The sequence below is a fragment of the Oceanobacillus sp. FSL K6-0251 genome, assembly GCF_038004725.1.
In the GTDB taxonomy this organism is placed as follows: domain Bacteria; phylum Bacillota; class Bacilli; order Bacillales; family Amphibacillaceae; genus Oceanobacillus; species Oceanobacillus oncorhynchi.
In genome coordinates this window covers 3309057-3770429 of record NZ_JBBORS010000001.1, presented here as the reverse complement: position 1 = coordinate 3770429, position 461373 = coordinate 3309057, and the positions used below count along the sequence as shown (strand labels likewise).

Below are 461373 nucleotides of genomic sequence, written 5' to 3'. Positions count from 1 at the left end.
GCCTACGTTAATTATTGCAGCCATTTTTGGTGGTATGTCAGGAATATTTACACTTCAATTATTTGATGCAGGGTTGAGAGCTGCTGCCTCACCAGGAAGTATTTTCGCTGTTATATTCATGACACCTGCTAACAGTTATGTCGGAGTTATTTTAAGTGTTATTATAGCAACTGCCGTTTCCTTTGGTATTGCTTCCCTTATCCTGAAGACTTCAAAAGGCGGGGAAGAGGATCTTACCGCTTCTACTGAAAAGATGGAAGCAATGAAAGGAAAGAAAAGCAGTGTCAGCAGTTCTCTGACAGGAGAAAAGGAAGAAGCGGATATCGAAACACCTGTGAAGGACCCAACAGAAGTGAATAAAATTATTTTTGCATGTGATGCCGGAATGGGCTCCAGTGCAATGGGAGCTTCCTTATTAAAGAATAAATTCAAGAAAAACGATATTGCCATCGATGTAACCAATAAAGCAATAAATGAAATCCCGGATGATGCGGATATTATCATTACGCAAAAAACACTGACAGACAGGGCGAAAGCAAAACGTCCGGATGCAGAGCATATTTCTGTCGATAATTTCTTAAACAGCCCGCGCTACGATGAATTGGTCGAACGATTAAAGGATTGATGTGTTCTGTGCAGTTATAATAAAGTAATAGCCTTCTCTATTAAGGGAAGGCTATCTGCGGAAGGGAGGTGAATGGCAATGTATCTTACTAGTCGTGAACGAAATATCCTGTCTTTTTTACTATCGGATGAAGAAGACAAAACAGTAAAACAAGTAGCGGATAAACTGAACGTCAGTACCAGAACCATTCACCGTGAACTAAAGAAATTAGAGGATGTATTAGCGGCTTATCAACTGACTTTTTATAAAAAGGCAGGTTCTGGAATTAGGATTAACGGAAAGTTGCAGCAGAAGCAGCAATTAAAAGAACAGGTTGCACTGCTTGACGGGGTCGAATTATCGGAAGAAGAAAGACAATCTATTTTATTGAATACATTGATTCAGGTTCATGAGCCGATTAAATTATTTACCCTTTCCAGTGAATTGAATGTGACGATCGCTACAATTTCTCAGGATTTGGATGACATTGAGAAGCGTATCCAGACTTTTGATTTAGAGCTTGTCCGGAAAAAAGGATATGGCGTAGAAATTCAAGGGGATGAAGTGAAAAAACGGGCTGTATTAAGTAATTTAATCTCCCGTCATATTGATTTATTTGAATTTGTGGAGAAAATCAAAGCAAAAAATAAGGAAGAAAAAGCAAAGGGTGAAACAATTTCTGACCGGTTATTAGGTCTCGTTGACCCGCTGAAATTAGAGAAAATAGAAGAGCAGGTGCAGGCAATCGGCAGGGAGCTTCCTTATTATTTGGCAGACAGTGCGTATGTCGGGCTGGTTGTTCATTTGGCGCTTGCGATTGAAAGACTGCAAAAAGGAGATACCATCCATTTTGATGAGGGGTATAAACAGGAGATTCAGGGGAAGCAGGAATACCACATTGCAGCTAAATTAATTGAAAAACTGGAGACTGCTTTTTCCATCGAGATTCCGGAGGACGAGATTGGCTATATTACGATGCATTTAATGGGAGCAAAGCTTAGAGAAAATCAATCCTATTTGCTGGAAGAGGCCAGTATGGATCTGGCACATCGGGTGAAGGAGCTCATTCGCAAAGCAGGAGAAGAGCTGCAGATTGATTTATCGGCAAATAACCGCTTTTTAAACGATTTAACCACGCATTTAAAGCCAGCTATCTATCGAATGAAACAGCAGATGAATATTCATAATCCGATGCTGGCAGAAATCAAACGGGATTATATGGAGCTTTTCGAAATAATTGAAGCATGTACTGCATCTGTCTTTCCGGAGTTGCAGATTCCGGAAGAAGAAATTGCTTATATTGTCCTGCATTTTGCAGCGACACTTCTGCAGACCGAGGAGCGTCAAGATGTACGTGTTCTGGTTATTTGTTCCACAGGGATTGGGACATCAAAAATGCTGGCCACCAAATTAGAACGTAAATTTCCAGAAATAGAGCTGGCCAGGCACCAATCCATTTTTGATTTAAAGCAAGAGGAGCTTTTAGAATATGATGTCATTGTTTCGACCGTTCTTTTAGAAAATTTGAATCAAAGCTATGTGCACATTTCACCGATGCTGACAGAGGACGAGGCTGCCAAAGTGAAGACAGCCATCCGAAAAGCAGCATTAACACGGCCTTCATCATCAGTGAAAACAAATAAGATGATGGAAGGAGATTTTCTAGTAAACCTTCAAGAAATGCATCGTTATTCAGACACCATTTTACAGGTGTTAAACCGGTTTAAATTATTTCATCTGAAAGAAGGGAAGCGGCGTTTCTTGGCATCTATTTGTCTTCAATTACAGCAGCACGGCCTGATTGAAAATCAAAAAATTCTGTTTGAAAAATTGACCAAGAGAGAAGCTCAGGGCGGTTTAGGGATTCCTGATTCAAAGCTTGCTTTATTTCATACCAGATCAGATACGATTAACGGGCCGGGATTCTATGTTTTTCAATTACCTAAGAAGGAAGAAGTAGAGGCAATGGACGGAACAAAGATGGATGTATCACGTATTTTGATCATGCTTGCTCCGGAAGCCGTGCATCCGGAAGCATTAGATATTTTAAGCTTTATCAGCGGTTTGATTATTCAGGATGATACGTATCTGCAGCTGCTTCAGGAAGCAGAAGAAAAAGAAATTAAGCAAGCTTTGACAAAGCAGTTTCAATTATTTATTCAGGAAAAGTTTTACCAAGAGGAAAACCGTTAATTAAGATAAGTAGTTACTTTATCCAAGTTTTAAAAAAGGAGTGCATATCCATGACAAAAGAAATTTTAAGCGCAGAGAATATTGAATTAGGTGTACAGCTCGCATCTAAGGAGGAAGCGGTTCGTTACGTTGGCGGCATTTTATTAAATAATGGTTATGTGAAAGAAAGCTATATTGATAAGATGCTGGAGCGTGAAGCGATTGCAACGACATTTATGGGAAATGCATTAGCTATTCCGCACGGGACAGAAGATGCGAAAAAAGAAGTTTTAGCAACCGGACTGTCAGTTGTCACGGTTCCAGACGGCGTTGATTTTGGCGATGGAAATATCGTAAAACTGTTGATTGGTATTGCGGGAAAAGGGGATGAGCATTTAGAAATATTATCGCAGATTGCTATTATCTGCTCAGAAGAAGAGAATGTGGAGAAATTGACACAGGCAGCTACTAAGGAGGAAATTATAGCAACCCTTAATGAGGTGAATGACTGATGAAGGCGGTTCACTTCGGTGCAGGAAATATCGGCAGGGGCTTTATTGGACTTTTACTGGATCAGTCAGGGTACGAGGTTACCTTTGTAGATGTTAACGATGAAATTATCTCAAGCATTAATCAACACAAATCATACCAGGTTCATTTTGCAGATGAAACAAGTGATGCGGTCACTGTAGAACATATTTCTGGTATTAACAGTATAGAAGACCCGAAGGCTGTGACGAATGCTATCATCGATGCGGATATCGTTACAACCGCTGTCGGGCCGAATATTTTGCCTGTCATCGCAAAAGCGATTGCCAAAGGACTTGTGGAAAGAATCGATATTCACCGCGAGCCGCTTGCCATCATTGCCTGCGAAAATATGATTGGCGGCAGTACGTTATTAAAGGAATATGTTTACCAGGAAATCAGTGAAACAGATCAGGAAGGCTTTGACGATTTATTTGGTTTTCCAGATGCGGCAGTAGATAGAATAGTACCGAATCAAACAAATGCGAATTTGCTGGATGTTCGTGTGGAGCCTTATTATGAATGGGTCGTGGAGAAGACATTTATTCAAGGCGAGCTACCTGATATTAAAGGAATCACCTATGTTGAAGAACTTGGGCCATATATTGAGCGCAAGCTGTTCACTGTCAATACCGGGCATGCAGCGACAGCTTATTTGGGAAGCTGCCATGGATATGAAACCATTGATGAAGCACTACAGGGTGAAGCGGTGATGGATACCTTAAACGGCGTATTACAGGAGACTGGCCAGGCTTTAATAGAAGCCTATGGATTTGACGCCAAAGCGCATGCAGACTATATCCAAAAAATCATCGGCCGATTCCAAAACCCGCATATTTCCGATGAAGTTACCCGTGTGGGCAGAGGACCGGTTCGCAAGCTGGGGCCGAAAGACAGATTTGTACGACCGGCAAGTATGTATTTGGAATTTACATCTGCTGCGCCGACATATTTAGCCAAAGCGATGGCAGCTACTTTACGGTTTCAAAATAAAAGCGATGAAGAAGCAGTGAAGCTTCAAAGAATGATTCAAAAAAAAGGGCCGGCGGCAGCTTTTGCAGAGGTAAGCGGATTAGAACAGAATCATCCGATTACGGAAGCGGTCATGCTGGAGTATGAGAAGCTGCGCTAAATGATATATTAGCTAGATAGAAAAAGCATGGAAATACTGCCTTTCCATGCTTTTTCGTTAACCTATTTCACCAGACCAAGCTTTTTCAATCCGTTAAAAATACCTGAATCTGTCACTGATGTTGTTTGAAAGTCCGCATATTCCACTAATCTGGAATCGGCATTTCCCATGGCAATGCCTGTGCCGACAAACTGGAGCATTTCTTTATCATTCATTCCGTCTCCAAAAGCAATTACCTCAGAAGGAGAGATATTCAGATGCTCCAGCATGTGTTTAATAGCAATCCCTTTATTGACAGAAGTCCGAAGCACATCATAGGATTCACTCGCATGAGGCACGTTGACCTTGGAGAGGTGGTAATCCTCGGTGATTTCAAAGTCCTTTACCTGCTCTTCTGTCACATTAATTGCGGAAGCTGAAACAATTTTATCTGCGACATCCGGTCTGAAGATTTTATTTTGATGCAGCTGGAATACGTTATTGAAATCCTTCACATACGGATTCGTTAGAGAAGTGAAGTAATTATTTTCGGTTGTGTAGAGCACCAGCTCACTTTCACTTTGACCGGCAATGGATACCATTTTCTCTACATCCTCTTGTTTCATCGGTGCGTTAAAAATAACATCTCCTTGATGAAGCGCGTAGGCGCCATTATAGGTAACCGTGGAGGTGATCTCAAAATTAGAGGCTAAATTTTGGATATCCACAAACGGTCTGCCTGTGCATAAAAACACATCTAACCCAGCAGATTTTACTTGCCGGATTGCTTCTTGCGTGGACGGCGTGTAGGTGTGGTCCGGCTGCAGGATGGTTCCGTCAATATCTAAAAATAATGCGCGATAAGTCATTGTAATCTCCTTTTCTCCTTAAAACTACTCCTATTTTATCATAATGTCAGGGCAAAACCCAGCAGACAAAAAAAGAGAGAAGCCTTCTTTATCAGCTTCTCACCTAAATGTGTTATAGCGCCTGATCGTCAACCTGATCAAGCCAATCTTCAATAAAATCAACCGCCGCTTCGACCGTTCCTTCTTCAAAAGGAGACGCTAAACCGGCAGATTGAACAAGCTCTAAAAATGGCTTGGAGCCGCCGAGTTTGCACAGGTCCAGATAGTCCTGCCATGCTTTTTCCCGATTTTCCTGTGATTTCTTTAAAAATTGAAAGGCACAGATTTGTGCGAGCGTATAATCGATATAATAAAACGGATCCTCATAGATATGCCCCTGCTTCTGCCAGAAAGCACCTGATTCTAAGCTTTCTATTCCATTGTAATCGCGATGCGGCAGGTATTTCTTCTCCAGATTGCGCCAAGCCTGATTACGCTCCTCTGATGTCCAGTCTGGATTTTTATAAACAAGGTGCTGGAATTCATCTACTGCAACGCCATATGGCAGAAATTGAATCGCGTCAGAGAGATGTGCATACTTATATTTGTCCACATCCTCTTGAAAGAAATTTTCCATCCACGGATAGGTGAAAAATTCCATGCTCATGGAGTGAATTTCAGCAGATTCGCTTGTCGGAAAATAATATTCCGGCACAGAAAAATGACGGCTGGAATAAGCTTGAAAAGCATGTCCTGCTTCATGCGTCAAGACATCGATATCTCCAGAGGTTCCATTAAAATTAGAGAAAATAAACGGAGACTGATAATCTTCTATATACGTACAATATCCGCCGCTCTCCTTGCCTTTTTTTGCCTCTAAATCCAGCAGCTCGCGGTCCAGCATAAACTGAAAGAATGCACTGGTTTCCTCTGATAATTCATCATACATTTGCTTGCCATTTTTAATAATCCAATCTGGATTGCCCTTCGGAGCGGCATTTCCAGAAGCGAAAACAAAGGCTTCATCATAGAATTTCAAGGAATCTACACCAATTCGTTTAGCCTGTTTTTCATAAAGCTTTGTGGCAATCGGTACAATGACTTCCTCCACTTGTTTGCGGTAACGCTGGACCATTTCTGCGTTATAATCAACACGCTGCATGCGAAGATAGCCAACATCAACAAAGTTTTTGAAACCTAGCTTTTCCGCAATTTGTTGACGTGTTTTCACTAAATCGTCATAGAGGCGATCCAGCTTTTCTTTATTGTCTGCAAAAAAGCTTTGTCTGGCCTCCAATGCTTCTTTTCGGGTTTGGCGGTCCGGGTCCTCTGCAAATGGGCCGAGCTGTGCCAGCGTATATGATTCACCCCGGAATTCAATGTCGGCAGATGCAATTAATTTGGAGTAAGCAGAGGTCAGCTTATTTTCTGTCTGCAGCAGTGGAATGATTTCTTTCGAGAAAGCTTTGATTTCGCATTCCGCCAAATCAAATAATTGGGAACCATACTTATCTCGAAGCTGGGCTTCGTAAGGAGATTTCAGGAGTTCTTTATAAAATGCGGTAGATAATTCCTGAATTTCCGGAAGATGCGCATCAAAAAAATCCCGTTCTTCGTGATAAAATGCATCGCGGGTATCGATGGAAGCACGGATGAATACAAGGTTATACATGGTTGAAAGGTGATTCCGAATCGCGTTAATGGTATCAATAGCAGTGATTGCCTGCTCCATGGAAGCAGCGTTTTGGAATTGCTCCAGCTTTTGATAAAAATCCTCTTTCACTTTCGGGAGATCCGGTCGTTCATAGGCGTAATTTGCGAACGTTTGCATATTTCCTCCTCCTTATATTCATATCATAGAAATATATACCAATTATAAGTATACCTCCATTTATGGGAATTGTATTCTATTTTTGCACTTTAAGTATAAAGAATTAAAGGAATAAAGTATAAGTGCAGTGCTTTTGATGGGACGAGTAATCGCAGTCCGAGTCCTAGCTAAAGCATTTGTGAATGTCATGTTTTCTTTAGAAGAAAAAGTGCTATCTTGGGTCCCCTGCATGTTACCCGTCTATTTATTCGAATAATTTCAAAATACATATTGCATATTTAATCATTTTAGTGCATATTTATTATATATTATTTTTCATCAGAAAGTTTCTTACGACAACTATAGATTAGTATATTTTAAGATATTAACTCAATTTTCGCACCTAAGAATAAGCAAATATATATTGCTATTCCAAGATGAACATGTTCTTCATTACCATGCTTGCATTTTGGTGAAATATCCGGCCTTTTTGGACTTGATGATGGTGCATAGCTCCGCTCCGGCCAACCACTCCGCTTTCCGACGTACAAATGTTTTCGATGGGACGAGTAATCGCAGTCCCAGGACGTACTAGTGCAGACGTTGCAACAACTCTTTTCGATGGGGTGAGTAATCGCAACCCCAGGACGTTGCGCTTTTAGTCTGCCATGGGGACGGCTTCAGCTAACTTGAAAAGAAAACCGCTTTTCAAGTGGATCTTCAGCTCGCCCTGTTCTCATAGGAGTCTGCGTGGTTGGCCTGCGCTCTGACAGGATTCTACAGCGAATGAAAGAAATAAGATTTTAATAAGCTGAAGGAAATAGCAGCTTTCGCCTGAATAACCAATCATGACAGCATGGATATGAAATACAGGGAATCGCTTCGATGCACAGAAAGGAATCTTGGCGGATCATGTTACCATGCAGCATGAAAAATAGGTTCTATCTGATTAAACTTCTGTTTGGTGAGTTGTTTTTCACGCATAGAATATCCTGCTAGCGGAGGCGGACCGTTTTGACTCCTGAGGGATCAGCACCATCTGAAGATCCACTTTTGCTAAGTGCTCTTCTTGGAAAAAGTTAGCTGAAGAGCGTGCCCCTAGGGAAGCTAAATGGTCGCCGCAGCGGTGCTTTACACTTCACCTTCTATAATCTTTATCAAGGGTGTTAGCGAAGGAACAATCAACTCCTGTTTCTATGGAAATGAAGTTACTTTTTAATGTGCGAAAGTTGAGATTTTAAATAAAAGGGGCAGTACATAAAAATGAAAAATTTACTGAAAGATAAGGAATATATTTTAGAAAATATGCCTGAAGGTTTTTATACATGTTCGAAAAGCCTGGGAATCAAAGATGAAACGCTGGATTTCACGGTTATCTTATCAACAGAGCTGGCAAATGCGGCTGCCATGTTTACACAAAGCAGATTTTGCGGAGCGCCTATTCCTATTGGAAAGCAAAATGTTGCGAATGGAAAATTACAATGCTTTGCGATCAATAGTAAAAATGCAAACGTAGCGACAGGAGAAGAAGGCATAAAAAATGTGATCGAGTTAAACGAATTAATTGCTGCGGAATTAGACATCGCTCCAGAGGATATTTTACCTTCATCGACAGGAGTGATAGGGTACCAGCTGCCAATGGATAAGATGCGGGCAGGCATAAAAAATCTTAAAAATAATCTGGTGGAAGGCGGATTAGATAAATCGGCGGAAGCAATAATGACAACAGACACCTATCCCAAACTAAAAATGTGCAAAATCGGTGATGCTACCCTGGTTGGAATGGCGAAGGGCTCTGGAATGATAGAGCCGAATATGGCTACGATGCTTTCTTATTTTGTTACAGATGCAGCTATTTCTGCAGATGAGCTGGAGAAATTATTGAAGGAAGCGGTCAATCAATCATTTAATATGGTCAGTATTGATACGGATACGAGTACAAGTGATACGGTAGCAATTATGGCAAACGGGGTTGCTGGAAAGGTAGATTTACAAGCATTCAAAGAAGCTCTGACGGCAATGAGTATCGATCTGGCTAAAGAAATTGCCCGTGATGGAGAAGGAGCAACCAAGCTGGTGGAGGTAACTGTAAATGAAGCTTCCAGTTTTCTGCAAGCGAAGAAGATAGGGAAAAGCATTGTTAATTCGCCACTTGTGAAAACGGCTATTTTTGGAGAAGACGCCAATTGGGGGCGTATCGCCATGGCAATCGGAAAATGTGAAGATGAAATAGAAGTGGATCTGGAAAAGATAGCAATTTATTTTGGAGATACCTTAATTTATCAAGGAAAACCGATTGGCGATAAGGAGAACCTGGACCAAATTCAATCCTATCTGGAGAATCCGGAAATAAAGATAACGGTGTCTTTAGCGCTGGGGACAGATCAGGCTACTGTCTGGGGATGCGATCTGTCTTATGATTATGTGCGGATTAATGGCGAATATACAACCTGATACCTTTTCAATATTCCTCCTTGTGCAGATGAGATGAATATTGACTTTCTTATTCTTCAATTGTAGACTAAAAGTAGTGTAATTAATTAATGGCGGGGTGAGGAAATGGTAGAAGCGGTTATCACATTTGGAGCTATTTTAACAGCGATTACAGCACTTATCAGTATTTTTCTCGTTAGAATGACTTCCAAAGAATCCCATGCTGGTTATTATCCAAATCTATTCTTGGCACTTGTGGGAATTTTATTGATTCTTGTAGCATCAATCGCACCAAAAGTTGATTTTGCAGGAGCTGGATTTGGCGGAATCGGAATTGCCTGTATGTTTGCGGGAGCAATTGGGTTCATTATATCAGCAGTTTTAGATTCTTACAAAAATACAGCAGCATAAAAATAAAAGCAATGTCTGTACGAAAAAGCAGACATTGCTTTTATTTTTATGACTGGATTATTCCACTTTAATGATTTGTTCATTTTCCTGTTTGATTTGTCCCCGCTTTAATAATGTTCCTACTGCACGTTTAAAAGCAGATTTACTGATTTGAAACGTGGCCCGGATTTCTTCGGGGTCGCTTTTATCATGAAAAGGGATGGCGCCGTTATTCGCTTCCAGATGCTTTAAAATAGCATCTGCATCATCGGATAAACTATCCTGCTTCAGCGGGCGGAGAGAGACATTAATGGAGCCGTCTTCTTTCACGGCAATCACTCTACCTTCAATCACCTGTCCGACGCGAGGTTCCATTTTTCGCTCTGTTCGATGGATAAAACCGCGATAGCCTTCACTGGTGATAATCGCTGCCCCTTCTTTATTCGTATAATAAACTGTGCCAATAACCGTTTGCTGGTTCAGTTGTTCCGGTGCGGCAAAAACATTATTCGCAATAATGTTTTCAGAAGCAGGCACACCTAACAGGCGTCCTTTTTTATCAAGCTGCAGCGTGATATATAAACGGTCTCCGGAGCGCGGCCAGCTTTCCTGAAATAAAGGCAGGGAGTCTTTGGAGACAAGAATATCCTTCGAGGTGCCGATGTTGACGAAAACACCTAAACGGGGAAGAACACCCACAACCTCCGCCCAGTCATATAATCCAAGTGTGACAGAGGGCAAATATGTAGTGGCATTTACCTGTCCTTTTTTATTTACATAGAGGAAGACATCCACAGATTGATCCAGCTCTAAGGCGGATTGTGCTTCGTTATGATGAAGCAGCACTTCTTCTCCATAAGCAGATAAAACATATCCGGTATCTATTTTTCGTAAAACGGTCATGGCTATAATGGAACCGATTGGCAAGTCTGTCGGCATATTAGATGCTCCTTTCAAAAATATGTGAAATTTGGAAAAGGGATACTCTCTTTAAAGAGTACCCCTTTATGATTAAAGTAACACGTGATATCAAAATTAATTTTAAGTTGGAACATAAAATTCAGGAGAAATTAAATCCATTCCTAAATCATATGATTCGTTTATTTGTCCTGACTCAGTTAGATTTGCTGAGCCATATATCCGTATAACGCTTACGGAATGTCCGCGGTAAATATTCTAAAATCATCTTTTCTAACTTAAGCAATGCAGCCCCAAACCTTCTGCTGCATCCTTGCGGCCCCTTAGCCGCGCCAGTGTGAATAAGCATTTACAAAAAGCTTCACAGAATGCCAAATCACAACTGTTACTTCTTAACTTTACTAGTATGTACTTTTTCTTTCGATTTGTCAACTTTTTTTAGTTTGTGAGGATTTTCTTAAGGAATGGTAACCAAATAGATGCTTTATTTTGAAGGGTATTTACAGCTGATGACAGTTTGGCATAAAAATAGAGTTGACGCCATATGATACACTTGAATTAATTGAAAAAAAGCGTGGAGATGTACATATGTTATTATTTATTGAAGTTATTTTACCGATTATGGCTGTTTTTGCAACTGGGTTTATCCTGCAGCGTATCCGTGTGCTGGATGTGCGGTCGGTGTCTGCTGTCTGTTTATATATCCTTTCACCGGCGCTGGTATTTGTAACATTGTATGATGCAGAATTTGATTCTGGATTTTTAGTGATTCTCATTTATATGTTTGCCTTATTTTATATCATGGTATTTATTAATAAAATGCTGGCAAAAATCTTTGGCTGGGATGGAAATAAAGAGAGTGCTGCCATTCTTTCAACCGGCTTTATGAATTCGGGGAATTATGGTCTGCCGGTAGTTTTATATAGTATCGGCAATGCAGCAGTACCTTATGCCATTTTTATCATGGTAGTTCAATCCCTGCAGAATAATTTCTTCGGCATTTACTATGCGTCCAGAAGTACGAGTGGGATGCGGAGAGCATTTATGAATATCTTAAAAATGCCGACAACCTATGCGGCGATATTAGCCTTTTTCTTTTCGCTGCAATCTATTACAATACCAGATTATATCCATTCTACAATTGAAATGGTCGGAGACGCCGCTATTCCGGTGATGATGATTATGCTCGGTATGCAGCTGGGATCATTAACGGCATTAAAGATAGATTGGCAGGTTGTGCTTTCTTCCGTTACCTTAAAAATGATTGCTGCACCGATTCTGGCAGCCATCTTTGTCTGGCTTGTGCCGATGGACCCGTTGATTGGGACGGTGTTGATTATTATTTCTGCCATGCCGACAGCTGCAACAACCACGATGTATGCCATTGAATTTGATACGGAGCCGGAGCTTGTATCGACGATTACGTTTATCTCGACGGTGGTCAGTATTGTTACGATTACTGTGTTGTTGAATATTATTACTTAAAGTGTGTGTTAAAAAGCCGCTTAAATATTAAAGTTCATCGCTTGTTATTTAAGGGTTTTTTAACACATTCGTATACAATTTAAGTTTGGTATATTTATTTTGCACTAGGGCAATCTTTTTAGTGAGATTATTTTTGAGAATCAGTTTAGCAGGTAATAATTAGTCAAAGTTGATAATAAGTAAATTACATCTAAAAACGTTCTAAAGTTTCTAAAAATTAAGTAAAATAACAGACTTTTTGTTTAAATGTTTGATATAATATAAGGGAGAATTGGATGTGACTGTAAATGCTAAAAATTAGGGGGTTGAAAAAACAATGTATTTGCAAGACATTTTACCAAAGATGTCCAAACTTTACCTGGGAAGAATAGTTGATAGTTTTCTAAAAGATGTGCATATGGATACAGAAGAAGAGATGAGGGAGGTTATACTAAAAAATATTGATGAATTTCAAAACAAAGAACGTGTGAAACGCTATTTAGATTTTAGCAATGAATCACGGGATGTAGCGTTGCTTAATGAAATGATTCTAATGGCATTGATGGAGAAAGAAGGGTATCTTTTAAGTGAATCTGAGCTTTATAAAGAAGTGGAAGGTATGGAAAAAGAGATTTTGAAACAAGGACTGGATGATAATTATATTAACCGGTTCATTCAAAAAGATGCAAAGAGAATCTACAGTTCGGTATTGAAAGAAGCGTGGATGAAAGACGAATCTCTGAACGCCCATGAAATAAATATTTTAAATGTGTTAAGAAATGAATTAGATCTTTCAAAGAGAGAACATTATTTACTGGAAAGCCGTATTGGCAGATTTCCGCGAAAAGGTAATGTTTTGCATAATCACCAACAGATTGGCCGATCTTTAATAAACTTGCAAACTAGAGGCCTTATTCTTCGTTTTAGAGAAGATACGTCTTATTATATTATACCTAAAGATATAGCACGAATCTTACGTTATGAAATGGGCGCTGAACTTAGAAATGAAGTTTATGCAACACTGTTAACAGATCTTAATGTCACACAGCTAAGAAAAATATTAAACCATTTAGACTTTAGTGTCAGTGGTGTAAAAGAAGTGTTGGTTAATCGAATTATAGAATATAATATTTTGCCTTCCACAGCTCTTAAGGTATTTGGTTCTAAAGATTTATCAGATATTTTAAGGAATCTTGAAGGTACGAAAATCAGTGGTACCAAAAAAGAAAAAATCCAAAACATCATTGATTATTATGAAACACTTTCAACTCCTATGTCCTCTGACCCGACTGATGAAAGAGCAAGATTATATGATTTTTATGAGTCCTTATCCGCAAGAGATTATAAAACGCTTCGTATCAATAAAATTATTGAAAAAGATGTACAAGTGGATAATTATTTTGAAGAAGCAACCCGATATTTATTTAATTTAAAATTGGGTCTAAATTTAATGGAAATGGAAGGCGCAAGGCACGCTGATGGAAAGGTTCAATTTAGTTCTACAGAAGTCATATTATGGGACAATAAGAGCACAGAAGAACCGTATACTTTTCCAGATAAAGACTTTAAGCAGTTTTTAAGATATATCCGTTCAGATAAAATGAGAGTTACACTTTTTTTAATTGTAGTACATGATTATACAAAAGGTGCTGTAGCACAAGCTCAAAAATTGAAGGCATTTTCAGAAGAGGATACAGATGTAGCTCTGATTAAAGCGGCTGATTTAGCATATGTAGCTGAAGAATGGAGAAATTTTTCTGACCAAAAGGAACCACAATTTAATTTACAAGTATTTAATATGACGGGCGAATTAACCCGCAGTATGCTATTGAATAGAATGGAATGGGCTCTTAAGAGCAATCAGGTAATGCAATGATAAAAATCCACCGTATAAAGAAATTGTTTATACGGTGGATTTGTTGTTTCTTCTTCCAAAAGGTTGCCCTAACGCAACATTTAATGTTTTAAGAACCGCTGAAGATATTCCAGCACCCCAGCGTAATCAGAAATACAGATGGTAAAAAAGATAAACGCTGTAAGGCAGGTATTCTCCATAAATAACTTCCGAACATGATTCCGCTAAATAAAAACAATCCACTCATGCCGGCTGTTAATAACGCGGTAATCAGCGGGGAGTATCCAAGCATCGCAGCGCCGATTCCGGCACCAAATGCATCGAGAGCTAAAGCGAAACCTAATAGAATGGATTCGTTAATAGAGATAATACCTGACTTATCTAAATCGGCTTCTTTTGGACGAGTGAGCACAGTTTTCATATTTTCAAATTTAACATTGGAAGAAGCGTGATCTCCATTTTTGGCTGCTTCCGTTTCTCGTGAGCGAAACATGGAAATAAGGGAGAAGAAGCCTAAAAAGATAAGAATCCCTCCGCCAAGCATGCTGGCTCCCTGAGGAGAAATAAAGGAACGTAAGAAATCGCCTACCTCCATCGATAGAAAGACAATCAATCCGGAGCAGAACATAATAACAAATAAAGAGAGAAGAGGCACTTTGATTTGCCGCATCCCATAGGTTATTCCTACACTAAATCCATCCAGACTTACCGCAATAACGAGTAAAAGCATACCTGTATATATCATACGTAACATCCTCTTTCTAATAGTGCATGCTCAAAAAAGTCAATTAAAGCGTTCATTGCTTATTATTCGGGGATTTTTTGAACATCCTCTAATAAGTAGAAGTAAAAGCTTCAAAAAAGAGTATGAAGCCATGTCATTCCTGTAATTTTTGTGTATGATATTCTATGTTTTTGGGTGCAATGTGTGCCTTGGGTGAACGTATTAGAAGGAAATATGTTAAAGTAGTATCAGACTAGAAATCGATAAAATGAGGGATAGATATGAGTAAGACAGTGGTATTAGCAGAAAAGCCGTCTGTAGGCAAAGATATAGCAAGAGTCCTCGGATGTAACAAAAAAGGAAATGGTTATCAAGAGGGAAAACAGTATATTGTGACATGGGCATTGGGACATTTAGTTACATTAGCAGATCCCGAAACGTACGACCCTAAGTATAAAACATGGAATATGGAAGATTTGCCGATGCTTCCGGACCATTTGAAATTAGTGGTCATGAAGAAGACGGGCAAGCAATTTCAAGCGGTGAAGCAGCAAATGTCACGTCAGGATGTAGGGGACATTGTAATTGCCACTGATGCCGGGCGAGAAGGAGAGCTCGTTGCCAGATGGATTATTGAAAAAGCGCGTGTTAAGAAGCCGGTGCAGCGTCTGTGGATCAGCTCGGTTACGGATAAAGCAATTAAGGACGGCTTTCGGAATTTAAAGCCTGGAAATCAGTATTGGAATCTGTATCAATCTGCGGTAGCGCGTTCGGAAGCGGATTGGTATGTAGGATTAAATGCAACAAGAGCCCTGACCACCAAGCATAATGCGTCCTTATCCAGCGGCCGCGTCCAGACGCCGACACTGGAAATGATTGCGATGCGCGAACAGGAAATCAATCAATTCAAGCCAAAAACCTATTATCAGCTGCAGGGAAAAACAAAAGGCGGGTTTGCCGTTACGTGGAAGGATAAAAAGAATCAGTCCCGTATTTTCTCGAAAGAAGCAGCAGATAAATTAAAGGCAAAGGTATCGAAGGAAAAAGCATTTATTCAGCATGTGGATAAAAAGCATAAGAAAAAGCATGCACCAACCTTATATGACTTAACGGATTTACAGCGGGATGCCAACCGGATTTATCAATTCTCCGGAAAACAAACCTTAACTGTACTGCAGAAATTATATGAGCAGCATAAGCTTGTCACCTATCCGCGAACCGATTCAAGGCATCTGTCAACGGATATGGTCTCTACATTAAAAGAACGTGTAAGGGCATGTGGTGTGGATGAATATGCGAAAGCAGCGAATAAAATTTTAAAAGATGATTTACGCACTGGAAAAGCCATTGTGGATAACAGCAAGGTAACCGATCACCATGCGATTATTCCAACAGAAGAAACAGTGGATTATAGCGCGCTGTCTAACCAGGAGCGGAAAATTTATCAGCTGATTGTCCAACGTTTCTTAGGAGCACTTTCCAAGCCGTATGAATATGAACAGACAAGTATTACGGTAGAAGCTGCCGGAGAAATCTTTGAAGCAAAAGGAAACAGAGTTGTTGCTTTAGGCTGGAAGGAAATTTACCAGCATCAAGCAGACGATGAGGAAGAGATTCGTTCCAATGTCCCTCAAGTAACAAAAGGAGAGGAAATGGCGCTCAGCTTTACTATCAAAGAAGGGCAGACGACACCGCCGGAACGATTTACAGAGGGAAGCCTCCTGCAGGCAATGGAAAACCCGACGAAATATATGGAAACGAAAAAACAAGAGCTTGTGAAAACAATGAAGCAGACTGGCGGTATTGGAACAGTTGCTACACGTGCGGATATTATTGAAAAGCTGTTCAATAATCAATATATGGAGCTGAAAGGAAAGTATATTTATCTGACCTCAACCGGCAGACAATTACTAGAATTAGCACCAGAAAAGCTCCGTTCTCCTATTTTAACGGCAGAATGGGAACAAAAATTAGCACAGATTGCAGAAGGCAAGCTGAAAAAGGATGTCTTTTTAAAGGAAATTAAGACATATACCAAACAGGCAGTCCAAGAAATAAAAGCAAGTGAGGAAAAGTTCAAGCATGATAATATGACAGGGACAAAATGCCCGAAATGCGGCAAGCTGATGCTGGAAGTAAAAAACAAGCACGGGAAACGACTCGTCTGTCAGGACCGCAGCTGCGGCGGGAAAAAGAATATCGCAAAGTATACGAATGCCCGCTGTCCTAATTGCCATAAGCGTCTAGAGCTCCGTGGTGAGGGAGAAGGCCAGATGTTTACGTGCTCCTGCGGTCACCGTGAAAAACTTTCCACCTTCCAAGCGAGAAAAGAGAAGGAAAAGAATCAGAAGGTGTCTAAAAAAGATGTTAATAAGTATATGAAAAAGCAGGATGATTTTAAAAATAACGCACTTGCGGATGCGCTTGCGAAATTAAAAGATAAATAAGGCAGTGAAGTCCCCGTATGAAAAACGGGGGCTTTTCTGCTGGAAAAGTAAAACGCAGCGAGAAGGGAAGCAGGAAGTCTGACGAAGCAGCAGTAACATCTGCCTGAGTAAAAAGACCGTATTTCCTGAAAAATCCATAATTTGCAGTTTGATTTAAGTGTTATATAATAGGAAGAAGAGACGGCTAAAATGTAGAAGGGATGATTGATATGGATGCCTTTTCTGTAATCAAATCACTCAATAACAATGTTCTTATTGCCGAAGATATGAATCAAAATGAAGTTATCCTTATCGGGAAGGGCATCGGATTTGCTAAAAAGAAGCGAGATCTCATTGAATCCAAAACTGTGGAGAAGCTGTTTGTTCTTCGGGATAGAGAGGAACAGGAAAATTATAAAAAAATAATTGACAATATCGATGAAAAAACACTGCAGAGTATTGTGGATTCGATAGAAATAATCAAAAAACGCATCAATACATTCACGGATGAGCATACGCTGGTTGCGTTGACCGATCATATTATTTTCGCGATTGCCCGTCTGCAGCAGGGGTTAGAAATTCGTAATCCATTTTTAGCAGAGACGAAGGTGCTTTATCCATTTGAATATGAAATTGCTTCCGAAATTGTAGAATATATGAATCAATTTTTACCAGTTCATTTGCCGGAGGGAGAAATTGGTTTTGTTGCATTACACGTTCATAGTGCAATGGAGGGAACAGCACTAAATGAAATCAACCGGTATTCACAGCTTGTATCTAATTTAATCAAGATAATCGAGGATCAGCTCTATATAACACTAGATAGAGACAGTATGGATTATGTCCGTTTTGTCAGACATCTCCGGTACACAATAGAACGGGTTTTAAATGGGGACAAGGTAGAGGAGCCGCGAAAAATGGCAGACCTGCTAAAAGAAGAATATCCCGTGTTTTATAATTTGTCCTGGAAGCTGATTAAAATTATGCAGCAGACGTTAAAAAAACCTGTTTATGATGCGGAATCTGTCTATTTGACAATTCATTTGCAGCGGCTGCACGAAAACATCCAGCTAAAATCAAAAACGAATTAATTTATTTCGCACTTATACGTGTGACTGATTCGATCAGGCATGAGTAGGAATACTTAGATAACGGCGGGTACAGTATTTCTGTATCCATAAGCGCTATCCTTGTGTTTTTACTGATGTCTTTTTTATTGTCGGAAAGAAACGAAAGAGGTGATTGAGATGTTCAAAAAAACGTTTGGAGGTCTTCAAAAAGTCGGCAGAGCGCTTATGCTGCCGGTAGCACTCTTGCCGGCGGCAGGTCTTTTGCTTGGATTTGGCAATGCTGCCCAGCAGCATACCATGCTTGGCTATCTTCCTTTTTTGGAAGCGGATTGGATTCAGCTGACTGCAACGGTAATGGAAGACGCCGGCGGTATTATATTTGATAATTTGCCGCTGCTTTTTGCGATTGGTGTGGCGATAGGGCTGGCAAGTGACGGTACGGCCGGTCTTGCTGCGCTGGTAGGTTATTTGGTGATGAATCAGGTAATGGGTTCGTTTATGCAGGTAACCCCAGAATTGATAGCGGAGGATCCCGGATTTGCAAGCGTGCTTGGAATAGGAACCTTACAGACCGGTGTATTTGGTGGAATTATTGCCGGGGTGATAGCTGCCTATTGTTTTAACCGGTTTCATCATATGGAGATGCCATCCTACTTAGGATTCTTTGCAGGAAAACGGTTTGTCCCCATCGTGACTGCAGCTGTTTCCTTCCTTGCCGGCATTTTATTAATGTTTATCTGGCCGACAATCCAATATATCATGAACAGCGCTTCCTATTGGCTGATTGAAGAAGGTACATATATTGCTGTATTTATGTTTGGGTTTATTAAACGTCTATTGATTCCTTTTGGACTGCATCATATTTTTCACTCTCCTTTTTGGTATGAATTTGGCACATATACCAACCTTGCCGGTGAAATCATTCGCGGAGATATGACGATATTCTTTGCGCAATTAAGAGATAATGCAGAGATTACGGCAGGGAATTTTATGGCCGGGGAATTTCCGATTATGATGTTCGGGTTGCCTGCTGCAGCACTTGCGATGTATCATACGGCACGACCGGAGAATAAAAAACTGGTTGCGGGACTGCTGGCTTCAGGAGCTTTAACGTCCTTCCTAACAGGAATTACCGAACCGCTTGAGTTTTCATTCTTATTTGTATCGCCATTCCTGTTCTTTATTCACGCTGTGTTAGATGGATTATCCTTTGTATTGATGACATGGTTCAGTGTCAATGTCGGTTATACCTTCTCTGGAGGAGCTATAGACTTTGTGCTGTTCGGTGTTTTGCCGAATCAGGAATCATGGTGGATAGCGATCATAGTCGGGCTTCTGTTTGCTATCCTTTATTACTTCTTATTCCGCTTTTTTATTAAGAAATTTAATCTGATGACACCGGGAAGAGAAAAAGCGGTGGAATCAAATGAGAGCGGAGAGCAAAGAAAGCCTGCTGATTTAGCTTATCATGTACTGGAGGCAATGGGCGGACGAGAAAATATTACGCATTTGGATGCTTGTATCACGCGATTACGGGCATCAGTAAATTCGATTCAACATGTTGATAAGCATCAGCTAAAACAGCTTGGAGCTACAGGTATACAAGAGGTAGGGGATAATATCCAAGCTATTTTCGGACCGCGTTCGGAAATTATTAAAGGACAAATGCAAGATATCATATCTGGGAGAACGCCTAGACCAGCATTAGACAGTTCGAGTTTATATACTGTGGATGAAATAAATCTTCAAAGACAGCATCCTGATAGTGTGGAAGGGATTGCTTCTCCTCTAAGCGGAAAACTCATTCCGCTTTCAAATGTTCCTGATCAACTATTTTCCAGCAGGATGATGGGAGACGGCTTTGCAGTTGAGCCGTCAGATGGAATCGTTGTTTCTCCGGTAAATGGAAGAGTCAGTAACATCTTTCCTACCAAGCATGCAATTAGTCTGGAATCGGAAACAGGTAAAGAAATCATGATTCATATCGGAATCGATACCGTGCATCTCAAAGGAGAAGGATTTGACATATTTGTAAAAGAAGGCGAAGAAGTGGGAACAGGCCAGCCTTTATTAAATGCAGACTTAGAATATATCGATAAAAATGCCAAGTCAACGATTACACCAATTATCTTTACCAATCTGGAAGATGGCCGGCAAATCGAATTACTGAAAAGGGAAGGATATGCTGGAGAAAAAGGGATTATTGAAATCAAATAATGTGAAAGCTTTATTTTTTCACAGAAAATACACATAAATAAAGGTGAAACAGTTTACTTCATTCTTTAAAAGAATTATCATTTAAGGTGAACCATGTTTATTCATGTAAGGAGGGTTTTCTTTCCATGGCTTTTGTTATTCTTGATCCATGCAGAGGAGAAAAAGCAGGAGAATGCGTCAGTGTTTGCCCTGTTGATTGTATAGAAGAAGGACTCAAGCAATTTTATATTGATCCGGATATTTGCATTGATTGCGGCGCATGCAAAGCAGTTTGCCCCGTATCTGCAATCGAAGAGGAGTATGATTTGACTCCAGATCAAGAGAAGTATTTAGAAGAAGCAGAAGAATTTTTTGCGAATCGGTAGGTACTTTTGATTGGAGCGCGTTATAAAAATAGCCCGTCTGTTTTAAAAGCAGACGGGCTATTTTGGTATGTTCTGACCGAACTAATAGAATGTTCAAAGGGTTGTTCGAAATATAAAATATAGAGTAATGAAAAATACTAATGATACTCTTGAAAATCAACCCAGGAAAGCCTAATTTTTATCGATGCACCTGTTATTCATCTTCAGAGATTTCTTGTACTTCCTCAGCCAATTTACTGGCAATCCAGCGTTTTGCCGTTTCTTCGTCGATTTCATATTCTTTGCCGGCACGTAGTAAATCTCCGTGGTAGGCAGTTTGTACGTTCATTTTTACTTTCATGGGGATGCTCCTTCTGATGGGTTGTTTTCTTCTATGATATCATAGAAGGAAGTTAATGTGTTTAGGTGCATAGTTATGTGCTTCAAATTTTTACAAACGTGGAATGGGTACGATATTACTTGATATGTTAAAAATACTTTTGTACGTAACTTTTGGGTTTTTAAATACCGATATTTGGTAATTCGATTAAGAATCTCTACCGACAGAGTTCTTTCTGTTCTTTGGAGGAAAAGATTCCCTTTACGTTAATTTTCATGCAAACTGAAAGGATGAAATAGAGTTTATTTAGAAAGAAAGTGCAAATAGCTCGATACTAAAATAAAGGAGAATACTTATGTCTCATAGACTAAACGGAAAAGTGGCATTGGTTACAGGAGCTTCAAGAGGACTTGGGAAACATATAAGTAAAACGTTAGCAGATGCAGGAGCTACAGTCATCGTGAACTATGCGAATAATTACAAAAATGCGCAAGATACGGTTGATTTTATTGCATCCGATGGAGGAAGAGCGATAGCCATTCAAGGTGATGTACGGGATGAAGAATCAGTAGAAAAGCTGATAAAACAGGCAGAAGAAAAAACACAAGGAAGTATTGATATATTGGTTAATAACGCTACTGGTCCCCAGCCTGTATTATCAATTGAAGAACTTACATGGCAAGATTATTTAGCGCAACTCGAATTCTTTGTAAAAGCGCCGTTATTATTAACAAAGGCTGTCCTGCCAGGGATGAAAGAAAAAAAGAATGGTCGAATTATAAATATCGGAAGTGAAGTAGTTCAATTAGGTATTCCTAATCATTCAAACTATGTCATGGCCAAGGCTGCCCAGCTAGGGTTGACACGCTCCTGGGCAAATGAACTTGGTTCTTTTAGTATTACTGTTAATATGATTAACCCTGGGTTTATACCGGTTGAACGACATGAAGCAGAAGATACGAGTGAATATCGGAGTGGAGTTCCACTTGGCAGAATGGGAGTCCCTCAAGATATAGGAAATGCTGTTTTATTTCTTGCCTCAGACGCAGGAAATTTCATCACTGGTCAATCGTTATCTGTAAATGGAGGGAATACGTTAGGGATATAAGGGAGAAGCAAGCGGTTGCACAATCAATTATCTGATTGTGCAACCGCTTTTTGAATCTAAAAGAAATAATCAAAATTTGCATGATAAAGCTTTCTGTTTCATTGGAAAATATTAGGTGATACTCTCAAAAATTATTGCTGAGATGTAAATTCAAAAATCGACTCATCCTCATATAAAACAGTTTTCTATTGCTTTTATCGAATTATGTATTATGATAAAAATACAATGTAAAGGATTACATTTAGTTCAATTACTTTTTTAGAGAGGTGATATGGTTTATAAAAAAGATATATTTATATGTTGAAAAGAGGGGATTATATTGCCGACAATTCAGGATGTTGCCAAACATGCAGGGGTGTCCGTTGCTACTGTATCGCGAGTATTAAACAATCCTTCATCGGTTGCAGAATTAACACGCAAGAAAGTCGAACAATCCATCCGGGAATTGGATTACTCACCAAATATCTTAGGCCGGAATTTACGGAACGCGGAAAGTAAGATGTTATTAGTGTTATTACCTAAGATATCTAACCAATTTTATTTGAAAATTGTAGAAGGGATAGAAGAAAAAGCACTTGAGTATGGTTATAATATTCTGCTTTGTCAAACGCATTCTAAATTGGAAAGGGAAAAAGTATATTTTGATTTATTAAAAAATCAACTGGCTGTGGGCGCGATTACGATGGATCCAACAATTGACCGTCAAGTATTGGTTAATATGGCAAAAAGGTATCCATTTGTACAATGCAGTGAATATGTAAGTTCGAAAAATTTGCCTTATGTAACAATAGATAGTGAATTAGCAGCTTATCAAGTAACAAAATATTTATTAAAACAGGGGCATCAGCGAATAGGACTCATAAATGTCAGCGAGTCATTTCTATACGCGAGGGATAGAAAAAAAGGATATCTTCGAGCGTTAAAAGAATTTCATATTGAACCGGAAGAAGACTGGTTCTATTCTGCCAACGATGTGTCACTTGAATCGGGACAGCAGGTGATGCGTTCTATATTGAATAAGAACAAGGATCTTACAGCAGTGTTTGCTGTTTCAGATATGTTAGCTATTGGAGCATTGAAAGAATTAAATACCAGAGGGATTGATGTCCCAAATGAGATGGCAGTAGTGGGATTTGATAAGATTGAATTTACCAGCATGACATATCCTTCTTTAACTACCGTTGCACAGCCGATGTATAAAATGGGAGAGATATCGGTGGACATGCTGATAAAAAAAATACAGGGCGAAGAGGTAGAAGATATAATCTTAGAGCATGAACTTATTATAAGAGAGTCAACCTGATTAGAGATGTACCTATTGTTACAACAGAGAGGGGTTTTATTTTATCTGACTCTACCTATTACTAGCTAAGCACATGAACTAATAGCTGATTTAATTCAAAGTAAAGACTGAAAATTTAAAAAGAAACAATTGACCGGGAAGAACATTCTGCTATAATGAATGTAATCGATTTCATAGAGGGTCGACTAATAAAAAGAGGAGGATTTCTAATGCCGCAGATAAAGAAAATATTGCTGTTTGGAGTATTATATTTATTAGTTATTTTTATGGTTGCATGTAGTGGAGATAATGGTTCCGAGACAGACAGTAATGAAGGAAATGAAAGCGCTTTCGGTGAACGGGTAACGATTGTCTATGCGACAGGTGTAGATACAACAGGTGCCACGGAAAGTCAAATTGAAGCATTTGAACAAGAATACCCGCATATTAACGTGGAGTATCGTGAAATGCCGGCCGATACAGGCCAGCAGCATGATCAATATGTAACGATGTTTGGTTCTCAGAGTTCGGAAGTGGATGTATATAATGGAGATATTATTTGGGCAGCGGAGTTTGCTCAAGCCAACTATGCCTTGGAGTTAGATCGTTTTATAGAAGCAGACAGCTTTAATTTAGATAATCACTTTGATGGTCCCATTCAAGCAGGTAATTACAATGGCAGACAGTGGGCATTGCCGATATATATGAATGCTTCCTTTCTTTATTACCGTACAGATATAACAGATACACCGCCTGCGACTTGGGATGAATTGATTGAGCAAGCGGAAGAAATGCAAGGAGAAGAAGGAACAGAATTTGGTTATTTAATGCAAGGCTCTCAGTATGAAGGGATGGTAACCAATTTTATTGAAATTATCGCTTCTTATGGGGGAAGCGTTATCGATGAAAATAATAATGTAGTCATTAATAGTCCTGAAACAATTAAAGGCTTAGAAAAATTTGCAGAAATTGCACAATCTGATTTTGTACCAGGGAATATCTTGAATTTTCAAGAGATTGAAACAGAAAATGCATGGATTGCAGGGGATGCTGTATTTGCCCGTAATTGGACATATATGCAGTCTTCATCCAATGACGAAGCACGTTCAGAAGTCGCAGGAAATGTAGACATTGCACCTATTCCTGCAGGTGATGAGGGAAGCACTTCAGCATTAGGCGGATGGATGGCAATGATTAATCGATATTCTGAACATCCAGAAGAATCCTGGGAATTAGTAAAGTTCCTGGCAAGTGAAGAAGGTCAAAAAATTGGAGCAGTAGAAGGCGCACGTGCCCCAACTGTAGAATCCCTGTATAATGATCCAGAGGTACAGGAAGCTGGACCATTATTTTCAAATCCAAGTTTCGTAGAAGGCTTAAGTGTGGCTGTGCCGCGTCCGGTATCCCCGATTTATTCAGAGATATCTGAAATTATTCAAATTGAGGTTTCTCGAGTATTAACAGGAGAACAGACGGCTGAAGAAGCAGTAGAAAATATGGAAGCACAATTGGAAGCAGCTTTAGAAGAGTAATGATAGGCAAGGTGGATAAGTAGTGAAAGGTTGTTCATCTTGCTTTTTATTTACGTATATTTTTTATGAAAAAAGCGTCTGTTACATCTACTGATATCATTTAATTGAACTTTTTTATTTGAAAAATATAGTAGAAACAAGTAATAACTGAAAATTTTTAAAGAAACGATTGACTGGAAGGAACATTCTGCTATAATAAATGTAATCGATTTCAAAGAGTGGTCGATTAACAAAAAGAGGAGGGTCTGTAATGCCACAGGTAAAGAAATTGTTATTGTTTGGAGTATTATTTTTATTAGTTGCTTTTATGGCTGCGTGTGGTGGAGATGGCGGTTCAGGGACAGATGATTCGGAAGCAGAAAGTAATGGAGAAAATGAAAGCGCTTCCGAAGACGGTGAGCAAGTAACGATTGTTTATGCTACAGGTGTGGATACGACTGGTAAAGTAGAAGCACAAATTGAAGAATTTGAGGAATTAAATCCAAATATTAAAGTTGATTATCGTGAAATGCCTTCAGATACAGGACAACAGCATGATCAATATGTAACCATGTTTAGTTCGCAAAGCTCTGAGATCGACGTGTTTAACGGTGACAGCATTTGGCCGGCTGAATTTGCTCAGGCAAACTATGCATTAGAATTAGACCGTTTCATTGAAGCAGACGGCATTGATTTAGAAGAGCACTTTGAAGGACCGATTCAAGCAGGTAATTTTAATGGCAGGCAATGGGCACTTCCATTATTTATTGACGCATCCTTCCTCTATTATCGTACAGATGTAACGGAAGAACCGCCAGCTACTTGGGATGAATTAATCGAACAAGCTGGTGAACTGCAAGGTGAAGGAGATACAGAGTTTGGTTATCTATTACAAGCATCTCAATATGAAGGCTTGGTGACAAACTTTGTTGAAATCATTGCTTCTTATGGCGGTGAAGTTATTAATGAAGATAATGAAGTAGTGGTAAATAGTCCTGAAACAATTAAAGGTTTAGAGAAATTAGCAGAAATAGTACAATCTGATTTTGTACCAGGTAATATCTTGAATTTCCAAGAGATCGAAACAGAAAATGCTTGGATTGCAGGAGATGCTGTATTTGCCCGTAACTGGCCATATATGCAATCTTCTTCCAATGATGAAGAGCGTTCTGAAGTTGTCGATAACGTACAAATCGCTCCATTACCTGCCGGTGATGAAGGAAGTGCTTCGGCATTAGGAGGCTGGACAGCAATGATTAATCGTTATACAGAGCATCCAGAAGAGTCTTGGGAATTAGTAAAATATTTAGCTGGTGAACAAGGTCAAAAAACAGGAGCAATTGTAGGAAATCACGCTCCAACTATCGAAGCGCTTTATGATGATCCAGAAGTACAAGAAGCTGCCCCTTTATTCCAAAATCCAGAATTTGTTGAGGGACTTAGTGCAGCTGTTCCACGACCAGTATCACCGATTTACCCTGAAATTTCCGATATCATTCAAATTCAGGTTTCACAAGTGCTGACTGGTGATCAAACAGCTGAACAAGCTGCAGAGAACATGCAGACACAAATCGAAAATGCTATGGAAGAATAAAGCTTTCTAAAGAGGTGAGCAAGATGAGCGCTTTGAATTTCATCTTGCTCTTTCTATTAAGTACATCAAAATGTGTGCTTAACGGAAAGGGAGGGGAAAAATGTGAAGAAATTTCATTTGAATGAAAAGCGGCTGGGTTATTTGATGATACTTCCATCTATCATACTTGTCGTATTAATTACATTGTGGCCAGTTGCCCAGTCCTTTTATAATAGTTTATTTGATTATCGCTTAAATGATCCGACAAGATCGGAGCGGATGTTAAGTGCCAATATGGATTTGGAACGCTATGTGGATAATTACTTTTATATCGACAGTCAGCTTAGCAATTTAGAAGGCAGTGCTGATGGTGATGATATAGCGACTATTCAGCAAGCTAGAGAAACAATTGAAGGTTTCCATAGTGAATTGGCATCAGATAGTGAAATCAGTGCAAAAATGGAACAAATTGATGAGATGCTGATGAATTTCGAGCCGATTTCCGACAGCGATTTGAAATATGCGAAACTGGACAATGATTTTGCAGAAGATTATCGAACTGCTTTGACTTCTATTTCAGAAGAATTGCAGGTGATGGCTGGAGAAGCAGACAATGAGGATTTAGCACAGAATTATGAACAGACAAGCTCCTTAATTGAGGCTACCAGCACAAATATTTTGGAATCTAATTTTATTGGCTTCTCTAATTATGCTAAATATCTTCAGGATGGCCGAATGTGGAAATCATTAAGTAATACGATGATATTTACGATTGCTTCTGTTGCTTTTGAACTTGTATTAGGTTTGGCTGTTGCCTTATTAATTAACCGTACCTTCAGCGGCCGTGGTATTGTACGTGCCTCCGTGCTGATTCCTTGGGCAATCCCGACTGCAGTAGGTGCGATGATGTGGGGCTTCTTATTAGATGGTCAAACGGGTGTTATAGCGCATTATTTTAATGAATGGAACCTGATACCCAATTCATCTTGGCTGCTGTCTACCTCGTCTGGCGGGATGTTCTCAATAATTTTTGCCGATGTGTGGAAAACGACACCTTACATGGCATTATTGCTCTTAGCTGGACTGCAGACCATACCGAATTCCTTATATGAAGCAAGTGATGTAGATGGAGCCAACAAATTTCAACAGTTCTTCAAGATAACACTGCCGTTGTTGAAATCTTCTATTTTAGTTGCTTTATTATTTAGAACACTTGATGCCTTCCGGGTATTCGATCTTATCTATGTACTAACTGGCGGGGGACCAGCGAATGCTACCGAATCTATTTCGATATACGCATACATAACCTTGTTCTCGCAACAGAATTTTGGAGAAGGTTCCGTATTATCGGTTATTGTATTTTTAGCTGTAGCATTGATTAGCTTTATTTATGTACGCTTAATTGGTTCAGATCTATTCGCAGGACGTACGAAATAGGAAGGAGAAATAATATGAATAAACGTGCAGGTATAGGTTTCTATATATTTCTAATCATATTTGTATTTTTAGTGATGTTTCCGTTTATTTGGGTGTTCTTAACGTCGATAAAGCCTGTAGGAGAAATATTTACATCATTTAAATGGTTTACAACAAATCCTACGACCGAATCCTATGAAGCTGCGGTAACGAATCGCCCGCTTTTGCGATATATGTTAAATAGTTTTGTCGTTTCAACGGTAACAACAATTTTGGCGGTAGGTTGTGCTGCCTTCGCATCTTACGCAGTAACTAGATTACCGATAAAAGGGAAAGGTTTATTCCTGGGAGTTATTTTAGCTGCTTCCATGTTTCCACAAGTAGCAGTTATTTCGCCAATCTTCAATATCGTAACAGAGTTAGGCTTACGTAATAGTTATACGGGATTGGTTATTCCTTACATGACAATCAGTTTACCATTATCAATTTGGATTCTGTCTACCTTTTTTCAAAAGATTCCATTTGAATTGGAGGAATCTGCTAAACTTGATGGAGCCAGTCCATTTCAAACATTCCGTAAAATTATTTTACCGCTGGCGACACCAGGTATTTTTACGACTGCTATTCTGGTATTCATTGCGGCGTGGAATGAGTATTTATTTGCTCTAACAATTAATAGTGATGATGTATGGAGAACGGTACCAGTTGGAATTTCCATGTACCAAAGTGAATATTCTGTTCCTTGGGGAGATATCAGTGCAGCAACGGTTATTGTAACCATTCCAATTGTTATTTTAGTATTGATTTTCCAAAGACGAATTGTTTCAGGTTTAACATCAGGATCTGTAAAAGAATAGAGAAAACATAGTTAGAGCGGATAACTTAAGGGTTATCCGCTCTAACTATATGATAGAAATTCATCTCAGTAATTATGGTTATGAGTCATGAAGGATTTATCCAGCATCCTTCTTTGTTTGATTTCATTGCTATTTCGTTAACTAAGGTTAGATTAATAACATCAGACTTATTTATTGACGGGGCAGTTCCATTTATAATTGCGGATGCCCATTGTTCCATAGGCATAGGCAATGCTTCTGGCGGGTTATCCGGTGTGGACCACTCCCCATTTCCAAATGTCTGGCGGATTTTGTTGTCTTCGATTAGTATCGTGCCTTCTGTTCCGTAGAGCTCTAATTGAAACGGACTGCCTTTGGATAGGAAACCAGTCTCGAGAATCCCCATCGCACCAGATTCATATTCTACTAAGACGACAGCGTTGTCATCTGCTCCAAGGTTGTTTGTATGATTCATATGGGAAACCAGTTTTTTTACATTACCAGCCAGCCGGTTAGTCAAATAGATGGGGTGGGCACCTAAATCAATTAATGCGCCGCCTCCAGATTGCTCTTTTTCAAAAAAACGCTTCGGTAACCAGCCCTCGCTTTCTCCCGGCCCTACAACCGCCCCATCATGAGCAGTACGGCATCGAATAGTAGTAAGTCTTCCAATCCAGTTATTATCTATTACCTTTTGCGCATATAAATAATAATCTTCTGTTAATCTTGGAAGTGAAACCATTAATTTAACGCCATATTGGTCTATCGTATTATAAATTTCCTCACAATCTTTCACTGTAAAAGCTAAAATTTTTTCAGTGAAAATATGTTTTTTATTTTTTGCAGCTGAGATAATTACTTCTTTATGCAAATTTGTTGGGGTAGTGACAACTACTCCTTCAATTGATGGATTTGTTAAAACCTTTTGAAGATCCGATTCAAAAGGGATTCCTAATTCCTCTGCCCACTTTTCTCCTCTGTCCGCATTTTCATCCCACACGAGTTTAATAGATAAATTATCATTAGCTTGAATTTCTCGGGCGTAGTCATCCGCATGTACATGCCACCTGCTTAACAATGCAATATTAACCAATTCAATTTCCCCCTAAATATATATTCTACAAAACTCATTTTTTTAACTTTACTATTGATTAAAATAAACGGCTTTCCCCGTTCGTGCCGATTCGTATATTGCTTCCAATATTTGCGTGACAACAAGTGCTTCACTTGGCTTCACGACTGGTTCGGTATCATTGATAATACTTTCAATCCAATTTCTTGCTTCTAAATCAGGATCACTTTCAGAGTTACCGTCGTAAAATGCCACTCCTCCTGATTCCAATTCAATTTCCTGAGTATATAATTTACCAAAGTCTTCACCATTAATTCGTAATCCATTTTTCATATCTGCACCACTTTTCGTGCCGCTGAGAGAGCATTTTGCTTCATCCACGTCTAAGGAATTCAATGCCCAGCTAGATTCCAGAACAATTGTTGCGCCATTTTCCATCGTTATAAAACCAAATGCAGAATCTTCTACTGTAAAGGCCTCTGGATCCCAAGGTCCCCAGGCATTTGCTGCATTTTCATTTTTCCCTAATTTATGATAGACCGTTCCCATAACCGATTTGGGTTTATAGTTATTCATCATCCATAATGTTAAGTCAAGCGCATGTGTACCAATATCAATTAATGGTCCGCCTCCTTGCTTTTCTTCGTCGAGAAACACTCCCCATGTAGGTACTGCCCTTCTTCTTATAGCGTGTGCTTTTGCATAATATATTTCTCCCAAATCTCCTCGCTCACAAAGCTTATGCAGATGCTGGCTGTCGGGTCTAAATCGGTTATTATACCCAATCGTTAATTTTTTGCCTGTGCGTTCAGCTGCTTCTACCATCTTTTTAGCTTCTTCTGTTGTCTTGGCCATTGGTTTCTCACACATGACATGTTTTCCAGATTCCAACGCAGCCACTGTGATTTCCATATGCGCATTGTTTGGGGTACAGACATGAACAACATCAATGGATGTGTCTTGTAATAATTCTTTAAAGTCCATATATGTCTTCGCATCTTTCGTTCCATATTCCTTTGCAGCTTTTTCTGCCCTTTCAAGTACAATATCGCAAAACGCTGTCATTTCTACTTGCTCCAATTTGCTAAGGCTTGGGAAATGTTTTCCATTTGCAATTCCCCCGCAGCCAATAATTGCTATTTTAAGCTTTTCCCCCATAGTATCTCCTCCTTTGAAAACGATTACATTTATATAAGTTTAAATTTAATTTAAAGGATTGTCAATCTTGAATCATTTATCAAATCATGTCTCATTCCAAATTTTAAAGAAATCAGGCAGAATGGCATCAAGTCATTGTTTTTAACAAAATAAAGATTTCAAAAAGCGAATGCTTTTTACTTATTTCCTTATACTTTATGCTAAAATAGAATAATAGAAAACGTTTTCAAAATTAAGTGAAGTTATAAAAATTCAAGTCACTTATAAGCTGTATTTTAGAAAGGAGAAAATCATGAGCGAATTAACGAGGAAACAGTATCCATTAAAAGGAAGAAAAATCTTGATTACAGGAGTCAGCAGACGAGCCGGAATAGGATATGCTATAGCCAGAAAAGCAGCTGCCCTTGGAGCTTCTATTATTATTCACCATTATCAAGCACACGATCGAGAGCAAGATTGGGGAGCTGATGACTTAGATGCTGTGATAGAGGGAGTGAAAGCAGAGCTTGTAGAAGACGCAACATTTCATGAGTTCAAAGGCAACTTTATGGATGCTTCTGCTCCTGAAGAGTTGTTCAAAAAAATAAAAAAACATTGTGGACATGTAGACGGTTTAGTTTGTAATCATGCCTTGAGTGGTTCCGATGGACCTTTAGAAGAACTAACGGCAGAGATGATTGACAAACACTATATTATAAATACACGCTCTTCGCTGCTGCTTGCCCAATTATTTATGAAACAGCATTCATCCGAAAAAAATATTGGGAAGATTATTTTTATGACTTCCGGACAGCAGCAAGGCCCGATGCCCGGAGAAGTGGCTTATGCTACTGCAAAAGGCGGATTAGCAGAAATCGTCCTTACGTTAGCTGATGAATTAGCTGATAAAAATATTACAATTAATACAGTGAATCCTGGTCCAGTAGACACAGGTTATTTAACAGAAAGTAAATGGAAAGAGGTAAGAAGTAAATTCCCATTTAATCGTTTTGGGGAACCTAGTGATACGGCTAATCTCATAAGCTGGCTGTTAACTGACGAAGCGTCCTGGATTACAGGGCAGGTGATAAATTCAGAAGGCGGATTTGCACGATGGAGGACTTAAAGAGGGGGGAGTGTTGTTTGATTTATTTAATTGGTTTTAGATTTGATAATGAATATCTACTTAATTCCTATATTTAATGTATCTTTAAGCGTACAGTATAATTAGATTTAATTTATTAAAAATACCAAGTCACTCTATAAATGTGATTTGGTATTTTGGGTGTCATTTTGAAAATGACAGAAATGAAAATTAGTCCATATCAAAGTTAAAATAAACTTTAATGGTAAGCTAAAAACACTTAAATGAGCAATTTCTTATATTATTGCTTATTGCTTTATTTATTTGCAACGACTATACGGTGGTAGGTAAGAATTTGTAAGGCTGCAATATTCCAGGAATAATTCAGGTGTTAATTATACAATGAGTGAAAATGGCAGGATAATAAGATATAATATCTAATAAGAATAGAAGATGACCAGAGCTGAAAGGATAGAAATTATGGCCACAATTCGAGATATTTCTGAAAAAGCAGGAGTTGCAAAGAGCACCGTGTCCAGATATTTAAATGATGGATATGTCAGTGAAGCAACAAGAAAAAAGATTGAACAGACAATTAAGGATAGTTCTTCTCGATTGTTAAATAATTTTAATTTAGTTTGAAACAAAGTGTGATTTAAAAAATAAAGCAGCCATTATAAGAACTCTTTTCCGGTAGTTAATTGTGATACTATTAACTTTATCGGAAACGGGTTCTTTTTCATTTATTTTATGCATTATTTATCCTATTTAAGTTATACATCAGTCAAATGATAGTAAATTATGAAGTTTTCTCAAAAGATAATTTAGAATAAACATAGTTCATATCTTTAAATGAATGTTATATTTTAATAAAGGAGGTCGGATGATGTATCGTATTCTAATTGTAGATGATGAAAAAGATGAAAGAAACGTCATTCGTTTTTTATTAAAAAAATTTGATTTCGAGTTAGAAATCGTAGAAGCGGCTAATGGGAAAGAAGCTTTTGAAGAATTAGTGAGAAGCCCTGCTGATATTTTACTTACTGATGTGCAAATGCCTTTTGTAAACGGTATAGAATTAGCAACGAAAGTAAGGGAGCGCTATGATGATATAGAAATTATATTTTTTAGCGGTCATGATGATTTTAATTTTGTTAAGAAAGCCCTAACGCTAAGAGCTGATAATTATATATTAAAGCCTGTTAAACCAGAAGAATTTAATCAAACAATGACAGAAGTAATGAGGAATATTAAAAAACGTAAAGAGGAGCAAGAAAAAAGAGAAGTAAATCAATTATTTATAAAACAGCATATTCTATATCGTTTATTAAATCAAACACCGATAGATATATTGAAAAATGAATACCCTTTCTTAAATTTTGATTTTTTAAATGACTATAATCGAATGATTCTTGTCCATTCTGATACTGCTTTTTTGGATAGTTTGTTTGAGGAAGAAAATGAATATTTTTATGAAGTGATTAAGAGAGCCACATTAGATAGTAAATATGACGTAATTAATCTAAATCCTTTTCAAATCGTCTTACTATTTAAAGATAATTTAAGGAGACCATTTACATATAAGGAAGCTGCTAAGCAAATACAACAAAAAATCCAAGAAACATATGGCATCAATTGTGTTCTCTCTGTAAGTAATCATATGAAGAATCCAGTCCAAATAGCTCAAACGTATAATGAGTTAGAAGGTTACTTAAAAGATCGCTTTTTTTATTCAGATGTCTTTATCTATCCAATTGATACACCATTAACAGATAGTAAAGAGTACAAAGAAGATGAATATTTATTAGAAGAAATCGAAAGAGCACTTCAACAGGGGGATACAGTAGAATTAGAGCAAAAGATAAGTCTAATTATTCAAAAGTACGATAAAAGAACGAATACTGCACAAGGTTATCTTCGCTTCTTGTTCGCCCGGCTGCTGCAGTTATTTTTTCAGACAATGCCGGAATACAGTAAAGACAGCATGAATAGATACATTGAATTAATCTACTCTTATAAACATTTCTCTGACATCAAGCAGACTTTACTGGAAGTACAAAGGAAAGTAATAAAAGGATTAGAAGAAGAAAAGAATTCACCGAAGCATGTCATTGAAATAGTGAAACAATATATTATAGAGAATATAGAAAAAGACCTGGGTTTAGACATGTTAGCGGAAAAAGTATATTTAACGCCTGGTTATTTAAGTGATAAGTTCAAACAGGATACTGGGGTAGGAATTAATAAATATATTAAACAGGTAAGGATGAATAAAGCAGAAGAATTGCTTAGTAATACCAATATGAAAGTGAATACTATAAGTAAAGTGATTGGTTATAAAAACGATTCCTATTTTATTAGAATTTTTAGAGAGCATTTAGGTGTCAGTCCCCAAAAATACCGGGAGATGAAAAGAAGGTAGAGGTGAAGTGAATGAGATGAATCTTTTTAAACAAGGCTTTATTAATTTAAAATTCCGCAAGAAAATATTACTGATTTGTATTGTTGCCAGCTGCTTACCTATTATGACGTTAGGAAGTATGTGGTATTACCAAATACAAGATTCATTAGTTACCCGTGAAAATGAAAATCTTTCTGAAGCATTAAACCAGTCCATTCTAAATATAGATTATAAAATCGATAATTATTTGAACATAGTTAATCAAATTGTATGGAATGAAGAAATAAAAAATGGATTAACTGCAGAGTATGATAGCAACTATGAAATGTATAAGTTTTATAATGATACATTGGCTCCTACATTGGCTACCCCGCCAACTTTACAGACGGATATTGATTCTATTACTGTTTATACCGATAATCAAATGAACCCTTATGATCAATTACTGAGACCGCTGGCAGACATTAATCAAAATAGCTGGTTTAACAGTACTAAGGATTCGAATCGGCCAACTCTGGTAGCTTCATCGGAGGATGAAATATTTAAGCTGATTTATCCAATATTTGATGAACGCAGAATGTATAATAATATTCTTCAAATGGAAATAAATTATCAACAATTTTTTGACTCAATGTCCAGTTTATTTGAAGAGGATTATGGTGTCGCAATTTTGGACAGTGACGGAAATCCTGTTTATTCATATGAAACATTTTCTGATAGAAGTCTGGAAGGTAAATTTTCATTATTAGAGTCAGCAGAAGGTGTTGATAACATTGAATCTGATTTTGTCATTCAACAAGCTGAATTACCTTCTTATAGTTGGACTGTTTATTTATATCGGCCGACTGATATTATTTCAGCTGCTACGCTTCCGATGAGAGTAACGGTTGTATTGGTTATCTTATTAAGTATTTTAATTATGGTATTATCTATTTATTTATTGGCAAAAGTAGTGGTTAGACCACTAGAAAAACTATCGGAAAATATGCGAAAGATAGAAGAAGGAGATTTGACAGTCTCCGTTTTTAACAGCGGTACGGATGAAATTGGAAGCTTAATCAAACAATTTGGAGATATGGTCAATAAATTAAATAATATGATCAATCAGGTATATAAAAGTAAAATTGCCCAGCAAGAATATGAAATGAAAGCTTTACAGGCGCAAATCAATCCGCATTTTTTCTACAATAGCCTTTCATTGATTAATAGTAAAGCTATTATGGCAGAACAAGAAGAAATCAGCCAGATGACTCAACACCTGTCCAGCTTTTATCGAACTACTTTAAATAAAGGGAGAAGTATTATAGAAGTAGAGAAAGAACTTGAAAATGTGATTTCTTATATAAATATTCAACAATTAATGCATTCCAATTCATTTGATGTACATTATGAACTGGATAAATCAACTTATCACTATACCATGTTAAATTTACTTTTACAGCCATTAGTGGAGAATGCTATTAATCATGGAATCGACCATAAAGAAAGTTCTGAGCGTGGGAAATTGATGATCAAATTAAAAAGAATAGAAAATACATTAGAATTTTCTGTGACTGATAATGGAGCAGGAATAGAACCAACGAAGCTACAGTCCATCTTAACTACCAAGACGGAAGGATATGGTGTTAGAAATGTCCATAATAGAGTGCAATTATTTTATGGTTCTTCTTACGGTTTAAAGTATGAAAGTGAAATGGATTACTATACGAAAGTAACTTTGGTTATCCCAATTGTTCATGGAGAGACACAATTGTCTCACCATGTAGATGAATAGGAGAAAAACTCCACAAAATAGTTGTGGGGTTTTTTTAATTCAAGCATGAAAATAATAAAATATTCCGGAAAATAGTATATGAAAACGGATTATTTGATATTTCCCATGCATCAAACATCAATTAAAATAAATTTATACGAAATCGATGGCCATGATTTTGCTAGAAAGACAGAATATGAAGGGAGATTACAAGAAAATGAAAACGGATTCATTGAAAAATATTAAATTACTAATAATCTTATTAATGCTAACCAGTACATTAGCTGCATGTGTACAGAAATCTTCCAATGATGGGGAAACAACAACAGAAGATGGCAAGCCTATTATCAATATCGGCCGTTCGACAGGCTCCAATCCTAAACTGCCTGAAGGGGATACTTTTGAAGATAATGCGTATACTCGTGTAGCTGAAGAAGTATTAGATATAGAGATTCGAAATGCATTCGAAGCAGAGGGAGAAGACTATAACAGGCAAGTAGCTTTGGCTATTTCTTCTGGAGATTTACCAGATATGATGATCGTTTCCAGAGAGGAGCTGAAAGATTTAGTCGATAATGATTTAATTGAAGATTTAAGCGATGTATATGAAGAAAATGCGAGTGATTATATTAAAGAAACCTATGCCACCTATGATAATCAGCCTTTAGAAGATGCGACCTTTGAGGACAGCCTTATGGCACTTCCGGGAACGGAGTCTCTGGCAGCACCGCAAATGGTTTGGATACGTGAGGATTGGTTAGAAGAATTAGATTTATCAATAGATGAAGATGGAGACAGCCTGATTACTTTGGACGAATTGGAAGAAGTTGCAAAATCTTTCATTGAAAATGATCCAGGTGATTCTGGCAATCCGGTTGGGGTACCTTTTGAAAATTATTTAAATGCAGGAGATTATGGATCATTTACGATGAATTCTATTGCTGCGGTTTATGAAGGACAGCCTAAAAAATATTTAATAGAAGAAGATGGCAGTATTTCTTATGGATCAACATCAGAAGGTACAAAACAAGCACTTGAATTAATGAATGACTGGTTTGAGGAAGGTATCATTGACCCGCAATTTGGAACGAGGTCATTTGATGACATTATGGCCTTGCTTACAAATGGGCAAACAGGTATCGCAACAGGCCCTTGGCACATACCGGACTGGGGGTTATCGAATATTAGAGAGATGGATAATGATGCAAGATTTACAGCTTATGCATTAGCGGATGATGAGGGCAAAGTAAATGTACCCGAACAAAAAACAACAGGCAGTAATTTTATCGTTGTCAGGAAAGGATATGAGCATCCAGAGAAAGCAGTCGAAATGTTGAACTTATTTTATGACGACATTGAAAATACAACAGAAGAGGATATGGAAAATACGTTCCCTGAGGTCGCAGAATATTTGGAACAAGGTGTCGATGATTCAACGAAACCATTTAACATCGTAGTTCTTCCAATGCAGACATATTTGGATGATTATCAAGATGTTCAAGCTGTTTTGAATGAAGAGATGGCTGTTGAAGAAATTACTAATCCTCAAGTTAGACAAAGTATAAATGGAATTGAAAATTATACGGAAAATCCTGAGGACGCACCAACTTCTAACTGGTCTAGCTATCATTCCCGTATTGTAGGGTGGGGGTTAATGAACAAGCTGACGGAAGAAGAACGATTTAATTGGGTAGAAGCAGCTTATGTGGTGAACACACCAACAATGGAACAAAAAGGAGCTAATCTAACAAAGTTAGAAGAAGAAGACTTTATTAAGATTATAACAGGAGCAGAGCCGGTTGATTATTTTGATACGTTTGTTGACAACTGGCATAATCAAGGCGGTAACGAAATCCTGGATGAAATAGAAGAAGAGCTGACTCAACAAGAATAGATAGTGAAGAGGGGTTGAGCAACAGCCCCTCTGTTACACATTAGGAAAGCATAAAATTTTAGCGCAGAAGTGATTCGACGTAGTAAAAATTTTTAGATACCAAGTATAAGCGCAACTAAGGCATTCGCCGAAAGGCTTGCACTCCAGAGCATAAGGGATTCTAAGAAAGCAAAATACGCTTTCAAGACTCCCTTTAACGAATACCAAGTTTTCTTTAAAGGAGGGAAAGAAGTTGGCAATAAATAATCAGGTTGCACCTGCACGTGATCGTAAGAAAGATGTGAAAAAGGCGAAATTAACCTACCACGCTATGCTAGCGCCAGGAATGATTTTTTTGCTTATATTTAGCTTTGCGCCAATGTTTGGAATCATCATGGCTTTTCAGGATTTTGTACCGGCAAAAGGTTTCTTTGGCTCAGAGTTTGTAGGACTGGAACATTTCAGTTATATGTTCAACCTTCCTGATATTGGAAAAGTGTTTCGGAATACAATTGTAATTGCATTAGGGAAAATTATTTTTGGTTCGCTGCTTGCAATTGCATTTGCGATTTTATTAAATGAAATTCGTGTGAAATTGCTTAAAAAATCTGTACAGACTATTGTTTATTTACCTCACTTTTTATCATGGGTAGTTTTGGCAACGGTTGTGGTCAATTTATTTAGTTTGGACGGAACGGTTAATCAAATTTTAGATTCGTTCGGTCTGGATAGAATTAATTTTCTTGGAAGTAATACCTGGTTTCAGCCCTTATTAATTGGTTCGGATGTCTGGAAAGAGTTTGGCTTTAACTCCGTGATTTATTTAGCTGCTATTGCTTCTATCGATCCAGGCTTGCATGAAGCTGCCAGTATGGATGGAGCAAATTGGTGGAAACGTGTTTGGCATATTACCTTACCGGGGATGCTGCCGATTATCCTGCTCTTAGCCATTTTAAGTCTCCCAAGTGTACTAGAAGGCGGCTTTGATCAAGTATATAACCTCTATTCTCCAATGGTTTATGAAACTGGGGATACGATTGATACTTATGTATATAGAGAAGGTTTGGTCGGACGTGATTACAGTTTTGGAGCAGCTGTAGGTTTGTTTAGATCTGTAATTGGTTTGATTCTAATACTGTCAGCTAATAATATAGCCAAAAAATTCACAGAAAGAAAATTATTCTAAGGGGGAGTATAAATGATACAAGGAAATAGTCTCTCCACGAAAATGGGAAAATTTATCATTTATCTTATCGTTATATTTTTGGGGTTAATATGTCTATTACCCTTGTGGAATATCGTTGCTATATCCTTCAGCAGCGGGGCAGCAGTGGCGGCTAACATAGTTGGACTTACGCCGGTCAATTTTTCAACAGGTGCTTACGAAATGATTATGGAGGATGCACAGTTCTGGAGATCATTCTTTATATCTGTACAGCGCGTGGTGCTTGCTTTAGTAATTAACTTGACATTAATTGTGTTAATGGCTTACCCATTATCCAAAACGAAACGTGAATTCAAGAGTAGAAATATCTATATGAACATCATTATTTTTGCCATGTTATTTAGCGGCGGATTAATTCCGACCTATATTATCATCAGGAACCTGAATTTATTAGATACCATTTGGGTTTTAGTCTTACCGGGGGCAGTACCAATTTTTAGCGTGATTTTAATTATGAATTTCTTTGTCGGTGTCCCAAAATCTTTGGAAGAAGCAGCTATTATTGATGGTGCCAGTCCACTGCAAATATTAACTAAAGTCTATATTCCGGTTTCTTTGCCGGCTCTAGCAACAGTGGCATTGTTTAGTATTGTAGGTAACTGGAATGATTTTATGACAGGACTTATTTATATGAGTCAAGTAAGTAACTATCCGATTATGACCTATATTCAGTCTCTTACCATTGATATTTCTGAGTTGGTGAGGTCTGGTACAAGTAGTGATGCGCTGCAGAATATTGCTGAAGTACAGAATCGGAATCTCAATGCAGCAAAAATAGTAGTTTCTACGATTCCTTTATTATTAATTTATCCTTTTCTTCAAAAATACTTTGTAACGGGTATTGTTGTGGGATCTGTTAAAGAATAGTGTCAACTGGGGAGGAATAAAACATGGGGAGTATCTTAGGGATAGACGGTCCTGTATATCATTTTTTATCTAGAGTAGTAGAATTGATTTTACTAAATATAGTGTTTATCCTTTTCAGTTTGCCGATTGTAACAATTGGTGCTTCTGTTACTGCTATGTTTTCAATTACGTTGAAAATGGTTAGGGGTGAAGAGGGTGGGCTAATCAACGGGTTTTGGCAGGCATTCAAAAATAATTTCAAACAAAGTACGCTTATTTGGGGGCTTTTAGCTTTATTCGGAATAATTCTAGCATTAAACTATTTCTTTTTACAATTTTATACTGGAAAATTTTCAACAATAATTTTAATGAGTTTAGTAATGTTCTCGGCCATTTTCTGTATATATCTTGTACTGATTTTTCCATATATTGCACGTTATAAGTGTACAATAAAAGAAGCTTGTATAAATGTAATAAAAATAAGTATAGCTAATATGTATTTTATTTTATTAATTATTGTCTTTATACTGGGACCCGGAGTGTTAATGCTCTTCTCACCATTATGGCTGGTAATAAAATTATATATGGATATTTTTATTGGTTTTTCTTTTATTGCTTATGTTAGCTCTTTTATGATTAGAAGAATATTTGAAAAGTATGAAACTTAACAGTAGATTTTTGGAGAATAGTATTGATAAAAGATAAATAAAATTCTAGCATATTAAACGAATCCTTTGATAAACTGTCAGACTTTAGCAGGAGAGTTCGCTGAATTTCTTAATAAGTTGACTTAGGCAACTTATTAAGAAATTCTATTCAAACATTGTATAGTGTCACTCCAAAGAGTGAGACATTTACTATTGCAATCAATATTAAGTGAATTAATAAATCTTTCTTTTGTGTCTAAAAATTAACTATTTATTTAAAGGATAAGCACTGTAACCAGCGGAGAAAAATCCTAGAGACTACCATGGGAAAAGAAGTGTTTTTCTGTAGCGGTTGCCGAAAGGTAAAATATTAAGTTCAACTTATATAAGTGAATAAAAAATCTCGATATTTATTGACAATTGAAAGCGATATCTTTATTATGTAATTAAATATTAAACGTTTAACTTTTTTATTTAGGAGAGGGTGTCTTTTGAACGTAACTTTGAAAGATGTAAGTAAACATTGCGGTTTATCAACAGCTACAGTATCGCATGTATTACATGGTACAAAATCTGTAAAGAAAGAAACGAAAGAGAAAGTGTTAAAATCTGTTGAAACATTAGGTTATATACCACATGCATCCGCTCGCCAGCTTAAATCTGGTTCTAGCCAATTAATTGGTGTTTTAACCATTGGTTATAATCCATTTTTTACAGATGTACTTAATGGAATACAGGTTCAAGCAGAAGCCTTAGGTTGGAAAATTATTGTAGGAAGTACAGGGGAAGACATAGAAGCACAACAGTCATTTCTTGATTCTCTGATGCAACAAAGAGCAGAAGGAATTATTATGGCACCAACAAAAGGATGGACAAAGGAAAAATTAAAACGCTATCTAAATAACACATCTATGGTTTTTTTGGATCGTAAAGTGCCTGGTCTGGAAGAATATACGTTAGCTACAAATAATGAACAAATTTCAGTTGAAGCAGTCAATCATCTAATCAACGAACATTCCTATAAAGAAATAGGTATTATTTATGCAAATACGGAAGTTTCCTCTATGGAAGATCGAAAACAGGGATATATGAAGGCAATGAAATCTGCTGGTTTCTCTGTAAAAGACAACTTTATAGCTTGTGGTGACGGAAGTATTGAAACTGGTCAGAAAGCAATGAAAAATTTATTGGACCAAAATCCTCGTATAGAAGCAGTTTACATTACGAATAACCAATTACTTTTAGGAGCATATAGAGAGCTGAAAAAAAGAGATAAAAAAATTCCTGATGACATTGCAGTTATAGGATTTGATATAGAACCATGGATGGAATTTTTACATCCGCAAATCACTATTATTGAGCAACCTGTTCAAAGAATAGGGGAGCAAGCAATACAAAAGTTATTAGATATAAAAAACGGAGAAAATAAAAAGACAGAGGAGTTAAAGAATAAATTGATTATTGGAGAGACATGCGGGTGTATTCAAAGTAAAATTTAAATAATAAGTTTGATAAACTTATTAATTTTTAACTCGAAAGTTAAACGTTTAACTTTTCGTGGAGGATGAAGAAAATGAAAAAAATCATTTGTTTTTCTAATATTATTCTACTTTTATTAATAGTAGGTTGTAGTAATAATGAGAATGCTTCTTCTGAAGAGGATATGCAGGAACCTGTAGACTATTCTGAGCCAGAAGGAACAATTGTATGGTCAAGCGGAGGCCTTTCCGGATTAGGGTTAAGACAAGAATTAATAGAAGGGTTTGAAGAACAATACCCAAACGTTAATGTTGAGTTGGAGGAAGCACCGTCTACTACAAATCAATCACAAACTTATTATACGACCACAATTGGAGGGCAAAACGAAACACCGGATATTTACAGCGGGGATTCCAATTGGCCAGCACAATTTGGGAATGCAAACATTGCAATGGATTTGTCAAATGTAATGCCAGAGGAATTTTGGAATCGTTTTCCAGAAACATTGATTGATTCTGTTACTTATGAAGGCGGAATCTATGGTGCTCCATTCTATGATAATATCGGCGTTCTTTATTATCGCGAGGATATTTTAGAAGAAGCGGGGTTGCCTGTTCCGAGCACATGGGAAGAATTGCAAGAAACCTCCATACAATTACAAGAAGAGGGATATGTGGACTACGGGTTCGTTTGGCAGGGAGCTTCTTATGAAGGGTTAACGACAAATTTCTTAGAATATTTACGTGCAGCAGGCGGGGATGTCTTAGATGAAGATGAGAATGTCGTGATTAACTCACCGGAAACAGAAAAAGCTTTATCCTTTGTAAAAGAGTTGTTTACGAGCGGTGCAACACCAAATGCAGTAGCTACTTTTCATGAAGATGAAGCAACGAATACGTTTAGTTCAGGATCAGCAGCTTTCTTACGTAATTGGATGAGTTACTATGGTCAATTACAGGATCCGGATACCTCTGCAATAAGTGAAAATGTAGGAATAGTACCGCTTCCTGCCTTTGAAGGCGGAGAAAGTAACACAACACAATCCGGATGGAATGTGTTTATCAACCCAAATACAGAGAACCTAGAAGCATCTTTAGCTTTTATGGATTATTTAACAGGTGAAGAAGCTCAAAGGCTGATGGTAGAAAAACATGATATGATTCCGACCAATATCAGTATTACGGAAGATCCTGAAATGATTCAGGAATATCCTATATTAGAAATTTATCAAGAAGCAGTTCCGACACCAAGGCCGAAATCTCCAAACTATAATGCTATTTCTGAAGGTATATATATGAATGTGAATGATATGTTTGTCAGAGATCGAGATGTTAAGGAAATACTGGAAGTTATGGAAGAACAAATAAAATCAGCAAATGAATCTGGATTATAACACAAGAAAAGAGGTTTAGGCATGTCAAATAGAACTAAAAATGTGAATCAACAACCCTTGCATCATAGACCATGGAAAAAAAACGTGCCCGGATATTTAATGGTACTTCCTGCTTTTCTGGTGCTTGCAGCGATTATGTTCTATCCAATTTTTTACACCATTCGTATGAGCTTAAGCAATGTAGATATCTCAAGCAGCGGGTATATATTCGATTTTATTGGGCTGCAGCATTACATTGATATCTTCACCAACCCGGTTTATTGGGATAGCATATGGTTTACATTCTATTTTGCTTTTGTCACGGTTGCTGTTGAAATTGTGCTAGGACTGTTAATTGCGCTAGCGATTAATAAAGTGAAGCGTTTATTAAATGTATCTCTGGTTGTTATGTTAATCCCATGGGCGTTAATCACTGTCGTATCCGGTCAGATGTGGTCATACATCTACAATGCTGTCTATGGCGTATTAAACTATGTTTTGGAAACACTACATCTGATTGACAGCCCAATTGCTTGGCTGGCGACTCCCGATACAGCTGTTATCAGCATGATGATTGCAGAAATATGGAAGACCACCCCATTTGTTGTCATTATATTATTAGCAGGATTACAAATGGTTCCAAAGGATCAATATGAAGCTGCCTCCATGGATGGAGCAAATGTTTGGCAACAATTTTGGAAGATTACGTTGCCAGCTATTAAAGGTAGTATTGCAGTTTCTATTATTTTTCGCTTATTACAAGCTTTTGGGGTATTTGATTTACCGTTTGTATTAACAGGTGGCGGACCGGGTAACGCTACCCAACCAGTTGCAATGTTAGCACAAAAATCATTGTTTCAGAATTTGAATTTTGGTCTAGGTTCAGCGATTTCTGTAAGCGTTGTATTTTTCATTATTATGTTGTCAATTACATTTTATCCGCTGATTCGCTCTGTTGTGAAAGGAGAGTCTTAACCTATGCGACGATTATCCACTGCTGGCCGTTATGCCGTTTTGATTAGTTTTTTGGCTATTATTATAGCCCCATTCTATTGGATAGTTATTACGTCTTTAAAACCGGCATCTGAATTGGGGGATTATCCGCCCAGTTTAATTCCGGAAACATGGACACTAGATCATTATCGGGAAGCATTAGTTGATTTTGGTTTTTTAGAAAATTTATTCAACAGTATGATTGTATCTGTATCTGCAACAATTATTGTACTAATATTTTCAAGTATGGCAGCCTTTGCTATAGCAAAACTGCCATTACCGAATAAATATCCAATGATGGTTGGACTGTTGATTTTATCGATGTTTCCTCCAGTTACCGTTGCGCCGGCCGTCTATATTATGCTGAATAATTTAGGTTTGTTGAACACATATACTGGACTGGTAATCCCTTATATAGCTTTTAATTTGCCATTCGCAGTTTGGTTGTTACGAAATTATTTTGTACAGATTCCGACTTCGTTGCTAGAAAGCGCAAGAGTTGATGGAGCAAATGTATTTACTATTTTTTACAAAATATACCTTCCCTTAATTAAGCCTGGGTTATTTACAGCAGCGATTTTCACTTATATTGCAACATGGATTGAATTCTTCCTGGCATTAATTATAAATTCAGATCCGTCAATGCGGACGGTTTCGGTTGGTATTGCACTATTCAGTGGTCCATATTCCATTCCATACGGCACCATATTTGCCGGTTCAATCATTGCAATGCTACCAATTGTTATATTAACAGTTATATTCAGAAAAGGAATTATTTCCGGTCTAACCGGAGGAGCAATAAAAGGATAAATTATAATATAGAAAGGGAGTTTTGAAATGTTTACACTAGAAGGAATTGAAAAGTTAAAAAAGAATAAAAGCAGGTCTATTAATCCAGAGAATCCTACTGGAGCAGCCGGAGAAGGTGGTAAAGAAGGAAGTGAGTTAGGACCAAGCAGAAAAGGGAGCCCGATGATCCAAATAAAGAGTGGGGAAACCTTGACATTGGCAGAAATAGAGGGGCCGGGAACTATTCGTCATATTTGGATGACAGTGACAGATGCAACCATACACGGAAGCTTTGTACTAAGAGATCTTGTATTGCGGATGTATTGGGATAATGAAGAAACACCATCTGTTGAAACTCCATTGGGAGACTTCTTCTGTAATGGCTTTGGAACACGATGTGATATTAATTCTATGCCTATCGTAGTTAATCCATCCGGAGCAATGAATTGTTATTTTCCAATGCCATTTAGGAAAAAAGCACGTATCGAAATAACAAATGAACACGAGGGAGATATTGATGCTTTCTTCTACACTATTAATTATACCGTAGAAGACGAAATAGACGATGATACAGCATATTTTCATGCACAATGGCGTCGAGAAAAATATACGAAGGAAGCAAAAGATTATACGGTAGTCAGGAATATTGAAGGAAAGGGGCATTATGTTGGAACCTATCTTGCTTTAACTGCACTGGAGCGTTATTGGTGGGGCGAAGGAGAATTTAAATTCTATATTGATGATGATGAAAAATATCCGACTATTTGCGGCACAGGTACCGAAGATTATTTTGGCGGAGCTTGGGCTTTTCATAAAAAACATAAAGATGGAGTTATTCGATCATCCACTTATAATACACCGTTTTTAGGTTATGCTTTTCAATCTACGGAGGATCATACAAGGGATAATTTTCCAACTAAAGATAGTATTCCGACGCATGGATTCGGAAGAGATGCGTTGCCAATGCATGGACTGTATCGTTGGCATTTACCGGATCCAATACGTTTTGATGAAAAATTGACAGTGACGCTTCAACAAATAGGTAATGATGATATTAAATTGTTTGAACGTGCAGATGATATTTCATCAGTTGCATATTGGTATCAAACAATGCCGCATCAGCCGTTTCCTAAATTCCCAGAAACAAAAGAGAGACGACCAAGATAAGATACAGGGATAAAAAGAGAAACTTCTTAGCACAAAACAAGGAAGTTTCTCTTTATTGAGAGTTTTCTAATCTAATCTCTCACGGCATAACTGAAATTATTTTGATAAGAGATTTGATAATTGCCATTAAAATAGAACTTCAGCATAGTTCATTAAATAACTTTTTTTAAAAGTAACTATTAATTTTTGACTTCCTGGGCTGCAATACTTAAAGGTACTATTGCTATAAGCCAACAAAGGGGTATAGAGTTATAAGTAATTCAGATATAGCTGTTTAAAGGTATAAATTCTATTTAGCTTTGGATGGTTCACTGGAATTTTTAATTTACTGACTTGCTTATTCAACCATTAAGATTCAAACATTTTCTCACGATATTCCCTTGGAGAAACAAGATGAAATTTCTTGAAAACACGGTGAAAATACGAATAAGAGCCAAAGCCGCAGTTTTGGGCAATATTTTCTAATGTCATTGTTGTATATTTCATCTGATTGATTGCGGTAGAAATCCGAATCGATTGTGCATATTCCACCATTGTTTGTCCAATATATTCCTTGAAAAGGTGAACACATCTTGACACACTCATATTACAATAATTTGCAATATCATTTATTTTGAAGTCTTGTTTGGTTGCATTTTCTTCAATATAGCGCATCATCTTTGTAACAATATAAGGTCTGTTAATGTCTGTTGATTTTTTATCCAATGAGCGTTCTAGAGAAACACAAAGTGCACTTAGCAAGTAGTGAGTTAATTTACTATTCTTTTCTTTTTCCGGTCTTCTTTCTTCAATAAAGAGGGATTGCCATAAATTTAAGACGGTGTGATCCATCGTAATTTTGGAAAGTACTGGCCTGTGGCGAAAAAGCTGGTCAACTTCTTCGCCTTCACAATATAAGCAATAGTCACCGCTTTGTTGGCCTTCTGCTACATGCAGTTCATAGGTTTCCCCGGGTTTGACAATTAATAAATCGCCTTTTTCAATATGATGTGTTTCATTGTTTACTTTAATTTTCGCTTTACCTTCGATCTGTAATCGAAACAGATATGAGGCATAACGAGATTTATGCATCGTGTGAAATAATTGGTTATGATAGGAATAACCGCAAAAGCTGACTCTCATATTTTTCTCCTTTTATAATTAAATAGTTCATGTTTTCATTATATCATTTATGTTAAATTGATAGAATATCCTTTATGATAATAATTAGATTATCTGTAAATGAAAGCGATTATATCCTTGTGATCTGTTTTTCTCTCTATTGGATTTATTAATCGTTACTTTACGCAAATAAGACAACTAGGAGGTACAGGAATGAATATAACTGTATGGAATGAAAATCGTCACGAAAAAACAAATGAAACCGTTGCATCCATTTACCCAAAAGGTATCCATGGCGCAATCGCCGGCTTTTTAACAGAAGCAGGGCATGACGTAACAACAGCGACATTAGACGAACCGGAGCATGGATTAACAGAAGAAGTGCTGAATAACACAGAAGTCCTGGTTTGGTGGGGGCATATGGCGCATGGGGAAGTACAGGATGACATTGTGGAACGCGTAAAACAGCGTGTATTAGAAGGAATGGGATTAATTGTTCTTCACTCCGGCCATTTCTCTAAAATCTTTAAATCACTGATGGGGACAGGCTGTGATTTAAAATGGCGTGAATCGGATGATACAGAGCGTGTATGGAATGTAGATCCATCTCATCCCATTGCCAAAGGAATTGGCGAATATTTTGAAATTGAAAAAGAAGAAATGTATGGAGAGCATTTTGATATTCCTGCTCCAGATGAATTGGTTTTTGTCAGTTGGTTTACCGGCGGAGAGGTCTTCCGCAGCGGAGCAACATTTAAACGCGGTAGAGGGAAGATATTCTATTTCCGTCCTGGCCATGAAACCTATCCGACGTATCATCAGGCTGAGGTCCAGCAAGTAATCAAAAATGCAGTAGAATGGGCTAAGAATCAAGATACTCCAAAGCATACGTATGGCAATTATCAGCCGATTGAAAAATAAATCAAGATAGAGAGAGGAAGCGGTAAAATGAGTTTGAAAATAGCGGTTATCGGATGCGGAAGTATAGCAAAGCATCGCCATCTGCCGGAATATGCAGTAAATAAACATGTGGAAATCACGGCAGTGTGCGATATCGTCGGGGAACGGGCAGAAGAAGCAGCGGTTAAATATGAAGCAAAGGCATATACAGATTATAAGGAACTGTTGAAACAAGATGACATTGATGCTGTCAGCGTTTGTCTGCCAAATTACTTACATGCACCTGTCAGTGTGGATGCACTGAATGCCGGAAAGCATGTGCTTTGTGAAAAGCCGATGGCAACCTCTGCAGAAGAGGCAGATCAGATGATTGAAGCGGCACAGCAAAGTGGAAAGAAATTAATGATCGGACATAATCAGCGTTTTGTCAACTCGCATCAAAAAGCCAGAGAACTGATTGCATCTGGAGCGGTTGGCAAGGTTTACAGCTTCCGTACCACATTTGGACATGGCGGACCAGAAGGATGGAGTGCAGATGGCAAAGATAGCTGGTTCTTTAAAAAAGACGAAGCATTTATTGGGGCAATGGGAGATTTAGGCGTGCATAAAGCTGATTTAGTCCGTTATTTATTACAGGATGAATTTGTAGAAGTTGGTGCGTTCGTGGAAACCAGTGCGAAAGAAAATGCAGATGTAGATGATAACGCGACGCTGATACTTAAATCAGAAAAAGGCACGATTGGGACATTAGCTGCCAGCTGGGCTTATACAGCGAAAGAAGATAATTCCACCATTATTTACGGAGAGAAAGCTACATTACGTTTAGAAGATGACCCGACGTACTCTTTAGTTGTTCAATATACGAATGGCGAAACAGTAAAATACGAGCTGGGCGCCATTCAGTCCAATGATGAAGGCGGCCAGACAACGACACATGTCATTGATCATTTTATTGATTCCATTCAAAATGATACAACACCTTTGATCGACGGTGAAGAAGGAAAGAAATCGCTCGCTATTATTTTAGCAGCATTAGAATCCGTTGAAACAAAAAGAATCTATTCCTTGGAGAAGTGACAAATCATGAAGCGTTTGAAAATGGGACTGATTGGAGCAGGGGGAATAGCGGAAAACCGCCATATCCCTGTTTATCAGTCATTAAGTGATAAAGTAGAAATAACAGGTGTACAGGATGTTAACTTGGTCCGCGCGAAGGAAGTAGCGGAAAAATATGCGATTCCTCATGTATATGAAAATTATTTGGACATGTTCAAGCACGTAGATGCGGTGACCATCTGCACACCAAATAAATTTCATGAATCAATAGCAGTTGCTGCCTTAAATCAAGGGGTTCATGTTTTATGTGAGAAACCAATGGCAATGAATGCAGATGAAGGAAAGCGCATGCTGGAAGCGGCAGAAGCAAATAATAAACTATTAATGGTTGGATATCATTATCGTTTTGTAGATTCTGTGATGCTGGCAAAAGAGTCGATGCCGGAAGTGGGAGCACCTATTGTTACGCGCGTGCAAGCCATGCGGCAAAGAAAGGTCCCAGGCTGGGGTGTATTTATAAACAAACAGCTTCAAGGCGGAGGAAGCTTGATTGACTGGGGATGCCATTTACTTGATACAGCCCTTTGGCTTGTTTCCCCTTCGAAACCAATAGAGGTCAATGCTCAAACCTATCAGTGTTTAAGTAAGCAGCCAGATCAGGTTAACGACTGGGGAAGCTATGATCATGAAGCGATTGACGTCGATGACCATGTGAGTGCCTACATCCGTTTTGATGATGGAAGCACCCTGCTATTTGAATGCTCCTGGGCCGCAAATATCAAAGCGGATAAAACACATATCTCGATATCCGGCGAAAATGGAGGGGTAAATGTCTTTCCTTATGAATTCTATCAGCCGAAGTATCATAGAATGGTGGAGACACATGCCGATACGAAGGAAGATCAACAGGAAGCGGCCCTTTTACAGGCACAGAATTTTGTCGATGCCTGCTTGGGGAAAGATACATTGAAAAGCAGTCCAGAGGATGCGCTGCAGGTAACGAAGGTCATTGATGCCATTTATGAAAGCAGTGAACAGGGAAAAAGTATCTCGATTAATTAAAGGGAGGCTGAGAAAAATGAAATTAGGTGTATTTACGGTTTTATTTGCAGATAAAAAGCTGGAAGACATGCTTGATTATGTGAAAGGTGCTGGACTGGATACGGTAGAAATAGGGACAGGCGGTAATCCCGGTACAGCGCATTGTCAAATCGATGAATTATTGGAAAGCAGTGAGAAGCGAAAAGAATTTAAAGATAAGATTGAATCACGCGGATTAACCATCAGCGCATTCAGCTGTCATGATAATCCTGTTTCTCCAAATAAAGCTCAGGCAAAAGCCAGCCATGATACATTCATCAAAACGGTGCGTTTGGCAGAGATGCTGGATGTTCCGGTTGTTAATACATTTTCAGGTACACCGGGCTCCCATGAAGATTCGAAATATCCTAATTGGCCGGTAACCCCTTGGCCGACGGAATACGCCGATATCTTAAAATGGCAATGGGAAGAAAAATTGATTCCGTATTGGAAAGAGCAGGGACAATTTGCAGAAGACCATGGTGTCAAAGTAGGATTGGAGCTGCATGCCGGTTTTCTCGTCCATACACCGCATACGATGCTAAAACTGCGGGAAGCAACAAATAATGCCATTGGGGCGAACCTGGATCCGAGTCATTTATGGTGGCAGGGAATTGATCCGGTAGCAGCAATCAAGATTCTTGGAAAAGCTGGTGCCATTCATCATTTCCATGCTAAGGATACGTATATTGACCAGGATAATGTGAATATATACGGGCTGACTGATATGCAGCCTTATGGAGAAGTGCAGACACGTGCCTGGACTTTTCGTTCCGTAGGGTATGGCCATAGTATTCAGGAATGGTCGAATATTGTGAGTGCGCTTCGGACATATGGCTATGATTATGTGATTAGTATAGAGCATGAAGATCCGATTATGTCGGTTGAAGAAGGTTTTCAAGCTGCAGTGAAGAACTTAAAACAGGTGAATATCGTGGAGCCTCCAGCTTCTATGTGGTGGGCTTAAGACAAAAACACTGAGAATATAACTAGCTAAAAATAGAAAAAAAGGAATTTCGCATGTTATGTGAAATTCCTTTTTTATATCTTATAAAAATAATATGCCTTCTGCGGTCTATTGTCATTAATGCAAATCCTAATACATTTCCATTTTCATTACAGATATCTTTCAGTTACTTTTACTCTATATAATTTCGTAATGAAAAAAATTTAAGCCCTTATTTTTACTATTTATTTTAAATAACACCCGGTGAAAGAAATTAAAAAATATATTCTATCATTAGATAATACTAATTTTGTAATTTTAAAATAAGGAAATCATTAGCTGGCACTTCTATGCGTAAACTATTATTTTCAATTGGCATTTTCTTTTGATTCCATAGATTAAAAACGTGATTAGTAGAAGTACAGTCAAGTGATACCTCAGTCGGTTGATTCGCAGGGTTTATAAAAAAGTGAATAGAGCTGTCTTCAACCGTTCGGATAAAATGAAAATAATAGTCATCTTTTTTTGGCTGAATAATAGATAGCTTCCCTTGTGTAAATGCTTTTTCAGTAAAGCGCAGTTGAATAAATTGTTTAATAAAGTTTTTTAGAGAGGTATTTTGATTCTCCTCATCCCATACCATGCATTTTCTGCATTCGGGATCTTCTCCTCCAGTCATACCAATTTCATCGCCATAATACACACAAGGTGTGCCAGGGAAAGAGAATAACAGAGCATACAATAGACGAACCTTTTTAACATCCTCGCCGCATTCTGTCAAAACTCTAGGAGTATCATGACTGTCGAGCAAGTTAAAGGCCACTTCATTACTGTTTTCCATATAAGAAGCATAAGATTTGGATAATCGGTCAGCAAATTGTTTAGTGTCAATCTTTTCTTTGGCAATATAATCTAAACCTGCCAAGGTAAACGGATAGTTCATGACTGCATCAAACTGGTCTCCTTCCAACCATGGGAGTGCATCATGCCATATTTCTCCAAGAATATATAAGTCAGGTTTAATTGATTTAACTTTCTTGCGGAATGCTTTCCAGAAGGAATGATCTACTTCATTTGCTACATCCAGACGCCAGCCGTCAATATCAAATTCTTCAATCCAGTATGCGGCAACATCTAAAAAGTAAGAACGGACTTCCGGGTTCTCTGTGTTTAGTTTTGGCATCGTTTCAACATATCCGAATGTATCATAGTTAGGTGGATAGACATCCTTTACCGGGAATTCATGCAGATGAAACCAATCTTTGTATTTCGATTTCTCCTGATTTTCCAGCACATCCTGAAAAGGACCAAAGTACAGACCGCTATGATTAAAAACAGCATCCAGCATCACACGTATTCCTCTTTGATGACATTCATCCACAAGCTTTTTAAACGTTTCTTTGTCTCCGAATTGCGGATCAATTTCCATATAGTCAATGGTATCGTATTTGTGGTTGGAATATGCTTTAAAAATAGGAGTCAGATAGATCCCGTTTATTCCCAAATCAGTTAAGTAATCCAAATTGTTAATGATACCTTCAAAATCCCCGCCAAAAAAGTTGTCTAAGGCAGGTGCTTCACTAGCCCAGGGCAAAACCTTCTCCGGATCATTTTTCTTATTTCCATTTGCAAACCGGTCCGGGAAAATTTGATACCACACTGTCTCTTTCACCCAATCAGGTGTTTTAAAAATATCAATTGGATTGATGAATGGAAAACAAAAATAGTAGGATATATCGTCAGTTTCTATATTTGGATAAAACCCTTTTTCTGTATAAATTAATGTATTCTTCCCATCGCTTATTTCAAAACCATATCTTAAGCGTCTCGTAGGCACATCAAGTTCAATGAACCAGTAATCAAATAAGTCATCTGAAGCGGAAATAGACATCGGCTTTTTCTTATAAGTCCATTTTTTCTTCTTCCAATCATAGGGATCACCGTAAATCAAGCTTACTTTGTTTGCATCTTTTTTCTTCGTCTTCAGCCGAATATGCAATATTTTCTCTTTGTAAGCGTAAGCAAAATTCCCTTTCGGTCTATGATATATGGCTTCTTTTAACATGGAACTCCTCCTTAAAAATAAACAACCCCTGCTTTCTGGTTAAGAAAACAGGGGTTGTTGTTATGACAAAGCATTGCCCTTAAATTTTTAGTGAAACATGAAGTAGTTAAATCTATTATTGGCAAAAAGTCTGTCATAAGTCAAGAGGAAAATATAATAGAAATTTTTCTTTTGGAAAAAATGACTATTTTTCTAACACTTCTCCATTCAACAAAAAAATATTTTTTGAAACCCCTTGCAAAAAAATAAATAATAGATTAGTATTAACTCTAGAATATTTGTGCAAACGTTTGCGCAAATGTGGAATAAAAAAAGGAGTTGGGAATATGAGAGGGAAAGTTCGTTTCTTTGCATTAGTTTCTTTTTTGTTTGTTCTAATTTTAGGAGCATGTGCACCTGACAGAGAAGAACCTGGAGAAGAAAGTGCTGGCGGAGAAGAAGAAAAACCAGAAGAACTAGTGATTTGGATGAATGATCAAGATGAGCAAATGGAAGCCATTAATGAGATTGTAGAGAGGTACGAAGAGCAGGAAGGCATATCAGTTAGGGTAGAAGGACAACCAATGGTTGAGCAATTACAGCAGTTATCATTAGCTGGACCTGAAGGGAATGGGCCAGATTTGTTCTATCAACCGCATGACCAAATTGGAAATATTGTTGCGCAAGGACTAGCAGAACCTCTTGATGTTACCGATGATGAATTAAATAGATATGTAGATGCAGCAGTAGACGCTGTAACTTATACTTATGATGATGAAACAGATATATATGGATTACCTGCAGTTATTGAAACATATGGTATTTTTTATAATACAAGTATAGTGGGTGAAGCTCCAGAAACAATGGAAGATGTGTTAGACATTCTTGAAGAACATACGGATGCTTCTAATGACGAATACGGATTTTTGATGAGACCAAATGATTTCTATTTTGCTTATCCATTCTTAGTAAACTATGGCGGTTATATCTTTGGGGGAGAAGCTGGTGACTATGATGTGACAGATGTAGGTTTAGCAAATGATGGTGCAATTGAAGGCGGAGAATTTTATCAAGAATTTTTTGGATCTGGGAAAATCCCCGCAGGTACAAATGCAGATGTAATTGACGGATTGTTTACGGAAGGGAAAATAGGTGCAGTTATAAATGGACCATGGAGTATTCCAGTTTATGAAAACGCTTTAGGTGATGATTTAGGATTTGCTCCTTTTCCACAAATAAATAATGAGCCAAGCGCCACATTTGTAGGTGTTAAATCTTGGATGGTTTCATATTATTCAGATAATAAGGATTGGGCTCAAGATTTAGCAATGTTTATTACAAATGAAGAGAACCAACAAACTTATTATGATATTGCAGGAGAGTTACCTCCGAATGAAGAGGCTTTAAATAATATCGAAGATCCGATGTATGCAGACTTTGCTGAACAAATCGAGTTTGGCGTCCCAATGCCGAGTTCCCCAGAAATGGCTCAAGTGTGGGAACCGATGCAAAATGCATTACAATTCCTGGCTGAAGGGCAAGATGCCCAAGAAGTGTTAGAAGAAGCTGTAGATCAGATTAATAATAATATACAATCTGCAGGCGGAGGAGAATAATTAAAAGAGGAGATAAGCTCCTCTTTTTAATTTAAACAAACTGCATGTAAAAGAGGTTTTATTATGTACATTAACTTAAAGTTGAAGGAGGGGGAAGGTTGACTACTCCAGAAAAAAAGCCAAAAAAGAATTTTCAAAAACATAACCCTGCTATTGCTACTATACTTTCCATATTATTTGCAGGGTTAGGTCAGTTATATAACCGCAGATACATTAAAGGAGCTATCTTTATTGTTATCGAAGGAGCATTTCTATTTGCATTTTTAGAGGCGATAAATTACGGCCTTTGGGGTTTACGTACATTAGGTACTATCCCAGGGGTTGACCATTCCATTCGATTACTGGTATTAGGAGTATTGTCTTTAATTGTTACAGTGATAGCAATTACACTTTATGTGTTTAATGTGCTCGATGCCAGAAAACAAGCCCAAAAAATAAAAAGGGGATGGGTACCATTAAGTTTTAAACAAGTTATTAAAGAAGTTTATGACTATTCGTTCCCTTATATTATTACTTTTCCAGGTTTATTCTTAATGATTTTTGTTGTTATTTTTCCTTTATTGTTTTCTCTGTTATTAGCATTCACAAATTATGATTTATACCATTCCCCGCCACGGAACTTAGTAGACTGGGTCGGTTTGGATAACTTCAAAAACTTATTTACTGTTCCAATTTGGCAAGAAACCTTTTTCAGTGTATTTGTCTGGACCATTGTCTGGACGGTAGTTGCTACAACGTTACAGATTGCTTTAGGTTTCTTTCTAGCAGTATTGGTAAATGATGAAAGACTAAAATTTAAAAAATTAATTAGGACAATTTTAATTTTGCCATGGGCTGTTCCAGCGTTTGTGACCATTCTTGTATTTGCTGCGATGTTTAATGATGATTTTGGAGCGATTAACCGAGATATTATTATTCCTTTATTTGGCGGGGATGGGGTGGCTTGGCTGAGTGACCCGCTCTATAGTCGGGTAGCTATTATTATGGTACAAACATGGCTCGGGTTTCCATTTATTTTTGCACTATTTACAGGGATACTACAAAGTATTTCAAAAGATTGGTACGAAGCAGCAGATATTGATGGGGCTTCACGGATTCAAAAATTCAAAAATATTACGTTTCCTCATGTTATGTTTGCAACTGCGCCATTATTGATCATGCAATATGCTCAAAACTTTAATAATTTTAACGTCATTTATTTATTTAATGAAGGCGGTCCTGCTGTACGAGGACAGAATGCTGGTGGAACGGATATTCTGATATCTTGGGTATATAAATTAACTTTTGATACAAATAATTACTCAATGGCAGCTGTTATTTCAATTATTATGGGATTGATTGTATCGGGATTTGCTTTTTACCAATTCCGTAGAACAAGATCCTTTAAAGAAGAAGGTGACATTTAATGAATTCAAAATTAAAATCGAAGCTAGAATTAACTGCTATTTATCTCATATTGGCAGTTGTTGCCGTTGTTATTTTTTATCCGCTTCTTTGGACAATTGGTATGTCACTGAATCAGGGTACAAGTCTGTATTCTTCTAGTATTATTCCAGATAATTTTTCATTGGAACATTATCAATGGCTATTCAGTCCGGAAAGTGATTATCTATTATGGTATAAAAATTCGTTAATTGTTGCTTTTGCCAACGCTATTGGAAGTGTTGTTTTGACAGCATTTGTTGCTTATGCTTTTTCAAGGTTTAAATTTGTAGGACGTAAAAATGGGCTATACATCTTTTTGCTTTTACAAATGTTCCCTGTAATGATGGCGATGGTAGCACTATACATTTTCTTAAATATGATTGGATTATTAGATTCTTTAACAGGGTTAATTTTAATTTATTTAGGAGGACAAATACCATTTAATGCCTGGCTTGTAAAAGGGTATTTTGATACGATTCCAAAGGAATTGGATGAAGCCGCTAAAATCGATGGAGCAGGACCTATTAGGATTTTTTGGAGTATTCTTTTACCACTAGCAAAACCAATTCTAGCAGTGGTTGCTTTATTTAATTTTATGGCTCCATTATTTGATTTCTTACTTCCTTCTATTGTGTTATCCAGTGAAGAGAATTATACATTAGCTGTAGGGTTGTATAATTTTATTAATGATCAGTTTGCTAATAATTTTACTAGATTTGCAGCAGGTTCTGTATTAATTGCTGTACCAATTGCAACAATTTATTTGTTCTTGCAACGATTCTTAATTTCTGGTTTGGCTTCAGGCGGTACAAAAGGCTAGGGTATAGGTTAAAATATAAGAAAGGATATTATATATAATGTTTTAATCTAAATTTGTATAAACCAGCTAATTAGAGGGTGATAAAAATTGTTACTATTAAGGATATAGCAAAGGCTACCGGATGTTCTCCATCCACCGTATCAAGAGTGATTGCAAATAATTCGAGGATTAGCGAGAAGACAAAGCAAAAAGTTAGAAAAGCAATGCAAGATTTAGGTTATCATCCTAACCTAACCGCAAGAAATTTAGTTGTACAGTCTACAAAGACAATTGGTGTCATTATGCCTTCCTCCGCAGATAAATCTCTGCAAAATCCATTTTTTGCAGAGGTTTTAAGAGGAATAGGTTCTTACTTTCATCAAGAACAATTTTCAATACTTTTATCAACTGGCCAAACAGAGCAAGAAAAGTTTAAAGAAGTTGAAAGAATGGTTTTAGGGAAGTATGTGGACGGAATAATTTTACTTTATTCCCGTTTAAATGATCCAATTATAGATTTCTTAAAAGAGAAAGATTTTCCGTTTGTTATAGTAGGAAAACCTTTAGAGTATAAAAATGAAATTGTTCATGTAGATAACGACAACATAAAAGCAGGAAAAGATATTACCGCGTATTTAATAGAAAATGGGCACAGACGTATTTCCTTTATTGGAGGAGCAGCTGATCTTGTTGTAACTATTGATCGGCAAAAGGGTTATGAAATGGCTTTGAAGGAAGCTGCGATTCCTGTACTAAAAGAATATGCGCTTCATACAGAATTTTTAAAGTCTGGCGGCAGAGAAGCTGTGGAACAAATTTTAAAACTTGAAGTTAAGCCGGATGCAATAGTTGTAAGTGATGACTTAATTAGTGTTGGTGTTATTAGCATGTTAGAGGAATATGGACTTAAAGTTCCTGAAGATATATCGTTGGCTAGTTTCAATAATATTTATTTTTCAGAGATTATAAAACCAGCGTTGACAACTGTTGATATTCAAATTTATCAGCTAGGTGTAGAGTCAGCAAAAGCAATTATTAAGATGTGCATGAATCAGAAGCTAACTAGAAAAAGGATTATAATTCCACACGATATTGTTTACCGTGAATCTGTTCGTTTAAAAAAGTGAAAAAATATAAATTTTAATTTTAATAGAACTTTTCATTTCTTTGTAAATATGCTTTATATTGTTATTATAACGATTTGAACAGATGAAAAGTGTTTATTTTGAGTGTGAAAACCAGTTTAAAAAATAAATGAAATTATCTTTTAATATATCTGATTAAATTTATGGACAAAATATCAAATAAAATAGTATCAAATAGAACCTATACTATTTTATTCATGTCTTAATTGAATATTAATTAGTATTGCCAATTAAATAGGTGTCGCTATATATAGTATTTGGCTGTTTTTCCGATTAATAACGATTATGATAAGTGTAATCGTTATTTTTTTGATGAGTTTGATTTTTCTGTTTTATAGAGTCTTTTTATATGTTTATTAATGTTATTATAACACTATAGACTTATTTTAGTTTAAGCGAATAACCTACACAGCGATCGAAGAAAGGAAGTCGAAAAATGAATAAAAAATGGTGGAAAGAAGCAACAGCGTATCAAATTTACCCAAGAAGCTTTATGGATTCTAATGGAGATGGAATCGGCGATATTCAAGGCATTATCTCTAAATTAGATTATTTAAAGGACTTAGGGATCGATGTTATCTGGGTAAGCCCTGTCTATCAATCTCCTAATGATGATAATGGCTATGATATCAGCAATTATCAAGCGATTGCCAAAGAGTTTGGGACAATGGCGGACTTTGACGAGCTTCTTGAAAAAACACATCAAAAAGGCATGCGTCTGATTATGGATTTAGTGATTAATCATACCTCTGACGAACATCCTTGGTTTATCGAGTCGAGGTCATCGAAGAATAATCCATACCGCGATTATTATATTTGGCATCCAGAAAAAAAGAATGGAGAAGAACCAAATAACTGGGAATCTATTTTTGGAGGCTCAGCCTGGAAATATGATGAGCAGACAAAAGAATACTTTATGCATATCTTTTCTAAAAAACAGCCCGATTTAAATTGGGAAAATGAAGCAGTCCGGAATGATTTATACAAAATGGTCAACTGGTGGCTGGATAAAGGAATTGACGGCTTTCGTGTGGATGCAATCTCGCATATTAAAAAGAAACCCAGCTTTCCAGATATGCCGAACCCGAAAAAGAAAAAATACGTTCCTTCCTTTAAAGGACATATGAATCAGGAGGGCATCCATGAATTCCTTCAGGAGTTTAAAAAAGCAACGCTGGATCACTATGACATTATGACTGTTGGGGAAGCTAACGGCGTGAAACTTTCACAGGCAGATGACTGGGTTGGTGAAAAGCATGGGGTATTTGATATGATTTTCCAATTTGACCATCTCAATCTTTGGGGACGTGAAACAGGGGAAGGGCTTGATTTAGAAGAACTGAAGGATGTGTTTACCACATGGCAGAAGGGTCTGGAGAAAGTCGGTTGGAATGCATTATTTTTAGAAAATCATGATCAGCCGCGTTCTGTTTCCAGCTGGGGAGACCCGGAAAAGTATCATGCAGCTTCGGCAAAAGCTTTCGCTGTACTATATTTTATGATGCAGGGAACGCCATTTATTTATCAGGGACAGGAAATTGGAATGACGAATGCGCCATTTGAATCAATCGAGGAATATGATGCCGTTGATTCAAAGAATTTTTATAAGGAGCAGCTGGAAAAAGGCGTTCCGAAAGAGCAAATATTGGCTGCATTAGCTAAGACAAGCCGAGACCATTCCCGTACACCAATGCAGTGGAACAATGAAGCAAATGGCGGTTTTACAACAGGAGCACCGTGGATGAAAGTAAACCCAAATTATACAGCTATCAATGTAGAGGAACAGCAAGACCATGCCGATTCAATTTTGAATTTTTATAAACGGCTGATTGCATTACGGAAACAAGAGCAGGGACTCATCTATGGAAATTATAATCTAATGATAGCGGAACATCCGGATATATATGCATATACGCGAACATATCAAGAAGATAAGTGGATTATTTTGGTGAATGTCTTTGGGAAAGCAACGGAATATGAATTACCGGAGAAATTAAAGGATAAAAACTTAAAATTGCTAATCAACAATTACGAAGAGGCAGCGCTGGGAAAACTCAAACCTTATCAAGCTGTCATCTATCAAGTAGACTAAAGAAAAACAGGTTTGTGCTGATTTGCACAGCCTGTTTTTCTTTAGATTAATCAATCATTTGTAAAATACTTGTCGATTCATGCGAAATTTACCTTCCAAGGGACTTCATAATTTATGAATTTTACCGATATTAAAAGTAGGTACAATGGAAAACGGGAGGATACATATGGATAAATCATCAGTCATAGGATTAATATTAGGACTAATTGCTATCGGCGTAGGGATGGTATTAAAAGGAGCAGACTTAGCTGCATTGCTTGAGCCGGCAGCATTTCTTATCATCCTGTTAGGGACAGTTGCAGCAGTTACGATTGCCTTCCCGGGAAGTGCGCTGAAGAAAGTCCCGGCATTATTTAAGAAATTATTTTTTGAAGAGAAACAAACTGATTCAAAAGAGCTTATTGTCTTATTCATGGATTGGGCAGATCAAACGCGTAAAGAAGGGCTTCTTTCTTTAGAGAACCAAGTAAATGAAGTAGATGACCCCTTTCTTTCGTCTGGTTTGCAATTAGCCATTGATGGACAATCACCGGATTTTATCAAAGATGTCATGATTGAAAAGATAGAAGCGATGGAGCAGCGGCATGAAGAAGGTGCTGCTATATTTTCACAAGCTGGTACATATGCTCCGACACTGGGAGTACTTGGTGCAGTAATCGGATTGATTGCAGCACTCGCTGATATGTCTGACATTGACGCATTGGGACATGCCATTTCAGCAGCCTTTGTGGCGACCTTGCTGGGGATTTTCACAGGTTATGTTTTATGGCACCCATTCGCTAATAAATTGCGTGAAAAATCGAAGCGGGAAGTACTGCAAAAAGAATTAATTGTGGAAGGCGTCTTGTCTATTACAACAGGCGATTCCCGTTTAATTGTGCAGGAAAAATTAGGATCTTTACTTTCTTCCAAAGAGCTGGCAGAACTGCAGAAGAGGGATAGCGATGGCTAGAAGAAAAAGAAAGAAAAAACAATCACATGTAGATGAATCTTGGCTGCTTCCTTATTCTGATTTATTAACCTTATTAGTAGCCTTATTTATAGTTTTATTTGCTTCCAGTGATGTCAATGTGGAAAGATATTTCCAGCTTGCTAATGTCTTTCGTGATGAATTATCATCCGGATCAGGGACAGGACTGTTAGATTACGAGTCGGAACCAATTCCGCCCAGTATGAAAGAAGGTCGGGACGAAGGAGATTATATGGAAGAGGGCACAGATGATGAAGAAGGAAGCGAAGAGGAGACAGCTGACGAAGCTGATATAGAAGGAGAACAGGAGCTTCTCAGGCTTAGACAGGTCGAGGAAGAAATTAATATATATATTGAAGAAGCAGGTCTTACTGAAGAATTTGGAACAACTTTAACAGGAGAAGGGCTGCTGGTGACCATGCGCAATGATATTCTGTTTGATTCTGGAAGTGCAGTGGTCAAACAAGAAGGAATACAGGTTGCAGAAGATGTTTCTCAAATCCTGCATACAGAGCCTCCGCATCAGGTCGTTATCAGCGGCCATGCCGATGATGTTCCAATTCATAACGCAGATTTTGAATCAAATTGGGAATTGAGCGTGACACGGGCAATGAATTTTATGCAGATTTTGATGCAAAATGATGATCTTGATCCGACACTGTTTAGCGTGAAGGGGTATGGAGAATTTGAACCGGCTTTTCCTAATGATACAGAAGAAGACAGAGCAAGGAACAGACGTGTAGAAGTTCTGGTTTTACCTAATTATGAGATCAATGTTCCGGATGAAACAAATGAAGATTAGAATAGAGGGGAAATCTTATGGATACGCAACAATATTTGGATATTTTCTTAGATGAAAGCCAGGAGCATTTACAGTCAATCAATGATTTTATATTGAAATTAGAAGAAGATCCTTCTAACTTGGAATATGTACATGAGATATTCCGCTCTGCCCATACGCTAAAAGGGATGGCAGCAACAATGGGGTATGAAGATATTGCCTCTCTGACGCATAAAATGGAGAACGTTCTGGACCTGATTCGTAATGAAGAATTAATGACAAACACGGAAATCATCGATACGTTATTTATGTCTATTGATGATTTGGAAGATATGGTTGATTCTGTGCGAAACGGAGGAGACGGTAAAAAAGATGTCAGTGAACATGTGAAAAAACTGGAAGCAATTGAAAAAGGAGAAGGTATTTCTGAATCAGCAGCTGCAGCAGCAGTGGAAGAAAAGGAAGATACAGGAAATTATTTCAAAGCATCCGATTTAGATGAATTTCAGTTCACGGTTGTTCAGCAGGCCAAAGAACAAGGGATGACCCCCTATGATTTAAAAGTAACGTTTGAAGCGAGCTGTATTTTAAAAGGCGCCCGGGCATTTATGGTGTTTGAAGTATTAGAGAACTTGGGAGAAATTATCCGTACTTCCCCGACTGTAGAAGAGATTGAGGAAGGGACATTTGATTCAGGATTTACACTTTTATTTTTGACAGACCAAGAGCCGGACGCCTTGGTGGAAGCAGTGAAAAATGTATCAGAAGTGGAAACGGTTGAAGCACATGTGATCGAAACGGATGAAACGGCTTCGGATACGGAGGAACAGACAGAGGAAAAAACAGCAGAGAAAGAAATCGTGCAAGCAAATAAAAAAACGGTCAGTGAAAAGGTGACAGAGGTACCAGCGAAGAAGTCTGAAACAAAGGCAGAAGTGTCGAAAAATAAAGAGGCTGCACAAAATAACGGAAAGAAAACTGCTTCTAAGAATATCCGGGTAAATCTCGATAAGATTGATAATCTTTTAAACTTATTTGAAGAGGTTGTGATTGATAGAAGCCGACTTGAGGTGCTTGTTTCCTCAATAGACAATAGTGATTTAAGAGAGACTGTAGAGCATTTAAGCAGAGTAAGTTCGGATATGCAATCGCTGATTCTGGCGATGCGAATGGTTCCAATCGAGCAGGTTTTCAACCGTTTTCCAAGAATGATCCGTCAATTATCCAAAGATTTAAATAAAAAAATTGCCCTGGAAATAAAAGGTGCAGAAACAGAAGTAGATCGCACGGTCATTGACGAAATTGGGGATCCGCTGGTCCATCTGATTCGTAATTCTTGTGATCATGGAATTGAAAGGCCGGAGAAGCGGATTGCGAACAATAAGCCGGAGGAAGGCAAGCTCGTATTACGTGCTTACCACAGCGGAAATCATGTTTTTGTCGAAATAGAAGATGATGGTGCGGGAATCAACCGCGAAAAAGTATCGGAAAAAGCGATTGAAAACAATATTATTACACCACAGGAAGCCGAAGAGTTAACCGATGATCAAGTTGCAGCGTTAATTATGAGTTCAGGATTCAGTACAGCTGATACGATTTCCGATGTATCGGGACGCGGTGTTGGCTTAGATGTTGTAAAAAATAAAATCGAAGCATTAGGCGGTAAAATTTCCGTAACAACTATGACAGGGAAAGGAAGCACCTTTTCCATCCAGCTGCCTTTGACCTTATCGATTATTACTACCATGCTTGTCCATGTTAAGAAGGAAACATTAGCGATTCCATTAACTTCTATTTTAGAGACGATTATGCTTCCTAAAGAAAAGATTATGTGTGCGCAAGGAGCAGATGTTATCGATTATCGTGGCAAAATTATACCTGTCTTGTCTTTAGGTAAGGTACTAAAGGTTCCTGATTATGATACGGAAGCAGATCGTTATTCTACTGTAATCATCAAAAAGGGAGAAAAACTGCTGGGATTAATTGTCGATGAACTGATTGGTCAGCAGGAAGTTGTATTAAAATCGCTAGGGAATTATCTTGGAGAAGTATTTGCCGTATCAGGAGCAACCATATTAGGTGATGGTGAGGTCGCTTTGATTATTGATCCTAATGCGCTGATTGATTAAAGTGCATTTAAAGAAAGGGGGAAAGTAAATGGATACAGAGAAACATATTATATTCAGATTAAAAGAACAGACCTTTGCTGTTCATGTGCAGCAAATCGTTTCCATAGAGCGGGCATTATCTCTAACAGAAATACCTCGTACTCCTGGTTTTATGAAAGGTGTTACGGAAATGCGGGGAGTAATGACCCCTATTATTGATTTACGGGAAAGATTGAATCTAGGCGGTGTTGATATCACAGACCAGACCAGAACGCTCGTTGTACAAGTTGATGAGATGCAAATTGGGATGGTTGTGGATCAGGCGACAGAGGTAAAGGATATACCAGCTTCCTTCATTAAGTCTGCCCCTAAGCTTGTCGGTGAGATAAAAGATACCTTTTTATTAGGTGTAGCAACGATTGACGATGAACTTATTTTACTGTTAGATTTGGAGCAGATTATTCAATTCACCGAAAAAAATCAGCTTCAGGAAATCATCAATGATATAGATGAATCTGGGAAAACTATCGAAAGCTAGCTGTTTAGAAAGCACTTAATTAGAAATATCTGATTAGGTGTTTTCTTTTTGAAAACGAGAAACAGAGTATTTCCTGGGAAATATAATAGGATAATTTGTAGAAACAGCAGTTTTTTATAAAAAAACGAGAGAAAACTCCCTCTTCAAGCGCGTAGAGGTAAGGGGGAGACGAATCTCCCATGCACAAAAGATTGCTTTTGAGTGTCTAAACTGTCCAATATGGAATCGAACAAACGTTCCAAAAAACATCCTTTTTCTGATATAATAGACAGGAGAGGTAAGAAGCTATGAAAGTAAAAAAGCATTTTGTTTTCGTATCTATCCGAACAAAAAACAAATCACCTTCATCCATAAGACAATCGGCTGCTCCCGCTTTGTCTACAACTATTTTACAGGAAAACAAAAAGACCACTATTGGCATACGGTGAATGAAATGATACAACACGGACAGCTTCTTCAAAATAATTGGAAGAGCGAATTTTTCAATGAAAATAAGGCAATCAAAGCAGTTCGGGAATTAAAGAAAACCTATCCCTTCTTCAAAGAAGTCGATAGTATTGCCCTTCAAAAAGCGGTGGAAAACGTGAATGATTCCTATACGCGCTATTATAAGAAACAGAATAAGGCACCTCGTTTTAAATCAAAAAAGAATTCTGTTCAATCCTATACCACGAAACATGTCAATGCCATCACCAAAGAGATAGGAACGCAAGCAGGAATCTTCGTAAAGAAGCATTGCGATTAACCGCAGGGACTGCGGGGATAGCCTAATCCATAACTGACCGGTAGGTTGGTGTTCTTAGGAATCTCCCACTTCAAGCAACTTATAAGGTGGATAAGCGGGGGTAGTTCAAAATCTAATGGATGCGCCAAGCTGCGTTTTAGTAGTAAAAGCATCCGGGTTTCCAGTATACTTAAACAAGATAACAGAGAAATGAGGTATGAATAAAATGACAAAATCGGTGAAGTTAATTGCCTTGGATATGGATGGAACATTGTTAAATCCGGCACTTGAGGTATCAAAGCGTAATAAGGAAGCCATCCAGGAGGCATTGCGTCAAGGTATCCAAGTGGTACTAAGTACTGGACGGGGAATTGATACATGCTATCCTTATGCAGAAGAGTTAAAATTACAGACATTTATGATTACAGCTAACGGCGGCCAGGTGTGGACAATGGAAAAAGAATTGCTCCAGCAGAAACTGTTGGCTAATGAAACAGTAGAAAAACTGCAGCAATATACCGAAGAAGCAGGGGTACACAGATGGATGATTTCTACGGAAGGAGTATTTCAAGGCGATGAAACAGTAAATATACAAGATTATCAATGGCTTAAATTCGGATGTGCTTCAGAGGATCTGGATAGACTGCAGGAAGTTAAAGATAGGTTAAAGGAGCTGGAGGGTTTAGAAATAACAAACTCTTTGCCGACAAATATTGAAATTAACCCTGAAGGTGTAAGCAAAGCAAATGCATTATCCTTTCTTTGCGATCGTACCGGGATTTCCATGGAAGAAATTATGGCAGTCGGTGACAGTCTGAACGATTTGAAAATGATTCAGCAAGTAGGTGTAGGTGTTGCGATGGGCAATGCGCAAGAAAAAATAAAAGAAGCAGCTAATGCTGTAACAGACAGTAATCTGGAAGACGGTGTCGGTAAAGCAATTGAAAAATTTGCATTGAAATAATTGATGATATCCATATGTTTCATGTATGGGAATACAAAAGGAATTGGGCAGTATACAAAAAGCTGTCTAATTCTTTTTTGTATATATGAATCTTTTTATCATATATAGCTATTCAGCGCATATAATAAAAAAAGAGCATTTCGCTTTTAAACAGTATATCAAAATGGAAAGTAGTACAAGCTATAAGAAGAAGCTGACACATGAATTTATGGAAATAAAGGTACAATATTTGAAAAAAGTATGAAAAGTTGTTATGCTCAAAAGTTTCACTCTTTCAAGTTTTAGCGTATACTGTATATAAGGAAGGGAGATGCTATAATGTCTTTTTCGCGTGGACCTAAGGAACCAGTGCCAGAGGTGGAAACAAACGTCTGGTCATGCACTCAAGAAGATTGTCAAGGATGGATGAGAGAATCGTTTAGTTTTGAAGCTGAGCCGAGCTGCCCTTTATGCCAATCTGAAATGGCAAAAGAAGTTCGAGTAATTCCTGAATTGAAGTAAATAGTATCTCTATAATTTACTGAGGATAGAACGAAGCGAAGATGCAGCGGGTTGATTTTGATCCGCTGCATCTTCGCGTTCGTTAAACAGGAAATAGAAAGCATATTTTCAATATGGTGGTATAGTCAAGTTCAAATACCTATAGCTGAGCAGTTTGCAAACGAAATATAAAGGATTTTCATACATAAAAAATTTAATAGTTGAAATTATTGTAAATGTAAGATAATATTTGCTATACTGTAATAACAAATTAATATATTATTCACATCAAAATGTAATCGCTTACAATAAGGAGGAGTTTAAATGAGGTATGCTAATCCGAACACAGAAGGTGCTATTGTAAACTATGAAAAGCGTTATGATAATTACATTGGGGGAAAGTATCAGCCGCCGCTAAAGGGAAACTACTTTGAGAATACAACTCCGATTACAGGTGAAGTGTTTTGTGAAATCGCCCGTTCCACAAAGGAAGACGTGGATGCGGCGATTGATGCAGCATATGAGGCGAAAGATGCGTGGGGTCAAACATCTGTCGCAGAACGGGCACTGATTTTAAATCGTATTGCTGACCGGATGGAAGAGAATTTAGAAAAGCTGGCCGTAGCAGAAAGCTGGGAGAACGGGAAAGCAGTCCGGGAGACCTTGGCAGCAGATATTCCATTGGCAATCGATCATTTCCGTTATTTTGCAGGGACGATTCGCGCGCAAGAGGGGACGCTGAGCCAAATTGATAATGATACGGTTGCTTACCATTTTCATGAGCCGTTAGGAGTCGTCGGTCAAATTATTCCATGGAACTTTCCAATATTAATGGCAACCTGGAAGCTTGCCCCAGCATTGGCTGCCGGAAACTGCGTTGTATTGAAGCCTGCTGAACAGACACCGGCTTCGATTCATGTGCTGTTGGATTTAATCAAGGACTTGTTGCCAGACGGTGTGGTGAATATTGTCAACGGTTTTGGAGTAGAAGCAGGGAAGCCGCTTGCCACAAACAGCCGTATCGCGAAAATTGCATTTACAGGCGAAACCACGACTGGCCGTCTCATTATGCAATATGCGTCTGAAAATATAATTCCAGTAACCTTGGAGCTGGGAGGCAAATCACCGAATATATTTTTTGAAGACATATTAGATAAGGATGACAGCTTTGTAGATAAAGCAATTGAAGGAATGGTCATGTTTGCCCTGAACCAGGGGGAAGTTTGTACATGTCCGTCCCGCGCCCTTGTGCATGAATCAATCTACGACCGGTTTATGGAAAAAGCAATTGAACGTGTCAATCAAATTAAAATTGGTCACCCGCTTGATACAGAGACGATGATGGGAGCCCAAGCCTCGGAAGAACAATTTGAAAAAATTAAGTCTTATCTCGATATTGGCAAGCAGGAAGGTGCAGAAGTTCTTGTCGGTGGAGATGTTAATAAGCTTGACGGAGAACTGGCTTCCGGGTATTATGTGCAGCCGACAATTTTTAAAGGGAATAATAAGATGCGTATTTTCCAGGAGGAGATTTTCGGTCCGGTATTATCCGTAACTACATTCAAGGATAAGGAAGAGGCGCTGGAAATCGCAAATGATACACTATATGGTCTAGGTTCTGGTATCTGGACACGTGATATGAACACAGCGTATCGTTTTGGACGCGGCATTCAAGCCGGGCGCGTATGGACCAATTGTTATCATCAGTACCCTGCGCATGCCGCATTTGGAGGATATAAAAAATCAGGAATCGGCAGAGAAAATCATTTAATGATGCTGGATCATTATCAACAGACAAAGAACTTACTGGTCAGCTACAGCGAAGGCCCGGCTGGTTTATTTTAAAATAAAAAAAGGTTATAGGAACAGCAAAATGGCAGGCATAGGTTAGATACGTATGCCTGCCGAAACATACGGATTCTCTTGTCTGCAGTTACTTAAATAAGGAGGTATTTTCCATGGTAGACAGAGTGGTTGCAACGCAGGATGCGCAGAACTTGATGGAGAAGCTGAAAGACATTCATGGCCCGCTTATGTTTCATCAGTCAGGAGGCTGCTGTGACGGAAGCTCGCCCATGTGTTATCCGCTTGGAGAGCTAAAAACCGGCGAGTCGGATGTCTTATTAGGAAAACTGCCAGGCGATATCCCATTTTATATATCTAGAGATCAATTTGAGTATTGGAAGCATACGCAGCTTATTATTGATGTTGTTAATGGAAGGGGCGGGATGTTCTCGTTAGAAGGACCTGAAGGAAAAAGATTTTTAACTCGTTCGAGAGTTTTTTCAGAGGAAGAAGCAGAAGCGTTAAATGGAAGCCCATGATCATTTCAATTTTTAATAAAAACCAAGTTTTCTAAACAATTAAAAATCTCTGCTTGATTTTTTCAGCTATATCCGGTAGAATAAATTAACAGAAAATTTAGAGTGTGTCCTAAATAGGGGGGATAAGATGGTTACTGTTAAAATGTTAAAGCCTTATTATGTAAAGACAGAAGAGAAATATATCCGGATTATTTTAGCATATCAATACTTCTCCATTATCATGAATAAGAAGGTATATCAATTTATCCCTGTAAAATCTACGGAAGTTCGTATTAATCGCAAGACGAAAAAAATTGAGAATGTCGATGATGTCTTTGCTTTTCAAAAAGGGAAAGAAGTACTCACTATCTCCATGTCACAATTGATTTCGATTCCCGGCTTTTTGGAAATGCTTCACCGTATTGCAGAATCCTATTATTTACCTGAAGATTCGCAGGAGGTTTCCGAACAGCAAAAGGCTTTAGACCAGCTGATAGCAGAAATGGAGTATGAAAATGTCAGAAGGCTGATTGATAAAGCGATTGATAACGATGACAAAGAAACATTCTTAGAATTAACAAGTGCCTTAAACAATCAATAAAATGACTATATTTCTATTTCAGCTGTTTGACAGATGCTATTCTGTTAAATGGCTTTCTTTTGCTTATAAAAAAAGGGTTTGAGCAACAATACCAGTGCTCAAACCCTTTTTGCTATAGAAGCTCTACTCTTTAATATCCATTAATATTTCTGTAGCTTTCTCCACTCCGGAGCTGCGGTCATTGTTTTTGGTTCCTTCCACCATGATGGCGATCATGAGATCCTGGTCATCTGTCGGGTAGCCGACAAACCAGCTATTTTCATCTCCGCTGTCTTCTCCGGTTAATTTTAATTCGGCGGTACCTGTTTTACCTGAGATAGGAAAATCGGCTTCTTCAGCAGGTTTACCAGTTCCTTCTGTGACCACATTACGAAGGGACTCTTGGATTTGATTCGCTTGTTCTTCCGTAACTAAGCCTTCTTTCCAAAACTGCCCGGTTTCTTCATCTGTTAATAATGTCGGCTGTATCATATCTCCATTATTCAAGAAGGCGGAATAAGTAGTTGCCAGATGCAGCGCGCTCATTTCAATTTCACCTTGTCCATAGCTTGTGTGTGCCAGTAAATAATTGTCGTCTAACTCACCTGAATTAGAAATGGTAGAATCTGAAACCGGATAGGTGTATGGGAATTCTTCTCCAACTCCAAATTCATGCAGCCCTTCAACAAAAGCATCTCCGCCCATTTCAACGGCTTTCATTGCAAAGTAAATATTATCTGAACGAACCAGGGCATCATCTAAATCCACAGGTCCGTCGGAGGTCGATACACGTGTTACATTGTAATCCTCCCATTGCAATCCATCAATTTCAATGCCTTTATCGTATTCAATCGTACCGTTTTTCAGCCCGATTGCGCCAGTGACCGGTTTAATAACAGAACCAGGCGCAAACGTGGAGGAAGAACGATTCAGCATAGGCTGTAACTCATCCTCTTCCATATCTGCCCAATAATTTGGGGCAGTGCCATAAAGAATATCGTTTGGATCAAAAGACGGGCTGCTGACTAAGGCTAATGTTTCCCCCGTTTTTGGATCGATGACAGCTGCATTGCCAGGCTCCTCATCAAATCCTTGAAAAACATCATCCTGAATATTGATATCAATTGTTACTGTAATATTCTCTCCGTCTACTGCTTCTGTTTCAGCTAAAGTCACATCTTCTCCGTCATCTTTTGTTACTTGAATCGTCGCTCCTTTTTTACCGCGAAGCTCTTCTTCAAATAAACTTTCTAATCCCCGTGCTCCGATTCTGTCAGAAGAAGTGTATTCTGTCGGGTCTAGCTCTTCCAAATCCTCTGCATTTACGGAGCGGAGATAACCTACTAAGTGAGCGGTTATTTCGCCTTCTGGATAAACCCTGCCGTTTATTTCACGATAGGAAACGCCATCGATTGCATTTAACTCCTGTACGGTATCTGAATCATCTGGGAGGATGGTTTTCAGCGGAACAAATAAATCATCTTCCACCCATTCTGCTTCGATACTGGAATTAATAGAGTCGACAGACATTCCGAGTAAACGGGCTATTTCTTCGCGCTTTGCTTCATTTTCTCCCAATTCACTCGGGATAACTCCAAATTCGTATACGGTATCATTGATTGCCAGTGGCATCTGATTTTTGTCAAGGATTTCTCCTCTTTCCGGCTCGTTGGTAGAAATGCGGATTTCTCCGCCATCTGCAAGATCAGGGAAGATAAAGCCGGAATCCCAATTGATCAGCCAGCTGTCTTCTTCATCTTCCTTTTCGATTAAAGTCAGTTCTGCCTGGTAATCAAATGAAATTTCACCGGCGATTGTGTTCATGCTAACAGTGAAGGGAATCGTTGCTATGCCGTCGTCATATGCGTTAGCGACTTCTCTTTCCTCTAATTGCTGTATATTTATTTCAATATCCGTAGCAGCAATATCATCATATAATTTTCCTAAGCGCAGAGCGGACTCTTCTTCGCTATATGTATCTTTTGTTTCCTGAGAAAAAAGATGATACAGAGATTCATAGTCTCCTTCTTCTACTGCTTCTGCATATTGATTTAACGTATTTGTCGGGTCGGTTTGTTCTTCAGAGCACCCGGCTAACAGGGCGATAAAAAGAATCATCCATAAACTTTTTTTCCACATTTTCTAACCCCCATTAAAAAATATCTCTTTACGTAAAAGTATACCACGTTCTACATTTTTTTTAGAAAAATAGATAGAATGACATGAAATTTTTAAAAGTATATTGATCCAATCAGAAAAAGGAAGAGACTGTGTGAAAAAACGTCACGCTGTATATTTACCAGGTGACGTTTTGTTTTCCAATTGGAATCAGCTGTCTGCAGTTCTGAAATCTATGAAAAAAGTTTCAGTAATGACACATTTCTTTATTTTTGTTCCATATGGTCGGTAATCGTTGAGCGGATACGGTTAAATTCATCATCAGGTACCACATAATACCAAACTCCGCCGATGGTTTGACCGTCTCCTTCTATTTCCATTGTTTCGACATTATTTCTTGTTCCGCTATAGTCTGTAAATAATGTTTGCAACCGTTTCATATCTAAATCCGTTTGGACATTATTTCCTAAGATGTCCAGGATGTTGCCTGCTTTGGTAATGCTTGAAAAGCTGGCTGCTTCATCCATTGCAGCAACGATAACATTACGTTGGCGTTCATTTCTTCCCATATCACCGCGGCTGTCTTCTTTTCTCATGCGGATATAAGAAAGAGCTTCCTCGCCATTTAAAGTGAGATTTCCTTCGCTGAAATCATGCCCGTCTTGAGAAAAAGCTGTGCTGTTTTGAACAGTAACGCCGCCTAATGCATCAATACCTTGCTGGAAACCTTCCATATTCACACGTACATAGGAGTGGATAGGCAAACCAAAGGCTTCTTCTACTGTTTCCACAGATAATTCAGTACCGCCTCCTGTTTGAGCAGCTTCACCAAATGCATACGCATGGTTGATTTTATCCATTCCCCGATCCGGGATATTTACATAGGTATCACGAGGAATACTTAACATAAGCATGGAGTCGGTTCTTGGATTTAAGGAAAGCAGTATCATCGTATCCGAACGTCCGACATCTCCATCCCGTTCATCTACTCCCAGAAGCAGAATGTTAACTGCATCTGAATCGCTATAGAGCCGGTTGATTTCATCCTGCCGTTCAGGGTCATTATCTCTTTCTAATGGACTATGCATCGATTCAACAACCTTGCCAACCTGATTCCACACAAAAAAGGCCCCGCCGCCGACGACTAAAATGAAAAACAGTATGATTCCACCAACAATAAATGGCCATTTTTTTCTTTTACGACTTCTATCATTTAATCTGGACACCAATATATTCTCCTCTATTCTTTCCTTAATTTAAACAAATTTTTACTAATTGTCAGGAAAAATAAATCTGTAATAGATTATATCGAAAATTAGATAAATCGTCTATGTTTAAAACAAATTTTGTGCGTACTATTTCTCCTGAGGGTAGGACTTTTGATTCGCTGTGAGATTTGAATTAGCTGTAAAGAGGAGTTTTGACGGGGGGGTTACGCCTTTGAATAGATGAAATCGCTGTCATTTATGAATCTATCAAAAGAGTTAAAAAATTTATCGAAATTAGTAGACAACGCTTCTATTTTTATATAGAATTACGTTTAGTAAGAAAATTCATCTTAGAGTGCAATATTACATATTTGCATGTAGAGTATAGGTTAACGACTTTTAGAAAAAATATTTAAAGGCGGTAGATGAATGGGCAGAGAGCAAGAACAGTATCAGAAGATATTGAAACGGGTTATTCATGATACGGAAAATCAAAAAGTAAATTCAATGGATGAAATCATTCAATTACTTATTAAGGAATTATCATTAAATACGACCACAAACATAAAAAGAAGTTATTAAATAAAAACTCTGTCGGATTATCGAGCAATCTGACAGAGTTTTTTTATTATGAAGGCGTATCCTCTACATCGATGTCGACATATTTCTGGCCGAGCAGTTCGAATGCTGCTTGCGCATTTGTCATTTCCGTTATCCAATCTTGGAAAGTATCGGTTTCTTCCGTTTTGACATAAATAATAAATGCGACATTCTCAAGATAATGAATGTCCTCCAAAAGATATTTGGACTGCTGATGAATTTCGTTTTCCAGCTTGCCGAGCAGTGTATATTCGACAGTGACGGAAACACCTTGCATCAGTTCTCTGCGGACGATTCCGGTCGTTTGGATGCCTTGTGTGGTTGCTGAGCCATAAGCACGGATAAGCCCGCCGGCTCCCAGTTTGATTCCTCCAAAATATCTTGTCACGACCACAGCAGTATCCTTTAATCCTTTTTTCTTCAATACTTCTAACATTGGGACACCAGCTGTTCCGCTTGGTTCACCGTCATCATTCGCTTTTTGGATATAATCGGTTTCCCCGATAATATATGCGGAGCAATTATGTGTCGCATCCCGGTGTTCCTTTTTAATAGATTGAATAAATTCCTGTGCTTCCTCTTCTGATTCCACCCTTTTAACATTTGCGATAAAACGTGACTTTTGAATGGTTATTTCGTCTGTCCCCTGTTTATTTACGGTATAATAAGTTGATAGCATTTTATTTTCACCTCATTATTTTAAGTATTACATAACATCCCTAAGGCATTGTAACCAGCTGTGTCTTTTGGGAATGCCGTTTAAGTCCGCTTGAGCAGCTGTTATCTTCGCTTCATATTTAATTTAACAGATATATACCGGATTTTGGTGAAATTAATTTTTAAATAACCTTATAAAACCAAGGAAAGCTACGAATAATTATAACATAGGTTGGTGAGTTTTTTATGACAATAAGATTAAGCAGTCAAGCGATAGATAACATTGTAGAGAATGTAATGCAGATGGTAAACCAGAGTAAGGATGAAGTATTTGAAATGACCGAGGAAGGCAGAAAAGAGTATGAATACCTTTCTGGGGAATTAGAATCAACGAAAAAGAAAGTAAAGGAATATATCAAAAACGGTGATCAGTTAGAGAACGAAGTCAAAAATCACCGTAAGAAGCTTGCTGCAGTCAGCAGAGACTTTATGAAATACTCTGAGGAAGAAGTGCGGAAGGTTTATGAAAAAACACATGATCTGCAAACAAAATTAGTCATTATGCGCGAAGAGGAAAAACTGTTAAGGAAGCGGCGTGATGAGATAGAGCTCAGATTGACAAATCTTACACATATATTGCAACGCGGAGAAGAGCTTACCGCTAAAATGACGGTTATTTTTAATTTTATGATGGATGACATGAAACAGGTCAATGAGATGATTGAAGATGCCAGAGAAAAACAGGAATTTGGTTTGAAAATCATTGAAGCACAAGAAGAGGAAAGGAAGAAGCTTTCCCGGGAAATCCACGATGGACCGGCTCAAATGCTGGCTAATGTCTTGTTACGGTCCGATATTTTGGACTATGTCATAAAAAAAGGGTCGCCAGAAGAAGTGAGCAAAGAAATTAAATCGCTGCGAAAAAATGTTCGTGCTTCTTTACAGGAGGTGCGGAGAATTATCTATGACCTGCGTCCAATGGCCTTGGATGATTTGGGACTTATCCCGACAATCCGGAAATATGTTGACAGATTGACCGAATATCATAATATTCATGTAGATTTTATTGTATTTGGGAAAGAAAAAAGATTAGATTCCAAATATGAGGTTGCTTTGTTCCGGCTAATGCAGGAGGCTGCGCAGAATGTGATAAAGCATAGTGAAGCAACAACAATCAAAGTGAAATTAGAAATTTTAAAAGATAGATTGATTCTGATTGTAGCCGATAACGGGAAAGGGTTTAATCCGGAAGAAAAAAGTGATAATTCCTTTGGATTAATCGGGATGAAAGAACGCGTGGAGATGCTTGACGGCAAGCTGGAAATCGTGACAGGGGAAGGAAAAGGAACAACGGTTACAATTAATGTTCCATATTCGTTAACTTAAGTATATAATGAAAAAGAGATATTGTAGAAAAAAAGAGCTTTTTGCAGAAAAGTAGAAAGTATCTGGATTTTTTCATAGGGGTGTCATCATTCATAAATAAATAAGCTGTTAAAAATAGTTTGAGCTGAAATGAGACAATAATGATGAAATATACTACAATAGACTTATTTAATCTAGAGAAAACTATCTATCTATTAATGATGAAGACAACATGACAGTTCAATTAGTATCATTTAGTAGAAAAGGAGATATATATATGGACGCACAAAAAGAAGTAAATATCGTATTAATTGATGACCACAAATTATTTCGCGAAGGTGTCAAACGAATTTTAGAATTCGAACCGGCATTTAAGGTAGTTGCAGAAGCGGATGACGGAACGGATGCAGCTAATCTTGTAAGAGATAATAATCCGGATGTTGTGTTAATGGATATCAATATGCCTAAAATTAACGGGGTACAGGCAACTGCTGACTTACTGAGACAATTTCCGCATACAAAAATAATCATTCTGTCTATCCATGATGATGAAAATTATGTGACACATGCTTTGAAAACGGGGGCGCAAGGCTATCTGCTAAAAGAGATGGATGCAGAAGCACTTGTTGAAGCAATTAAAGTAGTTAGCGAGGGCGGTTCTTATTTACATCCGCGCATTACACATAATTTAGTAAAAGAGTATCGACGTCTGGCACGGGAAAATACTTCCAGTCTGGCAAACAGACATGTAGAGCACCGCAAGCCGCTTCATTTATTGACAAGACGTGAATGTCAGGTGCTGCAGCTGCTGGCAGAGGGGAAAAGCAACCGTGCTGTAGCAGAGTCGCTTTATATCAGTGAAAAAACAGTAAAAAACCATGTAAGTAATATTCTTCAAAAAATGAATGTGAATGATCGTACGCAGGCTGTTGTGTGTGCTATACGAAAAGGCTGGGTAGAGGTTATTTAATTATAATAAACAAAAAAGCGTCCTGATTGAGTCTGTCAGGGCGCTTTTTTCCCTCTGGGCAAGCAGAATCTCTCATTTCTTCATAATGGTGAGGAGAGACGTTCATCTTGCCGGAAAGCATTCGATTTTTACAGCCGTTTCGTGTAGAATAATGTCAAGTAAGCCGTTTTCTATGAGGATATACAGAAACAAGACAGTATAGTAACAGAAAAGAAAAGGGGTAATTGCCTATGAAAGTTGCTGTTATGACAGATAGTACAGCATATATTACGCCGGAAGAACGGGAGAAATATAATATTCATATGGTTCCGTTAAGTGTCAATTTCCCGGATGGATCCTATCGTGAAGAATTAGATATTACCACGGAGGAGTTTTACCGGAAGCTTGCTGACGCCAAAGAATTGCCAAGTACCTCACAGCCGTCTGTCGGCGAGATGACGAAAAAATTAGAAGCATTAGCAGAAGACTATGATGCTGTTATTTCGGTTCATTTATCGAGCGGAATAAGCGGAACCTATCAGACCATGGTAAGTACAGGTGACATGGTGGAAGGAATCGATGTGTATGCCTACGATTCGGAAATCAGCTGTATGCTGCAGGGCTTTTATGTGCTTGAAGCTGCGGCAATGGCTCAAAATGGAGCATCCGCAGAGGCTATTTTAGCGAGATTGGATGAAATAAAAAAATCAGCCCGCGCTTATTTTATGGTGGATGATTTAACGAACCTCCAAAAAGGCGGAAGATTATCGAATGCCCAAGCGATATTAGGAAGTCTGTTACAAATCAAGCCGATTCTTCATTTTGAGGATAAGCTGATTGTTCCTTTTGAAAAAATCCGCACGAAGAAAAAAGCGATATCCCGCATCCTTGCCATGCTGGAAGAAGAGGTTGACGGAGGCAAGGAACTGCGCGTAGTGTTTATTCATGGAAATGACCGTTCTTATGCCGAGAAGCTCGAAGCGGATTTTAAAGAAAAACATTCGGAAATCGAAACATCTATCAGTTATTTTGGACCTGTTATTGGTACGCATCTCGGACAAGGCGCTGTTGGCGTCGCTTGGTATAAAAAATAGAATAAAACTTCATTCAGCAGCAGAAAAGCGCACTGAATGAAGTTTTCTGCTAAATAGATGCTTTTCCCCACAATTTACGGAGGTGTTATATTACGTATGGACAAACAGATTCCCCTAACCCCTGCACTCCTCGCTCAGGCTTTATCCGGAAAACGATTATTAGAAGATGAAGTCCCCATACCTCAAGCCTGTTTTCAAGTACTCCGATCTACGAAGCAGCTCATTCCAATTCCTGCAATTGAAAATAATAAAGGAGCAGCAAAATGTACTCGCTGCGGCAATACAGCCATGCATTATTTTTCCGAATACTCTTGTGGAATTTGCCAGAAAACCCATTTATATTGCCGGAACTGTATCCAAATGGGAAGGATCAGCGAATGCAAGCCGTTGTATAGTTGGAATGGCGCAGAGGCACGGTGGCCGGTGCATGCCAATCCGTTAACCTGGGAAGGACAGTTAACGCCAGCTCAAAGCAGGGCTGCGGCGCACCTGGAGCAAGCCGTTAACGAAATAATTCCATCCTATCTATGCTGGGCTGTCTGCGGTGCCGGCAAAACAGAAATGCTGTTCCCGGCAATTACTGCGGCATTGAAGCGCGGGGATCGTGTTGCTCTGGCTTCTCCACGCGTCGATGTTATCCGGGAATTACTCCCCAGAATGAGACAGGCTTTTCAAAACATCACCATAGAAGCTCTTTATGGCGGCAGTGAGCAACGTACTGGCAGGTCCCAATTGATTTTAGCCACTACGCATCAACTGCTGCGCTATTATCAGGCATTTGATGTATTAATCATTGATGAGGTAGATGCTTTTCCCTATTATTTAGATAGAAGCCTGATGTATGCTGCCAAGCAAGCTGTTAAGAAGCAGGCTACGACATTATACCTCACAGCCACCCCTCGTAAAAACTTCAGGCTGCAAATGAAGCTTGGAAAACTCCCGCATGTTTTTGTGCCTTTGCGTTACCATGGACATCTTTTACCTGTCCCCAAATTTAAATTTTCCTTTTACCTTACCAGTCAGCTGACAAATAAAAAGCTTCCCCATGTCTTATTAAAATGGCTTACGCAGAGAAAAAATCCGAAGCGGCAGCTGCTGTTATTCGTGCCGGAAATCGTCATGGCAAAGGAATTAAAGGAAGTCATTTCCACTTCCCTGCTTGAAACCAATACGATAGCAGCCGCAGAAGAATTAGAAATCGTTTTTGCGGCGGATCAGAATCGAGAAGAAAAAATCAACCAGTTCCGGGAAAAGAAATTACACGCCTTGATTACAACAACAATCCTGGAAAGGGGAGTGACCTTTCCCTCTGTGGATGTAGTTGTGCTGGGTGCCGGCCATGAAGTATTTAATGAAGCTGCACTGGTGCAAATTGCTGGACGTGCCGGAAGAAGTGCGGATGACCCATCGGGAGAGGTTATCTTTTTCCATGATGGGAAAACATATGCCATGGAAAAAGCCAGGCAGATGATTTTAGATATGAATGCAAGGGGGAGAAAGCGTTGAATATTTGTTTATACTGCTATGCCCTCTTAGAAAAGCCCCTGACATGGTCGAATTGGCTGACGATAGAAGCGAATTCGGTTCTTTGTGAAACATGTGCCGCAAAACTCAAAATAATTTCTGGAAAGCGGTGTGAGGTATGCAGCCGGGCGTGGAACGGCGCCATTTGTTCTGATTGTCAGCAGTGGAGGCAATTAGGAGAAAATATAGAAGGGAATTATTCTATTTACTATTATAATGAAACGATGCGTGACCTGATTACCCAATGGAAATTCCGGGGAGATTATGTATTAAGAGAGGTTTTTCGGAAGGACCTGCAGCGTGCTTTTGAAAAACAATTTGCTTCGATTACGCCATCCATAGCGGCCGTGCCTATTCCATTAAGTAAAAATCGAATGCAGGAGCGGGGGTTTAATCAATCATTAGCTCTGGCAGAAATGCTTGATATTCCAGTAAAGCATGCGTTGGGAAGAAACAGCGGGGAAAAGCAGGCAAAGAAAAATCGGAAGTCGCGTTTAAAAAGAGGGAATCCTTTTTTTATCACAGAGGCCCTCCAGCAGCCAGCTTTGATTGTGGATGATATTTATACAACTGGTACAACTGTCCGGCAGGCAGCACAGCAGCTGAAGCTTCACGGCTGCCCGGCAGTGTATTCCTTAACAGTAGCACGAAGTTAGAAGGGCAGGCCTGCACAGGATGAATAATAGAACTGCTCCCAAAACTGCGAAACGATTTGTTATAATAAATGTAACGAACGTAAAATAAATCGAATTTACTATTAACAATAGCGGCAATAGTGACGATGATATAAGTAGGCAAAAGTATTTCGTGAAAATAAAATATGAAATGATAAATTCCTTCCTGGCAATATGCAGAGCAGAGAGGAGAAACGGCAATGGGAGAACTGGCAAACTGCGAACGATGTAATCGTGTGTTTGTGAAGCAATTTAGAGAAATATGCAACGAATGCTATAAAAAAGAAGAAGAAGATTTTAGAATGGTATATAACTTTTTAAGAAAACGGGAAAACCGGATGGCTACAATTGGGCAGATTGTAGAGGCGATAGATGTAGATGAAAGTATTCTTCATAAATTTATCCGGGAAAAAAGGCTCCAGCCTTCTCACTTCCCTAATTTGTCCTATCCTTGTGAAAGGTGCCAACGGCCTATTACAGAAGGGACTTTATGTGATGCTTGCCAGACAGAGCTGAAGGAAGAACTGGAGCGGCATGATGCAGTGGAATCCATTCAGGAAAAAGCGCTGAAAGAAGAAAGTGAAACAACGTATTATGCAAAAGGAGAATGGAAGAAAGATTAATATACCAGAATCGAACAAAGAAAGAGTAATGCAGTATCCAAAGAAATCACGCATTACTGGAAGGGGTGCAGAAATTGAAAATACATGGACCAAATCCAACCAACTTTAATCCATATAAACAGGCATTTAAGGATAAACAGGCAGTCGAGTCTGAAGCATATAAGAAGGACAGTATTGAGATATCGCCGGAAGCGAAAAAGCTGCAGAAGCAGGAGCAGCCCAATGAAACGCGGGCAGCATATGTCAATGAGATAAAACAAAAAATCGAGAGCAATCAATATGAAATAAATTATGAGAAGGTTGCTCAGAAAATGCATGATTTTTGGACTGGTAAGTAAGGGAATACCGTCAAAGGAGGAAACGGTGTGGGCATACAGCTGATTCACGCAATGAATGATTTAACCGCAACACACAAAGATTTACTGGGATTATCCAAGCGAAAGACAGAAGCTTTGACGAATAATAAGCTGGATGAATTTCAGGCATTGCTTTTAGAAGAGCAGAAGCTTATCCGTCAACTGGAGAAACAGGAACAACAAAGACAGGAAGCCGCAGAAGCATGGAATCAAGAACAGCCTGATGCCGCAGCATCACTGACCATTACAGAAATCTTGGACAGGCTGGATGGAGAAGAGCAGAAAATGGCAGCAGATGCAGCGGCTGCACTAACGGATACAATGACAGAGCTAAAAAGACAAGAGCAATTAAATAAAGCATTACTGGAAGAATCGATGAAGTTTGTTCAGCTTTCGATGGAATTAGTTAATCCTTCCATCAACTCAATGAATTACGGAACTGCATCCTCTGATAAGATGTCCAACCGTTCTTTATTTGATTCGAAAGCGTAGAAAAGGAGAGAAGAAGGCATGAGCACGTTCCGAGGATTAGAAATGGCACGTCAGGCACTGAGTACACAGCAAAGTGCTTTATATACAACCGGGCATAATATTTCCAATGCCAATACACCTGGATACTCCAGACAGCGCGTTAATATGCAGGCGATGAATCCTTACCCGACGCCGGGGATGAACAGTCCGCATCTGCCTGGCCAGATGGGGACCGGAGTAGAAGCCGGGTCTGTACAGCGTATCCGCAATCAATTTTTAGATACACAATTTCGATCGGAGAATGCTTCTGTAGGCTATTGGTCTCAACGGACAGAGGCACTTTCAAGAATGGAAAATTTATTGAATGAACCGAGCGATTCAGGCATCGAAGCAGCAATGAGTGATTTCTGGAGTGCGTTGCAGACTGCATCTACCACCCCGGGCGAAAATGGGGGACGTGCAGTCATCCTGAGCAGAGGGGAAGCGCTGGCTGATACGTTCAATCATCTGTCGTCTTCGATGAATACGATTCGTACGGATTTACAAACGGAGACAGAGAATACAATTGATCAGGCAAATAGTATGATTGAAAACCTGAAAGATATCAATTCCCAAATTAAAAAGCTCGAAACGCATGGGTATACTGCCAATGATTTATATGATCGACGCGATAATATTTTGGATGAGCTTTCAGAAATTGTGAATATTGATGTGACATACAATAAAGACCATATTCCGGGCGGGAAGCAGGGGGATGGTGTCGCCATTGTGAATATCATTGTTGCAGACGGTGAGCCGGTGAATATCGTAAATGGGGTGACAGGAGAAACCCGGCAGATCGATGACCCGGTTTATACAGAAATTAATGGAATGAAAGTTTTTGAAAGCATTAATGTAGGCGATGTGGATATTACATCCTCCAGAGGCACTATCCAAAGCTATGTACATGCTTCCGGATATGCGGAGGGCGAAGGGGATAACGCGGTAGCAAAAGGCGATTTCCCGGAAATGCTTGAAAAGCTGGATAATCTGGCATATGCAATTGTGACCAGCATCAATGAACTGCATCAAGAAGGGGATTCCGGGCTGCCATTTTTTGAAGAATTAACTGATGCACGGGGGGCTGCCGGGAAAATGGCAGTTGCTTTAAAAGACCGTTCCGAAGTTAATGTGTCAAGAGAAGGAAATTCAGGAGACCTGGCAAGAGATTTGTCGAATGTTTTTACAAGTGCTAATGAGGATTTAGATGGTGTCTCTGTGAACGGTTATCTGGAATCCATTATCGGTGAAGTCGGCGTGGATGCTAACCATGCCATCACCATGCTGGATAATACAGCGACATTGCAGCACCAGGTCAATAACCAGCGTCAATCGATCAGTGCAGTTTCTCTGGATGAAGAAATGACGAACATGATTAAATTCCAGCATGCATACAATGCAGCTGCCCGCGGAATGACAGCGATGGATGAATTAATAGATACAATTATCAACCGAATGGGATTAGTAGGAAGGTAGGTTAGAAAAATGCGTGTCACTCAAAGTATGCTTTCCAATAACTTATTACGTAATTTATCACATAACAGTACGCAAATGAATAAATATATGGATCAGCTGTACACGGGGAAAAAGATATCCAAGCCTTCTGATGATCCGATGATTGCGATGAAGGGCGTTTCTTACCGTTCCAAATTAGCACGAATCGAACAGTTTGAACGGAATACCTCTGAAGTGAACAGCTGGCTGGATAATACAGATGCTGCCATTGACCAGACCAATCATGCGATGCAGCGGTTAAAAGAGCTGGCAGTAAAGGCAAGCAATGGGACAAACAGCAGTGATGAATACCAGAGTATTGTAGAAGAAGCAAAGCAATTAAAAGAGCATTTAGTAGATATAGCGAATACGAGTGTGAATGGAAAATATATTTTTAACGGTACAAATTCGGATGTACAACCAGTAACAATAGGCGAAGATGGAGAACTGACGGTTGATTTTGCAGATGATGATGTGGTTATCGAAGTTTCAAGCGGGATTACCGTAAAAGCAAATACAGATGGATCTACCGTTTTTGGCGAGAATGGAGATTTATTTGCAACGGTAGATAGCTTTATTTCACGCCTTGTAGACGGAGAAGGTATCGAAGAAAGCATTGGCGAATTAGAAGCTTCGATTGGCGGCGTTCTTGATTCACGTGCAGAAATCGGTGCCCGTATGAATCGGGTAGAGCTTGTCGAAAACCGCTTAGCCGATCAAAAAATCGTCACGACAAAAACGTTATCTGATAATGAAGACGTCGATTTTGCAGAGGCAATTACGAACCTGATTACACAAGAGAGTCTACATCGGGCAGCACTTTCAGCAGGTTCTCGTATTATCCAGCCTTCTCTGGTTGACTTTTTACGATAAGGACAAGTTCACGTGAAAGTTTGTTACGTATAAAACACCCTGCCCACTACGTTGTTTGGAGCAGGGTGTTTTTAGCAAATAGGACAGTTTTTTTATAAGACGGATGTGAGCATGTTATTCACTCAAAGGCTTAGCCAAGCCAATGTTTTCTAAATCATGCGATGGAGAGGGAAAAGAGATGGAGATTCCACAAATTAGAATGCATTCACAGCCGGCAAAAATACAAATTCAAACAGAGCCGGCACAATTACATATGTCACAAACGTCTGGTGATTTAACCATCAGACAGCCCAAAGCAGAAATCTCCATGCGTACGAAACAAGGAAAGCTAAACATCGATCAGAGCCAGGCATGGGAGGACATGAATTTATTAAGTGCGAAAAAAAGCATCGCCAAAAATGCGCAGGCCGGGGAACAGGCGGCTGCTCAAGGGACTGCCAGAAGAGCACGGCAGGGCAATGCATTAATGCGCATTGAAAATAGTGCAGATACCATCAAGGCACAGGCGATGGAAAACGCATTTTCAGAGCAAAAAAGATTGGGGATTACATTTATACCTTCTACCTTTGCTGTAAAAACTTCCTATGAACCGGCAGATTTAGATATTCAGGTGCAAACACATCAGCCGGTGATTGAAGGAAGAGCAAATAAACCAATCATGCAATATACACCTGGAAGCATAGAAACCTCCCTCGCCCAGCGTCCGGAGTTAACAATTGAAGTAATCAATACAAAAATATAAGGAGTGTGCACCATGAAGATGACATCAGCGTACTTAGGTGAAATCGAAGTCGATGAGTCAAAAATAATTACATTTCCATCCGGAATACCCGGATTTTCAGAGTCCAAACAATTTGTATTACTGGAATTTCCAGATAACCAGATGTTTCATATTTTACAATCGGCAGATAATGCGCAATTAGCTTTTATCATTACCGACCCCTATTATCTGTATCAGGATTATGTGTTTGAACTGGAACCCTCTACTATTGACCTTTTAAAAATAAAAGATCGCAATGATGTAGCTATCTATACGATTGTCACTGTAAATAAACCTTTTACGGACAGCACCATTAACCTGAAAGCGCCAATTGTGATTCACATTAAAGAAAACTTGGCAAAACAGGTCGTCCTTCAAACGGATGCGTATTCATCCAGAACGCCAATCAACCGGCCTTCCCATGAAAAGGAGGAAAAATAATGCTTGTACTTTCCAGAAAAAGAAATGAAGCTATCCAAATCGGTGACGATATTGAAGTAGAAGTAATTGCGATTGAAGGGGATCAGGTCAAACTGGGTATTCGTGCGCCAAAGTCAGTAGATATCTACCGGCAGGAGATTTATGTAGATATCAAAAACCAAAATAATCAAGCGGCACAGATTGATCAAACCCTCTTTGATTTCTTAAAAGGAGAAAAACTATAACTTTTACGTCCTTCTTTTATTATCGTACAGATAAACCTGACAATCATGCTAGAAAACTTGTATTTAACCCTTTACATTTCATAAAAGAAGCCGATATAAAAGATAAACAGTAAGGAGTTGTGACCTGATGGTTGTAAATAAAACTGGAGTGCAGGACCCTTCATTTATTCCTCATCCCATTAAGGCTGTTACATCCCCCGCTGCTTTACCATCTGAAGCAAAAGAAATAGAAGCAACCAAGACAGAAGCGAGCAGAGCAGTGAGCAAAGAACAAGTAGAGCAGGTTATTGAAAAAATGAATGGCTTTTTAGAGCCGGTCAGAAGAAATGTAAAGTTTGAAATGCACGATAAATTGGAAAAGTATTATGTTACTGTTGTAGACGCAGATAAAGACGAGGTTATACGAGAAATTCCTCCAAAAAAGTTATTAGATATGTATGCAGAAATGGCCGACTTCATGGGCCTGTTAATCAATAAAAAGATATAGAGGTGAGTGAATATGCGAATTGGCGGATTGGCAAGTGGAATTGATACAGAATCCATGATTAAAGATTTAATGAACGCAGAAAGAATCCCGCTTGATAAAATGCATCAGGACCGGACAAAGCTGGAATGGAAACGTGATGCTTTCCGGGACGTTAATAAATTATTAGGCAACTTTGATCAGAATATGATTTTGAATATGAAATTGAGTGAAACTTTTAATAAAAAAATTATTTCCTCGACACAGGAGGATGCGGTTCGTGCTACGGGGAATGCTGGTGCGAATAGTGGTACGTATCGGATTAATGTGGAGCAGTTAGCGACCTCTGCGATTAATGTTGGAGCTAAAGAAGTTCAATTTGATACTGAAAAGACTTTAAGTGAGCAAGGAATTACTGGTTCTATCACATTTAAAACATATGGAAAAGATAGTTCTTACGGAGATAACGGGGTTAAAGAACATAAATATGAGATTCGGGATGGAGACAAACTTTCCGATGTTGTCAAGAGAATTAATGATGATGTAGATAGTCCAGTTCGGATGACTTATGATGAGAATTCAAATAAAGTTATTATAGAAGCTACAAGAACCGGGGTTTATAATCCGAATGGAAAAGAAATAGAATTTGATGATAGTGAAGGAAGTTTTTTCTCACAATTAGGACTAAGTCAAGATCCGGTAGAAGTGGAAGATGGAGTAATGAGAGGTGGAGAACAAGGCGCCCAAAACGCAAAATTCACATACAACGGTGCCTATGAAGTAGAAACTCAGGATAACCACTACCAGCTAAATGGCGTCACCTTCCAATTCTTAAATAAAACAGAAGGCGAAGCAACATTAAACGTAACCAATGATATTGACCATACCGTTGAAAAAATCACCGAGTTTGTGGAAGCTTATAATGAAATTGTTGAGAAAATTAATGAATCGCAGCGGGAACAAGTTTTCCGTGATTTTCCTCCGTTAACAGATGAGCAAAAATCAGATATGTCCGAGCGTGAAATTGAACTTTGGGAAGAAAAAGCAAAAAGCGGAATGCTGCGGGGAGAATCATTCTTATCTAGTGGATTAACTAATATGCGCCAAAGCTGGTATGGAACAGTTAAAAATGACGGAGCATTCACTTCATTAACAGAGATTGGAATTGAAACGTCATCTGATTATATGGATGGCGGGAAGCTTGTTATTAATGAAGCTGATTTGCGGGATGCACTTGCTGCCGATCCGGAAAGTGTACAAAGGCTCTTCTCGAACAGTTCAGAAGGAGAAGGCAGAGGATTAATCAATCGTCTGGAAGATGCTGTGGAAGATACAATCGGTCAAATTAATCAGCGTGCTGGCACGGCAACAAGTGTATCCTTAGATGGGTATGCACTAGGGAAGCGCATGGAAGAAATCAACAGCCGAATTGAGAATTTCGAGCGTCGTTTGGAAAAAGTTGAATCGCGTTATTGGAGACAATTTTCAGAGATGGAGCGTGCTATTTCCATGATGAATCAGCAATCCGATATGCTGATGTCGAATTTTGCTCCTGGACTGGCACAATAAGAAAGAAGGGTGATGCAATTTGAGTAGTAATAAAGCATATCAAACCTATCAAAATAACGCCGTTAATACAGCATCAGGCGGAGAGCTGACGCTGATGCTCTATAATGGCTGTATTAAATTTATTAAACAAGCAAGGAAAGAGATGGATAATGACCATTTTGCTGCTAAAAATACCAACATCCAAAAAGCGCAAAAAATCATTAATGAACTCATGGTGACATTGGATATGAATATGGAAATCTCTCATCAGATGATGCCGTTATATGACTATATGCATAATCTATTAACAGAAGCGAATATAAAAAATGATACCGAAAAGTTAGAAGAGGCGCTCAGCTATGCAAAGGAATTTCGCGATGTTTGGAAACAGGTCATTCTAAAGGATCGTCAGCAGAAATACAGTCAGGGTGCTTCCATCTGATGAACCGGATCATACCTATTTACCAATTAACAGAGAGCATGCAGCAGCTATTATCCCAGGATATTGATTCACATAATCGGGAAGAGGTTATCAATACCTTTCAAAAAATGATGGAAGAGAGAGGAGAGCTGCTTGATGCAATAGCTCCTCCATACACAAAGGATGAAGACAAGCTGGGAAAAGCAATCGTCCACATGAACCAAGATATTGAGCAAAAGATAAAATTTATATTCTTTGCTTTAAAAAATGAAATGAAGCAGGTACAGCAGCAAAAGAAATCAACATCAAGCTATTCCAATCCATATAAAAATATGCAAAGCATGGACGGCATGTTTTTAGATCAGAAAAAATAAAGGTTTGTTACCTTTCAAAAAGAGATAATCAGCAATGGCCAAGCTGGTTATCTTTTTTTAGAAGAGAGGATGCTTTACTTTCTGTCTTAGATGTGGAGAAGAAAAAGAATAGAAGGATATGATTCTAGTAAATCGAATTCAAACATAACTTCGAATTTTGTCAAAAAATTTTAATCTTTCTAACCCTTGCATGTACAGGGGTTGGGCCGGATGAATAGAAAACGTTTACGAAAATTAAGGGTTTAGACAAGAGAAGTTTGTGAAATAGTGCTATAATATATTTATAAAAGTAAAGAAGGAGGACACTTATATGAAATTTAATATTAGAGGCGAAAATATTGAGGTTACAAACGCTATTCGAGAGTATGTTGAGAAGAAAATCAGCAAACTGGAAAGATATTTTGATTCCGCTCCGACTAGCGATGTGCATGTAAATCTAAGTGTCTATAATGATGAACAGCGCATTGAGGTTACCATCCCAATGACAAATCTCTTACTGCGTGCAGAGGTACAGCATATTGACTTATATGCTGCTGTAGACTTAGCCGTAGATAAATTAGAAAGACAAATTCGCAAACATAAAACTAAAATCAATCGTAAATTCAGACAAAACGGCGCTCCTAAGCATGCTTTTGCTGAATTAGAAAAAGAAGCAAAACTGGCATCTGAAGAAAATGAAAATCAAATTGAATTAGTACGTACCAAACGTTTTAACTTAAAACCAATGGATTCTGAAGAAGCAATCCTGCAAATGGATATGCTTGGACACAGCTTCTTTGTATTTACTAATGATCAATCTGGAGAAACCAATGTGGTTTATAAACGCCGTGATGGAAAATACGGATTGATTGAACCGCATGTTTAAATCAAAATAAAATAGTATATTAATAGAAAAAGCAGGATATTGCTTCCGATGGAGGGAGCAATATCCTGCTTTTTTACGAGATGGCTAAAAAGTTTTTTTATCAAGAAAAAAATATATAGCGATGATAGAAATAGCTCACAAAGTGCGTATGTACAGGCTTTGTTGTGGTAAAGGAAGAATAAATAAGCCAAAAAATTTATCAATTTTATCCAATCGATGAAATTTTGTCGAAAAAAACATCAAACTGGCGTTTTTTTTCAGTTTATACGGGTAAACGCGTCATTTTTACAGCCAAAAGCACAGTTTGTCTAGACAAACTGTGTTTTTGGCTGTTGAAAAATGGAGTTTGCGGATTCGCTGGAAAAGAAGGCGTGTGGTATAAATAAATTAGAAAGTAAAGGGGGGGCAGTCAAATGCAGTATACGACACAGCGAGTGCTGGATGAATTGGAACAGCGGGTAAGTCAGCACGAGCATACGATTCAGCAGCTATTACGTATTGTAGGCAACCTCAATAAGCATCTTGCACAGATATCCTCTGAACAAAAAGAAAAAGTTTAAAAGTAGTGTATCTATAATCGGTACTACTCTTCGCAAAACACCCTCGGAAGATCACTTCATTCAGGACTGAAATCAACATTTCAGTTCTTTTTTTTATACATGCAGGAGGTCTGTCAGTATATAGATAATTAGCTTGTGTCAGAAAGAGACCCTGCTGGGAACGAAACGGACAATGTAAGTTGTCATAACGGTTTAGGAAGTGTTATGATTACTTATATTGACTATTGCCTATCAGACATGGTAAATTTATCAGCTACGATATCATTACCTTTAAATAGTGGTATATGACATATAATTTTGAATCAAGTGTAATTCTATAAGCAATAAAAGTTTCAATTAACTGAGGAGCGTTCATAATGGCAGGAATTTTAACGAAGATTTTTGGTGACGGAAATCAAAAACAAGTGAAGCGTATCGAAAAACAGGTGGACAAGATCGAAGCATTAGAGCCTGAGGTGCAGAAGCTTTCAGATAATGATTTACAGAAGAAAACAGAGGAATTTAAGGAACGGGTCGCAAATGGAGAAGAATTGGACAACCTTCTTGTAGAAGCATATGCGGTTGTTCGTGAAGCCTCTAAGCGTGTGCTCGGAATGCGCCCTTTCCGTACACAGTTAGTCGGTGCGGTAGCGCTGCATAATGGAAATATATCTGAAATGAAAACAGGGGAAGGGAAAACGTTGGCTTCAACGATGCCAGCGTATCTTAATGCGCTTTCGGGTGAAGGCGTGCATATTATTACAGTCAATGATTATTTAGCAGATCGTGATGCGAAAGAAAATGGAGAGCTGTTTGCTTTTTTAGGATTAACGGTCGGTTTAAACCACAATGGTCTTCCCAAGGAAGATAAGCGTAAAGCGTATCAAGCAGATATCACTTATGGAACAAATAATGAATTTGGTTTTGATTACTTAAGAGATAACATGGTGTTATATAAAGAACAGATGGTGCAGCGGCCATTGAATTATGCCATTATCGATGAGGTTGACTCGATTTTAATTGATGAAGCCCGTACGCCATTGATTATTTCTGGATCAGCAAAAAAATCTGCATCGCTCTACCAGCAGGCAGATCGATTTGTGCGTACACTGCAAAAGGAAACAGATTATACCTTCGAGGAAAAAACAAAAGCAGTACAATTAACGGAACAAGGAATTGATAAAGCAGAGAAATTCTTCAGTATTGAAAATTTATTTGAATTATCACATGTTTCCTTAACGCATCATATTAATCAGGCATTGAAAGCGCACGTATCCATGCATAAAGATACGGATTATATGGTAGAAGAAGGCGAAGTCATTATTATCGACCAGTTTACTGGACGTAAAATGAAAGGCCGCCGCTATAGTGATGGTCTGCATCAGGCAATTGAAGCGAAGGAAAACTTACAAATACAAAATGAGAGTATGACGCTTGCTTCGATTACTTTCCAGAACTATTTCCGTATGTACAAAAAATTGTCTGGTATGACAGGTACAGCAAAAACAGAGGAAGAAGAGTTCAGAAGCATCTATAATATGGATGTTATTGCTATCCCAACTAATCAGCCAGTCCAAAGAGATGACCGTGCAGATCAAATTTATAAAACGATGGAAGGCAAGTTTAAATCCGTTGTTAATAACATCAAAGAACGCCATGAAACGGGCCAGCCGGTTCTGGTCGGTACGGTAGCGGTAGAAACCTCCGAGCTGATTTCACAGCTGCTGAAGCGTGCGGGAGTAAAGCATGAAGTACTAAATGCGAAAAACCACTTCCGTGAGGCGGAAATTATTGAAAATGCCGGTCAGCGAGGTGCAGTAACCATCGCAACCAACATGGCAGGCCGCGGTACAGATATTAAATTAGGAGACGGTGTGAAAGACCTCGGCGGACTGGCTGTCATCGGCACGGAACGACACGAATCACGCCGTATTGATAATCAGCTCCGCGGACGTTCCGGACGTCAGGGTGATCCGGGAATATCCCAATTTTTCTTATCTATGGAAGATGAGCTGATGCGCCGTTTCGGTTCAGATAATTTGAAAGCGATGATGGAAAGGCTTGGCATGGATGATGACCAGCCAATCGAAAGTAAAATGGTTTCCCGTGCAGTAGAATCTGCTCAAAAGCGTGTGGAAGGGAATAACTACGATGCACGTAAAACGGTTCTGTCTTATGATGATGTGCTTCGTGAACAGCGTGAAATTATTTATAAACAGCGTTTTGACGTCATTGATTCTGAAACCAACCTGCGTGAAATCATTATAAATATGATTCAATCTACTGTAGAGCGAATTGTTGCAACACATACACAGGATAATGATGAAGATAAATGGAACCTGGATGCTATTGTGGAATATATAGAAGGTAACCTATTAGAGCAAGGTGATATGACAACGGCAGAGCTTCAGGATAAGGAAGCAGAAGAAATAACCGGCATTATTATGGAAAAAGTGAATCGCCGTTATGATGCAAAAGAAGCAGAGCTTACGCCGGAACAGTTTGTTGAGTTTGAAAAAGTTATTCTGCTGCGCACAGTAGATACAAAATGGATGGACCATATTGACCAGATGGATCAGCTTCGCCAAGGTATTCATTTACGTGCCTACGGTCAGAACGATCCGCTGCGTGAATATCAAATGGAAGGCTTCACAATGTTTGAAGAAATGATTGCAAGCATTGAAGAGGAAGTATCCAAATATGTGATGAAAGCACAGATTCAGGATAATCTGCAGCGTCAGGAAGTCGTTAAAAATACGCAAGCTGTTTCTGGAGGCGGTGACGGTCAGAAGAAAAAATCCAGAAAACCAGTTGTGAAAAATAATACCGTAGGGCGAAATGACCCTTGTCCATGCGGCAGCGGTAAAAAGTATAAAAACTGTCATGGTAAGCAATAAGCTAATCGGCATTCATTTGAAATAACCCCCTGTTCAATAGTGGATACAACGGCTATTGGCGGGGAAACCCGGCTGGGGGAAACAGAGAGCTTTCCTGCACAGAGCACCTGTTATACCATGGCAAGGAAAAGCAATATTAGGAGGAATCAGTATATGGAATTAAGCGAAATTAAACAAGAACTGGAAAAAATAACTTCACGTGTTGAAGATTTCAGGGGGTCTCTTTGACCTCGAACAAAAGAAAGCACGGATTGCTGAATTAGAAGCATTGATGGCCGATCCTGCTTTTTGGGATGATCAGAATCAAGCGCAAACAGTTATTCAAGAATCGAATGGATTAAAAAGCTACGTCGATTCTTTTGAAGAGATTGAAGAAACATTAGACAATCTGGAAGTATCTTATGAGCTGGTTAAAGAGGAAAATGACCAAGAGTTATTTGAAGATCTGCAGTCAGAGCTGAAGGATTTTAAAGAGAAAGTAAATAAATTTGAATTACAGCTCTTATTGAGCGAGCCTTACGATGCGAATAATGCGATTTTAGAGCTGCACCCAGGAGCAGGCGGTACAGAATCGCAGGATTGGGCAAGTATGCTGCTGCGTATGTATCAGCGCTGGGCGGAAAGCCATTCGTTTTCTGTGGAGACCATTGATTACCTCCCCGGAGATGAAGCTGGTGTGAAAAGCGTTACGTTATTAATCAAAGGTCATAACGTCTATGGCTATTTAAAAGCGGAAAAAGGGGTTCATCGTCTTGTCCGAATTTCTCCTTTTGACTCCTCAGGAAGACGGCATACATCTTTTGTATCCTGTGATGTGACACCAGAGATGAGCGACGACGTAGATATTGATGTAAAAACAGAGGATTTAAAAATAGACACGTATCGTGCAAGCGGCGCTGGCGGGCAGCATGTCAATACGACGGATTCGGCTGTACGGATTACGCATCTTCCGACTAATATCATTGTTACCTGTCAAAATGAACGTTCCCAGATCAAAAACCGGGAACAAGCGATGAAAATGTTAAAATCAAAGCTTTATCAGCTGGAGATTGAAAAACAGCGGCAAGAACTAGCAGAAATTCGCGGAGAACAAATGGAAATTGGCTGGGGAAGCCAGATTCGTTCGTATGTTTTCCACCCGTATTCAATGGTCAAGGATCATAGAACAGATGTGGAGACAGGGAATACGCAGGCAGTAATGGACGGTAATCTGGATATATTTATTGACGGATATCTCCGTTCCCAAATGAAATAAACACCAATTGTCCTTTTTTGTTCATAATGATTTATGTAGAATGAAACCGAAGCAGATATACTAATAGTAGCAACTGGCAAGGAGGATTGAGGCGATGAAAAAAGGATTAGCTGCCTTGTTCCTGGGAATGGTTATTATTCTGGGAGCTTGCGGTAATGCAGACGATACCAACAGCGATTCAGCTGAAAATTTAGAAGCTGGCGAGGAAGTGTATCGCAATAACTGTGCTAACTGTCATGGTGCTGACCTTTCTGGAAATGGCGGTCCTGAACTGCTTGATATTGGGTCAAAATATTCTCAGGAACAAATTGAGGATATCGTCCAAGAAGGTATTGGCAGCATGCCGCCGCAGTCGCAAGTAGAAGGACAAGACTTAGAAGAGTTGGCATCCTGGTTAATTGAACAATAGGGACGGACAGACGTTTGCTTTACGGCAAGCGTCTGTGTCTCTTCTTCTCATTTTATTTAAAAAAAGTATTTTAAAAGCATTGATATTTCGTCGTTATCAGGTTTACATTCATAGTTCTTCGTTTATTAGGTATAGCGGGTTAATGCTGCTTTTTACTTGAATGTTCAAATAGAAATAATGATAAAAATCAATCTTCTTCATGAAATACAGTGTACCCTCCAGCCTTTCAAAAATTCCAAAATCCGTCGTTTTAGCACAAACCGCTCAATTACCCGTTATCCTTTAAAACAAAACCTTTTCAACTAGTAAACATAAAAAATTGTCGATTATAAGAAGCTGTGTTAAACCGCTCTATGCCGAGCTTAATTAGTGTTCTTTTTTGATTGTTACAAGAGTTGTCGAATTGAAATAAAAATGTAATACGATTTTTTCATCATAAAATACACAGAGATGTTATAATTATTTTTGGTCGTTTAAATCTATTTAAATGAATTCTAATGATATAAAAAAGATAGAGATAAAATAGCAGAAATAAAAATATAACAGAAATATATAAATAGATAGAGCTTGCAAAATATGTATTTTTTTGGCAGTTAATCAGACAGATATCAGTAACGGTTAAAGTCATAAGCGGAAATAATATATTAAATTAGGTGGTCATGAAATGATAACAATGGAGAATGTATCCAAAACATATAGTAATGGTGTGACAGCACTGAACGATATAAATATACATATCGATCGTGGTGAATTTGTTTATCTTGTCGGGCCGAGCGGGGCTGGTAAATCATCCTTTATTCGTTTGATTTATCGTGAAGCAAAGCCGACAAAAGGTAAGATAATCATTAATGGACGAGAATTAAGTAAAATAAAAGAAAGGCATATCCCATACTTGCGTCGTGATATAGGGGTTGTCTTTCAGGATTTCAAACTTCTGCAAAAACTGACAGTCTATGAAAATGTGGCGTTTGCTTTAGAAGTAATCGAAACGTCGCCAAAAAGTATTAAACGCAGAGTGTCAGAAGTCTTGCAGCTTGTAGGATTAGAGGATAAAGCAAAAATGATTCCAAGTGAATTATCTGGCGGGGAACAGCAGCGTGTGGCAATTGCACGGGCGATTGTAAATAACCCTAAGGTTGTAATAGCCGATGAACCGACAGGAAACCTGGACCCGGATACTTCATGGGGAATTATGGAAGTTTTAGAAGACATTAATTCAAAAGGTACAACCATAATCATGGCAACTCACAGTAAACATATTGTTAATACAATTAAACGTCGTGTCATTGCAATTGAAGATGGGAATATTGTACGAGATCAACAGCGGGGTGACTACGGCTATGAAGTTTAGAACATTGTTAAGACATATACGTGAAGGTATGAAAAACATATTCCGGAATGGCTGGATGACCTTTGCCTCCATTGCGGCCGTAACCACAACCTTAATTCTTGTAGCTGTATTTTTGGCTTTAGTTCTGAACCTTGACCAAATGGCAAGGAATATCGAGCAGGATGTACAAATCAGTACGCTAATTGAATTAACGGCAGATGAAGATCAAATTGTCGAACTCGGTGAAGAAATTGAACAGATAGATGGTGTGGCAGAGGTTCAATTTTCTTCCAATGATAATGAATTAAAAAGCTTAATTGACAGTATGGGAGATGACGGCCAGGCGTGGGTCATGCTGGAGCAGGACAACCCGTTGAACCATGTATATATCGTGGAAGCTGGCATTCCTGAGGAAACAGAGGCTATTGCCAATCAAATCAGCGAGTTAGACAGCGTAGAAGATGTATTATATGGCCAAGAAGTAGTTGATCGGCTTTTCCAATTTAATAATTATGCAAGAGCAATTGGAATGGCATTGATTATAGCGCTGGTATTTACAGCTATTTTCTTAATTTCAAATACAATCAAGATAACAATTATTGCAAGAAGTACCGAAATTGGCATTCAGAAATTAGTAGGAGCAACGAATTCCTTTATTCGCTGGCCGTTCTTTGTGGAAGGGGCACTGTTAGGGATACTTGGTTCCATAACCCCAATGGCCGTTATCGTGGGAGGTTATTATTATATTTATCATAACTTACCAGGTATAACGAATACCTTCCGATTTATAGACCTTCTGCCATTCAATCCATTTGCTTGGCAGCTGTCCGGGATGGTACTGCTGATAGGAGCAGTAATCGGCGTTTGGGGAAGCGTGATGAGTGTACGTAAATTCTTAAAAGTCTAGCATACAAAAGAAATAAAGATTATGTTCCATATAGGGAAAATAAGAAAAACTCGCATTTGCTGCAAACGCAGTGAATACGAGTTTTTCTAAAATAGAATAGTCAGCTGAGCAGAAAGACATAGGGGGCAGTTTTCAGCTGATAAAAAAATCACAATTTACTATAAAGCAGAAACAAAATGGAGAGGGGAACAACATATGAGAAGCTTGAGAGCACTTGCGGCATTCAGCCTGGTTACATTGCTCACAGTCACGACACCAATACATTCTGTTTCAGCAGAGTCTGTAAAAGATGTAGAAGATGAAATTAACGAACTGGAGAAAGAGAAGTCTGATTTGGAATCGGAAAAAGAGGAAGCAAAGAAAAAGAAAGATGATTCGGAGGAAAAGCTTGAATCAAACAAAAAAGAACAAAGTGACGTGGAAAGTGAAATCTCATCCATAGATGAAGAATTGAGCCGGACACAATCAGATATCGCTGATAAAGAAGGCGAGATTGAAGCAACCAATCAGGAGATTGAAAGTTTAACAGATGAAATAGAGGAATTGTCTAATCGTATAGAGGAATTAGAAGAAGACATAGTAGATTTAGAAGAGCGAATCGAACAGCGAGATGCGCTCATTAAAGACCGTCTCCGCAGTATTCAGCAGAATGGTGGAGAAATTCAATACTTAGAGGTTATTTTTGGTGCACAAAATTTCAGTGAATTCGTCTCTCGCAGTACCGCGGTGAATAAAGTAATGGATTCTGACAGATCTATTATGGAAGAACAGGCTAATGATAAGGCGCAGCTGGAAGACGATAAAGGGGAACTGGAAGCAAGTAAAGTGACGGTTGAGGAAAATAAGGTTGCTGTAGAAGAAAATAAAGCAGCGCTTGAAGATCAGCATGATGACCTGCTTGCATTGCAAGACCAATTAGATGAACAAATATCTGATAAAGAAACGTTATTAGCTGACTTAGAAATTGAGTACGATGAAATGGAAGAAGTGAAGTTATCAGCTGAGGAGGAGCAGCAGCTGATTGACGCTCAGGCAGCAGCGAAGCAATCTGCATTAGAGTCTGCTCAAAGTAAAAAGGATGATCTGGAACAGAAGGAAGCAGAAGAGAAAGCACGTGCTGAGGCAGAAGCCGAAGCAGAGCGCAAGGCAGAAGAAGAACGTCAGGCGGAAGAAGCGCGTCGAGCTGCGGCAGAAAGTGAACAAGAATCAGAGCAGCAGGAAGAAGAAAGTGAAGAGCAGGAACAAGAGAGCCAGCCGGCAGAGGAAGAATCAGAGAGTGAAGATACTTCCAGTGAAGAAGAAACAGAACAGCAGGAAGAAGAAAGTGATGTGGACGTGCAAGTAGCCAGCGGAGCTTCTGGTGAGGTGAAATCAGAAGATGCTGCGCCAAGCAATCGTTCTGGTTTTATTCGACCAACCTCCGGGCCGACCACTTCTCCTTTTGATCCGAATCGTGTACATCCGATACATGGAGATGTCAGACCGCATAACGGAATGGATTTTGGGCAAGCCGGAGAAGCGGATAAAGTAATTCGTGCAGCTGCTGATGGTGTGGTGGCTTATACTGGTTCAATGAGTGGTTATGGCAATACGGTGATGGTTACGCATAATATAAACGGCCAGGAGTATACGACCTTATATGCACATTTGGATAGCTTTACGGTATCTAATGGCGAGACGGTGAGCCAAGGCGATCAAATCGCTGTAATGGGCAATACGGGAGGTTCCACTGGTGTCCATCTCCATTTTGAAATTCACCCTGGAGGCTATAAGAACCCGGTTGACCCGGCAGGCTACTTGAATTAATTCAAAGCTAAATAAATAGAAATTTATCAAATAATAAATCCGAACTAGTACTTCATTTGCTTTTAGGCAGAATGTGAATTAGTTCGGATTTCTTGTTATTAAATAAAGCTGCCAGAAGAATGTTCTGAATAGTCTATTCAAAAGAAAGGTTCTAGATAATGTTTGTGTGTAAAATCATAGTCATTCACTGGATAACATGATATGATTTCTTTATTAGAAAATAAATATGCTTTGTTTTACTTGAGAAGTGTCTTTATTTTTATATAGGAACATACGCTTTTTAAATGATTTTTACGAATATCAGTTTTTCTAAATGATTTGCTGCTTGTGATAGATATATTAATTCAACTTCGGAGCTGGATGGAAGCTTTTGAAGCAACAAAGAGGTGTAGAAATGAAGCTTAATCAAACTAAAATCATACTGATATTAATTGGTGCTCTGCTTATCGGTGTGTTAGGGGGCTACGGCGGAGTTAAATTAGCTCAAAATTCAGAGGGGAACGCTCCTTTGGAAATAACGAATTCAGAAAATGAAACTGATAATGCCGAGGAAGAATCATCTGCTGAATTACCGGCAGATTTAGACAAGATTTCTCAAACCTTTGATTTAATCAAATCAAACTATATAGAAGATGTTGATGATAATGAACTGGTGGAAGGCGCTATAGAAGGGATGCTTTCGACGCTGGAAGACCCGCATACTTCTTACTTAGATAGTGAAATGATGGAGCAGTTCAACGAGCAGATTGAGTCTTCGTTTGAAGGAATTGGTGCGGAGGTCAGTGAGATAGACGGCTATATAACCATTATGTCGCCAATGAAAGAATCACCTGCGGAAAAAGCAGGGCTGCGTCCAAATGACCAGGTCTTAAGTGTGGACGGAGAGAGTTTAGAAGGATTGAATGTAAACGAGGCAGTTGCTAAAATCCGCGGAGAAAAAGGAACCGATGTTGTTTTAGAAATACAGCGTTCAGGTACTTCGGATCCATTTGAAGTAACGATTCAAAGAGATACGATTCCGGTGGAAACCGTATATAGTGAAGTGGAATCAGAAGATGGCAAGGATACAGGAGTTATTCAAATCACAAACTTCTCTGAACATACAGGAGAAGAATTTGAAGAACAGCTGGCAGATCTGGAAGAGCAGGATATTGACGGTCTAGTCATTGATGTTCGCGGGAACCCGGGCGGACTGTTAGATGTTGCGGAAGAAATCTTACAGCAATTTGTTCCAAGTGATATGCCTTATCTGCAAATCGAGGATGCGAATGGAAATGCAGAAGAGTATGTGTCTAATCTGGATGAGGCGAAAGATTATCCAATCAGCGTGTTAATTGATGAAGGCAGTGCCTCTGCTTCTGAAATTGTCGCTGTTGCTATGAAAGAGCTTGATTATGATGTTGTGGGAGAAACAAGCTTTGGAAAAGGTACCGTACAGCAGGCTATTCCGCTTGGGGATGACAGTTCTATTAAAATGACAACTCTTAAATGGCTGTCTCCTGGCGGCGAGTGGATTGATGGAAAAGGAGTGGAACCGACCGTCGAACAAAGGCAGGATGATTACTACTACTCTACTCCGATTCAAGTGACAGATGACGAGCCGCTCACGTTTGACCATACAAGCGAAGCAGTGGCAAATATGCAAGTGATGTTATCTGGACTGGGATATGATACTGGAAGAACAGACGGTTATTTCAGTGAAGAAACAGAGCAAGCTGTAGAAGAATTTCAGGAAGATAATGACTTGGAAACAACTGGAGAAGTAGACGAAGAAACAGGCGGTTTAATTGAAACACAGGTTATTGAAAGGATTCGGGACGGAGAGGACGACCGACAGCTGGAACGCTCTTTAGAAGAACTTTATCAATAAAACGAAACTTCATTCAGCGGGAGTTGTTGCTTTTCTCTCGCTGAATTAGCCTAAATGATTCAGGGAGTTAGCGCCCGTTAACTCCCCTCTGACTAATTATATTTCCACTTTCTATTTTGAGACGGAAGATTTACGGGCGATTCTCCGTGATAAAATAAGAGATTTGTTCATCCACCACTATGTGATGGATGAACAAATTGTATTTGCAAAGCAGGTGAAGAGTATTGGCGGAAGCATGGCTTATTGAATTGGCAAAAGGTATAGGCAAATTTTTTCTGAATCCGGCATTATACTGGTTTTTATTTATATTGACGATGGCAAGTTATTTTCGAATCAAACGGGAGCGGTACGATTTTGGGATAAAAATATATCCGAAGTTTATGGAGTGGCATCGGACCTGGCTTGTCTCCTTAATCAGCGGAATACTGATTTCTGCCGTCATTATTGGCACAGGCATGGTATTCTCTTATGAAACACTTCTCGTTTTAGCGTTAAGCTTTGTTGTATTAAGCATCAGTACGCATTTTACATTATTGTCTCCCAGCTATACACTTGGGCTGACTTTTCTTATTTTGTTTTTTGCACCGTATCTTATTGACATGCAAGATGTCATTGATTATTCCTTGCTTTACGAAAGCAGTCTTCCGGCGTTAGCTGTATTAGCGGGATTGCTTCTTTTTGTAGAATCCCTGTTCATTAAACGTATTGAAAAGCAAGATACGTTTCCAAGAATTACGCTGAGTGACCGCGGTGTCTGGGTAGGCGAACAGCAAATCAAACGATTAACGGTTGTTCCTCTGCTGATGCTTGTGCCTGAAGGATTAATTACTTCCTTTGCTCCCTGGTGGCCGTATTTATCCATTGGAGAATCCAGCTTAGGCTTAGCACTGATTCCATTTTTGATTGGGTTTAACTATAAAGCAAAAGGACATTTTCATCAGGATGCGATTTACAAGCTGGCAAAAGCAAATACCTTTTTAGCAATCGGTATTTTACTTATTGCTGTCGGCGGAGTATTTATCCCGTACCTTTCCCTGGCTGCGATAATTTTGGCGATTATCGGAAAAGAGTATTTGAATTATCGCTATCGCGAAGGAGACCGTTTGCGCCGTCCGTACTATCAGCCGCATGCCAAAGGCCTGAGAGTGGTTGGCGTGCTGCCTGGCAGTCCGGCAGACAGGCTGGAAATAGAGACTGGCGAGGTCATTTACAGAGTCGGCGGGAAAAACGTACGGACAAGCCAAGCTTTTTATGAAGCACTGCAGGGAAGCGGAGCTTATATTAAAATGGAAGTTTTGAACCATGAGGAAGAGGTTCGTTTTGTACAAGGATCTCTGTATGAAGGAGAGCACCATTCCTTAGGCTTTCAATTTGCTGAAGAGCCTTTTAAAGCTAGAAGAGAAAAGAATACAAACGCCTCTTAACATAAGAATGCTTGGAACAGTGGTTTACTGCTGCATCCAAGCATTCTTATTTGATTATAACAATAAAACGAGGATTGAAAGATTGACAGAAAGGCTATAATGAAAATAGAGGTTATTTCAATAATAATATAAAAAAATATATAATTTCTTAAAAACAAGAACGAATACTTGTTCGTTTTTTGAGAAAAGGATATAATAGAAAATAGCTATGGTATGGAACGGAGGAAATAGGATGAATGAGCAATTTGAGTTAGTTTCTGCTTATGAGCCTGCGGGTGATCAGCCGGCAGCTATTCAGGAAATTGTAGATAAGGTACTTGCCGGCCAGCATCATCAGACGTTACTCGGTGCTACTGGAACGGGGAAAACATTTACGATGTCCAATGTGGTGAAAGAAATCAACCGGCCGACGCTTGTTATTGCACATAATAAAACACTGGCAGGACAGCTTTACAGTGAGTTTAAAGAGTTCTTTCCAAACAATGCGGTAGAGTATTTTGTGAGCTATTATGATTACTATCAGCCGGAAGCGTATGTGCCTTCTACCGATACGTTTATTGAAAAAGACGCCAGCATCAATGATGAAATAGATAAATTGCGCCACTCTGCGACATCGGCGCTTTTTGAACGAAGCGATGTATTGATCGTAGCGAGTGTGTCGTGTATTTACGGTTTAGGTAACCCGGAAGAATACAGAAGCCAGGTGCTGTCCCTTAGACTTGGCATGGAAAAAGAAAGAGATCAGCTTCTGCGGGAATTAGTAGATATTCAATATGCAAGAAATGATATTAATTTTCAGCGCGGGACGTTTCGTGTGCGCGGGGATTCCGTGGAAATTATCCCGGCATCTCATGAGGAGCATTGTATCCGGGTAGAATTTTTCGGAGATGAGATCGACCGGATCCGTGAAGTCGATGCGCTGACGGGAGAAATCATCGGCGACAGAGAGCATGTAGCTATTTTCCCGGCTTCTCACTTTGTGACCCGTGAAGAGAAAATGAAAATTGCGATTAAAAATATTGAAAAAGAATTAGAAGACCGGTTGAAGGAATTAAACGATGCCGGGAAGCTGCTGGAAGCGCAGCGTCTCGAGCAGCGGACCAATTATGATTTAGAAATGATGCGGGAAATGGGCTTTTGTTCCGGGATTGAAAACTATTCACGTCCGCTGACACTGCGTGAAGCGGGAGCAACGCCCTATACACTTCTGGATTTCTTTCCAGAGGACTTTTTAGTAATTATTGATGAGTCCCATGTGACGCTGCCGCAGATTCGCGGTATGTATAACGGGGACCAGGCCCGGAAACAGGTATTAGTGGATCATGGCTTCCGCTTGCCTTCTGCGATGGATAACCGCCCGCTGCGGTTTGAAGAATTTGAAGAAAAGACCAATCAGTTGGTTTATGTTTCGGCGACACCGGGACCGTATGAATTAGAGCATTCACCAGAAATGACAGAGCAAATCATCCGTCCGACCGGCTTACTGGACCCAGAGGTGGAGGTCCGTCCGATTGAAGGGCAGATCGATGATTTAATAGGTGAAATCAATAAGCGGACGGAACGCAATGAACGCGTGTTGATTACGACGTTAACGAAGAAAATGTCAGAGGACTTAACAGATTACCTGAAAGAAATCGGGATAAAAGTAGCTTATCTGCATTCGGAAATCAAAACATTAGAGCGGATTGAAGTAATCCGTGATTTGCGTGTCGGGAAATATGATGTGCTTGTCGGAATCAACCTGCTCCGGGAAGGGCTGGATATTCCGGAAGTATCCTTAGTTTCCATTTTGGATGCGGATAAAGAAGGCTTCCTTCGTTCCGAGCGTTCGCTGATTCAGACGATGGGTCGTGCCGCACGAAATGAACAGGGTAAAGTTATTATGTATGCTGATAAGATGACCGATTCGATGCAAAAAGCAATTGATGAAACAGAACGCCGCCGTATGGTTCAGCAGGAATATAACGAAAAACACGGCATTACCCCGCAAACGATTCGCAAGGAAGTACGCGACGTTATCCAGGCAACAATTGCTGCGGAAGCACCGGAAACGTATGAATCGGAAGCGAAGCAAATGAAGAAGATGACGAAGAAAGAGAAGCAGAAAGTCATCGAAAATATGGAAAAAGAAATGAAGCAGGCAGCCAAAAATCTAGACTTCGAGAAAGCAGCAGAATTAAGAGATGTTCTCTTGGAGCTTAAAGCGGAAGGATGAATTTTTTATGCCAAGTAAATCTATAAAAATCCAAGGTGCCAGAGCGCATAACTTAAAAAATATCGATGTGGATATTCCTAAAAATAAATTAGTGGTTCTTACAGGGCTTTCTGGTTCCGGGAAATCCTCCCTTGCCTTTGATACCGTTTATGCAGAAGGACAGCGCAGATACGTAGAATCGCTGTCTGCCTATGCAAGACAATTTCTGGGACAGATGGACAAGCCGGATGTGGACGTGATTGAGGGCTTGTCTCCGGCAATTTCGATTGACCAAAAAACAACCAGCAAAAATCCGAGATCGACAGTCGGAACAGTGACCGAGATTTATGATTATTTGCGTTTGCTTTTTGCACGCGTAGGGAAGCCGACCTGTCCGAAGCACGGTATCGAGATCAGCTCGCAGACTGTACAGCAGATGGTTGACCGGGTTCTGGAATATCCGGAGAGAACGAAAATGCAGATTTTGGCTCCGGTCGTATCCGGCAGAAAAGGGGAACATGTTAAAGTATTAGAGGACTTGAAAAAGCAAGGTTATGTGCGTGTTCGAATTGATGGCGATATGATGGAGGTTGCGGATGATATTAATCTGGAGAAAAATAAAAAGCACTCTATCGAGGTGGTTATCGACCGTATTGTTATTAAAAGCGGCATCGAAAGCCGGCTGAGTGATTCCCTGGAAGCAGCACTGAAGCTGGGAGAAGGCAATGCAATCGTGGACGTTATTGATGATGAAGAATTGTTATTCAGTGAAAACCATGCCTGTCCGATTTGCGGTTTCTCTATCGGGAAATTAGAGCCGCGTTTATTCTCCTTTAACAGCCCCTTTGGCGCGTGTCCAAGCTGTGATGGGCTGGGCACCAAGCTGGAGGTCGATGTGGAATTGGTTATTCCGGATTGGGATAAGACGTTAAATGAGCATGCTATCGCACCATGGGAGCCAATCAGCTCGCAGTATTACCCGCAGCTATTGAAAAGCGTCTGCGACCATTATGGCATTTCGATGGATGTTCCAGTGAAGGATATCCCTGAGGAACAAATGGATAAAATTTTATATGGAAGCGGGAAAGAAAAAATCCACTTTCATTATGAAAATGATTTTGGCAGCTCCCGTACGAAGGATGTTGCATTTGAAGGTGTGTTAAAGAACGTAGAACGCAGATATAAAGAAACTTCTTCGGATTTTATCCGTGAGACATTAGAAAAATATATGGCGCAGAAAAATTGTCCAACCTGTAAAGGGAACCGTCTCAATAAAGAGGCGCTTGCTGTATTAATTGACGGGAAGCATATCAGTCAGGTAACAGATTTTTCTATCCTGGAATCAATGGATTTCTTTAAGCAGCTTGAATTGAGTGCAAAGGACCGTCAGATTGCACGATTGATTTTAAGAGAAATAGATAACCGGCTGTCATTCTTAAATAATGTCGGCTTGGATTATTTAACGCTGTCCCGTTCAGCAGGAACACTTTCCGGAGGGGAAGCACAGCGGATCCGTCTGGCGACACAAATCGGTTCTGCGTTGACAGGAGTGCTTTATGTGCTGGATGAGCCTTCTATCGGACTGCATCAGCGGGATAATGACCGTCTGATTGAAACACTCAAACAGATGCGTGATTTAGATAATACGCTGATTGTGGTGGAGCATGATGAAGATACGATGCTTGCGGCGGACTGGCTGATTGATATCGGACCTGGCGCCGGTGAGCATGGCGGGGAGATTGTTGCCAGTGATACGCCGGAGAATGTGAAGGCAAATGAGAATTCATTAACGGGCCGTTATTTATCTGGAAAAGAATTTATTCCTGTGCCGTCAAAACGTAAAAAAGCGGATAAACGCAAAATAAAAGTTACCGGCGCTTCGGAAAATAATTTAAAAAACGTATCAGCTGAAATTCCGATTGGTCTGATGACCGTTGTCACAGGGGTTTCCGGTTCAGGGAAAAGTACGCTGGTTAATGAGATCATTTATAAATCCTTAGCAAAAGAATTATATAAAGGAAAAGTAAAACCAGGGAAATATCGAAGCATAAAAGGCATCGAGCATATTGAAAAAGTCATTGATATCGACCAGTCTCCAATCGGGAGAACACCGCGTTCCAATCCGGCGACGTACACCGGGGTATTTGATGATATTCGTGATGTGTTCGCCCAGACAAATGAGGCGAAGATACGCGGCTATAAAAAAGGCCGTTTCAGCTTCAACGTTAAAGGCGGACGCTGTGAAGCCTGCCGCGGCGATGGAATCATCAAGATTGAAATGCATTTCCTTCCCGATGTGTATGTCCCTTGTGAGGTTTGTGACGGAGCACGTTATAACCGGGAAACATTGGAAGTGAAGTATAAAGGTAAAAGCATATCTGATGTTTTGGAAATGCGTATTGAAGAAGCACTGGAGTTTTTCTCTGCGATTCCAAAAATTAAACGGAAGCTGCAAACGATCTATGATGTCGGCTTAGGATATATTAAGTTAGGTCAGCCGGCAACGACATTATCCGGCGGGGAAGCACAGCGTGTGAAATTGGCGAGTGAATTGCATAAACGCTCTAACGGAAAGACATTTTATATTCTGGACGAGCCGACAACAGGACTTCACTCTGCCGATATCCGCCGTCTGCTGGAGGTTCTGCAGAGACTTGTAGATAATGGGGATTCTGTCTTAATTATCGAACACAACCTGGATGTCATCAAAAGTGCGGATCATATTATTGATTTAGGTCCGGAAGGCGGAGACCGCGGCGGTCAGATTATCGCGAAGGGAACGCCGGAAAAAATCGCAGAACAGGCAGATGTTTCTTATACAGGAAAGTATCTTGGCCCTGTGTTAGAGCGCGATAAGGAACGTATGAAGGACATGCTGAAAGAGAAAGTCAGCAGTAAATAGAGGATAGCCGGTCCATCTTTAGAGTGCAATTTTGCTCTTTAGATGGACTTTGTTTTATCACAGAATCACAGACTGTAAAAACATTTGCAGATAGATACAATGTTTTTAAGGCAAATCACAATGCTGTTGGAGAAAAAATAGTTTATTTCATCATACATTTGCAATCCAATCAGAATACTATGGTATAATAAAACGTAAATATCTTACGAATAGGGTGCAAATGTAATTTTTAAATCAGCTTAAAGCGTTGTTTTCGTATGAATAAGCTATCTAATTGACGATTTGTCCGCATTTCGATAGAGTAAAAGAATAAGAAGTGGAGGTTGAAACATGAAGCCGATAGAAATTGAAAAAGTTCAGCAGGCGCTGGACAGTTACTTAAATAAAGAAGTGTATGTTCATTTGGAAACAACAAATGGAGCTTATGCGAATCATTTAGACGCCAATGCCTATACCGTTGGTGCATATATACGTAATGCAAAAGTAACCTATAAACAGGCAAAGATTATAGGAGAAGGGAACTCCTATCGTGTTGGTTTGAAAATGGAGCTTGGCTGGATTTATGCAGAAGGACTGACCGACTGGACGATTTATCAGGAAGACCAATTGCTGCTGGCCGGTCATGACAGAGAAGGCCGGTTAATGGTGGCATTAGAAATTAGTGAGACGCCTTTTCATCAATAAAAAACGAAGGATATAGCTTGATTCTAGAAAGATAGGTGAACGTAATGGAGAAACATGTAGTAGTTATTTATCCGCATCCAGACGATGAAGCATTCGGCGCTTCTGGTTCCATCGCACAGTTTCGAAGAGATGGAGTGCCAGTAACATATTTATGTGGAACGTTAGGACAAATGGGGAGGAATATGGGGAATCCGACATTTGCAAATCGGGAATCCTTGCCTGAAATTCGTAAAAAAGAGTTGAAGCAGGCATGTGAAACGTTAGATATGGAACTGAAAATGCTCGGATACCGTGATAAAACGATTGAATTTGAAGATAAACAAGAGGTGGCCGATCATTTAAGAAGCTATTTAGAAGAAATTAAACCTTCTCTTGTGATTACACACTATCCCGGCTATGCTGTGCACCCGGATCATAATTCCTTGGGAGCAGCTGCGATTCAGGCTGTAGAAGATATGACTCCTGAGAAAAGACCAAAAGTATGGGCACAAGCCTTTTCCAATGGTCATGAAGAGGATTTAGGAAGCCCTGATATCGTGAATGATGTCCATGATACGTTTGATAAAAAGCTGCAAACGGTTCTGTCTCATGATTCTCAGGTAGCAGGCATGTTTGGCTGGTTTAAACAGATGGATGAAATCGATGAAGAAGTGAAAAATGAACTGATTGAGCATCAGGCGATGGAACGTTTTTATACTTGGGATTTTGAAAAGAACAGCTCCAACTAATTGTTTTGTTTAAAAAGAATAGGGAGAGGGAAAATAGAAATGAAACTTTTTCATTTCTATTTTCGTATATACCAGTAGAAGCACACATATCCATGAATAAATAGATGGCAAAACAATTACCTGAGGAGGTACTTTCATGAAAAAATTATATCGTTCCGAAACCAATAAAATATTAGCTGGTGTCCTTGGCGGAATAGGAGAGTATTTAAATGTGGATCCGACCCTGCTCCGGATTATTTTCTTGATTCTGCTTATCCCGAGCTTTTCTACATTGGCAATTGTTTATCTGATTGCTGCATTTATTATGCCTAGAGGAGACGTGTATTAATGTTACTTCGGGGGGTTATTTCATTAGTATTAAATGCTGTCGCGCTGATAGCAGTTGCACAGATTTTTGATTCATTTCAGCTGGATGGATTTGGCACAGCGCTGTTAGCAAGTGTTATTTTAGCCATCCTGAATATGTTTGTGAAGCCGATTTTGGTTATTTTAACATTGCCCATTACGGTGATTACATTTGGATTGTTTTTAATTGTGGTCAATGCGATTATATTGATGATTACGCAGGCGCTTATCGGACCTTCCTTTGTCATTGACGGGTTTGGAACGGCGTTTATCGCATCGATTGTGATTTCATTGATTTCGATGATTTTAAACAGTGTTGTCCGGGATATACGACGATAGAAGGGAAGGTCAGGTTATTGCCTGGCTTTTTCTTTGTGTACTAAAACGGATATTGTCAAGATACCGCTGCTCTGAGGGCGAGGGGGATAAAAAAGGAAGGAGAAGAAAAAATGCTAAAATCGATAAACCTAATCAAATCATTGCTTTCTGGCACAGATGATGACATCACAAATATAGTGAATGAGCCGCAAAATATGGAATATGAAGGGACTACTTTTACGATTCATGAAACGATGTATAGGAGCCGCTTAGCTAAACGAACACCAAAGAAAAAAGGCTACTTTGTTGTTTTCTGGGAAAAAGATGTAAATCAGCGTAATCAGGCTTATGCGTATAGTGAAAGTCCTGATAAAATAATGATTTCAATTATAGATAAAGACCTGAAAGGTCAGTTTATTTTTCCAAAGTCCTTGCTTTTAGAAAAAAGAATATTAAGAACGATTGATAACAAAGGGAAAATGGCAATAAGAGTATATCCTTCTTGGGAAAAGTCGTTAAATAACGCTGCAAAAAAAACACAAGCATGGCAAGCGCCATACTTTATCAATGTTTCAAATGAAATAGATTGGGGAAGGCTTACAGAATTATATTTTTCTTGAAAAGTACATATAAAAATATCGAATGAAAAAGTCCGAAGTGATTCAGTGTAGATAGTGAGCTCTTTCGGACTTTTTCAGTCCATTATTTCCCTTCACTTTCTTTATACTTCTGTTCCATCGCTTTAGCGATTTCCTCCATATAAGCTTCTTCCTCTTTCGACCAAAAAGTCGGAGCTACAAAATCATCAGCTTCAGCAGATTCCAATTGCTCCTCCCATTTATCGATATTTTCTGTAATAACATCTTCAGGGACAATCCTCATAAATAAATCATTGATATTTAAAAATACCTGCTGCGCTTCTGGGGCATGCGGAGGAACATTTTCCCGCATCAGTCTTTTCACCTCGGCCAGAATGGAAAGCCATTCTCTATCTAATTTTTCACGTTTTTTCTTTGGGATATCTGTGAAAAGTGATGCAAAATCATCTGGAAAATGCTCCTTCATCCATGCCTTTTGCTCTTCTTCAAATTCCATCCCGTGAAGCAGCGAGGTGAGGACCGTCCAATCTAATGGGAAATCATCATCTAAAAGTGCTTGCACATGATCAATAGCTGCAATGGCGCGGTTTAATTCTTCGCGCTTATGCACCAAAACCTTTCTTTGAACAGGGACGGAGTCTACAAAATTTTCTAAGGTAATTTCTTCTTTATCGAGCAATTCTTTGATTTCCTGAAGCGAATAGCCAATAAACTTTAACGATTGAATACGCTGTAAGGCAGCGAGTTCTTCCAAGCCATATAATCGATGACCGCTCTCATTTCTTTTGCTTGGGTAAAGAATTCCAAGCTCTTCATAAAAACGCAGCGTCCGTGTTGAAAATCCGGTTTTTGCTCCAAATTCTCCAATGGTATACATTTGAATCAGCTCCTTTACAGATAAGTATAACGGTTTCCGTAACGTGAAGTGCAAGAGGAAAAAATATAAGTGTTCGTCTGAATCGGAAGCAGGGAAATTTTTAATAGCAGCATGAAAAGACTGGATAAAAATAATGTGAAAAAGTTAGAGAAATTAATGAAGAGATGACTTTTTTGATCATACTATCACTATTATTTATTGGGGGCTGTAACAGTGAAGCTGGGGCGAAAGGCGCCGCAGCACGTAGAATAAGTTTTCAAACGAAGAAGCTGTCAACGAATGCATCCGGTACATTTGTTAACAGCTTCGTTCTATGGGAAGCGCATTTTCAAAATAACACTTACTTTCCTCTGTTAAAGCTTATCCTATTCAACAAAAATAATTTAATCACACCAAAACTTCTCCCCTACGTTTTTTAAATGGATTATGCTAAAATGTATATCAGTTAGCTTTGTTGAAGAGAGGAGCTTCAAAATGGTATCAACCGTCTGTACAAAAGATTTATTGGACAGGTTTCATTTGCAATTGGTAGCAGGAGAAGAAGGGGTTCACCGTGAGATTATCACAAGTGATATTTCACGTCCGGGATTAGAAATGACTGGCTTTTTTGATTATTATCCCAGAGAACGCCTGCAATTGATCGGAAAGACAGAATTAGCTTATTTTCTGGGTTTGAATGCAGCGGAGAGAAAGCAGCGTGCTGAAAATCTATGTACGGATGTAACCCCGGGGATCATCATTTCCCGCGGGATGGATGTACCGGAAGAATTTTTTGAAGCATCGAAGCACTCTGGCGTTCCTATCATACAATCACCACGGACAACCACGCGTGTATTGAGCCGTTTAACCAATTACTTAGAATCAAAATTTGCGCCTTTTACTGCGGTACATGGTGTGTTAATCGATATTTATGGTGTCGGCGTCTTGATAATCGGCCAAAGCGGTGTCGGTAAAAGTGAGACAGCGCTTGAATTAGTAAAGCGGGGGCATCGTCTTGTAGCAGATGATAATGTGGAAATCCGGCAGGAGGATTATGAGAGTCTGATTGGCAATGCGCCGGCTCTGATTGAGCATTTACTGGAGATTCGGGGACTTGGGATTATCAATGTTATGACATTATTTGGAGCCAGCTCCATCCGCAGCCAAAAGCGGATCTCGATGGTGATTCAATTGGAAATCTGGGATGAAAAGAAGCAGTACGACCGTTTAGGCTTAGATGAAGATACCATGAAGATCATGGATGTTCATTTGCCAAAAGCAACGATACCGGTCAGACCAGGAAGAAACCTTGCTGTTATTATCGAAGTAGCTGCCATGAATTTCCGTCTGAAGCGGATGGGCGTGAATACAGCAGAGGAATTTTCGGATCGGTTAACTAAAATGATTGAACAAGGTGATTTGGAATCACAATAGGAGGATGATATAGATGACTGGGACAGACGCTCCTATTGATCGCGTGTTTTTAGAACTGGGGCCATTAACCATTTATTGGTATGGTATTATTATCGCCGTTGGGGCCGTATTAGCCGTTTATTTAGCAACGAGGGAAGCAGAAAGAGTCGGCCTTGGCAAAGAAACCATTATGGATTTCATTATTTTTGCTGTGCCGATTGCGATTATTTCAGCGAGAATCTATTATGTCATTTTTGAATTTGAACAATATGCAAATGGTCCGCTTTGGAAGATGATTGCCGTCTGGGAGGGCGGTATCGCTATCCATGGAGCTATTATCGGCGGGGTTCTCACAGCTATCGTGTTCACAAAAGTAAAGAAAATTTCTTTCTGGCGTCTTGCTGATGTGATTGCACCAAGTTTAATCTTAGGTCAGGCAATTGGACGCTGGGGGAATTTCGTTAATCAGGAAGCGCATGGCGGGCCAATTTCCGAGGCGGCTTATGAGAGCTTCCATCAGTATTTGCCGGACTTTATTATGAATCAGATGGTGATTGACGGTGTGATGTATCACCCGACATTTTTATATGAATCCGTCTGGAATTTCCTGATATTTTTCGGACTGCTGTTTTTCCGCAGGATCAATCCAAAACGCGGCATGGTATTTTTAATGTATGCCGTTACCTATTCGATTGGAAGGTTCTATATCGAAGGACTCCGGACAGACAGTTTATATGTTATTGGTGAACTGCGAACGGCGCAGGTTGTTTCCATACTAACGATTGTAGCAGGAGTTATCATGATGCTGTATCTGATAAAAACATCCAACGACCGTTACCTTGACGTGCCTGCGAAAAAGAAACAGGCAAAGCCGTCGAATAAAAATAAAGGTAAAAAGAAGAAGAAAAAGAAGTAATGGAATTGTCTAAGTTGAAATGAGGTAAGAAAATGAAAGGGATGCTTTACAGGGGATTGAAAGAGGGGTTAAAGACCACACTAAAGCTTGGAAAGGTTATTTTCCCCATTACATTAATTATAACGATTTTACAGTTTACACCAGTTTTCCCCTGGTTTATGAATATCATCTCCCCGCTTATGGGGTTATTCGGTTTGTCAGGTGAAGCCGCTGTTCCGCTTGTTTTAGGGAATGGCTTGAATTTATATGCAGGTATTGCAGCGATTATTTCCTTTGATTTTACAGTGAAGGAAGTCTTTATTATGGCAGTCATGCTGTCGTTCTCTCATAATCTTTTTATTGAATCTGCTGTAGCAACCAGTGTCGGAGTAAGATGGTGGGTCATCGTCGGTATTCGGGTCGGACTGGCTGTCATTTCCGGGCTACTGATTAATTTATTCTGGAATGGCGGTTCAGAGCTTGCTCAATATGGATTCATTTCCAGTAATGAAGTAGTGCTGGATAATTGGTGGGAGATTGCACTCCATGGCGCGCAGGCTGCGCTGACAGCAATTGTTCAACTAGCTTGTATCGTTATTCCGTTAATGATTATTATGCAGGTTATGCGGGAGCTGGGCTGGATGACAGCTTTATCCAATAAATTCGCTCCGTTTATGAAGCTGCTGGGGATAGATAAACGGGCTTCCATGACGATGGTTGCCGGGTTGACGATTGGACTTGCTTATGGAGCAGGTCTTATGATGCAGGCAGTAAAGGAAGATAATGTGCCAAAGAAGGATATGTATTTAGCCTTGATTTTTCTGGTATCCTGCCATGCGGTCGTCGAAGATACACTAGTCTTTATTCCGCTTGGTATTCCAGTTTGGCCATTATTGATTATCCGGTTATCGGTAGCGATTATTTTAACGATGACGCTTGCTTATTTCTGGAAAAAAGAAGAAAGGAAAATGCATCATGAGCATTCGTACCATTCTGTTTGATCTGGACGGAACGTTGATTGATACAAATGAGCTGATACGTGCTTCATTTGAACATACATTTCAACAATTTGATATGCAGTTTACACCGGAAGAAATAAAACATCTTAACGGACCGCCGCTAAATGAAACCTTTTATGAAATAAATCCGGGGCTGTCTGAGCAAATGGTCGCTGCGTACCGGGAGTATAATATGAGAGAGCATGACCGTTATGTAGAAGCTTTTCCGGATGTATATGAAACAATCAAACAGCTGTATGAAAAGGATATTACATTAGGAATCGTCAGCACAAAAATTAAAAAAACGGTGATGATGGGGCTGGATTTAACCAAGCTGACGGGTTTCTTTTCGGTCATCATTACCTATGATGATGTAGTAAATAAAAAGCCTGATCCGGAACCGGTGGAAAAAGCGATGAGTTTGCTGGATGCCGATCCGGAGACAACGTTAATGGTCGGAGATAATTTTCATGACATTGTTTCCGGACAGCGGGCAGGCACACAAACGGCGGCAGTAAGCTGGTCCGAGAAAACGGAAGCCTTTTTAAAAAGCTATCATCCAACCTATTATTTGGATACAATGAGGGATTTATTAACAGTGGCAGGTGAATAGGCATGCGGAGAACGGAAAGGTATAAGGTTCATCATAAAGCAAATTCTCTATGGCAGATGTACAGTACCGTATCTTTTTTTAAAATAGTGAAGAATTTTATTGTCATTCAGGTTGCGCGATATACCCCTTTTTTAAGAATGAAAAATTGGCTGTATCGGCATCTGTTGCGCATGAAAGTAGGCGAACGTACATCCTTTGCTTTAATGGCGATGCCTGATTCCATGTTCCCTGAAAAAATCAAGGTTGGAGATAACAGCATTATCGGTTATAACACCACCATTTTAGCACATGAATATTTAATTACAGAATATCGTCTGGGCGAGGTGCATATTGGCAATGAGGTTATGATCGGAGCCAATTCGACGATATTGCCGGGGGTGCATATCGGTGATGGAGCGATTGTCTCGGCTGCGACACTTGTTCATAAAGATGTCCCGGCTGGAGCTTTTGCAGGGGGGAATCCAATGCGGATTATTTATACCAAGGAAGAAATGGAATCGCGTCAATCACCGGATGGGCATGAAGGGAGGAATTCTTGATGCATGGGGTATTGCCTGCTGTACGGCGGATGAAGGACTTTGAGAAAGTATTGGAAAGTAATCACGAACATATTATTATTTTAGAATCCAGATTAGTTCAGCTCAAGAGTATGATTGATTACGCTCATCGCGCAAATAAAAAGGTATTAGTCCATTTTGATTTGATCCAAGGATTGAAAGCAGACGAGTACGGCATGGAATTTCTGCAGCGTGAAATAAAGCCGGATGGAATTTTAACAACTCGCGGCAATGTGATTGCCGCTGCTAAGAAGCATAAATTGCTGGCAATCCAGCGTGTTTTTATCTTGGACAGTGCGGCGTTAGAACAGAGCATTAAGCTTATTCAGCGATTTCATCCGGATTATGTTGAAATCTTGCCTGGACTGATGCCTGAAGTGATTGAAGAGATAACGGGAGAAATTGATATTCCTGTCATTGCCGGCGGTTTGATTAAAGAGGAAGAGCAGGTGAAAGCAGCATTAGATACTGGAGCGGTTGCTGTTTCTACTTCAAGCCGGAAGCTTTGGGATTAAAGGTAGCGGCGGCGATTTAGATGGGCGGGTTGGAAGAAGTTACAACACCCTTTTTGTGTACGAGGCATGCGTATACTCTGTAGGGTTAAAGTCCCGATCTGCGAAGGGAGTAGTAGTGGTTAACCTTAGGAACACGAACTTCATAGAAGGCTAGAGGTGCTTGGGTAAGACTGCAAAACAAGCCTTACTGCGAAAGGGTGCATAGAGTAAATGAAGTGGGGACATGAAGAAGAAGAGTGTGTAATTACCCTGGGAGGCCTGATAGAAATGCGGTACACAGTCGTAACTGAACATGCGAATGTTCACTGAACTATCAGAAGTCAGCCGGGGGCCGTAGTACAAGATGCTTCTATAATATCTGGGAAGGCTTAATCATTTAAGGAGAATTGCCACTCTGCGTACGCAATACTCGGTGAAACAGAAACATAAAACCCTTCCTAATGGAGGAATATATAGTTAATTTGTATCGGAGTGTAAATAAAAAATGCCAATTGTTTCTATTTATAGAACCTGTTTTAAAATTAGTTTACGAAATTTATGCTCCTTTCTCTTCTTCTGCTTTGTTCCCTTCATATTCTTTTACTGCGGTTTCCATATGCAATAATTCCAACACATAAACAAATCGAGAAAATACAGATGATAATAAAAGAATTGTTTCAACCATTTTTGCATATGCTATTAAAATAAATGTGTTAGGTGGTTTATTGTATACTGTAAATGGATACAGTTAATATAAGCAAGATATATTGGCTAAAAACTTAGGAACAAAAGGAAAACCCAATGGATACTATTTTCTTTGCTATTTTTTCGATCAGTTATTTCATATTACTCCTATTAGTCATAAGGTTATTAAAGAAACCTTATGTTGAAAGCTCCATATACTTATTACCTGTTATCGCAGGTCTATTCTATGATAATACCTTCCTTACTATAGGCCGTATTATTGGTGAAGGAGATTTCTTAGAAAACCTAAATATTGCAAGGTATTGGATACATGCTTTCTTTACGCCATTGCTTGTATTATTCGCTTGGAAAACACTTGAGCAAGCAAACATGCAATGGGCAAGAAAGACTTCTATCCGAATTTTGGCTATAGGTTTAACTGCATTACTCGTGTTTTTGGAATTATTTACTGAAGTATTTAATCTTAACATCGAAGCAAAATGGGAATTTGGAGTGCTGAGTTATAGGAGCTTAGATCCTTCAAGCGGTCCCCCATTCATGATATTGGTTGTCTCATTCGTATTAGTTGTAGTTTCTATCCTCATATGGATTAAACAGAAATGGGCTTGTTTTTTTATTGGCTCTTTATTAATGATAATTGGAAGTGCTATTCAGTGGCCTATAAAGAGCGGTGCTATTACCAATCTTTTTGAGTTGATATTAATCATTTCATTACTTGGAACAGCTTACTTTCAGAGGAAAACTTAACTCAATATATAGACGGCTTTATTAAAGTCAATTTTATAAACATGAGTTTAAATAATGGAAGCATTTTTAAAGAAGGAGGTAGCAACAGTTCTTCACAAATAAACGGTGTGCTACCTCCTCATTTTTCATTTAGCTAAATTAAGAATCATAACTGCTCTAGCCAATTAATGATTTTTTCAATGACCAAATCCTGCTGTTTCTTCGGAGATATAGATGCATCTAAATCATTTTTTTGCTCACCATACATACCAAATTGCGCATGATTTCCACCTTTAATTTCAAAGTACTCAGTTGATTTCGGATTATAGATACGATTTTTTTCGATTTTATTCAAGGTACTTAATCCATCAAATTCTGCATAGATAGAAAGAGAAGGAATAGTTAGCTCTGATAAATTATTGCTATCGTTTGTATACGATCCCAGAAAGAATAATCCATCAACGTTGTCAGGATTTTTTTTTGTATAAGCCGCTGCCATTGATCCACCTAATGAATGTCCGCCAATATACCAAGTTGTAATTGATTCATCAAGTTGCATGACTTCATCCGCTCTATCTATCCCGAATATGGCAAAATTTAATGGCATTGATGGTATGAACACATTATAGCCTTCGTTTGCTAGTTGTTCCGCGAGATAGCTATATGCCAGTGTTTCTACTTTAGCACCAGGATATAATATAATTCCAACTTTGGATGGTTCTTCTGGTGTAAAAACATAAGTAGAGCCTTCCTCATTATTAGTTACCTCGGAAAGATTAACAAGCTCTTTAAGTTCATTAGTAGGCTTATATGTGATTTGTGACCAGATAAAAAAACATATAGCTGCTAGAGAGACTAGTCCTCCAACGATTAACATAGTTCTTTTGAAAATTTTCAAAGAAAAATCTCCTTCATTTTAACTCATCCATTATAAAAGTATATAACGTTTAAAATCCAAAATGCTTATTATTCCTTGTAAATCTTATCATATTATTGTTACGTATATTATTCCATATGTATCTTTTGTTAATTATTTGACTACTTCTAAGTTCTGATTTAATAATCTTGATAAGTAGGCTTACGTGCTTATCTTGAAAGGGGTAACGTTGTTTCAAGTTTTCACCATGCCAATAACATCAAGCCCTTGGTCTTTATCTCTATCCGAGAGGCTGGTACGTGAATCAATAATCCATCAGCACATAAGAGGCATCCACGCTTGTTTTCATGGCACGCTCAATCTTACCAGGTATTTGTTCGGCTGTAGTTTGAAGTGCTTCTACTCTGCGTTTATAGCCTGAACTACGCTTGTCAATCTTTGATGAAATGTCGTTAATTTGGCTTTTCTTCGAGCTTAATAAAGAAAAGTCTACTGGAATGAAAGTGGCGCCATCGGGCCACCCAAGAGTAAGCATGCGAAATCCTTTATAAAAGCGCATTTTTTGGGATGAATGGTTAAAATAGCGAGCCAATAATTCAACCAATTTACTGTGGTTACGGTTATGCGAACAATCGTCTACAATCAATGTTTTCGGCCAATTATGATCGGTTAGGTTTGTTAACTTTTTGATGGTATGATTGCTCAGGTACAATAAAAATCTTCTCCCGGCAAAGGTGGACTTGTTTAAAAGTCGATAAACCGTATTCTTTATTTCATTTGTCAATGGCCGTAATGGAACAGATATAAGCTTTACAGCTAATTAATTTGAACGTTGTTTCTAGCTGCGAAAGTTGAGTAATAAAGAAAAAATAATAATCGAAATGCAGTTCTTTATCTGACCTTTGTCTGAATCTGCAACAGTTTTCTATATAAATATGCCCTGTTAAACTATAATTCATTAAAAAAATTAAAAAAAAGCTTGCATTTTTGAATACGTTTCCAATATAATATGTTTAAAGATAGTGATGTTTTTTAAAACATAATGATGTTAACTAGGGGGTAGATTTAAATTTGAGTAATTAAAAATGGATAACAAATAAAACAGTCGAGGGGCAGGACGTTTAAAAATACGAAATAACGTGTTATCTAAAAGGAGGAGCAAGGATGGGGAGTATTGCATTTACATTAATAACATGTGCTTTCTTTATGGGACTGGTGGCTTGGTATTCTTATCATAAAACAAAGAATACAGTAAGTGATTCAACAGGTTATTTTTTAGCTGGCAGAGGATTGACCGGCGGGTTTATAGCCGGATCATTAATTTTAACAAACCTATCTGCCGAACAATTAATTGGTTTAAATGGACAAGGATATAGTGCAAACTTATCAAATATGGCCTGGGAAGTTACAGCTGGATTCTCTGTTATTATGCTGGCTCTTGTGTTACTTCCAAGATATTTGGGCGGAGCCTTCACAACACTTCCTGGGTTTATCAATAACCGATTTGACCAGGGTACGAGATTGTTGATTGTGTTATTGTTTATGCTGGGATATGGATTGATTACAATCCCTTCTGTACTTTATTCGGGATCTATTGCGGTATTACAATTATTCGATATACCTAATATGCTTGGGATTAGTTTTGAGCAATCGATGTGGGTAGTAGTTTGGGTTATCGGTATTATTGGTTCTATCTATGCTATTTTTGGCGGTTTAAAAGCTGTAGCTATTTCGGATACAATCAATGGAATTGGATTATTGATTGTTGGTTTGCTTGTACCAGTTCTGGGTTTCATTGCTCTAGGTGATGGTAATTTATTCGAAGGAATGAAAACGATTACGACAGAACATCCGGAAAAAATGAATGCTATCGGATCAAGTGATGATGGAGTTCCCTTTGGAGCTATTTTTACAGGAATGCTATTTGCTAATTTATTTTATTGGGGCACAAATCAGTATGTTATTCAAAGAACACTGGGTGCAAAAAGTTTGGCAGAAGGTCAAAAAGGAGCGTTATTTACAGGTTTCCTAAAAATTTTAGTTCCATTCTTGATGATGATTCCAGGTATTATTGCTTTCCATTTATATGGACCGGGGTTAGAGACAATGGATCTGGCATATCCAACATTAATCAGTGATATCTTCCCTACATTTTTAAATGGATTTTTCTTAGCTGTATTATTAGGAGCTGTTTTTTCCAGCTTTAACTCCTTATTAAATAGTGCTTCTACGTTGTTTGTATATGATGTCTATAAGGTAGTTATTAACAAAGATGCCAGTGATAGAAAAATGATACGTGTCAGTCAGTGGTTTGGAACGATTTTGGCATTAATAACGTTTTTTATTTCTCCGTTGTTAATCAATGCTCCTGACGGGTTATGGACTCTGATTCGTCAGTTTACTGGATTTTTCAATATTCCAATTATTGCAATTGTGTTAGTGGGGATTTTTTCTAAACGTGTTCCTTCCATAGCGCCGAAAGTTACGATTATACTCCATGTAATAGCATATTATTTCTTGATTTGGGGGTTGCCAACATTCTTTAATGTGGAATTAGCTATCAACTTCATTCACATTCAAGGGTTAATGTTTGTAATTGAAGTTGCGCTTATGCTTGTGATTGGAATGGTAAAGCCTTTAGAAGAGCCATTTGTATTTAAAGTTAACGCGCAGGTTAGCATGGTTCCTTGGAAATATGCATTGCCAGTAACGATTCTGTTATTAAGTGCAATGGTATTCAGTTATATTTTATTCTCGCCAATTGGCGTGGCTTCGCCGGAAAATATTATCTCAGGCTGGTTCTGGCCGGCAACGATTGCTCTTATCGTTGTAACGATCATTCTTTATCTTATTGCACTTAAATCGTGGAATAAAAAATATGCAGACAAACTGTTAAGCAGTCATGAAGAGCAACTAAAGAAAGAAGCTTAGCATTATATATGAGGGAGGTAGAGGATGAATAATCTACTAAAGAAATTGCAAGAAAATAATTCAAATAAGACGATTCACTCTATTACAGCGGATAAATTTAAAAAATATGGCAGGATCCTAACGGGATTTGATTGGAGCGAATGGAATGAAACCATGAAGCAGATAGAGATTCCTCAGGATGTAAATCAATATATTGCTTCTGATACAGCTTTAGAAAAAGCAAAGCTGACAGAAAAAATCCAAACAACCCTGTTTGGAGGAATGGAGATACAGGTTGGATATTGTAATGGTCCCAATAGTCATTTGAATGGGTTAGAATATCATAAAGGCAGTGAAATCAACATTGCTGTTACCGATTTAATTCTTATTTTAGGACACACCGGAGATATTCACAAAAATAAGTATAAAACGGAAAATCTGGATATTTTCTATTTGCCTAAAGGAACAATGATAGAAATTTATCAGACTACATTGCATTTTGCACCTTGTAAAGTGAATGAGGAAGGTTTTAAGTGTATGGTTATCTTACCTAAAGGAACCAATGAACCTATTGATTTCAGCAAATCAGTGATAACCGAAGAGGACAAACTGCTATTTATGAAAAATAAATGGCTGCTTGCACATCCAGATAGAACACCGCTTATTTCTAAAGGTGCCTATCCTGGAATTATTGGAGAAAATTTTAAATTAGAAACGATATAAGATTTACTAAATTTAAAGGAGAGATGGAGAAATGACAGTAGAAAGACAGGAATTAGATATTTTAGCGGGTTTCGATAAATCAAAATTTGATTATTTACCAGGGGAAGATCGTTATCTGACCGCAGAGAATCAGCCTAAATTAAAATTCAATTTAATAGGTACAGGGAATATTGGGCAGGAACATATGAAAGTAACCATACTGGAAGGCCGGGCAACCATTAATGGATTATATGATCCAAATGAAAAAAGTATTGAGCAGGCGAAAGACGTATTTGTTAATGAATTGCAGGCTGGAGATATAAACGTATTTGAATCGTTAGAAGAAGCATGTAATGATCCGGAAGCGGATGCATTGTTAATCTGTACGCCAAACTATACGCATATAGATGTTGTGCGGGTAGCGGCGAAATCGAAAAAACATATTTTTTTAGAAAAACCAATGACCACAAATCTGGAAGATGCATACGAAATCATGGAGATTGCTAAAGATTACCCAAGTATTTTTCAAATAGGTTTGCAATACCGTTATAAACCAATCTATGTAGAAGCAATTCATGAAGCACTGGAAAGAAAATCAGTTGGTGACATTAAAACGATTTCCATTATGGAGCATCGTGTACCTTTCCTTGATAAAGTAGGGCAATGGAATAAATTCTCCGAAAAATCAGGGGGAACATTTGTAGAGAAATGCTGTCATTACTTCGATTTATTTAATTTATTTGCGCAATCGAAGCCTGTAGAAGTATATGCAACAGGAAGCCAGGCAGTAAACTTTCAAACCTTCCAATATGAGGGGGAAAGTTCAGATATTATTGATAGCGGCTTTGTCATTGTAAAATATGAAAATGGTATTCAATGTAATTTTAATTTATCTATGTTTTCACCTATGTTTTATGAAGAATTAGTGCTTTGTGGAAATGAAGGACGTCTGAAAGCTACTGAAACAGAACGGTTTGTACCATTAGAAGGACCAGATAACTATTTGGAGGTTATTCGTGCAGGAGGAAGTCCTTCAAAAACTTCTACGCCGGTTTATCCGACAGAGATTCAAAAAAGTGGACATGGCGGAGCAACTTATTATGAACATGTTTACTTTGTAGATAATATTTTAGGAAAAACAACTTCGACTGCCACTGTAGAGGAAGGTTTCTGGTCTATCGTTGTAGGATTGGCGGCAGAAGAATCATTAAGAACCGGTGAAAAAGTAATTATAAATGATTTTTTAGCTGCAAATCCGAAAGACACGGTGGTGAATAACTAAGAAGAATCTGATAGAAAGAATCCTTCTATAAAGAAGGTGTTCAAAAAGCTGAGTTACTTTGAAATTCAATTTCTAATTCAGTGTTTATAAAATGTTTTTGGAAAGAGGGGAAGTTACATGGTTAATAAAATAGTATATATTCCAATTGGAAGAAAAACGTTTGATTTAAAAGCTGCTGAAGAGCAGAGGGAACAAAGCTCAAAACTCTTACATGAATTGGCTGATACGTTAATAGAACCAAATGAGATTATTACGTCTACTGAAGATGTAATGGATTTTCTGAATACAGAGGATTTAAATGATATATCCTACGTTGTCTATCAACATGCAACTTTTGCTGATGCTGCTGCTGTGGAAGAACTGATTCAAGTAGTGAAAGCTCCGATTATAGTCTGGAGTGTCAGAGAGCCTAGTGTTGGCGGAAGATTACGGTTAAATTCTCTAACTGGAGGAAATGCAACCAGCCATCACCTAAAAGCTGCGAAACATCCGTATGTCTTTGTATTTGGCAATGCAGGAGAATCAAGAGTCAAAGAAATATTATCGAACTATCTAAATGGGGTTCAAGAAGAAAAGGAAAGAAACGTAAAAACAATTAATACCCTGATTGAGGTAAATACGAAACAAAAATCAGAAGTAGAAAAAGTTATTAAAGACCTTCAAAATATTAAAATTGGCGTTTTTGGAGATCATCCACCAGGATTCTTTTTCTCTGGTACAAATGAAGAAAAACTTGGAGAACAGCTGGGAGTTTCGGTGAAATTTTTTGATTTAAATGAAGCGTTTGAGAAATGTGTGGAGCTCCCGAAGGAAAAATGGATTGGAGCCATTGAGAGAGCTGAGAAGCAGGTGATTGGATTAAACAGATCTGATGAAACAGTAGAACGATTTGCACAATTCACCACCTATGTCAAAGAGCAAATTGATCAAGAGGAACTTACAGGAACAGCAGTACGTTGTTACCCGGAATTTTTCAATAAATTAGGTTCTGCAGCCTGCTCAACACTATCACAATTTACTGAAGACGGTATCGTTTCAGCTTGTGAATCGGATATTCATGGGGCTATCTCGATGTCAATTCTGCAGCAGCTGTCAGGAGGAAGTGCTCCTTATTTAGGAGATATGGTACATGTTAATGAAGAAAGCAATTCTGTGGTATTTTGGCATTGCGGGGCAGGTGCATATTCTTTAGCAAATCCAAAAACTGGAGCACGTCCCGGGGTCCATCCAAATAGAAAACTGGGATTTACCATGGAATTTGGTTTAAAACCGGGAAAAGTAACTATTTTCAGAGTAAGCTATACACCGGAAGGATACCGCATGCTTATCATGTCAGGAGAAGCATTGGATACACCGCAGCGTTTTAATGGAACCTCTGTAGAAGTAGAATTGGGAACAAACGTAACAGATACGCTTTATGATTTAATGGATGAAGGATTTGAACCACATTACGCCCTTGTATATGCAGATATAACGGATGAATTAATCGAGTTGGGCAAACAGCTGAATATTGAAACTGTGGTATATAACAGTCGTTCGGAAGAAGTTCTTTCATGAAAAAGGTTGTTATAGGACAGGCAGGCGGTCCAACTTCTGTTATCAATGCAACATTAGCGGGTTTTGTAGAGGAAGTGATGGATGAATACAACCTTACCTTTTTACAAAACGGCTACGAAGGCCTGGTTTACGGAAATTTTTTGGATGGAACAGATGAAATAAACAGCTGGATTGTAGAAAACAAACATGTGCCGGGAGCCTGCCTTGGGTCTGGACGATTTCCTTTGGAAGCTGAGCATATCGAACAATGTGTTCAGCAATTAAGAAACATACAGGCAGATGCGCTTGTCGTAATCGGTGGTAACGGCACAATGGAAGCTTTAAGTAAAATTGAACAGGAAGCGGCAAATACAGGGTATGAATTACAAGTTATCGGGTTACCGAAAACAGTGGATAATGATTTGGGAGGAACGGATCATGCGCCGGGTTTTGGCAGTGCGGTAAGGTATGTTGCTCAATCAACCTTAGATATCAGCAGAGATCTTTATTCCATGAGAAATTTTGAACAGGTCCGAATCTTAGAAACGATGGGTAGAAATGCCGGCTGGCTGGCGCTGGCTACTGGATTTCTTCGCAGATATGAAGAGGACGGTCCGCATATCATCTTAATTCCGGAAAGACCTGTAAAAAAAGAAATATTCTTAAAAGAAGTTGATAAAATAATTCAGAAGAATGGTTGTGCTGTAATCGTAGTGAGTGAGGGGGTGAAATGGGAAGGAGCAGATCAAATTGAGAAGGAAGTTGTTGATGGCAGAAAGATACTTGGCGGGATTTCCTCAGAAATCGAGTTTTTAATAAAAAAGGAATTAAAGATAATGGCAAGAGCAGAGCTGCTGGGGATGAACCAGCGCAGTTCTTCCATGTCTGTTTCACCAGTGGACTATAAGGAAGCATCTCAAGCTGGAATCTGTGGGGGCAAATGGTTAAGAGAAGGCAAAAATAAAATCATGGTTTCCCTACAAAGAACGAAACAATTCGACTATAATATAAATAAAATACCAGTCGATTTGAAGGAAGTAGTTCAAGAGGGAGAAAGGTTGCTGCCGGATTATTTTATTGATAATCATCAGGCATATTATGAGTGGTTGACTCCATTAATTGGAGAAGACCTTCCTTCTTATCCTTCACCGATTCCTAGGAGAGATAGTTATGTCAGGGAGCCGTTTTGAGCCTAAAAAAGGCGAGGCATTGTATTTACAAGTGAAGAAAGAATTATATAAACGTATTCAGGAAGGTATCTGGAAGGCGGATACGCTTATTCCTACAGAGCAAGAATTAATTTCAGAATTTGATGTCAGCCGAACGACCATAAGACAAGCAATAAACTTGCTTGTTCAGGATAATTTACTTGAAAAGAAACAGGGACGAGGGACTGTTGTCCGGCCGCAAAATCTGGTAGGACACTTGGGCAAGCTAAAAGGGTTTACAGAAGAAGCAAGAGAAAGAGGACAAATCCCTAGAGCAAAGGTTTTACGAAGCGAATTTAAATCAACGTTTTTTTTCGAAAAGGATATATTAGAGGTTTCTGAAAAAGATCCTATCCTGCTGGTGGAAAGAATCAGGCTGGCAGATGATATTCCAATAGCGATTGAAAGATCCTGCTGGCCAAAGGACATTGGAGAATTATTGCAGACACATAATCTGAATGAAGCGCATTACTATGAAATTTTAGAGCAGCATAATATTTATTTGAAGCGTGCAAAAGAAACCATCAGAGCAATTAACGCAACAATGGATGAAGCGGATTATTTAGGGATTCGTCCGGGGGAAGCTCTGTTAGAAATGACAAAAGTCAGCTATGGAATGGACGATCGTCCAATTGAATATACCAAAACAAGATATCGAAGCGATAAATATCAATATAGTATTGAATTAAAAAGATAGGGAGTGGACACAGCATGTCATTTATAAACGGAAAGGTAATGCTTCAGCATGCTTATGAGAATGGATATGGCGTTGGAGCTTTCAGTGCGCATAATGCAGAAACCATTTTAGGGATTTTAGAGGCGGCAGAAGAAGAACAGGCGCCAATTATGATCCAAGTGGGGCAAAAGGTTATTCAGACATTAGGAATGGAATCAATGAAAGCATTGATAGATATCTATGCAAAACAATTTACAATTCCGGTCGCTATCCACTTGGATCACAGCAGGAGTTTTGAGCAAACAATGCAGGCTGTTCAGCTTGGCTTTCAATCTGTCATGTTTGATGGTTCTGCAAGATCTTTTGAAGAAAACAGCAGCATTACACGTGATGTCGTTCAGGTAGCAAAAGCGCTTCATATCGGTTCTGAAGGAGAAATTGGCAAAATAGGCGGAACAGAAGATGATATTTCTGTCGATGAAAAAGATGCCCTTATTACAACGACAGAAGAAGCAGTTGCCTTTGTAGAAGCAACAGACGTAGATTATTTAGCTGTTTCTATTGGTACTGCTCATGGGCTGTATAAACAAACACCTCAATTACGATTTGAGAGATTAGATGCTATTTCAAAGGCTGTTCAACGTCCCGTAGTGCTCCATGGAGGCTCAGATGTTCCTGATGAACAGGTTCAAAAAGCAATCCAATTAGGTGTTGCCAAAATTAATGTAGATACAGAATTGCGTCAGGCGTTTACAAATGGTGTAAAAGAAACTTTTAAACAGAATCCGGATGAAATTGTTTTAGCCAATTCATTAGGAAACGGAAAAGATTATTTAAAGAAAAAAGTTCAGGAAAAAATAAAGGTATTTGGAAGCAAAGGAAAAGCAAAGGATTTATAAGAAAACAAAAGATAGTAACCTTATGTTATGAAAGGATGATGTTATGATGAATAATGTATTGTTAAAAAATATCTATGGTCTTTTCATTGATGGAAAATGGACAGAGAGGGATAGAAAGCTTCCGGTTTTCAATAAATATTCACAAGAAGTGATTGCTGAAATTTCTGTAGCGGAAGAAAGCGATGTAACTGCAAGTGTTGCAGCAGCTAAAAAGGCTTTAAAAACACCATTTCCACCTTACGAGCGCTTTCATGTTTTAAAAAAAGCTTCTGAATTATTATTGGAACGAAAAGAGAGCGTTGCTAATGTCCTTGTTCAAGAAGTTGGGAAGCCTTTAACAGAATCAATTGGTGAAGTGGAAAGAGCGGCGTTAACATTGGAAGTTTCGGCAGAAGAAGCAAAGCGTATCCATGGAGAGGGAGTGCCAATAGAGTCAGCACCGGGTTCGGAAAATAGGAAAGCTTTGACAATAAAAGCACCAGTTGGGGTCGTAGCTGCCATCACACCATTTAACGTTCCTTTAAATCTAGTTTGTCATAAAGTTGGGCCAGGTCTTGCTGCGGGAAATAGTGTGATATTAAAACCAGCTGAAGAAACATCTATATCCGCGCTGTTGCTGGCGGAAATATTTGAAGAGGCTGGTCTTCCTGTCGGACGTTTAAACGTGTTAACTGGAGAGGGAGCAGAAATCGGTGAGTACCTGACCTCCAATCAAGAAATAAACATGTACACCTTTACCGGCAGCCCGAGCGTAGGTCAAATTATACGTGAAAATACTGGAATAAGAAAAGTAGCATTAGAACTGGGGAATAATTCAGCAACGATTGTTCATCGAGATGCTGATATTGAGATCAGTGCAGCAGCGGCTGCGCAAAAAAGCTTTAATAATGCCGGTCAGGTTTGTATTTCGGTTCAACGTGTTTTTGTGCATGAAGCCATTTATGAATCCTTTTTGGAGAAAATGATTGAAACAACAAAAGCTCTCAAGGTAGGTGACCCTGCGGATGCTTCAACAAATATTGGTCCAATGATTGCCGAAAAAGAAGCTGTCCGTGTTGAAAATTGGGTGGATGAAGCGATAAGCCAAGGTGCTAAGCTGCAGGTTGGCGGGAAACGCGACGGGGTTTTTTATCAGCCGACTATTTTGACAAATGTAAATCAGGAAATGAAAGTATGCAGAAATGAAGTCTTTGGACCAGTAGTTGCGGTAGATACGTATCATGATGAAGATGAAGTGATTGAAAAAGTAAATGATTCCGAGTATGGACTGCAGGCAGGGTTATTTACAAATGATTTAAGCTTTGTGATGAAAGCAGCCGAGAAGATTGAAGTAGGCGGATTGATTATTAATGATACTTCTGGTTACAGAGTAGACCACATGCCTTATGGCGGTGTGAAAAAGAGCGGCACCGGTAAAGAAGGTCCGAAGTATGCGATGGAAGAAATGACAGAGGAAAAATTAATCGTATTTCAATAATTACGTTAACGCAAGACGGATAACAGGGCTATTCTAAGCGGATAGCCCTGTTATCCATCAATAAATAAAATAAGCAAGGTGATCAAGTGTTTATTCTATCAATTATGCTACCTATTTTCTTTGTGTTTGTTGTCGGCTACATTGCGCAGTCCTTTCTCAAGTTAGAAACTGTCATGATATCGAGATTGGCGATTTACATACTTGTTCCCTTTTTAGTTTTTCGTACCTTTTATTTACAGACGATTGATAGTTCCTTTATGTATTTTATTATTTTTTTACTTGGACTTTGCTTTTTGAGTATTTTATTCATTACTTTATTTACAAAGGTCTTGAAATATTCTGAGGAACAACGTTGTGGATTAATATTATCCAGTGCGTTTATGAATAATGGGAATTATGGTACGCCGCTAGTTCTCTTTTTGTTTGGGCCAGAAGGGATGAAGGTAGCCATTGTATTAATGGTTTTACAGCAATTACTAATGAGCACATTAGGAGTCTATTATGCGGCGAAAGGGAGTCCATTTAATGTAGGGAGCATAGATGCAGCAGGACAGATTTTGCGCATGCCGATGATTTACGGGGCAACACTTGGAATCGTATTTAACTGGTTGAATATTCCCTTGGGAACTTTAATGAAAGGGATTGATTTTATGGCAGATGCTGCAATTCCAGTGATTATGATTGCCTTAGGAATGCAACTAGCAAACATGACAATCAGAAAAGTGGATTGGAAATTACTTTCATTCAGTCTTTCTATGCGGCTGATGCTGTCTCCTTTATTAGCATTATTTATCGTATGGCAGTTGCCGCTTGATGAATTGACGAAGCAAATAATGGTTATTGTAGCTGCTACACCAACTGCTGCAAATACGACAATGTATGCTATCCAGTTTCGAGTACAAGAGAATAATGTGTCTGCTGCAACCTTGATATCAACAGTGCTGAGTCTGGTTACTGTTCCTGTTGTCATTTATCTAATGACCTAATTAATCTTAACTTTATAACAGATTAATAAGAAGGTTTGAAATTATTTACACCGCTTTCAATTTATTATAATGTATAAATAAATAGGATAAAGCATGTGCATAAGTAAAGCGCCTTCATCATGTGCCAGAATATCTTTTAAAAGATTATGGTTTTGTCTTTGTGAACTTTTTTTGATCCCTGTTTTATTTTAGTTTAGGAAGCTACATTAGAAAAGGAGGAATTTACCATGACCGAAAAATATATCCTATCCATTGACCAAGGTACCACAAGTTCTCGTGCGATTTTATTTAACCAAAAAGGCGATATTGTAGAAACGGCACAAAACGAATTTAAGCAATTTTTTGATAAACCGGGCTGGGTGGAGCATGATGCCAATGAAATTTGGACGTCCGTATTGGGATGCATAGCTCAAGTAATCAATAAAACAGGGATTGAGCCGAGCAGTGTAGAAGGAATCGGTATCACCAATCAGCGGGAAACGGCGATTGTATGGGATAAGCATACAGGAAGACCAATTTACAGGGCAATCGTCTGGCAATCACGTCAAACAGAAGGTATCTGTAAAGAGCTCAGGGAGCAGGGGTATGAGGACACCGTTCGTAATAAAACGGGGCTGCTGATTGATCCTTATTTTTCAGGAACCAAAGTGAAATGGATTTTGGATCATGTCGAAGGTGCCAGAGAAAAAGCAGAAGCGGGAGACCTTTTATTTGGAACAGTGGACTCGTGGCTGATTTATAAGTTTTCAGCTGGAAAAACACATGTTACTGATTATTCCAATGCTTCCAGAACACTGATGTTTAATATTTATGATTTAAAATGGGATGAGGAGCTTCTGGACATTTTTGATGTACCGAAATCCATGCTTCCGGAGGTGCGCCCGTCATCTGAAATTTATACCAACACAGTGGCGTATCATTTCTTTGGGGAAGAGATTCCGATTGCCGGTATTGCTGGTGATCAGCAAGCTGCTTTGTTTGGGCAAGCCTGCTTTGAAAAGGGAATGGCTAAAAATACGTACGGTACCGGGGGCTTCTTATTAATGAATACAGGAGAAAAACCGGTTAGTTCAGAAAATGGTTTGCTTACTACGATTGCATGGGGCTTGGGCGGAAAGGTAACCTATGCCCTGGAAGGAAGTATTTTTGTTGCCGGTTCAGCAATCCAGTGGCTCCGTGATGGTTTAAGAATGATTGAATCGAGTCCGGAGAGTGAGGACTTTGCAGGCAGAATTGATACCACAGACGGTGTTTATGTGGTGCCGGCATTTGTCGGTTTAGGAACGCCTTATTGGGACAGTGCAGCCCGCGGTGCTGTATTTGGATTAACCAGAGGAACAAAAAAGGAGCATTTTATCCGGGCAACGTTGGAATCACTGGCTTATCAGACAAGAGATGTGATGGAGGCGATGGCTGCCGACTCTAATATTGATTTGAAAACGCTTCGTGTGGATGGCGGCGCCGTAAAAAATGACTTTTTGATGCAGTTCCAGAGTGATATCCTGGATGTGACCGTGGAGCGACCGGTTGTTCAGGAAACAACGGCGCTTGGTTCTGCTTACTTAGCGGGATTAGCAATTGGGTTCTGGGAGAGCCAGGAAGAGATTTCACAGCAGTGGCAAAATGAGAAAACATTTAAAGAGGCAATGGATAAAGAAGAAAGTGAGCGCTTATATAAAGGCTGGAAGAAAGCGGTGGAAGCGACGCGTGTATTTAAATTAGAGGATTGATCGGCAACGTAGTAATATACCGGCTGTGCAATAGATAAAATCCGAATCGAGCAAGTGACTATACAATAAAAGTCATCTGTGTTAAGATATAATCAAGTTAATATAAAGGACGGAGAAGCAGGAGAGACCGCAAAGTATCTGGTGTATAGACACCAGTGCATTTGTGGTCTTTTTTATTGTGCTGGAAATGAAGCCGCCCGCCAATGTTCGTCGGGCAGATTCATGCTTTTCATCTGTATTTGATGAATAACCGTCTTCAATAAAGGGAATAAAAACAATAGATCATTACTGGGAGTGGGAGTGGAAATAATGCATAATTTTTCAAGTAAAGAACGTAAAGAAACACTAGGGGCCTTAGAAAGTAATCAACTGGATTTATTAGTTATCGGCGGCGGTATTACCGGATCAGGAATTTCTCTGGATGCTGCGACAAGAGGCCTGCGTACGGGCCTGATTGAAATGCAGGATTTTGCAGCCGGTACTTCAAGCCGTTCTACCAAATTGGTGCATGGCGGCCTGCGCTATCTGCAGCAATTTGAAGTGAAGATGGTAGCAGAGGTAGGAAAAGAACGTGCGGTTGTTTATGAAAATGGCCCGCATGTGACGACACCAGAATGGATGCTGCTGCCATTCCATAAAGGAAGTAATTTAGGACCGTTTACATCAAGTATTGGTTTGCGTGTATATGACTTTTTAGCAGGGGTAAAAAAATCAGAGCGTCGGGAGATGTTAAAGCCGGCAGAGGTATTAGAACGTGAGCCGCTTGTAAAAAAAGAGGAGCTTCGCGGCGGAGGCTTTTATGTAGAATATAAAACCGATGATGCACGTTTAACGATTGAAGTGCTTAAAAAAGCTGTGGAAAACGGCGTGAAAGCAGTCAACTACACCAAAGCAGTTGAATTCATCTATGAAGAAGGCAAAGTAGTCGGCGTTGTAGCCGAGGATCAAATCAGCAAAGAAAAGCATCCAATCTATGCAAAGAAAATTATTAACGCTGGCGGGCCTTGGGTGGATGATGTCCGTGAATTAGATGGTTCCAAAAAAGGAAAAACCCTTCATTTAACAAAAGGTGTCCATCTTGTATTCGATGAATCGGTCTTCCCGTTGAAGCAAGCAGTGTATTTCGATACACCGGATGGCCGGATGGTTTTTGCTATTCCGCGTGACGGCAAAACATATGTAGGTACAACCGATACCGATTATAAAGGGGATATTGCGCATCCGACGATGACAGAGAAGGACCGGGATTATATTTTAGATGCCATTAATTATATGTTCCCATCTGTTGGTATTGATGCAAGTAAAGTCGAATCAAGCTGGGCCGGCATCCGTCCGTTAATTGCGGAAGAAGGGGCAAGCAGTCCAAGTGAAATTTCCCGTAAGGATGAGATTTTCCAATCAGATTCCGGGTTACTTTCTATGGCAGGCGGTAAATTAACTGGTTACCGCAAAATGGGCGAGCATGTTGTCAATATGGTAGCAAAACAGTTAAAAGAAGAAGAAGGCATCCTATATACAGAGAGCCAAACGAAGCACCTGCCTATTTCCGGCGGAGAAGTCGGCGGATCCAAAGGCTTCAAGAATTTTAAAGCAGAAAAAGTCAAAGAAGGCAGCAGCCTTGGGTTATCAGAAAATGAAGCAGCAGAGCTGACACAGCGTTATGGCGCAAATGTAGATAAAATTTTTACACTATATAAAGAGAATAAAGAAGCAGCTGCAAAAGAAAACATCGAACCGGCAGTATTTGCACAGGTAATATATGCAATAAATGAAGAAATGGCATATAAAGCAGTAGACTTCTTCATTCGCCGCTCCGGTGCATTATTCTTCAACCGTCCATGGGTGGAGACGCATATGGATACTGTCCTGCCATTTATGGAAAAAGAGCTCGGCTGGACCAGGGAAGAAGCAGCAGTCTATCGAAAAGAACTCGAGCAGCTATTATACGAAACAACGCATCCAGATAAATAAATGAAGGAAACAAAAAATAAGATGCACGCCAGATCGTGCGTCTTATTTTTTATGGGAATCTGCTATATTCTATGGTATACTTTTCTCGACTGTCTTTAAGAACGGGGGATTGATTCATGCTAAGAAGGAAAAATAAGAAGACAACTGCAAATAACGTAACCCCATTTATTCCTGAAGGCGACTTTTACTATACAAAGGGTGTCGAAGCATTTAAGAAAAGGAAGTTTGATATTGCGATTAAATGGATTCAAAAAGCAATTGAGGACAAGCCTCATTTTCCTTTATATAAATGTCAGTTATCCATTATTTATACAGAAACCGGTGCTTATCATAAAGCCAATCAGCTGCTGACAGAAGTGCTGCAGACTGGAGAGTATATTGATTGTTATTATTTAGCTGCCAACAACTATGCGCATCTTGGATTGCTTCAAGATGCCAAAAAGTATGCGCAGATGTATTTAGATAAAAAACCAGAAGGCGACTTCAGTAATGATGCTGCGCAGCTTCTTGACTTCATTGAAATAGAGGATGAAGAGGAAGAAAATTTTTCTCTGGAGGATGAGGATGAACTGATTGTCCTGCAGGAGACTGCATTTTATCATATGGAGCATGATGAATGGGAAAAAGCAATTCCGTTTATTGAGGAGCTCATGGAAAACTTTCCGGAGCAGAAGCTGGCTGTCCATGATTATGCCCAGGCCTTATTCTATACAGGAAGAAAAGAACAGGCGATGCATATTGAAGAAGATATGCTCGTGGACTATCCCAACAATTTGCACAGCCATTTGAATTTAGCCCTGTTTTATTATGAAACGGGAGAGGCAGATTATCAGACGCATATCGACATTATAAACAATATTTATCCGATGCATGAAGAACAAAAGCTGCGGATTGCGGAAGTCTTTGCGAAAACAGCAAATTATGGTTTAGCTTATGAACGGTATCAAAATATTTCTGGGGAGCAAGCTAAAAGAAGAGCATCCTATTATAAATGGTATAGCATCACAGCTTATCAATCGGGGAACCCAAGCAAGGCATTGCGTTTATGGGAAGAGGGTTTGAAGCGGCATCCCAAGCTGTCAGAAGAAGAAGGGCCTTGGGCGATAAAAAAATGAGCAAAAAGATAGACGTTAAATCTTAATTTCATTACACTATACGGTGGAATAAGAATATTATAAGGATAAAGGGGCGGGATTGAATGTCCGAAGAGAGAATATATGATGTGATTATTGCCGGAGCTGGACCAGCAGGGATGACAGCTGCTGTGTATGCTTCACGGGCAAATTTAGATACACTGATGCTGGAACGCGGAATTCCGGGAGGCCAGGTGGCAAATACAGAAGATGTAGAGAACTATCCTGGATTTGACCATATTTTAGGACCGGACTTGTCGAATAAAATGTTCGATCATGCTAAAAAGTTTGGCGCAGAATATGCATACGGTGATATTAAGTCGATTGAAGATCATGGCAAATATAAAACCATTTATGCAGGAAAAAAAGTTTATCATACTAAAGCTTTGATTATTGCAACTGGAGCACAATATAAGAAACTCGGGATTCCGGGCGAAGAAGAGCTTGGCGGACGCGGTGTGTCTTATTGTGCCGTTTGTGACGGTGCTTTCTTTAAAGAGAAAGAACTGGTTGTTGTCGGCGGGGGAGACTCTGCAGTAGAAGAAGGCGTGTATCTGACAAGATTCGCAAGCAAAGTAACCATTGTACACCGCCGTGATGAATTGCGGGCACAGCGCATTCTTCAGGATCGCGCATTTAACAACGATAAAATTGAATTTATTTGGGATACGATAGCTGAAAAAATTAACGGTCCAGAGGGAAAAGTCAGCAGCATTTCATTAAAAAATGTAAAAACGGATGAAGTATATGACTTCCCAACAAGCGGTGTATTTGTTTATGTCGGTATGCTTCCTTTAAATGATCCATTTACGGATTTAGGGATTACGGATGAAGAAGGATATATTCCTACATCTGAAAATATGGAAACGAAAATACCTGGTATTTTTGCAGCTGGAGATATCCGTGCAAAAGACCTCAGACAAATTGTTACAGCTACAGGCGATGGAAGTATCGCAGCGGAAACAGCAATTAAATATGTAGAAACATTAGAAGATTAATTAGCAAAATTGTCGTATTTTAGGAGATGCATAATACGATAGTTATTGGAAATTGTCGAAAATACAAATCATATCCATCTTTGGTTAGGATTTGTATAAAAAAATTAATCTATGGTAACTGCATCTTAACGTTGCTGTAACACGCATGAAACAATGAAAGGGTATTATAGAGTTAACTAATTGACCCCCTTTTAATAGATAGATTAGTTTTGGGACAGGTGACTCACCTGTCCATTTTTTTGTTTAAATGGAAAAAGGGAGAGTGTCTCAGCTGCGGCGAAGTTTCACAGGTCAGCTATATAAGAGAAGGGATATCTTCGTACCGGTGTTCGCAGCCCAAACGAAGGCATTCACTCAAAGGCTTGGCGAATGTCAGGTTTTCTAATATAATTGAACTAAGATGTAAGAAGCACGATAACAAGGGGCGGGCTGCTAAAACCTCAGATAACTTCTTTGGGGCTGCAGTACCTATACCTGTAAAAAGCAATTGTGTGTTGGAAGAGGACTGAAAGGGGAGAGTTTAGTGAATCAGGAAAAAGAAACAAAGCTCGTTATTATTACGGGGATGTCAGGAGCCGGAAAAACAGTTGCAGTGCAAAGCTTTGAAGATTTAGGTTATTATTGTGTAGATAATTTACCTCCTGCGCTTCTTCCCAAATTTCTAGAATTAATGAAGGATGCTTCGAACACCATTCAAAAAGTGGCGCTCGTCATGGACCTGCGGGGAAGAGAATTTTTTGATTCCTTATACAAGGCATTGGATGCAATCAGCCATACACCATGGATTCAAAGCCATATCCTGTTTTTAGATGCGGAGGATGAAACGCTGGTGACAAGATATAAAGAAACCAGACGCTCTCATCCATTAGCTGTCGGCGGACTTCCTTTAAACGGCATCCATCAAGAGCGAATTATTATCGATGAGCTGCGCGGCCGTTCCCAGCGGATTATTGATACGTCAAAACTCAAGCCGAGAGATTTGCGTGAAAAGATTCTTCAATTGTACAAGGAAGAAAAACAAGAAGTATTTTCCACTCATTTTGTATCCTTTGGGTTTAAATATGGCATTCCAATTGATGCGGATTTAGTTTTCGATGTACGTTTTCTGCCGAATCCGCATTATGTATCTGCACTGCAGCCATTGACCGGACTAAATCAGGAAGTAAATTCCTATGTGTTTAAATGGTCAGATACGAAATTGTTTGTAGAGAAATTAAATGATTTATTCCGTTTTATGCTCCCGCAGTATAAAAAAGAGGGGAAGTCACAGTTAGTTATTGCCATTGGCTGTACGGGCGGACAGCACCGTTCTGTTGCTTTAGCCGAATACTTCTCCAAGCAATTCAGCGATGATTATATTACCCATGTCAGCCACAGAGATATTGAAAAGAGAAAGGCCAAAACCTCATGAGCGATATCCCGAAAATAACAGCGATTGGCGGAGGGACAGGAATGCCGGTTTTGCTTCGCGGGTTGAAGGATTTGCCCGTAGATCTGACTGCTGTTGTGACGGTAGCAGATGACGGGGGAAGTACAGGAAGAATTCGTTCCGAGATGGAAATGCCGGCACCAGGAGATATCCGGAATGTGATTGCAGCTCTGTCTGATGCAGAGCCGATGCTTTTAGAGCTTTTTCAACATCGGTTTCAGCAGGGAAACGGGTTGACAGGGCATTCATTAGGTAATCTATTATTGGCAGCAATGACTTCCATGACTGGTAATTTTAATCAAGGAATAAAAGAAATTTCCCGGGTGCTTAATGTAAAAGGAAATATCTATCCGATTTCAAACGATAACATGTCTTTGCATGCGATTATGGAGGATGGAGAGATTATTCATGGGGAATCCAATATTCCTCTGTCCGGCAAACGGATTAAACGGGTCTTTCTAGAGCCGCAGCCGCTGCAGCCATTACCTAACGCTGTGGAATCAATTCAAAAAGCAGATTTAATCGTAATTTCTCCAGGGAGCCTTTATACCTCAATTATGCCGAATTTAATTGTTCCAGAAGTGAAGGAAGCATTATTAAATACAAAAGCAAAGATTGTGTACGTTTGTAATATCATGACACAATATGGAGAAACAACGAATTATTCTGCAGCAGATCATGTCCAAGCGATTCATGATCATGTCGGCGATGATTGTGTTGATTATGTGATTGTTCATGATCAGCCAATCGATGCAGAAACGCAGGAGATTTATAAAGAAGAGCAGGCGTTTCCGGTAGTAGCAGATAGTTCCCGTTTAGAAGCGATGAATGTCCAGGTTTTTCCTGGTAATATTGTCGTGAAGCATAAAGATGGAACTCTCCGTCATAATAATGATAAAATAGCTAAAATGCTTTATAAATTTTTATAGTAGTGAGTGTTCAAAAAGTACGATGAAAAAGACAAGGAAGTCAGATTCAGCGGAGTATGCAGGATTATTCCGCTGAATACAGTTTCATTGAATAAACGTATCAAGGCGTGTTCGAAAAGGGGAAGGAGCGTGATACAATGTCCTTCGCATCAGATATTAAGAAAGAACTAACCGCTATTCAATCGGATTCTTGCTGTCAGTTTGCTGAACTAGCTGCATTAGTTCGAATGAATGGCGTTATTTCTATATCAAAGCAAGGTTATGTACTGGATGTTCAAACAGAGAATGCAGCAATTGCAAGGCGTATTTACACATTAATCAAACAAAATTATACGTTGCCGGTGGAGCTGCTTGTCCGTAAAAAAATGAAGCTGAAGAAAAATAATGTATATATCGTCCGTATGAAAAATGGTGTTCAATCTTTATTAGAGGATTTGAATCTAATGGAAAATCAATACCAGATTGTCCGGACCATTTCAGAGAAATACTTAAGAAAAGAATGCTGCCGAAAAGCATATTTACGCGGAGCGTTTTTAGCTGGCGGGTCAATGAATAACCCGGAAACCTCCTCCTATCATTTGGAGATTTTTAATTATTATGAGGAGCATGCAGAAGCATTAAAAACATTGTTTAATGCATATGATTTACATGCAAGAACCTTAGAGCGCAAAAATGGTTATATCGTCTACATCAAAGAAGCCGAAAAAATTACTACGTTTTTAAGTGTCATTGGAGCACATCAAGCATTATTAAAATTTGAAGATGTACGCATTGTCCGTGATATGCGTAATTCTGTCAATAGACTGGTGAATTGTGAAACCGCGAACTTAAATAAAACCATCGGCGCAGCATTCCGTCAAATTGAAAACATTAAATTGATTGAACGGACAGTTGGATTGGATCAGCTGCCGGAAAAATTACAGGAAATAGCTAAGCTCCGTATTCAATATGAAGAAGTTTCCTTAAAAGAATTAGGGGAACTTGTTACCAGCGGGACGATTTCTAAATCAGGCGTGAATCATCGTTTGAAAAAAATTGATGAATTTGCAGAGAAAATCAAACGTGGTGAACTGCAGCTTGGTAATTAATGCTAGTATCCGAAGAATATGATATAATGCAGTAAATATCATGGAACATCGCCGAAAGAAAGACGCAGAATTTTTTCTGCTTCCTAAAAAAATGGAGGCGTTTACTTAAGACAGGAGAGTGAATTTATTGGTTGAGAAAACAGTGAAAATCGAATTAGATTCAGGACTACAAGCGAGGCCAGCTGCCTATTTTGTACAAGAGGCCAATCGATTTGATTCACACATATTTTTAGAGAATGATCATAAAAAGGTTAATGCCAAAAGCATTATGGGATTAATGAGCCTGGCTCTGACAAAAGGAGAAGAAATCAAGCTTATTATCGAAGGAGAAGATGAAGAAGAGGCGCTGGAATATTTAACAAGCCTTGTACGTGAAAAAGTTTAAAGCTATCCGTATAACGAACTTTGCTTTATTTAACAGATAAACAAAGCACCAAATAGTAAAACCTCAGCTAAAAAAGTCCTTCTTAAAGGCGAGTTACATTGCTCAATTTTAAGGGGGCTTTTATTTATATAGCATTATATAATTTCTGGTGCACCTATAAGTATTACAATTTGACTGCTTCAAATATAAATAAACTTAATTTTCTGTTATTAAAAAGTGACTTCATTTCCATAGAAACAGGAGTTGACCGTATCTTGGATAAATCCCTATCTAAATAATAGAAGGTGAAGTGTAAAGCGCCGCTGCGACGGACTATTTTGCTTTCCATTCTTCATGGTAACTTGTTGAATCTTCGCAAAAGTTATGTTAGGTTGAGAGACAAATCATTATATAAAGGGAGTGCCTGTGATGAAAAAGAGAATGAAATTAGGGTTAGCAGCCTTAACGTTAGGATTATCCGCTATTTCAACCTCAGGAGTTCAAGCAGCCTCGACAGATTATGGAAATGGTGTTCATTGCGATGAAAAAACTTGTTCAGTAAACTGGAGCGAAACATTTCAACAATCAACAGATAGAGCGATAGAAAGCTGGGCAACGGGACTGACATCAGCGCCTGCTAAAGCTAAATCTGCTATTGAGTCCAACTATAAATCAAGTAATGATTCTAACCGGCCAGAGTCAGGTACGACAACTGGCAGTCCTTCTTTTTAATTAGGCAAGGGGTATCACGGTATCACATATAGGAAAATAGAGTATTCATTCGCAACCGAGTGGAAAAGCCTGGCGGTGTTTGAGGAAAGATAGCACCAAACTTCTGGAAGACAGAAAAAAAGACAAGGGAAGCAAACATCTTTATCCCTTGTCTTTTTATTAACTTTATCTAGCGCGCCCAGAGGGATTCGAACCCCCGGCAAACCTGGTACCGGAAACCAGTGCTCTATCCAGCTGAGCTATGGGCGCATCTCATTGAATTAAAAACACAATCTTAATTATACATAGGAAGTTCCTTTGAGACAAGTCCTTTTTATATAATTTAGATGAAAAATTATTTTATGCGTCTTTCAATAAGTTTAAATGGTTCATGTTTAACAAACATAAAATCGGGAAGGATGGTTAAAGTAGAAATTTGGTGAAACTTTTTGTTTGACCTTCATTGACCAATGAGCTATCATATAAAGTATAGAAAAAATCATCAGCCATTAACGTTGGCAACTTAAGGAGGATTTTTAAATGAATTTAGTACCTACAGTTATTGAACAAACAAATCGTGGTGAACGCGCATATGATATTTACTCCCGCTTATTAAAAGACCGGATTATTTTACTTGGCAGCGGCATTGATGACAATGTAGCCAACTCTATTGTAGCACAGCTTTTATTCTTAGAAGCAGAAGATCCAGGAAAAGATATCTCTTTATATATTAATTCTCCTGGTGGTTCTATCACAGCTGGTATGGCTATTTTTGATACCATGAACTTTATTAAGTCAGATGTATCTACCATCTGCATCGGTATGGCAGCTTCTATGGGTGCTTTCCTGCTTAATGCCGGAGAGAAAGGCAAACGTTTTGCATTGCCAAACAGTGAGATTATGATTCACCAGCCTTTAGGCGGTACGCAGGGACAGGCAACAGATATTGAGATTCATGCAAATCGAATTATCGAGATTAAAAAACGTATGAACCGCATCATGTCTGAAAATACTGGTCAGCCTTTAGAAGTTATTGAACGTGATACAGAGCGTGATAAATTCATGAGTGCAGAACAGTCTAAAGAATATGGCATCATAGATGATATCTTTGAGCGCAAAGCGTAAACATTAATAAATCATGAAATCGAAAAAAACAGGCTAGGGTGACCTTAGCCTGTTTTTTACGTGCAATTTCTTGTTTTTAAGCGTAAAGCTCCCATGCTAATTTTAAGGAATCGGCAATATAATCTGCAATTTCTTCAATTTCTTGATTATCTGTCACTACACGGGAGTGATGCTGTCCATAAATTGGCTGCCTATCATCAAAAAGCTGTTTGATTTCCTCCATATTCTTCCCCTGTAGAACGGGGCGGCTGTCAATCAGCAGGCTGATTCGATCCTTCCAGCTGTCCCAAGACAGGTCGAGAAAGAATATTGTAGTGGTTGCGAGACAGACATCCTGTACTTCTTTTTGAAGAAAAGCGCCGCCGCCTAAAGAGATAACCTTTAATTTCTTATGGCATATTTCAGAAATAATTTCTTTTTCATGCTGACGGAAGACGGCTTCTCCATATTTCGCAAAAATCTCTTTCGGAGGCATTCCGAATCTGCGCTCAATTTCTTCATCGATATCAATAAAATCACGATACAGTTTTTTGGCAACAGCTTGACCAATGGTTGTTTTTCCAACACCCATAAATCCAATTAGTACAATACTTTGTTCCTTTAATGGTATTTCTCTCATATGACATTCCCCCTCGTCATCCAGCACGTTACGATGATTGCTGATGGATTGCTTTTCTTGCCAATTGGTCTGCTCTGTTATTTTCTTTTTCCGGTATCCATTTAATAAATAAGAATGGAAAGTCTGCTGCTTCAGCCTGGATGATTTCAAGCAAAGGAAGAAATTGTTTGTTTTTGGTTCGTCCTTTATCAATCACGTCTGCGGCTACTTTAGAGTCAGTTCGAAAAGATAAGATTTCTTCAGGGAAGTTCATCTTACAAATTTTTAATGCTTCTATGATAGCGTGAAACTCGGCTTCATGATTGGACATATAAGGTAAGGGGACAGTATATTCCAGCTTCTTTTCCCCAGCCTTTATATAAATGCCGGCTCCGCTTTTTTCTGTATTCACGTTTGTAGCGCCGTCTGTATAAACCTGAATCAAAGCATATCCCCCCGCCAAATCGTTCTTTTCTATATTCATATTATAACGAATTTTAAATCAAAAAGGAATGCGTGCGGGCCAGGAATGGCTTGAAAAATGATGCTAAATTATTCCTCTTCCTGATTATGTTCGTCTGCATCATGACCGTGTTCATGGTGCTCATGATCCATCTCATCATGGGCTTCTTCTTCCGATGGCTCTGCATCACCGGCAATAACCGTTTTCAATGGCATGACATGCAGCTCCCTTGCGGTAGTATGAGCATACATTTCATAAACTGCTTCTTCTTCAAAGGTAAAGCTGGCTGTATAGGTGCCGTCCTCTTGATGAACGCCTTCGATTTCCACACTGTCATCCGCATGCCCCTGTGTCCATACCTCGAATAACACTTCACGAGCATCTTCTACAGGCTCGTCGTCAAAGGTGACATGAGCTGTTAAATCAATGGTTTCTCCGACTTCAACATGCTCCGGCACATCGAAATCTACTTCCAGAACAGGCAGTTCCATGGAATCCGTGTCATCTTCCTCTGCTGTATCCGCTTCATTATTTGAGCAAGCAGCTAAAGCAGCCATCAGAACGATGAGGATAAAAAATATTTTTTTCTTCATTATTATGTATACCCCTCTCTATTATTGTCTCCCGACACCTAGTATAGCATGACCAGCCAAAGGAGAGGTTGAATAAATTATGACATATTTATTCCTTTCCAACTCTAACTCTACTATAATGAGGGAAAGGGAGGAATAGACATGAAACTAGTAGCTTATCGGAAAAACAAAGATGAAAATTATCGTGTTGGTGTTTTAACAGATGCGGAATCCATTGCAGATGTGGAAAGCCTGTCGCAGCAATTTGGAGGAAAATCACTTCCTGCGAATCCTAGTGAATTTTATGCACATGCATCCGAATACATAGAAGCGTTGCAGAAAATACTTCCAGAAACGGGCAGATATGAAAACCTTTCCCTTCAGGATGTGCAATTGGGAATGCCGCTCGGAGAAGCGAGAAAGGTTATTTGCGTTGGAAAAAACTATCAGGAGCATGTTCATGAAATGAAATCAGATATACCTGATTTTCCTGTTTTATTTGCGAAATTTGATAATGCTATTATTGGGCCGGAGGATGATATTTATTATCCTTCAATAACTGAAAAATTAGATTATGAAGCAGAATTAACCATTGTCATTGGAAAAACAGCTTCTAAAGTGAAAAAAGAAGATGCTTTTGATTATATTGCCGGCTATACCCTTGCCAATGATACCTCCGCACGTGATTTGCAAAAACGGACGCCGCAATGGCTGCAGGGGAAATCACTGGATCATACCACGCCGGTAGGGCCATGGGTTGTGACAAAGGAGGAAGTGGATAATCCGCATGAATTAGCTATCCGCTCCTATGTAAATGGGGAGGTGCGCCAGTCTTCTAATACAGCGCATCTTATTTTTGATATCCCTTTCCTTATAAATTTTATTTCTGAAATCATGACGCTGGAGCCGGGAGATATTATTTTAACCGGAACGCCGCATGGTGTCGGTTTAGCAATGGAGCCATCCGGCCTGCTTCAGGAAGGAGACCGGGTGAAGTTAGAAGTAGAAGGAATTGGAACTATGGAAAACCAGGTGAAGAAAGTATAATATCTGTATAGGGTAATACAGGGAACGGCAGCAATACGAAAAAAATGATTTCCTACTGAAATGCATGGAGGTTAAAGCATGCAGCAGAGTCTGGTGTTAAAGCAAGCATTAGCTTGGAAAATGAATCAATCGCTTCATCAATCCATTGAAATCCTGCAGCTCTCTGGTATTGAATTATATGATCATGTACAAAGAATTGCTGAAGAGAATCCTTTGATTGAGGATATCCGTCCCATTGATCAGCAGGTGCTCAGTCAATTTCATGGAGAGACAAACGCATTTGAAAATATGAATGCTTCGAAAAAAAATATGTACGAGCAATTAAAAGAGAATGTGTACATGCTTTCTATTTCGGAGGAAAATTTAAAAAAGGCGGTTCTTTTTGGAATTGATTCCTTAAATGAAAATGGCTATCTGGATATTACTATGGAAGAGTGGGCTTCCGGCTGTCAGTTATCCATGGAAGAAATAGAACAGGCTCTATCCTATTTACAATCCCTTGAGCCGCCGGGAATTGGAGCCCGGAGCTTACAGGAGTGTATCCAGCTGCAATTAAAAGAAATGGATTGTGATTATCCCTTTTTAGAGGAGCTTTTTGAAAATGATTTGGTCCTGATAGCCGAGGAGGATGCCCAGGCTTTAGCTGAAGCCTACGGGATTACAGAAGAGGAAGCTGGCAGATTAATTTCGAATATGAAGCTTTGTCATCCGAATCCGGGTAAATTATTGGAGGAAGAAGAGACAGAATATATTATTCCGGAAGCGGCAGTGTTGAAGGAAAAGGGAGAGTGGCAGCTGTCCTTTTTCAATTGGTCAAGCCCTACTATTCAGCTTCGGGATGATATCCTGCAGGCTGATATGCCGAAAGAGGGAGCAGACTTTTTGAAGGAGAAGAAGAAGGAGATAGAGATGCTGGAGCAGGCGATCCAATACCGTGGGAAGACCTTGGAGCAGGTTTTGCATATTATTGTCAATAAACAATTATCCTTTTTTGAAGAAGGGATAACGGCATTAAAACCGTTAACCCTTCAGGAGATAGCGGATGTATTGGATCTGCATGTTTCAACGATCAGCCGGACCATCAGCAATAAATATCTGCAGACAAGTTTTGGTATCCTCCGAGTCAAATATTTATTGCAGCGTGAATCCCGGAAAGGGGGAGGAGTCGCCCGTGTGGTTGCGAAGCAATATGTACAGCAAATAATTGCGGAGGAAGACCAGACCCGCCCGCTTTCTGATGAAAAAATCCGCAGGAAACTGGAAGAGCTGTATCAGGTGCATGTAGCAAGAAGAACGGTGATGAAATACCGGGAAGAGCTGGGTATTCCCTCTTCCTCCAAGCGCAAAAGGAGAACGAGCAGAAATAATGATTAAATTTTATACAAAAACGAATTGTCCGCTATGTGAAGAAGCGAAGGGGTTATTAGATTTACTGAACACAGCTCCTATTCCTGTCGAGGAAATAGATATTTATCAATCAGATGATTTACTGGAAACGTATCAATTAATGATTCCTGTCATCGTTTATAAGAATAATGAATTATATGGAAATGATATCAGCATAGAAAATATCAGCAGACTGTTAGCTGAATAAAGGAAAAGGCATTCTCTAAAGCAAATGTAAGTGCTTTAGAGAATGCCTTTTTATTATATACTCAACTTTCACACATTAAAAAGTAACTTTATTTCCATAGAAACAGGAGTTGATTGTTCCTTCGCTAACACCCTTGATAAAGATATAGAAGGTGAAGTGTAAAGCGCCGCTGCGTCGGAAAGCGAGAGTGGTTGGCCGGAGCGGAGCTATGCATCATCACTAATTCCCAAATGGACGGATATTTAACCAAAAAGCAAGCATGGTAATGGAGAACATGCTCACCCTGGAATAGCAAGATATATATGCTTATTCTTAGGTGCGAATGTTGAGTTATATAGAAGTACCCCTGTCTGGATGGAAGAACAGAATGTGTATGGTTAAACGCTTATCATGTATTTCGGGACATTATTGACCCGGAAGAAATGTTTCAGCGCATATAAACATTAAAATTTTGTAAACATTCGATTCTGTGTTTAAGTTCATATGCAATGGGAATAGTAAACTGTATGCCTTTTTATGCTATAAGATTTAGCAGATGTTTTGGTAAGGAGGTAACCACACCCCGGGACATAATTGCTCTTCATCACAAAAGTATAACGAAAACACTCCTATGCTTTTTCGCATTTAACTGGCGGCAGGACAGGTTCCTTGTTTTTTAGACAAAAGGGGTGCGAAACAGCCTTATTTTCAAGAGTTTTTCTTTGCTTTTGATAAGAGGTATGTTATAATACAAATGAATCGGGACATAAAACAACCACATGGGACGTTTTCAATCCCGTATGGAGGAGAATGGTTAATATGGAATCCATCATGGCCCTACAGAGAAAAATCGTACCTGAATTGGTAAGTTTGATGCAGGAAAGGTACACGTTATTACAGCATGTGCATTTACATCAGCCGATTGGAAGACGGGCATTAGCAGAAAGTACAAATTTAACAGAGCGGCATGTTCGCGGAGAGATTGATTTTCTGCATGAACAAGGTTTAGTCGAAGTGACCTCCAAAGGTATGTTTATTACCAATGAGGGAAAAGTAGTTCTAGATCAGTTAGCTGCTTTGATTGGAGATATGTCCCGGTTAGAAAATCTGGAGGATCAGTTAAAACGCACCTTGTCTATTGATAATGTGATTGTAGTGCCTGGTGATAGTGATCATAACCCTCAAATCAAGGCAGAGATGGGAAAAGCATGTGTGACGCATTTGCAATCTACTCTGCAGAAAAACAATACCGTTGCCGTGACAGGCGGAAGCACCATAGCGGCAGTAGCTGATGCAATGAAACCATTGCCAGAGGGAACGGATGTATTATTTGTTCCAGCAAGAGGCGGCATTGGCGAAAAGGTGGAGAATCAAGCATCACGTATTGTTTCAGAGATGGCAAGAAGGTCAAATGGCCAGTATAGAATGCTTTATGTACCAGATCCAATCAGTGATTCCACATATGAATTAATTATTCAGGAACCACATGTGATTGATGCGTTAGCTGTCATAAAAAATGCTGACATTGTTTTACACGGTGTTGGTGATGCGCTGCGCATGGCAGAACGAAGAAGGTCTTCCGAAAAAGTAATTGATGTATTGGAGTCAGAAAATGCTGTTTCAGAAGCGTTTGGTTATTACTTTGACGCAGATGGACGCGTCGTTTACAAAGTAAAAACAGTGGGACTGCAGCTGGAGGATATGGATGAATCCAAGCATATCATTACGGTTGCCGGAGGCTCATCAAAGGGACATGCCATTCATTCTTACTTTAAACAAGGGAAGAGCAATTTGCTGATAACCGATCAAGGTGCTGCAGAAAAGATATTAAGAGGATAACCTCTTTATATAAATAAAAAAACAAGAAATTCTTAGGAGGAATTTAATATGACTGTAAAAGTTGGTATTAACGGCTTTGGAAGAATTGGACGTAACGTATTTCGTCAATCTTTAAAAAATGACCAAGTGGAAATCGTGGCAATCAATGACTTAACAGATGCTAACATGCTTGCACACTTATTGAAATATGATTCTGTTCACGGCAAACTAGAAGAAGAAATCAGTGTAAATGGTTCTAATCTTGTTGTTGACGGAAAAGAAATCAACGTACTTTCTGAACGTGATCCAGAAAACCTTGGATGGGGAGACCTTGGCGTAGAAATCGTTATCGAATCTACTGGTATCTTCACAGAAAAAGAAGCTGCTGAAAAGCATATTAAAGCAGGAGCGAAAAAAGTTATCATCTCTGCACCAGCTAAAGGTGAAGACTTAACAATCGTTATGGGTGTTAACGATGATAAATATGATCCAGCTCAGCACCATGTTGTATCTAACGCATCTTGTACAACAAACTGCTTAGCGCCATTCGCTAAAGTATTAAATGATAACTTTGGCATCAAACGTGGATTAATGACTACTATCCACTCTTATACAAATGACCAGCAAATCCTTGATTTACCGCATAAAGACTATCGTCGTGCGCGTGCAGCTGCTCAAAACATCATCCCTACTTCAACTGGAGCTGCAAAAGCAGTAGGTTTAGTATTACCGGAACTTAATGGTAAATTAAATGGTAACGCAGTACGCGTTCCAACTCCAGATGGTTCATTAACTGACTTAGTTGCAGAGCTTGATAAAGAAGTAACTGTTGAAGATGTAAACAATGCAATGAAAGAAGCTGCTCAAGGACCGCTTAAAGGAATTCTTGAGTATACAGAAGATCCAATCGTTTCTTCTGATATCGTAGGAAACAACCACTCTTCTATTTTCGATTCTCTATCTACAATCGTAATGGAAGGCAACCTGGTTAAAGTTGTTTCTTGGTATGATAACGAAATGGGTTACTCCAGCCGTTGTGTAGACTTAGCTGTATTCATGGCTGAAAAAGGACTGTAAAATAATAATTGACGTTCGTTGTAAGGCAAGCCTCTCCGAACGGTATGAAATAGAGGAGGGAGCAATTCCTCCTCTATTTTCATTTTAGAACATTCATTTTTGTAGAATTAGCAGGAATGCAAGATAAAATGGTATAATAACAAGAGTTGCATATACCAAACTAGGAGGGATTCCGTTGAACAAGAAAACCATTGCTGATTTACAAGTAGAAGGGAAACGCGTATTTTGCCGTGTCGATTTTAACGTGCCTTTAAAAGACGGTGAAATTACGGACGATACGCGTATTCGTGCTGCATTGCCAACGATCCGTGAGCTGACGGATAAAGGAGCAAAACTTATTTTAGCGAGCCATTTAGGGCGTCCAAAAGGAACTGCTGTGGATGAACTTCGTTTAGACCCGGTAGCAAAACGTTTAAGTGAACTCTTAAACAAAGAGGTTCTTAAAACGGATGAAGTCTACGGAGAAGAAGTGAATAAAGCCATCGACCAATTGAACAATGGCGATGTGTTATTAATTGAAAATGTTCGTTTTGAAGCTGGTGAAGAGAAGAACGATCCAGAGCTTGTTGATGCCTTCGCTAAAATGGCAGACGTATATGTCAATGATGCATTCGGAGCGGCACATCGTGCACATGCTTCCACAACAGGTATTGCTACAAAGCTTCCAGCCGCGGCAGGACTATTAATGGAAAAAGAAATTGAAGTTCTTGGACAAGCATTGGAAGATCCGGCACGGCCATTTACAGCCATTATCGGCGGAGCAAAAGTAAAAGATAAAATCAATGTGATTGATAACTTGCTTGATAAAGTGGATAATTTGATTATTGGCGGCGGATTAGCTTATACGTTTGTAAAAGCGTTAGGCCATGAAATTGGGAAGTCATTATTAGAAGAAGATAAAATGGATTTAGCAAAAGAATTCATGCAAAAAGCGAAAGACAAAGGCGTTAACTTTGTATTGCCGACAGATGTTGTCGTAGCTGATGATTTCTCAGAAGATGCAAATACAAAAAATGTAGGTATTGATCAAATCCCTGCTGATTGGGAAGCGTTGGATATCGGCATTCAAACACGCGAAGAATATGCTTCGATTATCAAAGAATCTAAACTGGTTATTTGGAATGGACCAATGGGTGTATTTGAATTAAATGCATTTGCCGGCGGTACAAAAGCTGTTGCTGATGCAGTAGCAGAAACAGAAGGATTCTCTGTTATCGGCGGAGGAGACTCTGCAGCAGCAGTAGAAAAATTCGGTCTGGCAAGTGAAATGAATCATGTATCTACAGGCGGAGGAGCTTCCTTGGAATTTATGGAAGGAAAAGTTCTGCCGGGAGTAGACGCACTTAACGATAAATAATAAATTTAGAATGGATGAGGTGAGCGCATGCGGAAAGTAGTTATTGCGGGAAACTGGAAAATGAATAAAACATTAGCAGAAGCAACTGATTTTATGGATGCTGTGATTCCAAAAGCTCCAGGCGGGAATACAGAAGCAATTGTTTGTGCACCTTTCGTACATTTACCTGCTCTTGTTGAAAAAGCAAAAGGGTCCAATGTAAAAGTTGCTGCTCAAAACATGCACTTTGAAGAATCAGGTGCTTTTACTGGGGAAGTGAGCCCAGTTATGTTAACAGATATCGGTGTAACGCATGTCGTTATTGGACACTCCGAGCGTCGTGAGTATTATGCAGAAACAGACGAATCTGTTAACCAAAAAACAAAAGCTGCCTTTGCACATGGCTTAACTCCAATTGTTTGTGTAGGTGAAACGTTAGAACAGCGCGAAGCAAACGAAACAATGAATGTTGTCGGCGGCCAGGTGAAAAAAGCATTAGCAGGATTATCGGATGAACAGGTAACACAGACGATTATTGCTTATGAACCAATTTGGGCAATCGGAACAGGGAAAACAGCTTCCAGTGAAGATGCCAATGAAGTTTGTGCAAAAACACGTAAGGTAATTGCAGAAGTTACTTCCGGAGACATTGCTGATCAAGTTGTTATTCAATACGGCGGAAGCGTTAAGCCGGCGAACATTGATGAGTTGCTTTCTCAATCAGATATTGACGGCGCACTAGTCGGCGGCGCAAGCTTAGAGCCTGAATCATTTGTTCAATTAGTGGAGGCAGGTACAAAATGAGTCAAGATAAATTAGCTGCATTAATTATTCTGGATGGCTTTGCGATCCGCGATGAAGAAAAAGGAAATGCAGTCAAGCAAGCAAACACACCGAATTTTGATCGCTATTGGAATGCTTATGCCCATAACCAGTTGACAGCGTCTGGAAATGCTGTTGGCCTGCCAGAGGGGCAAATGGGTAATTCTGAAGTGGGTCACTTAAATATTGGAGCAGGCCGCATTGTTTATCAAAGCTTGACACGTGTGAATCTGTCGATTGAAGAAGGCGACTTTTTTGAGGTAGAAGAGCTTGTGAATGCTGTAAAACATGCGAAAGAAAAGGGCAAAGCATTGCATCTTTTCGGTCTGTTATCTGATGGCGGTGTACACAGCCACATCAACCACCTGTTTGCGTTATTAAAAATGGCAAAACAGTATGATTTAGAAGAAGTATATGTACATGCATTTTTAGACGGACGTGATGTTGGTCCGCAAACTGCCGGTGAATATCTGCAGCAGACAGAGGATAAAATGAAAGAGCTTGGCGTAGGTAAAATTGCAACGGTATCCGGTCGTTATTATTCCATGGACCGTGATAAGCGCTGGGATCGTGTGAAAAAAGCATATGATGCTATGGTTTATGGCGAAGGACCTTCTTATCATAGTGCTGCAGAAGTGGTTGAAGACAGCTACAAGAACGAAATCTATGATGAATTTGTTATTCCGTCTGTGATTACAGATGAAAATGACAAGCCTGTGGCAACAATTCAGGACGAAGACGCGATTGTCTTTTACAATTTCCGTCCTGACCGTGCAATTCAAGTTTCCAGAACGTTTGCGAATGAGGATTTCCGAGATTTCGACCGCGGCGAGAGCGCTCCGAAAAATCTTGAATTCGTCATGATGACCAACTTCAGTGAAACGGTAGATGGCCATGTTGCATATAAACCAGTTAATCTCGACAATACCGTTGGGGAGGTTCTGGAACAGAATAAGCTTAACCAATTACGTATTGCCGAAACAGAAAAATATCCGCATGTTACCTTCTTTATGAGCGGCGGACGTGAAAAAGAATTTGAAGGCGAAAAACGGATTCTGATTGATTCGCCCAAAGTAGCAACCTATGATTTGCAGCCAGAAATGAGCGCTTATGAAGTAACAGATGCTTTATTAAAAGAACTGGATGCTGGAACCCAAAACGCCATTCTTTTAAACTTTGCAAACCCGGATATGGTTGGACATTCCGGAATGCTGCAGCCAACCATCGATGCGATTGAAGCAGTAGACGAATGTCTGGGTAAAATCGTTGATAAAATTACAGAGTTAGGCGGACATGCGATTATTACCGCTGACCACGGGAACTCTGATGAGGTTATCACCTTGGAAGATCAACCGATGACTGCTCACACAACCAACCCGGTTCCTGTTATCGTGACAAAAGATGACGTAACATTGCGGGATGGCGGTATTCTTGCCGATTTAGCACCAACCTTATTAGATTTACTTGATGTAGAGAAACCGGAAGAAATGACTGGTTCATCCTTAATTAAAAAATAAAAATAAATGTTATTAAAGGAGAGAAAATAATGCCATATATTACTGACGTATACGCAAGAGAAGTATTAGACTCAAGAGGTAACCCGACTATTGAGGTAGAAATTTTCACAGAATCTGGAGCTTTTGGCTCTGCAATCGTACCAAGCGGTGCTTCTACAGGGGAATATGAAGCGGTAGAACTTCGCGATGGCGATAAAGATCGTTATTTAGGAAAAGGCGTTGAAAAAGCGGTTGAAAACGTTAATGAAATCATCGCTCCTGAATTAATCGGTTTAGATGCAACACGTCAAAACATCATTGATGCATTAATGATCGATTTAGATGGTACAGAAAATAAAGGGAAATTAGGTGCAAATGCTATCCTGGGCGTATCGATGGCAGCAGCTCGTGCAGCAGCGAATCACCTGGAAGTGCCTTTATACAACTATCTTGGCGGATTCAATGCCAAAACGCTTCCAACACCAATGATGAACATCTTAAACGGTGGAGAGCATGCGGATAACAACGTGGATATCCAAGAATTCATGATTATGCCTGTAGGCGCTGATTCTTTCAAAGAAGCATTGCGCACTGGTGCTGAAATCTTCCACGCATTGAAAAAAGTATTAGGATCTAAAGGCTACAATACAGCTGTTGGGGACGAAGGCGGATTTGCTCCAAACCTTGGTTCCAACGAAGAAGCACTTCAAACCATTGTAGAAGCAATTGAAGCTGCCGGCTACAAACCAGGCGAAGAAGTGAAACTTGCAATGGACGTAGCTGCTTCTGAAATCTACAACGATGGTAAATACAACCTTAAAGGAGAAGGCGTGGTACGTACTTCGGAAGAAATGGTTGACTGGTATGAAGAAATGATTTCAAAATACCCAATCATCTCAATTGAAGATGGTTTAGATGAAAACGACTGGGACGGCTTCAAAGTATTAACAGACCGTCTTGGTGATAAAGTACAGCTTGTAGGTGACGACCTATTTGTTACAAACACTGCTAAACTTTCCAGAGGTATCGAGCAAGGCATCGGCAACTCAATCCTTGTTAAAGTGAACCAAATCGGTACACTTACGGAAACATTTGAAGCAATCGAAATGGCGAAACGCGCTGGCTACACAGCTGTTATCTCTCACCGCTCTGGTGAAACAGAAGATACAACCATCGCTGATATCGCAGTTGCAACAAATGCCGGTCAAATCAAAACAGGAGCTCCATCCCGTACAGACCGCGTAGCAAAATACAACCAGTTACTTCGCATTGAAGATGAACTAGCTGGCATGGGCGAGTATGGCGGATTGACTTCTTTCTATAACTTGGCTGATAAATAATAAATCAGTTTACATGCAGAACCCTCTGTTTACGATGATAAATTCATTGTAGGCAGGGGGTTTTTATTGTGTTGAAAATTCGGGTATACATAGAGTAGCAAGGGTATGAAGTTAGCGTTTCGTATAAATAAATTTATTTAAAATTTGAAAACAAAGGAGGTATAACTTGCGTGAGCCCAAGTCCAGGTTAAATAAGTTATTTGATATTATCTTATTACTGGCAATCGTTGTAACAGTCATTATGTGGATATTTAATTTATCTTTTTCTTTACCGACTACCTTCGATAAGGTGGTTGAGGATAACGCGGGAACTACCGTAAATGACATTGAAAAAATAGAGATTGAAATGACTGGTGAAATACCAGAAGATTTTAATAATCTATCGGATTATATCCCTCCAGAGGATGAGAGAAGATTTGTGATGGAAGGGTCTGAGCAAATAAGCAAATATATTAATAGCGATTACAGGATATATCAGATAAATAGTGTAGATAGGGTGAAAGATGACAAAGAAAACGATTATCTGATAGAGGTAGAATTAAGAAATGGGGACAGTTTATCCTATACAGTAGGAAAAGGCTATGTGATTGACAATGAAGGCGTTCCTTATGAGGTTTTAGATGATAAAAATGCATTATACAGAAACGTAATATCGTTATTTGAACACTAAAAACTTATAGGAATCAGCACGGTTATCACGAATAAAAGCAGCTATTCTCTAAAAGGGTTCAAAAGAATAACTGCCTTATTTTAGTCATTTACGGTAAAAAGGTTTATGTTTAAGAAAAAATCTTTCCTGGATTTAAAATCCCTTTAGGGTCATAAAGCTGCTTCGTGCGCCGCATCATTTCTAAAGCGGTGCCGTGCTCCGCTTCCTGAAATTTCTTCTTGCCAAGACCAACTCCATGTTCACCAGTACAGGTTCCGCCTGATTCAATGGCCAGCTTGACAATGGCATCATTGGTTTGCTCTGCCAATGCTTGTTCTCCATCTGCATTTGGATTAAACATAATGCTGGTATGGAAATTACCATCTCCAATATGCCCCCAGATTGCTCCTTTTAATCCACTTGTATCCATGCTGTGACGGGTGAAAGAAACAAGCTTTGGGAGCTGAGAAATAGGAACACATACATCTCCGCCAATTTCCTTTAATTCTTTTAAATGTTGAAAGGAAACAGCTAATTTTACCCGCGCTTCCCAAAGCTTCTCTTTCTCGATCGGATCACTTGCTGCTGCCCAGTCCTCGCAGCCAAGCTCATGCATGATTTCGGAAGCGAGCTTTACCTCTTCCGCAACCGTATTTTTTGGCCCGGCAAACTCTAAAAATAAAGAATGGTTTACAGGGAAATCAAGTCCGCATTGCTCATTGATGATACCGATGCTGACAGAATCTATCAATTCCATCCGCATAACCGGGATGCCTTTTAATTGTATGGTTTGCGCTGCAATCGCACATAGCTCCGGTGTTTCAAAGGTACATCTTGCTACGGTTGAATATTCCGGGATGCCATAGAGTTTTAAGGTGATTTCTGTAATAATCCCCAATGTGCCTTCTGAGCCGGCAAAAAGGCTGGTTAAATGATACCCGGAAGAGGATTTTTTTGCTTTTGTTCCGGTATGAAAGGTCATTCCATCAGCCAGTACCACCTCTAAATCCAGTAATTGATCTCTCATTACCCCGTATCGTACAGCTCTGGTTCCGCTCGCATTTGTAGCTGCCATGCCGCCGATGGTTGCATCGTAATCAGGACCTCCTGCAAAAAATAATCCTTGCTGACGGACAAACTGATTCAATTCACTTTTCATCAATCCCGGCTGTACGGTAATACGCATATCCTCTGGAGAAAAGTCCAAAATCTGATTCATGTTTCGAAAATCGAGACTGATTCCTTTTTGTACAGGAATAGCCTGTCCTTCCAAACCGGAGCCTGCCCCATAGGCGGTCACAGCTATCTGATATTTGGAAGCGATACGAAGGATCATTTGTATATCTTTCTTTGATTCCGGAAAACATACCACATCCGGGGTCACTGCTTCATGAATCGATTCATCCTTGCTGTGCTTTTTTAATTCGGATTCCTGCTGCGTTACTTTTTCCCTGCCTAATTGTTCGTAAAGTTTTTCAACATATAACAAAATCTATCCACCTGCCAGTTGTTCACTAAAAATTAATAAATCATATGTGCGATTAAAGCAATAATCGGTAATGACATAAGGGTACGTTCAATAAAAATAACGAGTAAGTGCCATAATTTAACCGGTATTTTTGAAATCAGCAACAGGGTGCCCATCTCTGTTAAATAAATGATTTGAACTAACGATAAAGCACCAATCACAAATCGTGTTATCTCGGCTTCAATTCCAGAGGCCAGCACAGCTGGTAAAAACATATCAATAAAGCCAATAATGGATGCTGGTGCAGCAGCTGCCGCTTCAGGAATCTGCAATAGATATAAAAGCGGAATCATCGGCTGGGAAATCCAATGGAAAACAGGTGTGAATTCAGCAATAATAAGAGCTATGGTTCCAATCGCCATGACTTGCGGCAATAAAACGAAAATAATTCCCAGAAATATTTCAGAGCCCTGCTTTAATTGATCTGTTAACGTGCCTGCTTTTTTTGCTCTTCTGACAGCCTGATCAACTCCCCATTTAAGCGGGGAAGTGTTTGCTGGAATTTCTTCTTGGAAATGACTTTCTTTATAATACGTATCCGGAATTCTGGAAACAGGCGGAATTCTCGGAATAATGATGGCACTTACGACTCCTGCAATGACAATCGTTAAATAAAAGACAGGAAACATATGTCCAACATTCAGCATATTCGCGATGACGAGACAGAATGGCAGAGAGACGGTTGAGAAGCAGGTTGTAATTGCTGCTGCTTCACGTCCTGTATAAAATCCATCCTGATATTGCTCTCTTGTAAGAACAACTCCAACATTGACATTTCCGACCCATGACGCCAATAAATCAATGGCAGAACGGCCCGGCAGTGTAAATAATGGTTTAATGACTTTCCGAAGTAATGTCCCTACAAATTCCATCGCCCCAAAATTAATGAGATAAGGCAAGAGATAGGAGGCTACAAAAAACCAGACAATCAAGGTTGTCAATAATCCGAACATCACTTGCCCGGTAATTTCGGAATGGATAAATGTAATCCCGGCTCCGAAGAATGTCATCACAGCGAAAATAGTTCCGAGCACTCGGACAACCATCCAGAAAAAAGATACATTAAATAAGGATGAAAGAAACTCTGAATTTACGATAAATGCTGGCTTTAGCAGCATTGCAATGAGCGTAAGAACAGTAGAAATAACCATTGTAAATGTAATGATACCAGGCAGGAGGTTCTCCAGCTGTTCAATAAGAAATTCAGTTATAATGCCCAGCGGTATATTAAACGTATCTCCATCGACGATGGGAAAAAGAAATATAAAAATACCAAATAAGGAGGGCAGCAAAAATTTCAGGAAATCTTTTTTGGAATGTTTTTCGGACACGGTATGCTCTTCTGTTTGTTCACTATTATGGTTCAATGGTCTACCTCCTTATAAAAACGTGAGCTTATTTTTCGTTTTGAACAGCAGTCAATGCCTCTTCAAGTACTTTTATTCCTTCATCTACTTGTGCTTTTGTTACCGTTAATGGAGGAATCATCCGGATAATTTCCCCGGCATTTCCGCATAAATAGAAGAGAACACCTTTCTCTAGACAGCTGTTTAATACATTCATCACGGCTTCTCCGTCAGGTTCACCGGTTTCTGCATCTTTTAGCGCAATTCCAATCATTAATCCAACACCGCGAACATCATGAATAATCGAAAATTTATCTTTTAACTGTATCAGCTGGTTAAGGGCGTAATCCCCGACAGTACGTGCATTTTCAAGAAGTTTTTCTTCCTTGATGACTTCAATGGATGCCCGTGCTGCTGCGCAGGCGATAGGATTTCCGCCGAAAGTCGTTGCGTGGGACCCCATTGGCCATTGGTCCATTAATTCCTTGGAAGCAATTGTTACGCCAAGCGGCATCCCTGCTGCAATTCCTTTTGCAACAGCCATGATATCTGGTGTCACGTCAAAGGTTTGGGCTGCAAACCAGTTTCCTGTCCTGCCAAACCCGGTCTGTACTTCATCAAAAATTAATAAAATCCCATGCCGGTCACAAATCTCCCGCATTTTCTTCAGCCATGATTTAGGCGGGATAACATAGCCGCCTTCACCTAACACAGGCTCTACAATCATACAGGCAACTTCTTCCGGGTCAACCTGATGACGGAATAAATTCGCTGCTTCTTTTTCAAGCTTTTCTGCAAAAAATACCTCCGGATCTTCCCCGGCCGGACAGTCTTCCGAATGTGCGTATGGAAGCTGGTAAGTTAACCAGGAAGGCTGAAGGTGTTTTCTATATTTACTTTTAGAGGTAGAAACACTGAGTGAGCCGATGGTCCGTCCGTGGAATCCGCCTGTGAAAGAAATTACATAAGGACGATTAGATACATGCTTTGCGAGTTTTAGGGCTCCCTCAATTGCTTCTGTTCCGCTATTTCCAAAAAAGAAATTATCCAGCTTGGGCGGAAGTATTTCCTGAAGCTCTTCTGCCAATTTTAAAATAGATTCATAGATAATCACGCCGGATGGTCCATGAATCAAATGATCCGCGCTGTCTTTGATAGCCTGCACGACTTTGGGGTGACGGTGTCCAACATTTTCAACAGCGATCCCTGAAGTGAAATCTAAGTATTTTTTGCCGTCTGTCCCATAGTAATAACAGCCCTCTGCCTTTACAACAGGCAAGTTAGGATGGTCTTTTGCCATACTCGGAGCAAGGAAGTTTCCAATCGAATCAACTAAATGCTCCCAATCTTTTTGGTTTCTTTCCATTTTAAATCCTCCATTTCATTACATTGCGATAAAACGAAACTTCATTCAGTGGGAGTTTTCGCCCTTCTCCCGCTGAATGATTAGTTAAGTGATTCAGGGAGTTAGCGCCCGTTATCTCCCGCCTAAATAAATTTATTTTCGCTCTTTATTTTGAGGCGGGAGTTTTACGGGCGGTTCTCCGTGATAAAACAATTATTGCATAAGATGTATGATAAATATACATTATTATAAAAGACATAAAATATAATTTATCTAAGCTGTTTATAGTTATTTTTAAGGTTAGATGAAAAATAGCTTCGGTTAATTATAATACGTATTGTATAAATATACAATACGTATTTAATGGTTTTTTGAAAGAGAATAAAGGGGATATTATATCGGGCATTTGAGTAATAGAGATTCAACGATTCAGTATAGTTATTTCACTGCTTTAATCAATGTCCATCTGTCTTTTTCAACAACTTCTTCCATATCATCCCCAATCGAATAATCGATATAATCGCTTAAATACTGCAGCTCCTCATCTGATAATTCATGTAAAATACTTCGTCCCGTTCTGGATTGAATATCAGCGAGAAGTGCTCGTTTGTTTGGATATGTTTTTCTAATCTCCCAGAGGCGATGCGCTGTTATCTCTTTAAAACCAGCCTGTTGAAGACTTATTTTTATATCATCACTGGAGTATCTCCGTTTCTTTTCAAATTCTCTTAATTTCGGAAAAGCTTCAAAAAAGTATCCGCGGATGTGCTCTTTACTCCCTTCCAGTAAACAATCGTCCAATGTCCGGTCTTGAATAAGATAATAGCCATTGCTGTTTAATACCCTGTATGCTTCTGCAAATACGGAATCAAGATTTTTAAGATGATGGACCAATGCTCTGCTTAGTATCAAATCAACACTTTCCGATTCCAGGCCGGTTTTGTCTGCCAGCCCAAGCTGAAAAGAAATATTCGGGTACCTGCTGCAGTCTTTCTTCGCACCTTCTAATATTGGCTTGGAAGAATCGATGGCTAGGATAGATGGTATCCCGATAGCAGCTAAAGCTCTTGAATAAATTCCGCCTCCGCAGCCTATGTCCGCAGCATGGTGAATGGATGAAATATCAATGAGTTCTCTGATTTTTTCTTTCCACGCTGCATCCGCGTCCCGGCCAGTATAGCTGTACATATTATCTTTACTGTGAAAATCCAAAGCATTCCCTCCTTGAATGGTGTTGTTATCATTCATTATAGTCTTCTTTGTTATCTGTGGATAATCGTGTTTTTTAATCAAAGGAGATAAGAAAATATGATAGGAAATAGACTTAGATGGTAAAATAGAAGAAATAAATAGGATGAAAAGGATGGGAATCAATGAATGAACGTTATCAGATCAGTCATCAAACACCAGCAGTCGAAGCATTTAATGAGCTTCGTGTCGAGGCTGGATTAAGCAATAAAGAAAAAGCAGCGATTGAAATTGGGCTTCCTAATACGTTATTTGCTGTATCCATCTATGACGGTGATACGTTGATTGGGATGGGCAGAGTAGTGGGAGATGGGGGAATTGTTTTTCACGTAGTAGATATCGTGGTCAAACCAAGCTATCAGGGACAAGGGCTTGGAAAGGTCATTATGCAGGAGATTATGGCTTATTTAGATAACCATACCTACAAAGGCTCTTATGTCAGCTTGATTGCAGATATTCCCGCTGATAAATTATATGAACAGTTCGGCTTTCGTCATACGGCCCCGAATTCTGCGGGAATGGCGCGGATGTATTAATAAAAAACCCTGATTATTGTTGTGCAAACAATAATCAGGGTTTTTCAGTATACTTATTTATTAATCGTCTTCTCCGCTAATGCAACCACTTCTTCTGCAGTGCTTAAGGAAAGGAATTCATCTTTAAGTGCTGCAAGCTCTTTTTTGTTCAAGCTAAGAATCTGAGTTCTTGCCGGTAAGATAGAAGTTGCGCTCATGCTGAATTCATCCAGTCCAAGAGCAAGAAGCAATGGAATAGCAGTAGAATCTCCTGCCATTTCACCGCACATGCCTGCCCATTTGCCTTCTGCGTGAGCAGCTTCGATGACATTGTTTACCAGATTAAGGATAGCTGGGTGATATGGCTGATACAGATAAGAAACCTGTTCATTCATACGGTCAGCAGCCATCGTATATTGGATTAAGTCATTTGTTCCGATACTGAAGAAATCGACTTCCTTCGCAAATTGTTTTGCAATCACTGCAGTAGATGGAATTTCTACCATGATTCCTACTTCAATGTTGTCGGAAACTTTAACGCCATCTTTTTTAAGATTGTCTGTTTCTTCTAGCAATAACGCTTTTGCCTGACGGAATTCTTCCAATGTAGCAATCATCGGGAACATGATTTTCAGGTTGCCGTAAGCACTCGCACGCAGTAATGCACGTAATTGCGGGCGGAAGACATGTTCATTTTCCAGACAGAAACGAATTGCACGGAATCCTAAGAACGGGTTCATTTCATGCGGCATATCTAAGTAGCTGATTTCCTTATCGCCGCCGACATCAAGTGTTCTTACAACGACAGGCTTGTCTCCCATTTTTTCTAATACAGCTTTATAAGCTTCAAATTGAACATCTTCGGAAGGCAATTCAGAGTTACCCATATAAAGGAATTCGGTACGATAAAGTCCGACGCCCTCGCCGCCATTATTAAGAACACCTTCTACATCATTCGGTGTACCGATGTTTGCAGCAAGCTCAACTTGTTCACCGTCTGCAGAGAAAGTAGGCTCATCCTTTAATTTTGCCCATTCTTCCTGCTGCTTAGCAAATGCAGCTTGTTTCGCTTCATATACTTTAATCTCTTCTTCTGTCGGATTGATGATAACTGTACCTTCAATGCCATCGACAATAATCTGGTCGTCCTTTTTCACAGCGCCGGTAATTTCTTTTGTACCTACCACAGCAGGAATTTCTAAGGAGCGGGCCATGATAGCAGAGTGAGAAGTTCTGCCGCCGATATCGGTTGCAAACCCTTTTACAAATTCACGGTTTAACTGAGCGGTGTCAGATGGTGTTAAATCTCTTGCGATAACAATCACTTGCTCATCAATTAAAGCAGGGTCCGGGAAGGTAACCTGAAGCAGGTGAGACATGACACGTTTGGTTACATCATGGATATCTGCTGCACGTTCGCGCATATATTCGTTATCCATGGCTTTAAACATGTCGATAAACATCGTAGCAACTTCGTCCAAGGCAGCTTCTGCGTTTACTTTATCATCGTTGATTTTATCTTTAATCGGATTAATCAGCTCTGGGTCTCCTAATACAAGCAAATGCGCAGAGAAAATTTCTGCATGCTCTTCCCCGAGTTCTTTTAATGTATGTGCTTTGATTTTTTCCAGTTCCTGTCTAGAAACTTCTAATGCGCTTTCAAGACGCTCAATCTCTTGTCCTGGATTATCAATAGACGTTTTTTCAAAATTTAAATCCGGGTCTTTCAGTTCGTATACTTTCGCAATGGCAATTCCACTAGATGCAGCAATTCCATTCAATTTTTTCATTATGAGAGCATCCTTTCTTTAATAAAACTATCTTATTAATTATAACATATCTATACTAAATTAGCGTGGGCTGACGTGCAAGTTTAAAGGGTTTTCTTCAATTGTTAAAATCAATATAATCCGTTATTTTTTACCAGCATTCTTCAGCCAATCTCCGATAAACGCATATACTTCCTCCCGGCAGGTATCATTTAATAATTCATGCTTTCCACCCTCGTAAACCTGAACGACAATATTCTCCAGGCCATTTTTTTGAAAGAGAGAAGCTGTTTTCCATACTCCCTTTCCATATTGACCAATAGGATCCTCGTCACCGCTGATAAGGAGAAGCGGAAGATTTTTACGTATGTTTTGATTGAGACTTTGCTTTCTGGTCTGATAGATACCTTCCAATAAATCATAGAAGAAACGGGCTGTCGGAATAAAGCCGGTATAGGAGTCTGCTTCATAAGCGTCTGCATATGCTTTTTCTCTTGTAAGCCATTCGTGTTTGTAATGCTTATCCTGTTTCATACTGTTCCCTAAAACGAGCTGATTCATGAGAGGAGAAGGTTTCCTTGACGGCAGGAGGGATGCTGCTGTTTTTCCTGCGGTGGCAAGAAGTCTGGAATAATGTCCTGTACCGGTTAATATTAATCCATCCATTTCATTACTATAATGCTGAATGAAATTCCGCATTAAAAAAGAACCCATGCTATGCCCCAAGAAGTAATAGGGAAGATGAGGAAAAGCTTTTTTTCCATATTGCATGATTTCATACAAATCTGTCACGACGCGCTGAAAACCATTTTTCTCTGTAAAGTAGCCTTGTATTCCTAAATCACCTGTTTTCCCATGTCCGCGATGGTCATTGCCGATCACGATGTAACCTAAAGAAGTGCAGCAGGAAGCGAAATCATGATAGCGTTCAATATGTTCCACCATGCCGTGGGCAATCTGCAGGATGCCAACAGGTCTTCTTTCCGGAAGCCATTGTTTGATATAGATGCGGGTTCCGTCAGACACTGTCAGCCAATCTGTTTTCATCTCCATGTTTTCTTCCCCCTTGGTATCATTAATCACGATGCTTTTTTATTTACGCGGGACTGCTACATTCATTATACGTTGAAGACGGGTTGTTGGACAAATTCAAATAAGGGATGAATCACGAGGGGTGTATAGTAAAGAAGTATTTCACAAATCAATCTTGCACAACAAATTCAAAGTATGATAAAGTATAAGATAGGGATTGTCGGAACATAGGAGGAGTATGAAAACATGTTGTTAACTGTGGTTAATGTGATATTAGTAATTGACGTTATCGTGATGATTGCACTTGTCTTATTGCAGTCTGGAAAAAGCGCTGGTCTTTCAGGAGCGATTTCCGGCGGTGCAGAGCAGTTATTTGGAAAACAGAAAGCACGCGGAATTGATTTGGTGCTTCATCGTATGACAATTGTTACAGCGGTGCTGTTCTTTTTATTAGCTTTCTTGGCAGCGTACGTATTACAATAAATGATATTCCTTATCACAGTAGTGTGGTAAGGTTTTTTTATTTTCGCTTTTCATAATACAGGGTATACTAGAAATGAATTGGGAAAAATGATTTCCCACAATTTAACGGACAGTTTTATTTTTCAAGAAGATGAAAGGAATGGATGATTGTGAAAATAAAGTTACCACAGCCGTTTACATTTGAAGCAGGAGAACGTGCTGTATTATTACTGCATGGATTTACCGGACACTCTGCAGATGTCCGCATGCTTGGGCGTTTTCTAGAAAAGAAAGGCTACACAAGCCATGCGCCGATTTATCGCGGACATGGACTGCCGCCGGAGGAATTGATCAAAAGTAATCCGGATCAATGGTGGGCAGATGTGAAAGCTGCTTTTAACCATCTGAAGGAACTTGGATATCAGGAAATTGCAGTTGCCGGTCTGTCTCTTGGAGGCGTATTAGGTTTAAAACTTGCCTATTCGGAGAAAATTAAAGGTATGGTATCCATGTGTGCTCCAATGTTTTTTGATAATGAGGAAGAACTGACCAAAGGATTCCGGGAATTCTCTAAAGAGTTTAAACAGCTGGAACAAAAGGACGAAGCGGTTATAAAAGAAGAAGTTGATACGATTATGGATAATTCCAAGAACCTCTTTATCGGTGTCAGGGACACAGTGAAGGAAGTAAAATCAAATATTGATATGATTTACACACCTACCTTAGTCGTACAGGCTGAAAAAGATCAAATGATTAATACAGACAGTGCGAATTATATTTATGACAATGTCGAATCCACACAAAAAGAAATCAAATGGTATGCTAATTCAGGCCACGTGATTACAATGGATAAAGAAAAAGATCAGCTTCACGAAGATATTTATGCGTTTTTAGAGAGCCTGGATTGGGAAGTATAAAGTAGAAAGATGGAAAGATAAACAGAAAGAAGGTGAACGTTATGAAAGAACGCATTTTAGATTATATTAAAGAGAACAGCACGAAACCCTTGTCTGTCCAAGAATTAGAAGAGGCGCTGGCTTTAGAAAACGCAGAGGCGTTTAAGGAGCTGGTTGTCGCTTTAAATGAACTGGAATTAGAGGGAGACCTTGTCCGTACCAGAAAAAATCGATTTGGACTGCCGGATAAAATGAATTTGGTCAAAGGAACTCTCCAAATGCATGCCAAGGGCTTTGCTTTTCTGATTCCGGAAGATGAAGACCAAACAGATGTGTATATCCATGCAAATGATATGGGCTCTGCCATGAATAAGGATAAAGTGCTCGTCCCCCTGGAAAAAAAGGATACGGAGGACACGCGCCCAGAAGGAAAGGTTATTCGTATTCTGGAACGTGCAGTCGTCACCGTAGTCGGTACATTTGAAGATAATCGTTCCTTTGGATTTGTTATCGCGGATGACAAGCGGATTCCAAATGATATTTTTATTTCTAAAGGACATACCCATGGAGCGATTGACGGTCATAAAGTACTCGCCCGCATTACCAAATATCCGGAGGGAAGAAAAAGTGCAGAAGGAGAAATTATCCAGATTCTTGGTCATAAAAATGATCCGGGAATTGATATTCTCTCCATTATTTATAAGCATGGAATCCCGATTGATTTTCCAGAAGAAGTTATCGAGCAGGCAAATAAAGTTCCTGAAGAAATTGACCCAGATGATATCCAAGGGAGAAAGGATCTGCGTGATGAGGTCGTCGTTACGATTGACGGCGCAGATGCCAAGGACTTAGATGATGCGGTAAGCGTCAAACGTCTTGAGAATGGAAATTACCAGCTTGGAGTCTATATTGCTGATGTCAGTCATTATGTGGAAGAAGGTACGCCACTGGATAAGGAAGCCTTTGAGCGGGGAACAAGTGTTTATTTAGTTGACCGTGTGATTCCGATGATTCCTCACCGCTTATCAAATGGGATATGCTCGCTTAATCCCCAGGTGGACAGACTGACACTTGGCTGTCAGATGGAAATCAATACGAGCGGACAAGTCGTTAACCATGAAATTTTCCAAAGTGTGATTAATTCAAATGAACGAATGACTTATTCGGATGTGAACAAGATTTTAGTCGACAAGGACGAAGAGCTGCGCCAAAAATATGAGCCGCTTGTTCCAATGTTTGAGAATATGGAAGAGCTGGCAGCTATTTTACGCGGGAAACGCTTTGGACGCGGCGCCATTGACTTTGATTTTAAAGAAGCAAAGGTGCTTGTCGATGAAAAAGGCCATCCAACCGATGTGGTTATTCGTGAGCGCTCTGTCGGAGAAAAATTAATTGAAGAATTTATGCTGGCAGCGAATGAAACAATTGCAGAGCATTTCCATTGGATGGATGTCCCATTTATCCACCGTATCCATGAGGAGCCGGATGAAGGGAAGCTGGAGAAATTCTATGAATTCTTAGCTGGTCTGGGCATTTCTGTCAAAGGAACGGCTAACGAGGTTCATCCGCAGCAGCTGCAAAAGGTATTAGAATCAATTAAAGATGACCCTGAGGAAATGATTGTATCTAAATTAATGCTGCGTTCGATGCAGCAGGCAAAATATTCTCCGCAAAGTGTGGGTCACTTTGGCCTGGCAACGGATTTTTATACCCATTTCACGTCGCCAATCCGTCGTTACCCAGATTTGATTGTGCACCGGTTAATCCGCACTTATTTGATTGAGAAGAAAATCGATAAGAAAACGATGATGCACTGGAAGGACAGAATGCCGGAAATCGCCCGTCATACTTCTGAAATGGAACGCCGGGCAGTCGATGCAGAGCGTGATACCGATAATATGAAGAAAGCAGAATTTATGAAAGATAAAATCGGCGAAGAATTTACTGGTATTATCAGCTCGGTAACGAATTTTGGCATGTTTGTGGAACTGGAAAATACGGTAGAAGGACTGGTTCATGTCAGCTATTTGACAGATGATTATTATCATTATGATGAACGCAGTCAGGCGATGATCGGCGAGCGGACGGCCAAAGTATTCCGCGTCGGCGATGAGGTCGATATTAAAGTGGCTGATGTAAACTTAGAAGAATACACGGTCGACTTCGAATTGACATCCTTAGGTTCTCCGCGCCGGAAGGAAAGAAAGCAGAAGCCCGCAGGAAGAGTTATCCAATCTCCTGGAAAGAACAACGAAAAATCCAAAAGCAAGCCAAAGGGCAAAGGCAAAGCAAAACCCAAAAACAAGAAAAAGAATAAACCGAAACGATAGAATCTCTTTCAGGAGATTTTATCGTTTTTTTCGCACAGCGATAGAAACGTTTTAATTATGTGAAAGCTTTGAGATAAGGCGTATTTTTTGGTAAACTATAATGAGGATTCATTCATGGAGAAATGAATTTCTTTTTGAGTGAATAAGAACTTTTCAAAGTTCGATGGAAGAGGATGATTTCAAATGCCAAAAGGAAATGGAAAAACCATTGCACAAAATAAAAAAGCTTCCCACGATTATTTTATTGAAGAAACCTACGAGGCAGGCATTGTCCTGCAGGGGACAGAAATCAAGTCTATTCGGAATGGCAGAGTAAATATTAAGGACGCCCATGCGCGAATCGACAGAAAAGGGGAAGTGCAATTAGTGAACCTGCATATTGCCGAATATGAGCAGGGGAACCGGTATAATCACGACCCGACCCGTTCAAGAAAGCTGCTGCTTCATCGGAAGGAAATTGATAAATTAATCGGCTTAACCCTGCAGCAGGGCTATGCATTAGTTCCATTAAAGATTTATATTAAAAATGGCTATGCAAAAGTATTAATTGGTCTTGGAAGAGGGAAAAAGAAATACGACAAGCGTGAAGACCTGAAACGTAAACAAATGAAACGGGATGTGGACAGGGCCATTAAAGATCATATGCGGTAATCCGGAGCATACTTGACAATTAGGTATGGTTTGTTATAATGAAAGGTACCCTATTCGTGGTATGCTGTGAAGAAAACAGCTGCTATCAGGATAGCAGGGTACAGTTGAATAATTTAAGTTTGCTTAATTATTCCCTGTGTTTTTTATGATACGGGGACGTTACGGATTCGACAGGGATAGATTGAGCTCAAGTTGCACGTCGAGGTTACGGCTCGTAAAACGTTACGCCTAAATATAACTGGCAAAGAAAACAATCAACCTGTTTTAGCAGCTGCGTAAGTAGCCTAAAACGATCCTTCCTGCCATCGCCCGTGTGGCAGATTGAAGGGTCTCAAATGAAGCGGGCTATACTGCTATCCACCGTCTGAGGATGGGCAGAAGAACTGAATCAGACTAGCTCCATGGAAGCCTGTTGGCAGGCCGACATGTGAGCGAATGATAATATACCAACTAAGCGTGTAGATACTTGAGTGGCGATATCTCTGGACGAGGGTTCGACTCCCTCCGTCTCCATAAAAAGACCTGTAAGCGTTGGTGTTATTGAGGTTACAAAATCGTGATACGATTTGTGATACTGTAAGTTATTTGTAGTCACTTATGTTCACCACGCTTGCTGGTTTAAAGTCGTTCTCCATTTTTTCGATTGCTTCATCTTCAGCATTCGGGTAAAGGTGGCTATAAATGTCATACGTTGTTGACGTGTTAGCATGCCCTAAGCGTTTGCTAATAATTTGGATGTCATTACCTAGATTGATTAAATACGATGCGTGAGAATGCCTTAAATCGTGTATTCTAATACGTTTTACTTTTGATTGCTTTATATACTCTTCGAATCGCCTATCAATAGTAGTGTGGGATACATGGTTAAAATATTCACCAAAAACAACATAATCAATTTTGTTTTTATTTTGAAGCTTCAACTCGCCTAATAATTTCATGGTGTGTTGAGGCATTTTTATTTTACGATTAGATGATTCATTTTTGGGAGATGTAACACGATTGTGATAAACAGTTTTATTAATATCGATTGTGTTGTTATCAAAATCAATATCTTTCCAGGTCAATGCCAATGCCTCTCCTTTTCTTAAACCGCCATAAAACAAAACCATAAACAACGTACGAAACAGTAGCTCATCAGCCTCTTGTATGAATTGTTTAAATTCATCTATTGTCCAAAAATCTAATCTTTTCGGCTCTTTCATTTCAATATTTCCAACTTCTCGTGCTACATTTACTTTTAAATATTCCAGCCTAATAGCATAGTTTAATGTAGCTGATAAAACGGTATGCACTTTTTTAGCACTTGCAACACCCAAGTTGTCAAGCAAATGATCATGGAATCGAATGACGTCTCTTTTGGATATATCTTTAATTTTCTTGTGTTCAAATCGTGGTTTTAAATGGATTCGTACTACGCTCTCTATTTTCATGTAAGAAGATTCTTTTCTTCTCTTTCTATACCAATCAAGATACATATCAGCTATTTTCCCAAAGGATAAGTTTTCCTCGTCCTCCACATCGAAATTGTAAAGGAAATCAATTTCAGCATCCTTTGCTTCTTTTTTTGATTTAAATCCTCTCTTCATAAAACGTTTCTTTTCTCCATTTGGTAAATCTACATAAACGCTATAATAATAAGTGTTTCTTTTTTTGTCTTTATAAACTGCCACTCTTAGTCCTCCTTTTACATAAATAGGCAGGTAGCTAGCCTGCCTGTGTTAAATTATTGACGTCAGTAATTTAATCTAATTCCACAATATAAACAACAACTTTGCCATGTATGACTAAATCGTCATTATTTATTGATGTAACATAATCATAAAATGACATATCGTGCGAATCTGGTCTAAATATAATATTGTCTTCATCTTGATAAAATCGTTTAACTGAATAATCTCCTCCGTCACTATATACAACAATATCTCCATCTTTTAACTGATGTAGTTCTACTGGTTTAACAGCTATTAAAGATTTATCGGGGATAATTTTATTCATCGAATCTCCATTAACTTTTGTAATAAACAAGTCATCACAACCAGCCCATTTACCAAGCGCTGAATCCGGTAAAGATATTTCTTCTACAGTATTTTCCGTTATACCGTCTACATGTAATGGTAATCCTGCACTTATAGCTGTGGGATAGTAATTGTAAGGTTCGGCTGGTTCTTTGATTATTTCGTTCTCGTTATCTTCCCATCCCATTAAAAATGCTGGTGTCACCCTCAATGCTGCCGCTAATGGTTTTATAATGTCTATAGGCATATTTTCAATTTCACTACTTTCATACCTATATATAGTTGCTCTGTTTTTACCCAACTTTTTAGCCAATTCATCTACAGATAATTTAAGTTGTTTCCTTCTGCTTTTAATACGATCTCCTATTTTCATTATTATCACCTCACTTTCTAATTATATAATAACACAAAAATCGCATATATGCAACATATATAAAATAATAATAGATATTTTTTTCGTAAAATGCGATTATTATGTTGACATTTAAGAATATTTGGTTTATTATTTGGTTAATCGCACTACACGCGACATAATGAAGGAGGTGTTAAAGCATGAATGTTAGTAAGCTAAGAGGGAAAGTTGTAGAAAAAGGGATGAGTATTACAACATTGGCAAAATTAGTTGGGATAGATAGAAGTTCGTTATATAGAAAATTAAGAAATCAAGGTGAAACTTTAACCATTAAAGAAGCAAACAGGATTGTAGAAATCCTACAATTATCAAAAGAAGAATCGATGGCAATTTTTTTTAATTCTTTTGTCGCATGTGATGCGAACAAGGGATTTGAAGAGGTGAATTGAAGTGAAAAAAACAAAAAACCTCACCAGATCAGCTCGAGAGGGAGGAGATTCTCATAAAAAAATGATAGTTTATTCAAAGAAAGATGGCGTCAATAGATTAATGCCTATCGACATCGAATCAGATAGGAACATTATACCAAAAGAAAGGAATGATAGTATGACAGATTTAAAGGTATTCAATTTTGAAGAAAACAATGTAAGAACGTTAGTGATTGAAGATGAACCATATTTTCTTGGCAAAGACGTTGCAGAAGTTTTGGGATATGTGGATTTGGACCAAGCAATAAGGAAGCATGTAGACAAAGAAGACAAACAAACCTTGTCATATAAGGCTTCCGTCAAAATGACCCAAAGCCTATGGAGTGGGAATGACTTTTCTAATAAAACCATTATTAATGAATCAGGTCTCTACTCATTAATATTCGGAAGCAAACTAAAATCTGCAAAACGATTCAAACGCTGGGTAACATCAGAAGTTCTCCCGCAAATCAGAAAACAAGGTTTGTATATGACAAACACTTTGGCACAAGAAATTCAAAACAATCCGGAAATCATCCATTTTCTCGCTGAACAGGTTGCAAAAATTAACACAGCAAACAATCAATACCATGAACAAACAGCTGAAAAACTAAATAGTATTGACAAGAAAATAGAAGGTGAATATGTCACGCCACAAGATATATACGCCATCAATTACGCAATAAAGGTTAAATCAGAAAAGTTTGTTGATGATGCAGGGGTTCAAATGACAATAGACACCGTTCTTGCAGGGGATATTTATGAGCAAGCAAAAGCTAGCAAAAAGGCTAAAGAGCAACGAACGTATGATATTGGAAAAATGAAAAGAAAAATCCTTGTTGCGGTAAAAAAGTATCTAGGGATGAAAGGAAATGCGCCTAATAACCATATAAAGCGTAAAGATGTAGATGTTTCCATACAATTTATTAAAAATTTGCAAGCGTATGAGGTGAGATGAATGCCTAACATGCAACTTTATGTAGCAAGAAGGGAGCATAAATTAAAGCAATCTGACTTAGCTAAAAAACTAAGGATTTCCAAGCAAACTTATTACAGGAAAGAGAATGGCATATCTGAATTCACTCAAAGAGAAATGATAATGCTGGCAAAAATATTCAATTGCACATTAAACGATCTTTTTTGGGAGGAGGCTAACCATGCACAATAATTTAAAATCTCACTATCGTAACGAAGATCTACCTCTTGTGGAAACAGCACTAGGACAATTTTTAGTAGCAATTGAAAAAGCTAAAGCAATAGCAGCAAATGCAGAGTTTGAAACAAAAGAAGTTGTTTTAACCGAAATGAGATTAGCGTATGAAAATCTTGAAATGCTTAATCGGAAGAAAATTGAAGAGGACGTTACAACACAAGCAATAGAGTATGTAAGGAATTATTACCATGGATAAGACAGATTTTTATTTAAACGTATTGTTTGCTGGGTCATTAGGATTTTTGTTTTTGATGATGATTAATTAGGAGGTGATTAAAATAATTACAAGTTTTTTGATTATATTATCGTGGCTAGCAATCGGCATATTGCACACCGTTAGTAAAACTAAACCTTCATTAGTGATTTTGTGGTTCGCTATTGCCGTAATAATTATGTCTGAGATAGTAATAATTTCAATGAAATAGGAGTGATTGGATGTTAGATAAACGTATTGCTTACTACACTAAAAAGGTTGCTGCCTTTGGAGCCATCCACCCAAGTAAACGTCGTAATCCATATCGACACGAAAGGTTAATGCTTTATAAAAAGCTGATGGATGAGCAGATTGAGAAGGAAGGGTGGTAATTAGATGGAGAAGATACAACTTACTCAAGAACAGGCAGATGTAATTGAGCGCAAGAAGAATAAAATGGATTTTGAAAAAAGTAACATTGTTGAATGTCACGTAAAATCTCATTGGGAATTTGATGAAAATCTATTTCTCAATAAATTATCAACCGATGAATTGTGCCGTCTTTTGTATACACCAAACAGCTATGAGATTATTACGGAATTTAAGTTAGGGGATTGGGTAATTAACATCCATTCTGGCGACATCGGTCAAGTAGAAGAAATTAAAAAGGTTGAAGGTGCGTTAGGTAATAACGAACGGATTATTGTTAACTCTACCATCAATTATCCACATTCATTACGACACGCCACACCAGAAGAAATCCAGAAAGAAATAGAGTGTAGATGGTGGAATAATCATGGTAGGGAAGTATGGGAAATTAGAGAAGGCGACATATTGAAAAATGAAACCCATTATCCCTATTTCGTAACAAGAGGAAACAGGACAGAACAAGGATTAGAAAGAACCCCATCGTTAAATTGTATTTTCATGGAGATAGATGAAATTAAAAGCAGATTCAAAGTATCCTGCTTTGTAGAACAGAGATTAGATAAGTAAAGGGGCTGTTATTATGGACCACCCAGATATCACAAGAACCTTACGCACCGGGTATCCCACACCTGGAAAACGCCTAAAGGACAAGCCAGGCGAATATTGGGACCCCATTGAATGGATGAAAGAAAAAAATAGTCCTCTGCCAAGGACTATAAATAAAATTAAAAAATAAATTTATACGCCTATTATAAGGCGTTTGGGAGGATTGTGCAAATGAATTTGGATGAAGCGATTGAACTTTCGAATGAAGTGGAAAAAGCGTACGACAATGGATTTATTTCATTATATTCACCACCAGGGAAGGAAATTCATCTAAACGGTGAAAAATTTCATGAATTAGTCAAAGGTAAAGTTCTTTGTGTAAATAGTTTCGATTCTGAATATGACCGACTCTATTTCAGATATAACAGCTACGAATTTTTCACTCTTATTAAAAAGGGGTTGTTGTGAATGAGTAGCCTCTACGATTTAACCCAGGATTTTAAACAAGTGCAGTCGCTTATCGATGAAGGTGGCGAAGGTCTCCAAGACACACTCGATTCTATAAATCTAGCAATCGAGGACAAACTCGAAAATATCGGTAAAGTTATCCGCAATCTAGATGGCGAAATAGAAATGCTGAAAAATGAAGAGACTAGACTCGCCGATAAACGAAAGGCGCTTGAAACGAATAAAAAACGTTTGAAAATGTATGTGGAAGAACAGCTTACATTGACCGGTAAAGACAAAGTGAAAGCAGGGTTATTTAGTTTTTCAATGCAGAACAATCCTCCGTCAGTCAATATTTTAGACGAAGAAGGCATTCCTGAAATATATCAAGTTGAACAGAAACCGAAGATTGACAAGAAATTATTACTATCAGATTTGAAAAACGGAAATAAAATTAACGGGGCTGAATTAAAACAAGGCAGAAGCTTGCGGATTAGATAGGGGTTGGATAAGTGGTGAGAGGATCACGAAGTAACTTAGGAGGTCATTATGCCGGAACGGGCATGAACCATTGGGAAGAATCAGAAGATAATTATAAGAATCATAAAGTACACGTCAGATTAGAAAACGATTATGAATCAATGGAATCAGAAGAATTTGACAAACTTTGTGAAGCATTATCTGGGGAGGTTAAAACCTATAAAAAAGGTGAGGTGAATAAGTCAGGGCAAGCATTTACTGATTAAATAGGAGGTGATTATATGAGTTTACAAATAACAAATGCTGCTAATATTCAAACGGATAAAGGAACTTATCTGATTTATGCACCACCGGGAATGGGGAAAACCACAGCTATTAAGTACCTTCCGGGTAAAACGTTGGTGCTTGATGTGGATAGGACAACCAGGGTATTAAAAGGCGAAAAAAACATTGATATTGCCTATGTAGACAATACAGATACTTGGAAGTTTTGGGGAGAATTGATTGTTGACCTTGAAGAAAATTATAAAGGTAAATATGACAACATTGTGGTTGATAATATCAGTGAATTAGAGCGTAGCCTGTTATCAGACTTAGGTAATAAAGGGAAAAATAAAGGCGTCCCGTCACAGGGCGATTATCAATATATGCAGTTCCGTATCGTGAACAGTTTAAGATACATGAAAAATTTAGGTTCCAATCTAGTGTGGACTGCATGGGAAAGTTCAGATTTATTCACGGATAGTTCAGGACAACAATGGAACAGAAGCTTCCCACAGATTAACCATAAAATTTTGAACAATGTTCTTGGGTTGTGTGATGTGGTTGCAAAGTTAGCCATTAACTCTGACGGTGAAAGAGGTTTTGTTTTAAGTTCATCAAACAGCACATACGCAAAAAATCAGATTGATGATCGCAAAGGGTGCTTGCAAAGTGAATTAATATTGGGTGATGTTAATGATCCAACTTAGAGATTATCAGCAAGAATTAATTAATGATGTTAGGAAGTCGTATTTAAACGGCAGTAGAGCACCTTGTGTTGTTCTAGGTTGTGGCGGTGGTAAAACAGTTTTATTCGCTTACATGGCTCAACAATCGCAAGAAAAGGGGAATACAGTATGGTTTTTGGTCCATAGGACTGAATTGTTGCAACAAACTGTAGACACATTCGACAAATTCAATATTGAAAGAAAAACAATTCATATCGCAATGGTTGGTACCGTTTCTAGGAATCTATCAAAATACCCTAAACCAGATTTTATTATATTTGATGAATGTCACTTTTCAGCGGCCAAGACATGGAGAAAGATAATAGATGCTTTTCCAGATGCTAAGTTAGCCGGACTAACTGCAACGCCTACAAGGTTAGATGGCAAGCCATTAGGAGACATATACGACGATTTAGTCGAAGGTGAAAGTATTGGCAGTTTAATCAAGAAAAACCATCTAGCGCCCTATAAATATTACGCTCCATCGGTGGCTGACCTCTCTGCTCTGAAAAAGAAGAGAGGGGACTTTGATAAAGGACAAGCAGAAGAAATATTATCCACAAAAGCAGTGTTTGGTGATGTGATTAAGCACTATAAAAATTATGCGGACGGAAAACAGACGATTTGTTACTGTTCCACGATCAATCATAGCGAAATGATGGCCAAAGAATTTCAAGAACAGGGTATTAATGCAATTCATTTCGATGGAGACACACCAAAGAAAGAACGAAAACAGATTATCAAAGACTTTCGAAAAGGGGAAATAACTGTTTTATGTAACGTTGATTTAATCTCTGTCGGATTTGATATGCCGGATGTAGACTGCTGCATCTTATTAAGGCCAACTGATTCCACAGCTTTATACATTCAACAGGCATGTAGAGCATTGAGATTTCGTGAGGGTAAAACAGCCATCATTCTGGACCATGTAAATAATTATGAGCGCCATGGTCTGCCAGATGATGAGCGAGAGTGGAGTTTAGGTGATAAATATGAAAAACCTAAACGATTCCAAGAGGATGGAACATTAAAAATAAAACAATGTTTAAACTGTTTTGGAGTATTTGAAACTGGCAGCAATTCGTGCCCGCATTGTGGTCATGAAGTTGAGTTGGTAAAGCAAGAATTAGAAAATATCAAGGAGATTGAGCTAAAGGAAATTAAGCGCAAGAAAAAGGAAGAAGCTGAAAAGATTGTACTGGATTTTCGTTCTCCAGAAGAATGTAAGAGTTTGGCAGAATTACAAGCGTACGCCAGAAACATGGGATATAAAAATGGTTGGGCCTGGTTTCAAGCAAAGGCGAGAGGTTTAGTTAATTAAAAAAAATAAAAAAAAGAAAAGGATGATTAAATAATGGGATTTAATTTAGATTTTAACAACACATTTGAAGGATTTTCAAAAATCGAGGACGGCGTTTACGAGGTTGTTATTGACCATGCAGCAGAAGACGCAACAAAAGGTGGCGCAGAATTTACTAATTTTCAAATGACTATCAGAAATGATCTGGATCAACCGCATAAAAATCAAAAAATTTGGGAGCGTGTATTTAAAGCGAAAGCAACCGGAACTTATAACATGATGATGTTTAATACAATCGGTAAAGCTGCTAATTTACAGTCCGGAAAAACTTACAATACGTTTGAAGAGTTGCTGGAAGATTATCGGGGGAAACCGCTGCAAGTTTACGTTGAAAATGAAACGTCGGAGTATAACGGTAAAACCTATGAAAATCTTAACGTGAAGCAATGGAAACCGACAGCATTTCCGCAAGTTAATCATCAGTGGAAACAAAGCAATGACAGTAATAATCAATCAAATAACGATCCGTTTAAAAATAACGGCGAACCAATAACTGTTCAAAATGACGATTTACCATTTTAAGGAGTGAACTGCATGTTTCAGAAAATACCGCACGAATTAAAAGAACTACACCACTGGTGCGGTTACAAACTGCAGCAGAGAAACGGTAAGACAACGAAAATTCCTATAGATGCGAATACCGGTAATTTAGGAAAAAGTAATGATGAATCTACATGGGCGAGTTTTCAAACCGCCCTGGATTCCATCAATAAATTTAATTGTGATGGAATTGGGTTTTATTTTAAAGAACCATATATCGGTATTGATATTGATAATATCCAAGAGGATATAAAAAGCTATCAATCTGGTAATGGAGATAATATCGTCTCTGAATTTGTAGATATGCTTGGCAGTTATGCAGAAATATCACCTAGCGGGAATGGTATCCACATTATTTTAAAAGGCGAACTGCCGCCTAATGGAAGCAGGAAAGGGAACAAAGAATTTTACAGTTCGGGTCGTTTCTTTACAGTAACCGGCAATGCCATTGGTGGATACAATCACATTGTGGATGACACCGATTATGGAAAAATTAATTACCTCCACAATAAATATATTGCCAGTAACGAGCCTATAAAGGCGCCTGCTGCATTAAATAATCAAGGTAATAATTTATCAGAATTAGAGATTATCAGAATTGCAGAAAACAGTAAAAATGGCATGCGATTTAAATTGTTTTTAAATGGTGGCTGGGACCAATTTTATGATAGCCAGTCCGAGGCCGATATGGCATTTTGTAATGATTTAGCGTTTTGGACAGCTTGCGATTATGAAAAAATGGATACTATTTTCCGTCAATCTTCCCTCTACCGCGAGAAGTGGGAGAGGAAACAGAGTGGATCTACGTATGGAGAAATAACATTAAACAAAGCTATCCAGGAGTGTTCTAATGTATTTAATCCACAGCAGAACAACGACGATTTTAATTTATATGTACTTGAAGACAGCACGAAAGAAGTCAAGAAAAAATATTATTCCTACGATGATACAGGGAATGCGGAACGATTTACTGATAATTTCAATGATGCAGTTCGTTACAGTTACGTTCGCAAGAATTGGTATTTCTATAATGGCAAAACGTGGTCACTGGATCAAGAAGGTAAAGTCAAATCACTTGTTGACGAAATTCTGGTGAAAATGAAGCAAGAACCGGTTTTTGTTTCTGATGATGTGAATGAGGAGGAAGCACAAAAAAACCTCAGAAAACACATCAAATATTCCAGAGGGAGCAACGGAAAGACAAACATGCTGAAAGAAAGCCAGCATTTACTTCCTATCCAACCAGATGAGTTTGATAAGGACAAACATTTATTAAACGTACAAAACGGCTACCTGGATTTAATCACAGGTCAGTTACACGAACATGATAAAAGTAAGTTTTTTACAAAAATATCTTCCATCGAATATACGGATAAAATTGATTGCCCACAATGGATAGACTTTCTTTATCAGATATTCGATGGAAACAAGCCTTTAATTGATTATATGCAGCGAGCTGTAGGATATTCCTTATCTGGATCAACAGAAGAACAAATGATGTTTATTCTGCATGGTAATGGACGTAACGGTAAATCAGTGTTTTTAGATATTATCACTGAAATCATGGGAAGTTACACAACGAATATTCAGCCGCAAACATTAATGGTTAAACCACAACAGGGGTCAGCGAATAGCGACGTCGCCCGGCTGGATGGAGCGAGATTAGTCACTACTACAGAGCCTAACGATGGCATGCGATTTGATGAAGGTTTAGTAAAGCAGATGACTGGTGGAGACAAGGTTACAGCACGTTTCTTATACGGTGATGAGTTTGATTATTTTCCACAGTTTAAAATCTGGATGGCTACAAACCATAAGCCGATTATTAGAGGTACAGACGATGGTATATGGCGCAGATTAGCAGTTATCCCATTTACGGTGCAGATACCGGAAAAACAAGTGGACAGGCAGTTAAAGAATAAATTAAAACGTGAAATGAAAGGAATTTTAAATTGGGCTGTTGAGGGATACCAGGAATGGAAACGGATCGGGTTAAATGAACCACAGATTATTAAAGACCAGCGCCAGACATACCGAACCGAGATGGATGCAGTTGAGTTATTTATTGAAGAATGTTGCTTACGTAAATCTGGAGAGAGAGAGAAAGCTTCTGATCTATACGGTATATATAAATCGTGGGCAAAAGACAACGAACAATATTTAATGAGCAGTACAAAATTCGGTAGAGAAATGAGTAATAAATTTCAAAAAATAACCAGTAATGGTGTTCATTATGTTGGCATTAAATTAAAGCATCCATCAAACGAACAAGCATTCAGATTAAATATGAATTAGAACTTTAATAATTAAATTTTCAGAAATACAGACTTTTTATTTAGGAACATTCATTCTGTTGAAGCAAAAACGGAAGGGTTAAGGAAGGGTATTGGAACAGTTGATTTAAAACCCTTCCACCTTAAAAACATTGATATATCAACCTTTTATATTATTATATTTTCTTTTTGGAAGGGTTGGAAGGGTAAAAATAAAGAAATAGAAACAGAAAATAAAATATAAATACTAGGGAACCTTTTATGATTTTCGTGAAACTGTTCCAAAACAGGGTGAAAAAACAAGGTTTATCACTAGAGCCGTAAGGGATTGGAAGGGTTGATAAACTGTTCCGCGACCGTTCCATGAAAGGAGATTTAAAACAATGCGTGAATCCGACATCCAAAACGCAATTCGATTAGCACTAAATCCATACGCTGTTATTTTTCGCAATAACGTCGGCAAAGTAAAAACAGCTGACGGAAGATTTTTCGATACAGGACTACCTAAAGGATATTCTGATTTATCCGGTTTCCGTAAATCGGACGGGAAAATGATTTTTATTGAAGTAAAGAACGAAAAAGGACGTTTGAGAGACGACCAAAAACACTTTATAAATACTATGCAGCAATATCCAGTAATATGCGGAGTGGCTAGATCACCAGAAGAAGCAATAAAAATCGTGACTGGAGGTTAGCTTATGGAAATTGAACAAACAACGATAATAATACGCGATGCAATTAGAGATATTCCGAAACAATACAATGCAAATGCAGATCGTATCCGCGAATTGGAAAGAGAAAGAATTGATTTACTACACCTTATTGAACTTGTGGATTTAAATGCCAGGGAAGGCTACAAGGTTTATAAAGAACTTCAATCATTGCAGAAAGAACGTAGAAAAATGAAGGATGAAAATGAATTGTTGAAACACGTTATACAATCTTTTTCAAATATGAAAGGTCAATTAAAACATTTGGATAAAGCGATTGGCGATATACGAAACGAAAAAATTAATTTAGATAAACGCAGTTATCGCTGTAGGTCTAGAAAAGATCTAGAAAAAATTATAAATGAGGTGAAATAGTGGATAACATAAATCATCCAGAGCATTACAAAGGAAAAACAGAAGTAATCGAAATGATTGAACAGTTAACAGAAGGCATGGAAGGCAAGAAAGCATATATGCTTGGGAATGTTGTTAAATATATTTTCAGGCATGAAAAGAAAAATGGCATTGAGGATTTAAAGAAAGCTTCTTGGTATTTGAACCGGGTGATTGATAATGAAAATTAAATTTGTTATTAACGAACGAAGAAAAGGTGTAAAAAGCAATTTCAACCCTAAGTTATCAAAGTATTGGCAAAAGTCGTTTTATGATTTGTTTAGAGGTTGGTAGGGATAGAGATTAATAGATTTGAGACTAAATATATAAAGAGATGTTAAAACTTCTCAAACTAACCAAATGGAGGGTTTGAATTGAAGCATGATTTAACTAAGAGATACTGGATATTTATAACCCCGGAATATTATCCGGCTGGTGGATTAAATGACGTTGTGTACACGACTGATGTGTTGTCGGATGCGCTATATATACAAAGAGAAAATTATGGCATTTGGGATGAAGTGTATATATTCGATTCAGAACGCAGGAAAGTATTGGAGGGATAGCATGAAACAAAAGATATTAGATGCCGGATTGGCTGTTTTATTGGTTGGTGCTGTTATTGCAATGTTTTATATGGCTAACGAAGTCAAAGAAGTGCATGCAGAGAATGAACAATTAAAGCAAGAGAACGCAGATTTGCTACTGGATAAAATCAACCTAGAAATAGATTTAGAGAATATCACTGATGCTTATTGGCAGTTGAATAATCAACTGGAGAGGATGGAGGGTGAGGGAGAATGAATCCTCCATTAAACAATATTGGTATTAATTTAAATATCCAAAAGATAACAAAGAAGCAACTAAAGGAATGGAATGAATCGAAAATAGCTCATGTGGTGGCTTTGCATACCAATGGAGGTATTTATACATCCAATGGGAACGGAGTGTATGAAAGCGCGGAATACAAATTTAACAATTTACGAGATTTTTGGGAGATTGCAAAGAATAATCGTAACACTGGATTTATGTATGAGCTGTAATCCGATGAATGTTGATTAGCATAAAACATCTAATTTCATAAATGTTCGAGGGATTAATCAAATTAAGGAGTGAATCGTGATGGATGAACGGTTGGAAATTATAAAAGATAAACAACTGCAAATGCATGCGCTAAGCACGTTCGATATAAACTGGCTTATCCAACAAGCTGAAAAGGTGCAGGAGTTGGAGAAACAGTGGTCTTTCTCACAGAAATTTTATGACAAAAAGTATCAGAGGCTGGCAGAAGAAAACCAGCGCTACAAAGAGGCTTTGGAGTTTTATGCAAACCCTCAAATATGGAAAGAAGGAAAACTCATTACAGATAATCGTTATGAGATGCCATTAGCTTATAACGATAATGGCGAAAAAGCGCAACAAGCATTGGAAGGAGAATCCTAATGGAAATCTATAAAAAGCTAAGAGAATGGCTGTTAAACGCAGATTATCCGGTACACATGGTAGCAATGATGACAGATGAGGATGTTGTGGCAGAATATGAGGCTGTGACTGGAGACGATTCTATACCGACACCAGTTAATTAAGGGAGGGGTTTTTATGAAAAAATGCATTGATTGCAAAGTAAACGAAGTACGGAACAATAGCAGTAGCTTATGTGATAAGTGTTTTGACAAGGCTCTTGAGAGAAAAGTGGTACAAGCCCCAGAGCAAAGTTGGTGGTAAGTTATGAAACGCTACGAAGCATATGACGGAACGGATCTGATTGCAGAGGGAACTGCACCACAAATTATTAATAAATTAGGTATAACAAAAAGCAGGTTCTATTACTGGAAAAGAAAAGCTGTCTCCGGTGATGATGAAGGATTCAATGTGATTGAGGTAGATAAACCACCAGAATACGCAGTTTACAAAGGCGAAGAGTTTTTATTCATCGACACTAGGGAGAACATCATACAAAAGCTAGGAATTAATAAAAGAACATTCACTTTTTATATGTCTCCAGCAAATGCTAAGAGAGACGGTGGAGATAGGCTGATAATATTCGATTTAGACAAGGAGGTTGATTGATATGAAGAAGATTTATGTCAAAGAAACCACCAAGAAAACGCACGATGATGATGTACTGATTGTTGTTAAAACGTACCACAGCAAAGTAAGGGATTATGATTATGTGATTTTTAGATAGGGGGATGGATATGGCGGAAAAGAATTTTAAGGATTATGTGATTGATAGCATTGTTGAATTGCATCTGAAGCTTTATTACCCACGAGTTAGTAGCGAATACGCAAGTGGCCCGGAAGGAACTTACGACAGGCTAGAGGATGAAATTAAGTATCAATATATTAAAGAGCTGGCGAACAACAACCCTGATTGGGATATGCAAGAAATGGGCAAAGAAGCTACCAAAAGAATAGATGAAAGAACTTCACTTTATTAGGAGGTCAATCAATGAAAGTCAAAAAGATGCATCAGGATGCGGTATTACCTAAATACGCACAGCAAGGTGATAGTGGCTTTGATTTAGTCGCTGTGGAAGATGTAATTATTGAACCAGGAGAAACAAAACTTATTAAGACAGGGTTAGCATTCGATATACCGGAAGGGTTTGAAATTCAAGTCAGACCACGATCCGGTATCACTTTGAAAACAAAATTGAGAGTACAGCTTGGCACGATTGATTCCAATTATCGTGGTGAGGTTGGTGTGATAGTAGATAACATAACTCCATGTACAATTCGAGAAAATTTAGAAATGAACAGTTTTGTAGTTCCTGTATATCACGACATATCGGGAAACAATGTTAGTAATCATGCTTGGGATTGTATAAAAGGAATGCATTACAAGATTCAAAAGGGAGATAGGATAGCACAAGGGATACTTGCTCCAGTAGCTAGAACAGAATTTGAAGAGGTGGACAAGCTGTCTGGTTCAGTGCGTGGTGTGAATGGATACGGGTCAACTGGGGTTAAGTATACAGAGGAGGTATAGCATGAAAATAACTTATTCAATTCTTTACAAAAATGGTCGCGAGGATGTAATAGAAGTTCCTATTAATGAGGAGCATAAGAAATCTATAGAACAAGTGAATGATATCATTATAAGCACTTTTAAAAGTAAAATTCCTGGCTATATATCGATTAATAGCGGAAACGAAACTAATATAGTCAATGCGTCAGAAGTAGTACGAGTGAGTCACTACATCGACGAGGTCTAGAGGAATGAGAGCAATTAGCAGGGTTAGACACGCAAATAAGCGTAAATGTCTGATGTTGTGTATAGACAAGGAAAAATCCGGTTTCGAGTGCAAGAAGCCAATTGAAGAAATAACGGCATATGAGAAGATATTCAACAAGAGAGGTCAATACATCATGACGATTGAAGAAACGTACTATGAGGCTGTATACGTGAAGGAGAGGGTTGAGTGATGATGAAACATTTATGGGAAATCACGCACAAGGTAATATGTATCGAAAATACATTTAAAGTAACCACAAAATATAAGGATATCAAATTGGTTGCCAATGCATGCGAACGTTATTTTCTAGGGAGTAGCAATGGACCGGAAAGTATACAAGGAATCAAGTATCTTGGAGAAGTTTATGAATAAGGGGTGATACGGTGACAACAGCCATTAAAACAAAAAAATTAACTTTCAAACAAGTAGAATCAGAATGGTACGACTATCACGATACATTAAAAGAGATTAGCAAACTGAGAGAATCCATTATGAATCCATTTGATGAAGAACCAGACACGAATACGGGCGGAGGGGCAAACTCTGTAAGGAAACCAGGAGATCCGACCGGCAATATGGCTACAAGATTAACACGCAACAAACAGCTTAACCATCTGAATGACATTGTGGATGCTATTGACCAGGTATATAATGCATTACCAGATAATTATAAACAGTTAGTAAGATTAAAGTATTGGTCAAAGAATAGACAGTTGACTTGGGATGGAATAGCTCTGGAGCTGAATGTAAGTAAAAGGCAAGCTATGCGTTGGAGAAATGAGATCATCCAAGCAACTGTGGAGGTGTTAGGATGGAGGTGACTAAAACGATACCAAGAAGGAGTAGCACCTTTAAGCATTTCCGAGCAAAGCTTGCCACCAGGAATATAAAACCGATGACACCAACCATGTGTAAACATTTTAAGTCAGTGAGAATAGGAAACATATTATATTTATAAATGTCACTATCATGTCACTTTTGAGGTCTAAAAATGATTTATTATGCTAGTATAGGGATTTTACCTAAATACAACATCCTATGTATGTGTTTAAATTAATTTATTTCAAGACGCAGAGCCTTGGATAAGTTCTGTGTCGCCTATATCTTAATTGGGTGCAGCTTCCGTATTAGGCTGCACCACTTTACATAGAGGCATTCCGTTATGGGATGTCTTTTTATTTTTGTTTGGAAAGGGAGGGTTATTCGTGTATAGCACACCAAGAATATGTTTGTTTTGTGATTGCAGTACTTCTACGGTTGGAGCCAAGAATAACAACCAAGAAGTAATTGAGTGCCCTAAGTGTGGAGGACCTTTTATAGACAAATTCCATTATGCAAAATACAAACAGAAACTACCTACAGGAAAGAGGGAGAATAAATTGAAACGATTCGATGTACAACGAGTGGAGTCAATGATGCGATATGCAGAGTTTCTCACAGACTTTGGAGGACAAGAGGAAAAAGTAAGTAGAGTTCTTGACCTGATTCATTATGAAGTCGGCGGTTATGTCGAACCTGTAGATGAGATTGTAAGAGCTTATGCTGACGATGAGGAAGTTGCTAAATGTGGTTCGTTGCATCCGGACGTTAAAGAGTTTATTAGCCAAGAGGTTAAAAGACAATCTACTAAAGATTCTTCGATGTGATTTCACAATGCCTGAATACAAAACATACGAACAAAAGAAAAGGTTCTATCGTTCTAAGGAATGGTGTGGTAAAGACGGTGTTCGATTAGAAGCACTTAAGCGTGACAACTATGAGTGTGTCCAATGCAAGAAAGAAGGCAAGGTAACAGTCGACAGCATCAAGACACCAGGAGAACGTAAAGAGGTTAAGTTAAACGTGGATCATATCTATCCAATAGAACATTATCCTAAGCTGGCTTTAACGTTGGATAACCTGCAGACATTGTGTGTGTATCATCATAATGTTAAGGAAGGCAGAATATTCGAGAAGAAAAAGAATAAGTGGGCAGGAGATGAATGGTGGTGATTGGATGATTGAAGAGAAGATTAAACAATTAAAAATAAAACCAATTGATGATGATATTTATCATAAGCATTTAAAGCGAATGCAATTACGTGGTATAGATATATCTCAATGGAAATATTATAAAATAACTAATTACGGACCGATGTTCTTCACAGATGAATATCTATCCATAACACCGATTGAAGAATTAATGAAATCAGACTCAAAATTAGTTGGCAATAAAACCATTGCAGAACGAATTGATTCTATTATGTTCAGGATACAATTAGTGTTGTGGAAATGGAAAAATAAATATACGAGGTGATATGATGAGTTATTTAAAAAGAGTGATAGATAATAGAATAGAAATTCTTGATAAAGTAATCAGAATGAATGATGAAGAAATCGAAGCTGCGGAAGAAACGTTGAATTATTGTCGCACGAAAAAAGAAGAAGCGAAAAAAGAAAAAGAAGAATTACAGAAACAATTATAATCCCCCCCACCCAAAACTTTGGCAAATCTTTTTAGCCTGGGGACCGGGCAGGGGAATCGACTTCCGAGATTCAAAGGAAAAATAATACACAATAGGGGGTGAGTACATGGCGGTAAGTATTCCTAAACTAAAAAAGCAGCTGATGGAAAGAATAGATGTGGATGATTTGATGCAAGTTGAGAAAGTCGAAAGATACATTCAGCATGTGGAATCATATAGACGCATGGATGCAACCATTAAAAAAGAAGGGGAATCTGTTATAACAGTAAACGCCTCACAAACATTCGTGAAGGCTCACCCTCTGCTGACAGAACGTAACAAAGCAAACGCTGCTTTACTGAGTATAGAAAAGTCATTTGGTTTCGCACCGGAAATCGAAGAAGAACCCACGCGCTCTGCTGACGATCTGATATGATTACAAATAAGCATGTGGATGAATATATCAGCCTTTATATGGACGGTAAGATTAAGTTGAATAAAGAGCGCATTCTCTTAATCGAACATCTACAAAAACACGTCCTTAACAGGGATGATTTATATTTCGATGAAACAAAAATTGAAAACTTCATAGCCTTTACTGAAAAATGGTACTTCCCTTTACAGCCATTTCAGAAATTCATCGCAGCGTTTGTCTTTTTGTTTTACAAAGACGGCGCTGTTTTTTATGAGCAATTTTTAATTATGATGGCGAGAGGTGGAGGGAAGAATGGACTTATATCCGCGTTGGCTCATTTTTTCATTAGTCCACTGCATGGGATTGATCGTTACAATATATCGATCGTAGCGAATAGTGAACTGCAGGCGAAAACATCATTCCGGGAAATATATGATGTTATTGAAGGTGAAAAGGTTTTAGAAAATATGTTTTATCGGACCAAGGTTGAAATACTTGGGAATGACACGAAAAGCATTGTTCAATATCATACTTCAAACGCCAACACAAAAGACGGTCTTAGAGACGGTTGCATCATATACGATGAAATTCATCAATATGAAAATTACGATACAGTGAATGTATTTTCTAGTGGATTGGGTAAAGTAGACAACGGCAGAGAGTTCTTTATTGGCACAGATGGATTTGTGCGTGAAGGTTTCTTGGACAAGACAAAAGAACGCGCTATGAACATCTTAGAGGGCAAAGAATTAGACGATCCGATGTTTCCTTTCATCTGCAAGATTGATGACCCGAAAGAAGTAGATGATTTCACTGCTTGGGAAAAAGCGAATCCGATGTTTTGTGAACCAATGAGTAGTTACGGTAAGGGTTTATTCAGGAAAGTTAAAACACAGTATAAACAGCTTGTGAACAACCCCAGCAATCGCATGGAGTTTATGACAAAACGAATGAATCTGCCAGAAGTTGACCCAACACAAACAGTCGCTTCATGGGAAGACATAAAGGCGACTAACAGACCGATGCCGGAATTAGAACATAAAACGTGTGTAGGTGGATTAGACTTCGCCAGTATTAAAGACTTTGCTGCAGTAGGATTATTGTTTAAAGTCGGCGATGATTACATCTGGAAAACTCATTCATTTGTCCGCAAAGGATTTTTGAATAACGTAAAATTAAAAGCGCCTATTTACGATTGGGAGCATGACGGGTTATTAACCGTTGTGGATGAGCCTGTTATTGATATCAAGCACATTGTTAATTGGTTTTGCGATATGCGAGAAAAATACGGGTTACATCGAATAGTGGCAGATACATTCCGTTTGGATTTAGTCAAAACAGCATTGGAAGCAGAAGGGTTTGAATTAATATATATTCGAAATCCTAAAGCAATCCACTCCCTCTTGGCTCCAAGGGTAGAGACGTTATTTGCTAATCATAATATCATTTATGGAGACAATCCATTAATGCGTTGGTTTACAAATAATGTATATGTAAAGATAAAAAAAGATGGAAATAAAGAGTACTTGAAAAAAGATGAGATTCGGAGAAAAACAGACGGATTCCAAGCTTTCATCCATGCCTTGTGGCAAGCAGATAATATCTTGGAAGAAGAAGAGGAATTCTTCTTAGATGAAATTAGTTTTTAAGGGGTTTGATTTTATGGAGACTATTTTTGAAAGGTTCGTATCCAAACAAACGCAGGAGGAACAGAAGCTCCTAAAGTCTTGTCCGGAGTATCGAGAAGCAATAAAAGAAACCTGTCGATATAATCAGTTCGCACTGAAAGAGTCAGTTAAAGATGTGTTCAAAGTGCTGGTAAGGAGGTGAGACATTGGGGTTATTTGATTTACTCAGGAAAAATAAAGAACTGGAACAGATGTATGACCTAGATTTAATCGATTCCACCTCCGAACGTATACAGCAAAAAAAGTTAGCTGTACAAACGTGTGTGGATTTTATCGGAAGAACCATCAGTCAGTCAGAGTTTAGGATTCGAAAAGATAAGAAAACTGTTAAAGATGAAATGTATTATAAATTAAACGTCAGACCGAATCAGAACCAATCAGCGGCTATATTTTGGCAGACTGTTATCCATAAGCTGATACATGACACTGAGTGTTTAATCATTAAATCGGATACAGATGATTTATTAATTGCGGATGATTACAATCGCATCGAATATGGGCTTGTGGAAGATTTATTTAAAGATGTGACAATAAATAACTTCACTTTTCAAAGGACGTTTCCTATGAGTGAGGTTATTTTTATTGAGTACAGCAATGTAAATTTATCAAGATTAATAGATACCGTTTATGATGATTACGGCGAATTGATTGGTAGATTGTTGGAATTTCAGAAACACAAAAACCAGATACGAGCAACTGTAGATGTAAGCACTACAGTGAGAAAAGATGAGGACGGGCAAAACCCTTTACAAAAATTCATAGACAAGCTTTATGGGTCAATCAAGACAAAAGCTTTTGCTATTGTCCCACAACAACAAGGTTTTAAGTATGAGGAGCATTCAAAGGGCGCTGTTGGTTCTGGTCAATCTGTGGAGGATGTCACAAAAGCCACGAACGACTTTATGAATCAAGTGGCAAAAGCATTGGGAATCCCTCCCTCTCTCATTCACGGGGAGATGGCTGATGTGGAGAAACAGACAAGAAATTTCATGTTTTTTTGTATAGACCCGATTATCGAAAAGATTAGCGATGAATTAAATAATAAATTCATTGAGAAAAAGGATTATTTAAACGGTGAGAATCTGGAAGTAATCAGGCCAAGCTATCGAGATATATTCGACCTAGCTAATGCTGCTGACAAGATAATCGCTACCAGCGTGATGAATCCTAATGAAATGCGGGATAAATTCAAGTTACCAGAAACCGATGAACCAATTCATAACAAGTATGTGATGACGAAGAACTATTCCGAGGTTGTGGAAAGTAATGAAGAATCACAGGAAAGGTAGGTGGTCATCTATCTCCTAGCTACAGGTAGTAGCCTTTGTATATTTGAAGGGGGTGAGAATAAGTGAACAAACCGGATATGAATAAATTAATTAATCTTAAAAGAGACATTCGTTTTGAAGCAAAATCCGATAACGAATATAAGTTATCTGTCTACGGTTTTATTGGAGGCTGGCAGAACAATGCTGAAAGAGTATTAGAACAGATACAACAAACATCAGCAGAAAAAATTCATGTTCACATTAATTCAGGTGGTGGGTCTGCATTTGATGGTGTGGCTATCTGTAATATCTTAAAACAGCATGATGCAGAAATTATTGTGCATATTGATGGTTGGGCAGCAAGCGCTGCATCTGTTATTGCGATGGCAGGCGATAAAGTCATTATGCCAAGCAATACCATGATGATGGTACACCAAGCCAGCACCATCGAATATGGTAATGCTGATATGTTTGAAAAGACGGCTAAAGACTTGCGTAAGGTTGATACAGCATTACGTGCCTCGTATAAAAATCGTTTTGTTGGGTCCGATGATGAATTGGTTACATTGCTTAAAGATGAAACTTGGCTAACTGCTGAAGAAGCCGTTGCGTTAGGATTAGCCGATGAGGTAGCAGAAGAAATTGAAATTGATGACACGCAAGAGGAAGAAGAAACCGTTGAGAATTTTAAAGATGATTTAGTAGCGAAATATGCTGCACAACAAAACAACAAACCACCAGAACCAGAGCCTACTCAAAAAAATATGAGTAAGCTTTTTTTAAATTTATAAAACAAGGAGGTCATTACCTAATGACAATTAAATTCAATAATTTTGAAGAAAAGAAACAGGCATTTGCTGATGCCACACAGAATGGAACAGAAAAAGAACAAGCAACTGCTTTAAATAATATGCTTGAAGCACTTGCAAACGATGTGCGCGGGCAAATTTTAAATGAAGTAAACATGCAAAACGCTGATGCAATGGTTATGTCGCAGCGTGGGCAGAACGTATTGACGTCCGAAGAATCGAAGTTTTTCAACGCTGTAATTGAAGAAGGCGGATTTAAGGACACGGATACGCTTCCTAAAACCACACAAGAGCGTATCTTTGAGGATATTACAAATAATCACCCTCTTTTATCAGCAATCGGCATCCAGAACCTTGGAGCAGTTACGGAATTTATTTATTCAAATGATCCAACTGGACAAGCTGTATGGGGTCCGTTGTTTGGTGATATCAACGGACAGTTAAATGCAACCTTCCGTAAAGAGAAAATCGAACAGCTTAAATTAACTGCTTTTGTACCAATTGCAAAAGACATGCTTAAATTGGGCCCTGCATGGGTTGAGCGTTATGTACGCACAATTATCGCAGAAGCAATGACTGTCGGTCTAGAGCGCGGATATGTTGAAGGAGGAGGTCCATCTCAAAATGAACCTATCGGTTTACTTAAAGAGGTTGGCACTAACGGAGCTGTTACAGATAAGGAATCTGCGGGTACTCTTACTTTTAAACCAGGGCGCACCACCATAAATGAACTTAAAGGCGTTGTGAAAAAGTTAGCTGAACGTTTGAAATCAGACGGAGAAGTAGCTGACCGTCCACGTAACGTAGCTGGAAAAATCGTTATGGTGACTAATCCGTTTGATACGTTTGATATTCAAGCAAATGCAACGGTGCAGACTGCAAGTGGTGTCTACACTACTAATCTTCCTTTTAATCCGATTATGACGGAATCTGTATTTATTCCAAAAGGCAAAGCGCTATTTTTTGTTAAAGATGAGTACGTTGCAGCTATCGGCGGCGGTGTGGAAGTTAAACGATATACTGAAACGCTTGCTTTAGAAGATGCTGACCTGTTTATTGCAAAACAGTTTGCTACAGGTAAGCCTAAAGATAACAACGCTGCACAATTGTATGATTTAGATGTGGATATTTCCAATGATTCTGAACCAGGTGGCGTAGAGGGGTGATCTAATTGATCACAGAAAACATTTTGGAAAAGTTTAAGAACCGTATGCATATATCACATAATTCAGAGGATGACAACTTGAGAGGGTTGTTATCCTTTTCTTATGCTTACGTTAAAAGTAAATGCGGTGAATTTTCGCTTGAAGGAAACAATGAGACCGATATTAGGGGGCAAGAACTTGTCTTGGAACGTTCGCGATATGCCTATAATGACGCTGTGGAATACTTTGAAAATAATTTTCTAAGTGATATTACAGCACTGGGAATCGATATTGCTTATCCATTGGAGAGTGATGCAGATGCGTGATTTTAAATATAAGCCACCACGAGTCCACAGTGGTCAATTGCGAACGCCTATCACGTTTTATGAGTATGCCCCTAATGATGGTCCCGAACCAGGGGAAAGTCAAAAGAGCGTGCTTTATGAGTGCATGTGCAAAGTTGACAGAGTGTGGCTAAAAGATTTAGAGCTAGCTAAGTCAAATGGAACCTTATCAGATATCACGATTACCATTCGAGATCCGCAAGGTGATTATAGACCTAACAACACGCATTATTTAGAGATTGATGATGTGGATTACAAAGACTTACCTTACAATATCGTTACAGCACAGCCTAATCTCCAAGACAGACGCTTTATAGATATTGTCGCAAAGGTGGCTAAGCAATGAGTGTGGAAGTTAAAGGTCAGCAAAAAGTGATGGCAGAAATAGAAAGACGTTTAGGAAAAGCAAAAATGCAAGTAATTAGCGATGCAGCACTGAAAGCAGGCGCGCGTGTTTTTGTTGCTGAATTGCAAAGGCAGTTTTCCGGTTGGAAAGATACCGGAGCTAGTCATGATGAAATCACGGTGTCTCAACCAATAACTGTGAGAGGTAATCGCACAATAAAAATCCACTGGAAAGGGCCAGACAGTCGCTATCGTATTATCCATTTAAACGAGTGGGGAACAGTCAAAAACCCTAACCCTGCAGGTAAAGGATCTATCGCTAAGGCTATGCGTAATGCAGAAAATGCGTATAGACGTGCTGTAAAAGAGGCGATTAGGAGGGGGATTTAATGCTCGATTACATGTATTCCCTTTTAGTTGCTGACAGTGTTATTAAACGGTATGTAGGAAATCGAATTAAGTTTTATGAATATCCCGCAACTGGTGATTTTAGCGGGATTTATATTGTTATGGACCCGATAGATACAGCGCAGGTTGGTGATTATGCCGACAATATTTATTTAAGTGAGGATACCCTTATTCAAATAGATATCTGGTCAGATAACCGGAAAACAAGAGATTTAGTAGCAAAGCAAATCAGAAAAATATTAGTCAGCCAAAACGGATTCAGCGAAAAAACTGGTCCCGATGAATGGGATAAAGACACCGGGATATTCCGGATTGCAAGAAGGTATAGCAAGAAAACGTATCGAGAAGATTTTAATAAATTATAAATAGGAGTGATTTAAATGGCAGAACCAAAAATCAATCAGCCACACAAGGCCACAACTGGTGTTAAACATTTTGATTATAAAGTTATAGGTGATGAAGCTGCAAAAATTAATCGTGTTAATTTCTTGCAAAGCATTGGAGTAACAATGGAACAGGAAATCGTAAAAGCTTATGGGGATAATACTACAGCCGAAATGGCAACTTCCAGCGGGGATATTGAGGTAACAGGGGGCTTTCATAAAGTTCCTTTACAGGATAAAGTCCGCATGCTTGGCTGGGAAGAATCTGAAAATGGATTGATCGGAACGGGTGGAAACGATAATCCTCCATACGTTGGCGTTATTTTTACGCAAACTTATGAGGACGGTTCTGCGGAGTATGTGGGATTACCGAAAGGGATCTTCACACGTCCAAGTATCGAAAAAGAAACAAAAGGAGAATCCACAGAATTCTCTTCTGACGAAATCTCTGGTCAATTCCAAGATGATAAAGTAGAAGGATTTAGTGATGATAAATCAGTCATCTTTGCTTACGATCCGAAAGGAGAAACCACACAACGGGATGCTATCTATCAAGCTATCTTTGGAGAAGGGTACCCGAATACTGATGAAGACGGAAACCAAGGTGGTGTAGAAGGATAATGAGTACATTCGAAGCGATTGTAACAGAAGATGTCCAGTCGAACCGTTTGTTGTCTATGAGTGGTGGTAATGGAGCTCCTCACATCTCTGTCACCACGCCAGGGGGTAACCCTGATTTTGTATCAACTAGAGAGTTAAAGGAAAATGATGTAGTTGATGTTACCATGAAAAATAATCCTGTTTGGAATGTTGAAGCAGGGGAAGATTTATCTGCTGGGACCTATGTAGAAGTTGGTGAAGGCGGAGTTATTGTTTCATCCGATGGGAATGGCATTGGATATATAGCTGAAGCTGTAGAAGAAGGCGACACTGCTAAATTGGTTAGACAAGCAAGTGGTAAAACAGGCGAACGTGGCCCTGCGGGTCCTAAGGGAGACAAAGGGGATAAAGGCGATCCTGGAGAAGATGGAGCCCCAGGCGCTAAAGGTGACAAAGGAGATCCGGGAGACAACCTCTTCACAGAAGAAGAAGCAGCTGCATTAAAAGAATTAATTACAGATGGAGAGAGCGAATAATATCGCTCTCTTTTTATATTAGGAGGAAAAAATACATGGCAAATTTAAAAAGAAATTTAATAGAACTAGTAACAAACCCAGAAGAAGCAGCAGAAGGTGCAGAAGTCGAAACTAAAAAATATTGGACCCCTGCATTTATCCCGTTAAGTGTAATCTATCAAGCTACTGATTTAACAGCGGAAATTGATAATTCAGACGATGAGGATAAATTGAGCGAGCGTGAATTGATTGGAAAATTAATTGATTTTGTAGCAAACGATGTTTACAAAGGACAATTTACCCGTGAGGAGTTAGAAAACGGTCTACATGCTCCAAGTGCTATCACCACGTTGCAAGAGCAGATTGTATTTATAGCACAAGGACAGCAAAGCAATGAAACAAAAAAGTTCCTGGAGAAGAAAAATTAATGGATGAGGATTTTTCTCCAGCTAAACAAAAACAATACATGGATAATCTCATCCACGATTTGATGAAAGACGGCAAGGATATAAATGAAATATTAAACATGCCGTATAACTTTGTCTTAGACATTTTGGCAGAAAAAAGTAAACCAAAAGAAGAAAAATCACTTATTGCTGCATTCGGTGGCACTAGGTGATTTTTCCTTTTTCTAAACGAAGGGAGGTAAATTTAATTGGAAAGAATAGAAGGATTAAGTATTGGGTTAGATTTAGACTCCATTGGTTTAGAACGAGGTCTGACTGGTTTAAAAGACAAAATCCGTACAGTCAATAGTGAAATGAGAAATAACATGTCCTCGTTTGACAGGTCGGACAGATCGGTATCCAAATATGAAACAAGGCTAGAAGGTCTAAACAAAAAATTAGAAGTACAAAAATCAGTTACTAAAGCTGCAAAAGATGAAATGGAAAAAATGATTGATGAAAATGGAAAAGGTTCTGCTGAGGCAGAAAAAGCAGAAAGAGAGTACAACAATCAGGCTGCAGCTTTAAATAATCTGGAAAGATATGTAGAGCGTACAACTGATGAACTGGAACAACTACGCAGAGAGCAAGAATTAAATGAATCCAAGCTTGTCCAGTTTGGAGATAAAGCTGCTGTTTTCGGTGAAAAAATAGGGGCCGTTGGAGACGTAATGAAAGATGTTGGCAAAAACATGATGATGTACGTCACTGCTCCATTAATGGGTTTCGGTGCCTTGGCTACAAAAACCGGTATTGATTTTGACGATAGCATGGCCAGAGTACAAGCTATATCCGGCGCTACTGGCGATGATTTAACTAAATTACGAGATAAAGCCAAGGAAATGGGGGCAACAACCAGATTTAGTGCATCAGAATCAGCAGAAGCGCTTGAATACATGGCCTTAGCTGGATGGCAAACAGAGGATATGCTTGGCGGTATTGAAGGTGTTATGTCTCTTGCGGCTGCATCTGGGGAAGACCTTGCTACTGTATCAGATATTGTCACAGATGCTTTATCTGCATTTGGATTAAGTGCGGAGGATAGCGGAAGGTTTGCAGATGTTTTAGCAGCAGCTAGTGCTAACGCCAACACCAATGTTAGTGGTTTAGGTAATGCGTTTAAATACGTAGCTCCGGTCGCAGGTGCACTAGGTTACTCTGTAGAAGATACAGCGACGGCCATCGGTTTAATGTCTAATGCAGGTATCAAAGGTGAAAAAGCCGGTACTGCGTTGCGCACCATGATGACAAACCTCGCTAAACCAACGGATCAAATGAAAACTGAAATGGACAGGCTGGGCATTTCCCTTACTGATGGAGAAGGCAACATGAAATCCTTTGATGAAATTATGGATGATTTGCGTTCATCTTTTTCTGGTCTGTCAGAGGAACAACAAGCATCTGCAGCTGCAACGATATTTGGAAAAGAAGCCATGTCGGGTGCGTTATCCATTGTTAATGCGTCGGAAGAAGATTATAAAAAGTTAGCCGGTGCTATCGAAGATTCAAACGGAGCTGCCAAAGAAATGTCCGACATAATGGAAGGCACGCTTGGCGGTACATTGCGAGAAATCAAATCTGGATTAGAAGGTTTTATGATTTCTGTTTATGAAACGATGCTCCCGGCTTTAGAAATGGGTGCGGAAAAACTGAAAGGTTTAGTACAGTGGCTCAATAATCTATCCCCAGCAGCAAAAGTTACAGGGGTTATTATTGGTGCTTTAGCAGCTGCATTAGGGCCATTAGTTTTTGGTTTAGGGGTGTTTTTCACTGTTATAAGGAGTGCGACACGAGGATTTAAAGATTTCGCTAGGTTTATACAACCGGTTATTTCTAAAGTGAAAAACTTCGGGAAAGCTACTGCAAGTGGTGCGAAAAAAGGCGGTTTGCTAACTAAAATGCTGAGGTTGATTCTTGGAGGAATAAGGGTTCTCACGGGACCGGTAGGTTGGATAATCTCTGGAGTATTAGCATTAGGAACAGCATTTGTAACAGCTTATAAAAAATCAGAGACATTCCGTGAAGGCGTAAATAAAATTATAGATGGAGTTAAAAATGCATTTGCAAAAGTAAAAGAATTCATTGAAGGTATTAAAGGTCTTTTTCATGATGATGGACAATCCGGAAGAGATATTTTAGCCAGTCTTGGTTTCTCAGATAAATTTATTGAGACAGTGGACTTTATTGCACTCAAATTATCCCATATCAGAGGTCTTGTTACCAACTTCGTCGATGGCATTAAAGGATTATTTAAAGATGACGGACAAGAAGGCAGAGACCTTTTAAGCAGTATCGGTGTATCCGATAAAATGATAGCTGTTTTAGATGGTATTGCATTAAAAATTGTTCTTTTTCGAGACATTGTGAAAAAGGCTTTTGGCGCAACAGTAGATTTTGTTAAAAACGCTTGGTCTGGATTAACTTCGTGGTTTAGTTCTACTGGCGAAAGCATGGTCGAAAAAGCAACAAGCATCTTTGGTAGCATAAAAACTGCAGTATCTACCGGCATCCAAACTGCTGTAGATTTTGTTAAAAATTTATGGGGCGGTTTAATAAACTGGTGGAATCAAAATGGAGATAGCATTTTAGCTAAAGCAACCTCGATTTTTAATAGTGTAAGAGATAATGTTTCACTGGCAATATCCACTGTGGTAGGATATGTGAAATCTGTTTGGTCTAGTCTTACAGATTTTTGGAATGAACACGGTGAAATGATTTCTCAAGCTGCACAAAACGTGTGGAGTTTTATACAATCGTTTGTCCTTGGAACAGCTAACATAATCTGGTCAGGCATTAAAGGATTTGCTACCGGTATTTATACTGTAATTAAATGGGCGTTAGATAATATTATGGCAGGCTGGGCTGTTGTGTGGCCTTATATCCGTGATATAGCAACGGGTGTCATAAACGCTATATCATCAGCTGTTCAATTTGTTTTTCCGTATATCGTAACGATCATAAAAGGCGCGATGAATGTTATTTCTAACATCATGTCCTATGTTTGGCCTGTTGTAAAATTTATTGTCATCGAAACCTGGAATGCTATCAAGGGTACGATAGATGGAGCCCTCAAGGTGATAACTGGTTTAATACAATTTTTCAGTGCATTATTCACCGGAAATTGGTCGGCTTTGTGGGATGCAGTTAAGCAAATTTTAGGCGGAGCGGTACAATTCATCTGGAATTTTGTTCAGGTATCTTTCTTCGGTCGAATTATCAAAGGTGGAGTCATATTTATTAAAGGCTTTGCTGGATTATTTACGACCATGTGGGGAGGCATACGCAGCCTGTTTTCTACTGTAATAACTTGGATAGTCGGGTTTGTCCGAAGTAGTTTTAGCGGCATGAGAAATACAGTCGGTTCTATAACAGAGACTATCCGAAATGTGATTACAACAATTTGGAATGGAATCTGGTCGTTTTTCAGTAAAATCATATCAACAATTGTCACATTTATTAGAAATAGATTTACTGCGATGCGTGAAACTATCAATTCTATCACCACGAAAATAAAAGAATTGATTTCATTATTGTGGAATAATATTTATACTTTTTTCCAAACAATTATCCGAAATATAGTTGACTTTGTCCGTACTAGATTTACAACTATGCGTGATAATGTATCAAATATTTTCACTACAATCCGTGACACGGCACAGCGTTTGTGGAATGCAGTCAAAGATAAAATCTGGAATCCAGTAAAAAATGTTGTGAAAAATGTTAGAGACAGATTCACCACTTTAAAAGATAATGTATCAGGAATTTTTTCTAACATGCGCGATAATGTATCTGAGTGGGTTGGGAAGATGGTCCAGAGTGTAAAGGATATGCCAGGGAAAATGAAAGATGGATTAGTACAAATGGCATATAAAGTGAAAGATGGAGTGAAAGATTTAGGCCAAAAAATGATGGACGGCATCGGTGGTGGCGTTAATGGCGTTATCGGTGGGGTTAACTGGGTACTCGGTAAATTACAAGTTCCAAAAGACAAACAGTTAGTTGAATGGGACGTACCGCAGTTGGCGCACGGCACCAAAAGCCATAAAGGTGGATTAGCGTTAATTAATGATGGTAAAGGAGACAACAGCGGACCTGAATTAATTATTAATCGAGACGGAACAACCGGTATGTACGAAGGTAGAAACGTGCTTGCGAATATAGCAAAAGGAGCACAAGTTATTCCGGCGAAAATGACTCGTCAGTTGTTGGATAGTGGTATACCTGCGTATGCTAAAGGTATTTTTGGAAGTGCTTGGGATGATATTAAATCCGGAGTAACTTGGACAAGTGACAAAATATCAACGGGTTATAACTATGCAAAAGACACCACGATTGCAGCAGGAAAGAAAATCGGTGAATGGACAGGAAACGTTTGGGACTATGTAGAGAATCCTGGAAAGCTACTCAATATTGCACTTGAAAAAGTAGGTGTCTCAATACCGGATGGTGTTGGTGCTATGATTGAAATGGCAAAAGGTGCATTTACCACTGTAAAAGATAAAGCTATCGATTTTGTGAAAGAAAAACTCAATATGGGTGGTCCCGAAGGCGTTAGTGGCGGCATGGGATTAGTTGGTGCTGCAGGTAATTGGCGGTCACAAATCCAACGTGCTGCAGCGCAAATGGGTGAGACTGTTTCACCTACAGAAATTAATGGTATATTGGCACAGATTAACCGTGAATCTGGTGGTAATCAGCGTATTATCCAATCATCTGCGGTATGGGATGTTAATACTGCAGCCGGCAACCCAGCACGTGGATTGCTTCAATATATACCGCAAACATTTAACGCCTACAAGGTAAAGGGTCATGAGAATATTTATTCCGGTTATGATCAGTTATTAGCATTTTTTAACAACAAAACTTGGCGTCGTGACCTTCCTTATGGCAAACGTGGATGGGGTCCTCGTGGTGGAAGGAAATATGGAACTGGTGGATTAGTAAACGAAGGCCTTTATCATTTAGGTGAGGAAGGATATCCGGAATGGATAATTCCAACTGCGCCGAACAGACGCACAGAAGCTATGAAACTATTAGCTTTGGCTGGTAAAGAAATTCAAGGAAATAAACGTCCACATCAGTTGCCTAATGTTAGTGGTGTTGGTGATAGTGCAGGTATCCAGTACCTTGAAAGCATGGTTTCTTTACTATCCCAGCAAGTGGATGATTTGAAACAAATTATCTTATTGCTTACACAGCTGGTTGCGAAAAATCCTAATCTGCAAATTGGCGAGCATGAGTTTAAAACTTATATATCCCAGTTGGCAGATAGAGGATTAAATGATATTGGAAATAAAAAGAAAACAGCATGGGGAGGTGCTTAATCTATGAATCCATTAAAAGCAGCAGTCGTGTTTATCAATGATATAGACACGGCTTCCAAAGGCATTCATCCGATAGATAGAGCGCCTGTACCATCTCCAGAAGAAGATGTTGAGCATGTAGATGTCAGAGGCAGGCATGGTTCTCTAACTAAGAAATACGGGTTTAAGGATATTCCTTATCCGTTGGACTTTTACATTAACGAGATCATGCCTTTTAAGCAGGCGTTTAGAGTCGCTAAGCAGTTTTTGCTTGATGCTAAGACATTAAGGTTCAGTGATGATGAAGACGTCCATTATAGGGTTAAATCAATACGAATTGACACGGCAGAGAACATCATTGTTAAGTATGGAAGATTCACCGTTGAATTTATCCTGGACCCATTCCAGTATGAAACAAACGAAACAAGAACTATCACAGGAAGGACAGTCCTTAATAATCCAGGCTATGAATCACAGCCTTATATCAAAGCAACATGTTCCGGATCCGGAAAAATATTCGTCAACGGAGAAGAAATACAAATTACTGATATTAATGGAACAATAGAGATTGACTCTGAATTAATGAATGCATACAGAAAAACGACAGGAAATATCACCAATCTAAATAATCATATGGTTGGTGATTTTCCTGTTTTTAAGACGGGCAGTAATGTTGTTGAATTTAGTGAAGAAATTAGTAAATTAGAAATTAATCCTAGGTGGAGGTGGTTGTGATGTTAGTGAGTGAGAACGGAAGTGCTTCATTCAATCTAGATACCGGAAGTTTAATAATGAAAAATGCTGAATTTAAAGAGGGAAACTAATTCTTTCTTTTTTTACGTCTGACCGAAAGGAGGTAAAGTATGTATCCAATTTTATATAAATCAAACGAGACCAATTTCGTACATAACGGGATTGGTTTTTTACGTGATGCCATAACAGTCTACCCAGAGGAAGAATTAAACGGATATTCTGAAATTACCATTGAATATGATGCAGACGGCTTTCTTGCAGATGAAATTAAAAACGGCATGATTATCAAGTCTAAAGCAAATGACAAACAACAGCCACAGTTATTTCGGATTTATTCTCATGTCAAAGACCATTCTGCGGATCAAATCATTATCAATGGTCGTCACATCACAAATGATTTAGCTGATAACTTTGTTGAAGCATTAGAAATTCGTAACATGACAACCTATCAGGCAATGAAAGCCATTCAAGAAAGGCTAGCTTATCCGACTCGTTTCAATTTTTCCAGTACGAATACCACAACTACATCCAGCACTAATATCTATCGTAACAATCCATTACAAATGGTGGCTGGTACGGAAGGTTCTATCTTACAACATTGGGGCGGTCAGATTGAGCGTGATAATTTCGATTTAATCATGCATCGCAGGCGTGGTTCTGATGATGGTGTCAAGGTGCTGTATAAGAAAAATCTAACTGGATTACAAGCGACATTTGACGATGACAGCGTAGTTACTCGCATTTATCCATTTAAGTATGTGGAGGAAACAGAGGAAGAGCGGGCAAGGCTTATTACTGTTCCCGGAAAATATATTGACAGTCCAAACATTGATAAATATCCTCATATTAAAATCCTTCCTATTGATGCAAGTAGCGAGGAAGGTATTGAGAACAGCACTGATTTATACAATGCCTATAAGGACTATTTTAGTAATGAAGGTAAAGATAAAGATCTTCCTTCTGTCAGTATGGAAGTGGAGTTTGAGCATCTGCATGAGACAGAAGAATATAAGGATGTTGCTGCACTTGAGCATGTTGGGCTAGGGGATACTATCACCGTTGGTCATACTAAATGGGGATTAGATTTAAAAGCATCAATTGTAAAAATCGAATATGATGCCATTGCTGAAAAGAATAGAAAAGTTTCTGCTGGCAATGTCAGAGCCAATTTTACCGACAGTGTAAATCAAAATGAAAATGATCTTGGTGTTATCGGCGACCGAATGAATAACATTGACCAGAAATCCAATGAAGCCATTCGTGCAGCCAATGGGAAAAACACCATTTACTATGGTCCGGATGAACCGATTGGAGACAATCTTATTAAAGGCGATATCTGGTTCCGCATCGTTGATGGAGAGTACACAAGGACTTACATCTATGACGGAGTTCAGTGGCAGTTAAGTATTGATATGGAATCAAAAGAAGCTAAAGAGACAGCTGCAGAAGCACATAATAGGGCGGAGGAGGCAGTTGGTAAAGCAGACCTTGCTACCAGTAATGCTATTGAAGCAATAAATCAAGCTCAAGAAGCATTTGATAATGCAGAAAACTTATCTAAAGTGGTAGATGAAAACACAGAAGATATCAGTGAAATTAGTCAGATTGCTCAAGGTTTGCAAACAAAAGTATCTAATGCAGAAGGAGACATTTCCACAGTTACACAATTGGCTACTGCTCTACAATCACGAATGACAAATGCCGAGGGTAGCATAAGCACTCTCACACAAACGGCAACAAGCTTGCAAAGTACTATCAAAGGTGTTCGTGATGATTTAGACGACCTTCAAATTGGCGCAAAAAATTATATATCACACGAGGAAAACAACTGGGAAGCAGGAAGTTATTGGAGCGCAACTGGTAATTTAAATAACACATCCGGAAGAATCCGAACTCCTAAGAAATCAATTGAAAGCAATACAGTTTATACGATGACTGACTATTCAACTTATGATGATAGAGTAATATTCTATCTCTACCTGTGGAATGCAGATGGCAGTTTTTCGAGGTCCATGTTTGTGGATACTAATTCTCTTACCATGACATTTACAACAAGAGAGAATGAAACAGAATATGCGGTCGCAGTGTGGAATGATGGAGAAACAGTCATTGTATCCGATTTAGGAAATAAAGCGAAGGTGCAGTTAGAACGTGGAAATAAAAGTACTGATTGGTCTCTATCACCAGACGACATGGCGACTCAATCTCAAATAAGCCAGTTGTCCGATAACATTAATTTAAGAGTACAAAAAAATGATATTATCAACCAGATTAATATCTCCACAGAAGATATTTTAATATCTGGTAAAAAGCTTATCCTTGATGGGGATACAACTGTTAATGGTTCGTTTAGAGTTGAAAATGCTAATATTACATCTTTAAATGCTGGAAAGATTACTGGGGGGACTTTTGATGGAGGAAAGGTTAATGTCATCAATGTAAGTGCAAACAGCATTGTTGGTGGTATTCTTCAATCTCAAAATAGTAATACAACGTTTAATATGAATAGCGGATTGTTAACGATGAGAAATGTTAATTTCGTTCTTGGAAACGGGGCGATGATTGAATTTACCAATGTTTCTAACCGTATTCAATATAGCGATACAGAAGGCGGAGTTACTCGTTCTTCTGGTTTTGGCGTGGGTAAATCATTATCTGGTTTTCCGTTTTCTTACTCTGGTACAACAGGAGCATCAAACTTAGATACACTATCACCTTATTGGAGTGGTGCTATCTGGAATACGACAAGAGCAATTACCGATGGGGCTTCTAACAGTATCAGTGGTTTCAGGTTCCAGTTCAGAGCTCAGGCAGTTGATTGGGACAGAGGACTTGAAATTGATTTCAACGGTTCGCCAAGTATTACTCCGATTAATGGTGCTAGTTACAATTACGATTTGGGGAACAACGACCGCATGTTCAATGACTTGTATATTCGCCGGTTGCGTTCTGTTCAAAGTTTTGACGTGAGGAACGTTGCGAGCATTAATAAAGGATGGCTGTTTGAAACATCAGAGTCTGGCGGAACGATGTCAATAAGAGGGTTAAACGGTGGTAGTTACACTTATGTACTTGGGGATACGGAATCTTACAATCACTTTAGTTATGGATATATCACCAATTTACGGGCTCCTTCAAGCGGAAATTCATCTGTTGGGCTGAGCAGTAGACCATATACATTTGGACATTTCGATTCTTTCAATGTGTACGGTAATTTATACGCTCAAAAAGTCACCGAGACATCCGACAGAAGAAAGAAGAAAAACATCAAAAATACCAAATTAGGCTTAGCCTTCATCAACCAGCTGAATCCGGTTGATTATGAAATGATTGATTCTAGCACAACTAGAACAGGCTTCATTGCGCAAGAAATGTCTGATACGTTAAATAAATATCATTATACAAATCAAGAGATTGTATCACAGGATGGGCAAGGGTATTTAGGGATTAGCTATACGCAACTAATCGCACCATTGGCTAGAGGGTTGCAAGAACTGGATACCAAGGTTGACAGCAAAGTTAAGAATCTGGAAGAAATAATTGAAAAACAAGCACTTAAAATAGCTGACTTAGAACAGCGAATACACAATTTGGAGGTAGCTTAGCTATGAAATTAAAAATTAAAAACATCGAATTAGAAAGAGTTATTGTATTTCTGGAGAATTTGGATTTCCGAGGACCAAAGAGTGTTAACCGTTCTAAAATCACCAATTTCCTTGGTCAACAACTGGAGGAAGTTGCTGCAGGTGAAAAAACAATCCAGGAGGATTATAAAGAGGACAGAAAACAACTGGAACAATCACTGAAAGATTATTACAAAGAAACCGTCACTGTTGAAGGTGATAATTATCAGAAGGGGTTAGGCGTTATTAAATCAAAAATTAAAGAGTTAACCGCAGAAGAGTGTGAGCAAGAGTTCTCAGGGAACGATGCTTACGCTCTTTCTGTTTTATATGAGGCGTTTGACCTTGACAATGAAGCAAACGAAGGAGGTGAAGAATAATGCGTATTACTATCACAGGAATTAATTTCAATTATGATGACGGACGTGACAAGGATTGCACAAGTGTTGACTTAAACTATATTGCTGATGGCTTTGAGTTTAATAATGGTAAACCAGTTAGACTCTCACACGACCAATACGAGGAAAATAAGGAAGACTTAAATAAACTAAGATTACTGGTGGCCGAGAAAATTATTTCTGACGCTACTAACTTTATTGAAGATGTACAAGCATATAAAGATTCATTAACAAACGCTGAATAAGCGTTATTTTTTATGTCTAAAAGTAGTAGGGGGGTCGAGCATGTCAAATAAAGAGGAGATGGGAGATATGGATGCTTGGAAAGAGAGAATGCAGCAGGATGTCAGCGAACTAAAAAGCAACTACCATCTGATGAAAAAAGATGTTGAAGGACTACAACGCAATGATATACGTCAAGACGGGCAAATAGAGACAATGCAGCAGACGTTGAGCGCTATCCAAGATGATACAAACTGGATAAGACGCAAGATAACCGGCGCTTTTATTACGGCGCTTGTAACAGCAGTTGTAGCAGGAGTTGTGGGTGTTGCAATAGCAAATATATTTTAAGGAGAGGTTAGTATGGACAAAGGAACAATCATAAGGACGGTGGCATTAGTGATTGCGTGGGCAAATATGGCCTTAACCAATTACGGATTACAGCCTATCCCGGTAGTTAGTGAAGATTTTATTGCTATGATCCTTGCCGGAGCGGTCACGGTGTGGACATGGTTCAAAAATAACTACATCACCTGGAAAGGCAAGCAGCAAAAAGAAGTATTGCAAAAGAATTATTTAACCAAGTAAAGAGTAGCTACGGCTGCTCTTTTTAATTTATAAGGAGGTTTTATGTATGGCAAAAGTAGCAATGTGCGCAGGTCATGGCGGAAGTGGTTCCACACCAGGCAAGCGTTCCCCAGCTGGGGAATATGAGTGGAATTTTAATGATGCCGTAGTAAGAGCAGCAATTGCAAAGCTAAAAGATAATGGCGTTGAAGTTTTGCGGACTGACGATGCTTCCGGTAAAACAGATGTTGGTTTAACCGCCCGCACAAATAAAGCGAACGCATGGGGTGCAGATGCCTATGTCTCTGTACACCATAATGCGCTTGGAACAAAGTGGCTCAACTATGAAATAGGGATTGAAACATTTACTCAAAACGGATCGCACCCACAAGCTGAAAGATTAGCTAGATGCATACATCCTAAATACGTTAAAGCAATGGGGTTAAAAGATAGAGGGATGAAGAAATCAAACCTCGCTATCACTCGTCAAACGAAAATGCCGGCTGTCCTTACCGAGGGCGGATTTATGGATTCGAGAATTGATATTAAAGCAATGCGCAGTAACGCAAAACTGAAAGCGCAAGGAGAGGCTATTGCTGATGGAATTATGGAGTTTCTTAATGTAAAGAATAATAAAGAAGCTCCTAAAACATCTAAACCTAAACAGACGCAAACAGGGTCAACTCAAACTAAAAACAACAAAAACATGTCTGTGGTTGATTACCTTAAATCACAAGGTATAAGTTCCAGCATGGATAATCGTAAAAAATTAGCTTCACAACATGGTATCAAGAATTATACTGGTACCGCTAGCCAAAATACAAAGCTATTAAATGCTTTAAGAAGTTTTGGCTCTAATAAAACAGTAGATGGCAAGTGGGGTAAATCGACCACTCTTGCGTTACAAAAGGCGCTAGGTACTCCGCAGGATGGTTTTATCAGCAAACAGCCTAGAAACTCTGTCACTCAATCCTTATACGGTAATACGGTGCAATTTGGCAATGGTGGCAGTAATGTTGTTGTGGCGTTGCAACGTAAAGTTGGCGCTAAGGCAGATGGGAAACTTGGACCCGCAACTATCAGAGCGTTACAAAAGGCGTTAGGCACGCCACAAGATGGCGTGTTGAGCCGTCCATCTATGGTGGTTAAAGAATTGCAAAGACGTTTAAATGCAGGTACGTTTTAATTAAAAAAAAGCCCTTCACAGCGCGTGAGGGGCTTTACATATTATTTAAACATCTTTCGTATTGTTTTACCGGCTGCACGGCCTGTCAAACGCCTGCCTATTCTTTTTCCGACTTTACCTTTCTTCACAGCGTCAACGTCATTCCAGATACGGAGAAACTTATATATGCTTGATTTAAGGCTCATTGTTCTTCTTCCATTTCTTCTTTGCTGATAAACTTCATTTCAAATTCGGTGTCTTCCCCAACTTTGCCGTTCATAGTATCAACGCCTGCATCAGTCACTTCATAAGGAGCTTCAAACATTAATTCAATGCTTTCGGGCTGACTGTTATCATCTAATGGCACAATAAAAAATCCATCTTGAATCACCTGTCCATAATAAGTCATTACAGATTCATTCTCTGACCCAATCCCATAATCCGGTGAAACCTGTTGCTTATCACTCGTTACAATTGTAGATGTACCATTAAAATCAATATCCATATCCGTGGTATTTTCGGCTTCTGTGACAATGAGTAATGCCCTTACTTTTTCTTTCCCAGCAAAACGTTCTTCCCATTGGACTTCTTCGCTTAATTCAATGTCAACAAGAGAAACAGTCATATTTAAAATAAAACCATCAAAGTCAATTTTATAAAACCCTGGTTCTTGGTCTTCGTCTTCGCTGTAATACATACCAACTAAGTTAAACATGCCATATTCATTTTCGAAAGAATATTCATCTTCATCAATTGTTTCATTTTCCTTTGTTTCATTATTAACTTCTTCCGTTTCATCGTTTTCTGCTTTTTGCTCCTCTTTTGGTTCTTCATTTCCTGATTCTGCGTCTGATTCATTCCCGCAGGCAACCAAAAACAATGATAGTAATAAAACAAATAATAATTTCTTCATTCTAAATTCCCCCTTTTTATATGTATAGGAAAATTATACCTTAATTTTGCAAGGAATAATATACCTATTCATTTTCATCCCAATAATAAAGATCGTCTACTTTGCAATCCAATAACTTTGCTAACAAGAAAAGTTTTTCTACAGATGGCATGCTTTTGTTGTTAACCCATCTAGAAATAATGTTCGGACTGACATCCAACTGATTAGCAACCCATTTATTTTTCAATCCCCTTTCCTGTATCATCTTATTAATGTTACTTTTCAGATTCATATGCATCATCCTTATATAAAATTCATCAATTTAGTTCAATTTATATCGAAGTATTTTTGTATCTTTTCTCCAACTCTTGCATATAGTTTATTATACACCATAATTAACAGTTTGTACTACACAACATTTAAGTTGATTTAACAACAAACGAATATACGCACGAACAGTTAACCATGCGAATAGCAAAGCGTATATGCGTACGAATAGGGGTGCGAATATGGATTTATTGATTGGTGGAGGTTTGGCAGCATTTTCTATGTATGCAGCTGCAAAATGGAATAGATCAGATAAAGATAAAATACAGCACACGTTTAGAAATTTAAATTACAAAGTAAAGGATAAAGAACCGAAACATTTTAAGACACACAAAACAGATCAATACACGTTATACAGCTATCATGTACCGTATGGACTTGTGGATGACGATAAATTAAATGTATTGGAAAAGGTCTTAAATAAGCCAGTAGGAGTGTCTTTTGCCAAACAGAAGCTACACATCAAAGTGTATAAGCAGACATTGCCTACGAAGGTTAGTTATGACTGGCAAGAAACAGAGGGATGGACATTACCTATAGGGAAGTCAATGGATGGTCCTGTAATACATGATTTCGATAAGATACCGCATATGACAATAGCTGGAATGACCAGGCAAGGGAAAACTGTTCTTCTTAAATTAATAACAGCACATTTAATTAACAGTCACCCTGATGATGTGGAATTGTATATCATTGATCTTAAAGGTGGATTAGAATTTAGTCAGCATAATTATAAACAAATAAAAACAATTGCGGGTAGTCCAATGGAGGCTCACAACTTACTTCAAGACTTATCTGCAGAGATTCAAAAAGACCTGGCATATTTTAAATTCAAAGGCTATACCAACGTACTAAATACCAATATTGAAAAACGGAAATTTATTATAGTAGACGAAGGGGCAGAGCTTGTGCCTCATAAATACATGGATAAGGAAGAAAAACAGAAACTAGATTATTGCCAGTACGCATTATCCAACGTCGCTAGGATAGCTGGTGCGCTAGGCTATCGCTTAATATTTGCCACACAGTATCCAACAGCTGATACATTACCACGTCAAATCAAACAAAATGCTGATGCAAAAATAAGCTTCCGATTACCAACAGAAGTTGCCAGCCGTGTAGCATTAGATGAACAGGGCGCAGAGACGCTAAACAATGTCGGAAGGGCTATTTATCGGACAGCAGAGAAACACGTTATACAGGTACCTTACGTGGCTGATTCGGATATCAAAGGGAGGTTTGTTGACTATGTTAGCGCAGGTGAAAAGACAGCAGAGAGACGAACAGATATTGTTGAGTTTGGATAGTTTGACGTACGCAACCAGGGAACAGCTGCAGATAATAAATAATCTTGGTGGCGACAGAAATGCACAGCGTGTTTTATCCAGGATGGAAAAAGATAAATTATTACTTGCTGCACGGATGGAGAAAAAGATTTACTACTTGTCCAATAAAGGAAAACAGATAATCGGATCAAACCAAGGGAAGTTGAATAAAAAAGAAATTACTCATGTATTAATGAGGAACGATTTATATATAAAGTTAGGGATGCCCTCTGACTGGAAAAAAGAAAGACCTGTTAAATGGGGTGAAAATAAATTAATTCCGGACGCCACTTTTAGAAAGGCGGGGGAGTATCATTTTATCGAAATAGACAATCAGCAAACGATGGCAACGAATACGGAAAAGATTAAAAAATATAAGGAACTATCTCATGTGATATTTAAGCAATATAATCATCGGCCGACTGTCATTTGGTATGCTGCATCTGATTTGAGGAAAAAAAAGTTAGAAAATCTTTGTGTAAAAAATGGATTGAAGTTTGAGGTGTATTAAAAAGAGAGTGCAAAACGCACCCTCTTTGTGATACCAAAAATGATACTTCGCCGCTAAAAATATATGTTTATTAATTTTCAGTGGCATCAACAAAAACGTTTATATATTAATGATTATGGTACTTGTGCAACGCATCTGTTTACCGTTACATTGTTTCCCTCCGTCTCCATTTTAGTTTTATCGACTAGTTTCATGAAGTGTCAAAATCCTTGATAATAGGGTTTTGGCACTTTTTATTTTAATAATAAACAGTGAGCATGCTGAATTCTATCCACAGTCATTTTCTTTAAATTGCCCTCTATGAGCGTGAAGTATATAAAGGGGAAGACAAGCACAGTGTATCTGCCTATATCTTCCTCTTTATTCCAATTTATTTATAAATCTGTTTTGCTTCTTCATTTATTAAACGCGTAAAAAAGCAGTGTTACAAATGAAGCATCGAATATAAATCTACCCTTATATGGAAATATCTGTCATAGAACAGTGTCTTGGAATACGTAGTCCAAGATTTTCACGCAATGTATTTGCTTCATAGTTCTTTCGAAAAAGGCCCCGTTCCTGCAGAATAGGCACAACCGCATCAATAAAGTCTCCCAGATAACTTGGCAAATTAGCAATAATGATAAATCCATCAGTCGCACGTGATTCAAACCATTCTTCCATCAGGTCCGCTACTTTTTCAGGCGTTCCCATAAAAAGCGGCCGAGGTGTTGCTTCACGTAAAGCTACTTCACGCAGCGTAAGGCTTTCCTCGATTGCCTCCTGCTTGATTCGGTCTGTATCACTTCTAAAACTGTTCTTCCCTAGATCTCCGACATCAGGGAAGAGTTCGTCTAGCGGATATGTTGAAAAATCATGAAATTCAAACAGTCTGCTGAGAAATGCCAGTGCCTGGTCTATCTCTACTAAACGAGCGAGTTCTTGATATTTTGCCTCAGCTTCCTTATCTGTTTTGCCAATAATAGGTGAGATTCCTTGCATGACAAACACATCTTCTGGATTTCTTCCATATTGTTCGACGCGCTGTTTCAAATCATGGTAATAGTTTTGAGCTTTTGTTATAGATGGGATGATTGCAAATACGGTATCCGCTTTTTTCGCTGCTAAATCCTTCCCATCAGCAGAAGAGCCTGCCTGAAAAATCACTGGTTCACCTTGTCTAGAGCGGCCGATATTCAACGGCCCTTTAACCGAGAAAAACTCTCCAGCATGGTTTAATTCATGCATTTTTTCCTTATACATAAATATTCCTGTTTCTTTATCCCTTATAAACGCGTCATCTTCCCAGCTTTTCCATAACCCTTGCATCACATCGATATATTCTGATGCCTTTCTATAACGCGCCGCATGATCAGGATGATCTTTTACCTCTTGGCTAAAATTCAAGGCTGTTTTTTCAAGGCCTGATGTGACCACATTCCAGCCCGCTCTGCCACCGCTGATCATATCCAGAGAGGCAAACTGGCGTGCTGCTGAAAAAGGCTCGCTATAGGTTGTTGATAATGTGCCAACCAATCCAATATGTGAGGTAACAGCTGCCAGCGCAGATAAAATCGTAAGCGGCTCGAAACGATTCAAATAATGTGGATTAGAATGCTCATTAATGTGTAACGCATCCGCAATAAAAACAAAATCAAATTTACCTTCTTCAGCCTTTTGCGCCTGTTCTATATAAAATTTAAGGCTGACACTTGCATCTGACGGTAGCTCAGGATGTCTCCAATCAGACATTTTTTCTCCTACACCATGAATCATCGTCCCCATTTTCATTTGTCGTTGCACTTATCTTCTCCCCTTCCATTTATTTGTGACGTGATTCACAAATAAATACGAATTTATTGATATAAGCGTAAATTGATTAAAACTACTGTCCTGGCAGTTGAGTATAGATAGGATTACGCTTTATTATACAATAAAAAAATCAAAGGGAGAAGTATTTGCAGAATGACTTGATAAAGCTGGCTAACCAGCCTTGTCAAGTTATTCCATGCAAGTCTCAAATCGTATTATGAAGCGCAGTATCCTTCTCTTGCTGCCGTTTTTTCTTTTTACGCCATCCTCTAATCATGGCAAATACGGAAAATAAATAAAAGCCGATAAAAAAAGTATATAAATTCAAAAAGGCAGGCCAGATTTCGTTGGCACTTTTCGTAGCGATAAAGGTATCATCTGCGTTATTATTACGATAAATCAGTGGAATGCTTTCGCCCAAATCATATTTATTATATGTCGTACCGGTGACTGCTTTTTTGGTTATGTAATCGTTCCCTTCTTGATCTTGAAAATGAAGGAATAGCTCATATGTTGTGTAAGAAGCACCTCTTTGTGATCGTGTTTCATTATAGTCTCCGCCTAAAACAGTCGCTGTTACTTCTGTTTGATTCCATGGATTTATTTTATGAAAAATATTTGTTGTTATTAGTGCAATGAGAATTAACCCTGTCAGAAGATAGAGCCCTAAAAGCGTTAAAAGGCTTGTCATAAATATTTTTTGCACGATGTTTTTATAGGCCAGCTTATTTTTAATAAATGTTGTATTTTTCAGTAAGCCAGCACCAAAGATGAACACAACTAGATATAAAGCAATAAGAATCGGAATCCCTAATAGTTTTTCAAACTGAATGTCTTTTTCTGTTACAAAGGTATCTTTGTTTTTCATGTATCCAGAAATCGTATCTCCTGCTTCAATCGATTCAAATTGCTCTTTAGATACGGTGCTTGGCCGATCTGAATTGGAGACAAGGATTTCATAACGCGGGTATAAATACAATCCTTTTTGCTGTATTTTAATTCAATCGTTTCTTCCACTGGTTCATCTTTAATAGTGCTGCTGAAATGGATATACAGCCATGTAAAACCGATTGTTATGAAAAGAAATGTGATCAAAACAAAAATACTTTTAGAATTAGTTGGTATTTCGCCCATATCTCCGCCTCTCTTTCTGTAACTATAATAATCTACTAATCATAACATAAATTTCCTTGGTATTTGGGAAAGTGTGGGAACTTTTCGTTGAGTATTATTGGAGATTAAGATGCTCTGTTAAGATTTTCTGATATGTACGAGAACGAAGATTTCACAGTGGAAAACTTAATCGTTGTTTCATTTCTTTTATTTAATTTTAGTTTAGTAAATTTTTAAAAAAGTAAAATCTTTTATTTAGATTCTTCATTTGCTATAATATGTGGATACAATATTCAAAATGGAGAATAGGAGATAAGCTTATGCCTGATCATATAAATTTAGAAATCGGTGATAGAGAAATGCTGCATAATCGTGTATGCAGTGTGTTACGGCAAGCAATCCTTAAAGGAGACTTTAAACCGGGAGAACGTTTGGTGCAAACCGAGCTTGCTTCACTTATTGGGGTAAGTCGTATGCCAATTAGAGAGGCGCTTCGAACATTAGAGCTGGAGGGACTTATTACCATGGAGCCGCATAAGGGAGCGGTCGTCCGGGAGATAAAGAAAGCGGATATTCAAGAGATATATGAATTACGCTCCGTTCTAGAAGCGTTGGCATTAAAGAAAAGTATGGAGCATTTTACCCAAGCAGATCTCAAAACCTTATCGGAATTTCATCAATCGATGCTGAATACTGCATCCAATGAAGCCTATGTCGAAAATAATGCGAAATTTCATAAAGTGTTGATCAGCCGTTGTGACAGCTCCCGCTTAGTAAGCTTTATTGATACCATTTCCATGGGCTTTGCATTGGATACGCCGCAAATCATTCCCGGTCAAATTCAAAAATCAAATAAAGAACATGCGACGATTTTAGAAGCAATTGAAAACGGAGATGCTGAAAAGGCTTCGGACGCACTTGCAAAGCACATTCAACGGACTGGGGAAGAGCTGCTTGCTATATTGGAGAAATAAAATAACAACATTTATAAAAGCATGAAATCAGAGCCATTAATAGATTCAAAGAGTGGAGAATATCAGAGAGGATAAACTTCACTTTTTTTGTATTCAAAGAGAATCGTTTGCCATAGAGTAAAATAAAAACAAAAAATTCAAAAGATAGTTTACAAATCAAATAATATATCATAGAATTTAATTGTATCCAAAGTTACAATATCCAAAAAGTTTTGTTGTTTGTAAATGAAAGCGCTTCAAAAATGGAATACCTGTTTTATTAGCAGTTATGAAGTAAATTCATCTATTACAAAGGAGGATATGAATAATGGGACAGGAATCGGAGGAGCAATACGGAAGAGTAGCTGTGATGGAAGAGCCGGAAAAGTTAAGCTATAAGGAATATAAGCTTCCAAAGGTAGAGAAAGGAGCGGTTTTATTAAAGGTACGGCGGTCCAATATCTGTGGTTCTGAATTGCATATATGGAAAGGGCTGCATCCGACGAAGAAACGGGGCGTGCTCGGGCATGAAATGGTTGGGGAAGTATATGCGCTTGGAGAAGGCGTGGAAACGGATTATGCAGGCAGTCCCGTAAAAATAGGTGACCGTATTGTTTCCGCCTATTATATTACGTGTCTAAAATGCGCTGCCTGCCGGGAGGGACACTTTCATTTATGTGAGCATGCCTATGATTTCTGGAATATGCAGCCAGAGGCAATGCCGCATTTCCATGGTACATTCGCGTCCCATTATTATATTCATCCGAATCAGTATTTTTATAAAGTCCCTGACGATGTATCCGATGCCGCAGCTGCAAGTGCCAACTGTGCCTTATCGCAGGTTTATTTTGGCTTAGATAAGTCTGGTATTTCCTTTAATCAATCGATTGTCATTCAAGGGGCTGGAGGACTTGGTTTAAATGCGGCAGCTGTTGCAAAAGAACGGGGAGCAACGGTGATTGTGATAGATGGAGTAGAGAGCAGATTACAGCAGGCAAAGAAATTTGGAGCGGATTATACAATAAATATAAATGACTATGAGACGGTGGAAGACCGAACGAATGCTATTTTAGATTTAACCAATGGAATAGGAGCTGATGTTGCTTTAGAAGTCGCCGGCGTTCCTGCCGCCTTTGCAGAAGGTATCCACTTTATCAGACCAGGAGGTAAATATGTCACGATTGGAAATATAACACCTGGAAAGCTGGTCGAGTTTGATCCAGGTCTGCTAACCAGAAAATCGATTCAGATTATCCCTGTTGTCAGGTATAACCCTTGGTATTTAAGTAAGGCTCTGCTATTTCTTTCACAGACAAAGGATATATATCCTTTTGATGAATTGCTGGATGCCGCGTTTACATTAGAAGATATTAAAACAGCATTGGATAAATCGGCAGCAAGAGAGGTAACGAGAGGAACCATTATTATGGGTGGTGATAGCGGCTAAATATAAATGTACTGCTGGGTTATGCGTCTGGATTTTGGTTTTAACAGTCAACAGAATCAGGTGAGAAATAAAAATCTATTTAACACATGGAGGGTGACTTATGAGTAAACCAAAGTTATTTGTTTTGGACACAGGCACCATGAAAATGGATAAAAATTATATGATTGCCATGCACAATCCGGCAAGCGTGGATAATCCCAGTCCGCCAGCCGAGTTTGTGGAATTTCCAGTATATGCAGTGTTAATTGATCATCCGGAAGGTAAAATCCTGTTTGACACGGGATGTAATCCGGACGGTATGGGAGAAGAGGGGCGCTGGCCGGAGGGCGTGCAAAAAATGTTTCCGTCCTTTCAGGATGAATCCTGCTATTTAATCAACCGGTTAGAACAATTGAACACCCGCCCGGAGGATATTAAATATGTAGTTGCTTCGCATTTACATTTAGACCATGCAGGGTGTTTGGAATTATTTACAAATGCAACCATTATCGTCCATGACACAGAGCTCTCGAAAACCATGAAGCAGTATGCGATGACCAAAGACATGGGAGCTTACATTTGGGCAGATATCAATGCCTGGATTACCAATGATTTAAAATGGAAAACGGTTATGCCGAATGAAGATGAACTGGAGCTGGCGAAAGGGGTTAAAATTCTGAACTTTGGTCCCGGACATGCATGGGGCTTGCTTGGCCTGCATGTAGAATTACCGGGTGAGGGAGGAATTATTTTAGCTTCCGATGCAGTCTATACCTCGGAAAGCTTTGGTCCTCCTGTAAAGCCGCCAGGAATTATTTATGATTCAGTCGGATATTTAAATGCGGTAGAAAAAATTAGAAAATATGCGGAAAGGACAAATTCTCAGGTCTGGTTTGGGCATGATGCCAAGCAATTTAGGGAGTTTGTAAAATCGACAGAAGGATTTTATGAGTAATCGATAATCAGAATAAACAGCCTTATGACCTGTATGCAGCAACGTCATGAGGCTTGTTTATGAAAGCATGGCAAGGAGGGGACGACGATGATTGATATCCATGAAAATATTACCGGGTCCATCATTAATGGAGAAGAAAGAAATGGAGAAAGAGAAGAACTGGCTGTAACCAATCCATATAATGGGGAGGTTATTGGAAAAATAGCATGTGCAACCACAGAGGATGTGCATGACGCCATTGATACTGCACAGCAGACTTTTGTTCAAATTATGAAGAAGATGCCGGCACATGAACGCTCTGCTATTTTGCGGAAAGCTGCTGACCGCTTGGAAGAACAAGAAGGAGCATTTGCTGATATATTGACGCTGGAGGCTGGGAAACCAATCAACGAAAGCCGCGGGGAGGTTATTCGGGCGATTCAAGTGCTGCGCTTTGCATCAGAAGGGGCAAAGTCGATTTATGGTGAACAGATTCCAATGGATAGTGCCATCGGCGGAGAACATCAAATCGGGATCACAAAGCGTGTACCGCTAGGGGTAGTTGCAGCAATTACTCCCTTTAACTTTCCATTAAATCTTGCGCTTCATAAGATTGCACCTGCCATAGCAGCCGGGAATACAGTCGTTCTTAAACCAGCAGAAAAAACACCGTTATCTTCGATGATGCTTTATCACGTATTGGAAGAGGCAGGGCTGCCGAAAGGGGCGTTGAATATTGTGATGGGGCCGGGACAGCAGCTTGTAGAACCGCTGGTAACCCATAAAGATGTAAAAAAAGTGACGTTTACGGGAAGCGGAGCAGTCGGCTGGAAAATTCACGAAATGGCGAAAAAGAAAAAAGTAACACTTGAATTAGGATCCAATGCTCCCAATATTATTTTTGAGGATGGGGATTTAGATATTGCTGTCCAATCCATCCTGCAAGGCGGTTATACCTTTGCCGGCCAGGCATGTGTTTCTGCACAGAGGGTGTATGTCCACGACAGTGTCTATCAGGCATTTACAGAAAAATTAGTTGCAGCAGCAGAAGCTCTAAAGCTTGGCGATCCACGTGAAGAGTCGACAGAATTAGGCCCGATGATTACAGAAGAAGCAGCAGAACGGGCACAGTCGTGGATAGAAGAAGCTGTGGCACAAGGCGCGGCATTATTAACCGGAGGACATCGAAAAGGAGCAGTTTTAGAGCCGACAATCATTGGAAGCACTACTCCCAATATGAAGGTCGTTTGCATGGAAGTCTTTGCTCCAATTGTAAGTGTCATTCCCTTTTCTACGGAAGAAGAAGTCGTTGCCTATGCAAATGATACAGATTTAGGGCTGCATGCCGGCGTATTTACACGTGATATCAACCGTGCCATGCGTATGGCGGATGCCATTGAAACAGGAGGAGTCTGGATTAATGAAGTATCCGTCAGGCGTTATGACCATATGCCATACGGAGGCATCAAAGATAGCGGGATTGGAAAAGAAGGAATTAAATATGCGATAGAAGACATGCTGGATACAAAATTTGTTGGTATAAAGCTCTATTGATTTTAGTATTTATGATTGGCTTATCAATACCCGCGGATGCATCGAACAACTATATAATGTTCTAATTTACAAAAATAGAATGAGGGGTAGATAATCATGAATGTGAAAACAGCAGTGTTACGAACCTCTGGAGCTGAAACACCCTATGCAGAAAGCAAACCAATTAAAATTGAAACGGTCGAATTAGATGCTCCAGAATTAGGAGAAGTATTGATTCAAATAAAAGCGGCCAGCCTTTGTCACTCTGATTTATCGGTTATTAACGGCAGCAGACCAAGACCATTGCCGATGGCGCTGGGGCATGAAGCGTCCGGTGTTGTTGTAGAAGCAGGAGAAGGGGTAACAGATTTAGAAGCAGGGGATCATATCGTCTGTGTCTTCGTCCCCAGCTGTGGCCACTGTATCCCTTGTAAGGAAGGCCGTCCGGCATTATGTGAACCTGGAGCGGAATCCAATACAGCAGGAACCTTGATTGGCGGAGGAATTCGCATGCACGAAAAGGAAGAAACCATCCATCATCATGTTGGCGTATCCGCTTTTGCCGAATATGCCGTCGTATCAAGAAATTCATTAATTAAAGTCCCTAAAGAGATTCCTTTTGAGAAACTAGCACTATTTGGTTGTGCTGTGATTACCGGCGTGGGTGCTGTTGTCAATACGGCTAATATTAAATTAGGGAGTACTGTTGCGATTATTGGTCTTGGAGGAATTGGATTAAGTGCTTTGCTGGGAGCAATCTCTGCAGGTGCGAGCAGAGTGGTTGCTGTAGATATCAATGAATCCAAATTAAAACAAGCGAAGGAGCTGGGTGCAACGGATACATTTAATTCGAAGGACCCTGATGTCATCGAACAGATCCGTGAAGCAACGAATGGTGGACTGGATTTTGCATTTGAAACTGCTGGAGCCGTTCCGGCGATGGAGGTGGCTTATGGAATAACAAAACGCGGCGGAACGACAGTTACAACAGGATTACCGCATCCGGACCATCATTTTTCCTTTCCGTATGTGAGTTTAACTGCAGAAGAAAAAAGTATTAAAGGATCCTATGTAGGAAGCTGTGTTCCAGATCGGGATATTCCGAATTATATTCGCTTATTTAATCAAGGGAGGCTGCCGGTTGATAAATTGCTTACTGATATTATTAAGCTGGAAGAGATAAATGAAGGATTTGATAAGCTGGCGAAAGGGGAGTCATCCAGAATTATTATTAAGATATAATGAAGTTTCCATAAAACGAAACTTCATTCAGTGGGAGTTTTTGTTCTTCTCCGTGGTAAAAAGGTTGTCATTAAAAAAATCTATTTAGTTTATCGCATATATCATGATAAAAGCAGGGACAGAAGCAGCGTTAAAGGATAGATGAACGAAAAAGTTTAACTCTGTTCTGTCCCGTATACATAATCAGACTTGAATTTCTTATTGCTGAAAATTACAGGTATGCTTGAATAAGAGAGTATAGGGAGTCGTTAACATAGACTTAAATTTTAAAAAAATCAAAAAATACATTTACAGAAAGCATTGTATATATTATTATTAAATTGTATCCAATATCCAATCTGGAAAATGCTTATTTATTAGTTTCCATGAAACATACGTGGAAAGGAGAGATTCTGATGTACAGATCTTGGCTATTTGTTCCGGGGAATCAAGAAAAAAATCTGAATAAAGTAAAGGATTTGCAGGCCGATGTGATTATTTATGATTTGGAAGATGCTGTACCAGTGAATGAAAAAGTAATAGCCAGACAAAAAGTGAAAGAAGCAATTTGTAAGATAAGTCACCAAGTGAATTTTGTACGTGTGAATGATTTAACTACACCCTATTTTATAGAAGACTTAGATGGAATTATCGCAGAGAATCTTTCTGGAATCGTTCTGCCTAAAGTGAATAATCAACACGATATTATCATCGCAGCTTATTTGCTTGGACAAATGGAGGAAAAGTATGGTTTAGAACAAGGCTCGCTTGCTATCGTACCATTAATTGAAACCGCTTCCGGAATTCAGAATGTCCAAGAAATCGTCTGTGCGAGTAATCGGATTTTATGTCTCTGTTTCGGAGCGGAGGATTTTATGCTTGACCTTCATATCGATGCAGGGGAAATGGGAGAAAATTTAATGTATGCCCGAACACAGCTGGTGATTGCTTCCAAAGCGGCGGGAAAAGAACCGCCGGTTGATTCTGTTTTTGTCGATTTTAAAGATGAAGCAGGATTAGAAAAGGAAACGGAACGTGCAAAGTGTGCTGGATTCCAAGGGAAGCTGCTTATTCATCCAAAACAAATTGCGCCTGTACATCATGCTTTTTCACCTACACGTGAGCAGGTGAAAGAAGCAGAAAAAATTATTGCTTTGTATGGAGAATCTTTAAAAAATGGAAAAGGTGCGCTTGAGATAGATGGAAAGATGATTGACGCTCCCGTGGTTGAACGGGCAAGAAAGGTACTATCACATGCTGACATGTAATGAACGAATGTTTTTGAAATGGGGGAGAAGGATATGTTGCCATTAGAAGGAATCACCGTTGTTGCTTTAGAGCAGGCAATCGCCGCTCCATTTGCTACGAGGCAATTGGCAGATTTAGGAGCGAGAGTCATTAAAATAGAAAGACCGGATGTCGGGGACTTTGCCAGGGGCTATGATTCTACGGTGAATGGAATGTCCAGCCATTTTGTTTGGTGCAACCGTTCAAAAGAGTCAATGGAGCTTGATTTGAAATCAGATGAAGGAAAAGAGATACTTGGCAGTTTAATAGAAAAAGCGGATGTATTGATTCAAAATTTAGCTCCTGGAGCAATTGAAAGAATGGGCTTTGCACCGGAAGAGTTAACTGCGAAGCATCCCGAATTGATTGTGTGCAGTATATCAGGATATGGAAAAGGCGGTACTTATGAGCAGAAGAAAGCATATGACCTCTTGGTTCAATGTGAGGCGGGACTTGTTTCAATAACTGGCAGTGAAGAAACACCGTCAAAAGCGGGGATTTCAATCGCGGATATTGCTGCTGGAATGTATGCCTATACGGGCGTTCTGACTGCTTTATTTAATCGGATGAAAACAGGAAAAGGAACTGTTATGGAGGTATCGATGCTTGAAGCACTTGGCGAGTGGATGGGCTATCCTGCTTATTATGCGGCATATGGCGGAAAAGAGCCTCAACGGTCCGGAGCCAGCCACGCAACGATTTATCCGTATGGACCATTTCTATGCGGAGATAACAAAACTGTATTTATCGGATTACAAAATGAAAGAGAATGGAAGCGCTTTTGCGAGTTTGTTTTAGAAGATTCCGCTTTAAGTGAAGACGCTAGATTTATTACAAATACGGATCGGTCAACAAACAAAGACGAATTAAAACAGATTATTGAAGCAAAGTTTGAAGCATTTACATCCGATCAAATTATTGAAAGGGTAGAAGAGGCCAAAATAGCCAATGCACGGTTAAATACGATGAAGGATTTCTTCGCGCATCCACAGCTTACAGCACGCAAGCGTTGGAAGCAGGTCCAGACACCGCAAGGAGAAATTGTTGCACTAAAACCGCCGGTGACTATGGCCGGAATAGATTATGTGATGAATCCGATACCAGACCTTGGCGAGCATACCGAAGCTATTTTAGAAGAGCTGGGATTGGCACAATCAAAAATATAATAAAATGGAGGAATAATAATGAGTGTAAAGGAAGGCTGGAAAGGCAGATTTTATGAGGATTTTGAAGTTGGAGATATTTTTTCGCATCCATTAGGAAGAACGGTAACAAAAACAGATAATATTTATATGACCTTATTGACACAGAATACAAACCCGATTCATTTTGATGATTATTATTCGGAGCAGACTGAATTTGGAAAACCGCTCGTCGATTCTACATTTACCATAGCTTTAGTAACAGGACAGTCTGTGACGGATCTCTCCCAGAATGCCATGGCAAACTTAGGCTGGGATGAAGTTCGTCTGCCTAATCCGGTGTTTGAGGGAGATACGATTTATTCCTATTCGGAAGTGCAGGATAAGCGCGAATCGAAATCCCGTCCGAATGTTGGCATTGTCAATGTTAAAACAAGCGGTTATAACCAAAGAGGAGAAGTTGTGATTACATTTAAACGAACATTTATGATTTATAAAAAGGATTCTGCCCCGACAAGAGAGAATAAATTATTGGAACAGGTACTGGAAAAAGAACTGCAAAACAAATAGTAAGTATGGAGAAATAGAACAGCTGCGTTTCGATAGTCTGTAAAAGTATAAAGGAGATGTTCGGAATGATTGATGCAAAACAAACAGATAAGCCGATTCAATTGAATGAAACAGAACGACAAGAATTAAGAGAATCTGTACGTGAATTATGCGAATCTTTCGGAAACGCTTATTGGAGAAAATTAGATGTTCCTCATGAATACCCGCATGAATTTGTAGATGCCTTAACCAAAGAAGGCTATTTATCCGTATTGATTCCTCAGGAGTATGGCGGAAAAGGATATGGGATTGCTGAAGCAACTATTATTTTGGAAGAAATCCATCGGGCCGGCGGGCATGCAGCTGCTTGTCATGCGCAGATGTATACGATGGGAGCATTATTAAGACATGGAAGCCCGGAACAGAAGGAAAGATACTTGCCTGGGATTGCCAAAGGAGAACTTCGGTTACAGGCTTTTTCCATAACCGAGCCGGAAGCAGGATCGAATACGACCGGAATCAAAACCTTCGCTGAAAAAACAGAGGACGGCTACGTGATTACGGGCCATAAAAACTGGACCAGCCGTGTTTTACAATCTGATTTAATACTCGTATTAGCCAGAACAACGCCACTCGGGCAGGTAGATAAAAAATCAAATGGAATCAGCCTCTTTTTAGTCGATTTACGTGAAGTCAGAGAAAATCAGCCCGATTCCTTTGTCGTTGAACCTGTGCGTACCATGTTCAACTACGCCACCAATAAGGTATGGTATAAGGAGATGAAGGTTCCGCATGACTGTATTATCGGGGAAGAAGGAAAAGGTTTTAAATACGTACTTGACGGGATGAATGCAGAACGAATTCTGCTTGCTGCAGAAACGATTGGAGACGGTTACTTTTTCATTGATAAAGCGGTAGATTATGCAAACGAACGGGAAGTCTTTGACAGAAAAATCGGCCAGAATCAGGGTGTTCAATTTCCGATTGCACGTGCCTATGCATCTATTAAAGCAGCTGATCTCCTGCGTTATGAAGCTGCAGAAAAATTTGATTCCGGCGAAGTCTGCGGAGAAGAAGCCAATATGGCAAAGCTCTTGTCCAGTGAAGCAAGCTGGGAAGCAGCAAATGTTTGCATCAATACATTCGGAGGAAACGGTTTTGTTGATGAATATGATGTCGAGCGTAAATTCAGGGAGACGCGAATGTATCAGGTAGCCCCGGTGAACAATAATCTGATTCTCGCTTACCTTGGACAGCATGTGCTTGGAATGCCGAGGTCATATTAACCCCTTTTTTTGAATAGTAAGTGTGATAAATAAAAAAGTAGGAGGTTATTCCTGTGGGATTAAGCGAAAAACTTGCAGACTATATTATTGATACAGATTATGAGGATTTGCCAAAGGAAGTGGTTGAATTTACCAAGCTATGCATCATAGATTACTTTTCGTCTGCGATTGCAGGAGCAAGCCAATATCCCGTGCAAAAAATCGATGAATTGGTAAAAGAACTTGGAGGAACGCCTCAGGCTTCTTTAATAACAGGTGGAGAAACATCAGTAACGCATGCAGCATTATTGAACGGAGCGGCAAGTCACATCATGGAGCAGGACGATATTCATAAAGCCTCTATTATTCATGCAGCTACAGTTGTCATCCCGTCTGCATTAGCAGTAGCGGAATGGAAAAATCTTTCTGGCAAAGATGTTATTGAATCTATCGTGATCGGCTATGAAGTATGCTACCGGATCGGTGAAGCTGTCACTCCGTCTCATTACTATTATTGGCATAATACCGCAACGTGCGGGACATTTGGCGCAGCAGCGGCGGCAGCCAAATTACTGGGATTAGATAAAAAGCAAATTATTCATGCGCTTGGAAGTGCAGGAACACAGGCTGCCGGTTTATGGGAATTTATAGAGGATGGAGCGATGTCAAAGCAGCTGCATCCAGGAAAAGCTGCAATGAATGGTGTCATTAGTGCGCTTTTGGCAGAAAAAAACTTTACTGGAGCTAGTCAGATTTTAGAAGGCAAACGTGGTTTTTTTGAAGCGATGAGTGAGGTATATACCCTTTCAAACGTAACAGAGAGGCTGGGAGAGGAATTTAAAATCTTAGAAAATTCCTTTAAGGTCCATGCTTCCTGCAGGCACACACATCATGTGATGGATTTAATGATAGATTTGGCTAAAGAACGGCATATTCGTTTGGAGGATGTAGAGAGTATCCGTGTCAAAACATATCAGGCAGCCATCGATATTACAGATAATCCTGAACCAGATACGATATATGCTTCTAAATTCAGCATGCAATTCTGTACAGCTGTAAGTTTGCTGAAAGGCAAGGGAAGTGTTGATACGTTTAATGAAGACGCCCTTTGGGATGAAGCGATTCGTGCTCTGATGCAACGTATTGAGGTAAGCGTAGATGAGGATATTCAAAATCATTATCCTGAAAAATGGGGAGCTATCGCAGAAGTGAATTTAACCTCTGGAGAAAAGATTCAAAAGGAAATCGACTTTCCAAAAGGAGATCCGGAGAATAAATTATCTGTAGATGAGATTCTAGAGAAATTTCGGTCCCTGACAACGGATTTAACAGAGAACGAGCAGCATGTTCTATCCACTAACCTATTACAATTAGAGAATGCTGAATCGATAGAGCATCTATTTGAATTCGCAAAAGTGAAATAAATCCATTAAAAAGGACAGCGAAATGATGCGAAACCGGATTGAAAATAAAAAGGAGTGGCTTGCTCTTGAGACAAATTCATTACCAAGAGATTGTTGATCGTGTAAAAGAGCTCTGTCAGGAAGCGAATTATGATTTAGGGCAGGATGTTATCCAGGCGTTTGAGCAAGCAGTTCAAACAGAATCCTCAGATATAGGTAAAGGTGTGCTGACACAATTAATTGAAAATGCCAATATTGCCAGTGAAAATCGTGTTCCAATGTGTCAGGACACGGGCGTTTCCGTATTTATTGTAAAGCTTGGACAGGATTGTCATATTGCAGGCGGCAGCTTATATCAGGCAATTAATGAAGGGGTTAAACAAGGGTATGAAGAGGGGTACTTGCGGTATTCGATTGTGGATGACCCTTTAAGCAGAAAAAATACGGGAGACAATACACCTGCTGTGATTCATATTGAATTAACAGAAGGAGACAAATTAGAAATTCAAATGACTGCGAAAGGCGGCGGAGCAGAAAATATGAGTGCACTTAAAATGCTTACACCAAGTGATGGGCTGGAGGGAGTAAAAAACTTTATTCTGGATACGGTAAAGCATGCCGGGCCGAATGCTTGTCCGCCTTTAGTGGTAGGGATTGGCATTGGCGGAAATTTTGAAAGCTGTGCGTATCTGGCTAAAAAGTCTTTATTTAAACCAGTTGGAGAACGGCATACGGAGAGAGAAATTGCTCAATTGGAAGAAGAATTAATTCAATCGATTAATGCATTAGGAATCGGACCTCAAGGGTTAGGCGGCAATACAACGACATTAGATGTAAAGATTGAAACAGCCCCTTGTCATATTGCTGCTTTGCCAGTCGCTGTTAATTTAAATTGCCATGCAAGCAGACATAAGCATTTGGTTATCTGATTCGTTATTTTTACTTAGGAGGGAGCGTATGGTTCCGAAAAAAATACGTGTGCCATTTCAAGATGAAACAATCATCCAATCACTGCAGGCCGGGGATCAGGTATTGCTGACCGGCACCATTTTTACTGCGAGAGATGCTGCGCATAAACGGATGGCAGAGCAATTGGAGAAGGGAGAAAAACTTCCTGTAGATTTAACCAATCAGGTTATTTACTATGTTGGCCCGACTCCGGCACGAGAGGGAGAAGTTATTGGATCGGCCGGGCCGACAACCAGCAGCAGGATGGATAAGTATACACCATCTCTGCTTGAAAAAGGATTAAAAGGAATGGTTGGAAAGGGTTACCGCAGTCAGGAAGTGATAGATGCCATTTCTGCTAATCAGGCTGTTTACTTTGCCGCAATAGGCGGATCAGGAGCTTTATTAGCCAAGCGCATCCGAGCTGTTGAATTAGTAGCATATGAAGACTTAGGTACGGAAGCAATCCGGAAATTAGAAGTAGAAGATTTCCCTTGTATGGTTATTAATGATGCAGAGGGAAGGGATTGGTATAAGGAATCACAAGCTGCATTTAAAAGCAGTGCCGAATGATTTGGCGTTAGTCGGTTTAATTGGCCAGGAAATCTTTAGCTGCTCTTGAAGCATGTATTTAAATAGAAAAAAAGAAGGATGCAATGAAAATTTCTAAATTAGATCATTTAGTGCTGACTGTAAAGAATATGGATAAAACCTGTGCATTTTACAGCCAGGTTCTAGGAATGGAAGTTATTACATTTGGAGAGGGAAGAAAAGCACTGCGTTTTGGGGGACAGAAAATAAATCTGCATGAAGCTGGTAAAGAATTTGAACCAAAAGCAAAAACCCCTATGCCTGGCTCGGCTGATTTATGTTTTATCACCGATGTGCCGATTTCAGATGTGATAGAGCATTTGAAGAGTTATGAAGTGATAGTTGAAGAAGGTCCGGTAAAAAGAACAGGAGCTTTAGGAGCGATAACTTCTTCTTACATTCGAGATCCGGATAATAATTTAATAGAGATTTCGAATTATATAACCGAATGATTGAAATGGTCCATGAATTGATATGTAAAAGAAATTGATTTTAATTTCATGAAAGGATGAAGGCATATCAAACGGTGCTATAATAAGATTTTCAAGTTAAGTTAATAAAAACAAATAATTCTAAAAATAGTTTACAAAATAGTTATTATGCTCTACAATTAATTGTATCCAGTTCTACAATATCCCGAAAATATTTCCTATAATAATGTAAGCGCTTTATATCATCAATTCTATTTTAGGTATGAATAAAGGGGGAAGTTAATAGAATACCATTTGCATGATGAAGAATGTCGAAATGTTTGAAGAAGTTAATCAAAAAGACCTATTACCTGCGGGCAGTTTTTTGAACATGCAGTTTAAGTAAAGGACGCCTTCTTAGAGACCGCCATCTGATCCTTAGATTTTCTAGAACTGGATTTCAAAGCGGAATAAAATTAAGTTGGAAAATTTATTTCGTAGTACCTTGGAGTTAGCTGATAATGAAGAAGTACGACAGCCAGATTTTTGAGTTTTTTTGACAGAATATTTAAAAATATAAGGGGGATTTCTTATGAAAGGTTTAAAAAAGCTATATCTATTCGCATTTATATTAGGACTTATATTTTTAGCGGCATGTGGGGATGAAGAAGCAAGTGGAGAAGATAATGGAGAGTTTGAAGAAAAAGATTATCCATCTACGGTAACTATTGGGACAGCTTCACAAGGCGGAACCTATTACATTTGGGGAGGCGGCTTAGCTACATTGCTGGAAAATCATCTGGATGTTACGTCAAATGTAGAAGTAACAGGCGGACCAGTACACAATATTCAACTTTTGGATGTGGACGATGTTCAACTTGGCATGGTTACAACCGGACCATTGTTTGAAGGATATTATAATGAGGGGGATTGGGCTGAAAAAGAATATGATGATATTCGTGTTATCTTCCCAATGTATGATACACCGTTCCATTGGTGGTCCAGCGCAGATTCTGACGTCACAAGCATTACAGAACATGAAGGAGAGCGGGTTGGTATAGGCCCTTCCGGCGGTACACCGGGCACATATAATCCATTGATTTATGATGCGCTTGGTATTGAAACAGGTGAACAGGTTGCAGCAGGAGCAAGTGATTTAGCATCTCAAATGCTTGACGGGCAGTTAGATCATATTGGTTTTTCAGCAGGAATGCCAATTGCTGCGGTAACAGAGGTAGAAACACAGATGGATATTAACATTTATGGTATCGATGGGGAAGAACGTGAAACAGTAAAAGAAGCACTGCCTTATTTCGAGGATTTTGTCATTCCGGCCGGTACGTATGATTCCTTGGATAGTGATGAGGAGACCATAGCTCAGTTTAATTTTGGTGTTGTTCAAAAAGATGCGAATGAGGAATTTGTCTATGATTTGGTGAAAGCATATCATGAGAATATTGATCAAATGATTTCTACCCACGCATCAGCTCAAGAATCTGAAGATCCGGAAACAATTCTGAGAAATGAAGAGTATCCGATGCATCCTGGAGCAATTCGCTATTATGAGGAGATTGGTATTGAACTTCCAGAAGCTGTTTATCCGCCCGAGTGGGAATAAATGCGGGCGAGGAAAAGGAAAATATGAATTTTATTTATTGACACAATGATAACTAGCCTTTGTTATAGCAAATCTTAAACACGCTTTTATTGTAATAAGGTTTAAAACAATGATGAATTGGATGAAAGCGTTTTATCGGAAGGGTTAATTCGCTTAAATAAAACAGCGGGAGAAGGGTACTTCATATACATGAAGGGATGGTGGGGCCTCCAAGTCCCACCTATATCCCTGCTCAATAGATAATATCCATTTGAATAAAAAGCTATCATAAAGTTTCAATATTATCATTTCGGCGTGTTAACAAGGAGGGCAATATATGTCAAAAGAGAAAAAACAAAAAAATTGGAATAAAGAAGGTGAAAAGCAGGTAGAAAAAAAAGAGGAAAACGAAAATAAAAAAATAGATACCACGCTTGGAGAAGATGAGATAGAAACTTCAGAGCAGATACGAAATCTATCTGGATTTGTACGCTACCTGTTTTTAGCTATTGCTGTTATTGGAGCACTCTATCATTTGTATATACTTAATTTTAATCCAATTGACCCTTGGGTATTCCGAAGTACGCATCTGGCTTTTGGCACAGTACTTGCCTTAATGCTTTACAAAGGCTGGAAGACAAAGTCAAATAAAGTGTCTATTATAGATTGGCTGCTTATTGCAGTTGCTATTTTCGTTGCTTTATATATTTATATCAATTTGAGTCAGCTTGTCTTTCGGTTTGGAGTAGCGCCTACTACGATGGACTTTATTGTTGCAGCTCTTGGTTTATTGTTAGTTTTAGAAATAACTCGTCGGGCGAGCGGCTGGATTTTACCTATATTGGCGTTTGTGTTTATTCTGTATTCTTTTGCAGGACCGTATTTGCCAGGGATTTTAAATCATAATGGTTATTCATTGGAGAGGTTCGCAACATATGTATATGGTTTAGATGGGGTATTTGGGGTAACGACAGATGTCTCCTCCAAATATATTATTCTTTTTATCATCTTTGGCGCATTCTTGCAAATGTCTGGTGTCGGCCAGTATTTTATTGATGTAGCCTTCAGGATAGCAGGCGGACTCAGAGGCGGGCCGGCAAAGGTTGCTGTGGTTTCTTCGGGTCTCATGGGGATGATAAACGGAACTTCAGCAGGTAATGTTGTTGCGACTGGATCTTTGACAATACCTCTGATGAGAAAGACTGGATACCGCCCCATGTTTGCCGCAGCAACAGAAGCAACTGCCTCCTCAGGGGGTCAGCTGCTGCCGCCGATTATGGGAGCTGGCGCATTTTTGATGGCGGAAATTACTGGAATGCCTTATTCAAGTATTATTATAGCGGCAACCATTCCAGCGATTTTATATTTTGTGTCCGTTTATTTTATGGTAGATTTCCAGGCTGTGAAAAGTGGAATGGTTGGTTTATCTCGGGACCGGCTGCCTAACTTAAAAAAATTAATGAAGAAATTCTATCTATTTACGCCAGTAGTTTTATTAATCTATCTGTTAGTAAATGGATTTTCTGTAATCTTTGCAGGTACTGTTGGAATCGTGGCTTGTTTTATTTTAAGTCTATTTAGTAAAGAAAATAGAATGGGTCTGATGAAGATCTTAGAAGCACTAGAATTAGGCATGAAAAATGCCATTCAACTGATTGCCATTGTAGCTACAGCCGGGATTATTGTGGGTGTCATCGCGTTAACGGGGGTTGGTCAGCGATTTAGTTCGATGCTGCTTACGATAGCAGATAATAATCTTCTTATCGCTTTAATTTTTGCCATGACCATTTCTATTATTCTAGGCATGGGGATGCCGACAACAGCGGCTTATGCTGTCGCCGCTTCTGTAATTGCCCCGGGATTAGTGAATCTAGGAATAGAACCGATTATTGCACATATGTTTGTCTTCTATTATGCTGTTATTTCTGCCATTACACCGCCAGTTGCGCTGGCAGCATTTGCAGCGGCTGGTATATCAGGGACAGATCCTATGAAAACAAGTGTAGAAGCATTTAAAATTGGACTTGCTGCCTTTATTGTGCCGTTTATGTTTTTCTTCAGCCCAGAATTATTGCTGGAAAGCGGGACAACCGGCTCCATTATCCTGGCGGTTATTACAGCATTGATAGGAGTATATTTATTATCTGCTGCTGTTCAGGGATGGTTTTTTGGAAAAACGGCCAGCTGGTATAGCCGAATCATTCTTTTAGGTGCAGCAATTATGTTTATGCTTTCCGGGATTCAGACAGATGTGATTGGGATTATTCTTACAATTGCATTAATAGGTATTCAAAAGTTTATTAATAAGTCTGACCCTCGGCAAGCTGTGACACATGAAGATATCAGTGCCTCATCTTGACTAGTAAATTGGAAATCCGTACTGTTATGGTATGGATTTCCTGTTAAAATAGTTTTTAGCTCATTGAGATAGGAAAAATTAAAATGATAAAAAGAAGGCTGCTCTTATGTTATTCAGGAAAAAAACGAACCAACCAAGAGGTCGAATCCATGTAAATGGAAAAATTATAACGTTTTTGATATCTACGATTATTTTTATCGGCTTATTGATTTTTTTGCCGGCAGAGATTCCCTGGTCTGCAAAAGCTACAATCAGCATCATGGTGTATGGAATTTTGTTATGGGCTTTTGAGTCCCTTCCGCTTGGAATGACATCTGTTCTTACCATGGTATTATTACTATTTTTACACGCTGTCTCCATTGATGTTGTCTTAAGCGGCTTCGGGTCTCCGGCGGTATTTTTAATTGTGGCTGGCATGATGATTGCCAAAGGAGTAAACGAAACTTCTTTGATGGACAGGATTACTTACATATTGCTGGCTAAGTGGGGAGCTTCAGCTAAAGGGATTTTTATGGGCTTGTTTTTACTTATGCAAATCCAGGCTTTTTTTATACCTGCAACTGCAGTGCGCGCCTCGCTGATGGTTCCAGTTGTTCTGTCTATTTTGAAATCCGTAGGTGCGAAAAAGGGGAGCAACTTTAGCAAGCTGATGCTGGTAGGAACAGCTTATGCAGGGAATGTCAGCGGGACAGCCATTTTAACAGCAGCTATCGGGAATATTTTGACCATCGAAATTTTACAATTATATACAGGGCGCACCCTATCGTATTTAGACTGGCTGTTATATGCTTTTCCAATATGGACTTTATTAATTATCGTTATTCCGTATATTGTTTGGAAATGCTACCCGCCTGAAAATTTTTCTTTTGAAACCTTATCGAACGAAATGAAACAGAAAAAGAAAGAATTAGGGAGGATAAACGGTGCAGAACTGAAATGTATGATTATCCTGTTGGTAACAGTTATTCTCTGGATGACAGAGCCGCTCCATGGCTATCACCCCACCGTCCCGGCTTTAATGGCGGTCGTTTTAATGGCAATGCCTAAAATAGGTTTTGTAGAATGGCGGAAGCTGGTCGGTGTCAATTTTGATTTAGTTCTATTAATTGGAGCAACGCTCTCTTTAGGTTTCGCCTTAATTGAATCCGGAGCCATTGAAATCCTGGAGGTGCTGATTACCTCGGAACAAATCGTAAATATATTTGCGAATCCATGGCTCGCGATACTTATCGTTATTTTAATATCGCAGCTTTACCATTTAGGGGTTACGAATGTATCAACAGCGGTAGTTACATTACTTCCTGTGCTTATCAGTCTGTCGTTTCAGGCAAATCTTGATCCGGTAGTGATTGCTTTTACTTCTGCACTAACCATTTTATTCGGATATGTGTTAATTGTAGAAACGATGCCCAACGTTGTCGTTCACGGAACCGGAATGATAAATCAACAGGACTTTTACCTGCCTGGTTTATTATCCACGCTTGCCAGCACGCTCATAACGCTTCTTGTTGCTTTTACGTGGTGGAAATGGCTGGGGTTTTGGCCTTAAATGTTCCTGTATGAGAATGTATTTATTATCCGCAAATAGATGATTTGCATTGTATTTCGACAGGGAAGAAATGCTTCTTTCCTGCCGAATATATGAAACACGATGTTAAACATATCTGTGTCCCGGAAATCAGAATGAAGCATCTTGCTTGTTTGGCAGCTGGCATTTTCCGCTGATTCACCCAACATTACTAAACCAGACACAAACTGTTCAAAAAATCAACGCAATTCAAAAATAGAATGTGCTACACTAACAGTGAGGGAGTTATTCTCTGGAAAGAAAAACTGGAAGGTATCTTTTTTTTAACTACATTTGTGAATTTATTCACAAATAATTTTACAGATTTAATAATGTATAAAGAATGTAAGGAATAAGCGAAATGATCTTGGCGGGACGTGTAATCGCTGCTAAAAAGCAGGTTGATAAATGTGAGAATATTAGAATACATGATGTAACAAAGATTCTATAAAACTGGAGAAGCGGATACAGCCAAAAATAAATCGAATAAATGGGAGGGATACACATGTTTGATGCAGTGGTTTATATTGGTCATGGAAGCCGTTGTGAAGAAGGAGAAGCTCAGTTTAAGAGATTTATTGAATCTGTGAAGGAGGAGGTTGCTTCTCCAAACCAGGAAATAGCTTTTTTGGAATTAATCGCTCCGACCATTGCAGAGACAATGAAAAAGTTAATTGCTGATGGGGCAAAGCGGTTTTTGATTGTGCCTGTTCTTCTTTTTTCAGCAATTCAACACCAATTGGATATTCCGGAGGAGCTGCGTGCGGTTCAAAGGAAATATCCCTTTATTTCGTTTGAAATCTCGGAGCCGTTTGGAACGCATCCATATATGGTTGATCTTGTGGTGAAACGTATCGAAGCTGAAAAAAATGAAAAGGATACAGCAATTATGCTTGTTGGCGGCGGGAGCAGTCATCTCAGGCCTATTCAAGAGCTGCAGCAGATTGGAAAGAGCGTTGAGCAGAAATTGGATATTCCGGTGTATACAGCATTCCTGCAGCTGGGGAAACCCAGCCTGGAAGAAACATTGGAATTTCTTCCTTATCGATATAAAAAAGTTTATGTGATGCCATATTTGTTATTTACTGGTCTGCAGCTTGAAAAAATAGAACAGATTGTTTTCTCTTCAAAGGATACTTTTGTTATTTGCCCAAACTTAGAATTTGATGAGCTGATGAAAAAAACGTTAATCAAGCGAATGGAGGAAGCGTGTGATGGAGAAGATGTATCCGGTGATGATGAACCTCGACAGAAAAAGGGTGGCAATTATCGGGGGCGGGGAGACAGCTCTGCGTAAGGCAAAAGAACTGGCAGGAACAGGAGCCAAAATCACCGTAATCAGTCCGGGGATACGGGAGGAGCTATTTAAAATGCATGATGTGGTCTGGAAGCAGAAAAAATTTGAAGCACAAGACATAAAAAATGCACATCTCATTTTTGCGGCAACGGATAATCAAGCAGTCAACGCGTATGTTTGCCGATGTGCGGCAGATAACCAGTGGGTCCATGATACAAGTCAAAATGAGCTATCTAATTTTATTGCTTTAGCAGGACTCAGTCAGGAAAAATTGACAGTGGCACTTTCAACATCTGACGCCGGCCTGGTACTTACCAAAGAGTTGAAAGAGAAGCTGGAAAAACAGGATAGAAGTAGGACTGAGAATGCGATAGAATGGGATGCAAAGAGGAGGAACAAAAAATGATGGAGACCATAACCACTTTCAGTAACACAGCTGTTTCCAAGGTAAAACAATTGAATCATAGTAAAAGCAAATATCTCATCATGACGATGCTGGCAGGATTTTTTGTCGGTCTAGGAATTATTTTAATTTTTACTATCGGCGGGATGCTTGCTCCGACAGAGTTTGCCGGAACATCGATTGTCATGGGTGTTTCCTTTGGGATTGCTTTGAGTCTGGTCATTATGGCCGGATCTGACTTGTTTACGGGAAATAATATGATAATGACAATTGGCTTTTTAACAAAGAAAACAAGGGTTTTAGATGTGCTGCGGATATGGGTATTCAGTTATTTTGGCAACTTTGCCGGGTCTATTGTTGTAGCTGGATTATTCTTTTATTCGGGATTGGCTACGGGAGGAACGGCAGATTTCATTATTTCCTCTGCAAGCGCCAAGATGAGCGGACCATTTATGGAGCTGTTTGTTCGCGGGATTCTCTGTAATATTCTGGTCTGTCTGGCCGTCTGGTGCTCTGTTAAATTAAAGGATGAAACAGCAAAGCTCATCATGATTTTCTGGTGTTTATTCGCTTTTATCACATCTGGCTTTGAGCATAGTGTGGCAAATATGACTGTGCTGTCAACTGCTTTAATGATCCCGCATCCGGAAACAATTACTTTTGCAGGTCTTGCTGCTAACTTGATTCCGGTATCCCTTGGAAATCTTGTCGGCGGGGCAGTTTTCATTGGTGCAGCTTATTGGTATGGAATAACAGAGAAAAAATCAACTTTGCAGTCAGCTGCGGATAAGAAATACAAGAGGGAAGCATAGATAGATGTTGAATAAAAGGTATGTTGCTCTTTAAGAGATGAGCGTCATGCCTTTTATTTATCAAAAAAAGGAGGGAAAACTCCCTCTTCAAGTGCGTAGAGGTAAGGGGGAGGTGAATTTCCTATGCACAAAAGCTTGCTTTAGAGTGTCTCAATTGTTCAACATCGAATCGAACAAACGTTCCAAAAATATCCTTCTTCTGATATAATAGACAGGAGGAGGTAAGAAGCCATGAAAGTAAAAAAAGCATTTCGTTTTCGTATCTATCCGAACAAAAAACAAATCACCTTCATCCATAAGACAATCGGCTGCTCCCGCTTTGTCTACAACTATTTTACAGGAAAACAAAAAGAAAAAGACCACTATTGGCATACGGTGAATGAAATGGTACAAAACGGACAGCTTCTTCAAAATAATTGGAAGAGCGAATTTTTCAATAAAAATAAGGCAATCAAAGCGGTTCCAGAATTGAAGAAAACCTATCCCTTCCTCAAAGAAGTCGATAGTATTGCCCTTCAAAAAGCTGTTGAAAACGTGAATGATTCCTATACACGTTATTACAAGAAACAGAACAAGGCTCCTCGTTTTAAATCAAAGAAGAACCCTATTCAATCGTATACAACCAAACATGTCAATGGAAATATTGCTGTATTGGATAAACATATCAAACTGCCCAAACTCGGGCTTGTCCGTTTTGCCAAAAGTCGGGAAGTGGAAGGGCGTATTATCAATGTAACAGTTAGGCGCAACGCATCAGGAAAATACTTTGTTTCGATTGTGGCGGAAACGGAAGTTAAGCACTATGAAAAAACAGGTTCCTCTGTAGGCGTCGATGTCGGATTAACCGATTTTGCAACCCTTTCCGATGGGACGGTGTATGAAAATCCAAGGTTTTTCCGGACATTAGAAAAAAAGCTGGCAAAAGCGCAGGTGATTCTTTCAAGGCGACAGGTGGGCTCGTCGAATTGGCAGAAACAAAAACGAAAAGTAGCCCGGCTTCACGAAAAAATTGCTAATAAAAGAAAAGACATGTTAGATAAAATCTCCACCGAGATAATCAAAAACCACGATATCATCGGAATAGAAGATTTGTCTGTGATAAACATGTTGAAAAATCATAATCTTGCGAAAGCGATTAGCGATGTATCCTGGTCAACGTTCCGAACGATGCTGGAATATAAAGCGGCCTGGTATGGAAAGCAGGTTGTTGTAGTTTCGAAAAGCTATCCATCCAGTCAGTTATGTTCTCATTGTGGACACCAAAACAAAGACGTTAAAAACCTTGCTTTGCGTGCATGGACGTGTGATAGCTGTCAATGCCATCATCAAAGAGATATTAACGCAAGCAGGAATCTTCGTAAAGAAGCATTACGAATAACCGCAGGGACTGCGGGGCTAGCCTAATCCATAACTGACCAATGGGTTGGTGTTCTTAGGAATCTCCTACTTCAAGCAGCCTATAAGGTTGATAAGTGGGGGTAGTTCAATTGGATCAATTTCTTTGGATAGAAGCATTGACTCAAGAAACCTCCGAAGCAACGAAATATTTTAATCAATGGTTTGGGTTTGGTACATCGCCAAAAGACTTTACATCAGAAACACCAGCTTTTGAAGCCTTGAAGAATTTGCTGAGAGACCAGCCCAATGTGATTAAAAAGCAGTATCAGCACCGGTTGACAGAGCAATTTGCACCGATTGATATGGGGAATTATACAATAGAACAGGTTTTAATACGGACGATTTTTCATGAAGGCATGCATTTGCAGGCGAATGGATATTAGGAAATGTATCGCAAAAGAGAAAGATAGCGTTCAACGATAGGCAGGTAAATGTAATACAAAGAGACGCAGCTTATGTGTACAATCCATAGGCTGCGTCATTTTCTATCCATCTATAATTCGATTGTTTTTCTCTCATCGTTTGTGAGTTTCTTAAAGCAGGATATCGCTTTTTTGGCATGGGATAGCCGCATTTTTCCAAATAAGGAATCCGTTTAAAGTGCCAACCCTCAGCTTGCTTCTTTGATAATTTCTCCATTTTCATCAAAACATCGATTGGACTGACATAACCTTTCTCCGTAAGTAACTCAGAGGCATATTTGTATATGTTTTTCTCTAATTGCTGTCTGTTCATTTAAAATCTTCCTTACTTAATCTATTTCTATTTTAGCTATTACTCTAACAGATTTCTGTTTGTAATAGTGCGTTTTAAATTATTCGCATACACATTTTTAGCAAACATAGAGATGGTTTATTATATTAAAAACAGGCACCTGCGATAAAATAAATCCGCATCATTTCCTGTTTCTATACAATTGTGGCAATTTCATGGTAAATCTGCAACAGCTTTTCTATTCACGAAATAAATTTGAAACAAGAATGTAAGTTTACAAAACGGTCTTTAAAGGAATAATGTAGATAATAACAAGACCTATGTTTTAAAAACAATAAAAATATATTTTGATGGAGGGTGTGTATCATGAAAGGAATTATTCTGGCTGGAGGAAGTGGAACACGTCTGTCTCCGAGTACAGATAGTATGAATAAGCACCTGCTGCCTGTTTATGACAAGCCGATGATTTATTATCCGCTATCTGTCTTGATGCTGGGTGGTATTAAAGAAGTGATGATTATTAGTACACCAGAAGATATTGCTCGTTTCGAGACATTACTGGGAGACGGATCGGCATTAGGTATTCAAATTGTCTATAAAGAACAGGCTGAACCAAAAGGAATTCCTGAAGCCTTTATTCTTGCTGAAGAATTCATCGGAAAGGATAATGTTACGCTGATTCTTGCGGATAATATTTTCTATGGCCAAGGGTTTACCACCTTATTGCGGAATGCGATAAAGAACCATCAGCATGCGACTGTATTTGGATATCGGGTTAAAGACCCCGAGCGCTTTGGTGTGGTTGAATTTGATCATCATCAAAAAGCAATTTCGATTGAGGAAAAACCAGATGATCCAAAATCAGACTTTGCCGTAACAGGGCTGTATATATATGATTCCAGAGCAGTGAAGATTGCTAAAAAGCTCAAACCTTCAGAACGAGGGGAATTAGAAATTACCGACTTAAATAAAGAATATTTAAAATGGAATCAGCTTCATGTAGAGCTGTTAGGCAGAGGCTTTGCGTGGATGGATACAGGCACCCAGGAGTCGTTGTTTGATGCAGCGGAATTTATCAAAACGACCCAGCAGCGCCAAGGATTTAAAATTGCCTGCCTGGAAGAGATTGCTTTCTATCTGGGATATATATCAAGAGATGTATTATATGAAAAAGGAAAGTCGATGGAAAAAACCGATTATGGGCAATATTTAATAGAAATTGCCAATCGCAAGCATAGCCAGCAATACTGGGATACCATCGACCATCATCCGATGTTAGGACTGGTTGAAAATGAGTAGGGCTATCTTAATTACTGGCGGAGCTGGCTTTATCGGCTCCAACTTCATCGACTATTACCAGCAGAAATATCCTGATCAGCAATTGATTAATGTAGATAAGCTAACCTATGCCGGCTCTTTAGCTAATTTAACTGAAGTCGAGAATAACGGGAATTATCAATTTATTCATGGCGATATTGCAGATATGAAAACCGTAGCAGCGATTTTCAAAGAGTATGATATTGAAGGGGTTATTCATTTTGCTGCAGAATCCCATGTAGACCGTTCGATTCATGATGCGAGCCCGTTCATCGATACAAATGTCGTTGGTACGTTGAATCTTTTGCAGGCGGCGAGAGCAGATTGGGAGGAAAAAGGAGAGCTTGGTGAGCGCAGATTTCATCACATATCCACGGATGAAATTTATGGCTCATTAGGTGAATCTGGAAAATTTACAGAGGACACGCCCTATGACCCAAGAAATCCATACAGCGCATCGAAAGCTGGAGCGAACTTTTTAGTAAAAAGCTTTGGTCATACGTATGGGATGAATGTGATTATTTCCTCCTGCTCGAATAATTATGGACCAAGACAGCATGATGAGAAGCTTCTGCCTACGATTATCCGGCAGGCTTTGGCAAATGAGCCGATACCGATTTACGGGGATGGGAAGAATATCCGTGACTGGCTGTTTGTTGAGGACCACTGCCGAGCAATCGATATGGTTTATCATCAGGGTAAAACGATGGAAACCTATAATGTCGGCGGAAATAATGAACAGGAAAATATCACCATCACCAATGCCGTTTGTTATTTATTAGACGAGCAAAGACCAGATTTACTGCAAAAGTATCGTTTAGCGCATTTTTCTGATTTGATTACCTTTGTGACGGATCGAAAAGGACATGATAAGAGATACGCCATCGATGCAAGTAAAATTCAAAGGGAACTAGGCTGGCAGCCGCAAGTTGATTTAGAGGATGGACTGAGAAAAACTGTGGAATGGTATGTAGCAAAATGGAAAACAAACATACCGATTTGATTTCAGTTGTTGTCCCGGTCTATGGCTGTGAACGCTGCCTTGTCGAGCTCGCAGAACGCATTATTCAAACTATCCAGTCCATTCCGGCAGATTATGAAATCATTATGGTAAATGATGCGAGCCCGGACCATGCCTGGGAAACAATGCTTAAGCTTCATCAGAAAGATAAAAAAATAAAAGGAATTAATTTGTCCCGTAATTTTGGACAGCATCATGCCATCACGGCAGGTCTTGACTTTACCTCAGGAGACTGGGTGGTTGTGATGGATTGTGATTTGCAGGACCGGCCGGAAGAAATTGCTTCGCTGTACGAACGGGCCCAGGACGGCTATGATGTTGTCTTTGCACAGCGCATGCAAAGGCAGGATAAGAATGTAAAAAAACTCACATCAAAAGCCTTCTATAAAGTCTATGATTATTTTACCGGGAAGAAGACAGATGCAACAATCGCCAATTTCAGTATATCCCGAAAAAAAGTAGTGGAGAGCTTTCGTAAGCTGCGCGAGCAAAATCGTTATTTTCCTTTCTTTATTCAATGGATGGGATATCAGCAGACAAAAATAGAAGTACAGCATGATGCCAGAAAAGAAGGAAAGTCCTCCTATCAATTGAAAAAATTATTCGCTTTAGCAACAGATGCGATTGTCTCCCAATCGAATAAACCGCTCCGGCTTTCGATTGGTGTAGGCTTTCTGATGGCATTCGCTTCGTTTATCTATGCGCTGTATTTATTTTCCCGCTATTTCTTTTTGGATGAGCCTGTTCAAGGCTGGACCAGTGTGATGGTGTCCATCTTTTTTATTGGCGGTTTACTATTCTTCCAGCTTGGAATTATTGGTCTCTACCTTGGGAAAATTTTCAACGAAGCGAAGAACCGTCCTATTTATTTAATTAAGGACATAAAAGGGGAAATCCAAAAAAATGAAACGTTAGAAGTGAAACAGGGAGGAAGAGGAAAATGAGTGAATATTTAAAGCCGACGCCTTGGGACAGCCGGAATTTCCCGCTTGATACCTTTCAATTAACCGAATATAGTGAAGCTGCGCTGCAGGCTGCAGCAGATGTCGAGGGGCATTTTACCGTTAAAGTAGATCCGCTGGCTGATAAGGCATTGCTTCACAAATATGGTTTTTATTATGCAGATACATTAATGGAGCCCTATTGTTACCGCAATAAATTTTTAGAAGAAGAAGCTGGAGATGTTACCTTCCATGAAAATTATGATGCAGCTGACATTTTAACGATTGCCGAAGAAGCATTTCAAGGCGGCAGGTATCACCGTGATTTTCATGTTCCGAATGAAATGGCCGATCTCCGCTACCGAAATTGGGTAAAGGACTTGATTGATCAGGAGCTGATTCTTGCTTATAAGCAGGATGGCCGTGTGAAAGGATTCTTTGCTTATCAGGAAGAAAATGTATTGCTTTTAGCAATGCATAAGGACATTCGCGGACAGGGATTTGCTAAACCTTTTACTTCTGCATGCGTCAAAGAGCAATTTGAGCGTACTGGCAGGGAGCAGCTGGTTACATCGATTTCACCCAGCAATCCGGCGTCATTAAATGTTTTCATCGGCTTAGGATTCCGGTTGCGGGCTGGGAAGGATATTTATCATAAGGTGAACGGTTCCTTCTATTAAACAGATACTATTAAACACATATCCATTTATTTTGTATCGCGGTAGAAGTATACAAAGGAATGTCAGGGGGAGAGAGGTTTGGGTTATTTTTATATTGCTGGAACCGTTTTGTTTACCGTTTATGGACAATTAATTATTAAGTGGACAATGGATCGGCAAGGGGAATTGCCGGATGGGCTCTTTGATAAATTTCTATTTTTATTTCAGCTTGTCTGGAACCCCTGGATACTCTCCGGTTTTATTGCTGCTTTCTTAGCGGCATTAAGCTGGATGGCTGCGATGACTAAATTTGATATCAGCTATGCCTATCCATTTATGAGTCTTTCTTTTATTCTTGTTTTTATATTCTCGGTTTTTTTATTTGGAGAACCAATCAGTACACAGAAAATCATCGGCTTTGCTTTTGTAGTAGCAGGTATTCTGATAATGAGGTGATACCATGATACCATTCAATGTACCATGTTATATAGGAAAAGAAAATACAGCAATCAAAGATGCCATCGCAGGAAAGAAATTATCAGGAAACGGCCCTTACGGGAAAAAGTGTGTGCAATGGATGGAAGAAAATATGGGCGTGAAAAAAGTCATGCTTACTCCATCCTGCACAGCGGCACTGGAAATGACTGCGCTGCTCACAGAGGTTGGAGAAGGAGATGAAGTCATTATGCCTTCATACACCTTTGTTTCGACAGCAAATGCATTTGCCCTCCGAGGCGCGAACATTGTCTTTGCAGATGTCGAACCAAGGACAATGAATGTCGACCCGGAACAAATTGCAGCGGCAATTACCGAAAAGACAAAAGTCATCGTGGTCGTTCATTACGCCGGCGTATCCTGTGATATGGACCGGATTATGGAGCTTGCAGAGAAACATAACCTATGGGTGGTCGAAGATGCTGCACAAGGATTAATGAGCTTTTATAAAGGAAAAGCATTGGGAACGATTGGCCACATGGGAACGATCAGCTTTCATGAAACCAAAAATTATGTTTGCGGGGAGGGAGGGGCATTATATATTAATGATCCTTCTCTCGTTGAGCGTGCGGAGATGATTCAAGAGAAAGGGACGGACCGTTCACAGTTTATCCGTGGAGAAGTGGATAAATATTCTTGGAGAGACATTGGTTCCTCGTATCTGCTCAGCGAGCTGAATGCAGCTTATCTGTCTGTACAGCTGGAGCATGCGAAGGAAATAAATGATAATCGTCTCGGAACCTGGCAAATGTATAAAGAAGGATTGGCTGATCTTGCAGATGCAGGAAAGATAGAGCTTCCTTATATTCCAGAAGGTAGAGCCTTCAATGGACACATATTCTTTATTAAAACAAGAAATATAGAAGTGCGGAGTCAATTGATCCGTTATTTAAAGCAGCTTGGTATTATGACAGCAACGCACTATGTCCCGCTGCATTCATCTGTCGCAGGAAAAGCATGCGGCGTCTTCTCTGGAGAAGACAGATATACAACGATAGAAAGTGAACGTTTGATACGATTACCACTTTACTATGGGATAAGTAAAGGGGATGTAGCATATGTCATTCAAAGCATTCAGCAATTTTATGCACAATAAATGGATATGGGTGGGCTGCCTTGTTTTGCTTGCCTACTTATCTCCTTATGTGATTTATGGAGAAGATGTACATATTAGAGTCCATGACAACATGGACTCTAATATTGTCTGGTATAAAGTACTTGCAGAGAGCGGGTCTATTTTCACGTTAACAGACGTGCCGCTGCCGTATGCGATTGACGGATTGCCGAGAAGTGCATTGCCGTCTGCTTTTGATGCGGCGCTTTGGCTCTATGTACTGTTTGAACCAATTACAGCCTATACCATCAGCCAGACTATTATGCGCTTTGCAGCGTTTTTTGGCATGTATTTATTATTAACGCGTTTTATTGTGAAAAAAGAGACAACACCTTGGATAACGGTAGGCGTTTCGCTTGCTTTTGCGATGCTTCCTTACTGGCCTTCGGGAGTTCTTTCCATTGCAGGGATGCCGCTTGCTTTATATGTCTTTTTAATGATTCGCAAATACCGGACAGAGGCGCCGAAGCATACATGGATACTGCTATGCCTGATTCCGTTTTTTGCTAATTTTGTCCTCAGCTTTGTTTTCTTTTTAGCAGTTATTGGCTTGCTGTGGCTGATTGACTGGATTCGCAATAAAAAATGGAATGGTGCTTTTTTTGCTGCCATTGCCATCATGGCAGGTATCTTTGTGATGAAGGATTATTTATTGATTACCTCCATGTTTTTCGATGACAGCTTTACTTCTCACCGGGAGGAGCTGGAGTTAAGCGGAAATACCTTTGAACGAAGCTATGAATTAGCATGGGAGAATTTTTTATATGGGCACACCCATGACGAGGCCGTACAGGCTTATATTATTATTCCGGTTATTTTAATAGCTATCTTGCTTGCCTTATTTAAAAACAGGCAGCCAAAATGGCTCTTCACCCTGTTTTTGATTAATTTAGCCCTCTCCTTCTGGTACGCTTTCTGGTATTGGGAAGGCTGGCAGCCATTAAAAGAGAGCATTTCTGTTTTGAATACATTTAATTTTGCACGGATTCATTTTATGGATCCGCCAATCTGGTATATTGCCTTTGCACTAGCCTTACTTATTTTGTGGCAGCTGAAAAAAGTCGGGAAGGTTCTTGTTGCCGTCCTGATTATCTGGCAGAGTATACTGCTTTTCGGGCAGTCAGAAGAGTTTAAGTACCGGGAAGTAAACACACCGACCTTTAAAGAGTTTTATTCAGAGGACCTGTTTACATCGATTCAAGATTATATTGGAGAAGATCCGAGTGATTACCGCGTGGTCAGCATCGGATTACATCCGACCATCGCTCAATTTAATGGCTTCTACACGTTGGATACGTATAACAATAGCTTCCCGCTGGATTATAAGCATCGTTTTCGCGAAGTAATTGCCGGAGAGCTGGATAAGAGTCCGACATTAGAACACTATTTTGATACATGGGGCGGAAGGCTGTACATGTATGTAGCCGAGCATGGAAAGGATTATATGTATACTAGAAACAAAAATGAACCGATTCAGGACTTGGCTATTGATACAGACGCACTGAAGGATCTGGGAGGAGATTACATCCTGTCTGCTGTCCCGATTGAAAATGCGGAAGATATTGGATTATCGTTGGAGGAAACATTTGAAGACCAGGATTCACCATGGGAAATTCATTTATATTCTGTATTGTAATTAGAATGTAATATTACACCCATAAGCATTCGTATGACAGGCTTTAAGGTGAAAACCAGCTTCCGGCGATACAAAACTGTAATATTTCTATAACCTTTCTGCAATCTGTAGATGTTACACTTCATTAGGAATTTATATAGTGTTAAATTTATCCTATGATTCACAAAGCTGCATAATAGCAAAAGGATCAATGTCCTTTTACAGAGAGAGAGCTATGTAGTAGTGATGCAGGAACAGGGGGAGTAGAATTGAAGAAATCATTTTTGCTAGCGATAGTAATGATAGTTGGTTTCATGAGTTCAAGTATTATACCAGTTCAAGCAGAAACTGCTGATGATCTTGAAGAAATTCGCGATCAGCGTTCAGATGTTAAAACAGAGTTATCTGATTCTGAACAACAGATTGCTTCCGTATTAGAAGAACTGGAGCAGTTAAAGAGTGAGATCGCAAGTACTGAAAATGAATTAGAAGCAAAGCAGCAGGAGATTGATGAAACAGATCAACAGATTGATGCTTTATTAGACGATATTGTTGTTTTAGAAGATGAAATGCAAGAGCTTGAACAAAAGATAGAGGAACGTTTTGAACTATTACAAGAGCGGATGGTATCTGTTCAGCAATCCGGCGGAGACATCAATTATCTGGAAGTTCTCTTCGGCGCACAGAGCTTTGAAGATTTTATTTCACGCGCAAATGCAGTGAATAAAATAGCAGATTCCGATGCGAAGTTAATTGAACAGCAGGAAACAGATATTGCTTCTTTAGAAGACAAGCAAAAAGAAGAAACTGAAAAAATGAATGCTTTGAATGACTTAAAAGAAGAGCAAAGCGCTGCAAAAGATAACGTAGAAGTTGCACTTGCTGACAGCAATGCACAAAAGGATGAACTGGAAACGAAGCAGGCAGACCTAGAAGCGCTTGTAGATGAACTGGAAATCACAGATTCCCAATTAGCCTCTTTAGAAGCGGATACGCAAGCAGAAATTGCTGCGGCGGAAGAAAAAGCAAAAGAAGAGGAAGCGGCTAAGCTCGCAGCCGCAGAAGAAAAAGCAGCTAAAGAAGCGGAAGCAGCAGAGGAAGAAGAAACTAAAGTCCATCAAGAAAAAGAGACAAGTGTAGCATCAAAAACAATCACAAATGACCCGGAAGAAGAAGAGGCTCCTGCAGAAAAAGAAGAGCCTGAAAAGAAAGAAGAATCGAAGGAAGAGACTTCTAAGCCGAAAGAAGATTCTGCAGAAAAAGAAGAGAGTTCAAGTAAGGAAGAAAGCTCAGGTAAAACATTTACCGTTTCATCAACAGCTTATACAGCTGATTGCAGCGGATGTACCGGCATTACAACAACTGGATTTAATTTAAAGAACAATCCAGGTGCAAAAGTAATCGCTGTTGACCCTAGCGTTATTCCGCTTGGCAGTGTGGTAGAGGTGGAAGGCTATGGTGTAGCTGTAGCACGTGATACCGGCGGAGCAATCAATGGAAATAAAATTGATGTATTCGTATCGGATCAATCTCAAGCACTCAGCTGGGGAAGAAAAGATGTAAAAGTTACGATACTGAGATAATGTAAATATAACGCATGTGTTCTGAATACTATTTGGAACACATGCGTTTTTGTTAGGGATATATCAGCAGTCAGAGTACTTTTAATAAGAACCTGCATCTAGGTAAATTTTTATCATCAAAAAAAGTCGCAAAATGCACTTCTATCCATTTTGAGACTTTTTTCAGTTTAATAAAAGACAATCAGTTGATTACAATGCTTTGAATAAAAGCAAAGTATCCCATGACGACAAAGAGCAGCGAGGTCAGCCAAGAAAGCGCCGGGTGTTTTTTAGCTTTAAAAATATAGATACTGCCGGCAATACAAGCAAGTGCTAAGGCAATAAAGAAGAAAACAGAGCCGTCTAAAGCTAAGCTAATTGCTGCGCCATCCATGGTTCCATCATAAAACATATTTAAAATAGGAGCGTAACCGCTATGTTCGATAAGGCTTTCCATGTAAAGCGGCGGTGATTGCTCATTCATGATGCCTGTCAGCAGCAGGATAAATAAAATAATAAAGAACTCTACACGTATCCAAGGTCTTGCCTGAAGGCTTGCATCGGCCTGTAAACGCCGTTTCATCCAAATCCCGTTAAAGATAGCGTATATGACTAATGGAATGATAAATAATTGTTTTAAGAATAAACTTTGGCCGTAAGAAACGAGCAGGGCTTCATCATACTGTCTGAAATCCACGGTGAATTGGGCTAATAAAATACCGCTTAAGACAACAATGACAAAACAGATAAGTGCAAAGGGATGGTAGCTGGTGACAAAACGCTGCCAATCCATAGACTTTGGTACAAACCACGAGGCCATCAACAGCGTTCCAATCCACGCGCTGACTGCCAGCATGTGTACGCCATGTGTGAAGACGCCAAGAAATCCCTCGAAAGAACCTGCGTGGCTTGCCCAGCCGACTCCAAATGCCGCAAAGCCTGTGAACACCATTCCGACCCAAGCTGCCTGTTTACTGTCTGTATTTTTGATATAAGCAATATAAACACTGAAAAGAATACAAATAATAAATAAGAATAGCCATGCATTTCCAATTCGAAAGGATAATAGAACATCTTCAAACGCGGAGCCTAAGGTAGAACGGCCTGCGATATGAGTTATTAACTGGATAAGAGGGACAAATGCAAATAAAGCAATCCCCCAGACTGCAGCAAGCTGCAGATTGGAAGATATGTTAACCCTGATATGAGAAGTGGCAGGAAGCAGTCGAATCAGAAAGCTTCCCGCTAAAAATGCAAGGCAAAGATATAAGAACGTTTCTGTAAAAATGGTTACATAAAACATACATTATTTCTTCCTTTTTAGTAGTACAATGGCGATGACAGCGACAATAGCAATAACCAGCACAGCAATTAGCAAGGTATTGGAATTCGTATCATCTGCAGCTTCTTCCTGCACATTATTTTCTGCGGCTGCTTCATTTTCATCAGCCTGCTCTTCGGGTGTATCCGCTGTATTCTCTTCATCTTCCGCAGTATTGGTGTCTTCCTCTTCCTCAACGGCAGATTCCTCTATGTCCACTTCGAATGAAATAGAGTCTTCCATTGGATGACCATCTACACCGATAATATCCCAGCTGAGGGTATATGTTCCATTTTCTAAAGGCTCCGTGACATCAGCAGAAAACTCATCTTCATTGACAGTCAGATTATCAAGCGCGATTTCTGTGCCGTCCTCAGCATGAAGCTCCATCACAGCACTATCTTCAATCACTGTTTCAAAATATAGCGTAATATCGTCTAACGTATCTGTTACCGTTGAGCCTTCCTCTGGATCAGACGTATCAAGATGTGTATGTGCAAAGACAGGACTTGCACTAAATGCGAAAAGTAAGACAACAAAAACGAACGCCCCTGTAAGTTTTTTCATCGTTTTTCCTCCTTCTATTTATTGAATTCAGTATAATTTCTCCAGATTTAAGCTTATAGCAGAATAAAGTGTAAGACAAGTATAGTCAAATCAAAAAAGTAACATTTCCTTGAACTATGAACAATTCATGACAATGCAATTTCCAGGCAAACATAAAAGGAAGGCTTTTCTATTTTGGTATAAATGTAATTTTGTGCGCACCTGAAGACTTGTGCGTAAGGCCGCTAAGAAAGTGAAATGAGCTGTTGAGATGCGCTTTATCGAACGCTGCGTTTTCTGATAAACTGTAATAGACAAGTTCATCTTCATTTCAAAACCTGGAGGAGGTAATATAATGAGTAGTTTTCCCAATGTAGAGGAAACAAAAACACTAATTAAAGATTTAGTGAAAATAGCAAGTCCAAGCGGCTATACTAAAGATGCCATTCAATTTATTGAAAACCGATTAGCGAAAAGTAACGTACAAACCAAACGCAACAATAAAGGCGGTCTGATTGCAACGCTGCCAGGGAAGGATACTTCAAAACATCGCTTCTTGACAGCGCATGTAGACACACTAGGAGCCATTGTTAAAGAAATCAAAGCAGACGGCCGCCTGAAAATACAAGTCATCGGCGGCTTCCCGCTAAATTTTGTGGAAGGGGAATATTGTACCATCCATACCGTGAGCGGAGAAAAATATACGGGAACGATTTTAATGCATCAAACCGCTGTCCATGTGTATCGAAAAGCAGGCGAACTGAAAAGAGATACGGAAAATATGGAAGTGCGTATTGACGAAGTGGTGAAGAATGAAGAAGACACCCGTAAATTGGGAATAGAAGTAGGCGATTTTATTTCCTTTGACCCGCGAGTAGAATTAACAGAATCCGGCTTTATTAAATCGCGTCATTTGGATGATAAAGCAAGTGCAGCAATCTTAATTAACGTGATTGAAAAGCTGGCAGCAGATCTGACAGAGCTGCCTTACACAACACATTTTCTCTTTTCCAATAATGAAGAAATCGGCTATGGCGGCAATTCGAATATCCCGCCGGAAACGGTAGAATACCTAGCGGTTGATATGGGGGCTATCGGAGACGGACAGAGAACCGATGAATATACAGTATCGATTTGTGTGAAGGATGCTTCCGGGCCGTACCATTACGGTCTGCGCAATCATCTTACAGAAATTGCTAAGGCGAACGGCATCGAATATCAATTAGATATTTATCCGTACTATCAATCCGATGCATCAGCAGCTATCCGAGCTGGATATGATGTCGTTCATGGCTTAATTGGACCGGGAATTGATGCATCGCATGCGTTCGAACGCACACACGAATTATCTCTTAAACATACGGAGAATTTGGTTTATCATTATGTGCAGTCGGAAATGGCAGAGGAATAATGGAATGAAGAATAAGACCGGGTACCTTACCTGGTCTTATTTTTTTGCGTGAAAAATAGACCTCTCTAACAAAACTGTACAATTCAAAATGAAAAATAAAAGTGTGTAAATCACCCTTTGTACACAAGGTTTCACTACGAATATAAGCAGATTATTTTTAAATAAACAAGTTGACTTTATACTGATTATGTTATAGGGTTAGTTACATAAGTAATTAACCAATTAAGGAATGAGGCTAATGAAAAAAGAATTAGATGAAAACAAACCGATTTTCCTGCAGATAAAAGAGCAAATTGAAGATTCCATTATCGATGGCTCATTGAATGGCGGAGAAAGGGCGCCTTCCACCAACGAATTTGCGAAATTTTATCAGATTAATCCGGCTACAGCAGGCAAGGGAATCAATGAGCTTGTCCTGGAAGGTATTTTAATCAAGAAACGGGGCGTTGGCATGTTTGTGACAGAGGAAGCGAAAAGCATTGTGATTGAAAAAAGAAAGCAGACATTTTATGAGAATTACCTGCTTCCAATGAAAAGGGAAGCGGAGAAGCTGGAAATGGATAGACAGGAACTAATTAATATGCTTAATCGAGAGGATGAGGCACATGGAAATTAAAGTGAATCAATTAAGTAAAACCTATGGTGACAATCATGCTTTGGATCAGGTTTCCTTTACTTTGGAAGGAAATAAAATCTATGGTCTGCTTGGCAGAAATGGAGCAGGAAAGACGACTTTCATGGATATTTTAAGTGGTCAAATGTTAGCATCTTCGGGAGATATCACCATTGATGGAGAGAACCCATTTGAAAATCAGCGGCTCACAGAATCCATCTGTCTGATCAAAGAAGCGAATAATTTCAGTCCAGAGTTAAAGATAAAGCAAGTATTGAAGATTTTTGCTTATTTTTACCCGAACTGGGACCAGGAAATGGCGGAAGAATTATTAGAGACGTTTAATTTGAAGCAATCTGCAAAAGTAAAGACGTTATCAAAAGGAATGGAGTCTGCGTTAGGAATTACAACCGGTCTGGCAAGCAGAGCACCTATCACTGTATTTGATGAGCCCTATATCGGTATGGATGCTCCTTCCCGTAAAATGTTTTATGACATCCTATTGGATGATTATCAGGAAAACCCCCGGACAATCATTTTTTCTACGCATTTGATTGATGAAGTCAGTTTAATGTTTGAAGAGGTTATTATTCTTAAAAAGGGTGCTGTCGTGCTCCAGGAAAGATCGGAAGAATTGCGGGCAAAGACAGTCGCTGTTTCTGGACCAAAGGATAAAGTGGATGCTTATTTAGTGGATAAGGATATTATCCAGCGTACGGATTTAGCAGGCAGCTCCATGGCATATGCTTTCGGCAGCAGGAAAGAAGCAGAAGAAGCCGGTCTAGAAGTGGAAGGTGTTCCGGTGCAGGAGCTGATGATTCATTTAACAGAGAAGAAGAAAGGGGCTTAATCCATGAACAATCAAATAAAAGGCATGTTTTATTATTATACGGTTGATGTGGTTCGAACCGCTAAAATATTTTTTTCCATATTAACAGGTATCATCATTGCATCAGCTATTATTTGTTATTTATTATTGGGAGTCGATGAATTTAAAATGTATTTCGCCATCCCGTTTGCAACATACTTTAACGTTGGTATTGTCGGGTTTCAATTAGTGAAAGGCAATGTTCCGTTTGGATTAAAAATGGGAGCTACCCGTAAAAACATGTATGTCATGCAGCTGTATTTTATGTTTGCATACTCCTTGGCGATAGCTTTTATTGGAAGCACGCTGCAGCAGGTAACAGAATGGTTATTCCAGGCAGTTGGTGTGACAAACTATATTTATGTTCATCCGGCTATGTTTTTGACAGATAACTGGATTATGCGGATTGTCGTGGATGCCCTTGTCATGTTCCTAATTATGGCTGTATTGTATTACATTGCATTACTATTTTACCGGACGGGATTAGTCGGTGGAGGAACTGTGCTGGGAGTCCTGATGGTTGTTACCCTATATGGTGCTTTTGAAGGCTGGCTGGTTGATGCCGTTGTCAATCTGTTCTCTGATGTGACTATAATGACCTTTGTAAGCATGTTTTTCATCGGTATTGTTTTTTACTTGATAGGTTTTCCGTTTATGCGGAAAATCACTATTGTTAATAGACGTTAAGAAGCAGGAAGCTGTCTTTTGTTCAACGCAAAAGGCAGCTTTTTGGCAATTGTAAGAATGAATCGATAGGAAGAATGAAGAAAAGATCAATCTGATCGTGAATATTGTTTTTTTCAAAGAATAAGAAAGTATATAAAAAAAGCTGAATATAGCCGCTGCGGAAAAATACTACGCTTTCCATAGGCCCCGAGCTCATCTCCTTTAAAGAAGACTTGCTGATTGGCAAGCCGGCAGGAACAGACACAAGCATAGTCGCACTTATGCCCCGCAGGAAGCGGTTTTCTTCCGAGGAGACTGAAGCGTTGCCCGCGGAAAGCGACTTCCCGCAGCGGACATCGCTTTGGCGAGGACACCTGTGATTTAAAGACCAAGCGGTATTCTGGTTTTTCTTTATCATTCTCGCGAAAATATAGTGGTGCATGAAGGGGATGCAAGAATTCAGAGTTTAAGATAAAAATCAAGGAGCTGCAGCACAATCAGTTACTGATTGTGCTGCAGCTCCTTTTAAAAATTTTATATTGTCAAAAAGGTAACTAGTTATTGTTTTAATTTAGGGTTCTCGGATTTTGCCTCATTAACACGAGGTTTCCGATAGCCGCCAGCAATATCTGCCTGCTTAAATTCTTTAGAGTAATGGACCTCTTGAGCGTCAGCAATGTCTCTCTTTTTTGCTGGCTGATATTGTGTATTTCTCATGAATAATCATCCTTCCTGTTAATGTTTGTTCTATCATGTGTTTTCCCGGTTTAAGTGAATTAAAACATATCCATTTATGGCTGAAATCAATTTAACCTTTTATTCTATTTTAAAATACGGATTGCTTCCTCTTAACTAGTGAAATTTAATTATTTATGTTAGAATTTGATTAACCAATCAAAAAATAAACTATATCCAGAGGAGAATATAAAATATGCAAAATGAAACCGTACTTGGTTTATCAAAAATGGATAAAGCGATTATTATTATAGGAGGTCCGCTTCTTGGAGCAATTATTGGCTGGTTTATTCAAATTATTTCGAGCTGGCTGATTAAAATTCCATTTGTCCCGTTTGGTCCGTTTTTTGAATGGATTGTATCCTGGAATAGCTCCTGGGTATCGATTATCGGAGTAATTGTTGGTTTGATTGCAGGAATTCTCTTTGCGGTGTATGCCTTCAGTGAATCATTAAAAATGACGATTGCAGATCAAGAAGTTACAATGAAAAGGTATGATCAAGAAGTTACCTTGCAAAAAAATGATATTTCAGCAATTTATATGGATAGAAAGGATATTGTCGTTTTAGGCCAAAAAGGAGAGGAGCTGTATCGGTCGCAAACAGATGTAAAGCAGCCGAAAATAAAAGCAGCTTTTTTGGAACACTATTTTCCCTGGAAGTCTCAGGATCCTTATCAAGCGGATTACCAGCGCTGGATTCCGGAGCATCCTGATTTTCCTGCTTCTGTGAACAGTTTGCTTGCTGCGAGAGAAAAGGTGCTGAGGGAAGATAATGTAAAAGAAGCAGCGGTGCTGCGGAAGGATTTAGCGGCTAAGGGAGCTGTGATTCGTGATGAGGACAAGCGGCAGTATGTCCGAATGATAAGAGGGTGATATGAAGTGACGAAGGAGAAAACATTTATCTCTGAAGCGCGGAGAGAACAAATTTTAAAAGCGACGATTGATGTGTTGAATGATATTGGCTATGTCAAATTAAGTCTTGCTAAAATAGCAAAACAAGCGAAAATCAGCACGGGATTGATTTCCTATCATTTTGCCGATAAAGAAGAGCTGATCCAGCATACCTTAAATTACTTAATTGGTGCCCAGCTCGAATTTATTGAAGAACGGATGAAGGCAGAGACAGATATCTTTGAGCAGCTGCTGGCTTATATAACAGCAACGCTCACGTACCAAAATGAATATGTTGAAAATAATGTAGCACTGATTGAAATCATCTTTAATGCCCGGACGGAGGATAATATTCCTTACTATAAATTGAATGAAGAGGAAGAAGATCCGCTTTACCTGCGATTAGAAACCATTTTGTCAGAAGGACAGGAGAAACGTATCTTTTCAGCTGACTTTGACCCCAAAGCAACGGCTATACTGATAAATGGCGCTGCGAGTGAGAGTATGCTGCTGCAAAGTGAAAGCTTTGATATAAAGAATTATCAGCAGGAATTAATTAAAATGGTTACGAAAATAGTAAAGTAGAAGTTGTATTATAAAGTAAGAGTGCTTGAATAAATATATTCGAATAAACTCGAAAAAAACCTCGAATTCTCCAAGAATGAATTCGAGGTTTTAGCCTATTTAAATGACGTACAGATAAATACACAAGAAGTGTGAAATACTGCCAAGCAGGATGAAAATATGAAATATCTCATGGAAGCCGAAATAGCGGGAACGCAGAAACTCCGGCTTTAACCAGTAAATAAATGCCCCAATCGTATAAAATATTCCTCCCACAATTAAGCAGGTTATTCCGCCAGTCCCGATAATTGGAGCAAGCGGGCCTGTATAAAATATGGCAATCCATCCCATTAAAACATAGAGAAGGGTAGACAGCCATCTCGGGGAATGGAACCATATTAATTTAAATAGAACGCCAAGGACTGCCAATCCCGTAACTACCCAGAATAGTACCCAGCCAACCGTTCCCTCGAGAGCAATCAGACATAGTGGAATATACGTGCCGGCAATCAGTACATAAATCATGGAATGATCCATTCTTCTCAAAAAAGCAATTGTTTTTGGACCGGCAATCACAGAATGATAAACCGTTGAAGCAGTATATAATAGAATTAAACTAATACCAAAAGCTGCGACAGCACCGACGTCTAATGGCGTTCCGACCCGTGCTGCTTTGACAACAAGTAATATCAGTCCGACGATAGATAAAACAATCCCAATAAAATGAGTAAAAGCATTCATTGGTTCCCGAATAAATTTATTCAAAAAAACATCTCCAATCCGTTATGTAGTTTCAAATACTATGTAATAACTATATACCTGTTTCATCAAGTAGTCAATGTTTGAAATTTAACGAATTACGTCTATAATGAAAAGTAGATAGCTGAACGATAAATAATTAAATTTCTTGCTTTGCTTACTATCTTTATATTATGAGAGAGAGGTCATTTCGTGGATATACAAAAGCAATTAGAAGGACTTCATTTAGAGAACCAGTTGAAATCGGAAGAAATACCCGATTTAGATTTATATATGGATCAGGTTATTCAGCTTTTTGAAAGTAAATTTGCTTCTTCCAAGCGGTATGAAGAAGATAAAGTGTTAACGAAAACCATGATTAACAATTATGCGAAGGCTAAGTTATTCTTCCCTATCAATAATAAAAAATATTCGAAAGAGCATTTGCTGCTGATTAGTATGATTTATCAAATGAAAAGTGTGTTATCTATAAAGGATATCGGGAAAACATTTGAAGAGATGAATCAGAGAGTGCAGGATGATGATTTTGACCTGGCGAATTTTTATACCAATTACATTCAGTTAATGGATAGAAACGCAGCGAGTTTTGAAGAACATATGAAGAACCAGGAAGAAATATTTGAGACAGAATTGGACAAAGATATTGTAGATGATGAATATCTAAAACAAGTATTACTGATTACCAGTCTGACAGGGATGAGTAACTTTTACCGCAGGGCAGCGGAAAACCTGGTAGATCAATTAGAGCAGAAAGGGGAGCACGAAGAATGAAATTAAGTATCTTGGATCAATCTCCATTATTTGCAGATGCGGACGCAAAGCAGGCGCTGGAAGCAAGTATGGATCTGGCAGTCCTGGCCGACCAATTAGGTTATGAACGTTATTGGGTTGCGGAGCATCATGACATGCAAGGCTTGGCGAGCCCTGCTCCGGATATATTGCTGGGGATTATCGGCAGCAGAACAGAAAGAATCCGAATCGGTTCAGGAGCAGTGCTATTGCCGAATTACCGGCCGTTTAATATTGCTGAGCGCTACCGGATGCTGGCTGCATTGTATCCGAACCGGGTAGATTTAGGAATCGGCCGGGCGCCGGGCGGTTCCGCAGAAGCTTCTATAGCCCTTGCTGGAAACTTTTTGGAAAAGGTGAAAGCAATGCCGGATTATATAGATGAATTGCTTCATTTCCTTCAGGATGACTTTTCGCCGGAGCATCTTTATTCACGTGTGACCGCTGCCCCCGTACCTCCTGTTCAGCCTGTGCCTTGGCTGTTGGGGACAAGCCAGCGGAGTGCTCAGCTGGCCGTAACTAAAAAACTGCCTTATGTTTTTGGTCACTTTATGGGCGCTGATAATGGACCGGAAATTATGGCCGGCTACCTGAGACAAGCTGAGAGTCCCTCCGCTATCGTTGCGGTATCTGTTCTGTGCGCTGAAACAGAAAAGGAAGCTTTGGAATTAGCAGAAGAAGCAAAGCGCAAAAGAGAAGAGCAGGATCCATCTCCGCAGGCAGATCAGGAGGAGCAAGCCCAATTTGCCGATAAACAAATTATTGGAGATAAAGCCCTCGTACAAGAAAAACTCACGAAACTGCAGGAAGCATATCAATGTGATGAAATAATGGTGCTCACGATGGCGCCAACGTATAAAGCAAGAGAATATTCTTACCGTCAGCTGGCAGAAATAATGAACCAGACCAAATAAAGCTGCCATCCCTTAAATTCTTAACACTTGTTTTCAAAATGAAATAAAAATCATAGGCTGCAGCATGATAGAATATACCTTAATAAAGAGGACAAGCGTAAATGGAGGATATTATGGGACAATGGGTTACAGCCATGATGGAGCAATTTGGGTATTTTGGAATTTTTCTGATGATGACGTTAGAGAATTTATTCCCGCCGATACCATCTGAAATCATCCTGCCTTTTGGAGGATTCATGACAATAGGCAGTACATTAACCTATACCGGTGTATTAACAGCAGCCACATTAGGAGCGCTGATTGGCGCCATGCTTTTATATTGTATTGGGATGATACTCGATGTGGAGCGGCTGGAGAAAATTGTTGACCGGTACGGGCATCTATTGCGTTTGAAAAAAACAGATATTTATAAGGCAGATGAATGGTTCGGAAAGTATGGCTATTGGACTGTATTTTTTTGCCGGATGGTGCCGCTGCTGCGGAGCTTAATCTCTATTCCAGCAGGGATGGCAAGAATGAACTTCTGGATGTTTATGCTATTAACAGCAGCAGGTTCTATTATTTGGAACAGTATCCTCATCGGTATTGGAACCATTTTGGGAGAGAATTGGCATCGTGTAGCAGCTTTTATGGATATCTATTCTAATGTTGTCTATACCTTTATCATTGCAGGAATATTCATTTTCATTGCCTGGTATATCAGGAAAAGAAAGAAAGAAAAACTGTAGGGATGTTCCTGCAGTTTTTTTAAGTTTTTTGTTGACAAAAGAACATATGTTTGGTTAACTGTATTTAGAACCTCTTCTTGGTAAGTCCTCTACTAAAACATAAGGATGTGTTTCCATGATTTATCCTCGCAACGCAACACTATTATTCCCTCAGATATGCGAAAATGGCGAAGTATACAAAAATGCTATTCCTAAAAATGGTCCAAATCGACTGATGGACTTAAAAATTGATTATGCCTTTAAAATGCTGTTTGGTGATGAGCGCAATAAGAAGATTATAATAGCCTTTTTAAATGCTTTTTTTACCAATTCCGACAGAGCACAAATCCAGAATCTTGAATTTCAAAATAAGAATGCAGCTGACGAAGGCGAGAACACTTCTTTATCATTGTTTGTTGAGACAGAAGATAAAGAAGCGGTTTTTGTAGAAATACTTTTCCCGGATCAAGATACCCCGGAAAATCAATCTTTATATTTTTGGTCAAAAATGTACCGCCGGCAATTTGAAGCAGATTCAGATTTGGAAAGCCAGCATTCCGTGGTAACCATAAGCATCATGAATTTTGAAATATTCCATGAAAGTGATGAATTCCATAGCGTATTCAGATTGTCAGATAAAGATAAAAATATCCCGCTGACCAATCTGCAGGAAAATCAATTTGTTGAGATACCTAAGCTGATCCGCAGCTGGAAACAAGGAAAGTTAAATCTGGAGAAAGATACTTTAGCGAGATGGTTATTGCTTTTAGCTGCGGTGGATGCAGGTAATAATTATTTTCATCTGGATATCTATAAAGAACTGGAGAAACTGGCAATGGTTGATCAAGATTTAAATATCGCTATGAAATACTGGGGAGATATCAGCAATACGGAAAAAAATCAATTGACCTATCAGGACAGGTATCGACATATGATAGAACAGCACTTTTTAAAAGAGATAGAAAAATCAGAAGAAAAAAGACAGGAAGCAGAAGAAAGAGCAACAGTTGCAGAGCTGAATTATAATCAAATGAAAAATCAATATAAACAGCAAAAAATTAAACTGATAGAGGAGAGAGAGAAAAGAATAAAAGCAGAAGAAAATGCAGTGCTTGCTAATCGGGAAGCGGCGAAGGTGGTTATCCGTTATGGAAAAGTCGTTGCACGTAACTTATTTGAACAAGGGATGGATAATTTATTTGTAAAAAATATAACTGGAATGTCAGATAAGGAAACAGCGATGATAAAAGAAGAATTAGACAGAGAGTAGAAACATTATTATGCTCTTTATCTTTGGGTAAAGTATTAGAAAAAGAAACAAAGTTATCTGAAAAACTTTGTTTCTTTTTCATAAATTATTCATCCAATGAGAAATAATCTTCTATAATTTCCACAATAGAAATCAACTCATAGATAGCAACTAATTCTATCGGCAATTTTTCTGTACTGCTCATTTGATTGGATTTTAACATTTCTTGAAATAGCTGATTGAGCTGTCCGCGTTTAGCAATCCATTCTTCTTTCTCAAAGTCGATTTTGCCAGCCAGCACATTTGCAAAATAACATACTGTTTCAAAAGCGTGTTTTTGTTTCAGTGCATCCCATTCAAATTTCATTGTAGGCTGCTCTGCTATATTAGTAACATGATATTGAATCATTCGCAGATAATGAATCTGCTGTCTTAATTGTGTTAATTCATCCTCGCGTTTTTCTAAAATATGATGGAATTTCAAATCCTTCTTTTGGTAGAGTGAAAGCAACTCTACTCTTTCAAGTTCTTTGTATACACTGCCGACTTTTTCATTTACACCAAAATCTAGAGGTGTTTTTGTGAAAATCAATTCATAATAACATCGCTTCATATGATTACTTAATTGCTTGCGGATAGGTACAATCTGTTTATCAATCGAACGATGGTAATTTGGCGGAAAAACAAACATATTTACCAGTGTGGAGACAGACAATCCAATTGTTGTTGTTGCCAGTCGAATAAGAAAGCTAAGAAAATAACTGTCGTCCACTAATTCAATCATTGCAATTGCTGTTAAGGTTGCAACCAGTAACCCTGCATGAAGGTTTAAGCGAAAGCAAGTGAAAATAGTAAGTATTGCAGCTAACATATAAGTAGACGGTGAATTACCGAATATAGCCAGAAATATAACGGCATAGGCAGCGCCAATCGCCGAGGCAGGAAAACGGACAAGTCCTTTCTTAATAGAATCTGTCACAGTTGGTTCAATTGTAACGATAGCTGTAATAACGGCAAATGTCGGCGGGAAATTGAACCATTTACAAATAAGCGCTGTGAAAAATACAGCAATCCCCGTTTTAATCACTCTATTTCCAATGATAGTTTGAACCTTCACGTCAATCCCTACTTTTCCTCATGTTAAATAATTTGTAACAAATAAATTTAATAAGATATTTTCATTTATTATATTGTATTGTATCATTTATTGCGTAAATTAAATGACGAAAAAAATTAGATTAGGTATATTTATTGGGGAGCACCAGACAAATCTACTAAAATGAAAAACATTGTCAGACGGGTGTTATTGCGTATTCTATGACGATTTTGAAAGAGTTTTGTCGTTATTGAAACATAAATGTAATATTTCTATAATATGCATGACATTTTCTTATGTTAAGCTTTACAAAGTTACAAATTAGAAGAAGAATATAAAAAATATTAATATAAAAAACTAATCGCAAATGTTCGGGAACTCAAATACATAGATAATATATTTGCGGTGCAAAATTTGAAAGCGGGGAATAGAAGTTGAAAAAGACAGTAATGACATTGACTGCGGCTTCCGTAGTAGGTTTGAGCAGTGTATTTTTTGCAGGGCCGGTAAAAGCAGAATCAGTAGAAGACCTGGAAAACAGACAGACTGAAGTACAGGATGATCGTGATTCTGTTCAATCTAATCTATCAGATGCTGAAAATCAAGTAGCAGATGTTTTAGTTGATTTACAAGATTTACAGAAAGAAATTGATGATTTAAATTCTGCTCTTCAACAAAATGAACAGAAATTAGATGAAACAGAAGAAAATATTTCAACTACGGAAGATGAAGTTAGTGAATTGGAAGATGCAATCAAAGAATTAGAAGAAGCAATTGAAAAACGTACGGATATCTTAAAAGAACGTGCGGTTGCTTTACAGCAAAATGGCGGAGATATTAGCTATATTGAGGTATTGTTCGGAGCACAGGATTTCAGTGATTTTGTAAATCGTGTTTCTGCAGTGAATAAAATTACTGATTCAGATTTAGCTTTACTTGAACAGCAAGAAGCAGATAAACAAGAAGTTGCAGATAAACAAGAAGCAGTTGAAACAAAATTGGATGAATTAACACAATTGAAAACAGATTTAACAGGAATTAATAATACAATTACAGAGCAAAAAGATGCTGCTGAGGATAAAGAAGCTTCATTAAAAGATAAAGAAGCAGATTTAACAGCACTTATTGAAGATTTAGAAATTGAAGATTCTCGCTTGGCTGCTATTGAGCAGGATGTAGCAGATCGTTTGGAAGTAGCAACTGCTCCAGCACCAGAAACATTGGTAGCAAGTGTCAGCGTAGGCTCTAGCGATGAAAGCAGCAATGAAGAAGCAGAAGCAGAGGTTGAAGAAGAAACTGAATCTGCAAATGAAGCTGAAGAAGAAGCAAGTGAACCAGAACAGCAAGAAACTTCTTCCAATGAAGACCAAGAAGAAACTTCTTCAAATAGCGAAAGCAATAATAACAGCAGCAATAACAACAATAGCAGCAGTAATAATAGCAGCAATAACAATTCTGAAAGCAGTAGTAGCACTGCGAGCTCAAATGAATCAAGCTCTAATACAAGCTCTAATAGCGGGTCCAACAGTAGTTCCAGCAATTCTGATCAAAATAAATCAGAACCTAAAGAAGAAAAAGCAGAAGAGCCTGCACCATCAACCGGTTCTGGAATCAGTGGAGTGCTTAGTGCTGCACAGAGCCAAACACACCAAAACACGTATGTTTGGGGAGGAAAAAGCCCTAGCACTGGTTTTGACTGCTCCGGATTTGTATCTTGGGCATTCGCTCAAGCTGGATATTCCATCCCGTCTTACACAGGTGCATTAGTTAATACAGGTACATCTGTATCTGCAAGTAATATGCAGCCTGGAGACTTAGTATTCTTCAATACGAATGGAACAAATGGCCATGTTGGTATTTATCTTGGCGGAAATAAATTTATCGGTTCACAAAGCAGTACAGGAGTTGCTGTTGCTGATATGTCACCAGGAAGCTACTGGGGCGGAGAATTTAGCGGAACAGTACGCCGCGTACAATAAATATTTAATCCCAAGGGTCCTTGCATGAAGATAAGCTTCATGTGAGGGCTTTTTTATATAATAAATTAAAAACTAATGACAAGTGGCTCTTTTATGTATCCATTCCCTGTATGAATGGAAATAAACTCCCTTAAATCTATTTATTTATTTCAAGCGGTTATTGAATTTTATCTGAATGAATGCGGTAATAATCTTCCTTCATAAGAGACTATTTCAATAACCAATCTAACCACTTCATTTAAATCGTTTACTATCTCGGCTAATGGGTATAGAATTATATATCCCATTTTCGCAGTAAATAAACATAGAAAGGATAGAGGTATGAAAAAAAGAAATAAACGTTTTTTAAATCCTGTATTTTTTATTTCTGCATCAGTAATTTTAGCATTCGTTATAATTGGTGCGTTTAATTCTACAGGCTTTCAAAGTGTAGCAACTCTATTATTTGATTTGACGACACAGAATTTTGGATGGCTCTATTTAATATCCGTTTTTGTGTTTGTCCTCTTTCTAATTGGCTTATCGATTAGTAAATACGGTAAAATAAAATTAGGTTCAAAAAATTCGAAACCAGAATTCGGTTTCTTTCCTTGGATTGGAATGCTATTTTCCACAGGCTTCGGCTCTGGACTGGTATTCTGGGGCGTAGCAGAGCCAATGAGTCACTTTTTTAATACACCATTTCCAGGCTTGGAACCGCAAACAGAAGAAGCTGCGAGGGTGGCTATGGGATATGCTTTCTTTAACTGGGGCATTAGCCAATGGTCTGTTTTTGCGTTAGTCGGACTGGTTATTGCATACTTACAATTTCGCAAAGGAAAAGACGGGTTAATTTCAACAGCAGTAAAGCCCGTTGTCGGAAATAACCCTATTACGGCCACTTCTATCAACTCGCTTGCTGTAATTGCTACTGTTATGGGAGTAGCGACTTCTCTAGGATTAGGAATTATGCAAATGAGCGGCGGTCTGTCATCTGTTTTTGGGCTGCCAGACGGGGTATGGATGCAAATTGCAATTGCATTAGCTATGCTTCTTGTTTATTTAGGTTCATCTGTCAGTGGTTTAAACCGCGGAATGAAATGGTTAAGCAGCATTAACTTATCCTTTTGTTTAATTCTGCTTGTCTTTGTTTTTCTGATGGGACCAACTGTATTTATATTAGAAACCTTTGTGCTGGGATTAGGAGATTATTTAACTAACTTTGTCGAATACAGCTTACGTTTAACTCCGTATACTGGAGACACCTGGGTAGTAGATTGGACTATTTTCTATTGGGCTTGGGCAATTTCATGGTCGCCATTTGTGGGAGCTTTTGTCGCTCGTGTATCGAGAGGGCGTACTATCCGTCAGTATATCTTTGGCGTACTTGTCACCTCTCCTGCCATTGCCTGTATTTGGATCGCTGTCTTTGGAGGAACCAGCTTATATAGTGATTTGAAAAATGGAACGATGATTGCTGAAGCTGTTGATCAAGATTTAGCTGTCGCCTTATTTGAAACGTTTGGTACCTTGCCATTAAGTACCATCACTTCGTTGATGGCGATAGTATTGATTTTTACGTTCCTAGTTACTTCAGCAGATTCTGCAACGTATATTTTAGGAAGCATGACATCAAGAGGAAGTTTGAATCCGGCATTGATCACAAAATTTATCTGGGGAGGACTCATTACAGCTATTGCAGTCGTCCTTTTAGTTGCTGGAGGGTTAGAAGCGCTGCAGACAGCATCTCTCACATCAGCGCTTCCTTTTGTCATAATTATTATCATGCTGATGATTTCCTTTATTAAAATATTGCAGAGAGAAGAGAACGACAAGCTAAAAAAATAATCTGTGAAATAAAATAAACCGGCTGTTTTTTGATAACAGCCGGTTTATTTTATTATATTAATATTTATCTGCAGCACTTTCATAGTCAAGTAGACACAGTGTGCCCCTTTCCATTATAATAAAGAATAAGAGAAAGGGTGATTCGATGGGAAGGTAATATGGAACTTTATATATGTTTATCATGCAGGACTATCCATTGCGCCTAATCATTTGGATTATCTGCGTGCAGAAAAGATAATAAGAGGATGTTCAAAAAGTTTTTATCCAATGGAATTGCGGAAGGAGTAAATTAATTTTCAGTGAGACGAATAATTGCAATCGCCGTCCTGTATTAAGAAGCTTCTTGATTTTCAAACACAATTGGATACTTTTGAACATGAACTTATAATAATTTTTAAAATTTCAGGAGGTGAAATCCTTGTGTAATGTTACACAAGGATCTTAATTGGACATATCGACCATGATTAATTTATTTGCGGTTGCTATTTTAATCGCATTAACTGCTTTTTTTGTTATGTCAGAATTTGCTATAGTAAAAATTCGAAGTACTCAGCTGGAGCCTCATATTGCAGCGGGAAGAGGTTCAGCTGCTTCAGCTAAGAAAGTCATTACCCATCTTGATGAGTATTTATCTGCCTGTCAATTGGGGATTACAATTACAGCACTTGGAATTGGGCGCTTAGCCGAACCGACATTTGAGAGAATGTTACATCCCCTTTTGGAGGAATTTAATCTTGGAGCAGGTCTTGTTACAACCCTTTCCATTTTTATTTCCTTCCTGATTGCAACGTTCTTGCACGTGGTTGTCGGGGAGCTTGCGCCGAAAACATTAGCAATTCAAAAAGCAGAACAGGTCACATTGGCTGTAGCCAGACCGCTGACCTGGTTCTATCGCCTGTTGTTTCCGTTTATCTGGTTATTAAATGGATCCGCACGATTATTAACCAAAGCAGTTGGCTTACAGCCAATGAGCGGGCATGAGGAAACACATACAGAAGAGGAGCTGCGTTTAATTCTGGCTGACAGCTATAAAAGTGGTGAAATCAATCAATCTGAAATGATGTATGTAAACAATATATTTGAATTTGATGAACGGGTAGCCAGAGAAATTATGACACCGAGAACAGAAATGATTTATTTCTCGACAGAAGCCAGTTTTGAAGAAAACTTAGAAACGATTCATCAAGGCCAGTTTACCCGGTACCCGGTTGCTGATCAGGATAAGGACAATATTATCGGTCTGGTAAATTTAAAAGAAGTGTTTACTGGAAAGCTGAGCAAGGATGAACCTGCGACGATTGAAGATTATATTCGGCCAATTATTCATGTATCCGAAGCTACCCCAATTCGTCATCTCCTTTTAAAAATGCAAAAGGAGCGCATCCATATGGCGATTGTCAATGATGAATATGGCGGTACGGCCGGGTTAGTAACGGTTGAGGATATACTGGAAGAAATCGTTGGCGATATCCGGGATGAATTTGATGAAGACGAAGTACCTGATTTTGAAACGATTGATGATACTACTTATTTAGTAGCAGGCCGTGTCAGCTTGGATGATATCAATCAAAAGCTGGGTATTACTTTGGAAGATGATGAAGTGGACACCATCGGCGGCTGGTTCTTCACCCATAACCTTGAAGCGGATGTAGGAACGGTGATGGAGGTTGAGGGGTATGAATTTACTCTGATTGAAAAAGACGGGTATCAGATTAAAAGAGTGAGAATCACTAAAACCTTATCAGAAGAAGAAATGGAACAAGATTAGAACGTAAATAAAAAAAGTTGAAACAATAAAGTTTGATGGTGAAGAAGGAAAGAGTGATGAAGCTCTTTCCTTTTTTATAGCTTAAAATAACTCTATCATATCCTTTATTCAGATATTAAAGTTTAAACTCCTTTTATTTTGGTTACACACTAAATAGATACTGATTTTCGAGGAGGCTTATCATGAAGGATATTCAAGATATTGTGAAAGAGTTAGAGAATGTGAGAGGAACAGGAGCAAATAAGATATTTACCATGTACCTAAATACAGATTTAAGCGACCCGGATCAGCAAAGCGGGGAGTGGAAGATTCATCTGAAAAATGGTTTGAATAATTTTGAGCATTATTTAAAAGAAGCAGATGATCAGGAAGAACTCAAAAATTTTAGGCAAATAAAACAGCGTGTGAAAGATTTTATGGGAGAAATAGAAAGAGATCTCATGCGCGGAGTTATCATTATTGCTTCAGCTGACGGCGAGGTCTGGTTTGCTGAGCGTGTACAAATGCATCTGCAAAATGAATTTGAGTGGCAGGAGACACCTGTATTAGATCAATTAAAGACACTGTCTGAAAAGTATCCGAAAACAGGAATTATTCTAGTGCAGCAAAATCAGGTCAAACTGATGGACACCAATCTAAATCAGGTAAAGGATACAGCAGAATATGAACTGGATGTGGAGGAGGATACATGGAAGATGAAACAAGGCCCTCGTCATGGCAGAGCGAAGCAGGGACTTGGAGCAAGCAGTGTACAAAAAGATCTATTCAATGACCGCTATGAAGCGAACCAATATCGATGGTATAAAAGTATTGCGCCTAAACTGGATAAGCAGGCAAAAGACAGAGAATGGAAACGTATTTTCATTGTCGGCGAGGCACCTGCTTCCAAAACACTGGAAACAGAAATGAATAAAGAGGTAGAAGAGGTCATCTTAAAGAATATGCTGGATCACGAGGAGAGTAAGGTTTTAGATACTGTACTCGATTAAATAGATAATGATGCAAAATCTCTTAAACTATCTTCTCTATAAATAAAAAAACGAACTTAAATCTCTATCCATTCCATAAATGAAAAGGAGATTTAAGTTCGTTTTTTTTATGAGGATAGGAAGCTTAGATAATCCATTTAATAATTTCAGTCAAGAGAAAAAATCTTTTTAATCACTCAACAGCTTCCAGGTATCCGGCATTTGCATAGCCAGTGACGTCTTGATAAGAAATCTCAACCCATTCATACTCGTCTTCTTCACCGATAAGCTGGACAATATCCCCGTTAACCAGCGTTTCTACAACCTCACTGTCTGCGTTGGGGCTGCTTCGGATATTTAATACCTCTGCAGTAACCTCATACTCCTCTTCATTGGAGTCGCCAGTGTCCGCATCCGTTTCTTCAGATTCCTCCTCCGATTCAGAATCCCCCGATTCCTCATCTGTATCTGCATCCTCATCTGCTGCATCTGCTTTTTCCGTTTCTTCATCATTTTCCAATTCGTTTACTTCAGATGCTTCATTTTGAAAGTCGAAATCTGGATCGTTAAATTGTCTTTGCATCACTAAAACAAATACAATAAAGATAATTCCTGCGATGAATAATAACAATAATCGAAATTTACTACTTTTACGCATACTACTCTGCTCCTAATATAATTGTTCTAAAAGTAGTATACATAACTTTTCGACATAAAGAAATAGAATTTCCAAAAAAATGTGTAAATCATGAGAAAAACTGCGGGTTTGCTCGTACAATAGCGAATCCGCAGTTTTTTTTCTGATGTTTTATTCTTATATTAATTGAAACATGTTAAGCGTGAAGGCATTCCGGGCATTTGCCATAAATCTCAAATTTATGATCTTCAATTTCATAATTTGACAGCTCCGCAGAAGCAGAATCCATTGGACATACTTCAATTTCTTTTGTTTTACCGCAATCCTTGCAGATAAAATGGTGATGATGATGATGGCTGCAGCTTAGGCGGAAATGCTTTTCACCTTCTAAATCTGTTTTTTCTAATATCCCTAAATCATAATATAGGTGCAGGTTCCGATAAATGGTATCGAAGCTGATTGTCCCATATTTTTTTTCGAGATGGACAATTAAATCCTTAGCAGGACGATATCCATCCTCGGATGCAAAAAATTCTAAGATATCCTTCCGTTTTCCGGTAGTTTTATATCCTTTTTCTTTTAAAACAGTGATGGCATCTTGAAGATTCATCGAAAAAACCTCCGTTTACTTTCGTAGTTTTTTCATTCCTATAGCAATTAATAATAAAATTAACGACGTCATGACAATTGTTCCGCCAGGTGGAATATCTAAATAATAGCCTGAAATAATTCCAAATATCACGGCAATTTCACCAAAGAGAATTGACAGGAATATCATTTGTTTAAATCCTTTAGCGATTCGCATGCTTGCTGCAACAGGGAGTGTCATCAAAGCGGAAACCAGCAGCACGCCGACGATACGAATGGAAGCAGCAATGACAAGCGCTGTTAATACAATAAACAGCATATTGATCCATTTGACATGCAGTCCGGCAATCGTTGCTTGCTCTTCATCAAAGGACATGGTAAATAGTTCTTTAAAGAAAAGCCAGATAATGACAAGTACAAAGGCGGCGACTCCAGAAATGACGTAAAAATCATTAACCGTTACGGCAGATACAGATCCGAATAGATAGTTGAATAAATCCGTATTAAACCCGTCTGCAACGGAAATGAAGATAACACTCAAGCCGACGCCGGCCGACAAAATGATAGGAATGGAAATTTCCTGATACGCTTTATACACGGTACGCAGCTTTTCAATAAAGATAGAGCCGAGTACGGAAAAAAACATGCCGCTGTATATCGGTGAGATAATCCAGCCGTATACCTTCTCAGTCATCAGCCCAAATGAAATTCCGGCTAAAGTAACGTGCGATAAAGCATCTGCTATTAATGATTGTCTTCTGACAACAATAAAAGTTCCTAGTAATGGTGCGATGATACCGATTAAGATACCTGTGAGAAACGTATATCTTAAAAAGGGGTAAGTTAAAAAATCCAAAAGCATTGTCTTTCCTCCAACGATAATTAATGCGTAACCAGGCTGACTGGATGACCATATATTTGAGAAAAGTCTGCTTCTGTAAGTGATGCATATTCATCCGGATTTCCGTGAAAATGCAGTGTTTTATTTAAACAAACAATATCTGTCGCATATTGGGTCATTGTGCCTGTATCATGTGTTACCAGCAGTAATGTTTTCTTGAATTCTGTATTAAGCTTATAAAGCAGCTCATAAAAAATTTTTACATTTTCATAGTCGATTCCTACAGTAGGTTCGTCCAAAATAATCAGCTCAGGGTCGCTGACCAGAGCGCGTGCGATAAAGATGCGCTGCTGCTGACCACCTGACAGATTCCCGATGTTCTGTTTGGTATACTCTGTCATACCAACCTGGGCAATTGCTCCATGAATTTTTTGCTTATCTTTTTTGGTTAAGAATTTTAAATAACCAAGCTGTGCAGTAAGCCCGGAAGCAACTACTTCATATACGGTTGCAGGAAATCCTTTATTAAATGCATTTGCTTTTTGCGAGACAAAGCCGATTCGATCTCTATTTTTAAGCTTTTGAATCGATTGTCCGAAAACCATTATTTCTCCCGTTTCCGGTCTTTCCAGGCCGAGAATGAGCCGGATCAATGTTGTTTTTCCGCCGCCATTCGGTCCGACTAATCCCATGAAAGCTCCTTGAGGGATTTCAAAGTTTATATTATCTAAGACTTTACGAGATTCATAATGGAAGTTAATATTTGACATAGACACAACTGGTGTTGTCATCGTATTCCCCCATTCATTTTAAAATAATAATGGAACGTACTTTCAAGTTCGTACTCTACCTATGATATCGTAAGGATTTCTGTTTGTAAATAGGAACGATTACGATTTTTAGAAACACCTGAATGAAAATGCATATTAATATAGAAGGAACACGTTATGTTTAGCTGCGATTATTACTGCTGGAATAGCAATGGAATTCTTTTCACGCTTATTTTGAATAACGGTTTTATATAAAAGCTGTATGAAAGGAAGAGCATGTCAGCAGTTTTCAGGAGTAGGCCTTATTTTGAAAAAGAAAATAATAAACTTTCACTTTGAAACCCCTTACAAAAAATTGCTAAATATATTGCCAAAAAATTAATAATCCGTTATAGTATAAGTAACGTGAGATATGCGATTTGCCAATATCTTTATTTTTTGGCTTAAAAATGAATGAGCATTCATTCAAGAGAGGCTGGAGGATTGTGAAATGACTTATTCGATTAAACATGCAGCAGTAATAGGTTCAGGTGTGATGGGTTCTGGAATTGCCGCTCATTTAGCAAATGCGGGAATATCTGTAACAATGTTTGACAGAGTACCAGATTCCTTGACAGACAAGGAAAAGAAGCAGGGCTTTACCTTAGAAGACAGGCAGGTCAGGAATCGGCTTGTGAGTGAGAGTAAAAAGAAATTATTAAAACAAAAGCCGTCACCGATTACATCAAAAAAAAGCTTAGATTTGATTCGGATTGCCAATTTGGAGGATGATTTGGCATTATTATCTGAAGCAGATTGGATCGTCGAGGTGATTGTTGAGAATTTAGAGGCGAAAAAAGAGCTGTTTAAAAAGGTGGATGCACATCGCAGGGAAGGTAGCCTGGTTACCTCTAATACATCCGGGATTTCTGTGGACGCCATGATTGCAGATTCCTCAGAAGATATGCAGGAGCATTTTTTAGGGACGCACTTTTTTAATCCGCCGCGATACTTAAAGCTGTTAGAAGTTATACCGACAGAAAAAACGAAGGCAGAAGTGCTTTCCTTCATGAAAACATTTGGAGAGGATGTATTAGGCAAGGGTGTTGTCGAAGCGAAGGATACGCCAAACTTTATTGCAAACCGGATTGGAACTTACGGACTGTTAGTAACTGTCCAGGAAATGGAGAAGCAGGGATTAAGTGTCGGTGAAGTAGATTCGGTTACCGGCCCGCTTATTGGCAGACCCAAAAGCGCTACGTTCCGGACGCTGGATGTCGTTGGAATTGATACCTTTTACCATGTTGCGAATAATGTTTACCACCATGTATCCGACCCGAAAGAGAAAGCCATTTTTACGGTTCCGGACTTTTTAAAGCAAATGATTGAAAAAGGATGGATTGGTGCGAAAAGCGGGAAGGGATTCTATGAAAAGAAGAGGGATAAAAGCATTGTAGAAATAAATCCAAGCACGCTGGAGTATCAGGAAAGAAAGAAGCTGAAAACAGCTGCTGTTGAATTAGCTAAGCAGGAAAAAGGATTAAACAGAAAAATGAAAGCGCTTATTAATCAAAAGGGAGATAAAGCTTCCGATTTTATTTGGTCTATTATCAAGCCGGTATTATTATATTCTGCTGATTTAGTCGGAGAGATTGCCGATGATGTCGTCTCCATTGATGATGCGATGAAATGGGGATTTGGCTGGGAGTCAGGACCATTTGAAATATGGGATGCAATTGGCGTAAGGGCTGCAGTGGAACGAATACAGGATGAAGAGACAGCGGTGCCAAGCTGGGTGCTGGATATGCTGGAGGAAGGGGACGAAACCTTCTATAAAAAAGAAAATGGAGCTATTTACTTCTTTCATGAAGATGCCTATAAACAAAAGGACGTCAATAAGAAAGAAATCTCCTTAGCGGCAATCAAGGAGCAAAAAGGTGTCATCAAGAAAAATACCGGCGCCAGTCTAATCGATATCGGGGATGATGTTGCTTTATTAGAATTTCATTCCAGAAGTAATGCGATCGGTCTTGATATTATCCAGATGGTCAATGAATCCATTGAGGAAGTAAATAAAAATTACAGAGGGCTGGTGATTGGAAACCAGGGCAAGAATTTCTGTGTTGGCGCCAATTTAGCAATGATGCTGATGGAGGCACAGGATGATAATATATTTGAATTAGATCTCGTTGTCCGTCAATTTCAAAACATGGCGATGAATATTAAATATGCTGATAAACCTGTGGTGGCTGCTCCATTTAATATGACATTAGGCGGAGGGGCAGAAGTATCCTTGCCGGCTGCTGCGATTCAGGCTTCTCCGGAAACATATATGGGGCTGGTTGAATTTGGTGTCGGTCTTATTCCTGGAGGGGGAGGAACGAAAGAGCTTTATTTAAAAGAGCTTCGTAATATCCCAGAAGGTGTAGATATTGATTTAACCAAGGTAGCGAATGATGTATTTGAAAAAGTAGCAACAGCAAAAGTTTCTACTTCTGCAAGAGAAGCAATGGAGAATGGCTATCTCAATAAAAATGACCGTATCAGCAGGAATCCGGATCATGTTCTCCATGATGCGAAAAAACGTGTATTAGCTTTAGCCGATGAGGGATATGAGAAACCTGCGCGTGAGAAAATTCCAGTTGTCGGAGAGGCGGGCTATGCAGCCATGGTCATGGGAGCTAAATCGCTGCATTACAGCGGCTATGCTTCGGAGCATGATTTAAAAATTGCTGAAAAACTGGCCTATGTCTTATCTGGCGGAAGAATAAAAGAAGGTACGGAGATTGATGAACAGGTCATGCTGGATTTAGAAAGAGAGGCCTTCTTAAGTCTTATTGCCGAACCGCTGACTCAGCAGAGGATGCAGCATATGCTTGTGAAAGGAAAGCCATTACGGAATTAAAGAAAGTTCAAAGGAGGATACATCCGTGAAAGAAGCAGTGATTGTAGCTGGTGCAAGAACACCAGTAGGAAAAGCAAATAAAGGTTCATTGCGGAATGTCAGACCAGATGATTTGGCAGCGCTTACGGTGAAAGAAACGTTAAAACGAGCTGGCGATTATCAGGGTTCGATCGATGATGTGATTATTGGCTGTGCGATGCCGGAAGCAGAGCAGGGAATGAATATGGCCCGGAATATTGCCGGACTTGCCGGATTAAGCCAGGATGTACCGGGCATCACAGTAAATCGTTACTGTGCTTCCGGATTACAGACGATTGCTTACGGTGCGGAACGAATTATGGTTGGCGCTGCAGATACGATTATCGCTGGCGGGGCTGAATCGATGTCGATGATCCCAATGGGCGGACATGTGATTAAGCCTAATCCGGCCTTGGTGGAACATGCACCAGAATATTATATGAACATGGGGCATACTGCCGAAGAAGTAGCCAACCGTTTCGAGATTTCAAGAAGCGATCAGGATGCTTTTGCAGTACAGAGTCATGCACGTGCTGCTAAAGCCATAGAGGACGGTTTATTTCAAGAGGAGATCGTTCCAGTAGAGGTGAAGGAGCGCTATGTCGGGAAGAACAATAAGATTGAAGAGAAATCATTTTCCTTTGAAATGGATGAGGGCGTCCGGGCAGGAACGAATGCAGAGACACTCCGTTCCCTGCGTCCAGCCTTCCATATAAAAGGCAGTGTCACGGCCGGGAATGCTTCTCAAATGAGTGACGGAGCAGCCTCTGTTTTATTGATGGATAAAGAGAAAGCAGAAGCGGAAGGACTCACACCGATTTTAAAATTCCGCTCCTTTGCAGTAGCTGGCGTAGCACCGGAAATCATGGGAGTCGGACCGGTGGAGGCGATTCCGAAAGCAGTGAAAATGGCAGGGTTGGAATTATCGGATATCGGTTTATTTGAATTAAATGAAGCTTTTGCTTCCCAGGCACTTCGAGTTATCCGGGCGTTAGATCTAGATACGGCTAAAGTGAATGTAAATGGCGGTGCCATTGCATTAGGGCATCCGCTGGGCTGTACAGGAACCAAGCTGACAGTCAGTTTAATGCATGAAATGAAGCGGAGAAACGAGCAATTCGGAATTGTAACGATGTGTATTGGCGGCGGGATGGGAGCAGCCGGTGTATTTGAACTTCTATAATCTATTTGAAAAGGGGAAATTGCGATGAGTGAAACAAAAGAAAGACTATTTAAAGGCGGCGGTTTTTTAGTAGAGGATATTGCGGCAGAAGACATTATCACACCGGAAGATTTTACCGATGAGCACAAGATGATTGCGAAAACAACGGAGGATTTTGTATTAGGAGAGGTCGTTCCTAAAATCGATAATCTGGAAAATCAAGAATTTGAGCATTCCGTGGATTTGCTGAAAAAAGCCGGGGAATTAGGCTTATTAGGTGCTGATGTTCCGGAGGCATATGGAGGACTCGCATTAGATAAAATCAGTTCTTCCTTGATTGCAGAGAAGTTCTCCCGCGCCGGCGGTTTCTCTATTACGCATGGCGCACATGTCGGAATCGGCTCGCTGCCAATCGTCTTCTTTGGGAACGATGCACAGAAGGAAAAATATCTTCCTAAATTAGCCACAGGTGAGTTAATTGCTGCGTATGCACTGACTGAGCCAAGTTCAGGTTCTGATGCGCTTGGTGCAAAAGCAACAGCCAAACTAAATGATGCCGGCACGCATTATATTTTAAATGGCGAGAAGCAGTGGATTACCAACTCTGCTTTTGCAGATGTCTTTATCGTCTACGCTAAAATTGACGGCGAGCATTTCAGCGCCTTTATTGTGGAAAGAGAATATCCGGGTGTATCTACAGGGCCGGAAGAAAAGAAAATGGGAATCAAGAGCTCTTCTACAAGAACACTGGTCTTAGAGGATGCCGAGGTTCCAGTAGAAAATCTGCTTGGTGAAAAAGGCCGCGGACACGTGATTGCTTTTAATATTTTGAATGTCGGCCGCTATAAATTGGCTGTCGGCGGTATCGGAGCATCGAAGCGTACTCTGGAATTAGCTGTAAAATATGCAAGTGAGCGCAAGCAGTTCCAAACACCGATTTCAAGCTTTTCGCTGACTCAGGAAAAATTAGCAACGATTGCTTCCAAACTGTATGCCAATGAAAGTGCCGTTTACCGGATTGTCGGATTATTTGAACAGCGGATGGGCGCATTATCTGAAGAGCAGCTGCAGGATGGACGTGAGGTTGCCAGGGCAATCGCGGAGTATCAAATTGAATGCTCGATGGCAAAATACATGGTTTCTGAATTGTTGGATTATGCAGTGGACGAAGCCGTTCAGCTCCATGGCGGATACGGATTTATGCAGGAATACGAAGTAGAAAGAATTTATCGCGATTCCCGTATTAACCGTATTTTTGAAGGAACGAATGAAATCAATCGCCTGCTTGTGCCGGGAACATTGCTGAAAAAAGCAATGAAAGGTGAGCTGCCATTATTGGAAAAGGCACAGGGACTGCAGGAAGAATTAATGATGATGATGCCGGAGGAAGTCGGCACAGAAGCCTTAGAGCAGGAAAAATATTTATTGAGGAACGCGAAAAAGCTCATCTTGCTCGGAGCTGGATTGGCAGCACAGAAATACGGCAAAAAATTAGACCGGGAGCAGGAAATCCTTGTTAAATTAGCAGACATGACAGCAGAGGTATTTAATATGGAATCTGCTATCCTTCGTACGGAAAAAGCCATTTCCAATGCCGGTTCAGAAAAAGCACAGCTGAAATTACTATATACGGAAGTGTATGTACAGGAAGCATTTAACAGAATGGAAGCAGCAGCAAAAGAAATTCTGATTACTGCGGAAGAAGGGGATTCACTGCGCGTCATGCTATCTTCTTTACGTAAGCTGACAAGGCATACACCAATCAATGTAGTTAAGAAGAAACGTGACATTGCTGCGAAGATTATTGAGGAAGAAAAATATATTGTTTAACTAACACAAAGGAGCTGTCGCAAAATGCATAGGATGCATTTGATGACAGCTCCCGTGTTCTAATCCCTCGTGGATTTTTCTTTTAATAAAGCTTTAATTTCTTTCAGCTCTTTTTCCATTTCTTCCAACTTTAAATCAGTTGGCGATGGTGTCTCTTCCCGGCTTGCTTCTTCCACATTATTGACAACAACCCCGACAAATAAATTAATAATAACGAATGCGCCAATTAAAATAAAGGTTACAAAATACCACCAGGAGGAAGGATCTTGTTCTAAAATAGGGTACATCACACCACTTGCCCATGACTCTAATGTAATTACCTGAAATAAGGTGAGCAGGGTTCGATGCAAAGAACCGAAGTATTCAGGAGAAATGGATGCAAAAAGAGTGGTACCAATAACGGCATAGACATAGAAGAACAGCCCTAAAAGAATCATGATTGTTCCCATCGAAGGTATCGTCAGCAGTAACGCATTAACCATTTTTCTTAAGGACGGAATAATCGATATCGCTCTTAATACACGAAGAACTCTCAGGATACGTAATACCATGATGTAACTTGAGCCGAGGAATACGAAACTGGCCGATATAATGATGAAATCGAACACATTCCACGGGCTCTTAAAAAAAGCTGTAAGAGAAGAGCTTCCTATTAATCTAATAATAATTTCAATTGTAAATACAGCTAATAATAAAGTATCCAGCCAATAAATGATAGAAGGGAATTGATTGGAAATAGCAGGGTACGTTTCAAAGCCTACAATAATAGCATTAAAGATAATTAATCCGATAATCGTGTTCGTAAATATTTTGTTTTCTGCAATCGCAGCACATTTTGCTTGAAAAGAATTTTTTATCATAATAAATATCCTCTCTCTATTAAGTGTTCATCCGATATGTAAAATAATTTGAATTACAATTTAAAAGACCTCTTTTTTCCACAACTATTATTGTACGAATACTTTTTTATTTTGTCACTTCTGATTACATTTACGGCCAGCAGATATGGATTCAATATATTGGATTAAAGCAGAAGTTTCGTGGTACGCTAATAAAAAAGAAACATTATCTTAGGAGGGACTAGCATGTATCGAAATTTAAATGATTTTTTAACAGAATGGTCACAGTCTGCTGATGGTACAAAATCTGTATTAAAAGCTTTAGAGGATGACAAATTAAATCAGTCAATAGTAGAAGGACATAACAGCCTTGGCTGGCTGGGCTGGCATTTGGTGAATAGTCCTGTTTTCTTTATGAGCCTGGTCGGAATTGATTTAGACTCTTCTTATGATCCAGACGCCGTTCCAACAAAAGCAAGTGACATACTGGAAGCATATGAGGATATCTCAACTAGCGTTGCAGAGAAAGCAAAAGAGCAGCTGACGGATGAAGCATTAGTAAATGAAGTAGGTGATTTCGGCGGACCTGCTCCGAAAGGAAGTATTTTACGTATGCTGGTCAGTCATCAAATCCATCATCGCGGTCAGATGACTGTGCTGCTTAGACAGGCTGGCCTAGAGGTGCCCGGCGTTATGGGACCAACGAAAGAGGATCAATAGAAGAAGCGGAGGAAGAATAATGACATTATCTTTTTATTGGTATTCGAAATGCGGCACCTGTCGAAATGCAAAAAAATGGCTGGATGCAAACCAAATTGATTATAAGGCGATTCCGATTGCTGAAGAGCCTCCAAGTGCGAATGAACTGCTGTCTTGGATGGAAACAAGCGACCTGCCGCCTAAAAAATTCTTTAATACCAGCGGTAAAAAATATCGGGAATTAAATTTGAAAGAAAGAATAAATGATTTATCGCCGCAGGAAATGGCGGAGATTTTAGCTTCTGATGGTATGCTCATCAAAAGACCGGTCTTAACCGACGGCAAGAAAGTAACTGTCGGATTTAAAGAAGAAACCTATGAATCTGTCTGGAAATAGTGCTAGAAATGTAACTGACTTCCATGTATAGTTGAAGAGAATAAAGTTTTGTTGGAGGGATACGAAATGAGCTTGCCAAATGATTATTTATATTCAAAAGAACATGAATGGGTAAAAAAAGAAGATGGAAAAGTTCGTATAGGAATTACAGACTTTGCACAGGATGAGCTTGGCGATATTGTTTTCGTAGAATTACCGGAAGTCGGCGATTCTTTAGAGCTGGAAGAGCCATTTGGAAGTGTGGAATCTGTTAAAACGGTATCCGAGCTGTATGCTCCAGTCAGCGGAAAAGTGGTAGAAGTAAATGAAGAACTGGAAGACAGCCCAGAGCTTGTGAATGAATCACCGCATGAAAAAGCATGGATGATTGTTATTGAACTTGAGAATGAAGCAGATTTAGAGGAATTATTAGATTCGAAAGCATACCAGGAATTTATCGAAGGATAATAAAATTACATTACACCTATTTTAGAGAAAGAGAAAATACAGGCGCTGCTCCTGAATTTTCAAAAAAGGCTCTAAAAATAGGTGAAAAAGAGCTGACTTTTCCACATTCGTGTATAGTTAGCTCTTTTCTTTTCATATAATATAGAAAAAGCATAGGATAGGATTAGGTTAAAAAAGATGTTTACCTAATCACTTCGATAAGGAGTGCAAAACGATGATGGAAGATGATTACAACAAAGTCATAATCGTTGAAGGGTTATCTGATAAAAAGCATCTAGAAAAAATTCTTGACGACAATACCATCACCATTGTTTGTACAAATGGAACCATCGGTGTAGAAAAATTTGAAGAGCTGTTGGAATATTATCATTTGGACGATACAGATGTATTTATTCTGGTGGACGAGGATGATTCGGGAATGAAACTCCGAAAACAGCTAGCCAGGGAACTGCCGCACGCAGAGCATATTTATGTAAGCAGTGAATTTCGTGAGGTTGCCGCCACCCCAAAAAGAATGTTGGCAAGTATTCTGGCAGGAAAACGCATTGGAATCAATCTCAATTACCTTGCAAAATGGTAACGTAAAACGTTAAAATAAGAATGGATTCTATTCGCCGAGGAAATAAATAAGGAAAGATGCGAAGTCGTTTTATACGCAATCAGTGTAATCCTTTCACTCAGCATATATTATTTTATGGGAAGAAAAAGATTGAGGGGAATGAACTTGAAACAGTTTAGTGGAGAAGAAAAGAATCATCAACGATTCATACTATATATTTATACACCATTTTGCGGGACATGTACGGTAGCCCGCGCTATGCTTGAAAAAATAGAAAGACTGCATAAAACTGATATATTTACGGAGATGAACGCGTCCATGCACCCTGATTTTATGCAGTCTCATCAAGTCGAAAGCGTGCCATGTCTTGCATTTATGGAAAACGGTAAAATGATTGAGAAAGTGTACACGTTTCAATCGACAGCAAATATTTATCAGTATTTGATGAAATACAAACCGGAATTATTCACAGCAATAAACAACTAAGTTTTTTCTGTACAAGAGGACGGTTCAATATACGAGAAGCAGCAGATTCCACAGAAACCTGAGTGAATGGCTAGGGATTGTGATTGACAAGGCACAAATGGCATGCTACTATAATGGCACTTCATTTAAAAATAGGCAAACTCTTATCAAGAGCGGTGGAGGGACTGGCCCATTGAAACCGCGGCAACCTTCAATCATTGAAAAGGTGCCAATTCCTGCAGGAAACTGTAAAGATAAGGGAGCAATGGACGATATTGTGTATAATAAAGCGTCTTTCTGTTCTCTTGCAGAAAGACGCTTTTTCAATGAAGAGAAAAGTAAATCGTACACAATAAAATAGGTTTGTACACATATAGGAGTGAAATAAAGTGATATCCATTGAAGGATTGAAGAAAATATTCTCTTTAGAAAAAAAAGATATTGTCGCTGTTGATAATTTAAATCTTAACGTAGCAGATGGAGATATCTATGGCGTCATCGGATACAGCGGGGCAGGGAAAAGTACTTTTGTCCGCTTGATTAACAGGCTGGAAGAACCGACGACAGGTACGATAAAAATCGGTGATCAGGTTATTACCTCCTTATCGAAAAAGGATTTGCGTATCGCCAGGCAGGATATTGGAATGATATTCCAGCATTTTAATCTGCTCTGGTCCCGGACAGTCGCTGAAAATATAGAATTTCCGCTTGAGATTTCCGGTGTGGAGAAAAGCGACCGGAAAAAGCGGGTGCTGGAATTGATTGAATTAGTAGGCTTGGCAGGAAAGGAAAATGCCTATCCGGCACAGTTAAGCGGCGGACAAAAGCAGCGGGTCGGAATTGCAAGAGCATTGGCGAATTCACCGAAAGTCCTGCTTTGTGATGAAGCGACCTCCGCACTTGATCCGGAAACAACGAATCAAATCCTGCGTTTATTGCAGGATATTAATGAAAAGCTGGGTCTAACCATTATTTTGATTACCCATGAAATGCATGTTATCCGCAAAATTTGTAATCGGGTTGCTGTGATGGAACAAGGGAAAGTGGTAGAAGAAGGAACGGTTCTCGATGTATTTACCAGACCAAAGCAGCCGGTAACGCAGAAGTTTGTTGAACAGCTGACTGGTCCGGATGAGGAAGAGGAAGACATGACAGAGTTGAAGGAAAGATATCAAGAGGGCGCGTTATTACGGATTCAGTTTTTAGGAGAAAGTGCAAATCAGACCGTAATCAGCCAGCTTGTGAAGAATTTTGATATCCATGTTAATATTTTGCAGGGGAAAATCACCCAGACACAGGTCGGGAGCTATGGGACATTGATTGTTCAGCTGATTGGAAATCAGCTGAAAGAGGCAATGCAGTACCTGGAGGAACAGGATGTTATTGAATTGGAGGTAATTCAGCATGCTTGAGGAATTATTTCCAAACGTTACGATAGAAGATTTAGTAGAAGCTTCTCAAGAAACACTTTACATGACCATTATAGCTTTAGTCGGCACAGCCATTATTGGCTTACTTTTAGGGCTGCTGTTATTTTTAACGTCGAAAGGGAACTTTTGGGAAAATCGATTGATTAATTTTGTTGTTGCAACATTTGTCAATGTATTTCGTGCTGTTCCGTTTATTATATTGATCCTGCTGTTATTTCCTTTCACCGATTTTGTAGTGGGGACACTGCGTGGACCTAATGCTGCTTTACCGGCTTTAATCCTCGGGTCTGCTCCATTCTATGCAAGATTAGTGGAGATTGCATTGAAGGAAGTAGATAAAGGGGTTGTAGAAGCTGCCAAAGCAATGGGAGCTAAAGCAAGTACGATTATTTTTAAGGTGCTGCTTCCAGAGTCCAAGCCTGCACTTGTATCGGGGCTGACGGTTACAGCGATTGCTTTAATCGGTTATACTGCGATGGCAGGAGCGATTGGAGCAGGCGGATTAGGAAACCATGCCTACTATTTCGGATTTCAGCGGAAAAGCTGGGATGTTGTATTTGTCAGCACAGTCATCATTGTGATTATCGTATTTATCTTCCAATTTATTGGGGATGCTATAACCAGAAAGATAGACAAGCGTTAAGAAAGGTGCTATTCAAGAATTTCTTGATTCACATAATAAAAAATAAAAAAGGGGCGTTCAACATGAAAAAGCTTTGGTTTTTAGCAGCTGTAAGTTTGATTTTATTCTTAGCAGCATGCGGAGGAAATGATGATTCTTCCAATAATGAAGAAGGTACAGGCAGTGAAGGGGACGAGCCGACTGAAATTACAGTTGGTGCTTCCAGTATCCCGCATGCTGAAATTTTAGAAGAAGCTGCACCATTATTAGAAGAAGAAGGAATTACATTAGAAATTGAACAGTATGAGGACTATGTTTTACCAAATGATGATTTAGATAATGGAACACTGGATGCGAATTTCTTCCAGCATCAGCCGTTTCTTGACCAAACGATAGAGGATGCCGGATATGAGATCGAATCTATTGGCGGGGTTCATGTAGAACCAATGGGAGTCTATTCTCAAGGTATTGAAAGTATTGATGATATTCCAGATGGAACAGAGGTAGTATTAAGTAACTCTGTATCAGATCAGGGGAGAATTTTATCTTTATTTGAAGCAAATGGATTAATTACATTAAATGAAGATGTGGATAAAGTTGCTGCAACAATAGACGATATTGAGGAAAATCCGAAAGATTTATCCTTCCACCCGGACGTTGCTCCTGAGATTACACCGGATATTTATAATAGTGAAGAAGATTCATTAGTGGTTATTAACACCAACTTTGCTATCGGAGCAGGATTAAATCCACTTGAAGATGCGCTTTTCATTGAAGGCGATGAATCAGATTATGTAAATGTTATAGCTGTACGTTCAGAAGACAAAGACAGCGAAGCATTAAATACATTAGTAGAGGTACTGCAATCTCAAGAAATACAGGATTTTATTACGGATAACTATGATGGTGCTGTAATTCCAACACCAACTGATGCAGAATAAAGAGCATTTCCGAAGAATACTAAGAATGTGAGAGTATATCCACCTATAGCGAAAGATTTTCATAAATTATCCGAAAATATAAGTTTAAATCGATTTTGAGCGGGAATCATACCTGTGTTAGCATATTGAATGTGTTAAACAAACCGAAAGGATGATTTATTATTACCACTGAAAATGGTTTAAGCTACACTTCGGAAATGGAAAAAGGAATTGGTCAATCAAGAGGTGTCAATTACGAGGAATATGACCGAAGCTTGAATAAAAAGTTAAAAGTGGAAAAAGAAAGAGAACAGGAATACCAGAAGGCGAAGAGACTTTCTACAGAAGCAGTTTCTGGTAATTTAAGATAAAAATAACAAAAGCTGATGTCACGGGGCATCAGCTTTTTAAATGGGAACAGATCATGAAAAAAGTGTCTAAAGAAGCATAGTTAAAAGCTTTTTAAAGACGAATGATAACAGTTGCGAATTAATTTGAAATGCTTTAAGATTGTAATGAGAATAAATTGAGAATGGATATCATATTCATTTCATTTAAAATACAGTTTTTGGAGGTATGATTTATGTCAGGCTCAGTATTAGAAGTTAAGAATCTTCACGTATCTATTGAAGATAAGGAGATATTAAAAGGGGTAGACCTAACCATTAAAGGTGGAGAATTCCATGCTGTCATGGGACCGAATGGTACAGGTAAATCCACATTGGCATCTGCCATTATGGGTCACCCTAAATATGAAATAACAGAAGGATCCATCACCCTCGACGGGGAAGATGTTTTAGAGATGGAAGTAGACGAACGTGCCCGTGCCGGTCTGTTTTTAGCAATGCAGTACCCAAGTGAAATCAGCGGTGTAACTACTTCTGACTTCTTACGTTCTGCGATTAATGCAAAACGCGAAGAAGGCGATGAAATTCCATTGATGAAATTCATCAAAAAATTGGATAAGGACTTAGATTACCTTGATATTGATCAAAATATGGCAACACGTTACCTTAATGAAGGTTTCTCCGGCGGGGAGAAAAAGCGTAACGAAATCCTGCAATTAATGCAGCTGGAGCCAAACATTGCTATCCTTGATGAAATTGATTCAGGGCTGGATATCGACGCATTAAAAGTAGTATCAAAAGGAATCAACCAAATGCGTTCGGATAATTTTGGCTGCTTGATTATTACTCACTATCAACGTCTATTAAACTATATTACACCTGATTTCGTACACGTAATGATGCAGGGACGCGTTGTGAAGTCTGGCGGACCAGAGTTAGCAAAACGTCTTGAAGCAGAAGGTTACGAGTGGATTAAAGAAGAATTAGGAATCGAAGACGAAGAAACTGCAGAACAAAACGCGTAATGTAAGGAGGGATAATCATGACTGTAGAAACAAAGCTTTCATTCAATCAAGAATATATCCAGGCATTTTCCAAAGAACGAAATGAACTCGGCTGGATGGCTACGCTTCGTTCCAAAGCTTTGGAAATGGCTGATTCGCTAGAAATGCCAAAACCAGATAAAACAAAGATTTCAAACTGGAATTTTACAGATTTCCAGCATTCCTATAAAGAAGCGGCAAAAATCGCTTCTCTTGATGAACTGCCTGAAGAATTAAAAGAATACTTCGATGAAGATGCCAGCATGGAGAATCTATATATTCAGCGTAATCAGACAGCTGCATATAACAGCCTTGCGCAGAAGCTTCAGGATAAAGGGGTTATTTTCACAGATATTTTTACAGCAGTCAGAGAGCACAGCGAGCTGGTTGAAAAATATTATATGAATGATGCAGTTGCTGTTGATCAGAACCGTTTAACAGCGCTTCATGCAGCACTGATGAACGGCGGCGTATTTGTATATGTTCCTAAAAATGTACAGGTGGAAGAACCGCTTCAAGCAATCTTCTGGCAGGAAGATAACAGCAGCGCATTATTGAATCACGTGCTTGTTGTAGCAGAAGAAGGCAGCTCATTAACCTATGTAGAAAACTATATTTCTCATAATGATACAGAAGAAAACGTTGCGAACCTTGTAACGGAAGTATTTGCGCATGATAACGCACAGGTTGCTTACGGTGCAGTAGATAACTTTGCTGCCGGCACAACTACGTATGTGAACCGTCGCGGTGTTGCTAAACGTGATGCAAGAATTGACTGGGCACTTGGACAAATGAACGATGGAAATACGGTTTCTGAAAACATTACCTACCTTATGGAGGATAATTCAGCTTCCGAAGCAAAAGCAGTATCTGTCGGACGCGGAAAGCAGACACAGAACTTCACGTCAAGCATTCGCCAATTCGGAAAAGAAACCGATGCGTATATTTTACAGCGCGGTGTGATGAAGGGTTCTGCCTCTACGATTTTCAATGCTATCGGTAAAATTGAACATGGCGGCACAAAATCGAACTCTGAGCAGGAGTCCCGTGTATTGATGCTGAGTGAAAAATCCCGTGGAGATGCCAATCCAATTCTTCTTATTGATGAGGATGACGTAACAGCAGGTCACGCTGCTTCTGTAGGCCGTGTGGATCCGCTGCAAATGTATTATCTTATGAGCAGAGGGTTAGAGCGTGAAGAAGCAGAACGCCTGGTTATTCATGGTTTCTTGGCTCCTGTGGTAGCTCAAATTCCAATTGAGTCAGTACGTAAGCAATTAACACAAGTGATTGAAAGGAAAGTTTATTAATGGATATCAAGGCCATTAAAGAACAATTTCCAATCCTTCAACAGGAAGTAAATGGACACCCCTTAGTATATTTGGATTCTTCTGCGACGTCGCAAAAGCCGATTCAGGTGATTGAAGCGGTGAATGATTATTATAAGCAAAATAATTCCAACGTTCATCGCGGGGTCCATACCCTCGGGTCAAGAGCAACCGATCAATACGAAGGAGCACGCGAAAAGGTCCGGGAGTTTATCAATGCGGGAAGCACGAAAGAAATTATCTTTAACCGGGGTACCACCGCGGGACTCAACTTGGTAGCATCAAGCTATGCCAGAGATAACGTCGGCCCGGATGATGAAATAGTGATTACGCCAATGGAGCATCATAGTAATTTGATACCGTGGCAGCAGGTTGCTAAAGTAACTGGAGCCCGTCTGGTATATCTGCCATTACAGGAAGACGGCTCGATTTTATTAGACGATGTAAAGAATATAGTGAATGAAAAAACAAAAATCGTTGCGATAACACATGTTTCCAATGTTCTTGGAACGATTAACCCAATAAAAGAAATAGCCGAAATTGCACACCAGCATCAAGCTGTGATGGTTGTGGATGGCGCACAGGGTGCTCCACATATCAACGTGGATGTGCAGGATATCGATTGCGATTTCTATGCTTTCTCAGGGCATAAGATGTGCGGGCCGACCGGCATTGGCGTTCTTTATGGGAAGCAGGAGCTTTTAGAAAACATGGAGCCGATTGAATTTGGCGGAGAGATGATTGATTTTGTAAATCTATACGATTCTACATGGAAGGAGCTGCCTTGGAAATTCGAAGGCGGTACACCTATCATTGCAGGAGCAATTGGACTTGCAGCAGCAATCGACTTTCTTCAAGAAGTCGGTCAAGATGAAATACTAGCTCATGAAACAGAGCTGGCAGCCTACGCACTGGAACAGATGCGCACCATCGATGGTATTCAGCTCTATGGACCGGAGAAACGAGCCGGGCTGGTTACGTTTAATCTGGATGATGTACATCCGCATGATACAGCAACCGTGCTTGATGCAGAAGGAATCGCTGTTCGTGCCGGACATCATTGTGCTCAGCCTTTGATGAAATGGCTGGATGTAACAGCAACAGCCAGAGCGAGTTTCTATCTTTATAATACCAAAGAGGATATTGACCTTTTAGTAGCTGGGCTGTTAAAGACAAAGGAGTATTTTGGGAATGGCTTTGAATAACCTCGATACACTTTATAGACAAGTTATTATGGATCATTATAAAAATCCGCGTAACAAAGGAACCCTGGAGAAAGAATCTGTGACAGTAGATATGAACAATCCGACCTGCGGGGATCGTATTCAATTACAATTAGATGTACAAGATGGCATTGTAAAGGACGCGAAATTCCAGGGAGAAGGCTGTTCGATCAGTATGGCATCCGCATCGATGATGACACAGGCAATCAAGGGAATGGAAGTGGAAGCAGCATTGAAAATGTCAGAAGCCTTCTCTGAAATGATGTTAGGACATGACGTCGATTCAGAGGAGATGGGAGATATTGAAGCACTTCAGGGAGTTTCCAAATTTCCTGCACGGATCAAATGTGCAACACTCGCTTGGAAAGCCATGGAAAAGGGTGTACACAACGAATAAGACAGAGCTTTTAATCTGTCAGAGGGAGGTTATTAACAATGGCAAAAAATATGCCGGAAATGGAAGAGTATAAATATGGATTTCACGATAAAGACGTATCTATTTTCCGTACAGAAAAAGGATTAACGCCAAATATTGTTAAAGAAATTTCGAAAATGAAGGAAGAGCCGCAGTGGATGCTGGATTATCGCTTGAAGGCACTGGAGCATTTCTATAGCCGTCCAATGCCGCAATGGGGCGGAGACCTTACAGGTTTAGACTTCGATGAGATTGTTTATTATGTAAAACCTTCTGAGAAACAAGGCAGAACATGGGATGAAGTGCCTGATGAAATCAAGCAGACGTTTGATAAATTAGGTATCCCGGAGGCAGAACAAAAATATCTTGCCGGTGTATCTGCACAGTATGAATCAGAAGTTGTTTACCACAGCTTGAAAGAAGATCTTCAAGAGCTTGGCATCGTCTTTAAGGACACAGATACAGCACTTAAAGAAAATGAAGAGCTGTTTAAAGAATATTTTGGTAAGGTTATTCCTTACTCAGACAATAAGTTTTCTGCATTAAACTCGGCAGTTTGGTCCGGCGGCTCATTTATCTATGTGCCAAAAGGCGTGGAAGCAACAACGCCATTACAAGCTTACTTCCGTATTAACTCTGAAAATATGGGACAGTTTGAACGTACGCTGATTATTGTAGACGAAGGCGCATCTGTACACTATGTCGAAGGCTGTACAGCACCTGTTTATACAACGAACTCGCTTCACAGTGCTGTTGTTGAGATTATTGTTAAAAAGGATGCCTACTGCCGTTATACAACGATTCAAAACTGGGCAAATAACGTTTATAATCTGGTTACGAAACGTGCGACCTGTGATGCGAATGCAACCATGGAATGGATTGACGGAAACATTGGTTCGAAGTTAACGATGAAATATCCTGCTATCCTGCTCAAAGGAGAAGGCGCACGCGGAAATACGCTTTCTATCGCTTTAGCTGGAAAAGGACAATTACAGGATGCTGGTGCGAAAATGCATCACTTGGCTCCAAATACGTCTTCTACCATTGTTTCGAAGTCTATCTCTAAACAAGGCGGAAAAGTATCTTACCGCGGACTGGTACACTTTGGACGTAAAGCAGACGGAGCTCGTTCCAATATTGAGTGTGATACGCTGATTATGGATAACGAGTCTACTTCAGATACGATTCCGTACAATGAAATTCTAAACGACAACATTTCCTTAGAGCACGAAGCAAAAGTTTCGAAAGTATCTGAGGAACAGCTCTTCTATCTAATGAGCCGCGGCTTATCAGAGGAAGAAGCAACAGAAATGATCGTTATGGGCTTCATTGAACCATTTACAAAAGAACTTCCAATGGAATATGCGGTTGAGATGAATCGATTGATCAGCTTCGAAATGGAAGGTTCTATCGGTTAAGTATGCTAAAAAGATTGAATAAAAAAAGTGGCTTCTGCGGAAGTCACTTTTTTTTGTACATTGATGCGTATGATTTATATGATAAAAAGTATTTTAGTAAACGAGTTTGTACATAAATAATCATTCTTAGTAAATCTTTAGGAGCAATTCTTTGTGAGTAAAATATAGAATTATTTCAAAAGCTTTCCAAATACTCAAGTTATTCTGTTAGAATGAACGTATTGTATTTTTTATAAATAAAAATGATGAGGCAGACTAAGGAGGAAAATGGGAATGAAAAAACTTTTATTAGCATTATTCACGCTTCTGCTTGCTGGTATGCTTACGGCATGCAGCGGGGATGAGGACGCGTCTGAAACAGAAAATCCTGCAGAGGAGCCGGCAACAGAAGAGGATGAGGCTGGTGCTGATGAAGCAGAGAAAGAAGAAGCAGAGAGCGGTGAAGGAAAAGGCGGTTTCTTATGGAAGGTAGAATCCGGTGATACCGAAATGTACTTACAAGGAACCATCCATTTAGGAACGGATGACTTTTATCCATTAGATCCAGCGATTGAAGAAGCGTTTGACAGTGCGGATGTGGTACTGCCAGAATTTAATCTGCTGGAGGAAATGCCAGCTCAGGAAGAGGTCTTAGAGTATGCCATGCTGGAAGAGGGGACAACATTGGAAGATGAACTTTCCGATGAGACATATGAAGAGCTTGCTTCTATTTTTGAAGAGAATGGATTAGATTTGGAAACAATGAATGAATTTCAGCCATGGTTCGTAGAGATGATGCTGCTTGAATTTACAACCATGTCCAGCGACGTTGATTCACAAGAAGCTGTTGATTTATACTTCCTTGAAAAAGCAACAGAGGATGAGAAGGAAATTATTTCATTAGAAAGTGCAGAGGAACAATTTGAAGTGCTGAGCGGTTATTCGATGGAAACGCAAATACAGACATTGGAACTAGCGATTGATGGCTATGAAGAGGCTCCAGAAGAGATGGAGGAGCTTGCTGAAGCTTGGCTTGAAGGAGACATTGAAGCGATGGAAACGATGTCTGATGACTATGGAGAAGCTGGAATCAATGCGGAGTATATGGAAGAATTAAATGATAACCGGAATATTGACATGGCAAATAGCCTGGATGATATTTTACAGGAGGATAGCGGTCAGGTGTATTTTGTTTTCGTAGGCACAGCACACTTTACCGTAGAACCAAGTATTATCACAGAGCTTGAAGACAAAGGCTATGAAGTGGAGCATGTGTATTAAGGAAAATTTGTCAGCTTAAAGTAAATTAACTTTTTAGGCACGAAATAGTGGCTTGGAGCGAAACCATTCGCAGTGTGAGCCATTATTTCGTGTTTTTTATTAAAATATAATAACTGAAAAAGTGTCTTTTTTGAAAATAAATCATATCATTAAGATAAGAATACTTTTTTTATGAAGTTTGATAGTATAATAAGTAATTAATCAAAAAGAATTGAAGCTCATATAAAGTTTTTTAAAGAGTAAGAAATAAAATGTTAAGGATAGCCGCTCCAACGGGTTTCATGGGGTGAGTAATCTTAGGTCCCAGAAATACACTAAGCTTTCGGTGGGCCCCGAGCTCAGCATTCTTTAAAGAAGACTTGCTGATTGGCAAGCCGACAGGCGCAGACAGAGCTAAAGTCACGCTTATTTCCTGCGGGGTTCTTCCCACAGGGGCTGGGACTGCGGTTACTCGCCCCACCCAAAACCATTGCGATTACTCGCCCCATCGAAAAACGTCGCAGCGGACATCTCTTTGGCAAGGGCACCGATGTTTTAAAGACAAAGTGATTTTCCTGGTTTTTTAACAGAAAATCAAAGCAATTTTCATTACATTTAAAAATTTTTAAATGAGTGATTGACAAAAGGCAGAAATATGGATAGAATACTAATAAATCTTATCAAATTACAGGGAATTGAACTTCCTCAAGCAACGAAAAATAATTAGGGGGAAGATAACATGTCAAAAGAGCATGAAATGGATGATTTTTATGTGAAGTTGAAGGAATTATTAAATGACTTGAATTATGGCACCATAACGATTGTGGTTCAAGATGGAAAGGTAATCCAATTAGAGAAAAATGAAAAAGTAAGATTAAAGTAAACACGAAAAAACACTGCTGACTAGACAACTAGAGGCGGCGTTCTGTTCAGAAGAAAATCTGGAGGAGCGGCGTCTTTTTTAATGGTCAAGTATTATCTGAGAAAGAAGGTTTATGCATGCAATTAACCTATCAAAAAGCTGCGGCAGAGGATTATGAATCTCTGAATCAAAAGCTTAAAAAGAAAGACAGCCTGGAGATATTGAAATGGGCATATCAGACCTATGGTGATGAGCTTGTCTACGCCTGCAGCTTTGGGGCGGAAGGTATTGTTTTGATTGATATGATCCATAAGGTAAAAAAAGATGCTGTCATCGTTTTTCTGGATACCGATTTTCATTTTAAAGAAACCTACGAACTCATTGATCGAGTAAAAGAACGGTATCCGAGTTTACGGATTGAAATGACGAAACCGGAGCTGACACCGGAGGAGCAGGCGGAAGTTCATGGTCCTGAGCTATGGAAGGTGAATCCTGATTTATGCTGCAGCATTCGTAAGCTGATTCCTTTGGAGCAGCAATTAAATCAATACACTGCCTGGATATCCGGCTTACGGCGGGAACAATCCCCGACAAGAGCTAATACGGAATTTGTTAATCAAGACAGACGGTTTCAATCGATTAAAATTTGTCCTTTGATTCATTGGACAGAAGAAGAAATCTGGATGTATATCCGTCTGCATCAGCTGCCTTATAATGAGCTTCATGATAAAAATTACCCGAGCATTGGCTGTGAACATTGTACAAAAGCGGTGTTGGCAGGGGAAGACGCAAGAAGCGGCAGATGGGCAGACACAAACAAAACAGAATGCGGCTTACATCTGGATAAATAAGCAATCTAGCCAGGATGAAATTGAATATTATTGGAGGTAAACGTTATGACAACCATTGCTCCACATGGAGGAACATTGATTCAACAGTATGAGCCAGACTATGATACACAGGGAATCACACAGGAAATAGAGCTGGATTCCTTTGCTCTTTCCGATTTAGAGCTGATTGGTATTGGGGGATTCAGCCCGTTAACAGGTTTTATGGGAAAAGCAGATTACGAATCGGTAGTCAGCGATATGCGTCTAGCAGATGGAACGGTTTGGAGTATACCAATCACATTGCCAATTTCAGAGACAGCAGCAAACACATTGGAAATCGGAACACGCGCTAAGTTAACTTTTAACAACGAAGTGTATGGTGTCATCGATATTACCGAGGTGTATGAACCAAATAAATGGAAAGAGGCAAAACAGGTATACCGGACGGATGATCAGGCGCATCCAGGTGTGAAGAAGCTGTTTGAACGTCCTGATTATTATGCAGCTGGTCCAATTACATTAACCAAGCGGCTACAGCGTGATCGTTTTCAAGCCTATTATCTCGATCCAAAAGAAACCAGAGCGCATTTTGAAAAACAAGGCTGGAAAAAGGTAGTCGGCTTTCAAACGAGGAATCCGGTTCACCGGGCTCATGAATATATTCAGAAATCAGCACTCGAAATTGTGGATGGGTTATTCTTAAACCCATTGGTAGGAGATACGAAAGCAGATGATATTCCGGCAGATGTCAGAATGGAAAGCTATGAAGTGCTATTGTCCAAATATTATCCGCGAAACCGGGTATTTCTCGCTGTATTTCCAGCAGCGATGCGTTATGCCGGGCCAAGAGAAGCGATTTTTCATGCATTAGTCCGAAAAAATTATGGCTGTACCCATTTTATTGTCGGGCGCGACCATGCAGGGGTAGGCGACTATTATGGAACCTATGATGCGCAGGTTATCTTCCAGCAATTTTCAGAAGAAGATCTCGAGATTACGCCATTATTTTTTGAGCATAGCTTTTATTGCAAAGCATGCGGGAATATGGCATCGACGAAAACATGTCCTCATGACAAAGAAAGCCATGTGATCTTGTCTGGAACAAAGGTACGAGAGATGTTGACCAATGGAATTACTCCACCTCCTGAATTCAGCCGGAAAGAGGTTGTCGAGGTGCTTATCCGGGGGATGCAGCAGCAAGCAAGTGTGTAAGTAAGAAAGAGAGAGGTGTTTTAGAATTATGCTGGTTGCTGTTGCTTTTATAATTGCTTTATTTTTTGCGATGAACATTGGAGCCAGCGGAACGGCTGCTTCGATGGGGCCGGCTTATGGGAGCGGTGCTATCCCCAAGAAAAGAACGGCAATGATCCTGGTTAGTATTTTTGCTTTATTGGGCGCCTTATCTGGAGGCGAGGTTGTCCGCACGATTGGAAATGGAATCATTTCCCCAGGGGTCCTTGATGTAGAAATTGTCATTATTATTTTAGCGGCAGCTTGTCTGACTTTATTCTTTGCCAACGTATTAGGAATTCCGCTATCTACGAGTGAAGTGGTTGTCGGTGCAATTATTGGAGCAGGTATCGCTTATCAGGCACTTTTATTCGATCAGTTGATTATCATCATTGCATTTTGGCTGATTACTCCTATTACCGCTTTTTTGCTTGGATTGGTGTTAGGGAAATGGATACGCTATGCGGAAAATCGCTGGAAGGAGCTTACAGAGCTTGGTAAATGGAAAAAACCACTGGCTTTTTTGCTCATCGCGGCCGGCTGTATCGAGGCATATGCTGCTGGAATGAATAATGTAGCTAATGCTGTCGGCCCGTTAGTTGGTGTCGGGCTGCTTGATGTGACTATGGCAGTATTGCTTGGCGGACTTTTCGTATCTCTTGGAGCAGTGTTACTGGGAGGCCGCGTGTTAGAAACAAATGGGAAAAAAATTACGCGGCTGTCCTTGCTGCAGGGGAGTGCTGTTTCTTTGACGGGAGGCAGTCTGGTGATAACGGCATCCATTTTTGGCTTGCCGGTGCCGCTGACACAAATAACAACCTCTGCCATCGTTGGCGTTGGAACAGCAGACAAAGGATTTCAAATGTGGCAGCAGAGCATTGTGAAACAAATTATTAAAGTCTGGGTTGTTTCACCGGTTATTTCATTAGTACTGTCGTACGGTCTTATTCTTTTATTTAAAACAACGGATTATTATACGCTTTTCGTAATCCTTTCCGTTTTTATTGCCACAGCAGGTGTCTACAGTCTTTATTTGTCTACAAGAGCAGAGCGTCGTTCCACGTATGACGAAGGCGGAGGCATTTAATGCGTTAAACCTTAGTAAATACATCAGAATGAACAGTTATAGAAGGATGGTGTTTATTTGAAACAAGAAACAAAACATATCGTTTGGCATGATACTGCTGTACAGAAACAAGAACGGCAGCAGAGAAATCAGCATAAAAGCTGTATTTTATGGTTTACCGGACTTTCCGGAGCAGGGAAGTCAACACTAGCTAATGCATTGGAGCATCGTTTATTTGAGCAAGGTTTAAACAGCTATGTGCTGGATGGCGATAATGTCCGGCACGGCCTGAATAAAGGACTTGGCTTCGGTGAAGAAGATCGAAAGGAAAATATCCGCCGAATCGGCGAGGTGGCGAAGCTGTTTGTAGATGCAGGGTTGATTGTCTGCACAGCATTTATTTCTCCATTTGCAGAGGATCGAAATCGGGTGAGAGCGCTGGTTCAAGAGGATGAATTTGTGGAAATTTATGTACGGTGCTCCTTAGAAGCCTGTGAAGACCGCGATCCGAAAGGGTTGTATAAAAAAGCACGTACAGGAGAAATCAGTAATTTTACCGGTATCAGTTCTCCTTATGAGGAACCGCTGCAGCCGGAATTGGTTGTTGATTCCGACCAGCATTCTATTGAAGCATGCGTTGATCAGATGATTGCATTCTTACGAGAAAGAAATTATTTGCCAGATTAATAGGTTCGCATAACACATTAAGAAGATATTTAATTTGAACACATCCTTTAAATTTAAAATTAATTTTGAGAGGTAGATAGCGTTGCAATTTCAAGTGAATAATAGTCCATTTAATCAAGAGCAGGTTGAGCTGCTCAATCGTCTATTTCCAACATTGACGGAAACTCAACAAATATGGCTTGGCGGTTATCTTTCTGCTTTACAAAATGCCGGCGCCGCCCCGGCTGCACCTGTCGCAGAAGCAGTCACAGCGCAATTGCCAACCGCTGCTGTAACAGAAGCTTCCCCGGTAGAGGTGACGGTTCTTTTCGGGTCACAGACAGGGAATTGTCAAGGATTGGCAACAGAGGTGTCAGGAAAGCTAAAAGAAAAAGGAATGAAGGTTACCCTTGCCTCTATGGCTGATTTTAAACCCAATAAACTGAAAAACCTTCAAAACCTGCTGGTTGTAATCAGTACACAGGGAGAAGGAGATCCGCCGGATACAGCGCTTCAATTTCATGAATTTCTCCACGGACGCCGGGCTCCAAAGCTGGAGGACTTGAATTATTCCGTATTGGCGCTCGGAGACAGCTCTTATGACCTTTTCTGTGAAACTGGCAGACAGTTTGATGAGAGATTGGCAGAATTGGGAGGAAATCGAATTATCGACCGTGTGGATTGTGATTTGGATTATGATGAAGCGGCTGAGGAATGGCTGGAAAATGTATTAAATAAGCTGTCTGAGTCACAGGAAACGGCTCAGGCTCCGACAATAGCTGAAGCAGCTGCTGCCGTAGAAACACAAGCTTCCGCATTTTCAAGAACGAATCCATTTGAAGCAGAAATCTTTGAAAGTCTGAATATAAATGGGCGCGGCTCGAATAAAGAAACCTATCATATGGAATTGTCGCTGGAAGGGTCGAACCTGGAGTATGAGCCAGGAGACAGCATTGGAATTTATCCTGAAAACGATCCGGTCATTGTCGAAGAGCTTATCAAAGAAACAGGGTGGGCTCCGAATGAGCTGATTCCAGTGAATAAAAAAGGGGATGAAGTTCCTCTGCAAGAAGCATTGCAAAAAAATTATGAAATCACTGTACTGACAAAGCCATTGCTGAAAAAAATAGCGGAATTCACACAAATTCCGGAATTACAGCAATTACTGGAGCAGGGGAACGAAGAAGCGGTAACAGAATATATATACGGACGTGATTTATTAGATTTGATTCGTGATTATCAGATAAAGGATCTTCCGGCAAAGGAATTTATTGCGCTGTTACGAAAAATGCCACCGAGACTATATTCTGTAGCAAGCAGCTACAAAGCAAATCCGGAGGAGGTTCATTTGACGGTTGGAGCAGTACGTTACCAAACTTATGGCAGAGAGCGGAGCGGCGTTTGCTCTGTGCAATGCGCAGATCGAAAAGAGCCGGGGCAGACCCTTTCCGTTTATGTTCATAAAAACCCGAATTTCAAGCTGCCGGCTGATCCGGATAAACCAATTATCATGATTGGCCCGGGAACTGGAATCGCCCCATTCCGCTCCTTCGTAGAAGAACGTGAAATAATGGAAGCAAACGGAAAGTCATGGCTGTTCTTTGGAGACCAGCATTTTGTTACCGATTTTCTTTATCAGACAGATTGGCAGCGCTGGTTGAAGAGCGGCGTTTTATCTAAAGTAGATGTGGCTTTTTCGCGGGATAAAGCAGAAAAAGTCTATGTACAGCATCGTATGCTGGAGCAAAGCAAGGAGCTTTATGAATGGCTGAAAGAAGGCGCAGTCGTCTACGTATGCGGTGATGAGAAAAACATGGCAAGTGATGTCCACGATACGCTAGTGACTATCCTGGAACGGGAAGGAAATCTCAGTACAGAAGATGCGCAGCATTATTTAATGGAGATGCAGCAGGAGAAACGCTACCAGCGGGATGTCTATTAGTAAGTAAAGGAGAATCAGAAATGTCAGATAGTAAAACAGTTCATAAACCGGTCCATATTCAGGATGGACCGCCAAGCGATGTAGAAAGAATCAAAAAAGAGAGTAATTATTTACGCGGGACATTGGAAGAAACGCTGAGTGATCCGTTAAGTGCAGGTATCCCGGATGACGATAACCGGTTAATGAAATTCCATGGAAGCTATTTACAGGATGACCGGGATCTGCGTACCGAACGGCAGCGGCAGAAGCTTGAGCCTGCCTATCAATTTATGGTGCGGGTCCGTGTACCCGGAGGAGTTGCTACACCGGAGCAATGGCTGGTTATTGATGAATTGGCTAACACCTACGGGAATCAGACGATTAAATTGACTACCAGACAGGCGTTTCAGATGCATGGCATTTTAAAGTGGAATATGAAAGCAAGTATCAAAGGGATTAATGATGCTTTGATGGATACCCTTGCAGCCTGCGGAGACGTTAACAGGAATGTTATGTGTAATCCTAACCCGGATCAATCGGAGGTGCATGCAGAAGTCCACGAGTGGTCAAAAGTATTGAGTGACTATTTATCTCCGCGCACAAATGCGTACCATGAAATTTGGCTTGATGGGGATAAGGTGGTTGATTCTAAAGAAACTGATGAAGTAGAGCCAATGTATGGAACGGTTTATCTGCCAAGAAAGTTTAAGATTGGAATTGCAGTTCCGCCATCCAATGATGTAGATATCTTTTCGCAGGATTTAGGTTTTATTGCTGTTCTGGAGGATGGACAGCTTCAAGGATTCAATGTATCGGTTGGCGGCGGTATGGGCATGACACATGGCGATACCAATACGTATCCGCAGCTGGGAAGAGTGATTGGTTTCTGTAAGCCGGACCAAATCACGGATGTTGCTGAAAAAATCATTACCATCCAGCGGGATTATGGAAACCGTTCCGAACGAAAATACGCACGTTTTAAATATACGATTGATGCCAGAGGGATTGATTGGCTTAAAAATGAGCTGACGGAACGTTTAGGCTGGCAGCTGGACGAAGCACACGACTTTCATTTTGACCATAACGGCGACCGCTATGGCTGGGTGAAAGGGACGAAGAATCGCTGGAATTTTACGCTTTTTATTCAAAATGGACGTATTCAGGATAAAGAAGACTATCAGCTGATGACGGGACTGCGGGAAATTGCCAAAATTCATACCGGAGATTTCCGTTTAACGGCAAACCAAAACCTGGTAATCGGAAATGTCACCAGTCAGAAGAAAAAGGAAATCATCGCACTTATCGAGCAGTATGGACTGTCAGATGGAAAGGAGCAATCTGCATTACGCCGTAATTCCATGGCTTGTGTTGCTTTTCCGACCTGCGGCTTGGCGATGGCTGAATCAGAGCGTTATCTGCCTTCCTTGATTGAGAAACTGGAAACACTGCTGGAAGAAGAAGGGCTACGTGATGAAGAAATTGTCATTCGGATGTCTGGCTGCCCGAACGGATGCTCACGAGCAGCATTAGGAGAAATTGGCTTTATTGGGAAAGCCCCAGGAAAATATAATATGTATCTAGGAGCAGGATTTGCCGGACAGCGTTTAAGCAAGATTTACCGGGAAAGCATTGGAGAAAAAGAAATTTTAGAAACGCTGCAGCCGATTATTCGGCATTATGCAAAGGAACGTCTGGATGGCGAACACTTCGGTGATTTTGTAGTTCGAAAAGAGTATGTGAAGGCTGTTACTTCTGGAGTAAACTTTCATGATTAAACGTTTTAAGGTTGAAAACTTTAAAGAAGAGACAGGGCTGCGGTTATCGCCCTGCTCTTCTTTAACTTTAAGAAAAGCAGGGCTATTGACTTGAAAAGCCGATTTGATACGAAAAAGCTTAGAAATGGATGAAATGAGGGTGACGAATGATGACAAAACCAGGATGTGTGTACTTAGTCGGAGCTGGTCCTGGAGATATTGGGTTAATGACTTTAAAAGGTTATACGTATTTGCAGCAGGCAGAAGTTGTTTTATACGATAGGCTGGTTAACCCTCTCTTACTGGAATATGCTTCACCGCAAGCAGAATTTATATATTGTGGTAAAATGCCTAAAAAACATATACTGCGTCAGGAAGCAATTAATGAGTTATTAGTAAAGCATGGCTTAGAAGGAAAGAATGTTGTGCGTTTGAAAGGCGGCGACCCAAGCGTATTTGGCCGGGTAGGCGAGGAGACAGCTGCACTGGAACAGGCCGGTGTGCCTTACGAGATTGTTCCAGGGATAACGGCGGGAATCGGAGCTGCTGCTTATGCGGGCGTGCCTGTTACACATCGTGAGCATAGCTTATCCTTTGCTGTTATTACAGGTCATGATAAGTCGCCTTCAGGTGAACCGCTGATTGACTGGCATGCTTTAGCGAACGGGATCGACACCATTGCGTTCTATATGGGATTGGGCAATCTGCCTTACATTTCAGAACAGCTCATCTCATATGGGCGGTCTTCGGATACGCCAGTTTTATTAATTCAATGGGGCACGACCGGAAAACAGAGAACGCTGCAGGGAAATCTTGCAACTATTGTACAGAAAGCAAAAGCGGCACAGTTTAAAAATCCAGCTATCATCTTAGTAGGAGATGTAAGCACACTGAAAAAAGGAGAAAGCTGGTTTGAAAGCAAGCCGCTGTTTAGTCAGCATTTGCTTCTCGGGCGGGCTGGTGAAGAACCGAGTGAAATGGCCCGGCATTTACGGGAGCAGGGAGCAGAGGTTTTTGAATTTCCGCGGATGCAAAAGAAAAAGCATCTGTTGAAAAAAGCCGATATTCCGGCAAATCGGGATCTTCTTTTTTTATCACCGGCAAGTGTGGACATTTTCTTCGAGTCTCTGCAGGCAAATAAAATCGATATTCGAAGGATTCAAGGTGAATTCTATGGAATTTCTAAAAAAACAGTAAAGGCCATAGAATCCTATCATTGTTTTGGAAAAGAAATAGCAGAACGGAGCCCCGACGCTTCCCCGCTGGTAATATTAGGAGACCCGGAAGGCTTCCATCGAAAAGAGCAGCGTTATCCATTCGTATTTGAGCCTGATTTCATTGCTACGCATAGCTTTATTCGTGTGCAGCAGACGGAGCAAACGTTCAGCCGTCTTCAGGAGGAGGAGCGTATCGAAACGATCATTTTTCCTAATGCGCGTTCTGTGAAAACAGTGACGGAAGGGTTTCAAGCTTGTGGAGAAACGCCAGAAAACATTAGTACCTATGCACGCGTGATTTGTTTTGGAGAAAAATCAAAGCAGGCTGCTGTCAAAGCAGGGTATGCTGTTTCGGAGGTATTATCTGAACCGACCGAAGAAGCACTGCAGGAAGTTCTTTTGCAAAAAGAAGCTCCGCTGGCTGCAGCGGCCTTTTCTTAAAATTTTTAAGTTTTACAATTAATATCGTTCATTAAGCAGAAATTTGCTAGACTTGAAAGAGAATGAGAGGAAGGGGAATACAGGATGCAGGCTATTTTATATATCGGGCATGGAAGCCGGGTACAACGGGGGAATGAGGAGCTTCTGGCTTTTGTAGACAGAGCGAAGAAAAAAAATCCGCAGATTCAGATACAGGAAACCTGCTTTATTGAACTTGCTTCACCATCCATCCAAACAGGCATCGACAGCTGTGTCCGGCAGGGAGCAGCACAGATTGCAGTTGTGCCGGTTCTATTGCTTTCAGCTGGGCATGCAAAGCAGGATATCCCAAAAGAAATAGGGCAGGCAGAAAAACGCTATCCAGACGTAACCTTTACCTATGGAAAGGTGATGGGAGTAGATCCGACAATCATTGATTTACTAAACAAACGCCTGGAAATGGGAGGACTGAAGCAAACCGGTAAACCGCCTGTGTATGAAGAACGCGAACCTGCTTCTGTATTACTTGTCGGGCGGGGCAGCAGTGATCCGGATGCCAATAGCGACCTTGCCAAAATTGCACGCTTATTATGGGAGGCAGCTCCGGTAAATGAAGTAAATACATGTTATCTGGCAGCAACCCGTCCTACATTGGATGAGGGGCTGGAGCAATTGCTTAAAAGTCCTAATTCGGTGGTGTATGTTGTCCCCTATTTGCTATTCTCCGGTGTATTAATGAGGGAGCTGCGCCAGAAATTAGATGAACTGTCTGAACGGACAGATAAACAATTTATTCTTTGTCCGTACTTAGGATTTGATGATCAGCTCGTTACAGTCCTAGTCGATCGAGTCAATACATTGCTGAAAGGAAGAGTCAGCTGATGCACATGCCGCTTTTTTTAGAGGTGAAGAATCAGACCGTCATTGCAGTCGGCGGAGGAGCTGTTGCAGCGAGAAAAATACGTCATTTTTTAGATGCTGGAGCTGCTATCACTATCATTGCGCCGAAGCTTCATCCATTTTTGCAGCAGCTTTATCAAAAAGGAAAAATCAAGTGGCAGGAAAGAGAGGTTCACGAGGGAGAACATTTTAATTGTCTATTTCTTTTATTGATGACAGATAAGAAAGAACTGAATGTGTCCCTTTATGAAAACAAACAGCCGCATCAGCTGGCTTATGTTGCAAATGATGCCATGAAAAGTGATGTATCCTTTCCTGCTGTTCTACAAAGGGGAGCGCTAAGCCTTGCGTTGTCCACCGGCGGTGCGAGTCCAATTTATGCAAAACAGTTAAAAAATAAGCTGGCGGATCAGCTGCCAGCAGAAATAGAAGCTGATCTTATCTTTCTTGATCAGGCAAGAAAAAGAATCCTCACCCTGCCTTTAACACCCGAGCAAAAAAAGCAGATTCTGCAGAAAATTACAGAAGAGGAATTCCTGCGGCAGGGTAACCGGCAGCAGCTTCTGGAAGAAATGCTTGAAACGGTTCAAAAATGACTTAAAAAATTCATAATCGGGATAGAGAATGAGAAGAAAAAGTGGTAAAAGTCATAAAATATCCATTTGAACTTCTTTCTAACCTCCTTTACCATAGAACTATATATAGTTCTGCTTTGTTTTTAAACATACTATATATAGTTTTTGAGTGCGTTGAAACGTATTTGCGGAGACGAAGAAGGAGGAATAGAAGATGGCGGAAGTAATGACTGCTCCTGAAAGTACAGAAGCAGATTTAATGCAGGATTTTCAAGAGATTGTATCCAGCACCAATCAGGATTTAATACAGGAGAATGCCAATGTGGACGGGAAATCACCATGCGGGCAGATGAACAAGTTTGCTAGTGAAAGTGCAAAACTTTATGCGAAAGAAAAGATGTTGAGCCGAGAAGCGAAGCAGGCAATGGAGGATAATTATATTCATATTCATGATTTAGATTATATGCCCACGGGGACAGCGACCTGCTGCCAAATTCCTTTAGGAAAATTGTTGGAAAAAGGGTTTAACACAGGGCATGGACATATGCGCTCCCCACAAAGCATTCTGAGTGCGATGGCATTAGCGGCAATCGTTTTTCAAAGCAACCAAAATCAGCAGCATGGTGGACAGAGCTTCCAGGCGTTTGATTATGATTTAGCGCCGTTTGTGAAGAAGTCCTATCAAAAGCGGCTGCATAGATTACAGCAATATCAGCTTCCCCTTGCTCCACAGGAATTGGAGAAGTTAGCTTGGGAGGAAACGGACCGGGAATGCTACCAGGCCTGTGAAGCGTTTATTCATAATTTGAACAGCCTCCATTCCAGAAGCGGCGGTCAGGTTCCATTTACGTCAATCAATTATGGAACAGATACAAGCAGAGAAGGAAGACTGATTATAAAAAATCTTCTTTTAGCTACACAGGCTGGTTTAGGAAAAGGGGAGACACCAATTTTTCCGATTCAAATTTTTAAAATGAAAAAAGACGTTAATTTTTATAAAGCGGATCCAAACTATGATTTGTATCAGCTGGCTTTGGAAACAATAGCAAAAAGGCTTTTTCCAAACTTCAGCTTTATCGATGCGCCATTCAACTTCGTTTATTATGAAGAAGGAAATCCGGATTCGGAAGTAGCTTATATGGGCTGCCGTACGCGTATTATGGCTAATCGTCATGGAGAAGAAAATAGTCTCGGGCGCGGCAATATCTCCTTTACCAGTATTAATTTAGTGAAAATAGCGCTGACCTCATCAACCGTCGAGGCATTTATGGCGAAATTAGAGGTCTATACGGAAATGGTCATTCGTCAATTGTATGAACGGTATGTATTTCAGGCAAATAAACTTGTGAATAACTTCACTTTTTTGCATGGAGAAGGCGTCTGGACAGGCAGTGACGAATTAAATCCAGAGGATACATTGGAAGAGGTATTGAAGCAGGGGAGTTTAAGTGTTGGTTTTATTGGCCTGGCGGAGTGTTTAAAAGCATTGACAGGTAAGCATCATGGAGAATCAGAACAGGCGCAGGAGCTGGGAGAAGAGATTGTTGCCTTTTTACGGAAGAAATGTGACGAGGCTGCAGAAGACTATGATTTGAATTATTCGCTGATTGCAACACCGGCAGAAGGGCTGAGTGGCCGATTTGTGAAGCAGGATTGCAAGGATTTTGGAAAAAGAGACGGAATTACAGACAGAGATTATTATACAAATTCGTTTCATATTCCTGTGTACTATCCGATTCGAGCTGTGGAGAAAATAAAACGGGAAGCTGTCTATCACCCATATACCAATGCGGGTCATATCACTTATATTGAAGTAGACGGAGATGTCAGCAAAAATATAAAAGCTATCGACACCCTTGTGAAAACCATGGCTGAAAGCGGGATTGGCTATGGCAGTGTAAACCATCCGGTCGACCGCTGTCAAAGCTGCGGCTATACCGGAACGATCGATAACGCGTGTCCAAGCTGTCAAATCGCGGATGAAAGACAATTTGACCGGATTCGCCGTATTACCGGCTATCTGGTAGGAACAATGGATAAATGGAATACAGCAAAAGCATCGGAAGAACGAGACAGAGTGAGGCATGTATGATGGAAACAGCACGGATTTTATCCATTTATCATGATTCAGTCGTTGATGGAGAGGGCTTACGTACGGTTATTTTCTTTGCCGGCTGTCCCCATTACTGCAAGGGATGCCATAATCCAAGGTCCTGGAATATACGGAATGGCAAGGAGATGGATGTGCAGCAGATTGTCGAGGAGGCATGGAATCCATTGACAGATATTACGTTAAGCGGCGGAGATCCATTTTACCAGGCACAGGCTGCAGCAAGTATTGCCAGACAATTGAAGGAGCTTGGGAAAAATATATGGGCGTATACTGGATGGACGATCGAAGAGCTGCGTGAGAACAAAGATCCGCATCAGCTGGAGCTTCTTAACTATGTAGATGTGCTGGTGGACGGACCATTTATATTGGCTGAGCGGGATTTAACCTTATCCTTTCGTGGCAGCCGGAATCAGCGGATTATTGAGATGGGGAATGAGTAGAAGTAACATCGGCAGAAAAACTGACCAGAGACAAGGTCAGTTTTTTTGATGGGCAAAAACTGACTGTTGCAAAGTCTATATTGGCTTTTGGCAGATTAGAGTATATCCAAGCAAGCATAAAAGGAAAAAGAAGTATATAATAGCTTCCATAGCAGCAGGATAAGTTAAATCATTTTTAAAAGATAAATATGAAGATTTTGTAAAGATTCCTTCTTTTCTGCAGTAATAAGGTTTCAATCGAATGAAAAAAGGCAATAGCTCAAGATAAAGAAAAACCTTTCATTGCTGTATTATTTTGAAAATGGGGATGGAATGTGTTGAAGAATGCAAAATAAACAATAAATGCACTCTATAATTGAAAAATGAACAAGCAGGGAGATTTTGAAAATGGAAATGTATCAAAAAAAAGCTGCAGATGTTTTGGAAGAATTAGAGGCTTCCCAACAGGGGCTATCAACCGAAGAAGCAGCATCCAGACTGGATCAATACGGATATAATGAGATAGCGGATAAAGAAAAAGTACCGACGTGGAAGCTTTTTTTAGAGACCTTCAAAGATCCGATGGTTATTGTCCTGTTAGCGGCGGCTGCAGTACAAATATTGATTGGAGAATGGGTAGAATCCATTATTATCTTTTTGGTTCTACTGATTAACTCGGTAATCAGCGTGGTACAGACGAGAAAAGCGGAAAGCTCGCTGGAGGCATTACGGGATATGTCTGCCCCTGATGCGAATGTGATGCGGGATGGAACCGAAAAAACAATCGCTGCCAAAGAGCTTGTTCCCGGTGATATTGTCTACTTAGAAGCGGGAGACTATATACCTGCGGATGGACGTATGCTGGAAAGCGGCTCTTTACGAGTAAATGAAGGAATGCTTACCGGCGAATCGGAGGCGGTAGAAAAGAACACCGATATCATTGAGAACGAGGCTGCTTTAGGAGACAGACTAAATATGGTGTACAGCAGCTCTTTGGTTGTTTATGGACGGGGAACCTTTGTAGTTACCGGTACAGGAAACCAAACAGAGGTCGGTAAAATTGCCGATATGCTTTCTACTGCAGAGCAGAAAGAAACGCCGTTACAACAGAAATTAAACAGCTTCAGCAAGAAGCTCGGTGTCGGCATTTTGATTTTATGTATTGCTATTTTTGCTGTTCAGGCAGCACGTATTTGGTTCGGCGGCGGTGAGGCAGATACAACCACTGCATTATTAAATGCGCTGATGTTCTCGGTAGCTATCGCAGTTGCTGCTATCCCTGAGGCTTTGCAATCGATTGTTACTATTGTCTTATCTGTCGGCACAAATAAAATGGCAAAGCAGCATGCCATTATTCGTAAGCTGCCAGCTGTAGAGACGCTTGGATCTACACGGATTATTTGTACAGACAAAACAGGGACACTGACCCAAAATAAAATGACCGTTACCGATGATTTTATCCCTTTTCATAAAAATGAACGTTTACCGGAGAATCCGGATGAATGGGATAAGTCCGAGAGATTTCTTGTCTATATTGCAGCCCTTTGTAATGATTCGTATATTAATCAGGAGAACCAAGAGATTGGCGATCCGACGGAGGTTGCTTTAATTCAATTTGCGGATAAACATGCGCACAGTTATCAGGAATTACGAAAAAAATATCCACGGGAAGCAGAACTGCCCTTTGATTCTGACCGCAAGCTGATGTCCACTGTTCACCATATGGACGGGGAACGTCTGTTATTTGCCAAGGGCGGTCCAGATGTAATGTTTCATCGCGCAAGTCATGTGCTGCTCGATGGTGAGGAACAGCCATTGACCGATGATTTGCTGGAGCGGTTTGAAGGAGCCAATGAAGACTTCTCCAACCAGGCTCTGCGCGTATTGGCTTATGGTTATAAACGCTTGCCTGATAATCAGACAGATATTACGTATGAGGATGAGCGGGATTTTGTGTTAGTCGGGCTGACTGCGATGATGGACCCGCCAAGGGAAGCGGTGTACGGATCGATTGAAGAAGCAAAAGCAGCCGGGATCCGGACCATTATGATTACCGGCGATCATAAAACTACTGCCCAGGCAATTGGGCGGGATATCGGCTTAATGGAAAATGATGATATTGCAATCACAGGAAAAGATCTCGATAAGATGTCAGAGGAAGAATTAGAGGACAAAATTGAGCAGATTTCCGTTTACGCCCGCGTATCACCTGAAAATAAAATAAGAATTGTCCGAGCCTGGCAGCAAAGAGGTGCTGTAACAGCCATGACGGGTGACGGAGTGAATGACGCTCCTGCTTTAAAACAGGCGGATATCGGTATTGCGATGGGAAGCGGAACGGATGTATCCAAGGATTCGTCGGCAATGATTCTGACCGATGATAATTTTGTATCTATTGTTAATGCTGTTCAGGTCGGGAGAACCGTATTTGATAATATTAAAAAAGCAATCGGTTATTTATTTGCCGGGAATCTTGGAGCCATCCTCGCGATTCTGTATGCTGTTATCTTCAATCTGCCGAATCCATTTACAGCGTTGCAGCTCTTGTTTATTAATTTAGTCAATGACTCGCTGCCTGCAATTGCGTTAGGTGTGGAAAAATCAGAGGCAGGCGTGATGAAGCGGAAACCGCGTCCGGTTAACGAAGGTATATTTGCCGGCGGTACGCTGCGGACTGTTTTGACAAGAGGGATTTTAATTGCTGCTGCTGTTGTTATTTCTTTCTATATTGGTTTGTCCCATTCCAATGAAATGGGTGTGGCGATGGCATTTACGACGTTGATTATGTCACGTACCCTGCAGACCTTTGCTGCACGTTCGAATACACAGACATCGATTAAAATTGGCTTCTTCTCTAATAAATATGTGATAGGAGCAGTTGTAATCGGGTTTGCTTTATATGGGATAACGCTGCTTCCTTTTGCAAGAGAGGTGTTTAATATACCTGCTTCCTTTGGTTTCCAGGAATGGGGAATTGCAACAGGACTGGCAGCTGCCGCTGTGGTTTGTATGGAAATAGCAAAAAAGATTTTTCATAGAGCATAAACGAAATGAATAGAAATAAGTTAAAGTGTGTATTCAAAAAGTATTTTTTAACGGGCTTTTTGAATAACCTCTTAAAAAAATATGCCGTTTTACTTGGGATTTTTAGGTCAGGTAAACGGCATATTTTTAACAAATGTAAAGATTTTGTTAAGTTTTACTTGCATCATTATTGTGTACGGAACATCGTGGTATACTTAATTACTTAACAAAAAAATGAGGACGGAACATGCAGATGGACAAAGATTATTTTCAGACAAAGCAGGAGCAGGCAAAAGCATATTTTCAAACGCTGCAGGCTCAAATACAAGAAGAGAATTTTGCGTCAGCCTTGATAGAGACGCTTCATCAATATCAACAAGATAAAAAGAAAACATGGGTAAATATAGATCATTGGAAGCAGCAGCCAAGCAAATTATTTATTTCTTATTTAGCGAAATCAGGCCAGCTTGATGCTTATTTGCATCGAAGTATTTCGTACATTTATTTTCGTGACCTGGGAAGGGATATTACCTCTGAAGCAATGCAGAACAGAATAACTGCTGTCACAGAAGGCGTCAAAAATTACTTGAATCAGAAGGAGCAGCGAGTGCCGTTCCATCTGACAGAGCTTTACCAAATGGCACAAAAAGAATCGCTGGAAGAAGTATTCTTCTGGGTGTCGGATAAACTTAAACGTGTCTCCGCGATACTTCCGGATGGTTTGGATAAAAACGAAGCGAAACGAAAAATAATGAAGATTATTGCTGGTGTCGTTATGCATGAATTGGAAGAATTGGATGGAGAACTGTCCAAAGATCGGAGGAGGCAGCTGTTAGATCAGGCTGTTCGTACAGGATATTATTATGGATTGACCTATCCGCTGATTGATGATGTGCTGGATGCGGATATGTTAACGGCATCGGAGAAGAAGACTTTCGCTTATTTTATCCGGCAGACGTTATTCACAGGGGAGGTGCTTCCAGTAAAAGCTGACGATTGGCAGAAGAATCATTGGGAATTCATTTCTGCTGTGCATCAGGAGCTGTCGGAAGCATTTCATTATTTAAAGTCCTGCCAGCCGGAGGAGAATAGACAGCTTTTCCTGGAAAATGCGTATTTATTTTTCGAAGCACAGGAACTGGACAGGCAAAAGCATTTGGATAATGACAGGTATACCAATGAAGACCTGTATACATCTGTTATTTTAAAATCGGCTTCCTCCAGACTGATTATCCGTTCGTTTAAGCCTTTTTCAGAGGTCGAGAACATCGAAGCAAATATGTTTCATTACGGGATGTATAATCAGCTTGCGGATGATTTAACAGATTTAGATGAAGACCTGGCGAATAGGAATGTCACGCCGTATACGTATTTTGTGACGTATCGTGAACAGAATTCTAATTTAATCAATCCCTTTGCCATGTATTGGTCTGTTATTTATTATTTTATTCATAAGCTCTATCCGGGAAAGCCGGAGATAAGAGATGTTATTTTGGACAGGGCAATAAACGGTTTAAAACGGCTAAAGGCAAGATTGGGAAAAGAACGCTATCAGAAATTGATGCAGCAGTTTTCCTTTGATCCGAATTTTGACAAAGCTTTAGAGAAAACAGTACATCGTACGCACAACGTAGCATTCTTTGATAAATGGATCCGTGATCAATTTTTAGATACATTAAAACAAAATCAGCAATTAAAGAACCAGTTTGTATCGAAAATGAAAGAAATCAAAGAACAAGTAGAAGAACAGCTTCCCTTTGAGTCAGCGAAAAATTCATTAGAAGAAGCGGCAAACGACAGCCTGTCAGGCAATGCCAAGCGTTTACGCCCGATGATGACGTGGGTTCTGGCAAAAGAAGGGCTTCGTCTTCCAGACCATTTGGTCCTGCCCTTAGTAAAATCAATAGAATATATGCATACCGCCTCGCTTATTTTTGATGATTTGCCGTCACAGGATAATGCACCCGAAAGAAGAGGCAAGCAGACGCTGCATGAGAAATATAATCATGCGACGGCGGAGCTGACTGGACTTTGGTTAACACAGCGCGCTGTAGAAGAGCAGGCTGTAATCAAACATCAAGAACCTGGCAGGCTGCTGGAGCTTATTGCTTATTCCACCCGGACCACCCAAAACATGTGTCAGGGACAATTTTTGGATCTGCAGGCAAAAGGAAAGCAATTAACGCTGGATGAGCTGAGAGAATTATCGGTTTATAAGACCTCCTTTGGTTTTGAAGCGGCCCTGATGATGCCGATGATTATGGCTGGAGAATCGGACGAGCGGAAACAGGCAGTCCAGCGTTTCGCGTACCACGCAGGCATTGCCTTTCAAATCAAAGATGATTTATTAGATATAACAGGGGATGCGAAGCTGTTGGGCAAACAGCCGGGAAGAGACGAGCGGAATAACAGCTCGACCTTTGTGTCCATCCTTGGCAAGGAAGAGGCGCAGAAGGAAATGTGGAGACATTATATGGCAGCCAGAAAAGAGTTAGCAACGCTGCCGGATATTGCTTTCTTTTATCAGCTGTTAGATTATTTGATTTTGCGTGACCATTGAGTTTGTTCATATTACTATCGATTTTGTAAATCTGGATGGTCTTTACATACGCTTTATTGTATGTGAAGGTTATCTGGATTTTTTTAGGGATAAGAAAGAAAACAGGTAAAAATGTTAGTAAAAAGAGGGAGTATATAAAAAGTTGGAGTGATTACTAGAAGCTAAAATCTTTATTTCAACTTATATAGCTACGGAATCTGTGTTATTATTTTAAAATATACGGACAGTTATGGAGTGTGCTGGCAAAGCTGCACTCCTTGATATGAATAAAAATTATACAATTGTAAAAAAAGAAGCAGTTTGACTGAACAGGGAGGAGGACGAGCTGGTATGCGGAAAAAAGACATGCCCTTCATGCTTCAAATGCTGCTGTTCACCAGCGGATTAATCTGCCTGACGCTGCTTGTTACAGGACTGCTTATTGGATATAATCAAGCAACAGGAACAAAGGAAGCGCTTGCTGATAAAGCGAGCTTGAGTGCAAGTCATTTTGCCCGAATGCCTATCGTTGCGGATGCGCTTGCAGAAGGGGAGGCAGATGACGAGCTCCGCACTATTGCAGCCGAGGTTCGCGAGAATAATAATCTGCAATATATTGTGTTGATGAATATGGAAGGGATCCGGCTGATGCATCCTGTTCCGGAGCGGATTGGAGAACATTTTGTCGGCGGGGATATTGAGGATGTGTTTGAAGGAAAAAGCTATACGTCTGAGGCAGTTGGCACTTTAGGACCGTCGATGCGCGCTTTTGAACCGGTTTATGATCAAGATGGTATGCAGATCGGAGCTATTTCTGTAGGGATTTCCACAGAGGTTATTAATCAGGCTGTATGGGATAGTGTAAAGATAACCATTTACGGAACAGCTGTAAGTCTTCTTCTCGGTTTAGCAGGCTCTTACCTTTTAGCAAGGAGGCTGAAGAAAACCTTATTTAACCTGGAGCCTCAGGAGATTGCCTATCTGATAGAGGAACGGGAAGCAATGCTTGACAGCGTAAGTGAAGGAGTTATCGCTATTAATGCAGACGGTTACATCATTATTGCGAATCCATCCGCGGAAATAATGCTGGAGCGCGCCGGGCTTCATGGGAATATTATTGGACAAAAAATAAGTGAGATCTGGCCTGAACTGTCACTGGAAGTATTCGTAAACGGGGAAAAGGCCGTTTATGATAAAGCTGTCCGCTTCGGTGAGTTAGAAATGATCACGAACAGTGTTTCCTTTCAAGTGGATAAACATAATGTCGGGGCACTTGTCACTTTCCGGGATCGAAATGAGCTGGACGCCATGATGAAGAAGCTTTCTGGAGTAGAGTCCTATGCCCATACGTTACGGATGCAGACGCATGAGTTTATGAATAAGCTTCATATTATCGGAGCAATGGTCTATACCGAATCCTATGAAGAGCTCGCGGAATATGTAGATAGCCTTTCCATGATCTATCAGCGGGAAACAGGGATTATTTCCGCTCATATTGATGATGTAGCCATTGCAGGATATTTATTGACCAAATTGGAGCGCCTGGAACAGCTTCAAATTGATGTGGATATACAAGGGGAAAATAAATGGCCGAGCCTTTCTGATCCAACAGCTGTTGACCGCTGGATAACGATTATTGGAAACAGCCTGGAAAATGCAGTCGAGGCGATGGTCGGTCAGGAAGAAAAAAAGGTCACATTGATTTTTGATGTTTTTGACGGAGCGTTATTCTATGAAATCCGTGATAATGGAGAAGGATTTGATGTCGAGGATTTACCTTTTATCCTGGAAAAAGGCTATTCGACAAAAGGATTGAACCGCGGCTACGGGATGACGATTATGATTAATGCAGTTAAAGCAGGCAATGGAAATTATCATATTCAATCTGAGATTGGTGCAGGCGTTTGTTTACAAATTACGATGCCATATGAATGGAACGACAAAGAGGGGAATAATTCACAATGATACGGATAGCTATTATTGAAGATGAACCGCTTATTGCTAAATTTCATCAGAAGTATATTGAAAAAATTGATGGATTTTGCTGTACAGGGAGTGTAGAAACGGTCGAGGAGGGTATTGAGCTGGCAAGGCGCCCAGATGTTGATTTGATTTTACTCGATATTTATTTACAGCAGAAAAATGGGCTGGATGTATTAAAACAAATCCGTTCAGAAGAAATAAATGTGGACGTTATTTTAATCACATCCGCCAATGATCAGCAATCGTTACAGACTGGTTACCGCTACGGAGTCGTAGATTATCTGCTGAAGCCATTTACCTTCGAACGTTTCCAGGCGTCCCTCCTACGTTATCAGCAAACCATAAGAGTGACGGAAGGAAAGGTGCATCAATCAGAAGTGGATCGTTTATTTCACCCGCATGAACAGCCTGTTGTGTTAAAACCGGAGGATCTGCCAAAAGGAATCACGAAAGAAACATGTCGAAATATATTAACGGTCATGATGGAGCATGAGGATTGGCTGTCAGCGGCAGATTTAAGTGCTCATGCAAACATTTCCCATGTATCCCTGCGTAAATATTTACGTTTTTTTGAGGAAAAAAGATTGCTTGAAAAAAATGTGATTTACCATAGCTTCGGACGTCCGCTGCAGCAGTATAGACTCTCGCAAACAGGAAAAAACAATTTTCGTCATTTCTAGAGGATGTTCAAAAAGTCCAATAAAAATGACACGGCGAATTTCTACGTTGACGAGCTATTTCCGATGGGGTCTGCGATTACTCGCCCCACCAAGACCGTTACTCACGTATTATAAAGCACGAAAGAACTTCTGTTAAGAACGTCCACGTCCTGTGGACAACACAGAAGTCATCACATCCTGTGAAAGTCCGTTCGTAAATAGCTCGTCGCCTTGAACTTTCGACGCACAGGATGTGCTAGTGTCGGCGTTGCGACAGGACGTCGCGTTCTTAGCCGGCTGGTCCTATTTATCGAACTTTTTGAACACGTATTTCTAGTTTCGATTAGTTAAAAAATATATACAAACCATAGTAAATAGACGAAAATAAGAATAACCATTTTTGGTAAGCGTTTTCAGAGAGGGGTATGAACGATGAACTATGTAACATCGGCATGGAACGAACTTTGGAGGCAGCATAAACGCACAAAAAGTCTATTAAATATTTTTGCTCTCCATAAAAATGTTACTGAAAAAGATGTTGAAAAACATAAACAAACTTCTGCAAAGGACAGCACGGTTCAGGGGCAGCCTGAAGATTCAGGAGACGAACCGCCAAAGAAACCTTATTCCAGGGCACAAATCGTCGGTTTAATTTTAGGACCGCTTTTATTCGTTTTAACGATGTTATTTTTTCAGCCGGAAGGATTATCAGCCGAAGGAAAGGCTGTTCTGGCTACGACATTATGGGTAGCCACATGGTGGATCACAGAGGCATTGCCTATCCCGGCTACGTCTCTCCTGCCATTGATATTAATCCCGATAACGGGAGCGATGGAAGGCGGAGATGTTGCTTCTGCCTATGGAAATGATATTATTTTTCTATTTTTAGGCGGATTTTTTATTGCCACAGCCATGGAAAAGTGGAATCTGCATAAGCGTATTGCCCTTTTTATCATTGCGGTAATTGGAACAAGTGTACAGCGAATTCTACTTGGTTTCATGGCAGCTACCGGTTTTCTTTCTATGTGGGTTTCCAATACGGCTGCGGTAATGATGATGGTTCCAATGGGGCTGGCGATTACAGTACAGGTAGCAAGTGTGTTAAAAGGAACTCCGGAAGAAAAAGAATTACCAAAGTTTGAAAAATCCCTGATTTTTGGGATTGGTTACGCTGGAACAATCGGCGGTTTGGGAACATTGATTGGAACACCTCCGAATATTATTCTGGCAGGGCAGCTGGACGAATTATTTGGTGTAAATATTTCTTTTGCGACCTGGATGCTGTTTGCTTTTCCCGTTGTTGTTTTTATGCTTTTCTTTACATGGTTATATTTAGGGAAGGTTGCATTTAAAACAAGTATTAAGCAGCTGCCTGGCGGAAAAGAATTAATCCAGCGTGAACGAAGTAAACTGGGGAAAACAGGCTATGAAGAGAAGATGGTCGCAGTAGTGTTTGTTTTTGCTGCATTTATGTGGATTACAAGAGATTTCCTCTGGACAGATGGAAATTTTAGCATTGTTAACGTTCCAGGGATTTCTGATGGGATGATTGCAATTGTAGCCGCAGTATTATTATTTGCTATTCCAGCAAAAAAAGAGGAACGTATTTTATCTTGGAAGGATTCCCGTGATATTCCATGGGGGGTGCTCCTGCTGTTTGGAGGCGGATTGGCAATTGCGGCTGGTTTTACAGAAACAGGCTTATCTGACTGGCTCGGGGAGCAGCTGACTGTTTTAGACGGCTTCCATATTCTTGTGGTTATTGCTGCAGCAACCTTGATGATTATGGCTCTGACGGAGATTACTTCCAATACAGCAACAGCGACCATGATTTTGCCGGTAGTTGGAGCATTGGCGGTTGCGTTAAACATTCATCCGTTTGCGCTGATGATTCCATGTGCACTGGCAGCAAACTGTGCATTCATGCTACCGGTTGGAACACCGCCGAATGCCATTATTTTCGGTACAGGAAAACTGAAAATTATTGAGATGATCAAAACAGGATTCTGGGTCAATATCGTAGGAACAATTATTATTATTTTAGCTGTGTATTATTTTGTTCCAATAGTTTGGGGAATTGATTTAACCTCCATTCCAAGTGAATTCTTGAGCGGGAATTGATTGGAATTAGGCAGCTGGCTGGTATTTATGTATTCGATTTTTACTTGTAAATAGTTCATAACGAAAGCCTCCCTGGAATTCAATTCAGGGAGGCTTTCGTTATATGATGGAGCCTCAGCGATGAAATAACTTTGATTCAGCCTTCCTCTTATACACCAACCTAAGAACGATTTCTGCGATGCCTTTCTTTCCCGCCCTTCATGGCATTTAATTCTTCTTTATTCTTTTTCTTCTTCTTTTTTCCTTTATCTACGCTCATTCCAATACCTCCTTTTTGGTTAGTATGAGCCAAATATCAGAAAAAATGTAACTGCAGGCTATGCGTTTTCATAAGAGAATGAACGGATGAGTTGTATATTTTCATTTCAATTCTGCAAAATAAAAAGAGAAATCATGACGATAACGGAAATGAAAAATCAGCAAGAGTCTTCACTTCAAGTAATGCAACCCAACTAACAGGACACTTGAAGCCTATTACAGAGAATAAAGATAAACAACACAAAGCTTGGAGACATTGTATAATCCGCAGTGGGTTACTTGAGTTTTTTCGACAGATTTATATGGAAAGATTATATGTAAAAATAAATCCTTTTAAATGAATTAATCATATCGATTATCTAAATAACTTAAATTGTTTTAAAAACGGAACGATTGTTCATCTAATTTATTCTTCTTCTGATTATATTTAGCCTCTATCTGAGAACAAACTGTTAATTTTTAATAATAGAACTCCCCAGCAATATTATGATATAATTTTCAGAAAAAGCAGGTGAATAACTTGATTGGTGAAAAAATCAAACAATTACGTCAAGAAAAGCGAATGTCGCTATCAGAACTGGCTGAAAAGGCAGGAGTAGCAAAATCCTATTTAAGTTCCATCGAGCGAGACCTTCAATCAAACCCCTCCATCCAATTCATCGAGAAAATCAGCCAAGTGTTAGAGGTTTCTGTGAAAGATTTAATAATTGAAAACAACTCGATACATGAAACAGAATTAGATAGTGAATGGGTGAATATTGTAAAAGAAGCAATGGAATCTGGTGTGTCGAAAGAGCATTTTAGAGAATATCTAGAATTTAATAAATGGAGGCAGGAAAAAGGGAATTAAGTCAGTAAATCGTTCAGCAGCTTTATGGAAATCATCGAGAGTTATTTTATAATCAATTTTTCGCAGTGTAACTGGCTTTAATGAAGTTTCTATTTATCATTTACATTTAATTGTAAGATAAATAAATATAATATGATAAATAGCTATAATAATATCCTTTGAACATAGATCATTTAGCGAAGGAACTGTAAAAAGGCAGAATTGAGTATGTCAGTATATACCAAATGATATGACAAGGAGAATTACATGAATCAGCTTGTAGAGCTAAAGAGTATCAAGAAAAAATACGGGAAGAAAACTATTTTATACGACATGTCACTTCGCTTGGAAGAAAAGGAGGTCATTGCTGTCTTAGGTGGGAATGGCAGTGGAAAGAGCACCTTTTTACGTATGGCAGCAGGAGTAGAACGACCGGATTCAGGGCAGGTAGTATATACTGATAAGAATATCCGGATAGGGTATGTACCAGAAAGGTTTCCAAACTATCTCCGTTTTACACCAAATGAATATTTGCACTATACCGGAAGGATAGGCGATGTTTCAGAGGCTGAGCTCAAACAGCGTATTTCGTCGTTATTGCATCGGTTTCAATTGGATAAATGGAGTGACCGGCGAATTAGCACGTTGTCTAAAGGGAATATCCAAAAGGTAGGTATTATTCAAGCCATTCTTCCGCAGCCAGAGCTGTTAGTTTTAGATGAACCGTTATCCGGGCTCGATTTTTCCGCGCAGCAGGAATTACTTTTGATTCTAGACGAATTAAAGGAACAAGGAACCGCCATTCTATTAACCTATCATGAAGCTCCCATTTTTGAAGAGGTTGTTGACCAAACCTATTACATAAAAGATGGGCAATTAACAGAAGAAAAACTTGTGGAAAAAGATGCTGTGAAGGTGATTGAAGTAAAGGGTTTAACGGATATAGATGTGCAGGAATGGAACGAATTAATAAATAAAGAAAGAAGAGAAAATAGCTTGCTGCTATATGTGAATTCAGAAAATAGCGATCAGCTCCTGTCCAGGATTCTTGAATTGCAGGGAAGCATTGAGTACGTCGGAAACATCGATTATAAAATGGAGTGAAGAACAAACTATGTGTTTGTTCGTTTTACATAGAAGGAGAGATTTATTTGAAAGAAGTCATTAAATACAGCTTGCATGATTATATCCGTTCTCATAAATATTTTCCGCCGGTCTCCACCTTTATTGTGTTAATCGCTGTTTTTTATACGTATAAGCCGAATCCGGTTGTCGATAGCTATGCGATTACAGCATTGTTTTTGTTTGTGGTCTCTGCCTGGTTATGTATGAGCGTCTTGTCTCTGGATTCACCAGTACAAAGACAGCTGCTGGTTTTAAATCTGAGAAGCAGCTATCGATACTACTTGGCAAAATTAGCAGCGGTTTGGCTGATTGCCTTGCTATTGGCAGTGTTTGCCTTTCTTTATCCGATTATATTTCATCTATTTTCTGATTCTGTATCCATGACAGTTGGCTTCGTATCGATAGTGAATCATCTCCTATTGGCTGCGCTCGGAATTTGTATTGCCGCTTTTTTCAGTAGCGTAATGATGGAAAGTGCCATCAATGCCTATGGCGGTTTAGCACTGACGGTCATTCTTTCCATTGCTGCACTAGGTATCGAGAATGCTTTACCGGCATCTCTCAAATATATTACATGGATTATTCCACCGGCCACGATTACCCAGAAGCCGCTATTTCAATGGGAGGAAGAAAACCTGACCTATTTATCGGGCTTTCCATTTTTATGGATAATGATTTATACTGGGATTATTATGGTGCTATTTCTAATAATGGCAAATAGAAAACGTTGATTACTACGAAAAAGCAATAAGAGATTTACAATATAAAAGTAAAGGAGGAGAATCTTGGCAGGTGTATTTTCTTTTTTGAGTATAGTTCTATTCGCTTTTAATTTTTGGAAAAACAGAAAAGAGCTGAAAGCAACCTATTCAAAACTTCATGCTGTTCAAATAATCGGTGTTATTATCTCCTACTTGGTAACGATTGCGATAGCATTTGTGCTAATATACTATGCTGGAAACTGGCTGGTCAGCTTTATTCCATTTGCATTTCTCCGTTCGGCTGCATTTTTTGTAACGATAGCTGTCGTCCTCTTTTTTTGTTTAGATTTGCTTCATAAAGTATTAACGAGGATAACAAAAGGAATTTTGTAGGTTTATGTTCAAAATAGCCCACTGTTTGGGATTTATTTCGGTATATGTAAAGAAAGTATCTTTCGAGGATGCTTTTTTTATTTGTACAAATAACCGTTTTGCAAAATGAGTTTTCCTATCTTGATAAGCATCAATTATTTTCTCTTTCTTTCACGATAAAATGACAGTGTAATCGGATAGGGGGAGAGAAAATGAAGCTGCAGAGTTTCTTTATGAAACATAAGCATCCCGTTGTCTTGATCTGCGGAATGTTGATTATTACAGCATTTATTTCAAAATTTTTATTTGATTGGAATCCGGTATATTCACTTGCAATGGCAATGGCTGCAATTATCGGGATTCCGCCGATATTTATCCAAGCGTACCAAGCACTGAAAGTAAAAGTAATCAGTATTGAACTGTTGGTATCCATTGCTGTTACTGGAGCGTTTATCATCGGTGAATTCAGTGAAGCTGCTATTGTTATTTTCCTGTTTTTGTTCGGAGGGTTATTGGAACAAAAGACATTGGAAAAAACACGCTCTGCTATTCGGGAACTTACCAAAATGGCTCCCGCCAGCGCTTTACGAATCAACGGTGATAATATAGAAGAAATTAATATTGATGACGTAACGAAAGGGGATTTGCTCCTTGTTAAGACAGGAGCGCAAATTCCTGTGGATGGTATTATTCAAGAAGGAAAAGGCTATATCAATGAAGCAAGTGTGACAGGTGAATCCATGACAGCAGGAAAAACAACCGGAGAGAAAGTGTTTGCCGGTACAATTTTAGAAAATGGTACGTTGAAGATAGAGGCGGAGAAAATTGGAGAAGACACGACCTTTGGAAAAATTATTGAACTCGTGGAAGAAGCACAGGATAATAAATCCGAAGCGGAACGTTTTATGGATCGGTTTGCCAAATATTATACGCCGATTGTGTTGCTGCTTGCGCTTATTGTCGGTTTGATTTTTCAGAATGTCCATCTGGCAATTACGATTTTAATTTTAGGATGTCCGGGGGCGCTGGTTATTGGTGTCCCGGTCTCTAATGTTGCCGGAATTGGCAATGGAGCAAAAAATGGCATTCTAATCAAGAGCGGGGAATTGATGGCTGCATTCAGCAAGGCAGATACGATGGTATTTGATAAAACTGGAACATTAACGAGTGGCAAACCGGCAGTTTCTGAAGCGAAAGCATATACGGATGATTTGCAAGAAGCGCTTCGGTTAGCTGCGAGTGTGGAGAGAGAATCAGAGCATCCATTGGGGCAAGCAATCTTAGATTATGTGGGGAAAACCGAATATGCAAAAATTGATAAAACAGAGGTTGTGAAAGGACAAGGAATTATTGCTCACGTCGGTTCGGAGGAAATAATGATTGGTAATCAGACCTTCATGGAGAATCATGCTGTTTGGATAAATAATCAGGCAAAACAGGATTTACTTTATCTTCAACAGTCAGGGAATTCTACCGTATTTGTAGCAATCAATCGTCAATTAACACTGCTGATTGGTATCAAAGACCAGGTTCGGCCAGATGCAAAAAGAACGTTGCGTATTTTAAAACAAATGGGGATCAAGCGTTTTGTGATGTTGACAGGAGATAATCAGACAACGGCAGAGATAGTGGGAAATGAATTGGGTATAACGGAGGTTCATGGGGATTTCCTTCCAGAGGATAAGTCCAGCTTTATAAAACGGCTTCAAGAAGAAGGAAGAACGGTAGCTTTTATCGGAGATGGAGTGAATGACAGCCCTTCTATTGCTTTAGCTGATGGAGGAATTGCAATGGGGAGCGGGACGGATATAGCAGTGGAAACCTCTGATATTATCCTAATGCACTCTCATTTTAAAAAATTGATCCACGCCTTTGGTTTAACAAAGAAAACAACAGCCAATATGAAGGGAAATATCATCATTGCAGTGGGGACGGTGGTTTTTCTCCTCATCGGATTGATTTTTGGATATATCCACATGGCCAGCGGTATGCTGGTACATGAATTAAGTATTCTAGCAGTAGTTATCAATGGCATGCGTTTATTACGCTATCGTACGAAGGATGAAAAACTTGATAGCTATCAAGTACAAAATAAAACTTTAGAAGTACGATAGAAATATAAATAAAAGGAAAGTGGGGATTAATTATGGAAAAAGTAACGATTCAATTAGAAAGCTTAACCTGTCCGTCATGTATTCAAAAAATCGAAAGTGCTGTTCAGAAGCAGCAAGGCGTAGCAAAGGTGAATGTCTTATTTCATGCCGGTAAGGTAAAAGCAGAAATTAATAATAAGGAAACAAGTGCGGATAAATTATCAGAAGTCATTGAAAAGCTGGGGTATACAGTAGAAAATACAAAAGTACAAGGCGTATAATAGCGGAAAGACAATAACATGGCAGCTTTATCTATCTGCTAAAAAAAGCTGCCATGTTGAAAAGGAGGACTTGCCGTGAGCCAGGAGCATTTATGTGTAGCTGCAGTACCGCTTTTCCAGCATTTAGATTTAGAAGATCAAAGGATAATTAACCGGTTGGTAAAGCACCATATTTTTCAAAAGGGTGAACAAATTATTACTCCAGACGAAAACCCGCAATTAGTTGTGATTGCCCAGGGAAATATGAAGGTATATCAGCTTTCAGCGACTGGCCGCGAGCAATTATTAAGAGTTGTCGGACCGAACGGTTATGAAGGAGAAGGATTACTGCTTGGTGCCCAAAATGAAAATTTATTTGGGGAAGCAATGCAGAAAACAGAAGTCTGCCTGTTAAAACAGGAGGATTTTCAAAAAATACTATTGCAATACCCGCAAATAAGCTTGAAGCTGTTAGAAATCAATGCTCAAAAATTGATGGAGGCAGAACAGCAAGCACAATTTTTAATGATGGAAAAAGTAGAAAATCGTTTAATGACATATCTTCTTGATTTATATAAAACTGCAGGATCCAAGCAAGTAGAGATTCCTATGAAGATGAAGGAGCTGGCTTCTTTTCTGGGAACGACGCCAGAAACACTGTCTCGAAAATTGAAATGGCTAGAAGGAGAAAGACTTATTCAGAGGAAGGGAAGTATGATAAAACTGCTTGATAAAAAGGAGTTGGAAAATCGTTTGTTGTAATCGAGAAGACAGGTCTATTTTAAGACCTGTCTTCTCGTGCTGTAATGATGCTGCTCCCATTCTTCACGCAGCATCCCCATGCGGATGGAATCATAATATTCACCTTGATAATACCGGACCTTGCGAATTCGTGCTTCCATTTGCATCCCGAGTTTTTCCGCTACCCGAATCATTCGCATGTTACCGGACCAAGTTGTTAAACCGATTGATACGAACTAACGGCAGTTGATTAAAAAGATGATTGATCCATAGTTTCAAAGCGCGAGTGCCGATTCCCTTTCCCCAGGATGCTGCTTCATGTAAAACAATACCAATCTCTAACCAGCAGGAGGGCTGATGCTCCCAATAATAAGAAATCGTACCAAGAATATGACCATCAAGCTCTACAGCCCAATATTTTTCAGAATTTATCCAATGCGCCTGTTCTGTTAAAAAAGCTTCATATGATTTTGCCTGATGCGGGAAATAGGGGGCATCCCATTTTTTCCATTCTGGCTTTTCTTCCTTAAATATCAACTCCCACAGACGCGGCAGATCCTTTTCTTCAATTGTACGAATGCTTAGATTATTGTCTGTATATTGCAATGGACGAATCTCCTTTTCTATTCCTTTTTATTGGGTATCGCTTTTTTGAAAAATGATTGAAAAGGAACGTGCCTCTACTTTTCAATCACCTGTGTCCTCTGTTTCATTTTTAATCAGCTCCACGAGGATAGCCTCAGCAAATTAAGCTATTTCTCTCTTATTTCCTTTTTTATTATTATTCACCGGTATTTTTGACCAGATGGATGCAAGGATAGACCCGCTGATTACATGCATCACAACGGCAATAGCACCTGGCAATGCAGCCAATGGCTGTGCAGCAAAATGGGCGCTCGCTAAGGTGGTGCCTAATCCAGCATTTTGAATGCCGACTTCGATGGATATTGCTCTTCTTGTCTCTTCATTGAGACGAAGCACTGTGGCAACTAAGAAGCCAAGCAAAAGTCCCGACCAATTATGCAAGAGAACTGTGACAAAAATAAGCACTCCTGAAGATGCAATATTTTCTGTGTTTCCTGAAACAACTGCAGCCACTACTCCCGAAATAGCTATAACCGAAATCAGCGGCAAAATTTCTATACTTTTGTCAACTGCCACTGGAAAGAACCTTTGAAAAATAAGTCCTAACACAATGGGAACAATAATAACTTGAATGATAGAAATAAACATGGCAAACGGATTTACTGGGATCCATTGTCCAGCTAGAAGATACAAAAGCACTGGTGTCATAATTGGTGCCAGCATAGTAGAAACAGATGTCATCGTAACGGATAACGCTACGTTTCCTTTAGCGAGATATACCATGACATTCGATGCAGTACCTCCGGGAACAGATCCTACTAAGATAATTCCAGCTGCCAGAGCAGGCGGTAAATTTAAAAGTTTTGCAATTCCAAATGCAAGCAGCGGCATAATGGTGAATTGCAGAATAACGCCAATAATAACTGGTACAGGTTTTGTTAACACCAGCTTAAAATCGTTTGGTGTCATGGTGAGCCCCATTCCAAACATAACGATTCCGAGTAATATGGTCATGTAATTGTTTAACCAATTAAAACCGCCAGGCATATAGAAGGCGGCAACAGCGACTAAAATAGTGATGAATGCAAAATACTTATTCGAAAAATTACTGATGTGAATGAATAATTTCATACTTCTATGATACTCCCTTACTTCAATATAATAGAATAGGATTCCGTATTTTATTTTGATGCACATTTTCTGAGTATGTATAGACAAGAAATAAACTTTAAGTTTGGATAGACGGAATAGAATGCACAAACTTTGCGATAAATAAATAATATCGGATTAGTCTGAAAATAATGTTTATGTAAAATATTCCTTTATCCCTTTTTTCGGAAATCCTTCTAATAAATTGTTGACAAGTATATCGCAAAAAATTTAAAAAGTCTATATAAAATTTTCAATGCTAGAAAAGAATAAAAAGCAAACATAAAAAAACAAGCGCCAGGTTGCGCTTGTTTTTTTAACTATTAATTGAAAGATTTTGCTCCAAGGTAATGTTGCTGCCAATAATCAACGCTCATGTCAGCTACAACCATTGCACCGCTGCCGCTGCTTGCGTGAATCATTTGGTTGTTACCAATGTAAATTCCGCTGTGAGATGCGCCAGCTGTATCATATGTTCCTTCAAAGAAGACAACATCGCCAACGCTTGGAGAATCTACATGAACTCCGTCATTTGCCCACATTTGGCTGTGTGTACGGGAAACATCGATGCCTACTTGGTCAAACGTATAGTTAATCAATCCGCTGCTGTCCAATGCAGAAGGATTTGATTCTCCCGGAGTGTATGCTCCAAATTGATATGGGATTCCTAAAGCACTTTCAGCTGCTGCAACGATGTCAGAACCGCTGACAGAACCAGATTGTGTTCCTGCATTGTCTTCGGATCCGGAATCATTCGAGACTTCTTCAATAACAATGTCATTCTCAGTTGTTTCTTCTGTTGCTTCCTCTTCACTAGCTTCTGATTCTGAAGCTTCTTCAGAGCTTGGAGCGGATTCAACAGGAGTACCTAGTGCATCAGAAGTAGCTGGTCCTACAATACCGTCTTCTTGCAAGCCTTGATCAGATTGGAAATCTCTTACGTCTTGTTCCGTAAGCTCTCCAAAAATACCATCTACGTTACTAGAAGAATAGCCTTGATCGTGCAATGAACTTTGTATATTTTCTACCTCTGAACCGGAATCACCTTGTTGAACAAGAGAAGAGTTAACTGTTGCAGAAGGTGTTTCTTCAGAAGATTGTTCCTCTTGGGCTTCAGGGAGGCTACTTTCTTCGTAGGTGATATCTCCTTCTGTTGATCCTTCTCCCGCATTTGCTAATACACTGGAGCCTACTACTGGAGTGAGTGCTAACGTTGCAGCAAACGCAGTCGAAATAACATATTTTTTTGCATCAAGATTCAATGGTGCCAAAAGAATTCCTCCTTAAGAATGTTTATATTATTTTGTTGAAAAACAGAAACCTATGTAGCAAGATTTCGCTCAAATCGTGGTATGGCCGTCCGTTAATCTCCTATTCTATGATGTATTGTATATAGGGGAGTACAAATTGATTGAAACAGAAGATAACGGACTGAAACCAACCCAGACCTGATTCAGCTATATTTTCGCTGAACTTTTATTTTTTCACTATATACAAGGTAACATAGAGATATCACAAGAAGGTGTCCAAATTTTTAAAGGTCGGTAACAAATTATTAAAATATATTACATCAATCGACAGGTTTCGAATCAAGTTCTATCAACAATTTCAGATAAATTTACGGTTTTTTCATTTCATTTTCATTTCGAAAAGCTATTAATATTACAATCTTGTAAAAGAAATCGAAATTTTTAAAAAGGTAATTAGAATTTTAATAGAAAATAAGTTATCCTTATAAGGTAATTGATTATTTTGAAACGTCCTTACCGTTCTGAAAAGGCAGTGAAACCTTTTGTGGAGTTCAAACGTACAATTATTTAAGCGAGGCAGAAAGGATGATTCAGAATGCGTTTTTTTAAAGGCCTTTTTTCATCTGAACGAGAAGCGAAGAAAAACAGACAAAAGCTGCAAAAAAACAGAAAAGAAATGGATAGCGTAATGCGGGAAATGCACGCCAAAATAGACACTATTCAACTAAACATTACCAGAACACAGGAAAAGCTAATAGAGCAGCAAGGACTGGCAGATAAGTTTGCCAGATATGAAGAAAGCTCGGAACAAGCAAATGAAAAAAGCCGATTTCAAATGCAAAAAGAAGCGGCACAGAAAGAAATTGAAAAATTACAACGCCAAAAATATGATTTTGAAACACAGATGGTCCCTTTCCAGCAAAGCTATGACCGAATGCGTCAAACATTTTCAGAAACCTTTGACCAGCTGGATGCTTTAGAGAGGGAGACCTCTGCGAAAGAAAATGAAGCCGATATAATGAAATACACAACAGCACAAGAAGAGAAGATCCAGTTTGAGCTTGCTGAAGCAGAGGCGCTGCTTGAATTGCGATCAGAAAAATGAGGTGAAGACGGATGTTAGTGCATTATAAATGTCCCAACTGCGGGGCGGATATGGAATTTGACAGTGCTTCCGGTCATTTGGCCTGTGACAGCTGCGGGCATGAGGAGCATATTGATACGTATGATGACGTGAATATCTCGCAGTCCTTTGAGGAAGACGAGGCGAAGGAATATCATTGTGAGAATTGCGGTGCTATTGTTTTAACTGATGCAGATACAACGGCGACCTCATGCAGCTTCTGCGGGGCCGGGGTGGTGCTTGCTGACCGGTTATCCGGGGAGTTGGCACCTGCGAAAGTAATTCCGTTTACCATCAGTAAAGAAGAAGCAATGGAAGCATTTAAAAAATGGTGTAAAAATGGCAGGTTGACGCCTAAGGGCTTTATGACTGCAGACCGTGTGAAAAATATTACAGGAATGTATGTCCCTTTTTGGATGTACGATTTAGACAATGATGTAGACGTAAAGGCAACAGGTACCAAAGTACGCACGTATCGGCGCGGCGATTATCGTTATACGGAAACCAAGTATTATCGTGTGCATAGAGATATTGATATCAGTTATTTAAAAGTGCCGGTCGATGCATCAGAAAAAATGAATGATGAGCTGATGGATAAAATAGAGCCTTATGATTATAACAAGCTGGAGGATTTTAAAACGCCTTATCTAGCAGGATACTTAGCTGAAAAGTATAATTATACCGATGATGAATTATTTGACCGGGTGAAGGCAAAAATTCAAGGTTTTATGGATACGTATATAGCTTCCACCATCCGGGGATACAGCTCTGTAAGCTATCAACAAAAAAACATACGCACCAAGAAAGCAAACAGCTACTATGTCCTGCTGCCAGTCTGGATGGTATATTACGATTTTGATCAGCAAGAGCATACCTTTGCAATGAATGGGCAGACTGGAAAAATTGTCGGAAAGCCGCCGTTGAGCTATTCGAAGGCAGCGCTTTGGTTTTCCAGCATTGCTGGAGGGTCTTTTGTTTTATTTAAAGCAATAGCGATGATGCTGGGCGGTGATTTACTATGAAGAAGTTTTTAATTACGGCTGGTATACTTGTACTTATATCTTTCCTAATGCTGCCTGCAGTGTCTGCAGAGAAGCAGTATATTTATGATGATGCAAACATATTTACAGATAATGAGCGGACGGATCTGGAGCAGAGGGCGGCTGAATATAGTGAAGAGAACGAGATTGATATCCTTATATTGACGAAGGATGAGTCTGATGGAAGAGATATCCAAAAATATATCGATGACTTCTATGATGAACAGGGCCCCGGATATGATGGAGAACATGGAGATACGGTATTTATGGGGCTTGATTTTTCAGGACCTTCCGGAGAAAGAGATATTGCGGTAAGCGGATTTTATAAGGGAGAAGAGTATGTTGGCCCTGAGCGTGCGCAGCAGCTTGCCGATGATTTAGTTCCTGATTTACGAAATAACGATTATTACGATGCCAGCTTATTATATTTTGAAAAGGTAGAGCGATATATGGGTGTGAACCCGAGTATCAACCCGGACAGTATTTTTCTTCAAACTTGGTTCCAGTTGCTGGCTGCTGTTATAATTGGTGCAGTTATTGTAGGTTCCATGATTTTTAATATGGGCGGCCGTGTGACGACGAATGCAAGTACGTATCTTGATGCAGATAATTCAAGAATTAAAAGCAAGTCAGATAGATATTTACGTCAAACCGTTACGAAAACGAAAATTCAGAAGAACAACAGCGGCGGAGGCCGGGGAGGCGGCAGTATAGGCAGAACTGGCGGCGGACATTCCCGATCTTCCGGGCGTGCAAAGTTTTAATTATAGATTGAATGAAGGTATTGAAATAAAGAAAGGATGAACAGAATGATGGGCTTTTTTAGAGGGCAATTAGCAAATGTGATTGAATGGGAATCATTTCGTGATGATATGATCTTTTGGAAATGGAATAACAACGAGGTGAAAAAAGGGAGTAAATTAATTGTTCGCCCGGGCCAGGATGCTATTTTTTTCAACCAGGGAAAAATTGAAGGGGTTTTTAAAGAAGAGGGCGAATATGAAATTGAATCAGACATTATTCCTTTTTTATCTACCTTAAAAGGATTTAAATTTGGATTTAACAGCGGAATGCGTGTGGAAGTGCTTTTTGTCAATACAAAACAGTTTACTGTGAAATGGGGCACAAAAAATGCGATAAACATACCTTCTCCACAGCTTCCTGGCGGTATACCGATCCGTGCTAATGGAACCTTTCAGTTTACAGTGAAAGATTATGTGAAGCTGATAGATAATATCGCAGGCGTCAGAGACAGTTTTCTGGTGGAAGACATTCGCCTGAGAATTACTGCTGTTTTAGATCAATTATTAATGAAGTGGATTACCAGAGAAGGAAAGGATATGTTTAATCTTCAGGCGAATTCCTTTGAAATCGGCGAGGGTATCAAAGAGGATTTAGATAAGCAAGTCAATCAGGATGGTTTTGAGATTAAAGGTTTTCAAATCATGAGCTTTAATTATCCAAAAGAAATCCAGGATATGATTACAAAAACTGCCTCGCATGGCATGATCGGCGATATGGGACGGTATAAAGATGTCGCTATGACGGATGCGATTGCTTCCGGGAAATCAGATGGCGGCAATTCCGCAACAGATATGGCCGGAATGATGATGGGAATGCAGATGGCAAAGGAAATGATGAACGGTACGAATGACCAAAATACAGCAAATCACCAGCAGTCCAATCAGGGCGGACAGCAAAATCAGGGTGGACAACAAAGCCAGAATCAACAGACCGGAAACCAGCAGAATGCTTCTGATAATGAAGGAAGCGAATCAATTCCAAACTTCTGTCCGAATTGCGGAAGTAAAACACAAGGAATGAATTTCTGCGGGAATTGTGGACATAAGCTGGTTTAAATACGAAAAATAGATTAAAAATAAGGGTGCTGTCTTGGAGGAGATAGTATCCTTATTTTTTAGATGGACGATATGAAATGACATGCTATAAAATAAATGTAGTAAAAGAACAGAAATGTTAGATGAGAAAATCAAGAAAAAATAATTAATGCTAAACATGATTTTAAAGTAGTTATTATGTTTTAGCGTAACGTTAAAAGTCTATTTTGTTTACAAGTATTTAACAAAAAATGTATTACATCTAAGAATTAATTAAAGAAAGCACAAACCAAAGGAGCAGTTATAATGGGATATCGTATTCGTTTAAAAGAAAATAAACATTCGAATAGAAATCTTGTAAAGAAACACCATCATAAGGTTCACCAGATTCTTTATGCTCTCGAAAATACAGGAGAGATTACATTTAATAATCAAAAAAACACTTTTTTTCAAGATAGTCTGGCTTTTATCCCGCCATATTCAGACCACTCTATTACATCAGAGGGGAAAATGACAGTACTTGTGCTTGAGTTTGATGTGCTCCATTTGGATTCGGATATTCAAAAGGTTTTAGAAATGCAGGATTTTAGCAATCCGAGGTTAATTGATTTAAGTCCATTTGAAGCAGGAAATGTAAGACAGTTACTTCGCAGGATGCTTTATGAGCAAGCACAAGGGGATTTGATTAATGTAGTAGCTGTAAAAATCTATCTGGAAGAATTATTGCTGATTTTATTTCGAAGTCAAAAAGAATTAAATATTACGGATGCAAATGTGCTTCGGGCTGAACGTTTAAAAGATTACCTCGAAACACGATATTTTGAAATTAGAGATGCCAATGATTATTCTCAAAAGCTTGGGATAAGTACCAGACATATCAATACGATTTTTAAAGATCAATATGATATGACACCGATGAAATATTTAAATGAAGTAAGAATGGAAATTGCCAAAAAATTACTCATGGAAACCAATAATGATATTGCATCTATTTGTTTTGAAGTAGGTTTTGAAGCAATTTCTACCTTCTATAGAAAATTTAAAGCGTATACGAATATCTCTCCTCAGAAATTCAGGAATAAATATCAATATACAAAGGAGTCAGATAGCTGAAAGAATATGCTGATATTTAGTATATTCTTTTTTTAGTTTATTTAAAAAAAGAAGGTATACACCTTCAAAAGTTTATTTCCGAAATTGAGAATTTTATTCCGCCTTTAATAAGACAGCTAAAAAAATTTTTCGTATGATAAGCGTAAGTTGTTAAAAGAAAGCTATTAAAAAACAGCATACAAATAGAAGCGATTTAAATGCTATAAAACGGTAAGTTATTTTTTCTAGTGGACTAACAGGAAAGAAAAATAAATTTGAGAGGAGGAAAAGGATGTTTCAAATAGGCTTATGTTCTGTAACCTTTAGAAACTTATCTGTAGAAGAAATAATAGAAGCTGCTAAAAATACGGATATACAAGGAATAGAATGGGGCGGCGATATTCATGTTCCGCCTGGTGACTTAGAACATGCTGCGTATGCTGCTAATATAACCCGGCAAGCAGAAATAGATATTATCTCTTATGGTTCCTATTATCGTCTAGGGGTAAAGGAACAACCATTTTCTTTTGAAGCTATCTTAGATACTGCTGAAAAATTGACGGCTCCTGCCATTCGAGTATGGGCTGGAAATATTGGATCAAGCGAAGCAACAGAAAGACAATGGGAAAAAGTGATAGAGGATGCCAAACGAATTGCTGATTTAGCAGAAAAACAAGGAATTCATATTAATCTAGAGTATCATGGCCGAACTTTAACAGATACGGCAGATAGTGCCATACGGCTAATGAAGAAAATTAATCATTCAAACGTTTCCTTATACTGGCAGCCCTCGCCATTTGAAACAGTGAATAAGAATGTGAAGAGTATTGATACCGTAAGACAATGGCTTAGCCATGTTCATGTTTTTCATTGGCAGCTTGTTGAAAATAACGTCATTGTGTATCCTTTTTCAGCAGGTATTTCTGATTGGGAAAAGTACTTACAACAACTAGAAAAGCAACAAGGAATGTGTTATTTAATGATGGAATTTGTGAAAGAAGATAGTATCGAACAATTAAAGAATGATGTAAAAGTGCTTCAATCAATAATTACATCATATTCCGCCAAGTAAAGGACAAACATAAATTTAAATACTAGCTTATTGCAAAACGAAATGCCTGGATTGATTGCAAGGTGTAGGGAATTGGATGGATATCAACTTTATGAAAACAATGCTATTATTTTTTTATTTTAACTTAATATATTAACTGATTAACTAGTTAGGAGGTTATCTTATTTCTATTCCAAAATATCTGCAAATCAAGCAAAGTCTTCTTTACAAGATTAATAACGGAAAGTTTCTTCCAGGAGATAAGTTTTACAGTGAAGCGGAGTTGAAAAGAGAATACAATGTAAGCGGTATTACTGTAATTAAGGCTTTACAGGAGCTGACACAGGAAGGTTATCTTGTACGTTATCAAGGCAAAGGGACTTACGTTTCCAAAGGGAAAAAAGCAAAAGTAGTGCGTTTTTCTGATCAGGAAAAATATCAAGGGAAGCAAGAATCTGTCCGAGTACTAAATGTAGAAAAAATGACAGATCCACGAATAGCTAAAGAATTAAATATTAACAAAGAGGAAGCATTTTACTTAATCAAGCGCGTACGCATGATTGATGATGTGCCGTTGCTTGTCCAATACTCTTATGTTTTATCTGAATTTATTAAGGAAGATATTGGAGAGTTAGAAGCATTTTCCTCAATTTATGAAAAAATAAAACATGATTTTGAAATTAATCTTTTCCAGGCAGATTCGACAGAAATAACAGAAATTTGTTTCCCGACGCCGTCTGAGGAAAGTAAGCTGCTTGAGATTGAAGGCGATAAACCAACTGCGTTCATACGCAGATACACGTACTTACTGGAAAAAAGAGTGGTGGAATATATTGAAACGTATAAGCGTTGGGAGTATTTCAGCAATAAAATAGAACCTTTATAAAAGGAGTTGGACAAATGAATATCTTGTTAGTATCTCACCATGGAGTAGCTGGTGGTCTAAAAAAAGCAGTTGATATGATTACGGGAGAACAAGAAGAGCTTTCTATTATCGAACTTACCGAAGCTGGTGTTCAGGATTTTTCCTCAAAATTGGAATCTTATTTGGAACAATGGAAGCGTTCTAATAAAAAAATAGTGATTCTTGCTGATTTAAAAGGGGGAACGCCCTACAACCAGGCGGTAGCGCTGACACATAAATTAGAGATGGAACAAAACGCCTTTGTTATTAGCGGAGTTAATCTGCCGCTAGTCTTGGAAACACTCTTTTTAGATGAAACTGATTTTATGATTTCTGACCTTAATCGGGTTATTGAATCTTCAAGAAGTGCAATTTTTAAAGCGGATCCACTTGAATTGAATAATAATGATTTAGATGAATAGGGGGCAGTAAGGATGGAGATTGTCTGGTGGCAAGTATTATTAATAACGCTGTATGCAGCATTTGCAATTTATGATGGAAACAACACAACAATGGGATTTGTTAAACCGACAATGGCAGGTTTTTTTGCCGGGCTGATTCTTGGAGATATGCAAACAGGATTGATTGTCGGAGGGACGTTGAATTTACTGGTGCTTGGAGTTGGAAATTTCGGCGGTGCATCGATTCCAGATTATATGACGGGTGCATTGATTGGTACAGCTTTTGCTATCTTTTCAGGCGAAGGAGCTGAGTTTGGGATATCCTTAGCAATCCCGATTGGCTTGTTAATGGTTCAGCTCGATGTTCTTGCCCGATTTACAAACACGTATTTTCAAAACAGGGCAGAGACCTTTATCAAACAAGGGAACCTTGATAAAGCTGCCAGGATGGGGTTATGGGGATTGCTTCCTACTTCTCTGTCTAGAATGATACCCGTGTTTTTAGCACTTGTATTTGGTGCAAGGTTTGTAGAATCTATCGTGAACTATATGCCTGATTGGCTGATGAGTGGTTTGAGTGTAGCTGGCGGAATGCTTCCTGCACTAGGTATAGCCATATTATTACGATATTTACCTGTAAAGGAAAATATCCCTTATCTTATTATTGGATTTGTCGTAGCAGCATATTTAAGTATGTCTGTATTAGGAGCTGCACTTGTTGGACTAGCTCTGGCAATTTTAGGATATCAGCGGTTCACTAAAAATAATGATAACAATGATCCTGCGGTAGCTAATGGAGGGATGGGCGATGAGTAAACGAAAGATGTATCGTGAGTTAAAGAAAGTATTTTGGAGATGGTTTTTCTTTGGACAAGCAAGCTGGAATTATCAAAAGTTTCAAGGGTTAGGATATTATTTCAGTATTTTGCCGTTACTTAAGAATTTATATAAGGATCCCGAAGAACGCAAAACAGTTGCCATGACACATATGCAATTTTTTAACACGAATAATACGATGGCCCCTTTAATATTAGGTGTAAATACAGCTCTTGAAAGAGAGAAAAGAATCAAATCAATGGAAGCAGTAGCTTCATTAAAAACAGGTATGATGGGACCGCTGGCCGGGATTGGTGATACGCTTTTCTTTGTTATACCTACTACCATCATAGGTTCCATTGCTTCCTATTTAGCACTTGAAGGAAACCCAATCGGTTTGATTCTTTGGATTGTGTTTGGATTTATTCGTCTTGGTGCCATGCGTTTCTTTGTTTGGTCCGGATACCAAGAAGGTGTGAGACTCGTAACCGAAATAGGCGGCAGGTTAAAGAATCTTACAAAAGCTGCTAATATCCTTGGAATTACCGTTGTAGGTGCGCTTATCCCAACGGTGGTTACAGCAACTTTTGGATATGAGTTCCAGCAAGGGGAAGTTACACTTTCTATACAAGAGCTTGCTGATCAAATTTTGCCATCCCTAGGTCCAGTTCTTGTTGTTGCAGTCACTTATTGGATGCTGGGTAAGAAAAAGTTAAATTCAACACGCGTTGTCTTTATTCTAATGGCACTTGGGATTATTGCTTATAATTTAAAAATATTTACAACATAAGGAGAGATAGAAATGGAAGGAATTGTACATGTAAGAGTTGACGATAGATTAATTCATGGACAGGTAGCTACTCGATGGTCTACTGGTTTAAGGGTAAACAGAATTATGGTAATAGATGATATCATTGCTGCCAGTGATCATGAGAAAGCGGTATTAAGAATGGCAGCACCATCAGGAGTAAATACATCTATTTTGCCATTTGAAAAAGCAGCCGCAAATATTAAAGCAGGCAACTATCAGGGACAGCGTGTTTTACTGGTTGTTAAATCACCAGAAATCCTAGTTCGTCTGCAGGAGGAAGGATTGGAGCTGCCACAGGTCAATATCGGAAATCTTTCCAATCGTTTTGGTACAGTGCAAATCAAAAAATCAGTAAGTCTCTCAGCAGATGAAGAGAAAGCGATCCAAACACTTCTTAACAGCGGGGTGAAGGTGACAGCTCAAATGGTGCCAGATGACCCGGAAACAAGCATTGAAGTATTTTTGAATAAAGCCAAGCGATAAGTAAGAGGAGTGAATGCAGTGAACTATGTCGACCAATTTTATGCGAAAATAGATTATATTTTAAAGAAAATACGAACAGAGCAACGGGAGAATATTGAAAGAGCAGCCGATATCCTGACAGAAACGGTTGAACGGGGAGGTATTATTCAATCTTTTGGCTCGGGACATTCTTTCGCAGCTGCCATTGAAGTTGCTGGCCGGGCAGGAGGATTCGTTAACTCCAAGGCTATCAAAGAGTTTTACGGAATCAATGGCTGGTTTGAGGTAATTGAAGGGGTTGGTGATGCGTTTATTCGTTTAGTCGACCAGCAGGATGAGGATTGTTTTATTTTTATATCCAATTCTGGGAAAAACCCTTTGCACATTGACATGGCTAAATATATAAAAGAAAAAGGGAATAAGCTGATTGTTGTTACAAATTTAAAAGATTCTCAAAATGCGAAAAGCCTGCACTCAAGCGGAAAAAAATTATATGAATTTGCCGATGTGGTCCTGGATAACTGTGGAGACCCTGGAGACTGCGGAATAGATATACCGGAATATGGAATGAAAACAGGTCCTACATCTTCTATTTCAGCAGCTTACTTACTTGATAGTGTTGTTTTACAAGCAATCGAAAATCTAGTGAAAAAAGGTATCGAACCGCCGATAATGAAAAGCGCCAACGTGGAAGGCGGCCGAGAATACAATGAGTCATTAATCGAAAAATATAAAGATAGAATGCATCGCGTTTAAACTAGAATGATTATCTCCATTTAAGAGAAAGGAAGGGCTGCCTCTTAAATGGAGAATAACCAATGGATAAGAAGGCCGTTTCAAACTTTAAACCAATTATTCAAGGGGGATTATGATGATAAAGAAGTATTATCAAAAAGTACAAGAGCAGCTTGAAAATACGTTTAATAAAGAAACAAACGTTATGCAGAAAGTGAGTGAAGTAATCGCAGATAAAATAAATGATGGCGGAGTTGTTTATTTATTCGGATGTGGTCATTCTCATATTTTAACAGAGGAAGTATTCTATCGTGCAGGAGGACTTGCACCGATTTATCCTATATTGATTGACGAATTGATGCTTCATCAAGGCGGGGCAGCATCTTCTCAAAAAGAAAGAAAAAATAGATATGTTCGTCCATTATTAGCGGAATATTCCATTACTAAGAAGGATGTGCTAATTGTCATTTCTACTTCAGGCATCAACCCAGTTCCAATAGATGTCGCATTATATGGGAAAGAACATGGAGCTGTTACAGTGGCATTAACCAGTACAGCATATGCTGAACAGCAGCCTTCCAGACATGAAGACGGGTTATACTTGAAAGATGTCTGCGATTATACAATAGATAACCATGTACAGGTTGGAGACGCAATGTTAAGTAATTCTGACACAGGTATTCGTTTTGCCCCATCGTCCTCTGTGATTGGCATTTCGATTCTTCAAGCTATTTTAGCAGAAGTCACTGATTTACTTATCAAAACAGGGCAAGTTCCACCAGTATTTCTGAGTGGAAATATTACTGGTTCAGATGAACACAATAAAAAATTACTAGATATTTACGGAAAAAAAGTGCCGCTGCTTATTAAAAATATGGAATGAGATTGTCCAGGACAGGGAGAGAAACGTCCATAAAACAGGATTTTATTTTTCCATCGCTAACTATCTATGTTCAAAAAAATAAAAAGGCAGCTATTAAAATATCGGAATATTTATGGAAAGAAGTGTATGTATTTGGCACAATCCAATCTATTAAAATCTTATGGGCTTTTCTTGCTGAGTCTTTTCATTATGGGACTCGGCATTAGTCTGGTTACACTTGCACATCTCGGTACTACTCCTATTACGAGTCCGCCATATGCATTTAGTCTATTCTTACCTATTAGTTTTGGAATGCTGACGATGCTGTTTAATCTTCTTTTTGTCTTAATCGAAATAATAATGATGGGCAAAAATTTTCCCAGAGTTCAGTATTTGCAATTATTAGTAGGGCCAATATTAGGAATAGCTATTGATTTTTGGTCTTATTTCCTTATTCATATCCCGCAATCTTATTACTGGGTTCAATTAAATATGGTTGTCATTGGCTGTGTTATTATTGCATTTAGCACGGTGGTACAGTTGAAGGCACAAGTGGTAAATAATCCGGCTGAAGGAATTGTAAAAGTGATTTCTTACAAAACTTCACAGGAGTTTGGAAAGGTAAAGCTTTATTTTGATATAAGTTTGGTATGCTTAGCAATGTTTATTTCGTTTATCGTATTTGGTTCTGTTCAGGGTGTTCGAGAAGGAACCATTATATCAGCTTTGATTATTGGACCGCTTATTAAACTGTTTCAGAAACAAAAAACAAGCAGCAGTATTTCTGCAATGCGTCGGTCAAAGGAGTGAAAACATATGAGAAAAGGTCTGTTTATAATGGACGAAAATTTGTTTGAAAAAGTCTATACACCTGATAAACAAAGAGAGATTTCGCAATATATTGATATTATTGGAAAACCATTGACCAAATATAATTTTCAAGAAGAAGGTAATTTATTAAAAGAAGCAGAGGTTATTTTCTCTGGATGGGGTGCTCCGGTATTTGATCAATCGTTTTTAGAAAAAACGCCATCTTTAGAAGCTATCTTTTATGCAGCTGGAACAATGAAGAAATTATTATCAGACGAGATATGGGAAAGAGACATAAAAGTTACCACAGCTAATCAGGCAAATGCCATTCCAGTAGCAGAATTTACATTAAGTGAAATTCTATTTTCTTTAAAAAACGGCTGGCAGCTATCCAGATGGCTAAAAGAGGAAAAAAATTATATTAATGGTATGTATCAGCCGCTAATCGGCAATTATCAAGCAACGGCAGGTATTATTTCTTTGAGTCAAATCGGCAGGAAAGTAACGGATTTATTACGGCATTTTGACTTGAATGTATTAGCTTATGATCCATTTGTAAACGAAGATGAAGCTAGTAATTTAAATGTAGAGCTTTGTTCTTTAGAAGCGATTTTTAAACATGCAGATGTTGTTTCATTACATAGCCCGCTTTTGCCCGAAACAAAAGGAATGATTAAAAAAGAGCATTTTCAGTCTATGAAGCAAAATGCAACATTTATTAATACAGCTAGAGGTGCTATTGTTCGAGAAGATGAGATGATAGAAGTTTTACAAGAACGTACAGATATTACAGCTGTTTTAGATGTGACTTATCCAGAACCGCCAGCGGAACAATCCAAATTATACACTCTGCCTAACGTTGTTTTAACACCGCATATAGCAGGAAGTTCTGGTAATGAGAGGGCTCGTTTAGGGGCTTTCATGCTGGAAGAAGCAAAGCGCTTTACGGCAGGTGAGCCGCTTCAATACAAAATAACGAAAGAATCATATAGGAATATGGCTTAACTTCAGAAGGGAAACGAGTCATCTTCCAAAAAAAGCGAATCCTGTTCAATCGGATTCGCTTTTTTTGGAAGGTTATTTCGTGCATTGATAAAATCAGAAAGCTAATTCGTGCCAAATGTAAAGGTAGTTGATTTGTTATAAACATCACCTGCTTTTACAACGATGGACGGCAGTCTATCTTGATAGAGTGCTAAAGGTGTATTGGAAGTCTCAAAACAAACCCCATAATGAGCTGGGGCAGTCCCATTTTCTAATAGATATCCTTGTGAACCCTGATTCGCAGTATACATCGTCATACCAGGCTGGTTCGTTTCTATAGATAAGGTTCTCCCACAGGTGGGCTCATAAATTTCTATTCTGTTTTTAGCGTTCTTAAATAAAAAATAATGATCATATCCATCGGCTAAAGCTAATTGTTCAGATTCAGATAATGAATGCACCCCTTCTCCCAAGCGAGCTCCATATCGAAAATCGAATGCTGTATTTGACGTATCCAGAAGCTTTCCGGTAGGCAGCAGATTTTTATCCAATTCTATGATGGTGCTGTCCGGCATAGTGACATGATGCTGATAAATAGAATTTTGCACATTTCCGGTTAAATTAAAATAACTATGATTTGTTAAAGAAAGGGCGGTTGTTGCATCTGGAACGGCTTGATAATGTATAGACAATTCGTTCTTGCTGGTAAGACTATAAGTGATAGAGACATCCAAATTACCAGGGTGCCCGCCTGCAAAAGTGACATCATTCGTCGTTAATTGTAATTCGATTGCCGATTCTGTTTTGTTCACTTGTGTATCCCACAGAATTTGATGAAAGCCATTTGTTCCACCATGCAGATGATGGTTACCTTCATTTTTTTCCAGCTGCCAGCTCTGCTGATTAATCTTAAATCGCCCGTCAGGTATTCGTCCAGAAACTCTGGCAATCAAAGCACCTAAATATAATGGGTTATTTTCATAATCATGATAATCTTTAAAAGTCCATACAATATTTTCCTCGTTTCCATTTCGATCTGGTGCATATAATTTTGTGATGATTCCTCCATAATCCAGAATACTAATTTCAATCGTATCATTGGTTAGTGTGTATTCTTTCCAGCCGTTTACGACTTCTTTTACTTGAATATTCATTTTCTCACCTTCAGTTTGAAAAACAACGCAATGTGTTTTAGATTAGTTGTAATCGTAAAGCTTTTGATGCTTTTATTGTAGAGAAGTAATCTTAAAAATTAATAAGATACCAACTAAGATAATTAAATTAATTAACAAACTAATTTAATTTTAACTTTGGAAGATTGCTTTGGCAATAGGGAAAAAGTATATTTGGAGGAAACCCTTTCGTAAACCTATTTAAAAAAACAGTTTTATCTTGGAAACATGGATTCTTCTATATAAAATAAAATCAATGCGTTTGTAAAAAACTCCCTCGCTTTCATCTATCCAGCAATGTGATATGATTACAGTAGAAAGTTGGTTTGCTGGTGGTATTCGTTATTCTTTTTTTCGGCAGTTAAAAGGAAAAAAACCACGAAATGTAGATGCTTCTGAAAAAGAATTTCGCCAGGCGGAAATGGGAACGGAAATATATACATATAAATTTCAAATTATACCTGCTGTTGCGCTTGGCAACATAGAGTGGGCATATGTGCTTTTCTTTATACCGGGGGAATGGATTGGGGCAAACTGGGTGCGTTCACCAATCAAAAAAATTCAAGTTCGCTCTTAGAGCTGCTTTTGAGAATCTTATTAATTGTGATGGGGATTCGCATGATTTTACAAGGAATTGGTTAGGGGCGATGAAGTATGTCAGAAGAGAAAGTTTACTTTTACTATACAAATGATTTACATAGTCATTTTGAACAATGGCCTAGAGTAACAGCCTTTTTAAAAGAAAAGCAGGGCCTGCGGAAAGAGAATAATGAAGCTGCCTTTACAATGGATATAGGAGACCACGTTGACCGCTCTCATCCAATTACAGAAGCTTCAAATGGGTTAGCCAATGTGGAGCTGCTGAATGAAGCAGGCTATGATATCGTGACGCTGGGAAACAATGAGGGGATAACGCTTTCCCATCAAGAATTATATCAATTATATGATAAAGCCGATTTCCAAGTGGTCTGCAGTAATTTATTCAGCAGAGATGAATTGACGCCATTTTGGCTGAAGCGGACACACACTTTTATGACAGAAAGCGGGATACGGATAGGTGTCTTAGGTTTAACGGCACCGTTTAATGCCTTTTACGAGCTGCTTGACTGGCATGTAGAAAATGAATTTGACATTATTGAACGTTATATAGAAGACTTGAAAAAAGAATCGGATATTATTGTGCTTCTTTCCCATTTAGGAATTTCCGTTGACCAGGAGATTTCCCGGCGTTATCCGGCAATTGATGTGATTATCGGGGGACATACGCATCATCTGTTAAAAGAGGGTGAACTGGTAAATCAGACCTTAATCACTGCAGCGGGAAAGCATTGCTACTATATCGGTGAAGTGGAGCTTATTTGGGATCATAAGGAGAAAAAAGTAATTTCGAAGGAAGCAGCAGCAATCAGTCTGCAGGATACAGGAAAGGATTTGGAGACGGAAGAACATTTACAGCAGCTATTACAACAGGCTGACCAATATCTGGGTCAGGCGGTAGCAAGTGTAGAAAAGCCGCTGGAAGTAAACTGGTTTGGAGAAACCCCCATTATTGATTCACTGACTAAAGTGCTCCGAAGATGGACCAATGCGGATATAGCTATGCTGAATGCTGGCGTGCTGTTAGATTCGCTGCCTGCCGGGGCAATCACAAAAGGGGATATACACCGAATTTGCCCTCATCCAATCAATCCCGTCCTTGTGGATTTAAAGGGGGATCAAATCATAGAAACGGTCAGAGCGGCATTATCTCCTGCTTTTACAGAATTAAAATTAAAGGGCTTTGGTTTCCGCGGGGAAATCTTAGGGAAAATGATTTTTTCAGGCATTCAGGTCGAGACAGCCTTTCATCGGAATGGGGAAGTGTATGTGAAGCGGGTGTATACTGAAGATGGTTACCCTATTCATCCAGACAAAGTATACTATGTTGCTACTGCAGATACTTTTACTTTTGGCCAGCTCCTGCCGGAAATTGCCCGTTCTGCAAAAAAACAATATTTTGTCCCGGAATTTTTGCGTGACTTATTAGTATATGCTGTCAAACAGCATTGATTCATTTCCATTCTATCACGGAGAGCCGTCCGAAAATTCCCGCTGAGTGAAGTTTCGTTTTATGTGTGACGTTCTTTAGCCCCTCTGCATACACTTATCACGAGAGAAAAACAGAGGGGGCATTTTTATGATTACGGTAGAACCTCTTGAGGTGGATGGAATTATTTTTACAGCAGTGAGTGTGGAATTGCCGCAAACAACCTTATTAACAATCAGCAATGATGTAGGGTATATTATGTGTGCAGCGCTCGATGTGGATATTTTTAATGAAATACCTAAGCTGAAAGAAAGAAACGTTATCGCCGGCCGGGCAATGGGAGTAAGAACCATTGATCAATTGCTGAACGCTCCGTTGCAGAAAATAACAGATGCATCGAAGGAGCACGGCTGGGAAGTCGGGATGACAGGAAAAGAAGCATTGCTTAAAATATCATAATACATGGAAAGACACTTTTTTTGTTCTTGCAGGGGACAGAAGAAGTGTCTTTTTACATGTAAAACCAATCCATTTTCCTTTGTTCTAATTCCCTTCCATAATTGCATAAATTATTACGAAGGGGGTTGTTGCATTGAAACTTAAAAGAAGATATCGATTTCGAAAGCGAACGGGAAGAAAAAGAAGAATGCCCCCCTCTCGACGCTCCATTCTGATGCTGACGTTAATTTTATTCTTTGCAGTAGTGGGCTTTAGTTTTTATTTGATAAACGTCAAAATTGAACCGATTGTTATTGATATTGCCAAACGAAAAGCGGATGAATTTGCTACGAGAGCGATTAACTCCGCTGTATATTATGTAGAGGAATATGGATTTGAGGATATCCTGAACATTACCTATGACAATGAAGGAAATTTAGTAACATATAACCGAGATCCTGCAGTTATCAGTGAAATCAACCGGGTAGCTACTGACCGGGTAGAGGAGTATTTTGCGCATGTGAATCGGGGGGAGCAGCTTGAATTTGAGCATAATCTGCATGAGCCTTATGACTATGAGGGCGGTGCGGATGGCAGGGTACAGATTGATCCTACGCTGATTGAGATTCCTTTAGGGCAAGTAACGGGAAATTCTGTACTGGCTAATTTAGGTCCTAAAATTCCTATTAATATGGAAGTGGTTGGAGCAGTGCGGACAAATGTGGTCGAGGATAAAGAAGAATTTGGGATTAATGGAGCTTGGGTTTCCCTGTATATCAATGTAGAAGCAGATGTACAAATTATTGTGCCATTTACCTCCGAAGTTAGAACTGTACATACCGAGCTTTATTTAGATGGAGGCGCAATTATGGGAAAAGTGCCTGATTTCTATGGCGGGGATGGAAATGCTCCTGATATTGCCGTACCAAAAGATGATTTGCAGAGTGACTGAATATGTAGTATAGTACAAATTAGTTGAGAAGATATTTATAATTGAATAAAAACCTTATCAGATCGGTGAGGTAGAGGCGCAGATTAGATGAGTATCCGGCAGGAGAATGACAACGAAGATTGCTGGAGAAAGGATAGTTTGCCGAAGTATATAAAGAGGTCATGCTTTATATTGCTGGCATATTACTGAAAAAGTATTATGCTGTCATGTAATGATTTACATGGAGAACTACTGATCGAAATGGAGGATAACGTGAATTGGTGAAACAATGATAGGTTATTTTCTATCATTGTTTTTTTGCGTTTTTAAAGGGTAATTTGTATATGTTTTTACTGTGAAACAGTACTTGAGTATGATAGATATCCCTGTGTCTTACTTTCCTATTTCGAATCGGTTATATGCACGTAATTATTTCAAAAGGAACTGCAGTTTCCATTATTCATTACGCGTCGTTGACCTTATTCAAAATGCTTAAATACTCAGCTCGAAAATAAATCGTTGGAGGTCTTAACATGGAAGGTACGTTTTGGTCACTGATACCTGCAATTGTCATGCTGATATTAGTGGTGTTAACAAGAAAGGTTCTTATCTCAATAGGAACAGGGATTGTTGTAGGAGCATTATTATTAAATGATTTCCATATATGGGGAACATTAAAAGAAATATGGACGGTATTTTATACAATTTTTTATGCAGATGGAGCCTTGGAGATGGGGAATCTATTATTAATCAGTTTTCTTCTCTTTCTGGGCGTGCTTACTGCGTTTCTCCAAGCTTCTGGCGGGGCTAAAGCTTTTGGAGATTGGATGCTGCGCCGGGTGAAAACACGTACCGGTGCGGAAATCATGACTGCTGTAATTGGATTGATTATTTTTATAGATGACTATTTTAACAGCTTAGCAGTTGGACAGATTGCAAGACCTGTAACAGACAGGCAAAAAATTTCCCGGGCGAAACTGGCATATTACATTGATTCCAGTTCTGCTCCCGTTACCGTAATCGCACCTATATCAAGCTGGGGAGCCTATATTATTGGTATTTTAGGCGGGTTATTTGCAGCAAATGGAATTACAAATTTGCAGCCGATTGAAGCATTTATACAAATGATTCCATTAAACTTTTATGCGATTGCTTCGATTGTTCTGGTGTTTATTGTGGCGTATTTTCATTTTGATATCGGTCCGATGCGCACGCATGAAAAAAGAGCAAAAGAAAAGGGAGAACTGCTGGATCCAAAAAGAATTCAGGTTTCTGGGGATTTAGGTGATATTTTTGATCCGCATAAGGATGGAAAAGTATTTCATTTAATTGTTCCTATCATTGTCTTATTTATTGTTACCGTCCTTGCTATGATTGTGACAGGGATTATGGAAACAGAAGGGAGCGCATCTATCCTTGATGCCTTTGCCAATACGAATGTTAATCTTTCCTTAATTATTGGCGGTGTTGCAGCTGTTCTTACTTCTATTATTTTTCATATGCAGCAAAGAAAACCGCGCTCAGACATGGGACGTATTTTTATTGAAGGCTTTAAAACCATGATTCCTGCAATTAATATTCTCGTTCTTGCGTGGATGATTGGTTCGATTATCGGTGCTTTAGAGACTGGAAGCTATTTAGCTGGTTTAGTAAATAATTCCTCTATTTCTGCAGATTTTCTGCCGGCTATTCTGTTTATTATTGCCGGTTTAATGGCTTTGGCAACCGGGTCATCATGGGGAACTTTTGGCATTATGCTTCCGATTGCAGCGGAGGTTATGGCGAACACAGATATGGGGCTATTTTTACCTGCATTAGCGGCTGTATTAGCCGGAGCAGTGTTCGGTGATCATTGTACACCTATTTCTGATACAACAATTTTATCTGCAACCGGAGCCGGGGCGCACCATATAGACCACGTTATTACACAGCTGCCTTATGCTTTCATTGCTGCTTTTACTGCTTTGATTGGTTTCTTGGTTATTGGACTAACTCATTCTACGTGGTTAGCTTTAACTGTAACGCTTGTTCTTTTGGCTGGGATTGTCTGGATTACTCATTTCCTGATTAATAAAAATAAAAAGAAGGCATCTTAACAGAAGGCTTGGAATACATTTTAGTATTCCAAGCCTTTTATGATGTAATAAGGGTATTGCAATTAAATCCTGCTATTTCCATAATTAGATATTTGACAAAAATGTCAAAAAAGCTATAATACAAGATGAATAGTCTGAAAGTAATGATTTTTGTTATTATTCTTATTTAATGCGCTTTCATTCTGTTGTTATTCATTAAAAAAGGGGGGTTATGATGGATGGAGAGTCGATCACAATGGGGAACAAGGGCGGGGTTTATTTTAGCGGCTGTCGGATCAGCAGTTGGTTTAGGAAATATATGGAGATTTCCTGCTGTTGCTTATGAAAATGGCGGCGGAGCATTTTTTATTCCTTATCTATTTGCTTTACTGACTGCGGGTATTCCAATTTTAATTATGGAATTTACCATGGGTCAAAAGTATCGGGGTTCTGCACCTTTGACATTTCGAAAAATGAATAAGAAAACAGAGTTTATTGGATGGTGGGCAGTACTTGTTGCTTTTGTTATTTCAACATATTATTCGGTAATTATTGCCTGGGCAATATCTTATTCTATCTTTTCGTTTAATCTGTCTTGGGGAGAAGATACAGAAGGATTTTTATTTGGGGAGCATCTTCAATTGGCGGAGATTCCTGGGGAAATAGGCGGATTGGTACCGGGAGTAGTTATTCCGTTAGTGATTGTTTGGCTATTGGTGCTGGGAATTTTATTCCGCGGTGTAAAAAAAGGAATCGAGGTTGCAAACCGGATTTTTATTCCTTTGCTTCTCATCGTATTTATTATTATTGTAATAAGAGCAGTCACGCTGCCAGGAGCAATGAATGGATTGAATGCCTTCTTTACACCTGATTTCAGTCAAATTTTGTCACCAAGTGTATGGATTGCAGCATATGGACAAATTTTCTTCAGCTTATCGATTGCTTTTGCAATTATGATTACGTATTCAAGTTATCTCCCTAAAAAATCTGATATTACCAATAATGCATTTATTGTTGGTTTTGGAAATTCCGGCTTTGAATTATTAGCGGGAATTGGGGTGTTTGGAATATTAGGATTTATGGCATTTTCTGCCGGTGTCAGTGTGGATGATGTCGTCGCTGGCGGGGTCGGTCTTGCTTTTGTTGTCTTTCCGGCCATTATCAATGAGTTGCCGGCATTTAATGGATTGTTCGGAGCGCTCTTCTTTATCTCATTGACGCTTGCCGGAATTACATCTCTTATGTCCATTACAGAAGCGTATGTAGCAGCATTGGTAGATAAGTTTAAAATCACACGATCGAAAGCCGTTCTTTTCGGAGGCGGTCTCGCAGCATTGATTTCCTTATTATATGCTTCCAGAGGTGGCTTGTACTTCTTAGATAATGTCGATTATTTCATTAACCAGTTCGGAGTTGCCATGATCGGTCTTGTCGAAGTTGTCCTGATTGCCTGGATTCTTCGTAAAACCAATATGCTTAAAAATCATGCTAATGAAATTTCAGATATCCGTTTAGGTTCCTGGTGGACAATCAGCTTAGCTATGATTACACCAGTAGTTATGGGTTATATGATGTTTGGGCTGTTTAAGCAGAATTTATTAAGAGAGTTTGATACAGATACCGGGAACTATGAAAATTACTCGAATGCCTTTATCAATAATACAGGCTGGGCCGTAGTAGTAGGTGTGTTAGTTCTTGGAATTATCCTGGCAGCTTTGAAATGGAAGTCAGAAAATTCTCTATCCGATTATGAAGATAAATAGGAGGGAAGATGCGTATGGGTGCTTCAGCTATCATTGTAATGATTATCGGTATTGTTGTGATATGGGGCGGATTAGCAGCTAGTATTTGGAACGCTGTCCAGAAAAGTAAAGGATAAGTGTTACTCTTATTTAAACTTAAGAAAAGCCAAGAGAATAAATTGGTCTTTAAAATACTGGTATTCTTGCCGAGTAGATGTCCGCTCCGGGAAGTCGCTTTCCGAGGGTAACGGCTTAGCTTAAGCCGACGGAAAGCGTAGTGTATTTCTGGGGTCGAAGGTTATTCATTCCATGAAACCCGTTGGAGCGGCTATCCTCAATATTTTATTTAAAAAGGTGTGTATCCTGTTTTACAACTGGGATACACACCTTTTTCACGGATAGGATTGTTATTAATTATTTTTCTCCATCCGTTCCCATTTCGAGATATAAGGATAAGGATCAAATGAAAATTCACTGTATCCATTATCTTTATACATGCCATAATGCAGGTGCGGCGGGAATTTTCCAGAAGTTCCAGGAGGGCCGTAACCAGTAGATCCGACGCTGCCTAACACGTCTCCCGGTTTTACTACCTGGCCTACTTTTACATCATCCTCATAGCCGCTCATATGTCCATAATAATGATAAATATTATAGATATCCCGTATACCAATACGCCAGCCTCCATATAAGTTCCATCCCATCATTTCGACCACACCATAGGTTGTTGAGCGGACAGGGACGCCGTAGGATGCAAAGATATCGGTCCCCTCATGGATGCGCAAGCCGCCAAAACCGCGGCGGTCTCCCCACGTACTGCGGTAACTGTAATTATAATCTGTATCTAAAGGAAAGGCACGATCTGTCAGGTTGATTTCGCCAAAATTTTGAAACACTTTGGCGGTGTTCATGATTGTCTGGACAGTCAAGTCACGTTTATAATGCTCCCAGAGTGCGATTTTAACATCATCCTTATGCAGACCATATGCTAAGATATGATTTGCCATCGTATAAAGGATGTCTTCAGGATCATCGGGATCTGCCTGGCCATCACCATTTCCGTCTTTACCAATTCCGCCAAATTGTCTGATAACTCCCTGTTCTGTTGATTTAGCTGCATTTCCCAGCCCAAACCATGCGGTCTCTTCAAATTGTATGGAAATAACCTTTTCTTCTTCTGAGGAAGAGAGTGTGTTACGTTCGTAATTATCCATTGCAGCAAAATAATACCAAGGGACCTGGGTAAGGCTTTCTACCTTTTTGAATAGAGCCATGCGGTCTGTATATATTTGATCCTCTGATTCTGCATGGACAACAGCGGTGGTTTGCATAAAGGTAAGAAAGCAGCACATAATCAGGACCGTAGTGCGAATTCTAGCCAGATAAATCACCTCCTTATGGGATAAGTATTTTTTAATCATCCTTCTTCATCGTGTCGACAATTTCCTGTACCAGAGGCCCGGTATCTACATCTTCATTCTCCATCACAGAATAATGCAGGGTTTCAATGTTTTGAATCAAGCTTCTGTTATTAGAAGCATGAATCGTATAATAGCCAGGCAGTACAGACATTGCTGTTTTTTCTGCATTATCAATTGCCATTTCTTTGGATAGGTTATCTGAAGCTTCAAAAGCAATCAAAGCTTCTTCATCCGTTACAAGCGTGGCTACTTCTTTAAAATCAGGGTTCTGTAATAAAATGCGGGTAATCATATCAGCCATCTCTTCCCGGTCTACATGAATCTCTTTTGGTTCTGATGTATTATCTTGATTAAATTCATCCTGTGTATAACGGACAAAACCAAGCTGATCACGAGATGGCGAATTCGTGTTTGATTCCATCTCCGGGTTTCTGTTTTTTGGATCTAATGGGTCAGAATCGGAGTTATTTTGATCTGTTGCACAAGCTGCAAGCGTTATAACAAGGCTTAATAAAATGATTCCAAATCCTTTTTTCATCTTTAAGTCTCCTTTCCAAGAACTATTTCTTACATCTTAGTTTTGGAAAACAAGCGTAAATCATGCAGGTAATTTTTTCTGGTTTTTCTAACTGTTTCTGTGATAAACTAAGAATAATTGATAAGGAGTGTGACTATTCTCTTATGATTGAGTTAAATGGAAAAACATATGAATTAATTGAAGAAAATAAAGAAGGCTTTGAAGCAGAAGCTGTGAAAGAGCGCTATTCAGAGGTTTTATCAAAATATGATTTTATCGTAGGCGATTGGGCGTATGAACAGCTTCGTTTAAAAGGGTTTTATCATGATAATCATGCCAAAGCACCAATAGATGCGAAAATCAGCTGTTTTCAGGATTATATTTATGAATACTGTAATTTCGGCTGTGCTTATTTTGTTTTGAAAAAGATGCAGAAATAAAAGAAGTTCAATCTATCTTCTTATGGCTAAGAAGACATTTTGAACTTCTTTTTTTATACAGCAGGAAAGCTTTAATTATCTTTTTCTTCGAGAGGATGGGCTCCGGGAGCTCTTCGTTGCAGCTTTTTATGCTGTTTTTTGTCTGCGTAGGTGAAGGCACTTGTGCGCTGCTGGCCTTCTTCCCAATCTGTTGACTTTCCAGAAACCAAGTCATGTTCACGAATATCAGATCCAAAAGGCCCTTCGGGAAATTCCTCTGGAATGAGGGCATCATGCTGTTTTTGAACGGTTGAATGCTCTTGATAATCTTTTTTTGGCATCGTTATTTCCCTCCCGTTAGTTTGTAGTTTGTGCAGATGGAGGGAAATCTCGCCTTCTAATAATTACCTGTCTGTCACCTCTGCCAGCTTATACCCGCGAAAGCGTTTCGTAAGTAATTTACCCAGACGAAAAATGGCATCCTCATTACCAATACTGCTGATAATTTGTACGCCGATGGGCATGTTTTTCTCGTCTTCTCCAACTGGAATAGTCAGAGCAGGAAGCCCCCATACATTCGCATAGGCAGTATAAGGCATGTATTGCAAATAGGTTTTACGGATAGAGAAAATCTCTTTAAAAACCTGCCCGTGATCTAATGCGGACTGATAATACACGGGCATTATCAGCAGCCTTTTATCTAAATATGTTTTTAACAGCTCGTCACCCTGCTGAATGATATCCATTATTTCCCGGACTCTTTTTTGCGAAGGTTTAAACATTTTTGCTCCAATAATGGCCCAGGATAAATATGGGTGGACATTCGTACGCTGTCTCAGTTTCTCTTTTAAAAAGGAACGCACTAATCCGGAGCGGTCATTATTAAAAGCTTCATCTTCAACCAATTTACTTCCATTAATCGACATGATTTCCTGCCATATTAAGGCACTGTCCCTAAAATAAGGCGGCATCACCTGCTGGACATTGTAAATTCTTTCAAGAAAATTTTCCAGCTGCCCTAATAAATTCCCTGTTCTTGTGGAAAGCGGATAGCCTGGATTAGCTGGTAATATTTCTATTTTAAATTCCTGCAATGTCTGATGCTTGAAGTGGCTTGGAGATAAAATTTCATAAATAAGCTGCATATCCTCTACAGATTTCCCCATTGGCCCGACTGTCAGCATCCGATGTTGCAGTTCATGCTGGACAGACGGAAAATGGCCTTCTGTGGAAATGGTATCCTTCCCGGGTTTGAAACCGATAACTCCATTAAAATGAGATGGAAAACGAATGGAACCGCCAATATCTGAACCAATCCCGACAGCAGACCCGCCGGAAGCAAGCAGCGCACCTTCACCACCGCTGGAGCCTCCAGCGGTTTTGGTGATGTCCCAGGGATTATTTGTTCTGCCATATAACTTATTATCCGTTTCCTGACAGAAGCAAAGTGCAGGCGTATTTGTTTTTCCGAGTATAATAGCGCCCTCCTGCTTTAATTGCTGAACAACTTCTGCATCCTCTTGATAAATAAGGTCCTGACGGTGTTCTAAGCCTGCTGTAGTTTTCATTCCCTTCACATGAAAGCACTCTTTGATGCTGATGGGAACTCCGTGTAATTTACCCAGAGCCCCATTATTCTGCAGCAGTTCATCTGCTTCCTGAGCCTCTTGCAGCGCTTCAGTAAATCTTTCTTCAACAACTGCATTAATGGAAGGGTTAATCGCTTTGATTTGTTCAATAAAAGCTGTTACAGCATCTATAGAGGTTAGATGCTTCTTTTTAATTGCGGATGCTATACCCGTGGCATCCATTTTTAAAATATCTCGCTTTTCCATCCGGCATTTATCTCCTTCACACGTATTAGACTTACTATATCACGTTTTTTGAAAAAGAAGGAAAGATTCGCTTCTTAATTCTATACTTTATCAAGAAAGTTCAGTGAAAATACATTACAAATTATGATATGATAATAGTAGTATGGAAACATCCTTTAGTATAGACGTTTTTGGGGGAATCATAATGTATTTTGTAGATCAGGAAAAAATTAATCAGACATTGACATTTATGAATGAGATTTTAGATACGTTAAAGAATCATTCCTATCACAGCCCAGTAGAATATCTTGCGTTGGAGCGCATGGCGCATGTCTTTATCGAAGGTGTGCTGGATGTAGGAAATATGATGATAGACGGTTTTATTATGAGGGATCCGGGTAGTTACGAGGATATTATTGACATCTTAACAGATGAAAAAGTTATTCCTGCGGAGGAAGAAGCAGTATATAAAGCTCTGATTCATTGGCGTAAACCTTTAGTACATGAATATCAGGCAATCGATCATCAAAGTCTGGAGCAGTTTTTTGAAGAGCACGCAGAGGTATTTACCTATTTTTCAAAGCGGATTCATACATATCTGCAGAATGAACTAGGCGTAGCAAATGCTTTTTCAAATAAATAAAATGTATGTTTAAAAGGGGAGGGCAAGCGGATGGGGAAACGTGTCTCGACAAAGGATAAGGTTATCCAGGTATTGAAAGAACAGGGTACGATAACGATGGATACACTGATGGCCCATTTTACTATCTCAGAAACAGCTGTCCGGAAGCAGATTCATACGCTTGTGCAAGAGGGATTTATTGAGGTGCAGCAGCATAAAAAAGAGATTGGACGGCCGTATCATACTTATCGTTTAACAGAGAAAAGTCAAGAAAGTTTCCCTAATCGCTATAAAGAACTCTCTTTAGACCTGCTCCATGATTTAGAAGCATTACAGGGAAAACAGCTAATCAGCGAGCTTTTAAAAAAACAGTCAACGAAGGAAAAAGAGCAATTAAAGAAGCTTTTAGATTCCTGTTCTACAACGGAAGAAAAAGTAGCTGCGTTAAAGGATTTTCAAAATCGGAGCGGCTATATGTTTCAAGCAGAAGATAAAGGTGCGCAAGGCTTTCAATTAAATAATTTTCATTGCCCTTTTTTAGAAGTGGCAAGGGATTATCCTGTGATGTGCCAGCATGAAAAAGAAATGTATGAAGCCTTGTTTCCGAATCAGGAAATTAAGACAAAAGCGCTGCTGGTTGATGGAGATAAATGCTGTCAATGGCGGATAGCTGCTAACTCAGAATAAACATCGGTCAGTCAAGCGTCTTAAAATAGGTATGATGTAATCGAGATAGAGAGGTAATAATGTGAAGAAATATAAAGGATATCTTATTGATTTAGACGGGACTGTTTACAGAGGGAATGAGGTTATTCCTGAAGCAATTCCTTTTGTAAAGCAATTAGCAGAAAAAAATATTCCTTATGTGTTTGTAACAAATAATTCTACAAAAAGCACCCGGGAAGTAGCTGAAAAGTTAAACGGATTAGGAATCCTGGCAAATCACAAACAGGTCGTTACCAGCAGCATGGCAACGGCGAAGTATCTGCAGGACCAATCCGTAAAAACCTGCTACTGTATCGGGCAGAGCGGTCTGAAGAATCCAATAAAAGAATATGGTATCCAATTAACGGACAGTACAGATGCGGATGCGGTTGTTGTAGGCCTGGACAAGGATATTACCTATGACAAGCTTGCTAAAGCATGCATAGCTATCCGCAAGGGTGCACAGTTTATTTCTACCAATCGGGATCACGCTATTCCAACTGAAGACGGTATGGGACCAGGCAACGGAGCTTTTACTGCTTTGATTCAGACAAGCACCCAGCAGGCGCCTGTATTTATTGGCAAGCCGGATACGGTTATCATGAAAGAGGCATTAGATGTACTCGGTTTGCGGAGAGAGGATGTTGTAATGGTTGGAGATAATTACCAGACAGATATCCAGTCGGGAATCCATGCCGGTGTAGATACGTTATTTGTTTCTACCGGGGTGACTTCCACAGAAGAGCTGGCAACCTTTGAAGAGCAGCCGACATATATCATAGAAAATTTATCAGAATGGACCTTTGAATAGCAAAAAAGCATTCATCCCCTATCTAATATGAGCATAGGGAGAATGAATGCTTTTTTGTGTCCAATGTTTTTTATCCGTCTAATTCTTCATGTTCATTTTCTGCATCTCCATGAGCCAGACGACTGGAGGCTGCAGCTGCGACAGCGCCGACGATATCATCTAAAAATGTGTGGATTTCGCCGCTGCTTTTATCATTCAGTTTTTCTAAGATACCGGGTTTTTGTTTATCGATATATCCAAAATTGGTCAAGCCGATGGAACCGTAGACATTGACAATAGACAAGGCAATGACTTCATCAATTCCATATAAGCCTTCATCAATCTGAATTGTTTCCTGAAGCGGCTCGCTTAATAGCTTTTTCTCCGCCAGCATATCTAATTCAATGCCTGTGATGACTGCATTTTGTACTTCTCTTTTCGTTAACACACGATTTACATTAAAACGGCAGGTATCCATCGTTAAATCGTTATGATATTTTGATTGCAGATAGTATACCAATTCTGCAATATCATCTATTTTGACACCACGTTCTTTTAAAAGCTGTCTTGCTCTTACTTCAAGTTCTGTTTTGCTTGTATACTTCGTCATTTAAAACACACCTTTTTTCGATTTAATATAATTGTATAGTCCTTTCCTTCATATAGTTAATATATACGATAAGGAGGAGTTTGTTGATGCCGATGTCAGAAATGCTCCGCAGTCAATACGCTATCCAGATAGAAGGGAAGCAATTCATCGAAGAGCGTGAGGGTTATCAAAAAGAGCGCTATCACTATTTTACCATTCCTGCGACAAACAAGGAAATGATATTGATGGAACAAGCCACTTTGGCCTATTTCTTAAGAGAAAACGGATTATACAATGTAGCTTATCCCATTCGGAATATCAACGGAGATTGGTTTACCAATTATGGCAATGAATTGTGGATGGTTCTTGTATTAGACGATGAGTCACAAATATCTCGTCAGGAAAGCCCTGGTAAAATGCTCGGTGATATTCACCGCATTGGGAGCAGTTTTCAGTATGAACCGAAGGCGATTTCAAGCTATGGGTTATGGAGAAAGCTTTGGGAAGAAAAGCTGACTTTTTTTGAGGAAGAATTAACAAGACAGGCAAAAGAAGAAGGAGCGAGTAATTATTTATCTGAAGTGATGGATATTTTACCATATATTGTAGGAATCAGCGAAAATGCTATTCAATATTTACGGGAAAGCGAAAAAGAGCAGCGCATCTTACAAACAGATCAGAGTACGGTTGCTTTTGCCAGATGGAATACATCTGAAAAGAAAATTGTTTGGACAGATGAACTCGTATATGACCATCCGACGCGTGATATTGCCGAGTATATCCGTTATGCTTTTTTACAAAATAAATCGGAGGCAGAAATTAATCAGTTTTTAAATGATTATCAAAACTATCAGCCGCTGTCTGTATTTGCGTGGAGACTTATCTTTGCCAGGCTGTTCTATCCAATCCATCTTTACGATTTTTTAGAGGGCGCTTTCCAGTACCCGAATTCTCAAGCGTTAGAGCAATTATTAAAGCATCAAGAGGTTTATGAGAGGAGACTGGCGAGGTTTTATGAAACGGTAGGTGTTGATGTTTCGGATTGGCAGATACCTATGATAAGCTGGTTATAAGCAAAAATTCATTATTTCATCGCAGGAAGGAGAATACTCGTATATGTCCAAGCCAAAGGTTTATATTACGCGCAAATTAGAGGAGAAATATGTAAAAGCTTATCAGGAACAGCTGGAAATCCGGATGTGGGAAAAAGAGGAGGAGCCTGTGCCAAGAGAGACGCTTTTGAAAGAGGCTGCTGATGCAAATGCCTTATTTGCCGTATTAAGTGATTCTATTGATGAAGAGCTTCTGTCTAAAGCTCCTCAATTGAAGGTGGTTGCGAATATGGCCGTCGGTTACGATAACATCGATTTGGAAGCATGTGAGAAGCATGATGTTATCGCAGCGAATACACCGGATGTTTTATCGGAAACGACCGCAGATTTAGGCTTTTCCTTATTGATGGCTGCTGCCAGACGAATTGTAGAAGCGGATGCGTGGGTGAAGGAGGATAAGTGGCAGGCGTGGGCGCCATTTTTCTTTGCCGGCTCAGATATTCACGCAAAAACTATCGGTATTGTAGGAATGGGGAGAATTGGAGAAGCAATAGCGAAACGTGCAGCAGGTTTTGATATGAATATCCAATATCATAACCGTTCCCGTAAAAAAGATGCAGAAGAACGATTGCAAGCAACGTATGTCAGCTTTGAAGAACTTTTGGAGACTTCTGATTTTGTTGTGACAGTAGTTCCGCATACGAAGGAAACGGATAAAATGTTTAACCGGGCCGCTTTTGAAAAAATGAAATCAAGTGCTATTTTTATTAATATCTCACGCGGAAAAGTAGTGGTTGAGGATGCACTTGTCCATGCACTTAAAACGGGAGAAATCCAAGCAGCAGGATTGGACGTCTTTGAAGAAGAGCCGATTAGAGCAGATCATCCGCTTGTTGGTTTAAATAATACCGTATGTCTTCCGCATATCGGGTCTGCCAGTGTAGAAACAAGAAAAAGAATGGTAGAGTTATGCATGGATAATATCCTGGCAGTCGTCAGCGGAGAAGAAGCAATTACACCAATTTCATAGAACAAAATTTGATTTTAAAAAAATAAAAAACGGAGCAGGGTTTTGATATTGCCAAAAGCCTCTCCGTTTATATTTAATTAAAATACTTGTTCTATTTCTGTTACGCCAGGAACCTCTGCCATCAATGCACGCTCAATTCCTGCTTTTAATGTAATGGTTGAACTAGGGCAATTGCCGCATGCTCCCATGAGACGAAGTAAAACAACGCCATCATCGTCAACGTCAACTAACTCTACGTCTCCGCCATCACGTAATAAGAATGGACGAAGCTTGCTTAATACTTCTTGTACTTGCTCTTCCACAGTCACCTACTCCTTTCCCACAAATCTATTATAACGCGGTTAAGCATAAAAATCTATTTGAAAATGATTTTCAATTAGCTGGTTAATTTTATTTTATCTTTTTACGCTTATTTTGTAAAATAATTAATATGGAGGACAGGCGAGAGGAAAGAGATATTTGGAAGGAGAGGGTGTTAACATGCCGGCAATAACGATAACTGTCTATGGAAGTGAACAAATCTGCGCAAGCTGTGTCGGAGCACCAGGTTCCAAAGATACGTATGAGTGGCTTCAGGCAGCAATAGGGAGGAAATATGCTTCTGACGGCGTTCAATATAATTATATCGATATCAATCAAACGCAACCAGACGCTGGTCAGCAAGCATATGTAGAGAAAATAATAGAAGAAGATCTTTTTTATCCAGTTGTATGGATTAATGATAAAATGGTAGCAGAAGGAATCCCGCGTTTAAAGCCAATTTATCAAGCATTGGAAGAACTGGGACTCGAAGAAATAGAAGGATGAACAGAAGAGGGGAAGAGAAGATGAAAATACCTTTTACGAAGATGCATGGGCTGGGAAATAATTATATCTATATTGATCTTTTTCAAACAGAGCTGCCAGAGAACCGGCTGTCTGAATTAGCTATCAACATGTCAAATCAGAATACGGGCATTGGTTCGGATGGAATGATTTTGATTCATCCGGCAGAAAAAGCAGATGTAGGTATGCGTATCTTTAATAAGGACGGTTCAGAGGGAATGAATTGCGGGAATGGATTGCGCTGTACAGCTAAATATGCTTATGAAACAGGAATTGTGGATAAAAAAGAATTTACGATACAGACAAAAGCTAATATTGTTCGAGCTACTGTGAAAGAGAATGACGAGCAGAAAGTCAACGAAGTAACCATTGATATGGGAGCTCCGATATTACAAAGAGAACAGATTCCGATGCTTGGAGAAGCAGGAACAACTGTTATAAATGAGCCGTTCGAGGTTGCAGATAAGACACTGCATGTCACTGCGGTTTCCATGGGAAATCCGCATGTGATAACGATGGTGGATGCGATTGATGACGCGCCGCTGACAACGCTGGGACCGGTTATTGAAAAGGATGAACGCTTCCCTGAAGGGGTTAATACAGAGTTTATTGAGGTTGTGTCGGATGAGGAAATACATTTCCGTGTCTGGGAACGCGGCTCCGGCGTGACAGAAGCATGCGGAACAGGAGCCTGTGCGGCTGTCGTTGCAGCAACGTTAAATAAAAAAGTAACCAAAGGTAAAAAGATTGTTGTTCATTTAGCCGGCGGAGATTTAATCATTGAATGGAGAAAAGATGATCATATCTGGATGACCGGCGGAGCAGAAACCATCGCAACGGGAATTTTTTATGCTTAAAATGAATTACTTGATTCTGACAAGTTCAGGTGTATACTAAACATATAGGATATACAAGGAAAAAAGGAGGTTCAGAAGATGATTATTGAACTGACTGATCGTGCAAGTGCACAGATTAAAGAAATGATGAGAGAGGAATCAGACCAGGCGATGCTTCGTTTTGGCGTGAAAGGCGGCGGCTGCAGCGGCTTATCCTACTCCTTAGGTTTTGCTGATGAAGTAAATGAGGAATTGGATATTATTGAAACCATTAACGGTATTCCAATCGTCTTTTTTAACCAGGATATTCCAATTATTGAAGGTACCAAGATAGATTATAAAGAAAACATGATGGGCGGCGGGTTCAGCATTGATAATCCGAACGCAATTATTTCCTGCGGATGCGGCTCTTCCTTCCGCACTGCACAAAATGCCGGTGCACCTGGCGATTGTTAATAAAGAAAGATTGGCAGAGAAATACTGCCAATCTTTCTTTTAAATCTTTTATCTAAATTTCTACTAAAAACATCTCCAAGATCCTCAAACTAAACAATGTGGTGTTCAAGCTCTTTTATCCCCAGGATTTAATGAAGTGAACTGTATAAAAAAAGAAAATCGTCTGAAGCAGAGAAAATTCTCATTCAAACGATTTTTCCATCATGTATTCCCCTTTTTAAAACATTGCTGTTGAGTGTTTCGGTTGAATTCTTGCTTTGGGATCGATGTAATTTTTAGCATTATTGATTGCTGTCGGCCCTTCACCAAATCCTGTTGCAATCAATTTAACTTTTCCGTCATACGTACAAATATCTCCAGCGGCGTATATACCAGGAATATTTGTCTCCATTTTAGAATTTACAACGATACTATTTTTTTCAATTTCTAATCCCCAGTTTTTAATTGGCCCGAGACTGGAGATGAATCCATAGTTACAAATAACATCATCGACTTCTAATTCAATCAATTCTTCTTCTTTTATCTTTTGTAAAATAAGCTTTTCAATCTTCTTATTTGCTACAATGGCTGTTGGAGCATATGGCGTCAGCTTTTCTACAGCAGAGGCCTCTAATTGCTCTACACTATGCTCATGAGCTCGGAATTGGTCTCTGCGATGAATCAATGTCACTTTAGAAGCAACTTTTTCAAGCATCAAGGCCCAGTCTACAGCTGAATCTCCGCCACCTAGAATAGCAACATGCTTGTCCTTGTATTTATTCATATCCGTCACATAATAGTGTAAGTTCGTATTTTCGTAGGCTTCGCTGTCTCCTACGTTTAATCTTCTAGGCTGAAAAGCCCCATTGCCGGCCGTGATAATCATTGTTTTTGTCAAATGAACTTCCCCGGTGTTTGACACAAGACGAAAGCTGTCATCTTCTAATCGTTCCACTGTCTCAATGGCTTGTCCAAGTACAATTTCAGGATCGAATAAATTGGCTTGTTCTTCCAGCTGGTCAACAAGCTCCTGCGCACGGACTTTTGGAAATCCTGCAACATCGTATATATATTTCTCTGGATATAGTGCTGTTAACTGTCCTCCAATATGAGGCAGGCTTTCAATTATCTTAACACTAGCTTGACGCATGCCGCCGTAAAAGGCTGTGAATAAGCCAGTGGGTCCAGCTCCAATGATTGTTACATCAAAAACTTTCTCCATACAATACCTCTTTTCTTTCTAGACGTTTACCTATCCTATGGTATCACAAACTTGTTTTAGTTTGAATTATATCGTTTCAAAAGGGAAGAAATTTTCATTTAGATAGTAGCATGTCTAAATGCTTTCTTCATAGGTATAGATAAAAAAGAGGTTTTAAAGCTTGCTATTTTTGATTAAAGCATTTAAGATAAGTTAGTATTATTACAGTTTGATTACAAAACGAAGTTATTTATATGACAAAATGCGTTTTGTTTCGCATTTTAGTGATAAATTACAAAATTAATAGGAGTAGTGAAAAACCATGATTAAACCGCATATTGTAATATTAGGGGCGGGTTATGGAGGTATAATGACGGCAGTTAAGCTTCAGAAACAGCTTGGAAAGAATGAAGCAGAGATAACGCTGGTTCATAAATATGACTATCATTTTCAAGCAAGCTGTCTGCATGAAAATGCTGCTGGTACACGGCATCAAGATCGCTCCAAAATAAAAATCAAAGAAATTATTAATCGTTCTAAAATAAATTTTATTATAGATGAAGTTGTTTCTATCAAAAGAAATTCTAAAAAAATCAAGCTTAAAAATAAGGAATTACACTATGATTTACTTGTTATCGGTCTTGGCTTTGAGCCGAGGGCTGAAGGAATTCCGGGACTGGATGAACATGCTTATTCTATCACGGATATCAACAGCGCCCGTTTTGTCCGTGAGCATATCGAATATAATTTTGCCAGTTATGCGAATGCTGAAAAGAAGGATGAGAGCAAGTTAAGTATTGTTATTGGCGGCGGTGGAATTCTAGGTGTTGAATTTGCAGGGGAACTGATTAATCAAATACCAGAGATATGCAGAGAATTTGACATTGAGAAAACGCAGGTGCATATTTCCATACTGGAGGAAAGTAAATCTCTTCTGCCAGGGTTCGATGAGAAACTGGCACATTACGCAGCTACGTCTCTACAATCCAGAGGAGTAGAGATTATCCATCAAGCTAAACTGAAGGAATGTCAGGATAATAAAATTATTTATGAAACAGAAGGGAAAAATCATAAAATTTGTACACATACATTTATTTGGACTGGCGGGGTACAGGCCAATCCTGCATTTGAAAAAGCCGGACTGGCTTTGAAAAATAAAAAAATTGAAGTGGATCCCAATATGCTTTCTACAAAAGATGATTCCATATTTGTCGTTGGAGAATGTGCATATACAGCAGATGAACATGGGGAGGAAGTCCTTCCAACTGCAAAAAAAGCTATCGAGGAAGCCGCTGTAGTCGCAAAAAATGTTTCTTCCAGGTTACGGAATAAAGAACTTACTGCTTGTCAGCCGGTTAAACAAGGAATGCTCGCCACTTTAGGTCAAGAAGACGGAGTGGCGGTCATAAAGAATCGAAAGGTGTTTGGGTGGCGAGCTGTATTAGTCAAACGAATTTACGATAATCATTATTTATTTCAATTAGGCGGATGGCAATTATTACTGAAAAAAGGAAACTTTCATTTATTATAAATAATAATAGATAGAAATATAGTGACAAAAAAGCAAAGGTTGGCAGATGCTGCTTTGCTTTTTTGTCATTTTAAGATAAAATGTGCTTTGTATGCATCCTTAGAAAGGACGGAGGGAAGAGAATGGTTCAACTTGTTGTTTCTGTTGTATTATATTTTGTTATCTTTTTTGGAATTGCATTTATATTAAATATGTTATTAAGAAAAACATGGCTGATGGCGTGCTTATATCCGATTCTAATGATTTTTATTATAGATAATGTTTCTTTTTTCAGCTATTTCACAAGTCCGGGGGAATCTTTTTCGGCGCTTGGAGAACGAATTGTTGCTTTAACAATTGCTGATATTGTGATTTTATTATCTGGTTTTATTGGAACGATTGTATCTGGTTTGGTTATCCGGTTTTTAAGGAAAAGCGGCTATCAAATGTTTTAACAGAGAAATGGGATTACATAAAAGAAAAGACCAATGCTCCCAGCAGGAGCATTGGTCTTTTGGTTCTTATGGATTAATAAGAAAAAAACGGTGCAAGAGAAAAGGCAATAATAATTCCTGTGATGGCGCCAAAAAATACTTCAATCGGCTGGTGCCCGAGTAATTCTTTCAGTTCTTGTATTTTTTCATTTTCTTTCTTTTTGCTCCAGTCTTTGGCGCTGGAGGTAATCAATTGAAAATCACGGACGAGCTGATTAATCACAATTGCCTGTTCACCAGCCTGCCTGCGGACCCCGGAAGCATCAAACATGGTAATGACACTGAATATACAAGCAAGCGCAAATACACTTGATGATACACCTTCTGCAATGCCGACAGCAGTAGCTAACGATGTCACTGCTGCAGAATGGCTGCTGGGCATTCCCCCTGTACTGAAAGCAAGTCCAGGCTGAAATTCTTTGGTGAAAATCAGTTTAATTGGTATCTTTATAACTTGAGCGAACACAATCGCAATGAGTGCAGCCCATAATGGGAAATTCGTTAATAAAGTCATGGATGAGGGAACTTCCTTCCTAAGTAACGCATCAATTTTTGGCAGTTAAAAAAGTATATACTTTCTTACTGCATAAGTGTAGCTAAGGTTGTCACCTACAGGCTTGGTGACAATCAAGTTTTCTAATTATTTTACCATAGTTTGTACCGGAATAAAAGGAAGGCTCAGGTGCTATCAGGAATATGCGGTTTTGCAGATTAGAAAAGTGTATTCCTGGAAGTGCTTGAGCCTTCTCTGTAATAATTTATCACGGAGAATCGTCTGTGAAACTCCCGCTGAATGAAGTTTCATTTTATTGAATAATCGTGTCTAATGCTATTTCCATCATTTCATGGAATGTGGTTTGACGCTCTTCTGCTGTTGTTTCTTCGCCGGTGATGATATGATCAGAAACAGTAAGAATGGATAATGCCTGACGTCCGTATTTCGCAGCCAGGGTATATAATGCAGTAGATTCCATTTCAATGGCAAGCACTTGATATTTGGCAAGTAATTCATTTACTTCTTTGGCATTATCACGATAGAAGGTATCGCTTGTAAATACATTTCCGACACGGAGCTGTAATCCTTTTTCTGTTCCGGCATCATAAGCATTTTTTAATAATTCAAAGTCAGAAATTGGCGCATAATCAATGCCGTTAAAAATAAGCTGATTTATTTGCGAGTCTGTTGTGGCTCCCTGTGCCAGGATTACATCACGGACCTTGACATCTTTTTGAATTGCACCGCATGTGCCGACGCGAATCAGTTTTTTGACATCATAACTTTGAATCAGCTCATTCACATAGATGGAGATAGAAGGGACACCCATGCCGGTTCCCTGTACAGAAACACGCTCTCCTTTGTAAGTGCCGGTATACCCGTACATGCCTCTGACTTCATTATATAATACAGCATCCTCTAAATAATTTTCTGCGATGTATTTTGCCCGCAACGGATCACCCGGCAATAAGATTTTATCTGCTATTTCTCCCTGCTTTGCTCCGATATGTACACTCATTTTCATATCCCTCCATTATTAGTTTCCGTCTTTAAATTAAAGGTATCATAAAGATTTTTGAAAAACAAATGAATCCATTTTCAAAATAAAAAGCAGAAAAATTCAAAGATTGGAACACAAAGCTGTGTATGTATAGTTGTTTCTAAACTAAGTGTGAATTCAAAATGAAAGCGTATCCGATTCTTTATTTCATAAAAAAAGCAGTTATGTATTTCATATTTCGTGATTTTTGTATATAATAGAACATAGGTTTATGTGAATTAATTAATTTGGTACATAAACGATACAGGTTTTCAAAAAAAGAAAGGATGTTGTATATAATGAAATCGCAAACTTTTACAATCACTGCAGAAACTGGAGTACACGCACGTCCGGCTACTTTGTTAGTAAATAAAGCTGGTCAATTTGATTCAGAAATTGAAGTGAGCTACAAAGGTAAAAATGTTAACCTTAAATCCATCATGGGTGTAATGTCTTTAGGAATTCCAAAAGGTGCTGAAATTGAAGTAAGCGCAGACGGAAAAGACGAAGCGGATGCTTTAAACGGTATCGCTGACGTAATTAAAGAACATTTAGGTGAATAATTTTACATGATGCATAAAAGCGTCCTGATTTCAGGGCGCTTTTATGTATATACATATGGTTTTCAAAAATGCTCATATTTACATGCATCGAATATTTGATATAATTGTCTTCAGAAAGGTGTGAATAGCTTTATGATGCCATTTCTTTATTTCCCGGAAGATAAAATGGAGTATATTCCTGCAGTGATATCACTAATTATTTTTATCGCATTGGCCGTCACAGTGATGCGGTGGATGATGAAAAAGTCGAAAAAAGATCAGGAACGTTTTGAGCAGGAGTACCAGGATGTTTTACAGCAAACGCAAAAAAATAATAATGTGACAAATACCTCCTCTAATCAATAAGATTTGAGGAGTTTTTTGATTAAAAATTACTTCTTTGCCTAAACTATAAAAAAAGGTAAAGGAGCTTATCGATGCGACGACGGAATAAAAAGTTATGGATGCTCTCTCTAATGATGTTATTTTTTTTATCAGGATGCTTGCTGCCGCATGAAAACTCAGAAACGCTGGAGATGTATAATGCGGATGGAGATCGTGTAGGAACAGCCAGATTAAATGAAACCGATGGCGGTGTTTCTGTAAATGTGGAAGTAGAAGGTTTAAGTCCTGGTTTTCATGCAATACATGTTCATGAATACGGAAAATGTGAGGGGCCTGATTTTTCTTCCAGCGGAAATCATTTTAACCCGGATGGGAAAGACCATGGTCTGATGCAAACAGATGGACCGCACGTCGGTGATCTCCCGAATATTGAAGCGGATGCGGACGGGGCTGTTCAAGAAGAGCTGATTATTAATGAGGCAACATTAAAAAAAGGAAAAAATAGCCTGACGGCAGATAACGGAACTTCTTTAATTATTCATGATGGGGTAGATGATGGGATGAGCCAGCCGGCAGGTAATTCAGGAGACCGTATCGTTTGCGGAGTAATCAGCGGAGATTCTCAAAGCGGGGAAGAGCAGGACGCACCGACTGATCCGACGGAAAATAATGATAAACAGAAAAACGAAGAAAACGGCTAAAGATGTAATTGCATTTGGCTGTGAAATATAATAATGTCTGATTTCATGATAATAAAAACTGCATTCTCCCAAGGATGAATGCAGTTTTTACTCTTTTCTAATTAATTAGTAGATGCTCTCCATGCCTCGACTGCATGAATAATTCGTTGTACGCCTTCTTCAATGGTTGCCCGGGGGCATGCGACATTAATACGCATAAAAGCGTCCCCTTCATCTCCATAGTCCTGACCAGGATTTAAGCCGACTCGTCCTTTATCAATCATGAATCGGTTTAATTCTTTTTTATCCATATTCAGCTGGGAGCAATCTACCCAGACAAGGTAGGTTCCTTCCGACTTGATTACTTTTAGTTCAGGTGCATGAGCGGCAAACATTTCTTTAATATATGCTGTATGGCTTTCAACAACTTCGAGCAGTTCTTCCAGCCAAGGCCCGCCATGACGGTAGGCTGCTTCCATAGCTGTAATAGCCATTCCGTTTAAAGAGTTATTTAAACCTTGACGGAGAAATGCTTTTTCTAATTTTTGTTTGTTTTGCTTGTTTGGCGTCACGGCATAGGAAGCTTGCAAGCCTGCTAAATTAAAAGTTTTAGAGGGAGCCATGCAAGTAATGGTTTTATCAGCAATTTCTTCTGATAAACTGGCAATTGGCAGATGTTTATGTCCTTTGAAAACTAAATCAGCATGAATTTCATCAGAGAAAATCATCGCATCATATTGTAAACACAGCTCTGCCATTTTTCGAAGCTCTTCCTCTGTCCAGACACGCCCTACCGGATTATGAGGTGAACATAAAATAAATGCCTTCACACCGCTTGCTAGTTTCTTTTCCATATCCTCAAAATCTATGGTGTAATAGTCATCTTGTTGAATTAATGGATTCTTTACAACCTCACGGTCCAACACCTTTATAATATTATAAAAGGGTGTGTACACAGGTGTTTGAATCATAATCTTATCGCCGGGTTCAGTGAATGCCTGCAATGCCATATGTAGCGTATTGATCACGCCAGGACTGTAGTTAAGCGAGTCCGCTTGGATATCCCATCCGTGCCGGTTTTTAACCCAATCTGTAATAGAAGATGTGACATCTTCATCGATTACTGTATATCCGTAAATTCCGTGCTCTGCACGTTTAATAAGCGCCTGATTCACAGCTTCCGGGGCTTTAAAGTCCATATCTGCTACCCACATTGGGATAACATCTTCCGACTGGAATCTTTTTTGAAGCATATCCCATTTCATTGATTTGGTTTGCTTACGGTCATGTACCTCTTCAAAAATACTCATTCTTCGTTTGCCTCCTTACATGATTTCATTTTTCTATTATAACAAAGATTCCTCAGAAAGATAGAAAGCTGACCAGAAACTTGCAGTTATTCATTTTAGGACAAAAAAAAAGCAAAGCGTGAATACGCTCTGCCTACAGGGGGAATACGAGAAAGCCTTACAATTATAGTAATACCCGCTGTTAATAAAAATAAACCAAAAACTTTTAAAAAAGTTTATTAAATTTATTTTTATTAAAGATTGCTTATTTAACGGTGCTCACAAATGCAGAAAACCTTTCTTTTATGGATTCTCTCCATAAAAGAAAGGTTTTCTATTTTTTACAATCTCTTCTCAAGTTCTTCTTTTTCTGCTTCAAAACCAGCTTTACCAAGCAGGGCAAACATATTTTTCTTATATGCTTCTACACCAGGCTGATCGAATGGATTAACACCAAGCAGATACCCGCTGACAGCACATGCTTTTTCAAAGAAGTATACTAAATAGCCGAAAGTATATGCATCCAGTTTTGGAACCTCGATAATCAGGTTTGGAACATCACCATCTGTATGTGCTAATAAGGTTCCTTGGAATGCTTTATCGTTAATTTCATGAATACTTTTGCCAGCCAGATAATTTAAGCCATCCAAATCATTTTCTTCTTCTTCTACCTTCAAATTCTTCTTAGGCTCATTCACATGAAGGATGGTTTCGAAAATATTTCTTCTTCCTTCTTGGATATATTGTCCAAGGGAGTGTAAGTCTGTAGAGAAGTTGGCAGATGACGGGTAGATACCTTTTTGATCTTTCCCTTCACTTTCACCAAACAGCTGTTTCCACCATTCAGAAAAATATTGAAGCGCCGGCTCATAATTAATGAGCAACTCAGTTACTTTTCCTTTTTGATACAGAATGTTACGCACGGTTGCATATTGATATGCCGGGTTGCGATAGACGTCAGGAACAGCCAGGTCTTCCATGGCAGTTTGTGCCCCTTTCATCATAGCATCTATATCAATGTTGCTTGCTGCAATCGGTAATAGACCTACTGCAGTTAATACAGAATAACGTCCGCCGACATCATCAGGAATAACGAATGTTTCATAACCGTTTTCATCAGCTGTAGTTTTTAATGCGCCGCGTTTGCGGTCGGTTGTTGCATAGATACGTTTTTTAGCCTCTTCTTGACCATATTTTTCTTCCAGCAGCTTTTTAAAGATACGGAAAGCAATGGCAGGCTCTGTAGTTGTTCCACTTTTAGAAATAACATTAATAGAGAAATCTTTATCTTTCAGTATATCTGTCAGTTCACTCATATAAGTAGAGCTTAGGTGGTGGCCAACAAAAATAACTTGAGGTGCTTTTCGCTCTTCTGAGGAAAGCAGATTTTGGAAGGAGTGGTTGAGCATTTCTAACGCTGCTTTCGCTCCAAGATAAGAACCGCCGATACCGATAACAAGCAGGATATCAGAGTCATTTTTAATTTTTTCTGCACTTTTCTTGATGCGTGCATATTCTTCCTGATCATAGTTTTTAGGTAGATCCACCCAGCCTAAAAAGTCATTACCTGCACCAATTTTTTCATGAATCATCTGGTGCGCACGCAATACAAATGGAGACAAGTTTTTAATCTCTTCTTTGCCAAAAAATGAAAGTGCTTTATCATATTTAAACGTAACATGTGTCATTTAGATTTCCCCCTTAAAAATTGATTCCATATCTTATTCTACTTTAATCTATTAATGTGATGAAATCAAGGCTAAGGGTCTGAAAGGGGGGTGCACAAAAGGAAAATAACGTTCTGGAAAAAAGGTTGAAAATAACGGGATGTTCTTAAAAAAGAGGATAATAATAGGCTGTTTAGAAGAGAAACAAAGTCCGAAGAACAGAGGTAACAGAATATGAAAATCACCCAAGAGCGATAACGCTCTTGGGTGACGATTTTTGTCTTACTTATTCTGTGTCTGGTCAATCCAGTCCTGCAATTTGTCCTTCAGAATATTAAAACCGCTTGAGTCATTATTAGAATCATAATTGTTTGCGGTATTCTCTTGTTTCACCGTCTCTTTTGGTGCTTCCTCGGTAGCGCGGATAGATAAAGAAATTTTTCCTTTTTCTTCATCAATTTGAATGACTTTCACATTAACTGTATCACCGACATTCAAGTGTTCATTAATATCTTTTACATATCCGTGCATGATTTCAGAAATATGAACTAACCCCTGGGTGTCTCCATCAATTGCAACAAATGCACCATAAGGCTGGATACCAGTTACTTTTCCTTCTATTACTTGACCAATTTCTACGTTTGCAGTCACATTAAACATCTCCTATATCTTTTTATACCTTTTATAAGCTATCCAAAGCGGATGGAAAAAGAAAAACCAGATTTTGGTGAGGTTTTTATCAATTTTTGCTGAGAATCAGCTGATTAAAACCGTTATCTTTTTCTGCATCTTTTGAACACGTACTTTTTCAACAATAAAACAGTATATCACAATCTATAGGAAATGGCTAATCTAACAATTATGCTTTCAATGCTGCCGTTTGCTGAGACAGATAAGGGTATCTTTTTCTTCAAGTATATATGTTGTCTCCGGATGAAGGATATAGTCTTTTTCACGAATAATGCCAATTACTAGAATCTCTTTTTCCAAGAAAGAAGTGACTGCTTCTGTATAGGTTCTTCCTGTTAAAGAAGAAGGTACAGCTCGATGAACAAATTTTTGCTGGGTGAGAAGGTGATAAATATCTTCAAACGGTGTCGATTGCACCTCGGGATCCAATTCATGAAAAAACAGGCTGCTCATAAAATCATTTGATCGGATAATCGTTGTTGCTCCTGCACGGGCAGCATTATCAATCTGCTTCTTGGAGAGAATCTCGGAAACGATAGGGATATCAGGGTTATTTCCGCGAACAGCAATCGTAGTCAGTATAGTATGTGTATCTGATTCATAATCTGATTTTTGATTATCTGCAGCAATAAAAACACAGGATGCTGCTTTGATATTGGCCATATGCAGGATGGCATCTTCTGTTGCATTGCCTTTAATGTAATGGACTGGCAATTTGGTGTAAGAGAGGTTATTCAATGTCCGGTCAATGATAACGATTTTCTTATTGTAGTAATATTCGATGATTAAATGGACAAGCTGACGGGTCCGTTCATTAAAACCGATAAAGACATAATGGTCTGTTCCATGAAAAGCGAGCTTTCCTTCCTGTGATTTTTTTTCACGTTTAATAACGGTCGTAGATAAGGATGCAATATAGAATGCAATTAACCCCCCGCCGCTTAAAATTAAAAATGCAGCAAGTAATCTCCCGATTAATGTTGCCGGCACATAATCTCCATAGCCGACAGTCGCCCCGGTGACAAGCGCCCACCAAATACCATCTGTTAATGAAGGGAAGGTTTCCGGTTCAATTAAATAAATAAGGTATCCAAAGAACGGCATCGCGATCAGTACAAGCAGCAGGAGTTTCAGGATATTGGGTATACGATAATAAAGCAGTCTGAAAAAACGTACGTTCATCGGGAGCCCTCCAATCTATATTGGTTAGTATGTGCAGAGAGCAGGGGTCATTATTCGTTTTCTTTTGCAGCTGCCTTGCATGCCCAGGGGGAGTGTTTTTGTCTGGAGCATTTATGAAAAAGAGGAGAGCAGATGTCCGCTCCGGGAAGTCGCTTTCCGAAGCAACGCTTCAGTCTCTTCGGAAGAAAACCGCTTCCTGATCAGGTCTACCTGTTGCTTTTCCCGCAGGAGTAGACAATATCCGCTCCCATCTTTAAAAAAACATCCATTACACAGGTGAATGGATGCTTTTAGAAAATATTATATTGCTTTCAACGTTTCTTTCATACTTTCATAAACAATGGACCAATTATCTTGGTCGTCCCGATAAGATTTGGAGATAAAACGATGCATTTGTTTTTGTTTTTCCTCAAAGTCATCGGCATCCTTAGAAGGAAGCTGCGCACGTGCTTCATCTATATAAGCTTGAATTTTAGACGCCCTCGGTCCCCATTTGCCAGCCTCATTTCCTTCTGAATCAATAAAAATGATAATCGGAATTGATCTTGCTGTTCCGTTTGTCAAGTATTGATCCATTAATTCAAGATTATCTTCCCGAAGCAAAGCTTTAACAGGCATATTGACAGCCTCTGAAATTTTAAGAAGAATCGGCATATTTAACATCGCGTCGCCACACCAATCTTCTGTAAGAATAATGGCTCTTAAGTTCTTATTTTTAACTTCTTCAAAAAAGGCTTCATCAGCTGGTAATGAAAAATTATCATAGATGTATAATAAATCCTCTTTATTTACTTCCATTGCTTCAATGTATTCATCTGGATCAAGTCCTTTGTCATACCATTCGTTTAATGACATCTATATCCCTCATTTCAATTATTTGATATAGTAAGTGTACCTTCTTCTGTAAATTTGGTAAACAGTTGTTACTTATTATGGAGAGGTTCTGTAAATCTTCCTCCTTCAAATGAAGCGTGAATGGTAAATCACTTTAGATGGAAGAATAGGTGATAGGAGGCTATAAAATGGCAGATAAACAATATGATTTTTTAATGGATTTACTTCATACCCCGTCTCCATCAAGTATGGAAATGGAAATTCAAAAGAAATGGATCCACTATGTTAAGGAGTTTGCGGATGAAATCAGAACAGATCATGTCGGCAATGCAATTGCAGTATTGAATCCGGCTGCTCCATTTAAAGTACTTTTAGCAGGTCATTGTGATGAAATTGGCTTAATGATTCAACGCATCGATGAGCGAGGCTTTTTATTTTTTGAAAAAATGGGTGGCGTCAATCCAAAAGCAGCTGTAGGGATGCGGGTAACGGTGCTGGGCTATCAGGAAACCTTTACAGGTGTTGTTGGGGTAAATGCGCAGCATCTCGGCGGAATAAAGGGTGATTTTGATGTACAGGACTTATACATTGATTGCGGCTTCCAATCAAAGGGAGAAGCGCTCAGGAAGGTGCAGGTTGGCGATCTCTGTGTGTTCAAAACGGAGCCGGAAATATTACAGGACCGTTATATTTCAGCGAGAGGATTGGATAATCGTACCGGAGCTTTTATGGTTGCGGAGGTAATTCGCAGGCTCTCTGAAAAAGGTTTGTCCATTGGTGTTTATGGCGCAAGTACGGTCAATGAAGAAACAAATATGGGAGGGGCGTATTTTGCCGCTGCTGGTATAGAGCCGGATTTTGCCATCGCTATGGATGTAACCTTTGCAACGGACCACCCTAATGTGAATACGAAAAAGCAAGTGGAAGTTGAGTTAGAAGGCGGTCCGGTTTTAGCTAAAGGCGCTCCAATTCACCGTAAAATCAATCAGTGGCTGAAAAAAGCAGCGAAGGAAAAAGACATACCTTTACAATATGAGTTAACACCTAAGGCGACAAGTACAGATGCAGATAAAATGCGCTATACAGGCAAAGGTGTGCCAGTAGCGCTGGTGTCCTTGCCGCTCAGGTATATGCATTCACCTGTAGAAACAGTAAGTAAAAAAGATATGGAAATGGAAATTGAATTATTAGTAACGATGCTTGAAAATATAACAGGAAAAGAAAATTTAAACCCATTATATGATGAGAAAAATGGATAATGTGAAGATATATTGAATTAAAAATTTTTCTCTTGTCAAATGCGTTTTATATGGTATACTATACCTAAATTAAATATTCGATTCCAATCTTCGGGGCAGGGTGTAATTCCCGACCGGCGGAAATAGTCCGCGAACTGTATAACGTTACAGTTGATCTGGTGAAATTCCAGAACCGACAGTGATAGTCTGGATGGGAGAAGATGTCGAGCTTATTTTATTCACTATACGTGTATGTTTTTGCGTATTTATTTAGCGATGACACAGAACCCTAAAGCCTCAAAAGCTTTAGGGTTTTTTTAGCGGGATAGGCATGATAATGTTTAGTAAAGAGATACCGCTTTTCTGGGTTATACACAGAATAAAGAATAGCATCGAACCTTCATCACGAGTTGGAATCGGAAAAATGATGGAGGAGGCAGACTGATGCAAAAAAAGAAGAAAAATCAGCTGTTAAAGTTAATTATTATCGCATTATTAAGTACTATTTCACTCGTGTTATTTTTTATCAATTTTCCGTTGCCATTTTTACCAACACCATATTTAAAGGTCGATTTCAGTGATGTTCCAGCGTTAATCGCATCGTTGATATTCTCACCGTTGGCCGGAGTGCTTGTCGTAGGATTTAAAAACTTGTTATATCTGGCTGTATCTGGTTCTGGAGAGCCGATTGGCGTGTTATCTAATTTTGTGGCAGGGGTTATGATTGTATTGCCAGTATCACTCATTTATCATCGGGTCAAAGGCTTAAAAGGTCTTATTACAGGGCTTGCAGCGGGTACCGTTATCATGGCGGTTGGCATGAGCGTACTCAACTATTACTTCATTTTACCGGCGTACGGCTGGTTTATGGGCTGGGAAATGTCTGAGCAAGTGAAGTGGGTTACCGTTATCGGCGGGGTGCTTCCGTTCAATTTTATTAAAGGAATTATTATCGCGATTTTGTTTATCCCGTTATTTAATAGAATGCAAAGCTGGATTCAGCAGCAGCGGACCAGATTTATATAAAGTGAAATTCCTTCAGCCGGGAGCTGTAAAGAAACTTTCCGCTGAAGGTTACATGCAAAAAAAAGCAGAGACTTGGATAAAATAAGTCTCTGCTTTTTTTTATTCTGTTTTTAGTCCCAGATAATTATTCTGTGTCGGAAGCTTCTTCCACAAGAATGCTTGCAGTAGGCAATACCTCAAGTCTTTCTTTAGGGATGGGTTTTCCGGATTTTTCACTGATTCCGTATGTGCCATCTTCTATTCTTTGTAACGCATCGTCAATTTCTGTAATCTCTTCTTTTCGCATTAGATTGAACCCGGCCTCCCGCTGCTGTTCAAACTGCTCTGTTCCTAAATCTGCCGGATGATTATTGACGGAAGCAAGTTCATCATCTTGATTATTATCTGTTTCTATATGGGCTTCCGCTTCCTCTTTCATGTCTAAAAGCCTTTTTTTAAAATAAGTGATATCTTCTTTAGTTAAATGTTCCGCTTGCATGATTACCATCCTTTCTAAATGATTTATCCACAAATGCTTATAAACGATGTTCAAAAAGCCCAATCAACATGACATATCAAATTTCTATCGGACTTTTTGAACAAGCACTTTTCTCACAGAGAACTGTCCGTAAAAACCCCTACTGCGTGAAGTTTCGTTTTAGAACAATCCGGAAATTAACAAAGAGAGACCTAACAGCATCCCGTAAATTGTATTTGTTTTCGCTGTTTTTGCCATTGCCGGCATCATTTCAATTGCTTTTGTCTTCCCCTTAAATTGGATGATGACACTGGCTGCCGGTGGAATACTCAGTAAAGTAAGGAAAGACCATAAGGGCAGAGCGCCTGTCAGTATAAGAATAATAGTGATTGAAAATGAAACAATAAACAGCAAAGCAAGCAGCTTGATTGATTTTGGTCTGCCAAGAAGAACGGCAATGGTTTTTCTTCCGCCTCTCTCATCTCCATCACGATCCCGAATATTGTTGGCAAAGTTAATACAGCCGATAAATATAGTAATTGGAAGGGAGATCCAGATCATTTCCGTCGTCACGGAAGCCGTTTGAATATAATAGGTGATCCCAATAATAACGGATCCCATCAGCACACCAGAGAATAATTCTCCAAAAGGTGTGTAGGAAATCGGAATAGGACCTCCAGTATATAAATAACCGATTGCCATGCAAAATAAACCAATAATTGCAATCCACCAGCTCGATGCGATACATATGTATACACCAATTCCAACGGATATAGCATAAAAAAGTAAAGCAATGTTACGAATCCGCTTTGGGTGCATCCCGTCCCGGACAATTGAACCGCTGATTCCGACCGATTGATCGTTATCTAATCCGCGTACAAAATCGTAGTATTCATTAAACATATTGGTAGCTGCCTGAATCAGTAAAGAGGCAACCATCATCGCAAAAAACAGCAGCCAATCAATGGTACCTTCATTAAAAGCAATCATTGTCCCGACAAAAACAGGGACAAAGGATGCTGTCAGTGTATGCGGCCGGATTAACCGCCACCATTTATGAAATCCTTCCCGTTCATTCAGTAATTCTTTTATATCAGCCGAATCTTTCGTCGTCATTACCTGCTTCCTCCTAAAAAACAATATCGTATTTATTTTAGATAAGGGACAGAGACGTGTCAAACCTATTTTGCGGGAGGAACAGACAGTTATGGATGGAAAATGAGAAAAGCATAGCAGATTTAAACGAATTAGTAGGCTTTTCTTGAGAAAGTAACGAAAAGGGCATAAAATAGGAGAGGATAAAAAATACCTGTCCAACTTATGAAAGGATGTTCAAGAAGTATAATAAAAAAGAGGTTATCTCTTTTGTGATTCTTGAACACGTACCTATTACGGAGGTTTATCAACATGATCGAAGTAAAAGAAAAACAGTTTACTGCTGAATTGGAAGCTGCTATACAGTCCGTTCATACAGATCAAAAAAACAAACTGTTTAGTTATACGGAAAAAATAAATCCAGTTAATTTATATAGATTTTTAGAAAAAGCGGCTGATTTAAAGCTTCCTCGTACATTTTGGTCCAGTGCAAATGAAGATTTTCAAATGGCGGGGGCGGGGCATGCTTTTGAATTATCTGCTAAAGATTCTCCATCTCGCTATGAACAAGTGGAGCAGGAATGGCATGCTTTATTAAGTGATGCTGTTATTTATAACCCCTATCATGTTTCAGGTACTGGGGTTGTCGCACTTGGAGGTTTTTCTTTTGACCCGTTAAAGCCCCAGACAAAGCTGTGGGAAAACTTTCCCTGCAGTCATTTTTCTATTCCAAATTATATTCTAACTCATGCAGAAGGGAATTATTACCTTACCCTAAATCGCTTCATCTGCACAGACGAAACGTATGCCGGTGTATTGGAGCAATTACAAGACCATCGTCAGACCCTGCTGAATAATGCAGAGAATAAGAGGGATGGATATGTATTGCACATTCAACGTAAAACAGAGATTGATCCGGAACAATGGAAGGAAACAATTAAAAAGGCTACAGATGTGATGAAAAATACGGCAGTTGATAAAATTGTGCTGGCAAGAGAGGTACGGCTGCATTTTAATCAATCAGCAAACATTCCCGACATTCTCAAGCGTCTTGTAGATACGCAGCCAAATACCTATGTGTTTGGCTATGAAATGGGAGAGGATTGTTTCCTTGGAGCAACGCCGGAGCGTCTCGTTAAAGTGAAAGATGACGAAGTACTTTCTACCTGTTTAGCCGGTACAGCACCACGCGGAGAGACAATGGAAGAGGACGAGCAAATCGCTGATAATCTGTTTAGAGACCCAAAAAACCGCGAGGAGCATGATTATGTCGTGCAGATGATCCGCAATACGATGGAGGCTTACTGTACAGATGTTAATGTTCCGTCTGAACCGGCTGTGCATCAATATAAAACACTTCAACATTTATATACGCCGGTGCGTGCAAAACTGAAAAAAAACCATCGTATTTTTTCCATTATCAGCGGTCTGCATCCGACGCCTGCTCTTGGCGGAACGCCGAGACAGGAAGCGTTAGCGTTTATCCGGGAAAATGAATTATTGGACCGGGGCTGGTACGGAGCACCTATCGGCTGGATGGACAGTAATAATCATGGAGAATTTGCTGTCGCCTTACGTTCCGCACTTATCCAAAAGGACGAAGCTTCCCTGTTTGCAGGGTGCGGAATTGTCGAGGATTCGATTCCGGAAAGTGAATATGAAGAGACTAATATTAAATTGATGCCGATGTTATCTGTTTTAGGAGTGGATTAGAGAAATGAATTATACAGAAAGCTTAACACGTTATACTGCAAACTTTATTGACGAGCTGGCGAGGAATGGGATGACGGATGTTGTTATTTCTCCCGGCTCCAGGTCCACTCCGCTGGCGCTGGTGTTTAGAGAGCATCCATCTATCAAAGAATGGATTGTTATCGATGAAAGGTCAGCAGCCTTTTTTGCATTGGGATTAGCGAAAAAATCAAATCGGCCGGTAGCACTGGTATGTACATCAGGAACGGCTGCTGCAAATTATTATCCGGCTGTGGTAGAGGCTTTTTACAGCAGAGTGCCCCTGCTCGTTTTGACAGCGGACCGTCCGCATGAATTACGTCAGGTCGGGGCTCCGCAAGCCATTGAGCAAATAAAAATGTATGGAGATTATGTCAAATGGTTTCATGAGATGGCGACCCCGGAAGGAACGCCGCCAATGCTGCGTTATGCGCGTCAAAAAGCAGCGCAGGCTTTTGCCTTTACAGAGCAGGGGAATAAAGGGCCTGTTCAAGTAAACTTTCCCTTTAGAGAACCGCTCACGCCAGATTTCACCCTTCCTGATATTTGGGGTGCTGAAAAAGAGAAATCTACTGCCCGCATAAATAGAATGGAAGGCATGAAGTATTTAGGCGAAGAACAAATACAGGAACTTACGGCTCTTTTTGGTTCTTCTCGAAAAGGGCTCCTCGTGTGCGGACCAGAGATGAATGTAAATTTCGCAGAGCGTGTATGCGAACTGGCTCAAGTTTGGAATCTGCCTGTTCTGGCTGATCCTTTATCACAGCTGCGGACAGGGGAACATGACAAAACTCATGTCATCGAAGGGTACGATGCGTTCTTACGAGATTCGGAAATCCGTGAGCGGCTGCAGCCGGATTATATTATCCGCTTCGGAGCGATGCCGGTATCGAAAGCATATTTGTTTTATGTCAAAGAGCATAGCCATATTCCGCAGTTTGTTGTAGAAGAGAATGAAGGCTTCCGTGACCCGACCGGCAATGATACAGCTTATATCTATGCTGACCCAAGACAACTATGCAGCCAGCTGATTGAAAAAGCGCCGGATAAGCTTCCAACTGCAGCATGGCTGGATGAATGGCTGCATTATAATCAAATTGCTAAGAATCATTTATTATCTGGAGAAGAAACGCAGGTAACAGAGGGAGAAGCCGCCCGCGGAATAGCAGCGGTTATTCCTGACCAGACAACATTATATGTCGGAAACAGTATGGCTGTCCGTGATGTGGATAGCTTTTTTATGGTGTCTTCGAAGGCTGTTTCCATCCTTTGCAATCGGGGAGCAAATGGGATTGATGGTGTGATTTCAAGTGCTGTTGGTGCAGCAGCAGCTGGCCAGCGGGTTACCCTGCTGATTGGAGACCTCTCCTTTTTCCATGATATGAATGGGCTGCTGGCGGCAAAACAATACCAGCTCCCAATCACTATTGTATTAGTAAATAATAACGGTGGAGGAATTTTTTCTTTTCTTCCACAGGCTAATGATAAGAAGCATTTTGAAGCACTTTTTGGCACGCCGGTTGACTTGCCTTTTGAAAAAGCCGGAGCGTTATATGGTGCAGCTTATCAGGTTGTTTCAACAGAGCGTGCTTTAAAGGAACAGCTGGAGCAAAGTTATCAGCAATCCGGCTTATCCATCATTGAAGTGAAAACAGATCGTGATGAAAATGCTGTCTGGCACCGGGAGAAATGGAATCGTGTTATGGCAGAGATAAAAGAGGGATGGCAATGAGTTCAGCGGGTTTACCATACGAAATCATCGGTGAAGGAGAACCTGTGCTGTTTTTACATGGATTTACCGGAACACGCGAGACCTGGCGCGAGACTTGCTCGTATTTATCCGGCTATCAATGTATTTTAGTGGATTTGCCGGGGCATGGAGAGGCAGACAGTACCATTTCTTCGATGAAAGATTGCTGTACCCTGCTTGCGGAGCTTTTAGATAAATTAGGAATAAAAAAAGCGCATGTCGTCGGCTATTCTATGGGAGGAAGAACCGCAGTCAGCTTTGCAATGTATTATCCGGAGTATATTGCTTCTCTTATATTAGAGAGTGCCTCTCCAGGATTAAAAGAGGAAGCTGCCCGTCGTGAAAGGAAAGAAAAGGACGAGCAGCTGGCACAGCGTATTTTAGAAAATGGCATCGAAGCATTTGTAGATACATGGCAGGAGCTTCCTTTATTCGCCACTCAAAAACAGCTGCCGGATCATGTGCAGAGGAATATCCGTAATGAACGTCTTTCTCAAAAGGAGGAAGGCTTGGCGATGTCTCTGCAGGCGATGGGAACAGGTACTCAGCCCTCCTGGTGGGGGCAATTATCAGAGCTTGCGAAACCGACTTTATTGATTGCCGGCGAAGAGGACGAGAAATTTGTCGCCATAAATCAAATGATGCAAAAAGCAATTCCACAGGCAGCATTCATGCTTCGTCCGAAAGCCGGTCATGCTGTTCATGTGGAAAAATCGCGAAACTTTGGTAAAATGGTAAATGTGTTCTTAAATGAAAATCATATTACGTCATAAGCCTTGCGCTTGAAAGGAGTCATTAACATGACAGTAGAATGGCAAAAAGTGAAGAACTTTGAAGAAATAATTTATGAAAAATACAACGGGATTGCAAAAGTAACGATTAATCGTCCTGAAAAACGTAATGCCTTTACACCAAATACCGTAAAAGAAATGATTGAGGCTTTTACAGATGCAAGAGACGATTCCTCCATCGGCGTGATTGTGTTAGCTGGAGAAGGAGATAAAGCATTTTGTTCCGGCGGAGACCAGTCTGTCCGCGGTCATGGCGGCTATGTTGGCGGCGATGAAGTTCCGCGTTTAAATGTACTTGATCTGCAGCGCTTGATCCGTACCATTCCGAAGCCGGTAGTTGCAATGGTTTCTGGATATGCAATCGGAGGCGGACACGTGCTTCATGTAGTTTGTGACTTAACGATTGCTGCAGATAATGCAATCTTTGGACAAACCGGACCAAAAGTGGGCAGCTTCGATGCAGGCTATGGTGCAGGCTATTTAGCCCGCTTAGTAGGACACAAGCGTGCACGTGAAATCTGGTACCTGTGCCGTCAATATAATGCGGAAGAAGCATATGAAATGGGATTGGTAAACACTGTGGTACCTTTGGAAAAATTAGAAGAAGAAACCTTACAATGGTGTGAAGAAATCTTAGAAAAATCGCCAATGGCATTACGCTTCCTGAAAGCATCCTTTAATGCTGATACGGATGGCTTAGCAGGACTGCAGCAGCTTGGCGGGGATGCAACCCTTCTTTACTACACAACAGATGAAGCAAAAGAAGGCAGAGACGCGTTTAAAGAAAAAAGAAAGCCGAACTTCAAACAGTTCCCTAGATTCCCTTAAGTCAGTATGGAAGAAACCTTTGCAGATTACGCAAAGGTTTCTTTTCGCAAAGGAAGGAATATATTTTAATAACGACGGAGGAAGTAAAATGAGTACAGTTATTCCCCATTGGCTTGATAAACAAGCCGATTTATCCCCCGATGAAACAGCCGTAGAATGGAAAGATGGCACTACCGTGACGTTTAGCCAGCTGGCTGAAAACAGCCGGGAAAAAGCAAGAAAGCTTGCTGCCGCTGATGTAACAAAAGGTGATCATGTGGCGGTGCTTTCAGGCAACAGCATCGAAATGATAGAGACCATTCATGCTTGCAGTTATTTAGGTGCAGTGGCTGTTTTATTAAATATGCGCTTAACTGCTTTCGAACGAAAACAGCAAATGGAAGATGCGGAAGTTACGCTGCTGGTTGCAGAAGCAGAGGAGGAGGCTTTGACAGAAATAAAACAGCTGACGTTTGAAAAACTGAATCAGTTAAAAGCCTCTCCTCATATGCAGCTTTTGGAAGAGATAGAGCTGTCTGATGTATTCACAATGATGTATACGTCCGGGACATCCGGTTTTCCGAAGGCTGTCCAGCATACGTATGAAAATCACTGGTGGAGTGCAACAAGCTCCAGCTTGAATTTTGGAAAGCACAATGACGATAAATGGCTGATTCCACTCCCGCTATTCCATGTGAGCGGATTGTCCACGATGTTAAAAGGAATTATTTACGGCATGCCAATTTACTTATTGGAAAAATTTGATGTGGAAGATGTCCACGATGCGATTATGAATAAGGAAGTAACGATTGCCTCTGTTGTCACTGTCATGCTGCAGCGCCTGGTAAGTTATCTGGGGGAATCAAGTTATCCGGAGAGTTTCCGCTGTATGCTTCTCGGAGGAGGGCCAGCCCCAGAATCGCTGCTGCAGCAAACGAAAGCAAAACAAATTCCTGTATTCCAGTCCTATGGTATGACGGAAACAGCTTCTCAAATTGTGACATTAAGTCCGAGAGACGCACTTCGAAAAGTGGGGTCAGCAGGAAAACCGCTGTTTCCGGCGCAATTAAAAATACGCGGACAGCAGGCGAATGAAGTTGGGGAGATACTTGTTAAGGGGCCAATGGTGACACCTGGTTATTATAATAGACCAGAAGCGAATGAAAAATCTTTCTTAAATGGCTGGCTGGCAACAGGCGATGTGGGGTATTTAGATGAAGAAGGCTTCTTATATGTGGTTGATCGCCGCAGTGATCTAATTATTTCCGGCGGGGAAAATATTTATCCGTCAGAAATTGAAAATATATTGCTGCAGATAGAAGGAATTCGGGAAGCGGGGGTAACCGGCTTGACGGACAAGGAATGGGGAGAAATTCCGGTTGCTTTTGTTGTTACGGACAAAATGATTACAAAAGAGGAGATTCTTTCTTTCTTAAAGGATAAATTAGCACGTTATAAACATCCGAAGGAAATTCATTATATGGATCAATTACCGAGAAATGCTGCAAATAAGCTGGTTCGTCAGGCATTAAAGAATTATCGATAGGCGCATAGCAAGTTTGTAACAAATTTTTTGCTGTTTCTTTACAGTTTCATAAAATAGGTTTGGCTCTTTTTAATGACGGGTAGCGCTAACTATACTGTTTAGAAAGGGGCAAAAATCAATGGAAAACTTTATGAACGATTATTTTACAGCAAACTTTTGGACTGGACTCCAAAATGTGGTTATAGCGCTTATTGTTCTTCTTATCGTATGGCTGCTTGCTAAACTGATAAGCAACGTAATAGAAAAAGCGTTAAAGAAAACGAACTGGGATGATAAGCTATTTAATCGGTTCCGGTTAAAAGGGGAACCGGTGAAGTCAGAAAAGGTTATTGCAAAAGCAGTTTATTACATACTGCTGATTGTTGCATTTATTTTGTTCTTCAATATTCTTAATCTGTCGATGATTGCTAATCCATTATCGGATTTGATCTCAACATTCTTAAATTTCATACCGGCAGTAGTGAAGGCAGCATTAATTTTACTATTGGCTTGGGTCATTGCAACCGTTGTCCAATGGATGATTGTTGAAGGAAGCAAGAAACTGCGCATTCAGCGCCTGTTTTCCAAAATAGGAGTTGCTGATTCTGAGGATGGAATCCGAAAAACAACGGAAACTATCGGGAAATTTGCGTTCTATCTTATTTTACTCCTATTTATTCCTGGTGTACTGCAGGCTTTAAATATTCAGGGGGTTGCCGAACCGTTTAGCGGTCTGTTGGCGTCTGTTTTAAACTTTATCCCTAAACTTGCTGCAGCCATACTTATTTTTGCAGTAGGCTGGTTTGTCGGCAAGATTGTCCGCAGTGTCGTAACGAATTTATTAGACGCAGCAGGTACAGAGAAATGGATTCAAAAATTAAAGCTGTCCAATTTATTTGAAGGGACATCTTTTGCAAAATTTGTCGGAAACATTGTTTTCATTCTTATTCTGATTCCAATTACCATCTCTGCTTTAGAACAATTGGAATTAGCAGGGATTACGGAGCCGGCGATTGGCATGCTGCACAGTGTTGTGCAGATGATTCCGAATATCTTGATTGCAATTGGTTTAATTCTGGTTGGCATCTGGTTAGGTAAACTGATTGGCGAATTTGTCAGCAGTTATCTTGCTAAATTAGGATTTAATCGTTTTGTCTCCACGGTCAGCAATAATAAAGCAGTGGACCAGGCGAAATGGACACCATCTTATATTGGCGGCTATGTTGTACAGATTTTAATTATTTTCTTCTTAACGGTGCAGGCATTGTATATTATTCAGTTGGATTTCCTGGTAGGAATTGCAACCGCAATTACTGCTTATCTGCCAAATGTTCTGGCAGCAGTGCTTATTTTGGGCATTGCTTTATTACTCGGTTCAATGGTGCAAAAAGTATTACTGCATCTGTTAAATGGACCGGCAACTGGTGTACTTGCAGGGTTTGCCAAGTATAGTATTTTGATTCTGGCAGCATTTATGGCTGTATCCCAATTAGGTATTGCATCAACTATTGTAAATAGTGCATTTATCTTGCTGCTGGCCGCATTAGCATTGGCCTTTGGACTTGCCTTTGGTTTGGGAGGAAAAGATTTTGCAGCAAAATATCTGCAGAAATTTGATAGAACAATTGATAATACTTCCATTAATCAGGAGCAGCAGAATCGTACGGATAATACGGACAATAATGATAATCTGTAATAACAGTTTGAAAAGGCGTGTATACCTTCAAAGGTATATGCGCTTTTTTTCATATTTAAGAGATTATTTTCGTTTTTTGCGGAGAATATAATCGTGAGGTGATGATATTGGATAAACAAAAATATTTTATCAGTATTGGACAAGGTGAGATTTCCCGGATTCCGTATCAGGGAAATGATGATTTTGTGATTTATGCGACGGCAGAAGAGATATTAATGCTGCGCAGAAAATTTGAAGGACTGCATGAAGCGAGTTTTGACAGCTATAAACGTTCACATATCCCTTTTGTGCCCTACCATTTGGACACTGCCAATGATGTCTATGATGAAACGATGGCAGGAGTGTATCAAGCGTTATATGATCTGGGGGATGAAAATACGAAGAACCATATTCGGACTATGGGAATATTGGATGAAGAGTAGGTAAAAAAGTACTTTGGTATGAAAATGTTTAGATGATATAATAAAAAGGTACAGTATAGTGTATGGAAAATCAGAAATAAAGAATTTTTCATCAGTAAAAACAGGTTTTGTTTAGACAGGAAACATAGATAAGAAGAGGGAGTGCTTGTAGATGAGAAAGCTCGCTTTAATTCTTTGTTTTACAATGATGACAGCCGTTATTTTATCTATCACTGTACCTGGAGAGTCTGCTGGCGAAGGAAACAATCAGATTGATGCATCTGCAGAAGCAGAAGAAATGCAGCCGGATCAGGATGAAGTTATTCGCGTTATGAATGGGTTAGAAGATACATTGAAGCAGGATGCGGATGATTCGTATAAGCTGAAGCATTATGCAACAGAACAGGAGCTTACAGAAGCTTTTGAAGCATATGTTACACCAGAATTAGCCGCAGCCTTTGTTGACTATTACTTCCGGGCTGAAGCGGAAGGCGTTTATGTTATCCCGACACAAACGGAGCCATGGTTTCAAGAAGAAAATGAATATGATATGATAAATATATCAAATCATTCTGTACAAGTAGTACAGGAAAATGAAAATGACATGGTAGGGAGTTACACTCTTGTGGTGGAGATGGCATTTCAAAACGGCTGGAAAATTCAAGATATAAGCTATAAGTGATAACAGCCCTGTGGGAAAGTAGTGGAAGTAGTGAACGTTTTTAAGGATTTTTACAATAATACGGTACAATTATCTTTTTTAGATCATCCATTTTCAAAAAGCCCTAAGCATGTATGGGTGATTTGCAGATATAAAGATAGATGGCTGTTAACGGATCACAAGGAAAGAGGAATTGAATTTCCTGGAGGGAAGGTCGAACCTGGAGAGACAGCAGAGCAGGCAGCTGTCCGGGAAGTTATGGAGGAAACAGGGGCAACGGTAAACAAGCTCCATTACATTGGACAGTATAAAGTGGACGGGCGTTATGAAACAGTCATTAAGAATGTCTACTATGCGGAAATTGATGAATTGATTCCGCAATCTACTTATTATGAAACGAAAGGTCCGGTATTCCTAAAGAATATCCCGGCGAATGTAAAAAGGAAAACGGATTTTAGTTTTATTATGAAGGATGCTGTACTGGAATCCTGTTTGCTCCGGATAAAAAAATCGTATGTATAAAAATAGCAGTCAGCTGAGCGCTGGCTGCTATTTTCGGATCAGCATCTGCTCTATTTTTTCTACGGTTTTGTACATAATCGCCGCAAGGATAGCGATGATGACAAGGCTGGACATAACAAGCGTAAAATCAAATACCTGAAAGCCGTAAATAATTAAATATCCTAACCCCTGTTTGGAAACTAAATATTCCCCGACAATAACTCCTACCCAGGATAGCCCGACATTCACCTTTAAGGTGGAGATAATAGCTGGTAAGGAGGCAGGAAAAACCGCTTCTTTAAAGCATTGCCATTTTGTTGCTTCAAAGCTCCGCAACACTTTTAAATAATTTTGGTCTACCTCGTTGAAAGCCGCAAATACAACAAGGGTGGTAACAATAACAGAAATAATAAATCCCATCGCAATGATGGATAAATAGCCGGGACCAAGTGCTACGATGAGTATCGGGCCGAGAGCCACTTTTGGCATCGCGTTAAAAACTACCAGATAAGGATCCATGACTTTCGCAAAACGATGAAAGCTCCAGAGCATAGAAGCAATGATAATTCCGGCAATTGTGCCGATCAAAAAGCCGAGGATGGTTTCAAGCAGCGTAATCTGAATATGACTGAGTAAGGATCCCTCTAAGAGCCGGCTCCATATCGAGCTGAATACCCGGCTGGGCGAGCTGAAGAGCAGCGGATCTATCCAGTAAAACCTGCTGGCTGTCTCCCAGAGAGCAAAAAATAAAATTAAAATAGACAGCTGCCAGGTCAGTACAATCTTAGCCTCTTTTTTTAATTTTTGCTGATAGAGTGCAAATAACTTAGGGCCGTTCATAAGCATCCTCCTCTAGAGGCTTTACTGTATCTTTTTGCTGGTCTAAGTCCGCCCAGATTTTATCGAAAAGCCGGCTGTATTTTGGATGCTTTCTTGCCATAAACGGTGATTCATTTCGTAATTCAACAGGCACGTCATATACTTTTTCAATTGCACCGGGATGCGAAGACATCAGAATAATCCGGTCGCTCATTGAAATAGCTTCCCCAATATCATGTGTTACCAGAATCGCTGTTTTTTGATAAGCTTTTAATAAATCAGCTACCAATACTTCCAGTTTTAGCTTTGTCTGAAAATCCAGAGCAGAAAAGGGTTCATCCAGTAAGAGAATTTCCGGCTCTGTGATAAGTGTTCTGATTAATGCCGCCCGCTGCCGCATCCCTCCTGATAATTCATTAGGGTATTTATCTGCGACATTTTCTAGACCGACTTCTTCCAAAAGGGCAATTGCTCTTTGCTTTAAATCCTCTGGCTGCCGTTTTCTGATTCTGGGTCCAATGAGCACATTATCAATAATATTTTTCCAGGGAAACAGATAATCCTGCTGGAGCATGTAGCCGATTTCTAAATCGCTTCCCTCTATTTTCTTACCGTTCACTAAAATATTGCCTTCAGCAGGTTGCAGCATTCCAGAGATAAGAGAGAGCAGCGTAGATTTACCACAGCCGCTTGGTCCGAGCAATGAAATGAATTCATTCTTTTTCACAGAGAAAGAGATATTGTGCAGCGCTTCTGTATATTGTTTTTTGGAGAAGTAGTAATGAGATACCCGGTCTAATGTAAGATAAGACATTGTTGGCCTCCTTTATTCCCCGATAATCCGCTCTGCATACTCTGTGTTGACGAGATCTTCATAGGGAGCGTCTCCAGGGAGTTCTCCAGCTTCATCCATAATATCTTTTAGGTTTTCCCAGGCATCCTCTTTCAGCAGTGGAGATGTCGCAAAGGATCCCTGCTGTTTATAACGGTCGATGGCATTCGCGAGCATTTCTACATCGGTATCTTCAAAATATGGCTCTACCACTTCGGCAATTTCTAACGAATCTGTTTCCTGCACCCATTGCTGTGCTTTATAGATTGCTCTGGTAAATGCTTCGACCGTTTCCTCTTCTTCATCTAAAAAGCTTTGCTTTGCCATGAAGACAGTGTACGGCACTTGCCCGGATTCTTCTCCGAAAGAGGCGACAATCTCACCCTGGCCATTCGCTTCAAAAATACTTGCGGTTGGTTCAAATAACTGCACATACTCATAATCGCCGCTGGCAAAAGCGCCTGGAATATTTGCAAAATCAATATTCTGAACTAAATTTAAATCTTCTTGAGGGTTGATATCATGCTGCTTCAAAACATACTCTCCAACCATCTGGGGCATTCCGCCGACACGCTGGCCGAGAAAATGGCTGTCGCGTAAATCCTCCCAATTAAATTCTTCATCTGCATCCTTGGCTACTAAAAATGTGCCGTCTGTCTGAGTCAGCTGGGCAAAGTTCACGGCGTAATCCCTGGAATCCTGAGCATAGACATAGATAGATGTTTCTGAGCCGACCAGCGCAATATCTGCGCTGTCAGATAACAGTGCTGTCATTGTCGTATCGCCGCCCCATGTTGTTTGCAAATCAACCTCCAGTCCTTCTTCTTCGAAAAAGCCTTTTTCTAAAGCAACATATTGCGGTGCATAAAAAATAGATCGTGTGACTTCTGCAAGGTCTATCTGGGTCATTTTATTTTGATTACAGGCACTAATGAGAAGCAGAGAACAAATCAATAGAATGAAACAAGCAAGCTTTCTCATTTTCTTCTTCCTTCCTTTCTCAAAAAACTGTTCTTGAATATCTTCTATAAATATATGTTTCGCGGGATGATTGTGTGAACGCCTAGAATTTGGAGATTTTGTGAGGTGAAAAGGAAAGAGCAGCAAGAAAAAAGGGTAAATCCAAATTGGAGTTTACCCTTTTAACGCGTGAATATGCTATTTTGGAGAAGCTGTTTGATTATACTGGACGATACAGCGGACCAGCCTGTTGAATTGTTTCGCTGACTTCCGTGAATTTCTCGAAATTCATATGAAATTTTCCAGCTAATTTTTTAGCTTCCAATTCATAACTTTCCTTATCCGCCCAAGCATTTTTAGGAACAAGCACTTCATCAGGAACACCTGGAATGGATTTTGGAATAGCCAATCCGAAAATTTCATCTGTTGTTGTTTCCGCGTCATTTAACTCGCCGATTAAAGCGGAATGCACCATCGCACGCGTGTAGGATAATTTCATTCTCGTTCCCACACCGAACATGCCGCCGGTCCAGCCAGTATTAATCAGAAATACATTTGCATCAAATTTATCAATTTTTTCTCCGAGCATTTCTGCATAGACAGATGGATTTAATGGTAAAAACGGAGATCCGAAGCATGCTGAGAATGTAGCTACAGGCTTAGTTACACCACGTTCTGTACCAGCCAGTTTGCTCGTGTATCCGCTTAAGAAATGATACATTGCCTGCTCTTTTGTCAATTTACTGATTGGCGGCAAAGTACCGGAAGCATCTGCGGTCAGGAAAATAATTGTATTTGGATGTCCAGCCACACTTGGCTCTAAGCTGTTATCAATATTTTCTAATGGATAAGCTGCCCGTGTATTTTCTGTTAACGAAGTATCATCATAATCCGGGACGCGTGTATCTTCATCCAAGGCGACATTTTCCAGAACAGATCCGTAGCGGATCGCATCAAAGATTTGCGGTTCTTTTTCTGCGGATAAATTAATGCATTTTGCATAGCAGCCGCCTTCAATATTAAAGACACCCTCGTCACTCCAGCCATGCTCATCATCACCGATTAATCTTCTGTCAATGTCAGCTGAAAGTGTGGTCTTTCCAGTTCCGGATAACCCGAAAAATAAAGCAACATCGCCTTCATCTCCAACGTTAGAGGAGCAATGCATGGACAGAACATTTTGCTCAGGGAGCAGGAAATTAGCTACAGAGAAGATAGATTTTTTTATCTCTCCAGCATATTCTGTTCCGCCGATAAGCACAATGCGCTGTTCAAAGGAAATGAGAACAAAAGCCTCGGAGTTTGTACCGTCAACTTCCGGGTCTGCTTTAAAACCGGGAGCGGAGATTACTGTAAAATCAGCTTCATGTAATTGCTCCATGTCTTTTTCAACAGGAATAAATAATTGTCTTGCGAATAAATTATGCCAAGCGTATTCATTGATTACCTGAATAGGCAGTTTGTATTTTTCATCCGCACCCGCATAAGCTTGCAGGTGAAAAATTTCCTCTTGGTTATCTAGATAGGCAATCACTTTGCCCAGCAGCTGATTAAAGACTTCCTCTTCAATAGGCTGATTAACATTTCCCCAGTCTACCTTATCCGCTGACAAAGCATCTTTTACAATAAATTTATCTTTTGGAGAACGTCCCGTGTATTTTCCAGTGGTGGCACGGACCGCGCCAGTAGATGTTAATTTTGCTTCATCACGATGAATAATTTTTTCAATAAGCTGGCCAACAGAATAGTTGCTGTAAATATTAGTTAAAGTGAGCTCCTCCAGTATACTTCTCCGCAATATTTTCATAAAGCAATTATTCACTCCTTAATTAATGGTTTAGAATTGATTTTATCTTGAAATATGTTTATTAGTATAACACATTAAATATAATAGTCCATACTAATTTATGAAAAATTATTTTTTCTGTCACAAATGATAATAAGGTTGACAGGAGAGGCTTGTTTCGTTAATCTAAATATTGAACGGATACTCTTATTTGGAGATGGTGGAGGGACAGTCCCGATGAAGCCCAGCAACCTCACTTGAAGTGAAAGGTGCTAACCTGATGCAAGGATCATTCCTTGAACAATAAGAGCGAAAGGCCAATAAGTTTTCCTTTCCTCATATATTTTGAAGGAGAGGTTTTTTTGTTTTTAGGAGACTTTTTAAATATCCTCTAAAAAATGAAACCACATTGGGTGGAATGATAAATTTATATTGAAATAGAGTTCCGTAACATTATTGGAGAAGGGGAGTTAGCCTTATGGCTGCAAATCGTCGTTTATTTACTTCTGAGTCAGTTACTGAAGGGCATCCGGATAAGATGTCTGACCAAATTTCAGACGCTATTCTGGATGAGATTCTCTCGAAGGATCCGAATGCCAGAGTAGCTTGTGAAACTACGGTTACAACTGGAATTGTTTTAGTTGCCGGAGAGATTTCTACAAGTACATATGTAGATATTCCTGCAATTGTACGTGAAACAGTACAAGGAATTGGCTATACACGGGCAAAATATGGTTTTGATTCAGAAACATGTGCTGTATTGACTGCTATTGATGAGCAGTCTCCTGATATTGCCGGCGGTGTGGATGTTGCGCTGGAAGCAAGACAAGGACAAGAAAGCGAAGAAGAAATCGAGGCAATTGGTGCCGGTGACCAGGGATTAATGTTTGGTTATGCATGTAATGAAACTGAAGAGCTGATGCCTTTACCAATTTCTTTAGCACACCGTTTATCCAAAAGATTAGCAGATGTCCGGAAGGAAGAGATTATCGGCTATCTGCGTCCAGACGGGAAAACACAGGTAACCGTTGAATACGGTGAAGATAACCAGCCGCTGCGTGTAGATACGGTTGTCATTTCCGCGCAGCATCATCCGGATATTACGAATGAACAAATCGAAGCGGATATTATTAAACATGTTGTCGAAGCTGTTGTACCCGGTGAATTACTGGATGAAAAAACAAAGTACTATATTAACCCGACCGGGCGCTTTGTTTTAGGCGGTCCGCAAGGCGATGTCGGCTTGACCGGAAGAAAGATTATTGTAGACACTTATGGAGGCTATGCCAGACATGGCGGCGGCGCTTTTAGCGGTAAAGATGCAACGAAAGTGGATCGTTCTGCTGCATACGCGGCCCGTTATGTTGCTAAAAATATTGTTGCTGCAGGTCTTGCTGATTCTTGTGAGGTTCAGCTGGCTTATGCGATTGGCGTTGCACAGCCCGTTTCTATCTCAATCAATACGTTCGGTACAGGGGAAGTCAGTGAAGAGAGATTAGTGGAAGCAGTCCGGGAGCTTTTTGATTTGCGTCCGGCAGGTATTATCCGCATGCTTGATTTAAGAAGGCCAATCTTTAAAAACACAGCTGCTTACGGCCATTTCGGACGTACAGATATTACATTCCCATGGGAAAAAACAGATAAAGTCGAAGAATTAAAAGCGTTGACTGCAAAATAAAAAAACGTCAGGTGTTTGAAGATGCCTGACGTTTTTCTTTGGAATAGGATGGTTTTACTCATTTCCGCCCATGTTTGTTTCTTTTAAATAATATTGTCCTTTTTCCACATAGGATTTACGGATGCGGTCCATTTCTTGATAGTCTTTATCGGTTAATTCACGAACCACTTTAGCCGGCCTACCCATAGCTAATGTGCGGGGCGGTATTTTTTTGCCCGGCGGCACCAGACTTCCTGCGCCGACAAAAGCATGCTCCCCGATCTCTGCGCCATCTAAAATAATGGACCCCATGCCAATCAGCGCATGATGGCGTATAATTGCTGAATGCAAGGTGACTTGGTGTCCAACAGTGACATCATCTTCAAGAATTAACGGCATATCAGGACTTTGATGCAGCATAGAGAGATCCTGGACATTGGTACGCTTACCTATTTTTGTCGGTGCTACATCACCGCGAATCACCGTATGAAACCAAATACTTGCTTCTTCTTCAATCGTCACGTCTCCGTTGATTACTGCATTTTTGGCAATGAATGCGGCAGAATCAATAGACGGGGTTATTCCTTTATATGATTCAATCATTTGTATTCCTCCAACTCAGTCATATTGATTAAAGTATATCAAAGGAAATATTATCTGGAAAGGCAGTTCTAAATGAGTTGATTTTAGTACTGAATGAAGGAGAAAGACTTGTTATTCCTATCGTAATCTCCTAATTGTAGGCATATATTCTAAGTCATTTGTTTGATGTGGATAATAAGTTTGAATGTAGATTTATTTCTTTTTATCCTCTACAGATACGCATCTTTTTATGGTAGAATAAATAAGCTGGTTACTTAAGGATAGTAATAACATAAAGAGATAAACAGAAATGCTATTCTAAGTAATTTCCACGTTGTTGATTTGACAATGGGAGCAGTAACAGATGTTCCAGTCATAACTGGAATAAGTAATTGTATAAATCTGTTTTAATCTCGCTATGGATAATGGGACATCCATACAAACAGGCGGACTTTTACAGAGAGAGAAAGTTTTGCATGTGGCGCAGAGAACTGATTTATCGTTAAAAATGGGGTTGTACTTTCATGTTGATTCAAATTGTAATAGGGATTTTATTTTTTATCGGTGTCTATATACTGATAAGCGATGAGCAAAAATGGCTGCGTCTGACAACATTTGGTTATTTTATTTTGCTAACTATTATTTTTGCAGCCGGATATATGAATCAGTTGAACAGCCTGCAAGACCCTGAACTGGGTGACCTTTCTGCATTGCGCGACTGGGTTTATCTATTTGGATATTTATATTCTGTCCCGCTCATGGTTGTATCAGCTTATATTTGGATTCCCTATCCCAAAAAATATAAGACACTTCGCTCCCGTGTGCTCATGATTTCATTTATTATATTTATTATCATGACAGCCGGGCACTTCTTAAATTTATTCTTTCGATTACTATTTTTAGGAATTGCATAAGAAACGCTCTATGATGCAGAGCGTTTCTTTTTTTCGATAGCAATTAAAAAAGGTGCTTGATTTTGCTGATTGATAAATTGGTACCTGAGCACTTGATATTCTTTTTGATTTAATTGTGAAGCGTAAGAAAGAACCGCTTCTTTTTCTTCCCCGCCGCCCGGGTGTCCATAATAAATAACCAGAACGATCAGACCGTTTGTTTTCAGTTTTTTCAATATCGCTTCAACCGAGGCGATGGTGGAGGGCGCTTTTGTGACTATTGATTTATCGCTTTTTGGCAAATAGCCAAGGTTAAAAATAGCGCCGCCAAAAATTTCTTCTTTAATATTGCTATGTATCTTTTCATGGCTGTCCTGAATAAGGGTTACATTATGACAGTCATTTTCGTAAAGTATCGCTTTCGTATTTTGAATGGCCTGCTCCTGGATATCAAATCCATATACCTTGCCGGAAGGGCCGACAGTCTGGCTTAAAAATAATGTATCATATCCGTTTCCACAGGTCGCGTCGATAGCTGTATCTCCTTCTTTCAGGCTTTCTTTTAAAAGTGCATGTGCGCAGGTTAAAACATTTAATAGCATGTTACTGTCTCCTTCTGTATTTTTTCCAATGGAAATATGCTGTATTTCATTATAACAAGAAAAACGGTAAAATGTTTATTGCTCCGCTTCCAATTGAATAGTCAACAGTCTGTATTATATTTTTCCTCGTGATATGGTTTCCAATTATAAAAATAAGTGTATACTAAGAAGTAAGATACGTCAGGTCAACTTGACACGGAATATTTATTTCATTATAATTCCAGTATCTATCATAAAACGAAAGACGATGAAAAAGGATTAGTAATAGGTTTTATCAGTTTTAGAGAAGCAGTGGGTGGTGAAAACTGCTACTGATAGACGTATGAACTCACCTTTTTAGTTTGCAGTAATGAAATCAGAGTAGTTACTGTCGTTTCATCAACGTTACCGATGTCAAGCGAGCGCTTCTTAGCGTTAATTTGGGTGGTACCGCGGGAATAAACACAGCTTCTCGTCCCTTCATTGGGATGAGTGGCTTTTTTTATACCTGATTTTATAAGAAATCGGGATATAGATGTCCGTGCCGTATGTGATTGAACGATACAAGAGTCAGGACGAAAGGAAGGATTATAATGAGCTTTCAACATCAGGAAATCGAGAGAAAATGGCAAAAATATTGGGATAACAATCAAACATTCAAAACAAATACATTTTCTAATAAAGAGAAATTTTATGCACTTGATATGTTCCCTTATCCATCCGGCCAGGGGCTGCACGTTGGCCACCCGGAAGGTTATACGGCAACTGATATTTTAGCCAGAATGAAAAGAATGCAAGGATATGAGGTCATGCATCCGATGGGCTGGGACGCTTTTGGACTTCCGGCAGAGCAATATGCCATTGATACAGGAAACAGCCCTAAAGAATTTACAGAAGCAAATATTCAAACCTTTAAGAGACAGATTAAAGAGTTAGGCTTTTCTTATGATTGGGACCGGGAAATCAATACAACAGATCCTCATTATTATAAGTGGACACAATGGATTTTCAAAAAGCTTTATGAAAATGATTTGGCTTATATGGATGAAGTGGCTGTCAACTGGTGTCCTGCTCTTGGAACGGTGCTTGCCAATGAAGAAGTAATTGATGGGAAGAGTGAACGCGGGGGGCATCCGGTAGTTCGTAAACCGATGAAGCAGTGGATGCTTAAAATAACGGCGTACGCAGATCGACTGCTTTCTGATTTGGAAGAATTGGATTGGCCGGAAAGCCTGAAGGAAATGCAGCGTAACTGGATTGGGCGTTCCGAAGGGGCTGAGGTGACCTTCTCCATTGAAGGACATGAGGAAACCTTTACTGTATTTACAACACGTCCGGATACATTGTTCGGAGCAACGTATGCTGTTATGGCACCAGAGCATGATTTTGTTAAAAAAATTACAACCGCAGCACAAAAAGAAGCTGTGGAAAAATATTTGCATGACGTACAAACGAAGTCTGATTTAGAACGTACGGATCTTGCCAAAGAAAAAACAGGTGTATTTACGGGAGCCTATGCGATTAATCCTGTTAATGGAGAGAAGATGCCGATCTGGGTAGCAGATTATGTATTGATGAGTTACGGAAGCGGAGCAATTATGGCAGTTCCTGGACATGACGAGCGTGACTATGAATTTGCTTCTGTGTTTGATTTGCCAATCAGAGAAGTAGTCGCTGGCGGAAATATAGAAGAGGAAGCTTATACAGGAGACGGACCCCATGTTAATTCTGGATTTTTGGATGGACTGGATAAAGATGAGGCTATTTCTAAAATGATTGAATGGCTGGAAGTAAATAAAAAAGGGACAAAGAAAATCACGTATCGTTTGCGTGACTGGCTTTTTGCAAGGCAGCGTTATTGGGGAGAGCCGATTCCAATCATTCATTGGGAAGATGGCAGCATGACTGCTGTGCCGGATGAGGAGCTTCCATTGGAACTTCCGGAAATGACCGAGATTAAACCATCGGGAACTGGAGAATCTCCGCTTGCCACGAATGGAGATTGGGTAAATGTAGTTGATCCGAAAACAGGAATGAAGGGCAGAAGAGAAACAAATACGATGCCGCAATGGGCCGGCAGCTGCTGGTACTTCCTGCGCTATGTTGATCCGCATAATACGGAACAGCTTGCTGATCCAAAAGCATTGGAGGAATGGCTTCCAATCGACATATATATCGGCGGAGCAGAGCATGCTGTGCTTCACTTGTTATATGCACGTTTCTGGCATAAATTCCTTTATGATATTGGAGTTGTTTCCACGAAGGAGCCTTTCCAAAAATTATTTAACCAAGGGATGATTCTTGGAGAAGGTAATGAGAAAATGAGTAAATCAAAAGGAAATGTTGTTAATCCGGATGATATTATTTCTTCTCATGGCGCAGATACGCTAAGATTGTATGAAATGTTTATGGGACCATTAGATGCTTCTGTTGCCTGGTCAACAAATGGTTTAGATGGCTCCCGGCGTTTCTTGGATCGTGTTTGGAGACTGTATATCAATGATGATAATTCATTAACAGATAAGATTACAGATGAAGCTGCAACAGAATTAGATAAGGTTTATCATGAAACGGTTAAGAAAGTGACAGAGGACTTTGAGAATCTTCACTTTAATACAGGTATTTCTCAAATGATGGTATTTGTAAATGAATGCTACAAAGCAGAATCAATCCCGAAAAATTACGCAGAAGGCTTTGTGAAGCTTCTTTCTCCAGTCGCTCCGCATATGTGTGAAGAGATTTGGCAAAAGCTGGGCAATGAAGATTCTATAAGCCTTGCTGGCTGGCCTGCTTACGATGAATCGAAGCTGGTGGAAGAAGAAGTGGAAGTTGTTTTGCAGGTGATGGGCAAGGTACGTGCGAAACTAAGCGTTCCAGCAGGTACTGAAAAAGACGACCTTGAAAAAATGGCTTTAAATCAAGAAAGTATAAAAAAATGGCTGGACGGGAAGACAATTCGAAAAGTGATTGTTGTTCCAGATAAACTTGTTAATGTTGTAGCTAATTAATCCATTTTCTCTAACTGAAAACCGGGCTATAATCAAAATTCGCTTGGCAGAAATTGATTATAGTCCGGTTTTTCTATGTTTTCTTTATAAAAAATACTAACTGGAGGAATTATCCAAACGCGGAAGATCTGTTTGCAAGTCTGTTTCTAGCAGCATCCATTTCCCCTCATCATACATCCAAATCGATTCCACGGTTCCAATTCCGTCTGCATGATAAGCACCACTTATTTGCTGAAAGCTCTTAAGACCTTTTTGACCTTCATCGTCTAAGTCAATGATGTCAAAAAATGCAACAGGATCAATCATAAGTGTTGTAGGTTCCAGAAGTTTACCCTGCTCATCGTATAGCTTTAAACGGATATATTCTTCTTTTTGGCCCGAGACATCTAAAATGATGGGGTCTTCATCTGGAAGCAATTGAATGGACACTCGAAAACCATCCATAAATTCCCCTTTCACGGGCTGCTCTACTGGCAGTGGAAGCTCGATAAAATCATCTTTTTCCCATTGATTTAACTGAGAAGTATATAATCCGCCGCTTCCGCCGGTAGGACTCTGATAAAGAATATCCATGACACCGTTGTGAGTTAATTCTGCAAAATGTAATTCGGGATCGTATCCTCCACCATAGTTTATCCGCCATGTTTTATCAGTAGAGGGGCTGGAAATTTCAACCCAAATATCTTGATAATAAACACCATCTGCAGCAAATAATTTTCCTTTTAACTCTAACAGCTCTTTCTCTCCATCTCCTGTAACATCCTCTTCATACGTTTGGATTAGCATCGCATCATTCGAAGCTGCTTCTGCCGGAGCGAAAAAGAGAGCTAAAAACAATAAACTGATATAAGCCATCAATAACACCTTCTATTCATAAAATAATTAAGTTTTGCCTTAGTTTAATCAAACGATTTGAATCCTATTCATAATGCATTTAATATAATAAAGAAGGAAAACAGAAGGAGATGAGAGAAAATGGCAGATATAAAAGAGCTTACACCGGCAGAAGTGGATACTATCAGAGAAAACGATAATATTCAGTTGATCGATGTCAGAGAAGATGAAGAAGTAGCACAAGGAATCATTGAAAATGCTTTGCATATTCCTTTAGGCGATATACCGGCTGCTTATGAGAAATTAGATAAAGATAAGGAATATATTATGATTTGCCGGTCTGGAAGAAGAAGCCATAACGCAACCGCTTTTTTACAAGAGCAAGGGTTTAATGTATCAAACATGAGCGGCGGAATGCTGGAGTGGGATGGAGAAATTATTATTAAATAATTCCATAAGCGTGACGAATTTATAGACTCTATAGAGGATATTCCGCGGGAAAATAAATTCCCGCGGGATTTTTATGCTGAGCAGGAGTAAGGTAACCAGACAATACGAGATTTATAATTTAATGAAGGGAGTACAAAAAAGGACATAATACAGCTTTATTTAATCCCTTCATTAGATAAAAAGAAATTTTCTCGTTTTGTGTTGACTTAATTTGTCGATAATGCTATAATAAATTTCCAGCGTTGAGTTAGCGCTTTTGTAAAAATAATTTTATAAAAAAGTTGTTGACGCAGCATTGGTTATCTGATATATTAATAAAGTTGCTGATTTGAAACAGCAACAAACAAAATTGCTCTTTGAAAACTGAACAAAACAACCAGTACGAAAGAAGAAAGACAACCTCGTTTTTCTTAAAAAATAAGTCAGAAGTTGACTTCTGAAAGCTAATGTTTCAAACACTTTTATGGAGAGTTTGATCTTGGCTCAGGACGAACGCTGGCGGCGTGCCTAATACATGCAAGTCGAGCGCGGGAAGCGAACGGAACTCTTCGGAGGGAAGTTCGTGGAACGAGCGGCGGACGGGTGAGTAACACGTAGGCAACCTGCCTGTAAGACTGGGATAACTCGCGGAAACGCGAGCTAATACCGGATAACACTTTCTATCACCTGATAGAAAGTTGAAAGGCGGCTTTTGCTGTCACTTACAGATGGGCCTGCGGCGCATTAGCTAGTTGGTGAGGTAACGGCTCACCAAGGCGACGATGCGTAGCCGACCTGAGAGGGTGATCGGCCACACTGGGACTGAGACACGGCCCAGACTCCTACGGGAGGCAGCAGTAGGGAATCTTCCGCAATGGACGAAAGTCTGACGGAGCAACGCCGCGTGAGTGATGAAGGTTTTCGGATCGTAAAACTCTGTTGTCAGGGAAGAACAAGTACGATAGTAACTGATCGTACCTTGACGGTACCTGACCAGAAAGCCACGGCTAACTACGTGCCAGCAGCCGCGGTAATACGTAGGTGGCAAGCGTTGTCCGGAATTATTGGGCGTAAAGCGCTCGCAGGCGGTTCTTTAAGTCTGATGTGAAATCTTGCGGCTCAACCGCAAACGTGCATTGGAAACTGGAGGACTTGAGTGCAGAAGAGGAGAGTGGAATTCCACGTGTAGCGGTGAAATGCGTAGAGATGTGGAGGAACACCAGTGGCGAAGGCGACTCTCTGGTCTGTAACTGACGCTGAGGAGCGAAAGCGTGGGGAGCGAACAGGATTAGATACCCTGGTAGTCCACGCCGTAAACGATGAGTGCTAGGTGTTAGGGGGTTTCCGCCCCTTAGTGCTGAAGTTAACGCATTAAGCACTCCGCCTGGGGAGTACGGCCGCAAGGCTGAAACTCAAAAGAATTGACGGGGACCCGCACAAGCGGTGGAGCATGTGGTTTAATTCGAAGCAACGCGAAGAACCTTACCAGGTCTTGACATCCTTTGACCGCTCTAGAGATAGAGTTTTCCCTTCGGGGACAAAGTGACAGGTGGTGCATGGTTGTCGTCAGCTCGTGTCGTGAGATGTTGGGTTAAGTCCCGCAACGAGCGCAACCCTTAATCTTAGTTGCCAGCATTTAGTTGGGCACTCTAAGGTGACTGCCGGTGACAAACCGGAGGAAGGTGGGGATGACGTCAAATCATCATGCCCCTTATGACCTGGGCTACACACGTGCTACAATGGACGGAACAAAGGGAAGCGAACCCGCGAGGTCCAGCAAATCCCATAAAACCGTTCTCAGTTCGGATTGCAGGCTGCAACTCGCCTGCATGAAGCCGGAATCGCTAGTAATCGCGGATCAGCATGCCGCGGTGAATACGTTCCCGGGTCTTGTACACACCGCCCGTCACACCACGAGAGTTCGTAACACCCGAAGTCGGTGAGGTAACCTTTGGAGCCAGCCGCCGAAGGTGGGACGAATGATTGGGGTGAAGTCGTAACAAGGTAGCCGTATCGGAAGGTGCGGCTGGATCACCTCCTTTCTAAGGATATATAACGGAATTCGTACGTGGTTGTTTGGTTCAGTTTTGAGAGAGCAATTCTCTCAAAGGAAGTTTGTACCTTGAAAACTAAATAAGAGTAACAACGACATCAAACTTTAAAAATAAGGCAAAAAAGCTATTGATATAGCGACACAACTGATTACATTCTGTAATCAGCCATCTTATTCAAAAACTTTAGTTAAGTGAATAAGGGCGCACGGTGGATGCCTTGGCACTAGGAGCCGATGAAGGACGGGACTAACACCGATATGCCTCGGGGAGTTGTAAGTAAACATGATATCCGAGGATTTCCGAATGGGGGAACCCACTGTTCGTAATGGAACAGTACATCTATCTGAATACATAGGGTAGGTGAGGCAGACCCGGGGAACTGAAACATCTCAGTACCTGGAGGAAGAGAAAGAAACATCGATTTCCTGAGTAGCGGCGAGCGAAACGGAAAGAGCCCAAACCAAGAAGCTTGCTTCTTGGGGTTGTAGGACATTCCATTGGAGTGACAAAGAAATTCTTTAGATGAATCGACCTGGAAAGGTCAGCCAAAGAAGGTAACAGCCCTGTAATCGAAAAGGAATTTCCTCCGGAGTGTATCCTGAGTACGGCGGAACACGTGGAATTCCGTCGGAATCCGGGAGGACCATCTCCCAAGGCTAAATACTCCCTAGTGACCGATAGTGAACCAGTACCGTGAGGGAAAGGTGAAAAGCACCCCGGGAGGGGAGTGAAATAGAACCTGAAACCGTGTGCCTACAAGTAGTCGAAGCCCGTTAATGGGTGACGGCGTACCTTTTGTAGAATGGACCGGCGAGTTACGATCGTATGCAAGGTTAAGTGGAAGACACGGAGCCGTAGCGAAAGCGAGTCTGAACAGGGCGAATGAGTATGCGGTCGTAGACCCGAAACTGTGTGATCTACCCATGTCCAGGGTGAAGGTCAGGTAACACTGACTGGAGGCCCGAACCCACGTATGTTGAAAAATGCGGGGATGAGGTGTGGGTAGCGGTGAAATTCCAATCGAACACAGAGATAGCTGGTTCTCTCCGAAATAGCTTTAGGGCTAGCCTCAAGATAGAGAGTACTGGAGGTAGAGCACTGATTGGACTAGGGGCCCCTACCGGGTTACCGAATTCAGTCAAACTCCGAATGCCAGTTACTTACGCTTGGGAGTCAGACTATGGGTGATAAGGTTCATAGTCGAAAGGGAAACAGCCCAGACCGCCAGCTAAGGTCCCAAAGTATACGTTAAGTGGAAAAGGATGTGGCGTTGCACAGACAACCAGGATGTTGGCTTAGAAGCAGCCATCATTGAAAGAGTGCGTAATAGCTCACTGGTCGAGTGACGCTGCGCCGAAAATGTACCGGGGCTAAACGTATCACCGAAGCTGCGGATTGTTCTTACGAACAATGGTAGGAGAGCGTTCAAAGTGCTGCGAAGTCAGACCGTGAGGACTGGTGGAGCGCTTTGAAGTGAGAATGCCGGTATGAGTAGCGAAAAAAGAGTGAGAATCTCTTTCACCGAATGCCTAAGGTTTCCTGAGGAAGGCTCGTCCTCTCAGGGTTAGTCGGGACCTAAGCCGAGGCCGACAGGCGTAGGCGATGGACAACAGGTTGATATTCCTGTACCACCTCATGATTGTTTGAGCAATGGGGGGACGCAGGAGGATAAGGAGTGCGCACCGATGGATGTGCGTCCAAGCATGCGAGGAAGTCAGATAGGCAAATCCGTCTGACATGATTCTGAGCTGTGACGGGGAGGGAAATAGAGTACCGAAGTTCCTGATTTCACACTGCCAAGAAAAGCCTCTAGTTAGATCATAGGTGCCCGTACCGCAAACCGACACAGGTAGGCGAGGAGAGAATCCTAAGGTGAGCGGGAGAACTCTCGTTAAGGAACTCGGCAAAATGACCCCGTAACTTCGGGAGAAGGGGTGCTCACTTGTGAGTGAGCCGCAGTGAATAGGCCCAAGCGACTGTTTAGCAAAAACACAGGTCTCTGCGAAGCCGAAAGGCGAAGTATAGGGGCTGACACCTGCCCGGTGCTGGAAGGTTAAGGGGAAGAGTTAGCTCTTCGGAGCGAAGCTTTGAACCGAAGCCCCAGTAAACGGCGGCCGTAACTATAACGGTCCTAAGGTAGCGAAATTCCTTGTCGGGTAAGTTCCGACCCGCACGAAAGGTGCAACGACTTGGGCACTGTCTCAACGAGAGACCCGGTGAAATTATACTATGCGTGAAGATGCGCATTACCCGCGACAGGACGGAAAGACCCCGTGGAGCTTTACTGTAGCCTGATATGGAATGTTTGTGCAGTTTGTACAGGATAGGTGGGAGCCTTTGAAGCGTGAGCGCCAGCTTACGTGGAGGCATCCGTGGGATACCACCCTAACTGTATGACCATTCTAACCCAGGACCGTAATCCGGTTCGGAGACAGTGTCAGGCGGGCAGTTTGACTGGGGCGGTCGCCTCCTAAAAGGTAACGGAGGCGCCCAAAGGTTCCCTCAGAATGGTTGGAAATCATTCGAAGAGTGTAAAGGCAGAAGGGAGCTTGACTGCGAGACCTACAAGTCGAGCAGGGACGAAAGTCGGGCTTAGTGATCCGGTGGTTCCGCATGGAAGGGCCATCGCTCAACGGATAAAAGCTACCCCGGGGATAACAGGCTTATCTCCCCCAAGAGTTCACATCGACGGGGAGGTTTGGCACCTCGATGTCGGCTCATCGCATCCTGGGGCTGTAGTCGGTCCCAAGGGTTGGGCTGTTCGCCCATTAAAGCGGTACGCGAGCTGGGTTCAGAACGTCGTGAGACAGTTCGGTCCCTATCCGTCGTGGGCGTTGGAAGTTTGAGAGGAGCTGTCCTTAGTACGAGAGGACCGGGATGGACACACCGCTGGTGTACCAGTTGTTCCGCCAGGAGCATAGCTGGGTAGCTACGTGTGGTAAGGATAAGTGCTGAAAGCATCTAAGCATGAAGCCCCCCTCAAGATGAAACTTCCCATCACTTGAAGTGAGTAAAATCCCTCAGAGACGATGAGGTTGATAGGTCCGAGGTGGAAGCGTGGCGACACGTGCAGCTGACGGATACTAATCGATTGAGGACTTATCTAAGTTTTTTCATGTCACGTTACTCTTATTTAGTTTTCAGGGTGCAAATTCTTACATATTTTTTGAAATTAGTACTTGATTTTTTCTCAAAAACGATTATAATATTGATTGTTACTGATTTTTAAAACATTGTCTGGTGGCGAGAGCGAAGAGGTCACACCTGTTCCCATGCCGAACACAGAAGTTAAGTTCTTCAGCGCCAATGGTAGTTGGGGGCTTCCCCCTGCGAGAGTAGGACGTTGCCAGGCAGCATATTGAAAAAGAGTTAAGCATCATGCTTAGCTCTTTTTTTATTTAGAAATATATGAAAGAATGTTACTGAACGAAAAATCGCTAGGATAAACATCGACCAAGCATTCTATTTATAAGCTAGCATTAATACAAGTTTTTAGTACTTCTATTTAGCTGTTATTATAATCATACATAAAAAATAGAATTTTATTGGTGTACTGTCTTTGAAATATACGTGCTGTATGGTGAACCTCTTCAAATGTGTATGTATTATTTGAAGACATTCATAAAAATCCACGATAAGGAACATATACAATGAAGGACTTTCTTTATATTGGATATATCTCATAAATCCATTCTATACCGATTATCCGGGAGAGGAAAATGAGTGTATTTTTTTGTGGCATAGGAAATTATAGAATTATTGCTTTGTGGATAACTATTTATAGAAAAAAGCCGCGTCCAGCTCCGGGCGCCAAACTTTAGAGACTTCGCGTTGTACCCTGCGATAAAGAAGACTCAGCGATTAGCGAAACGACAGACAGAGCTAAAGTCGCGCTTATGCTTCGAGGGTAAAAAAGAAATTCGCTTTTTTTCTGCGAGATCTTTGCCCTGGGCCCGGGACTGCGATTACTCGTCTCATCGAAAACCGTCGTAGCGGACATCTTCTTGGCAAGCACACCGAAGTTTTAAAGAACAAGCTGTATTCTTGTTTTTTTAACTTCGTTCCTCTTCGATATTTGAATTTTAAATTACATACTAAAAAGACGAGAAGTATCCAGGTTTAATGGTACTTCTCGTCTTTTTCCTTATTTAGATATATTCCATCGGTTATTAATGGAATCTGTTATACTTGTAATCGCTCCGTCTCCGGTAACATTACATGCTGTACCTAAGCTGTCTTGAGCAAGATATAGTGCAATCATTAAGGATACCATTGTCGGCCCGAAGCCTAACATGGATTCAAGCAGGCCGATAGAAGCCATAACAGCTCCGCCAGGTACCCCAGGCGCTGCAATCATCGTCACTCCCAATACAAGTAAGAAAGGAAAAACAGATCCAAATGTGATGGAGTCTCCCTGTAAAAATAAAACTGCAGTTGCACAGCTTAACAGGGTAATAGTGCTTCCTGATAAATGAATATTAGCAAGTAAAGGAATCGTGAAATCAGCAATATTGCTTTTTACCTTTAATTTTTTGGACTGTGCTAATGTAACAGGTATTGTAGCAGCGGAGGATTGAGTTCCAAGCGCTGTGAAATAAGCCGGCAGCATGGTTTTTAACATCCGGAAAGGATTCTGTTTACTCAATGCTCCAGCAACTGAATACTGAAAGATTAAATATAAAACATGTAACAGAATAATCATCACAAAGACAACTGCGAATACTTGTAAAATAGAAGCGACCTGTCCTGCATGTGTCATGTTGGCAAAGATTCCAAAAATATGAATTGGCAGTAATGGAATAATTGCTTTGCTGATAACTAATTCGACAATAGAGCGAAAATCAGTAAATACTTTTAATAACGTATCATTTTTTAATGCTGCCATTCCAATTCCTAAAATAAACGAAAGAATAAGTGCGGTAATTACTTCAAAAGGCGGATGAAGCTCAAAATCCAAAAAACCTTCCAGCAGTGCGCCGCTTGGGTCATTAAACATTGTTAATGACTGTCCGCTTAAAATAGATGGATACAGATTGCTTGCAGCTGTATATGCTACAATACCAGCGAAGATAGTTGATACATAAGCAATTAAAGCTGTAATCGATAATAATTTTCCGGCTCCTTTTCCCATATAACCAATTCCGGGTGCGATAAACCCTAAAATAATTAGAGGGATGATAAAGCTGAGGAATCCGCCAAAAATATCATTAAATGTGGCGAACAATCGAATAAGCCAATCATTTGCAATTATTCCGACAATAATACCGAGAGTAATTGCAATAATAATACGAAATAATAAACCAAAGCGTTGCATAAGAAACTCTCCAATCTGGTTTGTAAATAATATGTAACGGACATAGTATAACTCAAAATTAAGACGATAGCCAGACTTTATTAAGTAAAACGAATGGAAAAAGAAAGGAAGTCAGCTATTTATTCATATGTTTCAAATGGTTTAGAAATGCAGCCCAAGATTATTATTTTTTGTAGAATATAGAAAAGAGAAGCATCCCGGAGGATACTTCCCAGTCTGAGATATTAACTCATTCCAAATGGTCCTAATGTTTCCGTCTCCTTGTTTCCTGAACCTGATTTTTGTTTAGAGCTGAAAAAAGGAGCTGCTTGCTGCAAAGCCTGACCTACATTTTGTTGTTGATTGGTCATAGAATAAAAAGTGGCTGCACCAATACCGACAGAGGCAACCAATGGAAGCCAAATTGAGTTTTTTTCCATACTAATCCTTCCTTTCAACATATGTGAAAAAGACAGTTAGTAAAAGCTGGCCAGTTGATAGATGGCAAGCTCAGACAGGCTTATTATTTCCAGAGGAAAATAAATTATGAAAGACATTAATTAACAGCATCTATAGTTGTATCTAAGGCTGCATTCATGCCGGCTATTCTTCCGGTAACGAGTGCAGAAGTAATATTATACCCGCCTGTATAGCCATGTATATCTAAAATTTCTCCGCAAAAATATAGGCCATGCATGATTTTTGATTTCATGGTGTTTGGTACAATTTCTTTAATTGAAATACCTCCGCCAGTAACAAAAGCTTTTTCCATTGGAAGACTGCCGTGTACTTGGAAGGAGAAATTTTTAATTTCTTTTGTAAATTGAAGCATGGTGTTTTTCGAGATATTGGCACATTTTTGTTCAGAGCCGATGACATGCGTTTCCATTAAATAGTCAAGAAGACGTTCAGGAATCAGTCCTTTGACTGCATTTTTAAACGCTTTTTTTGGATTATCTTCAAGGGTATGCATGATTTGTTTAAATAAATCATCTTCGGTTATTTCGGGTAAAATATCGAGATGCATTTCTACAGCATCTCTGCCCCGCATCAGCTCTTTAACGACAAACTGGGAACAGCGCAAAACGGCAGGACCGGAAATACCAAAATGAGTGAAAATCATATCCATCTGATGGGTGATAATTGGTTTTCCCCGTTTATTTAATACGCTTAAACGAATATCTCTTAGAGATAAGCCTTGAAGTTTTTTTTGCTTAATAAAGGCTTCTTTCGAGGTGAGCGCTACTTCTGTCGGGTAAAGTGTCGTTACCGTATGACCGGCAATTTTAGCCCATGGATAAGCATCACCTGTCGAGCCAGTGTGAGGTACCGCTTTTCCGCCGGCTGCCAGAACGATGGCGGCAGCTTCTATAGAAGGTTCTTCATCGAAGTGTACCTTGTGCAGATTCTCCCCATATTCTATTGCAGCTGCTTTTGTATTCATTTTTACGGTGACACCTTGTTCTTTTAATTGATTAATAAGTGCATTAATCACATCCATTGCTTTGTTGGATTCTGGAAACATTCTGCCATGATCTTCCTCCTTTAAAGCAATCCCGAGACCTTCAAAATAATCGATAATATCATAATTATTAAACACTGAAAAAGCACTATATAAAAATTTACCATTGCCAGGAATATGTTTTATTACTTCCTCCTGCGGTAAACGGTTTGTTACATTACAGCGGCCTCCGCCGGAGATGGCTAATTTCTTGCCCAGCTTTTTTCCTTTTTCAATCAGCAGTGTTTTGGCGCCGTGCTCTGCAGCAGATATAGCTGCCATTAATCCAGATGGCCCTCCGCCGATGACGACAACATCATAATCCAAGGTTTCTCATTCCTTTCTTTTCCTTCCGTATCGTAGCACTTTCTATAAAAATGTACAATCCTGATAAAAAATTTCTTCTATATATCATAAGGGAAATGAGGGCTGCTTAGGATGCAATAGAATGAAATGAAATTTATTTGTCGTTTTTTAGCAGATTAAATCAAGCAATGTAGACAAAAAGTATGCTAAAATTAATAGGAAGTGCTAAAATAAAGCAATCTATTTTATTAATCTAATTGTAGGTGAAAAAGTTACAATGTCAAATATGCTACGAGGAACGATGCTTTTATCAGGTGCGTCGTTCCTGTCCAAGTTTTTAGGAATGATTTTTGTTATCCCGTTTTTTGCAATCGTTGGTACGACAGGTAATGCGCTGTTTGTATATGCGTACACACCTTACAGTATTTTTATTAGTTTATCCACAGTCGGCATACCGGCGGCAGTATCAAAATTTGTATCCAAATATAACGCTTTAGGTGATTATCAAATTGGGATGCGGATGTTCCGTGCCGGCAGTGCATTAATGCTAGTCACTGGCGTTGTTGCATTCCTTGTGATGTTTTTATCAGCTGATTGGATAGGAGCACAACAAATTAAAGGAGAAGGCGGACCAATAACCCCGGATGATATCGCCTTTGTTATCCGTATGGTCAGCTTTGCACTGATTGTTATTCCGGCAATGAGTATTGTCCGGGGATTTTTTCAGGGGAATCAGTCCATGGGGCCGACGGCTATCTCCCAAACCATAGAACAAATTGTGCGCATTATAGCTATTCTGCTCGGCTCTTATATTATTGTAAATTACTTTAACGGGTCGATTACTTTAGCAGTAGGTTTTGCTGCATTTGCAGCTTTAATCGGCGCCCTGGCAGCTTGTTTGGTTCTTTTTTGGTATTGGAGAAAAAGAAAACCGTTTATTGATAAGAAAATTGCAAACCAGAAGACGACACATGATTTTCGCACGGTCGATTTATTTAAGGAATTATTTCGATATGCCGGTCCATTTGTATTAGTTGGTCTAGCTATCCCGCTATATCAGCTTGTTGATCAGTTTACATTTCAGCCTGCCATGGTTGCCAGCGGCAGAGGAGCAATATATGATACAGAATTGGCTGTTATCAATAACTTGGGACATAAAATAGTTATTATACCGATGACTATCGCTACAGGATTATCTATGGCGATGCTGCCATCGTTAACGAATGCTTTTACACAAAACGATCAAACTACTTATACAAAACTAATTAACCAGGCTTTACAGGTTATCATGGTATTTGTCATTCCGGCAGCTGCAGGAATTGCAATTCTTTCCGATGAAATTTTTGGTTCGTTATTTACGCTGGAAGATATTGAGATTACAGGGAAATTGATGGCCTTATATGCTCCAGTGGCATTGCTCTTTGGCCTGATTACAGTAACAGCTGGGATGCTGCAGGGTCTTGATCAGCAAAATTATGCGGTTATCAGTTTATTGGCCGGTCTTTTGGTAAAAGTATTATTCAACAGTCAGTTTATTCATATGTTCGGCGGACAAGGAGCCATTTTAGGTACGGCAATTGCAGCAGGTATTGCTGTTTTGCTTAATTTAATCCGAATAAAAAGAAGTGCTGATTTTTCTTATAAACAAACAGTAAAGCGAACGATTTTAATTTTGATTTTTACAGGAATGATGTGCTTCGTTATTGCAGTGTTAAAATTTGGTTTCAGCTTCTTTCTGCCATATCAGGAGGAACGCTGGGCAACGACGATGATGCTTTTCATCGGTATATCTGCAGGCGGACTATTCTATCTATTTTTAGCGTATAAATCAACATTGTTAGAACATATCTTTCAAGGGAATATACCAGGCTTAAATCGATTGAAACGCAAAAAATAAGGAGTTCTCCTATGCGATTAGATAAATTATTGGCAAATATGGCTGTTGGAAGCAGGAAAGAAGTAAAACAGCTGTTAAAAGCGAAAAAAGTCACTTTAAATAATCATGTGGTCAAAGACGGTTCGATAAAAGTAAATCCAGATATAGACAATATCCATGTAGATGGAGAGCCTGTCATTTATCAGGAATTTATTTATTTGATGCTTCACAAGCCTCCCGGAGTTGTATCGGCAACGGTCGATGCAAAGGATAAGACGGTCATTGACTTGTTATCCGAACAGGAAAGACATTTCCAGCCTTTCCCAGTGGGGAGGCTGGATAAAGATACAGAAGGTTTATTATTAATTACAAATGATGGAGATTTAGGCCACCACCTGACTTCTCCGAATAAAAATATACCGAAAATGTATCGTGCCAAGGTGAAGGGGGATCTGCCTCGGGATGTAATCCAACAATTTGCTGATGGAGTTACGCTGGAAGATGGTTACTTTACTAAACCAGCTAAACTGGAAATATTATCTGTAGATGAAGAATCGGGGATTTCTGAAGTACAAATAGAAATTACGGAAGGAAAATTTCATCAGATTAAACGGATGTTTGAAGCGGTTCAGGGGAAGGTTATCTATTTAAAGCGACATCGAATGGGAGAATTAACCCTAGATGACCAATTGGCGCGGGGAGCTTACCGCCCGCTGACCGAGGAGGAAGTAGCTTATTGCTACAGTTTAAAGAAATAAGGAGTTATGACCATGTCTCATTATTTTATAGGTATCCAGGTAAAGCCATTGTTGGCAGAGCAGCTGACAGAATGGCAGAAGCATTTCATGCAGCATCTTTCTTATAAGCAATGGACGGATAAGGAAGATTTTCATATTACGCTTGCTTTTTTAGGAGAAGTAGGTGAAAAGTCGATAGAAACTCTCCGGAATGAGCTTTATTCTATCACAGCTTACACAGCATTTGATTTAAACAGAACAGGCTTAGGTACTTTTGGAAATAAACATCAGCCAAGGGTTTTATGGCTGGGGGTGGAAAATAATCCAATGTTGAACCGCATACAGCATCAAGTAGTACAGATTTGTGAAATTATCGGCTATAAAAATGAGAAGAGAGCGTATACTCCGCATATTACTATCGCTAAGAAATGGGCAGATCAAAAGAAAACCGTAACAGAAGACAGCTGGAATAAAATAATATCCAATATGCCTTCCTTAGCTGAAGCATTTAACGTGGATGCGGTGGAGCTATACAAGGTACATCCTTCTTCCACTCCGAAATATGAAATCATTCAGCGTTTTCCATTGCGTCATGAGTCATTTAGCTGAATCTCATTTACAAATAAGTGTGTGAAGGGACAGTTTGCAGACCTTTCAATGGCAACTAGAAGCGTAGCAGGTTTTCTGATGAGAAAAAGGAGAGAATAGGATAGATGGCACAGTTAATTAAGCTACAGGATTATATTTCCAGATATGAGTGGGATACCTATCGTTACCCCACTCAATATATCAGACAAAAGAAAGAACAGTGGGAACAGTTCTATTCGGAATGGCTTGATCCATCTCTGAAGGAGGAGACCAAACAAGAGGCACAGCCGGAAGCAGAAGAGGTAAAGGAAAAAAACTCACTGCTGCAAAAATGGAAAGAACGATTTATCAAATCACCGGTTGTTGTAGAGGATTTGACTCCAGACGAAGAAATCGTAAAACGGAATAAACCGTTATTAAAGCTCCCTGATACGGAAGAAGAATTAAAGCAGGTTTTTTTGGATCGCATATTGGAAATTCAGATGAAATGGGCATCATCCACTGTTTCGCAGGTTTCTGTCGTTGATTCGAATTATTATAATGATCCATTATTACGATTTTTGCTGCAGCGGTTTCCAGATACATATCTTGTGATGTACCGTCCTATATTTGAAGTGAAGCAAGCGGCAGTGGAGACAGATATTATACTTATCACACCAATTGGAGTAGAAATACTATCATTTGTTGAACTGGATACGGACGAAGTAATTATGGCTGGAGACGAACGTACCTGGACCATTACTGCTAAAAATAATGAAGAGCCGGGGCGGCTGGTCAATCCATTAATTTCGTTAAAACGGTCGGAAAAATGGATTGAACGTTTTCTGAAGGAAGAGAATATCGATATTCCGATTAAAAAAACAGTGATATCCAGAATTAATCGTATTTTATATGCCACCGCACCTTACCAGACAGAAATTATCGATAAGCTCTCCTTCCCGGAATGGTTTAAAGAGAAGCGATCTATTCATTTACCGCTGAAAAAGAGGCAGCTCAGTGTGGCTGAATCCTTGTTAAGAAACAGCTTATCGCATTCTTTTCTGAGACCGGAATGGGAAGCAGAGTAAGCTGACGATGTATTTATTGATTGTGAATCCCCATGCTGGGAATGGGAAAGCAAAGCAGGCCTTTGAGCGTATTCAAAAGATGGAAAGTTTTCACAGCATCGAGCAAAAAACTTTATTTACTGACGCACCTGGGGAGGGCAAAGTGATTGCTGCAAATTATTCCGGGGATAGAAGGATAAAGCATGTTATCGTTATCGGCGGAGACGGAACCATGCATGAAGTAATGAATGGCTGGGTGAACCAAGAAGTGCCGGTTTCTTTTATTCCGACCGGTTCTGGAAATGATTTTGCCAGAGGGACCGGTCAAAATCGGAATGCAGAGAAGCAATGGCAGAAAATCATTTCAAGTCCGGATAGGTACTGCTATTGGAATGGCAGGGTTCAACTGGACAACAGTGAGAACAAAAAATTTATCAATAGTATCGGTGTCGGGATAGATGCAATAACGACAGAAGCAGCAAATAAATCTCGATTAAAGGGCTGGCTCAATCGTCTGGGTTTGGGGAAGCTGATTTACCTGATTGCATTAATCCGGGTAATCTGGAGCTTTCAACCGATGAATATTCGTTTGAAATACGATGGAAAGGTAAGGACATTGCAAAATGTCTGGCTCATTTCTGCAGCAAATCATCCCTATTGCGGCGGAGGGTTAAAGGTAGTACCACATGCAGTCCTGCATCAGGAATATCTGTCCATACTGATTGTTCATCAGATATCCAGAAAGAAAATTCTATTATTATTCCTGCTGATTATTTTTGGCCTGCATCGTTTTTTAAAGGAAGTAGAATTATTTCGGACGAAGGAGCTGGTGATAGAGGCTGATTCACCAGTCCGCTATCAGGCAGATGGAGAAACTGGAAGGCTCCGTACTTGTCTGATTACAAAGGATCAACGGGCAGTACATATTATATAAATAGAAACTTCATTCAGTAGGAGATTTACAGACGATTCTCCATGATAAATAGTAGAAAAAGCAGATTGATTGAAATTTTATTATATTTTAATATTATTGATAATGCATGTAGATATTGTAATTTTGATCATTTCTAGATACAATAAAGACTTAACACATGAAAAAGAATCATATTATTTATCGGAAATAGAGAAGGATTGCTTGTCTATCTGATTTATAACCAGATAAAAAGCAAGAATGGTCTATTGATGAATAAAGATTTTTCGGATGTTTCTTGAACACGCACTTGAATGCTAATTTTGAAAGATGGGAAGACATTATGATTAACTGGCTCGAACATGCTTTAGGTACAGGATGGCTTGTCAGACCGGCTGGAGGTTTGACCGGCGAGGCATTTATAGCTGAAAAAAATGGAAAGCGATTGTTTTTGAAACGGAACACATCGCCTTTCTTAGCTGTACTCTCTGCAGAAGGAATTGTACCAAAGCTTATTTGGACAAAGCGAATAGAAAATGGTGATGTTATTACCGCTCAAGAATGGCTGGAAGGGCGTTCTTTGAATGAAGAAGAAATGAAGCAGCAATCTGTGGCTGATTTATTGTATAAAATACATCATTCCTCGGAATTAATGCATATGCTGTTAAAAATGGGGAAAAAACCGGTAACCTCAGATGAAAGCTTCACCCAGCTTTGTTTACAATTAGAAAATAATGGCTTAATGCATGAGCGGGAAGAGGTACTGGAAGCAATTGGTTTGCTGGAAATGATGCTTCCTTATACAAGGAACCAAAGGCTCGCTGTATGTCATTGTGACATGAACCATAATAATTTAATCTTAACAAAAGAAAACATCATTTATTTAATTGATTGGGATAATGGAACCATTGCTGATCCTGCAACGGATATTGGTATGCTCTTAAAATGGTATATTCCAAAGGAAGATTGGAAAGAGTGGCTTATCAATTACGGAATAGAGCCGGACAGACAATGGTTTATTCGTATGTACTGGTATCTCCTGCAGGACAACCTCCAATTCTTATGCTGGCACTTTGACCGTAATGAGAAAGGGAAAGTCCAGCAAAGATTGAAGGAATTACAGGAAATCAACCAATCGATTAAAGATTTTATTGTTTCTTAGCATATCGGGATACCAATCAGAGGTTTTGCTGGACCGTATTGATCCAATGCTGAAACTGATCTTGATGATCACCAATATGTTTTGTCAGATCGGATGCAGCAGCCCCATCTTTACCATATTGGTAAATGCGCGTCAGGACGTCCCGGATATCCTGATCAGATAATTCTTGTTGAGCTAATAGGAAAGCAGTGAGCCTTTCTAACTGAGCATGTTCATTCGGAGACACAGAGGAATCAGATTGATGCTCGTCTAAAATATCACACAGTAATTGCAATTTGTTTTGCAGAGATAGTTGCATCTAAATTCACCTCGTTCCTGAGCATAGTTTAAACGGATAATGCATTATTATTCACATCATCAAAAGCTATAAAAGTGAGGAAAGCGTATATGAGACAAAGATATAAACCATGGGCAGATGATTATTTAAAGGAAAAAAATTATATTGTATTAGAGAAACCGAGCTTACATAAAGGGGAATGGAAAAAAGTTTTTGGCAACAATAATCCGATTCATGTAGAAATTGGTTCGGGTAAGGGGCAATTCATTACAGGAATGGCAAAGCAGCACCCGGATATAAACTTTATCGGCATCGAGGTAGCGAAAAGTATTATTGTTTCTACAGTTCAAAAAGTGGATGAAGAAACGTTAGATAATGTTCGCCTATTGAATGAAGATGCGAATGATTTGCTTGCTATATTTGAAGAAAATGAAATCGGGCAAATTTATTTAAATTTCTCCGATCCTTGGCCAAAAAATCGTCATGAGAAACGTCGCTTGACCTTTAGAAGCTTCTTGGAGCAATACCAGCATATTTTGCCGGATTCAGGTCAAATCGTTCTCAAAACCGATAATCGCGGATTATTCGAGTATTCATTAGTCAGCTTTTCCGACTATGGAATGAAGCTGAAAGAAGTGAATTTAGATTTGCATGCTATTGAGGATGAAGCGAATGTGAAGACAGAGTATGAAGAAAAATTCGCTTCCATGGGACATGTCATCTATCGCTGTACAGCACAATTTTCATCTTAATAAAGAAAGCTAAAGCTTGATGATTCGCAAGTCTTCCAGTGCGAGACGCGTTTAAGTTCCAGAGGATGAAAATAAATGATTGACAGTACTTCTGTTTATTTGTCATAATATATACGATATGAATGGATTTGATGAACCTTTAATTCAGTCCCGCGAGGCTGGTAAGGAAAACGGATGAAGCAAAATAAATATGTCCTTTAAAGAGACGTTTCCAAAGCTTAATAAAAATGATGTTTAAGATTCTATGGTCTTTTTTATCATCCTTTTGGAACACATATTTAATGGATAATGTTCCTTTGTGTATTCTGACACCTTACCCCGGACTGGTAAGGTGTTTTTAGCTAGAGAGCAATTGGATATAGAATACATACAGAAGGGACAGGTATTGATGAAATCAAGAGAAATACAAGTACATGAACGGCTGCCATTATTACAGAGCTTGCCTTTAAGTTTGCAGCATTTATTTGCAATGTTTGGTTCCACAGTTTTAGTACCGCTTTTATTTAACGTAGATCCAGCAACTATTTTAATGATGAATGGGTTTGGCACACTGCTGTATATTTTTATAACGAAAGGGAAAATTCCTGCTTATTTAGGATCGAGCTTTGCTTTTATCGCACCAGTTATGTTAGTTCTGACAGATGGAGGAGGCTATGGTGCCGCCTTGGGTGGTTTCTTCGTAGTAGGTCTTGTTTTGACTCTGATCGGGGTGATTGTGAAATATGCGGGTACAAGCTGGATTGATGTTATTTTTCCGCCGGCAGCGATGGGAGCTATTGTAGCCGTTATTGGGTTGGAGCTTGTGCCTACAGCAGCAGATATGGCTGGATTGTTGCCGGGGGCGGATGTTCCAAGAGATATGACTGCGATAACGGTATCTTTGCTGACGCTGGGGGCAACGATTGTTTATTGGGTGACTTTAAGAGGATTTCTGAAAATTATTCCGATTCTTCTCGGTATAGTAACTGGTTATCTGATTGCGGCGATGTTTGGAATTGTTGACTTTACAACCGTACGGGAGGCTGCCTGGATTCAAATGCCGACCTATTATCAGATTGAGTTCAACTGGTCTGACATCCTTATTATTTTACCGGCTGCGCTTGTTCTTGTGCCTGAACACATTGGACATTTAGTAGTTACAGGCAATATTGTGAAGAAGGATATGGTAAAGGATCCGGGCTTAGACCGTTCTTTATTTGGTAATGGTATTTCTACGATGCTTTCCAGCTTTTTCGGATCGACACCAAATACAACATATGGTGAAAATATTGGAGTTCTTGCGATAACAAGAGTATATTCTACATGGATTATCGGCGGAGCTGCGGTGTTAGCAATTATCCTTTCCTTCTGCGGAAAGCTTGCTGCTTTAATTTCATCTATTCCAACACCGGTTATGGGCGGTATTTCTTTACTGCTTTTCGGGATTATCGCGGTAAGCGGTTTGCGTATGCTTGTAGAGCAGCAGATTGATTATAATAATTCGCAAAATCTTATCCTGACCTGTGTAGTATTGGCAATTGGTGTCAGCGGAGCCAGCATTGAACTTGGTGCAGTAGAATTGACAGGAATGGGGCTGGCGACCATTGTTGCCATTTTAATCAGCTTATTCTTTAAACTGCTGGATGCTTTAAACTTATCGAATGAGGATAAGTAAATAAATATATGAATGAGGCATAGAAAGAAAACTGCACTCGAATGAAATTGGAGAGAATTTCATATAGAGCGGCAGTTTTCTTTTTCAAATAACAATTTTTGCAATAAGAAAGCATAAACAATGAAAAATAGAAAGCGATAACAACTCCTATACAGTCGTTGTTTGATATAAAAAGTAGAATAGAAACGCACCATACCAGCCTGGAAGCTGGTTAAATTTTTTATTGACGAACCATCTGTTTGGTGATAATATTTCGATTATCACTAAAATAGTTTCGTTATTGATAGAAGATTCGAAGCAGTTCCATACGCTTGTGGACTGCATTTTACACTATAGACTATGAATTTTCTTCAAAAGAATCATAAAAGTATGAAATCATTTAAAACTCTATTAATAGTCTGAAAAATATGTGAATATATACACATCTATAGGCGTAATTCACAGAATCTTTCATATAACGGAACCATTTAAACAGTTAGCCGATTGTCTTTGGGCATAGAAATGTTCATAATCTCTTAGAGGACAGACAGCAGGAAAAACATAATTTAATTAATTGGAGGATGAATGAACATGGCACAAATGCTTGCATTAGTTCTTATTGTATTGATTTTATATATTGGAGACGTGGTTGCTGCCAAAACCAAGGCTTGGGTACCGTCGATTTTTGTCTGTGCCGTTCTGTTTTTAGCGGGTTATTGGACCTTTTTCCCGCAGGATATAGTTGAAATAGCAGGTATACCTCCTGTAGTTGCTACAGTGCTGATGTACATGCTGATTGTAAATATGGGGACACTATTATCCTTAAAGGAGCTGAAGCAGCAATGGCGTACGATTTTAATCGCTCTCGGCGGTGTTTTAGGTGTTGTTGCCTTTCTGCTTAGCTTTGGCACCTTACTTTTCGGATTTCAGGCTATGGTTGTCGCCGTTCCACCGTTAGTGGGAGGGCTGGTATCCTCACTGATTATGTCAGAAGGTGCTGCAGAAGCAGGTCTGGTAAGCTTATCTGTATTTGCAATCGTTATTTATGTGATGCAAGGCTTTGCAGGTTATCCTTTAACATCTGTGATGTTGAAAAAAGAAGGAAAGCAATTATTGAATAAAATACGCAGCGGTGAATTAAAAGAAGCTGATACATCGAATAAAACAGCAGCTGAAGAGTACGAAGGTGCAAAGTTATTTAGGAATCTCCCGGAACAATATAATACCAGTTATTTTATATTTTTTAGATTAGCTGTTACCGGGTTCCTTGCTTATCAGATATCTGCATGGCTGGAGCCAGTCGTATCTGTCAGTCCGATGGTCCTTTGTCTGTTATTCGGTGTTATCGGCAGAAGTGCCGGCTTCTTGGAAAAGCAGGCGCTGCAGAAGGCAAACGGGTTTGGTTTTGCGATGTTGGGGCTGATGCTTTATATTCTTGACGGATTAAGAAATGCTACCCCGGATATGATGCTTGACATTATCTACTTATTAGTCGGAAGTATTCTTTTAGCTGTAATCGGAATGTATATCTTCTCCTTTATTGTTGGCAGGCTGTTTAAGGTCAGCAAAGCAATGGCATATGCAATATCCTTAACTGCCTTTTACGGGTTTCCAGCGGATTATGTAATTACCAATGAGGTGATCACCTCATTGACGAAGGATACAAAGGAAAGAGAAATATTGACGAGCCATATGCTCCCTCCGATGCTGGTTGGCGGATTTGTGACCGTAACGATTGTTTCTGTTATACTAGCAGGAGTATTTGTCAGTTTCTTGTAGATTGAAGGAGGAATCATTACGTGAAAGCAAACCAGGAACGCATTGAAAAACATATTAAAGCATTAAGCAGATATACAGCGACGCCGAATGAAGGAACCACCCGCTTGACTTACAGTGAAGAAGATTTACAAGCCCGTATCTATATTAAAGAGCAGATGGAAGCATATGGGTTAGAAGTAAGAGAAGACGGTCTCGGCAACATTTTTGGCAAGCTGGAAGGCGAAAAGAAGGATGCGCCAAGTGTAATTGTAGGATCTCACTTTGACAGTGTTCCTCATGGCGGAGATTATGACGGTCCGGCTGGTGTGATTGCCGGTCTAGAAATCGCTGCATTATTCCAGGATAATCAAGTTAAGCCGGTATATCCATTAGAAATTATTGCGATGATTGAAGAAGAAGGATCAAGGTTTGGCGGCGGTTTAATGGGCTCCAGAGGAATTGCCGGATATCTTTCAAAGGATGATGTTCAAGAGACCAAAGATAAGGACGGTATCTCTGTCCCCGAGGCAATGAAAAAGATTGGTTTGGATCCTTCATTAGAGGTGAAACGAGATCCAGAAACAATCAAAGCATTTTTAGAAATGCATATTGAACAGGGGCCTATTCTAGAAGAAGAGCAGATTTCCGTGGGAGTGGTGGAATCTATTGTCGGATTAACACAATTAGAGGTAACGATTGACGGGAAAGCAGGACATGCTGGTACAACACCGATGGATCGGCGCTCTGATGCGTTAGTAGCGGCTGCCAATATCATTTCCAAGCTTCCGCAGATTGCAATGGAAGAAGGAGAAGGAACGGTGACAACGGTAGGAAGACATCAGGTATTTCCAAACGGAGCAAATGTAATTCCGGATAAAGTTGTTTTCTCTGTGGATATCCGTTCCAGCAAAGAAGCACATGTAAAAAATGTCGTGCAGAAAGTAAAAAATCTGGTTCGCTCTTGGGAAGCCAATGGTATTCAGACTGCAGTAGAGCAGTCCTTATACATGCAGCCTAAGGAACTGAACAAGAAAATTCGTTCTATACTTGAAGCATCATGTGCGCAGTTAGGTACCTCTTTTATCAACATGCACAGCGGAGCGGGACATGATGCGATGGTCCTTGCCGATATAACGGATGTCGGATTGATTTTTGTGCCGAGTAAAGACGGTCTCAGTCACTGCCCGGAGGAATGGACCGCAATCCATGAGCTTGCTGCAGGCATCGAAGTATTATACGAAACTGCATTAAAATTAACGGAAAAATCCTAGTGTCGATTTGGCACTGGGATTTTTTTAATAGGTTATATCATATATGTTATGATAATAAAAAGAAGAAACGATGGAGTAAACATGGTCAAAAAAAAGCCTGCTGAAAAATTCAAGCCGGCTTTTGCAGATGTATTGATTAATTTATGTAATGATGGTAAAATATAAAAGTTAAAGATATACTGAATAATATATATCCATATATTATAATTATACATTATAATAATAAGTATGTCAACAGTTGTTTTCGGAAATAAAGGGGGAAGTTGATGGATAAGCAAAGGGATAGCCACGAATTTGAATATCAGCGACTAGAGAAGGTATTAGATATTATTGATAAGAAACAACATGCTTTGAAGGAACAATCCTCCAAGGTGAAGGAAGATGTCGTTGAATTACGTAAAACATTCTGGGATGATATTACCGTTAATATGGATGAAATGGATGACATTATTGAGACACAGGAAAGTATTAAGCAGCAATCCAATATCCTCGCACAGAAAGAGCGGCATTACGGGAAAAATTATCAGCGGATGAACCAATTAGAACGGCTGAAAAACCAGCCTTACTTTGGGAGAGTTGATTTTCAGGAAGAAGGCAGTGAAGAAATCGAGAAAATTTATATTGGTACTTCTTCGTTAATGGATGAAGAAGAGAAGGATTTTCTTATTTATGACTGGCGGGCTCCGATTTCCAGTATTTATTATGACTATGCTCCAGGCCCGGTAGAGTACCGGACGGAGGAAGAAACAGTGAATGGCGACATGAGCTTAAAACGACAATATATGATCCGGAATGGAAAAATGAAAGGAATCTTTGACACCTCCGTAACTATTATAGATGAGATGCTCCAGGAAAGCTTGAGCGGGGCGGCTGATACACAAATGAAATCGATTGTTTCTACGATTCAGCAAGAGCAAAATGCCGTTATCCGTCATCGCGGCAGTAAGGTGCTTGTTGTACAAGGTGCAGCGGGAAGCGGAAAAACATCTGCAGCATTACAGCGCATTGCCTATTTGCTTTATCATCATCGGACTAATTTGACAGCGGACCAGGTGCTGCTTTTATCTCCAAATGATTTATTCTCAAGCTATGTAGCAAATGTGCTCCCTGAATTGGGCGAGGAGCCGGTCAACCAGCAAACCTTTCATCAATTCGTTCTCAAAGGAACAGATAAAGCATTACATGTAGACACCCCCTTTGAACAGATTGAAAAGCTGATGGGGTTAGAAGAAGAAAAACAGAAATCATTAAGGGATGCAATTCAGTATTTTTCCAGTACGGCTTTTATGGACACAATTAATCAGCATTTAGAGAAATTAAATCAAACAAATCTTGTTTTCCGCTCTATCCGTTTTCGAAATGAATTACTCATTGATAAGACGGAGATTGAAGATTATTTTGCATCCTTGGAGAAGGATATGCGTCTTCCAAATAAAATGGAGCAGTTAAGAAATTGGCTGCTGCAGCGCATTCGTGCATTTCAAAAGGAAGAAATCGAAAAAGATTGGGTTTTGGATCAAATCCAGCTGTTAACCAAAGATGACTATATGAAAGCTTATCATGAAGCAGAGAATGAACATGAAGAAAGCAGTATCCAGGATGAAGAAAAGGTTTTGAGAGAGAAAATTATTCGTAAAACATTTGCTCCATTGCAAAATATGATCCGTCAGAACCGTTTTATTAATACATTTAAAATGTATATGGACTTTATCGCAGAATTGAATGGAACCAGTGCGCTTCAACAATATAAAGCAGAAGCAATTAGGCAGCTCCGGAAAAAACAGCTTCCATGGGAATTGGCAACTGCTTATAACTACTTTAAAGGGGAAATGATTGGCCACCAGGTTAACCGGCCTGTGCATCTGATTGTAATGGATGAGGCACAGGATTATACGCCTTTTCAATTTGCTTATTTAAGGCATCTTTATCCGTATGCCAGTTTTACACTGCTTGGGGATGTAAATCAGGCAATTTATTCCTATGCATCGGAGGAAAATCCGATTCAGGAGAATATTTCGTTTAAGGAAAGTACGGAGCGGATCGTATTAACGAAAAGCTATCGCTCAACGAAGCCGATTGCAGATTTCACATCATACTTTTCACCGAGCAGTGAACCGGTTGAACCCTTTGAACGTAGTGGTTCACTTCCAGAGGTCATTCATTTGACAAAATCCATTTCTGAAAAGGATGCATTGCTTCATAAAATAGAAGAGAAGCAGCAGGAAGGCCATGAAACGATTGCGATTATAGCGAAGACGGCAGGTGCCTGTGATAAAATATATCAACAGCTGCATAAAGAAATAGATATCAAACAGGTTAATGAGCATACCAAAACCTATCAAAAAGGGGTTGTGGTTGTTCCTGTCTATTTAGCAAAGGGGATTGAATTTGATGCGGTGATTCTTGCAGATGCTTCCAGTGAAGTGTATTCACACCCTACAGATAAATATTTGCTTTATACCGCGTGCACCCGTGCTATGCATGATTTGACCTTATTGTACTCTGATAAAATATCTCCTTTTTTAAGTGAGGTTCCTAAAGAGAAATACAGGTATGCGACGATTGTGGAAAGGTGAGAAAAAGTATGAAGAAGGATTTCCGTACCTTGCGATAAAGGTTTGGAAATCCTTTTTTATTGCAGTGTAACTGACTGTGCGATTTTCAACATCGAGACACAAGGAAAATCCGAAGTTGCAGTTTTTCTTCTCTGGAGATTGGCAAATAATAAAAACGGAGACAGAATGATATCCAATCCTGTCTCCATTTTTTCTTATTGATAATTATTTGTCTCAAAAAGGTCAATCAGCTCAATATCTGGATTTTTATCTTTAAACCAGTTTAATGCAAATTCATTTCGGAACAGCACGAGCGGCTGATCATGACGGTCACGTACCAGCAGATTTCCAGAATCAAACAAGGAAGCATCTGCCTGCTCAGGATTTAGCCATCTTGGAATCCGTTCACCAATTGGCTCCATGATTACTTGGGCATTGTACTCATTTTCCATGCGGTAGGTGAAGACCTGATATTGCAATTCTCCGACGGCGCCTAAAATAAAGGAATCTGTTAATTTATCCCGGAACAGCTGAATAGCGCCTTCCTGAACAAGCTGTTCAATCCCTTTACGAAACTGCTTCGATTTCAATGCGTTTTTTGCCATGACCTTTTTGAAGATTTCCGGCGGGAACTGCGGCAGTTCATCAAATTCATATTTTTCTTTGCCGGTCAGCAACGTATCTCCGATTTGGTAGGCATTGGGATCATAAATACCGATAATATCGCCGGCGTATGCTTCTTCAATGGTTTCTCTGGAAGACGCCACCATTTGTTGGGATTGAGCCAGTTTTAATTCTTTCCCGGTCCGTGCTAACGCAACACTCATCCCGCGTGTGAATTTTCCGGAACAAACACGTAGAAAAGCAATTCGATCACGATGGGCAGGATTCATATTGGCTTGGATTTTAAAAATAAATCCAGAGAAGTCTTCTTCTTCCGGTTTTACGGCACCTTTGGTCGACTTACGCGGTGTCGGACTCGGTGCTAAGCGGATAAAGGAATCAAAAAATGTTTGCACGCCGAATGGGGAAAGTGCGCTTCCGAAGAAAACAGGTGTAAGTTCGCCGTTTAAAATGGCTTCTTCAGAATAAGTATTTCCAGCTTCCTCAACAAGCTCCAGTTCATTGACTGCATCTTGGTAGGTTCCATTTTCAGTTAACTCTGGGTGATTTTCTAATTCTTTATAAGGGATATAGCTTTCCTCTGCTCCTGGATGATGCTGTACAAATTGTTCATTTTCCCGGTCAAAAATTCCGAGGAAGCCTTTTCCCATGCCAGCCGGCCAGTTCATTGGATACGTATCGATTTCTAATACCTCTTCTAATTCCTCCAATAAAGCTAATGGCTCTTTTCCTTCCCGGTCTAATTTATTCATAAAAGTAAAGATAGGAATTCCTCGCATCCGGCAAACCTTGAACAGTTTGATGGTCTGTGCTTCAATTCCTTTCGTAGAATCAATAATCATCACAACACTGTCAACAGCGGTTAAAGTCCGGTACGTATCCTCACTGAAATCTTCGTGTCCCGGGGTATCTAAAATATTGATATGAAAACCCTCATATTCAAAGTTCATGACACTGGATGTAACCGAAATACCACGTTGTTTCTCAATTTCCATCCAGTCGGATGTAGCGAATTTGCCGGATTTTTTCCCTTTGACTGTTCCTGCTGAACGGATAAGGTTGCCATATAACAGTAATTTTTCTGTCATTGTTGTCTTCCCGGCATCGGGATGCGAGATAATCGCAAATGTTTTTCTTTTCTGTACTTCTTCTTGAATTGACATAGTGAAATCCTTTCTATCATAGACTGATCCATCTTTTACAGCTTTATACGTGTTTGTTTATAGATCAGAAGCTAATGTTTAAAAATCATCATTTGTTTATTAGATGTTTGCCTATTGTTGCTTTATAATATGCAATAGATATATCATACTACAATTTAACCTCTTTCGTGAAATAGAAATCAGGTAATATAATAAAAAAGTCAATCAGATATTAATTCTGACAGCGTGAATTTAAAATATGTGAAATGAATGAAAAGGTCGTGCAGGAAATGGTATGGGTACCCAAACAAGAAATAAAAGAACGATGCGGAGAGTTGTCTTATAAATATGGAGAACGTCTGTGGAAAAAGGGAAATGTGCAGTTAACCTTTTTGGAACAGCAGCTGATTGGAACGGTCAGAACTACGGATGATTTTCATATTACAGTCACGTATCGAAATAATAAAATAGAGAGCACTGCGTGCAGCTGTCCGAAGCTCGGATCTTATACATTAGATTGTCAGCATATCGCTGCGGTCTTAATCGGTATCCACGAAACAGTAGAGCCGGAAGCTGCCACACCGTCGCTGACAGGAAAGCCGGATAAGGAATTTCGTCAGCGCGGCTATTTTGAGACAAGGCAGGCTATTCCGGTTCATTTTTACCTGCGTATTCCAGCAGAACCGGAACGGGCCGCATTGCAAATGGCTGTTCAAATCGATGGAAAAATTGTCCATGATATTATTGCTTTTTTAGAAGCATTGAAAAGCGGAAGGCATTTTTCAATTGCTGATAATCTATCCTTTGATGCAAGCAAATTTTATTTTGAAGATGATTGCAATCAGATTTTAGAAAAGCTTATCCATATCTATGAGGACCAGCAGATGATTGGCAAGCTCTTTGAGGATAAAACAAGCTGGGTTTCGGTCCCGGCTTCAGCTTGGGACCGTATGGAGAAATTACTATCTGCAAGCCCGCTGGTATCCCTTTATATGGAGGCAAATGATTATCATAAGCAGCCATTACATTTTTATGATGCACTGCCTCCGCTTTCTTTTCGTGTCTATCAGTCAGATGCAGATTATTCCATCGCTTTTCGAGAAAGAAAAGCTACATTTTTTTTGCTTGCTTATCAGCTTATTTATCAGAGCGGATCCCTTTATTTATTAACAGAAGAAGAAAAGCAGCTGATTACTTTATGCGAGCAGCTATGGCAAAAGCAAACACAAACCATCGTTGTCAGCAGGGAGCAAATGGTTTCTATCTCAGCACTTTTAGAGCGGATTGGTGAAGTGGAGGATAGGACAGGAATGCTAAAGCATCTTAATACTCCGCTGAAAGCTGGTGTTTATATAGATCGGGTCCATAATCGTCTTCTGGCTGGTGTGGAATTCCAATATGGAGATAAAAAGATAACGCCATTTGAGAAAACAAGTCTGATTCGCCGGGATAAAGAAAAGGAAGCAGAAATTATTGCTTTTCTGGAAAGAAGTGGATTTGCGAATACGGGAGGCAGTTTTATTCTGCAAAATGAACAGCTGGAATATGATTTCTTATATCATCATTTACCAGTATTGTATAAGATGGCCGATGTTTTTGTAACGAATGCCGTTCGTAATCAAATCAGCAAGAAGCGGTTTCAGCCAATTGTACGTGTGAAGCATAAGCGTGACAGAACAAATTGGCTTTCCTTTGCCTTTCAAGTGAAAGGTTTTTGGGAGCAGGAGGTTCGACAGATTCTGGAAGCGATAGAAGAAAAGCGGCCTTACTATCGCTTAAAGGATGGTTCTTTTCTGACATTGGAAACAGAGGAGGTAAAAGAATTAGAAAAATATCTGCTTTCCGTTTCGATGACCCCTTCTGAAATTCTGGAGGAAATTGAGCTGTCGCTGAAGGAGGGTTTGTCATTTGCGCATCAGATGGAGGATAACGGTTATCTGGCTGATGGAGCAGCTGTGAAGGAAATGATTCATGCTATTCAGGTACCGGCAAAGGAGAAGTATCCAATCGCAAAAGAAATTAAGCCGATTTTAAAGCCTTATCAGCAGGACGGCGTGCGCTGGATGCTGGCGGTGGCTGAATCTGGTCTGGGCGGCGTGCTGGCAGATGAAATGGGGTTAGGGAAAACCGTGCAGGCTATCGCTTTTTGTATCACGAAATTTCAGCAGCAAAAGAAAAAAGCATCTATTCTGATTGTCTGTCCGACCTCGCTGAGCCATCAGTGGAAGCAGGAATGGGAATTATTTGCCCCGGCTTTTTCCGTTGATATATTGGAAGGTACCGTTAAGGAAAGAAATCAAAAAAAGAAAGCATTTAAAGAACAGGATGTATGGATTGTTTCCTATGGTGTATTGAAAAATGAAATCGATTGGCTGAAGAAGAAGGCTGCTTTCCAGACGATTATTTTTGACGAGGCGCAAACCTTTAAAAATCCTGCGACACAGGTTTTCCGTACAGTAAAGAAATTAACAGCCGATTATCAGTTTGCGTTAACAGGTACACCATTAGAAAATAAAGTAGAGGATGTATGGGCGATTTTTCATGTTATATTTCCTGAATTGCTCGGCGGCTTGAAGGATTTTTCCTGGCTTACTAATGATCAGGTGCTGAGAAGAGTTCACCCATTTATGCTGCGGAGAGAGAAAAAGGATGTGCTCCAGGACTTGCCGACCAAAACGGAATATATTGAACGTGTTCCGCTGACGGAAGAACAAAAACAAATCTATATTTCCTATTTATCCAAGTTAAGACATCCGAAATTTAAACATTTGGATCGTGCAACGATTCGTAAAAATCGTATTCGTATCTTAGCGGGACTGACCCGGTTAAGACAAATTTGTTGTGACCCGGCATTATTTGTACGGGATTATCATGGAGAGTCAGCTAAACTTAAGCGGCTGATGGAAATTGTGAAGGATGCCAAACGTTCCGGAAAACGGCTGTTGATTTTTTCTCAATTTACGCAAATGCTGCAGCGAATAGGTGATTTATTAAGGGCAGAGGAAATTTCCTACTTTTATTTGGACGGGCAAACACCTGCTGAGGAACGGATCCAACTTTGCCGCGCTTTTAATCAGGGAAAGAATGATATTTGCCTGATATCGCTGAAAGCTGGCGGTACTGGATTAAATTTAGTGGGTGCTGATACGGTTATTTTATACGATACATGGTGGAACCCGGCAGTAGAAGACCAGGCAATCGATCGTGCACACCGAATCGGACAAACAGATGATGTTACCGTTATTAGGATGCTGGCCGAAGGAACCATTGAAGATAAAATGTTCGAGCTCCAGCAGAAAAAAAGAAATCTGATTGAACAGATGGTACAGACGAAGGACTTATGGAATAATCAGCTGACAGATGAAGACGTAGAGAAACTGCTCCTGGGAACGCTGGAATAAAAGAAATGGCTTAAAAAGAAGAGGTAAGGCCTCTTCTCTTTTAAATTCTTAAAAATATAGTTGGAAAATATAATTAAATGTGATATAAGCAGCTGGCTAGCGTAGTGTATTTCCGTAGCGGCCGCTTACAGCAAATTTATATCTATTATGTTACCCATGGATTTTGGTGAAGAGAAAAAAAGAAAATAAATATATCTAATCAAAATGAAGCTTGACGTTTTGTTAAACAAATGATTATGCTTAAGAAGAGAACGAATAACTTTGCATGAAATCAAGGGAGGCTGCTTATTATGGTGACATCAAAAGAAGTCATGGAACTTACCTCTGCCTATGGTGCAAATAACTACCATCCATTGCCGGTAGTTGTTGCAGAGGCAGAAGGAGTCTGGGTGAAGGATCCTGAAGGAAATAAATACATGGATATGCTAAGTGCATACTCTGCTGTCAATCAGGGACATCGGCACCCAAAGATTATTCAAGCACTGAAAGATCAGGCAGATAAAGTCACACTTACTTCAAGAGCTTTTCATAATGAATTATTAGGGCCTTGGACAGAGCGCCTTGCGAAATTAACCAATAAAGATAAAGTCCTGCCGATGAATACCGGAGCAGAAGCAGTAGAAACAGCGATAAAAGCAGCGCGCAGGTGGGCATATGAAAAAAAGGATGTTGACGCGAATCAAGCGGAGATTATTGCAGCAAAAGGAAATTTCCATGGCAGAACAATGAATGCGATTTCATTATCGAATGATCCGGATGCAACTACAAATTATGGCCCTTTTGTGCCAGGGATATATAAGATAAATTATGGAGATATTCAAGCGTTAAAAGAAACCATCACACCAAATACAGCAGCAATTATTATCGAACCGATTCAAGGAGAAGCAGGTATTCTCATCCCGCCGGAAGGCTATTTGCAGGAAGTTCGAAAAATATGTGATGAAGAAAATATATTATTTATTGCCGATGAAGTACAGACTGGTTTTGCCCGCACTGGAAAAATGTTTGCCTGTGAATGGGAAAATGTAGAGCCAGATATTTATGTGATGGGGAAAGCATTAGGCGGAGGTGTGCTCCCTATCTCTGCCATTGCTGCTAATAAAGCGATTATGGATGTTTTTACGCCCGGTTCACATGGCTCAACATTTGGAGGTAATCCATTAGCCTGTGCTGTTTCGATGGCAGCATTGGATGTAATTGAAGAAGAAGAACTGGTTGATAAATCACTTGAACTGGGCGAATACTTTGCAATTGAATTATCTGCTATCAGCCACCCTGATTTGAAGGAGGTCCGGGCTAGAGGATTATTTATCGGTGTAGAATTTACGAAGCCTGTCCGGCCGATTTGTGAAGCATTGAAGGAAAACGGCATTTTGTGTAAAGAAACCCATGAAACCACCATTCGTTTTGCACCGCCGTTAGTGATTACAAAAGAAGAGCTTGACTGGGCACTGGATAAAATAAAGAAAGTGCTCCAGGCGAATTAAATATATTCTTTACGTCCCAATAAATTTTCATTGGGGCTTTTTTTATGGTGTGCCGGCCTTCTCTGAGGCAGTACGTTATTAATTCCCAAACAGTGCCAGTATGGAAATAAATCATTAGGCAAAAGATAAGCTGTGAGGAGGTGAGAAACAGTGAAAACACTACATGCAATTGCAGTTACGTTATTGATTATTGGTGCTATTAACTGGGGACTGATTGGATTTTTTCAATTTGATCTAGTATCCGCAATTTTTGGCGGGCAGACGGCTGTTCTTTCTCGAATTATTTATGGACTCGTTGGAATTAGTGCTATTTATTATCTTACCACTTTATTCTCTGGAGTTGGTGAACCTGTTCAGGATTCAGATCATTTGCAGACCGGCTTCCAAACAGAGTTCAGTGAAGAACATGGCATTGAAGAAGAAATTGACGATAAATAATGAAACAAAAATAACCTTTTGAATAAATAAAATACGGCTGCCTTTTTACCCATTACTGTTTTTTTCGCTTTAAAACAGCTTAAAGCGGTAATTGGATAGGGCAGCCGACATTATCAGGAAGTGGGGAAGAACCTCCGGAAATGATGTTTTATTTTATTCGGAAGGTTTTTTTTCCTCTAAATCCTCGATTGTTTCAGCAAATTGCTTTCTTTCTTGCGCGGTAGGCAGGCGGCAGCTTTGTTTTTTCTCAAACCATTTATGCCTGTTGCGTGCCACAAAATCATAGAGAGTATCCCGGATAAAATATGGAAGAAATTTACCAGCTGTCAGCATTCTCCAGGGAAACGATATATATTTTGCCACTTGTAAAGCAGCGTCTGATTTGATAAAAATTTTCTCCCCATCGATCAGCAGTACACTGTCGATGTCATCCGGCACCCGATATTTCCTTCTTATAAATTCTCCTGCCTCACTTTGCAGAGAAATAAAAAGAAATTGATTTTCTTTATCTTTATTTAAAATAAACTGCACGAAGCTGTCGCAAATATGACATTCTCCATCAAATACGATAAGTTTCACTTGCATCACCTCACACAATCCTTCTTTACAAATACCCTACAACTTCACTGTAACATAGAAAAATTGTTTTTATAAAGCATTAACGATAAGTCCTTTCTGTATAAACTCCATAGAGACTGTGATATGATAGCATTTGTATATTTTTTGTGTACTGAAGGAGTAGAAAATTTTGGAAGGGTTTCAGCAGCAATTTATTATTTCTGTATTTATTATTTTACTTGGTTATTTCTTTAAAAGGACAAAAATTTTAAAGGAATCGGATGGACAGACGATAGCCAGAATCGTTTTTAATATTACTTTGCCTGCGTTAGTGCTTGTTACTTTTAATCAAATGGAGATAACGCTGCCGCTTGTTTCTCTTATTGTCATTGCGATTTTATTTGGACTTGTCGCTGCTGCGGCCGGTTTTTTTGTCTTTCGCTCTGCAGATACTGATTTAAAAGGAATGGCAATCATGATGATGCCAGGTGTCAATGTCGGCTTATTTGCCTTTCCTCTTGTAGAAGCTATCTGGGGCAGAGAAGGTATCCAATATTTTGGTATGTTTGATGTAGGTAATGCTGTGATTGTATTCGGATTATGTTTCTTTATTGCCAGTTATTTTGCAAATGGATCATCGAAATTTTATTTGCGGGAAACAGTCAGTCCATTACTGCGGTCTATTCCATTTTTAACCTATATGTTTGTCGTTGCTTTAAACATATTTGATTTTCATTTGCCAACGTTCTTATTGGATACCGCAGAAATTATATCTGGGGCGAATATGCCCTTGTCCTTATTGTTACTGGGTCTTTATTTAAACTTTTCCTTTGAGAAATCATGGTTTCCTCTGATAGGGAAGTATTTAGCTGTGAAGTATGGAACTGGACTGGTTCTCGGTCTCAGCCTCTTTTGGCTGTTTTCAGATTATCCGATGCTTGCAAATACGGTTTTAATCGGTTTTATTCTGCCAACATCCACAACAGCTGTGGTGTATGCAATAAGATACAGATATAACGCAAAAATAGCCGGAACTATAGTGAATATAACGATCATTTTAAGCTTTCTGCTGATTTGGGTGCTTGCAAGCTTTGTGGCATATCATTAGTTTCTTATAATGCTTTTACATCCAATGTCTGAACAAAATCAACAAACGCCCGGACAATATTCATTTGTAAGGTATCTTCCTGATAGTACATCCAGGTTTGTCTCTTTAAAGGCTCACCGGACGCCCCTGTAATTGGTTTAATAAACAGATCGGAGTGGGGGCGGACGACCAGATTAGCGACAATCGCATAGCCGAGTCCATGAACAACCATCTCTTTGCAAGTCTCTACTTGATTGACATGGATGGTAATATTCGGCTGTTCGATGTAATTTTGATGCCACCAGTCATCTAATAGCATACGCATATGCTCATCTGTGTAATAGTCTACTCTTGGGAGCTTGGGGAGTGTATCCCATGCAAAATCCCAAGGAGAGGCAACACAGATTTCCTCCTCATATAACAGCGCTTTCTTTTCCTTCCAAGCATAATTTCCTTTAATAAAGCTGATATGTACATCATGATTTAATAAAAGGCGGTGCATATCACTGCTCCATCCAGTAACAACTTGGCATTCTACCTCCGGATATTTTTCTTTAAACAGCTGCAGCAGCTTCGGCATTTTATTTGCTGCAAAGAAATTAGAAACACCGACCCGTAACGTTCCCTTCACTTCCTCCTGCATGTTGCTGAGTTTTTCCTCCATTTTACGCTGTTCCAGCAGCATTCTTTTTGCGTGCTGTGCCAGTTCTTCCCCTTCTGGAGTAAACATGATGCCTCGCCGCTTCCTTAGAATAAGCGGGACGCCATAATGATTTTCCAGCTTTTGAATTCTTGCAGTTAAGGTTGGCTGAGATAAAAATAATTGATGTGCTGCCAGTGTGATATTTTCTGTTTCGTAAAGGGCGGCAAGCATTTTCCAGTCTTGTAAATTCAAGGCTTCTCCTCCTATTATTAAGATATAGAAAAAATCTATCGTTATTAATTTGAATTATATATTTTTCTAATATTCTATTCAAGGTTATACTGGATATAGGAAAACGTTTTATTGGGGATTTTTATTCAACACATGCTTCTCTATGCTTTGCTACCTGCATAAGTGAACCAATGGCTTGGCAACTATAAGCTCTGTTTATCTCAAAAGAATAAATGATGACGCTTTCAAATTGAAGGAGGAGAAATAATGCGTACAAGTGAAGGTTTTGTTCCTGGTTTAGATGGTGTGATTGCGGCGCGAACAGAAATTTCTTTTTTAGATGTTGATCGGGAAAAAATAGTTATTCGCGGAGAGGATTTAATTGCATTAGCGAAAGATAAAACGTATTTTGATGTCGTCCATTTATTACTGGAAGGATATATTCCAAGCCAGGAGGAAAAGAGCAGTCTGGAAGATAATATTAAAGGGTATTATAGCCTGCCTGAAGATACCTTGCCTGTATTTAATCTGCTGCCAAAGGGCATGCATCCAATGGATGGGATGCGTACGGTTATCTCATTATTAGCCGGATACGATACGGACCTTGAAAACCGTTCGAACAAGGAAAATAAACAGCGGGCCTATGAATTGTTAGGTCAATTGCCTTTTATTACGGTAAACAGCTATTTTGCTACAGAGGGCAAAGCGATTGCCAGCTCGGATGAAAGTCTCGGCTATAGCGCCAATTTCCTCTATATGATTACAGGAAAAAAACCGTCCAATCTGGAGGTGGAAATTTTTGATCAGCTCTTATTACTCTACAGTGAGCATGAGATGCCTAATTCAACCTTTGCCTCCCGTGTGATTGCTTCTACAAACGCTGATATGTACGGCGCGCTGACTGGAGCTATATCTTCCCTAAAAGGACATTTACATGGCGGAGCAAATGAAGCAGTCATGTATATGCTGCAGGAAGTCGATTCTGTAGACGGGTTTGAAGCGCTCATTCGCCATAAGCTTCAAAATAAGGAAAAAATCATGGGGTTTGGGCATCGGGTGTATATGAAGAAAATGGATCCCCGGGCAACAATTACAAAAGAAGCGCTGCGGAAACTATGTGAAAGAGATAATGATGATACGCTTTTAAAGATGTGTGAAGCTGGGGAAGAAATCATGAGGGAAGAGAAGGGGCTATATCCTAACTTAGATTATTATGCAGCTCCGGTTTATTGGAAGCTGGGTATTCCAATACCGCTTTATACACCAATTTTCTTCAGTGCCAGAACAGCAGGGCTTGCGGCACATATTATTGAACAGCATGATAATAATCGGATTTTCAGACCGAGAGTAGAATACACAGGAAAAAGTTATTAGAGGGAGGACATTCAAATGGAATCAGTAAAAACAAATCAGACCGATCAACTTTTAGAAGAAATTGCGGACTATGTATTAAATAAGGAAATTACAAGTGAAGAGGCTTATAAAACAGCGCATCATGTACTGATTGATACGATTGGCTGCGGTATTCTTGCTTTAAATTACCCGGAATGTACGAAGCTGTTAGGACCTATTGTTCCAGGCACTGTAGTTCCAAATGGCGTGAGAGTACCAGGAACACCGCATGTTCTTGATCCTGTGCAGGGAGCATTTAATATCGGGACAATGATACGCTGGCTGGACTATAATGATACTTGGCTTGCAGCGGAGTGGGGGCACCCTTCCGATAACTTGGGAGGCATTTTAGCTGTGGCTGATTATGTGAGTCAGCTGCGGCGGCAAAAAGGAGAAGCTCCCTTAACTGTAGAAGAGGTTTTAGAGATGTCGATTAAAGCACATGAAATACAAGGTATCCTTGCTTTAGAAAACAGCTTGAACCGTGTTGGCCTGGACCATGTCTTATACGTTAAAATTGCAACAACCGCAGTAGTGACTAAAATGCTGGGCGGCGGAAAAGAAGAAATTGTCAATGCATTATCCAATGCCTGGATTGATAATTCCAGCTTGCGGACGTATCGTCATTTTCCGAATACAGGTTCCAGGAAATCGTGGGCAGCAGGAGATGCGACAAGCCGTGCAGTTCGCCTGGCATTAATGGCCATTAAAGGAGAAATGGGCTATCAGACTGCTTTGAGTGCAGAAGGATGGGGTTTTCAAGACGTGCTCTTCAAAGGGAAGGATATCGTATTAAGCAGACCGTTTGAAAGCTATGTCATGGAAAATGTATTGTTCAAGGTATCTTTTCCGGCAGAATTTCATGCGCAGACAGCAGCAGAAGCAGCTGTTCAATTACATCCTGAAGTAGTTGACCGCATGGATGAAATTAAAGAAATTACGATAGCTACACATGAATCAGCTATCCGTATCATCGATAAAAAAGGACCGCTGCATAATCCGGCGGACAGAGACCATTGTCTGCAGTATATTACTGCGGTTGGGTTATTAAAAGGAAATATTGTAGCGGAGGATTATGAGGATGATGCGGCAAAAGACCCGCGTATTGATGAACTTCGTGATAAAATGACGGTAACCGAAAATAAACGTTATACGGAAGAATATTTAGATTCGGAGAAGCGTTCCATTGCAAATGCGGTACAGGTTCATTTTACAGATGGCACTTCCACAGATATGGTGGATTGTGAATATCCTTTAGGTCACCGGTTCCGTCGAGAGGAAGCATTTCCGCAAATAATCAAAAAATACGAAGCGAATGTAGCAACTCAATTTACAGAAAAACAAACCGCGCACATCAAGAAACAAAGTGTTAATTATGATACGATAAAACAGATGCCGATTACAGATTTTATCGAATTATTTTTAGATTAGAAGGGTGAGGAAAAAATGGCTTGGATCGTAGATAGCCCAATACCACAGCATGAATTAGCTGAGAAATTTCGAAAGATGGCAGAAGAGAAGGGGATATTGCAAATACCTGGAGCACATGATGCGATGGCTGGTTTAGTAGCCAAACAGGCTGGATTTCAGTCACTGTATTTATCAGGAGCTGCCTATACAGCAAGCAAGGGATTGCCGGATTTAGGCATCGTTACTTCTACAGAAGTAGCTGAGAGAGCAAAGGAAATCGTAAGCGCAACAAATTTACCGCTGCTGGTAGATATTGATACCGGTTTTGGCGGCGTCTTGAATGTTGTTCGGACAGCAAGAGAAATGGTGGAGGCAAATGTGGCTGCCGTTCAGCTGGAGGATCAGCAGCTTCCCAAAAAATGCGGACATCTAAATGGGAAGAATGTGGTTGCCAAGGAAGAAATGATGCAAAAGATAGCTGCCATTAAAAAGGTAGCACCAGCGCTTTTCGTGGTAGCAAGAACGGATGCCAGAGCGGTAGAAGGGTTAGAAAGCGCTATTGACCGTGCCAAAGGTTATGTTGATGCCGGAGCAGATGCTATTTTTCCAGAAGCATTGCAGAATAATGAAGAATTTCAGGCTGTTGCTAAAGCGATAGATGTACCATTATTAGCAAATATGACAGAGTTTGGGAAAACACCTTATTTAACTGCAAAGGAGTTCGAGGACTTAGGGTATGGCATGGTCATTTATCCGGTAACCTCTTTACGTGTTGCTGCCAAAGCGTATGAGCGTATTTTCGGACTTATCCGGGATGAAGGTACGCAAAAAAATGGCTTAGAGGATATGCAAACGAGAAAAGAGCTGTATGAAACAATTCAATACGATGAATTTGAAGAACTGGACCAAGGCATTGCAAAAACGGTGATTGAGGATTATTTCAAATAGTAAAAGAGGCATTTGCACAATCAGATAACTGATGTGCAAATGCCTCTTTTTTATTGTTTACCGCATTTTATCGCAGTGTCACTGGCTGGGACTGGGGCTGGGACTGCGATTACTCGTCCCGCCGAAGCACTTTTGTAAGACTCCCACTTCAAGAAATGAAGGAAAATGCTTATTTCTAAGTGAGAGATCCAACAGCCAGTAACGGTCCGATTCGTTCAACTAACAGCTCTTTACGATGAGGGGAGTAATCGCAACCCCAATCAGTGGGGGATGAAAAGAACCCCCCCGCTGATTGAAGTTTCATTTTATCCCAAAGCAACATCCAGCACCATCATAAGTGCAAAGCCAATCATCAGGCTGATTGTCGCTAAATCTCGATTGCCATTTTCTTGAGAGCTGGGGATAACCTCTTCGGCAACAACGAAGATCATCGCACCGGCAGCAAAGCTGAGGGCGTATGGAAGTAACGGCTCAATATGAGCAACTGCCAACGCACCGATAACCGCTGCAATCGGCTCGACGAAACCGGAAAACTGCCCATACATAAAACTTTTCATCCGTGACATCCCCTGCCCGCGTAATGGCATGGCAACAGCAACACCTTCGGGAAAGTTTTGAATTCCTATTCCGATGGCTAATGTAATTGCTCCAGCCAAGGCAGCTTCTGTACTATGATTAGCCAATGCGCCAAAGGCAATTCCAACCGCCAGTCCTTCTGGAATATTATGAATCGTGATAGCGAGCACAAGCAAGGTGCTGCGTTTTCTTTTATCAGCTGCAAGCCCCTCAGCCTGTTTTTTTTCTGCGTTAGGGTGAAGGTGGGGGAGGATTTTATCAATAATCCATAAAAATCCGCCTCCCAATAAGAAACCGACTAACGCAGGGAACCAGGGACCAACAGCATTATCTGTCGATGCTTCAATAGATGGTCCGAGCAATGACCAGTAGCTGGCTGCTATCATAACCCCTCCGGCAAAGCCTAACATACTATCTAACAGTTTTTGATGTACTGTTTTCGTTGCAAAAACAATCGCCGCCCCGAGTGCAGTCATTCCCCATGTGAAAATGGTTGCTGTCAATGCCTGCATGACAGGGCTAAGATTTTGGAAAAACTCTAACATTATATATCCCTTCTTTTTTTCAATCAATTATAATTTAATATATGCCAACTTAATCACTTTATCATTAAAATAAGAAAAGATGAAATAATTTTCACTTTTTAAGAGGAAAATAATCAACTGAAAAAATGTGTCTCCCCTTTGTTATTGGTTTTACTTAATTATTCCACACCTTAAATGCATTTCATAAGTATAATAAGATTTAGAAAATGAAAGAAAGATAAGGTTGGTGAGATAAAGATGTATGTCATTAGTCTGTTAGGAATGAGCAAAGTAATCCAAGCACCCATATATAAAATTTGGGAATGGCTGGATGCTTTTAAAGGATATATACCAACAAAAACAATGGATCAAATAACGTATTTTGAAATTGAGGCAATAGATGTGTTGATATTTATAAAAGAGAAATTAGAAGAAGAATATGATTTAATGGAGATTAGAGAACTGCTAGGTAAAAAAAGCTTTGCATAATGTCGTTCAAAAAAGAAGGGAAAGCATTTGATTCCAAGAAAAAAATAGAGGAAAGAAAATCAGAGGCTTCCTCATCATTTTCTTTCCCCTATACCATTAAGCGTTATTGAAAATCCAATATCGTTTCGAAAAACATCACGGAAATCATCGCATAGATATCAACAATAGGCTCACCTGTTAAAAGGGGAGTATTGAACATATCGGCAGTGAAATCTGTATTTTCCCCAAAAATATCATCTTCCTCCCATAGATCATCATCTTCCCATCCATCGGCTTCGGATGCGGAGCTATCTTCCGTTGCATAGTATTCTGCTGCGTATTCAACGTCCAAAAGAGAAGTATAATTATTGATGCTGTCCTCATAGGAATTGAAAAGCTCTTCTAATTCTTCAATTGAGTTCAAATCATGCTCTGAAGCAAGAGCTTCTAGATGTTCGTCGGTAATTTCTTCTTCCTCGAAGGAGCTAAAAGAATCCTCTGATTCGCCCAAGTCTTCATTCAAAAGGAATTCTATTAAAATATCAGTGGTTTCCATAAATACAAATACAGCGCTATCTGTAATTTCCTCATCCTCTAAAAGTAATCCTTCTTCACGAAGCATCTCCTCTAATTCTTCGTAAGTCAAATCATACTTTTCGATAAGTTCATCCATTCCTTCTTCGGTAACGGGTGTACCAAGCTCAGAAACATCGTCAAAATCAGCTAACCCCAAATAAAAATCTGCCAGATAGTCTTCATAATCCTCCACTTCCCATCCAATGGATTCAATAAATTCTTCCACTTCAGGATCATCTGCTTCCAATGCAAAAGCGTGGGAAGGTAAAAGACCAATCATAAGTATCAGTGCAAAACAAATAGATAATAATTTCTTTCTCATCTTCATACCTCCTATGTATATCGTATGACTTTTGAAACATCATCTTTAAGTATAAAGTGTTTTCAGATGAAATTCCATGAATATAGGATTGTCTTCAGGAAAATAAATCAAAAGTCACGGGTCAAGGGAGAAATCGCTTGTTCAATAAATTGACACAAACTTATTGACAAATTATTGAACGAAAGGCATAATATAATTAAAGGAGATGAGATAGATGAAAATCAATAAAAAATTATTAAAAGGCTTGTCTCTAGTTTGTGGGACATTAATTACAATTGGTGCGATTATGTTTATATACGGTTATATTGTAAGCGCTACACCTATTGTGACAGCAATAGGCATAGGCTTGGCAGAAGGGGCGACATTTATTTTTATTATGGGATTGTTCCTTGTTGCTGTAGAAGAGAATTTTCATGGGAAGAAGCATAAACAACAACAATCATAGGTAATGAAAAGAGAAAAAAGCTCAAGCAGTTCATAAACTGCTTGAGCTTTTTAGATGCTTTAAATCATATATCCCCATATCATTGCAAGCAATGAACCAAGGATGGTTAAGATAGCAACTGCTACACCATAAATTGTGTGAAGATAAATACCGCCTTTATCTTCACTTTCTCCGGCGTGCATAAATACAACGAGCTGTACTCCTGCTTGAATAAATGCTGTAACAATCAGAATGGTTAATCCCATTGCAAAAGACATGTCAAAGAAATAGACACTTAATGCAACAACAGTCAGGAGTAGTGAAAAGATATATCCGTTAACCTGTTTTAGTGGAAAAAGTTCTTTCATGTTACATCATTCCCTTCAAGTAAATAAAGCTGAAAATAAAGATCCACATAACGTCTAGGAAGTGCCAGTAAAGAGAGAAAATAAATGATTTATTCGCTGTCCGCGCATTTAAACCGCCGCGCAGAACTTGAACAATAATCATAATTCCCCAGAACAGCCCGAAGGTTACGTGAGCTCCATGTGTTCCGAGCGTTGTTAATAGGGTAGCAGTAAAACCGCTTGTCTGCAATGTTGCTCCAATATGGTAAAAATGAATAAATTCATATATTTCTACGCTAAGGAATCCTGCACCTAACAGGAGCGTAACTACCATAAAGCCAATCATTGCCTTCACACGACCAATACGCATCGCATGAACTGCTAATCCAATTGTAAAACTACTTGTCAGTAAAAGGAATGTCTCAATCAAAACCGGCGGTAATTCAAAAATCTCTGCGCCAGCCGGACCGCTGCCAACGCCACGGTCTACATAAACAAAATATGATGTAAACAGCGTGGCAAACAGCATAATTTCCGCACTTAGGAAAATCCAGAATCCCAAAATATTCATTTTATTGGTTTCGGTGCTATATTCAAGAGGCAGATTTTGAGAATCAAGTTTCATTATTTAGCACCTCCGAATTTGTTTTCTGTTTCTTCAATTTCTTCTTTATGAATATGATGTCCGTCGTCTTTTTCAAATGAACGGTAAATCAGACAGCCGATAATTCCAAGGAAGGCGATAATGACTCCAACCCATACATGGAAGACAAAGAAAAAGCCAAATACAAAGAAGAAACCTGCAAGAATAATCGACCAGCCGCTGTTATTCGGCATATGAATGTCTTTAATTTCCCCTTTAAATAAGTCATGTCCATTCTTTTTATAATCCCAGAACGCTTCTTCAGAATCCACATTTGGTGTGATAGCGAAGTTGTATTCTGGAACCGGATTATGCGTAGCCCATTCAAGAGAACGTGCATTCCAAGGATCGTCACCGACATTTCTTGGTGCATAACGGAAGCTGTAATAAACGTTATAAACAATTATTACAAACCCGACTGCTAACAGCAGCGCTCCAAAGAAGGATACCATGCTTAAAGGTCCGAAGCCGGATGCTTCTGAATAAGTGTACATTCTGCGTGCCTGTCCGTTTAACCCGGTAATATACATCGGGAAGAAGGATAAACAGAAGCCAATAACAATATTCCAGAATGCCCATTTGCCAATACGCTCATTCAGCATGAAACCGAACATTTTTGGCCAGTAATAAATGAGGCCTGCAATCATCGCAAATACCACACCAGGGATGATTACGTTATGGAAGTGAGCTACTAAGAACATCGTGTTGTGATATTGATAGTCTGCACTTGCCATTGCAAGCATGACACCAGTTACTCCGCCAATTGTAAACAGCGGAATAAATGCCACGGAATACATCATTGGGGTCGTAAATCGTATTTTACCTCGCCACATCGTCAGAAGCCAGTTGAATATCTTAATTCCCGTCGGTACGGCGATTGCCATGGTTGTAATCGAGAAGATACTGTTGGCAACAGCTCCTTGTCCCATCGTAAAGAAGTGATGGACCCATACCATAAAGGATAGCAAGGAAATAATAACCATGGACGCAACCATTGATTTATAGCCATATAAATTACGCTGTGAGAACGTAGCGATAATTTGAGAGTAAATCCCGAATGCAGGAAGTACCAGAATATATACCTCAGGATGTCCCCAGACCCAGAACAAGTTCGCCCACATCATATCCATACCGCCGTCTCCAGTTGTAAAGAAGTTGGTAAAGAATTGACGGTCTAACGTTCCCATTAATAAAGCAATGGTCAGTACAGGGAATGCAAACACAATAATAAGGTTTGTGATTAATGCAGACCAGGTAAACATCGGCATTTTCATCAATTTCATGCCAGGCGCACGCATTTTCATGATCGTAGCAATAAAGTTAATCCCTGTCATCAATGTTCCGATACCGGAAATTTGCAGTGCCCAGTTATAGTAGTTTACCCCAACATGTTCACTGAATTCTGTTCCTGCCAGCGGATAATAGTTTGTCCATCCGGCATCCGGTGAACCTCCGACAACAAAGGAAACGTTAAACAGCATTGCTCCGGCAAAATATAACCAGAAGCTGAGCGCGTTCAAGCGCGGAAAGGCAACGTCTCTTGCCCCAATTTGCAGTGGGACAACGAAGTTCATCATACCGATAATAAATGCCATTGCCATGAAGAAAATCATAACAACACCGTGTGTCGTGAAAACCTCGTTATAGTGCTGTGCGTCTAAGAAGCTGTTATCTGGAACAGCTGTCTGCAGACGCATCATCACAGCATCTGCTCCACCTCTGAAAAGCATAAGCAATGCTGAAATGATATACATAATACCAATTCGTTTGTGATCAACCGTTGTTAACCAATTATTCCAAAGATATCCCCATTTTTTGAAATAGGTAACACCAAAAACAATCGCAATACTTACAAGTCCAATCGCAACGATGGATGCATAAAGCATTGGATCATCATGGGGCGGAATAGAAAATCTATCTAAAAAATCCATTATGTCGAAACTCCTTTCTAGAGCTCAGAAATTTTCAGGCGCCTCAAATTTGAGTGCTGTTGTAAAGCTGATTAATGATGATGGTGTCCGCCATCTTCATCTGAATCAGATGGTCCATGATTATGCGGACTGTTCTCTCCCTCAGGTGCAGGTTTAAATTCCTGATGTGTACCAGTGAAAGTCATTTGTCCTAAATGTCCAGGCTCTAATAATTCTTCAAATTCTTCTTCGGTCAGCGGATCCGCAGTATTATGAATATCTTCTACCCAGGAATCGAATTCACTTGGAGGCATTGCTGTAACAGCAAATTCATTTTCTGCAAAACCTTCTCCGTTAAAGTTAGAGTTTCTTCCCATATATTCCCCAGGCTCATCTGCAACAACGTTCAGATAGTTTGTCATATCTGCCATCGCATATTTCTGTCCTGCCAATTGAGGAATCCAGAAACTTGAAATCGTTCCATGAGAATATAAACGGAATTCAACGTTTTGATTTGTTGGGATGAAAACATAATTCACTGTTTCAATGTCCTGTTCCGGATAACTGAAATGCCATTTCCAGTTAGAAGAGGATGCATAGATAACGAGCGGCTCGTCTTCAGCATAGCCTTCTGGAGGGCTCTCCACTTGATGTGTCGAAATGGTAGAAACCACGGATAAAAAGGCAACAATTAAAATTGGAACAGCGACAATAATTCCTTCTACATATTTATTACCCTCAATATGAGGCGGCTCGTAGTCAGGATCTTGTTTTGACGCTCTATATTTAAATAAAATAACTGCCAGCATTACTAAGACAACAATTACAATGAATGACATTGTAAAAATCGATATCCAAATCACAGTTGCAGTTGTATCTGCTTGAGGACCTTTTGGATCAAGTACAAGTAATGGTTCACAGCCTGCCAGAAAAGCAGCAATGCCTGTTAATAAGGCTAAGTAGGTCCACTTTAACTTCATGTTGATACCCCTTCCTTTGATGTTTAATAAGATGGATTACTATGATTAAAAGGTTGTTCACAAAATGAACACACAATTAACTTAGTATTGGTTTATAGCAGAGATAATATTAATACTGATGTAAGGAAATTACAAGAGATTGAAAAACACTTCACAAAATGTTCATGAAAACTTCTACATCTTTTTGAATTTTGTCGGTAAATGTCGAAAAAGGCTTGACAATATTAATAAATGGTAGTAATAGGGCTTTTAACATTAAATTGAAACTTCCTTTAGTGAGGGGTTTTCGACGCACAAAGGTTCCTCGATGGGGGAGTAACCGCAACCCCAGTTCCGGAGTTATACTGCGATAAACTGATTTATGCCGGTATATATCTGAAAATAAATTTAAGAAGGGCTTCTGAATAAGATTATGAGTTATTTTTTGATATTATAAGAGGAAAATGTAAATCAAATAAGTGTAAAGTGGAATATGCTATAATGAAACGAAGGGGGAGTCAGCATGGATCCATTAGATATATTGATAGATTTAGAACAATTACTTCCTTATTATAAACCGATTGTCCGGGCAGATAAGCAGCTGGTAAGCGGTTATGAAGTAATTGCTTACTACTTAGATGAAAATAATAAAGAGCAGCGTTTAGATTGGCTCTTCGATGATACCTCCATTCCAGATGAATTCCGGCTGGAGGTAAACCAGTATATCCATCAAAAAGCAATTGAGAAAAAATTACAAGAACATTTTACAGGGCACCTTACTTTATACTATGATGCAGAATTATTGGTACGTGATAATGGAGAAGTATTTATTGATTTATTGCATGAGTATCAAGAAAAAGGATTAAATCTGAATGAAATCATTCTCGAAATCAAGGATACCTGTCTGCCAATTAATACAGATCAGCTAGGTCATATCATTAAATACTTAAAGACACTGGGAGTAAAAATCAGCATTGAATTAGCCGACCCAAATGGCAGTCTGAATCAACTAGCCGTCTTGCATCCTTCCTTTATTAAAGTAGATACATCGTTTTTAAAGGATGATCTGCTCCCGCATCTGTATAAGGATGTTTATTTTGGCGTGTCGATGTTATCGAGAAAAATAGGTGCTTCTTTGTTATTTAAAGGCATCCGTTCTTATAAACAATTGAATTTTGCATGGCAAAGCGGCGGTGAATATTATCAGGGCAGCTATCTGACTTATCCGCAGCAGGATTTTATTGAGGAAGATGCATGTAAAAATAAATTAACGGAGTATTTTAGAGAATTTGTAACCTATGAACAAAAGAAAGCGAAGGCACAGTTTGAATTATTAGATTCCGTTTATGCAATAATTGACCGTCTTCTTTCCCAGACAAAACAAACAAACGACGACAGCTGGCTGCTGAAGCTTGCTGAGGGCTGTGAAGATTTTGTATTTCGTATCTATGTTTGCAACAGCGTCGGCCTGCAAATCTCGGCGAACGTGGAAAAAGATATGCAGGGGAGCTGGACCTTGATTGAGGAAGGGATGCATAAAAACTGGAGCTGGCGTCCATACTTTTTCGAGAATATAATGCGGATGAATATTGAGAAAAAAGGAATTTTATCGGATTTATACACAGATATCGAGCGTTCCGAGCTGATACGAACGTACGCTTATCCGCTGTCTCAGGAACGATATATATTTTTTGATATTCCATACAGTTATTTGCTAGAAAAAGAAGGCTTACTATAAGAGAATAGTAATGAAAGGGGAATGAGTACCTTTCAAAGCTTGATTTGTCCGTTTTTTCGTCTTTGATGAATTTCCGGATAGAAGGAGGTTTTTAAATGAAATTGATTCATACAGCAGATTGGCATCTGGGTAAGCTGGTTCAAGGCGTTTATATGACTGAAGACCAGGCCTGCATCCTGGATCAGTTTGTTGAAGCGGTGGAAAAAGAAAGTCCGCACGCTGTTATTATTGCAGGAGATTTATATGATCGTGCGGTACCTCCTGTAGAAGCAGTTGATTTATTAGATAAAACATTAGACCGGATTGTTAATCAATTAGGAATTCCCGTCATAGCGATTGCCGGTAACCATGACAGTCCGGGCAGACTTCATTTTGGCAGCCGCTTAATGAAGGAAAAAGGTTATCATATCATTGGCCAGCTTTCGGAAAGCATACAGCCTGTTGTTCTTTCAGATGAATTTGGGGAGGTGCATTTTCATCTTATTCCGTATGCAGATCCAAGTGTGGTCAAAGCCTTATTTCAAGAAAAAGATATTCGTAATCATCAGGATGCCAATGCTTTTCTTGTTAAGCAGATAAAGGAAAACATGGACGAGGCAGCACGCCATGTTTATGTTGGACATGCTTTTGTAACTCCTTTTGGCGAGACGGAAGAAAATACGAGTGATTCAGAACGCCCGCTGTCTATTGGCGGAGCAGAGCATGTCGATGCACATTTATTTACAGATTTTCATTACACAGCGTTAGGGCACCTCCATCAGGCACATCATGTGCTGGATGAAAAAATTCGCTACTCCGGCTCCATCCTAAAGTATTCCTTATCGGAAGAACATCATCAAAAAGGGTATTTAGTAGTTGAACTGGGTGAAGAAGGAAACGTCCAGGTTGAGAAAAAAAGGCTTATCCCCAAACGTGAAATACGTTCTATCAAAATGAAAATGGAGGATATTTATAGGGAGCCTCGAAGCGAAGATTATGTATTTGTCCAGCTGCTTGACGAGCTTCCTGTTTTATCGCCGATGGAAAAGGTACGTTCTATTTTTCCGAATGCCATGCATGTGGAGAGAGTAAGAACTACGTCAGGAGTCACGCAACAAAAAGAAAATCAGGCCCCCAAGACGAGCTTAAGTGAAATGGAATTATTTGATGCCTTTTATCAGGAAGTAACGGAAAAGGAAGCTTCCGAAGAAATGAACGAGATAATGAAGGAGTTATTTCAAGAAATTCAGGATGCAGATAACGAACGGAAAGCATCTAAATAAGAAGCAGGTGAAAAGAGAATGCAGCCTTTACAATTAACATTACATGCTTTTGGGCCCTATAAGGAAAAAGAAGTAATCGATTTTTCTAAACTGCAAGGGAACACATTATTTGTCATTTCCGGAAAAACCGGGGCAGGAAAGACGACGTTATTTGATGGGATAGCCTTTGCATTATATGGAAAAGCAAGCGGATCTGACCGGGAAGACCAGCGTATGCTTCGCAGTGATTTTGCAGATGAAAACGTACATACTTCTGCGGAGCTTATTTTTCAAATACAAGATAAAACGTATCGTATTTTCCGGCAGCTGGGTCATGTGAAAAAAGGAAATAAGAGTAAAACAGGAGATAAATGCGAATTTTACGAAGTGCGGCCAGATGGAGAATCGCCGTGCGTAGACAGACAAATGGTAAGCGAAATTGACCAAAAAATAGAAGATATTATTGGTTTGACTCCAGATCAATTTAAGCAGATTGTAATGCTTCCACAAGGGGAGTTTCGAAAACTGTTAACTTCTGATACAGAAAATAAAGAAGAAATCCTGAGACGTTTGTTCCGAACCGCGCATTATAAATATATGAATGAACTGCTCCGGGAGAAGAAAGCAAAATTAGAAAAAGAAAATCAGCGTATTCTCAACCGTATGGAGCAGCTGCGGACGCAAATATTTTCCTTAGACCTTCCAGATGACGCCGAAATCCGTGAGTTGGCAGATAGAGAGCATGTCAATACGAATCAAATTATAGAAGCTTTAGAAACAGAGCTTAAGAAAAATGAAGCAGTGTATACAGAAGAAGATGCTCATTATAAAGAAGCAACAAAGCAGCAAGAGCTCACGCAAAACCATTTGTTCCAAGTCAAACAGATCAATGAGCGTTTTTTGGAATTAGAAACCTATCAAAAGAATCTTGCCATATGGAAAGAACAAGCGCAGGAAATGGAAGCTTTAAAGAAAGGTTTGTCTGCTGCTGAACAGGCGAAGCTGATTATTCCTTATGAGCAGCAAAAGGATGAAGCTTGGAAAGAACTCGAAGAAGGAAACAAACACCTGCAGCAGCTGGAAGCGCAGAAGGACACCATGGAAAAGCAAAAGCAGCAGGCAGAAGCTGATTTTAAAAAAGAACAGGAAAATGCAGGAAAGCGCGAGAAGCTTTCGATTGAAGTAAACCGCTTAGAACAATTTCTTCCTGTTGTTAAAGAATTAGAAGGGAAAAAGCAGGAGATTCAAAAGCTTGCGGCACAATTAAAGCAAGGGAATGAACAGCTGGAAAAATTAAAAGCGCTACGTGAAACAAAAAGTAAACAAATAGATCGTTTAGAGCAGGAAGAACAGGTACTAGATAAAGAGGCAGACAAGCTGGACACCGTAAAAGAAGCGTTAAGAATACTGCGTGAACAAGCAATGCTGATGAAAAAATATAAAGAAAAAACGGCACAGGTGCAAAAAAGTGAGACAGAGGTTAAACGTACAGAGGATGTTTATCTGCAGGAAAAAGAGGCTTACAATCGGCTTGAGCAGGCTTGGTTTGCTAATCAGGCGCATGTATTGGCTGTTCACCTGCATGATGGAGAAGCCTGTCCCGTCTGCGGAAGCTTAGAACATCCGTCACCAGCAGCAACGAAGGAAGCGGAAGTCAGTAAGGAAGAGCTGGAACAAGCGAAAAAGCTGATGGAGAAGAAGGAAACAGACTGGCGGGAGCAAACAGCCAACCTGAAAGCGTATCAATCAGAAAGAAAAGGATTGGAAGAGGAACTCGCACAGCATGAATTCGTATTTACTGACCCGGAACAGAGCTATCAGGACATCGTTGAAAGAGGAAAAAAGAAAAAAGCGGAAGAGGATCGCCTCAAGCAATCTAAAATCCGTTTATCAGATTGTAAAAAAGAATTAGCACGGGAGCGTCAGGAACAAAAGCAAAGAGAAGTGGAATGGAATGAAAAGACCAATCAGGCCAGCCGGCTGCAATCGGATTATCACAGTAAAGAGGCTGTCTATCAGCAGCAATTGATTCAAATACCGGAAAACCTGCGCGTTCTTTCCCAATTAGAAGCTGAAATAACCCATTTAAAAACAAAAAAACAGCAGCTTGAACAACGCTGGGTAGAGGTGCAGGAGAATTATCAGAAAGTCCATGAAGCATTCACAAAGTGGACGGCTGATGTGCACCACCTTAGAGAAAACCAGGCGAAAATGAAGCAGAAAGCAGATAATCTGAAGAAGACCTTTCAAGAGAAATTGGAGCAGGCAGATTTTACTGAAAAAGGGTATCAAGAAGCAAAATGGGAGGAAGCAACGTATCAATCCGTTAAACAGAGGCTCTCTGAATATGAAAAAAAGGGCTATCAATTAGAAAAGCAAATTTCCGAGCTTCAGCAGAAGCTGGAAGGTCAGTCGAAGCAGGATGTATACGAAATTGAAGCTGTGTTAGAAAAATGGAAGCAGAAAACAACAGCCAGTCTTGAAAAATTACAGCGGCTGCAGCAGGAGAAAAAGGATATGACATTCTACGTGGATCAGCTGCAGGAGTTCCATCACCAATCGGCGGATATAGAACAGAAAAGAATGCTCGTTACAGATTTATATGATACGCTGCGTGGACAAAATCCTAAAAAGGTATCTTTTGAACGGTATCTGCAGATGGAATATTTAGATCAAATTATCGAGGCTGCTAATTTTCGCTTAAATGACCTATCGAATGGTCAATTTTATCTGACAAGAAGTGATCGCCAGGAAGCACGTGGAAAACAGAGCGGCTTAGGATTAGACGTCTATGATCAGTACACAGGGCAGACCAGGGATGTAAAAACATTATCTGGAGGAGAGAAATTCCATGCCTCTTTATGCCTTGCTCTGGGAATGAGCGATGTTATCCAAAGCTTTCAGGGGAATATCGTGATCCAAACGATGTTTATCGATGAAGGATTTGGGTCGCTGGATGAAGAGTCTCTGCGGAAGGCAATTGACGCACTGATTCAGCTGCAGCAATCCGGAAGAATGATTGGCATCATTTCGCATGTTCAGGAGCTGAAGGATGTCTTTCCGGCAGCAATTGAGGTTCATAAAACAAAAGAGGGCTGCAGTAAAACGGAAATCGTCGTGAAATAAGAAGTTGTCAAGGTATCTATCTGTGTGACTTCTATAATGGATTAGCTAAAAATAACTATATTATTTGCTATTTAAACAACCCCTGTATTATCATTTAATTATTATATTTTTCGACAATAATTTTTATAGTACCTCTAAAAATATTTTAGTATAGGGCTTTTAAAGAGCCTGAATGAACAGCAGGGAGAAAGGTAGGAATCATCGTGAAGATTGGAATTGATAAGCTGGGGTTTTATGCACCACATCTGTATGTAGATATGAATGATTTAGCAGAAGCGCGGGGAATCGACCCGGGGAAATTTACAATTGGTCTGGGACAAGACGAAATGGCTGTCCCGCCAATCACACAGGACCCTGTTTCTTTGGCTGCTAATGCAGCAGAACAAATATTGGACAGGGAAGATAAAGATGCAATTGATTTAGTCATTTTTGGAACAGAATCTGGCGTGGACCATTCCAAGTCAGCAGCTGTGTATGTACATCAATTATTAGGTCTGAATCCCAAAGCTCGTTCTGTAGAAATGAAGCAGGCCTGCTATGGCGCAACAGCAGGAATACAAATGGCAAAGGGGCATATTGCACTGCATCCGGATAAGAAAGTACTTATTTTGGCATCTGATATTGCCCGCTACGGTTTGAATACACCTGGCGAATCAACACAAGGCGCCGGTGCAGTTGCTATTTTGGTAAGTGCTGAGCCAAGATTGCTGGAGCTGGAAAGTGAAAGCACGTATTACACAGAGGATATTATGGACTTCTGGAGACCGGTATATTCTTCTACGGCTTTTGTAGATGGAAAATACTCCAACGAACAGTATATAGCTTTCTTCCAAAAAGTATGGAAAGATTATCAAGAACAAACAGGAAGAAGCCTGGAGGATTTTGCAGCTATCGCTTTTCATTTACCATATACCAAAATGGGCTGGAAAGCACTTCGTACAGTGATTGAAGACGCGCCTGAAGCAGTACAGGAACGGTTGAAAAACAATTATCAAATCAGTACAAAATACAATCGTAATGTAGGAAATATCTATACAGGCTCTCTTTATCTCAGTCTGATTTCATTATTAGAAAATCAGGATGACTTAAAAGAAGGAGATACCATCGGCTTGTACAGCTATGGATCCGGAGCGGTTGGCGAATTCTTGTCCGGCAAGCTTCAGAACGGCTTTAAAAAGCACTTGCAGACAGCGTCGCATCAAGCAATGTTTGACAACAGAGAATGCATTTCTGTGGCAGCATATGAAAAAGTATTTGAAGAAGCACTTCCAACAGACGGAAGTGAAAAAAAGTTAAATGTGAATGAAGATCCGGCAAAAATCTGTTTAGCCGGTGTGAAAGATCATATCCGCAGCTATGCAGTTAAATAATAAGAAAAAACTCCTGGACAAAATAAAACCTGTTCAGGAGTTTTTTTCGTGACAACTTTAAGACATTTTCAGCATGAATTATGTGAAATGAATGACTTTAAAATGTATAATCGGGGTAGAGTTAAACATATCATGAAAGTTGGAAGGTGTTTTAATGACGAAAAATAATGAAGTTATTGAAGTAACAAATCCAGCAACAGGCGAAGTAGTCGATACAGTCTTAAAAGGAGGCAAGAAAGAAGCAGTGGAAGCCGTTGATAAGGCATATCAAGCTTTTCAGGACTGGTCGAAGCAATCTGTCTATGAAAGAAGTGCTTTGTTGAATAAATGGTATGCACTTGTGGAAGAGCATGAAGCAGAGCTGGCCAGAATCATGACAATAGAGCAGGGAAAACCGTTGAAGGAAGCAACAGGTGAAATCCGGTATGCGAATAGCTTTATTTCCTGGTATGCAGAAGAAGGAAAAAGACTTTACGGTGAAACAATCCCGGCAACGGCAAGTGATAAACGCATTGTAGTTAGCCGGCAGCCGGTAGGGGTTATCGCAGCGATTACACCATGGAACTTCCCGGCAGCAATGATTACACGGAAAGTTGCTCCGGCATTAGCGTCCGGCTGTACAGCGGTAGTAAAACCAGCCAGTGCCACCCCTCTAACCGCTATCCGCCTGAGAGAGCTTGCGGTAGAAGCAGGTATTCCAGAAGGTGTACTGCAAATCGTTACTGGAAGCTCAGGTGAAATCAGTGATGCGTGGATGGCGGATGAGCGTGTTCGAAAAATATCGTTTACGGGTTCTACAGAGGTAGGAAAATCACTCATGCAAAAATCAGCGGAAACAGTGAAGAAACTCTCTCTGGAGCTTGGCGGTCATGCACCATTGATTGTTATGGGCGATGCGGATATTGAAAAAGCGGTAAACGGGGCGGTTGCTTCTAAATATCGCAATGCCGGGCAAACCTGTGTATGTGCCAACCGGATTTATGTTCACGAATCGATTGAACAAGAATTTGCCAAGGCATTTAAAGAAAAGGTTGCACAGCTTAAGGTTGGAGACGGCTTAGAAGAAGGTGTGGATATTGGTCCTTTGATTGACAAATCTGCAGTTGAAAAAGTAAAACATCATATAGAGGATGCACTAGATAAAGGGGCAGAAAAGCTGTTAGGTAACAAAACAGAAAAGGAAGATTTATTTTTCGGTCCGACCATTTTAACCAATGTAAACGATGAAATGGTATGTATGCAGGAAGAAACATTTGGACCGTTAGCGCCGATTACGACATTTCAGACGAAGGAAGAAGTCGTTAAACGTGCGAATAATTCACCTTATGGATTGGCAGCCTATTTATTTACAGAAAACCTTACGACTGCAATTGAGGTCAGTGAACAGTTAGAGTATGGAATCGTCGGTATTAATGATGGTGCTCCATCAACGGCACAGGCCCCATTCGGAGGGTTTAAAGAAAGCGGCCTTGGACGGGAAGGCGGTCATCACGGAATTGATGAGTATGTTGAAGTAAAATATTTATCGATTCAGCTGTAAGGCACGCAGACAGCTGCTTATCTAAGGTTTTATAAAGAAAAGAAGTAGTTGTCACATGTTTTTACCAGAATATCCTGGGGCTGGGATAGCGGTTATTCGCCCCGCCGGAAATATTTATGCAGAGAAAGGCGGAGCAGATAATCTGCTTGCCTTTTTCTGATGACATGTTTGAAGGAAACCTGTATACTACTTCTAGAGAGGTGCAGATGAATGGAATTTAATATTGGTCCCAGGATGTTAAAAACAGGGTTGGCAGTAACCTTAACGTTATTGATTACACGTATATTCGATATGGAATATGCCGTTATTGCAGCAATTGCATCTGTAATAGCAATGCAGCCGTCTATCATGCGATCATTTAATTATATTAAAGAAGTAGTTATTGCAAACTCTGTCGGTGCAACACTCGCCATATTGGGAGTATTTTTGCTTGGCAGCCATCCGATTTCGGTTGGAGCAGTAGTTATTTTATCGATTGCAATTAATATAAAACTGGGATTGACCAAAACAGTAAATTTAACCGTATTAACCATCGTCAGTATGATGGTGGCCAGCCAGGGCGATCATATTAATTTTGTATATATTTTATCTCGAGTATCACTTGTTGCAATCGGGGTGGTTTCCGCATTTATCGTGAATGTATTTGTTAATCCTCCGAATCATCAAAAGATTTTGTTTCAGATGATTAAGGAAGCCAGTGAAAGTTCTCATTTTCTTCTGCGAGTTATCCCGAGTAATACGATGAGTGTCCCGCAAATCCGGGACGAAGAAAGAAATGTGGAGAAACAAATTAATAAAATAAGAGATTATTTTGATATCATTACGGATGAGAAAAATAGACTGTTTATCCGGAAGCGCAGATCTTTTTTCCGCAGCATTGTCATTTATAAGCAAATGATACAGGTATTGCGAAAGAAGCATACGCTGATCGTAGAGCTGGAAAAAAATTTAAAAGAAATTGAACAAATGGCTGCCGGCAAGTCTTTCTTAATTAAAAAGCTGGTCAGTGAGATCAATAACTATAGTGAAAATGTCTTTCTTATGTATGAAGATCGCATCGTCCTGGACAGGGACCTGCAAAAAGAGACGAAAAATGCGATGAGCGTAACGATCAATAATTTAATTGATGCACTGCAAGGAACAGACTATGAAAAATGGCATTATGTTTTTCCTGTTGCGAATAGTATTGTCGAGCTTTTCTATGAGTTGGATAAGTTAGAAAAGTATGTGCGTAAAAAAGGATTACATGAAGAAGAGGAATAAGTAGAAGCAAAGGAGATTGTGGCAGCACAGTCTCCTTTGCTATTTTGTCAAGAGCCACATAAAACAGGTATAAAACCTCCCTTTTTTGCATATAGTAGTAATAGTATACAGAGAAAAGGGGAGGATGGAATTGGTCCGTTTTTTATCTCATCATGAATTAGAAAATTTATATTATATGTATGAAAAATATGAAAATGCGTATCAAACGCTCCTGGAAAGTAAACAAAAGTATATGCAGGAAGAAACACAAAAACAAATAGAAGAACAAATGGAGATTGTGAAGGAGCAGCAGCGTCAAATGCTTGCTTCATTAACATAAAACAGCGTGTAGGTTCGTGTCTACACGCTGTTTTATTATTTTTTACGATGAAGATTTTCCTTAATATAGCCAATAAATTCGTTTGCTTTTTCTTCAGGGGCTTTCGTGAATATACTGACACCGACAAATAGCAGGGAGGACAGGCTCAGTCCCCATAAACCAGAAGCCATTCCTAACGGCTTTGTCTGCAGCAGTTCTAATATCAGAACAAGTGCGCCGGGAATAATGGTGCTTGCCAATACAGCAGCGGCGGTGCCTCTTTTCCAAAAGAAAGCGCCGATAATTGTCGGGACAACAACAATTAAGCCGGCAGAAGAAGCAACGGACAGAACGGCGATTAAATCTAATTGTAATTCTGCAAATAGGTAAGCCAGCAGAGCAATAACAGGTATAATAAATTTCCCGATGCGAAGCTGGACCTGATCTGTTGTCCCTTTGCGAATATTTCCGTAAACATCCTTCGCGAACATTGAGGATAATGTAAGCAGAATCGAGTCTATCGTCGAAACAGCGGCAGCAATAATACCTACCATGACAATAACAGCTAAAACAGAAGGTACAGCTGATGAGGTCAGTACAACGGGTGTAGCTAAATCAGCGTTGTCTAGACCAGGCTCTAATAAGAAAGCGGAATACCCCCAAAATATAGATACCAGTGTATAGATACAGCCAAAAATCATAAAGCCTAATAACATACGCCGCATGCTTTTCAAAGAAGCTGGCATAAACAGACGCTGACTGACCTGCGGATTTGAAATACTAAAGAAAAACCAGGGAATGGTTAACCCGATAAATGTTAAGAAGCTGAAATATCCATTGCCAGGCACTGTCAGCATTTCTGGATGATGACCTTCCAGCTGCTCAAAGAAGCCCGAAAATCCGCCAAGTTCGCGGACTAAAAAGAGTACAACTAAGGTTGAACCGATAATCATAAATAAGGACTGCAGCGAGTCTGTCCAGGCCACAGAGCGGATTCCGGCTATGTATGCAAAAAAGAGTGCTAAAACAACAGCGATAATAACGCCGGTGCTGAAAGAGATTTGCTGGTTTGATACGCCCTGCAGCAGATATCCTACTCCAGCTAACTGTACAGCACTGTAGGGTATTAAAAAAAGACAGTTGCTGACGGCAATCGCAATGGCAGAAGCCTTGCTTTGATAACGGTCGCCAATCATTTGAGATGGTGTAATATAACCATATTTTTTTCCGACAATCCAAAAACGGGGACCAAAAAATGCAATTAACGACACACCCATTAAATAGATCAGTTCAAAACCAAGCGCGCCAACTCCGCCACGATAGGTAAGCCCTGCTAAGCCGACCAGCATAAATGCGCTGTATGTTGTAGCGCTGTAGCTTAATGCGGAAACAAAACCGCCCAGCTTACGATCGCCAAGAAAATAAGCGCCCATATTTGTCTGTTTGCCAGTTCGCGATAAAAAAGCGATAAAAAGAGAGATAACAATATAAATTCCTAATCCCCACCAAATCAGTGATACATTCATTCTTCATTGCTCCAATCTTTTGTTAGTATGGCATTAAGTCCGATGACGATGAAAGTTAACATCAGCCAGAACAGAAAGCTCCCATACCATTTTTCAACATGACTTAAAAGTACAAAAGGGATGGTAAAAGCGGCAAGAACGATAATGCCGATAATAATTGCTGCGTTTTTTTCCTTCATAAGCCTGCCTCCATATATTTTAATGTGATATAATTCACAATAGAAAGAATGTGAATTCGCTAACAATCATAGCAGATTGTTCATAAATTTGCCACATTATTTAAGACGCAAATAATAACCTATTTTTGGAAACGGTTGCAACAAAGCTTTTTATCAGCTAAACTTAAGAAAAAGGAGGGAAAAGATGGAAACCTTACAGATCGGCAGTGCGAAACTTACCTGGCTAAATGGGGGCGTTACACATTTGGACGGAGGCTCAATGTTTGGTGTCGTTCCCAAGGCTTTATGGGCGAAAAAATATCCGCATAACGATAAAAATCAAATTGAACTTCGAACAGACCCGATTTTAATTGAATTAGATGGGTCTAATTTACTTATTGATACAGGAATCGGCTTAAATAAATTATCTGATAAACAAAAAAGAAATTTCGGAGTATTGGAAGAAACAAATATAGAAGCATCCTTATCTGAATTAGAGCTTACAGTGAACGATATTGATATCGTATTAATGACACATCTTCATTATGATCATGCGAACGGTTTAACAAAACTAGTTGGTGAGGAAAAATACGAATCTGTCTTTAAAAATGCAAAAATTTTTGTTTCCCAAATAGAATGGAATGAGATGCAGCAGCCGAATATCCGTTCAATAAATACATACTGGGAGAAGAATTGGAGGCCGGTAGTTGATCAGGTTTATCCGTTTCGTGAAAAAATTGAGGTATTGCCGGGTTTAACAATGGTTCATACCGGGGGCCATAGTGAGGGGCATGCTATCATTCGTTTCCGGGAAGGAGAGCAAGGCTTCATACATATGGCAGATATTATGCCGACACATGCACATCAAAATAAATTATGGGCGCTTGCATATGATGATTATCCAGTTCAATCTGTATTACAAAAAGAATATTGGATGGAAGCGGGTTATAAGGAAAAGGTCTGGTTTACGTTTTATCATGATGCTTATTACCGGGCAGTCAGGTTTAATGAGGCTGGAGAGAAAATAGATCACGTGGAGAGGTTGCGATATTCTTATGATTAAGAAAAAGCAGCCTTCTCCAAAAAGGAAGGCTGCTTATTAACAAAGTATATTATACTGCTGCTTCTGTATCTATAACAGCACCAGTTTCTATGTCTACATAGAAATCATATTGTTTATTCGTACCATCGATATTTCTAGTTACACCACCGCGGTATACATCATAAAGCAGTCCGTTTCTTTCTAATTCTTCCGGTTTCATATAAATCCAGGAGCCACTGATAGGACCTTGGCGTTTAAACATTTCTTTGGCATGATTCAATGCTTTTTCAGGAGTAACTTTCATTTGATTGTTAACCTGTTGACGTGCGATATAACCGATTGCAATACCAAATGCAGCTGCAAGTAATACCTTTCTTTTGCTCAATTTATTCACCTCTGTTTAGTAAGATTCAATGTCTGCTTTGTTTGTAGTATATCGCATACGGTGAGAGAAATACAAATAATTGAACACCGGTACTGGAAAGGATTGGGCTTTTTCGGGTATACTTGTAATATTGAAGATCTATTTTTACGGATATACTAACTGTATATAGGAGGCTTTACATGAATAAAGAAACACTGGCATTATTTAAGAATTTAACGGAATTACAGGGAGCTTCAGGGAATGAGCATGCCGTTCGCCAATTTATGAAAAAGGAATTGGAGAAATATTCGGATGAAATCATTCAGGATAATCTGGGGGGCGTATTTGGAGTAAAGCACGGTAAAGGTCCTACTGTCTTGGTGGCTGGACATATGGATGAGGTCGGCTTTATGGTAACACAGATTACAGATAATGGCATGCTTCGTTTTCAGACTTTAGGCGGCTGGTGGAGCCAGGTTATGCTGGCTCAGCGTGTTCAGGTAATGACAAAAAATGGACCGGTTACGGGAGTGATTGCTTCTGTTCCGCCGCATTTATTAACTGAAGCACAGCGCAGCAAACCGATGGAAATAAAAAATATGCTGATTGATATTGGGGCGGATGATAAAGAGGATGTCGCAAATATCGGCGTTCGTCCGGGAGATACCATTGTTCCGGTTACACCGTTTGAACCGATGGCCAACGAGAAAAAGATCTTGGCAAAAGCTTGGGATAATCGCTACGGCTGCGGGCTGGCTATCGAGCTTTTAAAAGAACTGCAAGGGGAAACCCTGCCAAATCAGCTTTATTCTGGTGCAACAGTACAGGAAGAGGTTGGATTACGCGGAGCACAGGTAGCGGCCAATATGATCAAACCGGATATTTTTTACGCATTAGATGCTTCACCGGCTAATGATGCTTCAGGGGATAAAAAGGCATTTGGCCAGCTGGGAAAAGGAGCTTTATTGCGTATTTTTGACCGCACAATGATTACGCATAAAGGCATGCGCGAATTTGTTCTGGACACAGCGGAATCAAATGATATCCCGTATCAATACTTTGTTTCTCCAGGCGGTACAGATGCAGGGCGTGTTCATATAACAGGCGATGGCGTTCCTTCTGCGGTTGTAGGGATATGCTCCAGGTATGTTCATACATCAGCATCGATTATTCATGTAGATGATTATGCCGCAGCAAAAGAATTAATTACAAAACTTGTTAAAACAACAGACGAAACAGTTGTTTCCGCATTGCATCAGGGTTAATGAAATGCAGAAAACAGTTATTGTCGGCTCGAAAAACCCAACTAAAATCCAGGCTGTCCGAAATGTTTTTCCAGAACTGGAGCTAAGCTCGAGGGAAGTCCCGTCTAAAGTGTCTGCCCAGCCTTTTTCAGATGAGGAGACGCGGATTGGCGCGGTGAATCGTGCGAAGGCATGTGCTGCAGGAAGTGCTGATGCTATTGGAATTGGCTTAGAAGGAGGCGTCATGTATGTGGACGATACATTATTTCTCTGTAACTGGGGAGCGCTGGCTGCAGCGGATGGCACATTATATACTGCCAGTGGTGCAAGGATTGCCCTCCCAAAAGAAATTGAGGAAGCACTTAAAAAAGCCGGGGAATTAAGTACGGTGATGGATGCCTATACCAAGAAAGAAAATGTCCGCAGCCAGGAAGGAGCTATTGGTATCTTTACGAATAACCTGATATCAAGAGAAAGTATGTTTACACATGTTGTACAGCTTCTGAAAGGGCAGTATGATTTTGCGGGGCAAAAATAATCAAACAAAAAACAGGCGATAGAGCCTGTTTTTTGTTTGAGAAAATCATTATTCGTAGATATAACCAATAACATCTAATGCTTGTTCCACGGTTTCCACTGTAATATTTGCTTTGTTGGAAAGTTCTTTTAAAGGATGAATTAATTTTTCCGGACGAATAATAATCGTCGGCTTTCCTAAAGCTATGGCTGTACTTGCATCCATCGCTGTATTCCATTGTTTATATTCTTCGCCGAATAAAGCAATCACAATATCTGATTTCTGCATTAATACCTGTGTCCGAAAATTGTTAACACTGGAAGCAGCATCGTCACGATAAAAATTACCGGGCTGTTTTCCTAAGATTGCTTCTCCGATATCATCTGAACGGTCATGATTTGTCTGCGGAGATACAAATGTCAGCGGCAGCTTTTTTTCTTCCGCAAGCTTTTTAACATCTTCTCTCCAATTATCATGAATTTGTCCAGCAAGATAAACTGTTAAATTCATTCCAATCCCTCCCAATCAATGGTATCTTTAATAGTAAATGTTTTTCCTAAACTTGTTAAGTTATTTGATTATTGTATAGAAATGATTTATAGCTACCGCCCTAATGGATTTTATGGGGTGCGTTCGCAACCTCAGAAATACACTGCGCTTCCCACGACGGACAGGACGTTGTAGTGCCGGTTGTTGACCACAGACCACAGGACGTGACGTTCTTAGCTGACCAGTAGTCTCTGTGTGTTACCTATGGGAATGTGATTACCAATGTTTTCAGGTTAATGAGTTTATAAAAATTATATTTGATTCTAGTAGATAGTAATAAGACTAACTAGCGAAGGAAAAACACGGAGACTCCTGTGGGAAAGCGCGTAGGGAAGACCCCGCAGAAAAAAGCGAACTTCTTTTTTTGAGGAGGCTGAGCTCAAGCCCACGGAAAGCGTAGTGTTTTTCTGCAGCGGCCGCATTAACCTGACAACATTGGTGATTACTCACCCCGCCATAACCCGTCGCAGGGGGTATCACTCTGGCAAAAACACCGATATTTAAAGACCAAGTGATGTTATTGTTTTATCTTATTTGAAAAATGAACGATAAAAATCAAAATTCAAATAATATGGAAACAAGGTAACATAATTGAAAGAATATGTGTGGCAAGCTATGATAGGAGTAAAGAAAGGATGTATAAAATGAAAGAATTACAAAATACAGAGGAATTTAATACGTATATTCAAGAAGGCCCGGTTGTCTTTTTATTTACGGCAGGATGGTGCCCGGATTGCCGCGTGATTGAACCGATTTTGCCTGAAATAGAAGAGGCTTATTCACAATTTCAATTTGTAGAAGTAAATCGGGATAACTTTATCGAGCTCTGTCAGGAATATGATGTCTATGGTATTCCTAGCTTTCTGGCGTTTGAAAAAGGGGAAGAACTGGGCAGATTTGTAAGTAAAGACCGGAAAACACAAGAAGAAATCGAATCCTTTTTAGACGGGCTTGCTAAATAGGTAGGGAGGCATTTGTATGGCAAAAATGACAAGCATTAAGATGAAACGCCTGTTGGAGGATGAACTGAAGAACCCTGATTATCGAGTGACCTACAAGCGTGATGACGATGCTGTACGAATTGAATGGAAGGACTCGAACGAAGGCATGACGGTATCATTGCCTAATTTAATTGCTAAATATAATGACCGGGGGAAGGAAGCCCTTGATGAAATCGTGGAGCATGTTAATGAAGCGTTAAAAATTATGAATCAGACGCAGCATTTAAAAGGAATGGAAAAGCAGATTTTTCCTGTGCTCCGTTCCCCTTCCTTCCCGACAGAAACAAAGGCAAAGAAGAAGTTGATTTATAAAGATCATACTGCAGAAACCCGGGTTTTCTATGCACTTGATTTAGGAAAGTCTTACCGTTTGATTGATGAGGATTTATTGGAGGAAGAGGGCTGGTCTAAGGAAAGATTAGATGAAATAGCATCTTTCAATATCCGCTCTTTATCTTATCAGCCGAAAGCAGATCAGGTTGCAGGCAATGATTTTTATTTCTTGGCAACACAGGATGGTTATGATGCAAGCCGTATTCTGAACGAAGCCTTTTTAGAAGAGATGCGTGCCAATGCAAAAGGAGAATTAACTGTTGCTGTACCGCATCAGGATGTGCTTATTTTAGGAGATATCCAAAATAAATCTGGATATGATATTTTAGCGCAAATGACAATGAAATTTTTTGCGGATGGCAGAATACCGATTACTTCTTTGCCGTTTGTTTATGAAAATAAAAAATTAGAGCCGGTATTTATACTGGCAAAAAATCGACCTGAGAAAAATGAGGAGTGAAAGAAATGGATGTTTTTTATAACCGTCAAGGAATTGGAGATGTATTGATTCTTCCTATTAAGGAAGGGAACCGCTATGAATTAAAGCAAGAAACGAATGGGGATATCACTAAAATAACATCAGCTGATGGAGAAGTGCTTGGCTACAATATTTTTCATGCTTCCACCTACTTTCAATTAGATGAAAAAAACGGTGCGATTCCTCTAGAAGAAAGCTTATTAGCGGAAATTCGTACACTTTTCCAAAGAAAAGGAATAGATGACCCCCTTGAATTTGATTTGAGCCCGAAATTTGTAGTAGGATTTGTAAAGTCAAAACAGGCCCATGAAAATGCGGACAAATTAAGTGTATGTCAAATTGATGTTGGGGAAGAAACCTTGCAAATTGTTTGCGGCGCTCCAAATATCGATGAAGGTCAAAAGGTCGTTGTAGCGAAAGTAGGAGCAACGATGCCGTCCGGAATGAAAATTAAAGCATCTGAATTAAGAGGTGTACCTTCTCACGGAATGATTTGTTCTCAAAAAGAACTGGGCTTGCCTGATGTGCCGAAGGAAAAAGGCATTTATGTACTGGATGATACGTATCAAATTGGCGAAGAATTTACATTTTAACTTTCAAATCCCTTGTGTGAGCAGGGGATTTTTTAACAGGAAAGGAAACCGAAAAAATTATCGCAGTAATCATGTAAATCCCCTTGAAAAACTGCTAAAATGAACAGTATGAACAATTAAGGAAATGAGTGAATGCATATGTGGTGGGAGCAATGGAAAGAACGGCTCAAAAACATATTTACAAAAGAAGTGGAAATAGAAGTAGAGGAATTTGTTGAGGTTGAACAGGAAGAATCTGATAAACAACCAAATATACAGACAAAAATGACATACCATTATCCTTCCGGGCGATCATTTAAGTTTCCGGTGATTCCAGATACTGTTGATCAAAAAAAAGAAACGAATGTTGACAAGCAACCTAGTTATAAAAGAAGAAATCAAGATATTGTACAAGAAAGAAGAGAGAGACGGACACACAGAGAAAATAATCAAAGAAAAGAAACAACTGCGGACAAAAAGCCGGACAATCATCGCCCGCTGCCGAACCGAAGCAGAAAAGAAGCTTCGTATCCTGCACGTAATGCGCGCAGTACTCCGCAAGCGGAAAATAACCCGGGAAGAAAAGTATATAAGAAAAACCCGGATGTTCCTTTTCAGCCGACAGAGGTGCCTTCTCCGATTTATGGCTTTCAGTCGAGAGAATCTAAGCTGATTCATGAAATACCAGCGTATCAGAGAAAGGAATCCAAACTTCAAAAAGAGGATGAAGCAGCGAGCAGCTTAGAAGATACGATGATGTCAACTGAATCATTGTTAAGGAAAAAGGAAGAATTTCCGACAATAGATACAGGACACCACTCGGATAGAAAAGAAGCTGATATCTTTGAAACAGCGGATCCGTCAGATAAGCAGCAGGATACTTTTTCAGAAGATATGATATTAGAACAAACGCATGAAGTTCAGCAGGAAATCAGCAGTACGGCGGAGATGCTGGAGACGGAGGAAGATGAGGTTCAAGAAACACCTCCGGAGCCGGAAGAGCTTAAAACCGAAACTGAAAATGATGTTACTTCCCAAAAAAGAAACCCGATTCATACAACAAACCAGATGCCAAGCCAGAATAAGGAAAGGTCAAGTCAGGCTTCAACTGCTTTTAATGTAATGATGACTCCGCGGGATAAGAAAAATTTGCAGGAGCAGCGAAAACGGGAGGAAATTTTTCAGCGATTGCAGCAGGCACATGAAAGACGCGAGGACGAGCTGCGCAAGGCAGAGGAAAAATTAGCCGAAACCCATGCAACGAATCAAGATTCCGAAAGCATGGCTTCGACTGTGAATATAGTACCTGCACCTGTACCTTCACGGAGCGAACCTGAACCGAGAGAGGTTCCTTTGCACTTGTTAAACGATCCAGCAGCCAAATCAACCGAAGAGGATGAAGAATGGCTGATAGAACAGCAAGATTTACTGGAAGAGACATTGAAGCATTTTCAAGTCAAAGCAAAAGTTGTAAAGGCAACACAGGGGCCGTCTGTTACACGTTTTGAGGTGCATCCTGAGATGGGCGTCAAGGTAAGCAAGATTAAAAACTTAGCTGACGATTTAAAACTAAATATGTCAGCGAAGGATATTCGTATTGAGGCACCTATTCCAGGTAAAAATACAGTAGGCATCGAGGTTCCTAATCTTCACCCGGAAATGGTGGGGATCCAGCGGATAATTGAATCGGATGATTTTAAAGATAATAAGTCTCCTTTAAGTGTGGCGCTGGGACTGACTATTGAAGGAATGCCCAAAGTAATTGATATTAATAAAATGCCGCATGGTTTGATTGCAGGAGCTACCGGTTCGGGGAAAAGTGTCTGTATCAACACCATTCTTGTCAGCTTAATTTATAATGCCAGTCATGAGGATGTGCGGATTCTGTTAATCGATCCTAAAATGGTTGAACTTGCTCCATATAATGGTATCCCGCACCTTGTTTCTCCTGTCATCACAGATGTTAAAGCTGCTACACAGAGTCTGAAATGGGCTGTGGCAGAGATGGAGGATCGCTATGATCGTTTTGTAAATGAAGGGGTCCGGGATATAAGCAGGTATAATCAAAAAATGCTGCGAGAAGGAAAAGCAGATCAAAAGATGCCGTTTATCGTGATTGTTATTGATGAATTAGCTGATTTAATGATGATGTCTCCGCAGGATGTGGAGGATGCCATCAGCAGAATTGCGCAAAAAGCAAGAGCATGCGGTATTCATCTTCTGCTTGCAACGCAGCGTCCATCTGTGGATGTTATTACAGGTCTGATCAAAGCAAATATTCCTACAAGAATTGCTTTTAGTGTATCTTCCCAAGTGGATTCACGGACAATTATTGATTCCAGCGGTGCGGAAAAGTTACTTGGAAAAGGGGATATGCTCCTGATTGAGAACGGCGCCGGGAAAAGTGTTCGTTTACAAGGACCATTTGTGTCTGATGAGGAAATTGAACGAGTAGCAAATTATGCAAAATCAATGGCTGAACCGAAATATCTGTTTGAACAGGAAGATTTATTAGAACAAGTACAGATAGATGAAGAGGAAGATGATCTCTTGGAAGATGCGATTGAATTTGTATTAAATCAAAATAGTGCAAGCACATCTTCCCTGCAAAGGCATTTTAAAATAGGATATAACCGTGCTGCGAGATTAATTGATTCTCTGGAACAGCGGGGAATTATCTCAGGGCAAAATGGCAGCCGTGCGCGAGAGGTCTTGATTACAAAAGCGCAGAGAGACAGTATGTAAACTGTCTCTCATTTTTTGGCGGTGAAAATACGGTTACTTTATAATAAACTAGCTCACACTTTGTTTGTTAAGAAAGGCTTGCCGGATGCTGTTTCTCCGCATATCAAAAATAAGGACAACTAAAAAAGTTGCTATAATTCCGGAAAGTTACTAAAATATAAAGGAAGCTTTTCAAGAGAGAAAGAAAATATAAGGCAAAAGCACATATTATTCATTATCTGTATAGAATGAGATATAGGCTCTCTATCTGTACAGAAAATGGTGCTTCTTTTTTACGTGTTAAGAAAGGATAATAGGGACTTGAGATGATTCGTCCCCACCGGCCAGCATTTGCAAAAATGCAAAAGGAAGTACATTTTATGTAAATAAATGGGCGGACAAACGCTTTCGTTTAAAAAAATATGTTTAAAATGCTTGAATTTACTTTTAAAAGCTTTGAAATAATAAATTTTGCTTTAAAATAAGTTATTTATTTGTTATAATCCATTGAATGGGATTGCGGTTATATAATATCTTGACACAGAGCCGCTGATAACAAATAAAATGACATGAAAATGAATGGATGAAAAAACGTTGGAGGTTCGTTTTATGACAACTTACCATTTTATAGGTATTAAAGGAACAGGGATGAGTGCATTAGCACAAATTCTTCATGACTCAGGTGAGAAAGTACAGGGTTCAGATATTGACAGCCGTATTTTCACACAGCTGGCATTAGAAGAAAAACATATTCCTATTCTGTCTTTTTCAAAAGATAATATTCAATCAGATTATACGATTATAGCAGGAAATGCTTTTCCTGAAGACCATGTTGAAATAAAACAAGCGAGAGAGCTTGGTTGTAAATTTTATTGGTATCATGAGTTTTTAGGCGAATGGTTGAAGCAGTATACAAGTATTGCTGTTACAGGTGCACACGGGAAAACGACAACGACAGGATTATTATCACATGTTTTGGAAAGTGCTTATCCAATCTCTTATTTAATTGGAGACGGGACAGGGCGTGGGCATGTTGACAGTAAATATTTTGCTTTTGAAGCTTGTGAATATCGCAGACACTTTTTAAGCTATGAGCCGGACTATGCGATTATGACAAATATTGATTTTGATCATCCGGATTATTTTACAAGCTTAGATGATGTAGTGGATGCTTTTCAATCTATGTCTGATCGCGTGAAAAAAGGTATTGTTGCATGCGGTGATGATGAAGAACTTCAAGGCATTCATACGAAAGTGCCGATTATTTATTATGGTTTTAATGAGACAAATGATTTCCAAGCGAAAAATGTGGTAGAGACAGAGCAGGGAACAGAATTCGATGTATATGTTCGAAGCACCTATTATGAGCATTTCTTCATTCCTACATTTGGAAATCATACGATTTTAAATTCACTAGCAGTGATAGCGATTTGTCACTACGAAGGAATTCCAGTTGAATTTATGAAGGAATTAAGCTCTTTTAAAGGGGTTAAAAGACGCTTTACAGAAAAGACAATTGATTCTCAGGTAATTGTAGATGATTATGCACATCATCCTAAGGAGATTGCAGTAACAATTGAATCAGCTCGTAAAAAGTATCCAAATAAAGAAGTGGTTGCTATTTTTCAGCCGCATACCTTTACACGTACAAAAACATTTTTACAAGAATTTGCAGATAGTTTAAACCAAGCAGATAAAGTCTATTTATGTGATATTTTTGGGTCGGCTCGAGAGCAGTCAGGTCAATTAACTATTGAGGATCTGCAAAATTTGATTCCTGAAAGTGATATTTTAGATTTAGAGCATACCAATGTGCTACAAGAATATAAAGATAGCGTGTTGATTTTCATGGGTGCAGGAGATATTCAAAAATTCCAGAAATCCTATGAAGAGACACTAGCCTAAATGAAAAAGCAGTGAAGCGGTTCACTGCTTTTTTCTATTTGCCGTGGGTGTGCAGGCAATCTCGTTTATCCTGAGAGGCTAAAGAGCTGTCTATGGATTGCTTAGAGAATTTCCGGGGCTCCACTGGCTCTCGTTGCTAAACAGCGACACAGGGGCAGATATAAGCCATTCTTGCAGTACTATTGATGAAAGCAATGTATCTTAAATACAGTAAAGACAGCTGTTCGAAAATACCTGCTGAATGAAATTTCATTCGATGTAAGGGCGGTTAGCTGCAGCATTCTATACTGGATATAGATTGATGTTGTATTTTAACGGAAAAATAAGATACAATAAGTATATGGATTAAATCTTTTAAGGGAAAATGTAGTTTATTCTTTAGCTATGCAGGGTAAGAATAAATTATGGTGCCAGCTCTCCCGGTATGGAATGGGCTAAAAGTGATACGGATAAGTATGCCGTTTACTTCACCGCAGATGTTAAAGAGCCAAATAATCGTGTTTTCCTGCAGACTGGATAAAGCAATGTTTTATCCAATACATTTTTACCGGGTTATTTGGACAACCTCTTTATGAAGTACATACTATCCCTTAAAACGTATTTAATCAATATGGATGAATCAAGAAATAAAGGAGTGATATAAGTTTATGGGAGTTATCCTCTATAGTGCACTGGCAATTGCCATAATAGCCTTGCTCATATTAATGATTTATGCGGTTATTTTAGTGTTCAACACAAAGAAAACAATGGAAGAAGTTCGGGAAACATTAGGGAAAATCAATCACCAGGTAAATGGAGTTACAGAAGATGCAAGAGAGGTTGTTCAGGATTCTAAAGGGCTGGTAGCTGATTTAACTCAAAAATCAACTCAGCTTGATGGTTTAATCCAGGGAGCAAAGGGAATAGGTGATACAGTAGAAGACTTTAATAAGTCATTACAGCAATTATCTAATATTATTTCAAAGCACTCAAAAGAGGACCAGGAAAAAGCTGCTCAAGCAGTAAAATGGGGTGCTTCCATTTTTGAGTATTGGAATAATCGGAAACACAAGTCTAATTAAATCTTAGGAGGTTATACGGATGGCAGACAATCAGATTAACACGAAGGATTTTATTATCGGAACACTTGTAGGAAGTTTTGTAGGAGCTGCGACAGCATTGTTGCTTGCACCAAAATCAGGTAAAGAACTGCGCAGTGATTTAAACGATAGTGCGGTTCAAGTGAAAAATCGTGCAACAGAATTAGCAGGAACAGCTCAGGAAAAAGGTGTGGAATGGAAAGATAAAGCTTATTCTACAACTTCCGATTTAACGAAGAAAGCAGTGGATGTAACTTCTGATTTATCCAAGACAGTTGCAGATAAATCTCAGGAGCTTACAGAAAGCGTAAAACAAAAAACGGCTGATTTGAAGGATGTCGTAGAAGATAAACTGAATGATGCTCAGGATAAAGCAGAAGATGTAAAAGATTCTGCTGGTGAGAAGCTGGATGATGCAAAAGATAAGGCTTCGGATTTAAAAGATGAGGTATCAGATAAAATAGAAGATGTAAAAAAAGAAGCTGCTGATAAAAAAGCAGAGGCAGAAGAAACTGCTTCTAAAAAAACAGCAGAAGTAAAAAAAGAAACAAAACAAGCAGTTAATGAAGTAAAAAAAGAAGCAAATAAAAAATCATAATACTTAAAAACATTGATGAGCATTTTTACTCATCAATGTTTTTTTATAATTATATCTTGTCTGTCCCGGAGAACCGCCCGTAAAATTCCCGCTGAATGAAGTTTCGTTCTATATGATTGTAGAACTCCGCTGATTTTTAAAGTGAAAATATATTGGATTTATAAAGGAGGAGGGGAGGGCTTTTGGCCCTTCTTCCAAGATATATAATATAATTAATGGTTCCATTTTTCCGTATTTTCTCTAAGAATTAAAATTTTACATTAATTAGATGGTGACAAATAGAAGAATCTTAGCTATAATGGTCTCTAATTATTCTAAATGATTAAATAGATTAAGTGACTTGAGGAGTGTGTATTAATGAGTAATGAAATGGAACAGCTAAGAGAACAAATGGACAAGGTCAATCTGGAAATACTAGAATTGATTAACAAGAGAGCAGGCATTAATCAAGAGATTGGTGAATTAAAAACCAAGCAGAGCATTAAGCGATTTGATCCAGTGCGTGAGCGTGAGATGCTGGATAAAATTAAAAGTAACAATGATGGTCCATTTCAGGATTCAACACTTGAACATATTTTTAAAGAAATTTTCAAAGCAAGTCTTGAGCTTCAAGAAGAAGATAACAGCAAGGCACTTTTAGTATCGAGAAAGAAACAGCCTGAAAATACAGTCGTTGAGCTTAAAGGGGAAAAAGTCGGCGATGGCGGAATCAGCTATGTATTTGGTCCATGTGCAGTAGAAGGATATGAGCAGGTTGCTGCAGTAGCTGCGTCTGTAAAAGAAAAAGGATTGAAATTACTTCGCGGCGGGGCATTTAAGCCGAGAACATCTCCATATGATTTCCAAGGACTTGGAATCGAAGGATTAGAAATCCTGAAAAAAGTAGCGGATGAGTATGATTTAGCTGTTATCAGTGAAATTGTAAATCCTGCAGATTTAGAACAGGCAGTTGATTATATTGATGTCGTTCAAATCGGTGCAAGAAACATGCAGAACTTTGAACTGTTAAAGGCTGCTGGAGATGCTGGAAAGCCTGTCCTGTTAAAACGCGGACTATCTGCAACCATTCAGGAATTCATAAATGCAGCAGAGTACATCATGTCCAGAGGCAACAAAAATATTATGCTGTGTGAACGTGGAATTCGTACATACGAAAAAGCAACACGTAATACACTGGATATTTCTGCAGTACCTATTTTAAAACAAGAAACTCATTTACCTGTTTTTGTAGACGTAACACATTCTACAGGCAGAAGAGATTTACTGTTGCCTACAGCTAAAGCTGCTATCGCAGTCGGAGCAGACGGCGTAATGGCAGAGGTTCATCCGGATCCGGCAGTTGCTCTTTCTGACTCAGCTCAGCAAATGGATATCCCGACATTCGATCAGTTCTTTAAAGAAATCAAAGATGTTGAAAATCGTTTAGGAAAATAATAAAGACTGTCTCAAAAATTAGTGGTATAATTTTTGGGGCAGTTTTTTTGATAGAAAAAATGCTATACAGGATCTGCGCTAAAATAAAACGTTGAAAATGTTTTCAAAGTTTCAAGTTTGGATATAATAAGATAAAGGTATATTATATTTATAGTGTGTTTATGAAAATTTTCATTTTGTTTTCATGAAAGTTTTGTAATTTTTTTCATGGTAGCGTATGATATATAAATAGATGCAGCATTAGTTCTTGTTTAAAGTGAAACATTATTCAGCAGGGCTGTATTTCCCGATTTTGACTATGCTTGAAACGGGAGTCTTGCAAAAGCTCTTCGATGGGACGAGTAATCCCGGCAATATTGACAGGTTAATGATTTTGATGAATTTTGATACAGATAGTAATAAAACTGTCTAGCGAAGGAAAAACACGAAGACTCCTATGGGAAAGCGTTGTGTTTTTCTTCAGCGGTCGCACTAACCTGACAACATTGGCAGTCCCGGTTTCAGCCAGATGCACTGCGATAAAATGAATTTTAGGAGGTAGATAAACATGACTGTTACAATTTATGATGTAGCAAGAGAAGCAAATGTTTCCATGGCGACCGTATCTCGTGTTGTCAATGGAAATCCAAATGTAAAACCAACCACACGAAAGAAAGTATTAGCAACGATTGAACAATTAGGATATCGTCCTAACGCAGTTGCACGCGGACTGGCAAGTAAGAAAACAACAACCATCGGTGCGATTATTCCGGATATATCGAATATCTTCTTTTCAGAGCTTGCCCGGGGAATTGAGGATATTGCGACAATGTACAAGTACAATATTATTTTAAGCAGCTCGGATCAAAACAAGGACAAGGAATTGGAATTGATCAATACAATGCTGGAAAAACAAGTAGACGGTATCCTGTTTATGGGCGGAAATATCACGGAGGACCATGTTCATCAGTTTCAGACAAGCTCTGTTCCAGTTGTACTGGCTTCTACGTATGATTCGACAGACACCATTCCTTCCGTCAATATTGACTATGAACTGGCTGCATATGAAGCAACAAAATCATTGATTGAGAAGACAAACAAACAGCCTGCTTTAGTAGGCAGTGAATCAGATACAAGCGTGAACATTTTAAAAACGAATGGCTATCTGCGTGCATTGAAAGAGGCTGATATAGAGCCTAAAGAAGATTATATATATAAGAGTTCTTATGCGTATTCAACAGGTATAGAAGCAATGGAGCACTTTTTAAAATTAGAGGAACGCCCAGCTTCTGTATTTGTGATGTATGATGAAATTGCTCTAGGTGTTATTCATGGCGCGCAGGATAATGGACTGCAAGTCCCTGAGGATATCGAGGTATTTGGTTTTGATAATATCCGGCTGGCAAGCATGGTACGTCCTAAACTGACTACCGTTGTCCAGCCTACCTACGATATTGGTGCAGTAGGTATGCGTCTTCTGACGAAATATATGAACGATGAGGAAGTAGACGAGAAAAATGTGGTATTGCCGCATCGTATGGAATTCAGAGATTCTACAAAATAACACACAACAAAAAAGACAAGGCAGTTTTGAATCATAAACTGCTTTGTCTTT

439 protein-coding genes, 1 tRNA gene, 3 rRNA genes, 1 other RNA gene, 4 pseudogenes, 4 riboswitches and 1 other annotated feature (1 of these 453 cut by a window edge) are annotated in these 461373 nt (G+C 39.6%); of the genes and pseudogenes, 360 read left to right on the top strand and 88 right to left on the bottom strand.

The genetic code is table 11. From position 1 onward, the window contains the following. The 4 genes from MKY45_RS18765 to MKY45_RS18750 form a co-directional block, all read left to right on the top strand. Positions 1–625: the 3' end of a PTS mannitol transporter subunit IICB gene (locus MKY45_RS18765; RefSeq protein ID WP_289584427.1), read on the top strand. Its footprint begins 806 nt before the window's first position; 625 of the gene's 1431 nt are visible here — the last part of the coding sequence; its start codon lies beyond the left edge, outside the window; its stop codon occupies positions 623–625. Between the two features lie 78 nt (positions 626–703). Further along, complete coding sequence (locus MKY45_RS18760) at positions 704–2797, top strand: BglG family transcription antiterminator (RefSeq protein WP_289584426.1); 2094 nt, start codon at positions 704–706, stop codon at positions 2795–2797. 50 nt (positions 2798–2847) lie between these two features. Beyond that, positions 2848–3288 (top strand): PTS sugar transporter subunit IIA, encoded by a 441-nt coding sequence (locus tag MKY45_RS18755; protein WP_042530067.1) that lies wholly within the window; start codon positions 2848–2850, stop codon positions 3286–3288. Then, the gene (locus MKY45_RS18750) at positions 3288–4436 is read left to right on the top strand and encodes a mannitol-1-phosphate 5-dehydrogenase (RefSeq protein WP_341173227.1); all 1149 of its coding nucleotides are present in this window, start codon (positions 3288–3290) and stop codon (positions 4434–4436) included. The genes MKY45_RS18755 and MKY45_RS18750 overlap by 1 nt, the downstream gene beginning before the upstream one ends. A gap of 62 nt (positions 4437–4498) precedes the next feature. Here MKY45_RS18750 and MKY45_RS18745 read toward each other — a convergent pair whose 3' ends face one another. Together MKY45_RS18745 and MKY45_RS18740 are read right to left on the bottom strand one after the other, a co-directional pair. Beyond that, positions 4499–5284, bottom strand: coding sequence for a Cof-type HAD-IIB family hydrolase (locus MKY45_RS18745; RefSeq protein ID WP_042530071.1), 786 nt, complete (start codon positions 5282–5284; stop codon positions 4499–4501). A 112-nt stretch (positions 5285–5396) separates the two neighbouring features. After that, complete coding sequence (locus tag MKY45_RS18740; RefSeq protein WP_042530073.1) at positions 5397–7094, bottom strand: M3 family oligoendopeptidase; 1698 nt, start codon at positions 7092–7094, stop codon at positions 5397–5399. Positions 7095–8336: 1242 nt separating this feature from the next. On the opposite strand from MKY45_RS18740, the gene argJ reads away from it, so the two are divergent. Then, positions 8337–9527: a bifunctional glutamate N-acetyltransferase/amino-acid acetyltransferase ArgJ gene (argJ, locus tag MKY45_RS18735; RefSeq protein WP_256705013.1), complete on the top strand. Its 1191-nt coding sequence runs from the start codon at positions 8337–8339 to the stop codon at positions 9525–9527. 105 nt (positions 9528–9632) lie between these two features. Next, a complete protein-coding gene (locus MKY45_RS18730) occupies positions 9633–9917 on the top strand; it encodes a hypothetical protein (RefSeq protein WP_042530077.1) in 285 nt (94 codons plus the stop codon). Between the two features lie 57 nt (positions 9918–9974). Here MKY45_RS18730 and MKY45_RS18725 read toward each other — a convergent pair whose 3' ends face one another. Further along, positions 9975–10835 (bottom strand): CvfB family protein, encoded by an 861-nt coding sequence (locus tag MKY45_RS18725; protein ID WP_042530079.1) that lies wholly within the window; start codon positions 10833–10835, stop codon positions 9975–9977. Positions 10836–11402: 567 nt separating this feature from the next. Between MKY45_RS18725 and MKY45_RS18720 the strand changes: the two genes are divergently transcribed. Both MKY45_RS18720 and MKY45_RS18715 read left to right on the top strand, forming a co-directional pair. After that, positions 11403–12299, top strand: a complete 897-nt coding sequence (locus MKY45_RS18720) for an AEC family transporter (RefSeq protein WP_341173226.1) — start codon at positions 11403–11405, stop codon at positions 12297–12299. Positions 12300–12615: 316 nt separating this feature from the next. Continuing rightward, a complete protein-coding gene (locus MKY45_RS18715) occupies positions 12616–14154 on the top strand; it encodes an SAP domain-containing protein (protein WP_212928337.1) in 1539 nt (512 codons plus the stop codon). Positions 14155–14242: 88 nt separating this feature from the next. Here MKY45_RS18715 and ytaF read toward each other — a convergent pair whose 3' ends face one another. Next, the gene (gene ytaF, locus MKY45_RS18710) at positions 14243–14878 is read right to left on the bottom strand and encodes a sporulation membrane protein YtaF (protein WP_193064241.1); all 636 of its coding nucleotides are present in this window, start codon (positions 14876–14878) and stop codon (positions 14243–14245) included. Between the two features lie 260 nt (positions 14879–15138). Between ytaF and MKY45_RS18705 the strand changes: the two genes are divergently transcribed. The 4 genes from MKY45_RS18705 (at position 15139) to MKY45_RS18690 (ending at position 20935) form a co-directional block, all read left to right on the top strand. Then, positions 15139–17304, top strand: coding sequence for a DNA topoisomerase III (locus tag MKY45_RS18705; protein ID WP_341173225.1), 2166 nt, complete (start codon positions 15139–15141; stop codon positions 17302–17304). A 209-nt stretch (positions 17305–17513) separates the two neighbouring features. Then, positions 17514–18374, top strand: a complete 861-nt coding sequence (gene glcT / locus MKY45_RS18700) for a glucose PTS transporter transcription antiterminator GlcT (RefSeq protein WP_212928335.1) — start codon at positions 17514–17516, stop codon at positions 18372–18374. Positions 18375–18530: 156 nt separating this feature from the next. Further along, entirely contained in the window at positions 18531–20570 is a 2040-nt protein-coding gene (gene ptsG, locus MKY45_RS18695) for a glucose-specific PTS transporter subunit IIBC (protein ID WP_212928334.1), read from the top strand. A gap of 125 nt (positions 20571–20695) precedes the next feature. Continuing rightward, a complete protein-coding gene (locus MKY45_RS18690) occupies positions 20696–20935 on the top strand; it encodes an indolepyruvate ferredoxin oxidoreductase subunit alpha (protein WP_042530092.1) in 240 nt (79 codons plus the stop codon). A gap of 193 nt (positions 20936–21128) precedes the next feature. On the opposite strand, the gene MKY45_RS18685 is transcribed toward MKY45_RS18690, so the two are convergent. Continuing rightward, positions 21129–21275: a hypothetical protein gene (locus tag MKY45_RS18685; RefSeq protein WP_193064245.1), complete on the bottom strand. Its 147-nt coding sequence runs from the start codon at positions 21273–21275 to the stop codon at positions 21129–21131. Between the two features lie 334 nt (positions 21276–21609). On the opposite strand from MKY45_RS18685, the gene MKY45_RS18680 reads away from it, so the two are divergent. The 6 genes from MKY45_RS18680 (at position 21610) to MKY45_RS18655 (ending at position 29001) form a co-directional block, all read left to right on the top strand. Beyond that, the gene (locus tag MKY45_RS18680) at positions 21610–22362 is read left to right on the top strand and encodes an SDR family oxidoreductase (RefSeq protein WP_212928333.1); all 753 of its coding nucleotides are present in this window, start codon (positions 21610–21612) and stop codon (positions 22360–22362) included. A 319-nt stretch (positions 22363–22681) separates the two neighbouring features. Next, positions 22682–23665, top strand: a complete 984-nt coding sequence (locus tag MKY45_RS18675; protein WP_212928332.1) for a LacI family DNA-binding transcriptional regulator — start codon at positions 22682–22684, stop codon at positions 23663–23665. 209 nt (positions 23666–23874) lie between these two features. Further along, positions 23875–25176 (top strand): ABC transporter substrate-binding protein, encoded by a 1302-nt coding sequence (locus MKY45_RS18670; protein ID WP_341173224.1) that lies wholly within the window; start codon positions 23875–23877, stop codon positions 25174–25176. Positions 25177–25426: 250 nt separating this feature from the next. Continuing rightward, positions 25427–26749 (top strand): ABC transporter substrate-binding protein, encoded by a 1323-nt coding sequence (locus MKY45_RS18665; protein WP_212928330.1) that lies wholly within the window; start codon positions 25427–25429, stop codon positions 26747–26749. A 144-nt stretch (positions 26750–26893) separates the two neighbouring features. Next, positions 26894–28165, top strand: a complete 1272-nt coding sequence (locus MKY45_RS18660; RefSeq protein WP_332094426.1) for a carbohydrate ABC transporter permease — start codon at positions 26894–26896, stop codon at positions 28163–28165. A gap of 14 nt (positions 28166–28179) precedes the next feature. Further along, entirely contained in the window at positions 28180–29001 is an 822-nt protein-coding gene (locus MKY45_RS18655) for a carbohydrate ABC transporter permease (protein ID WP_042530103.1), read from the top strand. Between the two features lie 85 nt (positions 29002–29086). Here the strand turns inward: MKY45_RS18655 and MKY45_RS18650 are convergent, their stop codons facing one another. Both MKY45_RS18650 and MKY45_RS18645 read right to left on the bottom strand, forming a co-directional pair. Further along, positions 29087–30073 carry a Gfo/Idh/MocA family protein gene (locus tag MKY45_RS18650; RefSeq protein WP_042530104.1) on the bottom strand — a complete coding sequence of 329 codons (987 nt, stop codon included), beginning with the start codon at positions 30071–30073 and terminating at the stop codon, positions 29087–29089. Positions 30074–30124: 51 nt separating this feature from the next. After that, positions 30125–31210 (bottom strand): Gfo/Idh/MocA family protein, encoded by a 1086-nt coding sequence (locus MKY45_RS18645; protein WP_341173223.1) that lies wholly within the window; start codon positions 31208–31210, stop codon positions 30125–30127. A gap of 292 nt (positions 31211–31502) precedes the next feature. Here MKY45_RS18645 and MKY45_RS18640 point away from each other — a divergent pair, with 292 nt between their 5' ends. The 13 genes and pseudogenes from MKY45_RS18640 (at position 31503) to MKY45_RS18580 (ending at position 46818) form a co-directional block, all read left to right on the top strand. Beyond that, positions 31503–32315 carry an SDR family oxidoreductase gene (locus MKY45_RS18640; RefSeq protein ID WP_332094403.1) on the top strand — a complete coding sequence of 271 codons (813 nt, stop codon included), beginning with the start codon at positions 31503–31505 and terminating at the stop codon, positions 32313–32315. Positions 32316–32753: 438 nt separating this feature from the next. Beyond that, positions 32754–32879 (top strand): annotated as a pseudogene (locus tag MKY45_RS18635) (LacI family DNA-binding transcriptional regulator); the annotation flags it as partial. 277 nt (positions 32880–33156) lie between these two features. Next, positions 33157–34695 carry a response regulator gene (locus MKY45_RS18630; RefSeq protein ID WP_175297006.1) on the top strand — a complete coding sequence of 513 codons (1539 nt, stop codon included), beginning with the start codon at positions 33157–33159 and terminating at the stop codon, positions 34693–34695. 16 nt (positions 34696–34711) lie between these two features. Next, the gene (locus MKY45_RS18625) at positions 34712–36448 is read left to right on the top strand and encodes a cache domain-containing sensor histidine kinase (RefSeq protein WP_226894996.1); all 1737 of its coding nucleotides are present in this window, start codon (positions 34712–34714) and stop codon (positions 36446–36448) included. Positions 36449–36644: 196 nt separating this feature from the next. Then, the gene (locus tag MKY45_RS18620; protein ID WP_332094402.1) at positions 36645–38321 is read left to right on the top strand and encodes an extracellular solute-binding protein; all 1677 of its coding nucleotides are present in this window, start codon (positions 36645–36647) and stop codon (positions 38319–38321) included. A gap of 310 nt (positions 38322–38631) precedes the next feature. Further along, complete coding sequence (locus MKY45_RS18615) at positions 38632–39486, top strand: ABC transporter permease (RefSeq protein ID WP_084613013.1); 855 nt, start codon at positions 38632–38634, stop codon at positions 39484–39486. Between the two features lie 12 nt (positions 39487–39498). Beyond that, positions 39499–40392: a carbohydrate ABC transporter permease gene (locus tag MKY45_RS18610; RefSeq protein ID WP_332094401.1), complete on the top strand. Its 894-nt coding sequence runs from the start codon at positions 39499–39501 to the stop codon at positions 40390–40392. Positions 40393–40415: 23 nt separating this feature from the next. Next, entirely contained in the window at positions 40416–41039 is a 624-nt protein-coding gene (locus tag MKY45_RS18605; protein ID WP_042530117.1) for a YesL family protein, read from the top strand. A gap of 470 nt (positions 41040–41509) precedes the next feature. Continuing rightward, the gene (locus MKY45_RS18600; RefSeq protein ID WP_042530119.1) at positions 41510–42517 is read left to right on the top strand and encodes a substrate-binding domain-containing protein; all 1008 of its coding nucleotides are present in this window, start codon (positions 41510–41512) and stop codon (positions 42515–42517) included. Positions 42518–42591: 74 nt separating this feature from the next. Next, positions 42592–43890, top strand: coding sequence for an ABC transporter substrate-binding protein (locus tag MKY45_RS18595; RefSeq protein ID WP_332094400.1), 1299 nt, complete (start codon positions 42592–42594; stop codon positions 43888–43890). Positions 43891–43911: 21 nt separating this feature from the next. Then, positions 43912–44844: a carbohydrate ABC transporter permease gene (locus MKY45_RS18590; protein ID WP_332094399.1), complete on the top strand. Its 933-nt coding sequence runs from the start codon at positions 43912–43914 to the stop codon at positions 44842–44844. Between the two features lie 3 nt (positions 44845–44847). After that, the gene (locus tag MKY45_RS18585; protein WP_042530121.1) at positions 44848–45672 is read left to right on the top strand and encodes a carbohydrate ABC transporter permease; all 825 of its coding nucleotides are present in this window, start codon (positions 44848–44850) and stop codon (positions 45670–45672) included. Positions 45673–45699: 27 nt separating this feature from the next. Continuing rightward, a complete protein-coding gene (locus MKY45_RS18580) occupies positions 45700–46818 on the top strand; it encodes a glycoside hydrolase family 172 protein (protein ID WP_332094398.1) in 1119 nt (372 codons plus the stop codon). A 348-nt stretch (positions 46819–47166) separates the two neighbouring features. Here MKY45_RS18580 and MKY45_RS18575 read toward each other — a convergent pair whose 3' ends face one another. After that, entirely contained in the window at positions 47167–47940 is a 774-nt protein-coding gene (locus MKY45_RS18575; RefSeq protein ID WP_042530125.1) for an AraC family transcriptional regulator, read from the bottom strand. 192 nt (positions 47941–48132) lie between these two features. Between MKY45_RS18575 and MKY45_RS18570 the strand changes: the two genes are divergently transcribed. From MKY45_RS18570 to MKY45_RS18555, 4 genes are read left to right on the top strand one after another with little or no spacing between them, the layout of a single operon-like run. Then, complete coding sequence (locus MKY45_RS18570) at positions 48133–48840, top strand: ThuA domain-containing protein (protein ID WP_042530128.1); 708 nt, start codon at positions 48133–48135, stop codon at positions 48838–48840. 27 nt (positions 48841–48867) lie between these two features. Continuing rightward, positions 48868–49896, top strand: a complete 1029-nt coding sequence (locus MKY45_RS18565) for a Gfo/Idh/MocA family protein (protein WP_256704993.1) — start codon at positions 48868–48870, stop codon at positions 49894–49896. A gap of 6 nt (positions 49897–49902) precedes the next feature. Further along, positions 49903–50937 (top strand): Gfo/Idh/MocA family protein, encoded by a 1035-nt coding sequence (locus tag MKY45_RS18560; protein ID WP_042530131.1) that lies wholly within the window; start codon positions 49903–49905, stop codon positions 50935–50937. A 16-nt stretch (positions 50938–50953) separates the two neighbouring features. Then, positions 50954–51922 carry a sugar phosphate isomerase/epimerase family protein gene (locus MKY45_RS18555; RefSeq protein WP_332094397.1) on the top strand — a complete coding sequence of 323 codons (969 nt, stop codon included), beginning with the start codon at positions 50954–50956 and terminating at the stop codon, positions 51920–51922. Positions 51923–52205: 283 nt separating this feature from the next. On the opposite strand, the gene MKY45_RS18550 is transcribed toward MKY45_RS18555, so the two are convergent. After that, entirely contained in the window at positions 52206–53966 is a 1761-nt protein-coding gene (locus tag MKY45_RS18550; protein WP_332094396.1) for a glycoside hydrolase family 13 protein, read from the bottom strand. Positions 53967–54292: 326 nt separating this feature from the next. Here MKY45_RS18550 and MKY45_RS18545 point away from each other — a divergent pair, with 326 nt between their 5' ends. The 15 genes and pseudogenes from MKY45_RS18545 to MKY45_RS18470 all read left to right on the top strand — a co-directional run bounded on the left by MKY45_RS18545 (position 54293) and on the right by MKY45_RS18470 (position 70491). Continuing rightward, positions 54293–55561: a sugar ABC transporter substrate-binding protein gene (locus MKY45_RS18545; RefSeq protein ID WP_256704991.1), complete on the top strand. Its 1269-nt coding sequence runs from the start codon at positions 54293–54295 to the stop codon at positions 55559–55561. Positions 55562–55659: 98 nt separating this feature from the next. Beyond that, positions 55660–56967, top strand: a complete 1308-nt coding sequence (locus MKY45_RS18540; protein WP_042530140.1) for a sugar ABC transporter permease — start codon at positions 55660–55662, stop codon at positions 56965–56967. Continuing rightward, on the top strand, positions 56967–57806 hold the full coding sequence (locus tag MKY45_RS18535; protein ID WP_193064268.1) for a sugar ABC transporter permease: 840 nt from the start codon (positions 56967–56969) through the stop codon (positions 57804–57806). Before MKY45_RS18540 ends, MKY45_RS18535 begins: the two co-directional genes overlap by 1 nt. Before the next feature lie 86 nt (positions 57807–57892). Then, on the top strand, positions 57893–58912 hold the full coding sequence (locus MKY45_RS18530; protein WP_042535782.1) for a LacI family DNA-binding transcriptional regulator: 1020 nt from the start codon (positions 57893–57895) through the stop codon (positions 58910–58912). Positions 58913–59366: 454 nt separating this feature from the next. Then, a complete protein-coding gene (locus MKY45_RS18525; RefSeq protein WP_332094394.1) occupies positions 59367–61022 on the top strand; it encodes a glycoside hydrolase family 13 protein in 1656 nt (551 codons plus the stop codon). Positions 61023–61188: 166 nt separating this feature from the next. Continuing rightward, a complete protein-coding gene (gene motA, locus MKY45_RS18520) occupies positions 61189–61974 on the top strand; it encodes a flagellar motor stator protein MotA (RefSeq protein ID WP_042530145.1) in 786 nt (261 codons plus the stop codon). Next, positions 61967–62794, top strand: a complete 828-nt coding sequence (motB, locus tag MKY45_RS18515) for a flagellar motor protein MotB (RefSeq protein ID WP_042530147.1) — start codon at positions 61967–61969, stop codon at positions 62792–62794. The genes motA and motB overlap by 8 nt, the downstream gene beginning before the upstream one ends. A 17-nt stretch (positions 62795–62811) precedes the next feature. After that, positions 62812–64902 carry a chemotaxis protein CheA gene (locus MKY45_RS18510; RefSeq protein ID WP_042530149.1) on the top strand — a complete coding sequence of 697 codons (2091 nt, stop codon included), beginning with the start codon at positions 62812–62814 and terminating at the stop codon, positions 64900–64902. A gap of 28 nt (positions 64903–64930) precedes the next feature. Next, entirely contained in the window at positions 64931–65419 is a 489-nt protein-coding gene (locus MKY45_RS18505) for a chemotaxis protein CheW (RefSeq protein ID WP_042530151.1), read from the top strand. A 316-nt stretch (positions 65420–65735) separates the two neighbouring features. Then, positions 65736–66104 (top strand): annotated as a pseudogene (locus MKY45_RS18495) (helix-turn-helix domain-containing protein); the annotation flags it as partial. 265 nt (positions 66105–66369) lie between these two features. Next, positions 66370–67107: a Cof-type HAD-IIB family hydrolase gene (locus MKY45_RS18490; RefSeq protein ID WP_052484911.1), complete on the top strand. Its 738-nt coding sequence runs from the start codon at positions 66370–66372 to the stop codon at positions 67105–67107. Positions 67108–67425: 318 nt separating this feature from the next. Next, positions 67426–67608, top strand: a complete 183-nt coding sequence (locus MKY45_RS18485; RefSeq protein ID WP_040978795.1) for a cold-shock protein — start codon at positions 67426–67428, stop codon at positions 67606–67608. A gap of 303 nt (positions 67609–67911) precedes the next feature. Continuing rightward, entirely contained in the window at positions 67912–69432 is a 1521-nt protein-coding gene (exaC, locus tag MKY45_RS18480; RefSeq protein WP_042530156.1) for an acetaldehyde dehydrogenase ExaC, read from the top strand. A 113-nt stretch (positions 69433–69545) separates the two neighbouring features. Continuing rightward, complete coding sequence (locus MKY45_RS18475; RefSeq protein ID WP_193064271.1) at positions 69546–69911, top strand: DUF779 domain-containing protein; 366 nt, start codon at positions 69546–69548, stop codon at positions 69909–69911. Positions 69912–70038: 127 nt separating this feature from the next. After that, a complete protein-coding gene (locus MKY45_RS18470; protein ID WP_193064272.1) occupies positions 70039–70491 on the top strand; it encodes an IDEAL domain-containing protein in 453 nt (150 codons plus the stop codon). Positions 70492–70614: 123 nt separating this feature from the next. On the opposite strand, the gene MKY45_RS18465 is transcribed toward MKY45_RS18470, so the two are convergent. After that, positions 70615–72609, bottom strand: a complete 1995-nt coding sequence (locus MKY45_RS18465; RefSeq protein ID WP_212928327.1) for a penicillin-binding transpeptidase domain-containing protein — start codon at positions 72607–72609, stop codon at positions 70615–70617. A gap of 245 nt (positions 72610–72854) precedes the next feature. Next, on the bottom strand, positions 72855–73814 hold the full coding sequence (locus MKY45_RS18460; protein ID WP_419880332.1) for an LCP family glycopolymer transferase: 960 nt from the start codon (positions 73812–73814) through the stop codon (positions 72855–72857). Positions 73815–74225: 411 nt separating this feature from the next. On the opposite strand from MKY45_RS18460, the gene MKY45_RS18455 reads away from it, so the two are divergent. Further along, positions 74226–74378, top strand: a complete 153-nt coding sequence (locus tag MKY45_RS18455) for a hypothetical protein (RefSeq protein WP_175297007.1) — start codon at positions 74226–74228, stop codon at positions 74376–74378. Positions 74379–74424: 46 nt separating this feature from the next. Here the strand turns inward: MKY45_RS18455 and MKY45_RS18450 are convergent, their stop codons facing one another. Continuing rightward, the gene (locus MKY45_RS18450) at positions 74425–75075 is read right to left on the bottom strand and encodes a YigZ family protein (RefSeq protein ID WP_256704987.1); all 651 of its coding nucleotides are present in this window, start codon (positions 75073–75075) and stop codon (positions 74425–74427) included. A 224-nt stretch (positions 75076–75299) separates the two neighbouring features. Between MKY45_RS18450 and MKY45_RS18445 the strand changes: the two genes are divergently transcribed. The 34 genes from MKY45_RS18445 (at position 75300) to MKY45_RS18280 (ending at position 109839) form a co-directional block, all read left to right on the top strand. After that, positions 75300–76439 (top strand): sensor histidine kinase, encoded by a 1140-nt coding sequence (locus tag MKY45_RS18445; RefSeq protein ID WP_042530167.1) that lies wholly within the window; start codon positions 75300–75302, stop codon positions 76437–76439. Positions 76440–76695: 256 nt separating this feature from the next. Continuing rightward, entirely contained in the window at positions 76696–77388 is a 693-nt protein-coding gene (locus MKY45_RS18440; RefSeq protein WP_042530169.1) for a response regulator, read from the top strand. A 230-nt stretch (positions 77389–77618) separates the two neighbouring features. Continuing rightward, a complete protein-coding gene (locus tag MKY45_RS18435) occupies positions 77619–78461 on the top strand; it encodes a DegV family protein (RefSeq protein WP_042530170.1) in 843 nt (280 codons plus the stop codon). Between the two features lie 96 nt (positions 78462–78557). Further along, entirely contained in the window at positions 78558–79967 is a 1410-nt protein-coding gene (locus MKY45_RS18430) for a DEAD/DEAH box helicase (RefSeq protein WP_042530171.1), read from the top strand. Next, on the top strand, positions 79964–80641 hold the full coding sequence (locus MKY45_RS18425) for a ComF family protein (protein WP_042530173.1): 678 nt from the start codon (positions 79964–79966) through the stop codon (positions 80639–80641). Before MKY45_RS18430 ends, MKY45_RS18425 begins: the two co-directional genes overlap by 4 nt. A 218-nt stretch (positions 80642–80859) precedes the next feature. Beyond that, complete coding sequence (locus MKY45_RS18420) at positions 80860–81282, top strand: TIGR03826 family flagellar region protein (protein WP_042530176.1); 423 nt, start codon at positions 80860–80862, stop codon at positions 81280–81282. Positions 81283–81356: 74 nt separating this feature from the next. Continuing rightward, positions 81357–81620, top strand: coding sequence for a flagellar biosynthesis anti-sigma factor FlgM (gene flgM, locus MKY45_RS18415; RefSeq protein WP_042530177.1), 264 nt, complete (start codon positions 81357–81359; stop codon positions 81618–81620). A 27-nt stretch (positions 81621–81647) separates the two neighbouring features. After that, positions 81648–82130, top strand: a complete 483-nt coding sequence (locus MKY45_RS18410) for a flagellar protein FlgN (RefSeq protein WP_052484912.1) — start codon at positions 81648–81650, stop codon at positions 82128–82130. Between the two features lie 18 nt (positions 82131–82148). Beyond that, entirely contained in the window at positions 82149–83624 is a 1476-nt protein-coding gene (gene flgK / locus MKY45_RS18405) for a flagellar hook-associated protein FlgK (protein ID WP_256704985.1), read from the top strand. Between the two features lie 9 nt (positions 83625–83633). Further along, entirely contained in the window at positions 83634–84515 is an 882-nt protein-coding gene (flgL, locus tag MKY45_RS18400) for a flagellar hook-associated protein FlgL (RefSeq protein ID WP_341173222.1), read from the top strand. A 178-nt stretch (positions 84516–84693) separates the two neighbouring features. Then, positions 84694–85257, top strand: a complete 564-nt coding sequence (locus tag MKY45_RS18395) for a DUF6470 family protein (protein WP_256704984.1) — start codon at positions 84694–84696, stop codon at positions 85255–85257. A 12-nt stretch (positions 85258–85269) separates the two neighbouring features. Continuing rightward, entirely contained in the window at positions 85270–85716 is a 447-nt protein-coding gene (gene fliW, locus MKY45_RS18390) for a flagellar assembly protein FliW (protein ID WP_256704983.1), read from the top strand. Beyond that, entirely contained in the window at positions 85716–85940 is a 225-nt protein-coding gene (gene csrA / locus MKY45_RS18385; protein WP_256704982.1) for a carbon storage regulator CsrA, read from the top strand. The genes fliW and csrA overlap by 1 nt, the downstream gene beginning before the upstream one ends. A 127-nt stretch (positions 85941–86067) precedes the next feature. Beyond that, positions 86068–86427 (top strand): flagellar protein FlaG, encoded by a 360-nt coding sequence (gene flaG, locus MKY45_RS18380; RefSeq protein ID WP_256704981.1) that lies wholly within the window; start codon positions 86068–86070, stop codon positions 86425–86427. 12 nt (positions 86428–86439) lie between these two features. Continuing rightward, positions 86440–87972: a flagellar hook-associated protein 2 gene (locus MKY45_RS18375; RefSeq protein WP_256704980.1), complete on the top strand. Its 1533-nt coding sequence runs from the start codon at positions 86440–86442 to the stop codon at positions 87970–87972. A gap of 19 nt (positions 87973–87991) precedes the next feature. Next, the gene (gene fliS / locus MKY45_RS18370; protein WP_256704979.1) at positions 87992–88393 is read left to right on the top strand and encodes a flagellar export chaperone FliS; all 402 of its coding nucleotides are present in this window, start codon (positions 87992–87994) and stop codon (positions 88391–88393) included. After that, a complete protein-coding gene (locus MKY45_RS18365; protein WP_042530191.1) occupies positions 88393–88746 on the top strand; it encodes a flagellar protein FliT in 354 nt (117 codons plus the stop codon). Before fliS ends, MKY45_RS18365 begins: the two co-directional genes overlap by 1 nt. 310 nt (positions 88747–89056) lie before the next feature. Then, positions 89057–89611, top strand: a complete 555-nt coding sequence (hpf, locus tag MKY45_RS18360; protein ID WP_042530193.1) for a ribosome hibernation-promoting factor, HPF/YfiA family — start codon at positions 89057–89059, stop codon at positions 89609–89611. 413 nt (positions 89612–90024) lie between these two features. Further along, the gene (locus tag MKY45_RS18355) at positions 90025–90171 is read left to right on the top strand and encodes a hypothetical protein (protein WP_175297008.1); all 147 of its coding nucleotides are present in this window, start codon (positions 90025–90027) and stop codon (positions 90169–90171) included. A gap of 356 nt (positions 90172–90527) precedes the next feature. Next, positions 90528–93047 carry a preprotein translocase subunit SecA gene (gene secA, locus MKY45_RS18350; protein WP_256704978.1) on the top strand — a complete coding sequence of 840 codons (2520 nt, stop codon included), beginning with the start codon at positions 90528–90530 and terminating at the stop codon, positions 93045–93047. 153 nt (positions 93048–93200) lie between these two features. Next, positions 93201–94302, top strand: a protein-coding gene (gene prfB, locus MKY45_RS18345; RefSeq protein WP_139089017.1) for a peptide chain release factor 2 whose coding sequence is annotated in 2 segments (ribosomal slippage) — positions 93201–93272 and positions 93274–94302 — 1101 coding nt in all. Because the reading frame shifts where the segments join, the coding sequence is not laid out codon by codon here. A 94-nt stretch (positions 94303–94396) separates the two neighbouring features. Next, complete coding sequence (locus MKY45_RS18340; protein WP_042530197.1) at positions 94397–94711, top strand: c-type cytochrome; 315 nt, start codon at positions 94397–94399, stop codon at positions 94709–94711. A 664-nt stretch (positions 94712–95375) separates the two neighbouring features. Next, positions 95376–96062, top strand: coding sequence for a cell division ATP-binding protein FtsE (ftsE, locus tag MKY45_RS18335; protein WP_042530199.1), 687 nt, complete (start codon positions 95376–95378; stop codon positions 96060–96062). Beyond that, positions 96052–96948 carry a permease-like cell division protein FtsX gene (ftsX, locus tag MKY45_RS18330; RefSeq protein ID WP_042530201.1) on the top strand — a complete coding sequence of 299 codons (897 nt, stop codon included), beginning with the start codon at positions 96052–96054 and terminating at the stop codon, positions 96946–96948. Before ftsE ends, ftsX begins: the two co-directional genes overlap by 11 nt. 195 nt (positions 96949–97143) lie before the next feature. Next, positions 97144–98754, top strand: coding sequence for a murein hydrolase activator EnvC family protein (locus MKY45_RS18325; protein WP_212928326.1), 1611 nt, complete (start codon positions 97144–97146; stop codon positions 98752–98754). Positions 98755–99148: 394 nt separating this feature from the next. Continuing rightward, positions 99149–100624 carry a S41 family peptidase gene (locus MKY45_RS18320; protein ID WP_256706334.1) on the top strand — a complete coding sequence of 492 codons (1476 nt, stop codon included), beginning with the start codon at positions 99149–99151 and terminating at the stop codon, positions 100622–100624. Positions 100625–100848: 224 nt separating this feature from the next. Then, positions 100849–102048, top strand: a complete 1200-nt coding sequence (locus tag MKY45_RS18315) for a PDZ domain-containing protein (RefSeq protein WP_042530204.1) — start codon at positions 100849–100851, stop codon at positions 102046–102048. 232 nt (positions 102049–102280) lie between these two features. Further along, the gene (gene uvrB, locus MKY45_RS18310; protein ID WP_193064294.1) at positions 102281–104263 is read left to right on the top strand and encodes an excinuclease ABC subunit UvrB; all 1983 of its coding nucleotides are present in this window, start codon (positions 102281–102283) and stop codon (positions 104261–104263) included. A gap of 7 nt (positions 104264–104270) precedes the next feature. Continuing rightward, entirely contained in the window at positions 104271–107144 is a 2874-nt protein-coding gene (gene uvrA, locus MKY45_RS18305) for an excinuclease ABC subunit UvrA (RefSeq protein ID WP_042530208.1), read from the top strand. Between the two features lie 330 nt (positions 107145–107474). After that, positions 107475–107828, top strand: coding sequence for a YojF family protein (locus MKY45_RS18300; RefSeq protein ID WP_040978834.1), 354 nt, complete (start codon positions 107475–107477; stop codon positions 107826–107828). A gap of 44 nt (positions 107829–107872) precedes the next feature. Further along, positions 107873–108556, top strand: coding sequence for a bacillithiol biosynthesis deacetylase BshB2 (gene bshB2 / locus MKY45_RS18295; RefSeq protein ID WP_042530210.1), 684 nt, complete (start codon positions 107873–107875; stop codon positions 108554–108556). 136 nt (positions 108557–108692) lie between these two features. Next, positions 108693–108884, top strand: a complete 192-nt coding sequence (locus MKY45_RS18290) for a PspC domain-containing protein (RefSeq protein ID WP_042530211.1) — start codon at positions 108693–108695, stop codon at positions 108882–108884. Beyond that, on the top strand, positions 108884–109240 hold the full coding sequence (locus tag MKY45_RS18285; RefSeq protein ID WP_042530213.1) for a phage holin family protein: 357 nt from the start codon (positions 108884–108886) through the stop codon (positions 109238–109240). Before MKY45_RS18290 ends, MKY45_RS18285 begins: the two co-directional genes overlap by 1 nt. A 110-nt stretch (positions 109241–109350) precedes the next feature. Further along, positions 109351–109839 carry a MepB family protein gene (locus MKY45_RS18280; protein ID WP_042530215.1) on the top strand — a complete coding sequence of 163 codons (489 nt, stop codon included), beginning with the start codon at positions 109351–109353 and terminating at the stop codon, positions 109837–109839. 82 nt (positions 109840–109921) lie between these two features. Here the strand turns inward: MKY45_RS18280 and MKY45_RS18275 are convergent, their stop codons facing one another. After that, the gene (locus tag MKY45_RS18275; RefSeq protein WP_042530217.1) at positions 109922–110695 is read right to left on the bottom strand and encodes a MerR family transcriptional regulator; all 774 of its coding nucleotides are present in this window, start codon (positions 110693–110695) and stop codon (positions 109922–109924) included. Between the two features lie 474 nt (positions 110696–111169). Between MKY45_RS18275 and hprK the strand changes: the two genes are divergently transcribed. Genes hprK through MKY45_RS18245 form a run of 6 tightly spaced genes read left to right on the top strand, consistent with a single transcriptional unit; the run spans position 111170 to position 115665 of the window. Further along, a complete protein-coding gene (hprK, locus tag MKY45_RS18270; RefSeq protein WP_042530222.1) occupies positions 111170–112108 on the top strand; it encodes an HPr(Ser) kinase/phosphatase in 939 nt (312 codons plus the stop codon). A 13-nt stretch (positions 112109–112121) separates the two neighbouring features. Continuing rightward, complete coding sequence (gene lgt / locus MKY45_RS18265; RefSeq protein ID WP_042530223.1) at positions 112122–113003, top strand: prolipoprotein diacylglyceryl transferase; 882 nt, start codon at positions 112122–112124, stop codon at positions 113001–113003. A 32-nt stretch (positions 113004–113035) separates the two neighbouring features. Continuing rightward, positions 113036–113983 carry a nucleoside recognition domain-containing protein gene (locus MKY45_RS18260; RefSeq protein ID WP_042530225.1) on the top strand — a complete coding sequence of 316 codons (948 nt, stop codon included), beginning with the start codon at positions 113036–113038 and terminating at the stop codon, positions 113981–113983. Next, positions 113958–114593 (top strand): pyrophosphatase PpaX, encoded by a 636-nt coding sequence (ppaX, locus tag MKY45_RS18255; RefSeq protein ID WP_042530227.1) that lies wholly within the window; start codon positions 113958–113960, stop codon positions 114591–114593. The genes MKY45_RS18260 and ppaX overlap by 26 nt, the downstream gene beginning before the upstream one ends. Before the next feature lie 2 nt (positions 114594–114595). Continuing rightward, positions 114596–115132, top strand: a complete 537-nt coding sequence (locus tag MKY45_RS18250) for an acyltransferase (protein WP_042530229.1) — start codon at positions 114596–114598, stop codon at positions 115130–115132. Continuing rightward, the gene (locus MKY45_RS18245) at positions 115132–115665 is read left to right on the top strand and encodes a glycerol-3-phosphate responsive antiterminator (RefSeq protein ID WP_042530231.1); all 534 of its coding nucleotides are present in this window, start codon (positions 115132–115134) and stop codon (positions 115663–115665) included. Before MKY45_RS18250 ends, MKY45_RS18245 begins: the two co-directional genes overlap by 1 nt. Before the next feature lie 535 nt (positions 115666–116200). Here the strand turns inward: MKY45_RS18245 and MKY45_RS18240 are convergent. Then, positions 116201–116329 (bottom strand): hypothetical protein, encoded by a 129-nt coding sequence (locus MKY45_RS18240; protein WP_256704976.1) that lies wholly within the window; start codon positions 116327–116329, stop codon positions 116201–116203. Positions 116330–116445: 116 nt separating this feature from the next. On the opposite strand from MKY45_RS18240, the gene MKY45_RS18235 reads away from it, so the two are divergent. Continuing rightward, on the top strand, positions 116446–117096 hold the full coding sequence (locus MKY45_RS18235; protein WP_341173221.1) for a hypothetical protein: 651 nt from the start codon (positions 116446–116448) through the stop codon (positions 117094–117096). Positions 117097–117241: 145 nt separating this feature from the next. Here the strand turns inward: MKY45_RS18235 and MKY45_RS18230 are convergent, their stop codons facing one another. Both MKY45_RS18230 and MKY45_RS18225 read right to left on the bottom strand, forming a co-directional pair. After that, positions 117242–117973, bottom strand: a complete 732-nt coding sequence (locus MKY45_RS18230; RefSeq protein WP_052484914.1) for an alpha/beta hydrolase — start codon at positions 117971–117973, stop codon at positions 117242–117244. A 175-nt stretch (positions 117974–118148) separates the two neighbouring features. Beyond that, positions 118149–118721 (bottom strand): annotated as a pseudogene (locus MKY45_RS18225) (transposase); the annotation flags it as partial. A gap of 395 nt (positions 118722–119116) precedes the next feature. On the opposite strand from MKY45_RS18225, the gene MKY45_RS18220 reads away from it, so the two are divergent. From MKY45_RS18220 to MKY45_RS18135, 18 genes are all read left to right on the top strand, one after another. After that, entirely contained in the window at positions 119117–120883 is a 1767-nt protein-coding gene (locus MKY45_RS18220) for a solute:sodium symporter family transporter (RefSeq protein ID WP_042530235.1), read from the top strand. 24 nt (positions 120884–120907) lie between these two features. Continuing rightward, positions 120908–121585 carry a DUF4867 family protein gene (locus tag MKY45_RS18215; protein WP_042530237.1) on the top strand — a complete coding sequence of 226 codons (678 nt, stop codon included), beginning with the start codon at positions 120908–120910 and terminating at the stop codon, positions 121583–121585. A 31-nt stretch (positions 121586–121616) separates the two neighbouring features. Then, positions 121617–122846 (top strand): Gfo/Idh/MocA family protein, encoded by a 1230-nt coding sequence (locus MKY45_RS18210; protein WP_212928324.1) that lies wholly within the window; start codon positions 121617–121619, stop codon positions 122844–122846. A gap of 117 nt (positions 122847–122963) precedes the next feature. Beyond that, positions 122964–124403 carry an L-fucose/L-arabinose isomerase family protein gene (locus MKY45_RS18205; RefSeq protein ID WP_341173220.1) on the top strand — a complete coding sequence of 480 codons (1440 nt, stop codon included), beginning with the start codon at positions 122964–122966 and terminating at the stop codon, positions 124401–124403. After that, entirely contained in the window at positions 124400–125572 is a 1173-nt protein-coding gene (locus MKY45_RS18200; protein ID WP_042530244.1) for a diphosphate--fructose-6-phosphate 1-phosphotransferase, read from the top strand. Before MKY45_RS18205 ends, MKY45_RS18200 begins: the two co-directional genes overlap by 4 nt. Beyond that, positions 125553–126287 carry a GntR family transcriptional regulator gene (locus tag MKY45_RS18195; RefSeq protein ID WP_042530246.1) on the top strand — a complete coding sequence of 245 codons (735 nt, stop codon included), beginning with the start codon at positions 125553–125555 and terminating at the stop codon, positions 126285–126287. Before MKY45_RS18200 ends, MKY45_RS18195 begins: the two co-directional genes overlap by 20 nt. A 14-nt stretch (positions 126288–126301) precedes the next feature. After that, entirely contained in the window at positions 126302–127165 is an 864-nt protein-coding gene (locus tag MKY45_RS18190) for a class II fructose-bisphosphate aldolase (protein WP_042530248.1), read from the top strand. 46 nt (positions 127166–127211) lie between these two features. Next, positions 127212–128642: an aldehyde dehydrogenase family protein gene (locus MKY45_RS18185; protein ID WP_256706333.1), complete on the top strand. Its 1431-nt coding sequence runs from the start codon at positions 127212–127214 to the stop codon at positions 128640–128642. Positions 128643–128728: 86 nt separating this feature from the next. Then, a complete protein-coding gene (locus MKY45_RS18180; protein WP_139089019.1) occupies positions 128729–129628 on the top strand; it encodes an AEC family transporter in 900 nt (299 codons plus the stop codon). Positions 129629–129855: 227 nt separating this feature from the next. Next, entirely contained in the window at positions 129856–131358 is a 1503-nt protein-coding gene (gene glpK / locus MKY45_RS18175; RefSeq protein ID WP_042530256.1) for a glycerol kinase GlpK, read from the top strand. Between the two features lie 309 nt (positions 131359–131667). Next, on the top strand, positions 131668–133329 hold the full coding sequence (locus MKY45_RS18170; RefSeq protein WP_042530258.1) for a glycerol-3-phosphate dehydrogenase/oxidase: 1662 nt from the start codon (positions 131668–131670) through the stop codon (positions 133327–133329). A 116-nt stretch (positions 133330–133445) separates the two neighbouring features. Continuing rightward, positions 133446–134444, top strand: coding sequence for a tetratricopeptide repeat protein (locus MKY45_RS18165; protein ID WP_042530259.1), 999 nt, complete (start codon positions 133446–133448; stop codon positions 134442–134444). An 83-nt stretch (positions 134445–134527) separates the two neighbouring features. Continuing rightward, positions 134528–135460, top strand: a complete 933-nt coding sequence (gene trxB / locus MKY45_RS18160; RefSeq protein WP_042530261.1) for a thioredoxin-disulfide reductase — start codon at positions 134528–134530, stop codon at positions 135458–135460. Positions 135461–135983: 523 nt separating this feature from the next. Then, on the top strand, positions 135984–136871 hold the full coding sequence (gene rapZ, locus MKY45_RS18155; RefSeq protein WP_084612854.1) for an RNase adapter RapZ: 888 nt from the start codon (positions 135984–135986) through the stop codon (positions 136869–136871). Beyond that, positions 136868–137818: a gluconeogenesis factor YvcK family protein gene (locus MKY45_RS18150; protein ID WP_042530263.1), complete on the top strand. Its 951-nt coding sequence runs from the start codon at positions 136868–136870 to the stop codon at positions 137816–137818. Before rapZ ends, MKY45_RS18150 begins: the two co-directional genes overlap by 4 nt. 137 nt (positions 137819–137955) lie before the next feature. Beyond that, complete coding sequence (gene whiA, locus MKY45_RS18145; protein WP_042530265.1) at positions 137956–138906, top strand: DNA-binding protein WhiA; 951 nt, start codon at positions 137956–137958, stop codon at positions 138904–138906. 127 nt (positions 138907–139033) lie between these two features. Next, on the top strand, positions 139034–139291 hold the full coding sequence (locus MKY45_RS18140; RefSeq protein ID WP_042530267.1) for an HPr family phosphocarrier protein: 258 nt from the start codon (positions 139034–139036) through the stop codon (positions 139289–139291). 408 nt (positions 139292–139699) lie between these two features. Continuing rightward, positions 139700–140002: a leucocin A/sakacin P family class II bacteriocin gene (locus MKY45_RS18135; RefSeq protein ID WP_052484915.1), complete on the top strand. Its 303-nt coding sequence runs from the start codon at positions 139700–139702 to the stop codon at positions 140000–140002. Between the two features lie 173 nt (positions 140003–140175). Here the strand turns inward: MKY45_RS18135 and MKY45_RS18130 are convergent. Further along, positions 140176–140251 (bottom strand) — tRNA-Arg (locus MKY45_RS18130). A gap of 270 nt (positions 140252–140521) precedes the next feature. Between MKY45_RS18130 and clpP the strand changes: the two genes are divergently transcribed. Beyond that, entirely contained in the window at positions 140522–141106 is a 585-nt protein-coding gene (clpP, locus tag MKY45_RS18125; RefSeq protein ID WP_040978891.1) for an ATP-dependent Clp endopeptidase proteolytic subunit ClpP, read from the top strand. 76 nt (positions 141107–141182) lie between these two features. Here the strand turns inward: clpP and MKY45_RS18120 are convergent, their stop codons facing one another. The 3 genes from MKY45_RS18120 to MKY45_RS18110 form a co-directional block, all read right to left on the bottom strand. After that, positions 141183–141725, bottom strand: coding sequence for a shikimate kinase (locus MKY45_RS18120; RefSeq protein ID WP_042530395.1), 543 nt, complete (start codon positions 141723–141725; stop codon positions 141183–141185). A 28-nt stretch (positions 141726–141753) separates the two neighbouring features. Continuing rightward, positions 141754–142149 (bottom strand): RNase H family protein, encoded by a 396-nt coding sequence (locus MKY45_RS18115; protein ID WP_341173219.1) that lies wholly within the window; start codon positions 142147–142149, stop codon positions 141754–141756. Between the two features lie 107 nt (positions 142150–142256). Then, positions 142257–142760 (bottom strand): FixH family protein, encoded by a 504-nt coding sequence (locus MKY45_RS18110; protein ID WP_042530400.1) that lies wholly within the window; start codon positions 142758–142760, stop codon positions 142257–142259. A gap of 141 nt (positions 142761–142901) precedes the next feature. Here MKY45_RS18110 and MKY45_RS18105 point away from each other — a divergent pair, with 141 nt between their 5' ends. The 10 genes from MKY45_RS18105 (at position 142902) to MKY45_RS18060 (ending at position 153918) form a co-directional block, all read left to right on the top strand. Further along, positions 142902–143786: a fumarylacetoacetate hydrolase family protein gene (locus MKY45_RS18105; RefSeq protein ID WP_042530402.1), complete on the top strand. Its 885-nt coding sequence runs from the start codon at positions 142902–142904 to the stop codon at positions 143784–143786. A gap of 78 nt (positions 143787–143864) precedes the next feature. Further along, a complete protein-coding gene (gene rpoN, locus MKY45_RS18100; RefSeq protein ID WP_042530404.1) occupies positions 143865–145160 on the top strand; it encodes an RNA polymerase factor sigma-54 in 1296 nt (431 codons plus the stop codon). Continuing rightward, the gene (locus tag MKY45_RS18095; RefSeq protein ID WP_052484923.1) at positions 145153–145380 is read left to right on the top strand and encodes a glutaredoxin family protein; all 228 of its coding nucleotides are present in this window, start codon (positions 145153–145155) and stop codon (positions 145378–145380) included. Before rpoN ends, MKY45_RS18095 begins: the two co-directional genes overlap by 8 nt. A gap of 798 nt (positions 145381–146178) precedes the next feature. Continuing rightward, positions 146179–147198 (top strand): sugar-binding transcriptional regulator, encoded by a 1020-nt coding sequence (locus tag MKY45_RS18090; RefSeq protein ID WP_042530408.1) that lies wholly within the window; start codon positions 146179–146181, stop codon positions 147196–147198. 48 nt (positions 147199–147246) lie between these two features. Beyond that, positions 147247–148254 (top strand): type I glyceraldehyde-3-phosphate dehydrogenase, encoded by a 1008-nt coding sequence (gap, locus tag MKY45_RS18085; RefSeq protein ID WP_042530410.1) that lies wholly within the window; start codon positions 147247–147249, stop codon positions 148252–148254. 175 nt (positions 148255–148429) lie between these two features. Continuing rightward, positions 148430–149611 (top strand): phosphoglycerate kinase, encoded by a 1182-nt coding sequence (locus MKY45_RS18080; RefSeq protein WP_193063371.1) that lies wholly within the window; start codon positions 148430–148432, stop codon positions 149609–149611. A gap of 27 nt (positions 149612–149638) precedes the next feature. Then, a complete protein-coding gene (gene tpiA, locus MKY45_RS18075) occupies positions 149639–150394 on the top strand; it encodes a triose-phosphate isomerase (protein WP_042530413.1) in 756 nt (251 codons plus the stop codon). Beyond that, a complete protein-coding gene (gene gpmI, locus MKY45_RS18070; RefSeq protein ID WP_042530415.1) occupies positions 150391–151929 on the top strand; it encodes a 2,3-bisphosphoglycerate-independent phosphoglycerate mutase in 1539 nt (512 codons plus the stop codon). Before tpiA ends, gpmI begins: the two co-directional genes overlap by 4 nt. Before the next feature lie 29 nt (positions 151930–151958). Next, on the top strand, positions 151959–153248 hold the full coding sequence (gene eno, locus MKY45_RS18065; protein ID WP_042530417.1) for a phosphopyruvate hydratase: 1290 nt from the start codon (positions 151959–151961) through the stop codon (positions 153246–153248). A 166-nt stretch (positions 153249–153414) separates the two neighbouring features. After that, entirely contained in the window at positions 153415–153918 is a 504-nt protein-coding gene (locus MKY45_RS18060; RefSeq protein WP_341173218.1) for a hypothetical protein, read from the top strand. Positions 153919–154027: 109 nt separating this feature from the next. On the opposite strand, the gene MKY45_RS18055 is transcribed toward MKY45_RS18060, so the two are convergent. The 4 genes from MKY45_RS18055 to MKY45_RS18040 form a co-directional block, all read right to left on the bottom strand. Continuing rightward, positions 154028–155386, bottom strand: coding sequence for an FAD-binding oxidoreductase (locus MKY45_RS18055; RefSeq protein WP_289584403.1), 1359 nt, complete (start codon positions 155384–155386; stop codon positions 154028–154030). Between the two features lie 32 nt (positions 155387–155418). Beyond that, positions 155419–156792 carry a YjiH family protein gene (locus tag MKY45_RS18050; protein ID WP_341173217.1) on the bottom strand — a complete coding sequence of 458 codons (1374 nt, stop codon included), beginning with the start codon at positions 156790–156792 and terminating at the stop codon, positions 155419–155421. Positions 156793–156820: 28 nt separating this feature from the next. Continuing rightward, a complete protein-coding gene (locus MKY45_RS18045; RefSeq protein ID WP_341173216.1) occupies positions 156821–158137 on the bottom strand; it encodes an aspartate aminotransferase family protein in 1317 nt (438 codons plus the stop codon). Positions 158138–158554: 417 nt separating this feature from the next. Further along, positions 158555–159328: a class I SAM-dependent methyltransferase gene (locus MKY45_RS18040; RefSeq protein ID WP_244882334.1), complete on the bottom strand. Its 774-nt coding sequence runs from the start codon at positions 159326–159328 to the stop codon at positions 158555–158557. Positions 159329–159489: 161 nt separating this feature from the next. On the opposite strand from MKY45_RS18040, the gene MKY45_RS18035 reads away from it, so the two are divergent. Continuing rightward, complete coding sequence (locus tag MKY45_RS18035; protein WP_042530430.1) at positions 159490–159900, top strand: GNAT family N-acetyltransferase; 411 nt, start codon at positions 159490–159492, stop codon at positions 159898–159900. Positions 159901–159953: 53 nt separating this feature from the next. Here MKY45_RS18035 and ptsP read toward each other — a convergent pair whose 3' ends face one another. Continuing rightward, positions 159954–161669, bottom strand: coding sequence for a phosphoenolpyruvate--protein phosphotransferase (ptsP, locus tag MKY45_RS18030; RefSeq protein ID WP_193063389.1), 1716 nt, complete (start codon positions 161667–161669; stop codon positions 159954–159956). Positions 161670–161792: 123 nt separating this feature from the next. After that, positions 161793–162701 (bottom strand): alpha/beta hydrolase, encoded by a 909-nt coding sequence (locus MKY45_RS18025; protein WP_341173215.1) that lies wholly within the window; start codon positions 162699–162701, stop codon positions 161793–161795. 225 nt (positions 162702–162926) lie between these two features. On the opposite strand from MKY45_RS18025, the gene secG reads away from it, so the two are divergent. From secG to ssrA, 5 genes are all read left to right on the top strand, one after another. Further along, positions 162927–163163 (top strand): preprotein translocase subunit SecG, encoded by a 237-nt coding sequence (secG, locus tag MKY45_RS18020; RefSeq protein ID WP_374705727.1) that lies wholly within the window; start codon positions 162927–162929, stop codon positions 163161–163163. Between the two features lie 149 nt (positions 163164–163312). Beyond that, a complete protein-coding gene (locus tag MKY45_RS18015) occupies positions 163313–164059 on the top strand; it encodes an alpha/beta hydrolase (protein ID WP_193063393.1) in 747 nt (248 codons plus the stop codon). A gap of 41 nt (positions 164060–164100) precedes the next feature. Next, the gene (gene rnr / locus MKY45_RS18010) at positions 164101–166368 is read left to right on the top strand and encodes a ribonuclease R (protein ID WP_341173214.1); all 2268 of its coding nucleotides are present in this window, start codon (positions 164101–164103) and stop codon (positions 166366–166368) included. 183 nt (positions 166369–166551) lie between these two features. Beyond that, positions 166552–167019, top strand: coding sequence for an SsrA-binding protein SmpB (smpB, locus tag MKY45_RS18005; RefSeq protein WP_341173213.1), 468 nt, complete (start codon positions 166552–166554; stop codon positions 167017–167019). A gap of 152 nt (positions 167020–167171) precedes the next feature. Continuing rightward, positions 167172–167535, top strand: a transfer-messenger RNA (tmRNA) gene (ssrA, locus tag MKY45_RS18000). Positions 167536–167600: 65 nt separating this feature from the next. On the opposite strand, the gene MKY45_RS17995 is transcribed toward ssrA, so the two are convergent. Together MKY45_RS17995 and MKY45_RS17990 are read right to left on the bottom strand one after the other, a co-directional pair. After that, positions 167601–168689, bottom strand: coding sequence for a site-specific integrase (locus MKY45_RS17995; RefSeq protein WP_341173212.1), 1089 nt, complete (start codon positions 168687–168689; stop codon positions 167601–167603). Positions 168690–168759: 70 nt separating this feature from the next. Continuing rightward, the gene (locus MKY45_RS17990) at positions 168760–169407 is read right to left on the bottom strand and encodes a LexA family protein (protein WP_341173211.1); all 648 of its coding nucleotides are present in this window, start codon (positions 169405–169407) and stop codon (positions 168760–168762) included. Between the two features lie 179 nt (positions 169408–169586). Here MKY45_RS17990 and MKY45_RS17985 point away from each other — a divergent pair, with 179 nt between their 5' ends. The 53 genes from MKY45_RS17985 to MKY45_RS17725 all read left to right on the top strand — a co-directional run bounded on the left by MKY45_RS17985 (position 169587) and on the right by MKY45_RS17725 (position 205527). Next, a complete protein-coding gene (locus tag MKY45_RS17985) occupies positions 169587–169835 on the top strand; it encodes a helix-turn-helix domain-containing protein (RefSeq protein WP_341173210.1) in 249 nt (82 codons plus the stop codon). Between the two features lies 1 nt (position 169836). Then, a complete protein-coding gene (locus MKY45_RS17980) occupies positions 169837–170811 on the top strand; it encodes a BRO-N domain-containing protein (protein WP_445667628.1) in 975 nt (324 codons plus the stop codon). Beyond that, the gene (locus MKY45_RS17975; RefSeq protein WP_341173209.1) at positions 170812–171021 is read left to right on the top strand and encodes a helix-turn-helix transcriptional regulator; all 210 of its coding nucleotides are present in this window, start codon (positions 170812–170814) and stop codon (positions 171019–171021) included. Next, positions 171011–171262 carry a hypothetical protein gene (locus MKY45_RS17970; RefSeq protein ID WP_341173208.1) on the top strand — a complete coding sequence of 84 codons (252 nt, stop codon included), beginning with the start codon at positions 171011–171013 and terminating at the stop codon, positions 171260–171262. The genes MKY45_RS17975 and MKY45_RS17970 overlap by 11 nt, the downstream gene beginning before the upstream one ends. Positions 171263–171501: 239 nt before the next feature. Beyond that, complete coding sequence (locus MKY45_RS17965; protein ID WP_341173207.1) at positions 171502–171651, top strand: hypothetical protein; 150 nt, start codon at positions 171502–171504, stop codon at positions 171649–171651. 4 nt (positions 171652–171655) lie between these two features. Beyond that, entirely contained in the window at positions 171656–172255 is a 600-nt protein-coding gene (locus MKY45_RS17960; RefSeq protein ID WP_332094306.1) for a hypothetical protein, read from the top strand. A gap of 210 nt (positions 172256–172465) precedes the next feature. Continuing rightward, complete coding sequence (locus MKY45_RS17955) at positions 172466–172702, top strand: hypothetical protein (protein ID WP_341173206.1); 237 nt, start codon at positions 172466–172468, stop codon at positions 172700–172702. Next, the gene (locus tag MKY45_RS17950; RefSeq protein ID WP_341173205.1) at positions 172703–173182 is read left to right on the top strand and encodes a siphovirus Gp157 family protein; all 480 of its coding nucleotides are present in this window, start codon (positions 172703–172705) and stop codon (positions 173180–173182) included. 11 nt (positions 173183–173193) lie between these two features. Next, positions 173194–173427 carry a hypothetical protein gene (locus tag MKY45_RS17945; RefSeq protein WP_341173204.1) on the top strand — a complete coding sequence of 78 codons (234 nt, stop codon included), beginning with the start codon at positions 173194–173196 and terminating at the stop codon, positions 173425–173427. Between the two features lie 15 nt (positions 173428–173442). After that, the gene (locus tag MKY45_RS17940; protein ID WP_341173203.1) at positions 173443–174132 is read left to right on the top strand and encodes an AAA family ATPase; all 690 of its coding nucleotides are present in this window, start codon (positions 173443–173445) and stop codon (positions 174130–174132) included. Beyond that, positions 174119–175471: a DEAD/DEAH box helicase gene (locus MKY45_RS17935; protein WP_341173202.1), complete on the top strand. Its 1353-nt coding sequence runs from the start codon at positions 174119–174121 to the stop codon at positions 175469–175471. The genes MKY45_RS17940 and MKY45_RS17935 overlap by 14 nt, the downstream gene beginning before the upstream one ends. Positions 175472–175504: 33 nt before the next feature. After that, the gene (locus MKY45_RS17930) at positions 175505–176032 is read left to right on the top strand and encodes a DUF669 domain-containing protein (protein ID WP_341173201.1); all 528 of its coding nucleotides are present in this window, start codon (positions 175505–175507) and stop codon (positions 176030–176032) included. Positions 176033–176044: 12 nt separating this feature from the next. Beyond that, entirely contained in the window at positions 176045–178345 is a 2301-nt protein-coding gene (locus MKY45_RS17925) for a phage/plasmid primase, P4 family (protein ID WP_341173200.1), read from the top strand. 361 nt (positions 178346–178706) lie between these two features. Next, on the top strand, positions 178707–179018 hold the full coding sequence (locus tag MKY45_RS17920; RefSeq protein WP_341173199.1) for a VRR-NUC domain-containing protein: 312 nt from the start codon (positions 178707–178709) through the stop codon (positions 179016–179018). Between the two features lie 3 nt (positions 179019–179021). Next, positions 179022–179408 carry a hypothetical protein gene (locus tag MKY45_RS17915; RefSeq protein WP_341173198.1) on the top strand — a complete coding sequence of 129 codons (387 nt, stop codon included), beginning with the start codon at positions 179022–179024 and terminating at the stop codon, positions 179406–179408. Continuing rightward, the gene (locus tag MKY45_RS17910) at positions 179408–179617 is read left to right on the top strand and encodes a DUF3310 domain-containing protein (protein ID WP_341173197.1); all 210 of its coding nucleotides are present in this window, start codon (positions 179408–179410) and stop codon (positions 179615–179617) included. The genes MKY45_RS17915 and MKY45_RS17910 overlap by 1 nt, the downstream gene beginning before the upstream one ends. Before the next feature lie 183 nt (positions 179618–179800). Then, positions 179801–179992 (top strand): hypothetical protein, encoded by a 192-nt coding sequence (locus MKY45_RS17905; RefSeq protein ID WP_341173196.1) that lies wholly within the window; start codon positions 179801–179803, stop codon positions 179990–179992. 1 nt (position 179993) lies between these two features. Next, entirely contained in the window at positions 179994–180230 is a 237-nt protein-coding gene (locus MKY45_RS17900) for a hypothetical protein (protein WP_341173195.1), read from the top strand. After that, entirely contained in the window at positions 180227–180469 is a 243-nt protein-coding gene (locus MKY45_RS17895) for a hypothetical protein (RefSeq protein ID WP_341173194.1), read from the top strand. Before MKY45_RS17900 ends, MKY45_RS17895 begins: the two co-directional genes overlap by 4 nt. Before the next feature lie 79 nt (positions 180470–180548). After that, complete coding sequence (locus tag MKY45_RS17890) at positions 180549–180869, top strand: hypothetical protein (RefSeq protein WP_341173193.1); 321 nt, start codon at positions 180549–180551, stop codon at positions 180867–180869. After that, the gene (locus tag MKY45_RS17885) at positions 180869–181012 is read left to right on the top strand and encodes a hypothetical protein (protein ID WP_341173192.1); all 144 of its coding nucleotides are present in this window, start codon (positions 180869–180871) and stop codon (positions 181010–181012) included. Before MKY45_RS17890 ends, MKY45_RS17885 begins: the two co-directional genes overlap by 1 nt. Positions 181013–181154: 142 nt before the next feature. After that, the gene (locus tag MKY45_RS17880) at positions 181155–181496 is read left to right on the top strand and encodes a hypothetical protein (protein ID WP_341173191.1); all 342 of its coding nucleotides are present in this window, start codon (positions 181155–181157) and stop codon (positions 181494–181496) included. Positions 181497–181624: 128 nt separating this feature from the next. Beyond that, positions 181625–181867 carry a hypothetical protein gene (locus tag MKY45_RS17875; RefSeq protein ID WP_341173190.1) on the top strand — a complete coding sequence of 81 codons (243 nt, stop codon included), beginning with the start codon at positions 181625–181627 and terminating at the stop codon, positions 181865–181867. Between the two features lie 11 nt (positions 181868–181878). Then, the gene (locus tag MKY45_RS17870) at positions 181879–182418 is read left to right on the top strand and encodes a dUTP diphosphatase (protein ID WP_341173189.1); all 540 of its coding nucleotides are present in this window, start codon (positions 181879–181881) and stop codon (positions 182416–182418) included. A 1-nt stretch (position 182419) separates the two neighbouring features. Further along, on the top strand, positions 182420–182644 hold the full coding sequence (locus tag MKY45_RS17865) for a hypothetical protein (protein ID WP_341173188.1): 225 nt from the start codon (positions 182420–182422) through the stop codon (positions 182642–182644). 4 nt (positions 182645–182648) lie between these two features. Then, positions 182649–182855, top strand: a complete 207-nt coding sequence (locus MKY45_RS17860; RefSeq protein ID WP_341173187.1) for a hypothetical protein — start codon at positions 182649–182651, stop codon at positions 182853–182855. Further along, entirely contained in the window at positions 182855–183037 is a 183-nt protein-coding gene (locus tag MKY45_RS17855; RefSeq protein WP_341173186.1) for a hypothetical protein, read from the top strand. Before MKY45_RS17860 ends, MKY45_RS17855 begins: the two co-directional genes overlap by 1 nt. Positions 183038–183048: 11 nt before the next feature. Beyond that, entirely contained in the window at positions 183049–183486 is a 438-nt protein-coding gene (locus tag MKY45_RS17850) for a transcriptional regulator (RefSeq protein ID WP_341173185.1), read from the top strand. Between the two features lie 384 nt (positions 183487–183870). Continuing rightward, entirely contained in the window at positions 183871–184311 is a 441-nt protein-coding gene (locus MKY45_RS17845; protein WP_341173184.1) for a hypothetical protein, read from the top strand. A 7-nt stretch (positions 184312–184318) separates the two neighbouring features. Then, positions 184319–184657, top strand: a complete 339-nt coding sequence (locus MKY45_RS17840; RefSeq protein ID WP_341173183.1) for an HNH endonuclease — start codon at positions 184319–184321, stop codon at positions 184655–184657. Then, positions 184644–184961 (top strand): hypothetical protein, encoded by a 318-nt coding sequence (locus tag MKY45_RS17835; RefSeq protein ID WP_341173182.1) that lies wholly within the window; start codon positions 184644–184646, stop codon positions 184959–184961. Before MKY45_RS17840 ends, MKY45_RS17835 begins: the two co-directional genes overlap by 14 nt. A 1-nt stretch (position 184962) precedes the next feature. Then, positions 184963–185130, top strand: coding sequence for a hypothetical protein (locus MKY45_RS17830; RefSeq protein WP_341173181.1), 168 nt, complete (start codon positions 184963–184965; stop codon positions 185128–185130). Between the two features lie 106 nt (positions 185131–185236). Next, positions 185237–185545 (top strand): P27 family phage terminase small subunit, encoded by a 309-nt coding sequence (locus MKY45_RS17825; protein WP_341173180.1) that lies wholly within the window; start codon positions 185237–185239, stop codon positions 185543–185545. After that, positions 185542–187173 carry a terminase TerL endonuclease subunit gene (locus tag MKY45_RS17820; protein WP_341173179.1) on the top strand — a complete coding sequence of 544 codons (1632 nt, stop codon included), beginning with the start codon at positions 185542–185544 and terminating at the stop codon, positions 187171–187173. Before MKY45_RS17825 ends, MKY45_RS17820 begins: the two co-directional genes overlap by 4 nt. Positions 187174–187358: 185 nt before the next feature. Next, positions 187359–188501 (top strand): phage portal protein, encoded by a 1143-nt coding sequence (locus MKY45_RS17815; RefSeq protein WP_341173178.1) that lies wholly within the window; start codon positions 187359–187361, stop codon positions 188499–188501. Positions 188502–188578: 77 nt separating this feature from the next. Beyond that, positions 188579–189271 (top strand): head maturation protease, ClpP-related, encoded by a 693-nt coding sequence (locus tag MKY45_RS17810; protein WP_445667643.1) that lies wholly within the window; start codon positions 188579–188581, stop codon positions 189269–189271. A 20-nt stretch (positions 189272–189291) separates the two neighbouring features. Continuing rightward, positions 189292–190455 (top strand): phage major capsid protein, encoded by a 1164-nt coding sequence (locus MKY45_RS17805; RefSeq protein WP_341173176.1) that lies wholly within the window; start codon positions 189292–189294, stop codon positions 190453–190455. A 182-nt stretch (positions 190456–190637) separates the two neighbouring features. After that, positions 190638–190760: a hypothetical protein gene (locus MKY45_RS23315; RefSeq protein ID WP_435891025.1), complete on the top strand. Its 123-nt coding sequence runs from the start codon at positions 190638–190640 to the stop codon at positions 190758–190760. Next, positions 190753–191124 carry a phage head completion protein gene (locus MKY45_RS17795; RefSeq protein ID WP_289584360.1) on the top strand — a complete coding sequence of 124 codons (372 nt, stop codon included), beginning with the start codon at positions 190753–190755 and terminating at the stop codon, positions 191122–191124. The genes MKY45_RS23315 and MKY45_RS17795 overlap by 8 nt, the downstream gene beginning before the upstream one ends. Further along, entirely contained in the window at positions 191121–191513 is a 393-nt protein-coding gene (locus tag MKY45_RS17790; protein ID WP_289584359.1) for an HK97-gp10 family putative phage morphogenesis protein, read from the top strand. Before MKY45_RS17795 ends, MKY45_RS17790 begins: the two co-directional genes overlap by 4 nt. Continuing rightward, positions 191513–191896: a hypothetical protein gene (locus MKY45_RS17785; protein WP_289584358.1), complete on the top strand. Its 384-nt coding sequence runs from the start codon at positions 191513–191515 to the stop codon at positions 191894–191896. Before MKY45_RS17790 ends, MKY45_RS17785 begins: the two co-directional genes overlap by 1 nt. Positions 191897–191911: 15 nt before the next feature. Continuing rightward, the gene (locus MKY45_RS17780) at positions 191912–192535 is read left to right on the top strand and encodes a major tail protein (RefSeq protein WP_341173175.1); all 624 of its coding nucleotides are present in this window, start codon (positions 191912–191914) and stop codon (positions 192533–192535) included. Next, positions 192535–193050 (top strand): collagen-like protein, encoded by a 516-nt coding sequence (locus tag MKY45_RS17775; protein WP_341173174.1) that lies wholly within the window; start codon positions 192535–192537, stop codon positions 193048–193050. The genes MKY45_RS17780 and MKY45_RS17775 overlap by 1 nt, the downstream gene beginning before the upstream one ends. 35 nt (positions 193051–193085) lie before the next feature. Beyond that, positions 193086–193457 carry a phage tail assembly chaperone G gene (gene gpG, locus MKY45_RS17770; protein ID WP_289584356.1) on the top strand — a complete coding sequence of 124 codons (372 nt, stop codon included), beginning with the start codon at positions 193086–193088 and terminating at the stop codon, positions 193455–193457. Beyond that, positions 193457–193648 (top strand): phage tail assembly chaperone GT, encoded by a 192-nt coding sequence (gene gpGT / locus MKY45_RS17765; protein ID WP_289584355.1) that lies wholly within the window; start codon positions 193457–193459, stop codon positions 193646–193648. The genes gpG and gpGT overlap by 1 nt, the downstream gene beginning before the upstream one ends. Positions 193649–193684: 36 nt before the next feature. Further along, the gene (locus MKY45_RS17760) at positions 193685–198799 is read left to right on the top strand and encodes a phage tail tape measure protein (protein ID WP_341173173.1); all 5115 of its coding nucleotides are present in this window, start codon (positions 193685–193687) and stop codon (positions 198797–198799) included. A gap of 3 nt (positions 198800–198802) precedes the next feature. Next, positions 198803–199513, top strand: coding sequence for a phage tail protein (locus tag MKY45_RS17755; protein WP_341173172.1), 711 nt, complete (start codon positions 198803–198805; stop codon positions 199511–199513). A gap of 128 nt (positions 199514–199641) precedes the next feature. After that, complete coding sequence (locus tag MKY45_RS17750) at positions 199642–203136, top strand: phage tail spike protein (RefSeq protein ID WP_341173171.1); 3495 nt, start codon at positions 199642–199644, stop codon at positions 203134–203136. Between the two features lie 2 nt (positions 203137–203138). Beyond that, complete coding sequence (locus MKY45_RS17745) at positions 203139–203534, top strand: hypothetical protein (RefSeq protein ID WP_341173170.1); 396 nt, start codon at positions 203139–203141, stop codon at positions 203532–203534. Next, on the top strand, positions 203534–203797 hold the full coding sequence (locus MKY45_RS17740; RefSeq protein ID WP_341173169.1) for a hypothetical protein: 264 nt from the start codon (positions 203534–203536) through the stop codon (positions 203795–203797). Before MKY45_RS17745 ends, MKY45_RS17740 begins: the two co-directional genes overlap by 1 nt. 40 nt (positions 203798–203837) lie before the next feature. Next, complete coding sequence (locus tag MKY45_RS17735) at positions 203838–204125, top strand: hemolysin XhlA family protein (RefSeq protein WP_341173168.1); 288 nt, start codon at positions 203838–203840, stop codon at positions 204123–204125. Positions 204126–204137: 12 nt separating this feature from the next. Continuing rightward, complete coding sequence (locus tag MKY45_RS17730) at positions 204138–204362, top strand: phage holin (RefSeq protein WP_341173167.1); 225 nt, start codon at positions 204138–204140, stop codon at positions 204360–204362. A 46-nt stretch (positions 204363–204408) separates the two neighbouring features. Further along, complete coding sequence (locus MKY45_RS17725; protein ID WP_341173166.1) at positions 204409–205527, top strand: N-acetylmuramoyl-L-alanine amidase; 1119 nt, start codon at positions 204409–204411, stop codon at positions 205525–205527. 181 nt (positions 205528–205708) lie between these two features. Here MKY45_RS17725 and MKY45_RS17720 read toward each other — a convergent pair whose 3' ends face one another. Together MKY45_RS17720 and MKY45_RS17715 are read right to left on the bottom strand one after the other, a co-directional pair. Beyond that, positions 205709–206419 carry a hypothetical protein gene (locus MKY45_RS17720; RefSeq protein ID WP_341173165.1) on the bottom strand — a complete coding sequence of 237 codons (711 nt, stop codon included), beginning with the start codon at positions 206417–206419 and terminating at the stop codon, positions 205709–205711. 64 nt (positions 206420–206483) lie between these two features. Next, entirely contained in the window at positions 206484–206690 is a 207-nt protein-coding gene (locus tag MKY45_RS17715) for a helix-turn-helix transcriptional regulator (RefSeq protein ID WP_341173164.1), read from the bottom strand. Between the two features lie 217 nt (positions 206691–206907). Between MKY45_RS17715 and MKY45_RS17710 the strand changes: the two genes are divergently transcribed. Beyond that, positions 206908–208032 (top strand): FtsK/SpoIIIE domain-containing protein, encoded by a 1125-nt coding sequence (locus MKY45_RS17710; protein WP_341173163.1) that lies wholly within the window; start codon positions 206908–206910, stop codon positions 208030–208032. Next, positions 207974–208561 carry a replication-relaxation family protein gene (locus MKY45_RS17705; protein ID WP_341173162.1) on the top strand — a complete coding sequence of 196 codons (588 nt, stop codon included), beginning with the start codon at positions 207974–207976 and terminating at the stop codon, positions 208559–208561. Before MKY45_RS17710 ends, MKY45_RS17705 begins: the two co-directional genes overlap by 59 nt. Before the next feature lie 456 nt (positions 208562–209017). On the opposite strand, the gene MKY45_RS17700 is transcribed toward MKY45_RS17705, so the two are convergent. Next, a complete protein-coding gene (locus MKY45_RS17700) occupies positions 209018–210331 on the bottom strand; it encodes an LLM class flavin-dependent oxidoreductase (RefSeq protein ID WP_175297080.1) in 1314 nt (437 codons plus the stop codon). A 226-nt stretch (positions 210332–210557) separates the two neighbouring features. After that, a complete protein-coding gene (locus tag MKY45_RS17695) occupies positions 210558–211331 on the bottom strand; it encodes a DUF3592 domain-containing protein (protein WP_341173161.1) in 774 nt (257 codons plus the stop codon). A 454-nt stretch (positions 211332–211785) separates the two neighbouring features. Between MKY45_RS17695 and MKY45_RS17690 the strand changes: the two genes are divergently transcribed. The 21 genes from MKY45_RS17690 to MKY45_RS17590 all read left to right on the top strand — a co-directional run bounded on the left by MKY45_RS17690 (position 211786) and on the right by MKY45_RS17590 (position 234943). After that, complete coding sequence (locus MKY45_RS17690; RefSeq protein ID WP_042530443.1) at positions 211786–212439, top strand: GntR family transcriptional regulator; 654 nt, start codon at positions 211786–211788, stop codon at positions 212437–212439. Positions 212440–212746: 307 nt separating this feature from the next. After that, entirely contained in the window at positions 212747–213865 is a 1119-nt protein-coding gene (locus tag MKY45_RS17685; RefSeq protein ID WP_339179163.1) for a zinc-binding dehydrogenase, read from the top strand. Between the two features lie 100 nt (positions 213866–213965). Further along, positions 213966–214799, top strand: coding sequence for an AhlS family quorum-quenching N-acyl homoserine lactonase (gene ahlS / locus MKY45_RS17680; RefSeq protein ID WP_193063509.1), 834 nt, complete (start codon positions 213966–213968; stop codon positions 214797–214799). A gap of 87 nt (positions 214800–214886) precedes the next feature. After that, positions 214887–216332, top strand: coding sequence for an aldehyde dehydrogenase family protein (locus MKY45_RS17675; RefSeq protein WP_332094377.1), 1446 nt, complete (start codon positions 214887–214889; stop codon positions 216330–216332). Between the two features lie 96 nt (positions 216333–216428). Next, positions 216429–217553 (top strand): zinc-dependent alcohol dehydrogenase family protein, encoded by a 1125-nt coding sequence (locus MKY45_RS17670; protein ID WP_042530449.1) that lies wholly within the window; start codon positions 216429–216431, stop codon positions 217551–217553. A 395-nt stretch (positions 217554–217948) separates the two neighbouring features. Then, positions 217949–218800 (top strand): HpcH/HpaI aldolase/citrate lyase family protein, encoded by an 852-nt coding sequence (locus MKY45_RS17665; protein WP_052484925.1) that lies wholly within the window; start codon positions 217949–217951, stop codon positions 218798–218800. A gap of 33 nt (positions 218801–218833) precedes the next feature. Next, the gene (locus tag MKY45_RS17660) at positions 218834–219985 is read left to right on the top strand and encodes a CaiB/BaiF CoA transferase family protein (RefSeq protein ID WP_042530451.1); all 1152 of its coding nucleotides are present in this window, start codon (positions 218834–218836) and stop codon (positions 219983–219985) included. 18 nt (positions 219986–220003) lie between these two features. Then, the gene (locus MKY45_RS17655; protein ID WP_341173160.1) at positions 220004–220531 is read left to right on the top strand and encodes a MaoC family dehydratase; all 528 of its coding nucleotides are present in this window, start codon (positions 220004–220006) and stop codon (positions 220529–220531) included. Between the two features lie 65 nt (positions 220532–220596). Then, on the top strand, positions 220597–221796 hold the full coding sequence (locus tag MKY45_RS17650) for an acyl-CoA dehydrogenase family protein (protein WP_042530455.1): 1200 nt from the start codon (positions 220597–220599) through the stop codon (positions 221794–221796). Positions 221797–221849: 53 nt separating this feature from the next. Next, entirely contained in the window at positions 221850–223199 is a 1350-nt protein-coding gene (locus MKY45_RS17645; RefSeq protein ID WP_341173159.1) for an MmgE/PrpD family protein, read from the top strand. Positions 223200–223264: 65 nt separating this feature from the next. Beyond that, a complete protein-coding gene (locus tag MKY45_RS17640) occupies positions 223265–224107 on the top strand; it encodes a fumarate hydratase (RefSeq protein WP_339233693.1) in 843 nt (280 codons plus the stop codon). A gap of 28 nt (positions 224108–224135) precedes the next feature. Next, on the top strand, positions 224136–224699 hold the full coding sequence (locus MKY45_RS17635) for a Fe-S-containing hydro-lyase (RefSeq protein WP_341173158.1): 564 nt from the start codon (positions 224136–224138) through the stop codon (positions 224697–224699). 83 nt (positions 224700–224782) lie between these two features. Further along, entirely contained in the window at positions 224783–225169 is a 387-nt protein-coding gene (locus tag MKY45_RS17630; protein WP_042530463.1) for a VOC family protein, read from the top strand. A gap of 550 nt (positions 225170–225719) precedes the next feature. After that, positions 225720–226745, top strand: coding sequence for a TAXI family TRAP transporter solute-binding subunit (locus MKY45_RS17625; protein WP_042530465.1), 1026 nt, complete (start codon positions 225720–225722; stop codon positions 226743–226745). 316 nt (positions 226746–227061) lie between these two features. Further along, positions 227062–229083, top strand: coding sequence for a TRAP transporter permease (locus MKY45_RS17620; protein ID WP_341173157.1), 2022 nt, complete (start codon positions 227062–227064; stop codon positions 229081–229083). A gap of 106 nt (positions 229084–229189) precedes the next feature. Further along, on the top strand, positions 229190–230632 hold the full coding sequence (locus MKY45_RS17615) for an SLC13 family permease (RefSeq protein WP_042530467.1): 1443 nt from the start codon (positions 229190–229192) through the stop codon (positions 230630–230632). Positions 230633–231155: 523 nt separating this feature from the next. Beyond that, complete coding sequence (locus tag MKY45_RS17610; protein ID WP_341173156.1) at positions 231156–231947, top strand: sirohydrochlorin chelatase; 792 nt, start codon at positions 231156–231158, stop codon at positions 231945–231947. Then, positions 231865–232353 carry a precorrin-2 dehydrogenase/sirohydrochlorin ferrochelatase family protein gene (locus MKY45_RS17605; protein WP_084612863.1) on the top strand — a complete coding sequence of 163 codons (489 nt, stop codon included), beginning with the start codon at positions 231865–231867 and terminating at the stop codon, positions 232351–232353. Before MKY45_RS17610 ends, MKY45_RS17605 begins: the two co-directional genes overlap by 83 nt. Next, positions 232350–233162, top strand: coding sequence for a formate/nitrite transporter family protein (locus MKY45_RS17600; RefSeq protein WP_042530469.1), 813 nt, complete (start codon positions 232350–232352; stop codon positions 233160–233162). The genes MKY45_RS17605 and MKY45_RS17600 overlap by 4 nt, the downstream gene beginning before the upstream one ends. A 231-nt stretch (positions 233163–233393) precedes the next feature. Then, positions 233394–234566 (top strand): IS200/IS605 family element RNA-guided endonuclease TnpB, encoded by a 1173-nt coding sequence (tnpB, locus tag MKY45_RS17595; protein ID WP_341173155.1) that lies wholly within the window; start codon positions 233394–233396, stop codon positions 234564–234566. Between the two features lie 83 nt (positions 234567–234649). Further along, a complete protein-coding gene (locus tag MKY45_RS17590) occupies positions 234650–234943 on the top strand; it encodes a hypothetical protein (RefSeq protein ID WP_341173154.1) in 294 nt (97 codons plus the stop codon). A 70-nt stretch (positions 234944–235013) separates the two neighbouring features. Here MKY45_RS17590 and MKY45_RS17585 read toward each other — a convergent pair whose 3' ends face one another. Then, complete coding sequence (locus MKY45_RS17585) at positions 235014–235295, bottom strand: hypothetical protein (protein ID WP_341173153.1); 282 nt, start codon at positions 235293–235295, stop codon at positions 235014–235016. A 345-nt stretch (positions 235296–235640) separates the two neighbouring features. On the opposite strand from MKY45_RS17585, the gene rfbA reads away from it, so the two are divergent. The 8 genes from rfbA (at position 235641) to MKY45_RS17545 (ending at position 244019) form a co-directional block, all read left to right on the top strand. After that, positions 235641–236573 (top strand): glucose-1-phosphate thymidylyltransferase RfbA, encoded by a 933-nt coding sequence (gene rfbA, locus MKY45_RS17580; RefSeq protein WP_193063530.1) that lies wholly within the window; start codon positions 235641–235643, stop codon positions 236571–236573. Then, complete coding sequence (gene rfbB, locus MKY45_RS17575) at positions 236566–237594, top strand: dTDP-glucose 4,6-dehydratase (RefSeq protein ID WP_193063532.1); 1029 nt, start codon at positions 236566–236568, stop codon at positions 237592–237594. Before rfbA ends, rfbB begins: the two co-directional genes overlap by 8 nt. Next, on the top strand, positions 237570–238556 hold the full coding sequence (locus MKY45_RS17570) for a glycosyltransferase family 2 protein (RefSeq protein WP_226894828.1): 987 nt from the start codon (positions 237570–237572) through the stop codon (positions 238554–238556). Before rfbB ends, MKY45_RS17570 begins: the two co-directional genes overlap by 25 nt. Then, positions 238553–239233, top strand: coding sequence for a GNAT family N-acetyltransferase (locus MKY45_RS17565; RefSeq protein WP_193063536.1), 681 nt, complete (start codon positions 238553–238555; stop codon positions 239231–239233). The genes MKY45_RS17570 and MKY45_RS17565 overlap by 4 nt, the downstream gene beginning before the upstream one ends. 78 nt (positions 239234–239311) lie before the next feature. Continuing rightward, positions 239312–239668 carry an EamA family transporter gene (locus MKY45_RS17560; protein ID WP_042530485.1) on the top strand — a complete coding sequence of 119 codons (357 nt, stop codon included), beginning with the start codon at positions 239312–239314 and terminating at the stop codon, positions 239666–239668. 4 nt (positions 239669–239672) lie between these two features. Continuing rightward, positions 239673–240803: a dTDP-4-amino-4,6-dideoxygalactose transaminase gene (gene rffA / locus MKY45_RS17555; RefSeq protein WP_042530487.1), complete on the top strand. Its 1131-nt coding sequence runs from the start codon at positions 239673–239675 to the stop codon at positions 240801–240803. Further along, the gene (locus tag MKY45_RS17550; protein WP_256704964.1) at positions 240766–242457 is read left to right on the top strand and encodes a DUF6044 family protein; all 1692 of its coding nucleotides are present in this window, start codon (positions 240766–240768) and stop codon (positions 242455–242457) included. The genes rffA and MKY45_RS17550 overlap by 38 nt, the downstream gene beginning before the upstream one ends. Before the next feature lie 248 nt (positions 242458–242705). After that, positions 242706–244019 (top strand): PcsB-like coiled-coil domain-containing protein, encoded by a 1314-nt coding sequence (locus MKY45_RS17545; protein ID WP_193063540.1) that lies wholly within the window; start codon positions 242706–242708, stop codon positions 244017–244019. 181 nt (positions 244020–244200) lie between these two features. Here the strand turns inward: MKY45_RS17545 and MKY45_RS17540 are convergent, their stop codons facing one another. Next, positions 244201–245301 (bottom strand): copper resistance D family protein, encoded by a 1101-nt coding sequence (locus tag MKY45_RS17540; RefSeq protein ID WP_193063542.1) that lies wholly within the window; start codon positions 245299–245301, stop codon positions 244201–244203. A 3-nt stretch (positions 245302–245304) separates the two neighbouring features. Then, on the bottom strand, positions 245305–245886 hold the full coding sequence (locus MKY45_RS17535) for a copper resistance CopC family protein (RefSeq protein WP_341173152.1): 582 nt from the start codon (positions 245884–245886) through the stop codon (positions 245305–245307). A gap of 334 nt (positions 245887–246220) precedes the next feature. Here MKY45_RS17535 and MKY45_RS17530 point away from each other — a divergent pair, with 334 nt between their 5' ends. The 4 genes from MKY45_RS17530 to MKY45_RS17515 all read left to right on the top strand — a co-directional run bounded on the left by MKY45_RS17530 (position 246221) and on the right by MKY45_RS17515 (position 249444). After that, positions 246221–247276, top strand: a complete 1056-nt coding sequence (locus tag MKY45_RS17530; RefSeq protein WP_193063546.1) for a M42 family metallopeptidase — start codon at positions 246221–246223, stop codon at positions 247274–247276. 238 nt (positions 247277–247514) lie between these two features. Beyond that, entirely contained in the window at positions 247515–247892 is a 378-nt protein-coding gene (locus MKY45_RS17525) for a GntR family transcriptional regulator (RefSeq protein WP_042530501.1), read from the top strand. Beyond that, complete coding sequence (locus MKY45_RS17520) at positions 247882–248739, top strand: ABC transporter ATP-binding protein (protein ID WP_193063548.1); 858 nt, start codon at positions 247882–247884, stop codon at positions 248737–248739. Before MKY45_RS17525 ends, MKY45_RS17520 begins: the two co-directional genes overlap by 11 nt. A gap of 3 nt (positions 248740–248742) precedes the next feature. After that, a complete protein-coding gene (locus MKY45_RS17515) occupies positions 248743–249444 on the top strand; it encodes a hypothetical protein (protein WP_042530506.1) in 702 nt (233 codons plus the stop codon). A 22-nt stretch (positions 249445–249466) separates the two neighbouring features. Here MKY45_RS17515 and MKY45_RS17510 read toward each other — a convergent pair whose 3' ends face one another. Both MKY45_RS17510 and MKY45_RS17505 read right to left on the bottom strand, forming a co-directional pair. Beyond that, positions 249467–249841, bottom strand: a complete 375-nt coding sequence (locus MKY45_RS17510) for a hypothetical protein (RefSeq protein ID WP_193063550.1) — start codon at positions 249839–249841, stop codon at positions 249467–249469. Between the two features lie 140 nt (positions 249842–249981). Then, entirely contained in the window at positions 249982–250140 is a 159-nt protein-coding gene (locus MKY45_RS17505; RefSeq protein ID WP_139089027.1) for a YfhE family protein, read from the bottom strand. Positions 250141–250354: 214 nt separating this feature from the next. On the opposite strand from MKY45_RS17505, the gene MKY45_RS17500 reads away from it, so the two are divergent. Beyond that, on the top strand, positions 250355–251032 hold the full coding sequence (locus tag MKY45_RS17500; protein ID WP_193063552.1) for a YqeB family protein: 678 nt from the start codon (positions 250355–250357) through the stop codon (positions 251030–251032). A 6-nt stretch (positions 251033–251038) separates the two neighbouring features. Then, on the top strand, positions 251039–251635 hold the full coding sequence (locus MKY45_RS17495) for a TetR/AcrR family transcriptional regulator (RefSeq protein ID WP_042530512.1): 597 nt from the start codon (positions 251039–251041) through the stop codon (positions 251633–251635). Between the two features lie 99 nt (positions 251636–251734). Here MKY45_RS17495 and trhA read toward each other — a convergent pair whose 3' ends face one another. Beyond that, positions 251735–252379: a PAQR family membrane homeostasis protein TrhA gene (trhA, locus tag MKY45_RS17490; protein WP_042530514.1), complete on the bottom strand. Its 645-nt coding sequence runs from the start codon at positions 252377–252379 to the stop codon at positions 251735–251737. Positions 252380–252565: 186 nt separating this feature from the next. Between trhA and MKY45_RS17485 the strand changes: the two genes are divergently transcribed. The 4 genes from MKY45_RS17485 (at position 252566) to MKY45_RS17470 (ending at position 256053) form a co-directional block, all read left to right on the top strand. Then, positions 252566–253144: a DUF1836 domain-containing protein gene (locus tag MKY45_RS17485; protein ID WP_042530516.1), complete on the top strand. Its 579-nt coding sequence runs from the start codon at positions 252566–252568 to the stop codon at positions 253142–253144. Beyond that, positions 253141–254076 carry an MsnO8 family LLM class oxidoreductase gene (locus MKY45_RS17480; protein WP_193063555.1) on the top strand — a complete coding sequence of 312 codons (936 nt, stop codon included), beginning with the start codon at positions 253141–253143 and terminating at the stop codon, positions 254074–254076. The genes MKY45_RS17485 and MKY45_RS17480 overlap by 4 nt, the downstream gene beginning before the upstream one ends. A gap of 113 nt (positions 254077–254189) precedes the next feature. Continuing rightward, positions 254190–254804, top strand: coding sequence for a DedA family protein (locus tag MKY45_RS17475; protein WP_193063672.1), 615 nt, complete (start codon positions 254190–254192; stop codon positions 254802–254804). A 115-nt stretch (positions 254805–254919) separates the two neighbouring features. Further along, complete coding sequence (locus MKY45_RS17470; RefSeq protein ID WP_193063557.1) at positions 254920–256053, top strand: Rpn family recombination-promoting nuclease/putative transposase; 1134 nt, start codon at positions 254920–254922, stop codon at positions 256051–256053. A gap of 85 nt (positions 256054–256138) precedes the next feature. Here the strand turns inward: MKY45_RS17470 and MKY45_RS17465 are convergent, their stop codons facing one another. After that, positions 256139–257149 carry an aromatic acid exporter family protein gene (locus MKY45_RS17465; RefSeq protein WP_193063559.1) on the bottom strand — a complete coding sequence of 337 codons (1011 nt, stop codon included), beginning with the start codon at positions 257147–257149 and terminating at the stop codon, positions 256139–256141. 413 nt (positions 257150–257562) lie between these two features. Between MKY45_RS17465 and MKY45_RS17460 the strand changes: the two genes are divergently transcribed. The 4 genes from MKY45_RS17460 (at position 257563) to MKY45_RS17445 (ending at position 263691) form a co-directional block, all read left to right on the top strand. Further along, on the top strand, positions 257563–259107 hold the full coding sequence (locus tag MKY45_RS17460; RefSeq protein WP_193063561.1) for a C40 family peptidase: 1545 nt from the start codon (positions 257563–257565) through the stop codon (positions 259105–259107). A 321-nt stretch (positions 259108–259428) separates the two neighbouring features. Beyond that, the gene (locus tag MKY45_RS17455) at positions 259429–260934 is read left to right on the top strand and encodes a BCCT family transporter (RefSeq protein ID WP_193063563.1); all 1506 of its coding nucleotides are present in this window, start codon (positions 259429–259431) and stop codon (positions 260932–260934) included. 460 nt (positions 260935–261394) lie between these two features. Further along, positions 261395–262702 carry a hemolysin family protein gene (locus MKY45_RS17450; protein WP_175297016.1) on the top strand — a complete coding sequence of 436 codons (1308 nt, stop codon included), beginning with the start codon at positions 261395–261397 and terminating at the stop codon, positions 262700–262702. A gap of 182 nt (positions 262703–262884) precedes the next feature. Then, positions 262885–263691: a VLRF1 family aeRF1-type release factor gene (locus MKY45_RS17445; protein ID WP_042530528.1), complete on the top strand. Its 807-nt coding sequence runs from the start codon at positions 262885–262887 to the stop codon at positions 263689–263691. A gap of 172 nt (positions 263692–263863) precedes the next feature. Here MKY45_RS17445 and MKY45_RS17440 read toward each other — a convergent pair whose 3' ends face one another. The 4 genes from MKY45_RS17440 to MKY45_RS17425 all read right to left on the bottom strand — a co-directional run bounded on the left by MKY45_RS17440 (position 263864) and on the right by MKY45_RS17425 (position 266527). Beyond that, positions 263864–264328: an SH3 domain-containing protein gene (locus tag MKY45_RS17440; RefSeq protein WP_193063565.1), complete on the bottom strand. Its 465-nt coding sequence runs from the start codon at positions 264326–264328 to the stop codon at positions 263864–263866. 175 nt (positions 264329–264503) lie between these two features. Beyond that, complete coding sequence (locus MKY45_RS17435; protein ID WP_042530531.1) at positions 264504–264917, bottom strand: Fur family transcriptional regulator; 414 nt, start codon at positions 264915–264917, stop codon at positions 264504–264506. Between the two features lie 15 nt (positions 264918–264932). Continuing rightward, positions 264933–265757, bottom strand: coding sequence for a metal ABC transporter permease (locus tag MKY45_RS17430; protein ID WP_193063567.1), 825 nt, complete (start codon positions 265755–265757; stop codon positions 264933–264935). Positions 265758–265777: 20 nt separating this feature from the next. Further along, positions 265778–266527: a metal ABC transporter ATP-binding protein gene (locus tag MKY45_RS17425; RefSeq protein ID WP_042530535.1), complete on the bottom strand. Its 750-nt coding sequence runs from the start codon at positions 266525–266527 to the stop codon at positions 265778–265780. Positions 266528–266996: 469 nt separating this feature from the next. Between MKY45_RS17425 and MKY45_RS17420 the strand changes: the two genes are divergently transcribed. The 3 genes from MKY45_RS17420 to MKY45_RS17410 are packed head-to-tail and all read left to right on the top strand — an operon-like array spanning position 266997 to position 272400. Continuing rightward, positions 266997–269390, top strand: a complete 2394-nt coding sequence (locus tag MKY45_RS17420; RefSeq protein WP_193063569.1) for a 3-hydroxyacyl-CoA dehydrogenase/enoyl-CoA hydratase family protein — start codon at positions 266997–266999, stop codon at positions 269388–269390. Positions 269391–269415: 25 nt separating this feature from the next. Beyond that, complete coding sequence (locus tag MKY45_RS17415; RefSeq protein ID WP_193063571.1) at positions 269416–270591, top strand: acetyl-CoA C-acetyltransferase; 1176 nt, start codon at positions 269416–269418, stop codon at positions 270589–270591. 24 nt (positions 270592–270615) lie between these two features. After that, positions 270616–272400, top strand: coding sequence for an acyl-CoA dehydrogenase family protein (locus tag MKY45_RS17410; protein WP_341173151.1), 1785 nt, complete (start codon positions 270616–270618; stop codon positions 272398–272400). A 59-nt stretch (positions 272401–272459) separates the two neighbouring features. On the opposite strand, the gene MKY45_RS17405 is transcribed toward MKY45_RS17410, so the two are convergent. Continuing rightward, a complete protein-coding gene (locus tag MKY45_RS17405; RefSeq protein WP_193063574.1) occupies positions 272460–273260 on the bottom strand; it encodes an ion transporter in 801 nt (266 codons plus the stop codon). 225 nt (positions 273261–273485) lie between these two features. Between MKY45_RS17405 and MKY45_RS17400 the strand changes: the two genes are divergently transcribed. From MKY45_RS17400 to MKY45_RS17210, 39 genes are all read left to right on the top strand, one after another. Continuing rightward, positions 273486–273959, top strand: a complete 474-nt coding sequence (locus MKY45_RS17400; RefSeq protein ID WP_042530544.1) for a DinB family protein — start codon at positions 273486–273488, stop codon at positions 273957–273959. A gap of 19 nt (positions 273960–273978) precedes the next feature. Further along, positions 273979–274335: an arsenate reductase family protein gene (locus MKY45_RS17395; RefSeq protein WP_193063575.1), complete on the top strand. Its 357-nt coding sequence runs from the start codon at positions 273979–273981 to the stop codon at positions 274333–274335. Positions 274336–274401: 66 nt separating this feature from the next. Then, complete coding sequence (gene gcvH / locus MKY45_RS17390; protein ID WP_042530549.1) at positions 274402–274782, top strand: glycine cleavage system protein GcvH; 381 nt, start codon at positions 274402–274404, stop codon at positions 274780–274782. Positions 274783–274996: 214 nt separating this feature from the next. Next, positions 274997–275362: a toprim domain-containing protein gene (locus tag MKY45_RS17385; RefSeq protein ID WP_042530551.1), complete on the top strand. Its 366-nt coding sequence runs from the start codon at positions 274997–274999 to the stop codon at positions 275360–275362. A 144-nt stretch (positions 275363–275506) separates the two neighbouring features. Then, positions 275507–275827 carry a thioredoxin family protein gene (locus tag MKY45_RS17380; protein WP_374705738.1) on the top strand — a complete coding sequence of 107 codons (321 nt, stop codon included), beginning with the start codon at positions 275507–275509 and terminating at the stop codon, positions 275825–275827. Positions 275828–275967: 140 nt separating this feature from the next. Further along, a riboswitch (SAM riboswitch) is annotated at positions 275968–276067 on the top strand. Positions 276068–276195: 128 nt separating this feature from the next. Next, positions 276196–277218, top strand: coding sequence for a methionine ABC transporter ATP-binding protein (locus tag MKY45_RS17375; protein ID WP_193063577.1), 1023 nt, complete (start codon positions 276196–276198; stop codon positions 277216–277218). Beyond that, positions 277211–277879 carry a methionine ABC transporter permease gene (locus MKY45_RS17370; protein WP_042530557.1) on the top strand — a complete coding sequence of 223 codons (669 nt, stop codon included), beginning with the start codon at positions 277211–277213 and terminating at the stop codon, positions 277877–277879. The genes MKY45_RS17375 and MKY45_RS17370 overlap by 8 nt, the downstream gene beginning before the upstream one ends. A gap of 62 nt (positions 277880–277941) precedes the next feature. Continuing rightward, complete coding sequence (locus MKY45_RS17365; protein ID WP_341173150.1) at positions 277942–278799, top strand: MetQ/NlpA family ABC transporter substrate-binding protein; 858 nt, start codon at positions 277942–277944, stop codon at positions 278797–278799. A gap of 197 nt (positions 278800–278996) precedes the next feature. Then, complete coding sequence (locus tag MKY45_RS17360) at positions 278997–279149, top strand: hypothetical protein (RefSeq protein WP_175297017.1); 153 nt, start codon at positions 278997–278999, stop codon at positions 279147–279149. Positions 279150–279361: 212 nt separating this feature from the next. After that, positions 279362–280150, top strand: coding sequence for a Fe-S cluster assembly ATPase SufC (sufC, locus tag MKY45_RS17355; RefSeq protein ID WP_042530560.1), 789 nt, complete (start codon positions 279362–279364; stop codon positions 280148–280150). Between the two features lie 17 nt (positions 280151–280167). Beyond that, the gene (gene sufD, locus MKY45_RS17350; protein ID WP_341173149.1) at positions 280168–281478 is read left to right on the top strand and encodes a Fe-S cluster assembly protein SufD; all 1311 of its coding nucleotides are present in this window, start codon (positions 280168–280170) and stop codon (positions 281476–281478) included. Further along, a complete protein-coding gene (locus MKY45_RS17345; protein ID WP_212928770.1) occupies positions 281478–282701 on the top strand; it encodes a cysteine desulfurase in 1224 nt (407 codons plus the stop codon). Before sufD ends, MKY45_RS17345 begins: the two co-directional genes overlap by 1 nt. Then, positions 282688–283116, top strand: coding sequence for a Fe-S cluster assembly sulfur transfer protein SufU (gene sufU / locus MKY45_RS17340; RefSeq protein WP_042530566.1), 429 nt, complete (start codon positions 282688–282690; stop codon positions 283114–283116). The genes MKY45_RS17345 and sufU overlap by 14 nt, the downstream gene beginning before the upstream one ends. A 38-nt stretch (positions 283117–283154) precedes the next feature. Beyond that, on the top strand, positions 283155–284552 hold the full coding sequence (sufB, locus tag MKY45_RS17335; RefSeq protein ID WP_193063583.1) for a Fe-S cluster assembly protein SufB: 1398 nt from the start codon (positions 283155–283157) through the stop codon (positions 284550–284552). Between the two features lie 273 nt (positions 284553–284825). Continuing rightward, the gene (locus MKY45_RS17330; protein ID WP_193063585.1) at positions 284826–285812 is read left to right on the top strand and encodes a TraB/GumN family protein; all 987 of its coding nucleotides are present in this window, start codon (positions 284826–284828) and stop codon (positions 285810–285812) included. Between the two features lie 736 nt (positions 285813–286548). Then, positions 286549–286674, top strand: a complete 126-nt coding sequence (locus MKY45_RS17325) for a YezD family protein (protein WP_226894844.1) — start codon at positions 286549–286551, stop codon at positions 286672–286674. Positions 286675–286790: 116 nt separating this feature from the next. Next, positions 286791–287504, top strand: coding sequence for a phosphoadenylyl-sulfate reductase (locus MKY45_RS17320; RefSeq protein ID WP_042530572.1), 714 nt, complete (start codon positions 286791–286793; stop codon positions 287502–287504). Positions 287505–287549: 45 nt separating this feature from the next. After that, on the top strand, positions 287550–288695 hold the full coding sequence (gene sat / locus MKY45_RS17315) for a sulfate adenylyltransferase (RefSeq protein ID WP_193063588.1): 1146 nt from the start codon (positions 287550–287552) through the stop codon (positions 288693–288695). Between the two features lie 28 nt (positions 288696–288723). Continuing rightward, a complete protein-coding gene (locus MKY45_RS17310) occupies positions 288724–289800 on the top strand; it encodes an inorganic phosphate transporter (protein WP_042530575.1) in 1077 nt (358 codons plus the stop codon). Positions 289801–289857: 57 nt separating this feature from the next. Continuing rightward, positions 289858–290466 carry an adenylyl-sulfate kinase gene (gene cysC / locus MKY45_RS17305; protein ID WP_193063590.1) on the top strand — a complete coding sequence of 203 codons (609 nt, stop codon included), beginning with the start codon at positions 289858–289860 and terminating at the stop codon, positions 290464–290466. Between the two features lie 82 nt (positions 290467–290548). Then, complete coding sequence (locus tag MKY45_RS17300) at positions 290549–292387, top strand: assimilatory sulfite reductase (NADPH) flavoprotein subunit (protein WP_193063592.1); 1839 nt, start codon at positions 290549–290551, stop codon at positions 292385–292387. A 20-nt stretch (positions 292388–292407) separates the two neighbouring features. Next, on the top strand, positions 292408–294141 hold the full coding sequence (gene cysI / locus MKY45_RS17295) for an assimilatory sulfite reductase (NADPH) hemoprotein subunit (protein ID WP_193063594.1): 1734 nt from the start codon (positions 292408–292410) through the stop codon (positions 294139–294141). A 146-nt stretch (positions 294142–294287) separates the two neighbouring features. Next, complete coding sequence (cobA, locus tag MKY45_RS17290; protein ID WP_226894829.1) at positions 294288–295778, top strand: uroporphyrinogen-III C-methyltransferase; 1491 nt, start codon at positions 294288–294290, stop codon at positions 295776–295778. An 84-nt stretch (positions 295779–295862) separates the two neighbouring features. Continuing rightward, complete coding sequence (locus MKY45_RS17285; RefSeq protein ID WP_193063596.1) at positions 295863–296639, top strand: sirohydrochlorin chelatase; 777 nt, start codon at positions 295863–295865, stop codon at positions 296637–296639. Then, positions 296639–297253, top strand: a complete 615-nt coding sequence (locus MKY45_RS17280) for a precorrin-2 dehydrogenase/sirohydrochlorin ferrochelatase family protein (protein ID WP_193063598.1) — start codon at positions 296639–296641, stop codon at positions 297251–297253. The genes MKY45_RS17285 and MKY45_RS17280 overlap by 1 nt, the downstream gene beginning before the upstream one ends. 193 nt (positions 297254–297446) lie before the next feature. Next, a complete protein-coding gene (locus tag MKY45_RS17275) occupies positions 297447–299324 on the top strand; it encodes an anaerobic ribonucleoside triphosphate reductase (protein ID WP_341173148.1) in 1878 nt (625 codons plus the stop codon). Beyond that, positions 299321–299785, top strand: coding sequence for an anaerobic ribonucleoside-triphosphate reductase activating protein (gene nrdG, locus MKY45_RS17270; protein ID WP_341173147.1), 465 nt, complete (start codon positions 299321–299323; stop codon positions 299783–299785). The genes MKY45_RS17275 and nrdG overlap by 4 nt, the downstream gene beginning before the upstream one ends. A gap of 387 nt (positions 299786–300172) precedes the next feature. Then, positions 300173–302809 carry a cation-translocating P-type ATPase gene (locus MKY45_RS17265; protein ID WP_341173146.1) on the top strand — a complete coding sequence of 879 codons (2637 nt, stop codon included), beginning with the start codon at positions 300173–300175 and terminating at the stop codon, positions 302807–302809. 226 nt (positions 302810–303035) lie between these two features. Continuing rightward, positions 303036–305348, top strand: coding sequence for a polyprenyl synthetase family protein (locus MKY45_RS17260; RefSeq protein WP_341173145.1), 2313 nt, complete (start codon positions 303036–303038; stop codon positions 305346–305348). 330 nt (positions 305349–305678) lie between these two features. After that, positions 305679–307292: an ATP-binding protein gene (locus MKY45_RS17255; RefSeq protein ID WP_193063605.1), complete on the top strand. Its 1614-nt coding sequence runs from the start codon at positions 305679–305681 to the stop codon at positions 307290–307292. Further along, positions 307289–307990, top strand: a complete 702-nt coding sequence (locus MKY45_RS17250) for a response regulator (protein ID WP_193063607.1) — start codon at positions 307289–307291, stop codon at positions 307988–307990. The genes MKY45_RS17255 and MKY45_RS17250 overlap by 4 nt, the downstream gene beginning before the upstream one ends. Positions 307991–308401: 411 nt before the next feature. Then, on the top strand, positions 308402–310090 hold the full coding sequence (locus MKY45_RS17245) for an SLC13 family permease (RefSeq protein ID WP_193063609.1): 1689 nt from the start codon (positions 308402–308404) through the stop codon (positions 310088–310090). A 778-nt stretch (positions 310091–310868) separates the two neighbouring features. Beyond that, positions 310869–311198, top strand: coding sequence for a helix-turn-helix domain-containing protein (locus MKY45_RS17240; protein ID WP_212928776.1), 330 nt, complete (start codon positions 310869–310871; stop codon positions 311196–311198). A 246-nt stretch (positions 311199–311444) separates the two neighbouring features. Next, complete coding sequence (locus MKY45_RS17235; RefSeq protein WP_193063613.1) at positions 311445–312281, top strand: ABC transporter ATP-binding protein; 837 nt, start codon at positions 311445–311447, stop codon at positions 312279–312281. A 47-nt stretch (positions 312282–312328) separates the two neighbouring features. Then, the gene (locus MKY45_RS17230) at positions 312329–313033 is read left to right on the top strand and encodes a hypothetical protein (protein WP_212928777.1); all 705 of its coding nucleotides are present in this window, start codon (positions 312329–312331) and stop codon (positions 313031–313033) included. Between the two features lie 54 nt (positions 313034–313087). Further along, the gene (locus tag MKY45_RS17225; RefSeq protein WP_212928778.1) at positions 313088–313396 is read left to right on the top strand and encodes a hypothetical protein; all 309 of its coding nucleotides are present in this window, start codon (positions 313088–313090) and stop codon (positions 313394–313396) included. 191 nt (positions 313397–313587) lie between these two features. Next, positions 313588–315489 carry a heavy metal translocating P-type ATPase gene (locus MKY45_RS17220; RefSeq protein ID WP_341173144.1) on the top strand — a complete coding sequence of 634 codons (1902 nt, stop codon included), beginning with the start codon at positions 313588–313590 and terminating at the stop codon, positions 315487–315489. A 32-nt stretch (positions 315490–315521) separates the two neighbouring features. Next, the gene (locus MKY45_RS17215; RefSeq protein WP_193063621.1) at positions 315522–315749 is read left to right on the top strand and encodes a heavy-metal-associated domain-containing protein; all 228 of its coding nucleotides are present in this window, start codon (positions 315522–315524) and stop codon (positions 315747–315749) included. Between the two features lie 75 nt (positions 315750–315824). Beyond that, positions 315825–316490 (top strand): Crp/Fnr family transcriptional regulator, encoded by a 666-nt coding sequence (locus tag MKY45_RS17210; RefSeq protein WP_193063623.1) that lies wholly within the window; start codon positions 315825–315827, stop codon positions 316488–316490. A 14-nt stretch (positions 316491–316504) separates the two neighbouring features. Here the strand turns inward: MKY45_RS17210 and MKY45_RS17205 are convergent. The 3 genes and pseudogenes from MKY45_RS17205 to MKY45_RS17195 form a co-directional block, all read right to left on the bottom strand. Continuing rightward, a pseudogene (locus MKY45_RS17205) lies at positions 316505–317075 on the bottom strand (GNAT family N-acetyltransferase). 141 nt (positions 317076–317216) lie between these two features. Beyond that, the gene (locus tag MKY45_RS17200) at positions 317217–318185 is read right to left on the bottom strand and encodes a bile acid:sodium symporter family protein (RefSeq protein ID WP_341173143.1); all 969 of its coding nucleotides are present in this window, start codon (positions 318183–318185) and stop codon (positions 317217–317219) included. Positions 318186–318526: 341 nt separating this feature from the next. After that, entirely contained in the window at positions 318527–319474 is a 948-nt protein-coding gene (locus MKY45_RS17195; protein WP_193063628.1) for a C40 family peptidase, read from the bottom strand. A 574-nt stretch (positions 319475–320048) separates the two neighbouring features. Here MKY45_RS17195 and MKY45_RS17190 point away from each other — a divergent pair. The 15 genes from MKY45_RS17190 to MKY45_RS17120 all read left to right on the top strand — a co-directional run bounded on the left by MKY45_RS17190 (position 320049) and on the right by MKY45_RS17120 (position 332403). Beyond that, positions 320049–320558, top strand: a complete 510-nt coding sequence (locus MKY45_RS17190) for a hypothetical protein (protein ID WP_193063630.1) — start codon at positions 320049–320051, stop codon at positions 320556–320558. 11 nt (positions 320559–320569) lie between these two features. Then, positions 320570–321598, top strand: a complete 1029-nt coding sequence (locus tag MKY45_RS17185) for a TFIIB-type zinc ribbon-containing protein (RefSeq protein ID WP_193063632.1) — start codon at positions 320570–320572, stop codon at positions 321596–321598. Next, positions 321595–322380 carry a TPM domain-containing protein gene (locus MKY45_RS17180; protein ID WP_042530618.1) on the top strand — a complete coding sequence of 262 codons (786 nt, stop codon included), beginning with the start codon at positions 321595–321597 and terminating at the stop codon, positions 322378–322380. Before MKY45_RS17185 ends, MKY45_RS17180 begins: the two co-directional genes overlap by 4 nt. A 48-nt stretch (positions 322381–322428) precedes the next feature. Next, positions 322429–323475: an SPFH domain-containing protein gene (locus MKY45_RS17175; protein ID WP_193063677.1), complete on the top strand. Its 1047-nt coding sequence runs from the start codon at positions 322429–322431 to the stop codon at positions 323473–323475. Between the two features lie 285 nt (positions 323476–323760). Further along, positions 323761–324567 (top strand): AraC family transcriptional regulator, encoded by an 807-nt coding sequence (locus MKY45_RS17170; protein WP_193063634.1) that lies wholly within the window; start codon positions 323761–323763, stop codon positions 324565–324567. A gap of 271 nt (positions 324568–324838) precedes the next feature. Continuing rightward, positions 324839–325618 carry a sugar phosphate isomerase/epimerase family protein gene (locus tag MKY45_RS17165; RefSeq protein ID WP_193063636.1) on the top strand — a complete coding sequence of 260 codons (780 nt, stop codon included), beginning with the start codon at positions 324839–324841 and terminating at the stop codon, positions 325616–325618. 163 nt (positions 325619–325781) lie between these two features. Continuing rightward, positions 325782–326483 (top strand): UTRA domain-containing protein, encoded by a 702-nt coding sequence (locus MKY45_RS17160; RefSeq protein WP_193063678.1) that lies wholly within the window; start codon positions 325782–325784, stop codon positions 326481–326483. Positions 326484–326497: 14 nt separating this feature from the next. Continuing rightward, positions 326498–326923 (top strand): PTS sugar transporter subunit IIA, encoded by a 426-nt coding sequence (locus MKY45_RS17155; protein WP_193063638.1) that lies wholly within the window; start codon positions 326498–326500, stop codon positions 326921–326923. Positions 326924–326935: 12 nt separating this feature from the next. Further along, the gene (locus tag MKY45_RS17150; RefSeq protein ID WP_193063640.1) at positions 326936–327718 is read left to right on the top strand and encodes a PTS mannose/fructose/sorbose/N-acetylgalactosamine transporter subunit IIC; all 783 of its coding nucleotides are present in this window, start codon (positions 326936–326938) and stop codon (positions 327716–327718) included. Next, positions 327711–328508 carry a PTS system mannose/fructose/sorbose family transporter subunit IID gene (locus tag MKY45_RS17145; protein WP_193063642.1) on the top strand — a complete coding sequence of 266 codons (798 nt, stop codon included), beginning with the start codon at positions 327711–327713 and terminating at the stop codon, positions 328506–328508. Before MKY45_RS17150 ends, MKY45_RS17145 begins: the two co-directional genes overlap by 8 nt. A gap of 12 nt (positions 328509–328520) precedes the next feature. Beyond that, positions 328521–329012 (top strand): PTS system mannose/fructose/N-acetylgalactosamine-transporter subunit IIB, encoded by a 492-nt coding sequence (locus tag MKY45_RS17140; RefSeq protein ID WP_193063644.1) that lies wholly within the window; start codon positions 328521–328523, stop codon positions 329010–329012. An 18-nt stretch (positions 329013–329030) separates the two neighbouring features. Beyond that, on the top strand, positions 329031–329747 hold the full coding sequence (locus tag MKY45_RS17135) for an SIS domain-containing protein (RefSeq protein ID WP_193063646.1): 717 nt from the start codon (positions 329031–329033) through the stop codon (positions 329745–329747). Positions 329748–329862: 115 nt separating this feature from the next. Further along, on the top strand, positions 329863–330609 hold the full coding sequence (locus MKY45_RS17130) for an SIS domain-containing protein (protein ID WP_212928787.1): 747 nt from the start codon (positions 329863–329865) through the stop codon (positions 330607–330609). A 126-nt stretch (positions 330610–330735) separates the two neighbouring features. Beyond that, complete coding sequence (locus MKY45_RS17125) at positions 330736–331398, top strand: YczE/YyaS/YitT family protein (protein WP_193063648.1); 663 nt, start codon at positions 330736–330738, stop codon at positions 331396–331398. Positions 331399–331404: 6 nt separating this feature from the next. Continuing rightward, positions 331405–332403 carry a hydroxyacid dehydrogenase gene (locus MKY45_RS17120; protein WP_193063650.1) on the top strand — a complete coding sequence of 333 codons (999 nt, stop codon included), beginning with the start codon at positions 331405–331407 and terminating at the stop codon, positions 332401–332403. A 101-nt stretch (positions 332404–332504) separates the two neighbouring features. Here MKY45_RS17120 and MKY45_RS17115 read toward each other — a convergent pair whose 3' ends face one another. Then, on the bottom strand, positions 332505–333536 hold the full coding sequence (locus MKY45_RS17115; protein WP_341173142.1) for an aldose epimerase family protein: 1032 nt from the start codon (positions 333534–333536) through the stop codon (positions 332505–332507). 322 nt (positions 333537–333858) lie between these two features. On the opposite strand from MKY45_RS17115, the gene MKY45_RS17110 reads away from it, so the two are divergent. From MKY45_RS17110 to MKY45_RS17080, 7 genes are all read left to right on the top strand, one after another. Further along, positions 333859–334131 (top strand): hypothetical protein, encoded by a 273-nt coding sequence (locus tag MKY45_RS17110; RefSeq protein WP_193063654.1) that lies wholly within the window; start codon positions 333859–333861, stop codon positions 334129–334131. A 77-nt stretch (positions 334132–334208) separates the two neighbouring features. After that, positions 334209–335603 carry a bifunctional metallophosphatase/5'-nucleotidase gene (locus MKY45_RS17105; protein WP_212928792.1) on the top strand — a complete coding sequence of 465 codons (1395 nt, stop codon included), beginning with the start codon at positions 334209–334211 and terminating at the stop codon, positions 335601–335603. 127 nt (positions 335604–335730) lie between these two features. Then, the gene (locus MKY45_RS17100; protein WP_040979011.1) at positions 335731–336039 is read left to right on the top strand and encodes a YunC family protein; all 309 of its coding nucleotides are present in this window, start codon (positions 335731–335733) and stop codon (positions 336037–336039) included. Positions 336040–336172: 133 nt separating this feature from the next. Next, positions 336173–336970, top strand: coding sequence for a sporulation protein YunB (yunB, locus tag MKY45_RS17095; RefSeq protein WP_226894835.1), 798 nt, complete (start codon positions 336173–336175; stop codon positions 336968–336970). Positions 336971–337033: 63 nt separating this feature from the next. Beyond that, positions 337034–337209, top strand: a riboswitch (Lysine riboswitch). 273 nt (positions 337210–337482) lie between these two features. Continuing rightward, positions 337483–339045, top strand: a complete 1563-nt coding sequence (locus MKY45_RS17090) for a Na+/H+ antiporter NhaC family protein (RefSeq protein ID WP_193063658.1) — start codon at positions 337483–337485, stop codon at positions 339043–339045. Between the two features lie 218 nt (positions 339046–339263). After that, on the top strand, positions 339264–340787 hold the full coding sequence (locus tag MKY45_RS17085; RefSeq protein ID WP_193063659.1) for a sodium-dependent transporter: 1524 nt from the start codon (positions 339264–339266) through the stop codon (positions 340785–340787). Positions 340788–340801: 14 nt separating this feature from the next. Next, positions 340802–340903 (top strand): methionine/alanine import family NSS transporter small subunit, encoded by a 102-nt coding sequence (locus MKY45_RS17080; protein WP_139089031.1) that lies wholly within the window; start codon positions 340802–340804, stop codon positions 340901–340903. A 273-nt stretch (positions 340904–341176) separates the two neighbouring features. Here MKY45_RS17080 and MKY45_RS17075 read toward each other — a convergent pair whose 3' ends face one another. Further along, positions 341177–342187, bottom strand: a complete 1011-nt coding sequence (locus MKY45_RS17075; RefSeq protein ID WP_413465444.1) for a M23 family metallopeptidase — start codon at positions 342185–342187, stop codon at positions 341177–341179. Continuing rightward, a complete protein-coding gene (locus MKY45_RS17070) occupies positions 342180–342725 on the bottom strand; it encodes a YhcN/YlaJ family sporulation lipoprotein (RefSeq protein ID WP_042530629.1) in 546 nt (181 codons plus the stop codon). The genes MKY45_RS17075 and MKY45_RS17070 overlap by 8 nt, the downstream gene beginning before the upstream one ends. A gap of 143 nt (positions 342726–342868) precedes the next feature. On the opposite strand from MKY45_RS17070, the gene MKY45_RS17065 reads away from it, so the two are divergent. Then, positions 342869–343144 carry a YutD family protein gene (locus tag MKY45_RS17065; protein ID WP_042530631.1) on the top strand — a complete coding sequence of 92 codons (276 nt, stop codon included), beginning with the start codon at positions 342869–342871 and terminating at the stop codon, positions 343142–343144. A 71-nt stretch (positions 343145–343215) separates the two neighbouring features. Here MKY45_RS17065 and MKY45_RS17060 read toward each other — a convergent pair whose 3' ends face one another. Together MKY45_RS17060 and MKY45_RS17055 are read right to left on the bottom strand one after the other, a co-directional pair. Next, positions 343216–343464: a hypothetical protein gene (locus MKY45_RS17060; RefSeq protein WP_042530633.1), complete on the bottom strand. Its 249-nt coding sequence runs from the start codon at positions 343462–343464 to the stop codon at positions 343216–343218. 63 nt (positions 343465–343527) lie between these two features. After that, positions 343528–344958 carry an amidase gene (locus tag MKY45_RS17055; RefSeq protein WP_042530635.1) on the bottom strand — a complete coding sequence of 477 codons (1431 nt, stop codon included), beginning with the start codon at positions 344956–344958 and terminating at the stop codon, positions 343528–343530. Positions 344959–345142: 184 nt separating this feature from the next. Here MKY45_RS17055 and MKY45_RS17050 point away from each other — a divergent pair, with 184 nt between their 5' ends. The 3 genes from MKY45_RS17050 (at position 345143) to MKY45_RS17040 (ending at position 347075) form a co-directional block, all read left to right on the top strand. Beyond that, positions 345143–345580 carry a DUF86 domain-containing protein gene (locus MKY45_RS17050; protein ID WP_042530636.1) on the top strand — a complete coding sequence of 146 codons (438 nt, stop codon included), beginning with the start codon at positions 345143–345145 and terminating at the stop codon, positions 345578–345580. A gap of 30 nt (positions 345581–345610) precedes the next feature. Further along, positions 345611–346246 carry a helix-turn-helix transcriptional regulator gene (locus MKY45_RS17045; protein ID WP_212928796.1) on the top strand — a complete coding sequence of 212 codons (636 nt, stop codon included), beginning with the start codon at positions 345611–345613 and terminating at the stop codon, positions 346244–346246. A gap of 61 nt (positions 346247–346307) precedes the next feature. Then, positions 346308–347075 (top strand): TIGR01457 family HAD-type hydrolase, encoded by a 768-nt coding sequence (locus MKY45_RS17040; protein WP_193063661.1) that lies wholly within the window; start codon positions 346308–346310, stop codon positions 347073–347075. A gap of 70 nt (positions 347076–347145) precedes the next feature. Here the strand turns inward: MKY45_RS17040 and MKY45_RS17035 are convergent, their stop codons facing one another. Further along, positions 347146–347664 (bottom strand): phosphatidylglycerophosphatase A family protein, encoded by a 519-nt coding sequence (locus MKY45_RS17035; RefSeq protein ID WP_042530643.1) that lies wholly within the window; start codon positions 347662–347664, stop codon positions 347146–347148. 86 nt (positions 347665–347750) lie between these two features. Between MKY45_RS17035 and MKY45_RS17030 the strand changes: the two genes are divergently transcribed. Then, positions 347751–348716, top strand: coding sequence for a hypothetical protein (locus MKY45_RS17030; RefSeq protein ID WP_193063662.1), 966 nt, complete (start codon positions 347751–347753; stop codon positions 348714–348716). A gap of 43 nt (positions 348717–348759) precedes the next feature. Then, on the top strand, positions 348760–349725 hold the full coding sequence (locus MKY45_RS17025; RefSeq protein WP_193063663.1) for a 2-hydroxyacid dehydrogenase: 966 nt from the start codon (positions 348760–348762) through the stop codon (positions 349723–349725). A gap of 77 nt (positions 349726–349802) precedes the next feature. On the opposite strand, the gene MKY45_RS17020 is transcribed toward MKY45_RS17025, so the two are convergent. After that, positions 349803–350027, bottom strand: coding sequence for a NifU family protein (locus MKY45_RS17020; protein WP_040979025.1), 225 nt, complete (start codon positions 350025–350027; stop codon positions 349803–349805). A gap of 178 nt (positions 350028–350205) precedes the next feature. On the opposite strand from MKY45_RS17020, the gene MKY45_RS17015 reads away from it, so the two are divergent. The 3 genes from MKY45_RS17015 (at position 350206) to MKY45_RS17005 (ending at position 351842) form a co-directional block, all read left to right on the top strand. Next, on the top strand, positions 350206–350532 hold the full coding sequence (locus MKY45_RS17015) for a YuzD family protein (protein WP_193063664.1): 327 nt from the start codon (positions 350206–350208) through the stop codon (positions 350530–350532). A gap of 20 nt (positions 350533–350552) precedes the next feature. Further along, the gene (gene dapF / locus MKY45_RS17010; RefSeq protein WP_193063665.1) at positions 350553–351407 is read left to right on the top strand and encodes a diaminopimelate epimerase; all 855 of its coding nucleotides are present in this window, start codon (positions 350553–350555) and stop codon (positions 351405–351407) included. A gap of 78 nt (positions 351408–351485) precedes the next feature. Then, a complete protein-coding gene (locus MKY45_RS17005) occupies positions 351486–351842 on the top strand; it encodes a HesB/IscA family protein (RefSeq protein WP_193063666.1) in 357 nt (118 codons plus the stop codon). Positions 351843–352059: 217 nt separating this feature from the next. Here MKY45_RS17005 and MKY45_RS17000 read toward each other — a convergent pair whose 3' ends face one another. Continuing rightward, entirely contained in the window at positions 352060–353043 is a 984-nt protein-coding gene (locus MKY45_RS17000; protein ID WP_042530654.1) for an NAD(P)/FAD-dependent oxidoreductase, read from the bottom strand. A 301-nt stretch (positions 353044–353344) separates the two neighbouring features. On the opposite strand from MKY45_RS17000, the gene MKY45_RS16995 reads away from it, so the two are divergent. After that, complete coding sequence (locus MKY45_RS16995) at positions 353345–354553, top strand: NAD(P)/FAD-dependent oxidoreductase (RefSeq protein ID WP_193063667.1); 1209 nt, start codon at positions 353345–353347, stop codon at positions 354551–354553. 122 nt (positions 354554–354675) lie between these two features. Further along, the gene (locus tag MKY45_RS16990; RefSeq protein WP_042530659.1) at positions 354676–354987 is read left to right on the top strand and encodes a YuiB family protein; all 312 of its coding nucleotides are present in this window, start codon (positions 354676–354678) and stop codon (positions 354985–354987) included. A gap of 73 nt (positions 354988–355060) precedes the next feature. Here MKY45_RS16990 and MKY45_RS16985 read toward each other — a convergent pair whose 3' ends face one another. After that, positions 355061–355540, bottom strand: coding sequence for a divergent PAP2 family protein (locus MKY45_RS16985; protein ID WP_042530661.1), 480 nt, complete (start codon positions 355538–355540; stop codon positions 355061–355063). 292 nt (positions 355541–355832) lie between these two features. Next, a complete protein-coding gene (gene deoD, locus MKY45_RS16980; protein WP_042530663.1) occupies positions 355833–356540 on the bottom strand; it encodes a purine-nucleoside phosphorylase in 708 nt (235 codons plus the stop codon). A 320-nt stretch (positions 356541–356860) separates the two neighbouring features. Between deoD and MKY45_RS16975 the strand changes: the two genes are divergently transcribed. The 3 genes from MKY45_RS16975 (at position 356861) to MKY45_RS16965 (ending at position 358149) form a co-directional block, all read left to right on the top strand. Next, complete coding sequence (locus MKY45_RS16975; protein WP_042530665.1) at positions 356861–357124, top strand: phosphocarrier protein HPr; 264 nt, start codon at positions 356861–356863, stop codon at positions 357122–357124. A gap of 132 nt (positions 357125–357256) precedes the next feature. Then, entirely contained in the window at positions 357257–357469 is a 213-nt protein-coding gene (locus MKY45_RS16970) for a hypothetical protein (protein WP_042530667.1), read from the top strand. A gap of 110 nt (positions 357470–357579) precedes the next feature. Further along, positions 357580–358149: a superoxide dismutase family protein gene (locus MKY45_RS16965; protein WP_244882341.1), complete on the top strand. Its 570-nt coding sequence runs from the start codon at positions 357580–357582 to the stop codon at positions 358147–358149. Positions 358150–358250: 101 nt separating this feature from the next. Here MKY45_RS16965 and MKY45_RS16960 read toward each other — a convergent pair whose 3' ends face one another. The 5 genes from MKY45_RS16960 to MKY45_RS16940 form a co-directional block, all read right to left on the bottom strand. Further along, entirely contained in the window at positions 358251–359438 is a 1188-nt protein-coding gene (locus MKY45_RS16960) for a MalY/PatB family protein (RefSeq protein WP_042530669.1), read from the bottom strand. Between the two features lie 320 nt (positions 359439–359758). Further along, positions 359759–361105: a glucose-6-phosphate isomerase gene (locus MKY45_RS16955; RefSeq protein ID WP_042530671.1), complete on the bottom strand. Its 1347-nt coding sequence runs from the start codon at positions 361103–361105 to the stop codon at positions 359759–359761. A gap of 261 nt (positions 361106–361366) precedes the next feature. Beyond that, a complete protein-coding gene (gene yugI / locus MKY45_RS16950; protein WP_042530673.1) occupies positions 361367–361735 on the bottom strand; it encodes a S1 domain-containing post-transcriptional regulator GSP13 in 369 nt (122 codons plus the stop codon). 216 nt (positions 361736–361951) lie between these two features. Then, a complete protein-coding gene (locus MKY45_RS16945; RefSeq protein WP_042530675.1) occupies positions 361952–362956 on the bottom strand; it encodes a potassium channel family protein in 1005 nt (334 codons plus the stop codon). Positions 362957–363256: 300 nt separating this feature from the next. Beyond that, positions 363257–363811, bottom strand: a complete 555-nt coding sequence (locus tag MKY45_RS16940) for a thioredoxin family protein (RefSeq protein WP_042530677.1) — start codon at positions 363809–363811, stop codon at positions 363257–363259. A 167-nt stretch (positions 363812–363978) separates the two neighbouring features. Here MKY45_RS16940 and MKY45_RS16935 point away from each other — a divergent pair, with 167 nt between their 5' ends. Together MKY45_RS16935 and MKY45_RS16930 are read left to right on the top strand one after the other, a co-directional pair. Beyond that, positions 363979–365049 (top strand): M20/M25/M40 family metallo-hydrolase, encoded by a 1071-nt coding sequence (locus MKY45_RS16935; protein WP_341173141.1) that lies wholly within the window; start codon positions 363979–363981, stop codon positions 365047–365049. An 82-nt stretch (positions 365050–365131) separates the two neighbouring features. Then, positions 365132–365255: riboswitch (FMN riboswitch) on the top strand. A gap of 217 nt (positions 365256–365472) precedes the next feature. Further along, positions 365473–366054, top strand: a complete 582-nt coding sequence (locus MKY45_RS16930) for an ECF transporter S component (RefSeq protein WP_042530680.1) — start codon at positions 365473–365475, stop codon at positions 366052–366054. Between the two features lie 124 nt (positions 366055–366178). Here MKY45_RS16930 and MKY45_RS16925 read toward each other — a convergent pair whose 3' ends face one another. After that, positions 366179–366532, bottom strand: a complete 354-nt coding sequence (locus tag MKY45_RS16925; protein WP_042530682.1) for a hypothetical protein — start codon at positions 366530–366532, stop codon at positions 366179–366181. A 159-nt stretch (positions 366533–366691) separates the two neighbouring features. After that, a complete protein-coding gene (locus tag MKY45_RS16920; RefSeq protein ID WP_042530684.1) occupies positions 366692–367627 on the bottom strand; it encodes a 1,4-dihydroxy-2-naphthoate polyprenyltransferase in 936 nt (311 codons plus the stop codon). A gap of 291 nt (positions 367628–367918) precedes the next feature. On the opposite strand from MKY45_RS16920, the gene MKY45_RS16915 reads away from it, so the two are divergent. The 9 genes from MKY45_RS16915 (at position 367919) to ytkD (ending at position 377490) form a co-directional block, all read left to right on the top strand. Next, positions 367919–369319, top strand: coding sequence for an isochorismate synthase (locus MKY45_RS16915; protein ID WP_193065456.1), 1401 nt, complete (start codon positions 367919–367921; stop codon positions 369317–369319). Positions 369320–369323: 4 nt separating this feature from the next. Beyond that, a complete protein-coding gene (gene menD, locus MKY45_RS16910) occupies positions 369324–371069 on the top strand; it encodes a 2-succinyl-5-enolpyruvyl-6-hydroxy-3-cyclohexene-1-carboxylic-acid synthase (protein ID WP_341173140.1) in 1746 nt (581 codons plus the stop codon). After that, positions 371066–371860, top strand: a complete 795-nt coding sequence (gene menH, locus MKY45_RS16905) for a 2-succinyl-6-hydroxy-2,4-cyclohexadiene-1-carboxylate synthase (RefSeq protein ID WP_445667627.1) — start codon at positions 371066–371068, stop codon at positions 371858–371860. Before menD ends, menH begins: the two co-directional genes overlap by 4 nt. A gap of 27 nt (positions 371861–371887) precedes the next feature. After that, on the top strand, positions 371888–372706 hold the full coding sequence (gene menB / locus MKY45_RS16900) for a 1,4-dihydroxy-2-naphthoyl-CoA synthase (RefSeq protein WP_042530692.1): 819 nt from the start codon (positions 371888–371890) through the stop codon (positions 372704–372706). 88 nt (positions 372707–372794) lie between these two features. Further along, complete coding sequence (locus MKY45_RS16895) at positions 372795–374231, top strand: o-succinylbenzoate--CoA ligase (RefSeq protein ID WP_042530694.1); 1437 nt, start codon at positions 372795–372797, stop codon at positions 374229–374231. Between the two features lie 118 nt (positions 374232–374349). Then, complete coding sequence (locus MKY45_RS16890) at positions 374350–375906, top strand: mechanosensitive ion channel (RefSeq protein ID WP_052484934.1); 1557 nt, start codon at positions 374350–374352, stop codon at positions 375904–375906. A 101-nt stretch (positions 375907–376007) separates the two neighbouring features. Beyond that, complete coding sequence (locus MKY45_RS16885; RefSeq protein ID WP_226895252.1) at positions 376008–376328, top strand: hydrolase; 321 nt, start codon at positions 376008–376010, stop codon at positions 376326–376328. Positions 376329–376479: 151 nt separating this feature from the next. After that, positions 376480–376989: a hypothetical protein gene (locus tag MKY45_RS16880; protein WP_052484935.1), complete on the top strand. Its 510-nt coding sequence runs from the start codon at positions 376480–376482 to the stop codon at positions 376987–376989. A gap of 30 nt (positions 376990–377019) precedes the next feature. Continuing rightward, a complete protein-coding gene (gene ytkD, locus MKY45_RS16875; protein WP_256704936.1) occupies positions 377020–377490 on the top strand; it encodes an RNA deprotection pyrophosphohydrolase in 471 nt (156 codons plus the stop codon). 27 nt (positions 377491–377517) lie between these two features. On the opposite strand, the gene MKY45_RS16870 is transcribed toward ytkD, so the two are convergent. The 4 genes from MKY45_RS16870 to pckA form a co-directional block, all read right to left on the bottom strand. Beyond that, entirely contained in the window at positions 377518–378309 is a 792-nt protein-coding gene (locus MKY45_RS16870; RefSeq protein WP_139089033.1) for an ABC transporter permease, read from the bottom strand. After that, positions 378296–379102 (bottom strand): ABC transporter ATP-binding protein, encoded by an 807-nt coding sequence (locus MKY45_RS16865; protein ID WP_042530700.1) that lies wholly within the window; start codon positions 379100–379102, stop codon positions 378296–378298. The genes MKY45_RS16870 and MKY45_RS16865 overlap by 14 nt, the downstream gene beginning before the upstream one ends. A gap of 12 nt (positions 379103–379114) precedes the next feature. Next, positions 379115–380101, bottom strand: coding sequence for an ABC transporter substrate-binding protein (locus MKY45_RS16860; protein WP_193065452.1), 987 nt, complete (start codon positions 380099–380101; stop codon positions 379115–379117). 199 nt (positions 380102–380300) lie between these two features. Beyond that, positions 380301–381887 carry a phosphoenolpyruvate carboxykinase (ATP) gene (pckA, locus tag MKY45_RS16855; protein WP_193065451.1) on the bottom strand — a complete coding sequence of 529 codons (1587 nt, stop codon included), beginning with the start codon at positions 381885–381887 and terminating at the stop codon, positions 380301–380303. A 183-nt stretch (positions 381888–382070) separates the two neighbouring features. Further along, a riboswitch (SAM riboswitch) is annotated at positions 382071–382176 on the top strand. A 168-nt stretch (positions 382177–382344) separates the two neighbouring features. Between pckA and metK the strand changes: the two genes are divergently transcribed. Beyond that, positions 382345–383544 (top strand): methionine adenosyltransferase, encoded by a 1200-nt coding sequence (gene metK / locus MKY45_RS16850; protein WP_042530704.1) that lies wholly within the window; start codon positions 382345–382347, stop codon positions 383542–383544. A 54-nt stretch (positions 383545–383598) separates the two neighbouring features. On the opposite strand, the gene MKY45_RS16845 is transcribed toward metK, so the two are convergent. Next, positions 383599–384126, bottom strand: coding sequence for a gamma carbonic anhydrase (locus MKY45_RS16845; RefSeq protein ID WP_042530706.1), 528 nt, complete (start codon positions 384124–384126; stop codon positions 383599–383601). A 503-nt stretch (positions 384127–384629) separates the two neighbouring features. Between MKY45_RS16845 and MKY45_RS16840 the strand changes: the two genes are divergently transcribed. Then, positions 384630–385019 (top strand): hypothetical protein, encoded by a 390-nt coding sequence (locus MKY45_RS16840; protein ID WP_042530708.1) that lies wholly within the window; start codon positions 384630–384632, stop codon positions 385017–385019. A gap of 8 nt (positions 385020–385027) precedes the next feature. Here MKY45_RS16840 and MKY45_RS16835 read toward each other — a convergent pair whose 3' ends face one another. Continuing rightward, positions 385028–385600, bottom strand: a complete 573-nt coding sequence (locus MKY45_RS16835; protein ID WP_341173139.1) for a class I SAM-dependent methyltransferase — start codon at positions 385598–385600, stop codon at positions 385028–385030. Between the two features lie 238 nt (positions 385601–385838). Continuing rightward, positions 385839–386062: a binding site (T-box leader), on the top strand. A gap of 110 nt (positions 386063–386172) precedes the next feature. Here MKY45_RS16835 and leuS point away from each other — a divergent pair. Then, positions 386173–388587, top strand: coding sequence for a leucine--tRNA ligase (leuS, locus tag MKY45_RS16830; protein WP_341173138.1), 2415 nt, complete (start codon positions 386173–386175; stop codon positions 388585–388587). Positions 388588–388683: 96 nt separating this feature from the next. Here leuS and MKY45_RS16825 read toward each other — a convergent pair whose 3' ends face one another. Further along, a complete protein-coding gene (locus tag MKY45_RS16825; protein WP_042530713.1) occupies positions 388684–389442 on the bottom strand; it encodes a hypothetical protein in 759 nt (252 codons plus the stop codon). 120 nt (positions 389443–389562) lie between these two features. On the opposite strand from MKY45_RS16825, the gene MKY45_RS16820 reads away from it, so the two are divergent. The 4 genes from MKY45_RS16820 to rrf all read left to right on the top strand — a co-directional run bounded on the left by MKY45_RS16820 (position 389563) and on the right by rrf (position 395256). Next, positions 389563–389871: a rhodanese-like domain-containing protein gene (locus tag MKY45_RS16820; protein ID WP_042530715.1), complete on the top strand. Its 309-nt coding sequence runs from the start codon at positions 389563–389565 to the stop codon at positions 389869–389871. Positions 389872–390331: 460 nt separating this feature from the next. Then, a 16S ribosomal RNA gene (locus MKY45_RS16815) occupies positions 390332–391892 on the top strand. A 197-nt stretch (positions 391893–392089) separates the two neighbouring features. Continuing rightward, positions 392090–395011 (top strand): 23S ribosomal RNA (locus MKY45_RS16810). A gap of 129 nt (positions 395012–395140) precedes the next feature. Further along, positions 395141–395256, top strand: a 5S ribosomal RNA gene (gene rrf / locus MKY45_RS16805). The 16S, 23S and 5S rRNA genes sit together here, the layout of an rRNA operon. 792 nt (positions 395257–396048) lie before the next feature. Here rrf and MKY45_RS16800 read toward each other — a convergent pair. The 3 genes from MKY45_RS16800 to MKY45_RS16790 all read right to left on the bottom strand — a co-directional run bounded on the left by MKY45_RS16800 (position 396049) and on the right by MKY45_RS16790 (position 399025). Then, positions 396049–397218 carry a dicarboxylate/amino acid:cation symporter gene (locus MKY45_RS16800; RefSeq protein ID WP_341173137.1) on the bottom strand — a complete coding sequence of 390 codons (1170 nt, stop codon included), beginning with the start codon at positions 397216–397218 and terminating at the stop codon, positions 396049–396051. 224 nt (positions 397219–397442) lie between these two features. Next, positions 397443–397637 (bottom strand): hypothetical protein, encoded by a 195-nt coding sequence (locus MKY45_RS16795; RefSeq protein WP_042535593.1) that lies wholly within the window; start codon positions 397635–397637, stop codon positions 397443–397445. A gap of 116 nt (positions 397638–397753) precedes the next feature. Then, entirely contained in the window at positions 397754–399025 is a 1272-nt protein-coding gene (locus tag MKY45_RS16790; RefSeq protein WP_341173136.1) for a BaiN/RdsA family NAD(P)/FAD-dependent oxidoreductase, read from the bottom strand. Between the two features lie 256 nt (positions 399026–399281). Here MKY45_RS16790 and MKY45_RS16785 point away from each other — a divergent pair, with 256 nt between their 5' ends. The 6 genes from MKY45_RS16785 to MKY45_RS16760 all read left to right on the top strand — a co-directional run bounded on the left by MKY45_RS16785 (position 399282) and on the right by MKY45_RS16760 (position 405323). Then, the gene (locus MKY45_RS16785; protein WP_341173135.1) at positions 399282–400901 is read left to right on the top strand and encodes a putative polysaccharide biosynthesis protein; all 1620 of its coding nucleotides are present in this window, start codon (positions 399282–399284) and stop codon (positions 400899–400901) included. An 11-nt stretch (positions 400902–400912) separates the two neighbouring features. Then, the gene (locus MKY45_RS16780) at positions 400913–401638 is read left to right on the top strand and encodes a pseudouridine synthase (protein ID WP_042535590.1); all 726 of its coding nucleotides are present in this window, start codon (positions 400913–400915) and stop codon (positions 401636–401638) included. 12 nt (positions 401639–401650) lie between these two features. Continuing rightward, positions 401651–402226, top strand: coding sequence for an RNA 2',3'-cyclic phosphodiesterase (thpR, locus tag MKY45_RS16775; RefSeq protein ID WP_341173134.1), 576 nt, complete (start codon positions 401651–401653; stop codon positions 402224–402226). A 104-nt stretch (positions 402227–402330) separates the two neighbouring features. Further along, positions 402331–403272 carry a nuclease-related domain-containing protein gene (locus MKY45_RS16770; RefSeq protein ID WP_256704931.1) on the top strand — a complete coding sequence of 314 codons (942 nt, stop codon included), beginning with the start codon at positions 402331–402333 and terminating at the stop codon, positions 403270–403272. A 7-nt stretch (positions 403273–403279) separates the two neighbouring features. Continuing rightward, positions 403280–404185, top strand: a complete 906-nt coding sequence (locus MKY45_RS16765; protein ID WP_042535586.1) for a diacylglycerol/lipid kinase family protein — start codon at positions 403280–403282, stop codon at positions 404183–404185. 319 nt (positions 404186–404504) lie between these two features. Further along, complete coding sequence (locus MKY45_RS16760; RefSeq protein ID WP_042535584.1) at positions 404505–405323, top strand: phosphotransferase family protein; 819 nt, start codon at positions 404505–404507, stop codon at positions 405321–405323. A gap of 16 nt (positions 405324–405339) precedes the next feature. On the opposite strand, the gene MKY45_RS16755 is transcribed toward MKY45_RS16760, so the two are convergent. Beyond that, positions 405340–405621 (bottom strand): YtzH-like family protein, encoded by a 282-nt coding sequence (locus MKY45_RS16755; RefSeq protein ID WP_341173133.1) that lies wholly within the window; start codon positions 405619–405621, stop codon positions 405340–405342. Positions 405622–405710: 89 nt separating this feature from the next. On the opposite strand from MKY45_RS16755, the gene trmB reads away from it, so the two are divergent. From trmB to helD, 5 genes are all read left to right on the top strand, one after another. Continuing rightward, positions 405711–406352 carry a tRNA (guanosine(46)-N7)-methyltransferase TrmB gene (gene trmB, locus MKY45_RS16750; RefSeq protein ID WP_042535580.1) on the top strand — a complete coding sequence of 214 codons (642 nt, stop codon included), beginning with the start codon at positions 405711–405713 and terminating at the stop codon, positions 406350–406352. A 388-nt stretch (positions 406353–406740) separates the two neighbouring features. Further along, a complete protein-coding gene (gene uraA / locus MKY45_RS16745; protein WP_341173490.1) occupies positions 406741–408006 on the top strand; it encodes a uracil permease in 1266 nt (421 codons plus the stop codon). 570 nt (positions 408007–408576) lie between these two features. After that, a complete protein-coding gene (locus tag MKY45_RS16740) occupies positions 408577–409764 on the top strand; it encodes a hypothetical protein (RefSeq protein WP_042535576.1) in 1188 nt (395 codons plus the stop codon). A gap of 20 nt (positions 409765–409784) precedes the next feature. Next, a complete protein-coding gene (locus MKY45_RS16735; RefSeq protein WP_341173132.1) occupies positions 409785–411014 on the top strand; it encodes a Zn-dependent hydrolase in 1230 nt (409 codons plus the stop codon). 266 nt (positions 411015–411280) lie between these two features. Further along, a complete protein-coding gene (helD, locus tag MKY45_RS16730) occupies positions 411281–413590 on the top strand; it encodes an RNA polymerase recycling motor HelD (protein WP_341173131.1) in 2310 nt (769 codons plus the stop codon). A 194-nt stretch (positions 413591–413784) separates the two neighbouring features. Here the strand turns inward: helD and MKY45_RS16725 are convergent, their stop codons facing one another. After that, the gene (locus MKY45_RS16725) at positions 413785–415356 is read right to left on the bottom strand and encodes a peptide chain release factor 3 (RefSeq protein WP_212929542.1); all 1572 of its coding nucleotides are present in this window, start codon (positions 415354–415356) and stop codon (positions 413785–413787) included. A 269-nt stretch (positions 415357–415625) separates the two neighbouring features. Here MKY45_RS16725 and MKY45_RS16720 point away from each other — a divergent pair, with 269 nt between their 5' ends. From MKY45_RS16720 to MKY45_RS16710, 3 genes are all read left to right on the top strand, one after another. Continuing rightward, positions 415626–418736 carry a DEAD/DEAH box helicase gene (locus MKY45_RS16720; protein WP_341173130.1) on the top strand — a complete coding sequence of 1037 codons (3111 nt, stop codon included), beginning with the start codon at positions 415626–415628 and terminating at the stop codon, positions 418734–418736. Positions 418737–419026: 290 nt separating this feature from the next. Further along, the gene (locus MKY45_RS16715) at positions 419027–420223 is read left to right on the top strand and encodes an ornithine--oxo-acid transaminase (protein WP_212929533.1); all 1197 of its coding nucleotides are present in this window, start codon (positions 419027–419029) and stop codon (positions 420221–420223) included. A 150-nt stretch (positions 420224–420373) separates the two neighbouring features. Further along, positions 420374–420661: a DUF378 domain-containing protein gene (locus MKY45_RS16710; RefSeq protein WP_042535564.1), complete on the top strand. Its 288-nt coding sequence runs from the start codon at positions 420374–420376 to the stop codon at positions 420659–420661. A gap of 153 nt (positions 420662–420814) precedes the next feature. On the opposite strand, the gene MKY45_RS16705 is transcribed toward MKY45_RS16710, so the two are convergent. Continuing rightward, entirely contained in the window at positions 420815–421246 is a 432-nt protein-coding gene (locus MKY45_RS16705) for a thiol-disulfide oxidoreductase DCC family protein (RefSeq protein ID WP_042536366.1), read from the bottom strand. Between the two features lie 163 nt (positions 421247–421409). Between MKY45_RS16705 and MKY45_RS16700 the strand changes: the two genes are divergently transcribed. Continuing rightward, a complete protein-coding gene (locus tag MKY45_RS16700) occupies positions 421410–422327 on the top strand; it encodes an AEC family transporter (RefSeq protein WP_042535562.1) in 918 nt (305 codons plus the stop codon). A 4-nt stretch (positions 422328–422331) separates the two neighbouring features. On the opposite strand, the gene MKY45_RS16695 is transcribed toward MKY45_RS16700, so the two are convergent. After that, positions 422332–423201, bottom strand: coding sequence for a LysR family transcriptional regulator (locus tag MKY45_RS16695; protein ID WP_042535561.1), 870 nt, complete (start codon positions 423199–423201; stop codon positions 422332–422334). A 246-nt stretch (positions 423202–423447) separates the two neighbouring features. Here MKY45_RS16695 and mmgD point away from each other — a divergent pair, with 246 nt between their 5' ends. From mmgD to prpB, 3 genes are read left to right on the top strand one after another with little or no spacing between them, the layout of a single operon-like run. Then, positions 423448–424554, top strand: a complete 1107-nt coding sequence (gene mmgD / locus MKY45_RS16690) for a citrate synthase (protein ID WP_042535558.1) — start codon at positions 423448–423450, stop codon at positions 424552–424554. 15 nt (positions 424555–424569) lie between these two features. Next, a complete protein-coding gene (locus MKY45_RS16685; RefSeq protein WP_042535556.1) occupies positions 424570–426003 on the top strand; it encodes a bifunctional 2-methylcitrate dehydratase/aconitate hydratase in 1434 nt (477 codons plus the stop codon). A 15-nt stretch (positions 426004–426018) separates the two neighbouring features. Then, complete coding sequence (gene prpB, locus MKY45_RS16680) at positions 426019–426930, top strand: methylisocitrate lyase (protein ID WP_042535554.1); 912 nt, start codon at positions 426019–426021, stop codon at positions 426928–426930. A 305-nt stretch (positions 426931–427235) separates the two neighbouring features. Here the strand turns inward: prpB and MKY45_RS16675 are convergent, their stop codons facing one another. Beyond that, positions 427236–428051 (bottom strand): ZIP family metal transporter, encoded by an 816-nt coding sequence (locus MKY45_RS16675; protein WP_042535551.1) that lies wholly within the window; start codon positions 428049–428051, stop codon positions 427236–427238. Positions 428052–428288: 237 nt separating this feature from the next. Here MKY45_RS16675 and MKY45_RS16670 point away from each other — a divergent pair, with 237 nt between their 5' ends. Further along, on the top strand, positions 428289–428519 hold the full coding sequence (locus MKY45_RS16670; protein WP_042535550.1) for a hypothetical protein: 231 nt from the start codon (positions 428289–428291) through the stop codon (positions 428517–428519). A 103-nt stretch (positions 428520–428622) separates the two neighbouring features. On the opposite strand, the gene MKY45_RS16665 is transcribed toward MKY45_RS16670, so the two are convergent. After that, complete coding sequence (locus MKY45_RS16665; RefSeq protein WP_052485100.1) at positions 428623–429396, bottom strand: processed acidic surface protein; 774 nt, start codon at positions 429394–429396, stop codon at positions 428623–428625. Positions 429397–429610: 214 nt separating this feature from the next. On the opposite strand from MKY45_RS16665, the gene MKY45_RS16660 reads away from it, so the two are divergent. Next, complete coding sequence (locus MKY45_RS16660) at positions 429611–429841, top strand: hypothetical protein (protein ID WP_193064354.1); 231 nt, start codon at positions 429611–429613, stop codon at positions 429839–429841. A gap of 59 nt (positions 429842–429900) precedes the next feature. Here the strand turns inward: MKY45_RS16660 and qoxD are convergent, their stop codons facing one another. The 4 genes from qoxD to qoxA all read right to left on the bottom strand — a co-directional run bounded on the left by qoxD (position 429901) and on the right by qoxA (position 433700). Then, on the bottom strand, positions 429901–430188 hold the full coding sequence (qoxD, locus tag MKY45_RS16655; RefSeq protein WP_042535546.1) for a cytochrome aa3 quinol oxidase subunit IV: 288 nt from the start codon (positions 430186–430188) through the stop codon (positions 429901–429903). Between the two features lies 1 nt (position 430189). Then, entirely contained in the window at positions 430190–430792 is a 603-nt protein-coding gene (gene qoxC / locus MKY45_RS16650; protein WP_042535544.1) for a cytochrome aa3 quinol oxidase subunit III, read from the bottom strand. After that, positions 430792–432741 (bottom strand): cytochrome aa3 quinol oxidase subunit I, encoded by a 1950-nt coding sequence (gene qoxB / locus MKY45_RS16645; protein WP_042535541.1) that lies wholly within the window; start codon positions 432739–432741, stop codon positions 430792–430794. The genes qoxC and qoxB overlap by 1 nt, the downstream gene beginning before the upstream one ends. 71 nt (positions 432742–432812) lie before the next feature. Further along, entirely contained in the window at positions 432813–433700 is an 888-nt protein-coding gene (gene qoxA / locus MKY45_RS16640; RefSeq protein ID WP_042535539.1) for a cytochrome aa3 quinol oxidase subunit II, read from the bottom strand. Positions 433701–434202: 502 nt separating this feature from the next. On the opposite strand from qoxA, the gene MKY45_RS16635 reads away from it, so the two are divergent. The 7 genes from MKY45_RS16635 (at position 434203) to MKY45_RS16605 (ending at position 444276) form a co-directional block, all read left to right on the top strand. Then, entirely contained in the window at positions 434203–435417 is a 1215-nt protein-coding gene (locus MKY45_RS16635; protein WP_042535537.1) for an EAL domain-containing protein, read from the top strand. Between the two features lie 95 nt (positions 435418–435512). Further along, positions 435513–436679: an exonuclease SbcCD subunit D gene (locus MKY45_RS16630; RefSeq protein WP_193064353.1), complete on the top strand. Its 1167-nt coding sequence runs from the start codon at positions 435513–435515 to the stop codon at positions 436677–436679. Positions 436680–436697: 18 nt separating this feature from the next. Then, positions 436698–439784, top strand: coding sequence for an AAA family ATPase (locus tag MKY45_RS16625; RefSeq protein ID WP_332093804.1), 3087 nt, complete (start codon positions 436698–436700; stop codon positions 439782–439784). Between the two features lie 203 nt (positions 439785–439987). Beyond that, on the top strand, positions 439988–441154 hold the full coding sequence (locus MKY45_RS16620; protein ID WP_193064351.1) for a hydroxymethylglutaryl-CoA synthase: 1167 nt from the start codon (positions 439988–439990) through the stop codon (positions 441152–441154). Between the two features lie 154 nt (positions 441155–441308). Next, a complete protein-coding gene (locus MKY45_RS16615; protein ID WP_212929539.1) occupies positions 441309–442694 on the top strand; it encodes an NAD-dependent succinate-semialdehyde dehydrogenase in 1386 nt (461 codons plus the stop codon). A gap of 210 nt (positions 442695–442904) precedes the next feature. Further along, positions 442905–443957 carry an FUSC family protein gene (locus MKY45_RS16610; RefSeq protein WP_042535529.1) on the top strand — a complete coding sequence of 351 codons (1053 nt, stop codon included), beginning with the start codon at positions 442905–442907 and terminating at the stop codon, positions 443955–443957. A 130-nt stretch (positions 443958–444087) separates the two neighbouring features. Continuing rightward, positions 444088–444276, top strand: a complete 189-nt coding sequence (locus tag MKY45_RS16605) for a hypothetical protein (RefSeq protein ID WP_042535527.1) — start codon at positions 444088–444090, stop codon at positions 444274–444276. 35 nt (positions 444277–444311) lie between these two features. On the opposite strand, the gene MKY45_RS16600 is transcribed toward MKY45_RS16605, so the two are convergent. Together MKY45_RS16600 and MKY45_RS16595 are read right to left on the bottom strand one after the other, a co-directional pair. Next, positions 444312–445781, bottom strand: a complete 1470-nt coding sequence (locus MKY45_RS16600; RefSeq protein WP_341173129.1) for a sodium:solute symporter family protein — start codon at positions 445779–445781, stop codon at positions 444312–444314. After that, positions 445778–445960, bottom strand: coding sequence for a hypothetical protein (locus MKY45_RS16595; protein ID WP_042535524.1), 183 nt, complete (start codon positions 445958–445960; stop codon positions 445778–445780). The genes MKY45_RS16600 and MKY45_RS16595 overlap by 4 nt, the downstream gene beginning before the upstream one ends. A 184-nt stretch (positions 445961–446144) precedes the next feature. Here MKY45_RS16595 and MKY45_RS16590 point away from each other — a divergent pair, with 184 nt between their 5' ends. Next, on the top strand, positions 446145–447002 hold the full coding sequence (locus tag MKY45_RS16590; protein WP_042535522.1) for a YtnP family quorum-quenching lactonase: 858 nt from the start codon (positions 446145–446147) through the stop codon (positions 447000–447002). Between the two features lie 49 nt (positions 447003–447051). Here the strand turns inward: MKY45_RS16590 and MKY45_RS16585 are convergent, their stop codons facing one another. Beyond that, on the bottom strand, positions 447052–447366 hold the full coding sequence (locus MKY45_RS16585; RefSeq protein ID WP_042535520.1) for a PepSY domain-containing protein: 315 nt from the start codon (positions 447364–447366) through the stop codon (positions 447052–447054). A gap of 179 nt (positions 447367–447545) precedes the next feature. Here MKY45_RS16585 and MKY45_RS16580 point away from each other — a divergent pair, with 179 nt between their 5' ends. Together MKY45_RS16580 and MKY45_RS16575 are read left to right on the top strand one after the other, a co-directional pair. Continuing rightward, complete coding sequence (locus MKY45_RS16580; RefSeq protein ID WP_042535518.1) at positions 447546–448610, top strand: M42 family metallopeptidase; 1065 nt, start codon at positions 447546–447548, stop codon at positions 448608–448610. A gap of 4 nt (positions 448611–448614) precedes the next feature. Further along, positions 448615–449127, top strand: a complete 513-nt coding sequence (locus MKY45_RS16575) for a DUF84 family protein (RefSeq protein WP_042535516.1) — start codon at positions 448615–448617, stop codon at positions 449125–449127. A gap of 48 nt (positions 449128–449175) precedes the next feature. On the opposite strand, the gene MKY45_RS16570 is transcribed toward MKY45_RS16575, so the two are convergent. After that, complete coding sequence (locus MKY45_RS16570; RefSeq protein ID WP_042535514.1) at positions 449176–449616, bottom strand: YtoQ family protein; 441 nt, start codon at positions 449614–449616, stop codon at positions 449176–449178. 674 nt (positions 449617–450290) lie between these two features. Between MKY45_RS16570 and MKY45_RS16565 the strand changes: the two genes are divergently transcribed. The 9 genes from MKY45_RS16565 (at position 450291) to ccpA (ending at position 461322) form a co-directional block, all read left to right on the top strand. Then, positions 450291–450617: a thioredoxin family protein gene (locus tag MKY45_RS16565; protein ID WP_332093802.1), complete on the top strand. Its 327-nt coding sequence runs from the start codon at positions 450291–450293 to the stop codon at positions 450615–450617. A gap of 16 nt (positions 450618–450633) precedes the next feature. Continuing rightward, positions 450634–451449: a DUF1444 domain-containing protein gene (locus MKY45_RS16560; RefSeq protein WP_042535510.1), complete on the top strand. Its 816-nt coding sequence runs from the start codon at positions 450634–450636 to the stop codon at positions 451447–451449. Positions 451450–451454: 5 nt separating this feature from the next. Then, the gene (gene ytpR, locus MKY45_RS16555) at positions 451455–452060 is read left to right on the top strand and encodes a YtpR family tRNA-binding protein (RefSeq protein WP_341173128.1); all 606 of its coding nucleotides are present in this window, start codon (positions 451455–451457) and stop codon (positions 452058–452060) included. A gap of 132 nt (positions 452061–452192) precedes the next feature. Next, complete coding sequence (locus MKY45_RS16550; RefSeq protein WP_341173127.1) at positions 452193–454784, top strand: DNA translocase FtsK; 2592 nt, start codon at positions 452193–452195, stop codon at positions 454782–454784. Positions 454785–455372: 588 nt separating this feature from the next. Then, positions 455373–456668, top strand: a complete 1296-nt coding sequence (gene murC, locus MKY45_RS16545) for a UDP-N-acetylmuramate--L-alanine ligase (RefSeq protein WP_042535506.1) — start codon at positions 455373–455375, stop codon at positions 456666–456668. A 647-nt stretch (positions 456669–457315) separates the two neighbouring features. Then, entirely contained in the window at positions 457316–457729 is a 414-nt protein-coding gene (locus MKY45_RS16540; RefSeq protein WP_042535504.1) for a DUF948 domain-containing protein, read from the top strand. Positions 457730–457748: 19 nt separating this feature from the next. Further along, the gene (locus MKY45_RS16535; RefSeq protein ID WP_042535502.1) at positions 457749–458345 is read left to right on the top strand and encodes a YtxH domain-containing protein; all 597 of its coding nucleotides are present in this window, start codon (positions 457749–457751) and stop codon (positions 458343–458345) included. A 357-nt stretch (positions 458346–458702) separates the two neighbouring features. Continuing rightward, positions 458703–459779 carry a bifunctional 3-deoxy-7-phosphoheptulonate synthase/chorismate mutase gene (locus MKY45_RS16530; RefSeq protein WP_212929569.1) on the top strand — a complete coding sequence of 359 codons (1077 nt, stop codon included), beginning with the start codon at positions 458703–458705 and terminating at the stop codon, positions 459777–459779. Between the two features lie 547 nt (positions 459780–460326). Beyond that, a complete protein-coding gene (gene ccpA, locus MKY45_RS16525) occupies positions 460327–461322 on the top strand; it encodes a catabolite control protein A (protein WP_042535498.1) in 996 nt (331 codons plus the stop codon). The last annotated feature ends 51 nt before the right edge of the window (positions 461323–461373 follow it).

Coding starts and splice junctions, on each gene's coding strand:
- MKY45_RS18210 (WP_212928324.1), top strand. CDS start 121,617: ATGACAGTAGAAAGACAGGAATTAGATATTTTAGCGGGTTTCGATAAA.
- MKY45_RS18575 (WP_042530125.1), bottom strand. CDS start 47,940: ATGAGAGTCAGCTTTTGCGGTTATTCCTATCATAACCAATTATTTCAC.
- argJ (WP_256705013.1), top strand. CDS start 8,337: ATGAAAAATTTACTGAAAGATAAGGAATATATTTTAGAAAATATGCCT.
- MKY45_RS18395 (WP_256704984.1), top strand. CDS start 84,694: ATGGAGATTCCACAAATTAGAATGCATTCACAGCCGGCAAAAATACAA.
- MKY45_RS17515 (WP_042530506.1), top strand. CDS start 248,743: ATGAACAATCAAATAAAAGGCATGTTTTATTATTATACGGTTGATGTG.
- gpG (WP_289584356.1), top strand. CDS start 193,086: ATGGCAAATTTAAAAAGAAATTTAATAGAACTAGTAACAAACCCAGAA.
- MKY45_RS18470 (WP_193064272.1), top strand. CDS start 70,039: ATGGTTACTGTTAAAATGTTAAAGCCTTATTATGTAAAGACAGAAGAG.
- MKY45_RS17440 (WP_193063565.1), bottom strand. CDS start 264,328: ATGCGTAAAAGTAGTAAATTTCGATTATTGTTATTATTCATCGCAGGA.
- MKY45_RS18750 (WP_341173227.1), top strand. CDS start 3,288: ATGAAGGCGGTTCACTTCGGTGCAGGAAATATCGGCAGGGGCTTTATT.
- MKY45_RS18525 (WP_332094394.1), top strand. CDS start 59,367: ATGAATAAAAAATGGTGGAAAGAAGCAACAGCGTATCAAATTTACCCA.
- MKY45_RS18300 (WP_040978834.1), top strand. CDS start 107,475: ATGAAGCCGATAGAAATTGAAAAAGTTCAGCAGGCGCTGGACAGTTAC.
- MKY45_RS16535 (WP_042535502.1), top strand. CDS start 457,749: ATGGCAGACAATCAGATTAACACGAAGGATTTTATTATCGGAACACTT.
- MKY45_RS17245 (WP_193063609.1), top strand. CDS start 308,402: ATGAACTATGTAACATCGGCATGGAACGAACTTTGGAGGCAGCATAAA.
- MKY45_RS17005 (WP_193063666.1), top strand. CDS start 351,486: ATGATTATTGAACTGACTGATCGTGCAAGTGCACAGATTAAAGAAATG.
- motA (WP_042530145.1), top strand. CDS start 61,189: ATGGATAAATCATCAGTCATAGGATTAATATTAGGACTAATTGCTATC.
- MKY45_RS17215 (WP_193063621.1), top strand. CDS start 315,522: ATGGAAAAAGTAACGATTCAATTAGAAAGCTTAACCTGTCCGTCATGT.
- MKY45_RS18545 (WP_256704991.1), top strand. CDS start 54,293: ATGAGAGGGAAAGTTCGTTTCTTTGCATTAGTTTCTTTTTTGTTTGTT.
- MKY45_RS18665 (WP_212928330.1), top strand. CDS start 25,427: ATGCCACAGGTAAAGAAATTGTTATTGTTTGGAGTATTATTTTTATTA.
- MKY45_RS17235 (WP_193063613.1), top strand. CDS start 311,445: ATGAATCAGCTTGTAGAGCTAAAGAGTATCAAGAAAAAATACGGGAAG.
- qoxC (WP_042535544.1), bottom strand. CDS start 430,792: ATGAAACTTGATTCTCAAAATCTGCCTCTTGAATATAGCACCGAAACC.
- MKY45_RS16800 (WP_341173137.1), bottom strand. CDS start 397,218: ATGCAACGCTTTGGTTTATTATTTCGTATTATTATTGCAATTACTCTC.
- MKY45_RS16610 (WP_042535529.1), top strand. CDS start 442,905: ATGGAATTTAATATTGGTCCCAGGATGTTAAAAACAGGGTTGGCAGTA.
- MKY45_RS18685 (WP_193064245.1), bottom strand. CDS start 21,275: ATGAAAGTAAAAATGAACGTACAAACTGCCTACCACGGAGATTTACTA.
- MKY45_RS16890 (WP_052484934.1), top strand. CDS start 374,350: ATGGAAAACTTTATGAACGATTATTTTACAGCAAACTTTTGGACTGGA.
- MKY45_RS16865 (WP_042530700.1), bottom strand. CDS start 379,102: ATGTCTTATCTTACATTAGACCGGGTATCTCATTACTACTTCTCCAAA.
- fliW (WP_256704983.1), top strand. CDS start 85,270: ATGAAGATGACATCAGCGTACTTAGGTGAAATCGAAGTCGATGAGTCA.
- MKY45_RS17570 (WP_226894828.1), top strand. CDS start 237,570: ATGGAAAACAAACATACCGATTTGATTTCAGTTGTTGTCCCGGTCTAT.
- MKY45_RS18590 (WP_332094399.1), top strand. CDS start 43,912: ATGTCAAATAGAACTAAAAATGTGAATCAACAACCCTTGCATCATAGA.
- MKY45_RS17990 (WP_341173211.1), bottom strand. CDS start 169,407: ATGAAAATAGGAGATCGTATTAAAAGCAGAAGGAAACAACTTAAATTA.
- MKY45_RS16740 (WP_042535576.1), top strand. CDS start 408,577: ATGGCACAAATGCTTGCATTAGTTCTTATTGTATTGATTTTATATATT.
- MKY45_RS17405 (WP_193063574.1), bottom strand. CDS start 273,260: ATGATAAAAAATTCTTTTCAAGCAAAATGTGCTGCGATTGCAGAAAAC.
- MKY45_RS17785 (WP_289584358.1), top strand. CDS start 191,513: ATGCTCGATTACATGTATTCCCTTTTAGTTGCTGACAGTGTTATTAAA.
- MKY45_RS18285 (WP_042530213.1), top strand. CDS start 108,884: ATGTTACTTCGGGGGGTTATTTCATTAGTATTAAATGCTGTCGCGCTG.
- MKY45_RS17370 (WP_042530557.1), top strand. CDS start 277,211: ATGCTTGAGGAATTATTTCCAAACGTTACGATAGAAGATTTAGTAGAA.
- MKY45_RS16820 (WP_042530715.1), top strand. CDS start 389,563: ATGGCAGATATAAAAGAGCTTACACCGGCAGAAGTGGATACTATCAGA.
- MKY45_RS17260 (WP_341173145.1), top strand. CDS start 303,036: ATGCAGATGGACAAAGATTATTTTCAGACAAAGCAGGAGCAGGCAAAA.
- MKY45_RS18465 (WP_212928327.1), bottom strand. CDS start 72,609: ATGTGGAAAAAAAGTTTATGGATGATTCTTTTTATCGCCCTGTTAGCC.
- MKY45_RS18260 (WP_042530225.1), top strand. CDS start 113,036: ATGAAAGGGATGCTTTACAGGGGATTGAAAGAGGGGTTAAAGACCACA.
- MKY45_RS17325 (WP_226894844.1), top strand. CDS start 286,549: ATGGATGATTTTTATGTGAAGTTGAAGGAATTATTAAATGACTTGAAT.
- MKY45_RS17630 (WP_042530463.1), top strand. CDS start 224,783: ATGAAAATTTCTAAATTAGATCATTTAGTGCTGACTGTAAAGAATATG.
- MKY45_RS17220 (WP_341173144.1), top strand. CDS start 313,588: ATGAAGCTGCAGAGTTTCTTTATGAAACATAAGCATCCCGTTGTCTTG.
- MKY45_RS16600 (WP_341173129.1), bottom strand. CDS start 445,781: ATGAATGTATCACTGATTTGGTGGGGATTAGGAATTTATATTGTTATC.
- MKY45_RS18185 (WP_256706333.1), top strand. CDS start 127,212: ATGAATAATGTATTGTTAAAAAATATCTATGGTCTTTTCATTGATGGA.
- MKY45_RS17550 (WP_256704964.1), top strand. CDS start 240,766: ATGTCATTCAAAGCATTCAGCAATTTTATGCACAATAAATGGATATGG.
- rfbA (WP_193063530.1), top strand. CDS start 235,641: ATGAAAGGAATTATTCTGGCTGGAGGAAGTGGAACACGTCTGTCTCCG.
- MKY45_RS18740 (WP_042530073.1), bottom strand. CDS start 7,094: ATGCAAACGTTCGCAAATTACGCCTATGAACGACCGGATCTCCCGAAA.
- MKY45_RS16870 (WP_139089033.1), bottom strand. CDS start 378,309: ATGAACGGCCCTAAGTTATTTGCACTCTATCAGCAAAAATTAAAAAAA.
- trxB (WP_042530261.1), top strand. CDS start 134,528: ATGTCCGAAGAGAGAATATATGATGTGATTATTGCCGGAGCTGGACCA.
- MKY45_RS17310 (WP_042530575.1), top strand. CDS start 288,724: ATGCTGGTTGCTGTTGCTTTTATAATTGCTTTATTTTTTGCGATGAAC.
- exaC (WP_042530156.1), top strand. CDS start 67,912: ATGAGGTATGCTAATCCGAACACAGAAGGTGCTATTGTAAACTATGAA.
- MKY45_RS18705 (WP_341173225.1), top strand. CDS start 15,139: ATGAGTAAGACAGTGGTATTAGCAGAAAAGCCGTCTGTAGGCAAAGAT.
- MKY45_RS16560 (WP_042535510.1), top strand. CDS start 450,634: ATGGCAAAAATGACAAGCATTAAGATGAAACGCCTGTTGGAGGATGAA.
- MKY45_RS18235 (WP_341173221.1), top strand. CDS start 116,446: ATGGATACTATTTTCTTTGCTATTTTTTCGATCAGTTATTTCATATTA.
- MKY45_RS18110 (WP_042530400.1), bottom strand. CDS start 142,760: ATGAAGAAAAAAATATTTTTTATCCTCATCGTTCTGATGGCTGCTTTA.
- MKY45_RS16970 (WP_042530667.1), top strand. CDS start 357,257: ATGATGCCATTTCTTTATTTCCCGGAAGATAAAATGGAGTATATTCCT.
- MKY45_RS17780 (WP_341173175.1), top strand. CDS start 191,912: ATGGCAGAACCAAAAATCAATCAGCCACACAAGGCCACAACTGGTGTT.
- MKY45_RS17420 (WP_193063569.1), top strand. CDS start 266,997: ATGACTTATTCGATTAAACATGCAGCAGTAATAGGTTCAGGTGTGATG.
- MKY45_RS17280 (WP_193063598.1), top strand. CDS start 296,639: ATGCACATGCCGCTTTTTTTAGAGGTGAAGAATCAGACCGTCATTGCA.
- MKY45_RS17100 (WP_040979011.1), top strand. CDS start 335,731: ATGATTACGGTAGAACCTCTTGAGGTGGATGGAATTATTTTTACAGCA.
- MKY45_RS17120 (WP_193063650.1), top strand. CDS start 331,405: ATGAGAAAAGGTCTGTTTATAATGGACGAAAATTTGTTTGAAAAAGTC.
- MKY45_RS17180 (WP_042530618.1), top strand. CDS start 321,595: ATGAAGAAGTTTTTAATTACGGCTGGTATACTTGTACTTATATCTTTC.
- MKY45_RS18435 (WP_042530170.1), top strand. CDS start 77,619: ATGAAAGTTGCTGTTATGACAGATAGTACAGCATATATTACGCCGGAA.
- MKY45_RS16625 (WP_332093804.1), top strand. CDS start 436,698: ATGCAGCCTTTACAATTAACATTACATGCTTTTGGGCCCTATAAGGAA.
- rfbB (WP_193063532.1), top strand. CDS start 236,566: ATGAGTAGGGCTATCTTAATTACTGGCGGAGCTGGCTTTATCGGCTCC.
- MKY45_RS17900 (WP_341173195.1), top strand. CDS start 179,994: ATGAAACAAAAGATATTAGATGCCGGATTGGCTGTTTTATTGGTTGGT.
- ftsX (WP_042530201.1), top strand. CDS start 96,052: ATGAAGTTTAGAACATTGTTAAGACATATACGTGAAGGTATGAAAAAC.
- MKY45_RS17790 (WP_289584359.1), top strand. CDS start 191,121: ATGAGTGTGGAAGTTAAAGGTCAGCAAAAAGTGATGGCAGAAATAGAA.
- MKY45_RS18135 (WP_052484915.1), top strand. CDS start 139,700: ATGAAAAAGAGAATGAAATTAGGGTTAGCAGCCTTAACGTTAGGATTA.
- MKY45_RS17475 (WP_193063672.1), top strand. CDS start 254,190: ATGGGACAATGGGTTACAGCCATGATGGAGCAATTTGGGTATTTTGGA.
- whiA (WP_042530265.1), top strand. CDS start 137,956: ATGTCCTTCGCATCAGATATTAAGAAAGAACTAACCGCTATTCAATCG.
- MKY45_RS17045 (WP_212928796.1), top strand. CDS start 345,611: ATGGGGAAACGTGTCTCGACAAAGGATAAGGTTATCCAGGTATTGAAA.
- MKY45_RS17110 (WP_193063654.1), top strand. CDS start 333,859: ATGATTACAGTAGAAAGTTGGTTTGCTGGTGGTATTCGTTATTCTTTT.
- MKY45_RS18610 (WP_332094401.1), top strand. CDS start 39,499: ATGATACAAGGAAATAGTCTCTCCACGAAAATGGGAAAATTTATCATT.
- MKY45_RS18105 (WP_042530402.1), top strand. CDS start 142,902: ATGAAACTAGTAGCTTATCGGAAAAACAAAGATGAAAATTATCGTGTT.
- MKY45_RS17925 (WP_341173200.1), top strand. CDS start 176,045: ATGTTTCAGAAAATACCGCACGAATTAAAAGAACTACACCACTGGTGC.
- MKY45_RS17620 (WP_341173157.1), top strand. CDS start 227,062: ATGTCAAAAGAGAAAAAACAAAAAAATTGGAATAAAGAAGGTGAAAAG.
- MKY45_RS16845 (WP_042530706.1), bottom strand. CDS start 384,126: ATGATTGAATCATATAAAGGAATAACCCCGTCTATTGATTCTGCCGCA.
- MKY45_RS17540 (WP_193063542.1), bottom strand. CDS start 245,301: ATGTTTTATGTAACCATTTTTACAGAAACGTTCTTATATCTTTGCCTT.
- MKY45_RS18585 (WP_042530121.1), top strand. CDS start 44,848: ATGCGACGATTATCCACTGCTGGCCGTTATGCCGTTTTGATTAGTTTT.
- trmB (WP_042535580.1), top strand. CDS start 405,711: ATGAGACAAAGATATAAACCATGGGCAGATGATTATTTAAAGGAAAAA.
- MKY45_RS17170 (WP_193063634.1), top strand. CDS start 323,761: ATGGGATATCGTATTCGTTTAAAAGAAAATAAACATTCGAATAGAAAT.
- MKY45_RS18045 (WP_341173216.1), bottom strand. CDS start 158,137: ATGGAAAGAAACCAAAAAGATTGGGAGCATTTAGTTGATTCGATTGGA.
- MKY45_RS18430 (WP_042530171.1), top strand. CDS start 78,558: ATGGACAAACAGATTCCCCTAACCCCTGCACTCCTCGCTCAGGCTTTA.
- MKY45_RS18025 (WP_341173215.1), bottom strand. CDS start 162,701: ATGGAGATGAAAACAGATTGGCTGACAGTGTCTGACGGAACCCGCATC.
- MKY45_RS17015 (WP_193063664.1), top strand. CDS start 350,206: ATGCCGGCAATAACGATAACTGTCTATGGAAGTGAACAAATCTGCGCA.
- MKY45_RS17840 (WP_341173183.1), top strand. CDS start 184,319: ATGCCTGAATACAAAACATACGAACAAAAGAAAAGGTTCTATCGTTCT.
- sufU (WP_042530566.1), top strand. CDS start 282,688: ATGGCTTTGAATAACCTCGATACACTTTATAGACAAGTTATTATGGAT.
- MKY45_RS17615 (WP_042530467.1), top strand. CDS start 229,190: ATGTTATTCAGGAAAAAAACGAACCAACCAAGAGGTCGAATCCATGTA.
- MKY45_RS18725 (WP_042530079.1), bottom strand. CDS start 10,835: ATGCCGACAGACTTGCCAATCGGTTCCATTATAGCCATGACCGTTTTA.
- MKY45_RS17915 (WP_341173198.1), top strand. CDS start 179,022: ATGGAAATTGAACAAACAACGATAATAATACGCGATGCAATTAGAGAT.
- MKY45_RS18090 (WP_042530408.1), top strand. CDS start 146,179: ATGGAATCCATCATGGCCCTACAGAGAAAAATCGTACCTGAATTGGTA.
- MKY45_RS18150 (WP_042530263.1), top strand. CDS start 136,868: ATGAGCGATATCCCGAAAATAACAGCGATTGGCGGAGGGACAGGAATG.
- MKY45_RS18670 (WP_341173224.1), top strand. CDS start 23,875: ATGCCGCAGATAAAGAAAATATTGCTGTTTGGAGTATTATATTTATTA.
- gcvH (WP_042530549.1), top strand. CDS start 274,402: ATGAGCTTGCCAAATGATTATTTATATTCAAAAGAACATGAATGGGTA.
- MKY45_RS17750 (WP_341173171.1), top strand. CDS start 199,642: ATGTATCCAATTTTATATAAATCAAACGAGACCAATTTCGTACATAAC.
- MKY45_RS16960 (WP_042530669.1), bottom strand. CDS start 359,438: ATGAGTATTTTTGAAGAGGTACATGACCGTAAGCAAACCAAATCAATG.
- deoD (WP_042530663.1), bottom strand. CDS start 356,540: ATGAGTGTACATATCGGAGCAAAGCAGGGAGAAATAGCAGATAAAATC.
- MKY45_RS17480 (WP_193063555.1), top strand. CDS start 253,141: ATGAAATTAAGTATCTTGGATCAATCTCCATTATTTGCAGATGCGGAC.
- MKY45_RS18605 (WP_042530117.1), top strand. CDS start 40,416: ATGGGGAGTATCTTAGGGATAGACGGTCCTGTATATCATTTTTTATCT.
- MKY45_RS18340 (WP_042530197.1), top strand. CDS start 94,397: ATGAAAAAAGGATTAGCTGCCTTGTTCCTGGGAATGGTTATTATTCTG.
- helD (WP_341173131.1), top strand. CDS start 411,281: ATGGATAAGCAAAGGGATAGCCACGAATTTGAATATCAGCGACTAGAG.
- MKY45_RS16675 (WP_042535551.1), bottom strand. CDS start 428,051: ATGTTAGAGTTTTTCCAAAATCTTAGCCCTGTCATGCAGGCATTGACA.
- MKY45_RS17960 (WP_332094306.1), top strand. CDS start 171,656: ATGGAGAAGATACAACTTACTCAAGAACAGGCAGATGTAATTGAGCGC.
- csrA (WP_256704982.1), top strand. CDS start 85,716: ATGCTTGTACTTTCCAGAAAAAGAAATGAAGCTATCCAAATCGGTGAC.
- ytpR (WP_341173128.1), top strand. CDS start 451,455: ATGGATGTTTTTTATAACCGTCAAGGAATTGGAGATGTATTGATTCTT.
- MKY45_RS17740 (WP_341173169.1), top strand. CDS start 203,534: ATGCGTATTACTATCACAGGAATTAATTTCAATTATGATGACGGACGT.
- MKY45_RS18755 (WP_042530067.1), top strand. CDS start 2,848: ATGACAAAAGAAATTTTAAGCGCAGAGAATATTGAATTAGGTGTACAG.
- MKY45_RS16570 (WP_042535514.1), bottom strand. CDS start 449,616: ATGAATTTAACAGTTTATCTTGCTGGACAAATTCATGATAATTGGAGA.
- MKY45_RS16975 (WP_042530665.1), top strand. CDS start 356,861: ATGAAATCGCAAACTTTTACAATCACTGCAGAAACTGGAGTACACGCA.
- ptsP (WP_193063389.1), bottom strand. CDS start 161,669: ATGAAAAAATTGAATGGAATTGCTGCATCTAGTGGAATTGCCATTGCG.
- MKY45_RS16785 (WP_341173135.1), top strand. CDS start 399,282: ATGTCAAATATGCTACGAGGAACGATGCTTTTATCAGGTGCGTCGTTC.
- motB (WP_042530147.1), top strand. CDS start 61,967: ATGGCTAGAAGAAAAAGAAAGAAAAAACAATCACATGTAGATGAATCT.
- gap (WP_042530410.1), top strand. CDS start 147,247: ATGACTGTAAAAGTTGGTATTAACGGCTTTGGAAGAATTGGACGTAAC.
- MKY45_RS16965 (WP_244882341.1), top strand. CDS start 357,580: ATGATGTTATTTTTTTTATCAGGATGCTTGCTGCCGCATGAAAACTCA.
- MKY45_RS17855 (WP_341173186.1), top strand. CDS start 182,855: ATGATGAAACATTTATGGGAAATCACGCACAAGGTAATATGTATCGAA.
- MKY45_RS18035 (WP_042530430.1), top strand. CDS start 159,490: ATGAATGAACGTTATCAGATCAGTCATCAAACACCAGCAGTCGAAGCA.
- MKY45_RS18290 (WP_042530211.1), top strand. CDS start 108,693: ATGAAAAAATTATATCGTTCCGAAACCAATAAAATATTAGCTGGTGTC.
- MKY45_RS18120 (WP_042530395.1), bottom strand. CDS start 141,725: ATGAGAGAAATACCATTAAAGGAACAAAGTATTGTACTAATTGGATTT.
- MKY45_RS18680 (WP_212928333.1), top strand. CDS start 21,610: ATGTCTCATAGACTAAACGGAAAAGTGGCATTGGTTACAGGAGCTTCA.
- MKY45_RS17965 (WP_341173207.1), top strand. CDS start 171,502: ATGTTAGATAAACGTATTGCTTACTACACTAAAAAGGTTGCTGCCTTT.
- MKY45_RS18655 (WP_042530103.1), top strand. CDS start 28,180: ATGAATAAACGTGCAGGTATAGGTTTCTATATATTTCTAATCATATTT.
- MKY45_RS16705 (WP_042536366.1), bottom strand. CDS start 421,246: ATGCAAGTGAAACTTATCGTATTTGATGGAGAATGTCATATTTGCGAC.
- MKY45_RS17650 (WP_042530455.1), top strand. CDS start 220,597: ATGATTGATGCAAAACAAACAGATAAGCCGATTCAATTGAATGAAACA.
- MKY45_RS17670 (WP_042530449.1), top strand. CDS start 216,429: ATGAATGTGAAAACAGCAGTGTTACGAACCTCTGGAGCTGAAACACCC.
- MKY45_RS18580 (WP_332094398.1), top strand. CDS start 45,700: ATGTTTACACTAGAAGGAATTGAAAAGTTAAAAAAGAATAAAAGCAGG.
- MKY45_RS16635 (WP_042535537.1), top strand. CDS start 434,203: ATGGATCCATTAGATATATTGATAGATTTAGAACAATTACTTCCTTAT.
- MKY45_RS17725 (WP_341173166.1), top strand. CDS start 204,409: ATGGCAAAAGTAGCAATGTGCGCAGGTCATGGCGGAAGTGGTTCCACA.
- MKY45_RS17885 (WP_341173192.1), top strand. CDS start 180,869: ATGGAAATCTATAAAAAGCTAAGAGAATGGCTGTTAAACGCAGATTAT.
- MKY45_RS17155 (WP_193063638.1), top strand. CDS start 326,498: ATGAATATCTTGTTAGTATCTCACCATGGAGTAGCTGGTGGTCTAAAA.
- MKY45_RS17880 (WP_341173191.1), top strand. CDS start 181,155: ATGAAACGCTACGAAGCATATGACGGAACGGATCTGATTGCAGAGGGA.
- MKY45_RS16795 (WP_042535593.1), bottom strand. CDS start 397,637: ATGGAAAAAAACTCAATTTGGCTTCCATTGGTTGCCTCTGTCGGTATT.
- MKY45_RS16880 (WP_052484935.1), top strand. CDS start 376,480: ATGAGAAAGCTCGCTTTAATTCTTTGTTTTACAATGATGACAGCCGTT.
- MKY45_RS17805 (WP_341173176.1), top strand. CDS start 189,292: ATGACAATTAAATTCAATAATTTTGAAGAAAAGAAACAGGCATTTGCT.
- MKY45_RS18190 (WP_042530248.1), top strand. CDS start 126,302: ATGTCATTTATAAACGGAAAGGTAATGCTTCAGCATGCTTATGAGAAT.
- MKY45_RS16580 (WP_042535518.1), top strand. CDS start 447,546: ATGAATAAAGAAACACTGGCATTATTTAAGAATTTAACGGAATTACAG.
- MKY45_RS17175 (WP_193063677.1), top strand. CDS start 322,429: ATGGGCTTTTTTAGAGGGCAATTAGCAAATGTGATTGAATGGGAATCA.
- MKY45_RS18720 (WP_341173226.1), top strand. CDS start 11,403: ATGTTATTATTTATTGAAGTTATTTTACCGATTATGGCTGTTTTTGCA.
- leuS (WP_341173138.1), top strand. CDS start 386,173: ATGAGCTTTCAACATCAGGAAATCGAGAGAAAATGGCAAAAATATTGG.
- MKY45_RS18690 (WP_042530092.1), top strand. CDS start 20,696: ATGGCTTTTGTTATTCTTGATCCATGCAGAGGAGAAAAAGCAGGAGAA.
- MKY45_RS17565 (WP_193063536.1), top strand. CDS start 238,553: ATGAGTGAATATTTAAAGCCGACGCCTTGGGACAGCCGGAATTTCCCG.
- MKY45_RS17165 (WP_193063636.1), top strand. CDS start 324,839: ATGTTTCAAATAGGCTTATGTTCTGTAACCTTTAGAAACTTATCTGTA.
- MKY45_RS17610 (WP_341173156.1), top strand. CDS start 231,156: ATGTTTGATGCAGTGGTTTATATTGGTCATGGAAGCCGTTGTGAAGAA.
- MKY45_RS17875 (WP_341173190.1), top strand. CDS start 181,625: ATGGCGGAAAAGAATTTTAAGGATTATGTGATTGATAGCATTGTTGAA.
- MKY45_RS17530 (WP_193063546.1), top strand. CDS start 246,221: ATGAGTAGTTTTCCCAATGTAGAGGAAACAAAAACACTAATTAAAGAT.
- MKY45_RS18745 (WP_042530071.1), bottom strand. CDS start 5,284: ATGACTTATCGCGCATTATTTTTAGATATTGACGGAACCATCCTGCAG.
- MKY45_RS17085 (WP_193063659.1), top strand. CDS start 339,264: ATGGAGAGTCGATCACAATGGGGAACAAGGGCGGGGTTTATTTTAGCG.
- MKY45_RS16955 (WP_042530671.1), bottom strand. CDS start 361,105: ATGACACATGTTACGTTTAAATATGATAAAGCACTTTCATTTTTTGGC.
- MKY45_RS17775 (WP_341173174.1), top strand. CDS start 192,535: ATGAGTACATTCGAAGCGATTGTAACAGAAGATGTCCAGTCGAACCGT.
- MKY45_RS16945 (WP_042530675.1), bottom strand. CDS start 362,956: ATGAACGTACGTTTTTTCAGACTGCTTTATTATCGTATACCCAATATC.
- MKY45_RS18450 (WP_256704987.1), bottom strand. CDS start 75,075: ATGCTATCAACTTATTATACCGTAAATAAACAGGGGACAGACGAAATA.
- MKY45_RS17185 (WP_193063632.1), top strand. CDS start 320,570: ATGTTAGTGCATTATAAATGTCCCAACTGCGGGGCGGATATGGAATTT.
- MKY45_RS16630 (WP_193064353.1), top strand. CDS start 435,513: ATGAAATTGATTCATACAGCAGATTGGCATCTGGGTAAGCTGGTTCAA.
- MKY45_RS17755 (WP_341173172.1), top strand. CDS start 198,803: ATGAATCCATTAAAAGCAGCAGTCGTGTTTATCAATGATATAGACACG.
- MKY45_RS17795 (WP_289584360.1), top strand. CDS start 190,753: ATGCGTGATTTTAAATATAAGCCACCACGAGTCCACAGTGGTCAATTG.
- sufB (WP_193063583.1), top strand. CDS start 283,155: ATGGCAAAAAATATGCCGGAAATGGAAGAGTATAAATATGGATTTCAC.
- MKY45_RS17510 (WP_193063550.1), bottom strand. CDS start 249,841: ATGATAAAGAAAAACCAGAATACCGCTTGGTCTTTAAATCACAGGTGT.
- metK (WP_042530704.1), top strand. CDS start 382,345: ATGGCTGCAAATCGTCGTTTATTTACTTCTGAGTCAGTTACTGAAGGG.
- MKY45_RS17055 (WP_042530635.1), bottom strand. CDS start 344,958: ATGGAAAAGCGAGATATTTTAAAAATGGATGCCACGGGTATAGCATCC.
- MKY45_RS18505 (WP_042530151.1), top strand. CDS start 64,931: ATGGATACAGAGAAACATATTATATTCAGATTAAAAGAACAGACCTTT.
- qoxB (WP_042535541.1), bottom strand. CDS start 432,741: ATGGATTTTTTAGATAGATTTTCTATTCCGCCCCATGATGATCCAATG.
- MKY45_RS17860 (WP_341173187.1), top strand. CDS start 182,649: ATGAGAGCAATTAGCAGGGTTAGACACGCAAATAAGCGTAAATGTCTG.
- MKY45_RS17505 (WP_139089027.1), bottom strand. CDS start 250,140: ATGAGAAATACACAATATCAGCCAGCAAAAAAGAGAGACATTGCTGAC.
- bshB2 (WP_042530210.1), top strand. CDS start 107,873: ATGGAGAAACATGTAGTAGTTATTTATCCGCATCCAGACGATGAAGCA.
- MKY45_RS16780 (WP_042535590.1), top strand. CDS start 400,913: ATGCGATTAGATAAATTATTGGCAAATATGGCTGTTGGAAGCAGGAAA.
- MKY45_RS16760 (WP_042535584.1), top strand. CDS start 404,505: ATGATTAACTGGCTCGAACATGCTTTAGGTACAGGATGGCTTGTCAGA.
- smpB (WP_341173213.1), top strand. CDS start 166,552: ATGCCAAAAGGAAATGGAAAAACCATTGCACAAAATAAAAAAGCTTCC.
- MKY45_RS17200 (WP_341173143.1), bottom strand. CDS start 318,185: ATGAAATTATTCATTCACATCAGTAATTTTTCGAATAAGTATTTTGCA.
- MKY45_RS17955 (WP_341173206.1), top strand. CDS start 172,466: ATGAATTTGGATGAAGCGATTGAACTTTCGAATGAAGTGGAAAAAGCG.
- MKY45_RS18200 (WP_042530244.1), top strand. CDS start 124,400: ATGAAAAAGGTTGTTATAGGACAGGCAGGCGGTCCAACTTCTGTTATC.
- MKY45_RS16895 (WP_042530694.1), top strand. CDS start 372,795: ATGAGTACAGTTATTCCCCATTGGCTTGATAAACAAGCCGATTTATCC.
- uraA (WP_341173490.1), top strand. CDS start 406,741: ATGAAATCAAGAGAAATACAAGTACATGAACGGCTGCCATTATTACAG.
- thpR (WP_341173134.1), top strand. CDS start 401,651: ATGTCTCATTATTTTATAGGTATCCAGGTAAAGCCATTGTTGGCAGAG.
- qoxA (WP_042535539.1), bottom strand. CDS start 433,700: ATGAAGTTAAAGTGGACCTACTTAGCCTTATTAACAGGCATTGCTGCT.
- ppaX (WP_042530227.1), top strand. CDS start 113,958: ATGAGCATTCGTACCATTCTGTTTGATCTGGACGGAACGTTGATTGAT.
- MKY45_RS17150 (WP_193063640.1), top strand. CDS start 326,936: ATGGAGATTGTCTGGTGGCAAGTATTATTAATAACGCTGTATGCAGCA.
- MKY45_RS17090 (WP_193063658.1), top strand. CDS start 337,483: ATGGAAGGTACGTTTTGGTCACTGATACCTGCAATTGTCATGCTGATA.
- rffA (WP_042530487.1), top strand. CDS start 239,673: ATGATACCATTCAATGTACCATGTTATATAGGAAAAGAAAATACAGCA.
- MKY45_RS18595 (WP_332094400.1), top strand. CDS start 42,592: ATGAAAAAAATCATTTGTTTTTCTAATATTATTCTACTTTTATTAATA.
- MKY45_RS18475 (WP_193064271.1), top strand. CDS start 69,546: ATGGTAGACAGAGTGGTTGCAACGCAGGATGCGCAGAACTTGATGGAG.
- tnpB (WP_341173155.1), top strand. CDS start 233,394: ATGAAAGTAAAAAAAGCATTTCGTTTTCGTATCTATCCGAACAAAAAA.
- MKY45_RS18560 (WP_042530131.1), top strand. CDS start 49,903: ATGAAGCGTTTGAAAATGGGACTGATTGGAGCAGGGGGAATAGCGGAA.
- MKY45_RS17400 (WP_042530544.1), top strand. CDS start 273,486: ATGTATCGAAATTTAAATGATTTTTTAACAGAATGGTCACAGTCTGCT.
- MKY45_RS18375 (WP_256704980.1), top strand. CDS start 86,440: ATGCGAATTGGCGGATTGGCAAGTGGAATTGATACAGAATCCATGATT.
- MKY45_RS17830 (WP_341173181.1), top strand. CDS start 184,963: ATGATGAGTTATTTAAAAAGAGTGATAGATAATAGAATAGAAATTCTT.
- MKY45_RS17685 (WP_339179163.1), top strand. CDS start 212,747: ATGGGACAGGAATCGGAGGAGCAATACGGAAGAGTAGCTGTGATGGAA.
- MKY45_RS18205 (WP_341173220.1), top strand. CDS start 122,964: ATGGTTAATAAAATAGTATATATTCCAATTGGAAGAAAAACGTTTGAT.
- MKY45_RS17070 (WP_042530629.1), bottom strand. CDS start 342,725: ATGAAAAAAGGATTTGGAATCATTTTATTAAGCCTTGTTATAACGCTT.
- MKY45_RS16990 (WP_042530659.1), top strand. CDS start 354,676: ATGGTTCAACTTGTTGTTTCTGTTGTATTATATTTTGTTATCTTTTTT.
- pckA (WP_193065451.1), bottom strand. CDS start 381,887: ATGAAAATATTGCGGAGAAGTATACTGGAGGAGCTCACTTTAACTAAT.
- sufC (WP_042530560.1), top strand. CDS start 279,362: ATGTCAGGCTCAGTATTAGAAGTTAAGAATCTTCACGTATCTATTGAA.
- MKY45_RS17320 (WP_042530572.1), top strand. CDS start 286,791: ATGCAATTAACCTATCAAAAAGCTGCGGCAGAGGATTATGAATCTCTG.
- secA (WP_256704978.1), top strand. CDS start 90,528: ATGGCAGGAATTTTAACGAAGATTTTTGGTGACGGAAATCAAAAACAA.
- MKY45_RS18170 (WP_042530258.1), top strand. CDS start 131,668: ATGCATAATTTTTCAAGTAAAGAACGTAAAGAAACACTAGGGGCCTTA.
- MKY45_RS17660 (WP_042530451.1), top strand. CDS start 218,834: ATGTTGCCATTAGAAGGAATCACCGTTGTTGCTTTAGAGCAGGCAATC.
- MKY45_RS16885 (WP_226895252.1), top strand. CDS start 376,008: ATGATATTGGATAAACAAAAATATTTTATCAGTATTGGACAAGGTGAG.
- MKY45_RS17450 (WP_175297016.1), top strand. CDS start 261,395: ATGATTAATTTATTTGCGGTTGCTATTTTAATCGCATTAACTGCTTTT.
- MKY45_RS17030 (WP_193063662.1), top strand. CDS start 347,751: ATGCCGATGTCAGAAATGCTCCGCAGTCAATACGCTATCCAGATAGAA.
- MKY45_RS17455 (WP_193063563.1), top strand. CDS start 259,429: ATGAAAAAAAGAAATAAACGTTTTTTAAATCCTGTATTTTTTATTTCT.
- MKY45_RS18320 (WP_256706334.1), top strand. CDS start 99,149: ATGAAGCTTAATCAAACTAAAATCATACTGATATTAATTGGTGCTCTG.
- MKY45_RS16985 (WP_042530661.1), bottom strand. CDS start 355,540: ATGACTTTATTAACGAATTTCCCATTATGGGCTGCACTCATTGCGATT.
- MKY45_RS18570 (WP_042530128.1), top strand. CDS start 48,133: ATGAATATAACTGTATGGAATGAAAATCGTCACGAAAAAACAAATGAA.
- MKY45_RS16835 (WP_341173139.1), bottom strand. CDS start 385,600: ATGCTATTAAATGTTTTAACCTGCGCACATGCACTTTTAAAAGAAAGC.
- sufD (WP_341173149.1), top strand. CDS start 280,168: ATGACTGTAGAAACAAAGCTTTCATTCAATCAAGAATATATCCAGGCA.
- MKY45_RS16575 (WP_042535516.1), top strand. CDS start 448,615: ATGCAGAAAACAGTTATTGTCGGCTCGAAAAACCCAACTAAAATCCAG.
- MKY45_RS17140 (WP_193063644.1), top strand. CDS start 328,521: ATGGAAGGAATTGTACATGTAAGAGTTGACGATAGATTAATTCATGGA.
- MKY45_RS18550 (WP_332094396.1), bottom strand. CDS start 53,966: ATGTTAAAAGAAGCCATATATCATAGACCGAAAGGGAATTTTGCTTAC.
- MKY45_RS16550 (WP_341173127.1), top strand. CDS start 452,193: ATGCATATGTGGTGGGAGCAATGGAAAGAACGGCTCAAAAACATATTT.
- dapF (WP_193063665.1), top strand. CDS start 350,553: ATGAAAATACCTTTTACGAAGATGCATGGGCTGGGAAATAATTATATC.
- ahlS (WP_193063509.1), top strand. CDS start 213,966: ATGAGTAAACCAAAGTTATTTGTTTTGGACACAGGCACCATGAAAATG.
- MKY45_RS18325 (WP_212928326.1), top strand. CDS start 97,144: ATGAGAAGCTTGAGAGCACTTGCGGCATTCAGCCTGGTTACATTGCTC.
- MKY45_RS17675 (WP_332094377.1), top strand. CDS start 214,887: ATGATTGATATCCATGAAAATATTACCGGGTCCATCATTAATGGAGAA.
- MKY45_RS17690 (WP_042530443.1), top strand. CDS start 211,786: ATGCCTGATCATATAAATTTAGAAATCGGTGATAGAGAAATGCTGCAT.
- MKY45_RS18615 (WP_084613013.1), top strand. CDS start 38,632: ATGCTAGCGCCAGGAATGATTTTTTTGCTTATATTTAGCTTTGCGCCA.
- MKY45_RS16720 (WP_341173130.1), top strand. CDS start 415,626: ATGGTATGGGTACCCAAACAAGAAATAAAAGAACGATGCGGAGAGTTG.
- MKY45_RS16665 (WP_052485100.1), bottom strand. CDS start 429,396: ATGAGAAAGAAATTATTATCTATTTGTTTTGCACTGATACTTATGATT.
- MKY45_RS18485 (WP_040978795.1), top strand. CDS start 67,426: ATGTCTTTTTCGCGTGGACCTAAGGAACCAGTGCCAGAGGTGGAAACA.
- MKY45_RS17975 (WP_341173209.1), top strand. CDS start 170,812: ATGCCTAACATGCAACTTTATGTAGCAAGAAGGGAGCATAAATTAAAG.
- MKY45_RS16940 (WP_042530677.1), bottom strand. CDS start 363,811: ATGTCATTAAACGAATGGTATGACAAAGGACTTGATCCAGATGAATAC.
- MKY45_RS17665 (WP_052484925.1), top strand. CDS start 217,949: ATGTACAGATCTTGGCTATTTGTTCCGGGGAATCAAGAAAAAAATCTG.
- MKY45_RS16770 (WP_256704931.1), top strand. CDS start 402,331: ATGGCACAGTTAATTAAGCTACAGGATTATATTTCCAGATATGAGTGG.
- MKY45_RS16995 (WP_193063667.1), top strand. CDS start 353,345: ATGATTAAACCGCATATTGTAATATTAGGGGCGGGTTATGGAGGTATA.
- MKY45_RS18640 (WP_332094403.1), top strand. CDS start 31,503: ATGAGCGAATTAACGAGGAAACAGTATCCATTAAAAGGAAGAAAAATC.
- menH (WP_445667627.1), top strand. CDS start 371,066: ATGAGTTCAGCGGGTTTACCATACGAAATCATCGGTGAAGGAGAACCT.
- MKY45_RS17705 (WP_341173162.1), top strand. CDS start 207,974: ATGTTAGCGCAGGTGAAAAGACAGCAGAGAGACGAACAGATATTGTTG.
- MKY45_RS17000 (WP_042530654.1), bottom strand. CDS start 353,043: ATGGAGAAAGTTTTTGATGTAACAATCATTGGAGCTGGACCCACTGGC.
- MKY45_RS17585 (WP_341173153.1), bottom strand. CDS start 235,295: ATGAACAGACAGCAATTAGAGAAAAACATATACAAATATGCCTCTGAG.
- MKY45_RS17930 (WP_341173201.1), top strand. CDS start 175,505: ATGGGATTTAATTTAGATTTTAACAACACATTTGAAGGATTTTCAAAA.
- cysI (WP_193063594.1), top strand. CDS start 292,408: ATGTCAGATAGTAAAACAGTTCATAAACCGGTCCATATTCAGGATGGA.
- MKY45_RS17275 (WP_341173148.1), top strand. CDS start 297,447: ATGGCGGAAGTAATGACTGCTCCTGAAAGTACAGAAGCAGATTTAATG.
- MKY45_RS18280 (WP_042530215.1), top strand. CDS start 109,351: ATGCTAAAATCGATAAACCTAATCAAATCATTGCTTTCTGGCACAGAT.
- MKY45_RS16685 (WP_042535556.1), top strand. CDS start 424,570: ATGGAATCAGTAAAAACAAATCAGACCGATCAACTTTTAGAAGAAATT.
- menB (WP_042530692.1), top strand. CDS start 371,888: ATGACAGTAGAATGGCAAAAAGTGAAGAACTTTGAAGAAATAATTTAT.
- MKY45_RS16920 (WP_042530684.1), bottom strand. CDS start 367,627: ATGACGACGAAAGATTCGGCTGATATAAAAGAATTACTGAATGAACGG.
- MKY45_RS18760 (WP_289584426.1), top strand. CDS start 704: ATGTATCTTACTAGTCGTGAACGAAATATCCTGTCTTTTTTACTATCG.
- MKY45_RS17715 (WP_341173164.1), bottom strand. CDS start 206,690: ATGAATCTGAAAAGTAACATTAATAAGATGATACAGGAAAGGGGATTG.
- MKY45_RS17820 (WP_341173179.1), top strand. CDS start 185,542: ATGATTACAAATAAGCATGTGGATGAATATATCAGCCTTTATATGGAC.
- MKY45_RS17870 (WP_341173189.1), top strand. CDS start 181,879: ATGAAAGTCAAAAAGATGCATCAGGATGCGGTATTACCTAAATACGCA.
- MKY45_RS16860 (WP_193065452.1), bottom strand. CDS start 380,101: ATGAGAAAGCTTGCTTGTTTCATTCTATTGATTTGTTCTCTGCTTCTC.
- menD (WP_341173140.1), top strand. CDS start 369,324: ATGAATTATACAGAAAGCTTAACACGTTATACTGCAAACTTTATTGAC.
- MKY45_RS17720 (WP_341173165.1), bottom strand. CDS start 206,419: ATGAAGAAATTATTATTTGTTTTATTACTATCATTGTTTTTGGTTGCC.
- MKY45_RS17060 (WP_042530633.1), bottom strand. CDS start 343,464: ATGCCAAAAAAAGATTATCAAGAGCATTCAACCGTTCAAAAACAGCAT.
- MKY45_RS17330 (WP_193063585.1), top strand. CDS start 284,826: ATGAAAAAACTTTTATTAGCATTATTCACGCTTCTGCTTGCTGGTATG.
- nrdG (WP_341173147.1), top strand. CDS start 299,321: ATGATGGAAACAGCACGGATTTTATCCATTTATCATGATTCAGTCGTT.
- MKY45_RS17035 (WP_042530643.1), bottom strand. CDS start 347,664: ATGACGAAGTATACAAGCAAAACAGAACTTGAAGTAAGAGCAAGACAG.
- MKY45_RS17125 (WP_193063648.1), top strand. CDS start 330,736: ATGTATTTGGCACAATCCAATCTATTAAAATCTTATGGGCTTTTCTTG.
- MKY45_RS17525 (WP_042530501.1), top strand. CDS start 247,515: ATGAAAAAAGAATTAGATGAAAACAAACCGATTTTCCTGCAGATAAAA.
- MKY45_RS17430 (WP_193063567.1), bottom strand. CDS start 265,757: ATGCTTTTGGATTTTTTAACTTACCCCTTTTTAAGATATACGTTTCTC.
- MKY45_RS18195 (WP_042530246.1), top strand. CDS start 125,553: ATGTCAGGGAGCCGTTTTGAGCCTAAAAAAGGCGAGGCATTGTATTTA.
- MKY45_RS17940 (WP_341173203.1), top strand. CDS start 173,443: ATGAGTTTACAAATAACAAATGCTGCTAATATTCAAACGGATAAAGGA.
- cobA (WP_226894829.1), top strand. CDS start 294,288: ATGATGACAAAACCAGGATGTGTGTACTTAGTCGGAGCTGGTCCTGGA.
- ccpA (WP_042535498.1), top strand. CDS start 460,327: ATGACTGTTACAATTTATGATGTAGCAAGAGAAGCAAATGTTTCCATG.
- MKY45_RS16925 (WP_042530682.1), bottom strand. CDS start 366,532: ATGCAAGCGGAACATTTAACTAAAGAAGATATCACTTATTTTAAAAAA.
- MKY45_RS18565 (WP_256704993.1), top strand. CDS start 48,868: ATGAGTTTGAAAATAGCGGTTATCGGATGCGGAAGTATAGCAAAGCAT.
- MKY45_RS17745 (WP_341173170.1), top strand. CDS start 203,139: ATGAAATTAAAAATTAAAAACATCGAATTAGAAAGAGTTATTGTATTT.
- MKY45_RS16755 (WP_341173133.1), bottom strand. CDS start 405,621: ATGCAACTATCTCTGCAAAACAAATTGCAATTACTGTGTGATATTTTA.
- MKY45_RS16660 (WP_193064354.1), top strand. CDS start 429,611: ATGAAAATCAATAAAAAATTATTAAAAGGCTTGTCTCTAGTTTGTGGG.
- MKY45_RS17865 (WP_341173188.1), top strand. CDS start 182,420: ATGAAAATAACTTATTCAATTCTTTACAAAAATGGTCGCGAGGATGTA.
- MKY45_RS17395 (WP_193063575.1), top strand. CDS start 273,979: ATGACATTATCTTTTTATTGGTATTCGAAATGCGGCACCTGTCGAAAT.
- MKY45_RS17935 (WP_341173202.1), top strand. CDS start 174,119: ATGATCCAACTTAGAGATTATCAGCAAGAATTAATTAATGATGTTAGG.
- MKY45_RS17635 (WP_341173158.1), top strand. CDS start 224,136: ATGGTTCCGAAAAAAATACGTGTGCCATTTCAAGATGAAACAATCATC.
- glpK (WP_042530256.1), top strand. CDS start 129,856: ATGACCGAAAAATATATCCTATCCATTGACCAAGGTACCACAAGTTCT.
- MKY45_RS17410 (WP_341173151.1), top strand. CDS start 270,616: ATGAGTGAAACAAAAGAAAGACTATTTAAAGGCGGCGGTTTTTTAGTA.
- MKY45_RS17810 (WP_445667643.1), top strand. CDS start 188,579: ATGAATAAATTAATTAATCTTAAAAGAGACATTCGTTTTGAAGCAAAA.
- MKY45_RS16765 (WP_042535586.1), top strand. CDS start 403,280: ATGTATTTATTGATTGTGAATCCCCATGCTGGGAATGGGAAAGCAAAG.
- MKY45_RS18275 (WP_042530217.1), bottom strand. CDS start 110,695: ATGTATACCATTGGAGAATTTGGAGCAAAAACCGGATTTTCAACACGG.
- MKY45_RS18620 (WP_332094402.1), top strand. CDS start 36,645: ATGAAAACGGATTCATTGAAAAATATTAAATTACTAATAATCTTATTA.
- rnr (WP_341173214.1), top strand. CDS start 164,101: ATGAAAGAACGCATTTTAGATTATATTAAAGAGAACAGCACGAAACCC.
- MKY45_RS16930 (WP_042530680.1), top strand. CDS start 365,473: ATGCAAAAAAAGAAGAAAAATCAGCTGTTAAAGTTAATTATTATCGCA.
- MKY45_RS16935 (WP_341173141.1), top strand. CDS start 363,979: ATGGCAGATAAACAATATGATTTTTTAATGGATTTACTTCATACCCCG.
- MKY45_RS18730 (WP_042530077.1), top strand. CDS start 9,633: ATGGTAGAAGCGGTTATCACATTTGGAGCTATTTTAACAGCGATTACA.
- MKY45_RS17835 (WP_341173182.1), top strand. CDS start 184,644: ATGAATGGTGGTGATTGGATGATTGAAGAGAAGATTAAACAATTAAAA.
- MKY45_RS17255 (WP_193063605.1), top strand. CDS start 305,679: ATGCGGAAAAAAGACATGCCCTTCATGCTTCAAATGCTGCTGTTCACC.
- MKY45_RS18630 (WP_175297006.1), top strand. CDS start 33,157: ATGATGTATCGTATTCTAATTGTAGATGATGAAAAAGATGAAAGAAAC.
- MKY45_RS17115 (WP_341173142.1), bottom strand. CDS start 333,536: ATGAATATTCAAGTAAAAGAAGTCGTAAACGGCTGGAAAGAATACACA.
- MKY45_RS18660 (WP_332094426.1), top strand. CDS start 26,894: ATGATACTTCCATCTATCATACTTGTCGTATTAATTACATTGTGGCCA.
- MKY45_RS17730 (WP_341173167.1), top strand. CDS start 204,138: ATGGACAAAGGAACAATCATAAGGACGGTGGCATTAGTGATTGCGTGG.
- MKY45_RS17600 (WP_042530469.1), top strand. CDS start 232,350: ATGATGGAGACCATAACCACTTTCAGTAACACAGCTGTTTCCAAGGTA.
- ptsG (WP_212928334.1), top strand. CDS start 18,531: ATGTTCAAAAAAACGTTTGGAGGTCTTCAAAAAGTCGGCAGAGCGCTT.
- prpB (WP_042535554.1), top strand. CDS start 426,019: ATGGCTTGGATCGTAGATAGCCCAATACCACAGCATGAATTAGCTGAG.
- ftsE (WP_042530199.1), top strand. CDS start 95,376: ATGATAACAATGGAGAATGTATCCAAAACATATAGTAATGGTGTGACA.
- MKY45_RS17385 (WP_042530551.1), top strand. CDS start 274,997: ATGATGGAAGATGATTACAACAAAGTCATAATCGTTGAAGGGTTATCT.
- MKY45_RS18420 (WP_042530176.1), top strand. CDS start 80,860: ATGGGAGAACTGGCAAACTGCGAACGATGTAATCGTGTGTTTGTGAAG.
- MKY45_RS16590 (WP_042535522.1), top strand. CDS start 446,145: ATGGAAACCTTACAGATCGGCAGTGCGAAACTTACCTGGCTAAATGGG.
- MKY45_RS17500 (WP_193063552.1), top strand. CDS start 250,355: ATGCAAAATGAAACCGTACTTGGTTTATCAAAAATGGATAAAGCGATT.
- MKY45_RS17080 (WP_139089031.1), top strand. CDS start 340,802: ATGGGTGCTTCAGCTATCATTGTAATGATTATCGGTATTGTTGTGATA.
- hprK (WP_042530222.1), top strand. CDS start 111,170: ATGGTATCAACCGTCTGTACAAAAGATTTATTGGACAGGTTTCATTTG.
- murC (WP_042535506.1), top strand. CDS start 455,373: ATGACAACTTACCATTTTATAGGTATTAAAGGAACAGGGATGAGTGCA.
- MKY45_RS18645 (WP_341173223.1), bottom strand. CDS start 31,210: ATGGGGGAAAAGCTTAAAATAGCAATTATTGGCTGCGGGGGAATTGCA.
- MKY45_RS17625 (WP_042530465.1), top strand. CDS start 225,720: ATGAAAGGTTTAAAAAAGCTATATCTATTCGCATTTATATTAGGACTT.
- MKY45_RS16825 (WP_042530713.1), bottom strand. CDS start 389,442: ATGGCTTATATCAGTTTATTGTTTTTAGCTCTCTTTTTCGCTCCGGCA.
- MKY45_RS17285 (WP_193063596.1), top strand. CDS start 295,863: ATGCAGGCTATTTTATATATCGGGCATGGAAGCCGGGTACAACGGGGG.
- mmgD (WP_042535558.1), top strand. CDS start 423,448: ATGCGTACAAGTGAAGGTTTTGTTCCTGGTTTAGATGGTGTGATTGCG.
- MKY45_RS18095 (WP_052484923.1), top strand. CDS start 145,153: ATGATTAAATTTTATACAAAAACGAATTGTCCGCTATGTGAAGAAGCG.
- MKY45_RS16915 (WP_193065456.1), top strand. CDS start 367,919: ATGATCGAAGTAAAAGAAAAACAGTTTACTGCTGAATTGGAAGCTGCT.
- MKY45_RS17700 (WP_175297080.1), bottom strand. CDS start 210,331: ATGAAAATGGGGACGATGATTCATGGTGTAGGAGAAAAAATGTCTGAT.
- flgK (WP_256704985.1), top strand. CDS start 82,149: ATGAGCACGTTCCGAGGATTAGAAATGGCACGTCAGGCACTGAGTACA.
- glcT (WP_212928335.1), top strand. CDS start 17,514: ATGGATGCCTTTTCTGTAATCAAATCACTCAATAACAATGTTCTTATT.
- MKY45_RS17710 (WP_341173163.1), top strand. CDS start 206,908: ATGGATTTATTGATTGGTGGAGGTTTGGCAGCATTTTCTATGTATGCA.
- MKY45_RS17970 (WP_341173208.1), top strand. CDS start 171,011: ATGCACAATAATTTAAAATCTCACTATCGTAACGAAGATCTACCTCTT.
- MKY45_RS17130 (WP_212928787.1), top strand. CDS start 329,863: ATGATAAAGAAGTATTATCAAAAAGTACAAGAGCAGCTTGAAAATACG.
- ytaF (WP_193064241.1), bottom strand. CDS start 14,878: ATGATATATACAGGTATGCTTTTACTCGTTATTGCGGTAAGTCTGGAT.
- MKY45_RS17145 (WP_193063642.1), top strand. CDS start 327,711: ATGAGTAAACGAAAGATGTATCGTGAGTTAAAGAAAGTATTTTGGAGA.
- eno (WP_042530417.1), top strand. CDS start 151,959: ATGCCATATATTACTGACGTATACGCAAGAGAAGTATTAGACTCAAGA.
- MKY45_RS17065 (WP_042530631.1), top strand. CDS start 342,869: ATGATTGAGTTAAATGGAAAAACATATGAATTAATTGAAGAAAATAAA.
- MKY45_RS17950 (WP_341173205.1), top strand. CDS start 172,703: ATGAGTAGCCTCTACGATTTAACCCAGGATTTTAAACAAGTGCAGTCG.
- MKY45_RS17445 (WP_042530528.1), top strand. CDS start 262,885: ATGAAGGATATTCAAGATATTGTGAAAGAGTTAGAGAATGTGAGAGGA.
- secG (WP_374705727.1), top strand. CDS start 162,927: ATGTTGTTAACTGTGGTTAATGTGATATTAGTAATTGACGTTATCGTG.
- MKY45_RS18220 (WP_042530235.1), top strand. CDS start 119,117: ATGGGGAGTATTGCATTTACATTAATAACATGTGCTTTCTTTATGGGA.
- MKY45_RS17265 (WP_341173146.1), top strand. CDS start 300,173: ATGGAAATGTATCAAAAAAAAGCTGCAGATGTTTTGGAAGAATTAGAG.
- rpoN (WP_042530404.1), top strand. CDS start 143,865: ATGCAGCAGAGTCTGGTGTTAAAGCAAGCATTAGCTTGGAAAATGAAT.
- MKY45_RS17050 (WP_042530636.1), top strand. CDS start 345,143: ATGTATTTTGTAGATCAGGAAAAAATTAATCAGACATTGACATTTATG.
- MKY45_RS17105 (WP_212928792.1), top strand. CDS start 334,209: ATGTCAGAAGAGAAAGTTTACTTTTACTATACAAATGATTTACATAGT.
- MKY45_RS16725 (WP_212929542.1), bottom strand. CDS start 415,356: ATGTCAATTCAAGAAGAAGTACAGAAAAGAAAAACATTTGCGATTATC.
- MKY45_RS17470 (WP_193063557.1), top strand. CDS start 254,920: ATGATTTATCCTCGCAACGCAACACTATTATTCCCTCAGATATGCGAA.
- MKY45_RS18365 (WP_042530191.1), top strand. CDS start 88,393: ATGAACCGGATCATACCTATTTACCAATTAACAGAGAGCATGCAGCAG.
- MKY45_RS17535 (WP_341173152.1), bottom strand. CDS start 245,886: ATGAAAAAACTTACAGGGGCGTTCGTTTTTGTTGTCTTACTTTTCGCA.
- MKY45_RS17025 (WP_193063663.1), top strand. CDS start 348,760: ATGTCCAAGCCAAAGGTTTATATTACGCGCAAATTAGAGGAGAAATAT.
- gpGT (WP_289584355.1), top strand. CDS start 193,457: ATGGATGAGGATTTTTCTCCAGCTAAACAAAAACAATACATGGATAAT.
- MKY45_RS18240 (WP_256704976.1), bottom strand. CDS start 116,329: ATGGTTGAAACAATTCTTTTATTATCATCTGTATTTTCTCGATTTGTT.
- tpiA (WP_042530413.1), top strand. CDS start 149,639: ATGCGGAAAGTAGTTATTGCGGGAAACTGGAAAATGAATAAAACATTA.
- MKY45_RS17190 (WP_193063630.1), top strand. CDS start 320,049: ATGCGTTTTTTTAAAGGCCTTTTTTCATCTGAACGAGAAGCGAAGAAA.
- clpP (WP_040978891.1), top strand. CDS start 140,522: ATGAATTTAGTACCTACAGTTATTGAACAAACAAATCGTGGTGAACGC.
- MKY45_RS16840 (WP_042530708.1), top strand. CDS start 384,630: ATGTTGATTCAAATTGTAATAGGGATTTTATTTTTTATCGGTGTCTAT.
- MKY45_RS17520 (WP_193063548.1), top strand. CDS start 247,882: ATGGAAATTAAAGTGAATCAATTAAGTAAAACCTATGGTGACAATCAT.
- MKY45_RS18490 (WP_052484911.1), top strand. CDS start 66,370: ATGACAAAATCGGTGAAGTTAATTGCCTTGGATATGGATGGAACATTG.
- MKY45_RS18165 (WP_042530259.1), top strand. CDS start 133,446: ATGCTAAGAAGGAAAAATAAGAAGACAACTGCAAATAACGTAACCCCA.
- MKY45_RS17895 (WP_341173194.1), top strand. CDS start 180,227: ATGAATCCTCCATTAAACAATATTGGTATTAATTTAAATATCCAAAAG.
- MKY45_RS18445 (WP_042530167.1), top strand. CDS start 75,300: ATGACAATAAGATTAAGCAGTCAAGCGATAGATAACATTGTAGAGAAT.
- MKY45_RS18455 (WP_175297007.1), top strand. CDS start 74,226: ATGGGCAGAGAGCAAGAACAGTATCAGAAGATATTGAAACGGGTTATT.
- MKY45_RS18215 (WP_042530237.1), top strand. CDS start 120,908: ATGAATAATCTACTAAAGAAATTGCAAGAAAATAATTCAAATAAGACG.
- MKY45_RS18250 (WP_042530229.1), top strand. CDS start 114,596: ATGCGGAGAACGGAAAGGTATAAGGTTCATCATAAAGCAAATTCTCTA.
- MKY45_RS16595 (WP_042535524.1), bottom strand. CDS start 445,960: ATGAAGGAAAAAAACGCAGCAATTATTATCGGCATTATCGTTCTTGCC.
- MKY45_RS17735 (WP_341173168.1), top strand. CDS start 203,838: ATGTCAAATAAAGAGGAGATGGGAGATATGGATGCTTGGAAAGAGAGA.
- flaG (WP_256704981.1), top strand. CDS start 86,068: ATGGTTGTAAATAAAACTGGAGTGCAGGACCCTTCATTTATTCCTCAT.
- MKY45_RS18510 (WP_042530149.1), top strand. CDS start 62,812: ATGGATACGCAACAATATTTGGATATTTTCTTAGATGAAAGCCAGGAG.
- MKY45_RS17920 (WP_341173199.1), top strand. CDS start 178,707: ATGCGTGAATCCGACATCCAAAACGCAATTCGATTAGCACTAAATCCA.
- MKY45_RS18440 (WP_042530169.1), top strand. CDS start 76,696: ATGGACGCACAAAAAGAAGTAAATATCGTATTAATTGATGACCACAAA.
- uvrB (WP_193064294.1), top strand. CDS start 102,281: ATGAATGAGCAATTTGAGTTAGTTTCTGCTTATGAGCCTGCGGGTGAT.
- MKY45_RS16615 (WP_212929539.1), top strand. CDS start 441,309: ATGACGAAAAATAATGAAGTTATTGAAGTAACAAATCCAGCAACAGGC.
- qoxD (WP_042535546.1), bottom strand. CDS start 430,188: ATGAAAGAACTTTTTCCACTAAAACAGGTTAACGGATATATCTTTTCA.
- MKY45_RS16670 (WP_042535550.1), top strand. CDS start 428,289: ATGTATGTCATTAGTCTGTTAGGAATGAGCAAAGTAATCCAAGCACCC.
- MKY45_RS17345 (WP_212928770.1), top strand. CDS start 281,478: ATGGATATCAAGGCCATTAAAGAACAATTTCCAATCCTTCAACAGGAA.
- gpmI (WP_042530415.1), top strand. CDS start 150,391: ATGAGTCAAGATAAATTAGCTGCATTAATTATTCTGGATGGCTTTGCG.
- hpf (WP_042530193.1), top strand. CDS start 89,057: ATGAAATTTAATATTAGAGGCGAAAATATTGAGGTTACAAACGCTATT.
- MKY45_RS18715 (WP_212928337.1), top strand. CDS start 12,616: ATGTATTTGCAAGACATTTTACCAAAGATGTCCAAACTTTACCTGGGA.
- MKY45_RS17435 (WP_042530531.1), bottom strand. CDS start 264,917: ATGAATCTTCAAGATGCCATCACTGTTTTAAAAGAAAAAGGATATAAA.
- MKY45_RS17365 (WP_341173150.1), top strand. CDS start 277,942: ATGAAAAAGCTTTGGTTTTTAGCAGCTGTAAGTTTGATTTTATTCTTA.
- MKY45_RS17655 (WP_341173160.1), top strand. CDS start 220,004: ATGAGTGTAAAGGAAGGCTGGAAAGGCAGATTTTATGAGGATTTTGAA.
- MKY45_RS17360 (WP_175297017.1), top strand. CDS start 278,997: ATGGAAAAAGGAATTGGTCAATCAAGAGGTGTCAATTACGAGGAATAT.
- MKY45_RS18355 (WP_175297008.1), top strand. CDS start 90,025: ATGCAGTATACGACACAGCGAGTGCTGGATGAATTGGAACAGCGGGTA.
- MKY45_RS16540 (WP_042535504.1), top strand. CDS start 457,316: ATGGGAGTTATCCTCTATAGTGCACTGGCAATTGCCATAATAGCCTTG.
- lgt (WP_042530223.1), top strand. CDS start 112,122: ATGACTGGGACAGACGCTCCTATTGATCGCGTGTTTTTAGAACTGGGG.
- MKY45_RS17075 (WP_413465444.1), bottom strand. CDS start 342,187: ATGATTAAAAAATACTTATCCCATAAGGAGGTGATTTATCTGGCTAGA.
- MKY45_RS16530 (WP_212929569.1), top strand. CDS start 458,703: ATGAGTAATGAAATGGAACAGCTAAGAGAACAAATGGACAAGGTCAAT.
- MKY45_RS17605 (WP_084612863.1), top strand. CDS start 231,865: ATGGAGAAGATGTATCCGGTGATGATGAACCTCGACAGAAAAAGGGTG.
- MKY45_RS18245 (WP_042530231.1), top strand. CDS start 115,132: ATGCATGGGGTATTGCCTGCTGTACGGCGGATGAAGGACTTTGAGAAA.
- sat (WP_193063588.1), top strand. CDS start 287,550: ATGACAACCATTGCTCCACATGGAGGAACATTGATTCAACAGTATGAG.
- MKY45_RS17985 (WP_341173210.1), top strand. CDS start 169,587: ATGAATGTTAGTAAGCTAAGAGGGAAAGTTGTAGAAAAAGGGATGAGT.
- MKY45_RS17250 (WP_193063607.1), top strand. CDS start 307,289: ATGATACGGATAGCTATTATTGAAGATGAACCGCTTATTGCTAAATTT.
- MKY45_RS18625 (WP_226894996.1), top strand. CDS start 34,712: ATGAATCTTTTTAAACAAGGCTTTATTAATTTAAAATTCCGCAAGAAA.
- MKY45_RS17425 (WP_042530535.1), bottom strand. CDS start 266,527: ATGACAACACCAGTTGTGTCTATGTCAAATATTAACTTCCATTATGAA.
- MKY45_RS16715 (WP_212929533.1), top strand. CDS start 419,027: ATGGTGACATCAAAAGAAGTCATGGAACTTACCTCTGCCTATGGTGCA.
- MKY45_RS18555 (WP_332094397.1), top strand. CDS start 50,954: ATGAAATTAGGTGTATTTACGGTTTTATTTGCAGATAAAAAGCTGGAA.
- uvrA (WP_042530208.1), top strand. CDS start 104,271: ATGCCAAGTAAATCTATAAAAATCCAAGGTGCCAGAGCGCATAACTTA.
- MKY45_RS17890 (WP_341173193.1), top strand. CDS start 180,549: ATGGATGAACGGTTGGAAATTATAAAAGATAAACAACTGCAAATGCAT.
- MKY45_RS17825 (WP_341173180.1), top strand. CDS start 185,237: ATGGCGGTAAGTATTCCTAAACTAAAAAAGCAGCTGATGGAAAGAATA.
- flgL (WP_341173222.1), top strand. CDS start 83,634: ATGCGTGTCACTCAAAGTATGCTTTCCAATAACTTATTACGTAATTTA.
- MKY45_RS16565 (WP_332093802.1), top strand. CDS start 450,291: ATGTATAAAATGAAAGAATTACAAAATACAGAGGAATTTAATACGTAT.
- MKY45_RS18535 (WP_193064268.1), top strand. CDS start 56,967: ATGAATTCAAAATTAAAATCGAAGCTAGAATTAACTGCTATTTATCTC.